Below are 452,630 nucleotides of genomic sequence, written 5' to 3' on the forward strand. Positions count from 1 at the left end.
GCCGCCCAGCAGCGGTCCGCCGGCGGTACCGACGGCCATGACGGCACCCATGTAGCCGGAGTACTTGCCGCGTTCACGCGGCGGAATGATGGAGCCGATGATCGCCTGGGCCAGGGCAGTCAGCCCACCCATGGCGATGCCCTGGATCACGCGGGCGGTGAGCAGGAACGGGATGTTTTCGGAGAAGCCTGCCATCACCGAGCCGGCCACGAAAATCACGATGCTGAGCTGGACCAGGACCTTTTTGTCGAAGAGGTCGGCGAGCTTGCCCCAGATGGGGGTGGTTGCTGCGTTGGCCAGCAGCGCGGCTGTGATGACCCACGCGAAGTCCGTCTGGGTGCCCTTGAGCTCGGACATGATGGTCGGCAGCGCGTTGGCCACGATGGTGCTGCTGAGGATTGCGGTAAAGAAGGCAGCGAGGAGACCGGTCAGGGCCTCCATGATCTGCCGGTGGTTCATGGGTGCGCCGGGTTCGTGGCGCTTGGATTGCCGCGACTCCTGTTTGGCGCTGCGTTGGCGCTGGCGCTCCTGTTCCTGGTCCGCGGCGGCGGTGACGTTAGCCATTAATGGACTCCTGCGTTTCGTGTTCAATGGTGGTTCCGGCCGCCCTTGCCCGGATGGAATTCTTCAGGGATGTGGTGAGCTTGCTCAGCATCGCGGCTGTTGCCACGGCGTCGTCCTCGTTCCAGTCGGCGAGGTAGGCCTGCAGGGTCTCCGCCCGGTGCCGCACCAACTCCGCAAGCTTTTCCTTGCCGCGCGGGGAGAGGGCCAGCAGCTGGGCCCGGCCGTCGTCCGGATCCGGGGTGCGGACCACCAGGCCCGCGTCCGCCAGCTCCGCCACATGCCGGCTCAGCACCGGAGGGCTGACCCCCAGCCGCTCAGCCAGGTGCGCGGCACGGGTCTCCCCTTCGCCGATGAACTTGAGCACGCCCTGGAGGGCGATGCCCGTGTCCTGGCCCTTGATGTTGATCATGGTGACGCAGCGCAATGCGCGCTGGAGGTCATAGATGTTGCTGACGAGGTCGGCTGCAGTGGCCGGTGCGACAGACATGATCCTCCCTAAAGAATTAGTTGCTGCAAGCAACTGTATCAGGAAAAGGTTGCTTAGGGAAACGAAGTTGTTGCCGCTGGCCCTTAAACACACACGCTCCCCCACTTCAGCCGTTGTGGCAGAAGTGAGGGAGCGTGTGAGCGTTATTGACTACATCAGTCGCCCAGGTGGGTGGGCCCGAACATCTTCAAAAGCGTCTCAACCACGACGACGTTGGGCCCGTCCCCGGCGAAGCCCGCCTTCAGCGCGTCCCCCACATCCTCCGGGGCAACCCGGGTGGCGGGAATGCCGAAGGACTCGGCAAGCCTGACGAAGTCCGGGCGGGCCAGTTCGGTAGCGGTTGCCTTGCCGAAGGCACCCACCATGTATTCACGCAGGATGCCGTAGCCGCCGTCGTCCACGATCAGCCAGGTGACCGGCACGTTGTGCTGTTTCGCCGTAGCCAGTTCGGCGATGGAATACATCGAGGAGCCATCGCCGGACACGGCGAGTACCCGGCCCGGCCTCCCCTGGGTTTCCAATCCCACGGCCGCTCCAATGGCGCCGGGAAACGCGAAGCCCAGGCCGCCGGCGCCCTGGGCTGAGTGGAACTGCCCCTGCCGCGCGTCCCAGCAGGACCAGCCCCAGTAGGCGGCGATGGTCATGTCCCAGAAGGTCTGCATGTCCGCCGGCACGGCCTCGCGGATGTCGGCCATGAACTTCAGTTCCTTGCCCAGGTCCTGGGATTCCAGCCGGGCACGGACCTTGGCGAGCGATTCCTGCACCAGCGACTCCGGCGTGGCGCCATGCCAGTCCGGGGCCGCGGCCCTGCCGGGCTGCAGTGCTTCATCAAGAGCTGCGAGCGCCTGCCCGGCGTCGGCACGGATGCCAAGGCCAGGCCGGTTGGATTCCAGCACCCGCGGTTCGGCGTCGATCTGGATGATCCGCCCGCGTGGTTCGAACGTGAAGTAGTTGGACGTCACCTCGCCCAGCGAGGAGCCGATCACCACCAGGACGTCGGCGTCCTCCAGGACGTCGGTCATGTAGCGGTCCTCGATCCAGGCCTGGAGGGACAACTCGTGGTTCCAGGGGAACGCGCCATTGCCGCCCGGCGTGCAAATCACGGGAGCGCGGAGTTTCTCCGCGATGGACAGCAGGGACTTCTCCGCCTTGCCGCGGCGGGTGCCGCCTCCTGCAATGATTGCCGGGCGCCTGGCTGCTTCCAGCCACTTCACGGCCTCCCGCACCAGTTCGATCCGCGGCGGGTTGTCCGCTGCCTCCGCCAAGGCATCCTCCACTGGAGGCACCATGATGGGATCCAGCAGCACGTTTTGCGGAATCTCCAGCCAGACCGGGCCCTGCGGCGAGGAGATGGCCTCGGTCCAGGCGTCCTGGATGGCGGACGGGATGCCCGAGGCATGCTGGATCAGCCGCTGACTCTTGGTCACGTTCGCCGCCGACGCCTTCTGGTCATCAAGCTGGTGCAGCATGCCCTTGCGCCTGGCACCCAGCCCCTCCAGGGGAATCTGGCTGGCCACCACCACCATGGGCACGCCCGTGGCGTAAGCCTCCTGCAGGCCGGCCAGGGACGTCAGCGCGCCGGGGCCGGTGGACAGGAACAGCACACCCACTTCCCCGGTGGCGCGGGAGTAGCCGTCCGCGGCAAAGGCGCTGTTGTTCTCGATCCGGGAGGAGACGAAGTGCAGGTTGCCGCGTCCCATCGCGTCGAACAGTCCCAGGGCATGCTGCCCCGGGATGCCGAACACCGTCTTGGCACCCAACGCTTCGAGGGTCTCGACGACGAGGTCCCCGCCATTGCGGGCACCCCTTCCCTCCGCGGGGGCGGGTGCCGCCAGTTCGGTCACGGCCCTACTCCTTGGTGGCCGCGGCGAAGCCGGCGGGACGGCGGGCCTCCTGGCCCAGGGCCTGCGCCTGGTAGCCCGTTTCGGCTCCGAAGCGACTCCCGGGAACGGCATTGTCCGCCATGAGGGTCACCAGTTCGTACGCCACGTGGCTGGCGGCAACACCGGTAATTTCGGCATGGTCGTAGGCGGGCGCTACTTCAACGACGTCGGCCCCCACCAGGTTCATGCCGCGGAAGCCGCGGATGATCTCCAGGAGTTCGCGGCTGGTGATGCCGCCTGCTTCCGGCGTGCCGGTGCCCGGTGCGTGTGCCGGATCCAGGACGTCAATGTCCACCGAGATGTAGAGCGGGCGGTTGCCGATCCGGTCGCGGACCTTGGCGACGGTTTCCAGCACGCCCTGGTAGTAGACGTCCGCTGAAGTGACAATGCCAAACCCAAAGCGGTGGTCGTCGTCGAGATCCTTCTTGCCGTAGAGCGGGCCGCGGGTGCCGATGTGGCTGATGGCTTCAGTGTCCAGGATGCCTTCCTCCACCGCGCGGCGGAAGGGCGTGCCATGGGTGTATTCGGCGCCGAAGTAGGTGTCCCAGGTGTCCAGGTGGGCATCGAAGTGGAGCATGGCAATGGGCCCGCCGGCGCGCTCGGCAGCGGCCCGCAGCAGCGGCAGCGCGATGGTGTGGTCCCCGCCCAGGGTCAACAGCTTGCTCCCGGCGGCGGTGAGGTCCAGCGCGTTCTGCTGGATGGTTTCGATGGCTTCGTTGATGTGGAACGGGTTGACGGCCATGTCGCCGGCGTCGGCCACCTGGATGTTCTCGAACGGGCTGACATCCCAGGCGGGATTGTAGGGACGCAGCAGCCGGCTGGCCTCGCGGACATGGTTGGCGCCGAAACGGGCCCCGGGGCGGTAGGAAACACCTGAATCGAACGGCACCCCCACCACGGTCACGTCAGCCTTGGCCACCTGGTCCAGGCGGGGAAGACGGGCATAGGTGGCAGCTCCGGCATAGCGGGGAATCCGGGATGAATCGATGGGGCCAAGGTTGCCGTTGGCTTCAATGCGCAGCTCTTCCAATGGAGGCCTCTCCTTCGAGGAGGTAAGGGACAGGTGTGACTGCAATCATACACTCCTGTTTCCCCTAGAGCATCAGATGTTTACCAAACCTACCCCCGAACCCCGAGGACAAGTCAGCGGCTGGCGGCAGGCACCAGGACCCAGAGCACCTCTACGGGCTTGTCCGTGGGGTTGACCCAGGTATGGGGTTCGCGGCCGGGAAAGGTTACGGTGTCGCCGGTGCTCAGGTCGTATTCCTCGTTGGTGAGGATCAGCTTGATGGACCCCTTGATCACATGCAGCACATCCACGTCGCAGTCCACCGCATAGAGCTCGGACTCGCCGCGGCCGTGCGGCTCGATCACGGCTTGGATGATCTGGACCCTGCGCTCCGAGCGCGCCGTCAGGAGCCGCTCCACGATGCCCTGGCCGCCGAGCGAAATCCGGGGGCCGTCGTTCCGCTTGGTCAAGTGGGTCTCGGGTGCCGCAAAAAGGTCGCCAATGGAAATGGACAGGACCTGGCAGAGCGTCACCAGTGAGGCCACCGACGGTGAGGTCAGGTCCCGCTCCACCCTGCTGAGGAAACCCTTTGTCAGGCCGGTGGCATCGGCAACCTGCTCGATGGTGAGCCGCTGGGACTGCCGGGCGGCCCGGATCCTTGAGCCGATGGCAACAGGGACGTTACTGGGCTCAACTGGCAGTGCCTTCATCTACGAACCTTTCATGGCCGGCAGTCCGGCTCCACTCTCGAGCCATACTAATCTGCGGCGCTTTTGTGACACGCGCATGCCACACGGGAGCGGCACCGGCGTTCCGATCCTTGACTGTTGCAACCGTCACACTCTAGTCTTTGGAAACTCCTGTTGCCTATAAGGCAATACCAGGAACCCCTCTCCGTTCGTCCGCGGCGGTGCCGGGCGCCGTCGCCCCCGGCACCACACCCGGCCCACAGCTCCAAGGAGCCAACTATGGATGCAAGTGCCATCAACATCGCCATCGTGGTGGTGTATCTGCTCGCAATGCTGGCCTTCGGCTGGTGGGGCAAATCCCGCACCAGGAACAACAGCGACTTCCTCGTTGCCGGCCGTCGCCTGGGACCGTTCCTGTACACCGGGACCATGGCCGCCGTCGTCCTCGGCGGGGCGTCCACGGTGGGCGGCGTGGGCCTTGGCTACAAGTTCGGCATCTCCGGCATGTGGCTGGTGGTGGCCATTGGCGCCGGCGTCCTGCTGCTGAGCCTTCTCTTCGCCGGGACCATCCAGAAACTGAAGATCTACACCGTGTCCCAGATGCTCACCCTCCGCTACGGGAGCAAGGCCACCCAAGCCTCCGGCATCGTCATGCTCGCGTACACGTTGATGCTCTGCGCCACGTCAACCGGCGCCTATGCCACCATCTTCGTCGTGCTGTTCAACCTGGACCGGGCGCTGGCCATCGCCATCGGCGGCGCGATCGTCCTGGTGTACTCCACCATCGGCGGCATGTGGTCCATCACCCTTGCGGACCAGGTCCAGTTCGTGATCAAGACGGTGGGCATCTTCTTCCTCATGCTCCCCTTCACCCTGAACGCCGCGGGCGGCCTCGACGGGATCCGCAGCCGCGTGGATGCCAGCTTCTTCCAGATGGACGGCATCGGCGTCCAGACGATCATCACCTACTTCGTCGTCTACACCCTGGGCCTGCTGATCGGCCAGGACATCTGGCAGCGCGTGTTCACCGCCAAGACCCCAAGGGTGGCCCGTTGGGGCGGCGCCACCGCCGGCATCTACTGCATCCTCTACGGCGTGGCCGGTGCGCTGATCGGCATGGCCGCCAACGTGGCCCTGGCCAACGTCAAGATCGCGGCGAAGGACGACGTCTACGCCGAGGTGGCCCAGAACCTGCTCCCCGTCGGCATCGGCGGACTGGTCCTGGCCGCCGCCGTGGCTGCCATGATGTCCACCGCGTCCGGCGCCCTCATCGCCGCCGCCACCGTTGCCCGTGCCGACGTCCTGCCGTTCGTTGCCGGCTGGTTCGGCAAGGACGTCAACACCGGCGACACCGAAAACCCGGAGCACGACGTCAAGGCCAACCGCATCTGGGTCCTGGCGCTGGGCATTGTGGCCATCGTCATCGCCATCATCACCAAGGACGTGGTAGCGGCCCTGACCATTGCCTACGACATCCTGGTGGGCGGCCTGCTGGTGGCCATCCTGGGCGGCCTGGTGTGGAAGCGGGGCACCGGCGTGGCAGCCGCCGCGTCCATGGCTGTCGGTTCGGTCATCACCCTCGGCACCATGATCATCCTGGAAGTGAACGCCAAGGCCCCGCTGGACGGGATATACGCCAACGAGCCCATCTACTACGGCCTGATCGCCTCCGCGGTTGTCTACATCACGGCTTCGCTGCTTACCCGCCCCACGGACCCCGCCGTCATGCGTGCCTGGCAGCTTCGTGTTGCCGGCCAGGAGCCGGAAGAAGCGCCCGAGGAAGTCCTCGCCGGCCGCTGACTTGACTAAGCATTAAGCACGACGGCGGCGCCTCCTTTCGCATTCACGCGCAAGGAGGCGCCGCCGTCGTAAGTCCTACCCTCCTGGGTCCCTACCCCTCAGTGTCGCGGGGCTCGTCGTCATCCAGCGGGACCTCGCGGTCTTCGGCGTCGATGACTATCGGTGGCGGCTGGACCACCGGTTCCCCTTCATCAAGGACCCCGTCCTCCGCGTCCGCATCGTCTACCGGCGCATCCTCGGCGTAATCGTAGGCGGGGTCCGCTTCCACGGCGTCCAGGTGCGGCATGTCCGGGTGCTGTCCGGTGGTGCTCATGATTCAACCTCCGTTATTCGCCTGACGTGCTCTTTAGGGTAGGGCGCAGGCTGCGCCACACCTTCATCACAGCACCCGCCGGGCGGACGGGTCAATAGTCGTGGCGGCGCCCGGAAGAGTGGCCAACGGGGGCGGTATAGGCCCCGGTTTTAAGGCAACCCGAAACTTCCCAGCGAGGTTTGCCAGCCAAAAAACCGCGGAAATACGCAGTACGCTGGCAAGGCAAAGGCGCGATAATCATGCCCTTTCCAGCCCAGGAGTTACCAGTGTCGCAGCACGCCCAGTCCAACAACGTCGGGTCCAATTCCCGGACCCCGCACCCGGAGGCCGCCGGCACCCCGCAAAGCCAGCCCTCGCCGTCGAACATCAAACGGTGGCGCCAATACCTGGCGGACGAGCGCGCGGAAGCAGCGGTCTACCGGGACCTCGCCCAGAACCGCGAGGGGGAGGAACGGGACATCCTCCTGGCCCTGGCCGAGGCCGAAGGCCGGCACGAGGCCCACTGGCTGGCCCTCCTGGGAGAGCACGCGGGCAAACCAAAGAGGGCCTCGGCGCGAAGCCGGTTCCTGGGGTTCCTGGCGCGGCACTTTGGCTCGGTGTTTGTGCTGGCCCTCGCCCAGCGCGCCGAGGGCCGCTCCCCCTACGCCAAGGACCCCAACGCCACTCCCGCCATGGCCGCCGATGAGCAGATCCATGAGGAAGTGGTGCGGGGCCTGGCAACGCGCGGCCGCGACCGCCTGGCCGGCACGTTCCGGGCAGCCGTCTTCGGCGCGAACGACGGCCTGGTCAGCAACCTCTCCCTGGTGATGGGCATGGCGGCGTCCGGCGTGGCCAGCACCGTGGTGCTGCTGAGCGGCATCGCCGGGCTGCTGGCCGGTGCCATGTCCATGGGCGCCGGGGAATTCATCTCCGTGCGTTCCCAGCGCGAGCTGCTGGCGGCCACCCGCCCCACGCAGATCACGCTGGCGGCCGCGCCCCAGCTGGACCTTGAACACAACGAACTCCTCCTGGTGTACCTGGCCCGCGGGATGTCCCGCGAGGCGGCGGAACACCGGGTGGCCGAGCGCATGGGGCTGCTGTCCTGCGACTGCGACCCCAGCCTGTCCCTGCAGCCGGACCTGCCGGAGGAAGAGGACCAGCACGAGGCCGTGGGGACGGCCTGGGGTGCGGCGCTGTCCAGCTTCTGCTTCTTCGCCTCCGGCGCCATCGTGCCCATCCTGCCGTTCCTGTTCGGCCTGACCGGGGTCGCCGCATTGGTGGTGGCCGGGGTGCTGGTGGGCATCGCCCTGCTGGCCACCGGTGCCGCCGTCGGCCTGCTGTCCGGCACCTCCCCGCTGACCCGCGGCCTGCGCCAGCTCGCCATCGGCCTCGGCGCCGCCGGCATCACCTACCTGCTGGGCCTGCTCTTCGGCACGGCCGTCGGATAGGGCTCAGCCCCGGAGGACCTCCACGGCCTGATCCACCGTATCCACCAGGTGAATGTAGTCCGCCATGGGCCGCCCGGCGGCCAGGCTGCGCAGCATGGGCCAGGCCGGGTACTCCTGCTCCCAGTGGCGCCGCCCCACCAGCACCATGGGCGCCACTTTCTCGCGGGCGCCATAGTAGTTTTCGCAGGCGTCCTGGAAGATCTCCTGGACGGTCCCGGCTGCTCCGGGCAGGAAGACGATTCCGCCGTGGCACAGTTCCAGCAGGATGGCCTCCCGGATGGCGTTGGCGAAGTATTTGGCGATGTGCGTGGCAAAGTAGTTGGGCGGTTCGTGCCCGTAGAACCAGGTGGGGATCCCCAGGGATGCAGTCCCGCCCGGATGGCGTTCGACGACGGCCGCCGCCGCGCGTGCCCACGCCGACACCGAGGGACGGAACCCGGGGACCGCGGCAAGCGTGCCTAGCGCTGCGTCCAGGTCGCCGTCGGACGCCTGGCTCAGGTAAGCGCCCAGGTTGGCCGCCTCCATGGCGCCGGGCCCGCCGCCGGTAGCCACCGAATACCCCTGGAGGGCCAGGAGCCTGCCCAGCCGTGCCGCCTCCGCGAACTCCAGGCTGCCGCGCGGCGCTGCATGGCCGCCCATGACCCCGACGATGGAGCGGCGGGTCCAGGCCGCCGACCCCGTCAGCTCTTCCAGCGCGTCCCCGATGGCATGGTCGTGCAGGGCAGAGGCCAGGGTCGCATCCACGCGGCGCCGCTGGCCGGACTGGATGCTCCAGTGGTAGATGCGGGCGTCCGGCAGTTCCTCGTAGGGAGACGATGCCAGTCCGGCATACAGTTCAGCCGGGGAGTACAGCGATGCCCGGTATGGGTCGAAGGGGACGCCTTCCAGCCGGGGAAAAATCAGGGCACCGCGGCTGCGCAGGTTGCCTTCCATGCCGTCGTCGAACAGGCAGCCGAGGAACATGGCACCTTCGACGGTGACGCTCTTCAGGGCGGCCGACCGGCCCCGCAGGTCCAGCGACTGCGCGTGCCAGCCATGCAGGTTAACTGCGCCGCCGGCCACCAGGCGGTCGAAGCTGGCCAGATCCTGGACCTCGAGGTTGCGGGGACGGGGACCAAGGCTTCCGGCGAAATTCACGGCTGCCGCCTTCCAGTCCACATCATGGAGCCAGCCTAGGCCACGCAACGCAACGCTGGCCGGACCTTGTTGCCTCTCAAATTCTCCCGGGGACCGGAAGCCTGCCACCCCGCCTGCTTCTGCCTGCCTCCCTTGACCCGGGAGTAGCGCCTGTTACGATCATGGAAGAAGAGTATGTCCTATCAAGCGAACATATGGTGGCAGTGCGCCACTGGCGCAGGCGCCGGTCGGGCGGACGCGCAGACATGAACATGAGGGAACGCACCGTGGCGAACAATCTGGGACTCAGCATCGACCGCTCTTCTCCCGTGCCCCTGTACCACCAGGTGGTCCAGGGCATCGAAGCGGCCATCTACAGCGGGGTGCTGGAACCCGGAAGCCGGCTGGAGAACGAAATCGACCTGGCCGCCCAGCTCAACCTGTCCCGGCCCACCATGCGCAAGGCCATGGACGAGCTGGTCCGCTCCGGACTCCTGGTACGTAAACGCGGCGTGGGAACCCAGGTGGTCTCCAGCCAGGTGCGCCGTCCGCTCGAGCTTTCCAGCCTCTACGACGACCTCACCAACGACGGCAAGAAACCCACCACCGAAGTCCTGAGCTTCTCCCACGTTGAAGCCGACGACGCCACCCGGGCAACACTGCAGCTTCCGGCAGGCTCAAAGGTCTATCACTTCACCCGGCTCCGGAAGGTAGGCGGCAATCCGCTGGCCCTCATGGAGAACTGGGTTCGGGACGACATCGCGGAAATGGATGAGGCCATGCTCGCCGCTGAAGGTCTGTATTCGATCCTCCGGCGCGGCGGGGTCAACTTCCGCCTGGCCAACCAGCGCATCGGCGCCGTCAATGCCAACGACTACCAGGCCTCCATGCTGGACACGACGCCGGGATCCGCGCTGGTCACCATGGAACGTACTGCCGTCGACGACACCGGGCGGCGCGTGGAAACGGGCCACCACGTGTACCGCGCCGATTCCTACAGTTTTGAAATGACTCTCGTACAGCGATAATCCAAGGAGCCAACTCCATGACCAACTGGGTTTACCCCCTGGGCACCGCCGCTGACGGCAAATGGGACATTTCGATCGGAACCTCCGACTCCTCCCTCGCCGTGGACGGCTGGGCGCACACCGGCCTGAAGGTGGCCACGGTGCCGGCCGGTGCCGCCGTCGAACTCTCCGCCGCGGACGAGGAACGGATCGTGGTGCCCCTCAACGGGGCCTTCACCGTGACGGTTGACGGCACCGACTATCCCCTGGCGGGCCGGCCCTCGGTCTTCTCCGGGCCCAGCGACGTCCTTTATTCCGGCGCCAGACGCGCCGTGAGGATCAAATCCGCCGACGGCGGCAGGGTGGCAGTGGCCACGGCCCCCGCGAAAGCCTCCTACCCCACCCGGCTGGTCCATGCCGCGGAGACCCCCGTGGAACTGCGCGGCGCCGGCAACTGCTCGCGCCAGGTCCACAACTTCGGCACCCCGGCAGCGCTGGAGGCCGACCGGTTCATCGTCTGTGAGGTCCTCACCCCCGCAGGGAACTGGTCTTCCTACCCTCCCCACAAGCATGACGAGGAAAAGGACGGCGAGACCCAGCTCGAAGAGATCTACTACTTCGAAACCCAGGTGGCGTCCGGCTCCGCAGCACCACCCGACGCCGACGCCATCGGGTACCAGCGCGTCTACGCCTCCGATGAGCGGCCCATCGATGTGTCGGCCGAGGTGCGCACCGGCGACGTGGTCCTGGTCCCCTACGGCTGGCACGGCCCGGCGATGGCCGCGCCCGGCTACGACCTCTACTACCTCAACGTCATGGCAGGTCCGGGCCCGGTGCGGGAATGGCTGATCAGCGACGATCCCCACCATGGCTGGGTGCGTCAGACCTGGGAGACCCAAAACATCGACCCGCGGCTTCCGTTCGGTGCCTAAGGAACCCCGCCGCCTAGCGGCTGGCCAGCTCCTCGACAGGCACCGGCACCTGGCCTTCAAGCTGCCGTTCCCGCTTGGCCGCGGCGGCGGCGAACGCCATGACGGCCAGGCCCGCAACGGTGATCACGGCCCCCGCCCAGATGGGTGAGGTGTAGCCGAGGCCGGCGGTGATGGTGACCCCTCCCAGCCAGGCACCCAGGGCGTTGCCCACATTGAAGGCACCGATATTGGCGCCGGAGGCCAGGGTGGGAGCCCCGGAGGCATACTTCATCACGCGCATTTGCAGGCCCGGCACGGTGGCGAAGCCGAAGCCGCCCATCAGGACCAGCGACATGACCGCCAGGACAGGGCTGGCGGCCGTCAGAGCGAACACCACCATGACCACGGCCAGCGCGGCGAGCACCACCACGAGCGTCCGGTCCACGTTGCGGTCTGCGGCTTTGCCGCCAAGGGTGTTCCCGGCGAAGAGGCCCGCCCCGAAGACAATGAGCAGCCATGGCACGGTGGAGGCCGCAAATCCGGACACCTCGGTGAGGGTGTACGCAATGTAGGTGAACGCGCCGAACATGCCGCCGAAGCCGAGGATGGTCACCAGGATGGAAAGCCACACCTGGCCGGAGCGGAAGGCCCGAAGCTCGGAGCGGAGGCTTCCCGCCTGCCCCGCTTCACGGGCCGGCTTGGGAACCAGGGCCAGGATGCCGGCGAGCGCAGCCACGCCAATGACCGTGATGGCCCAGAAGGTGGCACGCCAGCCGGCCGCCTGGCCCAGCAACGTCCCGAACGGCACGCCAAGGACGTTGGCCGCGGTCAGTCCCGTGAACATGAGCGCGATGGCGCCTGCCTTCTTGCTGGGCGGGACCATGCCGGCCGCCACCACTGCCCCGATGCCAAAGAAGGCGCCGTGCGAGAGGGCGGCAACAACGCGGCCCAGCATCATTGGCCAGTAACCGTCAGCAGTGGCGGAAAGCAGGTTTCCGGCAATGAACAGGACCAGCAGTGCGGCCAGTACGGGCTTGCGCTGGAATCGCGTCACGGCTGCCGTCAGGCCCAGCGCGCCCACCACCACGGAGAGTGCGTAGCCGGAGATGAACCAGCCGGCCTCCGCTTCGGTGACGCCAAAGTCGGTTGCCACCTGCGGGAGGAGGCCGGCGATGACGAATTCCGTGAGTCCTATGCCAAACCCGCCCAGGGCGAGTGCTATCAGGCCAACAGGCATGCGAATGCTCCTTTGAGCTGTACGTGTGGTTGTTCCGTGAAGTGGAAGGCGCCTAAGATAGTTGCAGGCGCGGTATTTATTGTTGCACATGCAAATATGCCGCGCAAGCAACTATCTCTACCCGCGGCTGCCGGAGGGCTCTCCCGCCGGGACAATTCGTAAAGGAGCAACCATGGGCATCAAGGACGACGCCGTCGAGGTCCGCGCCCAGGGCTGGCGCACCCTGGCGGCCCTGCATGGGCTGATCGAAGGCGAGCTGGAGCGCTCCCTCCAGGCAGAGTCGAAGCTCTCCGTGGTGGAGTACACAGTGCTGTACGCCCTCAGCCGGCAGGACGGCTGGCACATGCGGATGCAGCAGTTGGCGCGTGCCACGGCGCTCAGCCCCAGCGCCACCACCCGGCTGGTGAACCGGCTTGAGGACCGCGGCCTCCTGACCAGGATCCTGTGCGACGACGACCGCCGTGGAATTTATACGGAACTGACGCCCACCGGCCTGAGCCTCCTTGAGGAAGCACGGCCCGTCCACGATGCCACGCTTGAGCGGGCCCTCGGCCAGGCGATGGCCATGCCGGAACTCGCACCGCTGGTTGACGCACTGCCCGGGCTGCATGCGCGCGCATAGGACAGCAGAGCCCCTTTGAGGATCCTCATAGGGGCTTTGCAAGGAGCAGCGGGGCGCTGGTCCGGTCAGGGAACCTTCGCCGCGGCGGCCCCGGCCTTGCTGCCGGCCACATTCTTGAAGTAGTGCTCCAGGTCCTCCAGGCTTTTGTCCTTGGTCTCGGGCACGTATTTGGCGGCAAAGGCGATTCCGGCAGGATCAGGGAGAAGAGGCCGATGAGCAGCAGCGCCGTCGTGGTTCCCACTCGGCCGGTGATCTTGCTGGATCACCGCGAGGCCCAGGCCCACCACGAAGATCCTGCGGAGCCACGGGATGCCCAGGTCCTTCCATGAACCCATTTTGGACTTGTAGTCCTCCGCGGCCATGGCCTTGACTTCCTCGAACTCCCTGCGGGCTTCCTCCTGCAACCGGATCCGCTGCAGCACGCTGAGCGTCTCGCCGAAGCTGCCGATGGAGGCCAGCCAGCGTGGACTCTCGGGCATGACGTTCATCCCGATCCACAGCGCGATGGCCGGCAGGGTGGCGATGACCAGCATCCAGCGCCAGATACCGTGCGATTCGCCGAAGGAGTTGCCCAGGTAGGCGTTGAAAATGAAGGCCAGCAACTGCCCGGTGACGATCATGAGTTCGTTCTGGGTGACGATCCGGCCGCGCCGGTCGCGCGGCGATATCTCGGCCAGGTAGACCGGAACGGTAACGGATGCCCCGCCCACGGCAAGCCCCAGGATAAACCGCGCGGCGATTAACACTTCGGTGTTCGGCGCGAAGGTGCAGCCCAGGGTGCCCAGCAGGAAGACGACTGCCAGGACCATGATCATCCCGCGCCTGCCGTTGCGGTCTGCCAGGCGGCCGCCGAACAGGGCGCCAAACGCGGCGCCGAACAACAGGGACGAGGTCACCAGGCCCTCGGTCAGCGGGGTGAGGCCCAGATCCTGCTGCATATAGGGCAGCGCGCCGTTGATTACGCCGGTGTCGTAGCCAAACAGCAGGCCGCCAAAGGTGGAGATGATCGTGGCGGTCCGCAGGGCGCGCTGGTGGTTGCCGGGCTGCTGTATGGTCGTTTTCCCCTCCGTCCCCTTCTCCTGTCCTACTTGTAGAGGTCGGGCTTCGCAGCCAGCTTCACGGCGACCTTTTCGCCGTTCTTCTGCGCCTCGACGCCTGCCTCGCAGCATGCCGCGGTGGCGTACCCGTCCCAGGCGGAGGGGCCACCGATTTCGCCCCTCAGTGCAGCGTCCACCCATGACTGGATTTCGACGTCGTACGCGGCGCCGAAACGCTCTTCGAAGCCTGGGGTGACGCTGCCGCCCCAGCGGCCGGAACTGCGGGTGTAGGGACCCTTGTCGCCGCCGATGCTGACGATGCCGTCCTCGAAGGAGGCCTGGGTGGCCACCTCGTAACCGAATTTGGCGTTGACGTAGATCTCGACGTCCGCCAGGACGCCGGACTCGGTCTCGATCAGGACGTGCTGGGGGTCGTGCTGGCCGTTGGGAGCATTGCGGGTGGGCTTGCCCAGCCGGACCTGGATGCTGGTGATTTCCTCGCCGGTGAAGAACCGGATGGCGTCGAATTCGTGGACCACGGAGTCATTGATGAGCATCTCGTTGGTGAAGCCCTCAGGGGTGTTGGGGTTGCGGTGCTGGTGGTGCAGCATCAGCAGTTCGCCCAGCTCATGGTTGCGGATGATGGAGCGGAGCGCTGCGTATTCGGCGTCGAAGCGGCGCATGAAGCCCACCTGGATGCGCTGGTGGCCCAGCGCCACTTCGGCTTCGACAATCTTCCAGGAGGATTCGGCGTCCGGGGTCAGCGGCTTTTCGCAGAGGATCGGAATGTCCCTGGCGATGGCCTTGAGCAGGATGTCCTGATGCAGGAAGCCCGGGGTGGCGATGAGAACGGCGTTGACGTCGCCGTTGTTGAGGGCTTCGTCAGCGTCGGCCAGGGCGACTGCGCCGGGGATGTCTTCGACGGCGGCCTCGGCGCGGGCGAGGTCGACGTCGACGACGGCGGCCACTTCGGCGCCATGGATCCGCTTGTTGAGGCGCTGGATGTGGTCGGCGCCCATGCGGCCGGCGCCGATGACGGCGACGCGGAGGGTTTCAGTCATTGTTTGGTCCTTTTGGCGTTAGCAGGAAGAGGTCAGTTGACGGCGGTGCGGGAGCCGCAGGTCAGCAGGTAGTTGCGGGTGCGCTTGGCGATCGGCATCGGGACGTCGAAGGCCACCGGGTACATGTCCTGTTCCACGATCCCGAAGATGGGCCGGTTCAGGGCTTCCACGGCCTCGATGACGGCGCGGAGGTCGGGCAGCCCGCTCGGCGGTTCGGTCATGACGCCGGCCAGGTTGGCCGCGGCCCAGGTCATGTTTTCCTCGTTGACTCGCCTAAGGATGTCCGGATTGATCTGCTTCAAATGCAGGTAGCCGATCCGGTCCGGGTAGTTCTTGATGAGCTCCAGGCTGGAGGCACCGCAGTATTCCGCGTGGCCGGTGTCCAGGCAGAGGTTCAGGTACTGCGGATCGGTAGCTCCCAGCAGCGTTTCGATGTCCTCCTGCGCGCCAACGTGGGAGTCAGCGTGGGAGTGGAACTGCTGCTTCAGGCCGAAGTCCTCCAGCAGGGTCTTGCCCAGGCGGTTGTGGCCTGCGAACAGGTCGCTCCAGGCCTTGTCGCTCAAGGTGCCGCTCTCCACGGCCTCGCCGGTGACGTCGTCGCGCCACATGGCCGGAATGACCACGATGTGCCCGCCGCCCATTGCCGCGGTGAGTTCGGCCACTTTGCGGGCTGGCTCCCAGGCGGTCTCCCACTGGTCCACGCCGCGGTGGAAGGCGGTGAACACGGTGCCGGCGGTGACTTTCAGGTCGCGCTGCTTGAGTTCCTCCGCCAGGCGGGCCGGGTCGGTGGGAAGGTAGCCGTACGGGCCAAGTTCGATCCACTTGTAACCGGACTCGGCCACTTCGTCGAGGAAGCGTTCCCACGGGGTCTGCTTCGGATCGTCCGCGAACCAGACGCCCCAGGAGTCCGGCGCCGTGCCGATGATCAGCTTGTTCTCAGTCATGACAGCGTTGTCTCTCTGGGTGTTAGTTGGACGGGAAGTTGTAGGAGGCTTCGGAGGCGTGGTGGGTTTCGGGCCAGCGGGAGGTGACGACTTTGCCGCGGGTGTAGAAGGAGACGCCTTCGGGGCCGTAGATGTGTTTGTCGCCGAAGAGGGATGCTTTCCAGCCGCCGAAGGAGTGGTAGGCCACGGGGACCGGGAGGGGCACATTGATGCCGATCATGCCAACTGTCACGGAGCGCTGGAACTTGCGGGCGGCGGCGCCGGAGGAGGTGAAGATTGCGGTGCCGTTGCCGTAGGGGTTGGCGTTGATCAGCTTGATGCCGTCTTCGAGGGTGTCAACGCGGACCACCACGAGGACCGGCCCGAAGATCTCTTCCGTGTAAGCCGTCATTTCGGTCTTGACGTGGTCGATCACGGTGGGCCCCACCCAGAAGCCGTCTTCGTGGCCGGGGACCACCAGCTCGCGGCCGTCCACCACCATGGCGGCGCCGGCGGTTTCGGCTTCGGTGACGATCCGTACGATGCGTTCCTTGGAGGCCGGGGTGATGACCGGGCCCATTTCGGCGTCGGGGGCGGTGCCGTTGTTGACCTTCACGGCCAGGGCGCGTTCTTCGACTTTCTTGACCAGCAGGTCGGCGGCGTCCCCGACGGCGACGGCGACGGAGATGGCCATGCAGCGTTCGCCGGCGGAGCCGAAGGCGGCGGCAGCGAGGTGGTCGGCGGCGTTGTCCAGGTCGGCGTCGGGCAGGATGATGGCGTGGTTCTTCGCCCCGCCCAGGGCCTGGACGCGCTTGCCGTGTTTGGTGGCGGTCTCGTGGACGTACTGCGCGATCGGGGTGGACCCGACGAAGGAGATGCCTTCCACGTCCGGGTGGGTCAGGAGCCCGTCGACGGTTTCCTTGTCGCCGTGCAGGACCTGGAACACGCCGTCGGGCAGGCCGGCTTCCTTCCAGAGCCTGGCCAGCAGCAGGGACGCGGAGGGGTCGCGCTCGGAGGGCTTGAGGATGAAGGCGTTGCCGGTGGCGATCGCCATCGGGGCCATCCACAGCGGCACCATGACCGGGAAGTTGAACGGGGTGATGCCGGCGACCACGCCGAGGGGCTCGCGGAAGTTGAACACGTCGATACCGGTGGAGACCTGGTCCGAGTAGTCGCCCTTGAGCAGGGTGGGGATGCCGCAGGCGTACTCGATGACTTCCAGGCCGCGGCCGATTTCACCCTTGGCGTCGGAGAGGACCTTGCCGTGCTCGGCCGTGATTAGTTCAGCGAGGTCGTCCACGTGGGCGGCGACGAGTTCGCGGAACTTGAACAAAACGGCGGTGCGCTTGGCCAGGGAGATGTCACCCCAGCTGTCGGCAGCCTTCCGGGCGGCGGCGACGGCGGCGTCAAGGTCGGCGCGGTTGGCCAGGCGCAGCTCGCCGGTCACGGCCCCAGTGGCCGGGTTGTACACCGGGGTGGTGCGGTCGCCAGCACCGGCGGTTTCGGCGCCGTTGATGAAGTGGTTGATCACGGTGGTCTGGGTATCGGTGGTCTGGGTGGTGGCAGTCATGGGGACTCTTCCTTGAGGGGGTGGTGTCTGGAGGAGGGTTAGCCGAGCAGTTTGCGCTGGCGGGACTTGTGGTCGACGTAGGTATGGAAGGCCTGCTTGGTGGAATCCAGTTCGGAAACCTGCGCGACCGGAACGTCCCACCAGGACTCGGAGGATGGTGCGTCCAGGAGCGGATCGGACTCGACATGGATGAGGATGGGCCCGCTGCCCTCGGGGGCGGCCTTGGCGTCGCGGATGGCCTGCTCCAGTTCGGCGATCACCTTCTCCCCGGGTTCGATCCGGATGACCTTCACGCCCAGGGACTCTGCGTTCAGGGCCAGGTCCACCGGCAGGGTGTCCCCTTCGTCGAAGCTGTGCTGTTCTTCGTCCAGGGCCCGGTAGCGGGTGCCGAAGCGCTGCGAGCCCAGGGATTCGGACAGGGAGCCGATGGAGGCGTATCCATGGTTCTGGATCAGGACCACGATCAGTTTGATGCGTTCGGCGACGGCGGTGACCAGTTCGGTGTGCATCATCAGGTAGGAGCCATCCCCCACCATCACCACGACGTCCCGCTGCTCGCCGCCGCGCGCGGCTTCGGCCAGGGCTGCGCGCTTGACCCCGAGGCCTCCGGGGATTTCGTAGCCCATGCAGGAGTAGGCATATTCGACGTGGTAGCCGAACGGGTCCCGGACACGCCACATCTTGTGCAGGTCCCCGGGCAGGGACCCGGCCGCGCAAATCACCACATCCGCAGCGTCCATGGCCCGGTTGGCGGCGCCGATGATTTCGTTCTGTGCCGGCAGCGGGGTGTAGCGGGTGTCAAAGGCCTCGTCCACAGTGGCGTTCCAGCGCTTTTTCTCGGCGGCGACCTTCTGCTCCAGGTCGGCGCCTACCCGGTAGCCGCCCAGTGCTGCGTTGAGCTTGACCAGTGCCTTGCGGGCGTCGGCGACGATCGGCAGCGTGGTGCCGTGCTTGTACGCGTCGATCGGGGCAACGTTGATGTTGATGAAGCGCACCTCGGGGTTCTGGAACGCTGTGCGTGACGCGGTGGTGAAGTCCTCGTAGCGGGTGCCGATGCCGATGATCAGGTCGGCGTCGGCAGCGATGGCGTTGGCCGCCGTCGTACCGGTGGAGCCGATGGCACCCAGGCTGAACTGGTGGTCCCACGGCAGGACGCCGACGCCGGCCTGCGTGTTGCCTACCGGGATGCCCGTCAGCTGGGCGAGCTTTGCGAGCTCGTCGTTGGCGTAGGCGTAGAGGACGCCGCCGCCGGCGATGATCAGCGGGCGCTTCGCGGCACGGATCGCCGCCGCGGCACGGGCGATGTCGTCGTCGTCCGCGTCGGGGCGGCGGATCCGCCACTCCCGCTCGGCCAGGAACTCCTCGGGGACATCGAACGCCTCGGCCTGGACATCCTGAGGCAGGGAGATGGTCACGGCACCGGTCTCGGCCGGGTCCGTCAGGACACGCAGGCCGTGGTGGAACGCGGAGAACAGCTGTTCCGGGCGGGTGACCCGGTCAAAGAACTTGGACAGCGGCCGGAACGCATCATTGACCGTCAGGTCGTAGGCGTACGGCTGCTCGAGCTGCTGCAGCACCGGATCCGCAGCGCGGGTCGCGAACGTGTCGCTGGGCAGCAGCAGCACCGGCAGCCGGTTCGTCGTGGCCAAAGCGGCACCGGTCAGCAGGTTGGAGGACCCCGGGCCGATCGAGGTGCTGATGGCGAAGGTCTGGCGGCGGCGGGTATGCCGGGCATACCCCACGGCCTGGTGCGCCTGGGCCTGCTCGTTCCGGCCCTGGTAGTACGGCATGATGGCCGGGTCCAGCTGCTGGTACTGCTTCAGGGCCTGCCCCACACCGGCAACGTTACCGTGCCCGAAAATACCGAACGTGCCGGGGATGAGCCGCTCCCGGTAGTCCACACCGCCCACCTTGTCGACGGTGTATTGCTTGGACAGGTATTCGACGACGGCCTGGGCCACCGTCATCCTGCGCGTTCCTGTTGTGTCCATGGGGAGGCTACTCCGATACTTCCGTGGTGTGGTTCAGCAGTGAGGCGGCCGTGGCCACGGCACCGGCAACATCGCCGTCGGCCGGGTACAGGAGCGTCCGGCCAACCGTGAGGCCCTGGACGCCCGGGAGCGCCAGTGCCGCCTGCCAGGACGCAAAGACCTCGTCCTGGGACCCATCCGGGTCTCCGCCCAGAAGGACGGTGGGCATGGTGGTGGCCGCCATGACGCGTTCCATCTCCGCCACGACGGGAAGCTTCATCCAGGTGTAGGCACTGGTGGAGCCCAGCCCCTCTGCGATGGCGATGGACTTGATCACGGCGTTGGTGGACAGATCGTTGCGGACGCGGCCGTTTTTCCGGACCGACAGGAACGGTTCCACCATGGCAATCAGCTTGCGCTCCGCCAGCGAATCGATGGCCTTGGCGGTCGCTTCCAGGGTGGCCACGGTGTCGGGGTCGCCCAGGCAGATGCGGGCGAGCATCTTGCCGCCGTCAGCACCCAGGGCCTCCAGAGCGGCGGCGGTGTGGCCGGTGAAGCGGTCATCAAACTCGTTGACCAGCCCGGAGAGGCCGCCGCGGTTCATGGAACCGAAGACCAGCTTGCCGTCCAGGGCGCCCAGCAGCAGCAGGTCGTCCATGATGTCCGGGGACGCCAGGACACCGTCGACGGCGGGGTTGGCCAGGGCGATCTGCAGCCGGTCCAGCAGCTGACGCCGGTCAGCCATGGCCACGGGGTCGCTGCCGACGGCAAGGGCGCCGCGGGCGGGGTGGTCGGCGGCGACGATGAAGTTCTGCCGCCCCGACTTCAGGCCGGGGTGGCGCCGGCGGGACTTGGCCGCCCGGGCCACGGCACCAGGGTCTTCCAGCCGTATAGTGCTCAGGTGCTCATAGCGGCGCGGATCGTCGTCCACAGCGTTGTTGGAAGCAAGAGAGGTGAGGGTCACAGTGCTGCTCCTTCGGGAATCGAGGCGCCCGGAACCGCGCGGCCGCGTTCGGCCAGCAGCGAGGTGACCTCCTCCGGCGTCGGCATGGCGTCGGCGCAGGAAAGGCGTGAGGCGACGATGGCGCCGGCGGCGTTGGCGTAGTCCAGGACCTGTGCCAGCGGCCAGCCGGAGAGGAGTCCGTGGCAGAAGGCGCCGCCAAAGGAGTCGCCGGCACCCAAGCCGTTGAGGGTTTCCACCGGGACGGGCGCGGAGACCACGCGTTCGGTGCGGGTCTTGGCCATCACGCCTTCGGGGCCGAGCTTGACGACGGCGATTTCCACGCCGGCAGCGAGCAGGCGGTCCGCCTGCTCATCGGGAGTCCCCTCGCCGACTGCCACGGCACATTCCTTGTCGTTGCCGATCGCGACCGTGACGTGCGGCAGGACCTTGGCAACCTCGGCCCGGGCCTCCTCCTCGGAAGCCCAGAACATCGGCCGGTAATCCAGGTCCAGGATGGTGAACTGGCCCTCAGCCAGCCCGGTCCGCGGCCGCGCCTCATGCGCGGCAATGTGCGCTGATCGCGAGGGCTCCTGGCACAGGCCGGTCACCGTGGACCAAAAGATCCCGGCCTCACGGATGGCGTCCAGGTCCAGCTCTTCAGCCTTGATCTGCAGGTCCGGCGCCGTGGGGAACCGGCCGTAGAAGTATAGCGGGAACTCGTCCGTGGCCGGCTTGATCGCGCAGAAGGTCACCGCCGTGGGCCAGTCCTTCACCGGGGTAACAAAGGCGTCATCGACGTTGAACTTGCGCAGCTCACGGTGCAGGTAGGCGCCGAACGGATCATCCCCGGTCCGGGTAATGACCCCGGTGCGGCGTCCGTGGCGGGCGGCGGCAACCGCGACGTTGGACGGTGAACCGCCAAGGTATTTGCCGAAGGAATTAACGTCCTCCAGGCCAACCCCGATGTCGTTCGGGTAGATATCAACGCTGATGCGCCCGATCGTAAGAAGCTCGTGGGTCACGGGAATCGTGGACCTTTCTGGTGTGGAACGCGGATCCTTCGAGGGGCAGGAGTTCCGGAACTGGCAGGCCGTGGCGCGGGCCACAGGCACTACTTTGCCTTAGATCCAATGTCCTGTCAAAAGTTTGTACTGACATACTTACAACTAGAGTTGCCGGGCGCCCCTGTCCCAATATTGCGGGTGCCGGAACTACTTTTTAGCGACGGCCAACTCTCCCGTGCGTGCTGCGCGCAGCCGAAGCCGAAGGACCAGCCACCGGGCACTGTTTTCCACGTAGCCGGAATCCCTGAAGACGCGGGTCTTGAATCGTCACCCTGGGACTCTTATGCTTAAACAACCTAAAGGTTGATAAACCTGGAGGTTGATTAGAAACGGGCAGGCAATGAACCCTGAAAGTGCGGCATTGGACTCGGCCTTCATGGCCCTGGCAGATCCCGTGCGGAGGAGCATCATCGCCCGGCTCAGCCGGGGCCCGGCAACAGTGAACGAATTGGCAGAACCGTTCGAGATCTCCAAGCAGGCGGTCTCGAAACACATCCAGGTACTCGAGCAGGCCGCGCTGGTGACCCGAAGCAGGGATGCACAGCGCAGGCCCGTCCACCTGAACCCGGCGCGGCTTGAGGAGCTGACCGCCTGGATTGACCGGTACCGGTTGGTCCGCGAAGGCCAGTTCCGCAGCCTCGACGCCGTTCTTAGGTCAAACGCTGCGGACAGCGGCGAAAAATCCTCCAAGGAGTCATGATGAGCAATTCCCTGAAACTCAGCGTTCCTGAGGGCGTCCCCTTCATCGATTACGAGCGCGAGTTTGATTTCCCGGTGGCGGACGTGTTCCGCGCCCACAAAGAACCGGACCTGATTGTCCAGTGGCTGGGCCCGCGGGGCTTGAAGATGGAGATCGACCATTACGATTTCCGCACCGGCGGCAGTTACCGCTACCTGCACACAGGACCGGACGGCGTGGCCTACGAGTTCAAGGGCATCTTCCACACCGTCCGGGACAACGAATTCGCCATCCAGACCTTTGAGTTCGGCGGATACCCGGACGTGGTCAGCCTGGACTTCATGACGTTTGAGGACCTGGGCAACGGAAGGGCCCGGTTGCGGGGCCATTCCGTCTACCCAAGCCAGGAGGCGCGCGACGGCATGGCCCAGTCCGGGATGGAGGGCGGCCTGAGCGAGGGCTACGAACGGCTGGAGGAATTGCTGGCCGGGGCGCGGGTCTGAGCCAGGGCGAGGGCTTCGTCCAGCACGCGGCCAAGGTTGGCGGCGTCGTGCGCAAAACGGCCCAGGAAGAGTCCGTCCGCTGCGGGAAGCTGCGGCAGCAGCCCTGGCCCGGCGCTGCCGCCATAGATCAGGGGGCAGTCCGGGCCCAGTGCGGCCCGGAGCAGGGTCAACACGGAGTTGATGTGCTGCGGCGGGGCGGGTGCAGGAGCACCGATAGCCCATACAGGTTCGTAGGCCAGGACCAGGCAGCTTAGGAGGCTGGGGTCGCCGCCAGTAGCGGCGTGGACCTGCCGCACGCAAAAGTCGGCGGCAGCACCGGCGTCGAGCCTGTCCGGCTCACCGATGCAAAGCAGCGGGGTAAGGGAACTGTCGACGGCGGCACGCACCTTGCGTGCCACCACGGCGTCGTCCTCGGCGAACAGGCTGCGGCGTTCCGCGTGGCCGATCTCGACGAGCTGGACGCCCAGTTCGGCCAGCATGCCGGGGCTGACTTCCCCGGTGAGGGGCCCGTCCCCCCAGGCGCAGTTCTGGGCGCCGAGCAGGACCGGTGAGCCGGCCAGGATCCGTGTGGCCGGCTCCAGGACGGGGAAGGAAGGGATGACGAAGACCCGGACCGGTGCGTCCTTGGCGGAATGCGCACCCAGCCCGGGCCTTTCGTCCACAACGGAGCGCACCTCCGACAGCCAGCGCAGGCTTGCCTGGTAACCCAGGTACATTTTGGTGCTGACGCCGATGTGGACGGTGCCGTTGCCTGTGCTGCTGCCGGAGGTGCGCATGAAGTTCCTTGCGGTGTGTTGTGACGGGCTCAGTCGAGCAGGTCGTCGGCCTTGTTCTTGAACCGCTTGGTGGCGTACATCATTGCGGCGGCCACGAAGGGCAGGACGCCCAGGGCGTACACACCCATGGATCCGGTGGGCGAGTGCGTGGCCTCGTTGACGGCGGTCCGCAGGATCGGGGCCACAAAGCCGCCCAGGTTGCCCAGCGAGTTGATCAGGCCGATGCCCGCCGCTGCTGCGGATCCGGCGAGGAACGCGGTTGGGTAGGACCAGACCACCGGACCGACGGCGAGGAAGCTGCAGACTGCCAGGGTTATGAAGATCATGCCCAGGACCGGCTGGTGGTTGGTTCCCGCCCAGGCCGAGCCGAAGATGCACAGGCCGGTGGAGAGAAACAGGATGGTGCCGAACTTCCGCCGCTTGGCAACGGTGTTAGCCGCCCGGCCGATGAAGTAGCAGGAGAAGATGCCGAAGAACCACGGGACCGCGATCAGCAGGCCGACGGCGAGGCCCACTTTCTGCCCGGTCAGGGACGACACCTGCTGCGGCAGGAAGAACGTCACGCCATAGACGGCGATCTGCAGGCAGAAGTAGATGGCGGTGAAGTACCAGACCCGGCCGTTGCGCATGGCGGCGAGGATGCCGCGGGGGCCGGTCTGGTCCTTGATGTTGTCCTCCAGTGCCATGACTTCCTTGAGCGCGTACTTCTCCTCCCGGCTGAGGAACTTGGCCTTTTCAGGACCGTTGATCAGGAAGAAGAAGGCGGCGATGCCGGCCAGGACTGCGAGCAGGCCCTCGACGAAGAACATGACCTGCCAGCCGCGCAGGCCCGGCACCTGGTCGCCGATGTTGATCAGCCAGCCGGAGAGGGGGTTGCCGATCATCTGGGAGAACGGCTGGGCCAGGTAGAAGATGGCGAACATCTGGACGCGCACCTTGTTGGGGAACCATTCGGCCAGGTACATGATCACGCCGGGGAACAGGCCGGCCTCGGTCACGCCGAGGAGGAAACGCAGGATCACGAACGAGGTCTCGCCCTGGACGAAGGCGAAGCACGCCGAAACGATGCCCCAGGTGATGGCGATGCGCGCCAGCCAGATCTTGGCGCCGACCTTCTTGAGCAGCAGGTTGCTGGGGATCTCGAAGATCGCGTAGCCAATGAAGAAGATGCCGGCGCCCAGGGCGAAGGCTGCGGCGGACACTCCTTTGTCCGCCCCGAGGGCCGCCTCGGCAAAGCCGACGTTGGTGCGGTCCAGGAACGAAACGACGTACAGGATGACCAGCATCGGCATGAGCCGGCGGGCCGCCTTGAAGATCGCGGACTTCAGGACCGGACGGGCCAGAAGTTCCTTGGATGTTGCGGTGGTTTCGGACACAACACTCTCCTTCGAGTGGTGACGTGGTGGTTTCCGCGGGCCGGCGGCCCGCATGTTGGTGGTGGCTCCGGTCTTCGTGATGCGAAGGGAAACGGAGCCCGTCAGTGCATGTACAGTCCGCCGTCGACGTTCAGCGTCTGGCCGGAGATATACCCGGCGTCCTCGCCAATCAGGAAATGGATGGCGGCAGCGATGTCGCGCGTGTTGCCCACGCGGTTCACCACCAGGTCCTTGACCAGCTCGTCCTTGCGTTCCTCGCTCAGGGTGCCGCCCATGATGTCGGTGTCGATCGGCCCGGGCGAGATGGCGTTGACAGTGATGTCGTACTCCCCCAGTTCACGGGCGGTGGCGCGGGTCAGGCCGATGACGCCGGCCTTGGCCACGGAGTACGGGGTCTTGCTGAAGGTTCCGCCACCGCGCTGGGCGGAGACGGAGGAAATGTTCACAATCCGGCCCAGCTGGTTCTTGACCATCGATTCGGCCGCACGGCGGGTGGCGTAGTGGACGCCGTTCAAGTTGATGCTGAGTACCCGGTCCCATTCGGCGGCGTCCAGTTCCAGGTACGGCACCGGGGAGCTGACGCCCGCGATGTTGGCCAGGGCCACCAGCTGCGGAAGTTCGGCTTCGATCTCGTCGATGGCCGCCCGGACCGACGCTTCGTTGCTGACGTCTGCGCCTGCTCCGTGGGCCTTGATTCCGTACTTTTCGGCCAGCTCCTTGGCCACGGCCTTGGTGGCGGCGTCATCGATGTCGATCACGCCGATGTTCCAGCCGCGCTCTGCCAGGTAGTCTGCGGTGGCCCGGCCGATGCCGCGTTCGGAGACAGCGCCGGTAACGATCACCGTGCGGTCTGTGGGAAATGCTGTCATGGAGGTGTTCCTTCGGATCAGGAAAGCGGGGCAGGGCCCAGCTCTTCGATGAGCTTCTGCATGGCGACGTACGCCTTGTTCCGGTAGGCAACCAGGGCTGCGGTCCGGTCTGCGGGGACGTCAAGGAAGCCGGAACCGGTCTTGGTGCCCAGCTGGCCGGCGTCGACCTTTTCCTGCAGGATCTTGGGTGTGGCGAACCGCTCCGGGAACCCGGTCTGGAGGGACTTGTAGCAGAACGCATATACGTCCAGGCCCGCCATGTCGGCGATCGCAAACGGCCCGAAGAACGGCAGCCGGAAGCCGAAGGTGGTGCGCACCAGGGTGTCCACGTCCTCCGCGGTGGCGATGCCTTCTTCCACCACTTGGGCTGCCTCGTGGAACAGGGCGTACTGGAGCCGGTTGAGCACGAAGCCGGTCACGTCCTTGACGGTGGCTGTTTCCTTGCCGGTCTCCCCCACGATGGTGCGGGCCGCCTGGATGGTGGCCTCGGAGGTGCCCTCGTGCGGGATGACTTCCACGCCGGGAATGAATGGTGCCGGGTTGGAGAAGTGGACGCCCAGGAAGCGCTCCGGGTTGTCCACCACCTCGGCCAGCTTGGCGATGGAAATGGTGGAGGTGTTGGAACCAATGATGGCCTCGGGGCGGGCGGCGGCGCTGATCCTGCCCAGGGTGGCGTGCTTGATCTCCAGGATTTCCGGCACTGCCTCCTCGATGTACTCGGCGCCGGCCACGGCTTCTTCGATGTCCTTGGCTGCCCAGAGGTTTTCCTTGAGCAGGTCTGTGGCGTTGTCCGGGAACAGGCCGGCGGCGACGAACTCGTCGGACTCCTTCAGGAGCCGCTCGTAGTTGCTTTGCGCGATTTCAGCGGAGACGTCGGCGAGTGCCACGCGGGCTCCTGCGAGTGCCAGGACCTGGGCGATCCCGCCGCCCATATAGCCTGAGCCGACGACGGCGATGTTGCGGTTGCTCATTTGTCTTCAAGTCCTTCCGACGCGTCCTCGTAGGAGGAGATTGCGTCTACTTTTGCCGCGGATGCGGAGTTTTCATCGAAGCGGTGGTCAAGCCACTCGCCCACCAGTTTCTTGGCCAGTTCCAGGCCGATGACGCGCTGGCCCATGGTCAGCACCTGGGCGTTGTTGGACAGCACGGAACGCTCCACTGAGTAGCTGTCGTGTGCGGTGACGGCCCGGATGCCGGGAACCTTGTTGGCCGAGATGGCCACGCCGAGGCCGGTTCCGCAGATCAGCAGGGCACGGTCCGCCTCTCCGGCTGCGACCTTGCGGGCTGCGGCGACGGCAAGGTGCGGATAGGCAGTAGCGTCGTCGGCGCCCACGCCCACGTCCTCCACCGAGGCGACCCGGGGGTCTGCCTCCAGCATCTCGCGCAGCGCGTTCTTGTATTCGACGCCGGCTTCGTCATTGCCGACGACGATGCGCCAGCCTTGCTGGGTGTGTTCGGTCATGCGATTCTCCTTAGTGGCTTTCGATGGTGGCGGCGTACTCGGCCACCCTGCGGGCAATGAGGCCGAACGAAACGGCGCCGGGATCCGGGTGGCCCAGGCTCTTCTCGGCCAACGGGCGCGCCCGGCCTTTCCTGGGGCTGAGTCCGGCAGTCGCGTCAGCGGCCTCGGCGGCGGCCTCCGCTGCCGCACGAAGGCTGCCGGCCAGGCTGCCGCCGTCGTCAATTGCTTTGGTGAAGGTCTCGGCGAACGGAAGGAGCGCGTCCACCATGGTCTTGTCTCCCGCCTGGGCCTTGCCCAAGGTGACAATGGCGTCGCGGAGGGCATTGACGGCCGCCGCTGCGTCGGCCGCGGTGTAGGCGTCCTTGCTGCCCAGGGTCCTGCCGACGGCGGTGACCGCCGCGCCCCAAAGGGCCCCGGAGGTACCGCCGGCACGCTCGGCCCACTGCTCCCCCGCCGCCGCGAGCACTTCCTCCAGGCCGGCACCGCCGGCATGGGACTTCTCCGCGGCAGCAACGGCAGCATCCACTCCGCGGCGCATTCCGATGCCGTGGTCGCCGTCCCCGGCGATGGCATCCAGCTTCCCGAGTGCCTCCTCGTGTTCGACGACGACGGACCGGGCTTCCTTCAACACTCCCACCGCCGTGGCAGCCAGCGCGGTGGACGCGGGCGTGGCGGCCAGCCCCGGCGTCGTGGCCGCCTCGGCCAGGGACTCGACGGCCCGGGCCCGGCGCGGGGCCAGGTTGCCCTTGCGGAAGGCGGGGGTGTCAGCCGGCGCGGCCCAGAACTTCTCCAGTTCCGCATCCAGCCAGAACAGCGTCAATGACAGGCCGGACATGTCCAGGCTGGTCACCAGTTCACCGCACTCCGGCTCAACGATCTCGAGTCCGGCAGCGGTGAGCAGAGCCTCGATCTTGCCGAACAACAGGAAGAGTTCGTCGTACTTGACTGTTCCCAGTCCGTTGAGGATGGGCACTAACCGGCGGCCTGCGGTTTCCGGCTTGTCCTTCAAAAGCCCGTCCACCAACAGCTTGGCCAGTTCACTGGCACTGGGCAGGGGCAGGTCTGAAATCCCCGGTTCGCCGTGAATGCCCAGTCCCACGGACATCATGCCTTCCGGCACGGTGAAGAGGGGCTCGGATGCTCCGGGGAGGGTGCAGCCGGCGAACGCCACGCCCAGCGAACGGGTGTGGTGGTTGGCCTTGATGGCAAGCCGCTCCACCTCATCCAGGTCCAGCCCGGCCTCTGCCGCCGCGCCGGCAACCTTGAAGACCGTCAGGTCGCCGGCGATGCCGCGGCGCTTGCCGATCTCCTCGAGGGGCGCGCTGGCGATGTCGTCAGTCACCAGGACGGTGCGGGTTTCGATGCCCTCAGCGTTCAGCTTCTCCTGGGCCTGGCCGAAGTGGAGCACATCGCCGGCGTAGTTGCCGTAGCTCAGGAGGACGCCGCCGCCGGTCTGGGATGCCTTGGCCACGCGGTACACCTGCCCGGCGGAGGGGGAAGCGAACATGTTGCCGCAGGCGCTTCCGGCGGCGAGCCCTGCCCCCACCAGGCCGGCGAAGGCGGGGTAATGGCCGGAACCGCCGCCAATGACCACTGCCACCTGGCCCTCTGGTGTTTCGGTGGAACGGACAACGCCGCCGTCGACTCGCGCCACATACTTGCGGTTGGCGGCCACGAAACCGTCGAGGGCGTCGTCTGCGAACTGCGCTGGATCGTCAAATATCTTTGTCATGATTCCTCGTTGAACCGGTTGGATCGGTTGGGAAGCCTGCCGTGGCTTAGCGTGCGGGGACAGCCGCCGGGGCCTGCCGGCCCTGCGCTACCATGCTGGTGCCCAGGGTGTAGCCATCGCGCTTGGGCAGGACCTGGCGGCGCAGGTAGTCCTGGTTGGCGGCGGTGACGCTCAGGCCGTCGCCGCCGTAGTGCTCGGTGCAGATGATGCCCTGGAAGCCCACCGAGATGGCGAACTGGAAGGCCTCGCGGTAGCTGATGAGGCCGGATTCCATGGGCGCCGGCATGGCGACGTAGTGGTTCCGGGCCTGGTCCTCGTCGCGGATGTAGTTCTTGACGTGCCAGTAGTTGGAGTAGGGCAGCGTCTTGTGCACCAGTTCGCGCCAGTCTTCGATGGGGCGGTGCAGGCGGATCAGGTTGCCCAGGTCGGGGTTCAGTCCAACGTTGGGCAGGTCGACGTCCTGGACGAGCTGCACGGAGGAGTCAGCAGTGCCGAGGTACGTGTCCTCGTACATCTCCAGGGACACCAGGAGGCCGAGTTCAGCGGCGTGCTTGCCGACCTCCCGGATGCGGGTGACGGCGTTGTTCCAGGTTTCCTTGTCCGCTACCGGGTCCTTGTGGCCTTCAACGGTCCAGAACCAGAGCTGTTTCTGCTGCTCCGGGGTGATGGCCTGGTGCAGGCCGATGGAGACGACCTCGCAACCGAGCTGCGCAGCGGCGTCGATGGTCCGGTGGGTGTAGGCCAGGTTTTCCTCCCACTTGCCTTCCTCAATCACGCTGCGGCGGATGGCGGAGATGGAGGGAAGCCCGAGGCCGGCGGCACTGGCCGCGGCCTTCAGTTCGTCCAGACGGGCGCTTGAGAGATCGCCCGGGCGCACCCAGCTGTCGGTGAGGTCGGCGTTGCTGAAGCCGGCGTCTGCGACTTCTTCAAAGACCTGCTGCCAGTCGCTGGCGGGGGCCTCCTGGGCGGTGGTCCCGTCCGGCCTTGTTCCCGGGAACTGCAGCAGGGCAGCAGCGATGGGCCAGTTTTCAGCGGTGTACGGCATTGTCACTCCAAATTTTGAATCGCATTTCCTATAGGATCTACGCTATTCGAGACCCTGTCAAGGGCCTCTCTGTTCCTCCCGGGCGGAGGTTCGTGAAAAAGTCGGGCCATATTGGGCCCATGGGCGTGCGTGCTAGCTGCGCACTTCGCTGTCGTGCTGCGAGCGCTGCTTGACGCCTTCGATGTGGTCGATCATTTTCTGCCGGGCAAGATCGGCGTCGCCGGTCTCGAAGGCTTTGAGGATCTCGGTGTGCTCGGCAATGGCGTAGTCGGCATCGGTCACGCCCAGGCCGCCAAAGAAGCGGAAGCGCTGCACCTGCCCGCCCAGGGCGTTGTATGCGGACAGCAGGAACTGGTTGTCAGCGGACTCGGCGATGAGCCGGTGGAACCGTTCATCGGCTTCCCAGTAGGCACGGAACTCCGTGAAGGATGGACCGCGCGGGGCTGCCTTGAGGTCCTCGATGGCCTGCTCCAGCTGCCCGGTCAGTTCCGGGTCAGCATGCTTGCAGGCCATGAAGGCATTGGCCGGTTCGATCACCAGGCGGGCGTCCATCAGGTCGGCAAGTTCTTCCGGGGAGAACAGCGGTGCCACGCGGTAGCCGCGCAGGGCCATCCTCCGCACCATCCCGGTCGCTTCCAGCCGGGCGAGCGCTTCGCGCACCGGCGTCGGGGAAACGTCCAGCTCCCTGGCCATCCCGTCGATGCTGACCGGGGTTCCCGCCTCCAGCCGGCCGTCCATCAGGGCAACAAGAAGCGCTTCGTAAACGTGGTCGGCGAGGACCTGCCTGCTCACGCCGCCGGAGGCCTGGTTCTTGGTTGCCATGTAGAAATCCTATAGCCGGAAAATGTGCGGGAGCGCGCGGGATGGGGTGTCCCCGGACACGTCCCGCTGGTGCCGTACGGCCGGCAGGCAGCACTGCACCAGCGGAAACCGGTGGTCAGGAAACCTGCAGGCCGCCGTTGATGTCGTAGGTGGCGGCAGTAATGTAGCCGGCGTCCTCGCTGAGCAGGAATGCGATCAGCGCCGCCACTTCCTCCCGGGTTCCCACCCGGCCCATCATGATGCCCTCGGACATCTGGGCCTTGCGCTCGTCCGTCAACGTTCCGCCCATGATGTCAGTGTCGATCGGACCGGGGGCGATGGCGTTCACGGTGATGTTGTTTTCACCCACTTCACGGGCCAGGGCACGGGTGAAGCCAAGGATGCCGGCTTTCGAGGCGCTGTAGGCCACCTTGGAGTAGGTGCCGCCGCCACGCTGGGCCGAGATGGAGGAGATGCTGACGATCCTCCCGAGTTCGCGCTCGATCATGCCCCTGAGGACCCGCTGGGAAACAAGGAAGGTGCCGCGCATGTTGATGGCGAAGACCTTGTCCCATTCCGCCACCGTGGTCTCCATGAAGGGGGTGGGTGAGCTGATTCCGGCCAGGTTGACCAGTCCGACGATGGGCGGAAGCGCCTCCTCAATTTCCGTGATGGCGCGGTCAACCGATGCCTCGTCGGAGACGTCGGCGCCCACGCCGATGGCCTTGACGGCACGGCTGGAGCCGATTTCGGCAGCCGCGGCCTTCGCGTCTTCGGCATTGATGTCCAGGATGGCGATGGACCAGCCCTCGCTGGCCAGCCGGTCAGCGGTTGCCCGGCCAATGCCGCGGGCAGATGCTGCCCCGGTGAGGACAGCGGTGCGCTCTGCGGGGAAGGTGTGCTGTGTAGTCATTGATGCGTCCTAGTGGGTTTCGGCGGCAGGAACTGTGACCCCGGGGGCGGAGACACCCTCCGGCCGCTTGCGTGCGTAAAGGTAGGTGGCGGCGGCGGTCACGGCGAGGCAGGCGGCCAGGAAGACCAGCCCGCTCTGGCTGTTTCCGGTGGCGTCCTTGAGGATGCCCACGATGTAGGGCGCCACGAAGCCGCCCAGGTTGCCAAGGGAGTTGACCATGGCGAGGCCGGCGGCGGCTGCAGCACCGGTGAGGGCTGCGGAGGGCATGGCAAGGAACGGCGCGATGGCGGAGTAGATGCCCATGGCCGCGAGGGTCAGGAACACCATGGCGAGCACGGCATTGACCGGCAGCAGGTAGCCTGCGCCCAGGAGGCCGACGGCGGCGAGCACCATGCTCATGCTGGCATGCCATACCCGGTTGCCGGTGCGGTCTGAGCGCTTGCTCCAGAAGTAGACGAAGACGGCAGCGATGGCGTACGGGATGAAGACGATGAAGCCCACCTGGGTCGAGTCGAACTTGCCCAGCGCCTTGACGATGGTGGGCAGCCAGAGGCCCAGGCCGTAGATGCCGCATACCAGGCCGAAGTACAGGGCCGAGTATGCGATGGTGCGGGGGTCCTTCAATCCGGCAAGGAAGTTGTGGTTGCCGGACTTCTGCTTGTGGGCCAGTTCGGCGCTCATGGTGTTGGAGAGCCACTCACGCTCTTCCGGCTTGAGCCACTTGGCGTGTTCGGGCCGGTCCGTCATGACGAAGGGGGTGATGATGCCCAACAGGATGGCGGGAATGCCTTCCAGGATGTAGAGCCACTGCCAGCCGTGCAGGCCTGCCACGCCCTCCAGGTTCAGGAGCATGCCGGACACCGGGGCGCCGAGGGCGTTGGAGATGGGCTGGGCCAGGATGAAGATGCCCAGCACCGTCACGCGCTGCGCCGCGGGGAACCACAGGGTCAGGTAGAAGAGGATGGCCGGGAAGAAGCCTGCCTCGGCGGCTCCGAGGAGGAAGCGGATGATGTAGAACGTCGCTTCACCGTTCACCAGGAACATGGCGGTGGCAAAGATGCCCCAGCTGATGAGGATGCGGGCGATCCACTTGCGGGCGCCATAGCGGTACATGCCGCCGTTCGACGGGATCTCGAGCAGTGCGTAGCCGAGGAAGAAGATGCCGGCGCCCAGGCCGTAGGCGGCCTCGGTCAGTCCGATGTCCCCCTGCATGCCGAGCTTGGCGAAACCAACGTTGTTCCGGTCCAGGTAGGCAATGAAGTACAGGAGGACGATCAGGGGCATGAGCCTCCGACGAACCTTGCGGAGGGTGGTCTCGCCCAACTCGCTGAGAGCGGGGGCAGCAGCACGGGAGGTCATCGCAGGCCTCCCAGGGTGGTGTGGGGACCCTCGAAAAGGGAATGCGCGCGCATGACGACTCCTTTGGCTGGCGGCATTTTTTGGGGGCGATATCAGATGTCTGATGTCTGTATGAGATTCTAATCACAGGGGACGGGAGCGTCAACACGGCTGCGGACGCGGCCTGGTGGGGATGCCGCTGACAGGGAATACCCCGATGGGACGGGCCCGGACAGGCGGCTAGCGGGCCGCGGCTCCGCTACGGCTGGACACGGCAAGGTAGTGCTCGTAATCCTCGAAAGTCTGGGTGATATGTGCATCCATGGTGGAGCGGGCGGTGGCCGGGTCTCCGGCGGCGATGGCGGCCAGGACCATCTTGTGGTGGTGGATGGCGTGCCGCTGCACGTCGGGGAACGCCGAGGTTTCGCGCCGCATGGCGTAGAGCAGGGTGGACAGCTGGCCCAGCAGGGCCGGCACGAACGGGTTGCCGGACGCGCGCAGAACGGTGTCGTGGAAGGCGATGTCTGCCACGGTCAGCGCGTCCACGTCGCCGGCATGGTGGGCCGCTTCCATCTGCTCCACGCTGTCCTGCAGCGCGGCGAGGTCAGCCGGCCGGTGCCGGGAGGCAGCGAGTTCGGCCGCGCCGGTCTCCACCATGCGGCGGACCTCGAGCAAACGGAGTGCCACCTGGTCCGAGGCCACTCCCCTGGAGGCTGCGCGCATGATGGCGTCCAGTCCGGTCCAGCGCTCGGGCGGGTTGACGAAGGTGCCCAGGCCGCGCCGGACGTACACCACGTCCTGCGCTTTCAATACCTTCATGGCCTCGCGGGCCGTCAGCCTGCTGACACCGGACTCCTTGGCGATATCCGCTTCAGGCGGCAGGGCGTCGTCGGCCTTGATCTCTCCGCTGAGGATGTGCTCAAGGACCTTGTCGACGACGGCGTCGACCAGGGTCGGTCGCTTCTCTGCCATCCGTCATCCCCTGCCTGCGCGCGCAAGGCGCCCTGATTTTCCTTCCTCAACATTACTCGACGCACTCGGGCGCGCGCTGCCCGCCGTCGTCGTGCGTCAAACAGTCAGGTGGGTTAAACAGCAAACGCGGGGCCGCCCTGCCGGCCCCCAAAGGGGAACCGGGCCGGGTGGCCCCGCGTTGTGCAGGACTGCTAGAGGGCTGCGTAGACCTCACGGAGCAGCTTGGCTGTCTCGGACGGCGTCTTGCCGACCTTGACACCGGCGGCCTCGAGGGCTTCCTTCTTGGCCTGGGCGGTACCGGCGGAACCGGAGACGATGGCACCTGCGTGGCCCATGGTCTTGCCTTCGGGCGCGGTGAAGCCGGCCACATAGCCGACGACCGGCTTGGTGACGTTGGCCTTGATGAAGTCGGCTGCGCGCTCTTCGGCGTCGCCGCCGATTTCGCCGATCATCACGATGGCCTTGGTCTCGGGGTCAGCCTCGAACGCGGCCAGGGCGTCGATGTGCGTGGTGCCGATGATGGGGTCGCCGCCGATGCCGATGGCGGTGGAGAAGCCCAGGTCGCGCAGTTCGTACATCATCTGGTAGGTCAGGGTACCCGACTTGGAAACCAGGCCGATGGGGCCCTTGCCGGTGATGTTGGCCGGGGTGATGCCAACCAGCGCTTCGCCGGGGGTGATGATGCCGGGGCAGTTCGGGCCGATGATGCGGGTGACCTGGTTGCCGTCGGCATCCACCTTGGACTGGGCCAGGGCCCAGAATTCGGCGGAGTCCTGGACGGGGACGCCTTCGGTGATGACCACGACCAGGCCGATGCCGGCCTCGATGGCTTCCACAACGGCGTTCTTGGTGAATGCCGGCGGCACGAAGACGATGGAGACGTCGGCGCCGGTTTCCGCCATGGCTTCCTTGACGGTGCCGTAGACGTTGATTTCCTTGTCGCCGTGCAGGACCGTGGTGCCGGCCTTGCGGGCGTTGACGCCGCCGACGATGTTGGTGCCCGCCTTAAGCATCAGCGCGGTGTGCTTGGTGCCTTCGCCGCCGGTGATGCCCTGGACGATGACCTTGGAGTCCTTGTTCAGATAGATAGACATGGTGCGTCCCTTTACTTAGCTGCGTTGGCGAGCTCGGCGGCCTTGTCGGCGCCCTCGTCCATGGTGGCGGCCAGGGTTACCAGCGGGTGGTTGGCCTCGGTGAGGATGCGGCGGCCTTCCTCGACGTTGTTGCCGTCAAGGCGGACTACCAGCGGCTTGTTGGCGGAGTGGCCCAGCTCGGCCAGCGCGCCAACGATGCCCTTGGCGACGGCGTCGCACGCGGTGATGCCACCGAAGACGTTGACGAACACGGACTTGACCTGCTCGTCACCCAGGATGACGTCCAGGCCTGCGGCCATGACCTCTGCGGAGGCTCCGCCGCCGATGTCCAGGAAGTTGGCGGGCTTGACGTTGCCGTGGTTCTCGCCGGCGTAGGCCACGACGTCGAGGGTGGACATGACCAGGCCGGCGCCGTTGCCGATGATGCCTACTTCGCCGTCGAGCTTGACGTAGTTGAGGTCCTGCGCCTTTGCCTTGGCCTCAAGCGGGTCCGCTGCGTCCTTGTCCTCGAGCTGCGCGTGCTTCGGGTGGCGGAAGTCGGCGTTCTCGTCGAGGGAAACCTTGCCATCGAGGGCCAGGATGTCACCGTTGCCGGTCTTGACCAGCGGGTTGACCTCCACCAGGGTGGCGTCTTCCTTCTTGAAGACGTCCCAGAGCTTCAGGATGACGCCTGCCACCTGGCCGCGGAGTTCCTCGGCGAAGCCTGCAGCTGCGACGATCTCGTCCGCCTTGGCCTGGTCGATGCCCACGGCGGGGTCGATGGCAATCTTGGCCAGCGCTTCGGGGCGTTCGACGGCGAGCTGTTCGATTTCCATGCCGCCCTCAACCGAGCACATGGCCAGGTAGTTGCGGTTGGCCCGGTCCAGCAGGACGGAGAAGTAGTATTCCTCGGCGATGTCCGCACCCTGGGCAATCATCACCTTGTTAACGGTGTGGCCCTTGATGTCCATGCCCAGGATGTTGGTGGCGTGCTCAAACGCTTCGTCGGCGGACTTTGCCACCTTGACGCCGCCGGCCTTGCCGCGGCCGCCTACCTTGACCTGTGCCTTGACAACGGTTACGCCGCCGATCTTCTCGGCGGCTGCCTTTGCTTCTTCTGGGGTGTACGCCACGATGCCGGCAAGCACGGGTACACCGTGCGCCTCGAACATATCGCGCGCCTGGTATTCAAACAGGTCCACGGTTTAGTGTCCTTCTACGTCGAAGTAGTTTCTGTACAGTCGGACACCATCCGAAAAGACGATGACCGGGCTGCGGATTGCACGCACCGGCGGCCTGTCTGGAAACGAGCCACGCGGCGTAATGCTCCATGGGGAACTCTAGTCCTTTGGAGGGACCGGGCCGTCCCAGACTACCTCTTATGTGAGTAAGCACACTATTCTATGGAGCGTAGAAAAACCGCGGATTTACGGGGTTTTTGGGCCCTCTGCCTGCGGGGATGCACTGCTTTTGGCGGGGCCCGGGACCAGTTCGTAACGTTCGGGGGAGATGAAGAATCCGACGCCGGCGGAGACGTTTCCGCACGCCACGCCGCCGTTGTAGGCGGAACAGCGCAGCCCGTTCCGTTCGAGGTTCTGACCGTCCGCAAGCACAGGCAGCTGGGCCAGCGGGCCGGCCTTGGTCCCCTTGGGTCCGTAGGCCGCTTCCATCGACGTGACGCCGGAGCGGCATTCGCCGTAGCGTGCACTGTCCGGGGCCAGCAGGGCCACGCCGCCCAGGTAGCCCAGGTGGGTTCCGGCGCAGTCATCCCTAACGTCCCCGGGTTGGGGAGGCTGATAGGTGGCCAGCTCGCAGTGGGCCACCGGGACAATGGGCAGCTTGTTGTTGGCAGCGTCGCCGTAGCGGTTCTGCTGGTACGGCAGGTTCACGTGGTCCCCGCGCGCGGACGTCAATGAACAGGCGATGGTGCGGTCCGCGGTGATGAAGGAGAGGACGTCGCCACCGCTGGAGTATGTCTTGGCGTCGGCCAAGGGCGCCTTTTCCAGTTGTTCCATGGGCGGCAGCGGGGCCGGTGGAACGTAGGAGGGGTCCTTGGTGGTCACGCTGCATCCCGTGGCGGTGACAGCAATGAGGAGGAGAAGGGCGGCGAGCATCCCCCAGACATTCCGTCGCATGGGCTCCATTATGCCCGGCCGGGGGCGGCTTAGGCGTCGAGCTTGGTCAGCGGCGCGTACCGCAACAACAGGCGCTTCTCGCCGACGTCGAACTTCACCTTGGCCACGGTCTTGTCCCCCGCTCCTTCAAGCGCCAGGACCGTGCCGTTGCCGAAGCTGGTGTGGTTGACCTTGTCTCCCACGCTGACGGCGATGATTTCCTTTTGCGGCTGCACCCGGTTCTTGGCGATGAACGCCGGAACGTCGGCGTTGAATCCCGCCGAGGAGTCCGCTGCCGCGCCACGGGCAGTGCCGGCGCCCCAGAAGGACCCGCTGTAGCGGCCGGACCCGATGGAACCGCCGCCCCAGCCGCCGGCCTGCCTGCTGGTTCCTTCACGCTTCCATTCCAGGAGCTCCGCCGGGATTTCCTCGAGGAACTGGCTGGCGGGGTTGTACTGGCTCTGGCCCCACATGCTGCGCACCTCGGACCGGGTCACGTAGAGCCGCTTGCGGGCACGGGTCAGTCCCACGTACGCCAGGCGTCGTTCCTCGGCCAGTTCCTTGGGGTCGGTGGCGGAGCGCTGGTGCGGGAAGAGGCCGTGCTCCATGCCGGTCAGGAAGACCACGGGGAATTCCAGGCCCTTGGCCGTGTGCAGGGTCATGAGGGTCACCACGCCCAGCCGTTTGGCCTCGGCGACGGCGGCGTCGATGTCCGCGCCGGGAGCATCCGGGATCTGGTCGGCGTCCGCTACCAGGGAGACCTGTTCCAGGAACGCGCCAAGGCTTCCTTCCGGGTTCTCCTGCTCGTACTCGCGAACTACGGCCACGAGTTCAGCCAGGTTCTCCACGCGGGACTCGTCCTGCGGATCGGTGCTGGATCGCAGCGCGGCAAGGTAGCCCGTCTGTTCCAGCACGGCTTCCAGGGCGGCGGCCGCCCCGGATCCGGAGGCAACCTCGGCCAGGTCGTCCAGCATCTTCACGAAGCCCAGGACGGCGTTGACGGACCGGGTGGCCATGCCGGGCGCCTGGTCGGCGCGGCGGGCTGCCTCCATGAACGACGTCCGCTCACGCTGGGCCAGGGCCGCGACGGCGCCTTCGGCGCGGTCGCCGATGCCGCGTTTGGGCTCATTCAATACACGGCGGAGGTTGACGTCGTCATCCGGGTTGACCAGGACGCGCAGGTACGCCAGGGCGTCCTTGATTTCCTTCCGCTCGTAGAAGCGGGTGCCGCCCACCACCTTGTACGGCAGGCCCACGCGCACCAGGACGTCTTCGATGGAGCGGGACTGGGCGTTGGTCCGGTAGAAGATGGCAACATCGCCGGGGCGCAGGTTCTCCTCGTCCTGGAGCCGGTCGATCTCCTTGGCGATGAACTGCGCTTCGTCGTGCTCATTTTCGCCGACGTAGCCGATGATCTTGTGGCCTTCGCCCTCGGCGGTCCACAACCGTTTTTCCGGACGGTTGGGGTTGCGGGAGATGACCGAGTTCGCCGCGCTCAGGATGTTTTGGGTGGACCGGTAGTTCTGCTCCAGCTTGATGGTGCGGGCCTCCGGGTAGTCCTTTTCGAACTCCACGATGTTCCGGATGTCCGCCCCGCGGAAGGCGTAGATGGACTGGTCCGAGTCACCCACCACGGTGAGTTCCGACGCGCCCGGGCCCTCCCCCACGATTTCCCGCACCAGGGCGTACTGGGCGTGGTTGGTGTCCTGGTATTCGTCCACCAGCACGTGGCGGAACCGGCGGCGGTAGGACTCGGCGAGCGCGGGGAAGGCACGGAACATGTAGACGGTCTCGGCGATCAGGTCGTCGAAGTCCATGGCGTTGGCCTGCCGGAGGCGCTGGGTGTAGCCCTTGTAAACGTCCGCGACCGCATGTTCGAAGGGGTCGTTGTAATTGGCTGCCGAGGCAAAGGAATCGGCGTCGATGAGCTCGTTCTTCAACGCCGAGATCTTGTGCTGGATGGCCTTGGGCGCAAACTTTTTGGGGTCCAGGTCCAGGGCCTTGGAGACCTGGGTGACCAGCCGCAGGGAGTCGGCGGAGTCGTAGATGGAGAAATTGGATTTCAGGCCGACGTTGGCCGCTTCCTGCCGCAGGATCCGCACGCAGGAGGAATGGAACGTGGAGATCCACATGATCTTGGCGCGTCCGCCCACCAGCGCCTCAATGCGCTCCCGCATTTCCGCGGCGGCCTTGTTGGTGAAGGTGATGGCCAGGATTTCGCCGTGGTGGGCACGGCCGGTGGCGATCAGGTACGCGATCCTGTTGCTGAGCACCCGGGTCTTTCCGGATCCGGCACCGGCGACGATCAGCAGCGCCGGCCCGGCATGCTTGACCGCTTCCTCCTGCTGGGGGTTCAGCCCCTCCAGCAGCTGGGCAGCGTCCGGGCGGTGGCTGCCTTGGTGCCGGCCGCCGTCGTGCCTGTCCGTGCTGTCCCGGTCCCGGTGGTGCCCGACCCCGTTGTTCTGCTGCCAGCCGGCCTGGCTGGCCGGCATTCCGCCGGGCCCGGCCGTGGTGGCAACGCCCTCCGGCCCCGTCCTGGTGCGGGCGGTGGCGGCAGGAGCGGCCTTGAACGGTCCGTCAGAGTACGGGTCAAACAACATATCCATGGTGCATACAAGTCTAGGCGGTGGGACCGACAACGCCTTCCAGCCTGTGGATTACTGCCGCTGACCCGTGAACCAGTGCCGGCAACCGCCTCAGGCCACCGAGCCTGACTGAAGGGCTGCACGCAACTCCTGAACCGCCGTCGTTCCTCCTGCCAGGAACCACTCCAGCCCGTTGACGCGGACTGTGTCCACGGCGCCCCCCGCCGCCCGGACGATCGCCTTGCCCGGCAGCCAGTCCCATTCCGGGCAGCTGTGCTGGAACCAGCACCCCAGCTGCCCGTCTGCGACACGGCCCAGGTCGCAGGACCCGGATCCCAGCATGCGGAGGGACGCGGCGGAGGTGGCGGCCGCGTGCCAGGGCATGGCGCACATGGGATCCATCAGCCAGGTGGGGTGGATGTAGGTGGCGGCCCCAAGCTCGGCGACGCTGGTGGCGTTGCGTTTGCCGCCGTCGTCGCTGAAACCGGTGAGGAGGCCACCGTTCAGGGTGGCGGGCCGGTCACGGCCGCCGAGCCACAGTTTGTCCTCCTCCGGCTGGAAGACGGCGCCCAGCAGCACATCATCGCGGTCCTTCAGGGCAATGGCGGAACACCAGTAGGTGGATCCGTGCAGGAAGTTGTAGGTGCCGTCCACGGGGTCGATCACCCAGGTACGGCCGCTGGTTCCCTGGACGGAGGCGCCTTCCTCACCCAGGATGCCGTCATCCGGCCGGCAACGTTGGAGCTGCTCCAGCACGTAGGCCTCGGCGGCGTGGTCCGCCGCCGTCACCACGTCCGAGACGGAGGTCTTTTGTTCCGACTGCAGGCCGGCCATGCGCATGAGGAGCGCCAGTTGCCCGGCTTCGCGGACCAGCGCGGCCGCCAGTTCGTAGTCGTCCAGTGCGGGATCAAGAACAGCTGCGCTGTGTCGGCCAGTGGTCATGGCTTCAGTTTATGGGGCGGGATAATGGTGCCATGGCCAAAACCCCTGCCCAGAGGATCAAGAAGCACGGCGACAAAGCGGTTGTGCCGCAGCACCACCTTCCACCTGTCGTGAACCCCACCACGGCGCGGACGCCGCAGAAGGCTCAGGGCAACAGCAACCTGATTGTGGTTGCCGGCGTGGTGGCAAGCCTGTTCCTGTTCTGGTACCTGCACCTGCTGACCCTGGACCAGCTCACCCAGCTCACCAAGGGCCTGGCCATGCCCGATTCGCTGGTGGGCGGGTTCGATCCCGGCTACATCGGCCGCCTGCAGGCAGCGATGGACGGCGATGCCCTGGGCCAGCTGAACTATGTCCACAAGACCGCGGGGACCCTCTTCCCGCTGATCTTCGGCTTCACGTGGCTGCTGCTCATTGGGACCAATGTGGCACGGAAGGGGCTGCGCTGGGCGTTGTGGGCCTTGCCCATGCTGTTCGTTGTGGTCCGGTTGTGGGGGAACGTGGCCATAGACGCCATGATGGCCTCGGAAGGTCCCGACGCCGGCCAGGTTGCCCTGGCGTCCGGCCTCACGGTGGCGGGGTGGGTGCTTTTGGTGTTGAGCCTCCTGGCCGGGGCCGCGGCTGTGTTCCTGAACAGCCGGAAACGGAACGAGACCTAGCCGGCAGTTACCCGGGCCGCCGCAGCCGCCGCCCGCTGTTCCTTCCGGTGCCGGTGCACCCGCTGTGCAATGACCAGCCCGGCGGCGGCCATGCCCACTGTCACGGGGTACCCCATGAGCCGTTCCAGCGTCCCGGGCTCGGGAACCATCATGCGGGTAAGCCCGCCGGTTGCCACCGCGGCCAGTGACACGCCGCCGCAGGCCACCAGGAACCACGCCATCCCGGTCTTCCGGAGCCACAGGAGTCCCAGGACCAGCAGGGCCGCACCACCCGTCACGAAGTACGTGACGGCGCCGGCATAATGCCAGGGTGAGCCGGCGTCCTCCGGGACCAGGCCCACAACCACCGTCCCTGCCCCGGCGGCTCCGGTGAGCAGCCGGACCGCGGCGGCCGCGAGCCAGGGTCCCCTGCGGCCCCAGCCGACCCTGGTCCCGGGGCGGGCACCCACGCGCAGCAGCCCGGACGTCAGCATCACCGCCCCCACCAGCAGGCCAAGGCCCTGGACCACGAACGAGGCATTCATCAGCCAGTTCAGGGGTGAGCAGACGTCCCGGCCTGAGAACGTCCCGCAGTGGAGGGCACCGAGGTCACTGATGTACCCGGTCCGCAGGTCGTAGGGACGGGGTCCGGACCACGCCATGGCCACGGCTGCCTCCGCGGCGAAATACTGCAGCACGCTCAGGATTGCCCAGGCCCCGATGTACTGCCGGGTGGACGCAACGTTCGGAATGAAGGCGGCGGCGGGAGCGGCAGTGGGGGCTGGACTCATGCCATGAGCGTAGTACGGCCCGGCACCTTGTATGCTTGTAACCGTGTCCGGACGGACCGGCCCCGCCGAACCACCGGATGCCCGCCCTCGTAGCTCAGTGGATAGAGCACGGCTCTCCTAAAGCCGGTGTCGTTGGTTCGATTCCAATCGAGGGCACTTGAACTCCCGTGTCCCGGAGCCCAGCCTCCGCGCCTACCTCCTGGGCAACCAGCCGGCCGGCGCCGCAAGCCACAACACCCACCCGGGCCGCTGGCTGGTGGAGCGCGACCTGCTGGACAGGTCGGAGGGCACCCGCGGAACCTTTTCCGGCGTCGTCCTTTTCATCCCCACGGACGACGACGGCGTGGCCTTCCGTGAGGAAGGCACCATGCGCTGGCCTGCTTTTTCCGGCCCCGCCTCACGCGAGTACCTGCTGCGGACCACCGGGCGCCCTGACGCGCTGGACTTCTTCTTCCCCGACGGCCGCCCCTTCCACCGGATGAGCTTCACGCCGGAAGCCAACCTGGACAGCCACTGGTGTGATCCCGATACCTACCGGGTGACCTACACCTTGGAGGACCCTGACCACTTCAGCTACAGCTGGGATGTCACCGGTCCGCGCAAGGACCTGCTGCTGACTTCACACCTGGTGCGGACGCAGGCACCGGCATGAAACACCGCATCGTGGTTTCCGCCGTCTGCGTGTTCGACCACACCGGCCGCCTGCTGACCGTGCGGAAGCGCGGCACCACCATGTTCATGCACCCGGGCGGCAAGCCGGAACCGGGCGAGACAGCTGTGCAGGCCGCAGCCCGGGAGCTTGAGGAAGAAGTGGGCATCACCATCGACCCGCGCGAACTGGTGTTGATGGGCGTGTGGATCGCCGACGCAGCCAACGAGGCCGCCACTGACATTGAAGCCACCGTCTTTACCGCTCCGGGCACCTGGTCAGCACACCCTTCAGCTGAGATTGCCGAGATCCGCTGGCTGGACCTGGACGTCCTGGCTTCCGGCGCCGGACAGGCCCGGGACCTGGCGCCACTGCTGACGGACCACATCCTGCCCCTGCTGGCCGCCCGGGCAGTCCCGGGAGCCGCGCAGGCTTAGCTGATCAACCCTAGAACTCGGGGACGGACTCCTGGGCCACGGCGGTGGCCTCCGCGAACTGCGTCCGGTAGAGCTCGGCGTAGCGGCCGCCGGCGGCCAGGAGCTCCGTGTGGGTTCCGCGTTCCACAATTTGACCGCCCTCGACCACCAGGATGGCGTCGGCCGCGCGGACGGTGGACAGCCGGTGGGCAATCACGACGGCGGTCCGCCCCTCGAGTGCGGCGCCCAGGGCTGCCTGCACGGCGGCTTCATTCGTGGAGTCCAGGGCAGCGGTGGCCTCGTCGAGGATGACGACGCGGGGCTGCGCGATCAGGAGCCGGGCAATGGTCAGCCGCTGGCGTTCGCCGCCGGAAAGCCGGTAGCCGCGCTCCCCCACCACCGTTTCCAGCCCGTCCGGCAGGGACCTGATCATCGTCTCCAGCCGTGCCTGCCGCAGCACGTCCCACATTTCCTCTTCGGTTGCGTCGGGCTTGGCCAGCCGAAGGTTGGACGCGATGGTTTCATGGAACAGGTGGCCGTCCTGGGTCACCATGCCCAGGGTGTCCCGCAGCGAATCGAAGGTGGCGTCCCGCACGTCCAGCCCGGTGCCCCGCGCAGTGCCGCCGAGACGCACTGCGCCGGAGTCGACGTCGTACAACCGCGACAGCAGCTGGGCGATGGTGGACTTGCCGGCGCCGGAGGAACCCACCAGCGCCACCGTCTGGCCCGGTTCCACCCGGAAGCTCACGCCGTGCAGCACTTCCTCGCCGCCGCGGGTGTCCAGGGTGGAGACTTCCTCCAGCGAGGCCAGCGAGACCTTGTCCGCGGACGGGTAGGCGAAGCGGACGTTGTCGAATTCGACGGACACGGGGCCGGCAGGAACGGGCTTCGCGTCCGGCTTCTGCTGGATCAGCGGCTGCAGGTCCAGGATCTCGAAGACGCGTTCAAAGCTGACCAGGGCGCTCATGACTTCCACCCGGGCGTTGGACAGGGCCGTGAGCGGAGCGTAGAGCCGGGTCAGCAGCAGTGCCAGCACCACCACATCCCCGGGTGCCAGCTGGCCGCCCAGGGCAAGCCAGCCGCCCAGGCCATACACCAGTGCCAGGGCAAGCGCGGACACCAGGGTCAGGGCCGTGACGAAGGTGAACTGCAGCATCGCCATGCGGACGCCGATGTCCCGGACGCGGCCCGCGCGGGCGGCGAATTCGCGGGATTCCTCGTCAGGACGCCCGAACAACTTGACCAGGGTTGCGCCCGGCGCCGAGAACCGCTCGGTCATTTGGGTGCCCATGGCGGCGTTGTGCGCGGCAGCTTCCCGGCGCAGGTCAGCCAGCTTGGAGCCCATGCGCCGGGCCGGAATCAGGAAGATCGGCAGCAGCACCATGGCGAGGACGGTCACCAGCCACGACGTATTGAGCATCACGGCCAGCGTCAGGGCCAGCGCCACCGAGTTGCTCACCACCCCGGAAAGGGTTCCGGCGAAGGCGGACTGGGCGCCGATGACATCGTTGTTGAGGCGGCTGACCAGCGCGCCCGTGCGGGTCCGCGTGAAGAAGGCAATGGGCATCCGCTGCACGTGGTCGAACACCCGCGTGCGCAGGTCCACGATGACGCCTTCGCCGATGGTCGAGGACAGCCAGCGGGTCAAGAGCCCCACCCCGGCCTCACCGACGGCCACGATGGCGATCAGCACTGCCAGCCAGATGACCGTGTCAACGCCGGTCTTGGCGATGATGGCGTCAACCACCTTGCCGGCAAGCACCGGGGTGGCGACGGCCAGGAAGGCAGCCGCAATGGAGGAGAGCACAAAGGCGATGAGCTTGCCCTTGTGGGGGGCGGCAAAGGCCAGCACCCGCTTCAGGGTCTCTTTGGAAAATGGCTTCGAAGCGCTCTTAGCGGTGCTGATGTTGTAGAGCGAACTCCAGGCTACGCGGTCCATGCTCATGGCTGTTTCTCCTGGGTTGCAGTGTGGTGGAGTTCCTGGACCGTGCCGTTTTCCAGGTGCCACCGGTAGTCGAGTCGAACGTTTTCCAGCAGCCGGCGGTCGTGGGTGACCAGCAGCAGCGCTCCGTCGTAGCTTTCAAGGGCCTCTTCCAGCTGTTCTATGGCCGGCAGGTCGAGGTGGTTGGTGGGTTCGTCCAGCACCAGCAGGTTCACGCCGCGGGCCTGGAGCAGCGCGAGGGCAGCCCGCGTCCGCTCACCCGGTGACAGGGAATCCACGGTCCTCGACGTGTGGTCCGCCTTGAGGCCGAACTTGGCCAGGAGCGTGCGAACGTCGGCACTGTTCCAGTCCGCCAGCACCGCTTCGACAGCGTCGCCCAGCGGCAGGGCGCCGTCCAGCAGCCCGCGGGCCTGGTCTATTTCGCCGACGGCGACGGAGGCACCCATGGAGGCATCGCCGTCGTCCGGCGCCTGGGCGCCCAGCAGCAGGCGCAGGAGGGTGGATTTGCCGGCGCCGTTGGGGCCGGTGATGCCCACGCGCTCGCCGCCGTTGAGCTGGAGGCTGACCGGTCCCAGCGTGAAGTCGCCCTGGCGTGCCACGGCCTTGCGCAAGGTGGCGACGACGGCGCTGGAGCGCGGTGCCTGGCCGATGCTGAACTGGAGCTGCCATTCCTTCCGGGGCTCCTCCACCGCGTCCAGACGGGCGATCCGGGATTCCATCTGCCGGACCTTCTGGGCCTGCTTTTCGGAGGATTCAGTACTGGCGGCGCGCCGGATCTTGTCGTTGTCGGGGTTCTTCTTCATGGCATTGCGAACGCCCTGCGAACTCCACTCCCGCTGCGTCCGTGCCCGCGAGACCAGGTCTGCCTTGGTGGCGGCAAACTCCTCGTACTTCTCGCGGGCGTGCCGCCGCATCACAGCGCGTTCCTCGAGGAAGGCGTCGTAGCCGCCATCGTAGACAGCCACACTGTTCTGTGCCAGGTCAAGTTCGACGACGCGGGTCACACAGCGCGCCAGGAATTCGCGGTCATGGCTGACCAGCACCACGCCGCCGCGCAGCCCCATTACGAAGTTCTCCAAGGTGGCCAGCCCCGCGAGGTCGAGGTCGTTGGTGGGCTCGTCCAGGAGCACCACATCGAAGCGGCTCAGCAGGAGGGCCGCCAGGGCCACCCGGGCGGCCTGGCCGCCCGAAAGACCCGTCATCAGCGCATCGGCGCCGGCGTCCAGCCCGAGGTCTGCCAGCACCGCCGGGACACGGTCTTCCAGGTCAGCGGCGCCGGAGGCCATCCAGCGGTCAAAGGCACGGGCGTAGGCGTCATCCGCCCCCGGAGCGCCGGAACCGAGTGCTTCCGCGGTGGACTCCATGTCGGCGGTCGCCTCCGCGCAGCCGGTGCGGCGGGCAATGTAGGCCGCCACTGTTTCGCCGGCAATGCGCTCGTGCTCCTGTGGGAGCCATCCAACGAAGGCATCGGACGGCGCAAGGTTGACCGAGCCCTGCTGGGGCTGGTCGACACCGGCCAGGAGGCGCAGCAGCGTCGATTTACCGGCACCGTTGGCACCCACCACGCCCACCACGTCGCCGGGGGCAACCGTCAGCGAGAGCCCGGAAAAGAGCACCCGGTGGCCGTGGCCACCGGAGATGTCCTTCGCAACAAGGGTTGCAGTCATCGAATCGTCCTTTCGCCGCTGCCCGGACAGCCGCCGACGGCCGGCAGAGGCGGCGAAAACCGGGCCGCGGCGCCGCTGGGGCTGCAGGACATAGAAGAACCCGCTGGTCCGGACTTGGGGGGTGTACGGACCAGCGGGCTCGACCATCAACTATAGGCGAAGGTGGACCATGGGCAAAATCGGCGGCACGGCCGGGGCGGGGACGGCACGGTAAAATCGTCCTCACCACCCGTTCTGCAGAGAGCACTCCATGACCCTTCCTGCCAAGGCGTTCCAGCGCTGGCTGCAAGGCATCGCGCCAGATGCCAGCACTGCAGACGTCTGCAGGGTCTCCGGAATCAAGCGGACCACGCTGGCCCAGCAGCTGGTCCGGGGCAAAGTCTCCGTGAGCACGGTGGTCAGCATCAGCCGCGCGTACAACATCAACCCCGTCGACGCACTGTCTGGGTTTGACGCCTACAGCGCCCTGGGAAGCCCGCCGCGTCCACCCACCCGCAGCGAGCTGGTCAGCCAGATTTCCACGCCGGACCTCCTGCGGGCGCTCCTGGCCCGCCCCGCAATGGATGCGGCCCGGGGAGCAGCCGCTCCCGCCCTCACTCCTGCCCCGCACGCCACCTCCGTGAAGAACTGGGTCGATGCCATAGACGACGGCGAGGTCCGGCACCGCGTGTCCGCCTCCACGGGAGTGGCGCCGCAAAACTATTCCGCCCAGTTGACCGCCAACCGGCTGTCCCCGGAGCTCGCCTTGGCGACGGCATTGGCGGCCGGAGTGGGACCCGCCGGCGGACTGGTGGCCACGGGAATCATTACGGAGGAGGAGGCCGGCTGGCCTCCCGGTGCCCGGCAGGCGGCGCTGGACAGCCTCACCGACGGAGAACTCACAGCCCTTGCTGGAGACCGGCTTCAGGCAATGGGCAAAGTACTGCGCCGCCAGGAGCAGGACCAAGCGCAGACAGAAAAAATTTGGGAGAACCTGGGATGATCGAAACCCTTCAATGGAGCACGCTGGCCATTTGCGCCCTTATTGCGGTGGCCCGCGTCCCCAGCACACTCAGAGGAGAAAACCGCTCCCTTTTCGGCATCTTTGCCTTGATGACCCTGGCCATCCTGTTGAGCATCCAGGGGCCGTACATCGTCATCGACCAGGCGCTGGGCGGGATCAACCTGGCCAACCTGTTGCTGCGCTTCGTCATTTTCGGCGCCATCTTCTTCATGGGTATCCGCGTTTCCAGGGGCTTCGGTGCCGGCAGTGCCTACCGTCTCATAACCGGAAGGGCCGGCATCATTGTCCTGCTCGCTGTCTCGGCTGTCGTGATTTCACTGTTCTTCTCCATGGACACCGCCGGGTCATCGGCAGGACTAAGCGCCATCTCGGGTAAGGATGCGCGTCATTTCGCGCTGGTTGAGTACTACGGTGCGGCTGGACGCGCCTATCCCGCCTTCGTCGCCCTGGTCCTCGTGCCGGCCATGGTGCGGGCAGTGCGGGAACGGCTGCCGGTCCTGGTACGCATCGCCGCTGCGTTACTGGCCCTGGGCGGAGTGGCGGTGGCCCTTACGCTGCTCTTCCCTCTTATCCCGCCCAGCCTCGGCCAGATAGAATTCATCATCAACTACACGGCCGTGCTGTGCTTCGTCGTCGGGCTGGCCCTGATCTGGGCCTCAAGGGTGGTTAACCGGCGGACTGAGGCACGCCGGAGGACATCTACCGAAATGTAACCTTCGTGCGCTTTCACAAAAACATTAGAATGTGAAACAATCATGAATGTGTGAAGGCGGGGCTGCCAAGCGTTTTCGAACGGGGATAAATTCCAAAGCGCCGGCCGCCCCGGGGGCCTTTGCACGCATTGGGGGGATGAGTGGTGGCGGATCGTTGGGGACCGCCCCCACTCAGCCTATTTAAGGACCATGGCCCCCAAGGGACACTGATCCTATTTCCTGGCAAACCTCAATGTCACCAACTGGAACGGCCGGAGCGCGAGCTCGGCACCGGTATCTGCCGGAACAATTCCGGGCGCCTCGGCGGCACGCTCCAGGAGATCCGTCGACACCACGCCATTGACAGGGAAGTTGGCTGTGAGAGTTCCCACGGACCGCTGCCCCAACGACTCATAGAGCCGGACCACCACATCGCCCGATCCGTCCTGGGCCAGCTTCACCGCTTCAATGACCAGGGCCGGATTGCTGACGGAGAAGAGCGGCTCCACCGCGGTGCCGCCGCTGACCAGCCGGGGCGCCAGGTTGGTGCGGTACCCTTCCTGGACGGCGGCCGCAATGTCAGCACCTGGGCGGATGGTCACCGTCAACTCCTGGTGTCCGCGGTCGGCGTCGGGGTCGGGGAACTTAGGAGCCCGCAGCAGGGACAGGCGCACCGTAGTGGTGGTTCCGCCGTCGGATTCCCTGATGCTTCTGCCCACGTCGTGGCCGTATGTGGAGGAGTTGGCCACCGCCACCCCGTAGCCGGGCTCCCCCACGTGGATCCACCGGTGGGCACAGATTTCGAACTTCGCGGCTTCCCAGGAGGTGTTGGTGTGGGTGGGCCTGAAGACGTGGCCGAACTGTGTTTCGGCAGCTGACCGGTCTGCCCGCACGTCGAGGGCAAAGCCGAGTTTCAGCAGCTTTTCGCGCTCCTGCCAGTCCACGGCCGTGGTGATTTCCAGTGACGGGCTGCCGGGGGCCAATGTGATGCGCTGGGTCAGCGGCGAGCTCCCTGCCAGCCGTTCCACCACCACCACGGCGCTGCCGTCTTCATTGGCCAGCCGGACCGACTCCGCGTGGACCAGCGGAGTGACATTGCGGCGGTAGAACTCGTCGATGTCCCAGGCGTCCCATTCGTTGGGGGTGTCGCGGTGCAGTTCCAGCAGGTTGCCGCGCTGGCCAGGGGCGATGGCCTCTCGTCCGGTGGCGTAGTCACGCAGGGACGCGAGGAGTCCATCGGCGTCCACCTCGACCCGGATAATCCCGTTGTCCAGGATGTAGCCGCCGTGGTGTGGCGTGGCGAGCACCGGCCCAGGGAGCGGCGTCGGTTCCGCTGCCGCAAGGGCGGGCACTCCATTCCTTGCGTGCGGCGCAGCGTTAAGCAGGAACTGCCGGTCCCCGGAGCCCAGCATGGCGGCAGCTGCCTGGCTGATGATTGCTTCAAGCGCCGTTTCGATGGCCTGATAGTTACGCTCGGCGTCCTGGTGGACCCAGGCAATGGAGCTGCCGGGAAGGATGTCGTGGAACTGCTGCAGCAATACCAGTTGCCAGAGCCGCTTGAGCTCGGCATCCGGATAGTCGTATGCGCCGGCCGACCGGACTGCAGCCGTGGAACACCACAGTTCCGCTTCACGCAGCAGGTGCTCGCTGCGCCGGTTGCCCTTCTTGGTCCGCGCCTGGCTGGTGTACGTGCCGCGGTGCAACTCCAGGTACATTTCGCCCACCCAGACAGGCAGTGCCGGGTAGTCTTCCTCGGCCTGCCGGAAGAAACTCTCCGCAGAGCCGATCCTGACCCTGGGCGATCCCTCCAGATTCGCGGTGCGGGCAGCCGCCGCAAGCATTTCGCGGGTGGGTCCGCCGCCGCCGTCGCCATAGCCGAAGGGCACCAACGACACCGTCCCGCGGCCGTGGTCCCGGTAGTTGCGCTCGGCGTGGGCAAGGTCCCTGCCGCTGAGGTCCGAGTTGTAGCTGTCCACCGGCGGAAAGTGGGTGAACAGCCGGGTGCCGTCGATTCCCTCCCAATTAAAGGTGTGGTGCGGCATCCTGTTTGTCTGGTTCCAGGAGATCTTTTGGGTAAGGAACCAGCGGCTGCCCGCGGCTTTCACGATCTGGGGCAGGGCGGCACTGTATCCAAACGAGTCCGGGAGCCACGCCTCCCTGCACTCAATGCCGAACTCCGCCAGGAAGAAGCCCTTGCCCTCCACGAACTGCCGCGCCATGGCTTCGCCGCCGGGCATGTTGGTATCCGATTCCACCCACATGCCGCCGACGGGCACGAACTGGCCTGCCCGTACCTTTTCCCGAATCCGGCTGTACAGCTCCGGGTACAGCTCCTTGATCCATGCCAGCTGCTGCGCGGACGAACAGGAGAAGACGAAAGTCGGGTCTTCATCCATCAGTGCCACCACGTTGGAGAACGTCCGGGCGCATTTGCGGATGGTTTCACGGACCGGCCAGAGCCAGGCCGAGTCGATGTGGGCATGCCCCGTGGCAACCAGTTGATGCGCGGATGCGTAGGCGGGACGGGCAAGGACTTCGGCGAGCTCCTGCCGTCCTGCCGGCGCGGTCCCGGCAACATCGTCAGGGTCCATCACGTCCATCATGCGTTCGAAGGCCCGGAGGATCTCATGGCGGCGGGGAAGCTCCAGGGGGAGTTGTTCCATGAGGCCGGCCAGCGTCCACACGTCCTGCTGGAGTTCCCACACGCACTGGTTGAGTTCAGCGATGGCGATGTTGCCCAGCCGGTACTGGGGTGCTCCCCCGGCGGTCGCCTTGTCTCCCAGCGGGGTGGCGGCAAAGGTCCAGCCTTGCGCCATGTCCGGGTTCGCGGCCGCCTCCACGTAGAAGTCCACGGCCATGCCGCCGCCCAGCAGCTTCAGGGGAATGTACTGGTTGCGGGGTGAGATGGCCTTGATGATGGTCCCGTCAGGCCGCCAGGCGATGCCCTCGCACTGGAACCCGGGCGCTTCGGTGGTGAACCCAAGATCCACCACCACCTCCACGGTGGTTTCCGGGCCGCCGCCCCAGGATTCCGGCACCTCCCCTTGCAGCCGGAGCCAAGTGGTCCCCCACGGCCGGCCCCAGGCGGCGCCGTGCTCCTGCGGCTGGAACTCCTGCCGCATCGCTTCGAGCGCGGGGACCGGTTCACCGGGGGCCTCCCAACTGCTCAGGTCAAGCGGGACCGTCCGGCTGTAGACGGCAGGGGCGATGCGCTCGCGCACAAACCTGGCCAGGCGGACTTCCGTGATCCTGCGGTCGTCATGCAAAATAAGTCCTCTTTAGGCTCGGGGCTGGATCATCGCGTCCATTCGATGGACAAATCTACCCTCCGGCAGCATTGCAACCAACCCCCTTGCCCGGGCAGCCACGTCCCAGCCGTGCATTGGCCCTCCTAGCCACTGGGCACGGCTGGTGCAGGGCGCAGGATCCGCGAGTCCCCGGCGTAGACGTTAAAGCTGGTGTGCCGGCTGAAACCCGCCAGCGTCACGCCGTTCGCCTCGGCCAGTTCCACGGCAAGACTGGAAGGGGCACTCACGGCAGCCAGGACGGGAATGCCCGCAAGGGATGCTTTCTGGACCAGCTCGAAGGACGCCCTGCCAGATACCTGGAGGACGGTTCCGGTAAGAGGCAGGAGGCCCTCGCGCAGTGCCCAGCCCACCACCTTGTCCACGGCATTGTGGCGTCCCACGTCCTCGCGCAGGCACAGGAGCTGCGGCTCGCCGTCGTCATCGATCCTGAACAGGCCTGCCGCGTGCACGCCGCCGGTGTCCTCGAAGACACGCTGGGACTTCCGCAGCATCCCCGGCAGGGCGGCCAGGACTTCCGCGTCCACAGTCAACGGGTCCGTCCGGGGGCTGAAGTGGGAGGACTTTTGGACAGCTTCGATGGAGTCCGTTCCACAGATGCCGCAGGAGCTGGACGTGTAGACGTTGCGGCCGGTGTCGGGAACTGGCACATCCGGCCGCAGCTGGGCCTCCACCACGTTGAATGTCTGGACACCGTTCTCGTCCTCGCCGGCACAGAATCGCAGCGAAACCAGCTGTTCGGGGGCCCATATGACCCCCTCGGACACCAGGAATCCAGCCACCAGGTCAAAGTCGTCCCCCGGGGTTCGCATGGTGACCGAATAGGAAAGCTTTCCCAGCCGGATCTCCAGCGGTTCCTCGACGGCGAGGACGTCTTCGCGGTGGCGGACCGGGTACTCCAGGGCTCCCGGCGAACCGTCCAGGACATACTTGTGCACCTTCCGGCGCTGGGTTACGCGTCCCATGTTCCACCCTGCTTGTTCATTACTCCATCATGGCACCAACAGGGGCCGCCTCAGCCCAGGAGGGCGCTCCAGTCCACGGGTCCGCTGGGTGCCGGCTTACCCTTGGGCTGGCCTGTCCGTGCGGCGCTTCTTGGCTTGGCTTTGGCCGGGCCGTCCTGGGTAGGAGGTATTGGCGGCCCCCATGGCAGGGCGAACGCGGGCACCGGCTCGCCGAGCTGCACGCCGTGCGGTGGCACTACCAGCACACCGTCCGCGGCGGCGAGCCCGCGCATCATCCCTGGCCCCGTATGCTGCGCCGGGGACGCCATGCCGTACAGCAGCCGGAACGGCATCAGCCGGGTACGCCCGGGGTCCGGCTCGATCATGGTCCCGCACGGCACCTCCTCCACCGCCGGCATGGGACGGTGTCCCAGTGCGGCCAGCAGCGGGGCCCCCACAGTCGAAAGGGCCATCATGGCCGCGAGCGGGTTGCCGGGAAGCCCCAAAACGAAGCGTCCGTCGGGCAGTTCGGCGAGCACGGCAGGGTGGCCGGGCCGCATGGCCACGCCATCGATGATGAGCCGGCCGCCGAGTTCGGCCACTGCCCTGCGGAGGTGGTCCGTTCCCGAGCGCCCGGTGCCACCGGTAGTAATGACGACGTCGGCCGGCAGGTCCGGCGCGTCCGGCACCTCCGGCAGCACGTCCTCGAGCGCCGCAAGCCATTCGTCATAGGAGTCGCCGATCCGCTGCTGCCCGCCGGGTATGCCGCCCAGCATGGCGACGACATCCGGCAGCTGCGGGCCGAAGGTGTCGCGCACCTGGCCCGGGGCCGGCGTGCCGTGTTCCACCACTTCGGACCCGGTCAGGACCAGGCGCACCACGGGCTTTCCCTGGACCTGCACATCGTCGTAGCCTGCCAGCGCGGCAAGTGCCAGGTGGGCGGGATTGAGCTCCACCCCCGCCTTGACCAGGATGTCCCCTTCCAGGGCTTCCTCCCCGGCTTTCCTGATGTGCTCTCCCGCGCGGGGCTCGCCCGGGCGGGCCTTGCCCCCGGTCATCAGGAGTGGGAGTCCTTCATCGTCCTGGCCAAGGACTGCGCTCTCGGTGCGAAGCACTGCCTTGCCGCCTGCGGGGATCAGGCCGCCGGTGGCGATGGGGCTGGCCTGGTGCGGTGCCAGCCGGGTGCCGGGTTCCACCGGGATCCAGGGGCCGCTTCCGTTGACCACCCAGCCGTCCATGGCCGAGGACGCATAGTGGGGCATGTCCTGGAGGGCCACGATGTCCTGGTCCAGTTTGCGGCCCAACGCGATTCGCAGTGCCACTGGTCCGGGAGGAATGGGGGTTCCGGCGTCGAACGCCGTCTGCCGGGCCTCTTCCCACGTGTGGGCGGCATGGTGCTGGCCCGCATGCCCTGCTTCCGCCGTCCCGGCTTGGACTGCGCCGGAGTCAGTGGTTCCGGGTTCAGTGGGTCCGGGTTCAGTGGGTCCGCGTCCAGCTATGCCGGCCGGCCCTTCCGCTTCGCTGCCAGGTGGCGCTTCCGGATCGCTTTGGGGTTCCGCGGTCATTCGCCGGGAGTCCCGGCGGCAGCCTCGGCCTCGTAGTCCTTTGCCAGTGTGCGGGCAACGGCCAGGGCCGCATCCATTGATTCAGCGTCCATCTCCCTGCCGGGAGCCGCAGCCAGGCCCGCAGCGAACCCGGCGATGAAAGTGGTGAGCGGAGCGGCTGGCCGGACCACAGCATGGGCGGCGACGCCCGCAAGCGCCAACACCGCGTTGACGTCCACCTGGACGTCCTCAAGGTTGTACGCCTGGAGAAGTGCCCTGCACCACTCTTCCAGTGTTTCGTCCTGGCTCTTCACGAATTGCCTCCCACGTTTGCTCCGCCCGTCTGCCGGTCCTGGCGTTCACTCTGGTTCCCGGCGGCAATCCCCAGCGCGGCAGCGTCATCCCAGGTATCCACATCGGAGGTGGACCCGGCAGGGACTGTGACAAGCTGCACGTCCAGATTAGCAAGGAGCGACCTGACAGAGCCGTTGACCAGCGCCCCGCGGGCAGCGAGGTCCCTGCACGCCTTTGTTAACTCAGGCGTGCGGTAAAAACCCACCAGTGGCTGTGGGCGGTTGCCTTCGGCAGCCATGACATTTGCCGGGTTCGCCGCCGTGGACATCTGCAAAGCTTCCTGAAGCGCTGCCACCGCTTGGGATGCCAGCGGCATGTCGCAGGCCAGCACCAGGAGGTAGGGCGCATCCTCGCCGATGTCCGCCAGCGCATCCAGCCCGGCCGCTATGGCTGCCGCCGGGCCCGCGAAGTGCGGCTGCTCCCTGCAGCTCAGCAGGTTGGGAGGCCAGATTGGCAGGGAAGCCATCTCGCCCACAACTGCCACATGCCGGGCCCCCGCGGCGGCAGCGACAGCGCGTTCGAGGAGGGATTGGCCTTGGAAGACGAGCGACTGCTTGGGTACGCCGCCCAGCCGCGATGACCTCCCCCCGGCCAGGATCACGGCATCAAAGGCAAGCCCGTTCACTTCCACTCCCCCAGCCTAGCGACCGGCAGCGTAGGGGCCGCACTGCGGGTCAGAACGTCCGGCGCACCGGAGCATCACGGCAACTCAGGCAGCGCGGGGTGTCAGGCAGCGCGTTCCGGAAGCAGGAAGGGGTCCCAGGCCGGCGTGGGCTTCTCCAGTTCCTTGATCTGCCAGATGGTTCCGTGCGGCGGTTCGGGCACGAACCGCAGGGTCCATCCCATCTCGGCTGGAGTGTGGTCGCCCTTGACGTTGTTGCAGCGCAGGCAGGCGGCCACCAGGTTCTCCCACGAATCGGCCCCGCCCCGGGACTTGGGGTGAACATGGTCAATGGTGTGCGCCGCTTTCCCGCAGTAGGCGCATTTATGCCCGTCGCGCCGGAGTACGCCCCTGCGGCTGACGGCCGTGGAGTGGTTGTACCGGGGCCGGATGTAGCGGTTGAGGAGGATCACGGACGGGCGGCCCAGAATGTCAGTAGGGCCCACCACGGGGTCGTCACCTTCGGCCACCACACTTGCCTTGCCCGTGAGCACAAGCACCAGCGCCCGGCGGAAAGTAATAACCGCCAGCGGTTCATATCCAGCATTCAGAACGAGAGTGCGCATGCACTTACCTCTTCACGGCCGCACCCGTCAGGGGCACGAGGGCCGGCTGCCCTCGGCATGTCCGGGCTATGGATCGACATCACAAGAGTAAACAAAGAAGTGCAGAATCGGGTAATCGCCACTCTGGAGCAGGACAACGGCTGGACACCGCGGGAGGGTCGGCCGCGGGCGGCGCGGGCCGATTAAGCGCGAAGGACCCCCACCGGGATGGCGGGGGTCCTTGGGGGCATTGCCAGGCCTGCGGCCGTTCAGGCCTGCCTTGGGATGCTTAGTTGACGCGGATGAACACGGGGCCGGAACCCACGTTTGCGCTGAAGACCACAGTCTGGTTTCCGTTGTAGCCGCCGTGGACTGCCATGCCGTTTCCGGCGTAGACAGCAATGTGGGCCATGCCCGCGCCGCCGTCAGCGTAGTAGATCAGGTCGCCCGGCTGCGCTTCGGCTGCACTCACGGTGCGGCCCAGGGACAGGTAGCCGGCGGGCCAGTCATGGAAGTGGATGCCGACGGCGGCCAGCGAGTTGGTGACCAGCATGGTGCAGTCCTGCATAACGCCGAGCTGGGCGTAGGCGGCCGAGAGGATTGCAGCGCCCTTGCCGCTGGCGGAAGCCTGGGCAGCGGGAGCGGCCGGAGCAGCAGCGGTGGCAACCTTGGCGGTGACCTTGGGAGCCGCAACGGGCTCGGCGGCAGGAGCAGCTTCCTGCACCTCGACCTGGGGCTCAGGCTCGGCGACGGGAGCCGGCGTGGTGGTGACAGCGGGCTTCTCGTAGCTGATGGCGATGGTGGAAGCCGCGGAAATCGGGGCGTCGATTGCGGATTCAACTTCCAGTGCGGACGCCGGAGCGGAATCACGCTTGACGTTGGCGTCGGCAGCGTTGGCCGCGATGCCGCTGGTCAGGACCAGGCCGGAAGCGGCAGCGATAACCGCAGCCTGGCGGCCCATGCCGCCTGCGTTGTCGCTGACGGCCTTTGCAATAACAGCGATCGAGTTGGTTTTGGTGACCTCGGCGCGATGCCGTGCGGTGGCACGAGTCGTCATCAGTTCTCTCTTTCGTTTTTCCCTCAAACCGCTTGTAGGCAGGCGAAGGTTGTTGGACGCGCCGGCATCTTGGGGGTACGTCGGCGCGTCCCGAACGGGGATGTGGTTTCTAGCGAAAAAGCCTTGGGCAAAGAAATAGCCCTTGGAGCGTTAAGCCCAAGAACTAGTTGCCGTAGTGGTAGTACGAGGAGGTGCCAGTGGCTGCAGGCGAGTGGAGCAGCGTGCCCTGGGAGGGGTTGAGTGCGCTGATCATCATGCCGTTGCCGACGTAGATGCCGACGTGCGCGCCACCGTTCTGGACAACCAGGTCACCCGGCTGCGGGGTGGAGGTGGGAGTCATGATGCTCCACGCATTGGTGCGGGGGATGCTGATTCCGGCCTGGGCGTAAACCCACTGCACGAACCCGGAGCAGTCCCAGCCGGTGACCGGGCTGGTGCCGCCCCACACGTAGGAGTGGCCGATGCCGGTGTAGGCGATGGCAGCGATGCCCGAGGTTGCCGCAGCGGATACGGTCTCCGCCGTCTTGGCGGCCGGAGACGCCTCCTGGCCTGCAGTGGTGGCGCGGTTCGCCGAGGCCGTGGACTGGGTACGCACCGCTTCCACCTTCGGAGCAGCGGTGGTCTTGACGACCGGACGCTCGAAGGACACCGTGGCCGTGGGTGCGGCCGTGACAGCGAGGGCTGCCTGGGACGAGCCGGACTCGGTGGAGGCAGAGACACCGGCCGTGGTGTCAGCTGCCGTGGCGGGCAGGCCCATGCTCAGGATGAGGCCGGAAGCCGCTGCCACAACGGCAGCCTGGCGGCCTACGGTCCCGGCATTTGCACTGACGGCCTTGGACATGGCGTCCAGGGGGTTGGTGCGAACCGTTTGCGCACGGTGGCGCGCAGAATGATGGCGTGAAGACACGAAGGTAGCCTCTCCCAATGCCTGCGAGGTGAGCTGTCGGATTCGGATGGGAGTCACCCGGCCACGCTGCTTCCTGGGAAGCTTGTGACTTAACCCCAAGGCCTTCTGAACATGAAGGCCAAAATTGGTTCCCCCGCCCCTGCCAGACGATGAAATGCGAACGGACCTTGAGCGGTGGCAGAGTTAGGCAATCCACTCAAGAGCGTCAACTTCGGAAAAGTTGACGCGAGTTAGACGGTACAGCAGTTTTGCTTCAATGTCACATTCAGGTCACGGCGCGTCGCGGACATGTGAGAGCGGGCAACCATTTGGCTACAGCCAGCCCATGGGATCGACAACTTCGCCATTGACCTGCACCTCGAAGTGGAGGTGGCAGCCAGTGGATGCGCCCGTGGTACCGCTCAGTGCCACCACGTCCCCGCGGGAGACGGTCTGGCCCACCTTGACGTTGAAGGACGAGAGATGGTTGTAGGTGGTCTCCAGCCCGTTGCCGTGGTCAATGACCACGCGGTTTCCGCCACCGAACTGGTGCCAGCCGGCAAAGGTCACGGTACCTGTCGCGGCGGCCAGGACCGAGGTCCCGCACTGCGCCACGAAGTCCTGGCCCCGGTGGAAGTCTCCGGAGCCTCCGGTGATCGGACTGACCCGGTAGCCGAAGGGGGAAGCGGTGGTGAGGGAGGCGAGGGGTGCAGCCAGGGTGCCGGCCGAAGCGGCACGCGTGACGGAGCCGGCGGACTGGGCGCTCAGGAGTTGCTTCAGCTTCCCGTCCGGGTCGGCCTGGGTCACCACGGCCGACCGGCTGAAGTCGATCTGTGCTCCGACATCGGCCGAGATCTGGGGCTGGGGGCTGACGGCGGACGCGGCCATGGGGGCACTGCCGGCGGCATCCGTGGCCATGACGGGACTCGTGGCGGGCACCGTGACCGTCAGCACCAGGCCTGTGGCGGCAAGGGCAATGCCGGCTTTTTGGCCAATACCGCTGGCGGCGGCAAACTCCGTCATCTGCCGGAAGGGACCCCGGCGGCGGCGCGCGTCACGATGCAGGTCGCGGGGGCGCTCCGCTGCGACAACTTCGGCAACCCGGGGTGCCGAAGGGGGGCCGGCCGCGCGGCGGCGGCCCCGGGAGGTCTGCATGGTCAAGAAGGGTTCCTCTCTGGAAGAAGCCTGCGGAGTTAGCTGTCGGATTCGGGTCAGAGAGATCAAAGACCCGGTCCGCCTTAGGCAAGCTTCTGCACAGGGGGTATTCCCGGAAGAATCCTTCACTGGAGAGGCTTGCTGCTGACGGACTTCACCCCAAGGCAGTCCCCCGCTGCCGCTTGTGGTTCCCCCGCCTCTGCCAGTAACGACTCGTGCACCTGGCCCGCTGGCAGAGCTCGGCTCCGGATCAGGTAACGCTTATGTATCAACGCTTGGTTCCACTATAGGGGCTTAAGACCCTAGGTAACAATTCCGTTACCTTTGCGTGGTTGCCCCTCTGTGGGGTATGGGCGCCCCGATCAGGGCTGGCTGATGGCCACAAAGACGTGGGCGGCAACCTCGGGCGGCAGCTCCAATGCGCCTTCGATTCCAGGGACCCGCACGGAGATGTATTCGCCCACGCGTTCCAGCGCCACGGCGGCACCCGGCCGGATACCGCCCTCGTCCAGCTGCGCCAGCAGTTCCGGTTCCACCTGGATCGGCTCCGCCAGGCGGCTGATGGTCACTCCGGAGGCGGGCCCGTAATTCTTCATCGCTTCCACCAGGCTGATGGCGCCGTCGGCAAAGCCGGGCCCCGCCTGGCCGCCCAGCGCCGCAAGGCCAGGGATGGGGTTGCCGTACGGCGACTCGGTGGGGTGGTCCAGCATCTCGTAGATGCGGCGCTCAACGCGCTCGCTCATGACATGTTCCCAGCGGCAGGCTTCGTCGTGGACGTAGGCCCAGTCCAGGCCAATGACGTCTGCCAGCAGGCGTTCGGCCAGCCGGTGCTTCCGCATGACCTCCGTGGCGCGCTTGCGGCCCGTGTCCGTGAGTTCCAGGTGCCGGTCGCCGGATACGACCACCAGCCCGTCCCGCTCCATGCGGCCGATGGTCTGGGAAACGGTGGGACCGGAGTGGCGCAGACGCTCGGCGATACGGGCCCGAAGGGCAACGATGTTTTCTTCCTCAAGCTCCAGAATGGTCCTGAGGTACATCTCCGTAGTGTCGATCAGATCCGTCATCCAGCTCAGCTCCTCGAGCGCAGTACCTTGCGTTGTCCCACCGTATCGCCTCTTCGCGCAAAGTAGTCCGGGGGAAAGCTTAGCCTATTTTGACTTTGTCCGAATAGCCGCGCCCCGAGGGGCTGCGCGGGGACGGTACGTCTCACTGTCCGGACTATGACGGGCCTGGCTCCCGCCCCCGGCGGCGGTTCAGGCAGAATGGGAATGGCCCGCAGCGCAGCCACCGGCGCTGCCGGCCACCGACCGCCCGCCCTTCCGGACCAAACTTTTGTCCCCGCCGAATTGGAGCACCTGTGAGCGACACCAGCATCACGATCCCCGCCGACCTCCTGCCCCAGGACGGGCGGTTCGGAGCCGGCCCGTCAAAGGTCCGGCAGGAGCAGATCGACGCGCTGGCAGCAGCTTCCAAGACGATCCTTGGCACATCGCACCGGCAGGCCCCGGTCAAGAACCTGGTCGGAGCGGTCCGTGAAGGGCTGAGCCAGTTCTTCCGCGCCCCGGAAGGCTACGAGGTGGTCCTCGGCGTCGGCGGCTCCACGGCTTTCTGGGACATCGCGAGCTTCGGCCTCGTGGAGAAGAAGGCCCAGCACCTGTCCTTCGGTGAGTTCGGGTCCAAGTTCGCCGCCGCCACCAACAAGGCGCCCTTCCTGGAAGCCTCCTCCATCATCAAGTCCGAGCCCGGCACCCGGCCCGCAGCCAAGGCCGAGGCCGGCGTGGACGTCTACGCCTGGCCGCAGAACGAGACCTCCACCGGCGTCGCCGCCCCCGTCAAGCGGGTAGCCGGAGCCGACGAGGGATCACTGGTCCTCGTGGACGCCACATCGGCGGCCGGCGGACTGGACGTGGACGTTGCCGAGAGCGATGTCTACTACTTCGCCCCGCAGAAGAACTTTGCCTCCGACGGCGGCCTCTGGCTTGGCCTGTTCTCCCCCGCAGCGCTGGAACGCGCCGCGCGCATCAAGGCCAGCGGCCGCTGGATCCCGGATTTCCTGGACCTGCAGACCGCGATCGATAACTCCCGCCTGAACCAGACCTACAACACCCCGTCGCTGTCCACGCTGGTGACGCTGAATGCCCAGGTCCAGTGGCTGAACTCCAACGGCGGCCTGGACTTCGCGGCTGCGCGGACGGCCGATTCAGCCGGCCGCATCTACAGCTGGGCGGAAGCGTCCGGCTTCGCCACCCCGTTCGTGGCCAAGCCCGAGGAACGCTCCAACGTGATCGCCACGATCGACTTCGACGAATCGATTGATGCCGCCACCGTGGCCAAGGTCCTGCGCGCCAACGGCATCGTGGACACCGAGCCTTACCGGAAGCTGGGCCGCAACCAGCTGCGCATCGCCACCTTCGTGGCCATCGAGCCCAGCGACGTCTCCGCCCTGCTGGCCAGCATCGACTACGTGGTGGGCGAGCTGCGCAAGTAACCCGAGCTGCGCAAGTAACCCGAGCTGCGCAAGTAACCACAGTTAAAGCACGACGGCGCCGCCCGGGTTTCCCCCGGACGGCGCCGTTTGTTTGTGGTCAGGAAGTCCTTGTTTCGGCGTCAGGCTCCGCGCCGTCGTCGGCCGGCCCTTCATCCCCGGGTTCCCGCTCCGCTGCCGGAAGCCCATCCGGGGTCCCCTGCCCGGGCTCCTGCTGTTCCGGTTCCTGCTGTTCCGGCTCCTGCTGCTGTTCGTCCTCGGGACGGACGCGTTCGGCCCACGGCACCCACTCCGGGGCCAGGACGGAGTCCCCGGACGGCAGCAGGCCCAACTCGTTGACCGTGACCACCTTGGAGCGCGAGTTACGGGTCAGTACCGCATACCACTGCCAGCCCACATAGCCGGGCAGCCGGGATTCGAACAGGTGCGTGACCAGCCGGTCGCCCTCGCTCTTGGCTGCCAGGTGCGGCCCGATGGTGCCGGCCGGGGTGATGCCCTCCACTGCAGCCCGGGCCGTGTCCACCGCCGCGGCCAGGAAAGCATCGGGCTTGCCCGTGCGCCACACGGGCACGCCTGCCTTGCGCTTGGGCTGGGTCTTGGCAGCCTGCTCCTGCACTGGCGTGCCCGGCTGATCAGGTTGGGGGTCCATGGGCAGCCTAAACGTCCAGCTCGTCGGCAACCTTACGCAGGGCGGCAGCAATGGCCTTGCCCTTGTTGCCGTCCGGGTACTTGCCCTTGGACAAGGTTCCGGACAGGTTGTCCAGGACGGTCACCAGGTCCTGAACCAGCGGGGCGAGGTCCTTCGCGCTGGGGCGCTTGGCCTTGGCGATGGACGGGGTCTTGTCCAGCACCCGCAAGCCCAGGGCCTGGGCGCCCTTGCGGCCGTCCGCAACCCCGAACTCAACCCGGGTGCCCGCTTTCAGTTCCGTCACGCCCTCGGGCAGCGACGACTTGGGCAGGAAGACCTCCTGGCCGTCTTCGCCCGCGAGGAACCCAAAGCCCTTGTCCTTGTCATACCACTTGACCTTGCCGGTAGGCACGTAATCAACCTTCTTCGTTCTGCTGTCATGAGACACGGCCGGCTGCCACCGCGTCCGCATTGTTGTGCGGGTTCAAGGTATGGCCAGCGCAAACCGTGTTGGTCTGTATCCTTCAAGGTTATCCTGCCGCGTGCCCTAATCACGCTTCCGGCCGCACCGTTCCGCCCCGGGCGCAAGCTCCCGGTGCTTTCACTTGCGGCGCTGCTGCCGCTGTAGCGTTACGTCCATGACTCCCTTGCGTTACCGGCGGCCGCTGATGGTCCTCGCCGCTGTTATAGCCGTGCTGTCCCTCATTGCTGTGGGAACTGTGATGGCGCTTGCCTTCGCCAACACGGTCGCCCCCGCCTGGGTCACCTACTCGGCCCTTTACGGCCTGCCGGCGGCCTTCATCCTGATGCTCCTGGTGGTCCTGGACGGCGTTGCCGCCCGGCGGCGGGCGGGGAAGCGGGAGCCGCGGTAACGTTGGACTGATGTCCCTCATTCGAGCGCTCGGCAAGGACCTGGAGGCGCGCAGCGACGACTCGTTGCGCGCGTTGTTCGCCGCGCGGCCGGACCTCATTTCCCCCTCTGTTCCGGACTTCGCCGCGCTGGCGGCGCGTGCCAGTTCACGGGTCAGCGTCCAGCGTGCGCTGGAGCGCCTCACCCGGCCGCAGATGCAGGTGCTTGAGACCCTCCATCTGTGCACCAACACGGACACCGGGCACAGCGCCTCGGCGGAGGGCCTGCACCAGTTGATCCGGGGTTCATCCCTGGCCGTCATCGAACAGATCATGGACACCCTGCAGGAACTCGCTTTGGCGCATCCTGCTGTCCCCCCGCATGGCGCCCACGCCCAGGCTGCCGGGCACCACTACTACCTCCCCGTCGGCTCCCTCAAGGATGTGGTGGGAATCTATCCCGCCGGGCTGGGCCGCAGCTACACGGAGCTGGTCCGCCTGCAGCCGGCCTTCGCCCAGCGGGTGGTCCAGCTGGTCTCCGAACTGCACCGCGGCGGATTCGCGATCCACGATGCCAGCACGCCCATGGAGGCGGCGCTGGCGCTCCAGCATTGGACCTCCTCCCCCGAGGCACTGCGGGACATCCTCGCCAACGCCCCGGAACGGACGACGGCGTTGCTCGCCAGGTTCCGCAACTGGGCCATGGGTGCCGTCCCCCAGGCGCAACGGAAAGCGTCGGTCACCACGGAGGGTGCCGACGTCGGGCCCGTGGACTGGCTCCTTGCGCGCGGGCTGCTGGTTCCGCTGGATGCCGCCCATGTGGAGTTGCCGCACAGCGTGGGGCTGGCCCTGCGCGGCGGGGCGATCATCGACGACTTCACCCTGTCCCCGCCGGTCCCGGAGCTTGGCCGGACCACCGCGGCGCTGCGCAGGAATGCAGCGCTCAGCGCCATCTCTGAAACCCTGCGGCTGGTCTCCGAACTGCTGCATGCCGTCAGGGAGAACCCGCTGGCCACGCTGCGCAGCGGAGGCGTGGGGATACGCGAGATGCGCCGCCTGTCCGACCAGCTGCGCGTCGACCAGGGCGTGACGGGCCGGCTGTTGGAGCTGTGCGGCCTGGCGGGCCTGATCCGCCTCGACGTCGACTCGTCCTCATGGGTGCAGCCGCCGCAGCTGGAATGGCTGGTACTGCCGAGGCAGGAACAATGGCTGTGGCTGGTCAACGCCTGGCTGGCCAGCGAGCGGGTGCCATCTATGGTGGGCCAGCCCATGAACACGGCAGCGGCAGCACCATCCCGGGGACCGTCAGGAGCCACCATCCCGGCGTTGTCCGCCGGTGCGCAGCGGCCTGACGCCCCGGTGGTCCGCAAGCGCATCCTGGAGATCCTGCACGAACTCACGCTCGAAGCTGCAGGACCGGACGGCACCGTGCCCGTGCTGGATGCCGCCGCGGTCCTGCAGCGTGCGGAATGGTCCCAGCCGCGGATGGCCCGGCGGTTCAGTTCCCTCATCCGGGGAGTCCTCGCCGAGGCGGAGATGCTGGGCCTGGTGGGCTCAGGTGCGCTGAGCCAACTCGGAAGCGCGTTCGCCGAAGACCAGCCCGATGCTGCCCTTGCCATCCTTGGCGAGCACCTGCCGGCAGCCCTGAACCATGTGCTGTTGCAGGCAGACCTGACCGCCGTTGCGCCCGGCTACCTCGCTCCCGCCCTGACCGAAAAGCTCCTGGTCATGGCGGACGCCGAGGGGCAGGGCCCGGCCACCATCTACCGCTTCTCGGCGACGTCCATCAAACGGGCACTCGATGAGGGCTACGACGCCGCAGGCCTGCTGGCGTTTCTCCGGGAACACTCCGCCACCGCTGTCCCCCAGCCGCTGGAGTACCTGGTGGAGGACACGGCCTCCCGGCACGGCCAGCTCCGGGTGGGCCAGGCCGCAAGCTTTGTCCAGAGCGATGATGAAGCCGCACTCCGCGAGTTGCTGGCGGGGCCCAAAGCGGCGCAGCTCGGCCTGGCCCGCCTTTCCCCCACGGTCCTCACGTCGTCGGCACCGCCCCGCGAACTCGCCGCCGCACTTCGGAGCCTGGGCCTGTCCCCTTCTGTGGACGGCGTCGAACCCGCCGCCCACGTCCGCCGGTCTTCCATACCGCAGGAAAGCCTGCGTCCCGTCTATACCGCCCCGCGGATGGCGCCCGCGGCGGAGGAGGTTGACGCCCAGCTGGACGTCCTGCGGCGGCCGGGCCCCGCCGTCGGACACCACCCCGGTACCGCCGCCGGCGGCGAGGCAGCAACCCAGCTGGGGCTTGAGGCACTGCAACGGGCCATCCGGCTGAAGCAGCGGATCCACATGAACGTGGTGGACAATCTGGGGAATGCAAGCCTGGAAATTGTTGTTCCGCTTTCTGTGAGCGGGGGCCGGGTCCGCGTGTTCGATCCTGCCAAGGACACCGAGCGGGTCCTGTCCGTCCATCGCATCATCGACATTGAGGCCGCAGAGGAACTGCGCCAGTAAAGGATTCCCCGCGTGACCGACGGACCCCTGATCGTCCAAAGCGATAAAACCATCCTCCTCGAGGTGGACCATGAGCTGGCCACCGAGGCCCGGCACGCCATTGCGCCGTTCGCCGAACTGGAGCGGGCGCCCGAGCACATGCACAGCTACCGGCTGACCCCGTTGGGGCTGTGGAACGCCCGGGCCGCCGGGCTGGATGCGGAGAAGGTGCTGGATGCGCTGCTCAAGTACTCGCGTTTCCCGGTTCCGCATTCGCTGCTGATCGACGTCGAGGAGACCATGTCCCGGTATGGACGCCTCCGCCTCGAAAAGGACCCGCGCCACGGACTGGTCATGCGGACCGATGACTACCCCGTGCTGGAGGAAGTGATCCGGGCCAAAAAGATCGCACCGCTGCTGGGTCCAAGGATCGACGGCGAGACGGTGGTGGTGCATGCCTCCCAGCGTGGGCAGCTCAAGCAGCTGCTGCTGAAACTCGGCTGGCCGGCGGAGGACCTGGCCGGTTACGTGGTGGGCACGCCGCACCTGATCTCCCTCAACGAGGACGGGTGGAAACTGCGGCCCTACCAGCGCCTGGCCAGCGAAAACTTCTGGGCGGGCGGCAGCGGGGTGGTGGTGCTGCCCTGCGGCGCCGGCAAAACCCTGGTGGGGGCCGCGGCCATGGCCACCGGTTCCACCACCACACTGATCCTGGTCACCAACACCGTGGCCGCCCGGCAGTGGAAGGACGAACTACTCAGGCGCACCTCCCTTACAGAGGAGGAAGTGGGCGAATACTCCGGCGCCCTGAAAGAGGTCCGGCCGGTGACCATCGCCACCTACCAGGTGCTCACCACCAAGCGCGGCGGCATCTACCCCCACCTGGAACTGGTGGACGGCCACGACTGGGGACTCATCATCTACGACGAGGTCCATCTCCTGCCCGCACCGATCTTCAGGATGACGGCCGACCTGCAGGCCCGCCGCCGCCTTGGGCTGACCGCCACCCTGGTCCGGGAGGACGGGCGCGAGGGCGAGGTGTTCAGCCTGATCGGACCCAAGCGGTATGACGCACCCTGGAAGGACATCGAGTCCCAGGGCTACATCGCGCCGGCCGACTGCGTGGAGGTCCGCGTCGACCTGCCAAAGGACGAACGCGTGGCCTACGCCATGGCCGACGACGCGGACAAATACCGGCTGTGCGCCACCTCCGAATCCAAGACACACGTGGTGGAGCAGCTGGTGGCGCTGCACGCCGGCGAGCAGCTGCTGGTGATAGGCCAGTACATTGACCAGCTGGACGATCTGGGCGAGCGGCTGCAGGCACCGGTGATCAAGGGCGATACCTCCGTCAAGGTACGGCAGAAGCTCTTTGACGCGTTCCGCGCCGGGGAGCTGCAGACCCTTGTGGTGTCCAAGGTGGCCAACTTCTCCATCGACCTGCCGGAGGCCTCGGTGGCCATCCAGGTCTCAGGCTCCTTCGGCTCGCGGCAGGAGGAGGCGCAAAGGCTGGGCCGGCTGCTGCGGCCCAAGAAGGACGGCAGGGCGGCCCGCTTCTACTCACTCGTGGCACGGGACACCCTGGACCAGGAGTTCGCTGCCAGGCGCCAACGGTTCCTGGCCGAGCAGGGGTATGCCTACCGGATCATGGACGCCAAGGACGTGCACGCCGCGGACTGACCCGCAGCGTGCACGCCATTCACGTCACGCCCTCGGAACTGTCGCGCTCCATGGTGCCCGTTCTGGGATCGAACTGCGGGCGTTCGTAGGCCAGTTCCCCGCCGCTGCGGCCGCCGTAGGGACGGCCGTGGTCCGCAAATTCCTCCCGGAAGAAGGCCAGGCACCATTGCCCCATCTGGATCCTTGCCCCGGTCCGCAGGACGGATGGTCCCGTCAGGGAGACGCTGCCGCTGACGGGACCGTTCGGTACCAGGACGTATTCATCCTGCCCGTCGTGCCTGATTTCGGCGTGCAACTCCGCCAGGCCCTCGAGGCGGACGTCCGCGCCTGCGCCGCTCCCTATCGTTGTAACGTCTGCCGTGAGGGCCACCTCCCGCGGAATCTGCCCGGTCCAGGTGGCGGCGTCCTGGACAAAGATCAGCCGCGGCCGGCCACCGCCCCTGGCGTAGTGGGTGGTGGTGATGCGGCGGGTGATCTTCCGCTGGACAGTGGGCACCAGCGGCAAGGGAGTCGACGGCGGCAGCAGCCGCATTCCTTTGGGCCTCCGCCTGCCCTGGCGGACCAACGGCAGCAGGGAGCCGAGTTTGCCGAGCTTGATGTGGGGGGAACGCGTGACCAGCCGCTGGGAGGCAGGGCTGGCCACGTTGCCCAGGCTGAGGATGTTTCCGCCGGGGCCGGCCACGGTGATGCTCACCCCCTTGCGGGCCAGCAGCTCCGCCAGCGGTTTGATCTCCTCCAGGGAGGGCAGCCCGCCGCCGGTCAACGGCTCCAGGCCTTCCAGGGACACTGTTACCTCGGTGCCGGCGGCCCTGGCGCTGCCCGAGGTGACGGCACCGGACTCGTCCGTGTAGGAGAAGTCCAGATCAACGTCCAGACGGTACTGGGGCATGTCCGTCAGCCGCGGTTCGCGTCCGACCCGGCGGCATCCCTGTCGCTGGTGGTGACGCGCAGGCTGCCGTTGAGCTTCCATGTGGCGCGCGGCGCGTCCGGGCCGATGTCGCGTGGAACTTCAATGGTCATATCGACGAACTGGTAGTTGATCGCAGCACCCTTGCCGGTGAGATAGGACCACATCTCCTCGGCAAGGTCTGCCCAATCCCGGATGCTGCGTTCGTTTACAGCTGCGTTTTCAGAAGCACTCAGGTCAGTCATGATGGTCTATCCCCTTCGATGGGCCAGGAACTATCGGGTTACTACCGTTGTTGGCGCGGGACCACCAGGGACGGGACGAGGCGGCAGCCGGTGATCCGTTGGAACGCTGGTGCCGGGCTTGACCGCCCGGCAAGCATCACTGTATTCCCGGCCGCAGGGCGGGGGAAGATGCCGGGCGCGGAACGTTCTTGCCGTGAATTGGGTTCCCTGGTGCGTAACAACGGTCTGCGACGCACACTGGAAGCATGAGTCCACGAATCATTCCCGTCGTGCCCGGGCCCGGGCAGGAGTCGGTCTGGGACTATCCCCGGCCGCCGCGGATCGAACCCAGCACGGAACGCATACGCATCGTACTTGGAGGCGAGGTGATCCTTGACACCACCGACTCGCTGCGCGTTCTTGAGACCAGCCATCCACCGGTGTACTACGTCCGGCAGTCAGCATTCGTCTCCGGCGCGCTGGAGCCTGCTGCCGGCAGCAGCTTCTGCGAGTTCAAGGGCGCGGCCAATTACCTGACGGTGCGCGGCGGGGGTAAGGAGGCGGACGGCGCTGCCTGGTCCTACCCCGAGCCGGCGTCCGGGTTTGAGGCGCTCGCCGGGCGGGTGGCCGTCTACGCCGGGAGGATGGATTTCTGCGAAGTTGACGGGGAACGGGTGCAGGCGCAGCCGGGCCGCTTCTATGGTGGCTGGATCACCAGCCGCGTGGTGGGTCCCTTCAAAGGCGAGCCGGGAACAATGGACTGGTAAGCCCAAGCGGGCCTTCATCATGCTCACAACGAATATCCAGACAACTCCCAGAGACTGGGAGCATGATGGGAACATGAACAAGAACGGTCCAGAAGCCAGGCTGCTCGTCGTCGACGATGAACCCAACATCCGCGAGCTCCTCTCTACGTCATTGCGGTTCGCCGGCTTTGAAGTGGTCTCCGCTGCCAACGGGCGCGATGCCCTCGCCGCGGCCGACACGCACGCCCCTGACCTGGCCGTGCTGGACGTCATGCTGCCTGACATGGACGGCTTCACCGTGACCCGCCGGCTCCGTGCCGCCGGGAAGCACTTCCCGGTCCTCTTCCTGACCGCGAAGGACGACACCGAGGACAAGGTCACCGGCCTCACCGTGGGCGGTGACGACTATGTCACCAAGCCCTTCAGCCTCGACGAAGTGGTGGCCCGGATCCGCGCCGTCCTGCGCCGGACGCAGCCCCTGCTGGACGACGATGCGGTGATCCGCGTTGACGACCTCGAACTCGACGACGACGCCCACGAGGTGCGGCGCGGGGGCACTGTCATCGAGCTCTCCCCCACGGAATTCAAGCTGCTGCGCTACCTCATGCTCAATCCCAACCGGGTGCTGTCCAAATCGCAGATCCTGGACCATGTGTGGGAGTACAACTTCAACGGCGACGCGTCCATCGTGGAGTCCTACATTTCCTACCTTCGGCGGAAAGTGGACATCGACCCGGAGGCGCCGGCCCTGATCCAGACCAAGCGCGGCGTGGGCTACGTGCTCCGGACGGCTGAAAAGCGCTGACCTTGCTGAAGCGGTGGAAGTCGGCCTCGCTCAGGTCGCAGCTGGTGGCCATGATCATGGCCCTGCTGATTGTGGCCCTGACGGTGACCGGAGCGGTCACACTGACGCTGCTGCACAGCTATCTCCAGGGGCAGGTGGACGACAAGCTGAATGCCGCCGTCGACTCTGCCCGGAAACAGCGCTCGTTCACGCAGCTGCAGGCGCCCAGCTCCATTCCCACCGACTATTCGCTGATGCTCTTCGCCCCGGGTGAGCAGCCGTACACCTTCGGCGGCGATCCGGACGACCACCCGGACATCAGCGCCATCTCCGTGGAGCAGGCGCAGGCACGCGGGCTGGTTCCCTTCCAGGTCCGTGGAACGGACGGGGAAAACTGGCGGGTGGTGGCAGTGACCGTCCAGAACGGCCAGACCACCGCCGTGGTGGTCATCGGCCTGCCCCTGGAGAGCGTCGACGATGTCCTCAAGCATGCCACCCTGGTGGTCACCGGGGTGGGCCTGTTGACGCTGCTGCTGGCCTCGCTTATTGCCAGCTGGACCGTGTCGAGGTCCTTCCGGCCGCTGGCCCGCGTGGAGAAGACTGCGGCAGCGATTGCCGCCGGTGACCTCTCCCGCCGTGTGGAGGTGGAGAACCCTGCCACCGAGCTGGGCCGGTTGAGCAGCTCGCTGAACGCCATGCTGGCGCACATCGAGACCGCGTTCGCTGCACGGACCGCCTCTGAGGCACGGATGCGCCGCTTCGCCGCCGACGCGTCCCACGAACTGCGCACTCCCCTGGTCACCATCCGCGGGTTCTCCGAACTGTACCGCCACGGCGCCCTGGCGACGGACGAAGACGTGGCCACCGCCATGGGCCGGATCGAAAGCGAAGCCAAGCGCATGGGTTCGATGGTTGAGGACCTGCTCCTGCTGGCACGCCTCGACGAACAGCGGCCGCTGCAGCAGAAGCCCGTGGACCTGCAACTGATTGCGCACGACGCCGTGGTTGATACCCAGGCCAGCGACCGGTCCCGGCTGATCACGCTCACCGGACTCGACGGCGGACCGGCGGCACCGGCCCCGGTCCTTGGGGATGAGGCCAAGCTGCGCCAGGTGGTGGGCAACCTCGTGGGCAATGCCCTGCGCTATACCCCGGAGGGCAGCCCCATCGAAGTCGCCGTCGGGGTCCGCGGGACGGACGGCGAAGAACGTTCCATCATCGAAGTCCGGGACCATGGGCCGGGTATCTCGGAAGAGGACGCAGCCAAGGTCTTTGAACGCTTTTACCGGGCTGACACGTCCCGGACCAGGGAGACGGGCGGCAGCGGCCTCGGGCTCGCCATCGTGGCGGCCATCGTGGGGTCGCACGGCGGTTCGGTAAGGGTGGAAAAGACCGACGGCGGCGGCGCCACGCTGGTGGTGAGCCTTCCGCGGCGTGAGGATTCCGCCCGCACTGGCGGCGCGGACGGGCAGGAAACCACCGCCCGCAGTGCCGCAGGGGCCAAGGGCAGCGACGGGTCCGTTATCCACATATAGTCCTCCGGCCATGGCTGCCGCCCGGTTCTGCTCCATAGGCTCGTCCCAGCAGCCCGGATCCGCCGGGCGCGGGGGCGGTCCGCCCGCCGTATCGAAAGGCACAGCCATGAGCATTATTTCCGTCGACCCCGAATTACTGCAGCTGAAGTCCGCGAACGTCCAGGCCACCGTGGACCGGATCAGCGCGGACGTGCACGCAATGAAGCGTGGCCTCGACGAACTGCAGGGATCATGGCGCGGTGCAGCGGCCACCAACTTCCAGGCGCTCATCACCGAATGGACCATCACCCAGGGCCGGGTGGAGGCGTCGCTCGCGTCCATCAACGCGGCCCTGGCCTCTGCAGCGGCCACGTATGCCCAGGCGGAGCAGGGAAACACGCAGCGGTTCAGCTGACGCCCATGTGAGCTGAACGGTTCGCCTACGCTTCCGGCGTTCCCTGATGGAACCGCAGCCGCCACCGGCCGCCGTCGAGGACCCACAGCGAGCTGCGCAGCGTGGTGCCTGAGCGGGCGAAACTGCGGTAGGTCAGCAGGACCGCGCTGGTGCCGATGCGGTCAGCGCCCAGGATTTCGATATCGGTCCGTTCACCGGGATCCTCTTCGAGGGCCATCATCATGGCGTCCCGGGTCCAGACCCTTCCCGAGCTGCCAATCTCCATGAAGTCCGGGTGCAGCAGGACAGCCGTCCGGCCGATATCCCCCCGCACCAGTGGGCCCAGCAGCTCACGTTCGAGCTCTTCGACCAGCGCCTCAGGCGGGATGGCGCCGGCCTGTTGCGTTGCCTCGGCCATGTCAAGGGCGTCTGTGTCCAGTTCGCTGAACAGGTCAAGTTCATCGAAGGCCGGGAGCGGTTCAGGGGTGGCGCGCGGCCTGCCGGCGCCCGCGGCCGGTGCGCCGCCGCCGGCCCCTGGTACCGGGCGCCCAGGAGCAGCGGTCGGGATGTCCAGGGTGGCGGGCGGGAAGCCAATACCGGAGGGCTGCCCGTCGGCCGCATGTCCGGAGCCGGATGGGGTCGCAGCAGGTTGGTGTGCGGCTTCGTGGTGTGCAGCTGCGTGGTGCGCGCCAGGGTGGTGTCCGCCGGGGAACCCGGGCCCGGACCTTGCTGCCACGCCCTGCTGGTACGCCGTTGCCGCGGCCCTGGCCCGTTCGTCCGCAGCCTCGTTCAGCTCATGGCCGGCGTGGCCCTTGACCCACTCAAATGTGTAAACCCGGCCGGCCAGCTCGCGGTCGAGTTCCTTCAACAGTTCCACGTTCAGGACGGGTTTTCCGTCTGCCTTGCGCCAGCCCTTGCGCTTCCAGCCCGGCATCCATTTGGTAATTGAGTTGATCACGTACTGGCTGTCGCAAAGGATGCGCAGGTCCTCACCGGGCAGGTGGGCGGTGGCGCGCAGGAGGTCAAGGACAGCCATCAGCTCACCCTGGTTGTTGGTCCCGTGCGGCCAGCCCCCGGCCCGCCAGCAATCGTCATTCACATACCAGGCCCAGCCAGCCGGACCGGGATTTCCCAAGGCCGAACCATCAGCCGCTGCAGTAATCGTCACCAAACCATCCTGCCAGAAGCCACCGACATTGGACCGACGCCACAGCATCCCAGCCTGGGCGAGCTGCCGCACCCCTTCCGGCGCCCCGGCAGCGGGCTGTGCGAATGGTCGTAAGCGCAACTTTGACGGCCGAAGCGACAGGGGTTGGGAAAACGCTTACCGAAACTTCTTGACGTGAGCATGCCGGGCGCGACACAATCACTTCATCACTCGAGAAAACGGTTTCTGATCTTCGCCGGTCCGCGCATCACGGCGACCCCGGCGCACAAGGAGCCCATCCGGAAGGAACATCAATGACGATTCCAGTCGTAAGCCGGCGCCGCTTCCAGCTGGGCGCGGCCGCGCTGGCCCTCTCCATCCTGGCCACCGGCTGCGGGGCCCCCGGCGGTTCAGGCGACAACGGCCAGGTGACCTTGCGGTTCGCCTGGTGGGGCAATGAATACCTGAACGCACAGACAAACAAGGTCATCGCGGCCTTTGAGGCATCGCACCCGAACATCAAGATCAAAGCGGAGCCGGGAGAATGGTCCAGCTACTGGGACAAGCTGGCAACGAAGACCGCCGCCAACGATGCGCCCGACGTCATCCAGATGGACCAGAAATACATCGCCGAATACGGCGGCCGCGGGGCGCTGATGGACCTGTCCAGGCAAAACGGCATCGATACCTCAAAACTGGACAAGGAAGCGCTTGCGTCGGGCCAGTACGGGGGCGCCCAGTACGGGCTGAGCACAGGCCGGAACGCCTATGTCATCATGGCCAACACGAAAGTGTTCCAGGCAGCGGGAGTGCCCGTGCCGGACGACAAGACCTGGACGTGGAAAGACTTCGTGGACACGGCGGCGAAGATCAGCGCAGCAGGTGACGGGAAGAGTTACGGGGCCGCTTATGGCAGCAACGAAGCCGACCTGATCATCTGGCTGCGCCAGCACGGCGAGAATTTGTACTCAGGGGACGGCAAGCTCGACTTTGAAGCCGCGACTGCAGCGTCCTTCTGGGAACGGATCAAGGAACAGCGCGACTCCAAGGCCAGCCCGGCGGCCACCGTGGCAACCGAGGATGCAGGGGCAGGACTGGAGGAAAGCCTGTTCGGAACAAACCGGGTGGCCATGGCCTGGTGGTGGACCAACCAGCTTGGTTCCCTTGAAGCCACCACCGGCAGCAGCATAAAGATACTGCGGGCCCCCAGCGTCGACGGCGCCTCGGCCGGCAATGGCATGTACTACAAGCCCACCATGTTCTGGTCTGCATCCTCCCGTTCGAAGCATTCCCAGCAGGCCGCGGAGTTCATCAACTACCTCACCAACAGTCCGGAGGCGGGCGCCATCCTGATGACCGACAGGGGCGTCCCCACCAATCCGGACATCGTTTCGGGCATCACCCCGCAGCTTAAGCCGGCTGACACCACCGTGGTTGGATTCCTGAAGGACATAGCCCCGGACATCAAGGACGCACCGCCTGTCCCGCCCGTGGGTGCAGGGAGCGTCCAGAACGTCATCAGGAGGTACACGGATGAAGTGCTGTACGACCGGATGACCCCGCAGGCCGCGGCGGAAGCCTTCAAGAAGGAAGTCCAGGGGATGCTGGATTCGGCCCGGAAGTAACTCCCCTCCCACAGCTCCTTGTCCAGGCGGCCAAGCCGGCACAGGCCGCATCCGTGGCCGGGAACAAAACCTCCGGCACAAAAGTGCGGCCCCCTCGCAAACGAGGGGGCCGCACTTTGCGGTTGGCGGGAGAGGTCCCGGCAGGAGGGCTTAGAAGCCGCCCATGCCTCCCATGCCGCCCATGTCGTCTCCGCCTGCGGGGGCGGCGTTCTTCTCCGGCTTGTCAGCCACCACTGCTTCGGTGGTGAGGAACAGGCCAGCGATGGAAGCCGCGTTCTGCAGGGCAGATCGGGTTACCTTGACGGGGTCGTTGACGCCGGCAGCCAGCAGGTCGACGTATTCGCCGGTGGCTGCGTTCAGGCCGTGGCCTGCGGGCAGGCCGCGGACCTTGTCCACCACGACGCCCGGCTCGAGGCCGGCGTTGAAGGCGATCTGCTTCAGCGGGGCGTCGATGGCAACGCGGACGATGTTGGCGCCGGTTGCTTCGTCGCCGGAGAGCTGCAGGTTGGCGAATGCCTTGGCACCGGCCTGGATGAGGGCCACGCCGCCACCGGCCACGATGCCTTCTTCAACTGCAGCCTTGGCGTTGCGGACTGCGTCCTCGATGCGGTGCTTGCGCTCCTTGAGCTCAACCTCGGTGGCGGCACCGGCCTTGATGACTGCAACGCCGCCGGCCAGCTTGGCCAGCCGCTCCTGCAGCTTCTCGCGGTCGTAGTCGGAGTCCGAATTCTCAATCTCGGCGCGGATCTGGGAAACGCGGCCGGCGATCTGGTCGGCGTCGCCGGCACCTTCAACGATGGTGGTCTCGTCCTTGGTGACAACAACCTTGCGGGCCTGGCCCAGGAGTTCCAGGCCGGCGTTCTCCAGCTTGAGTCCAACCTCTTCGGAGATGACCTGGCCGCCGGTGAGGACGGCGATGTCGGCCAGCTGGGCCTTGCGGCGGTCGCCGAAGCCCGGAGCCTTGACGGCGACAGACTTGAAGGTGCCACGGATCTTGTTGACGATCAGGGTGGCCAGGGCCTCGCCCTCGATGTCCTCGGCAATGATCAGCAGCGGCTTGTTGGACTGCATGACCTTTTCCAGGACAGCAACCAGTTCCTTGACGTTGGAGATCTTGGAGTTGACGATCAGGATGTACGGATCCTCAAGGACCGTTTCCTGGCGCTCGGCGTCCGTGACGAAGTAGGCGGAGATGTAGCCCTTGTCGAAGCGCATGCCTTCGGTGAGCTCGAGCTCCAGGCCGAAGGTGTTGGACTCCTCGACCGTGATAACGCCTTCCTTGCCCACCTTGTCCAGGGCTTCGGCGATGAGGGCACCGATTTCGTCGTCACCGGCGGAGATGGAGGCGGTGGCCGCGATCTCTTCCTTGGTTTCGATTTCCTTGGCGGAAGCCAGGAGTTCGCGGGTGACAGCCTCGACGGCCTTCTCGATGCCGCGCTTGAGGGACAGCGGGTCGGCGCCGGCGGCAACGTTGCGCAGGCCTTCCTTGACCAGGGCCTGTGCCAGGACGGTGGCCGTGGTGGTGCCGTCGCCGGCAACATCGTCGGTCTTCTTGGCAACTTCCTTGACCAGCTCAGCGCCGATCTTCTCGTAAGGATCGTCCAGCTCGATCTCCTTGGCGATGGAAACACCATCGTTGGTGATCGTGGGGGCGCCCCACTTCTTTTCGAGGACGACGTTGCGTCCACGCGGGCCGAGGGTGACCTTAACGGCGTCGGCGAGGGTGTTCAGGCCACGCTCAAGGCCGCGGCGTGCCTCTTCATCAAATGCAATGATCTTGGCCATAACGGCAGTAGTCCTTTCGGGACAGTCGTTAAGAATGAACCTTCGCTGCAGTGCCCGCGACGGACGATCCTTTGACGGCGGCCTCTGTATGCCTCCGGGAGGGGATCTCACTGAAGTGAGGTGTTTCTTTCGCTCCTCGTCCGGTGCCCCGCGCCGCCGGCCGGAACCAGGCTTTGCTTTAGCAGTCGGTACGTCAGAGTGCTAACTCAATAATTAGCACTCCCCAGGTGAGAGTGCAAGCGAAAAGACGCCGGACGGGCGGGTAGGGGCAGCGGCTTCGCCCAGGGCGATCAGCTTGAATGTCCGGCCGTCTCCCGGCCGGTGGGGGTGGGGTTGTTCTCGGGGCCGTAGGTGAATACGGAGAAAACGGCGGTGGTGATATCCCCGTTGGCGTCGAAGGCAACCGGTCCTGACTCGCCGTCGTAATTGATGTCCGGATTGGCAGCAAGGCCGCCCAGGCACTCCTTGTACGTCAGGCACGGGGCGGGCGGGGCTGTTGCCCCCGGGGCAGGCGTCCCTGCGGAGGGCGTCCCGTCGGACGTGGTCCTGCCTGATGCGGCGCCACCCGAAACCGGAACCAGGTTGGCGGCGATGGAGCGTCCGGCATCGTCCTGGGCCCTTGCCGCCGCCAGGGCCGCCAGGGTCACGGCGTCGTAGGTTTCAGCAGCATACGAGACGTCCTTCAGGGAAGGATCAACGGCCAGGAGCTTTCCCTGGAAGGCGGCGGTGGGCAGTTGGCCCGGGACGACGGCGCGGGCGCCGTCCAGGGCCCGGGAGGGGAGCCCTGATCCGTAGCGGGCAAAGGCGCCATCGCTGAGGAGAATCTTTGAACCCCTGAGGCCGGAGTTGTTCAGCTCGGCCAACGCGCCCTGCGCCCCTTCCCGGGCAACCAGGACCACGGCGTCCGGGCTGGCCTTGGCTGCGGAGCGTGCGGCTTCGGCGGCGGCGCCGGGCTTGAAGGCGGCTCCGGGCAGGACCGTCAGGCCGGACTGTTGCGCGGCTTTCGTGACGGCAGCCGACAGGTCCTTGCCGTAGGCACCTTCCTGGTACACCACGGTGATGCTGGCGGCCCCGGCGTCCTTGGCGAGTTTGGCCAGCACAGGACCTTGCGCGACGTCGGCCGCGGCCGTCCGGAAGTAGTAGCCTCCGCTGGCGATCCCGGAGAGGGCGGCAGCGGTGTTGGCCGGCGAGATGAGGGGTATGCGTGCGTGGGACAGGATGTCCACGGCGGCGGCCGCGTGGCTGGAATCGGTGGGTCCAATGACCACGTCCGCCTTGGCGGCCACCAGGTCCTTGGCCTGGCCTGCGGCTTCCTGGTCCGGATGCGCCGGCAGCAGCTCCACCGGCCGGCCTTTGTGTCCGCCGGCGGCGTTGATTTCCTGGATGGCCAGCTTGGCGGCCGCCAGCTGGGGCGCATTAAGGAAGGCATTGCCGCCGGTGTTGTCCAGGATCAGGCCCACCCGGAGGACGCCATCGCCGGAGGCTTCGACCGGGTCCACCCTGGCGTTGCCGCCGGCGCCCGAACATGCTGTGACCGCGAGGACTGCCCCCAGGGAAACGGCCAGCGCCGCTCGGCCGCGGACCGGGAAACGGTAAAACGGCATCACTGGGCGGGCCGGACGTTTTCTGCCTGGGGACCTTTTTCGCCCTCCCCGACTTCCAGCTGCACCCTCTGCCCCTCATCCAGTGCGCGGTAGCCCTCCCCCTGGATCGCGGACCAGTGGACAAAAACGTCATCACCGGAGCCGTCAACGGTGATGAAGCCATAGCCCTTTTCAGCGTTGAACCATTTGACGGTTCCCAGTGCCATGATGAACAACTCTTTCCGTTGGGGTTATACAGCCGTGGGCGGAGCGGGTGCGGCTAGCGGTATCCGGGGCCAAGCACCACCACGAGCGGCACCTGGAATTCGGTGCTGTTCACCACGGTGGGGATGTTGAGCAGCCCGGCAAGCGCCTGTGCGTTTGCCAGTTGCTGGGGGCCGGAGTAGAAGATCACGGAGGATTTCTGCGGGGCGCCGGACCAGTTGCCTACCTGGCCGAGGCGCCATCCGTCCGCCTGGACGGTTCCGGCCACCCGGCTGGCCAGCCCTGCCGTGCCTGCCGCGTTGTAAACCGCCACTGCCTGCGTCCTGTCGACGGCTGCCTCCCGGGTGGCGGAAGGTGTGGCCTGGGGCTCCGGGTCACTGCTTTGGGTTGGTTCAGACGAAGCAGACGGAGACGGCGAAGCAGGAGGCGCGGATGCCTGCGTGGCCGATGGGGTGGTTCCGGTTCCGGCCAGCGGAGCTGACTCCACGCTCGCCGATGCCTGGCTCGCGGTGGCGCTGAATCCCATCTTGGGAAGGATCAGGAAGGACACCAGCCCTATGGCAAGGGCCGCCATCCCCACTACCAGGATGGGCCACAGCCGCACCCGGGACGGGGCCGAGGCCGTCCGGTGGACACCTTGTCGCGACGCGGCCTCCGGGACCTTGTCGAATTCATCGCGGGCGTATCTGGTCATGGTGGAAGGACATCCTTGTTGATTGCGGCTGTTGTCCCGGCCTGGGGGTTGTTAAGCGTCGGATCCCAGGCGCCGGGCAGTGCGCGCACGGTGGCGCGACGTACGTAGTCTACGCAATCTCTTCACCAGCATGGGATCGTGTGCCAGCGCATCCTCGCGGTCGATCAGTGCGTTCAGGAGCTGGTAGTAATGGGTCGCGGAGAGGTCAAAGAGGTCGCGGATGGCCTGCTCCTTGGCCCCTGCGTACTTCCACCATTGCCGTTCCAGGGCCAGCATCTGCTGTTCGCGCTCGGAGAGGGAGGACTCACGGAGGGTGAAATCCGCCAAAAGGGACTTCCGTGGATCCTGCTCCGGCAGGTGTTCCCGGGCCGGTTCCGCCACGGCACACTCCTTCGCTGGTTACGGTAAATGTCTTACCCCCATGCTACCGGTCGAATAACACCGGTGTCATTCGCGCCCCGCGCCTGCACCGGCCCGGTGCCGCGGGCGGGCGTCCCCCGATGGCCTGCAAGAATGGAACGATGTTTGAATCGGATGCGCTGTTCGAGCTGCAGCAGGACCCGGCGGACGACACCCGCTTCGCTGACCTGGCTGACCTGCCCCTGGCGGAGCTCATGGCGCCGGACTGGGCCGCGGCCCTGCAGGGAGTGGAGGGCAAGCTCCGGTCGGTCCTGGCCTTCCTGGCTGCTGAAGAGGCGGCCGGGCACCAACTCCTGCCGCCGCCGTCGAACGTCCTGCGCGCCTTCCGCCAGCCGCTCGCCGGCGTCAAGGTCCTCATCGTGGGCCAGGACCCCTACCCCACCCCGGGGCACGCAGTCGGGCTGTCGTTTTCCGTCGATGCCCGCACACGCCCCCTCCCCCGCAGCCTGGTGAACATCTACCGCGAACTCGAATCGGACCTCGGCATTCCGCCGCGCGTCCATGGCGACCTGTCGGCATGGACGGAGCAGGGCGTGCTGCTCCTGAACCGGGTACTCACGGTCAGGGCAGGATCTGCTGGGTCCCACCGGGGCAAAGGCTGGGAGGACATTACGACGGCGGCCGTCACCGCCCTGGCATGCCGCCGGGCCGCGGATGGGTCCAGGATGCCTTTGGTGGCGGTGTTGTGGGGCAAGGAGGCGGAGGGCCTCCAGCCGCTGCTGGCAGGCGCCCCCGCCGTCATCAGCCCGCACCCCAGCCCGCTGTCCGCCTCCCGCGGGTTCTTTGGCTCCAGGCCATTCAGCCGGGTGAACCAACTGTTGCGCGAACAGGGTGCAACGGCCGTAACCTGGGAACTCCCGCCGTCGCCCTAGCTTAGGCTTGCCTTATGAGCACCGTCCCCGCCGCCACCAGCGCCACGAAGAAGAGCCGCCCCCAGGTCACCCTGACCGTGCTGCGCAAGGAACAGCTGTCCCCGCACATGGTCCGGATCGTGGCCGGCGGGGAGGGCTTCAGCGACTTCGCCAACAACGGCTTCGTGGACCGGTACGTGAAGATCGTTTTCCCGCAGCCCGGGGTTGACTACCCCTCCCCGCTGGACCTGTGGGCCGTCCGGGAAACCATGCCGCGCGAGCAGTGGCCGTTCACCCGCACCTATACGCTGCGCTGGGTGGATCCGGAGGCGAGCGAACTCACCATCGACTTCGTGGTCCACGGCGACGAGGGCCTGGCGGGTCCATGGGCGGCAGGGGCACAGCCGGGCGAGACACTGACCTTCACCGGACCCGGCGGCGCCTACAACCCCAACCCCGAGGCCGACTGGTACCTGTTCGCCGGTGATGAGGCAGCGCTTCCTGCCATCGCCGCATGCATCGAGGCCCTGCCCGCGGAGGCAACCGGGCTTGCCTTCCTGGAGGTAGGTTCCGAGGCCGACATCCAGCCTGTTTCCGCCCCTGCCGGGCTGGAGATTACCTGGCTGGCCCGCAACGGCACACCGGCAGGTGCCAGCGACCTGCTGGTCAGGGCGGTGGCGGAGGCCGAATGGCCCACCGGCACCGTGGATGTGTTTGCACATGGCGAACGCGGCTATATGAAGGCCCTCCGCGAAATCTTCTTCAAGCAGCGCGGCCTGGACCGCCGGCAGGTGTCCCTCTCCGGTTACTGGGCGCAGGGCCGCGTGGAGGACGTCTTCCAGGCCGAGAAAAAGCTCCCGGTCGGCCAGATCTAGCGGCGGCGCGCCCGGCGCCGCTCGTTGCTTGCCAGGCTGCGGGTCAGGGGCCGGGCCAGCACGTCGCCCAGGACGATCCCGCCGGCCGTTCCCAGCACGATGGCACCGGCGCTGAGCATTCCTCCGGCGCCGGCCAGGATCTCGGACTCCTCAACGGTGAGGACGTACATGGACCGGAATATCGTGAGGCCGGGCAGCAGGATCAGGGCTGCGGGAACTGCCACCACCAGCTGCGGCGCACCCATCCGCAGCGCCACCACCCGTGCCAGCAGGCCAATGACGACGGCGGCCATGGCCGGGGCGAAACGGTCGCCGATGCCCAGCAGGCCGCAGCCCAGCAGCACCAGGTAGCCCGCCACGCCTACGGCTGCGGTTGGCAGCAGGAGCTTCCAGGTGGTCTGTTCCGTAATGCCGATGGCCATCACGGCGGCGGCTACGAAGATGATGAGGACCCACAGATCGTAGGCGGGCGGGAAGGTCTGGGTGACGTCGATGCGCTGCAGCCCGGTCAGCTCCCCCACCACGAAGGCAACAGCGATCCCTGCCACGATGGCGCCGAACGTCAGCAGCGTGGACAGGAACCGTCCGGCCGCCGTCACCGGGAAGCCGTTGATGGCATCCTGCACGGAGGACACCAGGCGCCCGGTGGGAAGGAGCAGCAGGATGCCGCCCACCACCACGATGGACGGCGATGCGGTGAGCCCGAACTGCCAGAGCAGCAGCGCCAGCATGGTGACCACGAAAGAGCAGCTGGCGGTGATGAAGAAGTCCGGTACGCGCCAGCGTCCCAGCTGCCGGGCCAGCAGGCTGATGCCGATATTGGCCACGAACGCAACTGCCGAGGACACCGGACCGCCGCCCAGCACGCCAACGAACACGGCGGCGAAGATGCCGAAGGCGGCCGTGACCATCCAGCGCGGATAGGGTTTCGGGCTGGTGATGGCCTCGTTCAGCCGGCGGATCGCCTCATCCCGGCCCACGCCGCCGGCCACGATGTCCGTGACCAGTTGGTGCACCTTGGCCAGGCCCGCATAGTTGTTGGTCCAGGAGCGCACCACGCGCAGCAGGGCGATCGGCGTCTGGTCCTTGGGTGCGTAGTTGATACCCACGGACTGGTTGGTGATGTCCACCTCGATGTTCTTCAGCCCCAGGGCCGCGGTGACGGCAATGATGCTGGTTTCCACTTCCAGGGCGCCGGCGCCATACCGGAACATGGTCTCGGCCAGGTGCAGGGCGAAATCCAGGGTCTTCCGGGCGGAGGTGTCCACGCCACCCACCTGGATGGTGGGGTTGGCGTAGGGACTCCCCGCCAGCCGGTCCACGATGCTCAACGGGGCGGTTGGTGGATTCTCGCCCTGCACCAGGCGGCGCAGCATCCTCTTGGCGGCAGCGTCCTGCCGAAGCTGCGCAGGGGTCAGCGGTTCAGTCTTGGGCAGGCCGTCAGTCTTTGGCCTGTGCCCTGGCCGTTCGTGCCGTTCGGTCATGCCCGCTTCCTCCCTGTACGCGGTTTATGGACGGTCAGGCTGCACGCTTCAGCGGCAACTTGCCCAGCAGCGTGCGGGCGGCGGCCGCAGCGGACCTGGCGAGCCTGTTGGCATGGAAGACGGCGGGCCGCACCGGCACGACGAAGTCTCCCACCAGCTGGACCACTTCGCCGCCAAAGCCCTTCTTGAATTCGTAGCCGCCGTGGCCTTCCTCGTCCTGGCCGGAGATGCCGAAGGTGCCGTAGAAGTTGTACCGCGGGTATCCCTTCTCGAGGGCATGCAGCATCATTCCCCAGTACAGGGAGGTTGCGCCGTTGAAGTAGATGTAGTCCTGGACGGTGCCGCCGATGACGCACACCACCTCATCGCCGTAGCAAACGAAGTGGATGGCTGCCACGGTGGCCGTCCCCACGGAGTCGGGGAACCTTTCGATGTCCTTCAGGCTCCGCTCGTAGCTGTCCACCAGGTCCTGTACCACTTTGAGCCGGTTGGCCTTCTTTTTGCTGCCGGTCTCCTCCACCTCACGGCGGAGATCTGCTGCGGTGGCTGACTCCGTTTCCAGGCGCTCAGTGATGGATTTCCGGTAGGCCGGGATGTCGATCTTCGCCATCATCAGCTTGGTGAATTCCGGGGTGGTGGTCCGGAGCAGGTGTTCGTAGTAGGCGCGTTCGCGGTAGACGAATCCTTTTTCGTCACCGGCCCGGCTCAGGGCCCCGTAGAAGTCGTCCAGGGTGTCCAGGGTGGCCTGTTCCAGGAAGACGCCGTTCTTTTCCGCTTTGCGGATGGCTTTGCGCGTCCGGTAGCTGGTGCTCATGATCAGTTCTTCGGCGTCCTGGATGCCCACCAGGTTCTTGATGAACATCCAGTTGACGTTGACGAAGTTCATGTCCAGGCCCTGGTGCTTGAACCCCAGCCGTTCCAGGTCGGCCACCAGGGGCCGGTTGTCCTCGACGTCGGGGTGCTCGGCGCCGTCGGCGTCCCGGGCGATGTACCTGACGTTCGGCGAGATCCGCAGTTCAGCGGCTTTGCGGCCTGCCGCGTGCTTGCGGAGAAGCTCGACGACGGCGCCCACCAGGTCCCGGTCCGTGTAGTCCATAAGGGGGCCCTTGGCGCATTCACAGACGGTGTAGCCGAGGCGGTTTGTGGTGTAGTTGAGCTTTCCTGCCGCCACGAGTTCCCCATTGCGCCGGACTCCGAAGAGTTCCACCTGCTGGCCGCGTGCTCGCTGGAAACGGGCAAAATCAATGGACTGCAGGAAACTGTTCTGCGGGTGCTTCAGGGCGAAGGCCTCAAAGTCGGCGTCGCTGAGGTTGGCGTATTCAAGCCCGGTAGCGGCGGAAACTGGATTCAAGGGGTGACCTTCTTCTGGACTCTTCGCGGCCTGGTGGGCGCGCGATGGGCGGGCGGTGTTCGGGGCGGCCGGCACGCGGGCGTGCTGGTCCGGCGGGGGTCGCGGGAGCTTTGCGGGTCTGGCGGCTGCAGGTCAGTAGAACTGCTGGCCGGTCCGTGCGGTTTCAATCCGGCGGAAGATCTTTTCGCCGCCTTTGACCCAAAGCCGGTGCCGCAGCGGGGACAGGACGTAGTCGTGGCAGCCCACGAAGTCGGTCACTGTCTTGGTGAAGCTGGTCTTGAACATGCCCATTCCGTAAAGGTTGTGGGTCTTGTCCTTGATGCGCGCAGCTGGGGGCGTGCCGCAGAAGTCGTACTCGGTGCAGCCGAGTTCCTGCATCCGGCGGATGGCCGCCCATTGGACCAGGTGCGAGTCACCGTACTGTTTGCGGTTCTGGGTGGAACCGCCGTCCTTGTAGGTTGCCTTGGCACCGTAGTTGATGACGAATGCGCCCACGCTGGGCTTTCCGTCCTCGTAGGTGAAGAAGAAGTTGCCCTGGCCGCGGTTGCTGAACTCATCCCAGAACTGTGCGTAGTAATCGTAGCTCCGCAGGGGCATGGATCCCTTGGCGCTGACGGTGTTGACCATCAGGTCGTACAGGGCGCGGTAGGTTTCAGGTCCGGGTTCCTGCCGGACCACCTGGCAGCCTTCGCGTTCGGCACGCCGGATGGCATTGCGGGCGCGCGAGGAGATGGCTTTGAATACTGCCTCTTCGGAGCCGGAGATATCCAGCAGGGCGGTGGAGTCGTTGGACTGGATATTGGGCGCTTTCACCAGGTTGGCCGCGCGCAGTTCCTTCTGCACCTCGTCGGAGTCGACAATGTCCGGTTCCACTTTGATGTTGAAGACATTCAGCTTCCTGCCGCGGACAAACGCGGCAACGGATTCAAGGACGGGGCCGAGGTCCGCTGCATCGGCCAGGTCGGGGCCCTTGATCAGGTACCACAACCGTCCCAGGACGGGGAAGCTCTTCTCCAGCACCAGGTTGTAGCTGGAGTTTCCGGGGCTTTCCAGCACCAGGAACCGGACTTTCCAGCCGCTTCCGTTCTTGACCGATGCATAGGCGGCGGACTGCAGCATATTGCCGCCGTTCGGATTGGCCGTGACGTGCTTGTCCCAGTTTTCAATTTCCTCGGCGGTGGCAAAACGTGCGGTGAATTGTCGCAAGGGGGCCTTGTCCAATCGGGTCTGTGCGCGGTTTCGGTAGTTCTGGGTGCGTGCGGACATGCAGCCTCAAGTCTAAAGCCTGATGTGCTTACGGCTTTTCGCCGCCTTGCAGGGCATGCGGGCCAGCGGGGTTCAGGATGCCCGCTTGACGCCGCTGTTGGCGGTCAACAAGGGTGTAGGCATGAGGCCGGATGGGGAAGAGACTACAGCCCGCACGGGGAGCGACGGACAGCCCTACAGCGCCGGGGTGCAGGTGGCCGCGCTTATCGGATTCCTGGTGGCGTCACTGTTGGTGGCGGCGCTGGGCGGCCTGGCCTCGGCGGCCAATGTCTCCGGCTGGTACGCCACCGCTGACAAGGCGCCCTGGTCCCCGCCCAACGGCGTGTTTGGTCCCGTCTGGACCGTCCTCTATGCGGCAATGGCTGTCGCAGCGTGGCTGGTCTGGCGCCGGCGGACCAGCAGGACACGTCCGGCAATGGCCGCCTACGCCGTCCAGCTGGTCCTCAATCTTGCCTGGACCCCCGCGTTTTTCGCCCTTTACCCCGCCCTTGGCACGCCGGCCCTGTGGCTGGGGCTGGCCATCATCCTTGCCCTGATCGCCGCCGTCGCAGTAACCGTTGTGTATTTTGGTCCCATCAGCCGCACGGCCGGGCTGCTCCTGCTGCCCTACGTGTCATGGCTGGTGTTTGCGGCCAGCCTGAACTGGTGGGCCGCGGCGCATAACTAAGCGATGGTCTCCGCGTGGCCTGTGGCGTCGCGTTGCCAGGTGGGGATCAGCATTCGACGACGTTGACGGCGAGGCCGCCCATGGCGGTTTCTTTGTATTTGGAGGACATGTCCTTGCCGGTTTCGCGCATGGTGATGATGACTTCGTCCAGGGACACGCGGTGGGTGCCGTCGCCCCAGAGCGCCATTTTCGCGGCGTTGATCGCTTTCGCGGCCGCGATCGCGTTCCGTTCGATGCAGGGGACCTGGACCAGCCCGCCGATCGGGTCACAGGTCAGGCCCAGGTTGTGTTCCATCGCGATTTCCGCGGCGTTCTCCACCTGCGCCGGGGTCCCGCCCATGACCTCGGCCAGGCCCGCGGCCGCCATCGAGGACGCCGACCCCACCTCGCCCTGGCAGCCGACCTCGGCCCCGGAGATCGAGGCCTGTTCCTTGTACAGCACCCCCACCGCGCCCGCGGCCAGCAGGAACCGCACCACCACAGCGTCCCGGTCCTCCTGGGTGGCCTTGTCCATGCCCGGGGCGAAATGCAGGGCGTAGAACAGCACCGCGGGGATGATCCCGGCCGCCCCGTTCGTCGGGGCGGTGACCACCCGCCCGCCGGAGGCGTTCTCCTCATTCACCGCCAACGCCACCAAATTAACCCACTCCTGCCAATACCTGGCATCGAACGGGCCCGCGTCCCACGCCGCATCCGTCTCCTCGACCGGGCCGCCCGCGGATTCCTTCTTCAACCGGTCGTACCAGTCAGGGGCGCGGCGGCGGACCTTCAACCCGCCCGGCAGCACCCCTTCCCGCCTCAACGAGGCGCCCACGCAGCCCTCCATCACCGACCAGATCTGCAGCAGCCCCGCCCGGATCTGCTCCTCGTCCCGGGAGACTTTTTCGTTCACGAGCATCACCTCGGCGATGCCCAACCCGGTCACCGCGCAGTGCCCCAGCAACTCCGCCGCGGTCCGGAACGGCAGCGGCAGCTCCTGTTTGGACGCGTCCAGTTCCTGCTGCGCCGCGTCCTCCTCGCCCTCCCGGACGATGAACCCGCCACCCACCGAGAAAAACGTCGCCGAATGCAGCACCCCACCGGCCGCATCAGTGACCGTGAACGTCATCCCGTTCGTGTGCCGCGGCAACACCGTCAACGGCCGCAGCACCATATCCTTCACCCCGTACGGCAAGGCCACAGCACCGGCCAGGTTCAGCACCCCGGTCTCCGCGATCGAGGCCAGCCGCTCCTCCACCTCGGCGGGCAGGATCAACTCCGGATAGAACCCCTCCAACCCCAACAAAACGGCGGTCATCGTCCCATGCCCATGACCCGTCGCCGCCAACGACCCATACAAATCAACCCGCAACCCCGCCACATCACCCAGGACACCCAGGCCCTTGAGCTCCTCAGCGAACACCGCAGCAGCCCGCATCGGCCCCACAGTATGCGAAGACGAAGGCCCAATCCCGATCGAAAACAGGTCAAAGACACCAACAGCCATAACGGGGTATTTCCTAACTAAATCTGGTTCGGTTGCCGCTCAACCCACTTCCTGTACGTCCTGTCAGCCTCGACACACCGGTCCATGCGCACCAGGGGCCGGCAGAGCCGGACCCGAAGCCCGGCCACGGTGCGGTACAGGGCTTACTTTTGGCGTTTGTAGAACGGGAGGTCGACGACTTCGAATGGCTCCGCCTTGCCACGGAGGTCCACGTCGAGGGCGGTGCCGGGTGCCGAGTATTCGACGTCGACGTAGGCCATGGCGATGGGGTAGCCAAGGGTGGGCGACGGCTGGCCGGAGGTGACTTCGCCAACCGTGGCGCCGTCCTTGAGGACGGGGTAGTGCGCGCGTCCGGCGCGGCGGCCCTGGCCTTTGAGCCCCACGAGGCGGCGGCCGGAGGCGCTGCCGGCTCCGGCTTCCTTTTTGGCGGCCAGGGCGGCTTTGCCGACGAAGTCGCCTTCCTTGGAAAGCGCGACGACGGGGCCGAGGCCGGCGGCGAACGGGTCGCCCTGCAGCGACAGTTCGTTGCCGTACAGGGGCATTCCCGCTTCGAGGCGCAGGGAGTCACGGGAGGCGAGGCCTGCCGGGGTCAGTTCCCTGTCGTCGGCGACGGCGATCAGTGACTGCCACAGCGCGGGGGCATCGTCGTTGCCCACGAAGATTTCGAACCCGTCCTCACCCGTGTACCCGGTGCGGGCAAGCAGGAGTTCCTTTCCGGCGCCGCCTACCAGGAGGGGCACGCTGACAGCGGCGTAGTACTTCAGCTCAGTGACCAGTGCGTGCTGCGCGGCCGGGACCAGGCGCAGCAGGAGTTCCTGGGCCTTGGGGCCCTGGACGGCGATCAGCGACGTGCGGGCTGAGGCATCCTCCACTACAACATCGAACCCGGCGGCCCGTTCCTGCAGGGCAGCGGCCACCACGGTGGCATTGCCCGCGTTGGGGACCACCAGGAAGACGTCGGTGCCGTCCTGCGCGGCAGGGCGTCGGTAGGTGATGAGGTCGTCGATGATGCCGCCGTCCTCGTTGCAGATCAGCGAGTACTTGGCCTTGCCCACGGCCATGGCGGAGATCTTTCCCACCAGGGCGTAGTCCAGGAAGGCTGCGGCATCCGGGCCGGTCACCCAGACCTCGCCCATGTGGGAAAGGTCGAACAGGCCGGCAGCCTTGCGGACGGCGTGGTGTTCAGCAAGCTCCGAGCTGTACTTCAGCGGCATCTGCCACCCGCCGAAGTCCGTGAAGGAAGCTCCAAGCTTCTTGTGCTCGTCGTAAAGCGCGGTGTATTTCTCGGTCATGGCGCCGGTCCTTAGTTTTCGAAGTCTTCCAGCGGCGGGCAGGAGCAGATCAGGTTCCGGTCCCCGGCGGCGCCGTCGATCCTGCCCACGGGCGGGAAGTACTTGTCCTGCTTGTGGTGGGCAGGGAAGGCCGCCTGCTCGCGGGGGTAGGCGCGGTCCCAGTCAGAGCTGACGACGGCGGCCGCCGTGTGCGGTGCGCGGCGCAGCGGTGAGTCCGCCACGGCAAAGTCGCCATTGGCCACCTGGTCGATTTCCTTGCGGATGCTGATCATGGCCTCGATGAAGCGGTCGATCTCCGCCAGGTCCTCGGACTCGGTGGGCTCCACCATCAGCGTGCCCGCCACCGGGAAGGACAGGGTGGGGGCGTGGAAACCGAAGTCGATCAGCCGCTTGGCAACATCCTCTGCGGTCACCCCCGTCTTCGCCGTGAGTTCGCGCAGGTCCAGGATGCACTCGTGCGCCACCAGCCCGCCTTCACCGGTGTACAGGACCGGGAAGTACTCGTTCAGGCGGGACGCGACGTAGTTGGCCGCCAGCAGCGCGGACTTGGTGGCCTCGGTCAGGCCCTCACCGCCCATCAGCTTCACGTACGCCCACGAAATCGGCAGCACGCCGGCCGAACCGAACCGGGACGCCGAGATCGCCACACCGTGCCCGGCTTCGTGCGCCGCCTTGTTCGCGTCGCCCGGCATGAACGGTGCCAGGTGCGCCTTGGCGGCAACGGGCCCGACGCCGGGTCCCCCGCCGCCGTGCGGGATGCAGAAGGTCTTGTGCAGGTTCAGGTGGGACACGTCCCCGCCGAACTGGCCCGGCTGGGCCAGCCCTACCAGGGCGTTGAGGTTGGCGCCGTCGATGTAGACCTGGCCGCCGGCAGCATGCACAGCGTCACAGACTTCGCGGACATCCCCATCGTAGACACCGTGGGTGGAGGGGTAGGTGATCATGATGCAGGATAGGACGTCCTTGTTGGCCTCGATCTTGGCCGTCAGGTCGTCGTGGTCGATGGTGCCGTCGGCAGCCGTGGCCACGACGACCACCTTCATGCCCGCGAGCACGGCGGAGGCGGCGTTGGTACCGTGCGCCGAGGCCGGGATCAGGCACACGTTGCGCTGCTGCTCGCCCCGGGAATGGTGGTAGCCGCGGATCGCGAGCAACCCGGCGAGCTCGCCCTGCGAGCCCGCGTTGGGCTGGATGGACACCTGGTCATACCCGGTGATCTCGGCGAGGTCCGCTTCCAGGCCGGCGATGAGTTCGCGCCAGCCTTCGGTCTGGGAGTCCGGGGCGAACGGGTGGATCGAGGCAAACTCCGGCCAGGAAATGGCTTCCATCTCGGCCGTGGCGTTCAGCTTCATGGTGCATGAACCCAGCGGGATCATGGTGCGGTCCAGCGCCAGGTCGCGGTCCGAGAGCTTGCGGATGTAACGCAGCAGCTGGGTTTCAGACCGGTGCGTGTTGAAGACCGGGTGCTGCAGGTAGTCGGAGGAACGCTCGACGGCGGCCTCCAGCCCAAAGCCCTGGCCCTCGCCCTGGACCTCGGCAACCGTGGCGCCAAAGACGTCGGCAACCTGGGCGACGATGGCCACCGTCGTGGTTTCATCGAGGGCGATGCCTACGGTGTCGGCGTCGACGCTGCGCAGGTTGATGCCCCGCGCCTCGGCGTCGGCGATGATGCCAGCAGCCCGTCCGGGGACCCGGACCGTAAGGGTGTCGAAGAAGCTCGTGTGCAGCACCTCGACGCCGGCGGCCGCAAGCGAGGCCGCCAGGCTACGGGCGTGGCGGTGCGCCGTTTGGGCAATCGCCTTCAGGCCGTCGGGGCCGTGGTAAACGGCGTACATGGACGCAACGATGGCCAGCAGCGCCTGGGCGGTGCAGATGTTGGACGTGGCCTTCTCGCGGCGGATGTGCTGCTCGCGGGTCTGCAGTGCCAACCGGTAGGCAGGCGTGCCGGCGTCGTCCTTTGACACCCCAACCAGGCGGCCAGGCAAGGAACGCTCCAGGCCTTTGCGGACAGCCATGTAGGCGGCATGGGGGCCCCCAAAGAACAGCGGCACGCCAAAACGCTGGGCTGAGCCGACGGCAATGTCCGCGCCCTGCTCGCCCGGAGGTGTGATCAGTGTCAGGGCCAGCAGGTCCGCAGCGACCGTGACCAGCGCGCCCCGGTCCTTCGCTGCAGAGATCACCGCGGACTGGTCCCAGACGCGGCCGGAAGCGCCGGGCTGCTGCAGCACGATCCCGTTGATGTCGCCGTCGGGCAGGCCCTTGGACAGGTCGGCGACCTCCACCTCGAAGCCGAGCGCCTCCGCACGCCCCAGCACGATGGCGATGGTCTGCGGCAGCACGTCGATGTCCAGGACGGTCTTGCCGTCTGCCGCGGGCTTGGTCCTGTTGGCGCGGCGCATCAGCAGCACGGCCTCGGCCACCGCCGTTGCTTCATCCAGCAGCGAAGCGTTGGCGATGGGCAGGCCCACAAGGTCCTGCACCATGGTCTGGAAGTTCAGCAGCGCCTCAAGCCGGCCCTGGGAAATCTCCGGCTGGTAGGGCGTGTAGGCGGTGTACCAGGCCGGGGATTCCAGGATGTTGCGGCGGATCACCGGCGGAGTCACGGTGTCGTAGTAGCCCTGGCCGATCATCTGCACCGCCGTCTTGTTCTTGGCGGCAAGCTTCCGCAGTTCCGTGAGGACTTCAACCTCACTGAGGGCGTCCTGCAGGCGAAGGGCGGTGTCCTGGCGGATGACCTTGGGAACCGCGGTGTCCACAAGGGAATCGACCGAGTCGTAGCCCACGGCTTTGAGCATGGTGTCGACGTCGGCCTGGCGGCGCGCGCCGATATGGCGGTCTACGAAAGTGGTGGAGGCTGGGGTAACCGACACGAAGGAACTCCATTTACTCAGGCGGCGAAGGGTACGCCACAGCTATTCGGGTTCCTCCCCGCTCTGTATTGGACCTGAGAGTTTCCGCGTTCCCTGCCTGGGCAGGACCCGCTTGCACCGTCGGTGAGCACAACAGTCCCTACCTCTCCAAAAGAGAATAAGACTGCCTGCTGCTTTCCAGAGGTGCCTCGCCGCGGCGGTACGGGGGCCTGCGAGATTCCTGGGGAGGATTTGCTCCTACGGCGCCTGCCTGTACTTCCGGCAGAACTCTCCCGCCGCAGATCAAAGGCTATTCATTTGTTGGATCATGAAGGCCGGTGACAGCCCTCACAACTTTCTATTGTCCTACGCGGCAACCCCTCCCGGCAAATGACGGAGCTACCTGCGGAGCCGTTCCAGCGCGGCCAGGAGTTCCTCCACGTCAGCGGCCGCTCCCCCGGCCGGCGCAGGGGCCACGGACAGCATGGCGTTGAAGTACAGGCCGTCCCCCATATAGAGGACTGCCTTGGCCAGCCCAGGTCCCACATCCGCAGCAATTTCGTCCAGCCAGCGCTGCTGGATGGCCGCGAAGCGGCGCCGCGTCTCCTCGTGGGCCACCTCTGCAAGCCGGGTGGCGGCCACGATGGCACGGTCCAAAGGGGTATCCGCCCAGACCGAGGAACGGATGAAGTAGGCCGCGGCGCCTTCAGCTGCCGACGCCATGGCATCGGCATCCTCGCCCGCCAGGCCCTCCAGGCGGTCGAGCAACACGGCAATCATGGCTTCCTTGTTGGGAAAGTGGTAGAGGAGGCCGCCTTTGGATACGCCGGCCCTGCGCGCCACGGCATCGAGGGTGGCCGCCCGCTCACCCACTTCAATCAGCAGGGACTCGAAGGCGTCAAGGACCGCGTCACGGGCAACAGGCTTTCGGGGCATGCCCTCCATCATGCCCTCCCCCGTGCAGGAATAAGGAAAACCATCGCATTTTTAAACTATACCGTCCGGACGGTATAGTTATCTCATGACCACTTCCATCGAGAGTTCTGCAACCGGGCAGGCAAGCAGCACTTCCGTGCGTCCTCCGTGGCGCGACTGGCTGGCGCTGGGGCTGCTGATGTTTCCCGTGCTGCTGGTGGCGGTGGACAACACCGCACTGACGTTCGCGCTGCCGGCCATCGCCCGGGCCCTGGAACCCACGGGCGTGCAGCTGCTGTGGATCGTTGACGCCTACCCCCTGGTGCTGGCCGGGCTGCTGGTATCAATGGGAAGCCTCGGCGACCGGATTGGGCGGCGGAGGCTGCTCATCCTTGGCAGCATCGGCTTTGCCGCGCTGTCCGTTGCGACGGCTTTTGCACCCGCGCCGGAATGGCTCATCGCCGGCCGCGCCGCCCTGGGATTCTTCGGCGCCATGCTGATGCCGTCCACCTTGTCGCTGATCCGCAACATTTTCCCCGAGCCCAATCGCCGCAGGCTGGCCGTCGCCATCTGGGCCGCCGGATTCTCCGGCGGCGCGGCCCTGGGTCCGATCTTCGGCGGCTGGCTGGTGGAGCACTTCTGGTGGGGTGCCGTCTTCCTGGTGGCGGTCCCCCTCATGCTCCCCCTGCTGGCGTTTGGACCGGCCCTCATCCCGGAATCGAAGGATCCGGCACCCGGCAAGGTGGACATCCCCAGCATCCTGCTCTCCATGCTGGTCATGGTGCCCGTTGTCTACGGGATCAAGGCAGTTGCCACCGAAGGTCCAGGGGCGGCAGGTCTGGGCGCCATCGCCTTCGGCCTGGCCATGGGGGCGGTGTTCGTGCAGCGGCAGCAGCGGCTGGCGCACCCCCTGCTGGACATGTCCCTGTTCCGGAACAGGGTGTTCAGCATGGCCATCAGCGCCAACATCCTTGCCCTGTTCTCCTTCAACGGCTTCATCCTGTTCCTCGCCCAGCACCTCCAACTCCTCGAGGGAATGACGCCGTCCGCAGCCGGCGTTGCCATGATCCCGGCACTGGCCGCCACGGTGGTGGCCGGCCTGGTGGTGGTGCCGCTGGTCCGCAAGGTCCGCCCGGGATACGTGGTGGCAGCGGGGTTGGCGTTCAGTGCCACCGGCTACACCATGGTGGCATTCGGGAACCACGACGGCGGCCCCTCGCTGCTGCTGGCAGCCCTGCTGGTCCTTGCACTGGGCGTGGGTACGGCCGAAACCATCTCCAACGACCTCATCCTCGGGTCCGCGCCGCCGGAGAAGTCAGGCGCTGCCGCGGCAATCTCCGAGACCGGCTACGAGGTGGGGTCGCTGCTGGGCACGGCGGTACTGGGCTCCATCCTGACGGCGTCCTACCAGCAGAACCTGCGGCTGCCCGCAGGCCTTGACGGCATGCTGCCCGGCTCCTCCCTGCACAGCGCGAGGGAAACACTTGCCGGCGCAGTGGAAGCAGCAAACCTGCTGCCCGCTTCCCTGTCGGACACCGTCCGGGACGCTGCGGCGTCAGCGTTTGATTCCGGCGTGCACATCACTGCGGCAATTGGGCTGGTACTGATGGCGACGGCGGCAGTCCTCGCCGCCGTCGTGCTGCGGAAGGTGCCGAAAGCGGCCTGACCAAGCGAAACAAAAAGGGCGCCTGGTACCGGATCAATTCCGATACCAGGCGCCCAAAGGGTCCAGGCGGGTGGCTGCCGGCTACTTGGAGTCGGCGGCTGTGACCTTGGCGGTCGGCTTCATGTTTTCAGCCTGTACCATCCAGGCAAACTGCTCCAGCCGGGCAATGAACTCGTGCAGGAGGTCCGCGGAGGTGGGATCCTCCTCGTCCACCTCGTCATGGACTTTGCGCATGGTGCCCACGGCGGCTTCCATGGCGGCAACGATCCGCTCGATGGCATCCGTAGTGCTGATCAGCCCTTCAGGGAACTGGGCCAGGCTGGTGGTTTCGGCAACGGTGGAGCTGCGGCCGTCCGGGAGTGCATGCAGGGCGCGCATCCGTTCGGCTGTGTCGTCAGCGAACTGGCGGGCAGCGTCGACGATCTCATCAAGCTGCAGGTGCAGGTCGCGGAAGTTGGTGCCCACGATGTTCCAGTGCGCCTGCTTGCCCTGGACGTGCAGTTCGATCAGGTCGGCCAGGACAGCCTGCAGATTGTTGGTCAGTGTCGGTGAAGCTTTCATGCGTCCTCCTCAAGTGGTCCAATACGGCCGACGCTACCAGCCGAGCACCTAGCGGCGGCAGGGCTTTCGGCAATTTCTCAGTGAGCTTACTAATTTGGAAAGGAAGTCATAAACGAATGTGATTCATATTGCGTCTTGCATCACAGGTCCGGCACCCCCATACTAAATGAACGCCATTCATATAGTGACCTCCGTCTCACAGCCTTCCAGAAAGTGGTGCCATGACAGAGACAATCCGCACCAGTACGGCCAAACCCGGTCCGCACGCCCACGCCCCGTCCGCGGACGGCGTCAGCGCCAAAGGCCTCAAGGGCGGGCAGCTCGGGCTCCTCGCCGTCGTCGTCCTGGGCATTTCAACCATCGCCCCCGCCTACACCCTCACCAGCGCACTCGGACCCACCGTCAATGAAGCCGGACTCCAGTTGCCAGTCATCTTCCTGATCGGGTTCATCCCCATGATCCTGGTCTCGCTCGCCTACCGGGAGCTCAATGCCGACTCCCCGGACAGCGGCACAACCTTCACCTGGGTGACCAAGGCCTTCGGCCCCTGGGTCGGCTGGATGGGCGGCTGGGGCCTGCTGGCCGCCAACATCATCGTGCTGTCCAACCTGGCCGGCGTCGCCGTCGACTTCTTCTACCTCTTCCTGTCCCAGCTCACCGGCTCACCGGAACTGGCAGACCTGGCCGGCAACAAAGCGTTGAACGTCCTGACCTGCTTCGTGTTCGTGGCGCTGGCTGTTTGGGTCAGCTACCGCGGGCTGCACACCACCAAGGTGGTGCAGTACGGCCTGGTGGGCTTCCAGCTTCTGGTCCTGGGCCTGTTCGTCGCCATGGCCTTCGCCAACTGGTCCACGTCCGAAACGGCCATCCCGTTCAGCTGGGACTGGTTCGACGTCACGAAGATCGAGACGTTCGGCCAGATTGCCGCCGGCATCTCGCTGTCGATCTTCGTGTACTGGGGCTGGGATGTGTGCCTAACGGTCAACGAGGAAACAGCGAACGGCCAGAAGACGGCCGGACTGGCCGGCACCCTGACCGCCGTCATCGTCCTGGCCATCTACCTCCTGGTCAGCATCGCCACCATGATGTTCGCCGGCGTCGGGGACACCGGCAACGGCCTGAACAACGCCGACAACCAAGAGAACATCTTCACGGCCCTGGCCTCCCCCATCATGGGCCCCTTCGCCATCCTGATGTCCCTCGCCGTGCTGTCCAGTTCCGCGGCCTCCCTCCAGTCCACGTTCATGTCGCCGTCCCGAAGCCTGCTGGCCATGGCGCACTACGGCGCCCTGCCTGAACCGTTCAGCCGGATCAGCAGGAAGTTCGCGACGCCGGGCTACGCCACCATCGCCGCCGGCATCCTGTCCGCCGGGTTCTACGCGGTGATGCACGTGGTCAGCGAAAACGTCCTGAATGACACCATCCTGGCCCTGGGTCTGATGATCTGCTTCTACTACGGCCTCACCGCGCTGGCCTGCACCTGGTACTTCCGCCACAGCCTGTTCAACAGCACCCGCCACTTCCTGCTGCGGCTGGTATGCCCGGTGGTGGGCGGCGTGGGCCTGTTCGTGGTGTTCGTCCAGACCGCCGTGGACAGCCTGGCGCCGGAGTTCGGCAGTGGTTCCGAGGTCTTCGGCGTGGGCCTGGTGTTCATCCTGGGCATCGGCATCCTGGCCCTGGGCGCCGTCGTCATGCTGGTCATGTCCCGCACGCACCCCGGCTTCTTCCGCGGCGAAACCCTCAAGCGGGACACCCCCGCGCTGGTAGTGCCGGAATAGATCGCTGAAGGCCGCCACAACGCTGCCTGAACGAAAAAGGTGCCGTGCCCCCATCAGGGGCACGGCACCTTTTTCGTTTTCACCAGTAGTGCGCCACATCGATCACCAGGCGCGAGCCCGGGCCGGGACCGGCCAGGGTGAAGACCCGGAACGGCAGGCGGGCCCGGACGCCCAGACCGAGGCTTGTGTACCCCTCGAAGCTTCCGGCAGAAACCACCTGGCGGAACGTCTGGTAGCCGGCCACGTTGCTGAGTTCAGCCTTGTCCGCCGGGTTGTAGGTGGGGTTGCCGTTCTGGTCGTAGGACGGCGCCTTGATGCTGATATGCAGGCGCGCGCCGCCCCGTACCGGGATGAAGGCCCCGGAGCCTTCCTGCTCAATCCGCGGCACATACTGCACCGTGTAGGACACGGCGGGCCCGTTGAGGTCCACCACCAGCCGGTCGAAGCAGTAGTGCTGCCCGGTCCGGACATTGGTGACCGATGCGGTCCCCGTATCCTGCCCGGTCTTCGCAAGGGAGCCCCATGTGAGGCCGCAGTAGGGCGCCGCCGAGGCGGGCGCCTGGACCACGATTCCCAGCCCGGAAGCCAACAGGATTGCCGCGAGCCAGGTGAGGAACTTCTTCATAGCAGTGCCATCCACGACTAAAGACCATTGGATGCTTCCAGCGTAGGAGTGTCCGGACCGGGAAACGAGGGGGCATTTTGATAACGACGGCGTCCGGGGACAAAGCAGCGCCGGCCACCTCGGGGAGGTGGCCGGCGCCGGCAAAAATCAGGAAGACACTCAGCCTTCGCAGTCGCGGCAGTACTTCAGGCCGTCCTTTTCACGGGCAACCTGGGAGCGGTGCCGGACCAGGAAGCACGACGAGCAGGTGAACTCATCGGACTGCTCGGGAACCACAATGACGGTCAGTTCCTCATTGGACAGATCGGCGCCGGGCAGGTCGATGCCTTCAGCGGTGTCGTTCTCGTCGACATCGATAACCGCGGTCTGCGCGTTGCCGCCCCGTGACGCCTGGAGGGCCTCGAGAGAGTCGGCCGGCGACTCTTCTTCCTGCTTGCGTGGAGCATCGTAATCGGTAGCCATAGCGTGTTCACTTTCGTTGCTGCGCAGCGCCATTTCAGGCACCTCAGTGCAGCAGTTTAAGGCATTATCGCGCTACCGGCGCAATAGTGTGGCTAAGCAGACATTCCGCCGCTTCCGCCCGCTGTTCCTGCATGCCCGGACCGGGCCTGGTCGGCACCGAGGGACACTCCGCTCAAGGCCGGAAGCCAGCCCCACCGGGTGGCGTCGGCCATGGCGCCGGCGGCACTGGACTCGGATTCGTAGGTGAAGGTGTCCAGCAGCCAGTCGCGGAGCCGGATGAGCAGGGTAGCCGTCATGCACTGAAAACTACGCAGCGATTGTTGTGGCCACGTTTCGCGCCGGTCTCCCCCGGATTAAATCAGCTGCCGGCAGGATCTCCGGCCGGATTCTTCAAGCGGGTTCTTCAGGCGGGCGGTGCCGTGCTGCTGCGCAGGACGAGTTCCGGCTCCACGACAAGTGTCCGGGGTCCTTCCGCGCCGCTGAACGCCGTCAACATCATCTGCATGCACCGCCGGCCCAGTTCCTCGAAATCCTGCCGGACCACCGTCAGCGGCGGACTGAAATAGCCGGCCTCGGGCTGGTCGTCGAAGCCCACCACGGACACGTCCTGCGGCACTTTGATGCCGGCCTCGGTCAGGGCGCGCAGGACCCCCAGGGCCATCTGGTCGTTGCCCACGAAGAGGGCGGTGGCCCGGCGGGTGGCCGCGATCCGCCGGCCGATGGCGTAGCCGCTGCCGGCGCTCCAGTCACCTTCGATGATCAGGTCCGCCTCGAGTCCTGCGGAGGCAAGGGTGGACCGCCAGCCGTCGGCACGCGCCACGGCATCGATCCAGTCCTGCGGGCCCGCGACGTGCCCGATCCTGACGTGCCCCTGCCCAATGAGGTGCCGCACGGCGAGTTCGGCCCCGCGGCGCTGGTCCACCCTGACGCCGCCAACAGTGTCATTCCCCTCGGGTCCAACGGCCACCACCGGGACCCCGATGGGAAGTTCCGCCAGGGCGGCCAGCGTCTCAAGGTGCGGAACGATCACCACGATGCCGTCCACCGACTGGTCCAGGAAGTGCCTGACGGCGTCCAGGATCGCGTCCCGGCTGACCTCCCGCAACGCGGCGACGCTGACGAAATATCCGGCGTCCCTCGCAGCGCGTTCCACGCCCAGCAATGTATTGGCAGGACCGTACTGGGAGAGCTCGCTGCCCAGGACCCCTATGGTCTGCGAGCGCCGGGTGACCAGGCTCCGGGCTGCGGTGTTGCGGCGGTAGCCGAGCCGGGCTATCACCGCTTCCACTTTTTCCCGCGTCCCCGGGCTCACGTTGGGGTGGTTGTTGACCACCCGTGACACGGTCTGGTGTGAGACCCCGGCCAGCTCCGCCACGTCCTCAAGCCTCGGCAGCCGGCGTGGTTTGCCGTGCGTCACGGGGTTGTTGTCCGTGGAGGGCGCCGGGAGCTCAGCCGAGCCATTGGATCAGATCCCGCCTGCCAGCTTGTAGTAGGCGGCGTTCCAGTTCAGGTCCTTCTTGAACTGCCGGATGGTGGTGTCGTGGTCAATGGTCAGCAGTTCGGTTTTGGCGATCTCGGCGAAGTCCTCGAACACGTCCATGCCCACCTGGGTGGAGAGCACGGTGTGGTGGGCAGCGCCGGCTGTGAGCCAGGCTGCTGCGGAGGTTGCGAAGTCCGGCTTGGGCTCCCACAGGGCGCGGGCCACGGGCAGGTTTGGCAGCGGCTGGTCCAGGGGAACGACGTCGACGGCGTTGGCCACCAGGCGGAAACGGTCCCGCATGTCGGACAGGGCGACGACGACGCCCGGGGAGGCATCGGCGTCGAACACCAGGCGGACCGGGTCCTCCTTGCCGCCGATGCCCAGCGGGTGGATTTCCAGGCGCGGCTTCGACGCCGTGAGGGAGGGGCAAACCTCGAGCATGTGGGCGCCCAGGATCTTCTCGGACCCGGGCTCCAGGTGGTACGTGTAGTCCTCCATCAGGGAGGCACCGCCGGGCAGGCCGGCACCCATCACCTTCGCGGCGCGCACCAGGATGGCGGTCTTCCAGTCGCCTTCGGCGCCAAAGCCGTAGCCGGCGGCCATGAGCCGCTGGACCGCAAGGCCGGGAAGCTGCCGCAGGGCGCCCAGGTCCTCGAAGGAGGTGGTGAACGCGGCGGAGCCGTTGCCCTCCAGGAAGCTGCGCAGGCCCAGCTCGATCCGGGCGCCGTACCGCAGCGATTCATGCCTGGCCGCGCCTGCGCGGAGCTCCGGCACCACGTCGTAAAGGTCCGTATATTCCGCCACCAGCGCGTCGACGTCGGACTCCGCCGCGCCGTGCACGGCGTCCGCGAGCTCGTTGACGGACCAGGTGTTCACGGCGACGCCGAAGCGCAGCTCCGCCTCGGTCTTGTCGCCTTCGGTGACGGCGACGTTGCGCATGTTGTCCCCGAAGCGTGTCAGCTTAAGGGTGCGGACGGCGGCCCAGCCGGCGGCGGCGCGCTGCCAGGAGCCCACCTGGCGTGCCACCTCGGGGTTGGAGACATGCCCGACGACGGTCTTCCGGGCGATGCCCAGGCGGGACTGGATGTACCCGAACTCGCGGTCGCCGTGCGCGGCCTGGTTCAGGTTCATGAAGTCGAAGTCGATGTCCGCCCACGGCAGGTCCCGGTTGGCCTGGGTGTGCAGGTGCAGCAGGGGCTTACGCAGCAGGTCCAGGCCGGAGATCCACATCTTGGCCGGGCTGAACGTGTGCATCCAGGCGGTCACACCGATCACGGAATCATCGGCATTCGCCTCCAGGGCGGTGCGCCGGATGGCATCCGAATCGGTGAGGACCGGCTTCCAGACGATCTTGACCGGGACGGCGGAATTGGCGTTGAGCTGGTTGGCGATCTCCTGCGACTGGGCGGCCACCTGCTTGAGGACCTCCTCCCCGTACAGGTGCTGGCTGCCGGTGAGGAACCAGACCTCGTAGCCGTCGAGGGAGGTGCTTGCTGCGGTGCTCATGGATTCTCCTGGGAAGTTGTGTGGCGGCGCCGTGGATTACTGGCCTGCGTTGTTTATTGGCCGTAGACGTTCTGGTAGCGGGCATAGAGGGAGTCGATGGAGCCCTGGTCGATGGGCAGCGGTTCGCCCAGCTGGCGGGAGATGTGGACGGTGCGGGCCACTTCCTCGCACATCACGGCGGCCTTCACCGCGGAGCGGGCGTCCTTGCCGATGGTGAAGGGGCCGTGGTTCTGCATCAGGACCGCCGGTGAATTGGAGTTCTTCAGCGTCTCCACGATCCCGTGGCCGATCGAGTCGTCCCCGATCAGCGCGAATGGGCCCACCGGGATGGAGCCGCCGAACTCATCGCCCATCATGGTCAGCACGCACGGAATGGCCTCCCCCCGGGCAGCCCAGGCAGTGGCGTAGGTGGAGTGGGTGTGCACCACGCCCCCCACCTCCGGCATGTGCCGGTACACGTAGGCGTGCGCTGCGGTGTCCGACGACGGCGACAGCGGCGGGTTGCCCCAGTCCACGGTCCCGCCGCCACCGACGTTGGTGCCCCTGACGGGCATGCCGTGCAGGTCCGTCACGATCATCTGCTCCGGGGTCAGGTCCTGGTAGGCGACCCCGGAGGGCTTGATAACCATGAGGTCGGTGCCCGGCACCCGGGCGGAAACGTTGCCTGCGGTCCACACCACCAGTTCGTAGCGCGTCAACTCAGCGTGCAGGGCGCACACGTCCTCCCGGACCCGGGCGATGGTTTCCAGGATCCCGGTGTCGGTGCTCATGCGGAGACCCCCACGGCAGGTTCGGCGGCGGAGCCGGGCAGGCTGGCCCGGGCGGCTTTGCGCTGGATGGCCTTGAGCCGGTGCATCACGTCATTGCCGCCGCGGCCAAAGTAGTCGTGCAGTGCCTTGTATTCCTGGAACAGTTCCTCGTACGCGGCAACGTTTTCCGGGATCGGCGTGTAGACCTCGCCGGGTTCGGCGCCCATGGCGGCGGCGGCTTCCCGGATGTCCGCGTATTCACCCGCGGCCACGGCGGCGTGGATGGCCGATCCCAGGGCCGGGCCCTGCTCCGAGCCGATAGTGGACAGCTGCAGGCCGGTGGCGTCCGCGTAGATCTGCATCAGCAGCCTGTTCTTGAGCAGGCCACCGGCCACGATGAATTCCCTGACCGGAACCCCGGCGTCGCGGAACGCGTCCACGATGGTGCGGGTTCCGAAGGCCGTGGCTTCCAGCAGGGCACGGTAGGTGTCCTCGGGCCGGGTGGCAAGGGTCTGGCCCACCACGATGCCGGACAGCTCGTGGTCCACCAGCACCGAGCGGTTGCCCGAGTGCCAGTCGAGCGCGATCAGGCCGTGCTCCCCGATGGCCTGCCGCGACGCCAGTCCGGTGAGGTACTCGTGGATTCCCAGCCCCGCGTCCCCGGCAGCCTCATGGTATTCGGGCGGGACGCCGTACCTGGTGAACCAGCCGAAGATGTCCCCCACACCGGACTGACCGGCCTCGTAACCCCACAGGCCGGGCACGATGCCGCCGTCCACTGCCCCGCACATTCCCGGCACTTCACGCAGTTCGCTGCCGTTCATCACATGGCAGGTGGAGGTGCCCATGATAGCCACCAGCTGGCCGGATTCCACGGCCTTGGCAGCAGGGGCAGTGACGTGGGCGTCAACGTTTCCCACGGCCACGGCGATGCCCTCCGGCAGCCCGGTCCAGGCTGCAGCCTCCGCCGTCAGGGTCCCTGCGGCGTCCCCCAGCCGCCCGATCGTGTGCTCCAGCTTGGAACTGACAAAGTCCTTGAAGTCCGGATTCAGGGCGGCCAGGAAATCCTCCGAGGGGTACCGCCCGTCCTGGTAGATGCCCTTGTAGCCGGCGGTGCAGGCGTTGCGGACGTAGCGGCCGCACAGCTGCCAGACGATCCAGTCGGCCGCCTCCACCCAGTGGTCCATTTCGGCGTAGGCCTCCGGGTCCTCTTCCAGCAGCTGCAGGCCTTTGGCGAATTCCCACTCGGACGAGATCAGGCCGCCGTACCGCGGAAGCCAGTCCTCGCCCCGTTCGGCGGCCAGCCGGTTGATCCGGTCGGCCTGCCCCTGGGCGGCGTGGTGGCGCCAGAGCTTTACGTAGGCATGCGGGCGGTTGGCATAGCCCGGCAATTCGTTCAGCGGCGTGCCATCGGCCTTCACGGGCACCATGGTGCAGGCGGTGAAGTCGGTGGCAATGCCGACGACGGCGGCCGGGTCGATCCCCGCGTCAGCCACCGCGGCAGGAACGGCGGTGCGCAGGACGTCCCGGTAGTCGTTGGGCACCTGAAGCGCCCATTCGCCGGGAAGCCGCGTGCCGTCGTCGCCCGCCACGTCACCGGGCAGGGAGCCGGCCACCACCGCATGGGGATATTCATGGACGGCGCTCCCAAGCTCCTTGCCGTCGCGGACCCGCACCACCACGGCGCGGCCGGACAGGGTCCCGAAGTCCACGCCGACCACGCAGTGGTCGTGGCGGGGGTCGGAGCTTGAAGTAAACAGCGCATCTGGCATGGGGTTGCCTCCATCCGGGAGGCAAGCGGCCTCATTACCGGTTTTGTAGGGTCAGGGTCGAGCTAAGTGCTGCAGCAAGTGTGAACGCTAACAAAGAAGAAGTCAATGACATCGAAAGATTTCGGAGTTTCCGGGAGAAGGCTCTTGTTAGCGTTCACAAATCAGTCTATATTGAACCGACACATCAACCATGTGGCCAGGACCGGGAGCACCGTTGCTTCCCGGCCCAACAACACTTCGCGGCAATGCTGCCGCGGAAGGAGATTATGGTGAGAATCAAAAAACTCATGGGCGCGGTGGCCCTTGTCCTCGCCCTGACCGTGGGAGCCACCGGTTGCGGCTCCCGTGGCGGAACCAGCGAATCCAGCGGCGCAGCGAAGCCCAGCGACTCGCTGGTTGGCATCTCGATGCCAACCCAGACATCGGAACGGTGGATCGCCGACGGCGCCAATGTTGAGAAGTCCCTGAAAGACCTCGGCTACAAGACGGACCTCCAGTTCGCCAACGACGACATCCCCACGCAGGTCTCGCAGATCGAAAACATGCTGACCAAGGGCGCCAAGGCCCTGATCATCGCTGCCATCGACGGCACCACCCTGACCGACGTCCTGGCCAAGGCCAAGGAGCAGAACGTCAAGGTCATCGCCTACGACCGCCTTATCAACGGCACTCCGAACGTGGACTACTACACCACGTTCGACAACTACACCGTGGGCGTCCAGCAGGCCACCTCGCTGCTGACCGGCCTGGGCCTGGTCGACGCGAGCGGCAAGAAGGTGGACGGCAAGGGCCCCTTCAACATCGAACTTTTCGCCGGAAGCCCGGACGACAACAACGCCAACTTCTTCTGGACCGGCGCCATGGACACCCTCAAGCCCTACATGGATGCCGGCACCCTGAAGGTCCCCAGCGGCCAGACCAAGTTTGAGCAGGCCGCCATCCTTCGCTGGCAGGCACCCGTGGCGCAGAAGCGCATGGAGGACATCATCACCTCCGCCTACAGCTCGGGCACCAAGCTGAACGGCGTCCTTTCCCCGTACGACGGCCTGTCCATCGGCATCATCTCCGCCCTCACCAGCACCGGCGGCTACGCCAAGGGAAGCCTTCCGGTGGTCACCGGCCAGGACGCCGAAAAGGGCTCCGTGAAGTCCATCGTCGCGGGCGAGCAGTACTCCACCATCTTTAAGGACACCCGCCAGCTCGGCGCACAGGCCGTCAAGATGGTCGACGCCGTCCTCAAGGGCCAGGAACCTGAAACCAACGACACCAAGACCTACAACAACAAGGTCAAGGTTGTTCCGGCCTTCCTGCTGAAGTCCGTGATCATCACCAAGGACAACTACAAGAAGGAACTGATCGACTCGGGTTACTACACCGACGCCGACGTCAAGTAGTCAGCGTCCGGGGGCTGTGGCCGGACCTCCATCCGGCCGCAGCCCCGCCCGCAACCTCCTGCAGCAGCAGGACGGCCAAGCTTCGACCAGTCAGTGGGAATTGACGATGAACACACCCATTCTTCAAATGCGAGGAATCACCAAGACCTTCCCCGGCGTGAAAGCGCTGCAGGACGTCACCCTCGATGTGAACCGTGGAGAGGTCCACGCCATCTGCGGCGAAAACGGCGCCGGCAAATCAACGCTCATGAAAGTGTTGTCCGGCGTCTATCCACACAACACCTTCGAAGGGGAAATCCTCTTCGAAAACGAACCCTGCAACTTCTCCAGCATCTCGGACAGCGAGAAGCGGGGCATCGTGATCATCCACCAGGAACTGGCGCTGAGCCCGTACCTCTCCATTGCGGAGAACATCTACCTTGGCAATGAACAAGCCACCAACGGATGGGTGGACTGGCGCAAGACCAACCTGGAGGCAGCAAAGCTGCTGGCCCGCGTGGGCCTCGACGAAAACCCCGTCACCCCCGTCCAGCACATCAGCGTGGGCAAGCAGCAACTCGTGGAGATCGCCAAGGCGCTGTCCAAGGAAGTGAAGCTGCTCATCCTGGACGAGCCCACGGCCGCCCTCAACGACGAGGATTCCGGCCACCTGCTGGACCTGATCCTCCATCTGAAGGGCCAGGGGGTCACCAGCATCATCATCAGCCACAAACTCAATGAAATCCGCAAGGTGGCCGACGCCGTCACCATCATCCGGGACGGCAAAACCATTGAGACACTCCGGCTCGATGAAGGCCAGATCACCCAGGAACGCATCATCCGCGGCATGGTGGGCCGCGACCTGGAGAGCCTGTACCCGGACCGCGAGCCGAACATCGGTGAGGAAGTCCTCCGGATCGAGGACTGGTCCGTCCGGCATCCCCAGGACCACAGCCGCATGGTGGTCCGCAACGCCAACCTGCATGTCAGGAAGGGCGAGGTGGTGGGACTTGCCGGGCTGATGGGCGCCGGGCGCACCGAACTCGCCATGAGCGTCTTCGGCCGAACCTACGGCACCGCAATGTCCGGCAAGGTCTATAAGTACGGCGAGGAAATCAACACCTCCACCGTCTCCGACGCCATCCGCCACGGCATCGCCTACGCCACCGAGGACCGCAAGCACTACGGCCTGAACCTCATCGAGGACATCAAGCGCAACATCTCCCTTGCAGCGCTGCGCAAGCTCGCCAAACGCGGCTTCGTGGACAAGAACCAGGAGACCGTGGTGGCCAACGGCTACCGGAAGAGCATGAACATCAAAGCGCCCTCGGTGGCCGCCATCACCGGCAAGCTTTCCGGCGGCAACCAGCAGAAGGTGGTGCTCAGCAAATGGATGTTCTCCGACCCGGACGTGCTCATCCTCGATGAACCCACCCGCGGGATCGACGTCGGGGCAAAATTCGAGATCTACACGATCATCGCCAAACTGGCGGCCGAAGGAAAAGCCGTGATCGTCATTTCCTCGGAACTTCCCGAACTCCTGGGCATCTGCGACCGCATCTACACCCTCGCCGCCGGCCACATCACCGGCGAAGTCCCCATCGCCGAGGCCACCCAGGAAACCCTGATGCACTACATGACCAAAGAGAAGGAATAGCGAAATGTCCGCCTTACGAGAATCGCTCGGATTCCTCACCAGCCGCCTCCGCCAGGTTGGCATCTTCGTTGCCCTGATCCTAATCGTCCTGCTGTTCCAGGGGCTGACCGGCGGGATCCTGCTGGAACCGCAGAACGTCACCAACCTGGTCGTCCAGAACAGCTACATCCTCATCCTGGCCATCGGCATGGTGATGGTGATCATCGCCGGGCACATTGATCTTTCCGTCGGATCCGTTGCCGGGTTCATCGGCGCGGTGGCCGGCGTCATGATCGTGCACTGGGGCTGGCCGTGGTGGGCCGCAATCCCTGCCTGCCTGGTGGTGGGTGCCCTTGTGGGCGCCTGGCAGGGCTACTGGATCGCCTATGTGGGGATCCCGGCCTTCATCGTCACGCTGGCGGGCATGCTGATCTTCCGCGGACTCACGCTCATCACCCTCAAGAACCAGCAGATCACCCCCTTCCCCGCCGAACTGCGGGCCCTGGGCGGCGGCTTCCTTCCGGACATCTCCGGCGGCACCTCCGTCCTGGAATGGCTCACCGTCATCCTGGGTGTCGGCGCTACGGTGGCGCTGCTGATCCAGGCCCTCAAGGAGCGCAGGATCCGCAGGAAGTTCGATCTCGAAAGCGAACCCCTGGTCTGGTTCGTCATCAAAACCGCCTTCACGGCGCTGCTCATGCTCATCATCACCTTCCTGCTGGCCTCCTACCGCGGCACGCCGATCGTCCTGGTGGTCCTGGCGGTCCTGGTGATCGCCTACACCGCCCTGATGAGCAACAGCGTCTTCGGGCGGCACACGTACGCCATCGGCGGCAACCTCCACGCCGCTGAACTGTCAGGCATCAAGACCAAGGCCGTCACGTTCCGGCTCTTCGTGAACATGGGCGTGCTCGCCGCACTGGCAGGCCTGGTCTTCACCGCGCGGCTCAACTCGGCGCAGCCCGCCGGTGGAACAGGCTTCGAACTGGACTCCATCGCCGCGGCCTTCATCGGCGGCGCCGCCGTTACCGGTGGCATCGGAACAGTCGCGGGAGCCATGATCGGTGGCCTGATCATGGGCGTGCTCAACAACGGCATGTCCATCCTGGGCCTGGGCACCGATTACCAGCAGCTCATCAAGGGCCTGGTACTCCTTGTCGCCGTCGGCTTCGACATCTTCAACAAGAACCGCAGCGGCGGCGGTGGTGACCTCGGCCAGCGGTTCAAGCTGAAGACTACGCCCCCGCCCGCCGAGGAAAAGCCGACGCCGGCGGCCAGCGAAACCGTGGGCGTCAAGTAGCGGCTACCGCGGCCGCGGCGCTGCTCCGTGCAGACCCGGGCCTTGGACGACGCGTCCGGGGCCCGGGTCTTTGCGGCTCAGGGCGCTGCCGCGAGCCCGGTAGCAACATCTGCCGGCGAGCGCCGGCGGCGGCTGAGGAGGATGAAGGGTGCCGCCAGCAGCTGCACCGCGCCGCCGAATGCGAGCGATGCCGGGTAGCCGTAGAGGTCTGCGGCCCTGCCGAGCGCCGGCTGCACCACCACTCCCCCACTGGACCCCATGAGCGAGGCGAAGCTCAGGACGGTTGCCCGCTGTTTCGAGCCGATCATGTCGTTCAGGTAGGCCTGGCGCACGGGGGTTCCGGCGGAGGCCACCACGGCCCAGAGTGCCAGGAGCACCAGTGCCAGCCAGAAGATGCTGGTGGCCAGGAGCACCACCAGGACCACCGAGCTGGTGATGGTTGAAATGATCAGGACGGTGGTGCGCCGGCGGACCAGTTTCCGGACCAGCGGAGCCAGCCAGCCGCCCAGGATGTCCGCGCCGGCAACAATGGCCGCTGCCAGGCCTGCGATGGCGTAGGCCCTGGGATCTCCGAAGAGCTGCAGCAGGTAAGGCTGGAGGGCATAGAAGACATAGAATCCCACGCCCTCGGTGAACGGCGCAGCCAGCATCATGTACCTCACCGGCGGGTTCCGCAGGCCGCCGTCCAGCGAGGCGCGCAGGACAGCCCGCGTGGCCTGCACCGGGTGGGCCGAACGCTCCGGGGTGAAGCCGACGTCGTGCATGAGCAGGAAGGCCACCGCGAACATTGCCACCAGCACCGCGACGCGCAGCAGGAACGGCACGCCCAGGTTCGTTGCCTGCGCGATGACGCCGCCGGCCACTGACCCTGCCAGCATGGCGATCCCGGAAACCATCTGGCCGCGGCCCAGGACCGCTTCCAGGCCGCCGTCGTAACCGGAGAAGTGCAGGGCGTCCACCAGCCAGGCCTCCACTGCCCCCGAAAAGAAGGTGAAGCCAAGCCCCAGCAGCGCCGACACCCCGGCCCACCACCAGAACGGTGCAGACAACTGCCACAGCAGGTAATAGAGGTAGGTGGATCCTGCCAGGGTTACGGTGCCCAGCAGGAAGGAGGTCCGGCGCCCCCAGCTGTCCGCGACTACCCCGGTGGGAACTTCGAAAAGCACCATCCCGGCAGTGAAGAAGGCGTTTGCAGCGAAGGCTTCCAGGTTGGTCAGCCCGGCGTCGAGCAGGAACAGCGTATTGATGCCCCAAATGAACGACGCCGCAAGGGTGTTGCCCAACGTCAGCGTCAGGTATACGGTCTGGATCTTTCGTGCTGCGGCGTTCACCGGCGGCCGTTCCCTGTATCTGTTCCTGCCATGGCGGGCTCAGGATGGGCTGTAATTCGGGGGTACGGGGTCATGGCGCAGGTACTGGCGGCGGAAGCGCCCGGTGCCGGCGGTCAGCGCCCGCAGTTCCACCGCATACCGCAGGAGTTCCTGGTCCGGGACTTCGGCGCTGATCTCCGTGAGGCCCTCACCGGAAGAGGTGGTGCCGGTGAGGCGTCCCCGCCGGCCGGACAAATCACTCATCACTGTGCCCACATGTTCATCGGCGACCGTGATGGAGACGGATGACACCGGCTCCAGCAGCTGGATCCTTCCTGCTGCCGCGGCCTCCCGGAGCGCCAGCGCCCCGGCCGCCTGGAACGCCGCATCCGACGAATCCACGCTGTGGGCCTTGCCGCCCACCAGGGTGACCCGCAGGTCAACTACGGGAAAGCCCGCGGCGACGCCCTTGTCCATTTGGGCCCGGACGCCCTTCTCAATGGACGGGATGAACGTTCCCGGGATCAGGCCGCCCACCGTCTTGTCCGCGAACTCGAACCCCGCGCCGCGCTCCAGCGGTTCCACCTCGATGTCGCACACGGCGTACTGGCCGTGTCCGCCGGACTGCTTGACATGGCGGCCGTGGCCGGAGGCGGCGGTGGCAAAGGTTTCCCGCAGCGGCGTCACCACGTCCACGGTGTGCAGTTTCACTCCCTGTTCGCGCAGCCTGTCCAGGACCACCTCCGCGTGGGCTTCGCCCATGCACCAGAGCACCAGCTGATGCGTTTCGGCGTTCCGGTCCACCCGCAAGGTGGGGTCACCCGCCGCTATCCGGCCCAGGCTGCGGGCCAGCGCGTCCTCGTCGCTGCGGGAATCGGCTTCCACGGCAACCGGCAGCAGCGGCTCAGGCATTTCCCACGTGGCGAGCAGCAGCGGGCTTTCCCGGGCGGAAATGGTGTCGCCGGTTTCAGCGCTGCCCAGCTTCGCCAGGGCACACATGTCCCCCGCCACGCAAAAGGGGACGGGGCGAAGGGTGGCACCCAGCGGTGAGTAGATATGGGTCACCCGTTCATCGGTGTCATGGTCCTGGTGACCCCGGTCGGCCAGGCCGTGGCCGCCCACGTGGACCGGCGAGTCTTCCCGGAGTGTGCCGCTGAACACCCGCACCAGGCAGATGCGGCCCAGGAAGGGATCGTTGGAGGTGCGCACCACCTCGGCGGCGAGGGGGCCGTACGGATCGCAGGACAGGCTTCCGGCCGGTTCCCCCGCGAGGTCGGTGGTGTCCGGCAGGCTGCGCTCCCCTGGCGGCGGAAAGGCGCGGACCAGCAGGTCCAGCAGTTCGGCGGTCCCCAGCCCGGTGACGGCGGACGTGGGCAGCACGGGAAAGAACGAGCCACGTGCGACGGCGGTTTCCAGGTCTGCTGCGAGCACTCCGGTGTCGATGTCCTCGCCTTCCAGGTAGCGGTCCATCAGCGTTTCGTCTTCGCTTTCGGCGATGATGCCCTCGATGAGTGCGCCCCGGGCAGGCCCGGCAGCCGCGAGTTCATCCGGCGTGGCGGCCCGGACTTCAGGGGTTGCCTCGCCGGAGGAGTAGTCCGTTACCTCCCGGGACAGCAGGCCCAGGAGGGACAGCGGCCCGGCGGCCTCCTCTGCTGAGGGCAATGGGACACACAGCGGCAGCACGCCCTCGCCGAACGCTTTGCGGCAGGCGGCCAGGGCGCCGTCGTAATCTGCCCGCGGGTGGTCCAGCCGGGTGATCACGACGGCGCGTGGCAGCAGCATGTGCGCGCACTCGCCCCACAGGGCGGTGGTGGTGGCGTCGATTCCGTCCACGGCCGACACTATGAAGAGGGCAGCATCGGAGGCGCGCAGCCCCGCCCGCAGCTCACCAATGAAGTCGGGGTAGCCCGGTGTATCCAGGAGGTTCACTTTTGTCTCGTCCACCATCAGGGGCACCAGGGACAGGGTGACGGAGCGCTGCTGGTGAACCGCGGCGGGGTCCGAGTCGCTGACCGTGGATCCGTCGGCGATGGAGCCTTTGCGCGTGATCATGCCGTTGGCTGCCAGCAGCGCCTCGATCAGCATTGTTTTCCCGGCGCCCGAGTGACCCACCAGGGCCACGTTCCGGATCCGCGCCGGGTCCTGGGCCGCGATGCCGGTGGCTTGGTCGGCGCGCTTTGACTCAGGCCCGTTCCTGCCGCCTCCCGCCCGCGCTGACTCCTTGGTGCTCTTCACCGACATTGGAACCTCCTGGCATCATCGCCGACCCGACCTGACGTGTCCCTCTGATTCGACACCTTGGACGGCAGGACGGCAAGAGCACAGGCTATTTGCTGCGGGCTTTGCGGGTGGCGGCGTCGTTGGCCTTCTGGATGGCCTTGACCAATTCACCCTTGTCCATCTTCGAGCGGCCTTTGACGTCCAGTTCCCTGGCCAGTTTGTAGAGGTGGTCCTTGGACGCATTGGCGTTGACTCCGCCCGCGGTGGGTTCGGAGGAGCTGATGCCCTGTTCTGCGCGCTTGTCCGACGGGCCCCTTTTTTCCTTGGGCTCCCAGTGGTCGCCCACTTTCTCGTAGCTGTGCTTCAGGGATGCGTATGCTGCCCGGGCCGCCCGCTGCTCATCCTGGTCGTACGACTCAAGGGCGGAATCATAGGTCTTGGCGAATGTGTCCTGCGCCTTTTGCTCAGAACGCTGCAGGGTGGAAGGAAGTTCTTCCTTGCGGGCATGATCGTTCTTGCCGGTCTTGGGCATGGCACCCATCCTCCTTTAGTCAGCACGCTGATTATGTGGATGGATCCAGCTTAAACCCGGAGGTTGAATGGAGCCCCCTGTCGGATTCGAACCGACGACCCCCGCTTTACAAGAGCGGTGCTCTGGCCAACTGAGCTAAGGAGGCGCGCCCCTGCGGGCGTGCACCGTGAAGGCGCTAGATAAGGTTAGCCCAACTCCCGCCGGGCGTAAAAACGCCGGACTACTGGCGGTGAATGCGCCAGGGGCCCGCCCCGGAAACGGTCCGGAGCGGGCCCCTGCCCTGACTGGGAATCCTTAGCCCTTGGCGGCGATGGCTGCCTGCAGGAAGTCCGGGAACGGCGTCTGCGCGCTGTCGCCCTTGCCCCACTGCTTGCCGTCCACGAACACGGTGGGCGTACCGGTGACGCCGATGGCCGCGGCCTCCTTCGTGGTGAACTTCACGAACGGGCGGTAGGTCTTGTCATCGACGCAGGAACCGATGTTGACGCCCATGTCGGACGCCATCTTCTTCAAATCACTGTCGGAAAGGCCTGCGCTGCCTTCCGCCGGCTGCTTGGCGAACAATGCGTTGACGAAATCGGAGTACTTCTCCGGGGATTCGTTGACCACGCACGCTGCTGCATTGGCGGCCCGGGATGAGTAGTTGGTGGTGGACCGGCTGTCCAGGAATCCGAGGGCCCGGTACTCAACGGTGATCTTGCCTTCGTTGCGCAGCGACGTGAGCTGGTCGTTGTACTGGGTCTCGAAGTTCTTGCAGATGGGGCAGATGAAGTCGATGTAGAGGACCACCTTGACCGGCTTGCCGGCCTCTGCTTCGGCGCCGGGAGCCACTACCTCGGCGGGCGCCGTCTTCGGCGCGTCCCCCAGGGAGGCGGCGTCAACCGTGGCCGGTTCCGACTTGGCCACATCCGTATTGGCCAGCAAAGTGACGCCGCCATGCACGTTGGCGTTGGCAGGCGTGGGGCCCTGGTCCGCTATGGGGGCGTTCTGCTTGAGGCTGTTCGTCACCACCAGCGCCACCACCACCAGGATGGCCACCACTGCCGCCACGATGCCCCAGCCGATCAGCAGCTTGTTGCGCTTGTCCTTCTTCAGCTGCTCTTCCCTGATCAGGCGCGCCTTTTCCCGCGCCTCCGCGGTTCGCTCAGCCTTGGACTTACGTACTTCGTTTGCGGGGCTCATGAGTTCCTTGGGTCGGTCGACGTAGGGGGACCACTTCGTGGCACTCCAACATTTTAGGGGAGAAAGCTGAGCGCTTGCGGTTTCAACCATTCCACCGGGTTGACCAACGGACGAATAGCCCCGATGATTCCGTCCGGCTAGGGTGGCTAAGAGGCACAAGCAACCCCAGGGGGCAGCAATGCAAACACCCGTCCAGGAAAAACCCGCCGGCAAAGCAACGGCCGGCAGCTCCGGTCCCAGCCATGCCGGCCATACGAAGTACGACTTCATGGTGGTCTCCAACAGGCTGCCTGTGGACCGGGTCGCAGCAGGGGATGCCGGTGATGACGAGTCTGGCTGGCGCCGCTCCCCCGGGGGACTGGTGACCGCCCTGGCACCTATGATGACCAAGACAGACGGCGCCTGGGTCGGATGGCACGGTGCGCCGGACGAGACTGTCAAACCCTTCAGCCACGGCGGCATGGACCTCGTCCCGGTCCAGCTCAGCAACGACGACGTGGAGCTGTACTACGAGGGGTTTTCCAACGCCACCCTCTGGCCGCTCTACCATGACGTCATTGCCCCGCCGGAGTTCCACCGCACCTGGTGGGACGCCTACCGAAGGGTCAACCGCAGGTTCGCCGACGCCGTCGTACAGCATGCGGACCAGGGCGCCACCGTGTGGGTGCAGGATTACCAGCTCCAGCTGGTGCCCCGCATGCTGCGCGAGGCGCGGCCGGACCTGCGCATCGGATTCTTCAACCACATCCCGTTTCCTCCGCCGGAGATCTTTGCCCAGCTGCCGTGGCGCCAGGCCATCATCGACGGACTCCTCGGCGCAGACCTGGTGGGTTTCCAGCGGCCCAGCGATGCCGGAAACTTCATGCGCTCCGCTCGCCGTTTCCTCGGTGCCAGCGTTAAGCAGCAGCAGGTCCACGTAAAGGGCCAGGACGGGCAGGTCACACACATTGCCCGGGCACAGGCCTTCCCCATCTCCATCGACGTCAAGCACATCAGCGAGCTTGCCGCCAGGCCGGACATCATTGAGCGCGCCCGCCAGATCCGCCAGGATCTGGGGAACCCGAAGACCATCCTGCTCGGCGTCGACCGACTGGATTACACCAAAGGCATCAGGCACCGGCTTAAAGCCTTCGAGGAGCTCCTGGCAGACGGCAAGCTCTCGGTTGGAGACGCCACCCTGATCCAGGTGGCCAGCCCCAGCCGCGAGCGCGTCGAGCAGTACCGGCTCCTGCGTGAGGAGGTGGAGGGCACGGTGGGCCACATCAACGGCACCTACGACACCATCGAGAACACCGCCGTCCGCTACCTGCACCACAGCTACCCCGTGGAGGAGATGGTGGCGCTGTACCTTGCCGCCGACGTCATGCTGGTCACGGCCCTTCGGGACGGCATGAACCTGGTCGCCAAGGAATACGTCACGGCGCGCACCAACAACGACGGCGCGCTGGTCCTCAGTGAGTTCGCCGGCGCAGCCGACCAGCTCAAGCAGGCACTGCTGATGAACCCGCACGACATCGACGGCCTCAAGAGCGCCATCATGCGTGCCGTGGAGATGCAGCCGCGGGAGTCCGGCCGCAGGATGCGGGCCATGCGTAAGCAAATCCTCGAACACGACGTGGACCACTGGTCCGCCGACTTCCTGAACGCACTGAACGAGAAGGTGGTCCGCGATGACTCCTGACGGCCACACCAAGGCAGCGCTGGCACTCACTCCAGAACTGCGGGAAGCGCTGCACCGGATCGCCGGGACCGGGCACCTGCTGGTGGCCATGGACTTTGACGGGACCATGGCCCCGATCGTGGGCCGTGCCCAGGATGCGCGGCCGCTTCCACGCTCAGCCGCGGCGCTCGCGGGGCTCGCCGTGCTTCCACGCACGACGACGGCACTCATCTCCGGGCGCGCCCTCGCCAGCCTGCGGGAGGTGGCGTCTCCGCCCGTGGACACCCTGCTGATTGGCAGCCACGGGGCCGAAGCCTGGCTTGGGCCGGGCTCCACGGAACTGACGCTGGACGACGGCCAGAAGACCCTCCTTGAAGAGGTGCGCGCCGAGTTGGCGGCTATCGTCGCGGAGGCGCCTGGCACGTCCCTGGAATACAAGCCCGCCGGCGTCGTCCTGCACACCCGACTGGCTGCGGATGACGTGGCCGAGGACGCGGTGTCAGCAGCCCGGTCGGTGCTCCAGGAGCGAAAGGGCGTCTTCCTCAAGGAGGGCAAGCGCGTCCTGGAGACCTCCGTGGTCAATGCCTCCAAGGGCGAAGGCGTCAGCTTCCTGCGGCAGGCCACCGGGGCCACTGCCGTGCTGTTCGCCGGTGATGACGTGACGGACGAGGACGCTTTCGGCCGGCTTGAACCAGGCGACGTAGGGGTCAAGGTTGGCCTCGATTTCACCCAGGCCCAATACCGGGTGGAGGCGCCTGTCCATATCGCGGAGCTGCTGGAAGCCCTGCTCCAGGAGCGGAGCATCGCCGTCGCCGAGGAAGACCCCCAGGCCGCTTCCGGATAGCCCGTGGCCGGAAGCACATGTGACATCCGTAACATTTGCGGTAAAAGAAGCAACTTCTGGCATACTCTTGGGTGTGATGTGGCGCACAACAACCGTGCGGCGTCACGTGATGCTCCGCGCAAAGCCGCGGAGCATTTTGTGGGAACACAACTGAATAAACATGAACCATTCACAACGGATCGTCCGGCACGTACCTGCCGGTGAAGGGATTGATAACTGTGGCTACAGTTACTTTTGATAACGCTACGCGTCTGTACCCGGGCACAGATAAGCCCGCCGTCGATAAGCTCAACATCGACATCGCCGATGGCGAATTCCTGGTCCTCGTTGGACCCTCCGGCTGCGGCAAGTCCACCTCCCTGCGCATGCTCGCAGGCCTGGAGGACGTCAACGCAGGCCGCATCCTGATCGGTGACCGTGACGTCACCGATGTTCCGCCGAAGGACCGCGACATCGCGATGGTTTTCCAGAACTACGCGTTGTACCCGCACATGACTGTGGCCGACAACATGGGCTTCGCCCTGAAGATCGCCGGCGTCTCCAAGGAAGAGCGCGCCGAGCGCGTCCGCGAAGCCGCAAAGCTCCTTGACCTTGAGCAGTACCTGGACCGCAAGCCGAAGGCACTCTCCGGCGGCCAGCGCCAGCGTGTTGCCATGGGCCGCGCAATCGTCCGTAACCCCCAGGTCTTCCTCATGGATGAGCCGCTGTCCAACCTGGACGCCAAGCTCCGTGTCCAGACCCGCACCCAGATCGCATCCCTGACCCGCCGCCTGGGCGTCACCACCGTCTACGTCACGCACGACCAGGTCGAGGCCATGACCATGGGCGACCGCGTCGCCGTGCTGAAGGACGGCCTGCTGCAGCAGGTGGACACCCCCCGCAACCTCTACGACCGCCCCAAGAACGTGTTCGTTGCCGGCTTCATCGGCTCCCCCGCCATGAACCTGCTGGAACTTCCCGTTGTCGACGGCGGCGTCCAGTTCGGCGGCACCGTCTACCCCGTGCCGCGCGACGTCCTCGAAGAGGCACACGGCTCCACGGTTACGCTGGGCAGCCGTCCCGAGGACCTGGAAACCGCTCCGCACGGCGAAGGCCTGAAGGTTGAGGTGGATGTCGTTGAAGAGCTCGGCGCCGACGCCTACGTCTACGGCCACACCACGCTGGACGGCAAGGACCACGACATCGTGGCCCGTGTCGACGGCCGCCGCCCCCCGATGAAGGGCGAGGTCATCTACGTCCGTCCGCAGTCCGGCCACGTGCACCTCTTCGACACGAAGACCGGCCTGCGCCTGGGCGACTAAACTCCCCACCGGCACCCTAACGGCGTGGGCCCACCCACGCGCGTTACTGACGGCGGTCCGCACCTTTTCGCAACGGTGCGGGCCGCCGTCGGCCTTTAACCATGGCCGCACAGGATTTACCGTCCCTGCCCTGAGTACGGAAGAATTGAGCCCATGACCGAGGAACACAGCGCCCAGTGGCATGACGAACCCACAGACTATGCCCAGGTGGGTAAGCTCCCGCGGTTCGTGGCCGCCAGCGCCGACGAGAACAAGGCCGCTTCGGTAGCCTCCTCGCTGAGCATCACCGCCGCAGCGGCGGATCCGGAGCTGCTGGACCTGCCCTGGCACATCGCCCTCGAGGAGTGGCCGGCGCAGTACCTGGCCGCACTCCCCCGGGGCATCTCCCGGCACATCGTGCGCTTCGCCCACCTTGGCGGCTCGGTGATTGCCATCAAGGAAACCTCCGAGCATGTGGCCCGGCACGAGTACCACATGCTGCGCAAGCTGGCCCGGCTGGACGTCCCCTGCGTGGAGCCCGTGGCCGTGATCACCGGCCGCACCACCCCTGACGGACGCCCGCTGAACCCCGTCCTGGTGACCCGGCACCTGAAATTCTCCATGCCGTACCGCGCACTGTTTTCGCAGATGCTGCGCAAGGACACCCTGACCCGCCTCATCGACGCCCAGGCGCTGCTCATGGTGCGGCTGCACCTGATCGGGTTTTACTGGGGCGACGTCTCGCTGTCCAACACCCTGTTCCGCCGCGACGCCGGCGCGTTTGCCGCCTACCTGGTGGACGCCGAAACCGGTGAGCTCTACCCCGACCTCTCCACCGGCCAGCGCGAATACGACCTTGAGATCGCCAGGGTGAACATCGCCGGCGAGCTGATGGACCTCCTGGATGGCGGTCTCATCGAGGAAAAGGTGGACCCCGTGGCCACCAGTGAGCTGATCATGGACAGCTACCGGCGGCTGTGGGCCGAGCTGACGGAGAAGGAATCCTTTGAGCTGGGCGAACGCTGGCGGGTGAGCGCCCGCATCCGGCGCCTGAACGAACTCGGCTTCGACGTCGAGGAATACGCCATAAAGACCACCCAGAACGGCTCCACCATCCAGCTCCAGCCCAAGGTGGTGGACGCAGGGCACCACCAGCGGCGGCTGCTGCGGCTTACCGGCCTGGACGCCCAGGAGAACCAGGCCCGCCGCCTCCTCAATGACATGGACTCCTTCCGGGCGGACAACAACCCGGACATGGATGAGGAATACAGCGCCCACCTGTGGGTCAGCCAGATCTTCGAACCGATCGTGCGCGCCATCCCCCGGGACCTGTCCGGCAAACTGGAGCACGCCGAGGTGGTCCACGAGGTCCTCGAGCACCGGTGGTACATGTCCGAGAAGCAGGAGCGCCACATTCCGCTGGCGGAAGCTGTCCAGTCCTACATCGACTCTATCCTCCGGCACCGCCGGGACGAGGCCGCGATCATGCTGAACCCTGATACCGAGCTGCTGAAAATCCTTGAGGTGGAGACCGAGGAGTCCCGTTACGGCGAAGACGAATCGGTGGACGAATACCCGGATTCGGACGACTGAGTCCTAGATCGCCTTACCGGGGTTGAGGATCCCCGCGGGATCGAACAGGTCCTTGATCCTGCGCTGGAGCTCCCGCACCGGTTCCGGCTGCTCCTGTCCCAGCCACCGGAGCTTGTACTGCCCTACTCCGTGCTCACCGGTGATGGTGCCGCCCATCGCCAGCGCCGCGGTGATGGACTCGTCCAGTGCCGCCTGCAGCCGCTGCATGGCTGTGGAGTCCACGCCTGCCCCCTGCCGGTCGATCCAAAATGTGGGGTGCAGGTTGCCGTCACCCGCGTGGGCCACCACCTTGAGGTGTACCTGCTGCCTGGCGGCCATGGCTTCGAGTTCCGCGACGTAGTCCACCAACCGGGAGCGGGGAACGGCCACGTCCTCGCCTACACGGTACTCGTCGTCCACCTCCGTCCCCCTGCTGTGCCGGCGGAGTTCCACCAGGCGCTCCGCCTCGGCGCTTGCCTCAGTAGTCACCGTTGCCCCGCCGGCGCGGAGGACCTGGCGCACAACCTCCGCTTCCGCGGCGGCGCCAAACCCGTCGGTCTGGACCAGCAGGAGTGATTTTCCGCGGGCGGTGAGGTCGGAGCCGTGGATGTCGTCGAGCTGGGCCAGGGTACCGCCGTCGAGCAGTTCCATGATGGCCGGCTGGACGCGTGCCTTGCCTACGGCCAGGACCCCTGCGGCAGCCATCCTGAAGTCCGGGTAGAAGGCGGCCACGGTGTGGACTTCCCGTGGCAGGTACTTCAGGCGCACGGTGATTCCGACGACGACGCCCAGGGTTCCTTCGGATCCCACGAAGAGGCCCGTGAGGTCATAGCCCGCCACGCCTTTGAAGGTTTGGTGGCCTGTGTGGATGAGGGACCCGTCGGCCAGGACCACGTCCAGTGCCAGGACCGAATCCCTGGTGACCCCGTACTTGGCGCAGCGCAGGCCGCCGGCATTGGTAGCCACGTTCCCGCCGATGGTGGAGCTTCGGAAACTGGCCGGATCGGGGGCATACATGAGGCCGTGCACTGCTGCGGCTTCGTTGAGGACCACGTTCACCACGCCGGGCTCCACCATGGCTGTCTCATCGTCTGGGTTCAGGGCGAGGATCCGGTTCATCCGCTCCAGCGAAAGGATGATGCAGTTCCTGGTGGCATGGGCACCACCGGAAACGCCTGTACCCGCACCCCGGGGGACAATGGCCACTCCGCTGCCGGCGCAGGTTTTCACCACCGCCTGCACGTCGGCCACTGATTCGGCGAACACCACCGCCAGGGGAAGCTGGAAATCGATGACGGGGGCCTGGTCGATGGCGTACCGCCGGAGCGAGACCTCGCTGACATCCAGCTGTCCCGGCGCCAGGATGGCCTCCAGCTCGTCAACGATGCTTCCCACAAAGCCTCCACCCGTCGTCGGACATGTCTACCCAGTCTAGGGCGTGCGACGCTCCGGTCTTTTGGATTTGCCGGCGTGCAATCGCTTCCAGTTGTTGGACTGCAGAGCCTTGAAAGTTCGTGCGAAATTAGGCGAAACATGTATGGAAGCGTTTTCATTTATCGCCCGTCCGCCGCTATGCTGGCTTTCATGTCTGTCGATACTGTGACCCAGGACACCTCAGCTGCCACTGGCCCCCTGACGCTCATCCACGCTGCCGATACCGCTCCCGGCTGGTGGCGCTCTGCCGTGATCTATCAGGTCTACCCCCGGTCATTCCGGGACCTGAACGGTGACGGCGTGGGAGACCTCGCGGGAATTACCGAGGAACTGCCGCATCTGGCGGACCTGGGCGTCGACGCTGTTTGGCTGTCACCCTTTTACCGTTCCCCCCAGCGTGACGCCGGATACGACGTCAGCGACTACTGCGACGTTGACCCGATCTTTGGCACACTCGCCGACTTCGACGTCATGATGGCCGAATCCCACCGCCTTGGCCTGCGGGTCATCGTGGACCTGGTGCCCAACCACTGTTCGGACAAGCATCCGGCGTTCCAGGCAGCCCGTGCGGCACCGGCCGGAAGCCCCGAACGGGACATGTTCATCTTCCGTGACGGCACCGGGCCTGACGGAGAGGAGCCACCGAACAACTGGCAGTCACACTTTGGCGGACCTGCCTGGACACGGGTAACAGACGCCGACGGCCGGCCGGGCCAGTGGTACCTGCACCTCTTTGACTCCTCCCAGCCGGACTTCAACTGGGACAACCCCGCCGTCCACGCCGAGTTCGAGCGCGTGCTGCGTTTCTGGTTGGACCGCGGCGTGTCCGGTTTCCGGGTGGACGTAGCCCATGCCCTGGTCAAGGCCCCGGGCCTGCCCGCCTGGGGCGGCCGGGCCGATGGCGGCAACAGCGAGGGGTACCCCGGCCACGAGGCACCCATGTTCGGGCAACCCGGCGTCCACGACATCTACCGCAACTGGCGGCTGATCCTGGACGAGTACGGCCCGGACCGCATCCTCTGCGCCGAGGCAAGCGTGGACCTTCACCGGCTGGCTCACTGGGTCAGGCCCGACGAGATGCACCAGGCGTTCAATTTCCCCTACCTCCATGCGGGCCTGGACGTCTACCGGCTGCGCTCGGTCATCACCGATTCCCTGACCGTCCTTGACGGCGTCGGCGCCCCGAGCACATGGGTGCTGTCCAACCACGATGTGGTCCGCCATGCCAGCCGGTTTGGCTACAACGGCCATGGCCCACGGGACGGCGACGGCATCGGGGCGGCCGATCCCCAGCCGGATGAGGAACTCGGCCGGCAGCGCGCAGCTGCTGCCTCGCTGTTCATGCTGGGACTGCCCGGTGCCGCCTACCTCTACCAGGGCGAGGAGCTGGGGCTGCCGGACGGCATCGACATCCCCGGCCACCTGCGCCAGGACCCCACGTTCGCCCGGACCGGCGGGCAGCGGCTTGGCCGTGACGGCTGCCGGGTGCCGCTGCCCTGGCGTGCCGGAGAACAACACCTGGGCTTCGGTTCGGGAAATGAACCATGGCTGCCCATTCCCGCTTCCTTTGGCGGGTTGGCGAGGGACCTGCAGGCGGAATCGCCGTCGTCGCACCTGTCCCTCTACCGCGACGCCCTGGCACGCCGCCGCGACCTGGACCTGGGCCGGGGATCCCTGTCCTGGGCCGAGGACTGGTGCACCGGGTCATCGCTGGGCTACCTCAACGGCACTACGCTGGTGGTTATGAACCTGAACCATGAGCCGCTGGAGATACCTGCGGGCCGCGTCCTTATCCGCAGTACCACGTCCGGCACGGAAGGACTGCTGGCTTCGGGCGAAACCGCCTGGATCCGCATCACAGCAGCAGGCTGACCATGGCGGGCATCAAAGAAGTTGCCAGCCGGGCCGGCCTGTCCGTGGCCACCGTCTCCAGGGCGCTGAGCGGCAAGTCCAACGTCTCCTCCAGGAGCCGCCGCCTTGCGCAGGAGGCGGCACGGGAACTCGGGTTCGTCCCCTCTTACCACGCCTCCAGCCTCGCCTCCGGGCGGAACCACAACATCGGCCTGGTGGTGCCCAACGTCCAGCGCTGGTATTTCTCTTCGGTCCTGGAGGGCGTTTCGGAAGCCCTCCTGGACGCCGGCTACGACCTGACGCTGTACAACGTGGGAGAGCAGCCGGAGCACCGCAGCAGCATTTTGAACGACTTCCTGCTGCGGAAACGCCTGGACGCCGTCATTGCGGTGGCGCTGGTACTCAGCGAGGAAGAGATCGGCCAGCTGCTCGCCGTGCACCGTCCGATTGTGGGCATCGGCGGGGCGCTGCGGGGCGCCTCGACCATAAGGATCGACGACGAAGGCCTGGCCATGATGGCCACCCGGCACCTGATCGGGCTCGGCCATACCCGGATCGCGCATGTTACCGGGGATGCGGCCTTGAACCGCGACTTCAACCTTCCGCAGCTGCGCCAGAAGGGCTTTGCAGCGGCTATGGCAGCAGCCGGGCTGACGGTGCGGCAAGAGTGGCAGGCCACGGCCGACTTCACCATCCAGGGCGCGTACGCGGCGGGCCGCCGGCTCCTGGGCACCTCCGCTGACCGCCCCACCGCAGTCTTCGCCGCGTCCGACGAGATGGCCGTGGGCATCATGCTCGCCGCCCGGGACTTCGGCCTTCAGGTCCCACAGGACCTTTCCGTCGTGGGGATTGACGGGCACGAACTTGCAGAGACCTTTGGGCTGACCACCATCAGCCAGGATCCACGCGGACAGGGAAGGCTGGCGGCTGCCACGGCTCTGGCCCTGCTGGACAATGCCGGTGGAAGTTCCGAGGGCGCAGGTTCCGACGGCGGCCTGGCGGCGGATGGAGCGCGGGACCAGGAATACCCTACGGAGTTTGTGATCCGGAACAGCACCGCCGTGCCGCCGGACAAGGCCGCGGGGCGGGGCTAGGCCACGCCTCCAGGCGAGCTGTCCTCTGCGGCGTCCCCGGCGCCCATGAACCGCGCATACTTGTCCAGGATCCGGGGCCACGCTTCCGCGTACTCTTGACGCGCGGCGGCAGGATCCTCGGCGCCTTCCCACCCTTCATGGAAGACCCGGACTTCAGTTCCGCCGCCGAGGGCGCGGAACGCCACCAGGAGCTCGGTGGACCACAGCGCCGTAGTGCCGGGATGCCAGGTGGCATGGAAGGACAGGGGCGGCTGCCAGTCATCAAGGGTTCCCCAGATACTGGTGCGGCCGTCATCGGCTGTTTCGAGGATGAGGTTCTCTTCAAACTCCACGTAGGAGCCGGCACCATAGACACCGTGCTGCTCAAGGGGCCACCAGAGGTGGGTGTGCTCCGTGAAACCAACGAAAGCCCGGGCCACGGGACCGGGCACGACTACGGTGTTGACCACCGGTTCCAGCGGCTCAATTGCCCGCTGTCCGGCTTCTTCGAAAGGGTCCTGCGGGTGGCTGAAGATGCTGCTCATGAGGGACTACTCTACCCCCGGGCAGCGGTGCCCGGGGGTAGAGTCCGCCCGGAGGCAGGGCATCCTCTTTGTGCTGTTCGGTTAAAGCAGCAGGGCCCTGACATTCGTTGTCAGGGCCCTGCTTAATGTGTGTCCGGCGGTGACCTACTCTCCCACACCCTCCCGGGTGCAGTACCATCGGCGCTGTGGGTCTTAGCTTCCGGGTTCGGAATGGGACCGGGCGTTTCCCCCACGCTATGACCGCCGTAACCCTTGTACCCGCCCGCCCGTGTTTTTTCGGGGGTGGGAAGTCTGGTGGTTACAACATTGTGGTGTTGTTATTCAGTTGTGTTGGTTCCGTGCCGTGACAACCCGTGTGTTGGGGGGTTGTTGGTTGGGAACCACATAGTGGACGCAAGCAGAGTTTGTATGTATCTGTGTGGTGTAAGTTGTTGGCCTATTAGTACCGGTCAGCTTCACGAGTCGTTAGTCCTCGCTTCCACATCCGGCCTATCAACCCAGTGGTCTGGCTGGGGGCCTCTCACACCCGAGGGTGTATGGAAATCTCATCTCGAAGCGAGCTTCCCGCTTAGATGCTTTCAGCGGTTATCCCATCCGAACGTAGCTAATCAGCGGTGCACTTGGCAGTACAACTGACACACCAGAGGTTCGTCCGTCCCGGTCCTCTCGTACTAAGGACAGCCCTTCTCAAATTTCCTGCGCGCGCAGCGGATAGGGACCGAACTGTCTCACGACGTTCTAAACCCAGCTCGCGTACCGCTTTAATGGGCGAACAGCCCAACCCTTGGGACCTACTCCAGCCCCAGGATGCGACGAGCCGACATCGAGGTGCCAAACCATGCCGTCGATATGGACTCTTGGGCAAGATCAGCCTGTTATCCCCGAGGTACCTTTTATCCGTTGAGCGACGGCCATTCCACAATGTACCGCCGGATCACTAGTCCCGACTTTCGTCCCTGCTCGAGATGTCTCTCTCACAGTCAAGCTCCCTTGTGCACTTACACTCGACACCTGATTGCCAACCAGGCTGAGGGAACCTTTGGGCGCCTCCGTTACTTTTTAGGAGGCAACCGCCCCAGTTAAACTACCCATCAGGCACTGTCCCTGACCCGGATTACGGGCCGAAGTTAGATGTCCAAAGTGACCAGAGTGGTATTTCAACGATGACTCCACCCGAACTGGCGTCCGGGCTTCAACGTCTCCCACCTATCCTACACAAGCCACTCCGAACACCAATACCAAACTATAGTAAAGGTCTCGGGGTCTTTCCGTCCTGCTGCGCGTAACGAGCATCTTTACTCGTACTGCAATTTCGCCGAGTTTATGGTTGAGACAGCGGGGAAGTCGTTACTCCATTCGTGCAGGTCGGAACTTACCCGACAAGGAATTTCGCTACCTTAGGATGGTTATAGTTACCACCGCCGTTTACTGGGGCTTAAATTCTCAGCTTCGCCTTGCGGCTAACCGGTCCTCTTAACCTTCCAGCACCGGGCAGGAGTCAGTCCGTATACATCGTCTTGCGACTTCGCACGGACCTGTGTTTTTAGTAAACAGTCGCTTCCCCCTGGTCTCTGCGGCCCCGATCCCCTCCACACCGCAAAGGGTGTATCAAGGTTGGGGCCCCCCTTCTCCCGAAGTTACGGGGGCATTTTGCCGAGTTCCTTAACCATAATTCTCTCGATCGCCTTGGTATTCTCTACCTGATCACCTGTGTCGGTTTGGGGTACGGGCGGCTAAAACCTCGCGTCGATGCTTTTCTCGGCAGCATAGGATCACCAAATCCCCCCAAACGGGGGTCCCATCAGATCTCAGGCACCATGAGTGGCGGATTTGCCTACCACTCGCCCTACATCCTTAGACCGGGACAACCATCGCCCGGCTCGGCTACCTTCCTGCGTCACACCTGTTAATACGCTTGCCTCCCGGGATCAGGTCCTGCGCTCCACCAAAACCCTCACACCACAAGGGCGCTCGGGCAGGCTTCGGGCAGTTAGTATCCCCCGCTCAGCATGGGCGGTTTTTCGCCGGTACGGGAATATCAACCCGTTGTCCATCGACTACGCCTGTCGGCCTCGCCTTAGGTCCCGACTTACCCAGGGCAGATTAGCTTGACCCTGGAACCCTTGATCATTCGGCGGACGGGTTTCTCACCCGTCTTTCGCTACTCATGCCTGCATTCTCACTCGTGTAGGCTCCACCGCTGGTTTACACCGCGACTTCACCGCCCACACGACGCTCCCCTACCCATCCACACGCCTGAACCACAAGGGCTTAGCTAAAATGTGAATGCCACAACTTCGGCGGTGTACTTGAGCCCCGCTACATTGTCGGCGCGGAATCACTTGACCAGTGAGCTATTACGCACTCTTTTAAGGGTGGCTGCTTCTAAGCCAACCTCCTGGTTGTCTGGGCAACTCCACATCCTTTCCCACTTAGCACACGCTTAGGGGCCTTAGTTGGTGGTCTGGGCTGTTTCCCTCTCGACTATGAAGCTTATCCCCCACAGTCTCACTGCTGCGCTCTCACTTACCGGCATTCGGAGTTTGGCTGACGTCAGTAACCTTGTAGGGCCCATTAGCCATCCAGTAGCTCTACCTCCAGCAAGAAACACGCAACGCTGCACCTAAATGCATTTCGGGGAGAACCAGCTATCACGAAGTTTGATTGGCCTTTCACCCCTACCCACAGCTCATCCCCTCCATTTTCAACTGAAGTGGGTTCGGTCCTCCACGACGTCTTACCGTCGCTTCAACCTGGCCATGGGTAGATCACTTCGCTTCGGGTCTAGATCACGCCACTCACACGCCCTATTCAGACTCGCTTTCGCTACGGCTGCCCCACACGGGTTAACCTCGCGACGTAACACTAACTCGCAGGCTCATTCTTCAAAAGGCACGCCGTCACCAGAATCAGACTGGCTCCGACGGATTGTAAGCACACGGTTTCAGGTACTGTTTCACTCCCCTCCCGGGGTACTTTTCACCTTTCCCTCACGGTACTGGTCCGCTATCGGTCATTAGGGAGTATTTAGGCTTATCAGGTGGTCCTGACAGATTCGCACGGGATTTCTCGGGCCCCGTACTACTTGGGATACTCTCACAGGCGGTACAAACACATTACGGTTACGGGACTAACACCCTCTCTGGCCGGCCTTTCAAAACCGTTCACCTATGCGCGCACATCACACCCCACCAGCCCGGCAGAACTGGTATGGAAAGTCCCACAACCCCGACCATGCAACGCCCGCCGGCTATCACACATGGAACGGTTTAGCCTGATCCGCGTTCGCTCGCCACTACTAACGGAATCACTATTGTTTTCTCTTCCTGCGGGTACTGAGATGTTTCACTTCCCCGCGTTCCCCCCACGCACCCTATGTGTTCAGGTACGGGTCACCGAGTCACTCGCGCGCTCGGCGGGGTTTCCCCATTCGGACACCCTGGGATCACAGTCCGGTTATCGACTCCCCCAGGCTTATCGCAGATTCCTACGTCCTTCTTCGGCTCCTAATGCCAAGGCATCCACCGTGTGCTCTTAAAAACTTGACCACAAAGATCAAAAACATTTCTCGAGAGAACCACAGAAACCAACCACACCCCAACACCCCAAAGGGCATCAACAGCGCAGCCAGATCCAGGTTCATTAATCTTGGAAATTGCTTCTTATACAAGATGCTCGCGTCCACTATGTAGTTCTCAAACAACAACCCCACACCACACACCCCACACACCCACAACAGGCGCACGGAACGTCACGGCAGGGAAACCAGAAACAAACAAACCCGAGGGGAAAACCCCCCGGCCCTGTTGCCTCAGGACCCAACAGTGTGCCAAACACTAAACCACGCATCCCTGCGCCCACCGTTCCAGAACCATCACTGGCTCGTACTAGACAAGACAAAAGAACACGCAGCCGCTATTTGCTGATATTCCACCCATGAGCACCCGCCACGGAACAATCGTCCATGCTGCGGGCTTGCTTCCTGACAACCCCCCACACCGGCATTCACCAGCACAGAAGAGTTGGAGGTGCTCCTTAGAAAGGAGGTGATCCAGCCGCACCTTCCGGTACGGCTACCTTGTTACGACTTAGTCCCAATCGCCAGTCCCACCTTCGACAGCTCCCTCCCACAAGGGGTTAGGCCACCGGCTTCGGGTGTTACCAACTTTCGTGACTTGACGGGCGGTGTGTACAAGGCCCGGGAACGTATTCACCGCAGCGTTGCTGATCTGCGATTACTAGCGACTCCGACTTCATGGGGTCGAGTTGCAGACCCCAATCCGAACTGAGACCGGCTTTTTGGGATTAGCTCCACCTCACAGTATCGCAACCCTTTGTACCGGCCATTGTAGCATGCGTGAAGCCCAAGACATAAGGGGCATGATGATTTGACGTCGTCCCCACCTTCCTCCGAGTTGACCCCGGCAGTCTCCTATGAGTCCCCACCATCACGTGCTGGCAACATAGAACGAGGGTTGCGCTCGTTGCGGGACTTAACCCAACATCTCACGACACGAGCTGACGACAACCATGCACCACCTGTAAACCAGCCCCAAAGGGGAAACCACATTTCTGCAGCGGTCCGGTTCATGTCAAGCCTTGGTAAGGTTCTTCGCGTTGCATCGAATTAATCCGCATGCTCCGCCGCTTGTGCGGGCCCCCGTCAATTCCTTTGAGTTTTAGCCTTGCGGCCGTACTCCCCAGGCGGGGCACTTAATGCGTTAGCTACGGCGCGGAAAACGTGGAATGTCCCCCACACCTAGTGCCCAACGTTTACGGCATGGACTACCAGGGTATCTAATCCTGTTCGCTCCCCATGCTTTCGCTCCTCAGCGTCAGTTAATGCCCAGAGACCTGCCTTCGCCATCGGTGTTCCTCCTGATATCTGCGCATTTCACCGCTACACCAGGAATTCCAGTCTCCCCTACATCACTCTAGTCTGCCCGTACCCACCGCAGATCCGGAGTTGAGCCCCGGACTTTCACGGCAGACGCGACAAACCGCCTACGAGCTCTTTACGCCCAATAATTCCGGATAACGCTTGCGCCCTACGTATTACCGCGGCTGCTGGCACGTAGTTAGCCGGCGCTTCTTCTGCAGGTACCGTCACTTACGCTTCTTCCCTACTGAAAGAGGTTTACAACCCGAAGGCCGTCATCCCTCACGCGGCGTCGCTGCATCAGGCTTTCGCCCATTGTGCAATATTCCCCACTGCTGCCTCCCGTAGGAGTCTGGGCCGTGTCTCAGTCCCAGTGTGGCCGGTCACCCTCTCAGGCCGGCTACCCGTCGTCGCCTTGGTAGGCCATTACCCCACCAACAAGCTGATAGGCCGCGAGTCCATCCAAAACCACAAAAGCTTTCCACCAACCACCATGCGATGGAAGGTCATATCCGGTATTAGACCCAGTTTCCCAGGCTTATCCCAGAGTCAAGGGCAGGTTACTCACGTGTTACTCACCCGTTCGCCACTAATCCACCAGCAAGCTGGCATCATCGTTCGACTTGCATGTGTTAAGCACGCCGCCAGCGTTCATCCTGAGCCAGGATCAAACTCTCCGTTGAAGTAAAACAAAAACAGACACAACCACAACCACCGGAAATAACGGCAGAAACAGCTGCACAAAATTTGAAACCAGCCAAAAACACCATGCACACCACGGGGTGGCGGCACAGCACAATCAACCAATTACATACATAATCGGTATCAACAAACTTGGCACACTATTGAGTTCTCAAACAACAGACACACCCGGCACCACCCAAACCAACGTCCAGGCTCGCTCCGGAGCAACTTTCCAAACTTACCGGCTGATCTCTCTCGTGTCAAACCGGCGTCCGCGACCATCCTCAGCGTTAGCTTGGGGGGTTCGGTTTTCCGTCTGACTCCGTGGAGCAGCGCGGAAATAAACTCTACCACCACTCATTACGGATCGCCAGTCCGCTGCCGGAGGGCGTCCTGCGGGCAGCCAAAAGGCCCGGAACCACGCGGATTCCGGGCCTTTCGCTTACTGCATCTGCCGTTATTTCTTCCCGTCGGCCTGGTCAGCCGATGCGGCCCCGGGCTTGAAGTAGGACGCTCCCAGCGGGGGAAGCGTGACAGCAAGGGTGGCCGGCTGGCCATCCTGTCCCTCGTTGGTGGCCTTCAGCTCTCCACTGTTCAGCACACCCGATCCGCCGTAGGTGGTGTGGTCCGTATTAAGGACCTCGATCCATGCGCCGGCCGTGGGAACTCCAAGGGTGTAGCCGACGTGCGGCGTACCGGAGAAGTTGATGGCGCAGACGACCGGGTTGCCGTCGGCGTCCCATCGGATGAAGGACAGGACGTTACGGTCGGCGTCTCCCCCGTTGATCCACTGGAAACCCGCAGGAACGTTGTCCTGGGTGTAGAGGGCGGGTGTGGCAGCGTACAGCTCGTTCAGGTCCTTGGTCAGCAGCTGCAGTCCGCGGTGCGCGGGGATGTCCGCGAGCCACCAGTCCAGTCCGTGCTGCTCAGACCACTCCGCTTCCTGGCCAAACTCGGTCCCCATGAAGATGAGCTGCTTGCCGGGGTGCGCCCACTGGTAGGCAAAAAAGGCGCGGAGGTTGGCCAGCTGCTGCCAGCGGTCGCCCGGCATCTTGCGGAGCATGGAGCCCTTGCCGTGGACAACTTCATCGTGGCTGATGGGCAGCAGGAAGTTCTCCGTGAAGGCGTAGACCAGGGAGAAGGTGACCGTTCCGTGGTGCCACTTGCGGTTGAAGGGATCCTCGGAGATGTACTTGAGGGAGTCGTGCATCCAGCCCATGTTCCACTTCAGGCCGAAGCCCAGGCCACCGTGGCTGGTGGGAGCGGTGACGCCCGGGAAGGCCGTCGACTCTTCCGCGATCATGACGGCGCCGGGGTGTGTCTTGTAGACGGTGGCGTTGACTTCCTGCAGGAAGGAGATGGCTTCCAGGTTTTCCCTTCCGCCGAAGCGGTTGGGCCGCCACTGGCCTTCCTGGCGGGAGTAATCGAGGTAGAGCATGGAGGCCACAGCGTCCACACGCAGGCCGTCGATATGGAACTCCTCCAGCCAGTACAGCGCGTTGGCCACCAGGAAGTTCCGGACCTCGGTGCGGCCGAAGTCGAAGATCAGGGTGCCCCAGTCCGGGTGTTCCCCCAGCGCCGGATCCGCGTGCTCGTAAAGAGGCTCGCCGTCGAACTGGGCCAATGCCCAGGAATCCTTGGGGAAGTGTGCAGGCACCCAGTCCAGCAGCACGCCGATGCCCGCCTGGTGGAGGGCGTCCACCAGGTAGCGGAACTCGTCGGGATGTCCGAACCTGGACGTGGGTGCGAAGTAGGAGGTGACCTGGTAACCCCAGGAACCGCCGAACGGATGCTCCGCGACGGGCATGAATTCCACGTGCGTGAACCCGAGCCATTTGACGTACTCCACCAGTTCGTCGGCGAGTTCACGGTAGCCAAGGCCCAGCCGCCAGGACCCGAGGTGCACTTCGTAGACGCTCATGGCCGAGTTGTGCGGGTCCCGTTTGGCCCGTGCTTCCATCCATTCGTCGTCCTTGAAGGCGTAGGAAGGTTCCACCACCCGGGACGCCGTCAGTGGTGGCACCTCCGTGCCGAAGGCCAGCGGATCGGCCTTTTCGACCCAGTAGCCGCCCCGTGTCAGGATCTCGTACTTGTAGCAGGCACCTGCCGGGACGCCGGGAATGAACACTTCCCAGACACCGGAGGAACCCAGCGACCGCATGGAGTTTTCCCGTCCGTCCCAGGCGTTGAAATCGCCCTTGACCCGGACGGCCTGCGCGTTGGGGGCCCAGACGGCGAACGACACACCGTTGACGTCCCCAAGCGATGATTTGTAGTGCCGCACGTGGGCACCGAGAACCTGCCACAGTTTTTCGTGCCGGCCTTCACCAATGAGGTGCAGGTCCACTTCGCCTACGGTGGGCAGGTAGCGGTAGGGCTCATCAATGGTCACCGGGTCCTTGCCCGGGTAGGTGACCGAGAGCCGGTAGTCGGGAACGTGGCCCTGGTCCTGCGGATCCAGGACCGCAACCCAAACGCCGTGTGCCTCGTGTTGCATTGGCACTTCACCGGCTTGGGTGACCACGGTGATCGCTTCGGCAAGATGCTTCACGGTGCGGATGGTGACATGCCCGTAGTCGTCCAGGTGCGCGCCCAGGACGGAGTGGGGGGCGTGGTGTTCACCGTTCGCGATCCTGCCCAGGGTGCCTTCATCCACGTGCAGCGGCACCCCCGGCTGGTCAGTTCGTGCTGAGCCTGTCATTTCGTTACCTTCCGATGCTGCACCGGCCTGATCGCCGGCACCGTTACCGCTTAGGAGCCGCCTGGAGGCGTTTACTGGAATCGCCACCCAGTCGGGCCTGTTACGCATTTCATAAACAACTTCGTACAGCGCCTTGTCCAGCCACAATGCCACAAACAGGGGCGAGGTCCGGTCCACCGTGCCGGGAATGACCCCCGCGTACCCGGCAAGGAAGGCATCAGCGCAATCGTCGACCCAGCTGTCCGGGACCTGTGCACCTTCCTGCTCGCGCTGCGCCGCACCGGCCGCGTAGTCGAAGGAGCGCAGCATTCCCACCACGTCCCGGAGTGGTACGTCCGGGACGTTCCGTTCGGAGATGGGCCGCAGGGGCTCGCCCTCGAAATCCAGGATGGCCCAGCGCGACTGGTCGCCGGATTGTCCGGTCACGAGGAGGATCTGGCCCAGGTGGAGGTCGCCGTGGATGCGCTGCAGCGGCCCGGCGGGAACCTTGTCCAGGCCGGCCAGCAGGGCGTCCAGGGCGTCGTCGTAAGGCCCGACGGCGGCACGGGCTTCCGCCCAAGCAGCGCGGACACGCTGGGCAACAGCAGCTCCTGGCGCCTTTCCGGGTTCGGGCCCGGCTGACTGCCCCAGTGCCTCCGCCAACCGCTTGTGCACCGTTGCGGTGGCCGCGCCCAGGGCGCGGGCTTCTGCCGTGAAGTCGGTGCCGGAGCGGGCGGCGTCAACCGCCAGCCGCCAGGCGTCGCGGCCGCCGGCGAGGAACTCGTGGGCCACCGCAAGCTCACCTTGGACGTAGCGGCTGCTTTGTCCGGCGTTACCGGATTTTCCGAGCCACTCCCCGCGGACCCAGCCCAGGGTGGCGGGGACTTCCGCTGTGCCGGCCCTGGTCAAGGCAGCACCGACTTCAATCTCCGGGTTGGTCCCGTCCGACAGGACGCGGAAGAATTTCACCATGGCGGCAGATTCGCCGTCGTCCACGATGACTGAACTGTTGGACTGCTCCCCCGAGAGCACCTTCACCACGCCCTTGGCAGTGGGCAGGCGGTGCGGCCCTTCCACCCGGAATCCGGTGGCACTGCCGCTCGCGGCCTTCGACCCGTCCCGGATGAGGTCGAGCCAGGCGCCTACGAAGTCGGGGTCGTGGACAGCGTCGTAGACCCAGGGACGGGTTGGATCCATTCCTGCGGCTTCGCCTACCAGCGCCCGTTCCATGCCGCCGGCCGGTGCCGGGCGGAAGCTCAAGGGGACCTGGACCACGGCGCTGCGCGGGCCGCCGTCGGGCCCCTCCATGGTGACGTTGAGGAGGAATACGGCCAGCGCGGCGTGCCCGGTGGGATCCTCCAGGCCCAGGCTGCCGGCCTGGGAAATGGCGAAATCGGGTGTCTTGACGGGGAACCATCGCTGCTGCGGCAGCCATTCCTTGAGCAGCGCGGTCAGGGCGGGAGTGAGGATTGGCTGGTTCATCTCAGTTCTCTATCGACAGGATGGGCATGGCCTGGGTGAAGGGCGACGACGGATTGGACCCCGCCGACCGCATGCGGAGCCAGAAGAAGTCATGGCTTCCGAGGGTCAGGGTGAGGGTGCCGTCATCGCCGATGCCGGGGAAGATCTGTCCACCGAAGACGTCGCGCAACCCGCGCCCGGCATATTCCGGAATGCGCAGCGTGGCGGCGACGGGGTGCTGGGAGAGGTTGAAGGCGCACAAAATTATTTCTCCATCGACGCCCGCAGGGTTGCTGTCCGGCAGTTCACGGAGGTAGGCCAGGACGGCGTCGTGGTCCGCCTCCACGTGCTTGAACCCGCCCAGTCCGAAAGCCGGGTGGTTCTTGCGGACGCTGAGGATCTGCCGGGTCCAGCGCAGCAGGGACCCGGAGTGGGCAGCCTCCGCTTCGACATTGGCCATGCCGTAGTTGTAGACCAGCGACTGGATGGGCGGCAGGTACAGCTTGCCGGGATCCGCATGGGAGAAGCCGGCATTCCGGTCCGGGTTCCACTGCATGGGGGTGCGGACGGCGTCGCGGTCCTCAAGCCAGATGTTGTCCCCCATGCCGATCTCATCCCCGTAGTACAGGAACGGGCTGCCCGGAAGCGAGAGCAGGAGGGCATTGATCAACTCGATCTCGGCGCGGGAATTATCAAGCAGCGGTGCCAGCCTGCGCCGGATGCCGATGTTCGCCCGCATCCGGGGGTCGGGGGCGTACCAGCCCAGCATCGCCGCGCGCTCATCGGCGGTGACCATCTCCAGTGTCAGCTCGTCGTGGTTCCGGAGGAATGTTCCCCACTGCGCGCCCTCGGGGATGTCGGGGGTGTCGCGCATGGTTTCGATGATGGGAGCGGCCTTCTGGTCCCGCAGCGCGTAATAGAGGCGGGGCATGATGGGGAAGTGGAACGCCATGTGGCATTCGGGTTCCTCAACGGTGCCGAAATACTCCACCACTTCGGTGGGCGGCTGGTTTGCCTCGGCAATGATGACGCGGCCGGGATAGCTTTCGTCCACCATGGCCCGCAGCCGGCGGAGGAACTCGTGGGTGGCCGGGAGGTTCTCGCAGTTGGTGCCCTCTTCCTCAAAGAGGTAGGGGATGGCGTCTGCCCGGAAACCGTCGATCCCCTGGTCCAGCCAGAACCGGACAACGTCGAAGACGGCGTCGATCACCTTCGGGTTTTCGAAGTTCAGGTCAGGCTGGTGGCTGAAGAACCGGTGCCAGAAGAACTGCCGGCGGATGGGATCGAACGTCCAGTTCGATTCCTCGGTATCGACGAAGATGATGCGCGCGTCCTGGTACTTCTCGTCCGTGTCGCTCCAGACGTAGAAGTCCCCGAAAGGGCCGTCCGGGTCCTTCCGCGATTCCTGGAACCACGGGTGCTGGTCGGAAGTGTGGTTCAGGGGCAGGTCGATGATCACCCGGACGCCGCGGGCATGGGCTTCTGCCACGAGCCGCTTGAAATCGCTGATGGTGCCGAATTCGTCCAGGACCGAGTTGTAGTCGGAGATGTCGTAGCCGCCGTCGCGCAGCGGTGACTGGAAGAACGGGGGCAGCCAGAGGCAGTCAACGCCCAGCCACTGCAGGTAATCCAACCGGTCGATGAGCCCGGAGAAATCCCCGGACCCATCGCCGTTGGCATCCGCAAAGGCCCTGACAAGTACTTCATAGAACACGGCCTTGCGGTACCACAGCGGGTCATGCTGGAGGCCAGGGGCATTTAGCTCGAACGTGCTCTTTGGGGTGAAGTGGCCGGAACTTTGCGGATTAAAACTCACGAATGCATTCTCCTCACGCTCAGGATGTGGGCCGGTTCCACGTGCGGGTCGAGCCGCACATAGTTGTACTCGCCCCACTCCCAGCTTTGGCCGGAGATCAGGTCGTCAACGTAGAAGCCGCCGCCCGGGGTGCGGTCCTGCGGATCGAGCTCCAGGGCTGCCAGGTCCAGCACCACGCTGCTTTCCTTGGTGACATGCGGGTCCACGTTGACCACCACGATGATGGTGTCCTTGGTCCCGTCGGGAAGGGTCTTGTGCTTGGAGTACACCACCGTGGATTCATCCGTGCTCTGGTGGACCGTCAGGTTCTGAAGGTCCAGCAGCGCCGGGTGGTCACGGCGGATGTGGTTCAGCCGTGTGATGTACGGTGCCAGCGAGCGCCCGGACTCGGCTGCGGCGTCCCAGTCGCGGGCCTTGTACTCGAACTTCTCGTTGTCGATGTATTCCTCGGCGCCGGGCCGGGCCACATGCTCGTACAGTTCGTAGCCGGCGTAGACGCCCCAGAGCGGGCTTCCGGTGGAGGCAAGGACCGCCCGGATCCGGAACGCGGCGGGGCCGCCGTACTGCAGGTATTCGGTCAGGATGTCCGGGGTGTTGACGAAGAAGTTGGGGCGGAAGAAGGCCGGGGATTCGTGGCTGACTTCGTCGAAGTACGCCTCGATCTCCTTCTTGGTGTTGCGCCAGGTGAAGTAGGTGTAGGACTGCTGGAAGCCGGCCCTGCCCAGCGCGTGCATCATGGCGGGGCGGGTGAACGCTTCGGCGAGGAACACCACGCCCGGGACCGTTTTATTCACTTCGGCAATAAGCCATTCCCAGAACCACACCGGTTTGGTATGCGGGTTATCCACCCGGAAAATCTTTACGCCGTGGCTGACCCACAACAGGACAATCCGCAGAATTTCCCGGGAAAGCCCTTCAGGATCATTATCGAAATTGAGCGGATATATGTCCTGGTACTTCTTCGGCGGGTTTTCGGCGTAGGCAATGCTGCCGTCCACCCGGGTGGTGAACCATTCCGGATGGGACTCCACCCAAGGGTGGTCCGGGGCTGCCTGAAGCGCAAGGTCCAGGGCAACTTCCAGGCCCAGTTCGTTGGCCCGCGCCACGAAGGCGTCGAAGTCCTCGAAGGAACCGAGGTCGGGGTGGATGGCGTCATGGCCGCCCTCCTTGGCTCCAATGGCCCAGGGCGAGCCGGGATCATTGGGGCCGGCAACCAGGGTGTTGTTGGGTCCCTTGCGGTGCTGCACGCCGATGGGATGGATGGGCGGCATGTACAGGACGTCGAAGCCCATGGCGGCCACGGCGTCGAGCCGCCTTGCCGCGGTCCGGAAGTTTCCTGACGTCCAAGCGCCCGTGTTGTGGTCCTTGACCGCGCCTTCAGAGCGGGGGAAGAACTCGTACCAGGCGCCGCGGCCGGCGCGGTCCCGCTCCACCAGGAGGGGGAACTTCTCGGAAACCGTCACCAGTTCCCGGATGGGCTGCCGGGCCACGATGTCAGCGATTTCCTGGCTGAACCCTGCCCCGAGCCGTTCCTCGGTGCTGCGGGACTGGTCGGCCAGGACGTCGGAGGCGTGCCGCAGCGCTGCCCGGTCCACCTCGTCCCGGAAGTCCTCGGTGGACGCTTCGCCCAGCAGTTTGGCACCTTCGGTAAGCATGAGTTCGACGTCGATCCCGGCGTCGATCTTCACCTCGGCGTTGTGGTGCCAGGTGCCGTAGCGGTCGTGCCAGGCTTCGATCACAAAGGACCAGTTCCCGGTTTCCGACGGCGTAAGCACGCCTTCCCAGCGGTCCGTTCCCATGCCGCGTTCCCCGCGGGGCGGCGCGAGCCGCACACGCTGGCGCTCCGCGCCGGAGGGGTCCAGGAGCACGGCGCTCACACCGAGCTGGTCATGCCCTTCGCGGAAGGCGGTGGCGCCCACCACGATGGCTTCGCCGGGCAGGGCTTTGGCCGGAAACTTGCCGCCCTCGACGACGGGCTGCACTGCGGTAATGGGAAAACGCCCGAACCGAAGGCCCTCCGTGATACGGCGCTGGGGCATTTTGGTGGATGCGGCACTGGTTCCTGAGTTAGTCGTCACAGGCTCGACGTTAGCGAGAAATGGCCAGGATTGCTAAGCGTGCTCACTAAAATTCCTCGCGCCGCGGCCCAATTTCTTCACGCCCCTGTCATTTACCCAAAAGAAACCGAAAGCTGGTTCCAGCCGCGCATGTTGTCGATTAGTGTGACGCAGGTGAAGGCAATCCGCAGGTTTACGGTCCGTACAGTCCTCCCCGAGCCCATCCGGCCCCTGGCCAGGCTGGCCAGCAACTTGCGGTGGTCCTGGCACCGGCCCACGCGGGAGCTTTTCGCGGCACTGAACCCGCGCCTCTGGGAGGAAAGCGGGCAGGATCCCATCGGCTTCCTGGGAATGGTCAGCCGCGAGGAATTCCAGCGGCTCGCCACGGACCAGTCAGTGGTGGACCGGGTGCGGGCTGCCGAAGAGGACCTCGACCGGTACCTTGAGGAACCCCGCTGGTACCAGGGCCTGGGCCCGGACGCCCCCGCCTCCATCGCCTACTTCTCCCCCGAGTTCGGCATTACCGAGGTCCTCCCCCAGTATTCGGGCGGCCTGGGCATCCTGGCCGGTGACCACTTGAAGGCTGCCTCGGACCTGGGTGTTCCCCTGATCGGGGTGGGCCTGCTGTACCAGGCGGGTTATTTCAAGCAATCACTCTCGCGCGATGCCTGGCAGCAGGAGACCTACCCGGTCCTGGATCCGGACGGGCTGCCCCTGACCTTGCTCCGCGAGCCGTCCCCCGACGGCAACGGCAAGGCCCTGCAGATCTCACTCCCCCTCCCCAACGGAAGGCGGCTGCTGGCACACATCTGGCGTGCCGACGTCGGACGCGTTCCCCTGCTCCTGCTGGACTCCAACGTGCCGGGCATCGACGATGCCGCCCGCAGCATCACGGACCGGCTGTACGGGGGCGGCGGCGACCACCGGCTGCAGCAGGAACTCCTGCTCGGTATGGGCGGCGTCAAGGCCCTGCGCGCTTTCCAGAAGCTGACAGGCTGCGCCGCACCGGAGGTGTTCCACACCAATGAAGGGCACGCCGGGTTCCTTGGGATCGAACGCATCCAGGAGCTGATGTCCGGGGAACAGGCCCTGAGCTTCGACGAAGCACTGGCCGCGGGGCGGGCCTCCACGGTGTTCACAACGCACACGCCCGTCCCGGCAGGCATTGACAGGTTCGAAATCAACCAGATCAGCCACTTCTTCCAGGCCGGCCTGGCTCCCGCGGTGCCGCTGGACCGGATCCTGGAACTGGGCAGGGAAAACTATGCGGACGGCAACCCGTCCGTCTTCAACATGGCGGTGATGGGCCTGCGCCTTGCCCAGCGCGCCAACGGCGTGGCCAAACTGCACGGCGAAGTGTCCCGCGGCATGTTCTCCGCCCTGTGGCCCGGCTTCGACCACTCCGAGGTGCCCATCACCTCGGTTACCAACGGCGTGCACGTGCCCACTTGGGTGGACAGCCGCATCTCCAAACTGGCCCGCGACCAGTTCGGCAGCGAGGCGGAAGCGCTGGGCAAATGGGACCTGGCCTACAACGTCAGCGACGCAGATGTCTGGGCGCTCCGCCGGGAGATGCGGGCTGCGCTGGTGGAGGACGTCCGCCGCAGGCTGCGCGCTGCCTGGAAGAAGCGCGGCGCGGCCGACGCCGAGCTGGGCTGGACGGACAGCGTCCTGGACCCGGATGTGCTGACCATCGGTTTTGCCCGCCGGGTGCCCACTTACAAGCGGCTCACCCTGATGCTGCGCGAACCTGCCCGGCTCAAGGCGCTGCTGCTGCACAAGGAGCACCCCATCCAGCTGGTCATCGCTGGAAAGTCGCACCCTGCCGATGATGCCGGGAAGAAAATGATCCAGGACCTGGTGCGCTTCACGGACGATCCCGAGGTGCGGCACCGCATCGCGTTCCTGCCCAACTACGACATCGCCATGGCCAGGACCTTGTTCCCGGGCTGTGACGTCTGGCTGAACAACCCGCTGCGGCCGCTGGAGGCCTGCGGGACCTCCGGCATGAAGGCGGCGCTGAACGGCTCGCTGAACCTGTCCGTCCTGGACGGCTGGTGGGATGAGATGTACGACGGCGAGAACGGCTGGGCGATTCCCACCGCCAACAACGATGCCTCCCCCGAGGAACGCGACGACATCGAGGCGGCGGCGCTGTACGAGCTGCTTGAAACACAGGTGGCACCGCGCTTCTACGGGAGCACGGTATCCGAGGGGGCAGGAGCTGCCGGGCCTTCGACTACCAGGAGCGAGAAGGTCCCCACGCACTGGGTGTCCATGATCAAGCACACCCTGTCCCACCTGGGTCCGGCCGTTTCCGCGGAGCGCATGCTCCGCGACTACGTGAACATCCTGTACCGCCCCGCCGCCGAAGCCGGCCGCAGCGCCACCGCCAACTCCTATGCCCAGGCCCGTGCCCTGGCGTCGTGGTCGGCCAAGGTCCGCGGGGCCTGGCCCCAGGTGCACGTGGAGCACGTGGATTCCGTGGGTGTGTCCGAGGATCCGCAGATCGGTGACACACTGCAGGTCAACGCCTACATAGCGCTGAATGCCCTCACCCCCGAGGATGTCTGCGTGGAAGTGGCTTATGGCCGGGCCGAAGAGAACGACGCCCTGGCAGACATCACCATGATGGAGCTGCAGGTGAAGGAGGACCTGGGCAACGGACGGCACCTGTTCAGCGGTTCGCTGGTGATCGACCGCTCCGGACCGTTCGGATACACCGTCCGCGTACTGCCCCGGCATGAAGCACTGGCCTCCAAGGCGGAGCTGGGGCTGATCGTCAACGCTTAGCCCGCCGCTCCGATGGGTACGGCTCCTGGGCAGGCAGGGACCAACCCGACGCAGGAGGGCGCAATGACCGAACGTACGGTAGCGGATGTGATCGTGGAGCGCCTCACCACGTGGGGTGTGGGGCGGGTCTTCGGTTACAGCGGGGACGGCATCAACGGATTCATGGGTGCCCTGCGCCGCACCGATGGACGGGTTGAGTTCGTCCAGGCCCGGCATGAGGAGTCGGCGGCCTTCATGGCCGTGGGCCATGCCAAGTACACGGGCGGAGTGGGCGTGGTGACCTCCACCCAAGGCCCCGGCGCCGTCCATCTGCTCAACGGGCTGTACGACGCGAAGCTGGACGGCGTGCCGGTGGTGGCCATCGTGGGGCAGCAGAGCCGCACCGTGCTGGGTTCGGCCTACATGCAGGAAATCGACCTCAACGCCTTGTTCAAGGACGTCGCCTCCCAGTTCGTGCAGCTGGTGAGCGCGCCCGAGCAGGTGCCCATGGTGCTGGACCGTGCCTTCCGGACGGCGAAGGCAACCTCCTCCCCCTGCGTGGTCATCATCCCGCATGACGTGCAGTCCGCGCCTGCCCCGGAGCTGGAACAGCAGCACGGCATCGTTGTCACAGCCCCCTCCTGGAGTGCTGCGGCCAAGAGCCCCCGCGGGGAAGACCTGGCCGCCGCAGCTGCCCTCCTCAATTCCGCAGAGAGGGTGGCCCTCCTGGTGGGCCAGGGTGCCAGGCACGCCGGCAAGGAAGTGGTTGCCGTGGCGGAAAAGCTTGGGGCCGGCATCGCCACCAGCCTCCTGGGCAAGCCCTACGTGGATGAGAACCTGCCCTTCGCGGTGGGAACCATGGGGCATCTGGGCACCACGGCCAGTGCCCACCTTCTGGGCAATTGCGACGCCCTCCTCATAGTGGGTTCCAACGACCCCTGGACCGAGTTCTACCCGCCGCCCGGGGCCGCGCGCGCCGTGCAGATCGACATTGACGAGAAGAAGATCGGCAACCGCTACCCCGTGGAGGTGGGCCTGGCGGGAGACGCCGCGTCCGCCCTGGAAGCCTTGAACCAACGGCTGGAACACCGCCCACGCACCCAATGGCGTTCAGATGTGGAGGAGGCCGTCAGCCGGTGGCGCATCCTCTCGGCAGACCGGGCTGCAGTTGCGGCGAGCCCCATTAATCCTGAACGTGTGGTGCGTGAGCTTAACGGCAGGCTGCCGGAGAACGCCCAGCTGAGTGTCGACGTCGGAAGTTGTGTTTACTGGTATGCCCGTCAACTGGTGCTGCCCCTGAACGTCCCGGCGCACCTGTCCGGGACGCTGGCCAGCATGGGCTGCGCCATCCCTTACGGGATTGCCGCCAAGCTGGCGCATCCGGACCGCCCGCTCGTGGCCCTGGCCGGGGACGGTGCCATGCAGATGCTGGGCGTGGCCGAACTGGTCACGGTGGCGCACAGGTGGCGCCAGTGGCAGGACCCACGGTTCGTGGTGTGCGTCTTCAACAACCGGGAACTTACCGAGGTCACGTGGGAGCAGCGTGAGTCGGAGGCCGAGCCGAGGTTTGCCGCAAGCCAGGAGCTTCCCGATTTTCCGTTCGCCGGCTACGCGGAACTGCTGGGTTTGAGGGGCATCCGGGTGGAGGACCCGGAGCAAATCGCAGACGCCTGGGACCAGGCCTTCGCCGCGGACTGCCCCGTGGTGATCGAGGTACTGACCGACCCCGAGGTCCCGTTGCTTCCGCCGTTCCCGGCCGGGCGCCAGAAGGCGGAGAGCATGCGGAAAGGGCTGTCAGCGGAGGACGACGGCGACCGGGCCTCGGCGCTGCTGGACACCTATGCCGCGCACGAGGAGCGACCGGAGGGCTAGCCGCGTGTTCCCGGTCCCTTGGGGAGGAACGGGACTTTCAGGACGGGAGCCGGGTCAGAGCATGACGGCGGTGACGGCAAGGTCATTGCCCGCGTACCGTTCGGCGTCCTGCAGGATTTCGCAGATGATCCCGAACGACCTGTCGCTGCGGAACGGGGCAGCCACTTGCCACAGGACCGTGACGGGTGGGTTGCCGTTGTCGGTGATGCTGTCCGCGAAGTCGTGGAGCGAGTCGTTCAGCGCGTCCAGGTTCACGCCATAGTGTTCGGGAAAATCCAGGACCTCACCGAAGGTTTCCAGGACGGCGCGTTTGCTGTCCGCGGGTGGGACCACCACGCTGCGCCGGCCGGCATCCGCCACCTGTTCCTGCAGCTCTTCCAGGGTCCAGGTGTCGCCGGAGAAGATTCTCATGGTTGCGCTAGCTGCCTTCCGCTATGTACTTGAACGTTGCGTAGTGGTCACTGGTGTAATACTTCTCCCCGCCGTCACCGGCCACGATGCGCCGCGCGCCCCGGTCCGGTTCGCCCGGGGTGGGGACGGTGTACTCGCGGTAATAGCCACGGTTCCGGACCGGCAGGACCCGCTCGAAGTTGCCGAACACCTGCTGGTCCTGGCTGTAATGGAACGGACCGCCCGCCCGGATCAGCCCCAGCACCCGGCGGCCCTCCAGGGGAAGGGCGGACTCCCTGATCTCCGGCAGGCTGGACGGGTTCGCGCCCCGCTGCGGCGGGGACTGCTTCGCTGCCGGGGACGTTGCCGCTCCGCCCGGTGTGGGGGTGCGGCTGGAAGCAGTTTCCGGCGTCGTGCCTTCCGTCTGCCGGCCCAGCAGCCCGGCGCCGCCGAACGCCACGATGGCCAGCACTACCAGCACGGCCAGGAGCAGGGGGAGGATGGAGCGGTTCCGCATGTGAGCTACGTGCGGTAGATGCTGATGGAGTTGGCCTCGGCCAGGTCGGTTTCCCCCGAAGCCACCTGGATGCCTTGCCGCTGCTTGTGGCGGGGCGAGGTGGTCAGCCGAAGCTCGAACAGGCTTGGATTCTTCCTCCCGGCGTCCGGCAGGGTGACCGTGACGTCCGAGGCACTGCCGTTCACTACCACTAGGCCGGCCAGTTCGCCGCCGTCGTCACCCAGCAGGAGCTGCATGACGCGGTGGTGCGGATCGTTCCAGCGTTCAGCGGACATGGGCTGGCCGTGCTGGTCGAACCAGTAGAGGTAGGACTGCTCGTCCCGCACCGGGAAATCATGCGGCTGGGCAGCCAGGAACTCCTTGCGCAGGCGGATGTACCGTTTGGTGCTGCGCAGCATTTCGTGCGCTTCCGGCGTCATGGTCCAGTCAAGCCAGGTGATGGCATTGTCCTGGCAATAGGCGTTGTTGTTCCCCTGCTGCGTCCGGGCGAGTTCGTCCCCGGCGGTGATCATGGGAACCCCCAGCGAAACCATCAGTGATGCCATCAGGTTCCGCCGCGACTGCGCCCGCCGTGCGAGGATCACACCGTTCTCGGTGGGGCCCTCCACGCCGTGGTTGTAGCTGCGGTTGTCCCCGTGCCCGTCCCTGTTCTCTTCGCCGTTGGCCTCGTTGTGCTTGCGGTCGTAGGACACGAGGTCGTTCATGGTGAAGCCGTCGTGGGCGGTGACGAAGTTGACCGATGCCAGGCGTGACCGGCCGGACGCTTGGAAGAGGCTGGCGGAACCGGACAGGGCGTCGGCGAGTTTGGCCATGGTCCCGCCGTGCCCGCCAGTGTCGATGGCGGCACGGTCTGCCAGCCAAAAGGTACGGACGGCGTCCCGGAAGTGGTCGTTCCAGTCCACCCATCCGGGCGGGAAGCGGCCTGTCTGCCAGCCTCCGTAGCCAATGTCCCAGGGCTCGGCAATCAGCTTGACCTCGGACAGCACGGGGTCGGCGGCGACAGCGGTGAGGAAGGGATGTTCGGGGTCGAATTCGTTCGCGGCGTCCCGGCAGAGCGTGACGGCCAGGTCGAACCGAAATCCGTCAATGTGGTATTCGTCCACCCAGTACCGGAGGGAATCGGTCACCAGCTGGACCACGCGCTGGTCCGCGAAGTTCAGCGTGTTGCCGCAGCCCGTCGTGTCGATGTACCTGCCGTGACCGTCCACGCGGTAGTAGGTGTCCTCCCCCAGTCCGCGGAAGCTCAGGACCGGTCCGCCCGGGCCGGCCTCGGCGGTGTGGTTATAGACGACGTCGAGGATGACCTCCAGCCCGGCCTCGTGGAGTGCCTTGACCATGGCCTTGAACTCATCCTGGACAGCCTGCGGGCCTTCCTCCCGGGCGGCCCGGGTGGCGTACCCGGGGTGCAAGGCGAAGAACGCAGCGGTGTTGTACCCCCAGTAGTTGGTCAGTCCCAGGTCCTGCAGGTGCGGCTCATCGACGTGGAAGTGCACCGGCAGGAGCTGGACGGAGGTAACGCCCAGGCTGGTCAGGTGCTCCACCACGGCAGGGTGGGCCAGGCCGGCATAGGTGCCCCTCAGCTCTTCCGGCACGTCGGGATGGAGCATGCTCTGGCCACGGACGTGGGCTTCGTACACGATCGTGTTGCGCCAGGGAAGGCGCAGGCGTTCGTCCGACCCCCAGTCGAAGTCGGTTGCGGTCCGGACGCTGGTGAGGACGCCGTCGCGCTGGTCCACTCCCCGGCCATAGGGGTCCAGGAGCAGGGGCTGGCTGCCGGAACCGTTCCCATTGCCTGCAGGAAGCCCGGAGGGCAGGGTTTGGCGGTCCGGCGTGGGACAGAAGCCGTAGTGCGATCCGTAGGGCAGGTCCTCGACAATGCCGTGATGGACGCCGCGCGTAACGTTGGGCAGCGTCTGGACCCGCCACTGGCCGCCCGGAGGGCAGTACACGATGTCCAGGCTGGACACCCCGGGGGCAAGGCAGGCGACGTTGGCGCGCGCGCCGGCGTGGTGGCGGGTACCGCCGGAATCAGCGCGCGGAACGCTGACACCGAGGGGAACAGCCGAGGAGGCATCCATGGCGGAAGCAGTGTCGAAGAGCGGCATGACCATCACCTAAATAGTAGCCGCCAGCGGCACCTGACCTGCCCGTACGCCACAGCGGCGCCGGGTAACCATCCCGGGATACCGGGCTGGAAGTACTTACCCCGCCGCGCGTTGGCGGGAGACCTCGTACAGCGAGATGCCCACGGCCATCGACGCGTTGAGTGACTCCATGGCGGAATCGATGGGGATGGAGACGATCTGGTCGCAGTTCTCACGGACCAGGCGGCTCAGGCCCTTGCCCTCGGAGCCCACAACGATGCACACCGGTTCTTTGGCCAGGGTGAGGTCAGGCAGCGAAACGTCGCCGTCGCCGTCGAGCCCCAGGACGAAGATGCCCATGTTCTTGAACTGCTTCAGGGCGTTGTTCAGGTTGGAGGCGCGGGCCACGGGCACGCGGACCGCCGCGCCGGCGCTGGTTTTCCAGGCCGAGGCGGTGACGCCCACCGAGCGGCGCTCGGGCACGATCACGCCGTGGCCGCTGAAGGCGGAGACGGAGCGGATAATGGCACCCAGGTTCCGGGGGTCCGTGATGCCGTCCAGTGCAACGAAGAGCGGCGCGTTGGCGACGTGCCCCTTCTTCCACTTCTCCACAGTTTCCTCGGCCAGTTCGTAGGCGTCCTGGTAATCGTAAGGCGGGATCTGCAGCACCAGGCCCTGGTGGACGGCGTCGTCCGTCATCCGGTCCAGTTCCGCCTTGCCGGTTTCCATCAGCGGGATGCCGCGTTCGGCGGCGAGCTTCAGGGATTCCTTGACGCGGTCGTCCATCTCGATGCGGATGGCAACGTGCAGTGCTTTGGCAGGGATGCCGGCGCGGAGCGCTTCTACGACCGAATTGCGTCCGGTCACCACTTCCTCGGTGGCACGGCCCTTGGGTCCGGACTTGGCGGCACCGGCACTGCGGGCACCGGTTCCGCGCTTGGCAGCGGAGCGCTCGGCCAGCTGCTTGGCTTTGTGTGCCTTGTGGTACGGACGGTCCTCGGCCTTGGGCGTGGGGCCCTTGCCCTCGAGGGCCTTGCGGCCATGGCCACCGGTTCCGATGGTTGGGCCCTTCTTCGCTTTAACCGATCGGCGACCATTGTTGGCCATGATGTTCCACCCTTGATTGTGTTGACTGAATCTGCCTACCAGTCTACTGACCGAAGAAAAATCGGCGGCGCCGGCAAGCGATCCGTCCCCTGGGGCGGGTAGGGATCAGTCCCGCTTGAGGCTCCACGTGGCGCCGTCCGGGCCGTCTTCCACCACGACGCCGGCCTGGTTGAGCGTGTCCCGGATGGCGTCGGAGGCGGCCCAGTCCTTTTGGGCCCGGGCAGCCGCGCGGGCGGCAAGCTGCGCTTCGACCAGCACGCCAAGGGCCTCGGCCTCCCGGGTTGCCGCGGCAGCGGAGCCTTCGACTGCGTTCAGCCCCAGGACCCCGAGCATGTCGTGGACATGGTGCAGCGCCTGCCGGGCGTCCTCCAGCCGGTCCTCAGTGAGGGCGGTGTTTCCGGAGCGGACGGTGTCATGGAGTACTGCCAGCGCCTGGGGGACGTTCAGGTCGTCATCCATGGCGCGTTCGAACGCCTCGGGAACAAGCCCGTCCGCGGCAAGGGTGTAGGTTCCGTCAGAGGAAAGTGCACGCACGGCCCGGCTGATGAAGCCGTCAATGCGTTCGACGGCGGCCGCGGCCTCCTGCAGGGAGGTGGGCCGGTAGTCCAGGATGGAGCGGTAGTGCGCCTGGCCGAGGTAGTAGCGCACCACCCGCGGCGACGCGAGTTCCAGCATCTCCGCGGGGCTGATGGTGTTGCCGATGGACTTGGACATCTTTTCGCCCTGGTAGGTCACCATGCCGTTGTGCATCCAGAAGTTGGCGAACGGGTGTCCGGCCGCCTGTGACTGCGCCATCTCGTTTTCGTGGTGCGGGAAGCGCAGGTCCAGGCCGCCGCCATGGATATCGAATGCGGTACCCAGGTACTTGGTGACCATGGCCGAGCACTCAAGGTGCCAGCCGGGCCGTCCTGCCCCCCAAGGCGAAGCCCAGCTGGCGGTGGCCGGCTCCCCTTCTTTGGAGCCCTTCCACAGCGCAAAGTCGCGGGGGTCCTTCTTGCCGCGGGGGTCGGCGTCGGGCGCTGCCTGCATGTCATCGATGTTCTGCCGGGTCAGTGCGCCGTATGTGTCCCACGAACGGACGTCGAAGTACACGTCCCCTGAATCATCCAGGGCAGGATAGGCATGGCCGCGGTCAATGAGCTGCTGGATCAGGGCATGCATCTCGGGGATGTGTCCGGTGGCCCGGGGTTCGTACGTGGGCCGGGAGACGCCAAGGGTGTCGTAGGCCTTCAGGAATTCCTGCTCGTAGCGGTACGCCAGCGCCCACCATTCCTCCTGAGGCACTTCGCCCACCTCCGGGCTGAAGTCCGGCGCGAACGAAGCCTCGGACTTGGCCAGGATCTTGTCGTCGATGTCCGTCACGTTGCGGACGACCGTGACGCGCAGGCCCCGGTACTCAAGCCAGCGGGTGAGCTGGTCAAAGGCGATGGCGGAGCGGATGTGCCCCACGTGCGGCATGCCCTGGACGGTGGCGCCGCAGTAGTAGAGGCTGACCTTGCCGTCGACGATGGGGACGAAGTTCCGGACTTCGGCGGAGGCGGTGTCATAGAAGCGCAGGGTCACCGCTCCAGACTAGCTGATGGGCTGGGGCTGCTGGGGGTACACCAGCGCGGTGGCCACCGCCGAAATGCCTTCCCCGCGTCCGGTGAATCCCAGGCCGTCGCTGGTGGTTGCCGTGACGCCCACAGAGGCGCCTGCGGCTTCGCTGAGGACCTTTTGGGATTCTTCCCTGCGCGGCCCGAACTTGGGCCGGTTGGCCACGAACTGCACCGCAACGTTGCCAATTTCGAACCCGGCTGCCCGGACAATCCGGGCGGCTTCGGCCAGGAGGGTGGCGCCGGATGCGCCGGCGAACTCCGGGCGGTCGGTACCGAAGTGGGTGCCAAGGTCGCCGATACCGGCGGCCGAGAACAGGGCGTCCGCGGCCGCATGGGCGACGGCGTCACCATCTGAGTGCCCGGCGAGGCCCCGTTCGCCGGGCCATAGGAGTCCACCGAGCCAGAGGGGCCGGGGCGAGTCTTCCGGCGCGTAGGCATGGACGTCGATCCCCACCCCGGTGCGCGGCAGAACCATCTCCGCGCTCATCCTTCCACCCACCGGGCGCCGAGCGGGCCTTCCAGGAGCCCTTCCGCGAAGATCAGGTCAAGGGGCGTTGTGATCTTGAGGGACTGCGTTGATCCGCGGACGGCATGGACGGGGGTGCCGAGCATCTCCACCAGCATGGCGTCGTCGGTGACGGCCGCGGACTGCTGCTGGTCCAGGGACTGTGCGGCCTGGTGCGCCTGCAGCAGCGCGCCGATCCGGAAACCCTGGGGCGTCTGCACGGCCCGGAGCTCCTGGCGGCGGGCTGTCCCCGTGACAACTTCGGGTGCAAAGGCCGCGTCCTCCCCGGTAGTGGCGGCCACCGTTTTGACGGTGTCTACCACGGGCAGCGCCGGAATGACGGCGGCAGCGCCGGCGGCAAGGGCATCGGAGACGCGGTGGAAAACGGATTCGGGCGTGAGCGCGCGGGCGGCGTCGTGGACCAGGACCGCCTCGATGCCGTCCATCAGTGCCGAGATGCCTGCGCGGACGGAGTCGGCCCGGGTGGCTCCGCCGTCGACAATCGTCAGGAGTGGACCACCATCGGCAAGCTCGCCACGGAAGTCGTCACACAACTCCCGCAGGCCCTGGTCACCGGCAGGCAGCGCCACGCACACCTGGCTGGCCACTCCTGACGCGACAATGCCCCGCAGGGCATGTATCAGGATGGGCTCGCCGCCGAGCGGAACAGCGGCCTTGGGCATGCCGTAGCCGAGGCGCTGCCCGGAACCGGCGGCCACGAGGATGACGGCCGTGACCAGGCGCGTGGGTGATTCACTCATGCGGACTAGCCTACGACGCCGCCACTGCGGTCAGGCGGCTTGGACACCGGCGGGTGATGCCAAAAAAAGAAGCCCCGGCGGCACTTGCGTGCCGCCGGGGCTAAATTCTTAGGAAGCCAGGACCTCGTCGAGAACGCTTGCAGCCTTCTCCTCGTCGGTCTTTTCAGCCAGCGCCAGTTCTGAAATCAGAATCTGACGGGCTTTGGCCAGCATACGCTTCTCGCCTGCGGAAAGGCCCCGGTCGTGATCCCGGCGCCACAGGTCGCGAACGACCTCTGCCACCTTGATGACGTCACCGGAAGCAAGCTTCTCCAGATTTGCCTTGTACCTGCGTGACCAGTTGGTGGGTTCCTCGGTGAACTCGGCGCGGAGCACATCAAACACGTGCTCCAGGCCTTCCTTGCCCACTACGTCCCGGACCCCAACAAGGTCAACGTTCTCTGCTGGAACTTCAATGGTCAGATCACCCTGAGCCACCTTGAGCTTGAGATACATCTTCTCTTCGCCCTTGATGGTGCGCATCTTGATTTCTTCAATCTTCGCAGCACCGTGGTGAGGGTAAACTACTGTCTCGCCGACCTCAAATACCATGTGGACATTTCCCCTTTCCCGCAGACCAGTTTATCACGATTCAGGCATATGACCGGCCGGAGAAAGGGCCTCCAACCGCGAAAATACGCGGAAAATGGGCCCAATCAACCCCCTTCACCCCCTTGACGGATGGGAGGATTAGTGCATCAGGTGAGCGCTCCCACAGTGGATGTGACACCGCCGAATCCTCGTTTGCCCCTCATTGCGGATAGGCTATGGGCTGAAAAAGACTTCAAATTTCTCGAGGAGTACGTGACGTGCGTTCCACTGCGATGAACCGGGCCCAGCGCGGCAAACTGGCACTGACGGCTGCTGCCCTTGGCGCCAGCCTGCTGACCGCGGGCTGCGGTTACATCACGCCCCAGCAGACCAGCCATCAGTACTCCGCCTCGGACGGCATCCGCGCGGACCTCGGTCCCCTGCAGTTGCGGAACATCCTGATTGTTTCCACCGGCGAGGACAAGCCCGGCCGCCTGATCGGCGCCGTTTACAACTCCTCTTCCAAGGACGTGAAGCTCACGGTCAACGGCGCCAAGGGCTCGCAGACCGAGGTACCGGTGAAGGCCAACTCGTACACGCTCCTCAACGAGAAGTCCGACGAAGCCATCCTGAGCACCACTGGTGGCCAGCCCGGCTCCCTGGTGGACGTCAAGATCAGCGAGAACGGCACCAACGTCAGCAACACCGTCAAGGTTCCCGTCCTGGACGCCACGCTGGAGGAGTACAAGGACTACGTACCTACGCCGAGCGCTTCGGCAACGTCCTCGTCGTCCGCTTCTTCATCCGCCACCCCCTCTGCCGGCGCAACCACCAGCGCCACTTCGAGCGCCTCCGCCCCGGCTACTGCCACCGCGACCGCTACGAGCCGCTAAGCAGGCGCCGGAACCCCGGACACAACGAAAGGGAGGAGCCCACTGGCTCCTCCCTTTTGTTATGCCTGCTGACGGAGTCCCGTTACGGCCTACGGCTCGAATTTGTACCCAAGGCCGCGGACGGTCACCAGGTAGCGGGGAGCGGACGGATCGGGTTCGATCTTGCCGCGGAGGCGCTTCACGTGGACGTCAAGGGTCTTGGTATCGCCCACGTAGTCGGAGCCCCAGACGCGGTCGATGAGCTGGCCGCGGGTCAGCACCCTGCCCGAGTTGCGCAGCAGCATCTCCAGGAGCTCGAACTCCTTCAAGGGAAGCAGGACCTGCTGGCCATCCACGCTCACCACGTGCCGTTCGATGTCCATGCGGACCGGACCGGCCTGGACGGTTGAGGAAATCAGCTCCTCAGGCTCCCCCTGGCGCCGCAATACCGCCCGGACGCGGGCCACCAGTTCACGGGAGGAGTAGGGCTTGGTGACGTAATCGTCAGCACCGAGTTCCAGGCCCACCACCTTGTCGATTTCCGAGTCCTTGGCGGTCAGCATGATGACGGGGACGCTTGAGCGCTGGCGGAGCTGCCGGCACACTTCAGTGCCGGAGAGACCCGGGAGCTGCAGGTCAAGCAACACCAGGTCGGCGCCGTTGCGGTCGAATTCGGTGATGGCATCAAGGCCGTTGTCCACCACCTCCACCTCGAACCCTTCTTTGCCCAGCAAATAGGACAACGGATCGCTGAACGACTCCTCGTCCTCGACAATCAAAATCCTGCTCAAGCGCTGGCTCCTCGATCTGTTGCGCCGGCGGCGCGGGGTAGGTGGGTAAGACTGAGTTTTTCCGGCGCCTGTGCCGGTGCTTCCGGCCCGGCCGGCGCGTCCTCGCCGTCCTGGCCTTCCATTTCGGGCAGCCGGAGGGTGAAGGTGGACCCTTGCCCGGGCTGGGACCAGAGGGTCACTTCGCCGCCGTGGTTGGACGCCACGTGCTTCACGATGCTCAGGCCCAGGCCGGTACCGCCCGTCTGGCGGGAACGGGCGGCGTCCACCCGGTAGAAGCGTTCGAACACGCGTTCCTGGTCCTCAGGGGTCAGCCCCTCGCCCTGATCCGTCACGGAAATCGAGACTACGCCTTCCCTGGAACGTACACCGATCCCCACCCGGGTGTTGTCGGGTGAATAGCGGATGGCGTTGTCGATAAGGTTTCGCAGCGCCGTCACCAGCAGGTCCTGGTCACCGAAGACCTTGCCCTCGGTGCGGCCGCCCACCACGATGCTGATGTTCTTGCTTTCCGCGGGAAGCTGCGACCGGTCCACGGCCTCGGCGATGACGGCGTTGATGTCCACCGGGCCGCCCTGCTGGGTCACGCTGGCGCCCTGCAGACGGGAAAGTTCGATGATGTCCTGGACCAGGGCGGCCAGGCGGGCGGATTCCTTGTGCATGCGCTTGGCGAAGCGGCGGACAGCGTCAGGATCGTCGGCGGAGGATTCGAGCGCCTCGGCCAGCAGCGAAATGGCACCCACGGGGGTTTTCAGTTCGTGGGATACGTTGGCGACGAAGTCGTTGCGGATCTCTTCGGTGCGCGTGATCTCCGTCCGGTCATCGGCGAGGAGCAGGATGTATTCCTCACCCAGCATGGCCGCCCGCACCTGGACGATGATGGCTCCCTTGCCCAGCGGCCCCCTCGGGAGTTCGAGCTGCTTTTCCAGGATGACGCCGTCCCGCCGGACTCCCGCGGTCATGTCCAGGAGTTCCCTGTGGACCACGGTGTGCCCGCGGACCAGGCCGTACGCGTACGCTGCGGGGCTGGCCCGGACCACGCCGTCCACGTCGTCCAGCACCACAAAAGCGCGTCCGACGACGGCGAGCACCTCCGCTGCGCCGGGCGGCAGTGCCAGCTCCCCGGCGTCGATGTCCAGCAGCTCGCGCTGCTTCTCGCTGACCCGGTAGGCAAGCACGCCGAACGTGCCAAGCGCCAGGCCAATAAGGCCGGCAACCAGACCAATGAGCATAGGATCCACAGCTCCACTTTATGCTCTTGCCCTAAGCCTCCTGCCGACTTCCGGCCTATCCGGCCAACGGTTCAACTAACGTTCATCTGTGTGGGCATAATCGTTTACCGGGCGATGACAGAGTTGGTGGTCAGAGCGCCTAATGGCGACACGATTCCTGCTGCCCCGCAGCGGCCGGCGGGAGTTCCAAGGAAAGGACGCCTACGTGCGTAAGGTTTTTCAGGAAGAGCTCACCCAGGTCGGTGACCAGCTGGTGGAGATCTCCCGACTGGTCAGCGAAGCGATCAACAAGGCCACTACCTCGTTCCAGGTAGCGGACGTGGACCTCGCGCAGGATGTCATCGCCGCGGACGCGCGCATCGATTTCCTGCAGAACAGCCTCGATGAGCGGGCCATCGACATTCTGGCACTGCAGGGTCCTGTCGCCAGCGACCTGCGCATGATCGTCGGTTCCCTGCGGATGAGCGCGTCCCTCGAGCGGATGGGTGACCTGGCCCGCCACATCGCCCAGCTGGCCCGCCTCCGCTACCCCTCCACGGTGATTCCGGAGTCCATGACGGAGACCTTCAACCGGATGGCCGAGCTCGACCAGGAGATCGCCGACAAGCTGACCGTCCTGCTTGAAAGCCGCGACCTCGAGGTGGCCAGGGACATCCTCAAGGCCAACACGGCGATCAATGACCTGCACCTGAGCGTCTTCAAGGCCATCGCCGCGCCTGAGTGGCACGAGTCCCCCGCCACCACCGTGGACGTGGCCCTCGCCAGCCGCTACTTCGAGCGCTTCGCCGACCACGGCGTCTCCGTCGCCCAGAAGGTGACCTACCTGGTCACGGGCGCATGGCAGCCCACCGGGACAGAACACAGCTGACACCCAAGCTGCCGGAGGACGACGGCGCGCCGGTCACCTGAGGTGACCGGCCCGCCGTCGTACGGGTTTAATGTCCTATTTCTTGCCCTGGTTTGCCACTGCCAGGATGGCTTCTTCGGCAGCTTCGGGGTCCAGGTACGTTCCGCCGGGCTTGACCGGCTTGAAGTCCTCGTCCAGTTCGTACACCAGCGGGATGCCGGTGGGGATGTTCAGGCCGGCGATGGCTTCGTCGCTGATGCCGTCGAGGTGCTTGACCAGGGCACGCAGCGAGTTGCCGTGCGCGGTCACCAGGACCGTCTTGCCTGCCTTGAGGTCCTCCTTGATGTCCGATTCCCAGTAGGGCAGGAGCCGCACCAGGACATCCTTGAGGCACTCGGTGCGCGGCAGGGCATCGCCGAGTCCCGCGTAACGGGGGTCGTGCGCCTGGGAGAACTCGGAGTTGTCGTCGAGGGGCGGCGGCGGGGTGTCGTAGGAACGGCGCCATTCCATGAACTGCTCTTCGCCGTATTCGGCGAGGGTCTGCGCCTTGTCCTTGCCCTGCAGCGCGCCGTAGTGGCGTTCGTTCAGGCGCCAGTCGCGCTTGACCGGAATCCAGCCGCGGTCGGCCTTGTCCAGGGCGATGTTCGCGGTGTTGATGGCCCGCTTCAGCAGGGAGGTGTAGAGCACGTCCGGAAGGATGTTGTTCTCCACCAGCAGCTCACCGCCGCGCGCTGCTTCCGCGCGGCCCTGGTCGTTCAGGTCAACGTCCACCCAGCCGGTGAACAGGTTCTTTGCGTTCCATTCGCTGTGGCCGTGGCGCAGCAGAATCAGCTTGTAAGTCATGATTTTCATCCTAGCCGAGCAGTGTTGCCGCCCGCCCAGCGTTACAAGCCAGGCCGCGGTGGGGCCCGCTTCCCCCAGGGCCAGGGATAGGGTTGTGCGGTGGTTCAAAAGGCTGAACGGGTGAACTCCCCGCAACTATCCGGCAGGACATCCGCCGCCCGGCAGGGCCGTCCGGTGGGCAACGTCACCCGCGGCACCACCAACCCCAACCGGATGCGCCGGGTGGACCGCTGGCTGGCCGGACCTCAGGCCTGGCGCCTGCGGTCGGCGGCTGACCCGCTCGTCATTGACCTGGGCTACGGCGCAACACCAGCCACCGCCGTCGAACTCCATGAAAGGCTCGCCGCTGTCCGGCCGGACGTGCGGGTCTGCGGGATCGAGATCGAACCGGAGCGCGTCCGCGCTGCGCTTCCGCTGCAGCGGCCCGGGCTGACCTTCCACCTGGGCGGCTTCGAGCTGCCCGTTCCCGGCCATCCTGTCCTGGTCCGCGCCTTCAATGTCCTGCGGCAGTACGAGGAAGCTGATGTCCGGGGCATCTGGCAGCTGGTGCAGGGCAGGTTGTCGCCGGGCGGCATATTCGTGGACGGCACGTGCGACGAGATCGGGCGGCGCGTGGCGTGGGTGACCCTCGACCGGGTCCGTCCGCTGTCGCTGAGCATCTCGGTCCGTTTCGGGAGCTTCGACCTGCCTTCGGACGTGGCCGAGCGGCTTCCCAAGGCCTTGATCCACCGCAACGTCCCTGGCGAACCTGTTCATGCCTTCATGCAGGCGATGGACCGCGCATGGCTTGGGAGCGCGCCGCTCGCCTCGTTCGGCAACAGGCAGCGCTGGGTCGGCATGTGCCGGGGCCTGCGCGAGGCCGGGTGGCCGGTGCAGGACGGGCCGGCCAGGTGGCGGCTGGGCGAGCTGACGGTGGACTGGGCGGCCGTGGAACCTGGTTACCAGGGGCCGTAGGGGCCCATGTTGCGGCTGCCGCCGCGGCCTGCGTCCTTCACTGCGGGACGGACGTCGGCCAGGTAGACGGAGGCTGCCACCACGGCGGCGAGCCCGAAGAGGCCAAGGGTGCTGATAATGCCGCCACCGGCGCCGAACAGCGAAATGATGCCCACCAGCAACGCACCGCCGGTGAGGGCAAGCCAGAACGTCTTGGTCCGCTTGCCCGTGGCTTCGAAGGCGTTGGCCCGGTGCCTGGCACAGTCCACGAACGCCCACAGTTCAAGCCCCAGGGCCACCAGGCCAAGGATAAAGAACACTGCCTGCTCTACGTACGCGATAATTATTCGACCGTCCACAAGCCCAGCCTAGCCCTCCAGCGTGTCCAGCGCCTGCTTCAGGTCAGCCCACAGGTCCTCAACATTTTCCACCCCGACGCTCAGCCGAACCAGGTTTTCGGGGACGCTGGCGGGTTCCGCCGAGTGCCGGCGCCGCCGTTCGATCAGGGATTCGACCCCGCCCAGGGAGGTGGCCGGCAGCCAAAGCTCCAACGCCTGCACCAGCTTGTCCGCGGCGTCGGCGCCGCCCAGGCCCGCCGTGGGTGCCACCTGGACACAGATAATGGAGCCAAAGCCCTGCATTTGTTCCTTGGCGCGGGCATGGCCGGGGTCGGAATCGAGCCCGGGGAACCGGATGGAATCAATGGCGGGGTGGGCGGCGAGGCGTTCCGCCAGGATCATTGCCGACTCCTGCGACCGTTCCACGCGCAGCGCGAGGGTCCGCAGACCCCGCAGTGCGAGCCACGCTTCGAAGGGACCCGCGATGGCGCCGTGGATGATGCGGTGGTGGAGCAGCGACGACCGGATGTCCGGATTGGAAGTAACCAGGGCGCCAAGGACGACGTCGGAGTGCCCGGCGAGGTACTTGGTCACCGAGTGGAGGACGACGTCGGATCCGAGCTGCAGGGGCTGCTGCACCAGTGGCGTGGAAAAGGTGTTGTCAGTGACGACGATTGCCCCGGCTGCATGGGCGGCCTCAGCGACGGCCGGCATGTCCGCTATTCCGAGCATGGGGTTGGTGGGGCTTTCCAGCCACAGCATGGCCGCGGTTTTCGCCGACGGGCCTTGCGGTGCCAGGGCATCCTTGACGGCGTCCGTGTCGGCAATGTCCACTGTCCGGAGTTCGATGAATCCTTTTTGGGCAAGTTCCGTCGCCATCACCAGGGAGCCGGAGTAGCTGTGGTTGGGCATGACCAGCACGCCGCCGGCAGGGATCAGGGACAGCGCGGAACTGACCGCCGCCAGCCCCGACGCGTAGAGCAGTCCGGGAAGGGCAGCTCCTTCAAGCTGGCCGAGGGCCTCCTCAAAGGGATCCCAGGTGGGGTTGGAATAGCGGCCATAACCCCGGTCGCCGTCGCCCAGCGGACCGGTACCGAAGTAGGTGGAGGAAAGCGTGATGGGAGGATTGACCGGCTGGTCCCTTTCCCGCGGCGGACGCCCGGCCGCCACCACCACGGTCTCGGGTGAAAGGGAAGCGGCCTGGTGCTCGGAAAGACTCATGGTGAAAAGCGTACTGTTCCTGCCGGATCCGCCGGAAAGCGGTGTCGTTTTGTGGACGGCTGCCGTTCACCGGACTGCCGCCTTCGAGGTAGCTACGGATCGGGAAAAGTCGGTACCCCTCGGTAGGCTTGAGAAGTGAACAAACAGAGGGCCGGCGTATTCATCGCGTTCGAGGGTGGCGATGGTGCAGGCAAGTCCACCCAGGCCGGCCGGCTTGCGGCAGCATTGGAGTCCCTGGGCTACACCGTGCTGCGCACCCGGGAGCCCGGCGGCACCCCGGTTGGCGAGAAGCTGCGGTCGCTTGTGCTGGACCACGGCAATGGCGACATCGACGCGCACACCGAGGCCCTCATATTTGCGGCTTCCCGGGCCGCGCACGCCACCCAGGTAATCCGCCCGGCTCTTGGCCGCGGTGAAATCGTCCTGACGGACCGGTACATCGACTCCTCGGTGGCCTACCAGGGTGCCGGCCGCAACCTGGGCCTGGACGCGGTGCGTTCCCTCAATGAGTGGGCCACATCGGGCCTCCAGCCCCACCTCACAGTCCTTTTGGACGTTGACCCCCAACTTGGCCGCCGCCGCCGAACTGCCGGCCAGGCAGCGGAAGACCGCCTGGAATCCGAGGCTGACGAGTTCCATACCCGGATCCGGGAGGCCTTCCTTAGCCTTGCTGCGGACCGCCCGGAGTCGTACCTGGTCCTCCCGGCCCACCTCCCGGTGGAAGACCTTGCCGCTCAGATCCTCGCCCGGGTGGAAACCCTCCTTGCCGTTCCTGCCGCCGCAGCAGCCACGGACGGCGGTGACTCATGACCGTCTGGGATGACCTCCAGGGCCAGCCCGCCGTCGTCGAACAACTGCGCCAAGCCGCCGGCGGCGAAAGCCTGACGCACGCCTGGCTGTTCACCGGTCCGCCGGGGTCCGGCCGCTCCAATGCCGCCAAGGCGTTCGCGGCCGCACTGAACTGCGACCAGGAGGACGTGGGCCAGCGTGGCTGCGGACAGTGCCAGGCCTGCCACACGATCCTGGGTGAAACGCATTCGGACGTGACCTTCGTGCGCACAGAGAAGGTCACCATCACTATTGACGAGGCCCGCGAACTGGTGGCAACCGCCGGCAACCGGCCGTCGTCCGGGCGGTGGCGGATCATCGTGGTGGAGGACGCCGACCGCATGGCCGAGCGGACCACCAACGTGCTGCTCAAGGCCATCGAGGAACCCACGCCGCGGACCGTGTGGATGCTCTGCGCGCCGTCCCCGGCCGATGTCCTGGTGACCATCCGGTCCCGCTGCCGAAGCGTTGCCCTGCGGCTGCCGCCCGCGTCGGACGTGGCAGCGCTGCTGGTCCGGCGCGACGGCGTGGACCCTGCCCTTGCGGAGCAGGCCGCCCGCGCTGCCCAAAGCCATGTGGGCATCGCCCGGAGGCTGGCCAGGGATCCGGCGGCAAGGGAACGCCGCCTGGAGACTGTCCGCTTCCCGCTGGGGCTGCGCGGCGTAACAGCGGCGGTCATGATGGCGGACAAGCTGGTCAAGATCGCCACTGCGGAGGCCAACAGCTCCAACGAGGAACGCGATGCAGCAGAGAAGGCCGCACTGCTGGCGACGCTGGGAGCACCGGAAACCGGCGCCCTCCCCCCGGCCATGCGCAGCCAGCTCAAACAGCTCGAAGACGACCAGAAGCGGCGGGCCAAGAGATCCATCACGGACTCCCTGGACCGGACCCTGACGGATTTATTGTCCTTCTACCGCGACGTCCTGATCATCCAGCTTGGGAACGCCGTGGAGTTGGTCAACGTTGAGCTGAGGAGTGAGCTGGAAGAGTTCGCAGCCCGCTCTACGCCGGAAGCCACGCTGGCCCGCATGGACGCCATTAACAAAGCCCGTGAACGCATCACCACCACCAACGTTGCCCCGCTGCTGACCATTGAGTCCATGGCTGCCAGCCTGATACAGCCCTCCAAGGAGACCCGATGACTGCCCGCCCCCTGCCCGCAAGCCGCAGGTCCCTGACGGTCGCTGTCCGCGCCGCCGCAGCAATGGCCGTGGCCGTTGTCCTGGCCTCCTGCAGTCTCCTTGGTGGCGACAAGAACCCGCCGGAAGCTGCCACGGCAAAGGCTGACCCCTCCATCGTGGCGTCTGCTCCCGCAGGGCTGGAAAAGTTCTACTCGCAGCAAATCGTGTGGGAGCCCTGCGAAGGGGAATTCCAGTGCGCCAAGGTGAACGTGCCCATGGATTACGCCAATCCCGGCGGCGACACCATCCAGATCGCAGCGCTCCGGGCACCCAGCACCGGTAAGAAGACCGGCAGCCTCCTGGTCAATCCCGGCGGCCCGGGCGCCTCCGGTTACGACTTTGTCAAAGACGCTGCCGGAACCCACTTTTCAGCGGCTGTCCGCAACGCCTACGACCTCGTGGGCTTCGATCCGCGTGGCGTGAAGCGCTCCGCTCCGGTCACCTGTGCCACGGACGCCGAACGCGACGCCGCCCGGGCCAAGATCTACGCGTACGAAACCGATGCCGGGCTGGCGGCGGCACTGGCTGACAGCAAGGCAATCGCTACCCAGTGCGCGTCACAAACAGGCCCCGTCCTGGGCCACATCGACACCGTCAGCGCCGCGAAGGACCTGGACGTGCTCCGCGCGGTTGTGAACGACTCCAAGCTGAACTACCTGGGGTACTCCTACGGCACGTTCCTGGGCTCCACCTACGCCTCGCTTTTCCCGGACAACGTAGGCCGGATGGTCCTCGATGGCGCCCTCGATCCGTCAATCAGCAATGAGGACCTGACCAGCGGCCAGGCCCGGGCCTTCGAAAAGGCGCTCCACAGCTACGTGGCCAGCTGCCAGAAGCAGACCAAGTGCCCCCTGGGCGGTGATGTCGACTCCGGCGTTCAGCAGATCCGGGACCTCATTGACTCCATACGGCAGACACCCCGCACGGCCAAGGACGGGCGGCTGGTCAATGCAACCCAGTTCGTCAGCGGCCTGATCACCCCGCTCTACAACGACCAAAGCTGGCCGGCCCTCACCCAAGCGCTGGAGGCCGCCGTCTCCGGGGATGTCAGCCTCATGCTCCGGCTTGCCGATATCGGTGCCGACCGGGCCCCCGACGGCTCCTATACGTCCAATTCGGCGCTCGCTTTCAATGCGGTCAACTGCCTGGACTACCCCATGGTTTCGGACGCCGCGGGCATGCGGGCGGAGGAAAAGCGGCTGGAACAGGATTCACCCACCTTGGGCTACTTCTTTGCCTACGGCGGAACCATCTGCGCAGACTGGCCGTACAAAAACGTCCGCACGCCGGCGGCGGTGGAGTACAGCGGCGACTCCCCCATCGTGGTCATCGGCACCACCGGCGACCCCGCAACCCCCGTTGAATGGGCAGCGTCACTGCGCAAGCAGCTGGGGAACGCCTCCCTGCTGACCTGGAAGGGTGAAGGACACACCGCGTACGGCCGGGCCAACAGCTGCCTGGAGGATTCCGTGGACAACTATCTGGTCAGCGGCAAGCTGCCGGCCGACAATACGGTGTGCTGAGGGTCGCAGCAGCGTCACGCCGGCCATTTTGACCGGGGCGGCGGGACTCTATTACAGTTGACTCTTGCATGAAGCGCCCGGTTCGTCCGGGGGATTTGGTGCGGTGCTTCCTTAGCTCAGTCGGTAGAGCGTTTCACTCGTAATGAAAAGGTCATCAGTTCGATTCTGATAGGAAGCTCGGGATAAACCCCGGACAACCCCTGTTTTCAGGGGTTTCCGGGGTTTTTCGCTGGTTAAGCGGGTAGTACTGCCTGAGGGCAGGGCACATGATGGGAACCCCTCCCGGCCACGATCCAAAGACAGTGCTGGCCGCCCGGAACGTGCGCCAAGCAGGCCCTGGACGTCAGTCCGCCAGGGCTATTGACGGGAGCGAGCTGCCGCTGAAACCACCACAACGCGCCGTTCTACGCCTACTTCGCACGAACCGGGGGCGTTCCCCGAAAACTGCTGCAGCGACTTTGGCGCGAACTCCACACCTGACCATCTACTCATGGTCGGCGGGCCAGTCACCGACACTGCGCAACCCGTCCCGGACCAGCCGCCGCGGCTGTGGGACATGCCCAAATGGACGCCCCGTAACCCCAGTTCCACGTACGGACCCGGACTAGAATTGGCCCGTTCGTGCGCTTCGACTCGTCGCCGACCACCCTGGTCATCAATAGAAAGTCCTCAATGACACCCCCTTCTGACCACCCGGTTCCGGCACAGGTCTCCCTGAAGCAGGACTCAAGCCTGGACCAGGCTCCCCTGGTCCGCTGGCTGCTCGCCAACCAGGTGGCCCCCGCCGGCCCGGAGGCCAAGGAAGACCATAAACCCAACGCCTGGTGGAAGGTCATGTGCCTGACCGGAGTCGACTACTTCTCCACCTTGTCCTACCTGCCCGGCATCGCCGCCCTGGCTGCCGGCGCCCTCTCCCCACTGGCCACGTTGCTGATTGTGGCCCTGACGTTGCTGGGGATGCTTCCCATGTACCGCAGGGTCGCGCAGGAAAGCCCCCACGGGCAAGGATCGGTGGCAATGTTGGAGAAGCTGCTGCCGTTCTGGCGCGGCAAGTTCTTCGTCCTGCTGCTCCTGGGCTTCGTCGCAACCTCCTGGATCATCACGATCACCCTCTCCGGCGCTGACGCGACCGTCCACCTGCTCGAGAACCCGCTCTTCCCCGAGGCCCTCAAGGGCAGCGCCCTCATCATCACCGTGATCCTGCTTCTGATCCTCGGCGGGGTGTTCCTGCTCGGCTTCAACGAAGCTGTAGGTGTGGCGATCCCCCTGGTGGCCATCTACCTGCTCCTCAATGCCGCCGTTGTGGTGGCTGGGTTCCTCCACCTGGCCGCGGATCCGTCGCTGGTCAGCGGCTGGACCGACCGGCTGTTCTCCAGCGGCGGCGGCCCGATCGGGCTGGTCAGCCCTGCCATCATCGCCTTCCCGCTGCTGGTCCTGGGCCTGTCCGGCTTCGAAACCGGCGTCTCCATGATGCCGCTGATCAAGGCCACGGGACGCACACCCGAGGAAGCGATGGCCTCCCGGGTCAAAAACACCCGCAAGCTGCTCACCACGGCCGCCCTCATCATGAGCGTCTACCTCATGTCCACGAGCTTCATCACCACGGTCATGATCCCCGCCAAGGAATTCGAGGAGGGTGGACAGGCCAACGGACGCGCCCTCGCGTTCCTCGCCCACGACCTGTTCGGAGCCGGGTTCGGTACCGTCTACGACATCTCCAGCGCCCTGATCCTCTGGTTCGCCGGCGCGTCCGCCATGGCAGGGCTGATCAACATCGTGCCGCGGTACCTGCCCGCCTACGGAATGGCACCGGAATGGGCCCGCGCGGTCCGCCCCGTGGTGTTGGTCTACACCGTCCTGAGCATCGGCATCACCATCGCGTTCCGCGCCGACGTGAACGCCCAGGCCGGCGCGTACGCCACCGGGATCCTGGCCATGATGGTCTCCGGGGCGGTCGCCGTCACGGTCTCGGCCATCCGGCGCCGGAGCAGGGCCGGGGCCGTAGGCTTCGGCATCCTGACCCTGATCCTGCTGTACGCCCTGGGCGACAACGTCCTCGAAAAACCGGACGGGATCGTCATCTCGGCGTTCTTCATCGCCGGGATCATCGCGGTCTCGCTCATCTCGCGGGTCACCCGCTCCACCGAACTGCGCGTGGACACCATTGAATTCGATGAGGCCGCCCGCCAGTTCATCACAGACTCGATTGCCTTCGACGGCGAGCTGCACATCATCGCCAACAAGAAGCAAAGCGGTGACAAGGCTGAGTACGCCGAGAAGGAGTACGAACAGCGGGGGCTGAACCCGGTTCCGGGCCCAGCCGACGTTATCTTTCTCGAGGTCGAGATCTCCGACCCGTCGGACTTCACGCACACGCTCCGGGTCGAAGGTCTTGAAGTCGAGGGCTACCGGGTGCTTAGGGTGAAATCCCCGGCCGTGCCAAATGCCATCGCGGCGGTCCTGCTGGCGATGCGGAACTCCACCGGCGCGAAACCGCAGTGCTATTTCGAGTGGTCCGAGGGAAGCCCGGTGGCGCACCTGATGCGTTATCTTTTCCTCGGGCAGGGTGACACCCCGCCGCTGGTGCGGGAGATCCTCCGCGAGATTGAACCCGACCAGGCGGCAAGGCCAGGCATTCACGTCGGCTGACGAGCGCGGCGCGGACGTCAAGCAGGTGTCGGCAGTAGAACGTGAAGGGGGCGCTCCGGCGTCCCCTGCCGGCCGCCGAACCTGGTCAGCTACCTTCAGGGCCGCCCTGACAACCGCTCCTGTCCGGGCCGCCCAGGGAAGGGAACTTAGGAACGGCCTGCCCCGAACCGGGACGCCGAGCTGCCACCGCCAGGCCCGGATCCGCACTTTATTACGCCCGCCACCCCGGGTGCAGTGCGAGGTTCAGGGAACGGCAAGAAAGCCAAGGTATCCTCCCCACATGACCACCCGCTTCCAGGCTGCTGTTCCGCGCGCCGCGGCACATGCAAGCAGCTTCGGCCACCTCCTGCCGTACACCCCCGGAGGCCCGGCCCGGCGGGGCAGGACAAGCGCCCACTTCGCGGCGTTGGGGGGATCCCAGGGGTGAACCAGCACGCACCCCGGCACATGAACCAGGACGGGAAAGGACCCGCCCGCAGGACCATCCTCCTGGCAGCCGTGCTGACGTTGTCGGCCGCCGTGCCCGACCTGCAGCCGCAACCAGGGCACCCTTCCGCGGCACAGGACACGTCCGCGGACACCGCCAACGGTCCGGCGGACGGCTCCGCGCCGCTGTCGCATACCGGCTCCGACGGCGACGGGCCGGCATCCAGGACGCCTGCAGGCACCGTGCCCGCCCGGGCACAGATCATCGAAACCTATGCGAAGCGCCAGGCCCACTACTGGGGTCTGGAGGCACCCGGCGTCCTAACGCGGCTGCCGCCCGGATCACAGGGCATCGCCCTCACCTTCGACTTTTGCGGCGGTCCCGGCGGCAGCGGTTACGATCAGGTGCTGATTGATACCCTGCGCCAACGGCACGTCCCGGCAACGCTGTTCCTGAATTCGCGGTGGATCACAGCCAACCCGGCCACGGCCCGTCAGCTGGCAGCGGATCCGCTCTTTGAGATCGCCAACCACGGGACGTCCCATAAGCCGTTGTCCACCGCCGGCAACACGGCCTACGGCATCCCGGGCACCAGGAACGCGGGGGAAGTCTATGACGAGGTCATACCCAACGACGGCGTCCTGGCCGGCATCACCGGCAAGCGTCCCCGGTACTTCCGCCCGGGCACCGCGTACATCGATGACATCGCCGTGGACATCCTGAATACCTTGGGCGTGAAGCCGGCAGGCTTCAGCATCAATGGCGACGGCGGCGCCACCTATCCCGCCGCCGTCGTCGCCAAAGAAGTGGGAAAGGCCCGGGCCGGAGATGTGGTCATCTGCCATGGAAACCACCCCAACGGCGGAACGGCGGAAGGCGTGAAGCAGGCGGTGGACAAGCTGCTGGCAGCAGGAATCTCCTTCACCCATCTGCCCTGAGCATGCCTCCGCAGCTCCCCCGGCCGGGTAGGTGCTGATCCATACGTTAGCGAACGCAGGACCCCGTCGATGCGCGATGGCGGGCGCCACCTTCCGGGTTTTGCCGGGAACTAATCCGGCCTGCCCACCACCACCTGGGCCGGGCTGTGGGTGACGTAGCCGTTGGCCCAGGAGAACAGCGCCCTGACTTTCTGCTGGAATCCGGGCAGCAGGGCCAGGTGGACCGCCAGCCAGGACACGAACGCCAGTGGGCCCTGCAGTTGCAGGCGGCGGCGCCCCAGCTCCGCGACGGCTGCGCCGCGTCCCACCATGGCCATATACCCCTTGTCCCAGTACCGGAAAGGCTGGCGCACACCGCCGGTAAGGTCTGCATAGATATTGCGGGCCGCCCACTTGCCTGATTGCTGCGCAACCGACCCGAGCTGCGGCAGTTTGTTTCCAGTGGCATCGGTGATGTTGGCGGAGTCCCCCAGCACGTAAACGCCGTCAAAATCAGGGACTGTCAGATCGGCCTGCACGTCCACCCTGCCGCCCTTGCCCTGTTTCAGGCCGGACCCGGTAATGATCCGGCCGGCCTGGAGGCCACCGGCCCACACCACCACCCGGCCGGGAATAACGGTGCCGTCCTTGAGGGTCACGCCGTCCGGGCGGACCTCACCAACAGGCTGGCCCATGTGCAGCTGTACGCCCAGCTTGGTCAGGCGGTCCCGCGCATACGCCTGCGATTTTTCGGAGAACGCGGCAAGGACGTTCGGAACCATATCCACCAGGTGGACGTGGCACCGGGCAGCCAGCCCCGGCGAGAAGTATTTTGGCACGATGTATTTGACGTTCTCCGCCAAGGCGCCTGCAGTTTCCACACCAGTGGGACCCCCGCCCACCACGACCACGTCGGCTTCCGCCCCGGGCTCGCGGTCAGCTTCGTCCAAAACAGCAGTGATCGCCGCGCTCAGGCGCGTTGCGTCCGCCACCGAGTACAGCGGGTAGGCGTGCTCTTCGGCGCCCGGGGTGTTGAAGAAGTTCGGTACGGCCCCGGTGGCGATGACCAGGAACCTGGCCCGGTAGCTGGAGCCGTCTGCGGTGGTGACGGTGCGGTTGGCCGCATCGATAGACGTCACCTCCGCGGTGAGGACGCGGACATTGTTGACCTTGCGGAACTCCGACCTGAGCGGCCGGGTGACCGCCGAGACGCCAATCTGGGATGCAGCCACCTGGTACAGGAGCGGCTGGAACTGCTGGTAATTGTTGGCATCGAGCAACAGCACCCGGACGCCCTTGCGGCCCAACTCCTCAGCCGCCGTCTTTCCGGCGAATCCGCCGCCAACCACGATGACCTGGTATGAATCGTCCATTCGTGCAACTTACCCCTCCGGGCCGATGAGTAACAGAGTGCCGAGGCCACTGGCAGGGCGGCCGGCGTCCGGCGCCCGCCGGGACCGGACGCCGGCGGGAGCACGGCACCTAAGATGGCGGCATGGAAGACGAAGCCCTGGCGGACATTGCGGACAGGCTGTACGGCGGGACGCTGGACGACTTCGTAGCGGCCAGGACCGCCGCTGCCAAGGATGCCGGGCGGCAGGACAAGGAACTGGGGGCAGCGGTCCGCGCCCTGCCGAAACCATCCGTCGCCGCGTGGGCGCTCAACATGCTGGCACGGCACCGGCCGGACGTGCTGGCCGCGCTTCGCGGACTTGGCGAGCGCATGCGGGCAGCGCAGGTGTCGCTGGATGCGCCCGCCCTGCGCGAACTGGGCCGGGAGCGCCGCACCATGCTGGCTGACGCCGTCGACGCTGCCCGGTCTGTTGCCCAGGAGCAGGGCCGCTTCATCAGCGACGCGATGGCCGCCGACGTTGAGGAGACCCTGCGGGCACTGACGGCAGACGAGCGTGCGGCGGCTGCGGTGGGCAGCGGCCGGCTGCTGAAAGTCCTGTCAGCCGACGGCATCAACGACGTCGACCTGGACGGGGCAGTGGCCCTCCCCGGGCTGCTCCCGGCCGCGCCGGCCACCCCCCGCGCAAGTGCTCCCCCGGCTCCAAAGACGAAAACGGAGGCGCAGGCAGCGGGGCCAAAGGCAACAGCGGCAAAGACACGCACGACGGCGGAGCACCACACCCAGCCAAAGCCCGCCAAGCCCCGGCTTGAGGCAGTGCGGCAGACTCCCCGGCCGGCCTCGCCGCCGGCGCTGGAAAGGGCCAGGGCCGCGCTGGCCGAGGCCCAGGCCGCTGAAGAGGAGGCCTCCCGGCTCGCGGGCGAGCTGCAGGACCGGGAGGAGCAGACACGTGCGGAAATCGCGTTACTGCAGCAGGAAACGGCTGAGCTTCGAAACCGGCTCAAGGCCGCCGAGGAAAGCCTGGACCGTTCCCGGAAGCGGCTCGCCGCCACCACCGCAGAAGCGAAACAGGCGGTCCGGGCGGCCGACAAAGCCAGCCGCACGGCCATGCTGGCACAGGAACGCGTACTCCGCCTGGCCAGCACCTGAGGGGCGCCAACTACTTGGCATGCCCTCTCGCCCCGGGCATCGGCGGGACCTACTGTGGAGCTATGGACGCCGCAGCAGCACACGCCTTTGCGATCCCGCCGGTATCGGTTCACCGTCCCACCACGGCCGTAGAAGACGCCGTCACCCTCGCGGCCGGCGTCTGGCTCCTCACGGGGACCTACGTTGACGGCTGGGCGCACAACAACCTCCGCGGCCTGGAGACGTTCTTCACACCGTGGCACGCGATCCTCTACTCAGGCTTCGCCGCCTGCGCCCTCTGGATCGGCGCCTTGACCTGGCGCCGGCACGCCCCGGGGACGAGGTGGCGGGAAGCAGTCCCTGCCGGCTATGGGGCAGCCGCCGCCGGCGTACTCCTCTTCCTTGCTTCCGGGCTGGGCGACTTCGCCTGGCATTCGGTGTTCGGCATTGAGCAGAACATCAGCGCCCTGTTCAGCCCGTCCCACCTGGGTCTGGCTACCGGCGGCTTCCTCATTCTTGGTGCACCTTTCTCGGCAGCGTGGCACTCACCTGCCCGGCCGTGGGCCCGGCTGGTGCCGGCGTTCGTGAGCGCGATGCTCGCCGGCATGGTTGCAGCTTTCATCCTGCAGGAGTTTGCGGTCTTCTCCCGCCATGGCCTCATCCAGACGTACTCCGGCCCCGCCGGGACCCAGCCGGCGGTGACGGGTCCAACGTCGTCGAGCATCATGGTCTCCTTGGCGACATTCCTGGTCTCGACGTTCGTGCTCTTCGTTCCCATCCTGTTGCTGTCGCTGCGGTGGCGGCTGCCGGCCCTGGTGCCGGCGGCGATGGTGCTGGTCCCCTCCGCAGCCCTGCAGATCATGGTGGCCCTGCGGGATGCCTGGCTGTTGCCGGCTGCCCTGGCCGGTTCACTCCTGGTAGGAGTGGTGTGGGCGGTGGCGCGGCCGGTCCCGGACAGTCCCGCGCGGCTCCTGACCGCGGCAGGCCTCTCACCTGTCGTCTTCTGGGCCCCCTATTTCGCTACTGTGGCGCTTCACGACCGGGCGCTCAGCTTCCCGCCCGAGATATGGAGCGGAACCCTCACATGGAGCGGGCTTGCAATGCTGTCCGTGGCCGCACTCGTGCTGAAGGTGCGGGCCACCGGCGCCGCAGTCCCTGATCCACGGGCCCTTTAGCCCGCCAGGTGCGCGGCCTGGCTTCAGCCGGGTTGGCAAATCCCAACAACACGCGGCGCTGCTTCCGGTGAATGTCAGACCCCGGTTGCACACTGGATTTATGGAAAACCAAGCCGTACAGGAATTTCACGTAACGTACTTCGACGCCGACTGCGGCCGGGCCCGCTCCGAGTATTTTGACACCCTCGAAGAGGCCGAGCGCTTCGCCTCCCGGCACTGCCACGGCGAAGACAGCTGGGCCGTGGTGGACGCCGTCACCGTGGAGCACGTCCGAATCGCCGCCTGACCGGTTCAGCCAAAAACCCCGCGGTCCACGGCCCAGGCCAGCCGCGGCCCAGCTCCGCCAACCAGGGTGCAAACCAGGCAGGACAGCCACGCCGGTTACGGGCGCCAGCCTCGCATTAAAGCCGTCAGCCCGCGCTGCCTGGCGGTTGCCGGCAGCACGGGCTGACGTTGGTTCGGCGGAGGTCCCCGGCCGGTTGGGCCGGCACCGCCGGTCGCGGGTTACGCGAAGTCGGAGACCGCGGGATCGGGTCCGATGCGGCCCTCGCCGCCGGCGGTGCGGTCCAGGTTGTTGATGGCTTCAACGTCCCCGGCGTCCAGGGAAACCTCGAGTGCCGCGAAGTTCTCCTTGATGCGGGACTCAGTCACGGACTTGGGGATGACCACGTTGCCGATGGCCAGGTGCCACGCAATGACCACCTGGGCGGGAGTCGCCTGGTGCTTGGCAGCGATCGACGCAACAACAGGGTCCTGCAGCAGTTCCCCGCCCTGGCCCAACGGGGACCATGCCTGGGTCAGGATGCCTTTTTCTGCTCCAAATTCCCGCAGTTCACGCTGGCTGAAGTAGGGGTGCAGTTCGATCTGGTGGATGGCCGGAACCACTCCGGTTTCATCGATCAGGCGCTGCAGGCCCTCGGCGGTGAAGTTGGAGACACCGATGGACTTGACCCGGCCGCGCTTCTGGAGTTCGATCAGCGCCTTCCACGTGTCCACGTATTTGTCCTGCTTGGGCTGCATCCAGTGGATCAGGTAGAGGTCCAGCGTTTCGAGGCCAAGCCGGTCCATGGATTCCTCGAAGGCGGCGAGGGTGGATTCGTACCCCTGGTCCGCGTTCCACAGCTTGGTGGTGATGAAGATCTGTTCCGGTGACAGGCCGGAGCCGGCGATTGCACGGCCAACGCCTGCCTCGTTGCCGTAGATCTTCGCCGTGTCGATGTGCCGGAAGCCGGCTTCGAAGGCCTGGCGGACAACCTTTTCAGCCACGCCGTCCTCAACCTGCCACACACCATAGCCGAGCTGGGGGATCGTGTTTCCGTCGTTGAAAGTCAAGGTAGGTGAAGAAGTCATTTCTTCATCCTGCCAAACGTCCCCCGCTTCAGGCTCCCGTTTGGTTCGATGTCAGCCACACGCGTAACCGCGATATTTACGTCCCAAACCGGGAATATTTGCGCGGCACCGGTCCAGCTACTCCCCGCGAAGCTGCCTCTCGGCGTCGTTCACCTGCTGGAACACCGCCTCAGCCCGGCGCCGGACCGACACCGCACCAACCGGTACCGGCCCCACGGCGAGCCGCAGCATTGCCGCCGCCTCAGCCGTGGTGGCCAGCGAATTGCCCGCCTTGGAGAGGGACCTGTGGACGTCTGCAAGGCCGGCCGGTATGTCCAGGCCGTCACTGGGCGCACGCCGCTGCGCTTCCATGCATACCGTCCGGACACGCTGCAGGAGGCCGGCCAGTTCGTTGGCGATATCCACCAGTTCCCCGTACAGCTGGTCGTCCTCCACCCCTTCGAGCACCTGGTGGAAGCGGTCAAGTCCCCGCTGGAAGCGGTCGTGCGCGCGGCGCCACAACCCCTTGCCCAGTTCAACATCATCCTTGCGCCCCTGCCGTGCGGCGCTGAAAAAGCCCAAGCGGAGCCTACAGGTACTGCCCGGGACCGTGGTCCGGTTCGTCACGCTGGTTGGGCCGTGCCTGCGCCCCCGGCCGTGCTCCGGCCGGGGCGCGCTGCGGCTCGCCGTTTTCGCCGATGACGACGCCGGGCGCAATCATGGTGCCTGGCGGCAGCTGACGCAGCTGCAGCTGCGCGGCGGCGTGTTCGCGGGCGGCGTTCTGCGCCGCGATGGCGGTCTGGATCCCGTGGAACAAGCCCTCAAGCCAACCCACCAGCTGCGCCTGGGCGATCCGGAGCTCGGCGTCGGAGGGCGTGGCGTCGTCCGAGAAGGGCAGGTTGATCCTGTCCAGTTCTGCAACCAGCTCCGGCGCAAGCCCGTCCTCCAGCTCCTTGATGGAGCGGGCGTGGATGGCGGCCAGCCGGCCCCGCGCAGCGTCGTCAAGCGGCGCGGACTTCACCTCTTCGAGAAGCTGGCGGATCATGGTGCCGATCCGCATCACCTTGGCAGGCTCGTCCACCAGATCCTGCAGGCTGCTGCCCCTGGGCTTGCCGTCCGCGGCGGACGGAATCTGCACGGGGTCCTGGGTGTCGTCAACGGGAGTGCCTTCTACCGGGAGGTCCTCAGCTGCCTGAGTGTCGTTGGGATCGCTCATGCGTTCATACTCTCACGGCCCGTCCGCCCGGAGTCCACCCGTGAACGCCTGTGGCGGGCTTGTCCGCTGCCGGCTCAATCAGCAGGCCCAATCAGCAGCACCTGCCCTGCGGGTTGTTGTCCTGGCGGTCCGTACGGTCCCGCCAAAACTCGCGTTCGCTGAGGGGTTCCTCCTGGTGCCCGGCTGCCCTGTGGTGCTCGAGGTACTTGGTGTAGGCGTCCGCGCCCATGACGCCGCCCAGGTAGCGGGCGAACCCGCGGAAGCCATTGGCCACCAAAGCCACACCGGTGCCCATCAGTGCCTGGCCCGTTCAAGCCGTGCGTCTGCGGGCACCCTGTCCCACTCGGCTGCCAACTCACGTTCGGCCGTCGTCGGCACCAGTCCGGCGGGGGCGAAGACGCGCGAGGGAACCGCCGGGTCCTCGTTGTCCGTGGTGGCAGTGCCGGCCGCCCTGTCACGGAATGCCTTGACCGTGGCCAGCACCGCCGTGGCAATCACGATGATGCTCAGCACCACGAAGATCACGGACAGCCAGCCCTGGATGGCCGTGTTGCGGACCACAGCTTCCATGGCGGCCACGGTCTTGGCGGTACCGAACTCGGTCTTGCCGTCCGCCAGCGCCTTGCTGAAGGCGGCGTTGTTCGCGAAGTACCCCACGGCAGGGACGGGCGAGAAGATCTTCAGGTAGCTGGCGGTGATGGTGACCACGGCGGCGAAGGCCAGCGGCAGGGCAACGATCCACAGATACTTGAAGGTGCCGCGCTTGGCGACGATGGCCAGGCATACAGCCAGCGCTATGGCGGCCAGGAGCTGGTTGGCGATGCCGAACAGCGGGAACAGGGTGTTGATGCCGCCCAGCGGATCGGTCACGCCCATCAGCAGCACGGCACCCCAGGCAGCCACCATGATGGCCGTGCAGAGCCAGGCCCCGGGCCGCCAGGAGGCTTCCTTGAACTTGGGGACGAAGTTGCCGATCGAGTCCTGCAGCATGAAACGTGCAACGCGGGTGCCGGCATCCACGGCGGTGAGGATGAAGAGCGCCTCGAACATGATGGCGAAGTGGTACCAGAACGCCATCATGGCCGTCCCGCCGATGAACTGCTGCATGATGTGCGCCAGCCCCACGGCCAGCGTGGGTGCGCCGCCGGTGCGGGAGACGATGCTCTGCTCCCCAACGTTGGCGGCGGTTTCGCTGAGCAGGCCGGGGGTGATGTTGACGCCGCTCAGGCCCAGGCCGTTGACCCAGGTGGCTGCCGTTTCCACGGTGCCGCCCGTCAGCGCCGTGGGGGCATTCATGGCGAAGTAGAGGCCGCGGTCGATCGAGATGGCTGCTACCAGCGCCATGATGGCCACGAAGGATTCCATCAGCATGCCGCCGTAGCCGATGTACCGGGTCTGCCGTTCCTTCTCCACCAGTTTGGGGGTGGTGCCGGACGAGATCAGGGCGTGGAAACCGGACAGCGCACCACAGGCGATGGTCACGAACAGGAAGGGGAACAGTGCGCCGGAGAACACGGGCCCGTTCTCGCGGCCGGCGAATTCGCTGAAGGCCGGGACGGTGATTTCGGGCCGGACCACGATGATCGCCAGCGCGAGCATCACGATCACGCCGATCTTCATGAAAGTGGAGAGGTAGTCGCGCGGAGCCAGGAGCAGCCATACGGGCAGGATCGCAGCAATGAAGCCGTAAACGATCAGGCCCCAGGCGATGGTGACCTTGTCCAGGTGGAACACGGTGGCGCCCCATTGGGTCTGCGCCACCAGGCCGCCGCCGATGATGGCCGCCATCAGGAGGACGAAGCCGATGATCGAGACCTCCATGACCTTGCCGGGGCGCAGGTAACGGAGGTAGACACCCATGAACAGGGCGATGGGGATGGTCATGCCCACCGAGAACACGCCCCACGGGCTTTCGCCCAGGGCATTAACGACGACGAGCGCCAGGATGGCCACGATGATCACCATGATGAGCAGGGTGGCGATGAGGGCGGCCGTGCCGCCGATGACGCCAAGTTCCTCGCGGGCCATCTGGCCCAGCGACCGGCCGCCGCGGCGCATGGAGAAGAACATGACCAGGTAGTCCTGGACGGCCCCGGCAAGGACGACGCCGAGGATGATCCAGATGGTGCCGGGCAGGTAGCCCATCTGCGCCGCGATGACCGGCCCCACCAGCGGGCCGGCGCCGGCAATGGCGGCGAAGTGGTGGCCGAACAGGACGTTGCGGTCGGTGCGGACGTAGTCCTTGCCGTCTGCCTTGTATTCGGCAGGGGTGGCGCGCCGGTCGTCAGGCTTGGTGATGTAGCGCTCGATCACCTTCGAGTAGAAGCGGTACCCGATGAGGTAGGTGCAGACGGAGGCAAAGACGAACCAGATGGCGTTGACCGTTTCCCCGCGGACGATCGCCAGCATGAACCAGGCCACCCCGCCGAGGAGGGCGATTGCTGCCCAGAGCGCGATCTTGCCTGGCGTCCACCTCCGGTCTTCGGCGTCGAGCCGTGCCTCGTCCACAGCGGGCGGGGGAAGATTCGGGTCAGTCGCCAACCCGCCCTCCGCCCGGGATCCGTTGTTCCGCTGGTCAGGCATTCCGGCCATGTCTCCTCCTTGAGAGTTTTCCCTCGTTTGCTACTGGGCACCCTACCAACGCCGATCCTGCCAAAAGGGTCCGACGGCGGCGCGGCGCCGGCCTGTGCGGCGAGCGGCGGCAGTCCGGCGCTGAATGAGCGGTGACGGACGTACGACGGCGGGCTGCGGCAAAAGCGAAGGCTCCCGTCCGGATTCCGGACGGGAGCCTTCGCCCTTCGCATGGCGGCAGGGACGGTCAGGCGTGGGCGTAGGTGAGGCAGTCGGCGTTGTCGGCTCCCGGCCCGACGTGCACCTCCGGGGCGTTGCACATCAGGTGGTCGTTGTGGACGCACTCGGCCCGCTGGCAGGCTCCCACGTCGGCGAGGACCTTGGGCAGGCCGCCGTGGATGCCGGTCTCGATGAACGTGGCACAGGATGCGTGGTCCTGGCTTCCCCCCACGGTGATGGCATGGGCGGTGCAGCCTTCATGGTCGTTGAATGAACAACGGGTGACACTGCAGTCGGCAACATGGGTCGTCATGAAGTTCCTCCGTAAGTTCCACCGCCCGGGCGGGCGGCTCGTGCACCTACGGTAGGCCTGATCCCGGTGATCAAAAAGACCCAATACTTTGACCTAATGCCCCTCCGCCAGGCTGCGCCTGGACAGGGGCAGCCCGGACCGGGTGAAGGCCCAGGCGAGCGCTGCCGCCGTCAAGGGCACTGCCACCAGCAGCGCGGACAGGTGCAGCCAGGGAACCTCGAGGGCTGTCCGCATGTCCGTGGAAAGGACCAGCAGGACCGCTGGCACCGTTCCTGCCAGCGTCCCCAGAACGGCTCCAACGCCGCTGGTGAACAGTCCCTGCGACCCGGCAAGGGCCTTGCGCAGCCTTGGCGAGGCCCCGACGCCGGCGAGGACCGCATGGTCCTTCCGGGCATCAGCCATGGAGAGTCCTGTCGTAATGCCCGCCGCGCTGAAGGTGATCAGCGCAGCCGCGGCCACGATGGACCAGGTGATCCACTGGCTTACCTGCGAAACGCCCGGTTCCGCCTGGAAAGTCATGCCCGGCTGCCCGTAGACGGCGGCGGCCGCAGCGGAGGCCGCATCTGCCTCAGCCTCGGAGGGGTAGGCAGAGAGCTGCACGAGCAGTCCGGCCGGGGCCGCGCGGAGGTCCAGGCGTTCGGCGGTTTCCGGCGAGACAACGCCGTAGTAGGGCACCGGGACAGCCGGTTCAAGCACTGCCGCGGCAAGGGAGTCGCTCCTGACGGTTGAGGGGACGGTGCCCGGCCCCGAGGATGCCGGCTCTTGGGTCCGTACGTCCTTTCCCTCGAGCAGTACCCTTCCAGCACTGACGAACACCGGGTTGGTCACCACCATCCCGCCGGCGTCCAGCACCGCCGTTGCCTCGGCGGTGGCGCTGCGGCCCAGCGCCGCCCGGATCTCCTCGCCGCCGCCCACCAGGATGGCCCGGCCGGACGGTTGTTCGCTGACCATGGAACCGCGGCACCGCCGGTCGCCCGGGTCCAACACCCTTCCCTTGGGAGTCCTCGGGCATTCATTTGCCTGCGGCCTGGCAAGCGAAAACAGCAGGCAGTTTGACGTATCCGTGCGCGCCGGCAATCCGGGATCAGCCGGGCCCTCGGGGCAGTTGCGCAGGCTCTCCGGCGCCGTGATCACGTGCGTCGATTCGACGGTGCCCAGGGCATCTGCCACCGCAGAGGAGAGCTTAGGGACATCCACCCGGACGGCCGGCTTCCTGCTGCCATCGGCCGACGCCGGCGGGTCCACCACCAGCGGCAGGTACGCCTGGTTTTCCAGGGCGCCCCAGTAATGTGATTCCCGCATCCCCGCCTGCTGGCTGGCGGAGAGCACCAGGGCGGCGCTTGCCAGGGTGGCGGCGGCGAGTACCGCGGCCACCGCGGGAACGCTGCGCCCGCGGTTCCGGGCCGAATCACGGGCCGCCATCCGGAGTGACAGCGGCATCCACTGGATGCGGGAGGTCAGGCGGAGGACCAGCCAGCCGGTCAGCAGCACCAGGGCAACAACCGCCAGCACGGCGCCGAGGATGAGCACCGTGACCACCAGCGGCAGTTGCTCCGCCAGCCGGTCCGGATCGTTGGTGGACCGTCCCAACAGCCAGCCTGCCGCCAACAGCCCGGCAGCGAGTACCAGCACCCCGGCGCCGGCCAGGGGTGCCCGCCGCGGCTTCGCGGAGGGTGCCCGGCCGGCTTTGAGGGCACCCAGCACCGCCTGACGGGAAACCTGGCGGGCAGGTACCATCGCCGCGATGGTGCAGGATGCCAGCCCCATGGCCATGGCGGCGGGTGTCAGCAGGAAATCCGGATGCAGCCCTGCCAGCCGTGCCGAGCCGTGCAACCGGACCACGTGGACGACGACGGCAGCGGCTCCCAGCCCCACCGCGGCTCCGGCGGCAACGGCAACGCCGCCCAGCCAGAGTCCACCCGCGGTGACAACAGCGCGGATGGCGGGGCCTTCCGCACCCGAGGATGCCAGCAGTGCCAGCTCACGCACCTGCTGCCTGGCGCCCACGGCGAAGGCAGCACCGGCCAGCAGGCCCACCTCCAGCAGCGCCAGGGCGCCGATCAGGCCGAAGCCGGCGTAGACGGCCACCGCTTCCGTGGAATCATCCCGGGGCACGGAACCGGCAACGGTCCGTTCCTCCCGGGACGGCGGGTCCAGCACCACGCTGCGGGACAGCACGCCCACGCCTTTACTGTTGGCTTCCATGACCTGCGGCCAGGTGACCGGCTCCGGACCCACCAGGTAGTAGGACACGGACTGGCGGGTCTGCGGTCCCCTGGCAAGGTCAGAGGGTACCTGTCCTGCCTGCAGGTACAGGAAGCTGGTGCCGTCCGGGAGGCCGGCATCGCGAATGGTGCCCACCGGCACGAAGGTGCCTGCCGACGTCGTAAATTCCTGTCCGAAAGTGAGGTGGAAACGCGTCATCAGCCCGGGCGACGCCAGCACCTCCGTGCCGTCGCGCGGGGCCCGGCCCGCCAGGAGGCTGAACTTTCCGGTGAAGGCCGGATTGAGGGCATCCACTTCGCGGCCCTGCAGCGAAACAAGTGCTTCCCCCACGCCGGTGGTCAGCTGGAGCAGGCGCTGCGGCAGCACATCGTAGCCCGCGGGAATGGCGTCAAGCGGGTCGGTCCGCCGGAATTCAGGATCGAACCGGCCGGTGCTGGAGGCGACCACACCGTCATTGAGCGGGTCCTGGAGGGAGTCCGCGCTGGGAACGGGCAGGACGCTGAACCTGGCCTGGGTGCTTCCCAGTTCGTAGGTGACGATTTCACCCGGCGTCCGCTGTGAGCTCTGGTAGAGGGTGGCGGCCCCCGTCATCCCGGCCACGGGCAGCATGATGAGCAGGATGATGAGGAGGGACCGCCCCTTGTGGCGGGTGATGTCCCGGCGCGCCAGCCGCAGGGCAACCCGAAGGCTGCTCCGGCGGCTTGTGGGCGCCGGAGCAAGGTCCACCGGCATCAGAGACCGGCCTGGGTGAGCAGCATGGTGGGATCGTGCATGGCGGCGGCCTGGTCGATGATCCGCCCATCCCGAAGGAAAACCACGCGGTCCGCCCAGGCGGCGTGCCTGGCTTCGTGGGTGACGAGCATGACGGCCGCTCCGGCGTCGGCACGGGCCCGCAGGACCTCCATGACCCCTTGGCCCGTTGTCGAATCCAATGCACCTGTAGGTTCATCGGCCAGGATCAGCCGCCGCTGGCCCACGATGGCCCTGGCGATCGCGACGCGCTGCTGCTGGCCGCCGGACATCTGGTCCATGAACCGGTCCGCCAGTTCGGGAATCCCCACTTGCCGCAGCGCATCGGCGGCCTGCCGGTGCGCTTTCCTGGTGGAAGTTCCGTCCATTTCCAGCGGCAGCGCCACGTTCTCCGCGGCGGTCAGCGTGGGAACCAGGTTGAAGTCCTGGAAGACGTACCCCACGGCCCGGCGGCGCAGCCGGGCCAGTTCGTTCAGGCCCAGCCCGGCCAGCGGCGTGGACTCAACGTAGACAGCGCCCGACGTCGGCCGGTCCAGTCCGCCGGCAATGGCCAGCAGGGAGGACTTGCCGGAGCCCGACGGGCCCATGACCGCGACGAACTCCCCTGCTGAAATGGTGAGGTCAACGTCGCGGAGGGCGGCGACCGCCGTCGCGCCGTGCCCGAAAGTCCTTCCCACCCTGGCGAGTTCAAGGACCTGCTGCGGCCCCTGCACGCTCACCGGCGGATGTCCGCGTTGAGCGGGGTGTCTTCCGTGGCCGCGTTGGAGGCTTTCCGGGCTCCACTTGCCGCCGTGGCCTGCGCCTGCTGGACCATCCTGGCCTCGCAAAGGTCCAGCCAGCGGACTTCCGCTTCGGTCTGGAAGATCAGTGAATCGAGCACCAACAGCCAGGCAGTATCCGTGGCCCGCTGGTTTGCCGCCGTATCGCGGCGCGCCCTGGTGTAGTCCTGCAGGGCGCGGATGGACGCCACGCGCTGGGCCTGGATGATGGCCTGGACATCGACCCCGGGCAGGGTAACGGCGAGCGCAAGCTTGATGGCGAGCTCGTTGCGTGGTGGGCTGTTCCGCTCCACGGGGGCGGCAAACCAGTTCCGCACCTCGTCCTTGCCGGCAGGGGTGATGCTGTACACCACGTGCCCTTCGCCGTCGTCGCCCTCCTTGGCCACCAAGGCATCGCGCTCCAGCCGGTCAAGCGTGGTGTACACCTGCCCGATGTTCAGCGGCCACGTGGCCCCGGTGCGGTTCTCGAACTCGACCCGCAGCTGGTAGCCGTAGCGCGGCTGGTCCTGCAACAGGGCAAGGAGGCTGTGGCGAATGGACATTGTGCTCCCCCGGGCTGGTTCCAACCGGTATGCACGAGCCCCCAAGACCCGTGCATACCGCGTATAGGCAGCCTAGCCCCGACTGACGCCCCGGCGCAATACCGGGTATGCAACCGGGGGTTCCTACATGACCAGGAGGACCTTGCCCACGTGGTCGCCGCTGTCGAAATAGCGGTGGGCTGCCGCAACCTGGTCCAGCGGGAAGGTCTTGGCGACCAGCGGACGGATCCGGCCGTCAGCCACCAGCGGCCACACGGCGTCCCGCACCGCAGTCATGATGGCACCCTTTTCCGCTACCGGCCGGGGCCGCAGGGCGGTGGCCACTACGGCTGCCCGCTTCTTCAGCAACAGGCCCAGGTCCAGCTCCCCCTTGGTGCCGCCTTGCAGGCCGATCACCACCAGGCGTCCGTAGTCGGCCAGGGCCTCCACGTTCTGCTTGAGGTACTTGGCCCCCACCACGTCCAGGATGACGTCCGCCCCGTAGCCATCGTTCTGCCGCCGCAGGCTCTCCGGGAAGTCCTCCTCGGCGTAGTTGATGGCGATGTCAGCACCAAGGAACGCCTTGGCGGTGCCCACCTTCTCGTCAGTGCCGGCAGTCGTGGCCACCTTGGCGCCAAAGGCCTTGGCAAGCTGGATGGCCATGGTGCCGATCCCGCCGGTGGCGCCGTGGATGAGGACGGTCTCCCCCGGCTGCAGCTGCGCCGTCATGATCAGGTTCGAATAGACCGTTGCGGCCACTTCCGGCAGCGAGGCCGCTGTGACCAGGTCCACCCCGTCCGGCACCCGCAGTACCTGCTCGGCCGAAACCGCCACCTGCTGGGCATAGCCGCCGCCGGCCAGCAGGGCCACCACCTTGTCCCCCAACGAAAATGGCTTGCTGACGCCGGGGCCAAAGCCTGCGATCCGGCCCGAAACTTCCAGCCCGGGGATCTCGGAGGCACCGGGAGGCGGCGGGTAGAAACCCCGGCGCTGCTGGACATCGGCCCGGTTCAGGCCCGCAGCCACCACGTCAATGAGCACTTCGCCCTGGCCAGGCACCGGCGCATCCACGTCCCGGACTTCCAGCACTTCCGGGCCGCCCGGTTCCGATATGTAGACGGCTTTCATGGACCTCTCCCGTTCCTGACTCAAATCCTGGCTGCAACAAGTGTGCACCGGGCACCTTCCCGCTCCTGTTTTGTTGCAGGCAAGTGCCTATGAAACACTACTAGCTGAGGAAGGTTGTCCGAGCGGCCGAAGGAGCTGGTCTTGAAAACCAGTGTGCGGTAACCCCGTACCAAGAGTTCGAATCTCTTACCTTCCGCACTGGAAACCCCTGGCAGCCGGCACCGGCCGCCAGGGGTTTTGTGTTTTGGGCGCTGCTGTCTTACCGGTCAAGCGTGACAGGGAGTTCGGGTCAGCGTCGCAGGATGGCTGCCGCGATCTCGTCTGCATCCCTGAGGGTGCGCTGGCCGCTGCGGTAGGCGGGGCTGCCCGGCTGGAGGGCTTCGGCCGCGATGGCCGTGCCCCACTGGGTGGAGGACAACTGGAGGCCCAGCACGTACAGGTTTTCCGTCACGGACCCGTTGGAGGCAAGTGGGCGGTACGGGTGGGGCTCCACGTCCAGGCCCGTGGACTCGACGGGGGCACCTTCTGCGGTCATCATGAGCCGTGGACGCACCAGCCCATCGGACAGCATCTGCTCCAGGACCGGCGAATCATTGGCCGACACCCTGTTGCCCGGCGCAAGGGCCTCCACCATGGTCCGTGCCAGGACCGGCGGACCGGCAACCCACGGCGAGGAAGCCGTGAACATCGCGGACTGCCGGTCCACGCCGAACTTGGGGTCGGGTCCAACGAAGCTGACCACCCCTGCCCTGGCCAGTGCGGCGAGCTGTTCGGCGCGCAGCGCCGGCGGCCCGCTGGCAAGGCCTTCCACGAAGGATTCAAACCAGCCGCGCAGCCCGGCGACCCATGATTCATCGGTGATGCCGCCGTCGGCCACCGCCGTTTTGAGGAGGGCCCGCCCGTGGTGCAGGGCGCCGATGGCCATCTTGACGGGGTCGTCCTCGCCGAGCGCGGACCGGCGTGCATCGTCCAGCAGGAACTCCACCACGGCGGCATCGTGCTCGCGCCGGGACGCGAAGGAGCGCCCCGCCAAGGGGGCCGCGAGGCCCGGTAGGTCCAGCCGGTGCCGCGGACCAACGTGGACGGCCAGGACGCTTTCCACGGCGTCTTCCCAGTTGGCGGCGGTGTGGGCGTGCGGCTGCAGGGCTTCCTCCAGCGCTGCCAGGAAAGCCGCCGCATCGGGGACAGCCCCCGGCTGCGAGCGCACCAGGGTTGAGTAGTACGCCCAGAGGGCATCGCGGTGCAGCAGGGGCCACAGGTCGTGGTCGAACGAGGGCCGGATTCCGGCCTTGGCCAGCCGCTCCAGGGCGGCTTCGGTGAGGTAGCGGAGCGTGATGGAGGTGGCGTAATAGCCGTTGAGGGCTGCTTTTGCACGGTAGGGGGTTCCGCGCCGGGACGCCGCGATGATCAGGGGTTCCTGGCCGGACGGTTCGTACTCCAGGCGGCTTCCCGTGGACACGAACTTTCCGCCGCGGCCTTCGGTGAGTTGCCCCATCGTGTCGAAGAAGTTCAGGCCCATCCCGCGGACCAGCACGGGTTTCCCCGCGGGAATCCGTGTCCAGTCCACGTCTGCGGGCACGGCAGGGGGAAAGTACTGCAGGCCCAGCTGCTCGGCCGCGGCGTGCAGGCCGCGCTGTTCCGGATTCAGCCGGGACGGGATGTGCCCCAGGGCGAGCACCACTGCGTTGGCGCGGAGGGCAGCCCCGGCGGCCAGGCCGACGTCGAACATTCCGTCCCCCACCGGACGCACGGACACAGCCGACGTTTCGTGGAATTCGACCGTGACGCCGTTGGGAGCTTTGGCCAGCAGCTCCTCCAGCATGCACTTCAGGTAGCGGCCGTACAGGGCGCGGCTGGGGAAGTCATTGGACCCCAGCACCGCCAGTTCCGCCCGCTCCTCACCGGTGAGGGCCGGCAGCGGATCCCGCTGCTGCCGGGCACGCCACTGGTCGAACGTGGTGCCGGCCACGGGCGCCGGCAGCGACGGTTCCTGGGGAACCAGCGTGGGGTAGAAGGATTGCGTATTCATGAGGAACAGCCGTGACTGGCCGGGCTGCCACACGTGCCCCGGGCCCGCCGGGTAGGGGTCAACCACGTCGATGTGCAGCTGTGCAGGGCCTCCGGCCGCGGCGGCGTGGGCGAGCAGCCGCTCGATCACGCTGGTGCCACGGGGGCCGCCGCCGATAATGACGGCCCGGTTGCTCTGCGATAATTCCACGGCATCCAGCGTACGGGCTGAAAGCGGAGGATGTGCCGGACGCTTGACTTGCCAGCCTTGGGGGATGTTGTTTGGATGGGGCGCATGACCACCACAGCAGCTGATCAAGCCTCCGCTCCCGGCCCCGGCCAGGACACCTCCGGCACCGCATCCCAGGGAACTGCGCCCGTGCCCGTCGACGAGAATGTGTGGCTGGAGGACATCTACGGCGAGGAACAGCTGGCCTGGGTCAGGGAGCAGAACTCCCGGACCGAGGACCTGCTGGAGGACGCCGGGTACGCCGAACTGGAGACCAGCATCCTGGAGGTCCTGGACTCCACGGACCGGATCGCCATGGTGGGCAAGCGGGGCGAGTGGTACTACAACTTCTGGAAGGACAGCCAGAACCCCAAGGGCCTGTGGCGGCGGACCACCTGGGAGAGCTACCTCACCGATTCCCCCGATTGGGACGTCCTGCTGGACGTGGACGAGCTGTCCCGGACCGAAGGCGAAGAGTGGGTGTTCCACGGCGCCACGTTCCTGCGCCCCGCGGCCGGAGCCCCCTACCGGCTGGCGCTGCTGGCCCTGTCCCCCGACGGCGGCGACGCGAACCGCTACCGCGAGTTCGACGTCGAGGCGCGCGGCTTCGTTGACCCCGCCCGGGGCGGGTTCGACCTGCCGACGGCGAAGGGCAACGTGTCGTGGCTGGATGCCGACACACTCCTGGTTTCCTCCACCGCGGAAGGCCTGCCCAAGACCGCGTCGTCCTACGCCCGCACAGCGGTGACCCTCAAACGCGGCGGTTCCCTGGCCGCTGCCCCGCGCCTTTTCGACGTGCCGGAGGACCACATGATGGCCGTCGCGGCGCACGATTCCACACCCGGATTTGAGCGCACCTTCGCTGTTGACTACATCGACTTCTTCAACCGGACCAACTTTGTGCTCCGGGACGGTGGCTGGACGCCGATCGATGTGCCCACCGACGTCAACGTCAGCGCGCACCGGGAATGGCTGCTCTTCCGCCCGCAACAGGACTGGGTCCTCGACGGAACCACCTACCCCTCCGGCGCCCTGCTCGCCGCAAACTTCGAGGACTACCTCGCCGGGAGCCGGCAGCTCACCGTGCTGTTCACCCCCGATGACCACACATCGCTGCAGTCCTGGAGCTGGACCCGCAGCTTCCTGCTGCTGAACCTGCTCAGGGACGTTTCCTCGGAAATCCGGGTCCTGGATCCATCCAGGCCCGCCGGCACCACGGACTGCGGCTGGGCGGCCACCCTCCTTGACGCCTGCCCACCGCTGCATGACGTGAATGCCTACGCCGTGGACGACGAGGACGACGGACCAGCCGACGGCGGCGCCGGCGACGACTTCTGGCTCGTCGCCACGGGTTTCACCACCCCCACCACGCTCATGCGCGGCACCCTGGAGCACCACAGCGCCGGGACGTCCGGCGTGGTGGGCCGGCATGCGGCAATCAAGGCCTCGCCGTCGTTCTTTGCCGACACTGACTATGAAGTGGAGCAGCACTTCGCCGTGTCCGACGACGGCACCCGGGTTCCGTATTTCCAGATTGCTCCGCGGGGGCTGGCTTTGGACGGGCAGAACCCCACCCAGCTGTCCGGCTACGGCGGGTTTGAGGTTTCGCGGACGCCGTCCTACAGCGGCACGGTGGGCCGGGCATGGCTGGAGCGGCGGACCACGCTGTCCGGCGGCGACGGCGGGAAGGCGCCCCACTCCCGCGGCGGAGTGTACGTGGTGGCGAATATCCGGGGCGGCGGGGAGTACGGGCCCGCCTGGCACCGGGCGGCACTGAAGGAAAACCGGCACCGGGCCTACGAGGACTTCGCGGCCGTGGCACGGGACCTCATCTCCCGCGGCGTCACCTCGCCCCGCCGCCTGGGCTGCGTGGGCGGCTCCAACGGCGGCCTCCTGGTGGGCAACATGCTCACCCGGTACCCCGAACTGTTCAGGGCCGTCTCCTGCGGGGTGCCCCTGCTGGACATGCGCCGCTACACCAAGCTCTCCGCCGGGCATTCGTGGATCGCCGAGTACGGTGACCCGGACGTTCCCGAACAGTGGGAGTACATCAGGACCTTCTCGCCCTACCACCTGCTCAAGGACGCGGTGGAGTACCCGGAGACCTTCATCTGGACGGCAACCTCCGATGACCGGGTTGGCCCCGTGCAGGCGCGGAAGATGGCAGCCCGGATGCTGGCCATGGGCATCCCCAACGTCTGGTTCCACGAAGCCCTGGAGGGTGGCCATGCCGGCGCCTCGGACAACCGGCAGGCTGCCGCGCTGCAGGCCCGCAGCCAGCACTTCCTGTGGAAGGCGCTGGCAGGCTGACCGGCGTGGGCCCCTGGCTGGCTGTCCGGAGGGCCGGTTCCGGCCTCCCGGAAATCCGCATCGTCCGCCCCGGGCAACGATTGCCATAGGACGCCGGGGCCCCGGGCCGGCATGCCCGCAGCCGTGGCGGGGACCGTTTTGCACTGCATGGCCGGATCTGCGTATCCTTGGTGGGCTAGGAATAGCAATTGGAGACGTGCCAGAGCGGCCGAATGGACTTCACTGCTAATGAAGGGTCGGGGTTAAACTCGACCGGGGGTTCAAATCCCCCCGTCTCCGCGTTTGGCCCCGGTCCTGGACCGGGGCCTTTTGCGTTTCAGGGTGCCCCTGGCCAGTCCTAAGCCCGTTGGCGAATCAGCGCCTTGAAGGTTCGGAAACGCGAACAAGCTTCTGATACGCCGGGCGTGGGCCCGGTCCGCGGAAAACGCTGTCCGGTAGCCGGACGCTGGGCGCGCAGGCTTTGCCGCAGTGGCAGGATTAGCGCATGGCGGCACGCAGCAACTCAACCCAACCGGATGTGGGCCGGGCGGCATGGAATCCACGCCTGGCGCTTCTGGTGGCGGCAACGTTCTTCATGGAATTCCTGGACGGCACGGTCCTGACCACGGCCATTCCCAGCATTTCGTCGGACTTCGCCATCCCCGCCGCCGACGTCAACATCACCATGACCGCGTACCTGCTGACGGTAGCCGTCGGCATTCCCATCAGCGGCTGGCTGGCGGAACGGTTCGGCGCCAGGCGGATCTTCTGCGCGGCCATCGCCATCTTCACGCTCGCTTCCCTGGCCTGCGCCCTCAGCCAGGACCTTGCCACGCTGACGCTGAGCCGCATCGCCCAGGGCGTTGGCGGGGCCATGATGGTGCCGGTGGGAACCCTGGTGGTCCTGCGCGGAACGCCGAAATCCGAATTACTGCGTGCCACCGCCTTCCTGGTGTGGCCCGGGCTCCTGGCACCCGTCCTCGCGCCGCTGGTAGGCGGCGCGCTCACTACGTACCTTTCCTGGCATTGGATCTTCCTGGTGAACATTCCCCTTGGTGCCGCCGCATTTGCCGCCGCCCTGCGCCTGGTCCCCCCGGCTCCGGGAGATCCGCACCGGCGGCTGGACTGGCCCGGAATGGCCCTGACCACGGTGGGGGTGGGCGCACTCGTGGCCGGTCTGGAACTGGCCAGCAGCCATCCTGAACTGCCCTGGGCCGGGATCAGTGCCGCCGCCGGGGTTGCCGCCCTGGCCGGGGCCGTGTTCTGGATGCGCAGGACTCCCCATCCGCTGTTCAACCTGCAGGTCTTCCGCACCCGGACCTTCCGGGCCATGGCCACCGGCGGGTTCATTTACCGGGTCACCATCAGTTCAGTGCCGTTCCTGCTGCCCCTGATGTTCCAGACCGGGTTCGGCTGGTCTCCCCTGCATGCCGGGGCGCTGGTGGCGGCCGTGTTCATTGGGAATATCGGGATCAAACCGGCCACCACCCCGCTGATCCGGAAGTTCGGTTTCAAGGCAATGCTGGTGTTCGCCTCGCTGGCCTCCGCCGTCACCTTCGCCCTCTGTGCCCTGCTGACACCGCAGACCCCTGAGGCGTTGATGTTTGTGCTGCTGGTGTGCAGCGGGGCCTTCCGCTCCATCGGTTTCTCGGCTTATGCCTCCGTGCAGTACGCCGACATCCCGCCGGCACAGCTGACCTCCGCCAACACGGTGTCGGCCACCCTGGTACAGCTGGCCACCGGCTCGGGTATCGCGGTGGCAGCCCTGCTTATCCGGACCTTTGACGGGCTGGCCCTCGGACCGCAGGACCCCGCCGGGCCCTTCCGCGGCGCTTTTGTGGCAATGGCCGTCCTGATGCTGGCCAGCACCGCGGACAGCATCCTGCTCCCCCGCCATGCGGGGGCAGCCGTCAGCCGGCCTGGGCCAAAACCAGGGGAAGCACCGCTCCCGCCCCGGCCTGCCGAAGGGCGCGCCCCGCGACGGTAAGGGTCCACCGGCTGTCGGCGAGGTCATCAATCAGCATGACCGTCTGGCCCTGGACGGACTGCAGGGCGGCTTCGAGCTCCGGGCCCACCACCAGCCTGTCCCACACGCCCGCCAGCCGGTAAGCGCTGTTTCCGCCGCGTCCGCCGGTGGGACCGCCGTGCGCCGGCTGCAGATCACCAAGGTAGGGAATGCGCCCGATCTCGGAAATCCCCCTGGCCAGCGAGCCCACCAGCTGCGGTTTGCTGCGGGACGGCATACCCACGATGGCGGCCGGCCTGCCCGCGCCGCTCCAGCCCGGGTTCCGGGCATCGCCGGTTCCCCATTCGCGCAGGACCTGCACGCAGGCCTGGAGCATGCCGGGATCCACCGGCCGGTCCTCCGCGCCGGCGGCAAACAGCTCCCGCAAGGCACCGCCCCACCCCAGGTCGGTCAGCCGGGCCAGGACACGTCCCTCCGAAAGGCCCTCTGCCGGCTTGAGCTTTCCTTTCACCGGTACTCCCAGCCGGTCCATCCCGCTGGGCCACTGAAGGCGCGGTTCAAGGACGCCGCCGGCCCTGCTCAGGGTCTGGCCGGCCGCCGCCGTGGCATCGGCTGCCACGTCTGCCGGGAACCACCGGCCGGCGCAGTTGTCGCACCGCCCGCAGGGACGGGCCGTCTCGTCATCCAGGACCGAGGTGATGTATTCCATCCTGCATCCTGCGGTGTCCTGGTAGATCACCATGGAGTCCTGCTCGTCCACCCGTGCCTCGGCAATGCGGCCGTAGCGTTCCGCGTCATAAACCCAGGGCTGGCCGGTGGACCGCCATCCCCCGCCGACCCGTTCCACCGCCCCGTCCACCGACAACACCTTCAGCAACAGCTCAAGCGGCGTGCGGCGAAGGTCCACCCTGGCCTCCAGCGCCACGGTTGACAGGGCGGTTCCGGCTTCAGCCAAGGCCGTCAGCACGGCTCCGGCCTTCTCCTCGGACGGCATGGACGCGGTGGCGAAGTACTGCCAGATCTCACGGTCCTCCGCGCCCGGGAGCAGCAGGACGTCCGCGTTGGCGGCACCACGTCCGGCACGCCCCACCTGCTGGTAGTAGGCGACGGGCGAGGACGGCGCACCGAGGTGGACGACGAAGCCAAGATCGGGCTTGTCGAAGCCCATCCCCAGGGCGGACGTGGCCACCAGCGCCTTGACCTGGTTGTCCTTCAGTAACTGCTCGGCCCGTTCACGGTCTGCGGGATCGGTCCGTCCGGTGTAGGCGAGTACGTTGTGCCCCGCTTCTGACAACAGGCGGGCGGTGTCCTCGGCCGCGGAAACGGTAAGGGTGTAAATAATCCCGCTGCCCGGAAGATCGGCCAGGTGGGTCAGCAGCCAGCCCAGCCGTTCCTTGGAGTCACGGAGCGACAGGACACCAAGCCGCAGCGAGTCACGGCCCAGGGAGCCGCGGATGGTCAGGACTCCCTCACCGAGCTGCTCTTCGATATCGTGCACCACGCGTGAGTTGGCCGTGGCGGTGGTCGCCAGGACGGGGACGGAATCCGGCAGCCGCGTGATGAGGTCCGCGATCCGGCGGTAGTCGGGGCGGAAGTCGTGCCCCCAGTCGGAAATACAGTGGGCTTCATCGATGACCAGCAGGCCGGTCCGGCGGAGCAGTTCGGGCAGCTGGGTTTCGCGGAACGCGGGATTGGTCAGCCGCTCCGGCGAGACGAGGAGGACGTCCACCTCATCGGCGGCCAATTGGCCACGCACGGTGTCCCACTCCAGCTGGTTGGCGGAGTTGATGGCAACGGCACGCACCCCGGCCCGGGCGGCGGCGGCCACCTGGTCCCGCATCAGGGCAAGCAGCGGCGAGACGATCAGGGTGGGCCCGGCGCCCCGGCGCCGCAGCAGCAGGGAGGCCACGAAGTACACAGCCGACTTGCCCCAGCCGGTGCGCTGCACCACCAAAGCCCGCCGCCCGCCGTCGACCAGTGCCTCAATGGCCTCAAACTGCCCGTCATGGAAGACCGCGTCCGGGTGCCCCACCAGGCCCCGCAGGACCTCAAGCGCTTCGGCATGGGTGGCGGTGCCCGATGCGCCGGGAGCTGCCATGTCTGCAACGGCGGTAGCGGAAACTGTGGACGTGTACTGGTTATCGGCCATTGGTTCAGTATCCCAGCACCCTCCGACACCCTGCACAGCCGCGGGCTGCTATGTGGAAAGCCGGCCGCAAAGCGGACCTGTTACGAAAGTGCTCCCCAATCCACATTGGCCGGAAGCGCTGCCCACGTAAGATAAAGCCCGTGACTAGCGAACAGACAACGACATTTGACCTTTCGGCATCCTTCAAGGCCTACGACGTCCGTGGGATTGTAGGCGAGTCGATCACCGCCGAAATCGTCGAAGCCGTGGGGGCTGCGTTCGTGGATGTCCTGCAGCTCGAAGGCCAGACCATCGTGGTGGGCGGGGACATGCGCCCCTCCTCCCCCGAGTTCACCAAGGCCTTCGCCAACGGAGCGGCAGCCCGCGGCGCCAATGTGGAGCTCCTGGACCTGATCTCCACCGATGAGCTGTACTTTGCCTGCGGGTTCCTCAACCGCGCCGGGGCCACCTTCACCGCCAGCCACAACCCCGCCGAATACAACGGCATCAAGATGGCCAAGGCGGGCGCCGTCCCCATCTCCTCCGAAACCGGCCTCAAGGAGATCCAGGCCCTCGCGGAGCAGTACCTCAACTCCGGGTCAATCCCCGCAGGCGGCACGCGCGGCCTCATCAGTGTCCGCGACGTGCTCAAGGACTACTCCGAGTACCTCCGCAAGCTCGTTGACCTCTCCGCGTCCCGCCCCCTGAAGGTGGTGGTGGATGCAGGCAACGGCATGGCCGGCCTGACCACCCCGGCCGTCCTGGGTGACGCGCTGCTGCCCAAGCTGCCTTTCGACATCGTTCCCCTGTATTTCGAACTGGACGGTTCCTTCCCCAACCACCCGGCCAACCCCCTGGAGCCGGAAAACCTCCGCGACCTGCAGGCAGCTGTCATCGAACACGGCGCGGACATCGGCCTGGCCTTCGACGGCGACGCCGACCGCTGCTTTGTCATCGACGAGAAGGGCGAGCCCGTCTCGCCGTCGGCCATCACCGGCATGGTGGCCCGCCGCGAGATCGCCCGCGCCAAGGCCCAGGGCGAGGAAAAGCCCGCCATCATCCACAACCTGCTGACCTCCCGCGCCGTCGCCGAACTGGTGGAGCACGACGGCGGCCGCGCCGTCCGCACGCGCGTGGGCCACTCCTTCATCAAGGCAGTCATGGCAAAGGAAGGCGCAGTATTCGGCGGCGAGCACTCCGCCCACTTCTACTTCCGCGACTTCTGGAACGCTGACACCGGCATGCTGGCCGCCATGCACGTCCTGGCAGCCCTGGGCGAGCAGGACGGCCCGCTCTCCGAGCTGGCCCGCGAATACGAGCCGTATGTCAGCTCCGGCGAGATCAACTCCGAGGTGGAGGACAAGCCCGCAGCGGTGGAGCGGGTGCGCCAGGCCTTCGCGGACGAGGACCTCACCGTGGACAACATGGATGGCAGCACGTTCACGGCCAACGACGGCAGCTACTGGTTCAACCTCCGCCCTTCCAACACCGAACCGTTCCTGCGGCTCAATGCCGAGGCAACGGACCGGGCCACCATGGAACGCATCCGCGACCGCGTCCTGTCCCTGGTGCGGGCCTAGCAGCGGATGGCTGACCACACGGGGCAGGCAGCGGGCGGAACCGGCGGGCAGGAAAGCTGGCGCGATTCCGTCTCCGAGGCCACGGCAACTGACCTGGAGAACCTCCTGGGCACGGGCGTCAGCGCGGCCCAGGAGCAGCTCCAGCGCAACGGCGGTTTCCTGCCTTTCGCGCTGACAGTCCAGAACGACGGCGAGGTGCGGCTGGTGGCCGTCTCGCCTGCTGATGCCGCCGACGGCGCGGACGGGGATTTCGACGCGGATGCCATGATCCACGACCTTCAGGCCCTCCTCCGCCAGAACCGGGACGATTTCCGCGCCGCCGCGGTGGTCTGCGACATCCTGCTGGTGGAGGAGGATTCGGACGCCATCCATGTGGCCGCCGAACACCGCGACGGATCCCTGTTTGCGGCCGTGCTGCCATACTCCGCCAACGCAACCACACAGTCCTGGGAGTTCGGCGAACTGGGCGCGGACGCCAGCGAGCCTGCGATCTGGGTGGACTAGACCGGACCCGCAGCCATGAAGATCAATGCCTTCGCTGACGTCAGCCTGCGAGCACTCATGGTGCTCGCAGCCGTTCCGGACGGCACGCTGCTCACCACCCAGAGCATCGCGGACGCGGTGGGCACACCCTACAACCATGTCAGCAAGGCCATGGCCAAACTGCGGAGCATGGGCCTGATTGAGGTTGTCCGGGGCCGGTCCGGCGGTTCCCGGCTCAGCCATGCGGGCCGGATCGCCTCCGTGGGCCAGATCCTGCGGCAGCTTGATACCCGCACCGATCCTGCCGATTGTGTTGCGCCTGGCGGCAACTGCCCGCTCATTAACGAGTGCAAACTGCGCGGCGCACTGGCCCGCGCCCGCGAAGCCTTCTATGCGGAGCTGGACTCCGTGGTGATCGCGGAACTCCCCCAGGCCCGGCAAATGGCTCCGGTCTTCCAGATGATCGGCCTCCGCCCGGGGCTTTGAACCGACTATCCGAGCGCAGGCTCCCGGTTTGATTTCAAACTTCTACAAGGTGTAGAACTGAGGCAGAAATACTCGTATTTCAAATATGAGTTTTCCTCCGGCCGGACGAAGGCCCCGGCCACTACCTCAGGAGTTCAGATGCTCTCGGACAAGTCCCGCCCCGTCATTGAGGCCACCCTGCCGCTGGTCGGTTCCCGGATCGGATCCATCACCCCCAACTTCTACGCCCGCCTGTTCGCGGCGCACCCCGAACTGATGGATGGCCTGTTCAGCCGCTCCAACCAGCGCTCCGGCAACCAGCAGCAGGCCCTCGCCGGGAGCATCGCCGCCTTCGCCACCCATCTGGTGAACAACCCGGGCACCCTGCCGGAAACTGTCCTTTCGCGCATCGCGCACCGGCACGCCTCCCTGGGCATCACGGAGCCGCAGTACCAGGTGGTCTACGAGCACCTGTTCGCCGCCATCGCCGAGGACCTGGCCGAGGTGATCACTCCTGAAATCGCCGAAGCCTGGACCGAGGTGTACTGGCTGATGGCGGACGCCCTGATCAAGCTCGAAAAGGGCCTCTACGCCGCGCAGGCCAACGACAAAATGTGGACGCCCTGGCGGGTGGCAGCCAAGGCACCGGCAGGAACCGGGTCCATGACCTTCACCCTGGAGCCGGCCGACGACACCCCCGTCACCCCCGCCCTGCCCGGCCAGTACATCAGCGTCAAAGTGGCCCTCCCGGACGGGCTGCGCCAGGTCCGCCAGTACTCCCTCTCCGGCGATGCAGGCACCAGCCGCATCTTCACCACCAAGCTGGACGACGGCGGCGAGGTCTCCCCCGTCCTGCACCACACCGTCCAGGTGGGCGACGTCGTCGAGATCTCCAACCCCTACGGCGAGATCACGCTCAAGGAGGGCGACGGCCCCGTGGTCCTCGCCTCCGCCGGCATTGGCTGCACGCCCACCGCCTCCATCCTCCGCTCCCTCGCCGAATCAGGCTCCGACCGGCAGGTCCTGGTGCTGCATGCCGAAAGCACCCTGGACAGCTGGGCCCTGCGCAGCCAGATGACGGACGACGTCGAGCGCCTGGACGGCGCGGAACTCCAGCTGTGGCTGGAGAAGCCGGTGGAGGGCGCCCGGGAAGGGTTCATGTCCCTGCGCGAAGTGGACCTTCCGGCGGACGCCTCCCTCTACCTCTGCGGCCCCCTGCCGTTCATGAAGAACATCCGGAACGAGGCCATCAACGCCGGCATCCCGGCCACCAAGATCCACTACGAGGTCTTCGGCCCGGACATCTGGCTCGCCAGCTGAAACAGCCATCCAACGACGGCGGCCCCGCACCTTTTCGAAAAAGGTGCGGGGCCGCCGTAGTGGCTTCAGCAGTGACTAGTGCTTGGCCATGCGTTCCTTGAGGGAAGCGAGCTCGGCACGCAGGGCATCCGGGAGTGAATCCCCGAACTTGGCGTACCACTCCTCGATGGAGGCCAGCTCGGCGTCCCATTCCCCGCGGTCCACGCGGACAGCGTCCTCCACGTGGGCGTGGGTCAGGTCAAGGCCGGTGAGGTCAAGTGAATGGCCGGCGGGCACGAAGCCGATGGGCGTTTCGACGGCGTCCGCCTTCCCTTCGATCCGCTCGATGGCCCACTTCAGGACGCGGGCGTTGTCGCCGAAGCCGGGCCAGGCAAATCCACCGTCGGCGGTGCGGCGGAACCAGTTCACCAGGAAGATGTGCGGCAGGCGTTCGGGGTTGGCCTTCCCGGAGACGCTGATCCAGTGCTTCAGGTAGTCGCCGGCGTCGTAACCGATGAAGGGCAGCATGGCCATCGGGTCGCGGCGGAGCACGCCGACCTGTCCGGCGGCTGCGGCCGTGGTTTCGGAGGAAAGGGTGGACCCCATGAAGATGCCGTTGGTCCAGCTGCGTGCCTCGGTGACCAGGGGAACGGTGGTCTTGCGGCGGCCGCCGAACAGGATGGCCGAGAGCTCCACGCCTTCCGGGCTGTAGTATTCCTCGGCAAGCATGTCCACCTGCGAGATGGGGGTGCAGAACCGGGAGTTCGGGTGGGCGGCGGGACGGCCCGAATCGGGGGTCCAGGAGTTGCCCTGCCAGTCGGTCAGGTGCGCCGGAACCTCGTCGGTCATGCCCTCCCACCAGACGCCGCCGTCGTCGGTCAATGCCACGTTGGTGAAGATGCTGTGGCCCTTGGCAATGGCGCGCATGGCGTTCGGGTTGGTGCCCCAGCCGGTGCCGGGGGCTACGCCGAAGAGGCCGGCCTCCGGGTTGGTGGCGCGCAGCTCGCCTTCCTTGCCGATCCGCATCCAGGTGATGTCGTCGCCAAGGGTTTCGACTTCCCAGCCTTCAATGGTGGGGTCGAGCAGGGCAAGGTTGGTCTTGCCGCAGGCCGAGGGGAAGGCCGCGGACATGTAGTACGACTTCTTCTCCGGCGAGGTGAGCTTGAGGATGAGCATGTGCTCGGCCAGCCAGCCCTCGTCACGCGCCATGACCGAGGCGATGCGCAGGGCGTAGCACTTCTTCCCAAGGAGGGCGTTGCCGCCGTAGCCGGAGCCAAAGGACCAGATGGAGCGCTCTTCGGGGAAGTGGACAATCCATTTGTCCGGGTTGCAGGGCCACGGCACGTCGTCCTGGCCGGGGGCCAGCGGTGCGCCGAGGGAGTGCAGGGCCGGAACGAAGAAGGCGTTGGTGGCCGTAATCCTGTCCAGGACCTCGGTGCCGATGTTCGCCATGATGCGCATGGAAGCGACAACGTAGGCGCTGTCGGTGATTTCCACGCCGAACTTGGGGTCCTCTGCGTCGAGGTGGCCCATGACGAACGGGATGACGTACATGGTGCGGCCGCGCATGGAACCGGCGAACAGCCCGCGCAGCTTCTCCTTCATCTCCCGCGGTTCCATCCAGTTATTGGTGAAGCCGGCGTCACGCCGGTTTTCCGAGCAGATGAAGGTCTGTTCCTCGACGCGGGCGACGTCGGCGGGATCGGAGAACGCAGCGAAGGAGTTCGGGAAGAGGTCCTGGTTGAGCCTGGTCAGGGTGCCGGCAGCAACAAGCTCGTCGGTAAGGCGGGTGTTTTCCTCTTCGGACCCGTCAACCCAGTAAATGCGGTCCGGCTGCGTAAGCTCAGCAACCTCTTCGACCCATGCCAGCAGGCCGGCATGTGTGGTGGGTGCTTTCTCAAGCAGCGGCTTCTGCGCCAGATCGCCCATTGCAGTTCCCTTCCTCGGGTTCATCGGTGTGAGCTAAATGCTATGGTCCGGACCAGTGGAGTTTTTGGGGAGCTTGACTGACATCTCCGGTCACCAAAAGTGAATTCCGCGGAAAATCAAGGAATTATTCCCGCAAAAACGCCGATTAAGTGACAAAGGTCACCTATACCGGTCTAGTTGCGGAAATTACAGTCGGTTCGATTTGGCACTACGGGCCCTGCTCGCGTAAAGTAATTCGAGGTTCGGGGAGAGCGGTTCTTCTCCCGGGACACGGAATGCGCCCATAGCTCAGCTGGATAGAGCGTCTGTCTACGGAACAGAAGGTCAGGGGTTCGAATCCCTTTGGGCGCACCAACAAGGTCCGCACCGGCTCGCCGGTGCGGACCTTTTTTGTGCAGCCGGGCCCGTGATCCCCGGCTAGGCTTTGCACATGATGCCCGACGCCGCTGAGCGCGAATTTGATGTTGTTGTTATCGGCGCAGGCGCCGTGGGGGAAAACGTGGCCGGCCGCGTTGTGGAGGGCGGGCTCACCGCCGTGCTCGTGGAAGCGGAACTGGTGGGCGGCGAATGCTCCTACTGGGCCTGCATGCCATCGAAGGCACTCCTGCGGCCCGGCACCGCGCTGCACGGAGCACAGACGACGCCGGGCGCCAAGGAAGCAGTCACCCGTACCCTCGATGCCGCGGCCGTCCTGGAACGCCGAAACTATTTCACCTCCAACTGGCAGGACGACAGCCAGGTCTCATGGGTGGAGGACACCGGCATCGACCTGGTGCGCGGCCATGCATGGCTGACCGCCCCCAAGGCGGTGGAGGTGGCAGGCCTGGACGGTACCCGCCACCTGCTGCGGGCGCGGCATGCCGTAGTACTCGCCACCGGCTCCACCCCCAACACCCCGCCCATCGACGGTCTGCAGGATGTACAGGTCTGGGGAACCCGTGAAGCCACATCGGCGGCCGAGGTTCCGGAGCGCCTGGCAGTATTGGGCGGCGGCGTGGCCGGCGCCGAACTGGCCCAGGCCTTCGCCCGCCTGGGCTCCAGCGTGACCCTGGTGGCGCGCAGCGGGCTGCTGGGCAACTTTCCGGAGGAGGCCGCGGCACTGGTTGCGGCAGGACTGCGCGCGGACGGCGTCGAACTCCGCTTGAACACCGCCACCAAGCGCATCAGCGAGAACGGCGACGGCACCCTCACCGTCAGCCTGGGCGACGGAACCGACGTCACGGCCGAGAAGGTCCTGGTCTCAACGGGCCGGCATCCGGCCCTCGAAGGCCTGGGCCTGGAGAGCGTCGGGTTCGAGCCGGACGGCTCCGGGCACCTTTCGCTCACCACGGACACCTCCGGCCTGGTCCAGGGAACCCCCGGTGACGAACCCTGGCTGTACGCGGTGGGAGACGCCGCCGGCCATAACCTTTTCACCCACCAGGGCAAGTACGAGGCGCGGGCCACCGCTGACGCCATTGCCGCACGGGCCAGGGGCGAGCTCAAGGGCACGCCCGGCGAGTGGACCCGCTTCGCCCAGACGGCCAACCAGCACGCCGTGCCCAGCGTCGTCTTCACGGACCCCGAGCTGGCCAGCGTGGGACGCACCCTGCAGGCGGCCAGGAAGGACGGGTACAACGCGTCCTCGGTGGAGCTGCCCATCCAGGTGGCCGGATCGTCGCTCCATTCGGAGAACTACGAAGGCTGGGCCCAACTGGTGGTTGATGAAGACCGACGGGTCCTCCTTGGCGCAACGTTCGCCGGCCCGGACGTGGCGGAACTGCTGCACGCGGCCACGATCGCCGTGGTGGGCGAGGTGCCGCTGGACCGCCTCTGGCATGCCGTCCCCTCCTACCCCACTATCAGCGAGGTGTGGCTGCGGCTGCTGGAGAAATACGGCCTGTGACACTTATTTGAACTGACCAGTCAGTTCGGTTAGCCTTGATGCAGACCATTCCTGCGAAAGGCAAGCCTTGCTCTCAGCACTCCAGCTCCATGCCAAAGGACGCCGGGACCCGCTGCTTCCGCCAACCTCGCTGGCCGTGGGCCGCGGCGAACTGCTGCTCGTTACCGGTGACCGCCAGGACCAGCGCACCGCTTTGTCCCTCCTGCTCAGCGGGAGGATGAAGGCTTCGGGCGGCCAGGTCGGCTGGGACAACAGTTCCCGGACCAAGCAGCTCCGCCTGGCAGCGGCCCTGGTGGACTCCCCCGGCGTCAATGAACCTGAAGAACACCTCAGCGTCCGCGACCTGGTGACCGAGGACCTGGCCCTGATACCCCGGCGCTACCGCGGGGCATTGCTCAGCGGCCCGTGGCTCAAGGTCAACCGGTTCGAGGACATCGCGGGCCTCTGGACGGAACAGCTTGAACCCCGCCGGCGGCTCGAACTCCTCACGGCGCTGGCCCTGGCCAACCCCCGCACGGACCTGCTGGTGGTGGATTCCCCGGACCGCCACAGTGCAGATGAGCTCACCTGGCTGCCGCGCCTGCAGCAGCTGGCGTACGACGGCGGGCGGCCGCTTGCCGTCGTTGCGGCCGTCAGCGCCGTCCCCGGCTCATGGGACGGGCCCGTCGCCGCCATCGGCAACGCCGCCCCGGAGCCGGCCCCTGCCGCGGAAGCCGGGCCGGACCCGGAAAACCAGGAAACCCCACTCGAAACAGAGGTTGCCAAGTGACTGTCCTGCGGCTGGCCCGCTCCGAACTCAAGCGCATGACCGGCGGCCTGCTCCCCAAGCTGACCATTCTGGCGCTGACCATGGTCCCCCTCCTCTACGGCGCGGTGTACCTCTACGCGAACTGGGATCCGTACGGCCACCTCAACAACCTGGACGCAGCCCTGGTGGTGGAGGATGCGGGCGCAACCACGGCGGACGGCAGCCGGCTTGAGGCCGGAACAAAAGTGGCGGACAGCCTGGTGGAAGGCAATGTCTTCCACTGGGTGCCGGTGGCCAGCTCCACGGAGGCCGACGCGGGTGTGAGCAGCGGGCAGTACGCCTTCGCACTGAAGATCCCCAAGGACTTTTCGGCCAACCTGGTATCGCCCGGCAGCTTCGACTCGGCCAGCCAGGCCATGTTGAACGTGACCACGAACGACGCCAACAACTACCTCCTGAGCACGATCGTGGACAAGCTGACCACTGCCGTGCACTCCAGTGTCGCCAAGGAGGTGGGTGAGGAGACCGCCAACCAGCTGCTCACCGGGTTCGGCACCATCCACTCCAAGATGGTCGAGGCCGCGGACGGTGCCACCCGGCTGGCAGACGGCGTGGCCACGCTCAGGGACGGAACGGTCACCCTCCACGAGGGGACCTCGGCCCTGAGCAGCGGGGCGGACCAGTTGTACGCCGGCCAGCTGAAGCTGCGGGACGGCGCCAACCAGCTGACCGACGGCGCGGGGCAGCTCAGCAGCGGACTGTCAGTCCTGAAGGACAAGACGGCCACCCTGCCAACCGATACCCAGACCCTCGCGTCCGGCGCCGCCCAGGTGGCTGCCGGGAACGCCCAGTTGAACGCCAAGGTCCAGGATGTGGCGGCGCAGCTGGAGGCAGCGGACCAGGGACTGCGCTCCCGGGTGGTGGAGTCCAACAGCAGGCTCGTCGCCTCGGGCGTCCTGACGCAGGAGCAGGCGGACAAGGTGCTGGCGGATTTCGACGCCGCCGCGGCATCCAGCCCCGTGGCAGCGGCCAAAAGCAGGATCCAGACGGATGCGGCCCAGGTCCAGCAGCTGGCCCGCGGTTCCGAGGCGGTCAGTGTCGGCGCAGCCCAGCTGGCAGCCGGGATGCCGGCCCTCAGGGACGCGATCGCGCAGGCCTCGGCAGGGGCTGACCAGCTGCACACGGGCGCTGCCGCGCTGGCAGCCGGTGAGCAGTCCGCCGTCGACGGTGCCGCCGGCCTTGCGGACGGAGCACGGAAGGTGGATGCGGGGGCAGCGCAGGTGTCCGACGGAGCGGCCCAGGCCGCGACGGGGTCCCGTACTCTCGCCGACGAGATCGGGAAGGGCGCCGGCCAGGTCCCCAACCCGGACGATGCCCAGAAGAGCAACCTGTCCCAGGTCATGGCCGATCCTGTGGCGGTCAGCAACGTCTCGCAGGCCAAGGCCGGATCGTACGGTGCGGGGCTGGCGCCGTTCTTCCTCACGCTCGCCCTGTGGATCGGGATCTTCATGCTGGTCCAGGCCATGCGCCCCATCACCCAGCGGGCACTGGCCTCCAACGCGCCGTCGTGGAAGATCGCGTTGGGCGGCTGGCTTCCCTTCCTGCTGGTCTCGGTGGTGCAGGCGTCGCTGCTGACCCTGGTGGTGGACGTGGCCCTGGGCCTGGACCCGGCGCACCCGGTCCTGATGTGGCTGTTCATGCTCGCCGCTGCCATGGCGTTCAGCGCGCTCATCCAGGGTGTGGTGGCGCTGCTGGGTTCGCCGGGCAAGCTGGTGGTGCTCATCCTGCTGGTCCTGCAGCTGGTGTCATCCGGCGGCACGTTCCCGTGGCAGACCACCCCGCAGCCGCTGCACGTGGTGCATCAGGTCCTGCCCATGGGTTACGTGGTGACCGGGATGCGGCACCTGATTTACGGCGGTGACCTGTCCATGATTGCCCCCACGCTGGCGGGCCTGCTGGGCTACACCCTGCTGGGGGCGGCCATGTCCACCCTCGCAGTACGCAAGAACAAATACTGGACGCTCAAGACACTGAAACCGGAGATCGCGGTATGAGCACCGAACCCACGGCCGCGGGCAAAGGGCTCCGGCCCGCCCGCACCAACGCCACCCGCCAGAAACTGTTCGATGCCTCCATGGAGCTGATCGGCGAGCGCGGCGCGGCCAGTGTCACGGTGGATGAGATCGCAGCGGCGGCCGGGGTCTCCAAGGGCACCGTCTACTACAACTTCGGCAGCAAATCGGAGCTGATCGCGCAGCTTCTGCGGCACGGTGTGGACATCCTCAAGGCGCAGCTGCTCGAGGCCGCGGACAGCGAAGGCACCGGCCGGGACCCCTTGCTGGCCATGGAAGCGATGATCGGCCAGGCCATGGATTTCATGGCCGAGTACCCTTCCTTCGCCCGCCTGTGGGTCAGCGAGAACTGGCGGATCCCCAGCGAATGGCAGGGCACCTTCTCGGTCCTGCGCCGCGAGCTCCTGGAGGTCATTGGCCAGGCCGTGGAGAGGGTGGCCAAGACCTATCCCGTGGACGAATCGGTGTCCCGGGGCAGCCTGGAGACGGCCATCTTTGGGGCCTGCTTCGTAGTGGGCCTGGACCGGCAGACCTACAACCCCGAGCGCACCCGTGACCAAAGTGTTGCAGCAATCATGGCCATCATGCGCGGCTACGTCCTCAAGGAGCCGGCTCCTCGGGGATGATGGAGCACATGCGCCATACGGGGAAGAGCGGAAAGTTCGCGGTCATCTGCGGCGTCGTCGCTGCGGGGCTGCTGGTACTCACGGCGATGACACTGGCCGAACCGGTCTTCCTGGCTTTCCTGGGCGTCCTGGGGCTGGCCTACCTCGGCGCGCTTGCCGAGATCCTGGTCAGGCGGCGGCGGTTTGCCCTGCTGGCCGCGGGCGCCGGGACCGCCCTGGCACTCGGCTTCTCCCTGGCGTTCGTCAGCACGTGGGAGCTGGCGTTCAGCGGCCAGTCCTCATTCCTGGGCACCCCACTCCCCACGGACGACCCCGACAACTACTTCGTGGGTGCCGCCTGCGCCCTTGCCGGAACCTTCGGGATCCTCTTCCTGGGTGCCTTATGGCCGGGAAGGGGCCAGGCAATGCCGGCCCGCAGGCCTTCCTCCGCCAGGCGCGGAAGTCCCCAGGCAACGCGCCCCTCCGCGCGCTCCGGCAACCAGGCCTCCGCCCCTCAGCGGGCCTCCGTCACCCGTAGACCGTCCGGCGGCTCTTCGACCGCAGCCAGGCGCCCGTCGTCGTCCGCCTCCCCCTCAGCCAGGCCGGCACCCAGGTCCGGGAGCGGCTCCGCTTCCCGGCGCTGACGCCGTCTGCCCGCACCGGTGAGCACCGCCGTCGCCACCCCGCCCAGGAGGAGCAGCCCGCCCGCCAGCTCCGTTGGCGACGGCACCTCCCCGAGCACCAGCCATGCAGCACTCATGCCCACCACGGGGACCAGCAAGGTGAACGGAACAACAGCCGACGACGGGTGGCTGGCCAGGAGCCGGTTCCAGATTCCGTAGCCCACCAATGAGGCGAAAACAGCGGTGTAGAGGGCGCTGAGCATGGTTGGCCCCTGGAGATTGGACAGCGAGTCCCACACGGCGCCCGGCCCGTCAACCACCAGCGACAACGCCCCCAGCGGCAGTGGCACCACAGCTCCGGACCAGACAACCAGCCCCAGGCCGGAGGCAGCCCTGGCCTTCCGGGCAATGACGTTTCCGGCTGCCCAGGACAGTGCCGCCGCCAGGACGATGACCAGCGGCAGGAGCGGTGCCACGGCGCTTCGTCCCACGGCCACCAGGGCGAGTCCTGCTACCCCCAGCCCGACACCCGCCAGCTGGCGTGCGCTGGGCCGCTCATGCAGGAACCCGGCGGCGAGCAGGACGGTCAGGAGCACCTGTGCCTGAAGCACCAGCGAGGCAAGACCGGCCGGCATGCCAAGCGCCATGGCAAGGTACAGAAGGCCGAACTGGCCGGCGCTCATGAAAAGTCCGACGCCGATAATGGCCTTCCAGCCCACGTCCGGCTTCCTGACGAAGAAGATCCAGGGGACAACCACCAGGACGAAACGCAGCGCGACGAACAGCAACGGGGGAAAATTCCGGCCGCCGGCGTGGAGCCCGATGTCGATGGCCACGAAATTCAGGCCCCACAGCAGGGCTACAAGGACGGCAAGGAGGGATTCGCGCAGGCTCACGCTCCCACTCTGGCAGAGGTATCAATGAAGCACCAGCGCGTAATTCAGCACTGAATCGTGTACGTTTTCTTCATGATCGACATCGGGTCGCTGCGCGCCCTTGCGGCAATCGAGCAGCACGGGACGGTTATTGCGGCGGCGGAAGCCATGGGATTCAGCCCGTCCGCCGTGTCCCAGCAGGTGAAGAAGTTGGAGAAAGAGGGCGGCTTCGCTGTCCTGGAACGCCGCGGCCGCGGGGTTCTGCTCACCGAGCGGGGGCTGGCCCTGGCGGCTTACGGGCGGCGCATCTTGGCAGAGCTGGAGGAGTTGGAGTCCACGCTGCTGGCAGACCCGGCAAAGCCCAGCGGCAGCCTCCGCATCGTTTCCTTTTCCACTGCCTGCCGCGGACTGGTGGGGCCTCTGCTGGCCCAGGTTGGGCAGTCGGGGGCGGCGCTCGACATTTCCGTCCTGGCGGAGGACCCGCGCGAGGCCGTAGCCAGGGTAGCCAACGGCGAAGCCGACCTGGGCCTGGTGCACAACTGGAACTCCGTCCCGCTGGTGATCCCTGAGCACCTGGCGCTGGAGTGGCTGTGCGAGGACGTGGCCGATGTCCTGGTCCACCGCGGGCATCCACTCGCACTTAGGGCGGAAGTTGACCCTGCCCAGCTTGTCGACGAGCGCTGGATCAGTACGCCGGCCGGCGCGATCTGCAATGAAGCGCTCCTGCGGATCTTCGCCGACCTGGGCCGGGTTCCGGACATCAGGGTTTACGATCCTGATTTTGCCACGCACATCGCTTTCGTGGAGCAGGGCGTGGCGGTTGCACTGGTGCCCCGGCTGGGACGCCCGGCGCTGCCTCCGGACGTCGTCGCAATTCCAGTGGTCAATCCGGTCCAGGCGCGGCAGGTGGGGTTGGTCTATCGCAGGACCATGACGGCCAGTCCGGGCATCAGGCACGTCGCGGCGCTGCTGCGCGGCATCGCGGCGGATGGGCCAGGAGCCGGTGAGGCTGGGAGCCAGTGAGCCCGGTAGCTGGTGAGGCTGGGGCTAGTGGGCCCGGGGCACCTTGAAGCGGGTGATCCGGGCATCCTGCCCATCGAGTTCCGCCCACGTTTTCTCCGTCTCCAGGACGGTAAGCGCATTGGTGGGAAAGCGGGTGGCGGCGTCCATGTAGGCGTCGTGGTCGGAGTCGCGGGAGGCGAGGTGCATGGCCAGGTCCTGCACGCCGGGCAGGTGCGCGATCACCATCAGGGTGGTCACGGTGTCCGGCACGTGGTTGACCACGGTGAGCATGCGGAGGGCCGAGGCCGCATACAGGCCGTCTTCCAGCTTGGGCGTCGGCGCTTTGTCGCCGAGTTCGGAGCAGACCCAGGTGCAGGTCTGCCGCGTGCGGAGCGCGCTGGAGCACAGGATGAAGTCCGGGACGATGTTGTGCTTGAGCAGCCAGCGGCCGGCCAGCGGCGCCTCCCGGTGCCCGCGCTCCTCGAGCGGCCGCTCATGGTCGGCCACCCCGCCGGGCCAGTCGGCCTTGGCGTGGCGCATGATCACAAGGCGTCGGACATGGTGCGAACTCATGGCCCAAGCCTAGCCCCAGCAAAAGCATGCCCACAGTGACACAAGGACCCCCAGAGGGCGGACGCCTCCCGTAAAGAGGAACTAGATCGAGTACTCCGGAGCGGCCCAGACAACAACTTCCGGGTGCTCGTAGAACCGGTAGCCCTGGCCGCGGACGGTGCGGACGGTGTTGGCGAGGCGGCCCAGTTTGGAGCGGAGGCGGCGGATGTGGACGTCGATGGTTCGCTCGTTGGGAACCTCTTCGGCGTTGCGCCAGAGACCTTCGAGCAGTTCGTCACGGCCCACGGTGCGGGTTCCGTTTTCGACGAGGTAGTTGAGGAGTTCGAACTCCTTGAACGTCAGGTTCAGGGATTCGCCGTCGAGGTGGACTTCGCGGCGGGCGAGGTCGATGAGCACGCCGGAGGGGCGCGGTTCCTGCGGCTGGGCAGGGCGCGGGGTTTCCGAGCGCTGGCGGGAGTTCACGGTGGGGTCGCCGAAGGTGGAACGGACGACGTCGAGAGCGGAACCGGGGGTGCCGGCCGGGGCTACTGCGACGGCGGCGTAGCTTTCGGCGCCGGAGACCAGCGACTGGGCGTATGCGCGGATTTCCTGCGCGAGCTTGGCGATGGAGGTTCCGGCTGCTGCTGCGGTCTCCTCGTCGATGCCCATGTAGAGGACGAATCCGCGGGCGACGTTCTCGTTGGCGACAGGGCGGACCTGGTTGGCGCCGGGAACGACGGGGGTGGGAGCGGTCACCGGCGCGGAGTCTGCGGGATGTACGGCGCGGAGCTGCCCGTATGAGTTGGGGTTGTATCCCTGCGGGGCGAAACCCTGGCCGGGGAAGCTGCTTCCGGGAGTGGAGGGAGCGAGTGCCGGGCGCGGGCCGAAACCGGGACGAAGGCCGGAGGGCTGGCCTGCCTTGGCGGCGTTACGGACTGAGATGTGGACGTATCCGGATGCAACTGACATGAAATGCTTACCTCAATGTGAAATGGCCGTTTTCGCGGCTCGAATGCTGGCTTCCCCGTCACAGGAACCGGGGATGGGCGCCCGACGCTGGGCTTGGGGGCGAATGCCTAAGAACTTCGTTGGGTGGGAAGGTCAGGCGTGCATTCGACAACAGCGCATGTCGGCAGCAGCGGATGTGCTGGGCCAATATTCTGCGGCTGCAGGTGCTGTTGAGTTCTTGTTCACATTGGAAGTGTGCAGCGTAACAATGCCAACTTGCAAGTAACAATGGACCAAATCGTCCGCATTGTGAGACGAAACGCAGGATTGTGCGGTAGATCACTATTTCGGAAGAGGGATTTATTTTTGATGCTTATCCGGTGGATGGCCTTCTATCTACCCGTTTGCAGAACATTATTCGCTCGAATCAGATTTGACCGAATCTCTCTGAAATTCAACCGTTTGACATAGAATCGGCTGGACAGGCTCCTCTCCTGTCCAGCCGACATTCCCTCTCCTCCAGAATTTTTTTGCCGCGGGACCGTCGGGTGCCCGGCCCCACATGGTTCGCCCCGTTCGTCTTTGCGTGTCAGTTACTGCTTGCTCCGGAGCCCGGAGTGGTTGCCGTGCCGGATGTTGCCAGCTGGATGGTCTGGGCGGTGTAGGTGTCCGAATCCTTCACGGCCGTCACCCGGACGCCCGCTCCCGTGGTCACGTTGGACATGCTGAGCGTGCTGCTGGTGGATGCACTGCCCCGCTGCCGCATTCCCTGCGTGACCTGCACGCCGGAACCGACCGCATAGGTACGGGAGAAGCCGTCCCCGCTCTTGACGGTCAGGGAGGTCGCGGAAACCTCCGTGACCGTGCCTGTCTGGCCCGCCATGGTCACGTAGGTCGAATCCTGGAGGACCACGTATTCGGAGTGGACGGCAGCGTTCAGGCCGGCCACTCCCATCCCCAGGCCACCGGGGCCGCCGTCCATGCCCATTCCGCCGTCCACGCCGCTTTGGCCGCCGGGGCCCATCATGCCGCCCTGTCCGGTCATGCCGCTTTGCCCTCCCGGGCCCAACTGGCCCGCGGCACCTGTGCCCTGGCCGTTGTTCGCGGACGCCGCAGTGGCACCGTTCCCGGCAGCGTAGGCGCCGGCACCGGCCGCGGCGCCCACAACCACCGCCACGCCGCCTACCAACAGGCCCTTCTTCGCGGTCCAGTTTCCTTTCCCGGAACGGGACGACGTGCCGGAGGCGTTCGGCTGCGGCACGCCCCACCCACCGCCGGCGTTTGGCACCTGGCCATCTGCCGCCGTCGTACCCCAACCTGCGGAAGGCGCAGCGGAAGCGGATGAACCCCAACCCTGCGCAGGCTGCCCCTGGGGTGACCGGGCCGGCTCCCCGCGGCCGCTGGTACTGCCTGCGGGGACACCCCATCCTGTGGCTGCCCCGTCCCGGTCGGTGCCGTCGGCTGCCCCGCCCCAGACTGGAGCCGGCTGGGGCGTGTGTCCTGAGGCGCCGGGTTGCCCCGATGCCCCGGGGACGGCGCGGTCGTCTTGCTGATCCATGGCTTTCTCCAAGAAGTTGAAACTGATGGTGGTGATGCTGTTGTTCCAACAGGGTCTGCCGCCATGCTGTGCGGCGGCTGTGCGGCAGGCCAAGCCTGCCTGTGACCTTCGGGGCCGCATCCCCAGGGCAGAGCTTGCGTTGGGTTCAGGTGGCTAGGCTGGACCTCACAGCTGGAGCACAGCAACGGCAAAGCGTCGGCAAACCGACAGATCGGAGAGTTGTCCCATGGCATCCCCGCACTCCATGACCAACAACCTTCCCCAGCTCACCCACCCGGACGGGTCGCCGATCCGCGCCCTGGTGGTGGATGACGAGCCGAGCCTGTCCGAGCTCATGAGCATGGGCCTGCGCATGGCGGGCTGGTCTGTGGCCGTGGCAGCCGACGGTCCCACTGCCGTCAAGCTCGCCAAGGACTTCCACCCGGATGTCCTGGTGCTGGACGTCATGCTGCCGGGGTTCGACGGCGTGGAGCTGCTGGGCAGGATCCGCGCCTTTGCGCCGGAGGTGCCTGCGCTCTTCCTGACGGCCAAAGACGACGTCCAGGACCGCATTGTGGGACTGGCCGCCGGCGGGGACGACTACGTCACCAAGCCCTTCAGCATGGAGGAAGTCCTGCTGCGCCTGCACCGGCTGGTGCAGCGTTCCGGCGTGGCCGCCATGGACACTGCCGAACTGGTGGTCGGCGACCTGGTGCTCAATGTGGACACCCGTGAAGTCACCCGTGCCGGGGAAGGGATCCAGCTGACGGCAACACAGTTCGAGCTCCTCCGGTACCTGATGGAAAACCCCAAGCGCGTGGTCAGCAAGGCCCAGATCCTGGACCACGTCTGGGATTACGACTTCGGCGGCCAGGCGAACATCGTGGAACTGTACATTTCCTACCTGCGCAAGAAGATCGAAGCCAACCATCCGCCGATGATCCACACCGTGCGCGGAGCAGGCTACGTCATCAAGCCCGCAGACTAGCCAAAGGAAACGCGTGTCCCTTTCCGGTGTCCCCCGGCCCACCGGCCGGTCCTGGTTCAACCCGTCCACCTGGCACCTCCGCACCCGCCTGATCCTGCTCTCCATGGCGCTCCTGGTGGCCATCTCCAGCGCCATCGGCGTGGTCAGCTACGCCTCCATGGATGTGGTCCTGACCAACCAGCTGGACTCGCAGCTGATGCTGGCCTCCCGCGGACGGCCGCCGGAGGGCAACCCGTCCGGCCGACCGGACCCCCTCGATGCCCGGGGCCAGAGTGTGGGGACGCTCAACGCACGGGTGGTGGGCGGCCAGGTCAGCCGGGAGGCGGGCTTCCTGTCTTCCGATGCCACCCGCACGGCGCTGACTTCCGCCGATGTGGCCACCCTGCAGGCGTTGCCCCGCAATGGCCTTCCCGTGGACCGCAAGCTGTCCAACGGCGATTACCGGCTGATGGCCACGGCCACCCCTTACGGCGACGTGGTGATCACCGGCCTGCCGCTGGCAACGAAACAAAGCACCGAGGCCTCGCTGGTGCTCACGATGGTGCTGGTGTCACTGGGCGGCCTGGTCGTGATCGGGCTTGCGGGCACTGCCTTGATCCGCCGGACCATGCGTCCGCTGGAACAGCTGTCCGACGTCGCCACCAAGGTCTCCAAACTGCCCCTCGACGCCGGCGAGGTGGCGCTTGCCGTGCGCGTACCGCCGTCCGCAGCGCATCCCACCACCGAGGTGGGCAGCGTGGGCCATGCCCTGAACCTGATGCTGGACAACGTCTCCAGCGCCCTGGAGGCCCGGCAGCGCAGCGAGATGAAGGTGCGCCAGTTCGTTGCGGACGCTTCCCATGAGCTCAGGACGCCCCTGACCGCCATCCGCGGGTACACCGAGCTGATGCGCATGACCGAGACCTTTACCGAGGACGGCCGGAAGTCACTGGGCCGCGTCCAAAGCCAGTCCGAGCGCATGACCGCGCTGGTGGAGGACCTGCTCCTGCTGGCCAGGCTTGATGAGGGCAAGGCAACCGAAACCACCGATGTGGACCTTACCCAGCTGGTGGTGGAAACCGTCAGCGATGAAAAGATCATGGCCCCGGACCACACGTGGCAGCTGACGCTGCCCGACGAGCCCGTCACGGTCCGCGGGGATGCCACCCAGCTGCACCAGGTGCTGGCCAACCTGCTGTCCAACGCCCGGAAGCACACACCGGCCGGCACCACCGTAACCACCGGGTTGATGCGCTCGGCCGATGGGAGCGTGGTGGTGACGGTTACCGACGACGGGCCCGGCATCCCCGCCGAATTCCAGGGCAACATCTTTTCGCGCTTCACCCGGGCCGACGCCGCCCGCTCAGGCTCAGAAGGCTCGTCGGGCCTGGGCCTGTCCATCGTCGAATCCATCGTCATGGCCCACGGAGGCACGGTGGAACTGGTGTCCCGGCCAGGCAGGACCGAGTTTGCGGTCCGCCTTCCCGTGCCCGGACCCGCCGCCGCCTGACCGCCACACACGCAGAGGGCGGTGGCCACTGAAGGCCAAGCCCGCGCCAGTTGCACAGCGCCGGTTGCACAGCGCCAGTTACACAGGCACATCACAGGTTGCGCCTAAAGCCCTCAAATCCGGCGGCGCCACTCTTGATCCATGACGCTCACCGACTCCACTTCAGGAACCCTGCCGGACGCCGCGGTGGCCCCGGCGGGCCTTCCTCCCCGCGGACATGCCGTACGGCGCGCACCCGTGAACACCCGCGCCACCGTTCCGGTCCTTGACGTGACCATCCCCGTTTTCAACGAGGAACGGGACCTTGAGGAATGCCTCCGCCGGCTCCACGGGCACCTGCTGGATACCTTTCCGCACAGCTTCCGGATCACCGTGGCGGACAACGCCAGCACGGATGGAACCCTGAAGATCGCCGAGCGGCTGGCCCGGGAGTTCCCTGAGCTCGTGGCGGTCCACCTGGACGAGAAGGGCCGCGGCAACGCCCTGCGCAAAGTGTGGCTGGCCTCCCCGTCACCGGTGCTGGCCTACATGGACGTGGACCTTTCCACCGACCTCGCCGCCCTGCCGCCGCTGCTGGCGCCCCTGATTTCCGGGCATTCGGACCTCGCCATCGGCACCCGGCTGACCCGCAACTCCCGCGTCGTCCGCGGGCCCAAGCGGGAGTTCATCTCACGCAGCTACAACATGATGCTGCACTCGTTCATGGGCGCGCGGTTCAGCGACGCGCAGTGCGGGTTCAAAGCCATCCGCGCCGACGTCGCCCAGCAGATCCTGCCCTACACCGTGGACAACTCCTGGTTCTTCGACACCGAGCTTTTGGTCCTCGCCGAACGCTGCGGCCTGCGTGTCCATGAGGTCCCCGTTGACTGGATCGACGATCCCGATTCCAGCGTGGACGTGGTACGCACAGCACTGGCCGACGTGAGGGGAATGGCCCGCCTCACCCGCGACTTGGTCTACGGTCGCATCCCGGTCCCGGAACTGCGCGCAGCCCTGGCACGGGGTCCGATCCCGGCGTCCTCGCGGTCCGGTGAGCAGACACGCGGCAGCAGCCTTTTCGGCCAGCTGGTCCGGTTCGCCGCGATTGGCGCCGCCTCAACCCTGGCGTACCTCCTGATCTTCGTGTTCTGCCGGGGATTCATGGACCCGCAGTTGGCCAACTTCCTTGCACTGCTGATCACCGCCGTGGCCAACACTGGCGCCAACAGGCGCTTCACGTTCGGCATCCAGGGCGGCAACCCGGTCCGGCACCACTTCGAAGGGCTGATCGTGTTCGGCATCGGCCTGCTGCTCACCTCCGGAGCACTCGCCTTTGTACACCGGACGACGACGCCTGACCGGTGGGTGGAAGTCCTCACCGTTGTGGCGGCGAACCTGGCAGCCACGGCGGTCCGGTTCCTGCTGTTCCGGCTCTGGGTGTTCCGCGGCAACCACGGCAACCGGACCACCAAAGACGCCCCCACTTCGACAGAAACGGCAGCATCATGACCTCCACCATTTCGCCGGCGGACGCCGGCTCACCCGCGGGCCGGCAGCCGTCGCCATCCGGCCACGCTGCCTCCTCCCCCGGGGCGGCCGATACCGCACCCCGCTGGACCCGCTACGCCTTCGGTGCGCAGCCCCGCTGGGTGAGGCCTTCCGCCGCGGGGCTCCTGGCAGCCACGGCGATCCTGTATCTGTGGAACCTGGCAGCAACCGGCTACGGCAACTCCTTCTATGCAGCCGCCATCCAGGCCGGCACCAAGGACTGGACGGCGTTCCTTTTCGGCTCGCTGGACGCAGGGAACGCCATCACGGTGGACAAGCCGCCGGCAGCACTCTGGATCCCCGCCCTCGCAGGGCGCATCTTCGGTTTTTCACCACTGAGCATGCTGGTGCCGGAAGCACTCATGGGGGTGGCCGCCGTCGGGTTCCTCTACTTGGCCGTCAAACGCGTCTCGGGACCTGCCGCAGGCCTGCTGGCCGGCGCTGCCCTGGCGCTGACGCCGGTGGCTGCGCTCATGTTCAAGTTCAACAACCCGGACGCCATGCTCACCCTGTGCCTGGTGCTTGCTGCCTACTTCACCACCCGCGCCATTGAGAGGGCGGGTTGGAAGTGGCTGGTGGCCGCCGGCGCCGTGGTTGGCCTGGCATTCCTGACCAAGATGCTGCAGGGCTTCCTGATTGTTCCCGCGCTGGGACTGGCCTATCTGTGGGCCGCACCCACGCCGGTGGGGCGCCGGCTGGTGCACCTGCTTGGCGCGCTGGGCGGAATCGTCGTGGTTGCCGGCAGCTACATCGCCCTGTTCCAGCTGACACCGGCCTCCGAGCGGCCGTACATGGCAGGGTCCAGCACCAACAGCTTCCTTGAACTGACGTTCGGCTACAACGGACTGGCCCGCCTCACCGGTTCCGGCGAGGGCATGCCCGGCGGGGCCGGGGGTGCTGCTGCCGGCGGTCCCGGAGTCGGCTTCGGCGGCGGCAACGCCGGATTCGGCGGGGCGGCCGGGCTGCTGCGGATGTTCGGCACCAGCTTTGGCGGTGAGGTCTCGTGGCTTCTGCCCGCCGCCCTGGTCCTGCTGGTGGCAGGCCTCTGGTTCACGCGCCGGGAAGTACGCACCTCCCCGGGCCGCGCGGCCCTGATCCTGTGGGGCGGCTGGCTCGTGGTCACCGGAGGTGTCTTCAGCTTCATGAGCGGCATTGTCCATCCCTACTACTCGGTGGCACTGGCGCCGGCGATCGCAGCGCTGGTGGGCATAGGCGCAGTGGAGCTCTGGCGTGGCCGCAGCTACTGGCCGGCCCGGATCGTCCTCGCCGTGACCGTCCTCGGCACCTCTGTGTGGTCGGCAGTCCTGCTGGGCCGCGACACGTCGTGGCTCCCCTGGCTGCGGGTCGCCATCATCGTGCTCGGCGTCCTCGCCGCCGCCGCAATCCTCCTCCGCCTCGACGCACTGGGCACCTCAAAACCGGGCACCTCGAAACTGGGCGCCTCCGGACGGTTCCGCCGGGCCGGTGCGGCCGCCGTCGTCGTCGTATCCCTCCTGGCCGGCGGTCTTGGGACAGCGGGGTGGACCCTCGCCACCGCTGCTTCCGCCCACTCCGGTTCCATTCCGACGTCGGGCCCGGCGGGTTCGTCCGCGGGTGGCTTCGGCAACCGTGCCGCTGGATTCGGCGGCGCACGGGCTGACGGCAGGGAGGCCGCCACTGACGCTGCCAACGGCGCGGGTGGACTCGATCCCTTCGGCGGCATCGACGGCGCAGCCGGCCCCGGAGGTGCCGGGGGTGCCGAGGGCGCCGGGGGCGCCGGCGGCCCGGGCGAAGGATCCGCAGATGCGGCGGTGGCGGCACTCCTGAAGGCCACCACCACGAAGTGGTCCGCGATCGTCTCCGGCGCCAGCCAGGCAGCCAGCCTGGAACTCGCCACGAACACCAACGTCATTGCCCTGGGCGGTTGGAACGGCGGGGACCCCTACCCCACGCTCGCCCAGTTCCAGGACATGGTGGCCAAGGGCGAGATCGGCTACTTCATCCAAGGCGGTGGCATGGGAGGCGGCGGCATGGGTGGCCGCGGCAATTCAGAGGTGGCCGCCTGGGTCCAGGCCAACTTCCAGGCCCAGACCGTAGGCAACTCCACCGTGTACCAACTCACCAAGTAGGACTCAATGGCCAGCCATTACCCAGCGTCCGTCCACACTGCGTCGGTCCACACCGGACACCCTGCCGGCGCTCCTGCCGCCGCGCATCATCCTGTCCCGGCCCGCTTCCGGCCGGACCCGCGGGCGCTCCGGCGGCGGCTGGAACTGGCAGCGGTGCTGGCCGGGACCGCCGTGCTGTACTTGTGGAACCTTGGAGCATCCGGCTGGGCCAACGCGTTCTATTCCGCCGCGGCCCAGGCCGGATCGCAGGACTGGGCGGCCTGGTTTTTCGGCTCCTCCGACGCCGCCAACGCCATCACGGTGGACAAGCCGCCGGCGTCGTTGTGGGTCATGGGGTTGTCCGTCCGGATCTTCGGCCTCAGTTCCTGGAGCATCCTGGTCCCCCAGGCGCTGATGGGCGTCGGCACCGCCTGGCTGCTCTACCTGGCCGTACGGCGGGCCGCGGCGCCTGCCACGGCCGATCCACGGCTGGCGCACCGCACAGGACTGATCGCCGCAGCCGTCCTGGCCCTCACCCCCGTTGCCACGCTGATGTTCCGCTTCAACAACCCGGACGCCCTGCTGGTGCTGCTCATGACGGCAGCCGCCTACGCGGTCCTCCGTGCAGTCCAGGAGGACCGGTTGCGCTGGCTCCTGCTGGCCGGAGTGTTCCTGGGCTTCGGCTTCCTGGCCAAGCAGCTGCAGGTCCTGCTGGTGGTTCCGGGATTCGCCATCGCCTACGCGCTGGCAGGCCCGCACAGGCTCCCGCGGCGCCTGCTCCGGCTGGCCGCGGCGGGAGCGGCCATGGTGGCCTCCGCCGGGTGGTGGCTCCTGGCGGTGGAGCTGACGCCGGCCGGCCTGCGTCCCTACATCGGCGGATCGCAAAACGACTCCATCCTGGAGCTCACGCTGGGTTACAACGGGCTGGGCCGGCTGACGGGCGACGAGACCGGCAGTGTGGGCGGCGGCAACGGCTGGGGAGATCCCGGGCTGCTCCGGATGTTCAACAGCGAGTTCGGCGGCCAGATCGCGTGGCTGCTGCCGTCCGCCCTGATCCTTGCGGCGGGCCTGCTGTGGTTGGGCCGGCGGGCCCCGCGGACGGATGCGGTCCGCGCCGCCGTCATCATCTGGGGCTCGTGGGTGCTGGTGACGGGCCTGGTCTTCAGCTTCATGGCCGGCATCATCCACCCTTACTACGCCGTGGCGCTGGCGCCGGGGATCGCCGGGCTTGCGGGGCTGGGCACGGTCCTCCTGTGGCAGCACCGGCAGCAGCCACCCGCCGCACTCCTGCTGGCCGCAGCGGTGGCCGCGGCCGCCCTGATGGCCTTCCAGCTGCTGGGCACCACGTCCGCCTACGGCGCGTGGCTGCGTTGGCTGGTCCTTTCCGGAGGCTTGGCGGCCGCAGCGGGCGTGGCGTTCGGCAGGTTCCTGCGCTGGCGTGCCGTGCAGCGGACGACGGCGGCGCTCGCCATTGCGGCGTCGCTCACCGGGCCGCTGGCGTACTCCCTTTCCACGGCGTCGACAACGCACAGCGGGGCGATCGTCAGTGCCGGGCCCTCGTCGGGCTTCGGCCCTCGCGGGACGGGCCCTGGCCGGAGCGGGACAGGCAGCACCAGGCAGCCAACAACCCAGGGAAACACGGCCCGCCAGCAGGGCGCGCCCGGGGGAACACTTCCCGGCGGAACCGCTGCTGCCGGTGGTCGCGGAGGCGGGGCCGTGGGAGGCCTCTTGGGCGCCCCCACGCCGTCCGCGGAACTCGTGGCAGCACTCAGGAATGGCGCCTCGGGCTACACCTGGGCAGCGGCAGTGGTGGGGTCGAACAACGCTGCCGGTTACCAGTTGGCAACGGAACTGCCGGTCATGGCGGTGGGTGGGTTCAACGGCACAGATCCCGCCCCTACCTTGGCGGAGTTCCAGGATCTGGTGTCCCAGGGAAAGATCCACTACTTCATCACAGGCGGAACCATCCGGGCCAGTACCGGTTCGGACGCTGCCGCCCAGATCGCCCAGTGGGTGGCGAACAACTTCACGGCGCAGAGCATTGGCGGCACCACCGTCTACCTGTTGGCTGGGTAACGGGAACTGTAACGGTCGGCGCGCTGCGCTCATGAAATGGGGCGGCCATACCCCAATGGGACCGAGGTTACGAACGGGGAATCCGGCAAATCAACGCGCTGAGGATCGTGACTTCCGTTACCTAAATGTGACTTTCGCGTGCACTTCCTGTAGCGTCGATTGGGTGCGGCCCCCGTTCGGGCCGCATATCCCGGGTCGACGCCAAGCTCTGCCGCTTCCCCGGATTCCGATTGAGCTACGGCAGAGGCGGGGGACCCACCGTCCCGGGCATTGAATGCCCTTGGGGTTAAGCCAGTACGTGATCTTTCCGTACGGCCGGATGCCCTCATCCGAACCCGACAGCTAACTCCGCAGGTGTGAGAGGCGATCAATCATGTCCAAAAACACGGCAGAAGCACGCCTGCTGCAGGCCAAGGCTAAACACAGGGCCGCGCAGCAGGCCAAGAAGACCACCCTGGGCCAGCGCGCCGCCGTCCTTGCAGCATCGTGCGCGGTGCTGGTGGGGGTAGGCGCGGCAGGACAGGCCACCAGCAGCATGACTCCGGTGTCATCCACCGCGTCCAACCCTTCCACGTCAGCGTCCGACGCTCAAATGAGCATCGAGAAGAGCGATATCCGCTCCAACCCGGCAGCAAGCCCCGCGCCCGCTGCCATCAGCGTGGCACCGCAGGCAGCGGAACCGGCCCCCGCAGCGGCACCGGCAGCACCCGCAGCGCCTGCCCCGGCCCCGGCGCCTGAGCCCGCCCCCGCACCTGAGCCGGCTCGCGCCGTCGCGGTTAACGATCCTGCAGGCGCCCAGGCGTACGCCGCCAGCCAGCTGGGGGCGTTTGGCTGGGGACCGGACCAGATGCAGTGCCTGCAGACGCTGTGGACCAAGGAGTCCGACTGGACCACCACGGCCACCAATTCCAGCAGCGGGGCATACGGCATCGTCCAGTCCCTGCCCGCTGAGAAGATGGCAAGCGCCGGCGCGGACTACCTCACCAACTACCGCACGCAGATCAATTGGGGCCTGGACTACATCAAGAAGAGCTACCAGTCGCCCTGTGGTGCCCTGAACTTCCACCTGGCCCACAACTGGTACTAGGCACTCCTCCCCCCCCCGGCGGCAGCGATGCCGGGGGAACTGCACCAAAGCGGCGGGCCGCATCATCATGATGCGGCCCGCCGCTTTGGTTAACCAGCGCCCGGTCCGGCGCCCTGTCCGGTGTTCCCGCCAGCGCCCTGCCCGGCGTTCCGCCACGGGATGTACTGGACAGCCCACTTGTTTCCGTCCGGATCGGCGAAGTACACGAAGTGGCCCCAGTCCTGGACGTCCACATCGCTGACATCCACGCCGTTGCTCTTGAGCTGGTCATGCGCCGCATTGATGTCGTCGACCACCATCTGCAGGTTGGAGCCCGTGCCGGGCGGGGCGTCGACGAGTCCTTCGCCGATGCAGATGGAGCAGGCCGAGCCCGGCGGCGTCAACTGCACAAAGCGGATGGAGTCCGACGGCCGCTCGTCGTAGTCGGCGTTAAAGCCCACTTTGTTGACGTAGAAGTCCTTGGCACGGTCAACGTCGGATACGGGGACAAAGACAAGCTCGAGTTTCCAGTCCATCCGCACAGGCTAGCGGCGGGACACCCGTTGGGAAAGAGCCCGTTCAAACAGGGCCGAAGTGCTACCCGGCGATGCCGTAGAGGCGGTCGCCGGCGTCGCCCAGCCCGGGGACAATGTAGGACTTCTCGTTGAGCTTCTCGTCGATGGAGGCCAGGACGATGTGCACGTTGGCCCCTGACAGTTCCTCCTCCAGCCGCGCCAGGCCCTCGGGGGCGGCCAGCAGGCAGATGCAGGTGACGTCGGAAGCGCCGCGCTTGAACAGGAACTTGATGGCTTCGCGCAGGGTTCCGCCCGTGGCCAGCATGGGGTCCAGGACGAAAACCTGGCGGCCGGTGAGGTCCTCCGGCAGGCGCTCCGCGTAGGTGATGATGTCCAGCGTCTCCTCGTCCCGGGCCATGCCCAGGAAACCCACTTCAGCGGTGGGAACCAGCTTGGTCATGCCTTCCAGCATTCCCAGGCCGGCGCGCAGGATGGGAACCACCAGCGGGGTGGGCTTGGTGAAGGCGGTGCCGACGGTGGTGCTGACGGGCGTCTCGATGGTGACGGGCTCGGTGCGGACCTCCCGAGTGGCTTCGTAGGCCAGCAGGGTCACCAGCTCTTCCGTCAGCTGGCGGAAGACCGGCGACGGCGTGTTCTTGTCCCTCAGGACAGTGAGCTTGTGGGCGACCAGGGGGTGGTCAACAACGAGAGTGCGCATCCCCCAAAACTATCACTCGGCGCTGCCCTTCCCGCGTCCGGAGTGTTCGCCGTCGTGCAGTTCCTCGGCCACCACGTCCCGGACGATGGGACGGTCGAACGACGGCGCTGCCCCTGCGTGCTCGCGCCTTCGGACCAGGTGGAACAGCCGGTGGGCCAGGATAACGATTGCCACCCAGGCCAGGCCCAGGATCCAGCCGGCCATAACGTCCGTGAGCCAGTGGTGGCCCAGGAAGACCCGGCTCAGGCCCATGGCGATGATGAAGATCGAGCCGGCGGTGATGGCGGTAACCCGAACCCGCATGGTGTGGAACTGAAGGCAGATGAGGTAGATCACCAGACTGATCACCACGGTGGTGTTCAGGGTGTGTCCGCTGGGGAAGGATGGCGAATCCTCGTAAGGGGGGACGGCGTCCGCATGGTCGGGCCGGGTACGGCCCACCAGCTTCTTGCCGAACGTGGTGGCGGTGACGGACGCTGCCGCTGCACCGCCGATCAGGACCAGCGGACGCCAGTTCCGGCTCAGGAAGGTCAACCACGCTGTGAGGATGCTGGCCAGGATGGGCATCCCGATGCCGCCGCCGATGTTGGTGAAACCGGTGACAAAGGAGTCAAGGCCGGGGCTGCGGAGGCCTTCGGCAAAGGCAAGGGCAGGCTTGTCCAGGTTGGCCAGGCCAGCGGAGTCCACCACATCGTCGTAGACCTCTGCCCCAAGCAGCGCCAGGGACACGATGACCACACCGCCCACAAGGATGGTGAGGATCAACGCCGCATAGGGTTTGAACCAAATACCCAATCGGTCCCGAAGAGTGTCCATGGTGCCTCCCGGCATCGGCAAGTAACCTGACTAACCCCGAAACTATCATTGAGCCATGCCCTTGCCCGAAAAGAAACACGAGGCCTGGATGGGCCTTGCCCTGGCGGAGGCCCGCCGTGCGCTCGACACGGAGGACGTGCCCATCGGCGCCGTAGTGATAGGGCCCGACGGCGACCTTCTGGGTTCGGGACGCAACCAGCGGGAGGAGCTGGGCGACCCCACAGCCCACGCCGAGGTGGTGGCCATCAGGGAGGCGGCCGGACGGCTGCGGGAACGGGCACGGCTCGGCGGCGGCCGGGGCGACGGGTGGCGCTTGTCCGACTGCACGCTGGTGGTCACCCTGGAACCCTGCGCCATGTGTGCGGGCGCGATCGTCCTGGCGAGGATTCCCCGGGTTGTGTTCGGGGCCTGGGATGAGAAGGCCGGCGCTGCGGGATCGGTATTCGATATCCTCCGCGAGCGCCGGCTGAACCACTGGGTTGAGGTGTATCCCGGGGTCCGCGGGGAAGAGTGCGCTTCACTGCTGCGCGAATTTTTCGCCGCCCACCGGAGCAGCCTCTAGCCCTGCCGCTCCCCGTGTCCGCCGGGTCCCTCCAGGAGGGCCAGCACGTCCTGCGCTGTTTCGCTCCATCCCGGCAGCCTGGTCCGCGCATCAAGCGCGGCTGAACGCCATTTTTCCCGGGTCTTTCCATCCACCAGCCAACCCCGCAGGGCATTGGCCAGGCGGCCGGGACTCTCCTGTCCGCCGTCTGGAAGGGTAAGCAATGCCCCCGGAAGGCGGGGTTCGCCGTCGGCCGTTCCCAGCCCGCCCATGCCAAGCGCCTCCACCGCCCCGGTCCCGGCACGGACCAGAACAGGAATGCCGTGGGCCAGGGATTCGGTGACGGCCATGCCGAAAGCCTCCAGCCGCGACACCAGCAGGGTCAGGTCCGTCCGCCCCCATTCGGCCTCCAGGGCTTCGCCCATGAGCTCGCCGGTGAGCTGCACCCGCCGCTGGAGCCCGTGGGCAGTAATGGCAGCCCGGACCTCCCGTGCGTAGTCCGGGTCCGCCTGCTCGGAGCCCACGAACGACGCAGTCCACTCAAGGTCCTGGATCCGGGCCAGGGCATGCACGGACAGCAGCTGGTCCTTGTTGGGCAGCAGCGCGGCGATGACCGCCACGTGCGGCGGCCTGGATCCCTGGGCCAGGGGTGCGGGGTTGACGCCGGGAAGGACAACGGTGACCCGGGAAAGCCCCCTTTCCAGGAGGAGGGATGCAGACGACGTGCTGGTGCAGATCACGCCGGTCGCCGCACGGAGGGCTCTCGCTTCGCGTTCCAGGGCTGCAGCCCCGGAGCTTTCCTCAACGGGCATATGCACCAGGACCCATGTTTCCCCGCCCGCCTTCGCGGCGTATTCGAGTTCATCCGGGGCACCTACCGCCACCAGGCCGTCCACGATGGCCACTGCGTCCCCGTGGTGTGCCTCAGGTTCCCATGCTCCGAGGAGGGTGGCCAGCCGGCGTCGTTCCTTGGCGCCGGCGTCCGGCCAGTTGCCTTTCACGGCAACCACCTCCACCTCCGCGCCCCGTTCCTGCAGGCCCGCAACCAGGCGCGCGTTGTAGACGTTGCCGCCTGAGCTGTGGCGGATATTGCCGGGAACCAGCAGCCGGATGGGACGCATGGCTACGCGGTGAGGTCCAGGGAAAAGGTGGCCCAGGCGTCAGGATTCTCGCGCAGGGTGACCTCCAGTCCTGCGAGTTCACGGCCGTCGTCGTTGTCCTTGATCTCTGCGGCCACCTTCCGGGCGATGTACTCGGCGAGGGCTTCCGTGGTGCTGAGCTTGCCCTCGAAGTCCGGGTGCTCGTCCAGGTTGCGGTAGTTCAGGCCGGCGAGCACCTCCTCGATGATGGTCCCGGCGGCGCCGATGTCCAGGACGATCGCGTCGGCATTCAGGGCGCGACGGCGGAAAGCCACCTCGGCGACGAAGGTTGCACCGTGCAGGCCCTGGGCGGGGCCGAAAGCCTCACGGGGAAGGCTGTGGGCAATCATGAAGTGGCGGCGGATGGTCAGGCTGAACATTGTTACCTCAAGTCTTTGGGGGTGTGGGTGGCTGGGCTGGGCGCGGCACTGCCGGCAGGGTATTCGACGACGTGGCACAGGGCTTCCAGGCTGCCGTCCGCCAGGCTCTGGACCACGCCCGGCAGGTCCTCGAACCGGGACGATCCCGTCAGGAACGCGTCGAAGACGGGGTCCTTGAGCAGCGATACGGCCAGGTCCAGGCGGTCCGCATTGGTGCGCCTGTGGCGCCGGGAACGCGCCACCATGCCCACCTGGCTCGCCCTGATGGACAGCCGCCTGGCGTGGAAGTCCTCCCCCAGCGGCACAGTGACCTCACGGTTGGCATACCAGGACATTTCGATGATTTCGCCTTCATCGCCGGCGAGCTGCAGGCTGCGCTCCAGGCCTTCCTGCGAGGCCGAGCAGTGGAACACGATGTCGCAGTCCGCCAGGGCGTCATCGGGGTGTGCGAAGTCCACGCCCAGGGTGTCCGCGAGCTTTTTCCTGCCCGGATCGAGGTCCACCAACTGCAGGCGCTGCAACGGGAAGGTGCGCAGCAGCGTAGCCACCATGCCGCCCACCAGGCCGGCTCCGACAACGGCAATCCGGTCGCCCAGCCGAGGCCCGGCTTCCCACAGGGCGTTGACTGCGGTTTCCACCGTGCCGGTGAGGACCGCCCGCCGGGATGGAACGCTGTCGGGAACCCTGGTTAGAGAGGTCACCGGCACCACATAGAGGTCCTGATGCGGATTCAGGCAAAAGACGCGCCGGCCCTTCCACTCCTCAGGACCTTCCTCCACGACTCCCACCGAGAGGTAGCCGAACTTCACCGGCCCTGGGAACGTTCCCTCCTGGCGTGGGGCACGCATCTCTTCCGCGACACGTGGCGGCACGGCACCGGCGTGGACCACCATTTCGGTGCCCTTGCTGATGCCGGAGTACAGGGCACGCACCAAAGCTTCGCCCGTCCCCGGCGCGGGCACTTCTTCGGCCCTGAGCTCGCCGTGTTCCTTGGCGGTGGTCCAGTAAGCGGTTGCGTGGATCGGAGTCTGTGAATTTGTCATCTTGCTGATGAATCTAACCGGACGCGCGGTGGCGGGGAAAGTCCGACGGCGGATGGCGGGGTTTGGTGCCGCGCGGCGGCGTCCGTGCCAGCATCAAGGCGGGGCGGGTGCGGAGGGTGGCGCCGGGACGTGGACCTGCCGCAACTTGTGCGGGCGGACCGGACTGAAGACGCGGCAGTGCAGCAGCTTCGGCTTAGACGCCGAGGTGTTTAAGCAGTGCCTCTTCGAGGAGGCTTCGTTCGCCGGGCAGGAATCCGGGCGGCCACTTTGGTGGTTCCCAGTCCTGGTGTTCGCTTGTGTAGTGGCGGCCGGTGGGTGAGGTCCAGCCGGGTGGTTCGTTCGTGCTGGCCGGGGTGGGTTTCCAGGCGGTGGTGTGCCGGAGCCTGTGGTGTTTCGGGCAGGGCTGTCCCAGGTTGCTGATGCCGGTGGTGCCGCCGTGGTGCCAAGCGAGGAGATGGTCGGCCTCCGTGTCCAGGGAGGTGTTGCTGCAGCCCGGGAACGGGCATTTCCCGTCCCGCATCCGCAGCCAGGCCCGCATCGCCCTGGGAACCCGGTAACTCTTCCGGCCAATCTCCAACGGCGCCCCGTCCCGCGTGTCCACCAACACCCGGTAAAACGAGCCCGCCCCGTCCGCGACCAGTCGCCGCGCCATCGACGCCGGCACCGGACCATACCCGTCCAGCATCGCCGGTTCATCGGTCAGGCCCATCAGCGCGAACACCGGAACCGTGACCAGCACCTCGGCGCGAACCGATGGCAAGTGTCCCGGCCCGGCGCCGTCAGTGCCACCGGCACCGGCGCCCGGCCCCACAGCAGCTACGACGCCGGCAGTGGCACTGGCACTGGCACGGCTGAGACTGGTGCTGCCGCCCCGGGTGTCGCCGCTGCCGAGGAGGGCTGCGGCGAAACTGTCGGCCCGCAGCTGGGGCATGGTCCTGTCCTCGCCCGGCCCCTGCAAACTCCGCGCGGCAGCGGTGAGCCGGTTCCACCCAGCCTGGGCCTGGTCCGCGGGCAGGTACGCGCCCAGCCACGCCATCCCGTCCCGGTCCGGCCGGAACTCCACCCGCCGCTCCGCCACACCCCTGGCGTGCCGCTTCTCCATCGACTCGGCGTGGTGGCGTTCCCGCCAGGTCCGGGCCTTGACCCGGAACCGGTGCGCCGGCAGCTCCCCAACCGGGCACCCCCTGGCCGGGGGAAGGGCGTCCGGGTCCGGTGTATCGGGTGGCAGGAAATGCGCCTCCAACGCCGCCGCCCCCGCCACATCAAGGCCCGCCGTCTCATCTGCCAGCACCATCGCGTGCTGCCACGACAGGGCCCCGGACTGCAACGCCTCCAAAGTCCGCGGCAAGCTGCTGGTCAGGGCATGGGACGTGGCCAGGAACGACGCCGCCGCCCGCGGACCCAACGCCAGCACGCACCCGATCTCCGCCGCGACCGCCATCTCCTGCGCCACCACCGGCACCTCCCGGCCCGCCACAGCATGCGCAGCCTCCGCGTACCCCACCGCAGCCTTCGCCTTCACCCCCGCAACCCGCGCCTCCACCTCCCGGGCCCCGGCGAGGATGTCCAGGCACCCATCCGCCAAACCGGCCAGCGGATCAGAAACCGCATCAGCATCCGCGAACGCCTCCAGACCCGCCCCATCCACCTCAGCCTGAAGCACAGCAAGGGCAGCACGAATCTCCTCGAACGCCCTCACCACCGCCGCTTTCCCCATAAACCCATCATGGCAAGGGGGTCCGACAATTATGATCCTGCTCCAACGCCCATCCCCCAGGCAGCGCTGGGTTGGATGAAACCCGCAATAGGCACCCACTGTGCGTCCGTTTTGGGGATGCAGGCCTTGCTCCGGTACCCTATTGAGGTTGGTGACGTGTCCGAGCGGCCGAAGGTGCAACACTCGAAATGTTGTTTGGTGTAAAAGCCAACGTGGGTTCAAATCCCACCGTCACCGCCATATAGGAAAAGGCCCTGGGCTCCCTTGTACATCAAGGAAACCAGGGCCTTTTGCTTTCCCCGGGCCATATGTCCTCAGCGGCCAAAGCGTCAGCGCGCGGGATCGATCATCGTCATGCCCGCGACCTTAACAGTGTCGAACTGCGGGAGCATGTCAGCGGCCTCGGTCAGCCCGATAACGCGTTCGATGAGCTTCTGCGGTTCCAGTGACCCCGACTCGATGAGGGCGAGCATCTGCGGGTAGTCGGCCGCAGCCATCCCGTGGCTTCCGAACACATCCAGTTCCCAGGCAATAACGCGCGCCATAGGCACGCGGGGGTGACCCTCTATGGGCGGGAGGAGGCCGATCTGGACATGCCGTCCACGGCGACGAAGGCTCAGGAGCGCGTCGGCGCACGTCTGCTCGCTGCCGACAGCATCAATGGAGACATGGGATCCTCCCGTGATCGCATGCACCTGTGCGGGGATGTCCGAGCCGTCCGCGACCAATACGTGGTCTGCGCCGAGGGAAGCGGCCACCTCCAGGGCGGCGGGGTTCCGGTCGACAGCCACAACCTTTCCGCCGAGCGCCTTCGCAACCATGACGGCGCTGAGCCCCACACCGCCTGCCCCGACGATGGTGACCCACTCATCGGCCGCAAGCCGGGCCCGGCCCGTGAGCGCCCGGTAGGCAGTGGCGAAGCGGCATCCCAGGCTGGCCGCTGCTTCGAAGCTGACCCCTTCGGGAATTGCCACGAGGTTGGTGTCGGCCGCATGGATCACAACTTGCTCGGCAAAGGAACCCCAATGGGTGAAGCCTGGCTGCTGCTGCTCCGGGCAGACCTGCGCGTTGCCGCCGAGGCACCATTCGCAGGCGCCGCAGCCTTCCACAAAGGGTGCGGTCACGCGGTCGCCAACCGTCCATCTGGTCACACCCGAACCAACCACGGCCACAACGCCGGCGAACTCATGGCCTGGAACGTGCGGCAGAGCGATGTCGTCGTGGCCTACCCATGCGTGCCAGTCACTGCGGCATAATCCGGTGGCCACGACGGTGATCACCACACCGCCGGCAGGCGCCTCCGGGGCGTCGACCTCGTGAACCGCCAGCGGCCCGGCAATGCTGTTCATGACAATCGCGCGCATAGTGTCCTCCAGGCATCGAATTCGTCCCGTCCTGTTCAGCCGGGAGTCCGGCGACATCTTCGCACGCGGCGATGGTGCATCGAAAACCCTCCCCTGTGTCCTGCCGCGAAGCCGCACATGCTGGCCAGCCACGGATGCTGCCGGGAGCATTGGCGTCACTGCCGGTCTCCGCAGGATTAGAGAATCCGCTGATACATCCGGTGGTCCTGCCACCTGCCGGCTATCCGGAGGTAGTCGGGGGCCGTGCCGTAGGCCACGAAGCCATTCTTTTCCAGCACTCTTTGCGACGCCGTGTTGTGCACCAGGGTTGCTGCCTCGAGTCGGTGAAGTCCCAATGCAGCCTGTGAAATATTGACGGCCGCCGCTACTGCCGCCGTCATAAGCCCTTTTCCTTGGGCTGTGCGGGAAATCCAGTAACCAACGTGCGCGTTCTGGAATGCGCCACGCACGATTGAGCTGAGGGTCAGCAGCCCGATGATACCGTCATGTTGTGCCAGCACCAGGGGAAGTGACGTGCCCGAATCGAGTTCAACAAGCCGCCGCTCAACCACGTCCCGCTGGCCCTGGACGGTGTAGAACTCCTCGGGCCGGACAGGCTCCCACGGGGCGAGATATGACCGGTTCTCCTGAAACGCCGCTGCCAGCGCCTCTGCGTCCGACGCCCGGACGGGACGGAGCACAACACCTTCGGCAATCACACAGGAAAAGTCCACTGCTTCACACTACGCCGAGCCCATATAGGCGCCCACGTCCAGGACGGCGTCACTGCGGGGTCGGCAACGGCGGACGCCCCTGCGCTTCCGTCTCGACGCGCTTTTTGATGCCCAGGAGCATGGCGCGGTCCATGACCAGGTAGCCGGGCCGAAGAAGGAAGTCCGTCACACGAAGCCCGGCAGGGCGTCCCGGCCCCGTGCGCGTCCTGAGCAGCAGCCTGGTACCGGCAGCCTGGTACCGGCAGCACCGGCATCGTGGAGGACGAACTGCCAGGTTCCTGTCACTTTTCCGGGCGGGGCACCAGGGCTTGAGTCCAGAACAAGGTGGCGGCCCTCCTCCAGCTCCACCACGCGCGGCCCGCGCCGGCCGCCCGGGTAACCTTCCGGCGTGAAGGCGATGATGTCCCCCACCTGCAGGTCCTGCCACTCCGGATGAATGCGGTCCGCGTTCGTGACACCCAGATGCAGCAATCCGTTCTCCACCGCCGTGTAGGAATACAGCCCCGCCCGGTCCACACCCATTTGCACTATCCAGGGCCACACCTGGTCGGGACGGGCGGAGACAGTGACCGCCATGGTCTGGATGTCTTCGGGATCGGGAATCAGTTCGTCCCCGGGAAGGGGCATTGTTCTTTCGGGCTCCGTGGTTCCCCATGTCCCCAGGGCACGCGGCACGAGGGCGTGCGTGAGAAACCCGGCAGCGGCCGCAGCACCAAGGAATCCGGAAAGCCGGCGGCGGGAAGGGGTGGATGAATGATTCGTGCCTGTCTTCGGCCGAATGAAGGCCAGGACATCCGACGCCGTGCTGCTCATGGCACGCCTCCCTTTGGTTGAGGTGGTTCCGCGATGCCTTGCAGCCTACAAACCATCATCTGGCCGCCACAGAGTCCAAGGCCCCCCTTGCGGCCGCCCTGCAACGACTGACGTCCCAGGCAGGCAACTGCCTGGCAACCACCCATCAAGAAGTCATCAGGCAGTGCGAAGAACGTGGCGGTCTTCGGAACCCAGCCCTGGCCTTCCGGGCATGAAAGAGGCGCCACCGCTGTTGCGGCGGCGCCTCCTTCTTCAGTACCTGCTCAAAGCCGGGTGTCGAACGACCCGCAAAATACGTTCTCGTTGAACGTTCCCTGGAACGCGGACTTGCCCTGGATCTTCTCTACCGCGGCACGGATGGCTTCCCGAGTCCCGGCATGCGCGTGGATTGCCGTCTTCACCATGGGCACGTCAATCAGGTGGTTCGGCTGGTTGAGGGACACGAACACCGTGGGCACCTCCGTGACGTACCACGGGATCTCGGCTGCCATCGGCGAGGACCACTTGATCCGGATGGCGGCCTCCTGGGCGAAGCCCTTGACGTTGGCAAAGACAAATGCGGCGTCGTACTTTTCCGCGTAGTCCCCGGTGGCTTCCTCGGAGATGACGGACATGAAGTTCACCCCGGTCTCCCCCGCCGCCTCGCGCTGTTCAGCCGTCCGGTACAAGAACACTTCGAAGCCGGCGGCCTCCAGTTCCTCCTTCACCACGTCCAGGTAGGCCAGCGGATCTGCCCGCGTGAAGTCGGCGCCGCCGGAAATGCCGTACAACCGGATCCGCGGATGAGTCCCGGGGGTAATGGGCAGGTTCCCTGCCGTGTCCTTGACCAGTGTGACGGTCTTGTCGGCGATCTCGGCCGCAATCGCCCGGTGCGCCTGACTGCCGATCACGGCCAGCGCCTCGGCCGGCGGCACCAACTGGTCAGCGGATTTCAGGTGCAGCCCCAAGGATGCCTTCAGTCCGAGGATCCGCCGCAGGGCGTCGTGCAGCCGCTGCTCGGTGATGACCCCGGACTTGTATCCGTCCAGCATGTACTGGAAGTCCTCGGCGGGGTTCCGGAAGAACAGGAACATGTCGCAGCCGGCCGCAATCGTTGCCGGAACCAGGTCCTTCCGCTTCATCGCCTGCGTCAGGCCCACCATCTGCGAGGCGTCGGTGAGGACCAGGCCATTGAAGCCCAGTTCGCCGCGCAGCAGGTCCTGCAGCAGTTCCGGGGACAACGTGGCCGGCAGGATCCCGGCATCAGGAAGACCCGGCCGGAAATGCCGCGAGACCTCCGGCGCCCCAATATGGCCCACCATGATGGACTGCACGCCGTGCGCGATCATCTCCCGGTACACGTGCCCGTAGGTCCGGTTCCATTCCTCGTACCCGAGGGTGTTGTAGGACGTGACCACGTGCTGGTCCCGCTCGTCGATGCCGTCGCCCGGGAAGTGCTTCATGGCGCAGGCAGTGGGTGATTCGCTGATGCCGTCGAAGTACTCCTTGGCGCGCTCCACCACCACCTCCGGCGTATTGCCGAAGGACCGTGTGGAAATGACGGTGTTCCGCCAGTTGTAGTGGATGTCCACGATCGGCGCGAAGGCCCAATTGCAGCCCAGGGCAGCCGTCTCCACGCCTGCCACCTGCCCCATCTGCCGGGCGATGTTCCTGTCCGGGTGCGAGCCTGCCTGCAGGTGCGTGGATACGAACGTGCCGTCGTCGCAGCTGCCGGCCCCGCCCATCTCCGGGTTGGAGGCAATCAGCAAGGGAATCCGGGACTTGGACTGCGCGTAGCGGATATGTTCCTGGACGGCGGCGGACGGGCCGGGCCGGTACCGCATGCCGCCCACGTGGTAGTTTTCCAGCACCCCGTCGAGGTATCCGGGCGAGTAGTCGTTGTTGTGGTTGATGAACAGCTGCCCGATCTTTTCCTCGAGCGTCATGGCACCAATGGTGCCTTCCACCCAGGCGATCGCGCCGGCGTCGAGCATGAATGGCGCTGCCGCAAGGTCGACGTCGAACTGGCGCGGCCTGGTGCCCGCGGCCCCCATGGCAGGAGGTACGACGGCGGCAATCCCCTTGAGTGCCTCCGCCACCACGTCCTGAACGGGTGCGGCGATGTCAACCACCACGCCGCGCTCGTCTTCCTGCAGAGGTTCCAGTGTGGCGAGTTGGGATTCCAGCAGCGCGGGAGGCATGAAGTGCCCGGTCCGTCCCTCGGTCCGCGCCTTCAGAACCTCCTTGCTGCCGTCCAGGTGCAGGAAGACGGTGTCCGGGGCCTGTTCCCGGATGGCGTCCCGGTAGCTTCGGCGCAGGGCAGAACACGCCAGGACCAGCCCACCGTCGCCCGCAGCCGCCAGCTTGCTGCCCACCGTTGCGAGCCATGGCCAGCGGTCCTCGTCCGTCAGCGGTGTGCCCGCGGCCATTTTCGCGACGTTCTCCACGGGGTGGAGGGAATCGCCGTCAACGAACGGGACGCCCAGTTCGCGGGCGACGAGGTCACCGATGGTGGTCTTGCCGCAGCCGGAGACGCCCATGACGATAATGCGATGTTTGATCATTGTTTGGTCCTTGCCAGTCGTGGCGGTCTCACCAGTCGTGGACGGTGCCGTCGACGAGGCGGTTGTAGGGCAGGTAGGCCTGCTGGTAGGGGTAGGCCGCGGCGGCTTCTTCGTTGAATTCGACGCCGATGCCCGGCTTGTCGCCCGGGTGCAGGTACCCATCCACGAACGTCATGGACTGCTCAAAGACCTCGTTGGTCTTGGCCGAGTGCTGCATGTACTCCTGGATCCCATAGTTATGGATCGCCAACCCCACGTGCAGCTGCGCCGCGAACCCCACCGGGGAAATATCGGTCGGACCGTGGAAACCGGACTTGATCTGGTACTGCGCCGCGAAATCCATCACCTTCTTCAACGGACTGATCCCACCGAAGTGCGTGGACGCCGCCCGCACATAATCAATCAACTGCTCCTTGATCAGCGTCTGGAAGTCAAACACCGTATTGAAGATCTCCCCGATCGCCAACGGCGTGGTGGTGTGCTGCCGCACCAGGCGCAGCCCCTCCTGGTTCTCCGCCGGCGTGCAGTCCTCCAACCAGAACAAGTCATACGGCTCCAACGCCTTGCCCAGCTTCGCCGCCTGGATCGGCGTCATCCGGTGATGCCCGTCATGCAGCAACGGCAACTCCGGCCCAAACTCGTTCCGCACCGCCTCAAAGACCGTGGGCAGGTGCCGCAGATACGCCCGGGTATCCCAGTCCTCCTCCTGCGGGAACGCACCCCGCCCGGCCGGCTCATAGTCATACCGCTCCCCCGAAGCCTGCGCCTGCGCCGCAACCCCATACACGGCCTTGATCCCCGGGATCGCCGTCTGGATCCGGATCGACCTGTACCCCAACTCCAGATGCTCCCGCACCGAATCAAACAACGACTCAATATCCGCACCCGAAGCATGCCCATACGCCCGCAACCCGTTCCGCGACGCACCACCGAGCAACTGGTACACCGGCAACCCGGCCACCTTGCCCTTGATATCCCACAACGCCATATCCACCGCAGCGATCGCCGCCATCGTCACCGGACCCCGCCGCCAATACGCACTCCGATACAGGAACTGCCACGTATCCTCAATCCGGTGCGGATCCTTGCCAATGAGCAACTGCGCCACATGTTCCTTCAGGTAGGCGGCCACAGCCAGCTCGCGGCCGTTCAGGGTGGCATCACCAATGCCCGTCACACCCTCGTCCGTGGTGATCCGGAGGGTCACGAAGTTTCGGGTGGGGCTGGTAACGAACACTTCCGCGGCAATGATTTTCACAGCTGGTCCTTTCGGAGACGGTCGGTCGGAGGGGGGCGTTGTGGCGGGAAGGAGTGTTTTCGGTGGTCAGTGGAGTTCCGCGTGGGTGGCGGCCTGCCGGCTTGTACCGGCGGCGGCTACAGCCTGGCGGGCTTTGATCTCGGCGACGATTTCCGCGTGGGCGGTGTCAGTGAGCCTGTAGAACTTCATGATGGCCATGCCCAGCCCACAGAGGACCAGGGGCACCAGTCCTGCGGCAAGCTGCAGCCCTTGGATGGTGGCCTCGCTTTGGCCGCTGTCCGACCGGACGTAGCCGGCGCTGGCAATGGCGTAGGCCATGACGGCTCCGCCCAGCGCCTGGCCCATCTTCCGGGTGAAGGAGAAGAGGGAGTAGATAATGCCTTCGGTTCGGACACCCGTACGTGCTTCGCCATACTCCACAGTGTCCGCCTCCAGTGCCCACACCACGATGTTCATCATCTGCACGCCCAGGAGGCTGATGACGAGCCCGGTGAAGGCCAGGTAGGTCAACGAGTGCGGGGCCAGCATGACCACCAGCGAACCGAGCACCACCAGGCCTCCGGCTGCCAGGTACAGCGCCTTCTTCCCCCAGCGCCGGACCATGGCCGGCGTGAGCACGATGACCACCACGGCCAGGACCACGTTGATGACGGCCATGGGCTGGGCAAGGCTGACATTCTGCAGCACGTCCCGCAGGTAGTAGACCTGGATGGTGGACAGCCCCGTGCTGGCGGTAAGCATCAGCAGGGATGAAATGCAGAGCATGAGCAGTGGACGGTTGCCCTTCAGGGTGGCCAGGGACTGCTTGAAGGTCACCTTGGGAACCTCGCGGTGGACCACTTCCCGGGTAGTGAAGACGGTCAGCAGGTAGAGCGCCATGCCCACCACTACGAAGGCAATGGTCAGCGTGGTGAAGAGTGGCTGCAGCTGCGCGGCACCCTGTTTGGTGAGCGGCGTGATGAAGAACAGCAGGCCGGAACCCACAACGAGTGAACCGCAGGAGCGGGCAGCGCCCAGTTTGGCACGCTCCGCCGGCTGCTGCGTCATGGCGCCGGCCAGCGAGCCGTACGGGATATTGACCATGGAGTATGCCAGGCCCAGGCCGGCGTAGGTCAGGTAGGCATACGCAAGCTTGCCGTCATGGCTCCAGTCCGCCGGGACGGAGAAGGTCAGGGCACTCATGATCAGCAGGGGAAGGCCACCGAAGAGGATGAAGGGGCGGAACTTGCCCAGCTTCCTGTGGAAGGTGCGGTCAACGATCCGGCCCGCGAAGATGTCCGCAAAAGCATCAAAGACGCGCACCAGGAGGAAGAGGGTGCCTGCTGCCGCCGCTGAGATACCGGCGACGTCCGTGTAGTACAGCAGGAGGTAGGTGGTGGAGAGGGTGAATGCAAGATTGTTGGCAAGATCCCCCGCGCCATAGCCGAGGATGCTGAGCTTGGTCAGCCTGTTCATTCTGAGAGTCCTAACGCGTCATTGCGGTGGTGGCCAAGAGAAGAAGTGCGGGCCGCGTGGGCGCGCCGGGTGTTGCTCCGGCAGTAATACTAACGAAACGGCAAACCCAGTGGCAACCGGTTGCCAAAAATTGCCATAATTTCGTTTCACACAAAAACTGCCCGGCACGCGCACGTGCCGGGCAGATCTGACTCATGATTATTCGGAAGCGGAACGCCCGGCAGCGGTGCCGCACAGGCTTTCCACCAGCCCCACCACACCGGCATCCCCTGCCAAGGCAGGGTCGACAACTGCCAGCAGCGCCTTGATTCGCTCAGTGCCTGGCAGCCGGTTGGCGGCTGTCACGGCCTGCTCCAGAGGGTCGTGGAACGGGGACGCGCTGGCACTGTAGTCCATCCATGCGGCAATCATCAGCGCCGCCGCGGCACCGGACCGTCCGGCGGCGCGTTCAGCCTGCAGCACCGGGATAGCGCGCATCCGAAGTTTGGTACTGCCGTCCATGGCAATCTGGGCCAGGTTATGGGCGATCCTCGCGTTGCTGAAACGGGCCAGGAGAGCCTGCCGGTACTCGGGTATCCGCAGGTCGGCGGGGCCGGCAAGGTTCGTTTCTGCTTCGTCCCAGAAAGCCTCCACTGCCCGCCTGCACCAGGGGTCGGCCAATGCCTCCGCGACGGTCGCATGGCCCCGCAACTGGCCCGCATAAGCCAGCAGTGAGTGTGCGCCGTTCAGCAGCCACAGTTTCCGGTTCTCGTAGGGTTCGATGTCCTGGACGAACAGGGCACCTGCGTCCTCCCATCGCGGGCGGCCCGCGGGGAAGTCCCCGCTGAGCACCCAGCTTGAAAAGGGTTCAGCCACCACCGGGGAATTGTCCACGTAACCGCAGGCTTCCCGGACGACGGCGAGGTCCCCTTCCGTGGTCCTGGGCGTGATCCGGTCCACGGATGTGCTCACGAAGCTGACATTGCCCGTGACCCACGCGGCGAATTCGGAATCCCAGGCCCCGGCAAACCCCGCCACTGCCTGCCGTGCCACCGTGCCGTTGTTGGACAGGTTGTCGCAGCAGACAATCGCGATCGGCCCGGAACCGGCTTCCCGGCGGGCGGCGAGCGCAAGCACCAGCCGTCCCAACGGCGTGGTGGGCCGTCCGCTGCCGGAACCCAGCAGCGCAAGGTCGGCGGCGACGTCGGGCGCCTTGGTGTCCAGCTTGCCGTCCGCACCCAACCCGTAGGCGGCCTCGGTGATGGTCAGCGTTACCAGGGCGGTCTCCGGTGCAGCCACGAGGGCGGCAAGCCGCTCGATGTCCGCACCGTCCAGGGCCTCCACGATGCTGCCCATGACAGTAAAGGAGTCGCCCTCGTCTGCGCGTTCCACCAGCGTGTAGAGACCATCCTGTTCAGCCAGGGCAAGGGCCGCATCCGGCCGGCGGCCAGTGAAGGCGGCGATCCCCCAGCCGGCGGAATCTGATGCCTGTTGGGTGTACCAGGCCTGGTGCGAGCGGTGGAAGGCGCCCAGCCCCAGGTGGACAATGCGGACCGGCGCCTTGGGCACCTGACGGAGCGTCCGGTTCAGCCGCGGAAGCTCCGCAGTGGGCGGCGTGGCCGACGGAGGGGACGTAAAGGGGGCACTCACAGCTTGAACACCCGGCGGGGCGAGGCGTCCACGATGTCCACGATCAGTTCGTGCGCCCGCTCTTCGGTGACCCGGTGCTCGGCCACGAGCCGCGCCAGGAAGGAGGCTTCGATCCGCCGGGCCGTGTCATGGCGGGCCGGGATGGAGCAAAAGGCCCGGGTGTCATCGATGAAGCCGGAGGACCGGGAGAAGCCCGCCGTCTCCGTCACGGCAGACCGGAAACGGAGCATGGCGTCCGGCGCATCCAGGAACCACCACGGCGCTCCCAGGTACACCGACGGGTAGAACCCGGCCAACGGGGCAAGTTCCCGGGAGAACACCGTCTCGTCGAGCGTGAAGAGGACCAGGTGGAAGTCCTTGGCGGTCCCGAAATCCTGCAGCAGGGGCCGGATGGCCTCGGTGTAGTTGACCGCCACAGGAATATCGTGGCCGGTATCCGCCCCGAACGCCTCGAACGTGGGGGCATGGTGGTTGCGGAAGGATCCGGGGTGGACGGTCATCACCAGGCCGTCCTCCACGGACATCCGCGCCATCTGGTAGATCATGTGCGCTTCGAAGGCTTCCCTGTCAGCTGCATCCGCCTGGCCGTTGCGCCCGCGCTCAAAAAGCCGCTCCGCCTCGGCGTCGTCCAGCTTCAGGGTGGCAGGAGTGAAAACGCCGTGGTCGGCCGAGACGGCGCCCCGCTCCACGAAATGCCTGCGCCGGGCCTCAAGCGCCTTGATGTACCCGGCGTAACCCGAAGCGCCATCCCCCGCCGAAGCGATCAGGCGGTCCACGTTGTCCCGCCAGGCCGGGTGCGCCATGTTCAGGTACTGGTCGGGGCGGAAGGTGGGCAGGACGCGCCCGGCAAAGGATGGGTCCGCGTGCAGCGCGGCGTGGCTGTCCAGTGAGTCCAGGGGATCATCCGTGGTGGCCAGCACCTCGATGTTGAATTCCTTGAACAGCTCGCGCGGCCGGAAGCCCGGCTCAGAGAGCTTGGCCTGCAGGGCGTCGTAAAGCCGGTCCGCGTTCTCCCGGGACGGTTCCTCCGCCAGGCCGAACACGTGGGCGAACTCCTGCCGGATCCAGTAACCGGATGCCGTTCCCTCAAAGGTGGGCCAGGCGGCACAGAAGTGGCGCCAGACCTCCCGTGACGCGGCGGGTTGGCTGCCCAGCCCCAGCTGGTCCATGGGCACCCCGCCGGCGTGGATCAGCCGGGTGACGTAGTGGTCCGGGGTGACCAGCAGGGCAGCCGGGTCCGGGAAAGGGGTATTCTGCTCGATGACCGCAGCGTCCACGTGCCCGTGCGGGGAGATGATGGGCAGCCCTTCCACAGTTGTGAACAGTGACCGTGCGATGCTCCGGACACCGGGATCAGCCGGCAGCAGCCGGTCGGGGTGTTCCGCAATCGGCGTTCCCACGGGTCATCGCCTCCCTGCGGGGACGGAAAGTCCCGCCAGCGCGGCCGCGGAGCGGAGGTAGTCAAGGTTATCTGCCGTCCGTTCAGCCAGCGGGAGTTCGGTGGAGAAATCCTCCACCGTCACCCAGCCGTCATAGCCATGGGCCGCTAGTGCCTTGAAGTACTCCAGCACGCTGCCCTGGCCGGAACGCAGCGGGGCCCACTCGTTCCGGAAGATGGCGGCACCGGAGTCGTCGGTTTTGCCGCTGTTGACCCAGACGGCGTTTTTGACGTGCACGTGGGCCAGGTAGTCGCCCAGGAGCTGGAACGCGGGGAGGTAGTCCTCCTGGCCTTCGATCAGCAGGTTGCCGAGGTCATGGATGACTCCCACGTGCCGCGGATCAAGTCCGTCCAGCAGCCGCAGCGCGGACGAGGCCGAAGCGGTGATGGTGCGGTGGTGCAGTTCCACGAGTGCCTTCACGCCGTGGTGGGCAGCCCGTTCGGCGATCCACTCGAAGTCACGGCGGGCACCGGCAAACAGCTCAGGGTACGGGGTACCGCTGGCCGGTTCGTTCCCCCAGACGGCCGTTCCCAACGGAGGGGTGGTCACCCGGACCTGCCCGGCGCCGAGCCTGGCAGTGGCGGCCAGCATCCGGTCAACGTCCGCATGGTTGTCGCACCGTGCATATCCCCCGATGCCGGAGAATTCCAGGCCCGCGCCGGATGTGAGGGCGGCAATCCGGTCCAGGTGGTCCTCCATGCCGGTGAGCGGGACGGTGGCCTTGTTGCCGGCCCAGAAGCCCGGCTCGGCGGCGTCGGCCTGGTCGGTGATCCGCCACTCAATGCCATCCCAGCCCTGCCGGGCCAGGTGCTGCACTGCTTCGTCGGGGGTCCATTCGGGGGTTGATGCGGTAAATACTGAAAACTTCATGGCTCAGGCGCTTTCTGCCGAAGTGCCGCCGGTGCGGACTTCGAGGTCGTTGTACTTGCCGGCCAGGACATCGTCGAAGAGGACGGGCTGGCCAAGCGTGGCCGAAACGTAGACGGAACGCACCGCGGCGAGTGCGTTGACGGCGTCGCTGACGGTGACGCCGGCCTGCCGCCCACCGGCGATGGCGCCCAGGATGTCCCGGTACTGCCGGACGTGGCCGGCCGGATACACGGTGGGGTCCGCGGCCTTGTAGTCCTCCTCGGGGTATTTGGCCAGTTCCTCTTCCGCCTGGTTGCCCCCGCCCTGAAGGCCCATGTCCGCGGACTCGCCGCCCGCGTCCTTGCTGTGGAAGTACTGCAGCCGATCGTTGTCCACCACCGCCGAGCCCTCGGACCCCATGAGCTGGACGCGCACGGTCAGCCCCGGGTAGGCAGCGGTGGTGGCGTGCAGGACGGCCAGGCCGCCGTTTTCGAAGGTGATGGTGGCAACGGCGGTGTCTTCCACCTCGATGCGTTCGTGCGCAAGCCTGGCGGTGTGCGCATGGATCTCAACGGGGCGTCCCATGAACCACAGCAGCAGGTCCACCGTGTGGACACCCTGGTTCATCAGCGCACCGCCGCCGTCCATGGCCCAGGTGCCACGCCAGTCGCCGGAGTCGTAGTATCCCTGGCTGCGCCACCAAGCCACGGAAGCGATGGCGGACGTCAGCCGCCCGAAACGTCCCTTGGCCACAGCGTCGGCAACGGCGACGCTTGACTGGTCAAACCGGTGCTGGCTGATCACCGAGGCAACAATCCCCTTGCTGGCCGCTTCCTTGGCTGCGGCTTCGATTTCCTGGGCCCGGGTAAGGTCAACGTCGAGTGGCTTTTCGATCACCACGTGCTTACCGGCGGCCAGGACTTCCAGGCCCTGCTGGATGTGGAGGCCGCTGGGGGTGGCCAGGGCCACAAGATCGATGTCCTCAGCCGCAAAGGCCTCCGCCTGCGTGCTGTACAGCGCCGGCCTCTGGCCGCCGCGCTGTTCGATAAAGTCCGCCAGGGCCTCGGCGGCGGCCGGGATGGCATCCACCAGTGCCACGATCCGGGCTTCCGGAAATGCCTCGAGGGCTACGGCGTGGGTGCGCCCGATGACGCCGCATCCGGTGATGGCTACGTTAAGGGTGCTCATGCGGTCTGGACTCCTGCTTCTGCGGTGACTTTTGCAAAGGCGCGTGCTGCGATGCCGAACGCGGTGGGGCCGGAGAAACCGCCCAGTCCGTGGGCACCGGCGAGGTGCGGCTCCAGGGAGGCGAAGCCCTGGTACCCGTCTGCCTTCAGGGCCTCCACTGTGCGGAGCACATCCCCGTCGCCTTCACCTGCCGGCACCACGTGGCCGTTTTCGAACAGTGCGTCCTTGACCTGCAGGTACTCAAGGTGCGGACGCAGTTTGGCGTATCCCTCATCGAAGGGCTTGACCCCCACCTGGACGAAGTTCGCGGCATCCCATGCCACCTTCAGCGCGGGCGAGTTGACGGTTTCGATGATGTCCAGGACGCGGTCTGGTACGTCGCCGAAAATGTCTTTCTCGTTCTCGTGCAGCAGGATCACGCCCGCTTCCTCAGCCACATCGGCGAGCGCCCGCATGCGTTCGATGACGGCATCGCGGATGGACTCCACCTGCACGGACTCGCCGTAGTAGAAGGAGAAGATGCGGATGTACCTGGCGTCCAGGACCTTGGCGGCGTTGACCGCCCGGCGCAGCCGTTCCACTTCGTGCTCCACCGGCAGGCTGACGTCCACCTTGCCAATGGGGGAAGCGACGGCGGAGACCTTCATGCCCTTCTCCGCCAGCAGGGACGCCAGGGACTGGAGCTGTTCATCGCTCAGGTCCACGATGTTGGTGCCCCAGGCGCTGCGGACTTCAATGTGGTTGGCGCCGAGGGCCTGCAGCACTGCTATCTGGACCGCTGGGTCGTCGTCGATTTCATCGCCGAAGCCTGACAGCTGCCACGTGACCTGGGTGGTCGAAACCATGGTTATTTAACTCCTCCGGCGGTGAGCCCGCCTACTAGGTAACGCTGGAAAATCAGGTAAAGAATGACCACAGGAGCGGCGCAAACCAATGCCGCCGCCATCATCTGGCCGTAGAACGGAATGGCGCCGCCTTCCTGCGAAGCACCAAAGATTTGGAGTGCGACGGCGGCCGTCTGGCTTTCCGGGCGGGTCATCACCGAGGCGAACAACACGTCATTCCAGCCCAGCAGGAAGGCGAAGATGCCCGAAACCACGATGCCGGGCCAGCTCAGCGGAAGGATGATCCGGAACAGGACGCCAAGGTGGGACGCGCCGTCGATCCGTGCTGCTTCTTCAAGTTCCTTGGGAAGCCCGCGAAGGTAGGTGACCATCACCCAGGTGGAGAACGGCATGGCGAAGGTGAGGTAGGTCACGAACAGGCCCCACTGGGTTCCGATCACCTGTATGCCGAGGTAGGTTGCCGCCGAGGAAAACAGGACGAAGACCGGCAGCACCATGAGGGTTCCGGGCACCGACTGCAGTGCCAGCAGCCCGCGGAGGATGGTCAGCCTGCCGCGGAAGCTGTAGCGGACCAGGACGAACGCAGTGGAGATGGACATCGCTGCGGAGACCACCGCGGTTGCTCCCGCCACCAGGACGCTGTTGGTGAGGCCGGTGGCCAGGCCAACGCTGGTCCAAATCTTCGAGTAGTTATCGAATGTGACTGAGGACGGCCAGAACTCGCCATTGGCCACCCCGATGTCCGAGTTCACCGAAGCCAGGAAGATGTACAGCACAGGGATCAGGACAAGTGCGCCGAGGAATACCAGGATGATGACCAGCAGGGGGCCCGGAAGGAGCCGGAGCACCTCATGCTGGCGGTGCGAGCCCGGACGGTCAACATCAACGGTTGACGCACTCCGCCGGGTGGCTGTCGTGGTGCTCATTTCTTCGCTCCTGGTGTTTCGGCGTCGTCAAGCTTGACGGCACGGAGGTAGACGAACAGCGGAATGGCGATCAGCACCAGGGAAATGAAGGCCATTGCGGCGCTGAGTCCAAAGCGGAAGCTCTGGAAGCTGGTGACGTAGGTCAGGATGGGGAGGACTTCGACGTCGGCCGGCGCAGGGACGCCGAACAGCACGAACGGGAGGGTGAAGTTGTTGATGTGGTGCAGCATCCCGATCAGGAAGGCCAGAGCCAGCGGGCCCTTCAAGTACGGGAACACCACGTACCGGAGCTTGTTCCACCACAGCGCACCGTCGAGTGCCGACGCTTCGTGCACCTCATGGTCCACCGACTGCAGGCCGGACAGGGCCAGCAGGTAGATGAACGGCCACGATGCCCAGATCTGGACCAGTACCAGCGTCCAAAAGGTCTGCGGGCCGTTGAGCCACAGCCCCACGTGGATCCCCACGGTGGCCAAGGCCTCGTCCACGATCCCGCCGGGCTGGAGCATGGTGCGCCAGACGGTGGCCACCACGAAGGATGGGAGGACGTACGGGATGAGGAAGACCGAGCGGATCACTGCCCGGCCCTTGAACGCGTTCTGCGTGGCCACCGCGGCGGCGATGCCCAGCGGCAGCGTCACCACCATGGCCAGCAGCGAGTAGCTGACACTGAGCCAGACGGCGTGCAGCAAGGGCGATGCCGTCACCGCTTCAACGAAGTTTTCGGCTCCGATGAGCGGCGCACTGATCCATTTCCGCAGGGTGTACTGGTCCAGGTTGAGGACGGACATGTAGATGCCCAGCAGCAGCGGGACCACGATGATGATGATCATCAGGACCCCACCCGGGATCAGCATCCAGAGCGGCCGGTTGCGTTCGCTCATTCCCTTGCGGCGTAGGCCGCCCTGGTGGCCGGGCTGTTGCCCGGCGTCGTGTGAATCGCGGGGCGCCCGGCCCGCGGCGGAATCCACCGCAGGCCGGAGTTCATGAGAGGCGTCGGTTGACATCAGAACCTATCCTTTGGAGGCCCGGTCCAGGGAAGCCTGGCCCTTGTTCTGGGCGTCCTTGATCCTTTGTTCGAGTGCTGACTCGTCCACCTTGCCCGCGGCCAGGTCCGGGATCGACTGCACGGTGACGTTGAGGAGGCCGAGCTGGATATCGCCCCAGGCGCCAGTGAACGGTGTGGCCTTGGACTTGGCGGCGGCGTCAGCCACCGGCTTGAGCTTGGGGTCTGTCAGAGCGGCCAGGGCTTCGGCGTTTGCAGGCAGGTCGCCGAAGGTCTTCTGGTAGTTCAACTGCTCGTCCTTGGAAGTGATCAGTTTGATGTAGGCGAAGGCAAGGTCCTTCTGCTTGGAGTAATCAGCCACCACCAGGTTGTCGCCCGAGAGGATGCTGGCGGCCTCGCCATCGGACTTGGACTGCGTCTCGCCCGGTGCGACCGTGGGCATCAGGGCGTACTCGTACTTCCCGGCAACTGCGGACTTGTCCAGGGTGGGGATGGAGCTGGAGGTGGTCATCATCAGGTAGCCGGCCTTGCCGCTGGCGAAGGCCGCCACGGCGTTGCTGTTGCTCCAGCCGACGGAAGCAGGGTCAACGACCTTGTCCTGGGTCAACCAGCCGAAGTACGTCTGGTAGGCCTTCTTGACGGTGGGGTCGTCCATCTTGAGCTTGTTACCGTCGACCAACGGGTTTCCGGCCTGGACGGCCATGGCCCAGATGAACTTCCAGGGGTCATAGTTGTCCTTGTAGCCCGTGGCGATGCCATAGGTATCAGCCTTGGTCATCTTCTTGGCCTGGGCTGCGAGCTCGTCCCAGCTGGTTGCGGGCTTGTCAATGCCGGCCGCGGCGAGCAGGTCCTTGTTGTACGCCATCACGAACGGGCGGCTGACGAAGGGGATGCCGGCCTGGTGGTCCTTGTCCGGGCCGGAAATACCGAGGGCAGCCTGGTTGAAGCGGTCCTTGCCGCCAACCTTCTTCCAGTCGTCATCCGAGAGGGTGACGAAGGCCTTGGTGGCATAGGCCGTGGGGGTGAAGGTGGTGCCGAGTCCGTAGACATCCGGCCCCTGGCCGGAGACCACGGAAGTCTGGATGCGGGTGAGCTCGTCGTTGGCCGAGGCGAAGGTTTCAAACTTCACGTCGGCCCCGGTTTCAGCCTTGAACTTGGCGGCAATATCGCTCTGCCACTGTTTCTGCTGCTCGGGGTATTGGCTGAGAACGCCAGTCAGGACGTTCAGCGTCTTGCCCGTCCCGTCCACTTTGCCGTCCGCATTCGTGGACCCTCCCCCACCGGTCCCGGAACCCGAACCGCAACCGGTCAGGGCCAGTGCTGCAGCCGTAACAATCGCCGCAAGCCCAGTAGTCGATTTAAACCTCATTGTTTTTCTCCTCTAGGACACCCACATGGCCACATCCGTCCTGTGGCGGAAATCACTGCAGGCGACTCGAATGCCAGTCTAGGAAGGATGCAACAACTCCGGCAAGCGGTTGCCAAAAGTTGCCAAAAATGGTGGGATTAAGGCACAGAGTCAGGGGCCTCGCCGGCGTTAATTGTCGACGGCGGTTCGTCCAGCCAGCGAGGAAAGGTCCAGCGTTATGGCTGATCTACCCGTCGAAGCCACCACGCGCGGTGCGCTAGACCTTAACGCCAGTGCAAACCGGCCGCCCACCATCCGCGACGTGGCGGCACTGGCCGGAGTGGCCACCTCCACGGTGTCCCGTGCCCTGTCGCGGCCGGACCGGGTCAATGCGAGGACCCGGCAGCGGATCGAAGAGGCAGCCGCGGAGCTGAACTACGTGCCGAGCTCCCAGGCGCGGGGACTCAGTTCGGGGCGCACCAACGCCGTGGCGGTGCTGGTGCCCGATATCACCAACCCGTTCTATTTCGACATCATCCGGGGCACGCAGCACCAGCTCAAGGCAGCCGGTTACACCCAGCTGCTGGTGGACACTGAAGAATCCAACGAGGTGGAACTCGATGCATTGCACAAGATGCGCAAATCCGCCGACGGTTTCATTCTCGCTGCCTCCCGCCTGACGGACGCCCAGCTGGCGGAGGTCTCGCGGACGCAGCCCCTGGTCACCTTCAACCGCGCCTCCACCAGCGCTCCCACGGTCATGATCGATACGCCGTCGGCCATCATCCAGGCCCTGGAACACCTGGCCTCCCTGGGCCACCACAAGGTCTGCTACGTCGCCGGACCACCCACGTCGTGGTCAAACCAGATGCGGTGGAAGGTCTTCGAGGAGGACGCGAAACGGCGCGGTATGGAGGTCCACCGGATCGGGCCCTACACCCCGAAGACGACGTCGGGGGCTGCCGCGGCGGACGCGGCGGTCAGGACGGGTGCCACTGCCTGCATCGTCTTCAACGACCTGTTGGCCATCGGCATGCTCCAGCGCCTCCAGGCCCGCGGCATCCGCGTCCCGGAGGACATGAGCATCATCGGGTCCGATGACATCTTCGGCGCGGACTTCTGCAACCCGCCCCTGACCACCATTTCAAGTCCCATCGAGCAGGCCGGCCGGGTGGCGGTGTCCATGCTGCTGGCCCAGCTCAACCCGCTGGCGGGAAGAGCCGCCCGGCAGCTGGCGGTCATGCCCACCCACCTGACTATCCGGGAGTCCACAGGCCCTGCACGACTATAGGAAGGCGAGGCTCATTTTTCCCCGCCCGGACGTCCGCGGCGGGCGATGGCGTCAACGACTTCCTGCCTGGAAAGGCCCCGCTGGCGCGGGTCCAGGTGGGGGCCGCTCCGGCGGGCGTACGACGGCGGGAGCCACCCGCCGTCGTACGCCCGCCCTGGAAAATCAGTGCTTAGGCTTCCACCAGCCTGGACCCCGCCGGAACCCCGGCCGGAACCTCCGCGGGAACGCCCGGCTCACCGCGCCCGTACAGCCAGTCGTTGTACTGGAAGTTGTTGTCGCCGCGGCTCTTGAACAGCATGTTCCGCAGGATGCGTGCCACGCCGCCCACGTGCCAGGACTCGCCCCAGATCCGGGCGGTGCGCTGCACTCGGGCCGTCCGCGCGGCGCGGGCTTCGTTGAACTCGCGGAAGGCAGCTTCCCAGGCGCCGGCGTCGATGCCCTCGGGCGTGAAGACCTTTTCGCGGGCCACGTCCTGCAGGACTGCCGCGTCCTCCAGCGCCTGGCAGGCACCCTGGGCCAGGTACTGCAGCATCGGGTGGGCGGCGTCGCCGATGAGTGCCATGCGGCCGGAAACCCAGTTCTCGATGGGGTCGCGGTCGTACATGGGCCAGCGGATGCCGGTGGCCAGGTTCTTCAGGGCTTCCTGCACGGCGGGGACGCAGTCCTTATAGGCTGCCTCGAGCTCGTCCACGCCGCCGTACTGCTCTTCGCCGCGCTCGAAGGACGGGGACTTGAACACCGCCACGGTGTTGAGCAGCTGGCCCTTGCGCAGCGGGTACTGGACCAGGTGGCAGTCCGGTCCCAGGTAGACGATGACGTCCTCCAGGTCCGCGGCCGGGGTCTCCTCGGTGATGGGCACGGTTCCGCGGTACGCCACGTAGGCCGAATTCACCGGACCGTCATTGGCAACGGTGCCGCGCAAGGTGGACTTGAGCCCGTCCGCAGCCAGGATGGCGTCGGCGTCAAAGACCTCGCCCTTGGCGGCGTAAGCGCGGGCCCGGTCGCCGTCGGTTTCCACCTTCTGCACCAGGACGTCGTTCACCAGGGTGACGCCGGCTTCCTGGCAGGCTTCGAGCAGGATCCGGTGCAGGTCGCTGCGGTGGATGACGACGTAGGGGGCGCCGTAGCGCTCCTCGAACTCACCGCCCAGGGTCTGGCGGGTCAGCTCCTCGCCGGTGATGGCGTCGCGGAACACCAGGTGCTTGGGCTGGACGCCAATTTCCAGCGCCTTCTCCAGCAGGCCCCAGCGCTTCAGGACGCGGGATGCGTTGGGGGCCATCTGCAGGCCCGCACCCACTTCACCGAAGGCCGGTGCCACTTCAACCAGGGTGACGTCGGCGCCGTTTTCGCGAAGCGCCAGCGCTCCGGCAAGCCCGGCCATGCCGCCGCCCACCACGAGGACGTCGGTGGACGCTTTGACGTTAGACATTGGAAACTCCTACTGCTGTTGATTTCTTGATTTTGATGCCGACTGCTGCGAGCAGGAGCCCGCCGGCCTGCGGTGCGGCCACTGCCCCGATGCGGCCCACGCCGAGTGCCCAGCCAAGGGCAGTACCGCGGAGGTGTGCCGGATAGTGGCTGGCCACGGCCGCGATAATCAGGCACTGGGTGCCGTGCGTTCCCACGCCGGCAAGCACCAGCATGAAATAGACGACGGCGACGGGCGGCCCGGACACCAGGACCACCAGGGCGACGGCGGCCACCGCCGCTGCCGCAATCGCCGTGGAAATGGGCCCGAACCTTGTGCCGGCCCAGGCGGTCAGTACCGAGCCAGCCACGGCGCCCAGGTTGAGCGCCAGCGCGAACGTCAGGGCGGAGCCAAGGTTGTACCCGGTCAGCTGCATCAGGTTGGGCAGCCAGGTGCCCAGCCCGTACCAGGCGAACAGGGTCACCAGGGTGCCGATGGCAAACAGCAGGCTGGTGCCGAGGTAAGGCGCCCGGAGCAGGGAGCCGAATCCCACGGACTCCTTCGCGGTGCTGCCGCCGGTTGTCTTGGGTGCCAGTGTTTCCGGCAGGTAGCGGAACCCCAGCGGGATCACTACCACCAGGGCGACGACGGCCACGAGGAACATGATGGGCCAGCCGAAGGCCGGAATCAGCGGAATGCCCACCAGCGCGGCGAGGGAGCCGCCGATGGGAACGCCGGACATCATCAGGGTGGCGATGGTTGACCGCCATTTTTCCGGCACGAGTTCGGCCACCAAAGCGTTGGCTGAGGGCACCAGGCCCCCCAGTCCGATGCCGGCCAGCAGGCGGAGGCCGCCGAAGACCGGCGCATTGGGGGCAAAGGCGCAAAGGATGGTGAACGCGGAAAACACGATGGCGCAGCCGATGATGGTGCGCCGCCGGCCCCAGGTATCGGACATACGGCCGGCAAAGACCGCTCCAATCATCATGCCGACAAAGGCCATGGACCCGATGGTCCCGGCCGTGGCCTTGGTCAGGCCCCAGCCGGTGTCGCTGATGAGTGAGCCCTGGACGGTGCCGTAGACGATCAGGTCGTAGCCGTCGAAAACGACCAGCAGCCAGCACACCAGGACGGCAAGTACGGAACGCCGGGGGAACCCGGAGAGGCCTGCGCCCGAGCTGGGGGCGGCCGTGCGCTGCGGCGCTGCAGCGGAAGTTGTGTGATTCATCCCACCACTGTGCTGGCAGTCATACCAGCGCGCCCATATTATTCTGTCATGCAGAATCTTCCTGCCCGGCGGAAGCCCACCTACTCCATCGAAGCGGTGGATAACGCCCTGCAGCTCCTCCAGCTCCTGCGGGACGTCGGCAGCCTGCGGCTCAAGGACGCTGCGGCGGAGCTCGGCGTGGCGCCGTCCACGGCACACCGGCTCCTGGCCATGCTGGTGTACCGGGGCTTCGCGGTCCAGGATGAAACGCGCCGGTATGTGCCGGGCCCCGCGATGGGCGCCGGCCCGGCGGGCTTGAGCTGGACACGCCAGCTGCGGGACATCTCCCGGCCACACATGGAACTGCTGTGCGCGCGCACCAACGAGACCGTCAACCTCATGATCCGGGTGGGCACAAAAGTCCGCTTTTTGGACACGGTGGAAAGCACCAACATCCTGCGCGTCGGGGACCGGCAGGGGACCCTACTCCCCGCGCATAAAGCCTCGGGCGGGAAGGCCATCCTGGCGGAGCTCGATCCCGCCGTGCTGGAGCAGCTGTTCCGCAGCCCCAACGCGGAACTGGGCGGCGACTACATCCCGGACGCCGACTACCCCGCGTTCCTGCGCGAGCTTGAGTCCGTCCGCGCCAACGGATTTGCCGCCAACTTCGAGGGTACCGAGGAGGGCATCAGCGCCTTTGGGATGGCCCTGCACAACGGCAAGGGCATGGTGGTGGGCGCCCTGAGCGTGGCCACTCCCGTGGCACGGTTCCGGCCCCTGTTCGACGCCGGGCTGGTGGGCGTCATGATGGAGACCCGGCGCCAGCTGGAAATAGACATCGCGGCCAATCCGGCGGACGGGGCAGCCGGAAGCTGACCGGCAGGGCCGAAGGAATTCTGCATGCCAGAATATGCTGGGGATCACAGCAGATCTTCCCTAGGGTCGAATCCACGTCGCAGTCAGTCCGCACGCAAGGAGAAGGCCAGTGTCGATCAGCGCTGAAAACCAAACGCACGAATCCGTGGCGCAGGAACACCACGTTCCCGAGCCCACCCCGGAGGAGGCTGCGCAGCTTGAGCAGCTGTACCGGGATTTCGATAAGGAAAACCTGATTCCGTTGTGGACGGAGATCGGGGACCTGATGCCGATGGTCCCGTCGCCCAAGGCGGTCCCGCATGTGTGGCGGTGGGAGGACCTGTACCCGTTGGCTGCCCGCGCCGGGGACCTGGTGCCCGTGGGCCGCGGCGGGGAACGGCGCGCCATTGCGCTGGCCAACCCGGGCCTGGCCGGCACGCCTTACGCCACCCCGACGTTGTGGGCGGCCATCCAGTACCTGGGCGGCCGTGAAACGGCCCCGGAGCACCGCCACTCGCAGAACGCGTTCCGGTTCGTCGTCGAGGGCGAGGGCGTGTGGACCGTGGTGAACGGGGACCCTGTCCGGATGTCCCGCGGCGACTTCCTGCTCACCCCGGGCTGGAACTTCCACGGCCACCACAACGACACCGACCAGCCCATGGCGTGGATCGACGGCCTGGACATCCCGTTCGTGCACTACGCAGACGCCGGCTTCTTCGAGTTCGGCACCGAGCGCGTCACCGACGAAGCCACCCCGGACGTCTCCCGCTCCGAGCGGCTCTGGGCCCACCCCGGACTGCGCCCGCTCTCGGGCCTCGATGACACCACCAACTCCCCCATCGCGGCCTACCGGTGGAAGTACACCGACGCCGCCCTGCGCGAACAGCTGCTCCTCGAGGACGAGGGCCACCCCGCCACCGTCTCCCAGGGCCACGCCGCCATCCGGTACACCAACCCGACCACGGGCGGGGACGTCATGCCCACCATCCGCGCCGAGTTCCACCGGCTGCGCGCCGGCGCCTGGACCGAGACCGTCCGCGAGGTGGGCTCCAGCGTCTGGCAGGTCTTCGAAGGCACCGGATCCGTGACCCTGAACGGCGAAACCAAGGTCCTGGCCAAGGGCGACCTGTTCGTCGTCCCGTCCTGGCAGCAATGGTCCCTGGAAGCCGGGACTGAGTTTGATCTGTTCCGGTTCAGCGACGCCCCCATCTTCGAGCGCCTGAACTTCAACCGCACCTACATCGAAGGACGCACCAAGTAATGAAACTCCTCACCCTCCGCACTCCCGACGGAACAAAGGCCGCACGCCAGGACGGCGAGACCCTCACCGAAGTCCCGGGCTTTTCCGATGTCGGGGCACTCCTGCAGGACCCCAACTGGGAAACCATCGCCAAGGATGCCAACGGCGCAACACACGCGTTCGACGGCGCCGACCTCGCCGCCGTCGTGCCTTCCCCGGGCAAGATCATCTGCGTGGGCCACAACTACCGCAACCACATCAAGGAGATGGGCCGCGAGGTCCCCGAGTACCCCACCCTGTTCGCCAAGTACGCCGAGTCGCTGATCGGGCCCAACGATGACCTCGCGCTGCCGCAGGAATCGGACACCGTGGACTGGGAAGCCGAGCTCGCCGTCGTCATCGGCAAGGCCGGCCGGCGCATCCCGGAGGCAGAGGCTGCCGGGCACATCGCAGGGTACTCCGTGCTGAACGACATCAGCATGCGCGACTACCAGTTCCGCACCATCCAGTGGCTGCAGGGCAAGACCTGGGAGAAGTCCACCCCGTTCGGCCCGGCCCTGGTCACCAAGGACGAATTCACCCCCGGGCCGCTGATGACCTCGGCCGTGGATGGCGACGTCCAGCAGTCCACCCCCACCAGCGACCTGGTCTTCACCCCGGAATACCTGGTCTCCTACATCTCCACCATCATCACCCTGAACCCGGGCGACGTCATCGCCACCGGCACCCCCGGCGGCGTGGGCCACGCGCAGGACCCCAAGCGCTACCTGCAGGAGGGCCAGGTCCTGGTCACCACCATCGAGGGCCTGGGCCAGCTGACCAACCGCGTGGTCAAGGAAGCCTGATGGTTGCCCGGCACGACCAGGCCAGCGACCCCGTGCTGCTCGAGGGGCTGCTGCAGGCCCGGCGCGGCACCGCGTTCTTCGCCCGCAAGCTCAACGAGCTTCCCGACGCGGAACTGGACGGGGGCTCGCTGCTGCCCGGCTGGACCCGCCGCCACGTTGTAGCCCACGTGGGCTACAACGCCAGGGCCATCGCCCGTCTGGTCGAGTGGGCGGCCACCGGGGTGGAAACACCCATGTACCCTTCCGTTGAGGTCCGCAACCACGAGATCGACTTCGGGTCCACCCTCAGTCCCATCGCCCTGCGGAACCTGTTCGACCACTCCGCCGTGCACCTGAACGTCGAATGGCGCGACCTGCCCGCCGCCAACTGGCACCACAAGGTCAAAACCGTCCAGGGCAGGACCGTCCCGGCCGAAGAGACCGTGTGGATGCGCACCCGCGAAGTCTGGGTCCACGCCGTGGACCTGGACAACGGGGCCACCTTCAAGGACATCCCTGCACCCGTCCTGGAACGCCTGCTCAAGGACATCACCGGCGCCTGGCATGCGCGCGGCACCGACGCCGGGCTCCTCATCACAGTGGACGGCACCGGCTTGTCGTTTGGGGACACCGCCGCCCTGTCGCCCACCGTGGTGTCCGGTTCACTGGCCGCCATCGCCCAGTGGGCCGCGGGCCGCGGCACGGACGGAACCACGGCGAAGCGCGACGGCGAAGCAGCTACCCCGGCGCCGCCGGCACCGGCCTGGATCTGACAGGCCGCCGTGGCACCCGCCACAGCACCGCACCAGAGGCGGGCCAGCACCGGCTGGCCCGCCTTTCGGCGTTCCTGCCCGCATGTCCCGTCACGTGCGGTGCGTCGCCTCAGGCTGGAGCCTAAAAAGGATCCCCTGGACTTGGAGGAGGTTCCATAAAATCAGCCCAGGACGCTGGATAGCATGAGGTGACCGGACAGAGCCGTCCGGTGGGATCGACGCAAAAGGACAACCCATGGCCGCGGTTACGGTGGATGACATCCTCTCGGATCTTCCCCTCGGCTTCGCCAGCCTCATCCTTCGCCCGGCCCCCTCGGCGACGGACATCGAACGGTTCCTGATCGTCGACGCCGACGATGAAGCAGCCCAGGCCGGCAAAGCCTTTGTCCTGCTCATCGGGGTCCGTGGCCGTTCGGCGCTGCCTGCCCTCCGGCGCCTCCTGAAGGACCCGCCCCCGGTGGTCGCCGTCAAGGGCCAGCGCGAAGACCTGGCGGAAGCGGAAGAACTCCTCCGCGCAGCCGGATCGGGACTGCTGCTGGTGGATCCGGCAGCAGACTGGGACCGCCTGCTCTCCATTGCCAAGGACCGGATCCAGCCGCGCAGCTACCAGAGCGAAGTGCTGACCCTGCTCGAGGAAGACCTGTTCGCGATCGCCCAGACCACAGCGCGGCTCACGTCCAGCCACGTGCTCATCGAGGATGCGGCCAACAAGGTCCTTGCCTACTCCACCGTCACCAATGACATCGACGAACTCCGCAAGGCTTCCATCCTGGCCCGGCGCGGCCCCCGCAAATACGAACTGCTGCTCAAGGATCTTGGCGCCTACCGCGAACTGCACCGCACCCGGCAGCCGGTCCGGGTACCCGCACGGCCCCAGGACGGGCTGCGGGAACGGGTGGCCATCGCGCTCTTTGCCGGCGAACGGATCATGGGCTACATCTGGCTCCAGGAGACCGGAGCCGGCTTCGGCCCGGACGTTGAGTATGTCCTCACGGGATCCGCGGCACGCGTCTCGGCCGAACTGATCCGGTACCGCAACCAGCAGTCCGTCCATATGCGGGAGGACCGGATTGTTCGGATCCTGTCAGGTCCCGCGGAGGCCGCCGCCAGCGCGCACAGCGGAAAAATCCCTTCGGAACGTCCCGCCGCCCTCATCCTTATCGGCATGTCCGACGCCGACTCGCGCGCCGACGACGCCGCACTCAAGCACGGGGAACTTGCCAATCTCGCCTCCATCCACGCGGCCGCGTACAAGCCCACCGCCGTCGTGGGCCAGTTCAAGGGTGACACCGCCATCATCGTGCCTGACCTGCAGTCCAGCACCGCGGAATCGGGGCTGCGTTCCCTTGCCGAGGCAATCGTCCGGGATGCCCGCAAGCACCTCGGCATCAGTCCATTCGCGGCCGTGGGCCCCTTGGTGCCGGACCTGTTGTCCCTCCATACGGTGACCGGGGTGACGGAGGCGCTGCTGGCCTGCGTGGGCACGGCAGAACCCGGCACGGTTGCCGCGGTGGGCGATTTCGAAGCGGAAATCCTCTACCGCGAGGCGGTGCGGAACTTCCACACCTCACCGTTCCGCCACCGCGGCCTGGCAGCGCTCCTCCAGGAGGACGCCGAACTCGCCGACACCCTCCGCACGTATTTCGATGCGTCCTTCGACGTCGCCGAATGCGCCAGGCGGATGAACCTGCACAAGAACACTGTCTACTACCGGGTGGCCAAAGCCACCCGGGTGACCGGCCTCGACTTCGGCAGCCCCAGGGATTCCCTGGTGGCGCTGCTCCACCTCCAGGAGTGGGCCTCCACTTCCTACGACACTTCAGGCAGGAAATGACCACAACACTCGGCGCACCACCCCTGGACATCCTCCTCGAGGACATCGTCCGGCGTCACCGTCCGCGGAAGGAAACGGGTGCAGTACCCCGCAACATCCCCTTCCTGGCCAAGGTCCCCTTCGACCGGTTTGGCATTGCCGTCGCCACCACGTCCGGTGACGTTTTTTGCTCCGGTGACGCCGATGTCCCCTTCTCCATCCAAAGCATCTCCAAGGTCTTCACCCTGGCCATGGCGCTGCAGGGCGGCCGGTCCGCCCGGCTGTGGTCTCGGGTGCTGCGCGAACCGTCCGGAACAGCCTTCAACTCCCTGGTTCAGCTCGAGGCCGAACATGGCATCCCGCGCAACCCCTTCATCAATGCCGGGGCGCTGGTGGTCACCGACCATCTGATGCAGGAGACGCCCGACGCCGCCGCGCACCTCCTGCGGTTCCTGACCGGACAAGCGGGTCACCAGGGACAGGCGGACAGCCGGGGACAGGGGCCGTTCATTGACGAGGCAGCTGCCGCCGGTGAACTGGCCGGCAGCAGCCGCAACCTTGCCCTGGCGCATTTCCTGAAGGACTTCGGGAACCTCACGCAGCCTGCGGAATCAGTGGTGGAGAATTACGTCCGCCAGTGTTCGATCATGATGACCTGCGCGGAGTTGGCCAAGGCCGGCCTGTTCCTTGCCAATGACGGACAGGGAGCCGCCGGCACCGTGTTGTCCCGGAGCGAGGCCAAGCGGATCGGCTCCATCATGCTGACGTGCGGCATGTATGACGCCGCCGGCGAATTCGCCTACCGCGTGGGCCTGCCCGGAAAGAGCGGGGTGGGCGGCGGAATACTGGTCATCGTGCCGGGCCAGTGCGCCATCTGCGTCTGGAGCCCGCGCCTGGATGCCAAGGGCAATTCCCTCGCCGGCACGGCAGCCCTTGCCGACCTCTCCGACCGCACCGGCTGGTCAGTTTTCTAGTTTTTCCCATCCAAGACAGATCTTCCCCGGATCGAAAGGAAATACCCATGCCCAACAACCCCAATGACGAGGTTGGCTTCGACCACATAATTGATGGTGGTCACGCGCATGCGTCCGAGACCTCCCTGCACGCGGAGGACAAGGGTTACCACAAGAACCTCAAGCCCCGGCAGATCCAGATGATCGCGATCGGCGGCGCGATCGGCACCGGCCTGTTCCTGGGCGCCGGCGGCCGGCTCAACGCCGCCGGCCCGTCCCTGGTCATCGCCTACGCGGTCTGCGGGTTCTTCGCGTTCCTGATCCTGCGCGCCCTGGGCGAACTGGTCCTGCACCGGCCCTCCTCGGGCTCGTTCGTCTCCTACGCCCGCGAATTCTTCGGCGAAAAAGCCGCATTCGTCTCCGGCTGGTTCTACTGGATCAACTGGGCCACCACCACCATCGTGGACATCACCGCCGCCGCCCTCTACATGCACTTCTTCGGCAACTACATCCCCTGGATGGCCGACGTTCCCCAGTGGGCCTGGGCACTGACCGCCCTCATCGTCGTCCTGGCCCTGAACCTGGTCTCGGTCAAGGTCTTCGGCGAAATGGAATTCTGGTTCGCCCTGATCAAGGTCGCCGCCCTGGTCGCGTTCCTCATCATCGGCACCTACTTCGTCATCTTCGGCACCCCCGTGGACGGCCAACAGGTCGGCATCAGCCTCCTGTCCGACAACGGCGGGATCTTCCCCAACGGCCTGCTGCCCATGATCATCCTCATGCAAGGCGTCCTGTTCGCCTACGCCTCCATCGAACTCGTCGGCACCGCCGCCGGCGAAACCGAAAACCCCGAAAAAATCATGCCCAAGGCCATCAACTCCGTGGTCTTCCGCATCGCCGTGTTCTACGTCGGCTCCGTGATCCTCCTGGCCCTGCTGCTGCCCTTCACCTCCTACCAAAAAGGCGTCAGCCCCTTCGTGACCTTCTTCGGCTCCATCGGCGTCCAGGGCGTAGACGTCATCATGAACCTCGTCGTCCTCACCGCCGCCCTGTCCTCCCTGAACGCCGGACTCTACTCCACCGGCCGGATCCTGCGCTCCATGTCCGTCAACGGCTCCGCACCCCGCTTCGCCTCCCGCATGAACAAAGCAGGCGTCCCCTACGGCGGCATCGCCATCACCGCCACCGTCTCCCTCCTCGGCGTCCCCCTGAACTACCTCGTCCCCGCCGAAGCCTTCGAAATCGTCCTGAACATCGCCTCCGTCGGCATCATCATGACCTGGGCCACCATCGTCCTGTGCCAAATCCAACTCAAAAGCTGGGCCGACAAAGGCTGGGTCACCCGCCCCTCCTTCCGCATGTTCGGCGCCCCCTACACCGGCTACCTCTCCCTGCTCTTCCTCATCGGCGTCCTCATCATGGTCTTCATCGACTCACCCCTGACCATGCTCGTCACCGCCATCGCCTCCATCCTCATGGTCGCCGGCTGGTACGCCTGCCGCACCCGCATCCGCCAAATCGCCGAAACCCGCGACGGCTACACCGGAAAGTCCCCCGTCATCGCCAACCGCACCCCCATCTCCTGACCCCATCCCTTCCGCCAACCTTCCGAGCCAAAGAAAGAACATGACACCAGAGCCGCAGCCCACCCTGACCTCCTCCCCCACCCGGCCCGCCGCCGTCGTCCATCACCAGGACACCGTGGCGCCCGCCCTGAAATCCGCGGGGCACGTGATCGTTGACTCGCTGGTGGCGCATGGCGTGGAACGCACCTATGTGGTTCCCGGCGAGAGCTTCCTGGATGTGCTGGACGGCCTGCACAACTCGAAGATCGAAACCATCGTCTGCCGCCATGAAGGCGGTGCCGCGTACATGGCGGAAGCCGACGGAAAGCTGAACCAGCGCCCGGGCGTGGCGATGGTGACCCGGGGGCCCGGCGCGGCCAACGCCCACGTAGGGCTGCACACCGCCTGGCAGGACTCCACGCCGATGCTGCTCTTCGTGGGCCTGATCCCGTTTGCCCACCGGGACCGCGAGGCGTTCCAGGAATTCGACATCAAGTCCTGGTTCGACACCGGCGCCAAGCGGGTGATGGTCCTTGACCACCCGGAACGGGCCTCCGAGATCGTGGCGGAGGCCATGTTTGCGGCAATGAGCGGCCGGCCCGGGCCCGTGGTGGTGGGCCTGCCCGAGGACGTCATCCGGCGGGAGGTCAGCCCTGCGCTGCATCCTGCGATTCCCGTGGCCGCAGGCGGGATGGGCAGCGCTGATGCGTCAGCCCTGGAAGCGGCGCTGGCGGAATCGTCCAAGCCGCTGTTCGTGACCGGCGGCAACGACTGGACGCAGGAGGCCGCGGACCAGCTCACCGCCTGGCTGGAACGGCACCACATCCCGGCGGCGGCGGAATGGCGGACGCAGGGAACAGTGCCCTTCGATTCGCCGTCCTACGTGGGACCGATCGGCTATGGCCGGCCGCGCCCCACTTACGACCTGCTGGAGGAGACCGACCTCCTGGTCTTCGTGGGAACGGTGCCGGGCGACGTCATTACGGACGGTTTCGTCTGCCGGCAGGACTGGAACAAGGAAAATTTCCTGGTCACCGTGGACCCGTCGCTGCGGGGAAGGTCCGGCCCGGTGTCGCGGCAGATCCTGGCCAAACCGGAAGCGTTCGTGCGCGGCCTGGAGGGCATCAGCCTGCCCGTGAAGGAAGAGTGGAAGGCCTGGACGGCCAGGATGCGCGCCGAGCAGGAGCGCTTTGCCACGCTGCCTCCTGCTGCCCCGGCGGCCGGGCAGGCCCGGATGGACACCCTGATGGCCAACCTCGTCCCCCGGCTGCCGGAGGATGCGATGGTGACGTTCGGTGCAGGTGAACACACCAACTGGGCGCACCGGTATTTCCCCACCCGCCGCTACGCGTCCATGATCAGCGCGCGGAACGGGTCCATGGGCTACTCCGTCCCCTCGGCCATCGCAGCGTCCCTGGCCGAACCGAAGCGGCGCGTGGTCACCATCGCCGGGGACGGCGAATTCCTCATGAACGGGCAGGAGCTGGCCACGGCTGCCCAGTACGGGGCCACGCCGCTGGTGGTGGTCATGGACAACCAGGAGTACGGCACCATCCGCACGCACCAGGAGCGGCACTATCCCCGGCGCGTCTCCGGTACCCAGCTGAAGAACCCCGACTTTGCGCTGATGGCCAGGGCTTTCGGCGGATTCGGGGTCACGGTGACCGAGGACCGAGATGTCCCGGCAGCGCTGGATGCAGCCCTGGCAGCGATTGACCGGGACGGCGTATTCGCCCTCATCCATCTCGTGGTGGAGCAGCGGGTCAAGGCGTACTAGGCCAAGGGGAAGGCCGGCACGAAAGTGCCGGCCTTCTTCCTTGCTCTTGCTGCGGGCGGTTAGAGCCGGTCCGTCCGGTCCTCGCCACCCTTGTGGCCGGCCCCGCGGAGGTTTTCCTGGACTTTGCCGAACAGGTCCTTGATGGTGGATTCCGCGTTGGTGATGACGTCCACCGGCACAAAGACCTCATGGGTCAGCGGCAGGTCATATTCGTCCTTCAGGTGGGTGCCGTTTCCAACCCCCGTCAGCGACAGGTAGACCATGGCCTCAGTCCGGGCGATGCCCGCGAGCTTGCCGAACACAACCGTGAACTCGTTCGGCTTGAAGCTGATGGTCTGCCCGATGTGGCTGCGGCCCAGTTCCCCGGCGGTTACGGCCTTCTCCGACTGGCTTCCGGTGTAGTCCATGAACTTCTCCTTCGATCGCCAACACGTATGCAGGCAGTCTAACCCTGCCGCTCCATGCCGGCACAGGGTCCCTGCTGGAGGGATGCACAACAAGGGACCGGAACCCGTGGCCATTCCTCCATTGAGCCGCGCCGTGGCGCAGCGGTTTGATGGCATCACCGGGGCCGCAGCAGCCGCCCCGGCCAAGCCTCTTCAAAGGAATATCCGTGACTTCAATGACGAGCCGCGTAAAGAGCCCTGTCCGCTGGGACGCTGTCCAGGTCGGCGACAGCGTCGAACTCAGGAGGGATGGGCACACCGCCTTCAGCGGCCTGGTGGATGCCCGGACCGATGACGGCGACGTGGTGTGGGTGGCAGCCCCCGCGGGAGACCGGCGCTTGTTCCATATCGCCGACGGCTACGACCTGGCAGGGGTGCCGGCATGACGGACTGCCCGGACGATTGCCCCTACTGCACCGGGCCGGAGACTGACTAAGGGGCCGGTAGAATCTTGAGGGTCCGGGCACCGGCTCCGGACCCGTAGGCGGAACCGGCCCTGCACCCTGCAGTGCCGGCGGACAGCAGGAGGAGCAGCCGTGCGTGGTTCCCTCCCGCAGGTCCCTTTCCACCTCCTCCGTGCCTCGACCCTGGCCGCCGGCACCCTGGCCCTCGCCGGCGGCGCCCACGTGGTTGGCGGAGGCCGCCTTCCGGCCCCGGGCATCCTCCTGGCCGTGCTGGCCCTGACAGCACTGGCCAGCACGGCCGCAACCCGCCTTCGGCTGGCGTTTCCGGCCATGGCCGCGCTCCTGGGCGGCGGCCAGCTGGCCCTGCACGAGCTTCTCACCGCCTTTTCCGCTCCCCTTGAGAGCGCAGCAGGTGCGCCGGCGGCGGCCCACCTGCACCAGGTCCCCCTGGCCGGGTTCGCAGCGTTCGCTCCCCTGGCGGAGCACCTGAGTCCCGCAAATCCCGCGCTGGCACCACTGATGCTCGCAGCGCACGCGGCGGCCACGCTGGGCTGCGCCCTCCTCCTCGCCAAAGGCGAAGCTGCCCTGTGGGCACTGGCCGACTGGCTGCGGCCCTTTGCCGGCCTTCCCGGGCCGGTGGCACCTGTCCCTGCCGTCCGCCTCAACGGACTGTTCGGGCACGTTCCCTTGCACCGCTCCCCCTGGCGCAACGTCCGCCAGGACAGCCGGCGCGGCCCGCCTTCCGCCGTCGTGCTTCCCTGCTAAAGCCCCGCACCGGCCTTCCGCACGGCGTCGGGGTACACATTTTGCACGCCCTGTATCAGTGGTGTGCGCCAGAAAGGCAACCCATGACAACCCCGTTTTTTCGCCGTGCCCTGACCGCATCCGCAGCCGCCGCAGGCTCAGCCGTTCTCCTGCTCGCCGTGGCGGGCGGCGCCTCAGCGCATGTTGGCGTGACCCCGGACAAGACCGGCGCCGGTTCCTATGCCCTGCTGACGTTCGGCATTCCGCACGGCTGCGGCACGTCCCCCACCACGAAGGTGGCCATCACGCTGCCCCCGGAATTGAATGACGCCCAACCCACGGTCAACCCCAACTGGACAGCGGAAAAGGTGACCGAACAGTTCGCCGAACCCCGGAAGCTCCCGGACGGAACCGCCATCACGCAGCGGACCAGCCAGATCGTCTATACGGCCAAGACGCCGCTGAGCCCCGAACTGCGCGACGCCCTGGTCCTTTCCGTGCACCTGCCGGACATGGCCGGGACAACCCTGAACTTCCCCACGCTGCAGACCTGCGAAAGCGGCCAGACCGACTGGTCCCAGGTCGCCGCTGACGGCCAGGACCCCCACGGGCTGAAAGCCCCCGCCCCCTCGCTCACCATCACGGCGGCGGACAGCGCGGACGCCCACGGCGCGGCAGGAGCTGCCCACGGCACCGGACAGGCGGCGGGGACGGACAGCGGCGCGGAGGCGCGCAGCTGGACCGGGCTTGCTGCCGGCGTGGGCGGACTGGTCCTGGGCGGGGCGGCACTGCTGCGGAGCAAGGGCAGGCTCCGCGCGCCGGGCAGCAACACTGCCGCCGGCACTGCCGGCCGGGAGCCGGCCGGCAAGCCCTAGGGTCGTAATTGGTGCCCGGATCATCACGATCCGGGCATCAAATTGCCCCTACTGCAGGTGGCATCGTTGACGCGGGCAACGGCTACCGCGAAGGTGGTCCCATGAGGTCTCAGAAAATTTCCCAGGGGTTTGCCATGACGACGGCGGCCGCAGCGGCAGCGCTGCTGCTCACCGCGTGCGGCCCAAGCCAGCCGCAGTCCCAGACTACGACGGCGCCCGCCACCGGGCAGGCCAGCCAGTCCCCCTCGCCGACCGCGTCAACGGCGCCTCCGGCGTCCTCGGCGCCGGCCACGTCGACGCCGGCTTCCCCGTCCCCCGTCAGCCCTGCCGGCACTCCGGGCCTGTGCAAGGCGGCCGGGCTCACGGCGGCCACGGATCCGTCCGGTGGCGGCGCTGCCGGCAGTGTCTACATGAAGCTCAACCTCACCAACAGCGGCTCCGAGCCGTGCATCCTCAGGGGCTTCCCGGGCGTCTCCCTGGTGGCAGACGCCGCCGGCGCCCCCATTGGCGCCCCCGCCACGCGGGATGAGTCCGCAGGTGTCGTGGACGTTCTGCTGGCCCCCGGCCAGACGGGCGCTGCGGTGCTGCGCTACACGCAGGCAGGCAACTACATGGACTGCTCCCCCGTGGATGCTGCCGGCTACCGGATCTATCCGCCCGAGGACACCGATTCCCTGTTCCTCCCGCAACCTACCCGGGCCTGCGGCAACGCAAACATCACACTGCTCAGCATTGGAGCGTTCCAGCCCGCCTGACCCCGGGACCTGACCCAGGAGGGAACCGGGAATGGAGGGATGCACAAACTGGCCTGCGAGGGCCGTGGACCGTAGGCAGGTTGGACTGGCATGACGTCGATTTGGCTGGACCGCAGGGATCCCTTCATTTCTGATCCGTTTGAACCGGACACCAGGTATGACACGGTGGTGGCGGGGGCCGGCCTCACCGGCCTGGTCGCCGCACTGCTGCTGGCCCGCTCCGGGCAAAGCGTACTGGTACTGGAGGCCCGCCGGCCGGGGGCCGTGACCACCGGCAACACCACTGCAAAAGTAACGCTGCTGCAGGGCACGTTCCTGTCCCAGCTGGCCCGCCAGTATTCGCAGAAACAGGTGCAGGCGTACGTGGACGGAAACCGGGAGGGCCAGGCCTGGCTGCTGCGCTACCTGGAGGAGCACAACGTGCCCTTCCAGCGCCGCACCGCCTACACCTATGCTGCGTCAGCACAGGGAACGGAAAAGCTGCGGGAGGAGGTCAGCGCCGCCACCACTGCCGGGCTGGACGTGGATTACGTCCGCGACGCGGGTTTGCCGTTTCCCGTCCACGGGGCCGCCCGGCTGCGGGACCAGGCCCAGATCAATCCGATGGAGGTCCTCGACGCACTGGTGGCGGACATCCGCCGCCGTGGCGGCCGGATCGTCAGCGGCGTGCGCCTCCGGGACGTCACCGGTGATGCGCCCTCCGCCGTCAGGACCGACCGTGGCAGTGTCAGGGCGGACACGGTCGTCCTTGCCACTGGAATCCCCGTCCTGGACCGCGGCCTCTATTTCGCCAAGCTGAAGCCAAGCCGCTCCTACGCGGCGGCCCTTGCCCTGCAGGAGGACCAGGCACCTCCGCCGGGCATGTATATCTCCGTTGAGCAGCCCACGCACTCCCTTCGCGACTATGAGATGGGCGGCCGGAACCTGCTGCTTGTGGGCGGTCACGGGCATCACGTGGGGCGGACGGACTCAGAGAAAGCGCACCTCACCGGGCTGCTCGACTGGGCGGGCCGGCATTACCCCGGTGCGGTCACCACGCACACGTGGTCGGCACAGGACTACATGCCCACCAACCTCATGCCCTTCTTCGGAAAGCTCCCGCGCGGCAAGGGCCGGATCTACTTCGGCACCGGCTACAACAAGTGGGGAATGACCAACGCCGTCGCCGCCGCGCTGGGCATCTCGGCGGACATCCTGGGCGGCCAGGTGCCCTGGGCGGACACCATCCACCACCGCATTACGTCGCCGGCAGGTGCGTTGTCCGCCGTGGCGCTCAACGCCGGAGTTGCCGCGAGGATGGCCTCCGACTGGGGGAAAGTGACCACTGAGGGCCGCAGGATTGACGGCCTCAAACGGGGAACCCGCGGAGCCACCGTTCCCGCAGCGCCTGCCCCCGCAACACCTGATACCGCAGGCCCGGCCGCCGTCCCGGCCGAAGGCCAGGGCAAGGTCTACCGCGAGGGCAACCGGCCGGTGGCTGTATCCACCGTGGAAGGAACCACCTGCAGGCTCTCGGCGGTCTGCACGCACCTGGGCGGCATCCTGCACTGGAATGACAACGAACAGACGTGGGACTGCCCCCTGCACGGGTCCCGCTTCACGAACCAGGGAAGGTTGCTTGAAGGCCCGGCCACCAAGGACCTGCCGGAGTCCGAAACTGTTTGAACAGGAATTGATCAGCTATTGAACAGGGATTTGCCGGCCGAGGCCCTGCAGGGCTGCCGTCTGCCTTGGCCGAAATCCCGGGGTTGGACGGGGTGATGTTCGGCTTCGGGCGGAACCCCGGCCGCCCGGGAGTCGGGTGTCAGTGCCTTGCGGCATGATGGAGGCATGAACCAGGAACAGCGTCCTGCCGGCAGCAGTGTTTCCGGTGCGGCCGCCCCCATGGGCCAGTTCAGCCGGCCCACCAGGGACTGGTTCCTTGGCGCGTTTTCCGAGCCGACTCCTGCGCAGGCCGGGGCCTGGAACGCCATCTCCTCAGGATCGCATGCGCTGGTGGTGGCCCCCACCGGCTCCGGAAAGACCCTCGCGGCCTTCCTCTGGGCGCTGGACAGGCTGCTCGCCTCGGCGTCCCAGGCCCCTGATCCCGCCGCTGCCGAAGCGCCCGCAAAAGGCAAGCGGGCCCGGGCGCCAAAGCGCAAGACCCGTGTCCTCTACATTTCGCCCCTTAAGGCTTTGGGCGTTGACGTGGAACGGAACCTGCGGTCCCCGCTGATCGGCATCACCCAGACGGCAAAGCGGCTGGGACTTCCCGCCCCGCTGATCACGGTAGGGGTCCGGTCCGGGGACACTCCCGCTGCGGACCGCCGGACGCTGTTGACCAACCCGCCGGACATCCTCATCACCACCCCGGAGTCGTTGTTCCTCATGCTCACCTCCAAGGCCCGCGAAACCCTTGCCGAGGTGGACACCATCATCATTGACGAGGTCCACGCCGTGGCCGGGACCAAGCGCGGGGCCCACCTTGCCGTGTCCCTGGAGCGGCTGGACGCGCTGCTGCCCAAGCCTGCGCAGCGCATCGGGCTTTCCGCCACGGTGGAGCCGCGGGAGCTGGTGGCCCAGTTCCTGGCCGGTTCAGCCCCCGTGGAGATCGTCGCCCCGCCGGCCAGGAAGAACTGGGACCTCACCGTATCGGTGCCCGTGGAGGACATGTCGGACCTGCAGGGCGCGGCAGGGGCGTTCGACTCCGGCCCGGCTTCCGGCCTGCAGCCGCAGGCTTCCATCTGGCCGCATGTGGAGGAAAAGATCGTGGACCTGGTGCTGGCCAACCAGTCCACCATCGTCTTCGCCAACTCCCGGCGGCTTGCCGAACGCCTCACGGCGCGGCTCAACGAGATCTACGCCGAACGCCAGCTGATTGCCGTCGGCGGGGGCTGGGACGATCCCGGCCCGGAAGGGCAGGCCGGCGCGCCCGGCACGCCGGGGGGACCGCCGTCGGGCATTCCCGCTTCAACCGCCACCCCTGCGCACATGATGGCCCAGGCCGGCAGCTCCGCGGGCGCTGATCCGGTCCTGGCCCGCGCCCACCACGGTTCCGTGTCCAAGGACCAGCGCGCGCTCATCGAGGACGACCTCAAGTCCGGGCGGCTGCGCTGCGTTGTGGCTACGTCGTCCCTGGAACTGGGCATCGACATGGGTGCCGTGGACCTGGTGGTGCAGGTGGAGTCGCCGCCGTCCGTGGCCAGCGGCCTGCAGCGGGTGGGACGCGCCGGGCACCAGGTGGGCGAGATTTCCCAGGGCGTCCTTTTCCCCAAGCACCGGGCAGACCTGGTCCACACAGCCATCACCGTGGAGCGGATGCTGGGTGGCAAGATCGAGCGGCTCAGCATCCCGGCCAATCCGCTGGACATCCTGGCCCAGCAGACCGTTGCCGCAACCGCCCTGGGCAGCATCGACGTGGAGGAGTGGTTCAGCACCGTCCGGCGCTCGGCGCCTTTTGCTTCCCTCCCCCGGTCAGCGTTCGAGGCGACCCTCGACCTCCTGGCGGGGCGCTACCCGTCCGACGAATTCGCCGAGCTGCGGCCACGGATCATCTGGGACCGCAACGCCGGCACCATCGAGGGGCGGCCCGGAGCCCAGCGCCTGGCCGTTACGTCCGGCGGCACCATCCCGGACCGCGGCCTGTTCGGCGTCTACATCATCGGCACCGAACAGGAAGGCTCTGCCTCCCCCTCCGGGGACGGCAAACCGGCGCGCGCACCAAAGGGCGGCCGGCGCGTGGGCGAGCTGGACGAGGAAATGGTCTACGAGTCCCGGGTGGGCGACGTCTTTGCCCTGGGCGCCACCAGCTGGAAGATCGAGGACATCACCCACGACCGCGTCCTGGTCTCCCCCGCGTTCGGGCAGCCCGGAAAGCTGCCGTTCTGGAAGGGCGATTCGCTGGGCCGGCCCGTGGACCTGGGCCGCGCACTTGGCGCCTTCGTCCGCGAACTGTCCGCGTCCGACGCCGGCCCTGCCACCGAGCGCTGCAAGGCCAGCGGCCTGGACGACTTCGCCGCCAACAACCTCATCCAGTACCTCAACGAGCAAAAGCAGGCCACCGAGGTGGTCCCCAGCGACACCACCCTGGTGGTGGAGCGGTTCCACGACGAACTGGGCGACTGGCGGGTCATCCTGCACAGCCCGTTCGGCATGCCGGTGCACGCCCCGTGGGCGCTGGCTGTGGGGCAACGGCTGCACCAGCGCTACGGACTGGACGGCTCCGCCATGGCCGCCGACGACGGCATCGTGCTGCGGGTGCCCATGATGGAGGACGAGCCGCCCGGCGCCGAGCTGTTCCTCTTCGATCCCGAGGAACTCGAGCAGATCGTCACGGCAGAGGTGGGCGGCAGCGCCCTGTTTGCCTCGAGGTTCCGGGAGTGCGCTGCCCGTGCGCTGCTGCTGCCGCGCCAGACCCCGGGCAAGCGCCAGCCGCTCTGGCAGCAGCGCCAGCGGTCGGCCCAGCTGCTGGACGTGGCCAGGAAGTACCCCACGTTCCCCATCGTGCTGGAAACAGTCCGCGAATGCCTGCAGGACGTCTACGATCTGCCGGCGTTGAAGGACATCGCCGCGTCCGTGGAACGGCGTGAGCTGCGGATCCTGCAGACCACCACCCAACAGCCCTCGCCGTTCGCCAAGTCCCTCCTCTTCGGTTACGTGGCCCAGTTCCTCTATGAGGGCGATTCCCCGCTCGCCGAACGGCGGGCCGCCGCCCTGGCCCTGGACTCCACCCTCCTGAACGAGCTGCTGGGCCGGGTGGAACTGCGCGAACTCCTGGACGCCAAAGTCATCGAGGCCACCGAACGCGAGCTGCAGCGGCTGGCCCCTGACCGGCGTGCACGGGGCATGGAGGGCGTCGCGGACCTCCTGCGGTTGCTGGGCCCGCTGACGGCCGGGGAAACGGCGGCACGGCTCCAGGGTTCACAGCCGGCAGGGGACGCAGTCCAGGTCCTCGAGCCCGGTGACGCTCCGCCGGTCGACGCTGCCGCAACTGTGGAAGAGGCGGCAGCGCACCTGGCCGCGCTCCAGCGCGCCAACCGCGCCATCAAGGTCAACATCGGCGGGGTTGAACGCTTCGCCGCCGTGGAGGATGCAGCCCGACTCCGCGACGCCATTGGCGTTCCGCTGCCCATGGGCGTTCCGCTGGCCTTCATCGAGCCGGTGGCCGATCCCCTGGGCGACCTTGTCTCCCGGTATGCCCGGACCCATGGGCCCTTCACCGCTGCCGAAGCCGCTGCCCGGCTGGGCCTCGGTGTGGCTGTGGTGGGTACGGCCCTGAAACGCCTGGCAGCGGATGGACGCGTGGTGGAGGGGGAATTCCGGCCCCACGTCACCCCGCCCGAAACCGCGCCGCCGGAGGCCGGCGAACCTGCCGGACCACCGCCAGCCGATGAAGCCGCCAGCGCTCCCGTCCCCGACGTTGCGCACACTATCGCCAGCGAATGGTGCGACGCCGAGGTGTTGCGCAAGCTCCGCCGTCGTTCCCTGGCCGCGCTGCGTGCCGAAGTGGAGCCGGTGGACGCTGCCGCCTACGGACGCTTCCTGCCCGCGTGGCAGCATGTCAGGACTCCCGGCGGCGGCCGCGGCCAGCCCTCGCTGCGCGGCCTGGACGGCATCATCACCGCCATCGACCAGCTCTCAGGGGTGCCCGTCCCCGCGTCAGCCTGGGAGCCCCTGGTGCTGGCCACACGGGTATCCAATTACCAGCCCGCGATGCTGGATGAACTGATGGCTGCAGGTGAAGTCCTGTGGTCGGGGGCCGGGGCGCTCCCGGGAAACGATGGCTGGATCAGCCTTCACCTGGCGGACTCGGTGGAACTGACCCTCAACCCATCGCCCGAGTTTGAACCGGGGGACGCCGGCCAGCGGCTCCTGGACCACCTGCGGAACAACGGCGGCGGGTATTTCTTCCGCCAGCTGACCGAAGTGGCGGGCGGTATGGACGCCGTGCTGAGCGACCAGGAGGTGGTGGCTGCGCTGTGGGACCTCGCATGGGCCGGCAGGATCACCGGTGACACGTTCGCCCCGGTCCGGGCCTTGATCGCGGGAGGCCACACGGCCCACCGCCAGGTGGCAAGGGCACCACGTGCCAGGGCGCCGCGGCTCAGCCGGCTGGGCCGCTCCCACGGCACCGGCCTGATGGGCTCCCCCGGGCTGGCCGGCGGCCGGTATGGAACGCAGGGTGCCGCCACTCCGCCCACCGCCGCCGGGCGGTGGTCGGCGCTTCCCGAGCCTGAACTCGATCCCACCATCCATGCCCGCGCCACGGCGGAACTCCTGCTGGACCGCTATGGCGTGGTCACCCGGGGCTCGGTCATGGCCGAACAGATCGTGGGTGGCTTCGGCCTGATGTACAAGGTCCTGGCCCGGCTGGAGGAGGCGGGCCGCTGCCGCCGGGGGTACTTCATCGAACATCTTGGTGCCGCCCAGTTCGCTGTTCCGGCCACCGTGGACCGGCTCCGCTCCTACTCGGAAGACACGCAGCTGGCTAAGGCCGAACCGGTGGCCCTGGCCCTCGCCGCCACCGATCCCGCCAACCCCTACGGTGCGGCCCTCCCCTGGCCCGCGCTGCAGGACGACGCCGGAACCGGCCACCGTCCCGGCCGGAAGGCCGGCGCGCTGGTGGTCCTGGTGGACGGTGCGCTGGTTCTGTACGTCGAGCGTGGCGGGAAGACCCTGCTGGCCTTCAGCGATGACGAGGCCGTCCTGGCGGCGGCGGGTGCCGCGCTGGTGGGGGTGGTCACCCGCGGTGCGGTGGACAAGCTGATCATGGAGAAAGTGAACGGGCACGGCATCCTGGACACCCCGGTGGCCGCTGCCCTCAGCTCCGCCGGCGCCTACTCCACCCCGAAGGGATTGAGGATCCGTGCCTGAGGGCGATTCGGTTTGGCGGGCCGCCCGCCAGCTGCACCAGGCTTTAGCCGGACAGACGCTGCTCGCCTCGGACTTCCGCGTGCCCCGGTTCGCCACCCTCAACCTGGCCGGCTGGACCGTTGCCGAGGTGGTTCCCAGGGGCAAGCACCTGCTGATGCGGGTGGTCAGCCCGGAGGACAAACGGCTGACCATTCACTCGCACCTGAAGATGGAAGGCGCCTGGCAGGTGTATTCGCCTGGCGGAAGGTGGCGGAAGCCGGGATTCACCGCCCGGTGCGTGCTCCGCACGGCCGTGGCAGACGCCGTCGGCTTTTCCCTTGGCATTGTGGAAGTGGTGGCCACAGCCAATGAGGACTCCATCGTGGGATTCCTCGGCCCGGACCTCCTGGGCCCGGACTGGGACCCGGACGAGGCGGAACGGCGCATCCGTTCGCGCCCTGAGGTGCCGGTGGGGGTTGCCCTGCTGGACCAGCGGAACCTCGCAGGCATCGGGAACATTTACCGCTGCGAAACGTGCTTCCTGTCCGGGGTGCATCCCGCCACGCCGGTTTCCGGGGTCACGGACGTGCGGACCCTGATGACCGATGCCAAACAGCTTCTGGAAGTGAACCTCGGGCCCGGCCGCCGCGTCACCATCCTGAATGCCCGCGGCATGCCGGTGGGCAGGATGGCAGGCAGGCCCGGCTACTGGGTGTACGGCCGGGAACGCCAGCCCTGCCTGAAATGCGGCACGCCCATCCAGCGCGGACTCCTGGGCAAGCCAAACGGTGAGGAGGAGCGGGACATCTACTTCTGCCCGAAATGCCAGCCCGTACCCAGTTGATCTTTAGGCGCAGGTGGTCCTGTCAGGCGCAGCCCTCCGGAGCCATAGCGGTCCGTGCCTTGCCGTCGGTCTTCGGAACGGCGGCAGGAACCATGAAGCGCGGCAGCAGCACGTGGACCAGCGGACCAATGGCCAGGGCGTAGACCACCGTGCCCACGCCCACCGAGCCTCCCAGCAGCCAGCCGATGGCCAGCACGGACACCTCAATCAGCGTGCGCGACAGCCGGACTGACCACCCGGTCCGGCGCGCCAGTCCCGTCATCAGCCCGTCGCGGGCACCCGGCCCGAACCCGGCCCCGATGTAGCAGGCTGAGGCGACGCCGTTCACCAGGACGGCCCCTGCAAGAAGCCCGGCCTGGCCGGCCACGTGGGGTACGGCAGGAATCAGGGCCAGGCCGACGTCCGCAAATACGCCCACCAGGACCGCGTTGCAGAGAGTGCCGAAGCCGGGCATTTGCCGGAGCGGTATCCAGAGCAGCAGCACCAGGAAACTCACAGCGATGACCACCACACCGATGCTCAGACCCGTCCGGTTCGCCAGCCCCTGGTGGAACACGTCCCAGGGGTCCAGCCCCAGCCCGGCGCGGATGAACATGGCCAGGGAGATGCCGTACATGGCGAGGCCGGTGAAGAGCTGGAGGAGTCTGCGGGTCATCATGCAAACAACCATTCCATGCAACTGGCATTGGAATACATAGCCAGTTTGAGATACTGGCTACATGTCCACCACCTTGAGCGCCACCGCCCTGTCCCGCCTGCTTGGCACCTGGAACAACGGCACCGGCCCGGCCTACCGGGAACTGGCCGATGTGGTTCGGCTCCTGATCCTGGATGGCCGTGTGGCCCTGGACAGCGCGCTGCCCAGCGAACGGTCCCTTTCGGCAGCCCTCGGCATCAGCCGGACAACCGTTACCGCCGCCTACTCCAGCCTCCGGGAACAGGGCTTCCTCAGCAGCGGCCAGGGCAGCCGCGGCAAGACGCGCATCCCCGAACTCACGCCGTTCGGCCGGGCGCTTTACGGCCCGCAGCCGCGGCCGGCCGAACCGTTTACCGCACCTGGCCTCACCGCACCGGAAGGGTTGATCGACCTTGCCTATTCGGCCTTGCCTGCCAGCGGCGAGGTGGTGCACCGGGCCTTCGCCGCGGCATTGACGGAGCTTCCCGCCCTGCTGCCGGGATTCGGCTACGACGCCCTGGGATTAATGCCCCTGCGCCAGGCGATTGCGGACAGGTATTCGGCAGCCGGGGCGCCCACCCAGGCAGGCCAGATCATGGTGACGTCCGGCGCGCAGCATGCCCTGACCATCATCATCCGCACGTTGGCAGGCCGGCAGGACCGGGTCATGGTGGAACACCCCAGCTACCCGCACGCGCTGGATGCCATCCGGGCGGCCGGCTGCCGTGCCGTCCCGGTGGCTTTCACGAAGTCCGGCTGGGACCTGCCCGCCATGGAGTCGGCCATGGCCCAGCAAAAGCCAAAGCTCGCCTACCTGGTCCCCGACTTCCACAACCCCACGGGCATGATCATGCCGGACGCCCAGCGCCGGCGGCTGGTCCGCGCCGCCGCCGCTGCCGGAACCGTGCTGGTAGCGGACGAGACACTCCGTGAACTGAACCTGGACGGCGTCGCCACCACTCCACTGGCCGCCTTCGGCAGCACGGTGGTGTCCATCGGATCCCTCAGCAAGTCGCATTGGGGCGGCCTGCGCACCGGCTGGATCCGGGCCTCGGAAGCGATGATCCAGCGGTTTGCCGCGGCACGCACCACCCTGGACCTGGGCGGACCCGTCATGGAACAGCTCGCCGCCGCCCACCTGGTGCGGGCCCTGGACGAACCGCTGCCCGCGCTGCTGGAGACCCTCCGCGGCAACCGGGCAGCACTTCTCGGCCTCCTGGCCGAACATCTGCCCACCTGGCGCACCACGCGTGCAGCCGGCGGCCTGTCCATCTGGTGCCGGCTTCCCACGCCCATCAGCACGGCGTTGACAGTGCTCGCGCCGGACTTCGGGGTCAGGCTGGCGGCGGGACCCCGGTTCGGCATCGGCGGCGCGTTCGAACGCAACCTGCGGGTGCCGTTCGCCCTTCCACCGGACAAGCTCGAAACGGCGGTGCTGGCGCTGCGCGCCGCCCAGGACAAGCTGGACTCCGCTCCCCAGCTGCGGCGCTCGCTCACCCATGCCCCCGCCGTCGCCATCGCCTGACCCGGGCCCGGACCGACCGCCGTCGGAATCGCCGGAACGGTGCCAAATCGCCGGACCGGTGCCAAATCGCCGGAGAGGTACGGCGATCCCGCACCGTTCCGGCGATTTGGAGCGCCACACAGAACGTTAGGGGCAGTTACGCGTACACGCGCTCCAGGAAACCGCCCCAGGCCTTGGCCGTGGTCGCGGAATCGGCGGTGCCGCTGAAGTCGTGCACGGTCATGCCAACAGGGGCACCGAAAGCGTTGCGGCCGAAAAACCGGTAGAGGGCGTCCGGGGTGCGCACGCCCAGGAAGTGCTCATTGGAGAAGTCCACCTCGCCTGTCAGCCGGCCCACGCCGTCGAGCTCCACATCCACCGCAGCGCCCTGCCCGGCCGCGCCGGCACGCAGCGTTTCGCGAAGCCGGATGAAACCATCGGGGGCCTGGGATGCCGCCGGTGCCTGGACGTCCGTAAACACCACAGGCCTGCCGTCGAAGTACTGCAGGTACTGGCCCAGCGTGTGCAGGTAGAACTCGGTGTGGCGGCTGGCGCCGTCGTACTGCTGGTCCCAGTTGTCCGCGAAGATGCCGCTGTGGACGTAGTGGAGCCGGGCCCGGCCGCCGTCCAGCGGTTCCAGCACATGTTCCAGCTGGTTGAACCAGCCGTCGGGCCCGTCCATCCGGGAGACCAGGTGGTGCGGGTACTCCTCCACCGTCCTGACGTCCGGCCACTGGTCCGTGGGGAACATCCATGCGGGCGTTCCATAGGTCACCGCTTCCCACACCCGCTCGGGCGTGCCGGGGAGCTCCGTGTCGTAGACGATTTCGAAGTTGCGGTTGTCGGTCATTTGTCCTGCTCCTTGCCTGGATGGGATTCGTTGGTTGCCGTGGGGGCACCGGTTTCTTTAAGGACCGGGTGCAGCGCCACGACAAGCCGGTGCCGCCGCCCCCGTGGTGACGGGGCGTCGTCGTGATACTTGTCCACCAGCCGGGTGACCTCGGTGCCGAGCTCCTCGGCGAAGGCTGCACGGTCCGCCGCGGTGCGGAACGTGATCTCGCCATCAATGGCGAACGTAGCCAGCTTTTGCCGGGCAGCGGCGGCGCCGGCAATCAGCTTGCCCACCTCCTGGACCATCCGGCCCGCGAGCGCCAGCAGCCAAAAGGCGGAGAAGCGGTCTGCAAACCGTCGCGGGTCCGGGGACACCTCATTCAGCGCGATAGGTGAGATGAGGTAGGACGCCGCCGTGGCCTGCAGGACCCGCTCGGTCACGTTGCCCTTGCGGCGTTCCTCCACCAGTTCCACCAGCCCGTGCCGCTCCAGCGCCTTGAGGTGGTAGTTCACCTTCTGCCGGGGCAGGCCGACACGGACGGCCAGCTGCGTGGCGGAAGCCGGCTGGACCAGCTCGCGCAGGATCCGGGTGCGGATGGGGTCCAGGGATACCTCGGCCGTGGCCGGGTCCTCGATGACTGCGATGTCCTGCATGCCTCCACTATCGCAACCGACAACTTTTATTGTCAATAACTTTTTTATCGTCGGTGGCGGCTGGACCCGGCCCCGGAGGGCCACGGCCGCCCCGGTAGAATGGGCGGGTGATGCAATCCCCCCTTCCCGTGCGCGACGGCGTGAACGCCACCCGCCTGCGCCTTCCGGAAGAGGGTCCGTGGGACACGGCAATGGACTACATGATGCACCGCTGGGGACATATCGATCCGCAGGGCATCGAGGACAGGTTCGACGCCGGCGAGATCGTTGGCGAGGGCGGCGTCCCTTTGGACCGCGCCACTCCGCTGCAGGACCACACCTTCATCTGGTACTACCGCACGCTGCCGCCGGAGACGCGGCTGCCCGTGGAAATCAGCATCCTCCACCAGGACAACCACCTACTGGTGGTGGACAAGCCGCACTTCCTGCCCACCACCCCGGGCGGCACGTACATCCAGGAGTCGGCCCTGGTGCGCCTGCGCAACCAGTTGGACCTGCCGGACCTGATCCCCATGCACCGGCTGGACCGGATGACCGCCGGCGTCCTGCTCTTCTCCACCAACCCGCAGACCCGCGGCAGGTACCAGGTGCTTTTTGAGAAGCGGCAGGTGCAGAAGGAATACGAGTGCGTCTCGGCCGCCGAGCCCGCGCAGGGGTACCCCGCCGTCGACTTTCCCGTAGTGGTGCGCAACCGGATGACCAAGTCCCGCAGCTACCTGCTGGCGGAGGTCATCGACGGCGAGCCGAACGCGGAAACCAGGATTGAGCGGCTGGGAACGTTCGACGGCGGCCCGGCGGCGGTTGCCGCGGGCACCGGTGCCGGCGGCAGGCCGCGCCTGGCCAGGTACCGGCTGGAACCGCACACCGGAAAGACCCACCAGCTGCGGGTGCACATGGCCTCACTGGGGCTGGGGATCGTGAACGACGCCTTCTACCCGGACCTGCTGGACAAAGCCCCGGACGACTACGCCAGACCGCTGCAGCTGCTGGCACGCGGCATACGGTTCGTGGATCCGATCTCCGGCCGGCCGGTGGAGTACCGCAGCAGCCTGGAACTCAGCGAAGCGGCCCCAACACGTCCCTGAACACCGCCTCAGCGTCCGCGGTGTGCAGCACGAACTCCACCAGTTCCAGGCCGCTTGCCGGATGCGAGGCCCGGAAACCATCAACGGCCTCCAGCGCCGCCTGCGCCACCGCCGCAGCCGGCCACCCATAGGCTCCGGCCCCCACGGCCGGGAAGGCAAGCTCCCCGGCTTCCAACCTGTCGGCCAGCCGCAGGCTTTCGCTGAAGCAGGACACCAGGAGCGAACGGTTGGTCTGTCCGGCGCGGCCGGTTGGGTCCCACCGTATGGATCACCCAGCGGGCCGGCAGCCGGAACGCCGGCGTGGCCACGGCGGCCCCGGTCTGGAGGCCGTGCGGCAGCGCCGTGACACGCAGCTCCCGGCACGATGCCAGCAATTGCGGCCCGGCGGCCCGGTGCAGCGCACCGTCCACTCCCCCGCCGCCCAGCAGCGAAGGGTCGGCGGCGTTCACCACCACGTCCACCCGCCGCTGCGTAATGTCGCCCTGCAGAACCGAGATCCGCATGCCGCCAGTTTCCCAAGTGCGGTACCTTGTGGCAATGGACTTCGGCGGCATTGACAGCTGGGGGGCGGCCCTTTATTTCTGGGTCATCCCGGTGGTGATCGGCGACGCCATTTTTCCGCCCATCCCGTCGGAGATGGTGGTGATTACCGGAGGCGCGCTGTCCGCCGACGGCCGGGCCAACGTGTTCCTGGTGCTTGTCCTGGCCGCCCTGGCCTCCTGGATGGGAGACATGGTGGTGTTCCAGCTCTTCCGGCGGCGGCTGAGCCATGTGCTGGACCGCTGGAAATGGGGCCGCCGCGTCCACGCCGGCATCCATGCCGGACTGGCCAAGGCGGGCCGTTCATCCACCTACGGCACCATCATCGGGGCCCGGTTCATCCCCGGCGGCAGGCTGGCCACATCGGCCGCCTCCGGGATCGCGAACGTCTCCGTGCGGGGCTTCAGCCTCTGCGCTGGGCTGGGGGCGGTCCTGTGGGCATGCTGGCTGGTGGGGCTGGGCTACTTCACCGGTTCGGCCACCAAGCTGCCGTTCTGGGCCAGCTCACTCATCGGCGTGGCCGTTGGCCTGGTGATCGGCGCCGTCGTGGGGATCATCGTCACCCGGCGGCGCGGTGACCGGTCGCCGGTGGAGGACGAGCCAATCCCCGACGCAGGCTAGACGGGCAGCCACTTGCCGCGGCTGCGCCGCAGCACGCTGAGCGAGCCTGTCAGCGCAACGCGTTCGACGGCGTCGCGCATCATGGCTGCCGACTCCACCGCCTGCCGGTTCTCGCCGCTGTACTCGCTGGCTTCGACGAGGAAGCGCAGGTTCAGCTGCGGCACGCCGCCGGCGAGCTGGAGCTGGTGCGCCTCCACGTGGTGGCGGGTGCCCAGCGCCTCCACGGCCGCGTCCATGACAGCCTCCGGCGGATTGCCCGGCCGCAGCCCGGTGATCTTGAGGCGGGTCTGGAAGGAAGGCATGCCTCCAACCCTATCCAAACCCCGGCTCACATCCTGCTCCTGGACCCGAAACGCCCGCCCACCTTCCGGGCGGGAGGTGGGCGGGCGTTCCATGGAAAGCCGCCAAACGTGAGCGGGCGTGTGCCTAGCCGGTGTTGCGGAGGCCCGCCGCCACGCCGTTGACGGTGATCAGCATGGCCCGCTGGAGGCGTTCGTCGATTTCCGCTCCGCTGATCCCGGCTTCGGTACGGATGCGGCGCAGGAGTTCCACCTGCAGGTAGCTGATGGGGTCCAGGTACTGGTCGCGGATTTCCAGCGAGCGCTTCAGCGTGGGCTGCGCGTCCAGGAGCAGGTTCTCGCCGGTCAGCTTCCGGACCTCGGCAACGGTGAGCTCATACTCGTCCCGGATGCTCCGGAACAGGTGGTGCAGCTCCTCCGGGACCAGGGTGGCCACGTAGTAGCCGGCGATGTCCATGTCCGTTTTGGCGAGCGTCATTTCCACGTTGGACAGCACCGAGCGGAAGAAGTGCCAGTGGTCCATCATCTCCACCAGCTGGGCGGAATGTCCGGCCTCACGGGCCGCCTTCAGTCCGGAACCGACGCCGAACCAGCCGGGCACGATCTGGCGCGACTGGGTCCAGCCGAACACCCAGGGGATGGCGCGCAGGCCGCCGAGTCCGGCGCCGGAGTCGGGGCGCTTGGAGGGGCGGGAGCCGATGTTGAGGGAACCCAGCTGCTCCACGGGCGTGGAGGCCATGAAGTAGGCGGGCAGGTCCGGGTGGTCGATCAGCTTGCGGTAGCGGTCGAAGGCGGCATCCGAGATGGCCTCCATGACGTGCCCGTAACGCTCGCGCTGGTCCTCCGAGGTCCGCGGATCGCGGTGCAGGGCCGAACCCTGCAACACCGCGGCGAGGGACAGCTCCAGGTTTTCCCGGGCGAGTTCCGGCAGGGAGTACTTGTCGGAGATGACTTCGCCCTGCTCGGTGAACTTGATTTCGCCTTCCAGGACGCCGTTCGGCTGGGCAAGGATGGCGTCGTAGGTGGGCCCGCCGCCGCGGCCCACGGAGCCGCCGCGGCCGTGGAACAGGCGGACGCGCACCCCGTGCTTGGCGGCCACGTCGCGCAGTTTGCGCTGGGTCTTGTGGATCTCCCACTGGCTGGTCATCACGCCGGATTCCTTGTTGGAGTCCGAGTAGCCCAGCATCACTTCCTGGATGTCCCCGCGCAGCCGCACCAGTTCGCGGTAGGAGGGGTCGGACAGCAGCTGGTCCACGATCTCGGCCGAGGCGCGCAGCTCCTCGACGGTCTCCAGCAGCGGCGCGAAGCCGAGCTTGGCGTAGGGCTTGTCGCCAAAAAGGTTCACCAGGCCGGCTTCGCGGGCCAGCACGGCGGCGGCCAGGACGTCGTCGGCGCCGCGGGTCATGGAGATGATGTAGGTCTCGATGACGTCCGGGCCGTACATGCGCAGGGCCCGGCGGATCTCGCGGAAGACGTCATAGGTTCCGTCCGCGGCGCCGTCGAGCTTGATCGGGTGGCCGGACAGCGGGCGGCGGGAGGCCAGCTCGGAGCCCAGGACCTCGAAGCGTTCCTCGCGGCTCAGTTCGGCGTAGCGGAGCCCCGGGCCGCCGATCCGGTCCATTAGCTGCCCCACGGCGTCGTGGTGGTGGTCCGCGTGTTCGCGGATGTCCAGGGTGGCCAGGTGCAGGCCGAAGGAGGCGATAGCGCGGCGGACGCGGGCCAGGGACCCGTCCGCGGCCAGGGCGGCGGAATGGTTGCGCAGCGACAGTTCCAGCAGCTGCAGGTCCGCCATGAGTTCATCGGTTGCGTTGTAGTCGCGGCCGTGCTCGTGGTTGGAGTTAGCGGCCACCCGCTTGCCGGTGTTGATGAGCTTAGCCTTGATGCAGGTGAGCTTCAGCCGGTACGGCTCCTGGGCGTTCAGCTCCAGGACCCGCTTGTCCAGGCCGGGCAGCCTCTTCAGGTCCTCATCGATGGACTTCAGCAATGCCTCGTCCGCGCCCGCCAGTGCCGTGGAGTTGGACAGGATGGAAATCAGCTCATCGATCATGCCGATGCTGATCCGGATGGCGCTCTGGTTCTGGATCTGCAGGATTTCGCGGGTCACGGCGGCGGTGACATTCGGGTTGCCGTCGCGGTCGCCGCCGATCCAGGAGCCGAACCGGATGGGGGCGTCCTTGGACGCCAGGGTGACGCCGTGTTCGCCCAGGAGCTCGGAGAGCTCGGACAGCATCTCCGGCATGGCATCGGTGAGGATGCCGCCCAGGTAGTAGATGGCGTTCCGGGCCTCATCCACAGGGGTGGGCCGAACCTGGCGCAGCTCGTCGGTCTGCCACATCTGGTCAATGATCTCGGCCAGCTTCCGGTCCTGCCGGCGGCGTGCGGTGGACCCTTCGGCGGTGGGCTGGGCCAGGACGTCGGAGAGCTTGCGGATCTTGTCCAGGACGGAGCGGCGGGAGGCCTCGGTGGGGTGCGCCGTGAAAATGGGGCGCACGTCCAGCCCGTTGACCACTTCCTGCAGCACCCCGGGGCCGGCCTGGGTGGCGATCTCCGCCACGGTCTTGGCCAGCCAGCCGTCCTTCTCGGCCCGGGTCCGCAGGCCGCGAACGCGGTGGACCTGCTCGGCGGCGTTGGCCAGGTGGAAGTAGAACGCGAAGGCGCGCACCAGGTCGGTTGCCTGCTCGATGGGCAGGGATCCGAGCAGTTCACGGACCTGGGCAACGACGTCGTGCGCGCTCCAGGGGCCGGTGGCATGTGCACCGCCGCGGGCTGCTTCCTTGGATTCCTTGGTCAGGAGCCGGACCTGCTCCACCAGGTCCAGGAGTTCGGGTCCGTGCTGGCGGACCAGCGATTCCCCCAGGAGGGTGGAAACGCGGCGGACGTCCGCGCGCAGTTCGGAGGCGAGATCTGTTTCGGGCGCTGTTGCAGTGTGTGCCATTGAAGCAATCTTTCGAGGGTTATGGACTTGGCTCGTACACTGCGCTGGATACTGTGAGCCACGTTACTAGCTAAAGATGCTACCCCCGGTGCGGTGCAGCAGTGGAATCCGTCTCAAAAGATGTCGCGGTACCCCACATGGCGCTTCACGGCGTCCAGTTCCACGCGGAGCTGCTCCACCTCGCTGCGCCAGGCGGCATCGTCAGCCTTTCGACGGCGGGCCCTCCCCGTCTGAACGGCGGCGGTCGCCGGCCCCACCGGCACCGAAACGGCCAGGGCCCAGCCGGCGGCTGCGAAGAAGTCCAGGGCCACAGGCAGCGCAGCGCGGAAGTCGACGAAGTCGTTGACCCCGCCGGCCATGCCCGCCAGGGCCCCATCAAGCGGCTCCAGGAACCGGCCCACCACCGGGGTCCCGGAAAGCGGCGGCGGAACGAGCTTGGCTTGCGCGTCCCCGCCCCAGCGCCCGTCCGCCAGGTGGTTCAGGACGTAGATGCCGGCGCCAACATTGGCTGCCATGAAGACGACGACGGCGGCGAGCGCGGCGAGGTCGGCCCGCCTGCGTCGCCATGCCAGCACCATGGCGCCGGCAACCAGCGCCGCCAGCCACGTAAGCGCCGCCAGCCACTCCCGATTCACTCCGGCAAGGATGTCCACCCCTCCATTCAACCCCGGCGGACCACCGTGCAGCTGGAATCCGGGATGCCCAGCGGGTTGCCGGCGTCCGTCCGGCGGAATGAACCGTCCATGCCTGCGGTTGTAGCGGGGGCAACGCAACCGGAAGGAACCATGGCCACCACCCCAGCCACCCCCGCTAACGCCCCCGCCGCCATTCCCGCCGCCAAGGTCGAGCGCTGGCAGCGCTTCCGCACCAACCGGGACAAAGCCCTGGCAGCGCCGCACGGCTGGCTCACCCTCACCTCGTTCCAGTGGCTCGAAGACGCCCCCGCCGCCGTCGACCTGGCCCCGGGCCTGTGGTCCACGGACCCCGGAGGCACCGCGGCGTTCCTCACCGCTGCTCCGCCGGACGGGCTCACGCTGGTGGAGACGGGGGAAAAGGTGGACGGCACGGTGTCCGCCGTCCTGGCGGACGAGGAGTCGCTGATGTGGGTGCAGTTCGGCGGCCCCAATGGGGACCAGGTGGTGGTGGAACTGGCCATGCGCGGCGGGCGGTACGCCATCCGCACCCGGGACTCTGCATCTCCGGCCTTCACCGGGTTTGACGGCGTCCCCACCTACCCGTACAACCCGGACTGGGAGGTGGCGGGCCGGTTTGAGCCCTACCCGGCCCCGGTGGACGTGCCGATCAGCACCGCGAACCCCCTGGTGGACGGCGTGCACCGCAGCGTGGGGGAAGTGGTGTTCAGGCTGCCCGGCAGCAACCATGAGTTCCGGCTCCAGGCGGAGGAAGAGAAGCTCGGCGCCCTGACCGTCACGTTCCATGACGAGACCAACGGCGACACCACTGACGAATGGCGGAAACTCTCCATGCCCAGGCCCCGGCACGATGCCTCGGGCAGGGCGACCGTGGTGCTGGACTTCAACCGGGCCATCAACTACCCCAGCGCCTTCACGCCCTACGGCACCTGCCCCATGCCGGTGAGGAACAACAGCCTGGACATCCGGGTGGAGGCAGGCGAGAAGCAGCCGTACCCTGCCTAGGAGATGGCGGAGATCCCGGTGATGGCCCGGCCCACGATCAGGGTGTTCACCTCGAACGATCCCTCGTAGGTGTAGATGGCCTCGGCGTCGGCGAAGATCTTGGCCATCCGGTAATCGGTGACGATGCCGTTTCCGCCCAGGATGGAACGGCCCAGCGCCACGGTTTCCCGCATCCTGGCACTCAGGTAGGACTTGGCCAGCGCCACCTGCGGCATGTCGGCAGCACCCTGGTCCTGCAGCCTGGCGATTCCGGCCATCATGGCCATGCTGGCCACGGCGTTGCCCAGCATGGTCACCAGCTGCTGCTGGATCAGCTGGAAGTGTGCCAGCGGGCGGCCGAACTGCTCGCGTTCCACGGCGTACTGCCGGGCGACGTCGAACGCCGCCAGCTGCTGGCCCACCGTCTGCCAGGCCACCATGATCCGTGAGCTGCGCAGCAGTTCCTTGGTGTCCTCGAAGCTGCTGATCCCGCTGAAGCGGTCCGCCTCCGGTACCCGGACCTCCCGGAACACGATGTCCGCGTTCTGGACAGTGCGCAGCGCGATCTTGTTCTCGATCCTGCTCCGGCTTACCCCCGGCAGGGTGGCGTCCACGACGAAGCCCCGCACGGAACCGTCCCCCTCGTCCCGTGCCCACACCAGCATGTAGTCGCAGAATGTCCCGTTGCCGATCCACCGCTTGGCGCCGTTGAGCACCCAGGTGTCGCCGCCGTCGTCCGGCTCCCCGGTGCTGGACGATATCCGCCGTGCCCGCGTCTCCATGCCGCCCGCCACGTCGGACCCGTGCAGGGGTTCGGTGAGGGCGAAGGCGCCCGTGGTGCGCAGCTCCGAGGCGTCAGCCAGCAGCCGCTGCTTCTGGTCCTCGCTGCCGAAGGTGTGCAGGGACTCAACGAAGAGATCGTGGTGGACCAGGAAGAAGGTGGCGATGGAGGTGTCCACCCGGGTCATCTCCGCAATGACCAGCCCGGCGAACAGGTGGCTGTAGCCGCGGTGGGCGGGCGTGCTCAGTTCCAGCGCAGCCAGCTTGGGCAGGATGTGGGCCGGGAACTCGGCCTTGTTCCACCAGTCCCCGGCGTACGGCGCCACCTCGGCGGCCAGAAAGTCCCGCAGCTCGGCCAGCTTGTTCCTCTCGGCCTGGCCCAGCAGGGATTCGACGGCGAAGAAGTCCGCCGCGGGCAGCTGGGACACGTCAGGCGCGCTCATTTCGGCCCCATCCGGATGGCACCGTCAAGGCGGATGGTTTCGCCGTTCAGCATGGCGTTGTCCACGATGTGCGCCACCAGGCTGGCGTACTCCGCCGGCTTGCCCAGCCGGGACGGGTGCGGAACCTGGGCGCCCAGCGAGTCCTGGGCCTCCCGGGGCAAGCCGGCCATCATGGGGGTCTCGAAGATTCCCGGCGCAATGGTGACCACGCGGACCAGCGAGCGCGCCAGCTCCCGCGCGATGGGCAGCGTCATGGCGGCCACCGCCCCCTTGGACGCGGAATATGCAGGCTGGCCGATCTGCCCTTCAAAGGCCGCCACGGAGGCGGTGTTGATGATGACGCCGCGCTCCGGGCCGCCCAGCGCGGTGACGGCAGGCTCGGTGGCCACCATCGCCTCGGCCGCCAGCCGCAGGACGTTGAAGGTGCCGATCAGGTTCACCTGGATGACACGGCTGAACGTTTCCAGCGGCAGCACGCCGTCGCGTCCCAGGACCTTTCCGGGGGTGGCGATCCCGGCGCAGTTCACCACGATCCGGAGCGGGCCCATCCCTGCGGCGGTCCCGACGGCGGCCCGCACGTCCGCCTCGCTGGTCACGTCAGCGGGGGCGAAGACGGCGGACTGGCCGGCTTCGGCCCGGCCGTTGAGTTCGTCCGCGGCTGCCTGCCCGTTGGAGGACGGGAGGTCGACGAGCACTACGGAGGCCCCGCCGTCGAACAACCTCCGCGCCGTGGCAGCTCCCAGCCCGGAGGCACCGCCTGTCACCAGTGCGACGCAGCCCTTGATGTCCATACATCCTCCTTGATGCGTGTCCCCATGCCGCGGCGCGGCCTCGAGCAACAGTTAATGAATGTTAACTGAAATGCGCCACCGCCGCACGCGCCCGGGCTGCGTGTGCCCCGTTAGGGTGGACGGCATGACCTCCAGCAGCACCTCCTTGACCGCCTGGCAGGACAGGGCGAACCACGCGGCCCAGTCGGTGACCACGCTGTTCGGCCGGAAACTGCTGTTGCTGCCCGGAACCCACCTGGGCGCCGTGCTGTGGCAGGGCAAGCACCCGGCGGGGCAGGACCAGCCTGCGGCAGGGCAGGGACAGGAGCCCGGCGGCCGGCGGCTGGGACGGTGGCTCGCGGCGCTCCGGCGCGTCCGGCCGGCCGCGGGCCTGGTCCTCCCGTGGCACTACTGGTGGCAGGCCCATTACGTGGACTGCCTGGTGGATACCGGCCGGCGGGAGCTGGGCGGCGGAGCCACCCCCGCGGCCCGGTTCAACGGCCCGGACCGGCCCAGCGCCGGACGCCTGGCCTCGCGCCTGGTCACCGGCATCAGGCTGCGCAACGCCCTGACCTTCGTGAACAGCTACTACGACGACATGGCGTGGCTGGCGCTGGCAACGCTGAGGCTGGACGGGCTGGCTGAGGAGACACGGCGCCCCGGCCGCCGCCGCAACGCCACGGTCCGCGCATCGCTGACGCTGCAGTTCGACGCCGCATGCACCGATGACCTGGGCGGCGGCACGTTCTGGAGCAAGAAGCGGGACTTCAAGAACACCCCTGCCACGGCCCCCGTGGCGTTGTTCTACGCCCGCACCGGGCAGCGCGGCAAGGCGCAGGCGCTGCTGGACTGGCTGGACGCCACCCTCTTCGACCTGGACCAGGGCCTGTACCTGGACGGTGTGCGCCCGGACCCCGCCGGCGGCGTGGTGGTGGAACGCGCCGTGTACACCTACAACCAGGGTCCCGTGCTGGGGGCCCTCCTGGAACTGGGCGGCGACGCCAACCTCGCCCGGGCGGCAGCCCTGGTGGACGCGGTAAACATGAAGCTCACGGCCGTGGACAGCCCAGTGCTCCGGTGCGAAGGAACGGGCGACGGCGGCCTCTTCACCGGGATCCTCTGCCGCTACCTGGCGCTCGCGGCAGCCGACACCCGGCTGCCCGCAGCCACCCGTGCCACGGCTGCCCGGCTGGTGACGGACACCGCGGAGGCGTTCTGGTCCGGCCGGCGCTCCGTCGGCGCCGGGGAGGCCAGGGCACGGCTTGAAGGCACCAGCATCTTCTCCATCCATGCCGCCCACCCGGCCGCTGAGGCGTATCCCCCGGGCGCCGCCGTCGAGCTTTCCACGCAGCTGCAGGCGTGGATGACGCTGGAGGCTGCCGCGGCAGTCACCGCGGCAAGTCCCGACGGCAGCGCGCCAACCGCTGGCTAACGGATGCCGGCCAGGGGCGTGACGGTGCCGGCCCCAAGCAGCACCCCGCCGTCGGCCGCCAGGCGGGCCTCCCTGGGGCCCGCGGGCGGAAACACCAGGGAGGTCAGGGACTGCCCGCCGACGAAGACCTCGATCGATGAGCGGTCCACGTATGCCGTGAGGTGCACCGTGTCCCCCGTGGGCCGGACCTGGACGGAACGCGGCTGCCGGTACTCGGTGTCGGCTGCCGGGTCGGCGGCCTTCCGTTGGCCGCCTGCCACCGTGTCACCGTCGCGGGCCACATAGGGCCGCCCGGCAGTGAAGTCGTAGCCAATGGTGGCGTAGGTGCTCCCGCCGCTTTGCAGGAGCAGCCGGGCTTCACCGGTCCCGTTCCCGGGTTTCTCCAGTTCGACGTCGACCTTGAAGGCGCCGCCCTCGGGAACCGGCAGCGGCTGCCCGTCCCCGATGCTGCCGGCCTGCAGGTGCGCCGGGTCCCCCTCCAGCGACCGGAGCCCGGCGGTGGGCGATGACGCCAGCACCGGGCGGCCGCCCTCGGAGGTGAGGCTGATGTCCCGCACCACCGAGGCGGCCCCCTGCCAGTCCTTTGTGGGCAGCTGCCGGGCGTAGGCCCAGTTGTTCATCCAGCCGATGGCGTGCCGGGAGGCCTTCCGCCGGCCGTCGTCCAGGCGCGGATCCTCCCAGGTGACGGCCGCGTAGAAGTCCGGGCCGCCGTCGAGCCACTGATGGCTGCCCTCGGGGGTGAAGGCCTTGCCGTCAAAGCCGCCGGTCCAGTAGGCCAGCCCCGTGCTGCGGCCCTCGGCGGAGCCGTTGGCGCTCGCCGCCAGGACCCAGGTGCGCTTGGCGGGGTCGCCGTCGACATCCATCTGGAAGAAGTCCGGGCACTCCAGGATGCCCAGCCCGTCCTTCTGGAAACCCGACACATAGGTCCATTGCAACAGGTCCTTCGAGGTGTAGAAGCCGATCTTGGAACCCTCGGCAAGCAGCATCAGCCACTGGTTGTTGGCGTCGTCCCGGACGATGCGCGGATCCCGCCAGTGCTCGGCGCCGGGGTTCTCCATCACGGGGTTTTGCCCGTAGCTTTGGAAGCTGTAGCCCTTGTCCGTGGAGTAGAACAGGGACTGGCGCTGGACGCCGTCGTGCTGCTGGGTGAGGACGGCGACCACCGCCCCCTTGCCGAACCCGGCCGTCCCCTCGGTATCCACCACCGCGGATCCGGTCTCGATGTCGCCCAGGCCATTGCGGAACTTCTGGATGGCCACGCCCTCGTTCTTCCAGTGCACCAGGTCCGTGCTGGTGGCGTGGAACCATTCGGTGCCGTTTCCGTCCGGGTAGTCAGCGTTGTAGAGGTAGTAATAGTGCCAGACGCCGTCCAGCAGGAAGGGCCGCTGGGGATCGTTCATCCAGCGCTGGTCCGGGCTGAGGTGGTAGGCGGGGCGGTAGCCGGGATCTGCAGCCGGAGAAGATTCCGTGGGTGCGGCCGTGGGCTGCCCGGCCGGCCGGCTGTCGTCACGCTGGGCATTTCCCACGAGCACCAGCGAACCGGCCAGGGCCAGTGCTGCAACCGCGGCCACCACGGACCACAGGAGGGGCCGCCGCCGAAGGGCTGCAAACGCGGTTCTGAAAAAGGTGGATGGCATGTTGTGTCGATCCGTCGCTGAACGCACAAGTGCCGTCCCCCGGGTTCGGGGAACGGCACCAGCGCAAGTGAACCGTCAATTTTACCGGCCCGGCGCCCGGGAACCGAATCCCGGAGCGTCATGAACTATTGCCGGTCCTGGCCGGCAGGGCGCTTCTTCTGCGGAAACGGGGTTTCGCCCCGGGCCAGCATCTCCACGAACCCCGCGATCCGGCGTTCCCGGGTGGCTGCCTGCTTGGCCGAATTGGTCCTGTACACCAGGGCGAACAGGTTGGTTTTAGTGAGGACGTCGAACATCGCCTGGGCCTCGGGGTTCGCGGCAATCGCGGCAGCCAGGTCTGCCGGAACCTTCACGTCGGCCTGCCCGCCGTACGCTGCGTCCCAGCGGCCGTCCGCCTTGGCCGCCTCCACCGCCGCCCTGCCGGCGTCGGTCATTTTCCCCTCGTCTTCCAGGCGCGCAACGTGCCCCACGTTCCGGGCGGACCAGACGCTCCGCGGACGCCGCGGCGTCATCCGCTGGAAGGAGCTTTCATCATCCCGGCGCCGCAGCTGCCCGTCGATCCAGCCAAAGCAGAGTGCCTCGTCCAGCGCCGCCGGGTAGTCCAGGCCGGTTACCGTGCCGCCCTTCTTGTGCAGGACCAGCCACACTCCCGGGCTGGTCCTGTGGTTTTCTTCCAGCCATGCACGCCAGGCGGCAGCGTCAGGTACCAGCAGTTCCTCGAGGTCATCGGCCATGGCCCCATTCTGCCCGGAGAATCCCAGGCCACAAGCCCTGTGTGCGCCGGCGCTTCCGGTGGCATCATGGCCATACCGCAGCCGTCACCCACGGCCGCCCGTCAACCAGCATCAAGGACAATGCCATGCTCCGAGTCCGTCCCGTCCACTTCACGTCCCGCATCGAGCCCTGGAAGCAGTTCCTCACCGCCCTGGGAATGGTCCAGACAGAGGACGACGGCGGGTGGCAGGTCTTCGACTCCGCGTCAGGCCGCCTGGCTTTGCACGGCGCCGAGGCAGGGTCCGGCCAGGACGGCCGCACCGTGTTTGGGGTGGAAGTGGGCGACGTGGCGGAGTTCGCCCGCCGCACCAACCTGTCCGCCCAGGAGGGCGGACCGCAGGCGGACGGAACGCAGCCGGCCGAACTCGTCGCAACGGACCACGGTGAGGCCTGCCGGGTCACCGCGCCGGACGGATTCAGCTTCCTGGCGGACAAGGCCGTCCACGGCGCCCAGTGCGCCGATGCCGATCCCGCACTGGCCGTCGCCGGCGTCTGGTACACCCCGGACCCGGAGGCAGCCATCCGCACCCTGCTGCACGCCGGCGCGCGTCCCCGGCCGGTGCCGGACAACGACGAAACCGCCGATTTCACGGCCAAGAACGGCGGCGTCCTCTTGGTGCGCCCGGCGTCGGGGCCCCCGCGCTCAGGCCTGGGCTTCGAATACGACGGCGGGCTGGAACCGTTGCGGGAGCGCCTCGCCGGTGCCGGTTTCTCGGCCAGCCTGACCGAGGAAGCCTTTGGGAGCACTCTTCACGTGGCCAATCCGGACGTGGGCAGCCCCAACGCGCCCGCCACGCTCTGGATCTCCCAGCACCGCCCCATGGGGTAGAACTTAACCATGAACGTGCGCACACCTGACCCGAATCCCGGCTGGCTCTCTGAAGAAGACCTCTTTGAGGCCCGCGGGCGGCTGCCCATGGTGTACGTGGAGGCCGTGCCGGTCAGGCTGGATCCGCTGGGGTACGTCAACGAGGTGGGCACGCTGCTGCAGGCCGACGCCGACGGGACAATGGTGCGGTCCCTGGTCTCCGGCCGGGTCATCTACCGCGAAACCATCCGCGCCGCCCTGCTGCGGCACATGGAGAAGGACCTGGGCCCCCTGGCGTTTCCGCAGCTGCCGCTCAGCCCCGTGCCGTTCACGGTGGCCGAATACTTCCCGGCACCGTCCCAGACGGGGTTCACCGACGAGCGGCAACACGCCGTGTCCCTGGCCTACATCATCCCGGTCACGGGCGAGTGCGAACCCCGCCAGGACGCCCTGGAACTGACATGGATGACCCCCGAGGAAGTCCTCAGCCCGGGCGTCCAGATGGAGTTCGCGGGCGGCCGCGGCGGTCTCATCCGGCAGGCCCTGGCGTTCGCAGGTGTGGGCTTCTGACATCCGCGCCGGGACCTGGGGGTCCCCGGTTTTAGGCGCCCGCCTTTGTAGACTGTAGGGCGGACCGCAAGAGAACTTAAGGACTCCCATGACCGAATCACCAGCCGCCAGGCACCACCGTGAACAGCAGGCTGGATCTCTGACCACCGGCACCCACATCCTCCTTCCGGACGGCCACCGCACCGCCGAAATCGACCAGGTGGAGCTTGAGCGGGACGATTTCGGCTCCCCGGCACTGGTGCTGGCAAGCCTCTCCGGCGGCGGGACGCTGCGGGTCGCCATAGGTGCCACCGTCACCGTTGTGGACGGAACGCACGACGACGTCACCCAGCTGCCGCTGCCGGCTGACCTCCCGGAAGCCACACCGCCGGTGGAAACCGCCGGGACCGGGCCCATCACCGTGGCGCCCGCCGTCGTCGTACCTCCCCTGCCGCCGGTACCGCCCGCGGCAACCGGACCCAGCGAGGAGGAACTCGCGCTCATCCCGGCGCCGGCCGGCACCCCTGAGTCCGTGGTGGAAGCCGCCGCCGAGGCCCACCCGGATGCCGAGGGCGTCCTGCTCCTGGCCGACCGGCTCTCCAAGGGCGTCAACTTCAAGTCCGGAAGCTGCCTGAAGGACCTTACCGACCTGGCGCACGAATTGTTCATCACGCTCAAGGATGCCGACGGGGCTCTGGCCGTGGCTGACCTCCTCACCGTGCTGCCCTATGACGGGAACCCCGGCCGGTGGACCTCGGTGGAGGCCTCCCTCGCCCTGGCCAGCTACATCTGCCGGCAGGACGGCCAGGACGAACGCGCCGAGGTCTACGAGAAGCTGATCCGCACCCCGGAAAACCAGGAAACGGATGCGTTCAAGGCACGCATGGCCGCCAAGGTGCGGCAGCGCTCACTCAACGAACCCAACCTGTACGACAAGGAAATCTTCCGCTCCATCGACAACTCCAACCACGATGCCGAGCGTGAATGGCGGTTGCTGCGGCTGGAAAGCCTGCTGTTCCTGCGGGCCCACGGCGGCTCGGAAACCATCGGGATGCCCGAGCTGGAACGCCGGATCAGCAATGAGCTGGAGGCTGTCCGGTCCTGACCGCAGGACCGGCTTCGGGGCGGGGGAAATTACCCCTACCCGGGGCGTAGCCGGAGTTGTACATTCGGGGCTATGACCAACAATCTCAGCGTAGTGATCAACGCCGACGCGCCGCAGGTCTGGACCATGCTGCGTGAACCGTCCAAGGTAGCCCAGTGGCACGGCTGGCAGGCCGAGGACCTGGAGTCCGAGATCAAGGAGATCTACTTTTCCAGCGACGTGGAGGAATCCGCGGACCATACCAGCCTCACCGTCCACGGCGGGGACACGTTCGAGCTTCACCCGGTGGCCGGCGGAACCCGGGTCAGCGTCACCCGCGGGGCCATGGATCACGACTCCGAGTGGGCTGCCTGGGACGAGGACATCACCCAGGGCTGGCTGACCTTTCTGCAGCAGCTCCGCTTTGCCCTGGAACGCCACCCGCACGGCAAGCGGCACACCCTGTTCCTGCACCTGACAGAGGGGAAGGGCTCCGCGATCGAGAAGCTGGGGCTGGCCGACCTCCCTGCCCCGGGCGAGCCGTACCAGGTCACCTTGGATACCGGAGAGGAAATCAGCGGCAAGGTCTGGTACCGGACCAGCCACCAGGTGGGACTCACCGTGCACGGCTACGCAGAGCATGGCGAGGGGCTGCTGGTGGTGGCCGACCATCCCGCCATCAAGGACGTCCGGGCAGAGGGTGAAGGGTCGCTGGTCATCGCCTCCACCTACGACCTGGGCGCCGGCAAGGTTGACGCCATCCGGTCCGCCTGGGATTCGTGGCGCTCCAGGAACTACCCGGACTCGGAACCGGTCAGCTGACGGCGCCGGCTGGTTTATTGGGGCAGCGCCAATTGCTGGCACACTGGTACCGTGCCTGCCGATCCCGCCTTTGCCCTGCCTGATACCCGGTCACAGTTTTCCTTCACGGTGGGCACCCGCCTGGCGGAGACCTGTCCGCCCGCTGCCGCCCGGACGGCTGAAAACGGCGGGGAGTTCCTGGGCCGCACCGGCACCATCACCACGCCGCACGGTGAAATCCAGACGCCGGCGTTCATCGCCGTCGGGACCAAAGCCACGGTGAAGTCCGTACTGCCGGAATCCATGGCAGACCTGGGCGCCCAGGCGCTGCTGGCCAACGCCTACCACCTGTACCTGCAGCCGGGGCCGGACATCCTGGACGAGGCCGGCGGCCTGGGTGCCTTCATGAACTGGCCGGGCCCCACCTTCACGGACTCCGGCGGATTCCAGGTGATGAGCCTGGGCTCCGGGTTCAAGAAGGTCATCGACATGAAGACTGTGGCCGCCGCGGGCGCGCCCGGACCGGACGATGCCGTGGCCCCCGGCAAGGAACGCCTGGCCCATATCGACGACGATGGCGTCTGGTTCAAGAGCCACCTCAACGGGGACCGCCACCGGTTCTCCCCCGAGATCTCCATGCAGGTCCAGCACCAGATCGGGGCGGACATCATGTTCGCGTTCGACGAGCTCACCACGCTGCAGAACTCACGCGGTTACCAGGAGGAGTCGCTGGAGCGCACGCGCCTGTGGGCGGAGCGGTGCCTCGAGGAGCACTTCCGCCTCACGGAGGCACGGGCCGGCAAGCCGTACCAGGCACTGTTCGGCGTGATCCAGGGCGCCCAGTACGAGGACCTTCGCCGGAAGGCCTGCCGGGACCTGGGTGCCATGCCGTTCGACGGGTTCGGGATCGGCGGGGCGTTGGAGAAGGAGAACCTGGGCACCATCGTGCGGTGGTGCAACGAGGAACTGCCGGAGGACAAGCCACGCCACCTGCTGGGGATCTCCGAGCCGGATGACATTTTCACGGCCATCGAAAACGGTGCCGACACCTTCGACTGCGTCTCCCCCACCCGGGTGGCCCGGAATTCCGCGTTCTACACCCCGGACGGCCGGTTCAATCTCTCGGGCGCCAAGTACAAGCGCGATTTCGGGCCGCTGCAGGAAGGCTGCGACTGCTACGCCTGCGCCAACTACTCGCGGGCGTACATCCACCACCTGTTCAAGGCCAAGGAGATGCTGTCCGCCACCCTGATCTCCATCCACAACGAGCGGTTCGTGGTGAAGATGGTGGATGACGCCCGGCTGGCCATCGCGTCCGGCACCTTCTTCGATTTCAAGGCGGAAACCCTGGGCCGGTACTACTCCTAGGCACGTCCGCTAGGCTGGCCGGATGCTCATTGATATCCCTGCCGCGGAAGGTACTGCAGAGGCCTTGGTGGCCCGCCCGTCCACCGGAACCGGTCCTTTTCCCGGCGTCATCCTTTACATGGACGCCTTCGGCCTGCGCCCCCGCATCCAGGAGATGGCCCAGCGCATCGCCGACTGGGGCTACGTGGTGCTGGCCCCCAACGTTTTCTACCGGGACGGAACGGCCGCCGAACTCGCCCCCGCCACGGACATGACCACCCAGCAAGGCCGGGAAGCGGCGGGCAGGGCCGCCTTCCCGCGGATTGGCCGCCTGACTCCTGACAAGGCGCTGCCGGACATCGACGCGTGGATTTCGGCGCTGGCGGCACTGGACGGCGTCGCCCCCGGCCCCATCGGCACCGTGGGCTACTGCATGGGCGCCCGGCTGGCTGTGCGCACCACCACCTCCCACCCTGAAGTGGTGGCTGCCTGCGGCGGCTTCCACGCCGGCGGACTGGCCACTGACGAGCCGGACAGCCCGCACCTTGGGCTCGGGAAGGCGCGGGCCCGGTTCGTGTTCGGCCACGCGGACCATGACCGGAGCATGGCTCCCGACGCCGTCGCCCGGCTGGGCAAGGCGCTCCAGGCTGCGGGGCTCGAGGCGTCCAACGTCATCTATGAAGGGGCGCCCCACGGGTACACGATGGCGGACACGTCGGCCTTCCACCCTGATGCCACCGAACGCCATTTCCGTGAGCTGCGTGCCCTCCTGGACGGGACACTGAAGGGCTGACCCGGCCGGCCGCCGTCGAACTCGCCGGAAAGCTGCCGGATCGCCGGAACGTTGCGGCGAGCCGGACGGGTTCCGGCGACCCCGGGAGGCAGGACGGTCCTGGCAGGTTTTCCACATGACGACGGCGGCGTCTTCCTGAGCTGTCGCAGCGGCAGGATCCTGTCGGGATGACACCCCAGCCGCCAGTCCGCCTCCCCTCCCTTCCGAGCACCGGCAACCTGTGGCGGACGGGGCAGTTGCACGAGAGGGGCCTCAATTCCCGGGCCATCAAGGCATTGGTCCTCCACGGGAAGCTGGTACGTCTTCGCCACGGCTGCTACATCCGCGCTGAGCTGTGGGAGAAGCAGACGAGTCCCGTCCGCAGCAAGCAGTTGATTCGCGCCCACGCGCACGGGACGCTGACCAGGTCTGCGGGCGGCTATGTGTACAGCCATACCTCTGCCGCCCGGCTGCACGGTCTGCACTTGTGGGCAGTCGATGACACGATCCACCTTCTGCTGCCGGGGAACCCTTCCAGCGAGCGGCTCGGCAAGGATGTCCGGGGCCATACCCGGCCGTGGACAGCGTCGGAGGTGGTAACCCTCGGCGGCCTCAAAGCGACCTCGCTGGAGCGGACGGTAGTGGATTGCGCCATGATGCTGGGTTACCGGCAGGCCCTGGTGCTCACCGATCACGCCCTCCGGCTTGGGGCCGACAAAGCCCTCCTGAAAAGCATGGCCGAGGGCCTGGAGGGACGCCGCGGGGTCCGGACCCTCCGGCGCGCCCTTACCCACGCTGATCCACGTTCGGAGTCAGCTGGTGAAACACTAACCCGCGAACTCCTGACGCGGCTGAAGCTTCCCCTGCCGGAGCCTCAAGTGTTGGTAGCAACACGTGCCGGCCGGTACCGGCTGGATTTCGCCTGGAAGGATAAGAAGGTGGCACTCGAATTCGACGGGAAAACGAAGTACTTCGACTATGGGCCAACGGCTGAGGTGCTGTTTCAGGAGCGGCAGCGGGAGAAGGCCCTCACCGAGAATGGCTGGACCTTCCTTCGCCTGACATGGGCCGACCTTTTCCGTGAACATGAGTTCAAAGCCCGTGTCCTTGCTGCGCTCCGGCCCTAGCCACCGCCGGAGCGCCAAACCGCCGGAAAGGGACCAGGCCGCCGGTAATTTCCGGCGATCCGGCAGCTTTCCGGCGATCCCACGCGATCAGCAGTTGGAACGTACGACGCCGGGCGGCAGCTATGCGGCGTTTGTCACCGCTTCCGCGGCGTGGCCCGCGACGCCGTAACTGGGCTCGCGACGCTTGACCCAGTTGATGACCAGCGAGGTCACGGGGACGAAGAGGAACTCCACCACGGTCTTGTAGACGAAACCCACCAGCACGTAGTTCACGAAGCTGCCGGGGTCGGCGATGCCGATGACGGGTGCGGCGATGCTGCAGAAGATCAGCGTGTCCACAAACTCCCCGGCGCCCGAGGATCCCATGAGCCGCGCCCATAGGGACTTCTCCCCGGTGCGGGCCTTCATCCGGACCAGGATCCAGGAATTGATGGTCTGCCCCGCCAGGAATGCCAGCAGGGAGGCCAGGACGATTTGTGGCACGGGGCCAAGCGCCCCTTCCAGGGCGGACTGCTTGGCGGCACCGTACTCGTCGTCGAATCCGGGCAGCGCAATGACTACCCAGTAGCAGAGGGAAGCGAAGACGGACAGCGCAAATGTGGTGAAAATGGCTTTGCGGGCCACCTTGAAGCCGTAGACCTCACTGATCACGTCGCCGAGGATGTAAGCCAGCGGGAAGAGGAAGAAGCCGCCGTCGGTGACGATGGGGCCGAATGCCACCACTCGTGCCATTCTCGCACCGGGCCGCGTGGCAAAGCTCCCCAAGGAGAAGTTTTGATTAGCACCGGACAGTTTTTGAACATGTTCAACTACTGTGGCACAGTCCTTTTGAACATGTTCAAAGAATGGGGATGCCGATGGCAGCGAAGAGCGAACAGACCAGGCAGCTGGTGGCGGACACGGCGCTGCGCATGTTCCGAGATATCGGGTTCGAGAAGACCACCATGCGCGCCATCGCCGCCGGGGCAGGCGTCTCCGTCGGCAACGCCTATTACTACTTCGCGTCCAAGGATGACCTGGTCCACGAGCTGTACATCCAGGTGCAGGCAGAGCACGCGGCGCGGGCCTCGGAAGCGTTGGACGGGACCGCTTCCCTGACTGAGCGCCTGAAGGCCACGCTGCATGCCGGCCTTGACGTCATGGCCCCTTACCACCGGTTCGGTGCGGACTTCGTTGCCACCGCAATCCGGCCAACATCACCGGTGAACCCCTTCTCAGCACGGTCCACGCCTGCGCGCGAGGCCTCCCTGGACATCTTCAGGCGCACTGTGGATGGGGCCCGGCCCGGCGTACCGAAGAAACTGCGGACCGACCTGCCGGAGCTGCTGTGGCTCTGCTACATGGGCATCACCCTCTTCTGGGTCTATGACGCCTCGGAGAGCCAGAGGCGGACCAGGAGGCTGGTGGACGGCGCGGCCCCACTCATTGCCCGCGGTCTCGCTCTGGCCCGCATCCCGGGAGTCAGCAAGGTGTTGGACGACGTCCTGGACCTGGGCCGCAGCATCCGCGATTAGAGAAGAAACATTGGGGGAAAAGATGGGCTGCACAAAGACCGTTGTGGTGGCGGGGGCTTCCGGCTTCATCGGCACGTACCTTCGCCGGCGCTTCCAGGAAGACGGATGGACCGTGCGCACCATTGGACGCAAGGGAGCGGGCAGCGCCGCAGCCGGATGGGATGACGACGCCGGCATGGTGCGGGTGCTCAACGGCGCCGGGCTGGTGGTGAACCTCGCCGGACGGTCCGTCTCCTGCCGCTACAACCGGCGGAACAAGGCGATCATCATGGACTCGCGCGTGGCCACCACCCAGGCGCTCGGGCGTGCCATCGCACAATGCCCGGAGCCGCCGTCGACCTGGTTGAATGCCAGCACCGGCACCATCTACCGCGATGCCAGAGACCGCCCCCAGCCTGAAACCGACGGCGAGCTTGGCTCCGGGTTCTCCGTGGACGTGGCCAAAGCGTGGGAGGCCGCCCTCGCGGCGGCCACCACGCCGGCCACCCGGAAGATCCCGCTGCGGATTGCCATCGTGCTGGGCCGCGGCGGCGGCGCGCTGGCGCCGTTCAAGAACCTGGCGCGGCTGGGCCTGGGCGGCCACATGGGCGACGGCAGGCAGAAGTTCAGCTGGATCCACGTGGAGGACCTGTACCGCAGTATCCGCTTCCTGCATATGCGGACCGACGTCACCGGACCCGTTAATGTGGCGTCGCCGGACGTGGTGAGCAACCGGGAAATGATGCGCCTGGTGCGGCGCGCCTACGGCGCCCGCTTCGGGCTCCCCACCCCTGCGTGGCTCCTCCGTGCAGGGGCCGTCCTGATCCGCACCGAAACCGAGCTTGTGCTCAAAAGCAGGTGGGTCCAGCCGCAGAAACTCCTCGACGCGGGCTTCGTCTACAGCCAGCCGGAGCTGGGCCGGGCACTGCTGCAGATCGCCAAGGGCCGGGAATGAGCCGCCCGCTCCGCGTCACCTTCGGTCCTGGCGCGTTCCTTCCCGGCGCGGGCCTTACGGTCCTGGTCTTCGGGTTCCCCCTGGGCTTCCCCGGCTATCTCTACGGAACGCTCGCCGCACTGCTTCTGGGAATGCCCCTGGCGCTGGCTGCCGGGATTTGCATGCGGACCGTCCGCAACCAGCTGCTGCACGTCCTGGCCGTCGGCGTGGCAGGGCTGGCAACCGGGATGCTTACGCTCATGTTCATCACAGGCAGCCACTGGTCCGCGATGCGGGGCATGGTCCTGTGGACGGGGCGCTGCGCGGCGCTGGGGCGGGCAGCTGTGTCCGGCCTCGTCACAATCCATGACGCGCCCGCGCGGGAACCCGTGGCTGCGCAGAAGCCCGGCCCACCGCTGGAACCTTGACCATATGACGTCCCGGCGCCCTGTACGGCACCACATGGAAAGCGTCCGACGGCGGGTGGCAGGATGGGGGCATGACTTCCGCTACCCCTGATGCAACGCTGTCCGCCGCCCGCCCCGCCGTCGTCCTCACCATCGCAGGCTCCGAGGCAACCGGTGGCGCCGGCGCGCAGGCGGACCTGAAGACCTTCCAGGAGCTGGGCGTCTTCGGCATCGCCAACCTCACCTGCATCGTCTCCTTCGATCCGAAGGACAGCTGGAACCACCGCTTCGTACCGGTGGACCAGCAGGTGATCGCCGACCAACTGGAGGCGACGACGGCGGCGTACGGTCCGGCGTCGGGCGCCCCTTCCGCCCTGGACACCGTGAAGATCGGCATGCTCGGCAGCCCCGCGACCATCAGCACGGTGGCGTCTGCCCTGCAGGAGAACAGCTTCGCCAACGTTGTCCTGGACCCGGTGCTGATCTGCAAGGGCCAGGAGCCCGGGCACGCGCTGGACACGGACCAGGCCCTGAAGGCGCAGATCCTGCCGCTGGCAACGTTCGTCACGCCCAACCACTTCGAGGCGGAGTCCCTGTCCGGCCTGGAAATCACCGACATCGAGTCGTTGAAGGCCGCCGCCGTCCGCATCCACGAACTCAGCGGCGCGGCAGTTCTTGCCAAGGGCGGGGTTCGGCTGGAAGGCCCGGACGCCGTCGACGTCTTCTACGACGGCGAAACCCTGGAAGTCCTCACCGCCCCGAAGGTGGGCGAAGTTGCCGTCTCCGGTGCCGGCTGCTCACTCGCCGCGGCCGTGACCGCGGAGCTGGCCAAGGGCGCCAGCCCGCTGGAGGCTGCACGGACCGCAAAGGACTTCGTCACCGCCGGCATCCGCAACCGCGTAGCCTCCGGCGCCCCGTTCGACGCCCTCTGGCAGGGCGGCGTCCGGTAGAACCGATCTCCCCGCGTCGGGTTCGCCGGAAACCCTCGAGATCGCCGGGAATTTGCGGCGAACCCGGCAGTTTCCGGCGAGCTCGACGTGTGGCTAGCGCCGGGGGATGTTGCGCAGGTTGCTGCGGGCCATGCTCACGGCCTCGCCCGCCCCGCGGTTGAGGACCACCTTGGACATGGCCGTAGCGAACCCGATCACCTGGGAACCGGAAATCTTCGGCGGGATGGACAGCGCCTTGGGATCGGTGATCAGCTCCACCAGTGACGGGCCCGGGTGGGCGAAGGCCTCCCGGTACGCCGACTCGATCTGCGCAGGATCGGTCACCCGCACGGCATGGAAGCCCAGGGCTTTGGCCACGGCCGCATAGTTGGCGTCCGGCACGTCCACGCCGAAGTCGGGCAGCCCGTCCACCAGCATCTCCAGCTTGACCATGCCCAGGGTGGAGTTATTGAACAGCACCACGTTGACTGGCAGCTTGTACGCCGCCGCGGTGATCAGCTCGCCCAGCAGCATGGACAGCCCGCCGTCACCCGAAACCGAGATGACCTGGCGGCCCGGGTTGGCCAACTGGGCCCCGATGGCATGCGGGAGGGCGTTGGCCATGGAGCCGTGGAGGAAGGACCCGATCAGCCGGCGGGTGCCCAGCGGGTTGATGTAGCGCGCGGTCCAGACGTTGCACATGCCGGTATCGGCCGTGAAAATGGCGTCCTCCGCCGCCACTTGGTCCAGCAGCGAGGCCGCGTACTCCGGGTGGATGGGCTGCTTCTTCTCCACTTTGCGGGTGTAGGCGCCCACCGCCTTGTTCATCAGCCGGTCGTGCTTCTTGAGCATCTGGTCCAGGAACCGGCGGCTCTTCTTCGCCTTCACCAGCGGCAGCAGTGCGCGCAGGGTGGGGAGCACGTCGCCGTGGACGGCGATGTCGACGTCGGTCCGGCGGCCCAGCCGGTGCGCCGCCCGGTCCACCTGCGCGGTCCTGGTGTCGGGCAGGAACTGGTCATACGGGAAATCCGTGCCGAGGAGGATCAGCAGGTCCGCGTCCTCGATCCCCTCCGCCGCGGCACCGTAGCCCAGCAGCCCGGTCATGCCGATATCGAACGGGTTGTTGTACTGGACGAAGTCCTTGCCGCGGAGCGAGTGCCCCACCGGCGCCTTCGCCAGCTCCGCGAGCGCCATCAGCTCGCTGTGGGCGCCTTCCACGCCGGCACCGGCGAAAATGGCCACCTTCCCGGCGTCGTTGATGGCGTCCGCCAGCGACTGGACGCTTGCCGGGTCCGGGACCAGGCTGGCCGGCCGGAACGTGGCGGGAAGCGGCGTGGGTGCCGTGGCTTCCAGGCCGGCGATGTCACCTGGAAGGGTCACGACGGCGACTCCGCCGAGTCCCAGCGCGTGCTGGATGGCGCTGTGCATCACGCGGGGCGCCTGCTCCGCGGTGCTGACCAGCTCCGAATACACCGAGCACTCGTTGAACAGCCGGTCCGGGTGGGTTTCCTGGAAGAAGCTGCTGCCTATCTGCTTGCTGGGAATGTGCGAGGCGATGGCCAGCACCGGCGCGCCGGACCGGTTGGCGTCGTAGAGGCCGTTGATCAGGTGCAGGTTCCCGGGGCCGCAGGAGCCGGCGCAGACTGCGAGCTTGCCAGTGAGTTGCGCCTCTGCAGCCGCGGCAAAGGCGGCCGCTTCCTCATGGCGGACGTGGATCCAGTCGATGCCGCCCTTCGCGGCGCCACCCGTTTGGCGGACGGCGTCCACGATCGGATTGAGGCTGTCACCCACGATCCCGTAGATCCGCTGCACGCCGGCAGCCTGGAGTTGTTCGATGAGCTGGGTGGCAAGTTCCTTGGCCATGGGTGCAGACTCCCGCGTTTGTGGTGGTGGCTGACATGGCCCAATATAGTCCGCCTACCTGGGCTGGCACCTGACGGGCATGCAGAGGAGGCGTACGACGGCGGCCTGGCAGCCGCCGTCGTACGCCTCCTTGGGGAGCTGGCCCCCGGGTGCCGCTAAAGGCTACCGTCCGGCACCCACGCGCTCTTCGCCGTCGGCCGCGTTGGATGCCCATGCGTGGCCCTGTTCGGCGTCGAGGTGCGTGGCCTTCTTGTTTTTCAGGGCGAAGATGTAGACCACCAGCGAGATGGCCACCGCCACTGTGACGTAAGTGAAGAACAGGTCCTCCCGTCCGGACTTCTGGAAGGCGGCACCGATCAGCGGCACGGTTCCGCCGAAGAGGGAGTTGGCGATCGCGTAGCCCAGGCCCACGCCCAGGGCACGGATGGAGGCCGGGAAGAGCTCGGCCTTCACCAGGGCATTGATGGAGGTGTAGCCGCCCACGATCAGCAGGCCGCCCATCATCAGCAGGAACGCGGTGAATGGATCCTTGGTGCCGGCGAGCGTGGACAGCAGCGGCCAGGTGAACAGCACACCGGTGATGCCGAACCAGAGCAGCAGGGGCTTGCGGCCCACCTTGTCCGAGATGATGCCGTAGACGGGCTGCAGCAGCATGAAGATGAACAGGGCCCAGAAGTTGATCACGGAGGTGTCGGTCTTGGCGATGCCGGACGTATCGTTCATGAACTTCAGGATGAAGTTGGTGTAGGTGTAGAAGGCCACGGTGCCGCCAAGGGTGATGCCAATGCAGACCAGCAGCGGCTTCCAGTAGCCGGTGAACAGCAGCTTCATGGTTCCCGGCTGGGCCTGGCCGGCCACGGCGGGAGTCTTTGCGGCGTTGATCTGTTCGGCGGAGACGGTCTCCTCCATGGAGCGGCGCAGCCACAGGACGATAAGGGCCGCCACGCCGCCGATGGCAAACGGGATCCGCCAGCCCCACTCGTTCAGGTCGCCCTTGGGCATGGCGTTCTGCAGGATCACCAGGACCAGCAGGGCCAGCATCTGGCCACCGATCAGGGTGACGTACTGGAAGCTGGAGAAGAATCCGCGCCGCTTAGTGGTGGCCGCCTCTGACATGTAGGTGGCGCTGGTGCCGTATTCACCGCCCACCGAGAAGCCCTGGATCACCCGGACCAGCACCAGCAGGATCATGGCCCACAGGCCGATCACGTCCTGCGTCGGCAGCACCGCGATCGCGAATGAACCGGCGGACATCATGGTGACGCTCAAGGTCAGCGCTGCTTTGCGCCCCTTGCGGTCCGCGTACCGGCCGAAGAACCAGGCGCCGATGGGGCGCATGAGGAACGACGTCGAGAACACGGCCATCGCTTCGAGGCCTGCCTGGAGCTCGTCCTTGGAGTTGAAGAAGTGGGCCTGGAAGTAGGCGGCGAAGACGGTGTAGACGTAGAGGTCGTACCATTCCACAAGGTTGCCGGCGGAGCCCTTCAGGATATTGCCCACGGCCCGTCGGGTCTGGGCTGCCTCCGATGGGGGTGCGGTCTGTTGGGTGCTCATCGGCGAGTTCCTCCTTGTAGTGACGGCGGCCTCCGGCAGCGGAGGGCCTCATCCACGGTATGGGTGATCCACCGCACAACCAACGTTGTGGGGCATTTCCTAACACTTCCTTAGGATTCGGCGCCCGGCTCCGCTGTTCTGCCCGCTGCAGCCGGGCAAATCGGGCCGGCACGCGGTAATCTCACCAAGCGGGGGTGAACCGGACCCCGCACTACAGCAAGGAAGATGGCCATGGACGTGCTGATCGTCGAGGACGACGACGCCATGGCCGGTGCCCTGACCGCCGCCGTCGAAAGCGCCGGCCATCACCCGCAGCGGCTGTCCCGGGGTGCGGACGCGCTGCTCTCGCACCGGAACTTCCAGGTGATCCTCCTGGACCTGGGGCTTCCGGACATGGACGGGCTGGAGGTGCTGCGCAAGCTGCGGCAGGTCACCGACGTGCCCATCCTGATCCTGACCGCCCGCGACGACGAACGCAGCGTGGTGCTCGGGCTCCGCTCCGGCGCCGACGACTACCTGGTCAAGCCCGTGAAGCTGGTGGAGCTGCTGGCCCGGATTGAAGCCGTGACGCGGCGGGCGGGACGGAGCCGCGGGACACCACAGGAGGACGTTATTGTCCTGGACGACCTTGCCATCGACCTCAACCGGCGCACCGCATCCAAGGGAGGTGACCCGCTCCCCCTCACTGCCACGGAATTCGAACTCCTCGCATTGCTGGCACGGCATGCCGGCTCTGTGGTCACGCGTGAGCAGATCCTGGACGCCCTGTGGGGCGATGCGTTCCTGGCCTCTTCCCGGTCCCTGGACGTGCACCTCACCGGGCTGCGGGCAAAACTGCAGAAACCCGGTTTCATCATCAATGTCCGCGGGGTGGGCTACCGGGTGGAGGCGGCCGGCGCATGAGGCTCCGGGTGCTGGGCGTCCTCAGCGTGCTCTGCCTGGTGGTGGTCTTCCTGATTTCGGGGACCATCCTGGGGTCTGCCTCCCGCGAGCTGACGCAGGAACTCCAGATCAACCGGGCGGCGTCCCTGAACCGGCTGGCGCAGGTCGCTTTTGATGCCGCGGGCGACGGCGACACCGTGCGGCTGCAGCGGGAGATGGACACCTATTCCGGGCTTTACGGGGAAGGAATCGTAGTACGGGTCCAGCAGGACACGCTGGCGTCCGGCGGCCTGGATGCAGGGCGGTCCGACGTGCAGGATGCCCTGTCCCTTGCCCGGCTGAACGTGAGCAACACATCCCTGGAACCGCTGGAGCCCTTCGGTTCCAGTTCCCGCGTCATCTTCAGGCCCTTCGGCAGTGCCAGCCAGGTCCTGGGCGCCGTGGTCCTTGACGTCCGCGCCGGCACGGCGCAGCAAAAACTCCGGGAGCGGTGGCTCGCGGTGGGTATCGCTGCGCTTGCCTTGGCTGCCGTGCTGCTGGTGGGCGCCGCGCGGGTCACCGGCTGGGTGCTGCGGCCCGTCCTGCGGCTGGACTCAGCGGTACACGAGCTGGAGCGGACCGGGCGGGCCGGGCGCCTCCCGGACGACGGACCGCCCGAACTGCGGGAACTGAGCCGGTCCTTCACGGCGATGGCACGGACCGTGAGCGCCAGCATGGCGGCCCAGCGGCAGCTGATCTCGGACGCGTCCCACCAGCTGCGGAACCCGGTGGGGGCACTCCGGCTGCGGCTGGACCTGCTACAGCTCGAGCTGAAGACCGCCCGCGAGCACGACGCCGCCGAGCGGGCCCTGGCGGAGCTTGAGCGGGTGGAGGAGATCCTGGACGGGGTCCTGAAGCTCGCCGCCGCGGAGCACAGGGCATCCGAAGGGTACCTGCGGGCGTCCGGCACTCCCGCAGACCATGCGGCCGCCCAGCCCGTGGACCCGTTTCCCATCCTCCAGGGGGAGCTGGAGCGGGCAGCACCGCTGGCGGAGCAGGCCGGTTGCCGGCTGGTCCTTGCCGCGGCGCCGCAGCCGGCGGCACTGGTTGCCTGCCACCCGGCAGAACTGGCGCAGATGGCCGGCGAACTGCTCAACAACGCCATCAAGTACGCCCCGGGCGCCACCGTCACCGCTGCCGTGCGGACGGAAAAGGACGCGGTGGTGGTGGTGGAGATTTCCGACGACGGGCCGGGGCTTTCGGAGTCCGAGCGCGCCTCGGCTGCCACCAGGTTTTGGCGGTCTCCGAGGCACTCTTCGGTTCCGGGGACCGGACTGGGCATGACCATTGTGGGCGAGCTTGCCGCCGCGAACGGGGCCCGGCTGGTGCTGGCCGAAGCGGCCCCCCACGGTCTCGCGGCCCGGATCCGGTTCCCCACCCCATCGGCGGCCCAGCTGGCAGTTGGGTCCGGCAGGGATGGTGCCCGTGCGTGAACCTGGCGCCCCGGGCGGTGCTGCCGCCCACCCGCGGCGGCGTTCCGTGCTCAAGTCAGCCCTCGCCGTCGGACTCTCCGCATGCCTGCCGCCTGCGCTCAGTGCCTGCACCGGCGGGGACCGGCCGGAGAGCCTCATTGTGGCGGGCGGCGAACCGGGCGGTTTCTACCTTGAGTTCGCAACCCTGCTGGCCGCTGCCCTGGAACGCCACGGATTGGCGCAGCACGCCAGGGCCGTGACCACCGGGGGAAGCCTGGACAACATCGCGGAACTGCGGGCCGGACGGGCAGCGTTTGCTGTGGCCCTGGCGGATGCTGCGAACCAGGAGCCGGGCGCTGACGCCGCCGGGATCGCCGCGGTCGGCAAAGTGTATGAAAACTATGTCCACTGTGTAGTGCGGAAGGACAGCGGCATCCGGGAAATTTCCGGGTTGGCAGGACGCCGGGTCGCCGTGGGCCAGCCCGGCTCCGGCACGTCGCTGACCACGCCCCGGTTGTTCGAAGCGGCGGGGCTGGGTACCTCGGCAGGTGCCGCTGCGCCGCCAGCCGGAAGCGCCGCCGTCGAAAACCTTGGCCTGAATGACGGCATCGCCGCCCTCAAGGCAGGGGCCGTCGACGCCCTGTTCTGGTCCGGTGGCGTTCCCACTGCCGCCATCGCCGCGGCACAGCAGGAGGTGGCCCTGGGCCTTCTGGACCTGTCCGGCCTGCTGCCGGAACTGCGGCGGCGGTACGGCGGCATCTACGACCGCGTGCTCATCCCGGAGGGCAGCTATCCCGGCGTACCGGCGGTGTGGACGGTGGGCGCTCCCAACCTGCTCCTGTGCCGCCGGGACCTGGACAATGCCACCGTGGAGCGGACGGTTCAGCTGCTGGTGCACTCGGCCGCCGAGCTGATCCCGCAGTCCAGCCTGGGCGTGCAGTTCCTCAGCGCCGAAAGCCTCATCAACACCGCCGGCGTCCCCCTGCACCCGGCCGCGGCGGACGCGTACCGGGCGCTGCACGGCTAACCAAACGCCCGCTCACATTTGGCAGCACTTACGGCGACGCCCGCTCACGTTTGGCAGCACTTACGGCGACGCCCGCTCACTTTGGTCAAGAAAGTGAGCGGGCGTTCAGCGACAAGCTGCCAGAAGTGAGCGGGCGTTGTTCAGCTCCCCGAGTGGGCCTGCAGGAAGCTGTACACCTCGGTTTCGTCCACGCCCGGGAAGGCTCCCGGAGGCATGGCGGCGAGCAGGTGCGAGTGCGCCCGCGCTGAGGGCCACGCGTTGCCGGCCCACTGCGTGGCCAGTTCGGCTGGTGGCCGCTTGCAGCAGGTGGGATCCGGGCAGTTGGATGTGGCCCGCGCAGTGGTCTCCCGGCCGCGGAACCACTTAACGTGCTGGTACGGGACCCCGATGCTCAGGGAGAACTCCCCGGCGGCCGAGCGCTCGGTACGGGCGGTGCACCAGTAGGTCCCGGACGGCGTATCCGTGTATTGGCTGTACGCGCTGAACTTGTCCGGCACGTCGAACACCGCACGTGACGTCCAGGCCTTGCACGACGGCTGGCCCTCAATGGCGCCGGTATGGTCCTGGGGGAAGTTCACGCCGTCGTTCTCATACGCCTTGTAAATGATGCCGCTCTGGTGTGTCTTCTGGAAATGCGTGGTGATGCCCAGGTGCTTGGTGGCCAGGTTGGTGAACCGGTGCGCGGCGGTCTCGTAGGACACAGCGAACGCGTCCCGGATGTCCTCGACGGCGATTTCCTTGGCCGCCTTGGCTTTTTGCAGAAATTCCACGGTGGCCTGCTCGGGCAGGAGCAGGGCGGCGGCGAAATAGTTGGTGGCCACCCGCTGCGCGAGGAAGTCGCCGTAGTTCTTGGGCGTCTCGTGGCCCAGGACGTAATGCCCCAGGGCCTGCAGCAGCACCGAGCGGGGGTCGTGGTCCTGCCGCTGGCTCTGCGTCAGGTAAATTTTGCGGTTCTTCAAATCCGTCACTGAACGGGTGGAATGCGGCAGATCCCCCACATGGTGCAGGGTGAAACCGAGGTGCGCGGCGATGTCAGCAATGACGTGCTGGCTCAGCGGACCGGTGGTGTAGCCCACCTCCTTGAGGACCTTCTGGGCTTCGGCCTCATACTCGGGAAAGTAGTTGCCCCGTTCCCGCATCATCGCCCGCAGCTCACCATTGGCGCGGCGTGCTTCCTCGGGGGTGGCCACCTGCTCGTTCATCTTGCGTTCCAGCTCATGCAGCAGCCCCACCTGGGCCTCCAGGACATCCAGCGGCAGCCGTGAGCTGATGCGGATCCTGGGCAGGTCAAGGGACTCGTACAGCGGCCCCCGCTGGTACCGTTCCAGCTCAATCTCAAGGGCAGCCCGGCGGCTGGGTGGCTCGGCGCCGAGCAGCTGGTCGATGGTGACGTTCAGCGCTGCAGCAAGGTGCTGGAGCAGCGTCAGCTTGGGCTCGCGCTTGCCGTTTTCAATCAGGCTCAGCTGGCTGGGCGCGGTGCCGACGGCGGCGCTCAGGTCATCGAGCGTCAGCCCGGCCTGCTTGCGCAGATGGCGGACGCGGCGGCCCAGGGAGATGACATCGAGTTCGGCGGGGGCGGCGGAGGACGGCTGGGAAACGTCCCTGTTCCAGCTTGTAGGCGACATTTCTGAAGAATACGTGAAGAACTGCGTTTCTTTCCACACTTTCTATCTAGAAAGGGGGTTGAAAGTGCTGAAAAGTAGGTGTCACGGAAAGAAACACCGCACCGGATAAGCCGGTGGGAGCCTCAACGGCGCGGCTCCCACCTACTCCATCCGGAGCTCAATCAAGGAGATCAACGATGACCGCAGCATTTGAGCCCACCCAGCAGACGCCCGAAGAGCAGGCCGCCGCCCTGGAGCTCGAGTGGGCCGCCAACCCCCGCTGGGAAGGTGTGACCCGGGACTACTCAGCCTCCGACGTCGTCCGCCTCCGCGGCCGCGTCTCCGAAGAGCACACCCTGGCCCGCCGCGGCTCCGAGAAACTGTGGAAGCAGCTCACCGAAGAGCACAAGACCGGCGGCTACACCAACGCCCTGGGCGCCCTCACCGGCAACCAGGCCGTGCAGCAGGTCAAGGCCGGACTGCGCGCCATCTACCTCTCCGGCTGGCAGGTAGCCGCGGACGCCAACAACTCGGGCCACACCTACCCGGACCAGTCCCTCTACCCGGCCAACTCGGTCCCCACGGTGGTCCGGCGCATCAACAACGCCCTGCTCCGCGCCGACCAGATCGAATTCTCCGAAGGCATCCAGACCGTCGAGGACTGGCTGGTCCCGATCGTTGCAGACGCCGAGGCCGGCTTCGGTGGCCCACTGAACGCATATGAGCTCATGAAGTCCATGATCCAGGCCGGCGCCTCCGGCGTTCACTGGGAAGACCAGCTCGCCTCCGAAAAGAAGTGCGGCCACTTGGGCGGCAAGGTGCTCATCCCCACCCAGCAGCACGTCCGCACCCTGAACGCCGCCCGATTGGCAGCCGATGTCGCCGGCACCCCCACCGTCGTCATCGCCCGCACCGACGCCGAGGCAGCCACCCTGATCACCTCCGACGTCGACGAACGGGACCAGGAATTCATCACCGGCGAGCGCACCGCGGAGGGCTTCTACAAGGTCCGCAACGGCATCGAGCCCTGCATCGCCCGCGCCAAGGCCTACGCCCCCTACTCCGACCTCATCTGGATGGAAACCGGCACCCCGGACCTGGAACTGGCCCGCAAGTTCGCCGAATCCGTCAAGGCCGAGTTCCCGGACCAGATGCTCTCCTACAACTGCTCCCCGTCCTTCAACTGGCGCAAGCACCTGGACGACGACACCATCGCCAAGTTCCAGCGCGAGCTCGGCGCCATGGGCTTCACGTTCCAGTTCATCACCCTGGCCGGCTTCCACGCCCTGAACTACTCGATGTTCGACCTCGCCCACGGCTACGCCCGCGACGGCATGAGCGCCTACGTCGAACTCCAGGAAAAGGAATTCGCCTCCGAGTCCCGCGGCTACACCGCAACCAAGCACCAGCGCGAAGTCGGCACCGGCTACTTCGATGACATCTCCACGGCGCTCAACCCCAACGCCTCCACCCTCGCTTTGGTCGGATCGACCGAAGAGGGCCAGTTCCACTAGCAACTTACGACGGCGGGTGTTCCGTCCGGCCTTCGGACCGGCATCGCTCTGCCTGCTATTCCCCACGTCCGGCCTTGGGCTCGTAGAACTCGCCGAGGCCGGACGCAGGGCCCCTTTTACGCAGGCTGCCGCGACACCGGCTCCTCGGCCTCGTGCCTCAGTCGCCACCCTGCTGCTACCCGCCGTCGAACTTCCCTTTCGTCTTTAAGGAGACTGAAATGAACAGCTTTACTGACAGCTTCACGATCAATGGCGTTACCTTGACCGCCCAGCCCATTTGCCGGCAGGACGAGGTGCTGACTCCGGACGCCCTCTCGTTCGTTGCCAAGCTGCACCGGGCCACCGCTGAGCGGCGGCAGGAGCTGCTGCAGGCACGGCGGGCACGGCGGGCCGACATTGCCGCCGGGGCGGACCCCCGCTTCCTGCGGGAGACCGAGGAGATCCGGAATGATCCGTCCTGGCGGGTGGCTCCCCCGGCACCCGGGCTGGAGGACCGCCGTGTGGAGATCACCGGCCCGGTGGACAAGAAGATGACCATCAACGCCCTGAACTCGGGCGCGAAGGTGTGGCTCGCGGACATGGAGGACGCCTCCACCCCCACCTGGCGGAACGTCATCAAGGGCCAGCTGAACCTCACCGACGCCCTGGAACGCCGGATCGACTTCACCAGCGAAGAAGGCAAGGAATACAAGCTCCGCCCCGCCGGTGACCTGCCCACCATCGTGGTCCGCCCCCGCGGCTGGCACCTGCCGGAAAAGCACATGCTCATCGACGGCCAGCCCATCGCCGGCGGCATCGTGGACTTCGGCCTGTTCTTCTTCCACAACGCCCGCCGTCTCCTGGCCCAGGGCAAGGGCCCGTACTTCTACCTGCCCAAGATCGAGAACCACCTCGAAGCCCGGCTCTGGAACGACATCTTCATCCTGGCCCAGGACCTGCTCGGCATCCCGCAGGGCACCATCCGCGCCACGGTGCTCATCGAAACCATCACCGCGGCCTTCGAAATGGAGGAAATCCTCTACGAACTGCGCGACCACGCCTCGGGCCTGAACGCCGGCCGCTGGGACTACATCTTCTCCCTGATCAAGAACTTCCGCACCCGCGGCCCCCGCTTCGTCCTCCCGGACCGCGGCCAGGTCACCATGACGCAGCCGTTCATGCGCGCCTACACCGAACAGCTGGTCAGGGCCTGCCACAAGCGCGGCGCCATGGCCATTGGCGGCATGGCCGCGGCCGTTCCCAACCGCAAGGACCCGGAAGCCAACGCCAACGCCCTCGAAAAGGTCCGTGCGGACAAGACCCGCGAGGCCAACGACGGCTTCGACGGTTCCTGGGTAGCCCACCCGGACCTGGTGCCCGTCTGCCGCGAAGTGTTCGACGGCGTCCTGGGCAACAAGCCCAACCAGCTGGACCGGCTCCGCGAGGACGTCACCCCCGATGACCGCGCCCTGATTAACGTGGCCGCCACCACCGGCACCATCACCGAGCAGGGCATTCGGAACAACATCGAAGTGGGCATCCGCTATATCGAGTCCTGGCTGCGCGGCAACGGCGCGGTGGCCATCCACAACCTGATGGAGGACGCCGCCACCGCCGAGATCTCCCGGTCCCAGCTCTGGCAGTGGATCTACGCCCGGGCCATCACGGACCACGGCGAGATCATCAGCCACGAATGGGTGGAGGAACTCCTGGACGAGGAATTCGCCCGGCTGGAGCGCTTCGACGGCGACCGCTTCGAGGACGCCCGGGACATCTTCGAAGAAGTAACGCTGGCCCGTGAGTTCCCGTCCTTCCTCACCCTCCCCGCCTACGCCCGCTACCTCACCGAGGCCCGCGAAAAGGCCACCGTCGAGGAGCTGGCCGCAGCCTAGCCAGGGACCAGCACCACACACTTCCGTCCGCCGGGCCGGCACGCCCTCCGCAACAGGCCCCCCGAAATCCGGGGCGCCGGCCCGGCGACGGAGCAACCGCCACACCCCCGCTCACTTGGTGCGGGAAAACCAAGACGCCCGCTCACTTTCCCAAAGAAAGTGGGCGGGCGTTTGAGCGGCGGAACGTTCGACGGCGGACGCCCGCCTCAGCGCCCTTTCGGCACCTTCCGCACAGACAGGGTAGTGCTGACGAAGAAGGCCAGTACCGACACCAGGATGACCAGCAGTGCGGGAGTCCATGATCCCGAGCTGTCGTGGACGAAGCCCACCAGCGGCGGGGCCACTGCGGCGAGGCAGTAGCCCAGGCCCTGGACGGTGGCGGACATCCGGCCGGCGGAAGCCTGGTCGCGTGCCAGCTTGATGATGGCGATGAAGATCAGGGTAATGCCGCCGCCCTGCGCAATGCCGCCGGACGTGGACCACAGCCACCAGAGCTCAGGCAGCAAAAGCAGCCCGAGGGGAACCGCCAGCCACAACGTACCCAGGGTGACCGCCACCGCCGTCGTACTCATGTATTTGGCCGCGAAGGGCACGCCGAGGCCGCCCACGATGGCCAGGATCTGGAAGATCGAGGACGCGGCGCCCGCCTCGGACGTGGACATGGCGAGCTCGTCGTGGAGGTAGCTGGGCAACCATGCCGTGACGCCGTAGTAGGAGAACGCCTGGCCGCCGAAGCCGGCCGTGAGGCCGAAGGTGGTCCAGCCCGAACCGGCCGCCCGGGGCAGCGGCGCGTCCCCGCCGTCGTCCCCCGATACCAGGAACGCCGTCCGCGGTCCCACGGCCAGGACCCACACCACCACCGCGGCGACTGCCAGGACGGCGACGGCGGCCAGGGCCAGCCTCCACCCCGTCACGGCCGCCAGCGGGGCCATGGCCACCGAGGTCAGGAAGGACCCGATATTCAGGGCGGCGGTGTAGATTCCCATCGCTGTCCCCTGCCGGCGCGGCGCAAAATCACGGCGGATGATCAGCGGCACCGCGATGTTCCCCACGGTGATGGCCAACCCGATGACCACCGTGCCGGCCACCACCAGCACCGGGCCCCCGGCGGAGCGCACCAGCACGCCCGCCAGTACGCCCAGGATGGTCAGCGTGACCGCGAACTCGGCCCCGAATTTCCGGGCGGCCAGGGACGCCAGCGGAGCCGCGAGCGAGAAGCAGAGCACCGGAATGCTGGTGAGCAGTCCCAGCAGGACCGGCGAAAAGTGCAGTTCCGCCTGCATGGGGTCCACCAGGGGCGCGACGGCGACGAAGGGGCCGCGGAGGTTCAGCGCCAGCAGGCCGATGCAGGCCAGCAGGACCCAGCTCTTCGGGAGGCGGGAGAGGACGTGGCCGCTCACAGGGGCAAAATCGGGAATGGGCGTGGATTCATCACTCCCATTGCTATCATGCCCGGCGTGACGGGAGTTTCAGGCACCCTGCCATACGATGAACGTGACCCAAGGACGTAGGACACCGCGAAGGACAGCCATGACGCACCGCCTTGCCATCCTCGACGACTACCAGGACGTGGCCCACGGCTTCGCCGACTTCGCGGCCCTGGAGGCGAAGGGTGTCACCGTGACGTCCTACCGGGAGCCCTTCACATCCCCGGATGCGCTGGTGTCGGCGCTGGCAGACACCACCATGGTCATCGCGATGCGCGAACGGACGGCCTTCCCCCGTGAGGTGTTCGAAAAACTGCCGGCGCTTGAGCTGCTGGTCACCACCGGGATGGCGAACGCCTCCATCGACCTGGCGGCAGCTGCTGAACACGGGGTGACGGTGTGCGGTACGCCGGGTTCGCCCTCCGCTGCGCCGGAACTGACCTGGGCCCTGCTGCTGTCTATCGCCCGGCACCTGCCGGCGGAGGAAAACTCGCTCCGGGCGGGTACCTGGCAGTCGACGGTGGGGGTGGAGCTCGCCGGCAAAACCCTGGGCATCGTGGGTCTGGGGAAGATCGGCCGGCGGGTGGCCGCCTACGGGCAGGCGTTCGGCATGGACGTGGTGGCCTGGAGCCAGAATCTCACGGCTGAGGACGCCGCACAGGCCGGCGCCCGGCTGGTGTCCAAGGAGGAGCTCTTCACGGCAGCCGACATCGCCACCCTCCACCTGCGGCTCTCCCCCCGGTCCGAGAACACCGTGGGCGAGGCCGAGCTGCGGCTGCTGGGCCCGGACGGCATCCTGGTGAACACCGCCCGCGGCCCGCTGGTTGACCAGGACGCGCTGGTCACGGCGCTGAACCAGGGGTGGATCCGCGGCGCCGCCCTGGACGTCTTCGACCAGGAGCCCCTTCAGGCCGGCCATCCGCTCCTGGCCGCGCCGAACACCGTGCTCTCCCCCCACCTGGGCTACGTCACCCAGGAAAGCTACCGGCTGTTTTACGGCGGCGCCCTTGAGGACATCACCGCCTGGCTCGCCGGCGCCCCCATCCGGACCCTCACCGCCTGACCTGGAAGAAACGCATGACCCACACCATCCGCAGGGCAACAACGGACGACGCCGGCCCGCTCGCCGCCCTGGCTTCCGTCACCTTTCCGCTGGCCTGCCCGCCGTCGTCGTCACCTGCCGACATCGCCGCGCACCTGGCCAACACGCTCAGCGAAGAACACTTCAAGGGATACCTCGCGGACCCGGACACCACCATCCTGGTCATCGACGCGGACGGCCGGCTCAACGGCTACAGCCTGCTGGTGGACCGGCCAGCCGCGGATCCGGATGTGGCGTCCGTCCTGACCCTGCTGCCGTCCGTGGAAATCAGCAAATGCTACGTCCACCCGGACTACCACGGACTGGGCGCCGCCGCCGAACTCATGCATGCCAGCCTGGCGGCTGCTGCAGGGACCGGCGGCGCCGGGGCATGGCTGGGTGTCAACAGCCAGAATGCCCGCGCCATCCGCTTCTATGAAAAGTCCGGCTTCCGGAGGGTGGGTACCAAATCCTTCCGGCTGGGCAGCACAGTGGAGCATGATTTCGTGCTGGAGCGCGCACTGCAGTAGCGGTCCAGGTCCTTGATTAGCAGCGCCGCTGTCAGTGCAGCCTGCTGGCGTTCGCGCCGGCGCCCACCCTTTCCACCGGGTAGGCCAGCGGCGGACGCGGTTCGTCCAGGAGTTTCAGCCCCGGCGGGAGACCGTCGATGGTTCCGGTGGATCCGGCAGCGCTGATGGTCACCCGGCTGCTGTCCAGCAGGACGTTTTCCGCCCGGAACGAACCCACGGACTCCGGCAGGATCGGTGCCAGGTGCACCACCCCGCGGGTGAAGACGGGGTCGAACCGGAGCAGGATCCGGGCGAGCTGCACCGGCGCGGCCGCAGCCCAGGCTTGCGGTGAGCAAGCGGTGGGATACGGAACGGGGCCGGGAAATTCGCCGCGGTCAAAGCCGCAGAACAGTTCCGGCAGCCGGCCGTCAAAGTGCTCGGCAGCGTCGAGGATGCCCAAGGCCACCCGTCTGGCTTCGTCCACGAATCCGTAGCGCATCAGCCCGGTGGCCACCAGCGCGGTATCGTGTGGCCACACCGAGCCGTTGTGGTAGCTGACGGGGTTGTAGGCGCCCATGTCCGACGCCAGCGTGCGGATGCCCCAGCCCGTGAACATCTGCGGGGACATCAGGTTCTCCATGACGGACGTGGCTTTGTCCTCGTCCACCACCCCCGTCCATAGGCAATGGCCAATGTTGGAGGTCAGCGCATCAACATGCCGCTTGTCCTTGTCCAGTGCCACCGCGAAGTACCCCTTGTCCGGCAGCCAGAACTTCTTGTTGAACTCCTCCTTGAAAGCTGCCGCCTTTCCGGCCCAATGCTGTTCCAGCCCCGAATCGCCGCTCCAGTGGGCCAGCAAGGACCTGCCCAGGTAGGCGGAGTACACATAAGCCTGGACCTCGCAGAGGGCGATCGGCGCCTCCGCGATGGTCCCGTCCGCGAAGTTGATCCCGTCCCAGGAGTCCTTCCAGCCCTGGTTCACCAGGCCATGGTCGTTGGGCCGAAGGTATTCCACAAAGCCGTCGCCGTCGCGGTCGCCGTACTTTTCGATCCATTCCAGGGCCCGGTCCGCGTGCGCCAGCAAGGGCTGGATCGCATCCCGGGAGAGCCCCCACCGGCTCAACTCGCCCAGGGTGGAGACGAACAGGGGGGTTGCGTCGACGGTGCCGTAATATGCGGTGCCGCCCAACGACAGGCCGGCGGTGACACCAAGCCTGACCTCGTGCGGTATGCGGCCGGGTTCCTCCTCTGAGTCCGGGTCAACCTTCTTCCCCTGGATCCCGGCCAGGGTCTGCAGCGTGCCCAGCGCAAGGTTCGGGTTGACCATCAGGCTCATGTAGGAAGTCAGCAGCGAATCCCGTCCGAACAACGCCATGAACCAGGGCGCACCTGCGGCTACGGCGGCGCGGTCGGGGTGATGGGCGTCGAAGATCCGCAGGGCACCAAGATCGCTCTGGCTCCGGTTGAGCACGTTCTGGAAGCTTGCGTCCTCGACGCTGATCCGCGGGACGTTCTCTTCCCAGGCCAGATGCCGCCGCACACCTTCCCGGTGGTGCGGAGGCTGCCCTTCCTTGAAGGGCTTTTCCGGCGCCTCCCCGTTCACCAGCGGCACCACAATCACGCTGGTGGCCCATTTGCCCCGGGCAGGGACGGTGATGTGAAAACGCAACCCGTCCGTGTTCACCTCTGCACCCCGTGCCCCGATGGCGGAGCCCCGCTGCTGGCCATGCCGTGATGCCTCGATGATGAGCTTTCCATCCACCACGGTGCGCGTTGTATCGTCCGGGCCGGTGGTCCGCCCGCCCTTAACGTCGAAGAGATCGGCCTGATCCGCATCCACGAGGAGTTCGATGTCGCACTCAACAGGCTCCGCCGCGTAATTCTCCAGGCTGATGTCATCCTGCAGGCCGGGCCCGATGTGGCGGACCTGACGGACCACCAACGGGCTGTCGAACCTGCCCCCGGGCCACGCGGCACGGCCAACGAACGTGGCCTCGAACGGATGCGGCCGCTGGGCAGACAGCGGCTCCCGCATCGAGCCGTTGATGCGCAGCACCCAGCGGGAGATGATCCGGGTGTCCTGGAAGAACGCGCCGTTCGTGCCGGCGTCTGGGCTGATGTCGCCGGTTCCGGCCGATATGCAAAACGAAGAACCCTCCAGGACGGTGACGGCGCCGACGTCCGACCCGGAGGCCTCGTTGTCTTCGTTCCAGGCGGTCATGAAGGACTCCCTTCTCAGGCGATTTGCTGCCGGGGAGCCGGAAGGCCGCCCGCCCCCTTAACGATTTTGGTGCACGGGCGCGGCATCCGGAACCCCTCCGGGCAATCTGCCCGCCAGCAGTTCATCAAAGAGCCTCAGGTGCTGCGCCACCATCCGTTGGGCATTGAACCTCTCCTCCACTGATGCCCGGCACCGTTCCCTGCTCAAGCCGGCTGCTGCCTCAACGAAGCCGGGCAAATCCTCTGTCTGCCCCAGGAAGCCCGTCCGGCCATGCTCCACGATCTCGGGCGCTGAACCGATGCGCGTCCCGACGACGGGAGTGCCCGTGGCCAGCGCCTCGATCATCACCAGTCCGAACGGTTCGGACCACTGGATGGGGTTGAGGAAGGCCGTGGCCTCGCCCATCAGGCGGTACTTGGCGGCATCGTCCACTTCCCCCACGAAATCCTCGTTTGGGCCCAGCATGGGCTCGATGACCTCCCGGAAGTAGCGGACCTCGTCCTTCTCCCGCATCTTGACCGCTATCTTCAGGTGCATGCCCACCCTGCGGGCGATCGTGATGGCCTCAAGCAGCCCCTTGTCATGGCATGCGCGCCCCACGAAGCACAGGTAACCGCCGCGGCCGCTTCCCACCGGGACAGTGGAAACGTCCATGCCGTGATGGATCACCTGGGTGACGGGAACCTCGGGAGCGTGTGAAGCCTGGTCGCGGGAGATCGCCACGATTGCCACATCCGGCGCCATGGCCCGGTACAGGTCCTCTGCCTGCTTGTGGAGCGGGCCGTGGATGGTGGTGACCACCGGAACCTTGGCCGGACGGTGGGCGTAGAGCGGGCCGGCCAGCGTATGGTCGTGGATGATATCCACGTCCTGCAGCCCCTTGTAGGCCCGGATCACGTGGCTGAGTTCGGACATGGTTGAGCCAAGCTCGTCCCGGGACGCCGGCCGCATGCCCGGCACCAGCGGCACGGGGCATGTGCTTTCGGAAGGGGCGGCGAGCAGGACCTCGTGTCCGGCGGCCGCGAAGCCACGCGCCAGGGTGTCCACCACCCTTTCGATGCCGCCGTAAGTCAACGGAGGGATGGGAATCCAGGGTCCCGCAATCAGTCCAATTCGCATGTCTGGCCTCCAAGGAAGGGGCCCGAGCTCCCCAGCCGCCAGGCGCATCAACCCGCGGGACCGTTGGGGTCCCGTGGTGTTCTCATTTTGTTTGGCGTCTGCTTCACCTAACTCCGACTATTGCCCAGGATTGCCCCGGCCACAAGAGCGGATGTGTGCCATCTCATAAGGCGCCGGCGGAATGGCCGCAGGCGCGGCCCGGTTGTGCAAGGCATGAAGATTGAGATCTGGTCTGACGTTGCCTGCCCGTGGTGTTTCATCGGGAAGCGCCGGTTCGAGGCGGCCCTGGCAGCATTCCCCCACCGTGACGCCGTTGAGGTGGTGTGGCGGAGCTACCAGCTGGATCCCACCCTGCCGGAACACTACGACGGGACCGAGCTGGAGTACCTGAGCAGCCGCAAGGGCATGCCGTCACGGCAGGTCGCGCAGATGTTTGAGCACGTGGCGGAGCAGGCAAAAGGCGAAGGCCTGGACTACCGCTTCGACAAAGTGGTGGTGGCCAACAGCTTCACCGCGCACCGCCTGATCCACCTTGCAGCGGCGCACGGCCGGCAGGATGCGGCCAAGGAGCGCCTCCTGAGCGACCACTTCGAGCACGGCAAGGACATCGGCAGCCGGGACTACCTGTCCTCCCTCGGCAACGATCTTGGCCTGCCGTCCGATGAGGTGAAGGAGCTCTTCACCACGGACAAGTACACGGACGAGGTCCGGTTCGACGTCCAGGAGGCACAGGGCCTGGGCATCAGCGGCGTGCCGTTCTTCGTGATCGACCGCAAGTTCGGGCTGTCCGGAGCCCAGCCGGCGGAGACGTTCACCGCCGCCCTCGCCCAGGCCTGGCAGGCTGCCAACCCGCTGGTCCTGGTCAACTCCTCCGACGGCGGCGCCTGCGGCCCCGACGGCTGCGCGGTGTAGCGCCTTTTACTGACACATCGCGGTAAAGTGTCTGCATGCCCAGGATTTCAGCGGCCAGCAATGCCGAACAACGCGCGGACACCCAGCGGCGCATCCTCACCGCTTTTGGGGAACTCCTCTTCACCCATGGCCTCCCGGGGTTGACCATGACAGACGTGGCCAGGCATGCCGGGGTGGGCCGCACGGCCGTCTACAACTACTACGCAGACATCGAAGAACTCCTGATCTCCTACGCCCTGGATGAGACCGAGAAGTTCCTTTCCGATCTGCGTGAATCGCTGGCCCGGCTGGACAACCCCGTGGAACGGCTGGCCCTGTACGTCCGCGCCCAGGTGGTTGACCTCAGCCGCCGCCACCTCCCGCCCGGACCTGCCATGGGGGCGGTGCTGTCGCCGTCGTCCTTTGCCAAGCTCTCGGACCATGTAGGCGAGCTGAGCGTCCTGTTGCAGGACATCCTGCGCGACGGCATGGAGCAGGGGTACCTGCCGGTGGCGGACGTGGGCCAGCAGTCCCAGCTGATCCTGGGGACCCTGTCCTCCAGTGCGGCCAGGGGCAGCGACGAGCCGGCCGAGCTGGAAGCCCGCGTGGCCAGGACGGTGCGCTTCATCCAGTTGGGTGCGGGTGCGCGGTTCGACGACGACGGGCGGCCCATCCGGGTGGCGCAGCTTCCGCCAGCGGCGCAGCTTTCGGCAGTGGCGCAGCTTCCCGCAGTGGCCGGCTAAGGACCGGCTGGCTGGAGGTCAGGCCGCGGGGGTGACAGGCAGTCTGTTGGTGTCCGCTATGCGCCGGCTTTCCCGGGGGCAGCTGAGCTTTCCCGGCGTCTGGTCCACCAGATCCGGCGGGACCAGTGCCTTGTAGTCCTGCGCCAGGATCACGTCCACGCTGGCGTCGGTCCTGCCGTCCTGGAAGTAGTCCGACCCCGGCACGTTGCGCTGCACGGTGAATGCCGCCGACTGTCCGCCCGCACCTGACACCACGGCCGCCACACCCCGGTAGCCGGCGTTGGTATTCGAGACGTTCCCCACCACGAACTTCCGCGCCAGGAACTCGTCCGCCACCGAGCGCGCCAGCCCGGCCCTGGTGGTGGAGTTGTAGACGTTGAGGTTGATCTTGTCGTTGGGTACGTAGTCGAACATGGAGGCCGGGCAGGAGGAAACCGGCGCCGGGGCGGGCTCAGCGGCGGGGATCTTCAACCGGCCGTTGATGATGGCCATGGCAACGATGATGCCTGCGGCGATCAGGCCTGCCAGGAGGACCAGCACCACCCCGTGCAGCACGCGGCGGCGGACCCGGGCGGTCTCATCGGCATCCGCGGCCGCTTCCATGGCGGCGCGCAACTCAGGGCCGGAAACAACATGGTGGCCATGAAGGACACTCGGGTCCTTCGGCCGCCCCCTAGCCATCGAGCACCAGGACCCGGGCGTGGATCGCGGTGCGCTGGTGCAGGGCGGTCCGGACCGCGCGGTGCAGGCCGTCCTCGAGGTAGAGGGTCCCCTTGTACTGCACTACGTGCGGGAACAGGTCGCCGAAAAATGTGGAATCCTCCGCCAGCAGCGCTTCCAGGTCAAGGGTGCGCTTGGTGGTGACCAGTTCGTCCAGCCGGACCGGTCGCGGCGGCAGCGACGCCCACTGCTTGGGGGTGCTGTAACCATGGTCGGGGTAAGGGCGGCCCTCGCCCACAGCTTTGAATATCACCATGCCACAGTAGGCACCGCGCTGCCCCAGCGAAAGTGGCAGGGCGGACCGGCGCCAGGTTGTAGCCAAACAGTGACCATATGCCCTGCGCCCCGGCCGCTGGGCGGACACACAGCGGCAGCGCCTGCCGTGCTGACAGAATGGAACCATGACAGTATCCGAGTCCCCTGCCGCGCCCGTGCCCGGAATCCGCCAGCCGTCCGCGCCGCCGCTGGCGCTCCTGCTTGACGTGGACGGCCCCGTGGCCAGCCCGCTGACGCGGGACGTCAAACCGGACATCATCCTGGACCTGGTGGCGCTGGCCGCAGCCGGCATCCCCGTCATTTTCAACACCGGCCGTTCCGACGCCTTCATCCGCGAGCAGGTCATGGAACCGATGATCGCCGCCGGCATTCCAGCCGGAACTGTCATCCATGCCGTCTGCGAAAAGGGTGCGGTCTGGTTCAGCTACACCTCTGCCGGCCCCGGCCCCATCCACGTGGACCGGGAGCTTGCCGTTCCGGCGGCGTACGGCGAGGACATCCGCCGGCTGGTGGCGGAGGACTATGCAGCCCACATGTTCTTCGACGAAACCAAGCGCGCCATGGTGTCCGTGGAGCAGCACATCGATGTGCCCAGCGCGGACTACCTGGCCGAGCAGAAGCTCTTCGACGCCGAGGCCATGGCGCTCATGGGGCGCCACGGGCTGGGCGTTGTCCGCCTGGATCACCACGCACCGAACTCCGACGACGAGGTGGACTACCGCGTGGACCCCACCATCATTTCCACGGACATCGAGTCGGTGCGGCTGGGGAAGGATCTTGGCGCCAGCCGGGCGGTGGAGCTGCTGGCGGCCCAGGGCATCACGCCGCAGGCGTGGCGGACGGTGGGCGATTCCCGCACCGACTACGCCATGGCGGACTGGCTGCACCATAACGACCACCCGGTGAAGCACGTGGATGTGCGGCCGGCGGACGGTGTGCCGGCCAAGCCCTATCCGGTGCTGACCGCAGCGGACCTCGGGCTGGAGGAAACAGTGATCCACGACGACGCCGGCGGGGCCTTCCTGCGCAGCTGGCGTGAGGCGCTGGACGCCTGAGCCCCCTGCCGGGCCGCCGTCGAAACGTCGCCAAGGGGCTTCAACCGGGCCCCGAAACCTTCCGTTACTCCAGCAGGACTATCATGCAGTTAAGAATGCCCACTTCCACCAGCTCGGAGACAACCATTACAGAAGCACCGGTCCAGGACGAGGTCTACTACGGCGGCCAGGCGTCCGTGGAGGAACAATTTCACGCCGAGATCACGTCTCCGGCGGCAGAGCAGCGGCTCAGGCACCGCCCCGATGTCATCCGGCACAAGGGCCGTTTTGCCCTGATCAATGACACCAGGACTCCGTACCAGGCCATGGTGGAGGACCTGCTGTTCCTCCGCAATGTCCTGGCGAACGCGGGCCTCAACTATCTGCTGGTCCGTGGCAACAACGACCGCCCTGTCCTGGCCCTGGACTGGAAGGACCGGAAGAAGCTCCGGGCCGCCCTGGTGGAGGCGTGCCGGGACGAGCCCTTCTATTCCATGACCGTGGACGCCAAGAAGAAGACGTCTGTCCTGGTGGCCGACGGGGAGCTCTCGCCCAACCGGCAGGGCCGCATCTTCCGCCTGTACCGGCCCCGGGTGGAGCCGGTGGGCGGCTTCGAGTTCGGCGCCTCTGCCGGGGTGCAGATCGAACTCTGGTCCTTCGAGGGCGAGGAACTCATCCTTCCCATCGAAAACTCGCTGACCCGCAGGACCCTGCTGCGCCAGGACGCCGTCCGCGGCACCGTGGAACGCTACGGCCATACCTGGCCCACCATCGAGAACATGTTCGCCGACCACGCAAGCGACATCAGCTTCGACATCGACCTCGTCTTCTCCTGGGTGGACGGAAGCTCCCCGGAATACATTGCTGCCCGCCGCGCGCAGCAGCAGGGCGTCGTCCTGGGCGAAGGTGACGACCACGAGGCCCGGTTCCGGCAGATCAATGAACTCAAGTACGCGCTGCGGTCCGTGTACATGTTCGCGCCGTGGATCCGCCGCATCTTCATCGCCACCGACTCCCCCGCGCCTGCCTGGCTGGCAGAGCACCCGTCGGTCACCATAGTCCGCAGCGAGGAGTTCTTCGCTGACCCCTCCGTGCTGCCCACCCACAACTCCCAGGCCGTGGAGTGCCAGCTGCACCACATCGAGGGGTTGTCCGAGCACTTCCTCTACTCCAATGACGACATGTTCTTTGGCCGCCCCGTGGGCCCTGACATGTTCTTCACGCCCGGCGGCATCACCAAGTTCATCGAGGCGGAAACCAGGATCGGCCTGGGTGAGAACGCCGCTGAGCGCAGCGGGTTTGAGAATGCCGCCAGGGTGAACCGCAAGCTCCTTTGGAACCGGTTCGGCCGGATCACCACCCGCCACCTGGAGCACACCGCCGCGCCGCTGCGGCGCAGCGTGGTGGCCCAGATGGAGGAGGAGTTCCCCGCGGAGTTCAGCAAGACGGCAGCCAGCCGCTTCCGCGCTGCGGACAACATCTCCGTGACCAACTCGTTCTACCACTACTACGCACTGCTCACCGGCCGGGCCGTTACACAGACAGCCGCCAAGGTCCGCTACGTTGACACCACCATGCGCTCAGGGCTGAAATACCTGCCCAAGCTGCTGGCCAAGCGGAACATGGACTTCTTCTGCCTGAACGACGGGAGCTTCCCGGAGATCAGCGCGGACGAGCGCGCCGAAGTGGTCACGGACTTCCTGGAAAGGTACTTCCCCATCAAGGCGCCCTGGGAGAAGTAGCCCGGTCCAGGCTGTAGTCACCGCCTGGTGGACGCTCCGAGCTTGGCGTTGCCGCGCTGCTTGGTGGTCTCCGGGATCCGGATCCCCGCAGCCTCCAGCCGCCGGGCCGTTTCCTCGGGTGACACGTACTCGCCCACCGTTGGTGAAGCGCCCAGCGGGACCACGGAGTGCACGATGGTGTGCTCGTAGACGTGCACCAGGTTGAAGGCCTGGCCGCCGTCCTGCCCGCGCGTGCCTCCTACCGGGACGTTCAGGTCCTGGGTGTAGCAGGAGGCGGAAGCGACCGAGACGGGGACGCCGGCGAAGCTGGCCGTAGTGGAGTAGTGCAGGTGGCCGGCCAGGATGGTGCGGACGTCCGAGTTGCGGACCACTGCCTCCAGCGAGGCCTGGTCGCGCAGTTCCACAAGCACGGAAAGGTCAAGCACGGACGGGACCGGAGGGTGGTGGAGGGCCAGGATGGTGCCGTCCGGGGCAGGGGTTTCCAGCTGCCGGGCCAGCCAGTCCAGCTGGGCGCCGCTCAGTTCGCCGTGGTGGAAGCCCGGCACAGTGGTGTCCAGCGTGATGACGCGCAGCCCATTGATGAAGTAGCTGTGGTCCACCGGCTCGTCGCTGCCGGGCTGGTCGAGCAGGCCCTTGCGGAAGTTGGCCCGGTCATCGTGGTTTCCCATGGCCCAGATGACCTGGGCGCCGAGCTCCTTGCAGGCAGGGTCCACAATGGCCCGCAGTTTCACGTAGGCCCGGGGATCGCCTTTGTCAGCGAGGTCGCCGGTGAAGATGACGGCTTCCGGCCTTGCGCCGGATGCTTTGACTTCGTCGAAGAGCTGGATGAGCCTGGCTTCGCTGTCGACAGTTCCGTAGAGGGGGTCTGGACCTCCCAACAGGTGGGGATCGCTCAGGTGGAGTAGGAAGTGGCGTGGCCGGGGGTGTTCGGCCTCGATGTGCTCCATTGCTACCTCTATGGTCGGTGGGAAGCCGTTCTTCCCTTGTACCCTTCAGTAATATTTATCCAATCAGACATTTGGCAAACTTGGGGTAAATCGCCGGAGCTGATGTGGAAAAAGTTGGAAGAACTGCGCTTTTGCAGACCCGGCTCGGCCAGACCGCGTTTATCCGAGCTCCTGCTCGACCGCGTCGATGACCTCGGCCGAGTCCGGTTCAACGGTGGGGGCAAAGCGGGCCACCACCTCGCCGTCGCGGTTAACCAGGAACTTCTCGAAATTCCACTTCACCAGCCCCGGCAGCAGCCCCGTTTTGAACTTGGTGAGCTCGGTGTAGAGCGGGTGCTGATTCCTGCCCCGGACATCGGCCTTGGCGGTGAGCGGGAACGTGACCCCGAAATTGCGTTCGCAGAACTCCGCGATGTCGCTGTCGGTTCCGGGCTCCTGCCCTGCGAACTGGTTGCACGGAACGCCCAGGACCTCGAATCCGCGGTCCCGGAACTTTTCGTAAAGGGCCTCCAATCCGGCGTATTGGGGGGTGAAACCGCAGTTGGAGGCCACGTTGACCACCAACACCACTTTTCCCTTGAACTGGCTGAAGTCCGTCCGGGTGCCGTCGTTGAGGACCAGCGGGATGGGATACAGCGGCGCATGCCGTCGGGTCTGCGGAGGGTTGCTCATATGGACAGTTCGTTGCCGAGGTCCCACCGTACGGGTCCAAAGTGAAGATTTCCTAGGCCGGCGGGGTGGTGGCCGTCGCGCTTGGCGTCATGGTTGACGAGGTGGTTGCCGTGGGCTCGGGTTCTGCCGGCGGAGGCGCCAGGGTTGGGGTTGGCGTGGGGCTCGGGGTTGGGGTCGGGGTTGGTGTCGGTTCGAGGGTTGTCTGCGCCGGGCTCGGGGTTGGAGTCGGGGTCGGGGTTGGGGTCGGTTCGAGGGTTGTCTGCGCCGGGGTTGGCGTAGCGGCCGCTGGAGCGGTGGGCGATGGTTCAGTCGGCGTCGGAGTTGGACCAGGGTCAGTCGGCGACGGCGACGGCGTCGGGCTGGGTGAGGCCGTCGGAGTTGACGTTGAAGTTGCCGGGTCAGTCGGCGACGGCGTCGGGCTGGGCGAGGCAGTTGGATCACTCGGCGAGGCCGTCGGAGTTGCCGGGTCCGACGGGCTGGGCGAGGCCGTCGGAGTTGCCGGGTCGGTCGGTGACGGCGACGGGCCGGGCGCGGGGTCCGTGGGCGACGGCGACGCGGCACTCCCCGAAGGTTCAGCGGGTGGCGGGGCCGTCGTCGTCAATTGCGCGTCAGGGGGCGCAAGCACTACACCCGTCGCCTCCGAGGGCGCAGGTGCCGGTGCAAGCGGCAGGAGTGGCGGGAAGGGTGAAACCTGCAGCCCGGCAGCGGGGATTTCTCCGCCCGGATCCACCCAAAGGGGGATGGTCCAGCTGATCCTGCCGGCAGACAGCCCCTGGCCGGGCGCATAGGAGACCATGTCGGCAGGAAGGGCCCAGTTCATAGTGCGGAGCTGCAGGAAGCTCCATCTGAGGGGGTTTGTATACCGCCCGTTCAGGATGGCCTCGAAATGCAGGTGGCAGCCCGTGGACCATCCGGTGGTACCAACGCGCGCGATGACTTGGCCTGCCTGCACTGTATCGCCCGTATGGACGCCGATGGACTCAAGGTGGTTGTAGGTGGTGATGAGGCCGTCGCCATGATCGATCTCCACACGGTTGCCGCCGCCCCAGGGATGCCATCCGGCCGCGCGTACAACACCGGCGTCGGCTGCGTGGACGGGCATGCCGCAGGCCGCTGCATAATCCTGGCCCAGGTGGAAATCACCAGCAGTCCCGCTGATCGGGCTGACCCGGAAGCCGAACGGCGAACTCGGCTCGAGGAGCTGAAGCGGGGCCATCAAAAAGCCGGCTCCGGGCCTGCCCGTGCCCGCCGGCCCTACTGTCAGGGCCGCCGGGGCATCTGCGCCCGTACTTCCTATCGTCGTATGTGGGAAAGCCAGGGTGACCATAGGACTGGACAGGATGGCCGGCGGAAGGGCGCCGGCGCCGACCTGGTCCGACGCCGGCGGACCGGGTTCCCTTTGCGCTTCCCCGATGCTGTTCCCGCCGGATGTTCCGCCGGGGACTGCAGCACCCTCGGTCCCGGTGCCCGCAACTGATCCCGTCCACTGCACAGGCCCTGCCGGGCCGGCAGAAAGGTTGACGGCATAAACGGACGCCGCCAGCACCCCCGCCGCGGCGACGGCGCGTGCAACGGGGGGAAAGCTACGCTGGGCCGGCTTTCTGGTGCCGGGCGCTGGATTCTTGCCCAAGTGACTGACTCCACGTCGTGGCCTGCCGCCCGTTGTCTCGACGGTATGTCCCATGGGACCACAGCACCGCAGGGGTGGAAACCCCATGGGTGCACATTGCGGGTTTTTTGCGGGCGTTAGGGGGTTGGGAGTTTCCGCTGCTCAGGAGGCTGGTCGCGGTGCCCCTGCAGAAATGGGCAACAATGTCTCATGCGCAATGTCCTTCGAACATGGCAGGACGAAATCAAGAAGACCTTTTCAGGGAAGGCTGATGCACCACCGGACTGGTCGCTGCGGCTGGCGGAAGGCGACGACGCCGGCTACCACCTGCCCGGCTCGGCCGTCTGGGCAGTCCATGGCTCCATGACGCCGATCGTTGGCGGGATCCGGACACTGCTCATGCAGTCGCTGCACCCCGGTGCCCTGGCGGGAGTGCACGAACACTCCAACTTCCGGGAAGACCCCTTGCGCCGGCTGGCCAACACCATCCGGTGGATCTTCACGGTGACATACGGCTCAACGGCGGCCGCCGAGGAGGCAACACGGCGTGTCCGCCGGCTCCATGAGCCGGTCCAGGGCACCTACAAGGACAACGACGGCGGCACACGCACCTACAGTGCCAACGACTCCGGGCTGGCCGGCTGGATCCATATCGCCTTCACGGATGGCTTCCTGGCAGCCCATAAGATCTGGGGCGGACCCATTCCTGGCGGCCCGGACGCCTACGTCCGGGAGTGGGCCCAGGCCGGGCGGCTGATGGGAGTGGACAACCCGCCGCTGACCGAGGCGGAGATGCGCGGCCAGCTGGACCAGTGGTACACGCAGGGCGTCCTGCGCGCGGACGACAGGGTGAAGGAAACGGTTCAGTTCATCCGCAACGCTCCGCTGCATCCCCTGCTGAAGCCCGGTTACCGGATCCTGTTTGCGGCTGCCGTGTACAGCCTGGAACCCCGGTACCGCCAGATGCTCGGGCTTTCCGTTCCACGGCTGGGCCCCTTCCCCCTGCCCGTGAGGCTGGGCACAAAGGTGGTGCTCGGCGTCGTCCATCTTGCCCTGGGCGGGCTTCGCCGGCGGATGGGTCCCAGCGAACTGGCTGCGAGGCAGCGCCTGAGGCGGCTGGGCGAGCCTTTGGCGGACATGGCCTAGGGGGTCCACGACCAGGAGCCCATGACGGCGGAAAAGCAAGAACCCGGCCCCGGAATCATCGGGGCCGGGTTCTTAACCGGCGGAGAATGGGGGATTTGAACCCCCGAGGGCGTTAACCCAACACGCGTTCCAGGCGTGCGCCATAGGCCGCTAGGCGAATTCTCCAACTGCTTCTGAATCAAAAGCAGGTATTAGATTACCTGAACTTTTCCGCATCGCCCAATTGGGCTGTTCGGAGCAGGATTTCCGCGCTCCCCTGCCCGTGCCCGGAGACGCCTGCGCATCGCCCTTAAGCTGGAAATGGACGCCCCCAACGCGCCCATTCCCCGACGCACCGTTGAGCTGCCGGGTCCGTCCCGTTCAGCCAGGCCACGCAGCTCACAACCTTGAGATTGCCCCAATCGGTGTACATACCAATGATCGCGGCTGCCGGCGGGATAAGCAATGAAGACCGCCGTCTGAATAGCTTCCGGCACTGTGTTGTTCCCCAGAAGCGGGCTCCGGGCAGCAGGCGACGGCCGATTCGAGTCGAGCCGGATGTTCGGGTAAAGTAGCTCGCGGCCCCTCATGTGGCGTCATCCTGTTGAACTCCCCCAGGACCGGAAGGTAGCAAGGGTAGACGGGCTCTGGCGGGTGCATGGGGGGTCTTTACTATTCCCCCACAGGGCGGCATGATGTCGGCCCGGATTGGTAGGGTTTTCTCTGTGACAGTTACTACCGCCCTGTACCGCAGATACCGTCCCGACTCGTTCGCTGACGTTATCGGGCAGGAGCATGTCACCGAGCCGTTGATGACGGCTTTGCGGAAAAACCGGGTCAACCACGCCTACCTCTTTTCCGGCCCCAGGGGCTGCGGCAAGACCACGTCCGCCCGCATCCTGGCACGCTGCCTCAACTGCGCCCAGGGCCCTACGGACACCCCCTGCGGAACCTGCCCCAGCTGCGTCGAGCTGGCCCGCGGCGGTTCCGGTTCCCTTGACGTCATCGAGATTGACGCGGCGAGCCACGGCGGTGTTGACGACGCGCGGGACCTCCGCGAGCGCGCCACCTACGCCCCGGTGCGGGACCGCTACAAGATCTTCATCATCGACGAAGCCCACATGGTCACCTCCGCCGGGTTCAACGCCCTGCTGAAGATCGTCGAAGAGCCGCCGGAACACATCAAGTTCATCTTTGCCACCACGGAGCCGGACAAGGTCATCGGAACCATCCGCTCCCGGACCCACCACTACCCCTTCCGGTTGGTGCCGCCCGAGCCGCTGATGGCTTACCTTGAGCTCCTGTGCCGCCAGGAAAACGTTCCCGTCGCCCCCGGCGTCCTGTCACTGGTCATCCGCGCCGGCGGCGGCTCCGTCCGTGATTCGCTCTCCGTCCTGGACCAGCTCATGGCAGGCGCCGGACCCAATGGACTGGACTATGAGCTCGCCGTTGCACTGCTGGGCTACACCCATGCCTCGCTGCTGGACGACGTCGTGGAGGCCGTGGCCGCCTCCGACGCCGCCACAGTCTTCCGCGCCGTGGACCGGGTCATCCAGACCGGGCACGATCCCCGCCGGTTCGTGGAGGACCTGCTGGAGCGCTTCCGGGACCTGATCATTGTCCAGGCCATGCCCGAAAGTGCGCACGCCATCCTTCGGGGAATGCCCGCGGACCAGATCGCCCGCCTGCAGAACCAGGCCCACAACCTTGGCGCCGCCGAACTCTCGCGGGCCGCGGATGTCACCAACACGGCCCTGACCGAAATGACCGGAGCCACGTCCCCGCGGCTGCACCTGGAACTGCTGTGTGCCCGGATCCTGCTGCCCAGCTCGGAACAGAATGAGCGCGGCATGGCGGCCCGCATTGACCGGGTGGAGCGGCGGCTCAACTACACAGGGAACGACGTCACCGCTCCGGCGGCCCAGGCTGCTCCCGCAACGGCAGTGCCGGCAGCCGCACCTGCCGCCGCCACCCCGGGCACCTCCTCGCCCGACCCCCTGCACCCAGCGGTGGCGGCCGGCCCTTCCGTTCAGGCGGCACCACAGCCACAGGCCCAAGCCATCCCCACGCCATCCGAACCCACCCGGCCCGGCGCTGCCGAGTCCATTCCGGCCCAGGCCGCGCCCGCCCGGCCTGGCACTGACGCGCCCCGGAGCCCGCTGACACCGCCGCGGGTAAGCACCAATGACTGGCCTGTCGAGGACCCGGCGCGCCTCGGGACACCGGAGCGCCCCGCCGCCGCACGCACCGGCCAGGCAGCGCCCCAAAGTAACGCAGCGCCCCAAAGCAATGCCGTGCCGTCCAGCAGCGCAGCACCGCAAGCCAATGCCGCGCCGCCAAGCAACGCAGCAACGCCAGCCATTGCCGCATCCCGGTCTCCGGAGGACCGGCAGGCTTCCGCCCAGGCAGCGGTGCCGCCGCCGCACCAGGAGGCGCCCGCCAGGCCCGCCCCTGCGGCTCCCGCGGCCATGGGTGACGTGGAGGTCCTCCGCAGGGCGTGGCCGGATGTCCTGCAGGCACTGTCCAAAATCAAGCGCAGCACCTGGGCCCTCGTTGAGCCCAACGCGCAGGTCGGCGCCTTCGACGGCAGCGTTGTGACCTTGTCCTTCACCACGCCGGGACTCGCGGGCGCCTTTGGGAGGGCGGACCACTCGGACAACCTGCGCCAGGCCATCCACAAGACCGTCGGCATCGACTGCCAGATCAACGCGGTTTCCGGCGGCACCAGCCAAACGAGCTCTGAGCCAAACCCAAAAGTGCCGTCCAGCCCGGTGGTTCCGGCCACTTCAGCTGACGTTGCCTGGGGGCTTGCTCCTGCCCCCGCGCAGCCTGTCCCGCCGGCGCAGGCTCCCACAGCCGCCCCACCCGCGGCTCCGGCGGGGGGAAGCCCTGAGAGCCCCGCCGCTGCCCGGAACCCGGTGCCTGCCCAGGGTCCCGCTGTTGGCAGAAGCTCCGGGAGCACAGCTGTTGCCGCAAGCCCGGAAGCCGTACCGGAGGGGACTCCCGCTGTGGCCGGCTCTCCAGGCGCAAATCCGGTGACCGACGCCGGCGTGCGCGGCCACGGGGACGCACAGCCCTCCCGTCCCGGCGCCCAGGGCCCGGGAACAGCAGCCGGCGCCTCAGGCCCGGACACCGGCCAATCCCCCTACCCGTCGGCAGGTGGCGACTACTCCTACTCCGACGACGACTGGGGCCCGCCGCGGGATGAGGACGCTCCCCCGCTGGATGAGGAACCCCCGATGGACTGGGTGCCCGCCACGCCGTCCGGCAACCGGGCAACGCCACCACCCCCCGAGGTGGGCGGCAGCCAGGAACCGTCAGGCTCCCGCGGTGACGCCGCTGCGCGCCCCCGGGAGGCAGCAACCAGTGGTTCCACCCCGGACACCGTTGCCCAGCCCGGCAGCACAGATGCGGGTCCGGCCCACGATCCCTGGACGCGGGCTGTGGAACAGGCCCCCGGCGTCTGGGTTGTCGGAGACAAGAGCAACGTGGGTGCCAACCCCGCACCCGGCTCTGTACCCGATAACATCGGAACACAGGCCGACGTTCCGCATTACGCCCCTGCAACAGCCCAGGTACCGCCCTCCATCCCCGTTTCACCCGCGGCCGCGGCCCCTGCCCCTGCCGCAGCAGCGGGATGGGGTTCGGGCACGAGTACGGGTTCCACCGCAGGTTCCGCCCCGGGGGCAGTCTCCGGCCCCGGTCGCGGCGCGCCCGCCGCGGGATCCTACCCGGCGCAGTCCCCCGCCTCCGCTCCCGCGCCGGAATTCGCCATGGCCTCGGCGGCAGCCGCCCCGGTGGCCAAGGCAGCGGTTGCGCCCTCCCGTCCCCAGCCGGCGGCGGCTGCACCCGTGGCCGGACGGACTGAAACGCGGCAAAGCCTCTACCAGCGGCTGTCCAACAGCCCAGAGGCTGAGGCAGGACGGGCGAAGGCACCGGCCAGGGCCGCGTCCGCACCCAGCGCCTATGTCCAGGACGTGCCCAGCGCCGACGATGAAACCATCGAGGAGTCCGGCGTCTTCGGCCGGGCTGCCGTGGAACGCATCCTGGGCGGAAAATTGATCGAGGAGCGGTCGCTGGACGGAAGCCCGGTCACGCCACGCTATTGACGGCCGGCAAGGTCGACCGCCGGCGGGCAGCCCCGCAGCCATGACCAACTGAGTGTTCCACCCGCCATCCACACCAAACTAAAGAGGGAAACGTGTACGAAGGTGCTGTCCAGGAGCTGATCGACGAGCTCGGACGCCTTCCGGGGGTGGGCCCCAAGTCCGCACAGCGGCTGGCGTTCCACATCCTTGAAGCCGACCCCCAGGATATGAAGCGGCTGGTGGAAGCAATCACCACCGTCAAGGAGCGGGTCAAGTTTTGTACGGTCTGTGGCAATGTCACGGAGCAGGAACTGTGCAACATCTGCCGCGACCCGCGCCGTGATCCCGCGATCATCTGCGTGGTGGAGGAATCCAAGGATGTCCTGGCCGTGGAGCGCACCCGTTCGTTCCGCGGCAGGTACCACGTGCTGGGCGGTGCCATCAATCCCATCGCCGGCGTGGGACCGGAACAGCTGCGGATCCGCGAGCTGCTCACACGGTTGAACGACGGCGAAATCCAGGAAGTGATTATCGCCACCGATCCCAACCTTGAGGGCGAGGCAACGGCTACTTACCTGGCCCGCATGCTCAAGACGATCGGCATAGCCGTCACCCGTCTTGCCTCCGGCCTGCCCGTGGGCGGTGACTTGGAGTATGCGGACGAAGTCACCCTGGGCCGGGCCTTCGAGGGCCGGCGCAACGCCCTGGGCTGAGCGCAGGCGCCCGGTTTTTCCGAAGCACGCCCTTCAGGCCGGATCACCCCGTGCCCCGTCGCGGCGCCGCGCTGCGCGGTAACCTCCCGCCACGACGGCGCCGGCAATCGCCGCCTGGCCAAGGAGCCCCATCCCGGGCATGGGCGCCCGGGGCTCGTCCCGGCTGCGCGGTTGCCCCTGCACGCATGGCACCTGCATCCCGTCCGCAGCTTCCTGAATCGCTGCGGGCACCCATCCCAGGACCCGGCCGGCGCGGTCTGCCTCCGCCCCAGCCATCAGGAACAGGACGGGCGGGCTCAGCGCCGGGAGCCACATCAGACGCTCGGTGTGGTAAACCTCGCTGATGCCGGCCTCGATCTCGGAGCATCGGAAGGCCACGTGGGTTCCGTCGCGCGCCCGTTCGACATTCAGCGCCACCGTGACACGTTCCTCCGCCCGGACCAGGGGCAACAATCCGATGGCTGCGGCCGGGGCCCCTGCCACAAAGGCCAAGGCCAGCAACCCGCCGGCGGCATTCGCCAGGCGCGGACGTCCAGCCCATGCGGAGAGCCCAGCGCCCATGGCACCAAACACCCCGCACTCCACCAGGACGACGCCCGCAGAAACGGCCGCCACTGCCCCCGAAGCGCCCGCGATCCAAGCCTGCACCAGCAGTACACCGAGAACAACAGCTGCCAACACCAGTCCCCGCAAAGCCGTGGCCAGCAGTACCGCCAACAGGGCAAAACCTCCGGTACGCCCCCTCACGCCGCGGAACCTGCCCTCCGCTCGCACGCCCCAGGCAACAGCGGGCAAAGTGGCGGTCGCCGGCATCAGGGCTGACGCCAGCGAGTAGACCAGCAGGGGAAAGACTTCCGGACCGGCCCCGCCGCCCAGGGGCGCAAGCAGGACCACGGAGCCGGCAGCAGCCCACGTGCACAGGACCGCGGCCGCCACCGTAAACCAGAACCGGATGGTTGTCAGGCTGACCAGCCAGTCGGCCAGTCCCTTGACCAGGCTTGTCCTTGCGAAGCCCGGGCGTGGAGACCCGGAACGGTCGGTATCCAGGCCCTCGTTGGCGCTTTCCCCGCCGCGCTTATCCGCGTCCGGGCCGATCGGCTCAAAAAGCGGCTCCTGGGGCATTCCTGCAGTTGGCTGCGGGTCGTCGGCCACTACGGAATCCTCCATATCTCCAAAGGACCCCCGGCCCTGTGCCTGCCAAGGTCCGGGCTACGGCCCGTGAAGCCGGGTAACTGGTCCCATCGTGGTCCACCACCCCGGGCCTGTCCATAGGAACCGTCGTGGCCGGTATGTGGTCACAATTCAACGCCGCTCCGGGCGCGGCGATAAACTGTCGGAGGAAAGTCGCGCCGTCCCGGCGTCAGGCTGCCTGGTTTCCCAGAACTCCAATTGATCCAATGAAGGTACGCGCATGAGTACGCCCACTGCCGAAGTGCACAACGCAACCCAGCCCCAGGTGGCCCCCGCCGCCGGCGCGGTGACGAAACAGCTCATCGTGCAGAAATTCGGCGGGTCCTCCGTTGCGGACGCCGACGGGATCAAGCGCGTGGCAAAGCGCGTCGTGGATGCCCAGGAAGCCGGCAACGAGGTAGTCGTAGTCGTCTCAGCCATGGGTGACACCACTGATGAACTCCTGGACCTCGCTGCCCAGGTGACCGACTCCGCCCCCGCCCGCGAAATGGACATGCTCCTCTCGGCCGGTGAACGCATCTCCATGGCCCTGCTGGCCATGGCCATCAACAAGCTCGGCGCCTCCGCCCAGTCCTTTACCGGGTCCCAGGCAGGCATGATCACCGACGGAATCCACGGCAAGGCCCGGATTATCGACGTCGACCCGCACCGCATCCGCACCGCCCTGGACAAGGGCCACATCGCCATCGTGGCAGGCTTCCAGGGCATGAGCCGGGCCACGAACGAAATCACCACGTTGGGCCGCGGCGGCTCCGACACGACGGCGGTGGCTCTGGCGGCTGCCCTCGAAGCGGATGTCTGCGAGATCTACACCGACGTGGACGGAATCTTCACCGCCGATCCGCGCGTGGTCCCGTCGGCACAGAAGATCGACACCATTTCCAGCGAGGAGATGCTGGAGCTCGCCGCCTCGGGTGCCAAGATCCTCCACCTGCGCTGCGTGGAATACGCCCGCCGGTTCGGCGTCCCCCTGCACGTCCGTTCCTCATTCAGCCAGCATGAAGGCACCTGGGTCATCCCCAGCGCCGACGACAAGATCACCACTCAAGAGGGAGTTGCCTTGGAGCAGCCAATCATCTCCGGCGTTGCGCATGACCGTTCCGAAGCGAAGGTCACCGTGGTCGGCGTCCCCGACATCCCCGGCAAGGCCGCCGCAATCTTCCAGGTCATCGCCGATGCACACTCCAACATCGACATGATCGTCCAGAACGTGTCCACCCATGGCACGGGCAAGACCGACATCTCCTTCACCCTGCCCATCGTTGAAGGCGCGGACGCCCTGGCCGCACTTCACGCTGCCCAGGACCAGATCGGTTTTGAGGCCATTGAATACAACGAGCAGATCGGCAAGCTCTCCTTGATCGGTGCCGGCATGCGCTCCCACCCGGGCGTCTCCGCCACCTTCTTCAAGGCGCTGTCCGACGCCGGCATCAACATCAACATGATCTCCACCTCGGAAATCCGCATTTCCGTGGTGACCCACGCCGACCTGCTGGATGAGGCTGTCCGCGTGATCCACAAGGCGTTTGGGCTGGACACTGAAAGCGAAGCGACGGTTTACGGGGGCACCGGCCGCTAAGGACTCAACGAAAAAGCCGGGCTGCCTCTCCTCCCACGGGAAAGGCAGCTCGGCTTTTTGGTCTTACCGTGCGCCTGGACAGGTTTAGCTTTCGCGTTCCAGGTCTTCGCGGCGCACCGCGTAGTGGTGGCCGGTTGAATCGGTCTCGACCACGAAGTGCGAGAGTTCCTCTTCGGAGGCCTGTTCGAACTCATCATGCTTGTGCACTACAGGCGCATCGGCATCCAGCCGGGTGGCGGGACCAAAGACAAAGCGCAGCCTGTCAGTCAGGCTCATGAAACCGCTGAGGACATGTGCCACTGTTTTCCACCCCCTTCCCGGACCTCGGGCGAAAGTGCAGCAGGCTCCGGCAGGAGCCAGTGCCCTTATTTTAGACCCGGGGCAGGAAAAAGGCGCCTGTTCGCGGCGGAACGGGCTGCTAGCGCAGGGACCGGTCTTCGGGGTTCCGTGGCACCACGTAAGTGCTGCCGTCCGGCCTGGTGATGGTTTCCCACTGCTGGGTTTCCGCCTGGCGCTGGACCAGCAGCCGGCGGTTTTCTTCGGTCATGTCGTGCGCCAGCGCGGTGCGGCTGGCGGGACCGAAAACCGCCCGCAGCTTGCCTGTGGCGCGCATGAAGCGCTGGGAAGCATTGCCCTTGCCTGCGGACTTGTCCCTGCCCATGAAGAGGCTTCCTTCCACTCACTGTTCACCTCCAACAAATGTACACTAATGATTAGTGCACTAACAATGGAGGACGTATGACCGCCGCAGCAGAAGCGCAAACGGAAGAACACTCTGCAGAAGGGCCATCCGGGGTGCAGGAGGACGACCTGCTGCTGGAGCACCAGCTCTGCTTCGCCCTCACGGTGGCTGCCCGCAGTGTGGTGGGGGCCTATAAACCCGTGCTCGAGAAGCTCAACCTCACCCATCCGCAATACCTGGTGATGCTCTGCCTGTGGGAAGACAGCCCGCGGACAGTAAGGAACATCAGCGAGGCCCTTGCCCAGGAGCCGGCCACCATTTCCCCGCTCCTCCGGCGGCTGGAGGCAGCGGACCTGCTCACGCGGCACCGGGCGGACGGAAACGAGCGCGCCCTCGCCGTCGAACTCACGGCCAAGGGTGCCGCCCTGCGGCAGCAGGCGCTCAAGGTACCGGGGACCATGATGGAGCGGCTCGGGCTGACCCGGGAGCAGGTGACGGAACTGCACGCGTCCATGATGGGCCTGATCGCTGCGACGTCCCGTTAAGTGCCGGCAGGACCCGTCCCGGGCACGTCGGCAGGGCGTCAAGCGACTAGAATAACCAGACCAAGGAGAGGAAGCCTGATGCGTAGTTTCCGCATACTCGCCACGGTCCTGGCAGTTGGCGCCGGGCTGATCACCGGTTGCAGCGGCACTCCTGACAATGGCACGTCCGCCTCACCTGCGCCCTCCACCTCCGCAGCCGGAAGCTCATCCGCAGGCTCCCCTACTCCTTCCCCGGACACCGAAACGTCGGTACCGGCTCCCGCCCCCACCACGTCGCGGCCAAGTGCCGGCCCGGGGCAGGGAAACGCTGAACTCGCCATCACGGTGGTGCCGTCCCAGGGCGCGGATGAACTCGACTACACCCTGGTTTGTTCCGCCGGCACCCCTGCCGCGGAAAGCAGCCACCCCAACGCTGCCGCGGCCTGCGCAGCGCTGAAAGCCAACCCGGCCATCCTGTCCCCGGCGGCCCCGGGAACTTCCCAACCCTGTACCCAGCAGTACGGCGGCCCCCAGAAGGCAACCGTGACGGGCATGGTTGACGGTGTTGCCGTGGACTCCTCCTTTGCCCGGACCAACGGATGCGAAATCAGTGCGTGGGACGCTGCCAAGGACGTGCTGGGTGCCGCCGGTGGAGCCTCTTAAGCTCCTGGCGGCAGACAACGCCCAGGCGAGGGAAGAAGCCCACCTGCAGCGCGTGTGCCGCTACGCCGATCCCTACCTGGCCCGACGGTCCGCTGGCCAAAAACACCCGGTGGAGGATTTTCTCTTCACCTATTACACGCAGAAGCCGGGCCAGCTGAAGCGCTGGCACCCCGGCGCCGGAGCGGTCCTTACCGGCGCCCAGGCAGCCACGCGGCTGGGGTGGAAGCATTACAGGATGCTCGACGACGGCGAGCTCGCCTCCCTTGGGCTGGCCGCGGGAAGCACCGCGGCCACCTTCGATCGGCGCGCCTTCCTGGCCGACCGCAAGGATGCCGTGGCCTTTGCCGGCATCATCCTCCGGGGGACGGCGGCCAGGCCGGCACAGTTCGGCTGTTTCGGCCTCCACGAGTGGGCCATGGTGTACCGCCAGGACAAATTCGACCTCCGGCATGAGTATCTGCAGCTGCGGCTGGGAGCGGCCGGCACCGACCGGGTGGTGGAGGAGAACAGGATCCGCTGCACCCATTTCGATGCGTTCCGCTTCTATACCCCCGACGCCATCCCGCTCAACGAACACTCCCCCAGCCGGGACACGCAGCGCCACATGGAACAGCCGGGCTGCCTGCACGCCAACATGGACCTTTACAAGTGGGCGTACAAGCTGCTGCCTGCGCTGTCCAGTGAACTGGTCATGGACTGCTTTGAACTGTCCTGGCGGATCCGGGCCATGGATATGCAGGCTTCCCCGTACGATCTGGCTGGCTGGGGCTATCCGGCCATCCCCATCGAGACGCCGCAGGGCAAGGCCGCCTATGTCGAGCACCAGCGTGCCTTCGCCACGGAAGCGGGGGCCCTGCGGGAACGGCTCGCCGCGGAAATCGGGGCCGTGTCGGACGGAGCGCCGCATTGATCGACCTGACCATCCGAATCCGCGAGGCCCCCGATGCGCCGGAGCATGTGTTCCGGCTGGTAGCCACGGATGGCGCCCCCGCAGCCGGGACCACGCTGCCCCGACCTGGAGCAGCCCTCGCCGCCGTGGAGCGGTTCGGTGAAGGCATCTTCTTCCCCAAACCTGGTCCTCCCAAGCTGTGCACCCAGCAGTACGGCGGCCCGCAGGTTGCCACGGTCACCGGAACTTTCCATGGGCGCCACGTCAACTCGACCTTTACCCGCACCGACGGCTGCGAGATCGCCCGCTGGAAGGCCATGGCACCTTTACTGGGCGGCACAGCCACTTAGCCTTCCGCTGCCTGGCCTTCCCGCCGGCAGGAACGAAAAAAGGTCCCGGGCGGCCTGATAGCCGCCCGGGACCTCCCCCCATGCCTTCCGGATCAGGTTGCGGGTACCGCCTGGGCCAGGTCAAGCCGGGGAGCGCCGGCCGGGGCGGGGGCAGCGCCCTGTCCCACCTGCACGTTCACCCAGGTTTTGATGCCGTTGCTGCCAAGGCTCAGCCGGGAGAGGTAGGAGCCCTCCTGGAGTCCGGTCCAGCTCAGGGTCGCCGAGGTGGCGGTTCCGTTCGGCGCCACGATGGGGTTCGGGTTCACCGTGAGGTTGCCCGCGTCACCGGCGAAGGTCACAGCCTGGACGGACGCGGTGGCCGGCCCATTGTCCGGCGTGGCGTAAAGGTTGGCCACCACATAGTAGGTGCCCGCCCGCGGCGACTCCAGGTCCAGGAATTCACTGGCCGAGGCAGTGGCCACCTGGGTGGCCGTCAACCCGCCCGACGCGCTCGGTGCGTAGACCACCATGTCCCAGTCGACGTCGTTCGACTGTGCCTGGATGCCCAGCCGCGCAAACGAGGCACCGGCCGGCACCTTCACCTGGAGCAGGGCGTTGTGCGCGTCATTCGTGGCCGCGTACTCGCCCGGGGTCTTGGTGATGGCGGTCTGGCTCAGTGGTGCCAGGCCCTCCACGCCGACGGCGATGGGGTTGTCGGAGCCGGATACGAGCTCCATCGTGCCGCTGCCGGTGCCCGTGGCCGAGCTGAAGGAGAACGACGGGGCAATCTGGGCATCAACAGGACGGATGGCAATAGGGGACGTAACCGTCCGCGGGCCCTTCCAAGTGAGGCTTCCAGTGCTGAACTTGCCAACCGGTCCGCTGACGTTCCGGATGGTGACGGTGACTTCACGGGTCTGGCCGGCCCTGGCGAAGTTCAGCGCCTTGGGTTCGACGTTGACGTTGAAGCCCGGCATGTTCACCTCGGGGTGGTACATGCCCGGGACCAGGGCGGTCAGCTTGCGCTTCACCTGGACTTCGCCCACCAGGCTGCCCAGCGCGATGGAGGGCAGGTTGAGGTCGCGGGCGGCAATGCTGCCGGCCTGCGGCGCTCCGGTGTCAACGCCCTGCCCGTTCAGGAAGCCGAGCCAGTCCTGGATCCCGGAGTCGTAGACCAGCCCGGGATCAAGGACGCGGGTGGAATCGATGTGGCCGGCGCCGCCCTGGAAGGGGTCGGTGTTGGGCGAACCGTCGGCATTGACCAGAGGGTAGGCGGTGGTCATCATGGCGGACTTAACCATTGCCGGGGTCCACTTCGGCTGCTTGCCCAGGACCAGGGCACCGAAACCGGCGATGTGCGGTGCGGCCATGGAGGTGCCGGACATGAACCCGAACTGGTCGCCGTCGTTACCGATCGTGGAGACACCGGCCAGGACGTTGACGCCCGGGGCGGAGATGTCCGGCTTGAGCAGGTCGCCGCCGGATGCCAGGGTGGGCCCGCGGGACGAGAAGCCCGCGATTTGGGGTGCCGCGGCTGGTGGCAGACCGGTCAGGTCGCCCTTGACCAGGCTGACGGTCAGCGCCGGATTGGCTTCCAGCTTGGACTTCAGCTCCAGGCTCTTGGGGGCATTGACGTGGACAGTTGGAACAACGTGGTTGTCTGCGTCCTCCGAGCTGCTGGTGAGGTTCACCAGGATCATGCCCACGCCGCCCTTGTCCAGGACCTCCTGGCTCTTGGCGGTGCGGTCCACCACGCCGCGGTCGCAGACCACAACCTTGCCGGCCACCTTGGAGCCGTCAAGGGTCCCCGGGCCGCAGAGGTTCGGGTTTGCCGCACCCGCGGCCGCGGCGGCCGCGGCAAGGACAACGGGCTTGTCCGCCACTTCCGACTTCATAATGGACGCTCCGCGGTACAGGGAACCGTCGGACACCTTGACCGTTCCCAGCAGGTCGCTGGGGAAGGTGGAAGCAGCCACGGTGGTCAGCCACGGTGAGGCATGGTTCACGGTGGAGGCCGCAGGGCCGGAGTTGCCTGCCGAAGCCGAAACGAAGACACCTGCGGAAGCCGCGTTCAGGAACGCCAGCGCCACGGGATCGGTGGTGCTGTTGTTATTGCCCGATATGGAGTAGTTCAGGACATCGACGCCGTCCTTGATGGCTGCGTCCACGGCCTCGACCGACGCCGAGGAGTAGCAGCCGCCCGTGTCCGGGTTGGTGTCCTCCCAGCAGACTTTGTACACCGAGACTTTGGCTGCGGGGGCCACTCCCGAGCTCTTGCCGAAGCTGGTTCCATCGATCACCTGCTCGACATTGGCATTGCCCGCCGCCGTGGTGGCGGTGTGGGTGCCGTGGCTGCCAACGTCCACCGGGGAAATCTGCTCTTCCGGGGCACGGTTTCCCGGCGCCACGTACTGCAGGAAGGAATCGGCGAAGTATCGGGCGCCGATGACCTTGGTATTGCAGAGCGAGCCGTCAAACCCGGCCCCGGTGCCCTCGCCTTTTTGGCATTCCCCTTCGAAGGTGGTGCCGTCCGCTTTGAGCATGGCAATCCTGCCATCGCCGGTGCGGTACGGGACGCCCACCTGCGGGTCACCCTGCAGTGGCTTCACGGGTTCGCCCTGCAGGAAGGGGTTGTCCGGTGCGTACCCCGAGTCGATGACACCCACCACAACGCCCTTGCCGGCGTTTGCCTGGCCGCCGAACTGTTGGGCCCATGCGCCGTCCGGGCCGGTGAGCTTGAGGAAGTCGGTGGTGGTGTAGTCAGGCTTGTTTTCGACATCGGGTGAAACCACCAGGACGCGGTTGTCCTTGGACAAGGCTGCCGCCTGCGTTGCGGTCAGCTCGGCAGTGAACCCGTTCAGTGCTGCGGTGTACTGCTTTGCGGGGCTGACACCCTGCGCCGCTGCGACTTCACGCTGCTGGTTGCGAAGGTGGGCGTCGTAGGCCTTGTAGTTGGGGCTGCCGGCGTCGAGCTTCCTGCCCTGCTGGGGCTTGGTGGCTCCCAGTCCGGCAACTCCCCCTTCGTACGCCGCGGCAGCCGGGCCGGCCAGCACCACGATGTACCGGCCGTCCTTGAATTGGCTGTCCTTCGCAGTGGAGGAGGCATTTTCCGTACCTTGGCCGCCGGGTGCCGCCGACGCGGGACCCACGGCCATGGAGCTAAGGAGAAGGGGCAACCCGACGGCCAGTGCGGCCGCTTTCCGGAGGCCCCCAGCCCGCGAGGGGCTCTTTCCAGTTGATTTCACGTGCAACCCTTTCACGATGTACCGCCCAGCCTTGGTGGGCAGCCCGAACGACTGGAACTGCAGAGGGAATTACAGGTTTTGTAATTTGCTGAGACCAGACTGTTCACAGAGTACAGACTGAGAGCACGATATGACATAGGGCACATTCGAGAATTTTCCGCTTGTCATACGGGGTGGGGCGTTGGCCCGCAGGACCCGGAAACAGGCATGGAAAAGGGCGCCCCGAAGGACGCCCTGGCAAACGAGAGACCGCAGGCGAAACTACTGGCGGGGAGTGCGCACCACGTCACTGATCCATTGCCTGGTTTTTTCATCCACAGGACCGGCTACCCGCGTCTCCCGGGCCAGACGGTCCGCCTTCACTTTTTGAAACACCATCCTGCCCAGGCCGGCGAACACGGCCGCGGCGACCATCGGCAACAGCACGGACTTCGAATTTTCTCCCATTCAGCAACTCTAGTGAACGCCCTCCGGCAACTCCATAACCCCGCCCAGGGGCGCCCCCGTCCCCGGTTCATTCCCCGCCGCCCGGCTGCCCAGGAGGCCGGATGCAAAGGGGTGCGCCCGGCCCGGTAGAATGGTAAGGCAAGCTCGCGGAGCGCCCGACCTCATGGTGAACCAACGCAGGTGACCAACAGTCCCCCCAACCCCGGTACGGCGTGAGACGGCACCACTCCGCTGCGCCCTTACCCAAGCTCACGCACAGGAGTTGCCGGATGCCCCGGATCGTTGTTGACGTCATGCCCAAGCCCGAGATTCTGGACCCGCAGGGGAAGGCGATCGTCGGCGCTCTCCCCCGGCTGGGCTTCACCAGCTTCAGCTCTGTCCGCCAGGGCAAGCGTTTCGAACTGACGGTCGACGGCGAGGTGACCGAGGAAATCCTGGCCCAGGCCCGCGACGCCGCCGAGACCCTCCTGTCCAACCCCGTGATCGAAGATGTCGTCAACGTCGAGGTCGTCGAGGCCTGACATGACTGAACTCCCCCTGATCGGCGAAGCCGTCGCAGTCGCGGCGGAGCCGCGCCTCGCCGGCGCCCGCATCGGCGTCGTTACCTTCCCCGGCACCCTTGATGACCGCGACGCCGCCCGCGCCGTGCGCCTTGCGGGCGGCACCGCCGTCGAACTTTGGCATGGCGACAGCCAGCTCGGCGACGTGGATGCCGTGGTCATCCCCGGCGGCTTCTCTTACGGCGACTACCTCCGCGCCGGCGCCATTGCCCGCTTCGCGCCGTTGATGTCCAAAATCATCGACGCCGCCAACTCCGATGCCAAGCTGCCGGTCCTCGGCATCTGCAACGGCTTCCAGATCCTCACCGAGTCGCACCTGCTGCCCGGATCGATGATCAAGAACGACCACCTGAAGTTCCTCTGCCGCGACCAGGTGCTGCGTGTCGAGAACAGCAACACTGCGTGGACCCTGGACTACCAGGCGGGCCAGGAGATCACCATCCCGCTCAAGAACCAGGATGGCCAGTACATCGCGGACGAGAAGACCCTGGACGCCCTTGAGGCTGAGGGCCGCGTTGTCTTCCGCTATGTGGGCTTCAACCCGAACGGCTCCCGCCGCGACATCGCCGGCATCTCCAATGCCGCCGGCAACGTGGTGGGCCTCATGCCGCACCCCGAACACGCCGTGGAGCCGGGCTTCGGGCCCGAATCGCTGGACGGCATCGGCGGTTCCGACACCGACGGCCTGGGCTTCTTCACCTCCGTCCTGAACAAGATTGTGGGAGGCGACAAGTGACCACGGAAACGACCAAGAAGTTCAACATCGACACCGTCGAGAACGCGGCCAAGACCCCGGACACCGAACTTCCCTGGGCCGAACTCGGCCTGAAGCGGAACGAGTTCGACGAGATCGTCAAGGTCCTGGGCCGCCGCCCCACGGGCGCCGAACTGGCCATGTACTCCGTCATGTGGAGCGAGCACTGCTCCTACAAGTCCTCCAAGAACCATCTGCGCCAGTTCGGCCAGAAGGTCACCGAGGAAATGAAGAAGGACATGCTGGTGGGCATCGGCGAAAACGCCGGCGTGACCAACCTGGGGGACGGCTGGGCCGTGACCTTCAAGATCGAATCGCACAACTCGCCGTCGTTCGTTGAGCCCTACCAGGGCGCGGCCACCGGCATCGGCGGCATTGTCCGCGACATCATCTCCATGGGCGCCCGCCCCGTGGCCGTCATGGACCCGCTGCGCTTCGGCGCAATCGACCACCCGGACACCGCCCGCGTCATGCATGGTGCCGTTGCGGGCATCGGTGGTTACGGCAACTCCCTGGGCCTGCCAAACATCGGCGGCGAGATGGTGTTCGACTCCGTGTACCAGGGCAACCCGCTGGTCAACGCCCTGGCAGTGGGCGTCATGCGGCACGAGGACATCCGCCTGGCCAACGCCTCCGGCAAGGGCAACAAGGTGGTCCTGTTCGGTGCGCGCACCGGCGGCGACGGCATCGGCGGCGCCTCGGTGCTGGCCTCCGAGTCGTTCGACGACACCAAGCCCTCCAAGCGCCCCGCCGTCCAGGTGGGCGACCCGTTCGCCGAGAAGGTCCTCATCGAGTGCTGCCTGGAGCTCTTCAAGGGCTCGCTGGTGGAAGGCATCCAGGACCTTGGCGCCGCAGGCATCTCCTGCGCCACGTCCGAGCTGGCTTCCAATGGCGACGGCGGCATGCAGGTCGAGCTGACCTCCGTCCTGCTGCGCGACCCCACGCTGACCCCGGGCGAGATCCTGATGTCCGAGTCCCAGGAACGCATGATGGCCGTTGTCACCCCGGAGAACGTGGAAGCGTTCGAGGCCGTGATGGACAAGTGGGCCGTGGAGTACTCCTGGCTGGGCGAGGTGACCGATACCGGCCGCCTGATCATCACCTGGGAAGGCGAGGTGATTGTCGACGTCGATCCCCGCACCGTGGCGCACGACGGCCCGGTTTATGACCGCCCGTATGCCCGTCCCGAGTGGCAGGATGCCGTGCAGGCGGACACCTTCACCGGTTCCGTGCAGGACGCCGGTCGCCCGGCCGCCCCCGCGGAGCTGGCAAAGGCCGTCACCGAACTGGTGGCGTCACCGAACATGTGCTCCAAGTCCTGGATCACCAACCAGTACGACCGCTACGTGGGCGGCAACACCTCCATGGCATTCCCCGACGACGCCGGCGTGGTGCGCGTGGACGAGGAAACCGGCCTGGGCGTTGCCCTGGCCACCGACGCCAACGGCCGCTACACCTACCTGGACCCGTACCACGGCGCGCAGCTGGCACTGGCCGAGGCCTACCGCAACGTAGCCACCGCAGGCGCCGTCCCCATGGCCGTCAGCGACTGCCTGAACTTCGGCTCCCCCGAGGACCCGGATGTGATGTGGCAGCTCGCCGAGGCCATCCGCGGCCTCTCCGACGCCTGCATGGTGCTGGGCATCCCTGTCACCGGCGGCAACGTCTCGCTCTACAACCAGACCGGCACCACGCCCATCCACCCCTCCCCGGTGGTGGCGGTCCTGGGCAAGCTCGACGACGTTGCGCGCCGCACGCCGTCGGGCTGGCGTGAGGATGGCCAGGCGATCTACCTGCTGGGCACCACGGGCGCCGAGCTGGACGGTTCCGAATGGGCCAACATGCGCGGACACCTGGGCGGCCAGCCACCGAAGGTGGACCTCGAGGCCGAGCGCGCGCTGGGCGAGATCCTGATCAACGCGTCCCGCGACGGCATGATCGACTCCGCCCACGACCTCTCCGAAGGCGGCCTCGCGGCTGCGCTGGTGGAGTCCTCGCTGCGCTACGGCGTGGGTGCCCGGATCGCGCTGCAGGACGTCATGGACCGGGACGGCGTGGACCTGTTCACGGCCCTGTTCTCCGAGTCCCAGGGCCGTGCCGTTGTGGGCGTCCCCCGCTCCGAGGAAGTCCGCTTTACGGACATGTGCACCGCCCGCGGCTTCACCCACACCCGCATCGGCGTGGTGGACGCGGCCAGCGGCAAGCTGGAGATCAACGGCGTGGAGGGCCTGTCCCTGGACGCGCTCCGCGAAGCCCACGAAGGGACCCTGCCGAAGTACTTCGGCTAGGCCCCACAGAACGCGGACGGACACTCAAGCCCATAGAGAGGCTTTGGGTGTCCGTCCGCATTTAAGGACCGGCTCAGTCCTCGCTGTGCAGCTCCCGCTGCCGTGCACTGAGCAGCTCGAACTCCGGCCGGGCTGCCACAAAACGTTCGACGGCGGCCAGCACCTCCACGAGATGGGCCCGGTCAGCTGCCACCAGGCCAACGCCGACCTGCGAGCGCCGGTACTGGGCATGGTCCCCGACTTCGGCGACTGACACCTCGAAGCGGCGTTTGAGCTCGGCAAGGAGCGGCCTGACGACGGAGCGCTTTTCCTTCAGGCTCTGCACGTCCCCAAGGAGGATGTCGAACTCGATCCAGCCGATCCACATGGCCGCCCCTGTCTTTACTCGATGGTGAGCTCACCCATCAGGTCCCAGCCTTCGCCGTCCAGCTGGCGGCTGATGATCCTGGGTGTTTCGGCGAGTGCCTGGGGCATGTCGGCCATGGCCTTCTTGAAGTGCCCGCTGTTGACATGGTCTCCCGCGGCGTCGTCCTTGAACGCTTCCACCAGGACGAACTCGTTGGGATCGTCCACACTTCGGGACCAGTCGAACCACAGGTTGCCCGGCTCCTCCCGGGTAGCCCGGGTGAAGTCTGCCACCAGATCGAGCCAGCGCCCGGACCAATCGGGCTTGACCTTGAACTTGACGACGATAAAGATCACAGGGATGTTCCTTCCGCGGCGAGGGTGCGTGCCCCTTCAATGTACCGGGAAGTAACGTAGCGCTGTGCCGCGCGGGTGACCAGGCCACCGGCGGCGTAGAACCAGTTGGCAGGCCTGCTGAAAGCACGGATCCGCAGCCACACCTCTCCGTGGCTGTTGATCTCCACCTCGAAGGATTCCTCGCCACGGGCGGGGTGGCCGGGCAGCGTCCCGTAACCAAACCCGGCGGATTGGGGAACACCGTCCGGTGCCGGCTCCCGCGCCCACACCACCTGGCAGGGCGCGGGCAGGCGGAAGGGCCCGACGCCGAAACCGCTCACCACGTGTGCCCCGGGCACCGCCCTTGGCGAGTCTGCCCGCACCGTGAGGCCAGCCCTCCGCTGCAGTTCCCAGCCCAGGATGCCGTCCGCCACGCGCCGGTAGACGCCAAGGCCGGTACCCAGGCGGGCTTCCTCAAGGACGCGGTCGTACCCCACTGGCGCGACGCCGTGCTCCGTGCCGCCAATTCCCGGATAGCCGAGTCTTCCCGCGTCAATCATCGCCGCCTGCCCTTTCGAGGCGTGCCCACCCCAGTTGATCCTGCTGCTTCCGGCTCAAGCCTGACACCACAAGGTCGTAGGAGTCCTCCACCATGTCCCGGATCATCCCGTCCGGCAGCGACCCGTCGATGCGCACACCATTCCAGTGGGTCTTGTTCATGTGCCACGCCCCGGTGATTGCCGGGTGTACCGCGCGCAGCTGCACGGCCAGGGCCGGCTCGCACTTCAAGTTCACGTAGAAATCGCGTTCGTCCATGGACGACAGGGCAAACAGTTTAGCCTCGTGCCGCGCTCCCCCGGCAGTCCCGGCACGGACCTTGAAGACCGAAGTCTCCGGTCCGAACGGAAAATCCTCATAGGCTCCGGGAAACGAAAGGCAGATCTTCCGCAGCGCACTTGGGTCCATAACGGAAGCCTATAAAGCAGACCTGCGCGGTGCTAGTCTGCGAACATGTCACGCGACCAGGGAGCCATACCTGTTCTGGACCTGCGTGCCGCCCGGCGGGCCGACGGCACATTCAGCCCGGAGTTCATCGACCAGCTGCGGCACGCCACCCACGACATCGGGTTCTTCCAGGTCACCGGTTATGGTGGCCGCCCGGGACAGGCCGAAGAGCTCCTGGACACAATTCAGCGCTTCTTCGACCTGCCCCTTGAGGAGCGGATGAAGCTGGACAACCGCCTCTCCCCCCACTTCCGTGGCTACACGCGCATGGGCACCGAGGTGACCCAGGGCCGGGCCGACGCTCGGGAGCAGATCGACTATTCACCGGAGCGCGAGCCGGTGCGGGACTACCCGGACAGCCAGCCTTACTGGCTGCTGCAGGGTCCCAATCTCTGGCCCGATGAAACATTCCCCGAGCTGAAGCCTGCTGCCATGGAGTGGGCGGAGCTGATGTCCGGCGTGGGCATGGAACTGTTGAGGGCAATCGCCGTTTCGCTCCAGCTGCCGGAGGACTACTTCGACGGGCCCTTCCGGGATTCACCGGCATGGATGGGCAAGCTGGTCCACTACGTGGGCGGCGTGGTGGAAGCGGCCGGGGACCAGGGCGTTGGCTCGCACGCGGACTACGGCTTCGTAACCCTCCTGCTGCAGGACAACGTAGGCGGCCTGGAAGTGCTGCCGCCCGGAACCACCCAGTGGCTGCCTGTGGAGCCCCTGCCGGGGGCACTGGTGGTGAACCTTGGCGAGATGCTCGAAGTAGCCACGGAGGGATACCTGGCGGCGACCATCCACCGCGTCCAGGCACCGCCACCGGGCGTCGACCGGTACTCGGTGCCGTTCTTCTGGTCGCCGCGGCTCGACGCGGTCATCGAGCCCGTCCCCCTGGCACCCGAGCTAAAGGCGGCTGCCCGGGGTATCACGGACGATCCGGACAACCCGCTCCTGGCATCGTTCGGCCTCAACATGCTCAAGGGCCGGATGCGGGCACACCCGGACGTGACCGAACGGCACTATCCGGAGTTGATGAAGCGCTAAAGGTTGTACTTCCAGGCAAGCTGCGCCGGACACAGATTCATCACCACGTCCAGCCCCGCCGCCTTGGCACGTTCCGCCGCTGCCTCGTCGATGACCCCCAGCTGCAGCCACACGGCTTTCGCCCCGGCGGCAATGGCCTGGTCCACCACGCTGCCCACCTTCTGCGAGTTCACAAAGCAGTCCACGACGTCGATGGGCTGCTTATCCGCCGGGATGTCGCCGAGGGTGCGATAGCCGGGTTCGCCGTGGACAGTGTCGCCGTTCAGGTTGACGGGGATGATCTCCATGCCGAGCCGGTCGCGGATCATCAGCGAGACGTCGTAGGCGGAGCGCCACTCATTGGTGGTGAGTCCGACGATGGCCCACCGGCCCTTGGTTCGCAGAAGGCGTTCGATGACTGCGGGATCGTTCGTGTGGCCCATGGGATCAGCCTACGCTGCCCGTCCTGTCATGCTTCAGCTACTTCAGCGGGGTGGCGGCCTTGGGGCCTGTGCCCTGCGACTCTGAACCCCCTGCGCCCTGTGTCCCTGGTTCCTGTGTCCCTGGGTCTTGTGGCTGGCCTTGGCCCGGCACCCGGCCGGTGGTGGCAGCGGAACCGGCCGCCTTCTGCGCCGTCCCGGCCGGGTCCACGCCGCCTGCCACAGTAGCCGGTGCCGGCGCCCCGGCCTTGCCCGGTCCGGCCGCAGCTGGATCCGCCGGGGTTCCCGCCGGCACAGCCCGTCCGCTGCCATCCATGCCGCCGACGGCTCCACCCACTGCAGCAGCCCCGGGTTCGGCCGCGCAGTTCCCTGGACCTGTGCCGGCGTCGTGCTTGACGGGGCCGGCACACGCCGGCGTGCGGGTGCCGCCGAACAGGCCGGCAGGATCGCGCAGGAAACGGGACGCACGGTGTGACGCGTCCGCAGCCCCAGCCGGTGCGGCAGTTGCGCCGGACTGGGTGACTTCCCCTTCCGCGCCCACGTCTGGCCCGCCGTCGGTGGAGGAGACGGCCGACGCGGCGTCGGTCGTATGGTTCCACGGCATCCATTCCGTCAGCACGTGCTCAATGGGGCTGCCTCCGGGAGCGGTGGAGCTGGCGGCTACTCCGCCAACGCCCAGCCCCATTCCCGCCGCGAGGACCAGGCCCAGCGCGGTGGGGCGGTGCCGACGGCGGCGGCGCGCCAGTTCATCGCCCGGCGGGTCGTCAACCCATTGCTCACCATCCGGCTGCTCAACCCGCTGCTCACCCTCGAGTTTCCCGGAAGTGGCGTCTTCTGCCGGACCTCCCGCTGCCAGCATCGCGGCAAGCTCGCCGGTGGGCGCGGGTACGGGCAGTGAGGCCAGGGCGCCCAGTGCGACCAGGGTGTCACGGAGTTCCGCATCCTGGGCTGCACCGGCGTCCTGGAGCATGTCGTCGACGAGGGCGATGAGATTATCCGAAGCGGACGTCATGGCGTGAAATACTCCTTCACTGCCGCAAGTTCCCGAAGTTTCAGCAGCGCGCGCCGCTGGAGCTGTTTCACGGCACCGGCGCTCTTATCGATGGTTTCCGCGGTCTGTTCCACTGTCAGGCCACCCACCAGGCGAAGCGACAGCACGTCCCGCTGGTCCTGCGGCAGCCCGTCCAGCAGCCCGAGGACTTCCCGGGGTGAGATGCGCTCCAGCGCCAGCTTTTCCGCTGAGCTGTCCTGGCGCTGGTCAAGCTCTGGCTCGAACGGCAGTTTGAGCGGGCTTCGGCTTTGGCGGCGGTGGTCGTCCACCATCCGCGCATGGGCAACGGAGAAAATGAAGGTACGCAGCCCCGCATCCCCTCCGCGGACACTGTCGAGCCTGGGCAGGACGGAAAGAAACACTTCCTGCATGGCGGCCTCCGGATCCTCGACTCCCCGGGCGGTGAGATAGCCCAGCACCTGCGACGCGTACGTCTTGTAGACGAGGCTGAAGGCAGCGGTCCCGGGAGTTGGCTGGTCCGGAGCCTCGTCTGTCTGTGCATCGGTCACTGACGTAGTGCTTTCCGTCAAAGAGGGAGTTGGCAAGGTGAACGCTCAGTACATCCGGAACGCTGCCCCTACTTTACCCTTCAGTAACAACCGCTGCCGGAAGCGCCACGGCGCCGGGTAAGCGGGCCGTTGCGGGCTCCCGGCACCTGAAGCCGGCTGGGCGGAAAACAAAAGAGCCGGTCTGGAACGTGATGGGGGACAGGTTCCAGACCGGCACTTCATAGGGGTAATCGCTGCGCACCCCCAAAGGGTTACGCGATTTCAAAAACTTTTTTGGCAGCCGTTCCGCGGCTGTCAGCGGGCAGCTGCCCTGGTCCACCGGGGCGGCGTCGCCTGCCTGCGCGATGCCTTGGCCAGCGCGAAAAAGTGCAGCCTGGCGGGCAGGCGCTCGTCGCCACAGACAGGTACGACGGCGGAGGGCAGCTCCGCGGGAACGGCGGCGGCTGCCGCTACGGGCACGGTTGCGGGACGGGATACGGCCCCGGCGGGACAGAGGTCGGTGACCAGGCCGGTGCCGGCGCACTCACGCACGGCAGCGATCCCTGCCGCCAGGGCCTGCTTGTCATGGTACGGCCCGGAGACAGCCACCACTGCGCCATCCGGGGCCAGGAGCCGGAACCGGAACAACGAATCAGCGTCAATGAATGCTTCAAATTTTCCGGCCATGACGATCCTTCCTTGGGCACCAGGGGGTACTACCGAGTCTTGCCGGTACGCGTGCAGCCTCACAAGACCGTGCGCGTTAAGCCTGTGTAAATTGCTTTTCCACCCGGGGCCGAACGTCCCGGGACGCACAAGCGGCAGGCCACCCGCAAAGGTGGCCTGCCGCCGTCGTCATGCTGCCCTGGGGGGTGTCAATCGTTGATGAGGTCGTTCACCACGATGGTCTGGTCCCGGTCCGGGCCCACGCCGATGGCGGAGAACCGGGTTCCGGAAAGCTTCTCAAGGGCCAGCACGTAATTCCGGGCGTTCTCCGGCAGGTCCGCCAGGGTGCGTGCCCCGGTGATGTCCTCGGTCCAGCCGTCGAAGTACTCGAAGATGGGCTTGGCGTGGTGGAACTCGGTCTGCGTCATGGGCATTTCATCGTGCCGGACGCCGTCCACGTCGTAGGCCACGCACACGGGAATCTGTTCGATGCCGGTGAGCACGTCCAGCTTGGTGACGAAGTAGTCCGTGAAGCCGTTGACGCGGGAGGCATGCCGGGCCAGGACGGCGTCGTACCAGCCGCAGCGGCGCGGGCGTCCGGTGTTGACGCCGAATTCGCCGCCGGTCTTCTGCAGGTACATGCCCATCTCGTCGAAGAGTTCCGTGGGGAACGGGCCGGCGCCAACGCGGGTGGTGTAGGCCTTGATGATGCCGATGGAGCGCGAGATGCGGGTGGGCCCGATGCCGGAGCCAACCGACGCGCCGCCGGCGGTGGGGTTGGAGGAGGTCACGAACGGGTAGGTGCCGTGGTCCACGTCCAGGAACGTAGCCTGGCCGCCTTCCATCAGGACCACCTTGCCCTCGTCCAGCGCGGTGTTCAGGACCAGGGTGCTGTCGATGACCAGCGGACGGAGCCGCTCGGCGAAGGACAGGAAGTAGTCCACGATCTCGTCCACGACAACGCTGCGGCGGTTGTAGACCTTGACCAGGAGTTCGTTCTTCTGGCGCAGCGAGCCTTCCACCTTCTGGCGGAGGATGGATTCGTCAAAGACGTCCTGGACGCGGATGCCCAGCCGGGCCACCTTGTCCATGTAGGCGGGGCCGATGCCGCGGCCGGTGGTGCCGATGGCGCGGCTGCCCAGGAAGCGTTCGGTCACTTTGTCCAGGACCTGGTGGTACGGGGCCACCAGGTGGGCGTTGGCGGAAACCCGCAGCTTCGAGGTGTCCGCACCGCGGGCCTGGAGCCCATCGATTTCCTGGAAGAGGGCTTCGAGGTTCACCACGCAGCCGTTGCCGATGATGGGAACAGCGTTGGGGCTGAGAATGCCTGCCGGCAGCAGCTTGAGTTCGTACTTTTCACCGCCTACGACGACGGTGTGCCCGGCATTGTTGCCGCCATTGGGCTTGACGACGTAGTCAACACGGCCGCCCAAAAGGTCGGTGGCCTTGCCTTTTCCTTCGTCGCCCCACTGGGCTCCTACGATCACAATTGCTGGCATGGGATCCTCCCCCATTCGTTCGGGCTGCCCGGGTCCAGCCATCTGGTGGCGGGCCCATGCAGCGCCGTTCATGAGAATGCCCCGAACATACCGGCCTTCGCACAGCCGCAGCACGGCACGGCGAAGCAAGAGTTCCGGGGCTCTTACCACCCAAGTTTAGCCGATGGGGCACTTTGTCCACTGTTGTGGCCCGCCGCGGCCCTTTCGCAAATATGGGCCGCGGCGGGCGCCGGGCCTCCTACTCGTCCTCGGCCTCCCCCGCGGGCCGGGACGTCTGCTCGGCGAGCGTGTCCCAGAAGGAGGTGTCGGCGTCGGCAATGGATCCATCCGCGATGGCCGCGGCGGTGGACGCCAGCGTGGTGACCGTCTGCTTGATCAGGTAGCCATTGCTCCGCTGCCCCAGCGCGTAACCATCCAGGTAGTGGTCGGACATGCCGCGCATCTCGAAAAGCAGGGTGGCAATGCCGTATTCCACGGAGATGCCGTTGCGGCTGATGGTCTCGGCGCTGCCGCCCTGGTACCTGCCCAGGTGGCCCCAGCCGGTGGAGTCAACGTTGTTGAAGACAACGGCGCCGAGCCGCTTTGATTTCTCGACGACGGAGGGGTCGGCGTTCGGGGTGGTGGGGTACAGGATGGAGCCGGAAACCAGCTTGCCGTCGCGCTCGGCGCGGGTGCCCTGGTGGTGCAGGTCGATCATGTAGTCAATGCGGTACTTGCGCATCACGTTGTTGTGCAGCGCCTGGGTCTCCGGCTGGACCTTGGCCACATGGTCCCGGTTCAGGTCCACGCCCTCCGCGTTGTAGCGGGTGAGGTGGCGGTCCCCTTTGGCAAGGTAGTCGTCCAGGGAGAAGTTGACATCCCCCATGGCACCGTCCGCGTTGAGCATGGGCACGATGAGGATGTTCACGCCGTCCAGGATGCCTGCCGACTTGCCCGTGCCCAGGTGCTTGACGAACTCGAGGGCACCCTCGGTGGTGAGCTGTTCATTGCCGTGCTGCTGGGTCAAATACAGGATGGTGGGCTTGGCCGGGTCCGATATGTACTTGACCAGGTGGATGTCGCGGTCTTTGACGGTCTGGCCGATGACCTCCAGCTCCATGGCGGGCTGGCGCGCATCCTGGTCCTTCAGGAACGAGACCATCTGGTCGTAGGTGGCCAGCTTCGACGTGGTGATCTGGCCGTTGCCGTCGTAGGAAGGCCCTTCGCCTACGGCGCCGGCCAGGGGCGCCGGACCTGCTGCGACGACAGCGAGCGACAGGGCGCCTGCGGCGGCGAGGGCCCTGAGGGATTTCGTCACAGTTACCTCTTTCGAGTGCTCGGGTGGCATCCGCCGCTCCGTCGCAGCGGAGGCATGTGACACTCAGCCAACCAAGCTTAACGAAACCTGTCAATATGCTGGACAAACACTGTAAGTACGTTCCGGTCCTGCCGCCGGCGGCCGGCCGGACATGCCCACGACATAAAGCGGTGCGGATTTGCCCGGCTCCACGCGCGTCGATTTATCTGAGAGTGGACCATCCGGAGCGGCCGAGAGACCTGGCTCGATGACGCCGCAGCAACCACGGCCCAGCAGACTCCTGCCGGCCGAAGGTGCTACTGCCAGGACCGATGGAAAGGAAGATTCCAGCATGTCCCAGAACACCGACCGTATCCGCGTGACCCACGCCGGTTCATTGCCCCGCACCCCTGAACTCATTGCGGCCAACGCCGCCAAGGAAGCCGACGGCATCACGCCGGAATTCCTGGAACTCCTCGAAGCCTCCGTAGTGGACGTGGTGCAGCGCCAGAAGGACCTTGGCATCGACATCCCCAACGACGGCGAGTACGGGCACACCATGTCCAGCTCGGTGGATTACGGGGCGTGGTGGAATTACTCCTTCGCCCGGCTCGGGGGCCTTGAGCCAACCACCGTGGACCGCTGGGCCGAGTCCGGCGTCCGCCGCTCGTCCCCCGGCAACGTTGTCCTGACCTCGTTCCCGGACCGGCGCGACCGGCAGGCCTTCAACGAGGCCTACAGCGATCCCGCATCCGGCATCCTCACCCACCGCAGGAGCGTTGCCCAGCCCAAGATCGCCGGACCGCTGACCTACACGGGCCAGGACCTGGTGGCCTCGGACATCCGGAACCTGAAGACCGGGCTCGCCGCCGCAGGCCTCACGGATGGCTTCGTGGCTTCCCTCTCCCCCGGCTCATGCGCGCGGGTAGCCAACGAGTACTACAAGAGCGACGAGGAACTCGTCTACGCCTGCGCTGATGCCATGCGGGAGGAATACAAGGCCATCATCGAGGCCGGCCTTACGGTGCAGCTCGATGATCCGTCCCTGGCCGAAAGCTGGGACCAGATCAATCCCGAGCCGTCCCTGGACGATTACCTGAAGTTCATCCAGCTGCGCGTCGAAGCGACCAACTGGGCGCTGCGCGGGCTGCCGCAGGAGCAGATCCGGCTGCACGTGTGCTGGGGATCCTGGCACGGCCCACACACCACGGACATCCCGTTCGCCGACATCATCGGCTCTGTGCTTCAGGTCAACGCCGGCGCCTATTCCTTTGAAGCGGCAAACGTCCGCCACGAACACGAATGGCGGGTGTGGGAGGACACAAAGCTCCCCGAGGGCAAGGTGATCATCCCGGGCGTTGTTTCGCATGCCACCAATGTGGTGGAGCACCCGGACCTGGTGGCGGACCGGGTCGTCCGCTTTGCGGACCTCGTGGGCCGCGGGAACGTCATTGCCTCCACCGACTGTGGCCTGGGCGGCAGGGTGCACCCGCAGATCGCCTTCGCCAAGCTGGAGGCACTGGGTGAGGGTGCCCGCCGCGCCTCGAAGCGCCTCTTCTAGCCGCTCCCGCACCGACGCGCCGGCTGTGCCTTCCATCACCGGAAGGGGCGGCCGGCGTTTCGCTTGCCTGGGCTTGCTAAACTGGAGTAGGCCGACCAGGAGTTGGTCCACCCCAATCAACCGCCACTGATGTGCCGTGCCGCCGTGCGCCCATGTCCGTGGCGGCAGCAACGCCAATCCCCGCAGGAGATCCAGCACTTCATGACAGCCCTGGCACCCGAAACATTCCACGAACAGCTCATGAGCCGCCGCTACGAACCCAGCGTTGCCGCCGTCAACGAACTGTGTGATTCCCTGCAGGAGGCCAAGCCCGGAACCGTGGTGCCCTACGTGGACCCCATGCACGACGTGGAGGAATGCCGCATCATCAGCCTGTTCTCCAACATCGGCGAGGTGGATCCGTCCGGGTTCATCACCCCCGGCGACCAGGACGCTGTTACCCGCATGCTGGGGATCCAGTGGAAGCTTGGCCTGCGCCCCGAGTTCGTCATGCCGTGGAACGTCCACCCCTGGCACGTCCCGGGCGAAGCCAACGGCAAGTTCACTCCGGACCAGATCCAGTCAGGCCTGAAGCCCCTGCTGAAGTTCCTGGCCCTGGTCCCCCGCGCCTCGGTGATCGTGGCGCATGGCACCGAAGCCAACCGCCTGGCTAACCTGCTGTTGAAGACCGAGGTGCCCCTCCTCTGGCGCCGCGGCCTGAAGACCTACAAGGTCCGCTCGCTGAGCGGCCGCGCCTTCGCCGGTTCCCCGGCCCGCCAGGAGGAGTACCTGGAGGACATGCGCACTGCCTATGCAGACGCCATGGCCCGCACGGGTATTGCCAAACCTTAAGTCCTGCGCCGCTCAGCCTGTGGCATCGGACTCAGTAAACGAAATTCCCGGGCCGATTCGTCTTCGGCTTCAACCCAGGTGGTGAAGTCGGCGTACGACATCCACGAGTAGTAGTCACGGAACCTGAGACGCGCTTTCTCCTGCTTTCCCACGCTTCGCGCAGCTCCTCCTTTCCTCCCCTGGCCCTTCGATTCTTTTAACCGAAACGAGGGACGGCGCATTGCAGGCCGGATACGACGGCGGGCGGTCACCTTCTCATTGAAAGGTGACCGCCCGCCGTCGTTCCCAGCCCGAACCCCTCCCTGGCAATCTGCACCAGGAAACAGTGCGGGCGTTGGCCCAGGGAGTTATTCGCCCTCGATGGCTGCCTTTGCCGTGGGGTCGGAATCGTTCAGGAACTTCTCGATCCGCTCCGGCTCTTCAGCCTCGCCGATGGCCGACGAGGCCCGGCCCAGGGAGTAGAGGGCCCGCAGGAACCCGCGGTTTGGCTCATGCTCCCAGGGGATGGGCCCCACGCCGCGCCAGCCGTTGCGGCGCAGCGCATCCAGTCCGCGGTGGTAACCCACCCTGGCATAGGCGTAGGAGTCGATGGTGCGGCCTTCCGTCCACGCCTCCTCAGCCAGGACGGCCCACAGGAGCGAGGACGTTGGGTGCTTCGCCACCAGGTCCAGGGCCTCCTGGCCGGCCTCAAGCTGCGCGTTCACCTCGGTTTCGGCAGGCAGGAGAGTGGGCTCCGGCCCCATCAGGTTCCGGCGGAACTCGTCCGACATCTAGAAGGTCTTTCCGGCCGAACCGAGCTGCTTGGTGGCTTCCACCACGCGGGCTGCCAGGCCGGCTTCGGCGGAGGCGCCCCAGACGCGGGGGTCGTAGGTCTTCTTGTTGCCCACTTCACCGTCCACCTTCAGGACGCCGTCGTAGTTCTTGAACATGTGGTCAGCCACCGGACGCGTGTAGGCGTACTGGGTGTCGGTGTCGATGTTCATCTTGATCACGCCGTAGGAGACGGCGTCGGCGATTTCCTGGTCGGAGGAGCCGGAGCCGCCGTGGAACACGAGGTCGAACGGGTTGTCCTTCCCGATTTTGGCACCCACCTGGGCCTGGATGTCCTTGAGGATCTCCGGGCGGAGCTTGACGCCGCCGGGCTTGTAGACGCCGTGGACGTTGCCGAAGGTCAGGGCCGTGATGTAGCGGCCGTTTTCACCGGAGCCAAGGGCATCGATGGTGGCCAGGGCGTCCTCAACGGTGGTGTACAGCTTGTCGTTGATGGCGTTTTCCACGCCGTCCTCCTCGCCGCCAACGGTGCCGATCTCCACTTCGAGGATCATCTTGGCGGCAGCAGTGCGGCCGAGCAGTTCGCGGGCGATGCGCAGGTTTTCCTGGAGGGTCTCGGCGGAGCCGTCCCACATGTGGGAGTTGAACAGCGGGTTCCGGCCGGCCTTGACCTCAGCCTCCGAAGCAGCCAGCAGGGGCAGGACGAAACCGTCCAGCTTGTCCTTGGGGCAGTGGTCAGTGTGCAGGGCGACGTTGACGCCGTAGTTCTTGGCTACTTCGCGGGCGAAGGCTGCGAAGCCCAGGGAACCGGCAACCATGTCCTTGGTGGATGCGCCGGACCAGTAGGCCGCACCGCCGGTGGAAACCTGGACGATGCCGTCCGACTCCGCCTCGGCGAAGCCGCGGAGCGCTGCGTTGAGCGTCTGCGAGGACGTGACGTTCACGGCCGGGTATGCGAAGCCGCCCGCCTTCGCGCGGTCGATCATTTCGGAGTAGATCTCTGGGGTTGCAATGGGCATGCTGGCTCCTCTGCTGAGTTTCGTCTGTGGGTGGAAGACCCTCAAGTAGACCGCTTACGGCTAGGCACCATCCTAGCCATTCCCGGACCACGAGGGTGTTTCGGGTCACCGCTCAGTAACACTCAGACGTGCTGGTTGAACACGTGCCGCCGGATCCAGGCGTGCATGGCGATGGCGGCTGCCGAGGCGGCGTTGATGGACCGGGTGGAGCCGAACTGCTCGATGGACAGGGTGGCGGCGGCGGCCTGGTGGACTTCGGGGGTCAGGCCCGGGCCCTCCTGTCCGAAGACCAGCACGCAGTCGCGCGGCAGCTCGTAGGTCTCCAGGGGAACCGAGTCCGGGAAGATATCGATGCCGATGATCGCCAGCCCCTCCCCCTGCGCCCACTGGACGAAGTCCTCGACCGTGGGGTGGTGGCGGACGTGCTGGTAGCGGTCGGTGACCATGGCGCCGCGGCGGTTCCATCGACGCCGGCCGATGATGTGCACCTCTTTGGCGAGGAAGGCGTTGGCGGTGCGCACCACCGTGCCGATGTTCAGGTCGTGCTGCCAGTTCTCGATGGCCACGTGGAAGTTGTGCCGCCGGGAATCGAGCTCCGCCACGATCGCTTCGTGCTTCCAGTAGCGGTACTTGTCCAGGACGTTGCGGCGGTCCCCGTCGGCAAGGAGGTCAGGGTCCCAGTGGTCGCCTTCGGGCAGTTCGCCTTCCCAGGGCCCGACGCCGACCTCCGCCTTTGCGGGCTCGGCCTCCCCGGGCTCGTGGCGGGGTTCGTCTGGCAGGCCGGGCGTTTGGTTCACCCCTCAACACTAGACTGGAGCACTGGAGCATTCATCACCGGTGGAGGTAAACGTGGCAGAAGAAGACCAGGTAGCAGCAAACCCCGCGGTTTACCGCAGCGGCCAGGAGATCGAGTGCTGGCTGACGGACATGGACGGCGTCCTGGTCCACGAGAACCAGCCGATCCCCGGCGCCGCGGAACTGATCCAGCGGTGGGTGGATACGTCCAAGCGCTTCCTGGTGCTGACCAACAACTCCATCTTCACCCCGCGCGACCTTGCCGCCCGCCTGCGTTCCTCCGGCCTGGAAATTCCGGAGGAAAACATCTGGACTTCGGCGCTGGCCACGGCGCAGTTCCTCAAGGACCAGGTGCGGGGCTCAGAGTCCGGCAACCGCGCCTACACGATCGGTGAGGCGGGGCTCACGACGGCGCTGCATGAGGCCGGCTTCATCCTCACCGACCAGAACCCGGACTTTGTGGTGCTTGGCGAGACGCGCACGTACTCTTTCGAAGCCATCACCATGGCCATCCGGCTGATCCTTGCAGGTGCCCGGTTCATCGCCACCAACCCGGATGCCACCGGCCCCTCCAAGGACGGCCCCATGCCCGCCACCGGTGCCATCGCGGCCCTGATCACCAAGGCCACCGGCCGCGAGCCGTACATTGTGGGCAAGCCGAATCCCATGATGTTCCGCTCCGCGATGAACCAGATCGATGCACACTCCGAGACCACCGCCATGATCGGTGACCGGATGGATACGGACATCATCGCCGGCATGGAAGCGGGCCTGCACACCGTCCTGGTCCTCAGCGGCATCACGCACAAGGATGACATTGCCGCGTATCCGTTCCGCCCCAACCAGGTGCTGAACTCCGTGGCGGACCTGAAGAACCAGATCTAGGACTAGAAGATGCTCACCCGGGAGCCGCCCCGGGGCAGCGGGAAGAACCCGTCCAGCAGTTCCGTCACCAGGGGCCGGTAGACCTGCGGATTCCAGCCGGGGCTGGCGTGGGCGGGTGCCGCGCCGGTGGTCTGCAGGTTGCTTGAGACCATGTTGTCCTTGAAGACCACGGCCCAGGTTTCCGCCGCGGTTTCGTAGTCGACCGTCCTGTCCTTGGGGTTCCCGATATAGGCCATCTTGGCCGTGCCCAGCTTCCCGGCGAACTGGCTTCCCTCGAAGTGGTAGATATACGCGGACTCGGTCTGGATCAGGACGCTGGAAGGTGCGATCGGGGACAGCTGCTCCAGGGTCTGGTCCAGGACCTGCCGCCAGCTCCGTTCGTCCTTGTGGATGATCCGTTCACCCAGCTCATACCCACCGCGCAGCGTGGACGGGAACCTGACGCCGCGCTCGTAAAGGAACACCACGCCGTCGAACCAGCTTTGGTCCAGCACGTCGTGCGCACTGTAGGGACTGGAGTCCAGGAGGATGAACTGCACCTGGACTCCCTGCAGGGCAAGGAGTCGGGCAGCCACCTGGGTGGCCAGCATCCCGCCGAAGCTGTGCCCGTAGAAGAAGAGCTTGGTGATCTTCTCTTCGGCAATGTAGTCGGTGATCGCGTTGACCACCTCCGTGATGTTCAGCCCCAGGTTGGAATACCCGACGGCGGCGAGCCGGGCGCGCTTGTTCAGCGCCCCGCGCAGGGTGTTGAGGATCCATTGTGCCTCTTCCCAGCTGGTCTTGTACCCCGGGAACAGGAACCAGCTGGCATCCGGGTAATAGGCGTCCGCGAAGTCGTCCGCAACGCTGAGGATCCTGGTGGTCCGGCGCTGCGACTGGACCTCGCGGGTCACCAGCATGTCGGCAGCCAGCAGCCCGGACGCCCCTGCACCCGCCAGGAACGTGCGCCGCGAAAAGCGTTTCAGTGCAGCCGCCTCCGCCAGCAGCCGGGCGTGGGAAACCCCGCGCCCGCCCTGCGGACTTACCTCCCCCTCATACGGCACACTCCTACCGTAAACCCACCCAAACGTACCGCCGCAACGGGCGGGGGTAACCGTTCGGTGACGCTGGGGTCAGCAGGCGGCCTGGCCCTCCGCGGCGGGGATTGGGGACGTGGGTTCCTGCCGGCGGCGATGGATCTCCAGGCCGATGTCGTTGTAGCGGCCCAGCAGGTCGGCACTGTCCTGGGTGTTTGGATTGTCGAGCAGCGCGAAGAGCGCGTCACTGGCCGCAAGGAGCTCCTCGTTGGAGTATTCCGTAAGGGGCGGCCCGTACAACGCCTCGATCCACATGACAGGAAGGTGTGGATACTCCCCGGCGAAGCGGCCTCCGGGGAACAGCTCACGGACGTCGCCGTCCAGGGGAAGTGGCTGCTCGCCGGATGGCCGGTTCAAGGAAGCTTTGTGGGCAGCGGGTACCAGCTGCAGGGAAACGCCTGCACCACAGGCTCCCGGCAGCGCGTTGGCATCCAGCGCATTCAGGTCGCTGCGCAGGCCGGCCAGCGCGGTTGACTCCACCAGGTCCGCCATTGAGAGGTCAACGCAAATATGGCAGCGGATGCCCATTCGCCGGACACGGCGGATGATGTGGACCAGGTGGGGGCGGGAACCGCTGTCAAGGCTCCCCCGGACTTCAATCCGGACGATGTCTGCAGGGACATCAAAATTAACAACTGCGTCTAATGCTCGGTCCATAGGTACTCCAAAAGAGGTCTATGGCCGACGGCTCAACCTCCGCAAGCCTAACCTCCGCGGGAGCCCCTGCACAACCCAACCCTTAGGAACGGGCCGCGCGGATTACCTTTCCCGGCTCCTCATAGTGCGTCCGGGCACCGGCTCCGCCCACTGAGTCCACCAGGGACTTGGCGATGTCCCGCAGCTTGGTGTTGCTGTTGCTGGATGCCTCGGTGAGGATTTCGACGGCAGCCGCCTGGCTGCAGCGGTTCTGGGCCATGACAATGCCCACGGCGATGTCGATGATGGTGCGGGACTCCAGCGTGGCCCGGAGGTTCGACGCGCTGTCCGCATGCAGGGAGAACCGGACGGCAAGGCGCAGGGCCTGCGAAATTTCACGGGTGAAGTCCCGGGCCCTTGCCGTGGCCCGTCCTTCGAACTTCCGGGGAACATCGGAATAGAGGTTCAGGGCCGCCTTGGCCTCGCCCTGCAGGGTGAACGGGAGGGAAAGCACCGAACGCAGGCCATGGGCGGCAACGGCCGTTGCGTAATCGGGACCCCACCGGTTCTCCTCCAGCAGATCGGGAACGTGGACTTCGCGTTCCTCCTCCGCAGCAGTCAGGCAGGGGCCCTGAGACAAGGAGTACTGGATTTCGTCCACTTCCCGCGCCGAATCGCTGCTCCACCCGATGGTGGCCGCCTTGCGGTCACGGAGCAGGGTGATGCCACACAGGGCGTCGTCACCGTCGCCTGCCATCTGGTGGGCGGAGAAACGGGCCAGTTCGTTGAGGAAGTCCTCAAAATCAGCGCTTTCCAGGATGAGGTTCTGGACCTGGTCGGTTGCGCTCAAAGGCTGTTCTGGGGGGAGCAAATGCATGATCTCCAAGCAACTGAAAAGTGTTAAAGGACATCATAAAGCAGCGCCAACAGCCCGGCCAACGGCCAGCATACTTGTTCCCAGGCGATTTCCCGGGTCCGCAGCAGGACCTAGGACAGCCCCAGCTCGTCCTTGCTGAACGCAAACAGGTATGGAACGCCGGTCTCGGCTTCGATTTTTTCCTTGGCACCGGTGTCACGGTCCACGATCACTGCCACCGCAACCACGTTGCCGCCGGCCTTCCGGACGCCTTCCACTGCCGTCAGCGCGGAACCGCCCGTGGTGGAGGTGTCCTCCAGGACCAGCACCTTGCAGCCTTCAACGGAGGGGCCCTCCACCTGGCGGCCCATGCCGTAGGACTTCTGGGCCTTGCGGACCACGAAAGCATCCACGGCACGGCCGGCATCAGCGGCAGCGTGCATCACTGCAGTGCCCACCGGGTCAGCACCCATGGTGAGGCCGCCGGCGCACTCAAAGTCGATCCCGGCGTCGTCCGCCAGGGCGAGCATGACCTGGCCCACCAGCTTGGAGGCCTCGTGGTGCAGGGTGATGCGGCGGAGGTCGATGTAGTAGTCAGCCTCGGCCCCACTCGAGAGGATCACCTTGCCGCGGACCACGGCGAGTTCCTTGATGAGTTCGAGCAGGCGGGCGCGGGCAGCTGCGGTGTCTACCGCAGTGTCAGAGGGCGAAGTCATGGGCTCAAGTTTAGTGGGTGGGCGGACGGTGAGTGGGCGGGCAAAGCCTGGCGCGTGCTCGGGGCGGGGCCCGAAGGCGATGACGCGCGGCAGGACACGCCTGACCACGGGGTTGTGGCGCAGCATGAAGAAGACCATCCGCGTGATGGAGAACGTAGTCCGGGCACCATCGCCGGCCAGGGTCGCCCCGGACAATCTCCCGGCGAAGAGCGGAACAAAAACCACCCTGTGCAGGATGCGCTGCACGCTTTGGACCACCACTGTAGGCATGCGCCGGCGGCGCTGGATTGCCGCGAGGGTCCTGGCCCGCACGTGGCCCCGCCGCAGGTCCGGGGCCAACCGTTCGGCGGCCGCCACTGCATCCTGGATGGCCAGGTTGATGCCTACGCCGCCGGCCGGTGACATCGCGTGGGCTGCATCCCCGATGCACAGGAATCCGTCGGTGTACCAGCGCTGCAGGCGGTTCAGCTTAACGTCCAGCCAGTGAAGGTCGTCCAGGCTGCGAATGGAGTCGACGCGGTCGGCGAGATCCGGACGAAGTGCCGCCACGCGCTGCCGGAACCGTTCCACGCCGCCGGCCCTGATCCCGGCATCCGAGCCCTTGGGGGCGAGGTACCCCAGCTGGTAGTAGTCGGTGCGGTTCAGGGCAATCATGGCGTCCCCGTCACCCAGCGACGGCACCACACCCGCCACTTCGCCCTGCTCGGAAGCGTGGCGCGGAAGCCTGAACCACCAGGTGTCGAACGGCACCGGGTACTCCCTGGTGCGCATTCCCGCCGCCTCCCGCAGCACTGAATGGCGCCCGTCCGCGGCCACCACCACATCTGCATGCAGCACGTGTTCCGCCCCCGGCCCGGCCCCGCCCGTGGCCCTGTAGCGCACTCCGGTGACGCGGCCGCCGTCGAACTCCAGGCCGGTGGCCTCGCTCTCCATAAGCAGGCTGAACGTCGGTTCCGCAGCGGCCGCCGAGGCGAGGAAATCCAGGAAGTCCCACTGCGGCATCATGGCCACGTAGTTGTACGGGGGCTTCAAAGAGTCGAAGGCCGCCAGGGTGACCAGGCCGGCGCCGGGGACCGGAACAGCCACGTTGTTGAGCCTGCTTTGGGGCAGGCTGCGGAATCCCGCGCCCAGGCCAAGTTCGTCGATCAGGCGGATGGTGGACGCATGCACCGTGTCGCCGCGGAAGTCGCGCAGGAAGTCGCGGTGCTTCTCCAGGACGGTCACCTGCACTCCGGCCCGGGCCAGCAGCAGTCCCAGCATCATCCCCGCGGGGCCTCCGCCCACCACGGCACACCCTGTCCGCTCCATGCAGTTACGCTACGCCGCGCAGGGGCCGCCCGGAACAGTTGAGGGTTGTTGACAGTGCTGGCTAGGCTGGACCACATGCGCGAACTCCAGGCCAAAATCATTGAAGAAATGGGCGTTCAGCCCCGGATCGATCCCGCGGGAGAGGTGCGCAAACGCGTCACGTTCCTCAAGGAATACCTGAAGGCAACCCACACCAAGGGCTTTGTCCTGGGCATTTCCGGTGGCCTGGATTCATCCCTGGCGGGCAAGCTTGCGCAACTGGCGGTGGATGAGCTTGAGGCCGAAGGCGTGGAAGCCAATTTCGTGGCCGTCCGCCTTCCCTACGGAGTGCAGCACGACGAGGAAGATGCCCAGGCAGCCCTGGACTTCATCAAGGCCAAGACGGAATGGACGTTCAACATCTCCGCCGCCGTGGACGGTTTTGAAGACGAGTTCGAAAAGACCGTGGGCTCGGAGATCTCCGATTTCCACAAGGGCAACACCAAGGCCCGCACCCGGATGATCGCCCAGTATGCGCTGGCGGGCGAGCACAACTACCTGGTGGTTGGCACCGACCACGGCGCCGAGTCCGTCACCGGCTTCTTCACCAAGTACGGCGACGGCGGCGCGGACATCCTGCCCCTGTTCGGCCTCAACAAGCGGCAGAACCGCGCCCTGCTGGCTGAACTTGGAGCGCCGGCGCGCGTCTGGGAGAAGGTACCCACCGCCGACCTGCTCGATGACCGGCCAGGCCGAACCGATGAGGACGAACTGGGCCTCAGCTACGACCAGATCGACGACTACCTCGAAGGCCGCGAGGTTCCGGACGCCGTTGCCGATTCCATCGAACAGAAGTACCTCCGGACCCGCCACAAGCGCACCGTGCCGGTCACCATCTTTGACACGTGGTGGAAGGACCAGGGCCCCGAGGAGCCCCGCGTGGGCCTCTAGGCAGCCTCGCCGGACTTCCCCACCTTTGGGGAGCACGTCTTCGGGGAGAACGACGGCGGGCGGCACCGGAAGGTGCCGCCCGCCGTCGTCGTTCGCGGCCAGAGCCGGGGAGGCTCAGCGGGGCCGCCGCCCGCCGCCGCCGCCCACGCCAAGCTGCTGCGTAATCCGGTGCGCCTCCGCCATCAGGAGGCCGCCGAGTTCCTCCTGCCGTTCCGGCTTGAAGCGTGGTTCGATGCCCGTCAACGACAATGCCCAAGCCGGTTTCCCGGAGCGGTCAAACACCGCCGCACCCATCCCCCAGCTTCCCTCCAGGACCAGGCCGGGGTTCACCGAATAGCCGGCCAGCCGGGTGCGGGCCAGGTTCTTCCGCACCAGTTCGGGAGTATGGTTCCCGGCGAACTCGCCCGCGTGTTCGCTCCAGCGCCCCAGCATTTCCTCCTGCTCGCTTTCCGGCAGGAAGGCCATGATGGCCGTCCCGGCCGACGCGACGCCAAGGGGGAACCGGACACCCTCGTGCAGGACGAAGGAGCGGACCGGGAAGCTGCCTTCCTCACGCAGCAGGCAGACCGTCCCGGCGCCGCGGCGGATGGAGAAGAAGGCGCTCTCGCCCGTGGCCTGCGCCAGCCGGCGGAGGCTGGGCCGGGCGATGTCCTCCAGGGGAAACCGCGCCGAAGCCACCGAGCCCATCAGGAGGATCTCGGGGCCCAGCACCCAGTTCCCCGTCACGGGATCATGGTCCAGCAGGCCTTCCGCGGCCAGGGACGTCAGGAGCCTGTGGACCGTGGGACGGGTAAGGCCGGATTCCCGCACGAGGTCCACCAGGGGCATTCCCTCCGAGCTCCTGCCCACCAGCCGCAGCAGGCCGGCGATCCGCGTTACCACCTGCGCGCCCTGCACCTGCATGGCCATAAACCCTCCTGGTGTCCACAATATGGATACACGCCATCGTACTGTCCACACTGTAAATAGGCCACGCCGTGGTCCTTGACAGGCGCAATAATGCGCCCGTAATCTCCAGACTCAGATCCCCGGCATCCACTTAGTGGACACCACCGTGCTCAACGAGGAGACGACATGAAGAAACTCCAAGCTTCCGCCGCCAGCGCCCTGGAAGGGGCCCTGCAGGACGGCATCACCCTCGCCGTAGGAGGATTTGGCCTGAGCGGCATTCCGGCCGACCTGATCGAAGCTGTGCGTGATTCCGGCGTCCGGGACCTCACCGTGGTGTCCAACAACATGGGCGTGGACGGCAAGGGGCTGGGCATCCTGATCGAGGCGGGCCAGGTCCGCAAGGTCATCGCGTCCTACGTCGGCGAGAACAAGCTGTTTGCCGAGCAGTACCTTGCCGGCAGGCTGGAGGTGGAATTCACTCCGCAGGGCACCCTGGCCGAGCGGCTTCGCGCCGGCGGCGCCGGCATCCCTGCCTTCTACACCAAAACCGGCGTGGGCACCCTGGTTGCCGAAGGCAAACCGCACGAGGTGTTCGACGGCGAAACGTACGTCCAGGAGCGGGCCATCCGGGCCGACGTCGCGCTTGTCCATGCCCACACCGCTGACACGGACGGCAACCTCATCTACCGCTACACGGCCCGGAACTTCAACCCCGTAGTGGCCACAGCCGGCACACTGACCATCGCCGAGGCGGAAGTGATCGTGGAGCCCGGCCGGCTGGACCCGAACCACGTTGCGACCCCCGGCGTCTTCGTCCAGCGGCTGGTGCAGGCGTCGGACCGGGTCAAGGACATCGAGCAGCGGACCGTCCGGCAGCGCGCCGGCCTCGTCTCCGCCTGACCGGCCTCCGACGCCGGCCACCCCAACAACGGAAGAACATCACTCAATGGAGAGAAACACCGCCATGGCCACCAGCCAGCTCGACCAACCGGACGTCCGCCAGAAGGGCTTGGCCCTGATGGCTGAAAAGCTGGCCGGATGGACGCAGAAGTGGTTCCCGGACGCTTACATCTTCGCCCTGGCAGGCGTGCTGCTGGTGGCCATCGCAGCACTCGCCATCGGCGCCTCTCCCAAGGCAGTGGTGGACTCCTTCGGAAACGGCTTCTGGGACCTCACCGCCTTCACTTTGCAGATGGCCATGGTGGTGCTGACCGGCTACGTGGTGGCCACCTCGCCGCCCGTGGCCCGGTTGATTGACCGACTGGCGCAGGTGCCAAACTCCGCGCGCGCCGCCGTCAGCTTCGTTGCCGTGATGTCCATGTCGGTGTCGTTCGTGAACTGGGGTTTGAGCCTGATCTTCGGCGGCCTCCTGGCGCGTGCCGTGGCCCGCCGGGCGGATCTGCACGTCGACTACCGGGCGCTCGGGGCAGCGGCCTTCATGGGGCTGGGCGCCGTCTGGGCGTTGGGCATGTCTTCCTCCGCGGCCCAGCTCCAGGCCACAAAGGCCTCCATTCCCCCGGCGCTGCTGAAGATCACCGGCGTCCTGGACTTCGGCACCACCATCTTCACCTGGCAGTCCCTGCTGACCCTGGTCATCCTGATGCTGCTGACCACCGTCATTGCCCACTTCTCCGCCCCCACGGGCGGCGCCGTCAAAACCGCGGCAGACCTCGGCGTCGACCTTGATGACCAGCCCGAACCGCCGGCCGAAAAGTCGCGCCCCGGCGAGTGGCTCGAATACAGCAGGGTCCTCCCCGTCCTGGCCGGGGTTCTGACGCTGGGGTGGCTGGTGTCCCAACTCCTGACCCTGCCCATCCTCAGCGTGGTCAGTTCACTGAACGGCTACCTGCTGGTCTTCCTGATGCTGGGGCTTGTGCTGCACGGAACCCCGCGCAAATTCCTCCAGTCCGTGACCAAGGCCGTGCCCGCAACCGCAGGCATTTTGGTCCAGTTCCCGCTCTATGCCGCGATGGCGGCCATCCTGACCAAGGCCACCGGCGCGGGCGGCCTCTCGGTGTCGGAGCATCTGGCCCATTTCTTCACCAGCATCGGCGGCAACGGGGCGTTCGCGGTCATCATCGCCATCTACACGGCACTCCTTGGCATGTTCGTTCCGTCCGGCGGCGGAAAGTGGCTGGTGGAGGCACCGTACGTCATGCAGTCCGCCACCGACGTGAACATGAACCTCGGCTGGACCGTGCAGATCTACAACATGGCCGAGGCCCTGCCCAACCTCATCAACCCGTTCTTCATGCTGCCGCTGCTGGCCGTCTTGGGCCTGCGCGCCCGGGACCTGGTGGGCTTCACGTTCCAGCAGTTCCTGTTCCACCTGCCGGTGGTCCTGCTGCTCGCCTGGCTGCTGGGAATGACGTTCGAGTTCGTGCCGCCGGTAATACCCAACTGAATTACAGCCAAGACGACCAAAGGAGAAAACCCATGGGATGGACCAGGGATGAAATGGCTGCGATTGCGGCCGAGGAACTGAACGACGGCGACTACGTAAACCTGGGGATCGGCATCCCCACGCTGGTGGCGAACAACCTGCCTGAGGGCGTGCGGGTGGTGCTGCAGAGCGAGAACGGGCTGCTGGGCATGGGCCCGTTCCCGTACGAGGGCGAGGAGGACGCCGACCTCATCAACGCCGGCAAGCAGACCGTCACGGTCCTGCCGGGCGGCAGCATCTTCGACTCCGCCACCTCGTTCGGCATGATCCGGGGCGGGCACGTCAAGGTGGCCATCCTGGGCGCCATGCAGGTCTCCGGCAACGGCGACCTGGCCAACTGGACCATCCCCGGGAAGATGGTCAAAGGCATGGGCGGTGCCATGGATCTGGTGGCAGGAACACCGCGCGTGGTGGTCCTCACCGAACACAACGCCAAGGACGGCACCGCCAAAATCGTCCGCGAATGCACGCTGCCGCTGACCGGGCTCAGCTGCGTGGACCGGATCATCAGCGACCTCGCCGTCTTCGACCTTCACAAAAAGGACGACGGCGGGCGGCAGCTCACGCTGACCAGGCTGGCACCGGGGGTCACCGTGGAGGACATCCGGGAGAAGACCGAAGCCGGCTTTGAGGTCGCCCCCTCCCTCGATCCAGCCACCACCTTGGAAGGAGCCTCGGCATGAGCCTCAAAAAGCAGTTCGGCAAGGATGTCCTGATCACCGGCTGGGGTCACAGCAGGTTCGGGAAGCTCACCGACGACACCCTGGAATCCCTCATCGTCCAGGTGGCCACGGACGCCATCAGCAGCGCAGGGATTGAGCCGGCCCGGATCGATGAAATCTACGTGGGACAGTTCAACTCCGGCATGATGCCGCTGGCGTTTCCATCCTCCCTGGCGCTGCAGGTGTCACCGGACCTGGCCAACGTCCCGTCCACCCGCGTGGAGAACGCGTGCGCCTCGGGCTCGGCGGCCTTCCAGCAGGGCACCAAGGCACTGCTCGCCGGAACCGCCAAAACGGTCCTGGTGATCGGCGCCGAAAAGATGACCCACGCGGGAGCTGATGTGGTGGGCGCCGGGCTGCTGGGCGCCGACTACGACATGGCCGGCAGGCCCTCCACCACCGGGTTCACCGGACTCTTCGCGGAAGTGGCCAGGCACTACGCCAAACGCTACGACGCTGACGGGAAGCTGGGCGACGTCCTGGGTACCATCGCGGCCAAGAACCACCGCAACGGCGTGGACAACCCGTACGCCCAGCTCCGCAAGGACCTCGGCGAGGAGTTCTGCCAAACCGTCTCGGACAAGAACCCCATGGTGGCCGATCCCCTGCGCCGGACCGACTGTTCCCCCGTGTCCGACGGTGCCGCCGCCGTCGTGCTGTCCACTTCGCCAACCGGAGGCCTCACGGCACCGGTACGGCTCGCCGGCTTTGGCCAGGCCAACGACTTCTTCCCCGCGGCGCGCAGGGACCCGACGGCGTTCGAAGCCACGCGGGTGTCCTGGCAGCGTGCCCTGGCGATGGCCGGCGTCGGGATTGAGGACCTGGACCTGGCCGAAGTCCATGACTGCTTCACCATCGCTGAGCTGCTCATGTACGAGGCCATGGGCCTGACCGAACCCGGCCAGGGCGCCCTGGCGCTCCAGGAAGGCTGGGTCTACAAGGACGGGAAACTTCCCATCAACATCTCAGGAGGCCTCAAGTCCAAAGGCCACCCTGTGGGTGCCACCGGCGTGTCCCAGCACGTCCTGGCGGCCATGCAGCTCACGGGCACCGCGGGCGACATGCAGCTCCCGGCCCCGCGCCGGGCAGCCGTGCAGAACATGGGCGGCGTGGGCATCGCCAATTACGTCAGCATCCTGGAGGCCGTGTAACTGTCCGGGGCCGGGCCGCCGTCGTGGGCTGCTTTCACGACGGCGGACCGCAGCCTATTTCGCAGTGCCTCCGATGGACTCGGCGCCGGCAGTGGCGCACGCTTCGTCAAGGGCGCCATCGGGCGCCCCGCCCACACCGATGCCGGCCACGGAAACGGCGTTGACCTTCAGCGGGACTCCGCCTGCCAGGAACAGGGTGCCCGGCAAGTCTGCGATCGAGGGGCCATTGCCATTGATGCGCTTGGCCAGCTCGCTTGTGGGGGTGCCGAAAGCTGCTGCGGTGTAGGCCTTTTCCTTGGCGGCCTCAATGGTGTGCGCCGCGGCATTGTCTCCCCGCAGCAGTGCCTGGACGGTGCCGAAGCGGTCAACGAGCGCCACCGTGACGAACGGCAGTTTGTCCGCCTGGCACTTGGCGAGTGCCGCGGCGACTGCCTGGGCGGAGGCTGTGGCGGAGATGCGGTTCTGCTGCACCACAGTCTCCGGCGCCGGCTGCACGTCAACGGCGGGCACGACGGCGGGCGCTTCAGTGCCGCTGACGCGGCCGGTGCCGGCGTTGGCGGCTGCCGTGGCTCCGGCCGTGACCAGGATTGCTGCGGCTGCGGCGGCTGTGAGTGCCTTATGGGATTTCTTCATGGTGCGTTCCTTGGGTTGGTAGGTGTGCTGTTGCCGGTTTCCATCCTTCTCGGCAGCGGTTGGCGTGGCATCGGGCCTTCGGCTGCCCCTTGCTGGCCCGAAAGGCCAGCCGTATCAGCCAAAAGGCTGAGGAACCGGCAGGCGTGGAGCCCTAGCATGGAAGGCAGTGCTTCCCACCACGAGATCCGGATCCCGCATGCCTGCCAAAGATTCCACCCCGGCCACCGGCCTGGCGGCCGCCGTTGCCGCCGGGGGCGCCGGGGGCGCGTCCCGTCCGGTGCCGCCCACCCCCAAGGGCCGCCTGGGCAGCATTGAGGCCGCCGTCCATCTGGGCTTCGCGGTGCTCCTGGTGGCATCGGTGGTGCGCTATGTCATGCGGCATTCCCCTTCCGACAACGTCCTGGTCCTGGGACTCGCCGCCGCCGCCTGCCTGCTGTACGCCGTCGTGGCCCTGCTCTCGCTGCGGGACCGGCACAGCGCGCCGTGGATGGTCGCGTTGGTGGCTGTCTGGGCGGTCCTGGTGGTGGCAGCACCGAGCTTCGCCTGGTGTTCCTTCGCCCTCTTCTTCCTGTGCAGGAGTGCCCTGCGCGGTGCTGCGTCCTACGTCCTGGCGGGCGGCATCACCCTGGCAACCGCGGCCGGCCTGTTCCGGCTGGGCAACGGTACGGACCTTGCCATGCTGTTGGGGCCTGTGGCCGTAGGCGTCATGCTGACGCTCATCTATGACCGGATACAGCACGACGCCGAGGAGCAGCGCCGCCTGCATGCGGAGGTTACCGAGGCCCAAGGCCAGCTGGCGGCCAGTGAACGCCGTGCCGGCACCATCGCCGAACGGGAGCGGGTGTCCCGGGAAATCCACGACACCGTCACCCAGGGGCTCGCCAGCAGCCTGCTCCTACTCGAAGCCGCGGGGCGTGGTTGGCCAAGTGGCGCCGCGCAGCAGGATCTCCACCAGGCCACCAGCCTGCTCCGCACCAACCTGGCGGAAACCCGGAGCCTGGTCCACGAGCTTGCTTCCCCCGGGCTGGAATCAACGCCGCTGCCGGAAGCGCTGCTGCTGGCCGCCCGGCAATACCTGCCGGAAGCCACCCTTGTGGTGACAGGAGCCCCCAGGCAAGTCTCACCGGACATCCGGCACGCACTGCTGCGGGTGGTGCAGAGTGCGGCCTCCAACACCGCGCTGCACGCTGCGGCTTCAGTCGCTGCCCTGACGGTGGGCTTCCTGCCGGACGCCGTCACCCTGGACATCTACGACGACGGCGCCGGTTTTAATCCGGCGGCGGCAGCTCCGCCGTCGACGGCCGGAGGTTACGGCCTGCGGGCCATGCGGCAGCGGGTGGAGCAGCTGGGTGGCATATTCTCGATCCAAAGTGCCCCCGGCGAGGGGACCATCGTGGCGGCCCAATTGCCGTTGGAGGGCGCATGAGCAGCATCACGGTCCTGCTGGTGGACGACCACCTTGTGGTCAGGAGCGGGCTGCGCGCGTTGCTGGGAACCCAGCCTGACCTGGCGGTTGTGGCGGAGGCATCCTCGGGAGAGGAAGCGTTGCAGCTGGTGCATGCGCACCTCCCGGCTGTGGTGGTGATGGACCTTGCCATGGGCCCTGGCATGGATGGAATCGAGGCCATCAGGCGGATCCGGAATCTCAACAGCGGGCAGGCAATCCTGGTTTTCACCACCTACGACTCGGATGCCGATATTGTCCGCGCAGTCGATTCCGGCGCCATGGGCTACCTGTTGAAGGACGCCGCCCCGGAGGAAATCTTTGCCGCCATCCGCGGCGCGGTTCAGGGCAGGAGCGTGATGAGCCCGCCGGTGGCCTCGCGGTTGTTCCAGCAGCTGCGCAACCCCGAAGAAGTCCTCACCCCCCGGGAGGCAGAATTGCTCAGTTTGCTCACTGAAGGCCTCAGTAACAGGGAACTCGGGCGGCGGCTTTTCATCTCCGAGGCCACCGTCAAAACCCACCTGGCGCACATCTACGCAAAGCTCGGAGTGGATACGCGGGCGGCCGCTATTGCCACCGCGATACGCCGTGAGGGCATGCGGTAACCGCGGTTTATGGCCCTTACCCTTGCACCCGGGCCCTGTGCCCCGTACGTTTGGGACTGCGGGGACTAACTCCCGCGCACTCCGGGACGATTCCCCGGGGAGAGAATCAGAGTCACATGAAGGAATGCAGCCATGGCAACAGGCACAGTTAAATGGTTCAACGCCGAAAAGGGTTTTGGCTTCATTGCCCCCGATGACGGGTCCGCTGACGTTTTCGCCCACTACTCGGCAATCGCCACCAGCGGCTACCGCTCACTGGACGAGAACCAGAAGGTCGAATTCGATGTGACCCAGGGCCCCAAGGGCCCGCAGGCAGAGAACATCCGCCCGCTCTAAGTCTTCGGCGGCCTCCGGCACCTGCCGGGACCCCATCCAGCGGCCCCTCCAGCTCAGGTTGGAGGGGCCGCTGCTTTTATGTGGGGGTTTTGTGGGGCACGTTCCCGGGGCCAGTCCTCCGGTTTCCCCTTTTGGGATAATTGATCCATGACCGGACAGGACCAGGACAGGGACAAGGATCCGTGGGAGGAGTTTGACGCTCTGGGGCCCGCTGCACCGGACCGCGTGCCGGGCCAGCCCGGCGGGGAGCCCTACGGTTTCGGCTTCCGCACCGGGGTACGCAGCGCCCGGGTGGCGGTCGGCTTTGCCGTCTACGCGCTGGCGCTGGGAACCATCCTGGCCCTGACCGGGTGCATTGTGTTCATCAGCCGGCAGCTGTGGCTGCTGGCCGGCCTCATGCTGGTGATCGAGGCAGTGTTTGTTTTCGCTTTCACGCGGCTGGTGGCCCAGGCCAGGCGCCGCCGGCAGGCGCGGTGACAATTCCAAACCTTGACCTTGACCTTGACGCAGCGTCAAACCCTAGGCTCGGAGCATGGAAGACATCCCCGACACCGGCACGGACTGGTCCATCCAGGACGTAGCCAGGATGGCCGGCACCACCAGCCGCACGCTGCGCCACTACGATGACATCGGCCTGCTGAAGCCCAGCAGGGTGGGCAGCAACGGTTACCGCTATTACGACGGCGCCGCCCTCCTCCAACTGCAGCGCATTCTCCTGCTGCGGGAGCTGGGCCTGGGCCTGCCGGCCATCGCGGAGGTCTTCCACCAGCAGGCTGACCCGGTCACCGCGCTCACCCGTCATCTTGAGTGGCTCGGACAGGAGCAGCAGCGGCTGGCACGGCAAATGCAATCCGTGCGGCGAACCATTGAAACAGTAAGGGCAGGAGGCCAACTGATGGCAGAGGACATGTTCGACGGCTTCGACCACACCCAGTACAAGGATGAGGTGGAGGAACGGTGGGGCAAGGAGGCCTACGCAAAATCCGACGCGTGGTGGCGCGGCATGGCGTCGGACGAAAAGCAGGAGTGGATCTCCAAGGTGGAAACCCTTGGCAACGACTGGAAGGCTGCCGCCCGCTCCGGCGTTGCTGCGGACGGTCCCGAGGCCCGGGAACTGGCAACGCGGCACGTCGACTGGCTGAGGTCCATCCCCGGGACTCCGGCCGCCGGAAACAGCGGGAATATCAAGGGATACGTCCTGGGGCTGGCGGACATGTACGTGGAAGACCCGCGCTTCGCCGCCAATTACGGCGGAGTGGAGGGGGCGGGCTTCGTTCGGGCGGCCCTTCGCAGTTTTGCGGAGAAGTATCTGTAGGGCAGAGGCGGAAGGCAGCCTAGCGGCTGGTCTTGGAGCTGCCGGCGCCCGCCCGATCAGTCTTGGCGCGCCGGGTCCGCCGGACCACCAGCAGCACCACGGCAATGGCCAATCCGGCGTAGACGGCATAGTTCAGGAAGCGTGAGTACTCCTCGATCAGCCTGTATTGGGTGCCCAGCAGGTAGCCCAGGCCGATGAGGGCGCCGTTCCACAGCCCGCTGCCGGCCAGGGTGAACAGGGTGAAGGTGGCAAAGGGCATGGCCGCCGCCCCCGCCGGAAGGGAAATGAGGCTGCGGACGCCGGGCAACAGGCGGCCGAAGAAGATGGATGACCTGCCGTGGCGGCGGAACCATCCTGCCGCGTGTTCGAAGTCTTCGCGGTCCACCAAGGGCAGTTTGGACAACCACCGGATGGACCGCTCCAGCCCCAGCTTGGCGCCGAGCCAGTAGAGGAACAGCGCCCCCAGATAAGCGCCAAGGGTGCTGGTGGCAAAAACAAGGAAAAGGTTCAGGGAGCCCTTCTTGGCCAGATATCCCGCCAGGGGGAGGATCACCTCACTGGGGATGGGAGGCACCACGGTTTCGGCGAGCGTAAAGCCCCCCACGCCCCACTCCCCCAAAGTGTCGATGGCCCTCGCCGCAAACCCGACGATTCCGGTGAGTCCCTCAGTGGGGCTGGCTGCACCGGTCAAGATTGTCCACATACGCCCGTCCGTCCCCTGCGCCCGGGTTACCGGTGCTTGAATTCCGGCTGGCGCTTCTCGGCGAACGCCGCCATGCCTTCCTTTTGGTCCTCCGTGGCGAACAGGGAGTGGAAGAGCCGCCGTTCGAACAACACCCCCTGGGCCAGCCCGGTTTCAAAGGCGGCATTGACAGCTTCCTTGGCAGCCATCGCCGCGGGCTTGGACTTGGCGGCAATCACCCCTGCCACCTTGAGTGCCTCGGACACGACGTCCGCCGCCGGAACCACACGGGACACCAGCCCGCACCGGTCGGCTTCCTCCGCCTCGATGAACCTGCCGGTGAGGATCATGTCCATGGCCTTCGCCTTGCCCACGGCCCGGGTGAGCCGCTGCGAGCCGCCCATGCCGGGGAGTACGGCGAGGTTGATTTCCGGTTGGCCGAATCTGGCGTTGTCCCCGGCGATGATAAGGTCGCACATCATGGCCAGTTCGCAGCCGCCGCCCAGGGCAAACCCGGACACCGCAGCGATGGTGGGAATCCGCAGCCGGGCAAAGTCCTCCCAGCCCCGGAACCAGTCGGCGGCATACATGTCCATGTAGCCCTGGTCCGCCATTTCCTTGATGTCGGCTCCGGCCGCGAACGCTTTGCCCGAGCCGGTGATCACCACGGCACCCACACCGGGATCGGAATCCATGGCGGCAACGGCGGCCACCAACTCCTCCATGGTGGCCTTGTTCAGCGCATTCAACGCCGACGGCCTGTTGAGGGTTACCAGCCCTACCCTGCCCTGCTGCTCCACCAGGATGTTGGCGTACTCCGTCATTCGGGGCTCCCGTCGTCGTGTGCTGTTGTGGTCTCTGGCCGGCCCGGCATTTCCGTGCCGGTGCTCTCCCCCGCCGCCGGCTCTTGCTGCCTCGCTGCATGCTGCCCGGAGGCGTCGCGGATGTCCGTAATGATGGCCGAGAAGTCGCGGCCCGCGCCGCCTTCCGCGGCAAACCTATCGTAGATCCGGGCGGCGAGCGCTCCCATCTGTCCCGCCACCCCCGTGCTGTCCAGGGCGTTGACGGCGAGGTTGAGGTCCTTGGCCATGAGCGCTGCGGCAAAGCCCGGCTGGTAGTCCCTGTTGGCGGGGCTGGTGGGAACCGGTCCGGGCACCGGACAATTGGTGGTCAGCGCCCAGCACTGGCCGGACGCGGCGGAAGCGACGTCGAACAAGGCCTGGTGGGTCAGGCCCAGCTTTTCGCCGAGCACGAAGGCCTCGCTGACCGCAATCATCGAGACGCCCAGGATGAGGTTGTTGCAGATCTTGGCCGCCTGGCCGGCTCCGTGTCCGCCGCAGTGCACCACCCGCTTGCCCATGACCTCCAGGAGCGGCCGCACCGCCTCAAAGTCAGCCCCGTCGCCGCCGGCCATGAAGGTCAGGGTGCCTGCTTCGGCCCCCACCACGCCACCGGAAACGGGGGCGTCAACGGAGCGGTGGCCTGCTTCGATGACCAGGCGGGCGGCGTCCCTGGCCTCGTCGACGTTGATGGTGGAGCAGTCCAGGAACATCGTCCCCGCCGGCGCCGCTGCCAGCAGCCCGGGTCCGTCTGCACCGCCCACGTAGGCATCCAGGACGTGGCGGCCGCTGGGGAACATGGTGAGGACAACGTCGGCACCGGCCAGCGCCTCCACGGCGCTCCCTGCCACCGGTATGCCCTGTGCACGGGCCCACTGCAGGGCTTCAGGGACCACGTCGAAACCAGCAACCCGGTAACCGGCGCGGACCAGGTTCAGGGCCATGGGACGCCCCATGTGTCCAAGGCCCAGGAAGGCCACACTGCTCTTGTCAGTCATGGTCCGTCTCCTTCATCTGCAGGTCGGGGTTGGAGTGCGGTTCAAGCCGGGGGTGCAGCTCAGACGGGACATGGAGGTCCAGTTCCCCGCCGTCCAGGGGCTGGAAGAACCCCTCCACCTGGGCGGGAAGCACCTCGGCCAGCGTGGCAGGTTTCCACTGCGGGTTCCTGTCCTTGTCCACTACCTGGGCGCGGATTCCTTCGCGGAAGTCCGGTGCGGCCAGGAAGCGGATCCCGGCCCGGTACTCCTGGGCCAGGGCCTCATCCAGGGTCAGGCCGGCCGCGCGGCGCAGCGACGCCAAGGTGACCGTGACCGAGGTGGGTGACTTGGCTTCGATCGTGGCGGCGGCTTCCGCGGCATCGTCGCGTCCGGGCCCGGTCCACGCCCGGAGGCGCCGGACAATCTCTCCAGCATCGTCCGGGGCGTAGCAGGAGTCGATCCATTCCCGCTGCCCGGCCAGCATGGAGGCAGGGGGCTGCCCGGCATAACGGGCGACGGCGTCTTCCGGGCTTTCCTTCTCCAGCGCAGCCACGAGGCGCGGCAGCGCGTTCGACGGAACGTAGTGGTCGGCAAGGCCCAGGAACAGGGCATCCCCGGCTGCCAGGTGTGCTCCCGTAAGCGCCGCGTGGGTTCCCGCCTCGCCTGGTGCGTGTGAAAGCAGGAAGGTCCCGCCGACGTCGGGCGCGAAGCCAATGGTGGTCTCCGGCATCCCCATCCTGGTCCGCTCGGTGACCACCCGGACGTCCCCGTGCGCGGAGATGCCCACCCCGCCGCCCAGGACCAGGCCGTCCATGAGGGCGACGTACGGCTTGGGGTACCGGGCAATCAGCGAGTTCAGGCGGTACTCGGTCTGCCAGAAGTGGGCCGTCCCGTTCCCGCCGTGCAGCATGTCCCGGTATATGGCCACGATGTCCCCGCCCGCGCACAGGCCCCGCTCCCCGGCGCCCTGGACCAGGACGGTGGCCACGCCGTCGTCCCCTGCCCATGCGGTGAGCTGCCGCAGGAGCAGCTCCACCATTCCCGCGGTAAGTGCGTTGACGGCCCGGGGCCGGTTGAGGGTGATCACGCCCAGCCGGCCGCGGCGCTCAAAGAGTACGTCCGCGCTTCCGTCCCCTGCCGCGTTGTCCGTTGTGCTGTCCTTGGCTGCGGTCATCGGCTGGGTGCTCCTTCGCATGGTGGCCGGATGAGTGATCCAGGTCATTCTGTTGCGAATATACCCGCCCCTTCACGCCCGGAACCAACCACGGCCGATCGCGGCCGCGGGGACGGCCAAGGCTTTACCCGCCCTGCGGCTGCCAAGGTAAGTTAGGAACCGTGAAGATAGCTACCTGGAATGTGAATTCGCTCCGTGCCCGCGCCGACCGTGTTGAAGCCTGGCTCCAGCGCAGCGACTGCGACGTCCTGGCCATCCAGGAGACCAAGTGCAAGGACGATAACTTCCCCTGGGAGCTCTTTGAACGGATGGGCTACGAGGTGGCCCACTTCGGGGTGAACCAGTGGAACGGCGTAGCCATCGCCTCCCGGGTGGGGCTTGAAGACGTGGAGCGGACGTTCCTGGACCAGCCCTCGTTCGGCAAGGCGGGCAAAGATCCCGTGCAGGAAGCCCGCGCCATGGCTGCCACCTGCGGCGGCATCCGGGTCTGGAGCCTCTACGTCCCCAACGGCCGTTCGCTGGACGACGAGCACATGCCGTACAAGCTCAAGTGGCTGGAAAGCCTCAAGACGCACGCCCAGGCCCTGGTCACGGACAACCCCCAGGCACAGGTGGCCCTGATGGGTGACTGGAACATCGCGCCCTTCGATGACGACGTCTGGGACATCGACCTGTTCATCCGGAACCGCGCAACGCACGTCAGCCCGCCAGAACGGGAGGCGTTCCACGCGTTCGAAGCTGCCGGCTACGCCGATGTGGTGCGCCCCTACACGCCGGGCCCCGGCGTCTACACCTACTGGGACTACACCCAGCTGCGGTTCCCCAAGAAGGAGGGCATGCGGATCGACTTCATCCTGGCCTCCCCCGCCTTGGCCGCGCGCGTCACCGGGGCCTCGATCGACCGCGAGGAACGCAAGGGCAAGGGCGCTTCGGACCACGCTCCCGTGCTGGTGGAACTGGCGGACTGATGACTGCATCCTGGACCCATTCAAGGAGACCGTAATGACGGGAAACCTCTATCGGGGCCAGGCCGGCCTGCCATTTTCCTCGACCCTGCGCGTCTACGAACCCCTGGAAGCCTTTCCGGAGGACCAGCGTCCGGCCATCAAGGCCGCGGGGGCCCGGGCGGTCCCGCGTGCCGCCGTCGAAAACGCTGAACTGCTGGCCTCGCTGGGCCGCATCACCCGCTCCGGCGGGGACCCCTTCCCCACGGGGCGCACGGACCTGGTGCGCGTCACCACCGTGCCGGCCCCGGAGGGTGGAGCGCCCGACGACGGTGCTGACGCCGACGCCGAGCCCGTCCTCCTGTACTGCCCCAGCCAGCTTGTCCTGCGCGCCGGACTGGCGGCCAACGCCTTGATGGAGGGAATCCATGGCCCCCTGGCCGAGCTGCTGATCCCGGAGGAGCAGCGTGACCGGCACCAGGAACGGATCGACCAGGTGAAGGCCCGGGACGGATCCATCCGGGTACATACGCGGGCGTCCACCTGGGGAATCCCGTTCAGCTGGTTCTCGCTGTTCATGGAGTCGGACCGCAAGGATGTGGTGGAGGCCGCTGGGCGCATCCTCACCGTTCGGGTCTGGGCGCCCATCACCGATGCCCTGGAACGGGCCCGCTACGCGGTGGCCAACCTGGCCCTCGCCGCCCCGGACCTGGACATGCTTGACGACCTGGCGCAGCTGACGGAGTGGCTTGAACTGTTCCACGTCAACTCCATGGTGGAACTGGACTACGGCGCCGTGGCAGACAAGGTCTACCCGGACGAATCCCCCATGGATATCAGGCTGGGCATCGAGTGCCTGGCGGAGGGTGACATGACCGGGGCTGCGGCCGCCTACCGCAGGCTCGCGTCCCGCTGGATCCCCATCCGGCAGCTGGCCCGCGCGTCCTGACGCGTCAGTTCCTGGGGGGCGCTGTGGTGCGCCGGATGATGAGTTCATGGGGCGCGACGGCTGAGTGGACGGATCCGATCTCGCCGTCCAGTTCGTCCAGGAGCATCTTGGTGGCCAGCTCGGCCTGCTCGTCGGGGCGCTGCCCAACCGTGGTCAGGCCCATGGCATCGGCGAAATCATGGTTGTCGATGCCCACCACCGACAGTTCGCCGGGGACGTTGACGCCCAGGCGGTTGGCCTCGAAGATGACTCCCATGGCCATCTCGTCCGAGGCGCAGAAAATTGCCGTGGGCTTCTGTCCGGGACGGGACCACAGGCGGCGGAAGGCTTCCTGTCCGCTGCGGACCGTGAAGTCCCCCCATTCGTCCCATTCCGGCCGGGTGGGCAGGCCGGCCGCGGCCATCACGTCCTTGAAGGCCAGGATACGCACCCGGGGGACGTCGAAGTTCAGGTCGGTTTCGTCGTCGCCATGCAGCAGGGCAATATCCCGGTGGCCCAGGTCGATCAGGTGCCGGACCGCTGTTGAGGCGGCGGCGTAGTCGTCGATGCCGATGTAGGGGCATTCCTCCACGTGGCCACCCACCACTACCAGCGGAATGTCGATCTTCTGCAGGTGCTCGATCTCTTCGTGGCTGAGCGCCATACATAGAACCAGCAGGGCGTCGATCTGCTTGTAGACCATGGTCTTGCTGAAGAGCCGCTCACGGTTGCTGCCGTGGCCGCCGAGGTTGAACAGGGAGAGGTTGTAGTGCCGGGCATGCAGCTCGCGGTCCGCGCCCTCAATTGCTTTGGAGAAGAACCAGCGGCTGACGAACGGGGCCAGGACACCGATGGTCTTGGTCCGGCCCGTGGCCAGGCCGGAGGCGGAGGACGATGCAACGTAGCCCAGGTTTCCGGCCACCTCCAGGATTTTTTCCCGGGTGGCCGGCGAGACCCGGGGCAGGCCGCGTACAGCCCGGGAGACAGTTGCTGTTGAGACTCCGGCGGCTGCCGCCACGTCCTCGATGCTGACGCCGTTATGGCCGCCCCGCTGGGACCTTTCCGTTGTCCGTGCCACCGTGTCCCCTCTTTAACTCCTTTTCGGCGTAGGGCCGAAAGGCCCTGCGTTACGCCCGCCCTGTATTTTCGCATTCCACGGCGAGGCATTGATAACTATGGCGGGGAACCGACGCATGGGCTCCCTTACCTGCGGGCCGGCAGCTTTCGGCGCAGGCGAACCATTCCATACAGCGCCAGCAGTGTTGCCAGCAGGCCCAGGGCCCAGCCGAGGGCCGGTTGGGCTGTGACTTCCATCCACACGGTTACCACCAGGAGGACAAGGGCCCAAAATGCGAGGAAGCCGATAATGATGTCGAAGTCTTCGCCCGAACGGACCATACGGCTGCGGTTTCCCGCCCCCGGAGTGCGGGGGCGGGAACCGTTGGGCGTCACTTGACCGCACCAGCCGTAAGGCCGGCGACGATCTTGCGCTGGAACACCAGCACCAGGATCACCAGCGGGATGGTGACGATGGTGCCCGCGGCCATGATGGCCGTGTACGGGATCTGGTTGGGCTGTGCACCGGCGAAGTTGGCAATGGCCACCGTCACCGGCTGGGTTGCGTCGCTGGACAGCTGGCTGGCGATCAGGAACTCATTCCACGAGGAAATGAAGGCCAGGATCGCCGTGGTGAAGATTGCCGGCGCCGCCAGGGGCATGATGACCTTGCGGAAGGCCTGTCCCTGGGTACAGCCGTCAACGCGCGCCGATTCTTCCAACTCCCAAGGCATTTCCCGGAAGAACGAGGTCATGGTGTAGACCGTCAGCGGGAGCACGAAGGAGATGTTCGGGATGATCAGCGCCTGGTACGTGCCCATCCAGCCAATGTTGGTGAACAGCTGGAAGAGCGGGGTGATCAGGGCAACACCGGGGAACATGGAAGCTCCCAGGATGAAGCCGAGCACCAGGAACTTGCCCCGGAAGTTCAACCGGGCCAGCGCGTAGGCGGCGAACACGCCGATGAGCAGGGACACGAGCGTCACCACGCCACCAATGAACACACTGTTGAGCAGCGCCTGGCCGAACCTGTTGCCGAATGACGTATCAAAGGCGGTCCTGAAGTTGTCCAGGGTCACGTGCGTGGGAAGGATCGACGTGTCGTAGGTAAACCCGACCTCGCGGAAGGCGGTCACCACCATCCAGTAGGCCGGCGCCAGGCACCAGAGCAGCACGATGGCCGCGCTGATGTAAGTCCTGCCCTGCGCCCACTTTTCCCGGTTTTGCGCAGCCTTGCGGCCCTTGTCCTGCCTTGCCCGCAGCGCCGAGGCGTCTGCCGTTGCCGTGGTCATTTCTTCCCCTTTCCTGTGGCGCCGCTCTGTTCAACGACGTTTGCCCCGAGGAAGCGGACAAAGATGAAGGCCACAAGGAAGATGATGATGAAGGTGATGGTGGACAGTGCGGCTGCCGAGTTGAAGCCTTGCCTGATCTGGTTAATGACCAGGATGGACAAGGTGGTGGTGTTGTTGGCGCCGCCGGTGAGGATGTAGGGCAGGTCAAACATGCGCAGTGCATCCAGGGTACGGAACAGGATCGCCACCATGAGCGCCGGCTTAACCAGCGGCAGGGTGATCAGCCGGAACCGCTGCCATGCAGTGGTTCCATCCACCTTGGCGGCCTCATACACTTCAGCCGGGATCATCTGCAGGCCTGCCAGGATCAGCAAAGCCATGAACGGCGTGGTCTTCCAGACGTCAGCGATGACCACAGCCCACTTGGCCGGCCACTCGCTGCCCGTCCACAGGATGGTGGTGTTGAACAGCTTGTTGGCGATGCCCTCGAACGCGAAGATGAAGAACCAGAGCTTGGCCGTCACGGCGGTGGGGATGGCCCACGGCACCAGGACAGCTGCGCGGACCAGGCTGCGGCCGCGGAATTCGCGGGCCATGATCATGGCCATCCAGAAACCAAGCACCGTTTCGAACGCGACCGTGACGACGGTGAAGAAAAATGTTGTGGCGGTGGCGGACCAGAACTGGCCGCCCAGGGTGCCAGGCGGGCAGGCGACTGTTCCGCCTGTCGGCGCCGAACACTGCTGCGCGAGCCAGTTCACATAGTTCTGGATGCCTGCCGGGCCACCCGCGGTGAACAGGCCGGTGGCTGGGTCAAGGCCGGCGTCCTTCTGGAAGGACATGACGATGGCGCTGATGATGGGGTAAACAATGACAATGCCCAAGGCAATGATGGTGGGAGCGAGCAGCCAGGATGCCCAGCGTCCTTGGCTGGCGATCCTGTTGTCCTCCCCCACACCCTTGGGCGCGTGATGGACGGGGGTACCGCCCGACGCCGGTGCTTTGACCGGCGTCGGGCCTAGTTCGGTTGCCATGGCAGAACTACGATCCCGCACCGGCGGATTCGATGGACTTCTGCATGTCAGAAAGTGCGGTTTCCACGGGCTTTTCTCCCTTAATTGCGGAGTATGCGTTGTCTTGGATTGCCTTTGTCACGGCCGGGTAGAACGGCGTCACGGGACGCGGCACGGCGTTCTCGATGGACGTCTTCAGGACCGGCAGGTAGGGCAGCTTGGCTACAAGTTCCTGGTCGGTGTACAGCGATCCAAGGACCGGAGCCAGCGAGCCCTGCGTAGCGTAGAACTTCTCGCTCTCGGCCGAGGTCAGGAACTTCACGAAGTCCAGTGCAGTGGCCTTGTGCTTGGAGTACACGCTGATTGCGGTGTTGTGGCCACCCAGTGATGATGCACCGGGGCCGCTCTTGCCCGGAAGGGCAGCCATGCCGAACTTGTCCTTCACAGCCGACGAGCCTTCAGTGCTCATGAGGCTGTAAACGTAGGGCCAGTTGCGCAGGAACAGGAGCTTGCCGCTCTGGAACGCCTGGCGGCTGTCCTCTTCCTTATAGGTGATTGCTTCCTTGGGGATGTTGCCGTCCGCGTAGGCCTTGGCGAGGTTCCCCAGGCCGGCCTTGGCTTCAGCGGTGTTCAGGCTGGGCTTGCCGTCCTTGTCCAGGACTGAGCCGCCGGCGGAGTTGATGGCTTCGGCCGCGTTGACCGTGAGGCCTTCATACTTGCTGAACTGTCCCGCGTAGCAGCCGATGTTGTTCTGCTTGGCGATGGAGCACATGCCCATCATCTCGTCCCAGGTCTTGGGCGGATTGGGTACCAGGTCCTTGCGGTAGAAGAGGATGCCGCCGTCGGAAGTGCGCGGTGCAGCGTAAAGAGTGCCCTTGTACGTGGCACTGTTCACGGTGGCCGGAAGCATGGCACTCGTGTCAACCGCCATCTTGTCCTTCAGCGGCTGCAGCCAGCCCTTGGCGGCAAACTCTGCCGTCCAGACGACGTCCACGTCGGTGACGTCGTAGTCGGACTGCTTGGCCTGGAAGTGCTGGACGAGGTCGTCGTGCTGCTGGTCTGCCTGGTCGGTCTGTTCCTTGAAGGTGACCTGCTCATCCTTGTGGGCCGCATTCCACTTATCGATGAGGGGACGGATCACATTGTTGTTGTCCTTGCCCTGGACGAAGGTGATCGGGCCGCGGGCATCGAGGTTGGCGTCAGCGTCACTGCCTCCACCGCCGCCCGTGGTACCCCCTCCACCTCCGCCGCCGCAGGCGGACAACGTAAGGGCCAGGATGCCGGCAGTGGCCGCCGGAAGCAGGAATCTCGGGGTTTTCATTAGCTTGAAGCTCCTCGCTGAGTGACAAGTAAGTCGACAGTGCGCTTGCTAGGTGAGGTTGATGTGGTGACCATCACACTAGTAAGGTGACTGTCGGGAATGCAAGCGTTTACATCAAAAAGTTATCAGAGGGGAACCAAATGCCCGACCCAACCGTTCCGGCGCCCCGCCAAATGCCCTCCTGGTGGACAGACGCCGTTGTCTACCAGATCTATCCCCGGTCGTTTGCCGACGGCAACGGCGACGGGATGGGCGACCTTCGCGGTGTCCTGGACCGGCTCCCTTATCTTGAAGGGCTGGGAGTGGACGCCATCTGGCTGTCCCCGTTCTACAAGTCGCCGCAGGCCGACGGCGGTTATGACGTAGCGGACTACCGGCAAGTGGACCCGCTTTTCGGGTCGCTGGCCGACTTCGACGCCATGTTGCAGGAAGCTCACCGCCGCGGACTGAAGGTGATCGTGGACCTGGTTCCCAACCACACCTCCGATGAGCATGCGTGGTTTCGGGAAGCGCTGGCGGCGGAGCCGGGAAGCCCGGAAAGGGACCGGTACATCTTTCGGGACGGCAAGGATGAGGTGCCGGGGTCCGGGGATGGCGGACGGGCGCCCAACAACTGGAAGTCCGTCTTCGGCGGCCCGGCCTGGAGCCGCGTGGCCGAAGCCGACGGGTCACCCGGACAGTGGTACCTGCACCTCTTCGACACCAAGCAGCCGGACCTGAACTGGGAGAACCCGGAAGTGCAGGAGGAAATGCGTTCGGTGCTGCGTTTCTGGCTGGACCGCGGCGCGGACGGCTTCCGGGTGGATGTTGCCCACGGCCTGGTAAAGGAAGCGGGTCTTCCGGACTGGGATGGGGTGGCGGCGATGGTGGAAGGAACCTCCGCTCCGCGCCTGGAAAGCCACCTGCCGGGCGACGCCCCGCATGCCCACACCGATGCCGAGGAACCGCACCGGGCCGTCTCCCCGATGTACCCGCCGTCGCCGTTCTTCGACCAGGACGGGGTCCATGCCATCTACCGGGACTGGAACCGGGTCCTGGCCGAATACGGCGGTGACCGGATGATGGTGGCCGAGGCCTGGGTGGAACCTGCCGAGCGCCTGGCACGGTATGTCCGGCCCGATGAGATGCAGCAGGCCTTCAACTTCGATTTCCTGTTGGCCGGCTGGGACGCCGAACGCATGGCCGACGCCATCGACGCATCCCTGGCAGCGGCAGCATCCGTGGGTGCTCCGTGCACGTGGGTCCTCAGCAACCACGACACCGTGCGGCACAGCACCCGGTTTGGGCTCAAAGATCCCACTACTTTCCCCAAGGGCATCGGCGCCGCGGACGAACAGCCCGACGCAGCCCTGGGACTTGCCCGGGCCCGGGCCGCCTCACTGGTCGCGCTGGCGCTTCCGGGCTCGGCATACCTCTACCAGGGCGAGGAGCTGGGCCTCCCGGAGCACACCACCCTTCCCGACTCGGCCAGGCAGGACCCTACCTTCTTCCGGACCGACGGTGCCGAGATCGGCCGGGACGGCTGCCGCGTCCCGCTGCCGTGGGCAGGGGATCAACCCGGCTTCGGTTTCTCCGGAGCACTGTCAGGGGAAGCTCCCGAGCCCTGGCTCCCCCAGCCGGAAAGCTTCGGCCCCCTGGCCGCCGATCAGCAGGACGGCGAGGAGGGCTCAACGCTGGAGCTTTACCGTGCCGCCCTTGCATTCAGGTCAGCCCGGCACCTGGGCAGCGGCAGCGTGGAGTGGACGGACGAACACGCACCGGACAGTGGACTGTTGGCGTTCCGGAACGGGGAGGTGGTGGTCCTGTCCAACATGGGCTTCGCCTCGGCCCCCGTGCCCGAAGGCTATGCCGTAGTGCTCTCCAGCGGTCCCGAACCGGCCGACGACTGGACCGGGATGACAGAGGTTCCTGTGGACTGCACCGTGTACCTGCAACGGATATAGCTGCAAAGGATGAAGCGGGGCAGGTGCCGCTGCGCAACTGGCGCAGCGGCACCGCGGGCGCGGCAGCCTACGGTTGGCAATGGGATCAGCGGACCCGCTCGGCCCGGCTGAAGCGGGTCCGCGCGCCCGCCCCGATGTGGATAAGGACAGGAATTTCCTTGCCCACCACAGCTTCCATCGCGTCAAGCAGCCCGGCGACCTCCACTGCCAGCAGGTGCGGTGCCACGCCCTGGCGCGGCAGGAGACGCACCTTCAACGCGGGAGAGCCCTTGACGTCGTAGGTGGTGACGGTGGCACCGGCCAGGTCCGGCCGTCCCTCGAGGGCGTGCCTCAGCGCTTGTTCCGCCACCCCGCCGCCGATCCGGACGTCGCCGGGCGTGTCGCCGGGATCGTATTCGGCGGCCAGAAGGTTTGACCGGCCCTTTCCTTGCTGGGCAATCCAGGCAACCATGAGGCCCATCAATGCCAGCAGCGCCAGTGCCACCACAATCCACAGCCAGCTTTCCGGCCGGCCGGGGAACCGGGTGGCGTCAAAGAGCCGGTTGATGCCGCTCCACACCCCGGCGGACCAGGAGTGCCACCAGGAGGCAACCGGAGGAACGGCCGCCAGCAGCAACAGCAGGACGCCCGCCCCCAGGAGGATCAGGCCCAGCAGGGTGAGCAGGATGCGGTTGAGCAGCGCCGGTGTGCTGTTCACGCTCCGATCACCCCCGAAGGAGTGACATTCACGCGGGGAACAGGCGCCGGTTCCAGCAGCATCTGGTCCAGCTCGTCGCGGACGGCTTCAAGCACCCTGTCCTGGTCCACAGGTACACCGGAGGTGGGCCGCACGTTCACCAGAACCTGCCGCTGGGAGACAATCACCATGACCTGTTCAGGCGTGACGTTGGCGGCCAGCCGTGCCCGGCGGGCGAGGGAGGAGGCGATGACTTCGTCGTCCACCACCACCGCCGGAAGCCCTTCCTCCCGTCCGCCGGCCAGCAGATGGCGGGCGCGCTTTCCCGGGAGGATGCCGCTGAGGAGGAAGATCAGCCCCACCATGGCGAGCACGCCGCCGATCGCGGCAAGCAGCAGCGGCGAGGTTCCGGCGGGAAGATCCACGATGCGCTGCGCCGCCACCTGGGGCTCAATCAGCCACGCGGGCTGGCCCACGGCGTGCACTCCCGATTCGAGGACGCCGTAAGCGGCCAGCACCAGCACAAGGGCGGCGGCAACAACCGATACCACCGCCCGCGGGGAATGGGTCTCGCGGTACACCACCCTGCGCATGTCCGGTCCGTTGCTTCTGCGCGGTCCGCTGTTCACCGGGCGGCTTTCCACACTGCTGCTCACCGTACCCGCCCTTCTGTACTGATCCTTGCCCCGCTGATCCGGATGTCCACGCGGCTCAGCCGGGAACCGCTCAATTCCGAGACCGTTGCCAGGATGCTTTCCTTGGCCCTGACGGCGCGGTCCCAGATGGACCCGCCGAGTGCGTCCACCCGTGCAGGGTTGGCCACCACGGACTGCAACGGCGGGACGCCGATAGGGGTGACGAGGGACAAAGCCAGCAGGCCGTCGTCGTCCGTCCAGTCCGCCCGCACGTCCTGGGCGTCGACGCCCAACGCCTGGGCCGCAGCAGCCTTGGCGAGGCTGGTCAAGGCCTGGGTGCTGATCCGGTTATGGCCGCTGAGCGCCTGCCCACGCACAACGGGCGCGGGCGAGCTCATGAGGACGAGCGCCGGCCGGTGATGGCATCGAACACCCCGCGCAGGTCCAGCTTCCCTTCGGCGGCACGGCCCAGGAGCGCTCCGATTGCCATGAAGAGCAGGGAGACGAGGAAACCCCACAGTCCGAACTGCAGGGACATAAACGCCACGAAGGCGCCAATGGCGGTGCCTGCAATCGTGAGGCTCACAGCAGCGCCTCCCGTTCGGGAGCAGACGGCGCGGTTGTTTTGACCGGCGGCGGAACGTAGACATCCGCGATCTCGACGTTCACCTCGATGACCTGCAGCCCCACCAGTTCCTCAACTGCGCGGTACACGGCGGCGCGGACATTATTGGCCAATGCATGCAGCGGTGTGCCGTAGCTTGCCACCAGGGTGATATCAACAGCTACCTGCGTTTCGCCCACTTCCGCGTGGACGCCCGCAGCGTGGTCAGAACTTCCGACGGCGTCGCGGATCGCGCCCAAGGCACGGGACGGGCCCGAACCCAGGGAGTAGACCCCGGGAACCGCCCGCGCGGCGATTCCCGCCACCTTTGCCACGGCAGTCTCGGAAATTATCGTCCGGCCGGGCCCCGGAGCCGGGCTTCCGGAAGGACGGTTTGGCACCACGGGTTGTGGGTTCTGGTATTCCATCAGGCACTCCCCCTTCTGTTGTTTCCACCCTATCCCCAGGGTGCGGCACATGCGCTGGAAACTCTGCGGCCCGCCGACCGGCCTGGACTTAAAGGACCCAGGCGGGAACGCCCCCAAGGACATTCCCGCCTGAGCGGTGCCGCCTGTGTCAGCGGCGGTGCGGCAGAAGCCGCGGTCTATTCAGGTGTGCAGGCTGTCCTACTTGTAGAGGCCTTCGCCGCCGACCCTGACGTTGGTGGGCAGGTAGCCGAACGGGCCGAGGCCGTTCTGGCCGAAGCTGCGGTCCACCTGGGTCACGCCGTTCCTGAAGTTGATCTTGACAGTGGGTGACAGCGATCCGCCACGCACGCCGTTGACGTTGTCGATGAACGACTGCACGAGTCCGCCGGGCTGCACGTAGTGCGAGTATGCCTGGAACTGGCGACCGTTCTGCTGCCCGGAGATGGTACCGCTTGGGTTGTTGGCCGGCAGGTTGAGGTCGGTGGGTGAACCGAGGGCCAGGCCGCTGTTGTTCACCGGCTGGTAGTCCGAGCGCACGCCGTCACCAACAAAGCCGTAGACGCCGTCGGGGCCGCGCATGCCGGCCGCGTAGGTGAACTGGTGGCTGATCGTGTACAGGTAGTACTTGTTCTTGCCGTTTTCATTCTGGATGAAGATCTGCGGACGTTCCGTCTGGTCGTTGACGCAGTTGGCCGAAAGGATCGGCGGCAGGAAGGACCACTTGGTGAGGTCCTTGTTGTCGGCTACAGCCAGGCCCACATTGGCGGTCTGGTAGTTTGCGCCGCTGTTCTGGACGTCGCCAACGCTTTCTGCCTGGGGGTCGCCCGGCTGGTAGCCGAGGTCCTCACCCTTGCACTGGTAATCGCCGCGGGTGCCGGCGGTGTTGCCTTCGAAGACCATGAAGGTCTTGCCCGGGTGGGCGGGGTCGGCGAACGTGTACGGGTCCCGGAACGCGAAGCCCGGGTTCTGCGCCTTGGTCTGGTACATCTTTCCGTCCGGTTCCAGCAGCTTGGTGTGCTCGAAGCCGTCGAAGCTGACGCCGTTCTTGTCAGCGTGGATGTTGCCCAGGGCCTTGGCGATGGCAGCGTCAGGAGCGATCCCGCCGCCACCTGCGTTCCGCTCGGCCACGTCGTGGAAGGTGGTGGCGGTGTAGAAGACGTTGACGTGGTCGCCCTGCATGAGGCGGGTGGAGCCGGACCATTCGGTGTTGCCGATGGAGGTGTTGTCCAGGAAGAGATGGCCACCGTAGTTCCACTTGTCCTTGGCGGGGTCGGCGTTGGTTTTGCGGAAGAAGTAGCCGATCCGGGCGTTCCAGTGGCGCTGGTCGAAGCCGTAGCCGGCGTGGCGGTCGGCAACAAGGGAGAAGATGACGTCCCAGCCCTTGTAGCTGATCTGGTTGGCGTTTTCATCCGTCAGGGACCAGGTGTCCCAGACCCAGACGTCGTCATTCATGGCGGGGAAATCCTGGGGGATCTCCGGCATGGTGACGTCGGGACTCATGGAGTTCTGGCCGGGAGCCACCGTGGGATCGCTCTGCGCCATGATCTGCTTGGCGTCTGCGCGGGTCCACTTGGAGGTGAAGTCCGACGCCGGGTCGAAGGCCTCCTGCGTGTGCTCGGTGGGGAGGGCGAAACCGGGAGTGGGGGCCGGCAGCTGCCCGACCGTCGGCGGGTCCGACGGCTCGTTGGCTTGGGCAGAGGGGACGGCCAGGAAGGCCGAGGCAGCAACGGCTGCGGCCAGTGCTGCGGCGGCAGGGCGCCACCGCAGCAGCCGGTGTTGGGGGTGCTTGTGCATTTCTTGCTCTTCTCGCGGAGTTGTGACTGTTCGTGGAAGACGGGCATGTGCCCATAACCCCGAAAACAACCGCGGCCCGGTAACACCTCAGGCGTCGCCGGGGACGCCGTTGTGCTGGGGGGATCAGGACCTGGGTGGGGCCCTGTGGCCGATGGAAAGCATGCTTTCCCTCCGCCGCGCTCCACGCTAGAACGGGCGCCGGATGCAGTTCAAACCCTGTTTCACAGCCCAAAAACGGCTACCGCCGAGTAGGGTGCAAGCGCTTACGCAAGCCAATGCGCGCGCGTGCCACATCGGTTTGGCAATATCAAATGTTTCAGGGCGGCTCGATTTTTTCCTGGCAAGACAAGCGATTTGTTGCGCAGGCCACGCCGCCGCAGGCCGCTCGTCCTGGTGGCGCCGGGCACGCACGATCCCTAAAGGCCGGCCAACCTGAGCATGACGCGCACGTTCGCCGGCGCCGCCCATATTCCGTATCGACACGCAAATATGGGCTGCGCAGGCGACCAAGGGTGTCGGTTTCGATTTTGCGTGTCGATGCCGCGGTTGGTGCGCCGGAGGTGAGGCGGGCGCCGGACAGTTGCTCCGGGGCCATTCACCTGGACAAGGGCACGGAACGCACTTGAAGAGCGGCTGGCCAATGGCGGTTAAATGAAGAAAAGCACCAGTTCCGAAGAACTGATGCTTCCCAGTGGTGGCTCCGACCGGCGTCGATCCGGTGACCTTTCGATTTTCAGTCGAACGCTCTACCAACTGAGCTACAGAGCCTAGGTGACTAGTCACCATGACAGCCGGAATTTCTTCCAACAATCAGAGCGACCCTGACGGGACTTGAACCCGCGACCTCCGCCGTGACAGGGCGGCGCGCTAACCAACTGCGCTACAGGGCCTTGCGTTTCTTGCTTCACAGTATCTCTACCGCTTTTTTCAAGGCTTCCAGCCTACCAGACTTTTTTTGCCTGTTTGACCAGTTTCTTGCGTACCCCCAACGGGATTCGAACCCGTGCCGCCGCCGTGAAAGGGCGGTGTCCTAGGCCGCTAGACGATGGGGGCCAGAACCCGTTCGGAACAAAATAAAAGGCGTCAAGCGAGGCTTTCCGTCTTTGTCCTTTGCGTTTCTCCGAACTGGACTCTAAAACTATAGGGCCTCCGCAGGAATTATCCAAAATCGGCGAAAAACCGCGCCGTTGGGCCGCCGCACGGGTCAAGATGGACGGATGGATGCCGTCGCAGCGCTCAATGAGATTGCTTTCTGGCTGGAGCGCGGACGCGCCGCCACCTTCAAGGTCCAGGCCTTCCGCAAAGCGGCGGCGGCCATCAGCCCCCTTGGCCCTGAGGAAGTAGCCACCCGGGCCCGGACCGGCCGGCTCAAGTCCATGAAGGGCATCGGCGACCGGACCTATGCGGTGATCCGGCAGGCGGTGGACGGCGAGGTCCCCGACTACCTGGCCGACCTCCGGGAGAAGGGCGCCCAGCCGCTGGCCTCCGGTGGGACGGAAATCCGTGGGGCATTGAGGGGCGACCTGCACAGCCACAGCGAATGGTCCGACGGCGGCTCCCCCATTGAGCTGATGGTGGCGGCAGCGGAGGTGCTGGGCCGGGAGTACCTGGCATTGACCGACCACTCCCCCAACCTCACCATCGCCAACGGGCTGTCGGCCGGGCGCCTGCGCGACCAGCTGGACGTGGTGGCAGCGATCAACAGCAACGGCGGGAACACCCGGCTGCTGACCGGGATCGAAGTGGACATCCTGGAGTCCGGCCAGCTGGACCAGGAACCTGGGCTGCTGGACCGCCTGGACATTGTGGTGGCGAGCGTTCATTCGAAGCTGCGCGCGGACAGGAAGACCATGACCGCCCGGATGCTCGGCGGCATCCAGGATCCGCACACCAACGTCCTGGGCCACTGCACCGGGCGGCTGGTGGAGGGCAACCGCGGAACCCGGCCGCCGTCGGAATTCGACGCCGCGGAAGTGTTCGCCGCTTGCGCGGAGCATAACGTGGCCGTCGAGATCAATTCCCGACCGGAACGGCAGGACCCGCCCGATGCGCTGATCCAGTTGGCGCTGGATGCAGGCTGCCTGTTCTCGATCGACAGCGACGCGCACGCACCAGGGCAGCTGGATTTCCTGCAGTACGGTGCCGAGCGGGCCGCCCGCAACAACGTGCCTGCCGAGCGGATCATCACCACCTGGCCGGCGGACAAACTGCTGGCCTGGGCCGGTTCGAAGTAGGCCCTGGAAGGCGCAGGCACGGTTACCACCGCTGCCGACATGGCCGATTTCCGCCAGCCCGGCGTCCGTTCCGGCCGTACATTTGTCCCATGCCGCCAACCAGCCCCGCCCATGAACCCCTGGCGTCCGCCACTGCAGCAGGAAAGCCCGTGAAGGCTCTCGGCGTGGCGGCAATGGTGGTCACGGTGGTCCTGTGGGCCTCAGCGTTCGTGGGCATCCGGGCCATCGGCCCCCACTTCTCCCCCGGCCCGCTGACCCTGGGCAGGCTGGCGATTGCCGCCGTCGTGCTGGCCTTCCTGGTGGTGCCGCAACTGCTCAGGAGCCGGATGCTGCCGCGGGGACGGGAATGGCTGCCTATCCTCGCCTATGGCGTGATGTGGTTTGGTGGCTATAACGTGGCGCTGAACGCCGCCGAGCACATCCTTGATGCCGGCACCAGCGCCCTGCTGATCAACGTCAACCCCATCCTGGTGGCCATCATGGCCGGCATCTTCCTCAAGGAAGGCTTCCCGCGCTGGCTGCTCATCGGCAGCACCGTGGCTTTCGCCGGCGTCGCATTGATCGCCCTCGGCTCCGGACAGCCACGGACGGGGGAAAGTTCGACGGCGGACCTGGCCGGAGTGGCGCTTTGCCTCCTTGCCGCGGTGCTCGCCGCAGTCAGCGTCATCATCCAGAAGCCGGTGGTGCGGAAGTTTCCGGCGGCGCAGGCAACCTGGTTTGGCATCGTGGTGGGGGCAGTGTGCTGCCTGCCGTTCGCCGGGCAGTTGGTGTCCGAGGTGCAGGCGGCTCCGCCGCAGGCCACGCTGGGGCTGGTGTATCTGGGGGTGTTCCCCACCGCCATCGCCTTCACCACCTGGGCGTACGCATTGTCACTGGTGGACGCCGGGAAGCTGGCCGCCACCACATACCTGGTCCCCGGCACCACGGTCTTCATCTCCTGGCTGCTGCTTGGTGAAATCCCCTCGGCGTTGGGACTGGTGGGTGGGCTGGTATGCCTGGTGGGGGTGGGGCTCACCCGGCGGCGGAGCCGGGTCCACGGCGCCCCGCGGCCGCTTCGGCGCTAGAGTCGGGGTATGCCAGCCAGCCTTCCGCCGGGACTGCCCATCATTCCCGACGGCCCGCACGAACCGCCGGAATTCACCATGTCCCCTGACGAGTTCGAGGCAGCTGTCCAGGATGCCCTGGACAGCATTCCGGACAGGCTGGCCCGGGCCATGGACAACGTGGCCGTCTTCATCGACGACGACTACGTGCCGGGGCCGGGGGAAGATCCGGACACCGTGCTGCTGGGACTGTACGAAGGGGTTCCGCTGACGGAACGCGATTCCTGGTGGGACGCCGGTTCGCTGCCGGACCGGATCACGATTTTCCGCGAACCCATCCTGGAGATCTGCGGTTCCAGGGACGATGTGATCCACGAGGTGGCCGTAACGGTGGTGCATGAGATCGCCCACCACTTCGGGATTTCCGATGACCGGCTGCATGAGCTGGGCTGGGGCTAGCCTTGTAAGCATGGGACACGACCACAGCCATGGGATTACCGCCACGGGGCGGCACCGGAAACGCCTTGTGGCCGTCCTGGGAATCACGCTTGGCGTGGTGGTCATCCAGATCATCGGGGCTGTGCTGTCCGGATCGCTGTCCCTGCTCGCCGATGCGGGACATATGCTCTCGGACGCGGCAGGTGTCACCATCGCGCTCCTGGCCTCCTGGATTGCGGGCCGCCCGGCGAGCAACCAGCGGACGTACGGCTACCAGCGCGCTGAGGTCCTGGCCGCCCTCGCCAATGCGCTGATCCTGATCGTGATCTCCGTGGTCATCTTCACGGAGGCGGTCCGCCGGTTCGGTGCGCCGCCGGAAGTGCAGACGGACATCATGCTGTTTGCCGCCGTCCTTGGTGCGGTGGCCAACCTGGTGTCGCTTGTGATCCTGCGCACGGCACAGGATGAGAGCCTGAACATCCGCGGCGCCTACCTGGAAGTCCTTGGCGACCTCCTTGGTTCCGTGGCCGTCATCATCGCGGCCGCAGTGATCATGCTGACCGGCTTCCAGGCGGCGGACACCATTGCCTCCGTCCTGATCGCACTGATGATCCTGCCGCGGGCGTGGAGCCTGCTGCGCGATGTGGTGGACGTCCTCCTGGAAGCCAGTCCCAAAGGGGTGGAGGTGCAGATGATCCGCGAGCACATCCTTTCGGTGGCCGGTGTGACGGATGTGCATGACATCCACATTTGGACCATCACGTCCGGAGTCCCCGTCTTCTCGGCCCACGTTGTGGTGGAGGACGGAGTGCTCAATGCCCGCGGCGCCGACCAGTTGCTGGACAAGCTCATCACCTGCCTGGGCTCCCACTTCGATACCGACCACTGCACCTTCCAGCTGGAACCTGCCAGCCACTCCGAGCATGAGGCGCACCAGCACGCCTGACCCCGGCCGACCACGACACACCGGACAAAAACCGCCCCTAATGACACTGTTGTGGTTTATGTTATTGATGTGACTGCTGTTGCTAATGTGCAGGGGGTCACGTAACCTCGGACTGCTGGGGGCAGCTGAGGGGCATCGTCGTGCCGCATCCAGAACCTCACTCCCGGCCTTAACGTTGCGAGGTCTCTGCAGATGGCTTTATCCGGATCCGGCCGCAGGACGGCCGTGCTGTGCGCCGCCGTCGTCCTTTTTGCATCCGCGGCAACGCCGGCAGCCGCTGTACCGGCGCCGTCCGCTCCACTGGCCGTTCCGGCGTCGCCTGACATCCCTTCGCCGGAGGACATTGCCGCGGCTAAGGCCAGTGAGGCCGCCACGGCGGACCAGGTCGGCGCCATCGAGCGCATCCTTGCCGACGCGTCCGCAGCCCAGCAGGCAGCCTTTGCCGTGGCCATGCAGGCCAACAACTCGTACAGCGAGGCACTGGTGGAGCTGCAGCAAAGGACCGAAGCGGCATCCGTTGCATCAGCCAAAGCCTCGTCCGCCCGTGAACAGCAGGACAAGACCCGGAAGCAGGTTGGGCAGCTTGCCGGGGACCTGTACCGCAACGGCGGCCTGAACCCGACCCTCGGAACCATTGCCAGCGGCAGCGAGAGCCTGCAGCAGGCAGCCACGCTCGAGGCCCTCTCGGCCAGCCGCAGCCGGGCCTTCGAAGCGGCGGACACCGCGGCCACCGCCTACCGGTCCCTGACGGCAGCTGCCGACGACGCCACCAAAGCCGCAGACGACGCAGCGAAGACCGCTGAACAACGGAAGTCCCAGGCGGAACAGGCCAATGCCGCGCAGGCCAAGGCCGTGGCCGACGCGAAAGCGCAGCGGACCATCCTGGTGGACCAGTTGGCGCAGCTCCGCAACACCACTGTGGCCCTTGAATCGGCCCGCCTGGATGCCCTGGAACGGCAGCGTGAAGAGGCGCGGCTTGCCGCCCTGTCCGCCGCCGCGGACAAGGCCGCCCAGGAAAAAGCTGCGCAGGACAACGCCGCCCAAAACCAGTCAGCACAGAATCAGGCAGCTGGCCAGACAGCGAACCAGAACAGCCGCGGGCAGGAACTGGCACCGGCAGCGCCTGCCCCGGCTGCTCCCGCCCCCGCCGCCCCTGCGCCTGCCCCGGCTGCACCCGCCCCCGTTCCTGCCCCGGCTGCACCCGCCCCCGTTCCTGCTCCGGTTGTCCCCGCACCCGCCCCTGCCGCACCAGCACCCGCACCCGCACCCGCTGCGCCGGCACCTGCACCGGCGCCTGCCCCTGCCACCGGCTCGGGCACCTACGAGGCAGCCATCACCGTCGCTTTGGGAAAGGTGGGCGCGCCGTACTTCTACCAGTGGGGCGGTACCGGTCCCTACGGCTTTGACTGCTCCGGGCTGGTGCAGAACGCCTTCGCCGCAGCCGGCAAGTACCTCCCCCGCACAGCTTCACAGCAATATGCCGCCGCGCCGGTCCACGTCCCCATTTCGCAGGCCCGCCGCGGCGACCTGCTGGTCTGGGGTTCGGCACCGAACTTCTACCACGTGGCCATCTACCTCGGGAACGGCCAGGTGGTGCAGGCACTCAACCCGCAGGAAGGCATCACCGTTTCCACCATCAGCTCCATGGTGGGCATGGACCTCTACCCCTACGCGGCCCGCTACTAGGCGGCACGGATGAATTGTGCGGTTGAATTGTGCGGTTGACTTCCACGGATAGATTGCTTGACTGCCTCAGCTCAGGATGTCCTTGGTGACGAACCGGCCATAGGCGAGCGCACCGAACACTGCCATATACCCGGCCTGCAGGAGCGCATTGCTGGCAAAGGAATCCCACACTAGCGGCTGGCGCAACATGTCACCGAAACCAAGCCAGTAGTGGCTGAAGAGCCAGGGGTGCAGCCACTCCAGCTGCGGAAGCTGGTCAAGGACCTGCGAGACCACCGAGACCACCACGGTGGCGGCCATCGCTCCCACCGGCACCACTGTCAGCGTGGACAGGAAAAGCCCGATCGCCGAAAGGCCGGCGAGTGACACCGCCAGGTAGGCAGCGATCAGCACGATGCGCAGGGCAGCTTCGGACGGCTGGACCACCCCGCCGGACAACAGTGTCACGGGACCCACCGGGAAAAGTGCCGCGCCAATGGCAGCGCCGGCAAGACCGACGGTCAACGGGGCCACGATACAGAAGGCCAGCGCCCCCGCGTACTTGACCAAGAGGAGCCTGACCCGCCCGGCCGGTGCCACCAACAGGTACCGGAGGGTGCCCAGGTTCGCCTCCCCGGCGATCGTATCCCCCGCCACCACACCTACCGCGAGCGGCATGAACAGCGGCACGGAAACCAGCATGGCGGTGAAGGCCACAAACAGGCCGTTCTGGGTGATCCGGTCAAGGAAGGCGGGTCCCCGCCCGGGCGGGACCGCGGAAGAGACCTTCACGGCAACGGCAATCAGGACCGGAATGGCAGCGAGCGCCAGGAGCAGCGCCCAGGTCCGCCGGCGCCCGAACAGGACCTTGAGCTCCGACCCCAACAGGGACAGCCCGGAACTGCGCGGCACTGCGGCCGGCCGGGCTGTTCCGGCAGCCTCCGGTAGATCCGCGGGAACACTACTGGGCAACGTCGAATCCTTCCCCCGTGAGGGCAACAAAGCGGTCCTCAAGGCTTTCACGCTCGACGGCGAATCCCCGGACCCGGACGCCGGCCTGGACCAGGTGCGCCACGACGTCCTCGGGAAGCACCGCGGGCGGCTGGGCACCCTCCACCATGGCCGCAACGATCGTCTCGCCGTCCGGCCGCGCCCGCGCGGGTTGAGCTTGTCGGGGTTCAGTGGGTCGGGGTTCAGCGGGTCGGAGTTCAGCTTGTCGGGGTTCAGCGGGCCGGGGTTCAGCGTGTCCAGGTTCCGGTACCAGCCCCAGCCGCGCCAGGACCTGCCGGGCCGCACCGCCGTCGGGCGTTACCAGCCGGAGCCGGGTGCTGCCGGCCTGCCGCAGCTCAGCCAGGGGCCCCTGTGCCACGAGCTTTCCTGCGCTCATGACGGCAGCGTGGGTGCACATCTGGTCCACCTCGGCCAGCAGGTGGCTGGACACGAAAACGGTGGTGCCCTCATGCGCCAGCGACCGCACCAGGTTCCGGACTTCCCGGGTGCCCTGCGGGTCCAGCCCGTTGGTGGGTTCGTCCAGTACCAGCAGGTCCCGTGGCGACAGCAAGGCGTTGGCGATGCCCAGCCGCTGCTTCATGCCCAGGGAGTACGCGTGCACCCGTTTGCCGGCGGCGTGCTCCAGGCCCACGCGCTCCAGCGCCCGCTGCACCCTCGCTTTGCGTGTGGCGGGCACGGTGTGCGGGCCCGCGGCGTCGAGCCGGTGCAGGTTGGCGGCGCCGGACAGAAAAGGGTAGAAGGCGGGGCCTTCCACCAGGGCGCCCACGCGCGGCAACACATCATGGAGCTTGCCGGGCATCTCCTGGCCCAGCAGGTGAACCGTCCCCGCGGATGCGGCCGCCAGGCCGAGCAGCATCCGGATGGTGGTGGTCTTGCCGGAGCCGTTGGGCCCCAGGAAGCCGAAGACACTCCCGTGCGGGACGGCCAGGTCCACGCTGTCGACGGCGGCCTGCCGGCCAAAGTGCTTGCTGAGTCCCCGGGTCTCGATCGCCAACCCCGCGCTCACCGGGCCGGCCCCCGTCCGGCCAACACTCCCCCGTCCACCCAACACTTATTGGGCCGCTGCTGCTGCGGCCTGCAGCCGCTCCGGCGGCACCATTCCTGCGAAGATCCGGCCGTCGTCCGTGACCAGGACGTTGAGCAGGGCGGTGGAGAGCAGCCGGCCGCCGGGGACGGCAACGGCGGCCTGGGACAGCAGCGGGTCCTGCAGCAGCGACTCGGCAGCGGCAGCAGACCCACGCGCCGTGCCCACCACGGTCTCCCATCCGGCGCCGGTTACGGAAACGTCTTTAGTGGCACCGGGATGCATGCCGTCGGGGCTGTGCATGTCTGCGGGCTCATGGGGCTTGTCCGGAACGGGAAGTTCCTTGACCGTGCTGCCCGGAGGCGGGGTAAAGGTGAAGACGGACTCGTCAGGAGCCTCCAGCGAAAGGCTGGTGAACCCGGAACGGAACGCCGGGGTGTCCGCTCCGCGTGCGGTCACCTGCACGGACAGGGGCATGCCGTTTTCACCGTCGACGGCGATGGCCACCTTACCCACCAGGGTCGCGTCGGTGCGCGGCTCAATCAGCAGGTTGTAGGCAGCCCGTCCTGCGACGGAAACGTCCGGCCCCACCGAAACGGCCGTGGTCGGTTCAACCTTGGACAGGAAGCGTTGTGCCAGGTCGCCTGGCGTCGGCATCCCACCTGCCCACTGATGGTCCTTCGCCCGGGATGGATCCTGGGCATGCTCCGGCAGGGTCAAGTGTGCGGCTGTGTTGTCCTTCGACGAATAGAACCAGACGTCGCTGCCGTGGCGGACCGCGTCACGTTCAGCCAGTTGGTCCATCACCTGCACGCGGGCGTTGTCCTTGCCGTCCAGGTAGACGCGCGCGGTGTGCTTGCCGGACAGCAGCTCAATCACGGATGCGGCACTCCCCGCGGCCGCGGGACCGGATGGCTTCCCGGTGGCGGGCAGCTCCGGAAGCCCCAGGTCGGCGGACTGCTCCACTGTCCCTGAGAACGTGTGCACCTGGTGGCTTGCCGCCAACTCCAGGACCTGCGCCGGCGTCTTGGCCGGAAGTGGGTTGCTGGCACCGGCCGGAAGGGAGCCGGCCAAGGCGCCCGCAGCGATCGCCAGCGGAGCCGCGACGGCGGGCAGCCACCGCAGCCATGCCCGGCGGTTCATTGTGCTGTTTCGTTGCGACGGTCCGCTGGAATCCAGCGTGTTGGAGCCCATAGGTAAAGACTACGCCGGTGCAGGTGGATCGGTGTCACCCGCAGCGCCCCCATCCTGCTGCCGGCCGGGCCGTTCCGGCACTACGGTGCCCGCACCGCCGTCGACCGTTATTTGTTGGCCGGTCCTGATCAGCCCGGTAGCGTCCGCGACTCCGACCACCGCAGGTATCCCGTACTCCCTGGCCACAACTGCGCCGTGGGAATTGGCTCCGCCCATTTCCATCACCAGCCCGCCCGCAGTGAGGAACAGCGGCGTCCAGCCGGGGTCCGTGGAAGGGGCAACCAGGATTTCGCCCGGCTCAAGCCGGGCTCCCACGGGATCCAGGATGACGCGCGCGGCAGCGGTCACCGTTCCTGCCGAGGCTGCGCTGCCTGTCAGCATTCCTTCCATGGTGACGCCGACGGCGGTGCGCACCGCTTCGGGGTCGGTTCCATCCGAGAGCAGAACCCGGGGAATATGCCGGCGCCTGAGCTCCTGGGCGTAATCCTCGCGGCGGCCGGCCACGAGTGCGCGAAAGTCCTGGACGGGCGCTCCGCCGTCGGCGTCCACGGACAAGGCCTGCCTGGTTTCAACCAGGTCCAGGAAGAACACGTCGTCCTGCTGTTCGATGACGCCCGCCCGGGCCAGCTCCCCGCCCACCAGCAGCAGTTGCCGGCGGACTTCCCCGAGGCCGGTCACCAGCTGATACTTTGGCAGCTCGCGCAGGCCGGCGAACAGCCGTGCCCTGTGCAGCGCGGCACGCACCAGCCTTCCCCGGATCCTGCCGCGGGCGGCGGCGCGGGCAACGAGCCGGTCCACCTGCGTTTCCGCGTCCTCCACGGCCTTGCTGAACTGTGCGTCAGGCGCCAGGGCCGGGTCCTCGAGCCTGAGGTAATTGGCGAGGATGCCCAGGATGTGTGCCGGCTCTTCGGACCATCGCGGCAGGCCAACGTCGATTTCGCCCACCGCCCGGTGGCCGTACTCGTCCAGGAACCGGGTGAGGCCCGCATCGAGGCGTGCGGGCAGCTGTCCGGCCTGGAACGCGGCTGCCAGGACGGTGGGATCGCCGGCCATGAGTTCGGTTCGTGATTGAACGTCTTCCCGGATTTCCTTGGCAAGGTGCCACAGCTCCAGGTCCATTTCGGTGGTGATGTTGTTGGGCAGGCCACGGATCACGGGCTGCAGTTCAGCCCAGGCATTGCCGCCCAGCAGTCTTCCCGCAACGCCGAGCATGGCGAACCCCAGGGCGGGAAGGGGAAGAATTGCCGGAACAATCGGGAACAGGCGCTGCCCAAGGAGGGATTCGGCGTGGTCAAGGCGTGCCGGCGCGCCGGCACCGTCTTCGGAGCCCAGAGATGCCTCGAAGTCGCGCGTGAAGCGGTCCAGCCGCCGGAGCGCTGCCCGGGGCCGGACCAGCGCCCGGAGAAGCGTGGCGGGAACCTTGGCGCGGGCTGCGACGGGAACGATGTGATGCAGCAGCCCGAAAGGCGTCCTCGTGGTCACCGAAAAGGCGGGATCGTCGAACAGTTGCCGCATGACCGTTGCTGTCCGGGCCTCCATGATGTCGAAGACGCGGGGTACAAGGCGCCGGCCCACGGTGCTGCGGATGGGAGTGGTGAAGTCGACGTAGATCCGCTGCCCGGCCTCGGCATAGGGCGACGGTCCGCCACGGGGGTCCGGAACAGGGAAGCCTGCAGCCTGGGCGATGGAGGAGGCGACGAGCCGCAGCGCCGCAAGGCCCATGGGCGTCAGCGGGCGGGTAAGCCCCTGGGCCAGGCTGAAACAGAGATACGCCCTGGTACCGCTTGCGGCGGGGCTGCCCTGGGGGACCCTGCCCGCGGCACCGTTGCTCTCCGGGACGGGGTAGAGGGTGGTGATCGGCCTGGACTGGGTGAGCCACAGGGCCCCGGTACGGTCGATGGCCCACTCGGTGTCCTGCGGGGCGCCGAAATGATCCTCGGCCTCCAGGCCAAGGCGCGCCAGTCCAGCCAGTTGGCTGTCCGTCAGGCAGGCAGCATTGCTGGTTGCGGGAACCTTCAGGGTCTGCGTCCCGCCACCGGGAAGGGGGCGTACCGCCACGCCCTTATCTCCCAGTTTCCGTTCCAGGACCCTTCCGGTCAGGGCGTCCACCACGAAGTGGTCCGGATTGACGGCGCCTGAGACGACGGCCTCGCCCAGGCCGGGACTGGCATCGATAACGATCTGCCGCCTGCGGCCGGTCAGGGGGTTCGCCGTGAACATGACGCCGGCGGCGTCCGCGTCCACCATCCGCTGGACCACCACCGCGAGCGCCACGCCGGCCGGATCGATCCCCAGGCTTGCCCGGTATGCGGTTGCCCGGTCCGTCCACAGCGACGCCCAGCAGTTGCGGACGGCCTCAAGCAGGGCAGGCACTCCGACGACGTTGAGGTAGGTGTCCTGCTGCCCGGCGAAGCTGGCGAATGGCAGGTCTTCTGCGGTGGCCGAGGACCTGACCGCTACCGGAACATCGGGTCCCAGGGCCGCGTACGCCTGTTCCACCTCGCGGGAAACCGCCGCCGGAAGCGGAAGTGCCAGGATCGCGGCACGGGCTGTTCCAGCCAGCCCTGCCACGTCATGCGGTTCCGTAACGCCGGACCGGGCGGCGTCCCCCAGGGTGGCATAAACCCCGGCCAGCGCGGGAGGCAGGGAGTCGGGGGCGCCGGTTGCCTGCCGGTATGCAGCGGTAGTGAGGCAGAAACCCTCCGGGACCGGCAACCCTGCGGACAACAGCTCTCCAAGGTTGGCTGCCTTGCCACCCGCCAAGCCCAGCATTCCGGCGTCGAGCCGGCGCAGGTCCAGCACCAGCCCGGCGTCCGTGCTGGTGCCGACTTTTGACAGCCCTGGCTGCTCCATGTCCCAGATGCCTTATCCGAGCGGCGGTATTCCGGGGATGCCTTGCTGTTTGTCCGGTGCCGGCTAGGCGGCGTCGCCGAGGATCGGACCGAACCGCGCACGGTCCGCCAGGCGGGGGTCTTCCCGGTCCGGGACCACCATGACCGGGCCCTTTGCATGGTGCAGGACACCATCGGACGTTGAGCCCAGAAGCATTCCGGTGAAGCCCCCGCGGCCGCGGGTACCCACCACCACCAGTTCCACGTGCCGGCTTTCCTCCACGAGCACGTCCACCGGCGAACCGTCCTTCAGCTCGTAGTCAGCCCGCAGGTGCGGGTAGTGGCTGCGGAGCCACGCCATGCCGGCCTCCAGGGTGACCCGGATATCGTCAAACAATGCCTTCCGGTCCATGGGTGCGGGAACCCAGGCCAGGGAACCGCTGTACTGGGGGACGGCACAGATCACGCGGAGCGAGGCACCCAGCCGTTCGGCCTGGTCGGCTGCTTCGAGAACGGCAACGCGTGCCTGCTCGGAGCCATCGACGCCGACCACCACCACGTTCTCCACCAGCCGGTGGCCGGACTTGGCCTGCTCCGCCTTGACGCGGCGGTCCTCGGTGGTTTCACCGAGCCGGTCCGAACAGAACAAGGGGACCGTCACGGTGGGGCATTTTGCATGGGCAGGCAGGGCACTGCTGACCGATCCCAGGAGGCGGCCCACGAAGCCGCCGCGGCCGCGGGTGCCCACCACCAGGAGTTCCGCGGTTTCGGAGATTTCCAGCAGGACTCCTGCTGCGTCGCCGTTCTCTACGGAGGAACTGACATCAATGTCGTAAGCGGAAACCTTTTCAACAGCCTGCTTGGCGATGGCCTCGGCACCTTCACGGATGACGGAATCGTCCACCGTGGCATAGCCTCCGTCCAGTCCGGACGCGGCGAAGATCGGCACGGAATAGGCGGTGACGATATGGAGCGGACGACGGCGGCGCTGGGCTTCCCGCGCGGCCCACACCAAGGCGCACTGGCCATGGTCCGAACCGTCCACGCCCACCACGATGCCGTGGGGAGCGGGTGACGCACCACCACCGTCCCGGGCCTGGTCCGGGTGCAACTCTCGTGAGCCCATGGGGGCCGCCTCCTCGCGATACGCCTGATGTTGCGGCTATTCTGCCAGAAAACGGACCACTCCCCGTGCATCCCGGCCCCCAGCGGCACCGGCAGGAAAAGGCCCGTTCCCGATTCCCACTATTCTCCGTCCCCCAAGGCTTAGCAAGCCTGTTCAGGGGCGGGTAGGCCGGGTTATCCACAGGCCCTCCCGAGCGACTGGGAAAGCGCCTTCATGTCATCAGAAACGTTTTCCTCATTGGGCTATCCACGGCCGCATTTGTTCTGTAGTCTTCAGGACATTGTTGGTCCGGGACGCCAACCGCAACTTCCTGCGCGCACTGTCCCGGGCCATGCGCTGCGGCCGTACTTGGGGGTAACGGGACGCGGGCCGGCGAGGACGCCGGCACCTGCCGAAAGCTTCGAAGGAGGGAAACTGTAGTGTCAAGCATGCCTGGGGATGCCCAGACCGAACAGACCACCACTGTCATCATTGGCACGGGCCTGTCCGGGCTTGCCGTGGCCGCAGAACTGCGCCGCCACCGCGTGGCCTCCATTGTGGTGGACGGGCTGGACATCCTCGGCGCCGGGCAACCCGCAAACACGTCATCGCTGCAGCGCTGCGACGCGGCGGACAGCGACACCCTCCGGGAACGCAACGAGATCCTGCGCCATTTGCGCAATTACGCCACAAGCCACAGCGTGGACGTCCGGAACACAACCCGCGCGGTCCAGCTGACCATGCTCCAGGGACCCGGGCACGGCGCCGCTCCGCAATGGCAGGTGCACACCCCCACCGGCATCCTGGTGGCCGACCACATCGTCCTGACCAGGTGCGCCCACAGCCAGCTGCGGCGCATGCTCAACGACTTCGGGATCGCCGTAGGCCGGAACGTGGCAGCGGCCATGCGGGCCATTGGCATCTACCTGGTGGGAGTGGGTGAGCTGATCACGCCGTCGCCCAAGGAAGTACTGCGCCAGGCCAAGACGGTGGGCCAGGCCATCTCCGCCAAGGTCAATCCGGGCAGTGGCCACCCCTCCGGCGGCGCCTTCCCGGCAACGGGCAGCTTTGCGGTGCTGACCTGCTGACAGCCCTACCCGCCGCCAGGCCGGAGCCGGCCGGCACCCCTGGGCCGGGCTACCCCCGGCCGTCCTCCCCGGCATCCATGCCGTCCCCGTCATCCCCGTCGCCTGTGAGCCGGCGCCGGGCCAGGACACCGAGGGCCACCAGCAGCCCCACGGCAACGGCCGCAAAAATCACGATGCTCCACTGGAAGGGCTCGCCGGCAATGGCAGGCACGGACGGCTCCTCCGTAACCCCGGGCTGTGCTGTACCCATTCCCGGAACTGCACCCGCCGCCGTCGGACTGGCCGGGCCCGCCGTTGCGGACGGGTCGCCTGTGGCCGCGGTGAAAGTGAATGTGCCCTCAATGGGGTGCGAGTCCGAACTGACCACGCGCCATGCCACGGTGTACTTCCCCGCGGGGCCGCCTGGCCGAAGCTTTTGGGTGGCCACGTTGTCCACGATCTGCACGGACCCGTCAGCCCATTCGGTACCGCCGGCGTCCTTGACCGAGAACGACGAGCCGATGCCCAGCGGCTTGTTGCTGAAGGTCACCGAAACCTCGCCGGGCGGCGCCGGCAGCGCCGCACCTTGGGCCGGGCTGGTGGACTCTGCGGCATCGTGGGCGCTGGCCGGGCCCGCCAGGCCCAGCATCGCGGCGGCGAGGACAAAGGAGAGGACGAAGAAACCGGGCACAAAGCCCAGCAGTCGGCGGCGGACGTGGCGCATGTTTGGGCTGCTCCTTGTGTTGGCTTCCTTACAGACTAGGCGCATTTGCCGGCCCATTCCCTGCCGCCCCCTTAGGATGCAGGTATCCCCACACACTTCCCCGGAGGACTAATGCTTAAGCAAGGCTCTGCCCTGGACCGGTATTTCAGGGTCACCGAGCGCGGTTCCAACCTTTCCCGCGAGATCCGCGGCGGGTTCGCCACCTTCTTCGCCATGAGCTACATCGTGGTGCTGAACCCGCTGATCCTGTCCGGTCCGGACTCGAACGGCACCACACTGGGCTTCACCGCCGTGGCCGCCGTGACCGCGTTCGTGGCAGGCATCCTGACCATCCTGATGGGCGCCTGGGGCCGGCACCCCTTCGCGCTGGCCACCGGCCTCGGCGTGAATGCCTTCGTGGCCGTCACCGTGGCCACAAACCCGGAACTCAGCTGGCCGGACATGATGGGCCTGGTGGTCCTCTCCGGCGTCACCATGCTGATCCTGGTCCTCACCGGCTTCCGGACCGCCGTCTTCAAGGCCGTGCCGGACGGCCTCAAGACGGCAATCGTGGTGGGCATCGGCCTGTTCATCGCCCTGATCGGGCTGGTCAACGCCGGATTCGTGCGGCGCATTCCGGACGTTGCAGGCACCACGGTGCCCGTTGGCCTTGGCTTCGAAGGCAAGCTGCTGGGCTGGCCCACGGCCGTGTTCGTTTTCGGCCTGATCCTGACCATCGCCCTTGTGGTGCGCAAGATCAAGGGCGCCATCCTGATCGGCATCATCACCTCCACCGTGCTGTCCGTGATCCTTGAGACAACCCTGCACATCGGACCCAGCTTCGACGGCAAGAACTTCAACCCCCAGGGCTGGTCCCTGGTGGCGCCGGCGTTCTCCGGCTGGGCCGCCCCTGACCTGTCCCTGATCGGCAAGGCCAATCCCTTCGGCGCCTTCGAACACCTCGGCTTCGTGGCCGCCACCCTGCTGGCCTTCGTAATCCTGCTCAGCATCTTCTTCGACGCCATGGGCACCATGGTGGGCCTGGCCAACGAGGCCGGAACGGTGGACGAGCACGGCAACATTCCCGACGTCGACCGCGTGCTCCAGGTGGACGCACTCGGCGCCATCATCGGCGGCGGCGCTTCCGTCTCCTCCAACCAGATCTATGTCGAGGCCGGCGCCGGCATCGGCGAAGGCGCCCGCACCGGTATCGCCTCGGTGGTCACCGGCCTGCTGTTCCTTGTGGCCATGTTCTTCACCCCGCTGATCAACCTGGTGCCGTTCGAGGCAGTGGCCCCGGCGCTGGTAGTGGTGGGCTTCATGATGGTGTCCCAGGTGGGCAAGATCGACTGGCAGGACTGGGGCATCGCCATCCCGGCGTTCCTGACGTTCACCCTGATGCCGTTCACCTACTCCATCGCCAACGGCCTGGGCGCAGGCTTCATCGCGTACGTCCTGATCCGCACCGTCCAGGGACGGGTCAAGGACATCCACCCGCTGATGTGGGCCGTGGCCGCGGCGTTCGCACTGTTCTTCGCCATCGGGCCCATCGAGGCCGCACTGGGCATGTAGCTAGACCCCTGTATAGCTGCACAGGCATGCAGCTATACAGGGGTGTTCGGCGCGAGTCCCTCGTCGCCGGACACCGCCAGCGCCTTCCTTTCGCGCAGCCGGTCCAGCCGGTTCATGAGGGGCGAGGTGGTGGCGCCATGGATCACGATGGACAGCGCCACCACCAGCCCGATGAAGGACCAGAGCCAGTGTGCCTGGTCCGTGAAGTGGCCTTCGCCCAGCGCAAAGGCCAGGTAGTACACCGACCCGATGCCGCGGATGCCAAAGAAGGAGAGCGCCACGCGTTCCCGCGGCCCGGTCTTGCCGCCCAGCAGGCCCAGCCAGCCGGCAAGCGGCCGGACCACCAGCAGGAATGCCAGCGCCACCAGCACTTCCACCAAGCCAATCCCTTCAAGCAGCCCACGGGCGATTGCACCGCCGAGCAGGACCAGGATCACCACCGTCAGGAGCCGTTCCAGCTGCTCCACGTAGGAGTGCAGCACCCGGTGGTAGCCGTGGGTGCGTTCAGCTGCGCGGATGGTCACGGCGCAGACGAAGACCGCGATGAATCCGTAGCCCGCCACCATCTGCGTCAGCCCATAGGCCAGGAACGTCGCCGCCAGGGCGACGAACCCCTCGGAGTGGTTGGACAGCCTGAAGCTCTCCGCATGGGCGGAGAAGAAGACCCTTGCCAGCAGCTTGCCGGTAAGGAAGCCCACCAGCAGCCCGATGGCCAGCCGCCACAGCACGTCCAGCCCGAACCATTCGCCAAACCAGGCAGTTGGGCTTGCCCCGGCGACGCTGATGGCAATGGCCAGGTACACGAACGGGAAAGCCAGCCCGTCGTTCAGCCCGGCTTCCGAGGTGAGTCCGAACCGGACCTCATCCTCCTTGTCGGTATGGCCATCCTGGTCGGCGGGCTCGCCCACCTGGACTTCGGACGCGAGGACCGGGTCCGTGGGGGCGAGGCTGGCGGCCACCAGCAGGGCCGCGCCCAGCCCCAGGCCCAGGAACCACATGCCCAGCAGCGTCAACCCCAGGATGCACAACGGCATGGCGATGCCCAGGAGCCGCCACGTGGTGGACCAGCGCTTGCGTCCCACCGGCCGGTCCAGGGCCAGTCCGGCGCCCATCAGCGAAATGATCACGCAGACCTCCGCAAGGTGCATGACAAAATCGCCGTGCTCCACCGGGTTGGGGTCCGGCAGCGATGGAATCAGCGCGAACGCCCCCATCCCGGCACCAAGGAAAACCATGGGCATGGACAGCGGCATGTCGCGCAGCAGCTTGGGCAGGACCGCGGCGATGAAGACGGCGATGCCTGCCGCGGCAAAGAGGATGTCTGGGGCTTCGAACATGGGGAAGGCTCTCCAGCCTGGAATGGTTGCGTGGATCCGGAAGCGGACACGTCACGCTTCGATGGGGCGGACTGCTCTCACCATAACCCCTGCGCCCGGCATATCCCCGGCGCAGTAAGAAGTCCGGGTACCTGGAAGCCGGGTCCTGGAGTTAGGGGGTTCTTGGATCCCGGACAGCACGACGGCGGCGTTGCTGGTTTTCGTGCCCCGCATGCGGTGAGCTTGAGTCATGTCCCTCCAGCTCCCCGCCGTCGATGTCCCGCCCCAGCCCTGGACCGGGAGGTTCGACGGCGACGCTCCCGGCCACCGCCGATGGTGGCAGGCAGTTGACACGCTGGACAGCACCACGGCGGGTGCGGGGGACGGGATGGGCGCGCCGGGTACGGGGGGTACGGCGACCGGCAGGCCCGTGGCCCTGCTGGGCTTCGCCAGCGACGAGGGAGTGCGCCGGAACAAGGGGCGCACCGGAGCGTCCGCCGCCCCCGCAGCCTTGCGGAAGGCGCTGGGCCCGCTCGCTTTCCACCTCGACCGGACGGTGGCTGACCTCGGCGACGTGGCGGTGCCGGGGGAAGACCTGGAAGCCGGGCAGGAACGGCTTGGCCGCGCAGTGGCGGCCCTGCTGGACGCCGGCCACCAGACCGTTGTCCTGGGCGGCGGCCACGAAACCGCCTACGCGAGCTACCTCGGCGTCAGCGCCTCGTCGGCGGTCCGCAACGGGCAGCGGCTTGGTGTCCTGAACCTTGACGCCCACTTCGACCTCCGCGACGAGCCGGTGCCCAGTTCCGGGACCTCGTTCCTGCAGATGGCCCATGCGGAAGCGGACGCCGGGCGGGAATTCCGCTACGCCGTCGTGGGCATCTCGGAGCCGAACAACACCCGGGTCCTGTTCGACACCGCCCGGACGCTGGGCGTTCGGTACCTGCTGGACGAGGACTGCGACGCAGAGAGGGTGCGGGACTTCGTGGACGCCTTCCTGGCGGACATCGACGTGCTGTACCTGACCATCGACCTGGATGTGCTGCCCGCGGCCGTGGCGCCCGGGGTGAGCGCGCCCGCGGCCTACGGCGTGCCGCTGCCTGTTATTGCCGCCGTGTGCCGGCAGGTGGCGCGGAGCGGGAAGCTCCTGCACCTGGACGTTGCGGAGCTGAACCCGGCCTTCGATATCGACGGCCGGACCGCCAAAACCGCAGCGCGGCTGGTGGACACGCTGCTGCGCTGAAAGACGCCGCAGCCCGGAATCAGGCTCCCTTCAGGACGTACCGGCGCTCCGGCCGTCCCACGCCGTACTTGAGCCGCACCTCAAGGGTGCCTTCGTCGTGCAGGTATTCCAGGTAGCGGCGGGCGCTGACGCGGGAAGTGCCCAGTTCCTGGGCCACTTCTGCGGCTGACACGTCACCGGCGGCAGCGTTCAATGCCGCCTCCACCAGCTTCAGGGTCTCGATGCTGCAGCCCTTGGGGAGCGGACGTTCGGCGCGGTCCAGGCCGAACACCCGGTTGACGTCCGACTGCTCGGCCACGTCCTTGGACGCGTCAAGGCCTTGGTAGGCATTGCGGTAGTGCTCCAGCCGCTCCTGCAGGTCCGTCTGCGAAAAAGGCTTGATCAGGTAATGGACAATGCCGCCCCGGAGCGCCTTCCGCACGGTCTCCACCTCCCGTGCGGCACTGATGACCAGCACGTCCAGCTCCGGTGCCACCGCTCGCAGGCGCTGCATCAGGTCAAGGCCATTGATGTCCGGAAGGTGGATGTCCAGCAGCACCAGGTCCGGCTGGAGCCGTTCGGTTTCCGCCACGGCCTGGGCCCCGGTGTGTGCCGCACCCACCACGGCGAAGCCCGGCGTGCGCTGGATGAAGCCGGCATGCACCTTGGCCACCATGAAGTCGTCATCGACGATCAGGACCTTGATCATGGCTGGGTACTCCCTCGTTTCAGCACGGCGGTAAAGACAGCCCCATTATCGTTGGCCACCGCCAGGTTCCCGCCACTGCGGCGGCACACCACCCGGGACAGCGCCAGCCCGAAACCGCGGCTGCCGGCCGGGCCCGGTTCCTTGGTAGTGAAGCCCTGGCGGAAGATGTGGTCCGTGGAGCTGCCGGGAACGCCGGGACCATTGTCCCGCACCGTCACCACGACGTCTTTCCCTGCCTTGCCCTCCACCCGCACCGTGACGGCTCCCTGCGGAAGCCCGGTGACGGCGTCGAACGCGTTGTCCACCAGGTTCCCCACCACGGTGGTGAGGTCCCGGGACAACTCGTCATCAACGGGGTCCAGCACGGAGTCGGGGTGCAGCTGCAGGGCCACGCCCCGTTCGGTGGCGAGGCTGGACTTGGCGATCAGCAGGGCAGCGAGCGCGGGATCCTTGATCCGGCCGGTCACTTCGTCATTGAGCCGGGTCCGGTCCACGGTGGCACCGTTGACGAACTGGACCACGGAGTCGTACTCGCCGATCTGGATCAGGCCGGAAATGACGTGCAGCTGGTTGGCGAACTCGTGCGCCTGGGCCCGCAGGGTGTCCGTGGCAGTGCGGGTGGTGCCGAGTTCCTGCTCCAGTTCGGAGAGTTCCGTGCGGTCGCGAAGGGTTGTGACCGAGCCGATGACCCGGCCGCGGGACTGGATGGGCACCCGGTTCATCACCACCAGCCGGTCCCCCACCAGCACCAGCTGGTCCGGCCCGGGCTGGTCCCGGGTGAGGACTTCCTTGAGGGCGGGTTCGACGGCGAGGCCCGCCACGCGTTTGCCCACGCAGTCGGGCGGGAGTCCGAGCAGGGCGCGGGCGCTGTGGTTGGCCACCGTGATCCGATCGTGCAGGTCCAGCGCAACCACACCCTCCTTGAGGCCGTGCAGCATGGCTTCGCGGTTCTCCACCAGGCTGGTGATTTCGCTGGGTTCCATGCCGAGAGTCTGCCGTTTGACCCGCCGCGAGAGCAGCAAGGAGCCGGCAATGCCCAGGACGCTGGCGACGCCCAGGTACGTGAGGAGGTTGGGGACGGCGTCGCCCAGCCGCTCGAGCACGGTGGGATAGTTGCGGCTGATGGAGGCGATCCCGATCATGCGGCCGGTATCGTCCAGGACCGGGACGTGGGCGGAGAGGAGCGGGGCCGGCGTGCCGCCCACCACTCCGGTCCAGGCCCTGCCTTCCATCACCCGGCTGGCGCCGAGCTCCAGCGGCCCGCCCAGCAGGCTGGGGTCCGAGGACGCCACCACGGTGCGGTCCAGTTTCGCGAGCGCGACCCGGGAGGAGCCCGAGACGATCCGGACGGATTCCGCCACCGACGGCAGGACGGCCCCGCCGCGCGGTTCGGCGTCCGGGAGGAGTTCGCGCACCACGGGGTTGCCGCCCAGGGCTTCCGCGGCCGACAGGGCACGCCTGCCTTCGATCCGTTCGAAGGCGGCCGCGGACTGGGCCAGGGAGATGGCCACCACGCCCACCAGGACGGCCAGGACAATGAGCAACTGCAGCAGAAGGTACTGCCCCGCGAGGGACATTCCTCGTCGTCGAGTCACAATGGTCTTCCTGGAGTTGCTGGTTGGGCCGGGAGTTGTCCGGCGGGTTTGGCTGGCCCCTTATGCGCGCAGCAGCGCGGGCCCAGGGCCGGGGTTGGTACCGGGAACTATATCCCAAAGCCCGCGGCCGGGCCGTTGTGGGGGTTTGGAAACGTGAACGCAATGAACACAACTTTCTCTGCGTACACAAGAGTGATCGGCGTCACGGCCGCCCCTAGCATCGGAACCACAAGGCATCGGAACCGCAAGGCAGCCGATGCCGGTCAGATTTGTTCGAGAGAAGAGGAACACATGCGCCAGATCCGCGCATTGCGAATTGCCGCCGTTGCCGCCGGCATCGCCCTGATGGCCACCGGTTGCGGTGCCACCAGCAAGAGCTCCACCGGTTCGGAAAGCTCCGGCGCCGCCGCCGGACCCATCACCGGCCTGCAGATCATGGTCCCCAACACCCCCGGCGGCGGTTACGACACCACCGCCCGCGCCGCCGCGAAGGTCCTCGACGACGAGAAGATCTCCACCAACACCGAGGTCTTCAACCTCGCAGGGGCCGGCGGCACGGTGGGCCTGGCCCGCGTGGTCAACGAGAAGGGCAACGGCGATCTTGCCATGCTCATGGGCCTGGGCGTTGTCGGCGCCAGCTACACCAACAAGTCCGAGTCCAAGCTGACCGACACCACCCCGCTGGCCCGGCTGATCGAAGAGCCCGGCGCCATCATGGTCAGCAAGGACTCCCCGTACAAGACCATCGATGACCTGGTGAAGGCCTGGAAAGCCGATCCCGGTTCCATCGCCGTGGGCGGCGGCTCCTCCCCCGGCGGCCCGGACCACCTGCTGCCCATGCAGCTGGCCGGGGCCGTGGGCATCGACGCCACCAAGGTCAACTACGTTGCCTACGACGGCGGCGGCGACCTCCTGCCCGCAATCCTGGGCAACAAGCTGGGCTTCGCCGCTTCCGGCGCCGGCGAGTACCTGAAGCAGATCGAATCCGGCGAGGTCCGGGTCCTGGCCACCAGCGGCGAGAAGCGCCTGGACGGCGTGGACGCACCCACGCTCAAGGAATCCAATATCGACCTGGTGTTCACCAACTGGCGCGGCGTCGTGGCCCCTCCGGGAATCAGCGACAAGGACAAGGCATCCCTGATCGCAGCCCTGGAAAAGATGCACGGCACGGCCGGCTGGAAGGAAGCGTTGAAGACCCACAGCTGGACCGATGCCTTCATCACCGGTGACCAGTTCAAGACCTTCCTCACCGAGCAGGACAAGCGGGTGGCGGACGTCCTCACCAAGCTTGGGTTGGCGTGACCTCCCTGACCACAGGCCTCAAAGGCCGCTCCGAGCTGGGAGTTGCACTCCTGCTCGGGGCGGCCGGCGTCCTGGTCTTCCTGGATGCCAACGGCCTGGTAACCCCGTATTCGAAGTCCGACCCGGTGGGTCCCAAAACCGTTCCGTTCATCGTGGCCGGAATGCTGGTGGTCTGCGCCGTGCTGCTGGCCGTCAACGTCCTGCGCGGCGGCAAGGGCGAGGCTGAGGGCGGCGAGGACGTCGACCTCACGCACCCCGCCGACTGGAAGACCGTCCTGCCGCTGGCCGGTGCCTTCATCCTGAACATCCTGCTGATCGACTGGGCCGGCTGGGTGATCTCCGGAACCGTCCTGTTCTGGGGCAGCGTCCTGGCCCTCGGCAGCCGCCGCTACGTCCGGGACGGCGCGATCTCCGTGGCCCTGTCCCTGTTGACCTTCTACGGCTTCTACCTCGGCCTGGGCATCGCGCTGCCGGCCGGCCTCCTGGAAGGAATCCTCTAAATGGACGTCTGGTCCTCCCTGATGGACGGCTTCGCCACCGCCCTGACCCCCATGAATTTCCTGTACGCCGTCATCGGCGTCGTCCTGGGCACCGCCGTCGGTGTCCTCCCCGGCCTGGGCCCGGCCATGACCGTTGCCCTGCTGCTCCCCGTCACCTATGCCCTGGAACCCACCAGCGCCTTCATCATGTTCGCCGGCATCTACTACGGCGGCATGTACGGCGGTTCCACCACCTCGATCCTCCTCAACACTCCCGGCGAATCGTCCTCCGTGGTCACCGCCATCGAGGGCAACAAGATGGCCAAGGCGGGCAGGGCGGCCCAGGCGCTTGCGACGGCGGCCATCGGCTCGTTCGTCGCCGGCACCATCGGCACGGCGCTGCTGGCCGTCTGCGCGCCGATCGTGGTGAAGTTCGCAGTGAGCCTTGGTGCACCCAGCTACTTCGCCATCATGGTCTTGGCGCTGTTGGCGGTCACGGCCGTACTCGGTTCGTCGCGCTTGCGCGGCTTTGCTTCCCTGGGCCTGGGCCTGGCCATTGGTCTTGTGGGCATGGACTCCGTGACCGGCCAGCGCCGCCTCACCTTCGGCCAGCCGCTCCTGGCGGACGGCCTGGACATCGTGGTGGTGGCCGTGGCCATCTTCGCCGTGGGAGAGGCCCTCTGGGTGGCCGCGCACCTGCGCCGTACCCCCCTGCATGCCATTCCCGTGGGCCAGCCCTGGATGGGCAAGTCCGACTGGAAGCGCTCCTGGAAGCCCTGGCTGCGCGGGACCGCCTTTGGCTTCCCGTTCGGCGCACTGCCGGCAGGCGGCGCCGAGATCCCAACCTTCCTCTCCTATGTCACGGAAAAGCGCCTCAGCAAACACCCCGAAGAGTTCGGCAAGGGTGCCATCGAGGGCGTTGCCGGTCCGGAAGCAGCCAACAACGCGGCGGCCGCCGGCACCCTGACCCCCATGCTGGCACTGGGCCTGCCCACCAACGCCACCGCCGCCGTCATGCTCGCCGCCTTCACCAGCTACGGCATCCAGCCGGGCCCGCAGCTTTTCGAAAGCCAAGGGCCCCTTGTGTGGGCGCTGATCGCCAGCCTCTTCATTGGCAACCTGCTGCTCCTGCTGATTAACCTCCCGCTGGCACCGATGTGGGCGAAACTCCTGCAGCTGCCCCGCCCCTACCTGTATGCCGGCATCCTGTTCTTCGCCACGCTGGGCGCCTACTCGGTGAACCTGCAGGCGTTCGACCTGGTGATCCTGCTGGTCCTGGGCGCACTGGGCTTCATGATGCGGCGCTTCGGGCTTCCCGTACTGCCGCTGATCCTTGGCGTGATCCTGGGTCCGCGGATCGAAGGGCAGCTCCGCAAGACCCTGCAGCTGAGCGCGGGTGACCCGGCAGGGCTCTTCAGCGAGCCGATCGCCGTCGGGATCTATGTCATCATTGGCCTCATCCTGCTCTGGCCCTTTGCCTACAAGCTGTACCGGCGCAGCCGTCCGGACCGCAGGCCGCTGGTTCCCGCCAATTCGGGCGCAGCTGACTACAGCGACTGAGCAGGCCCGCCCCGTCGCCAGATCCCACTACCCGCATCGAGCAGAAAAGGAGACTCCATGACCGTCGTTGTGGGATACGTCCCCACCCCCGAGGGCGAAGCCGCCCTCACCCAGGCCATCACCGAGGCCAGGAAGAGCAACAGCACCCTGGTGCTGATCAACTCCTCAAAGGGCGAAGCACCGGTGGACAACCGCTTTGCGCAGGACGGCGACATCCAGGACATCGAGAAGCGGCTGGCCGGCCAGGGCATCGAGTACCTGATCAAGCGGCCCGTCCGCGGCCATGATGCCGCGGCCGAGGTGCTGGACGCCGCGGAGGAGCACAACGCCGAACTGATCGTGATCGGCCTGCGCCGCCGCACCCCGGTGGGCAAGCTGATCATGGGCAGCACGTCCCAGCGCATCCTGCTGGAGGCGGACTGCCCGGTCCTGGCGGTAAAAGCGGGCCAGTAACCCTAGGCTCTGACGGCCGCCCGTGCCCGGAACAACTCCTGGCGCTGGCGGCCCAGGCCGTCCACCTCTACCTCCACCACGTCGCCCGGCTGGAGGTAGGGGAAACGGCCGCTGAGGGCCACACCCTGCGGCGTCCCGGTCAGGATCACGTCACCCGGTTCAAGCCGCATGTACTGGCTGCAGTGGTGGACCAGTGTGGGCGCATCAAAGATGAGCTCCGACGACGACGAATCCTGGCGCGGCTCACCATTCACCCAGCTGCGCAGCCGCAGGTTGCCGCCGTCGATCTCCCCCGCCGGAACCAGCCAGGGGCCCAGGGGCGTGGACCCGGGAAGGGATTTCCCCTTGGTCCATTGCCCCGCCGCTCCCGGCAACTGGTATTCCCGCTCGGAGAAGTCGTTGGCGGTCACATAGCCGGCAATGCACTTGGACGCCTCTTCGACGGACCCGAGGTAGGTGGCTTCGCTGCCGATCACGATGCCCAGTTCCACTTCCCAGTCATATTGGGTGGAGTGCGGCGGAAGCGGGGCGGGGTCGCAGGGTCCGGTGACGGTGTTGCTGGGCTTGAGGAAGACGACGGGAACCGTTGGCGGTTCGGCACCCGATTCGGCGGCATGGGCGGCGTAGTTCATCCCAATGCCCACCACCGAACCGGGCCGGGCCACGGGGGAACCAACCCGAAGCGCAGCGGCGCCCGCCAAAACCGGCAGTTCCCCGGCCTCCAGTGCATCCCGCACCCTGTCCAGTCCGCCCCCGGCAAGGAACTCCCCGTCCACGTCGGCGGTGAGGGGCAACAGGCTGAAATACCGGTCGATGCCGTCCGCCGGGGAAACCAGGACCGCAGGCTGCTCGCTGCCGCTTTCGCCCAGGCGCATGATCTTCATACCGAATTCTCCTCAAGCCGTATCGATCGGGTGCTTCCAGGGCCCCCGGGCCCCGAGATCCATGGTCGTTGATTCGCTGGGATCCCGCGAACAAAAGCCTTTGTGACTGCACATCCAGCGCCCGAAAGGACAGTCATCTGACATCTAACCGGAGCAGTCGGTAGAATGGTTGAGCCATCTTGGCACGAAACACAGAAAGTGCAGTACATGACTACAGCCACATTGGAGCGGATCCCCGCCGCCGCCAAGCCCACCGAAGGACCTGCTTTGCGGTCCATCAGCCTGGAGTTCTCCAGCGCCAGCGAGGTCCACGCAGGACTGGAAGAGGCGGTGGCCGAACTGATTGGGGTGGCAGCGAAGGATGCCGAGTGCGGCATCCGTGTCACCAGGCTGCACCCGGGAAGCTACACGGTAGCCCTGGACGCATCAGTACCTTTCGGCGAAACGTACGAGTCCTTCGCGGTCTGACCACGCCTACAAAAAATCCCCGCACGCCATACGGCAGTGCGGGGATTTTTTTGTTGCTGCTTGCGGGACTGCTAGCCGCGGCGGACCTCCACGCCGTCGGACTTCAGGAAAAGCTGCTTCTCCGCGGGGCCTGACGGACCGGCCGGAACCAGCCAAAGGACGTTGCCGCTTTGGGACACCTCTTCCACCTCCCCGGCTGCCACCACATGCGCATGCTTGATGATCTCGACGCGGTCCCCGGCCTTGAGGGCCTTCCAGTTGGATACCGCGGCGGAATGGGCATTGCGCCTGGACAGGACTGCCCCACGTGCTTTCATTTGAACTTCTACCCCTTTGTATCGTTCTGCTGCCACAGCTTCTTTGATGTGACTTTCACTACATCTTCAGTTCTACTACACTCCCGGCGCCACGGTGGGCCGTGGCGCCGGAAATTCCACCTTTCGGACAGACGGTCAGTAGGCGCTGAAGATTCTTCGGTATCAGGCGAGCGGCCCGACGGCGGATTCGGCTGCCCGGAGCACGTCACCTGAGGCGACCAGGCGGTCAGCCGCTTCCAGTTCCGGCGACAGGAACCGGTCCGTCCCCGGCCCCTCGACCACCCCGCGGAGCGCGGCCACGACAGCGGTACCCGCGGGCCCCGGCGTCAGGACCCCGCCCGAGAGCTGCGAGCGGATATCCAGCGCCCGCGCCGAGGTCACCAGTTCGATGGCCAGGACGCGGCGGAGGTTTTCCACCGCCTTGCGCAGCTTGCGTGCCGCATGCCAGCCCATGGAGACATGGTCCTCCTGCATGGCGGAGCTCGGAATCGAGTCCACGGAGGCCGGAACGGCAAGCCGCTTGTTGTCCGAAACCAGGCCGGCCTGGGTGTACTGGGCGATCATCAGCCCGGAGTCCACGCCGGGGTCAGCGGCGAGGAAGGCGGGCAGGCCATGCGACCGGGCAGGATCCAGCATGCGGTCGGTCCGGCGTTCAGCGATGGAGCTGAGGTCGGCGACGGCGATGGCCAGGTAGTCCAGGACGTATGCCACGGGCGCGCCGTGGAAGTTGCCGTTGGAGCTCACACGCCCGTCGGGAAGGACCACGGGGTTGTCGATGGCTGCCGCCAGCTCCCGGGTGGCCACCAATTCGGCGTGGTCAACGGTGTCCCGGACGGCACCGGCAACCTGGGGGGCGCAGCGCAGCGAGTAGGCGTCCTGCACCCGGGAGTCCCCCACCCGGTGCGACGCCACGATGGGAGAGTCCGACAGCACGCGGAGCATGTTGTCCGCGCTTGCCGCCTGGCCCGGGTGGGGCCGCAGCGCGGCGTGCAGTTCGGGCAGGAATACCTGGTCGGTGCCCAGCAGCGCCTCGACGCTGAGGGCGGCGGTGATGTCCGCCGTCGACAGCAGTTGGCGAAGATCGGCGATGGCCATCAGGAGCATGCCCAGCATGCCCTCGGTGCCGTTGACCAGGGCCAGGCCCTCCTTTTCGGCGAGGGTGACGGGCTCGATGCCGTGTTCTGCCAGCAGCTCAGCGACAGGCCGCTCTCCCCGCCCGCCGTAAGTCACGCCGTCGGGCCCTTCCGCTTCCCCTTCGCCCATCAGGACCAGGGCGCAGTGGGACAGTGGCGCCAGGTCACCGGAGCAGCCCAGCGAGCCGAACTCGCGGACCACGGGGGTGATGCCGGCGTTGAGGACGTCCACCATGGTCTGCAGGACCACGGGGCGGACGCCGGTGCGGCCGGAGGCAAGGGTCTTGGCGCGCAGGAACATGATGCCGCGGACCACCTCCCGCTCCACGGCCGGCCCCATGCCCGCAGCGTGGCTCCGGATGAGGGACTTCTGCAGCTGGGTGCGCAGTTCATTCGGGATGTGGCGGTTGGCCAGGGCACCGAACCCGGTGGAGATGCCGTAGGCGGGGACGTCGCTGGCGGCGAGGTCATCGATGTGGGCGCGCACCTTGGCGACGGTTTCCAGGGCGTCCGGCGCGATGGTCACCTTCGCGCCGTGGCGTGCGACGGCGAGCAGATCCCCGGGCGTGACGCCGACGGACCCGAGGGCGACGGTCAGCGGTTCGTGTGTCGTAACAGTCATTTTCTACTTGCCTTCATTCATGGGGATGCGGACGCCGCGTTCCCTGGCGACGTCGAGGGCGCGTTCGTAGCCGGCGTCGGCGTGGCGGATGACGCCCATGCCGGGGTCGTTGGTGAGGAGGCGCTCGAGTTTCTGCGCGGCGAGGTCGGTGCCGTCGGCGACGGAAACCTGGCCGGCGTGGATGGAGCGGCCGATGCCCACACCGCCGCCGTGGTGCAGGGACACCCAGGTGGCGCCGGAGGCAGTGTTGAGCAGGGCGTTCAGCATTGGCCAGTCGGCGATGGCATCGGAGCCGTCCGCCATGGCCTCGGTCTCGCGGTACGGGGAGGCGACGGAGCCCGAATCCAGGTGGTCGCGCCCGATCACGATGGGAGCTTTGACCTTGCCGTCCTTGACGAGCTGGTTGAAGAGCAGCCCGGCCTTGGCTCGTTCGCCGTAGCCGAGCCAGCAGATGCGCGCCGGCAGGCCCTCAAACTCAACCCGTTCCTGGGCGGCGTCGATCCAGCGGTGCAGGTGCTTGTTCTCGGGGAAGAGCTCCTTGATGGCCTCGTCAGTCACGCGGATGTCCTCGGGGTCACCGGAGAGGGCCACCCAGCGGAACGGGCCCAGACCCTCGCAGAACAGGGGACGGATGTAGGCAGGGACGAAGCCAGAGAACTCGAAAGCCCGGGCGTAACCACCCTTGCGGGCCTCATCGCGGATGGAGTTGCCGTAGTCGAACACCTCGGCGCCGGCGTCCTGGAATTCCACCATGGCCTGGACGTGCTTGGCCATCGAGGCCTGGGCCTTCTTGGTGAAGCCTTCGGGGTCGGCCGCGGCCTCGCGGTGCCATTCCTCCACCGTGATGCCCTCGGGCAGGTAACTCAGCGGATCGTGCGCGGAGGTCTGGTCCGTGACGATGTCCACGGTGAGCTCGCCGGCGTTGTGGCGGCGCAGGATCTCCGGGAAGACCTCGGCCGCGTTGCCCACGTAGCCCACGGACCAGCCGCGGCGCTCTTCCTTGGCCTTGAGGACCTTGGCGATGGCGGCGTCGAGGTCGGTTTCCACCTCGTCCAGGTAGCGTTTGCCGGCCCGCCTGCGCAGGCGGGTCTCATCGACGTCGACAATCAGGCAGGCGCCCTCGTTCAGGGTGACGGCGAGGGGCTGGGCGCCGCCCATGCCGCCGCAGCCGCCGGTCAGGGTCAGCGTGCCGGCGAGCGTGCCGTTCTCGTCCCCGGTGAGCTTGCGGGCGATCGCGGCGAAGGTTTCAAAGGTGCCCTGCAGGATCCCCTGGGTGCCGATGTAGATCCATGAACCGGCCGTCATCTGGCCGTACATCATGAGGCCCTCGGCCTCGAGCCGGCGGAATTCGGGCCAGGTTGCCCAGTCGCCGACGAGGTTGGAGTTGGCCAGCAGCACGCGCGGGGCCCACTCGTTGGTACGGAAGACGCCCACCGGCTTTCCGGACTGGACCAGCAGGGTCTCGTCCTTTTCCATGGTCTCCAGGGTGCGGGTGATGGCATCGAACGCTGCCCAGGAGCGGACGGCGCGGCCAGTGCCGCCGTAGACCACCAGGTCGTCCGGGCGCTCGGCGACCTCGGGATCCAGGTTGTTCATCAGCATGCGCAGCGGCGCTTCGGTCTGCCAGGACTTGGCGGTGAGCTCGGTGCCGCGGGCTGCCTTGACCGGGCGGGCCCCGGTGGTGAAATCGGCGGGTGCCATGATGGGCTCCTTTTCTTGGTGTCTGAGGTTTCGAAGAAGTTCTGTATCAACTAAAGCCCTTTGAGGACGGGCTTCACAGCGGTTTTAGCGGGGTGCTGTCCGGTATTTCAGACCAGCGCCGTCAGTTGTTTGGCTGCGCTCATTTGACCGGGCGGCCGTGGATGCGGACCGAGAGTTCGTCGGCTACTTTCTGCACCCGGGCCGCCAGTACCGGCCACTCGTCAGCAGGCAGTTTGCCCTCCAGGAAGGTGACCGCGACGGCCGCGGTAGGCCACCCCAAATGGTCGGTGACCGCGGCGGCAATGGAGCCGAAGCCAGGGGTCACCTCGCCGTGTTCGGTGGCGTAGCCCCGCTGGCGGACCTGGTCCAGGTGCGAGGACAGGGCGGAGTACTTCATGATGGCCCCCTCCACCTCGTGCCGCGCAGTGAAGGCAGCAGCGTTGGGGTACAGGGCGCGCACCTGGGATTTGGGCAGGGCGGCAAGGATGGCCCGGCCGCTGGCAGTGAGGTGGCTGGGCAGCCTGACACCGACGTCGGTGACCAGGGACGGGCGGTTCTTGGCCCGCTCCTCCACGATGTACAGGACGTCGCGGCCGTGCAGGACGGCGAGGTGGGCGCTCTCGCCAATCGCGTCCACCAGCGAGGCAAGCAGTGGGCGGCCCAACCGGGACAGCGGCTCCTGGCGCGAGTACGCGGAGCTGAGCTCGAAAGCGCTGATGCCCAGCCCGTAGCGCTGTTCCTCGTGCAAATGGAGGACGAAGCCATTGGCCTCCATCACCCCCAGCAGGTGGTAGACGCTGGAGCGGGGCAGGTCCAGGCTGGACGCGATCTGCGACGCCGCCATGGGGCCACGCCGCGAAGCCAACAGCTTGAGGATGCGCAGGGTGTTTTCTGCGGCAGGAACTTTTGACGTTGCCTTGACGGATGCCCGGGGCGCCTGGTTCCCGGCGCCTCCTGTTTCGGTGCTTAGTGCAGTGCTCATCGGCTGGAAGGGTCTTTCTGGCTAGCTCTGTCCGGTATCCCGTACTTAAGCTTGCGCCCCTTGAGATGTCGTTTGAACCCCGTTCGGAGTCACCGTGTCTGAAATACCGGACATTCGCTCCGTCGTACGCCTTATCGACACGCATATCCCTTTTCGCGCCCTGAATATCCGGCGCGAAAAGGAAGATGCGCAGCGCCAAATGATATCCGCAGCGAAAGAGCGCCGCGAACAGTCTGAAATGAAAGACAGCAACCCGCCGTGAGCCTCATCACGGTGCCTGCGAAAATGGTCTGCTGGTTAGCGGCTCCCCTCCCAATGACGAGAAGGTATTTGCATGCAACCAGCTCCAACCCCAACCCGGACCGAAACCGCGGCGGAAACGCACAAGCCAACTGCCGGCGTGGGGCATGTCCTCAACCGCGGGCTGAACGTCCGGCACATCCGCTTCATGGCGCTGGGCTCGGCGATCGGCACCGGCCTCTTCTATGGCTCAGCCTCCGCCATCCAGAAAGCCGGGCCGGCAGTTCTGCTGGCCTACATCATCGGCGGCGCAGCCGTGTTCATGGTGATGCGCGCCTTGGGCGAAATGGCCGTGCGGCACCCGGTATCGGGTTCCTTCAGCCAGTACGCGAGCCGGTACCTCGGCCCCCTCGCCGGCTTCGTGACCGGCTGGACGTACGTTTTCGAGATGGCCATCGTGGCGATCGCCGACGTCACGGCCTTCAGCATCTATATGGGCTTCTGGTTCCCGCAGGTGGACCGCTGGATCTGGATCCTGGCCGTCATCTGCTTCCTCGCCGCGCTGAACCTGCTCAGCGTTAAGGTCTTCGGCGAACTTGAGTTCTGGTTCTCGCTGATCAAGGTGGCGGCCATCATCGCCATGATCGCGGGCGGTGCTGCACTGATCGTGTTCGGCTTCCAGGGCGACGGCACTGCCGTGGCTCCGGGACTGGGCAACCTCGTTGACCATGGCGGATTGTTCCCCAACGGCTTCGAAGGCCTCCTGGCATCGTTCGCCGTGGTGATGTTCGCGTTCGGCGGCATCGAGACCCTGGGCATCACGGCCGGCGAGGCGGCTGACCCCAAAAAGGTCATCCCAAAGGCCGTGAACACTGTGCCCGTGCGCGTGCTGCTGTTCTACGTCCTCACGCTCGGAGTCCTGATGAGCCTCTTCCCGTGGGACCAGGTGGGCACCAGTGGCAGCCCGTTCGTGCAGATCTTCAGCGGCCTGGGCATCCCGGCAGCACCGCACATCCTGAACGCCGTGGTGATCACGGCCGCGCTTTCAGCCATCAACAGCGATATCTTCGGCGCCGGACGCATCCTCTTCGGGCTTTCCAGCCAGGGCCACGCACCGGCCGCCTTCGGCAAGGTCTCCCGGCACGGCGTCCCGTGGATGACCGTGGTCATGATGGCGGGAATCCTCCTGGTGGGAGTGGTCCTCAATGCCGTTATTCCTGAGGACGTGTTCCTGGTGATTGCCTCGATTGCCACCTTCGCCACCGTTTGGGTCTGGGTGATGATCCTCGCGTCCCATGTTGCAATGAAGCGGGAAATCGCCCGCGGGGGCCTGCCGGCGTCGGAATTCCCGTCGCCGTGGTGGCCCGCCGCCTCCGTCCTGACCATCGCTTTCATGGTGCTGGTGATCGCCATCCTGGGCGCGTTCGAGGACACCCGGATCGCCCTGTACGTGGGCGCGGCATGGCTGGGACTGCTGGTGATGGCCTACCGCCTGTGGATCAAGGGTGACGGCCGACGCCGGGCCCACCTTCAGGACGAGACCTCGGCGCTGCCGGTGGTCGGGGCAGGCACGGGCAGCTAAGCCGGAATCAGCCGGCTGCGGACGCCCGTACCGGAGCTACAATCAGCCATGGTTCCAATGTCCAACCTGGTGGCATTCGCCCTGGCGTCCGTAATCCTGATCGCCGTCCCGGGCCCCAGCGTGCTGTTCGTCATTGGACGTTCCCTCGCGCTGGGGTGGCGCGGCGGCGTCCTCACCGTCCTGGGAAATGCCACGGGCCAGTTGGTCCAGGTCATCGCCGTGGCCCTTGGCGTGGGTGTGGTGGTGGCCGAGTCCGTGCTTCTTTTCAGCATCGTGAAGCTGGCAGGTGCCGCTTACCTGGTTTTCCTGGGGATCCGGACCATTGTCCGCCGGGGGCACGGTTCCCGGCGGCTTGCGCCGCCTCCGGCCTCCACTCCGTGGACGTTGGTGCGCCAGGGGGCGGTGGTGGGCGCCACGAACCCGAAGTCGGTGGTGTTCTTCGTGGCGATCCTGGCGCAGTTCGTGGACTACCCTGCCGGCAACATTCCGTTCCAGCTTGCACTGCTGGGTGCTGTCTTCCTGCTGATCGCGCTGGTCTCGGACAGCGTGTGGGCGATCGCGGCGGGGTGGGCGCGGCTGTGGTTCGTCCGCTCACCGCGGCGCGTCCCCGCGGTGGAGGCGGTCGGCGGGGCAATGATGATCGGCCTCGGCGGAACGCTGGCCCTAACCGGATCCAAAACCTAGGACTGCACCTGCCCTGGCAGCAGTACTGAAGCAAGAAGTGCCCGGTCCCCGAACGGACCGGGCACTTCCATGTTCTGCTCTGTAAGACCGGCGCCTGTCAGGCCACTGCCCGGTCAGGCCACTGCCCTGTCAGCCCACTGCCCCGTCAGGCCTGCGCTCCCTAGCCCGCAGCAGCGGCGGCCCGTACCGCCTGGCCGAGGGACGTCGTCGGGCGCCCGATCAGCCTGCGCAGGTCGCCGGTGCTGACCAGGAGATCGCCGCGCGCAATGCCCAGGTCCGAATCAGCCAGGATCCCGGCAAAAGCCTCGGGAACACCCACACCGGTGAGCAGGCCAACGTAATCCTCGGTGGGCAGGTTGTTGTAGCGGACGGGTTTTCCGGTGGCTGCAGTGATCTCGGACGCCAGGTCCGCCATGCTGAAGGCCTCGTCGCCGCCCAGCTCGTAGACCTTGCCGGCCTGGCCATCGGCCACCAGGACCGCTGCTGCGGCGTGGGCGTAGTCGGCCCGTGCGGCCCCGCTGACCTTGCCCTCTCCGGCACTGCCCGCGAGCGCTCCCTGGGCCAGGGTGCCCGGCAGCTGTTCCGTGTAGTTCTCCAGGTACCAGCCGTTGCGCAGCAGGACGAAGGGGACGCCGGATTCGCGCAGCAGCGCCTCCGTGGCCTTGTGCTCATCCGCCAGCAGCATGCCCGTGGTGTCCGCATTGGCGATGCTGGTGTAGGCCAGCAGCTCCACGCCTTCGGCCTTTGCGGCGTTGATCACGGTGCGGTGCTGTTCCACCCGCCGGCCCACTTCGCTGCCGGAAATCAGCAGCACCCGCCGGGCGCCCTTGAGTGCTTCGGCCACGGAACCAGGGTCGGCATAGTCCATGTGCTGCACGCGTACCCCGCGCGCGGAAAAGTCTGCGAGCTTCTCCACCGACCGGCCGGCGGCCACGATATCCGCGGCGGGTACGCCCCTCTCCAGGAGGGCTTCAAGAACGTGGCGGCCCAACTGTCCGGTGGCGCCTGTAACAACAATGCTCACGGTGGTTCCTTTCGGGAGTTTTTCTCTGTCAGAGGGCACAACCATGGCCAGTCGGCAGAACTTCCCAACAGAGAGTACGCACTTTGAAGTAAGGTACTAACCCAAAAGTTAGGTACCAGGCTTTGGGTAAGCTGAAGGCATGGAAACAGCACCTCACGCGTCGCCCCTCCCGCAGGCCTTTGCCGACGGCGTATTCCCCGCCGGGTGCCCCAGCCGGACCCTGCTGGACCACATCACCAGCAAATGGGGAGTCCTGATCCTGCTTTCCCTGTCCGAGGGTGAGCAGCGCTGGAGTGATTTGCGGCGACGGGCCGAGGGAATCAGCGAGAAGATGCTGGCCCAGACATTGAAGACCCTGGAGCGTGATGGCCTGGTCAGCAGGAACGCCCAGCCGGTCATTCCGCCCCGCGTGGATTACAGCCTCACGGAGCGGGGCTACGAATTGAGCGCTCTCCTGGTGCCTTTGGTTGCGTGGGCATTCGACAACGCCGAGGACATCATCAACGGAGCCGGCCTGGGCAGGTAATGCCCCCTCAGAACTTGAGTACCTGTTACTGATGTTGCTGATGTGATTAGCGCCTAGCGTGGGCGTACGGTGGCGGCCGGAATGGGAGGACCATCCTCCGCTGGGAGCGTTCGGCCAACCAGCACCGTTAGCGGGCGGCAGGCTGCCGCCTGGAGGAGTTGGTCACATGGCCAGGGACGACTACGCACAGGATTTTTCCCGCCTGGGCCAGCCCGTCAGCGTGGGTGAAGCGCTGGGACAGGTCCTGGGACTGATGCTGGAGGCCTTCAGTCCGCGGTCCCCTTACCGGGTGGGTGACACCGTCATAGGCGACGACCCCTTCAGCGGCAGGCGCGAAGGGGTCGTCGTGTGGCGGGACCGGCGTTCGGTGGGGGTGAAGACGACCTACGGCGTCTTCTTCTTCGACCACCGGCTGGTCAAACCCCTGGAATAGGAGGCGCGGGGCCGGACGGGTGCTACCGCGCGGACCAGCCCCCATCCATGGTGTAGCTGGCGCCGGTGACCATTCCGGCGTCCGCGGAAGCCAGCCAGGCCACCAGGGACGCCACTTCTTCCGGCTCCACCAGGCGCTTGATGGCCGCCTCGGTGAGCATCACCTTGGCCAGGACCTCGGATTCGGGGATGCCGTGAACCTTGGCCTGGTCGGCGATCTGCGACTCCACCAGGGGCGTGCGCACGTAGCCGGGGTTGATGCAGTTGGACGTGACCCCGTGAGCCCCGCCTTCCAGCGCCGTCACCTTGCTCAGCCCTTCCAGGCCATGCTTGGCGGAAACGTAGGCGCTCTTGAACGGGGAGGCCCGGATCCCGTGCACCGACGAGAGGTTGATGATGCGGCCGAAGTTGTTCGCGTACATGTGTGGCAGCGCCGCCCGGATCAGCAGGAAGGGCGCCTCCAGCATGAGGGTGATGAGCCGGCGGAAATCTGCCGGCTCAAAGTCCTCGATGGGGCTGATGCGCTGGATACCGGCATTGTTCACCAGGATGTCGCAGTCCAGGCTGAGGGTGGCCAGGGCGTCAACGTCCAGCAGGTCCACGCCCCACGCGGTGCCGCCCACCTCATCGGCGAGCGTCGCCGCCGCGGCGGCGTCGACGTCGGCCACCACCACTTTCGCTCCCCGCGCGGCAAGTGCGCGCACGCACGCCGCCCCGATTCCGCTGGCACCGCCGGTGACCAGCGCCTTGCGTCCATTCAACGTGTCCTCCATTGCAGTTCTCCTTTTGTGCGCCTACGCGGTCCAGCGGGTTCCATCGGTCCAATCGTGGCCAGGTCAGGCGTGCGTGGGGCTGAGCAGTCCCTCGCGGGCGGCGTCTTCCTTGTCCACGTCTTCCAGGGCAATGCCCTTGGTTTCCTTCAGGCTCAGGACGGCCACGGTTGTGATGGCGCAGGCCACCACCAGGTAGATGGCGGTGGGCACCCATGAGCCGGTGTCCTTGAGCCACTGGGTGGCCAGCAGCGGCGCCAGGGAGCCGGCGAAGATGGACGTGACCTGGGAACCCAGGGAGGCTCCGGAGTACCGCATGCGGGTGGGGAACATCTCGGCCATGATGGCCGGCTGGCCGGCGTACATAAGGCCGTGCAGGCACAGTCCGATGGTCACCGCCAGGACAATCACAACGGCGTTCCGGGTGTCGAACATGGGGAAGGCGAAGAACGGCCAGGTGGCACCCAGGATGGCTCCGGCGAGGTAGACCGGCTTGCGGCCGATCCGGTCCGCCAGGCGGCCGTACTGCGGGATGATGGCGAAGTGGATGACGTGCGCGATCAGCAGTGCCAGCAGCAGTGATGACGTGTCGTACTTGTGCACGCTCTTGAGGTAGACAATCGCGAAGCTGACCACCAGGTAGTACATGATGTTCTCCGCGAACCGGAGGCCCATGGCCTGGAAGATGCCCTTGGGGTACTTGCGGACCACCTCGAACACGCCGTAGCTGACGGCCTGTTCCTTTTCCACCAGTTCCTTGGCTTCGAGGAAGATGGGGGATTCACTGACGTGGGTACGGATGTAGTAGCCCACGAAGACGATCACGGCCGAGAGCCAGAAGGCCACGCGCCAGCCCCAGCCAAGGAACGCCTCGCTGCTGAGGGTGGTGGACATGATGTACAGCACCAGGGTGGCCAGCAGGTTGCCCACCGGGACGGCGGCCTGGGGCCAGCTGGACCAGAAGGCGCGGGTCTTGTTGGGGCTGTGTTCTGCCACGAGGAGGACTGCTCCGCCCCATTCGCCGCCCAGCGCGAAGCCCTGGATGAACCGCAGGGCCACCAGCAGTGCGGGGGCCAGGTACCCGATGTCGGCGAAGCCGGGGAGGCAGCCCATCAGGAACGTGGAGACGCCGATGATCACGATGGTGAGCTGCAGCGTGGGCTTGCGGCCCAGCTTGTCACCGATCTGGCCGAACACGATGCCGCCCAGCGGGCGTGCAATGAAGCCCACGGCGTAGGTGAGGAAGGCCTGGATGATCCCGTCGAGCTCGTTTCCGGTGGCGGGGAAGAAGTACTTGCCGAAGACCAGGGTGGCGGCGGTGGCGTAGAGGAAGAACTCGTACCACTCCACCACCGTCCCCACCATGGAGGCCGCGACGATCTTCTTCAGTCCTGATCCTTTGGGTGCATGCCCGGCCTCGTTGGCGGGGCGCTGCTCTACGCTCATGGTTTCTCCTAGTGTCCACATTGACACGCGCTGTGATCTCCAGCACAAGTGACTCAGATGAGTATTGCTGCACAAACCAGGCACTTCAATGCCCAAAGCGGCACGAAACGTGTGCACAATTGCAGATATGAATGCGAACCCCGATGACCTGCTGGTCCTCCTGGCAGTGTCCCGCTCGGCCAGGTTCACGACGGCGGCCCAGGCCCTGGGCTTGAACCACACCACGGTGTCCCGCAGGATCGCCGCCCTTGAGAAAGCGCTCGGCGGCCGGGTATTGTCCCGGGCAGCAGGCGGCTGGGAACTGACGGAGCTCGGCGAACGGGCCGTGCGGGCAGCGGAACAGGTGGAAGCGGTGCTGGGCACGCTGGGACCGGCAGGCCAGGCACCCGACCCGATTACCGGCGTCGTACGCATGACCGCCACCGATGGCTTCAGCGCCTACATTGCAGCCCCAGCGGTGGCGCGCCTGCGCCGGGACCATCCGGGCCTCAGCGTGGAAGTGGTGACCATGACGCGCCGTGCCCTGCAGCAGCGGTCCGGCCTGGACATCGAGGTGGTGGTGGGCGAGCCGCAGGTGCACCGGGCGGAGGCCATCCGGCTGGGTGAATACCGGCTGGGAATGTACGCGTCCCGCGCCTACCTGGCGGAGCACGGGACACCGGCCACCGTGGCTGAACTCAACGGGCACCCGCTGGTGTATTTCGTGGATTCAATGCTGCAGGTGGATGACCTTGACGCGCCGCGGCGGCTGGTTCCGGCCATGCGCGACGGCCTCACCTCCACCAACGTGTTCGTGCACGTGGAGGCAACCCGGGCCGGGGCGGGGGTCGGGTTCCTGCCGTGCTTCATGGCGGACCTGCACGATGACCTGGTCCGGCTGCTGCCCGACGAGATCGGCGAACTGCTCCCCTACTGGCTGGTCCTGCGCCCGGATTCGCTGCGCCGGCCCGCGGTTGCCGCGGTGGTGCAGGCCCTCCGGGAACGGATGGCGGATTACCGCGAAGCGCTCCTGGGCCGGGCTTAGGCTTCCGGGGGCGCCGGCGGGTCGTGGCGGACTGCCGCTCCGGCGGCGAACGCCCGGACCTGGGCGTCGTCCCAGAGGTGGGCCGGGACGGCTCCGCCCAGGAGCCTGCGCCGCAGCTGTGGGTCGTCCACGATGGGCGAGTCGCTGCCGGCCATCACCATGTTTCCGTAGCGCCGGCCCTTCAGCATGGCGGGGTCGGCAATGATCACCGTGTGCCGGAAGGCTGCCGCAATGGTGGCCGCGTCCTCCCGCGCATTCCGGAGGTCGGGGGCATCGCCGGAGTTGGCCACGTACAGGCCGCCCGGGGCCAGGACCCGTTTGACGTGCGCATTGAATTCGGCGGTGGTCAGCGGGCGCGGGGTGTGGGCGCCGGCGAAGACGTCGCGGATGATGAAGTCCCGGGTGCCGGCCGTCAGGGTCTCCGTCACGGCGCGGGCCTCCCCTACCCGGATCCGGAGCAAAGGCGCCTTGGGAAGGTCGAACCAGTTGCGGACATGCTCCGCGAGCTTGCCGTCCAGTTCCACCACCACCTGGCGGGCGTCCGGGTAGGCTGCGGCGAAGTAGCGGGCCATGGAGCAGGCGCCGCCGCCCAGGTGCAGCCCACGCAGCTTTGCCGACGATGCGTCCGACGGCGGCCAGCGGGATTCAATGAGCGCCGCCATCCACCGCATGTACTCGAAGTCCAAAAACAGGGGATCGGCGAGGTCGATGTGCGAGCTCATGACCCCGTTGATCTTCAGGAGCCAGCCCGTGGAGTTGTCCTGGTCCGCCACCAGCTCGCAGTCACCGGTATCGATGTAGTAGACACCCTCCACCGGACCACTCTGGCGGGAGCCCGCAGGCACCTCCACCACGCCTGCAACCGCACGGATGCTGTTCCGGCCCCCTGACCTTCCGCGTTTTGCCATTACCCGTGCCACGCTTCAGTCATGCTTCAACCTTAGTTGGTAGGCACTGCGCCTTCACCGTCGCGGATCCGTTTCACCACGGCGGTGGTGGACCGTTCAGCCACGTAATCAAGAATGGCGATCCGGCCGCCGTACTCTTCCACCGCCGGGGTCTCCTCCAGCATTTCCGGCGTGTAGTCCCCGCCCTTGGCATAGACTTCGGGCCGGAGCCGGCGGATCAGCGGGGTGGCCGTGGGGGTATCGAACACTGTCACATAGTCCACGCAGCTCAGGGCCGCCACCACGGCTGCACGGTCCGCCATGGTGTTGATGGGCCTGCCGGGGCCCTTGAGCCGGCGCACCGAATCATCACTGTTCAGTGCCACCACCAGGATGTCGCCCAGCTGTTTCGCCTGGTTGAGGTACCTGGTGTGGCCGCTGTGCAGCACATCGAAGCAGCCGTTGGTCAGCACGATCCACTGGCCCTGGGCGCGGTGTATTTCCATCTGCCGTTCCAGTTCGTCCGCACTCAGGGCGGTATCGGCGAAGGCCTCCAGGTACCGGCTGAGCTGGGCGGTGCTGCACACAGACGTGCCGGGCTGGTGGACCACCACGTCGGCGGCCGACTGGGCCAGGTCCAGGCTGGCGGTCAGCGGCAGCCCGGCGGCACAGGCAAGCGTCAGGGCCGCCACGAAGGTGTCCCCTGCCCCGGATGCCTGCTTCTCCGCGGCGGGCCGGGCCCACGTCCGGTGCCGCACGCCGTCGGGCATCAACAGCACGGTTCCGTCCCGGTCCAGGGTGACCACCACGGCCCGGGCGCCGGTTGCCTGAAGCAGGGCCGCGGACTCCGCGGACACCGCCTCCACCCGCGCCTGCCCTTCCGGCAGTTTCCGGTCCAGGAGCCGGGCGGTTTCCTGCGCGTTCGGGGTCACCAGGTGGGGCTGCAGGGCAGCCCAGGGGCGCGGATCATGGGCGTCGACCACCACAAGCGGACGGTTTTCGCCGGCGGTGTCAGGTCCCAGGACGCGCGCCAGTTCCGTGCGGACAGGGTCCGCCACCACGCCGGTCCCGTAGTCGCACACCAGCACGGCGTCCTGGCGTTCGACGGCGGCACGCACCGAGGCGGCGAGCGCGGCCAGGGCGTCGGCCGGGACAGCGCCGGCCGAGTCGTCGAGGCGCAGCATCACCTGGCCGCCGCTGCTGATCCGGATCTTGGTGGTGGTGACCATGTCCGGGTGGGTGTGCAGGTGCCGGACGTCGATGCCGGCGGCGGCAAGCTGCGCACGGAGGTCTTCGCCGGCGTCGTCAGAGCCGATGATTCCGGCTACCGAGACCTTTGCTCCCAGGGCGGCCAGGTTCATGGCGGTGTTGGCCGCGCCGCCCGGGACCGATTCGCGGGACTGGATGTCCACCACGGGGGCGGGCGCTTCCCGGCAGAGCCGTTCGATGCTGCCGCTCCACCAGCCGTCGAGCATCACGTCGCCGATGACCAGGATGGAGGGATGTTCCGCGGCGAGCCGGCCGGGGAGCCAGTCGGACAGTGCCCGCTGGGTGGACAGGTCGATGGATTCCGGGGACGCGTTCACGGCAGGTCCCGGTCGTCAGTGTTGATGATGGTATCCGGGCCGTCGCCGGAACCGGCCGCCGGCGGGGCCGCGATGTGCACCACCTTGACCTGGCTGAACTCGTCCAGGAGCTCTGGCCCGTAGCCGAACCCGGCCCCGCTCTCGCCGCGCGGCTGGGCTGCTCCGCCGGGGGCGCCGCCGAACACCTCGTTGACCTTCACCGTTCCCACGGGCAGCGCAGCCACCGCCTGCTGGATGTGCGCGATGTTGCTGCTTAGGACGGTGGCCGCCAATCCATACCTGCCGCTGCACGCCAGGCGCAGGCCGTCGTCGAACGTGTCCACCACCTGCACGGGAGCCACGGGGCCGAACGTTTCCTCCGCCATCACCTGCATGCTTTCGGTACAGCCGAGCAGGACGGTGGCCGGGTAGAAGGAACCCGGGCCGGCCGGGAGGGCACCGCCCTCCACCGCGCGGGCGCCCTGGGCCAGGGCCTCGGCGACGTGGGCGTGGACGGCGTCGCGCATCCGCAGGTCCACCAGCGGCGCCACGCTGCCGCTGCTGTTCCGGAGCGCTGCCTCGGCCTCCAGGGCTTTGCAGAACTCGGCGGCAATGTCCCTATGGACGTAGATCCGTTCCACGGAGGTGCAGATCTGGCCGCTGTTGCTGAAGGCTCCGATGGCTGCCTGCTGGGCAGCCCACCCGGGATCCACGTCGCGGTCCACCAGCAGGGGGTCGTTGCCACCGTTTTCCCTGATGACGTGGGCGCCGGTAAGGGCTCCGGCCTGGGCAATGCGGGCGCCTGAGGCGCTGGATCCCACGTGGGCTATGACGTCCACGGCGGCCTGCGACAGCGCCGTTCCCACCCCTGCGCCACCGGAGAGGGTCTGGAATACCCCGGCAGGGAAGGCCGGCGCCAGCACTTCGCCCAGCGCCTCCCCAAGCCGCGGGCACCGCTCGCTGGGTTTGTGGATGACCGTGTTGCCCGTGGCCAGCGCGGCGCCGATCAGCCCGCAGGCAACGGCAACCGGATCGTTCCAGGGGGTCAGCAGGACGGCCACGCCGCGCGGTTCGGCCAGCGTGTAGTCGGTGGCCAGCCGGTTGCCGCGGAGGCTGTGGCCACGGTGGACCGGGCCAAGTTCCGCGTACTGCTCCAGGGTGGAAACCCCGGCGGCGATGCCGGCCAGGGCCTCATCCTCCGGCCGGCCGGTTTCGCTGGCGTTCAGCCCCGCGAGCTCCCGCGCGCCTGCATCAAGGGCTTTGGCGGCTGCCCGCAGCGCGGCGCCCCGTTCGGCCGGTGCGGTTGCGGCCCACGCTGCTGCACCGCTGCGGGCCAAACCCACGGCGTGGTTGATGGCCTCGGGCGCCGCTTCGGGCACCGTCCAGAGCACTTCACCGGTTCGCGGGTCCTGGATGGTGATGCCGGAGCCCTGGACTGTCTCATGGCCTGCGGATGTTTCGGTGGCTGTGGTGGGCATGGTGTTCCTCCCGCCTTTCCGTGCTGGACGTGTCGGTGCTGGATATGTCGCTTGTGCAAACTGCGGATGGCAGCGTAGTTGTGGCCGGCGGCGGCTTAGGGCCAGGAGCCCTCTTCCTCGTGGCAGATCAGCATCTCGCGCACCTCGCAGCCGGTGGGCTGGTTGAGTGCGAACAGGATGGCCTGCGCGGTGTTGGCGGGGTCGTTGAGCCGGGAGTCGTCCTGCGGCTTGTACTGCTCGGTGCGGTCGTCGAAGAACCGGGTCTTCATGCCGCCGGGGATCATGGTGGTGACGCCGATTTCGCCGCCGGTTTCCGCTGCCAGTGCGTGGCTGAACCCCACCACGCCGAACTTCGAGGCGCAGTACGCGGTGGCATCAGCCACGGCGCGCTTGCCCAGGGTGGATGCCACGGTCACTACGCGGCCGTGGGTTTCCTTGAGGTAGGGCAGGGCGGCGCGGACCACGGAAACGGTGCCCATCAGGTTGACGCCGATGACCTTTTCCCACTCGTTGGCTTCGACGTCGGCGAGCTTGCCGCAGCGGTCGATTCCGGCGGCGGTGACCACGGCGTCCAGGCCGCCCAGGGTTTCGGCGGCTTCCAGGACAGCCTTCTCCACGGCAGCGCGGTCGGCGACGTCCACTTCGAACGCCTTCACCCCGGAGACGCTGCTGATGTCGCGGTCCAGGACCACCGGGGTGCCACCTGAGCGGAGGACGGCGTCGACGACGGCGGCCCCCAGTCCGGAGGCACCTCCGGTGACCAGGACGCGGCCGGGGTTGGTGGGTGCGGTTGCAGTTGGTTCTGCTGTCATGGTGTTCCTTTCAATGGGGAAAACAAGTCGATGGGCAGGGCGGTTCAGCTGACCTTGGCGAGTGCGTCCGCCAGGCCGGTGGTGGAGCGGGCCGGGTGGAAGGGGACGGTGAGGCAGCGGCCGCCCCAGCTTTCCACCAGGTCCGTCTCGGGCAGGCGGGCGCCCTTGTAGTCGCCGCCCTTGACCCAGATGTCCGGACGCAGTCGGTCCAGGACGGCTTCCGGTGTGTCCTCGTCGAAGACCATCACGGCGTCTACGCATTCCATCGCCAGGAGCAGCTCGGCGCGGTCATGCTGGCCGATGATGGGACGCTCCGGCCCCTTGAGCCGGCGCACCGAGTCGTCGGAGTTGAGGCACACGATCAGGCAGTCCCCCAGCTCCCGGGCTGCGGTGAGTGACCGGACGTGGCCGGCGTGGATCAGGTCGAAGCAGCCGCCGGTGGCAACCACTTTTCCGCCGTTTTCACGGACCGAACGGGCCAGGAGCAGTGGTTCGGTGGTACGCCGGCCGGGCGCCTGAGCCGGCCCGCGATGTCCGGGGGCGGCATCTTCCCCACCGGCATCGGGCAGGGCCGACACTCCTCCGGCGGCCAGGAAATCGGCGGCGTCATGGACCGCCAGGGCCGCCGCATCCGGCAGGTCGCGGCCGGCCAGGAGGTGCACCGCCAGGCTGGCTGCCAGCCGGTCGCCTGCCCCGCAGGGATCGCCGGCCTCCACCCTCGGCGCGGGAACGGAACGGGCGGCGGTACCGCCCCGCTGCAGCAGCACGGCCCCTTCCTCGCCTTTGGTCACCAGCACCGCCTGGCTGCGCCAGCGTTCCAGCAGGACCCCTGCCACGGCTGCGGCTGGGTCTGCGGAATCCGCCTGGGCGGAGCCCTTCCCCGGACCGGACTCTACCGCTTTGGTGGCCTCGGCAATGTTCGGGGTCACCACGGTTACGCCTGGCACAGGTTCGGGCCCTGAGGGATGCGGGTCCCAGATGACCGGCACCCTGTCCGCGAGCCGGGCCAGCACGTCGCGCAGCTGCGGGTTGGCTGCCAGTCCCCTGCCGTAGTCCGCCACGATCACCACGCCGGCTTTTTCCACGGCGCGGAGCATGGCGGGGCTGACCTCCGGGACCGGCGTCTTTTCACAGCCCTGGTCGAAGCGGACCACCGGATGGGAACCCGCCCGGACCCGGGTCTTGACGGGCGAGGGATAGCTGCTGCTGCCCGCGACGAGCCGCACGCCGGCCAGCTGCGCACGCAACTGGCTGCCGGCGTCGTCGTTGCCAAGGACCGTCACCAGCGTGACGGGCCAGCCGTCCTGGGCCAGCATGCGCGCCACCAGGCCTGCGCCGCCGGCGCGGCGGCGGACAGCCGAAACGTCCACCACGGGAACAGGGGCGTCCGGGCTGAGCCGGGTGGCCTCACCGGAAAGGTCGACGTCCAGCATCACGTCCCCCACGACGACGATCCTCATGGCCGGCCACCTCTGGGGAACCCTGGGACCACTGACGGGGTGTGCCGGGCAACCTCAAGGTCGAAGGCCCGGCACACGGCATGCAGGGCGATCAGGTGCCCTTCCTGGGCGTTGGCGTTCAGGGCGTCGATCATGACGGCCTGGTCGCAGACGTCCGCCAGCGGGTTCGGGCCGGAGCCGGTGAGCGCCCAGGTGGTCACGTTGAGCCGGGAGGCCGCTTCCGCGGCGCGCAGCAGGTTGGGGCTCTTGCCGCTGGTGGACAGCAGCATCAGCACGTCACCGGAGCGGCCATGCGCGCGGACCTGCCGGGAAAAGACTTCGTCGTACCCGTAGTCGTTGGCGATGGCGGTGACCGCCGATGACTCCGCGTGCAGGGAAATGGCGGAGAACGGGACCCGCTCGCTGTCGAACCGGCCCACCAGTTCGGCGGTGAGGTGTTGCGCCTCCGCGGCTGAGCCGCCGTTGCCCGCGGCCAGGAGCCGCTGGCCGCGCAGCAGGCGCTGTGCCAGCTCCACGCCCCAGGCAGCCAGCCGGCCCGACTGGCTGCGGAGCGAATCAAGCGCCGGAATGACGTTGTCCAGGTGGGTGCGGACGGCCTCGGCGCTGGCGGCATCCACGAACGTGGCGCCCGGGAGCACAGCGGGCAGGGCCGGTGCTGCGGTCAGGGTACGGAGGTCTGCTTCACGCAGGGACGATTCAGTAGTCACAGGGCGGCTCCTTCCATCGGTACGATCCCGGCCGAAACGCTGGCCGGGGCACCGGCCATGGCCAGCTGGTATGCCTTTTCGGTTTCCGCTGCCACCCGGTCCCAGGAGTAACGGGTGCGCGCGCGCCGCTCCCCGGCCTGGCCGAGCTTCGTCCTGAGGGCGGGGTTTTCCAGCAGCAGTGACAGTGCCGAGGCAATGGCTTCAGGGTCCCGCGGCGGGACGTGCAGGCCGGTGGTGTGGTCAACCACCGTGTCCCGGAGGCCGCCAACCGCTGCTGCCACCACCGGAATGCCGCATGCCATGGCTTCCAGCGGCACGATGCCAAACGGTTCATACCAGGGTGCGCACACCACGGCATCGGCACTGCGGAAGATGCCGGGCATCTCCGCGCGGGACACCTGCCCCTGCAGGGTCACGTGTTCAGACACGCCCAGCCCGGCGGCGAGGTCCAGCAGGCGCCGGATTTCGGGGTCGGCGTGCATCACGTTCGTGTCGCCGCCCCCGCCCACGATCAGGAGTTCGACGTCGTCGAATCCCGCCGCCTTGAGGTACGGGAGCGCACGGATCACCAGGTCCACACCCTTGCGTGGCACCAGCCGCCCCACAGACAGGATCCGGTAGCGGCGCTTCCTGGGTGCCACCGGCCCCTCTGCAGAGAAGAAGCCCAGGTCCACGCCGCAGGGTGCAATGGAGATCTTGCCGGTGGCGATACCCATGGCCTTGAGCTCGAAAACTTCGTCTGAGCAGGTGGCGATGATCCGGTCGGCAGCTCGTCCCACGCCGGGTTCCAGCCAGCGGCGTGCCTCCGGGCTGGTGTCCTCCGCGCCCTGGTGCCTCCGCTTGACGGTGCCCAGCGCATGGAACGTTTGCAGCATGGGCACGCGGTATCCGGCATCGGGCCGCCTGGCCGCCTCCAGGGCTGCCAGGCCGGACATCCAGAAGTGGCCGTGCACCACATCCGGCGGCCGATGCCCCCAGTCCCTGGCCACGCCGTCCGCGAGGTCGCCCATGTAGGGCAGCAGCTGGTCCTTGGGCACGTGGCGGGCGGGCCCGGCGTCCACGTGGACCACTTCGAACCGGCGCCCCACCCGGACTCGTGCGGGAAGCTCCGTTGCGTCCCTGCGGGTGTAGACGGTGACGTGGTGGCCGCGCTTGGCAAGGGCCTCGGACAGCGCGGCAACGTGTACGTTCTGCCCGCCTGCATCCACCCCGCCCAGTGCCGCCAGCGGACTGGCGTGTTCAGAAATCATGGCGATCTTCATGGTGTCTTCCTCTCCCGCGCCGGAACGAGGATCCGCTCGTCCGGCCGCTCGTTAACGGGGTGCCGCGGACGGTTCCGCAGGTCCGCCAGGAGCTCATCCCAGCGGTCCTGGAACTTGCCCAGGCCGTAACGCTCCAGCGCCGCCTCCCGGGCGGCAACTCCCCGCCGTCGGGCTTCATCCGGATTGGCCACCAGCCGCGCCGCGCAACGGAGCAGCTCGTCGACGTCGGCCGAGACCACGCCGGCCTCCTGCGGCACGGCACGTGGGGCCTCCGTGGTGGCAAGCACCACCACCGGCATGCCCAGGTGCATGGCTTCCAGGAGGGACAGCCCCAGCGAGGTCCAGCGCATGGGATGGACGTAGACCCGGCAGCGGGCAAGTTCCCGGTTCAGGTCCCGGGTCTTCAGGTCGCCCCGGGACGTCACGCGTGAAGCCTCGATTCCGGTGGCTGCCGCCAGGCCCTCTGTCTTCATGCCGAACACCTGCAGCGGCGCCACCGACGCGAAGGCCGGCAGCAGGTCGGTTCCGGTGACCCGGCCGCGGCGGACCGGTTCGTTGACCACTACCCCCAGTTCCGGCAGTTCACCGGTATAGAGCTGGCCAGGGTCCGGGATTCCGTGCTCGATCACCGTGGTGGGAGCGGAGCCGTTGTCCCAGGCCAGGCGGTTGAAGTGGGTGACGTGGACCACCGGGATGCTGGTTTGGTCCGCAAGCGGGTGGCTGGTGTTCGGGAAGTTGCCTTTGGGCGTGTTGTGCTCCACGAACACGGCCGGAAGGTCGACGCCGGGCATCCGGCCCAGGGTTCGGACCACCTCATCGATCTCTTCCGGGCGTTGGAGGACGACGGCGTCCACGGCGTCAGGGTGGAGCGTCGCCAGGTCCACCTCCCGCACTGATTCCGGCCAGTCCCTGCCGGCGCGGCCCAGGCCCCACGCGCCGCCTCCGGGCAGGACGGGAAGCAGGTACTCGTGGCGGCCGCGGACAAAGGCGTCCGTCCAGGAACCGTGGACATGCCAGAGCAGGATTCTCATCTGTTGCGGGCCTTTCTACGGGTGCTGACATGGGTGCTGAAGGAGCTCACTCCGCTGATCAGGCGTTCCACCGCTGCCACCACTTCCTCCGGCGATACGGAGTCGAGGCAGGGGTGGCCCGGGACGGGGCAAAGCCGGGCGCGGGACATACGGCAGGGTGCGTTCTGGTCCCCGAGGAGTTCCAGGGGCACGCCATAGGGCGCCCACCGGATGGCCGGGACCACAGGGGAAAACAGGCACGCCACGGGTGTGCCCACCGAAGCTGCCAGGTGGGCCGGTCCGGTGTTCCCGCTGACCACCGCATCGGCTCCGGCCATGACGGCGGCCATGGTGGGCAGGTCGGTGCGCCCGCCGAGGTCCACCGCAGAGGGGCCGGCCACCGTGGCGGTCAGCGACTCCTCGCCGGGTCCGCCGGTCACCACCACCCGGTACCCGGCACCCTGGAGGAGTTCGACGGCGGCGGCATGGTGCAGCGGGGGCCACGCCCTGGCGGGAACAGCGGCTCCGGGGTGGACCACAACGTACGGTTCGTCACCCACCAGGCCCGTCACGTCCGGACCGGACTTCACGCGCAGCTTCCCGTCATCGCCCGCGGGGAGCCGGAAACCTGCGGCCTCGGCAATGCCCAGTGCCCGCTCCGCCTCGGGCTGGTCTTCGGGGAAGTCCTCCCCCGGCTTGAGGCGGACATCCAGCAGGGAGCCGGCGTAGTCAGTGGAGGCGCCGGTGATGCGTTCCACTCCTGCCAGCCGCAGCAACAGGGCCAGCGGCAGCGGCGACTGGTGGAAGGACGTGAGGATGACTGCTTCGGTGATCCGGGAATTGCGGACATACTCGATCAGCCGGTCGGCGTGCGGCCCGGTCATCCCGGGCGCCGGGTTCATGATCCAGGGACTGTCCCAGCTGTACACCTCAGCGGCGCCAGGGAGCATCGCGGCCGCAGCTTCACCCTGCCTGCCGCACAGCATCACCACGTGGTTGGTGCTGCCGCCGTACTGGGCACGGCCGTTGGCTACCGCCCGCACGGCCGGACCTGCCAGCAGGACATCGCCCATGCTGTCCAGCCGGGCCACCAGGACGCGCCCCATCAGGGCGTCCCCTGCAGCAGGCCGACGGCGGACGCCAGGTCGGAAGCAACCAGCCGCGCCGCAGCCACCTCCTTGGCACGGGTCACGGGGGTGGGAACCAGGACTCCGGTGGCGCCGGCCGCTTCGGCAGCACCGACGTCGGCGCCAATGTCCCCAATCAGGGCGGCCTCCGAGGCATGGATGCCAAGTTTGCGGCAGGCGCTGTGGACCATCCCCGGAGCGGGTTTCCGGCATGTACAGCCGTCCTGTTCCGCGTGGGGGCAGACTTCCCACACGTCAAAAGGTCCCAGCAGTTCTTCCACCCGGGCGTTGACTCTTGCCACGTCCCCGGCCGAGATCAGGCCGCGGGCAATGCCCGACTGGTTACTGATCACGCCGGTGGCGATACCCTCCGCCCGCAGGCTGTCCAGCACGGCCTTGGCGCCGGGCATTGGCCGTACTTTGCCGGGGTCCCCGTTGTAGGGCACATCGATCACCAAGGTTCCGTCCCGGTCGAACAGGACAGCGCGGAGCTTGGATCTTTCAGAGCTTCCCATGACCAAACAGTTCCCTCCTGCTGATGCTCCTAAACAGGGCCACGGCCTCTTTCAGCCGCAGGAGCGTGTTTCCTTTCGGCGGCTGAACAGGCAAGATAGGATGCCTGTTGCTGCAGGCACTCCCTCCGGGGCGCTTCGCAGCCCCTCCCGGCAGCCGGCGATGATGTGCTTCCGCGGCCGCCACCCGCCGTCGTCCGTTGACTGCGCGGGTCCGGTCGAAGGCCGGGCTTTACCTGGTCTCCGCACCGCCGAAGCGGCGGCCGGCACCTGCGCCGGTGTGCCCGTTCCGGGCACGGCGGAAAGGCGCGGGGTGGTTGGCTGTCCGGCCTGCCGGCACAACCCGGGATGAGGTCCCGTTGCCGGCGGCATCCTCCGGCGCGCCGAACTGGGCGCCGTCCTCCAGGCGCCGCTGCAGTTCCACCAGCACCTTGGCCAAACGGCGGGACACCTGCATCTGGGACATCCCCAACCGCTTCCCCAGCTGCACCTGCGTCTCCTCACAGAAGTAGCGCCGGTACAAAAGCTCCCGGTCCGAGTCATCCAGGTCCTGCATGGCGTCCCGCAGGCAGGCGAGTTCCTCAAGCCGTTCCAGGGGCGTCTCGGGGCTTGCCAGGACGTCGCCGATGGACGGGGCATCCGAGTTGGGGTTCGCGGCGTCAAGGGAGTCCGGGTGCATGCTGCTGGATGCCGAGATGGCCTCCTGCACCTCAGCCGGGTCGCTTCCCAATTCGCTGGCCAGTTCGGCGACGCTGGGATTCCGGCCCAGGGATTGGGTCAGTTCCGGCTCTGCACGGAACAGCCGCGTCCTCAGGTCCTGGATGTGGCGTGGCGGGCGCACAACCCAGGTCCGGTCGCGGAGATACCTCTTGAGTTCGCCCGTAATGGTGGGCGCGGCGTAGGCCGGAAAGCTCTCGCCCTTGGCCTGGTCAAAGCCGCGGGCCGCTTTGACCAGGCCAAGGTAGGCCACCTGGTTCAGGTCTGCCCGCTCCCGGCCGCGGGCCTCAAAACGGGCGGCCAAAGCCTCGGCGAGGTCCAGGTACCGGAGGACCAGTTCGTTTTCAAACGTTTCCCGCAGCCGTCCTGAGGTTGCGGGAGGAGTGGGTTGTTGTGCCGGTTCGGGCTGTTGGCAGCGGACAGGGGCAGCGTCCACGGCAAATGCGGCAAAGGATTCGGGCATGAGTGTTGGTTTCCCTCGGTCTGGTTCCGAAAGCCTGCGGCAAGACTTAGAAGCAGCAAATCATAAGGTTGCTTATAAAACAATGCTTCTCCGCTGTAGGCTCGTCCTGAAGGGCCCGCAACCAGTCCAAGCGTGCAAAGGAGTCGTTGGCATGCGCATTGCCATCACCGGGGCCAGCGGAAACGCGGGAACAGCACTGCTGCGCAACCTGCAGGGCCACGTCGCCCGAAAGCCCGGGAGCCTGCAGTTGGTTGGCATCAGCCGGAGGGTGCCTGACACGTCCCGGGACCCCTACGGCGGCGTGCAGTGGCACAGCCTGGACGTGGGCCTGGAACAGGACAGGCCGCTGCTAGAGAAGGCGCTCGAAGGGGTTGATTCCGTCGTCCACCTGGCGTGGCAGATCCAGCCGAACCGCGATTTGCCCCTCCTGCACCGCACCAATGTCACAGGCACCAGGAATGTCCTCGACGCTGCCGGAAAGATGGGCGTCAAACAGGTTGTCTGCGCCTCGTCCGTCGGCGCCTACAGCAAGGCGGACAAAGACCGGCGCAGGGACGAGTCCTGGCCCGCCACCGGGATGGCCGGATCGCATTACAGCCGCCACAAAGCCGAGCAGGAAAAGCTCCTTGACCAGTTCGCCGCCGCTGAACCGGAGATTTCGGTCGCCAGGCTGCGGCCGGCCCTCATCTTCCAGGGAAACGCAGGGAGTGAAATTGGCAGGTACTTCCTGGGAAGGGTTCTTTCGCAGCTCGCACCCCGCAAACCCTGGGTTCCATTGCTGCCGGTCCCGGACAACCTGGTCTTCCAGGCCGTGCACGCGGACGACGTGGCAGAGGCCTACTGGCGGGTGGTGGACCAGCGGGCCAGCGGAGCCTTCAACATCGCCGCCGAGCCGGTTTTGACCCCGCAGGAACTGGGCCGCATCCTGGGCGCCAAGAGGATCCTCCCCATCCCCATGCGGCTGCTTCACGCCGTGGTGGACTTGACGTGGCGGGCACGTATCCAGCCCACGGATTCCGGATGGGTGGAGATGGCGGCGGGCGCGCCCATCATGGACACCAGCCGCGCACAACGGATCCTGGGGTGGGAACCACGGGTGTCATCAATAGACGCCGTCAAGGAAGTCCTCGCGGGCATGGGAACGGGGGAAGGCGTTGGCCCTTCCCCCGCTCTCAAGCCGCGGCGGCCCTAGCGCTTAAGACCCCGGGCTCAACCACTGCGGCCGCCGCCTGCGGCCGCTTGCGGGCCTTAGATACGCGGGTTTTCCCTGCCGCGTGCATCACGTCCCGTGGGGGTGTTTGGATTTTCCGAACTAGTTGGATTTTCCGAAGTGCCCGTATTTCCCGGGGTGCCAGTCTCATCGCGATGACGCCTCCGCTCGGATTCGGCGCCAGTCATGCCCGCCGGCATATCCGACCCGTTTCCGCCGTCAATCGTGCCGCGGCTGCCGCGGCCGTCATGTGGCAGGTCGGCATGGCGGCCCTCCACGTATCCCGCGTCCCCGCCCGTAGCCCGGCCGGCACCAGCGTCGGAAGGTCCACGCCCGTCATGGCCGGCATTCCCGTATTCCGCCTGGCGGCCGTCTGGGCCCGCCGCCTGGTCCCGCCGGCCATCCCGGCCGACGTCGGGATCGAGCTCGTCCGCCTTCCGGGTGTGGCTGGCTACGTCGCCACGCAGGGCCTGCGCCTCATGGGCCCGCTGCTCGGCTTCCTGCCGAAGGCGCGCCGCGTCGACCTGTGCCTGTTCGGCGTCGGCGCGTGCCCGGGTGGCCTTGGCTTCCCTCTCGCGGGCGTCGATTTCCATGTTCTCGGCTTCACGCCGGATCTCTGCCGCCTTTTCCCGGTGCTCCTGGTCCCGCTTCTGCTGGAGGGCCTTCCGGCGCTTTCCGCCGGCCAAAAGGAGCACCACGATCAGTGCAATGACAACGATGGCAACTATCACCCAAACCCATGGAGCTGTATCCATGTTTCCCACCACTTTCCACTTCGTTGTGACCGGGCAGGCCCTCGCCATTCCGGCTGACATTTTTGGAACGGTTATAACTCGCTTAGCAAGGGTACTTACTTTTTATTAGTAACCATGCTTATCATTTTACGGCCAGTATTGCTGGTTCTTGATCAACAACCGGCCTTCTTGGAAAGAGAGAGCGAAGATGACAGAGAACCAATGGCCCGAGGACCCCGCTTACACGACTCCTCCGGGCAGTACAGGAATCCCCGGTGAACGGCAGGCCACCACCTTCCCGTCAACCGCCAGCCCATACGCGGGCGAAGCCGGAACCGGCTACCCCACCACCGGTGACACCTCTGCGTCCTCGCGCAAAGACGCTGCCAAGGAAGAAGCAGCCGATGTGGCCCGGACCGCTGCCGGATCCGCCCAGAATGTAGCGGAGACCGCCAAGGGCGAGGCCGCGAATGTTGCCCACGAGGCCAAGCTCAATGCCCAGGACCTGCTCCACCAGGCCAAGTCGGGCCTGACCACCCAGGCCGGCACGCAGCAGCAGAAGGCCGCCGAGGGCATCCGCAACATTTCCAGCCAGCTGCACAGCATGGCCAGCGCCCCGGACCAGCAGGGCATGGCCAGCGACCTTGTCCGGCAGGCAGCCGAGCGGACGTCTTCCATCGCGTCCTGGCTGGAGAACCGGGAACCCGGTGACCTCCTGAACGAGGTCCAGCGGTTCGCCCGCAACAATCCCGGCACGTTCCTGCTCCTCGCCGCCGGCGCCGGTGTCCTTGCCGGACGCCTCACCCGCGGCCTCACCGCAGGCGCGCCAGACACTTCATCCACTTCTGCCGGCACCAGGACATCCGGCCTGTCCGGCCAGTACTCCGGCACCCCCTACGGTGGCCAGTACAACCAGACAAGCCCCGTTGCCGGCGGGACCGTTCCTCCGCCTCCGGTCCAGCTCCCCGGCCCGGCCACCACTACGGCCGGTTACGACGGCGGTGCACCGGGCAGCAGCTATCCGGAGGCAGCGGGGCCGGCCAGCGGCCTGGACAGCCCGCAGCTGGTGGAAGAACCGTGGTCCGGAAACCAGCTCTCGGACGATCCGCTGCGTGACCGCGCACTCGCCGACGATCCCATGGCAAACGACCCCCTCACGCAGGACCGCAGCCGGGGCGGCCAGACGGGTGGCCTGTAATGAGTAGCCAGATTCCGGAAATGCCGCCGAGTGCGGCGCATGTGAAAGCGGACAACGCGTCCCTGGGCGAGCTGCTGGGCGACGTAACCCGGGACCTGTCCACCCTGATGCGCCAGGAAGTGGAACTGGCCAAGGCCGAACTCAAACAATCCACCTCCCGCGCAGGGAAAGGCGCCGGCATGCTCGCCGGCGCCGGCGTCGGCGGACACTTCGTCCTGCTCTTCCTCTCCCTGGCCCTGATGTGGGCCCTGGGCGCCATCATGCCCCTGGGCTGGTCCGCACTGATCGTCGCCGTCATCTGGGCCATCATCGCCGCCGTCCTGGCCTCCACCGGCCGCAAGGAACTCAAGCAGATCAAAGGCCTGCCCCAAACCGGGGAAACCCTCTCAGAAATTCCCCCAACCCTAAAACCAGGTGAGGTAAACCGATGAGCGAAAACCCTGACGTCATCCGCGCAGACATAGAAGCCACCCGGGCACGCCTGGGCACCAACGTGGACGCCGTGGCAGACAAGGTCACCCCGTCCAACATCGTCCACCGCCAAACCGACAAGGTCAAAGACGCCGTCACCGGCGTCAAGGAGAAAATCATGGGCGCCGCAGACAACGCCACCACCAGGGTCCACGACACCACCGCCACCGGCGCCGGGCACACCACCAACGCCATGCACACCGCCGGCGACAGCCTCCACCAGGCAGGCGACACCGTCTCGACCAAACTCAGCGACGCCGGCCACGCCGTCTCCGCCGCCCCGGACCAGGTCAAAGCCAAAACCGCCGGCAACCCACTCGCCGCCGGCCTGATCGCCTTCGGCGCCGGACTCCTGGTCTCCTCGCTGATCCCGGCAAGCCAGAAGGAACGCGAAGCCGCGGACCAGCTCAAAACCGCAGCCCAGCCCCTGGCAACCCAGGTCACCGACGCCGCCAAAACCATGGCCCAGGACCTCAAGGAACCAGCCCAGGAAGCCATGGAAAACGTCAAGGCCACCGCCACCGACGCCGCCCAAAACGTCAAACTCGAAGGCCAACAAGCCGCCACCGACGTCAAAGACCGCGCCACCGACGCCAAAGACCACGTCCAAAACACCTGATCAGTCCAGCACCGCACCGTAAGGCAATAGTTTCGTTCGGCAGGCCGGCACCGCCACTCCGCGGGCCGGCCTGTTCGTTTCGCCCCTGATTGAGAGGACACCCCATGGCCACTCACGACGATTCCGAGACCAGTACCGCCAAGGCGGGCCAGGCTCCGGATCCAAACGACGCAAGGAAACCCACCAGCCCGAGGGACCTGGACAAACCGTCCTGGAAATACATCACCAGGAAGACCCTCCGGGAGTTCAGCAAGGACCAGTGCCCCGACCTGGCAGCAGCCCTGACCTACTACGCGGTCCTGTCGCTGTTCCCCGCCCTGCTGGCACTGGTCTCACTTCTTGGCCTCTTTGGCGATCCCCAGAAGACCACTAATGCCTTGCTGGAAATCGTGCGCGGCTTCGCTCCTGCCGAGACCGTCAATACGATCAGCGGTCCCGTCTCGGAACTGACGAGTGCCCCGGCGGCCGGGCTCACCCTGGTGATCGGCCTTGCCACCGCCCTGTGGTCGGCATCCGGCTATGTTGGGGCCTTTGGGCGGGCGATGAACCGGGTTTACGAGGTGGATGAAGGGCGCGCCTTCGTGAAGCTCCGTGGCACCATGCTGGCCGTCACCCTCCTGGCCGTGGTCATCGTGGCACTGTTGGCCGGCATGCTGGTCCTCAGCGGGCCGGTCTCCGAGGCCGTGGGCGGGCTCATCGGCCTCAGCGGCCCGTTCCTCATGGTCTGGAACATCGCCAAGTGGCCCGTCATGATCGTCCTGATCATCGCCATCATTGCTGTCCTCTACTACGCCACGCCCAACGTCAAGCAGCCCAAGTTCCGCTGGATGAGCATGGGCTCCGGAATCGCGCTGGTCGTGTTCCTGATCGCCTCCCTGGGCTTCGGCTTCTACGTGGGTAACTTCGGCAACTACAACAAGACCTACGGCGCCTTGGGCAGCGTGATCATCATGCTGCTCTGGCTCTGGATCCTGAACATGTCCCTGCTCTTCGGTGCTGAGTTCGACGCCGAAGTCGAGCGGGGGCGCCAGCTCCAGGCCGGCATCAAGGCGGAGGAGACCATCCAGTTGCCCCCGCGGGATACCAAAAAGAGCGAAAAGATGCAGCAGCAGATCGAGGAAGACATCAAGCACGGCCGCGAACTCCGGGAGAAGTACTCCTCGGAGAACGGCGGTAACGGCTCCGCCGACAGCCAGGACGGGCAGCCTGCCGGCAATGGCCAGGACGGCGGCCACCACGGTGAGCGGCACCGCGACAGGGTCCGCGAGAAGGTACAGCACCGCGCTGGCAACGGGGAGTCCGACGACGGCGGCCGGCCAAGCGGGAAGGCGTAGCGGGCGCGCTCCGGCTACCGGAAGAGGGACTAGGCAGGACCTTCAAGATGGAGGAAAATTCATCTTGGAGGTCCTGTTGAGGTTTCCCGGGTGGCATGCGGCCCGGGGCAATGCGGGGCCGGCGGTGAGATGGCCTCTTCTGAGACCGAGGCCAGTCCCCCCAGTCGCCGTCGGCCCCCTCAGCCTCCCCCCGGCGGTCAGGCCCTGACTGGACAAAGCGCAGTGAACTGCAATACTTTCTTGAATACCTCGCCGGGATCCTTTGGAGACCGGCAGGTCCGCTGAAGCAGACGGCGGCACCACGGTCAACCCTTATGAGCGGACATGCCTGCTACCCATTTTGAACAGTTTCTTTCCGAAGCAGTTGTCGCGGACAGGGAGCCAGGCCTGGGCCTGGGACGCGACGAGCTGTACGGCCTCTACACCAGCTGGTGCCTCCTGCACAAAGCTGAACTGCAGCCGCCGGCTGCGCTTTGGGAAGCCATGCACGATGCCGGGATCAACCCGGACAGCAACAACCTTTCCATGACCGGACCCGCCGCGGCGGACTACATCGTAGCCAGCGCTCCGGACTTGGTATAAGGCCTGCACGCGGAACCTGCGTCCGCACCGTAAAGGGCTGTTGCCGGAAGGCAGCAGCCCTTTCTGCATCCCATGCTGCCCCGCCGTTGAGGGTCCCGGCTATGGCTGGGCCAGCGCCAGGAGGTAGGCGGCAAACCCCCGCGGCGCCCGCCCCACAGTCCTTCCGGAGGTGAGAACCCGGGTTGTGTCCGTGGCAACCATGCTCGCCCCGCTGCCGCGAAGCCGGTCCACCAGAGCCCGGTCCTCATCGAAATCAACCCCGGGAAACCCGCCTGCCGCAAGGTAGGACGAGGCACGCACCCCAAGGTTGGCACCGTACACGTGGGGGTGGTTCTCCGTTGGAACATGCCGGGCATGCCATCGGGCAGCGAGGTGGTGGGGCATGCCGTGGCCATCAGGCTCCACAGATCCAAGGACGACGTCGGCACCCCCGGCGGCCAATTCCAGTTGGCGCACCAGCCAGTTTTCCGGAACGCAGGAATCGGCATCCGTGTTGGCCAGCCAAACGTGCCGCAGCGAAGAACCTGCCGTGGATCCACCCGCAGGAGAACGCCTGGTTGCGTTCTCCAGCGCGGCTTCGGCCCCTGCCTGCCTGCTCTTGCCCACGCTCCGGAAGTCCACCGGCAGGACCATGTACCGCGGGTCCTCAGCAGCAAAGACCGCCGCCACCGCAGCGGAGCCATCCGTGCAGCTGTCCAGGACAACCACCACCTGCACGCGTACGCCGGTAAGTTCCGACTCGGCCCGGTCTGCCGCGGCACGGGCTGCGGTCAGCGCACGCTTAAGGTGCTGCTCCTCGTTGTGCGCGGGAATCACCACCGCAACTTGCCGGATGCTGTTGGCAGCGCCGCTTCCCCCTGAAGCCGTGACCGTCATGCCGACGCTTTGTGGCCGGGGGCCACCATGAGTTCCAATACGAAGTCCCGTTCCTGGTACAGTCCTGCGGTCCGCCAGCCCAGACGCTGCCGGGCCATCGCGTGGACGGTGTCGCCGTCGAGTTCCCAGCCTGCAATGGGATGCCGCCAGTGGCACAGGAGCAGGGTTCCGCCCGGGTTCAGGGACGCTTCGATCCGGTCCCACAGTTGGCCCAGCTCACCCGCGGACAGGTAGTAACCAACCTCCGAAACCACCACAAGGTCAAAAGTTCCGCCGGGCCATGCCCCGGGAACGACGCAGTGTTCAACCCGGACCCCGGGGCAGCCTGCAAGGTGCTGCCTGGCCCGGTGGACCGCGGTTCCACTGGCATCCACCGCCAACATCTTGCGGCACCGGGCAGCCAACCCGGCTGTCAACGTCCCGATGGAGCAGCCCACTTCCAGGCCGCTTTCATAGGATTCCTCCGGGAGGGCAGCAAGGGTGAGCGCCCGCTTGCGCCGCTCGTACCAGCTCCCGGTGTAGTTCCAGGGATCCGTGGAGCCACCATGCACGCCGTCGAAGACCAGTTCCGCGTCATCGCTAGAATGCGCCTGCGCGGATGCAGTGGGCGCCGGCGTCCAGGCGAAGACCTCAAAGGGGCGTGAGAAGTGCGCCAGGAATTGCCCGCTGAGGAGTGTTTCGTCGCCGGGAAGCGGAGACAGGGGCTGCACCTGTGTTGCGTGCTCCGCCATGGCCCGCCTTTTAGCCGCCCGGGCCGGTTCATCCAGGTGGAATCGCAGCCATGACCGCCATTCCGGCACCTGGGGTGCGGCCCAGTGCCAAAACCAGATGGGGTATTCCAGCAGCGCGTGGCCGTCCTGCCGCGCAACTTCTGCCGCCGCCGCACCGAGCGCATCGTGGTCACCATGCCCGTCGGCCCGGTACGGTGCCACGAGGGCCAGCCGGTCGGGATCACCGGGAAGCCGGCGGGCGGCCTCCCGGACAGCCTTGGCGATGGTTCCGGCATGCTCTCCAAGTCCGCGGTCCGGCAGCCCGAGGAATGCCCAGCGGTCCGCCAGGCCCAGTGCGGCCAGGGCCGCTGAGAATTCAGCCAGCCGGGTGTGGGCCAGCTGTTCCGGGGAGGTGGTGGGCGAATCCGGGTGTGACCCCTCCCCTGCCGTGCACAGCAGGACTTCCACCTCGGCTCCCAGTGCCGCCAGGGACGCCATCAGCCCACCGGCCCCCAGTGTCTCGTCATCCGGATGCGCCGCCAGGACCACGAAGCGCATGCCGGCCAGTTCGGCGGGGTCAAGCGGCAGCTCGGGTGCTGCGTCCAGGCCGCTCACGGCCCAGGCGGCCTCGCCGGTTCCCTGGTCAGCGTGCGAAAAGGTCACCACGGGCAGTCCCCCTTGAGCGCAAGCCGGCCCAATTGGGCATCATCCCGTGCCCCGTGATGCTGCCGGACGTAGAGTGCCAGGTCGGCCATCCTCTTGGCGTACGGCCCGTCAAAGGCAAGCGGACCTGGACCACGGTTGGAAGCCACCAGGGAAAGGACGCGTTCGACGGCGGCCGCAACAGTTCCGCGGACCCGCTGGGCTTCGCTCCACGCGCTGTGGTTCCCGGCGGAGCCGAGGGTGCCGGCATCGATGCCCGCTGCGGTCCGGGCAAGATACTGCAGGGCAGCCGAGAGCGTGCGGTCCACCTCTCCGAGCGCCGCAAGTGCCACCTGGTCGGGCTCCCGCCCCGCTTCGGCCCCTGCCAGCAAACCGTTGCGGAAGTCCCGTGCCACGCCCACTGCTCCCCCCAGCCAGCAGGCAGCCACGCCTATCCCGCCCCAGGCGAAGCCAGGCCGGCTGTGGTACCAGCCGGTACCACCCAGGGGGCTCGCCGGGACCTGGTCGAAGTGAACTGTTCCGCTGGGGATTTCCTGGAGCCCGCGCGCGATCCACTCCGGTTCCTCACATGCCACGCCGGGATGGCGAAGATTGACCGCGAAGGCCGCCCTGCCGCCGTCGTCCGTGTGGGCGGTGACCACCGCGCAGTCCAGGGCCGCGGCGAGGGAACACCACGGCTTGGACCCGCTGAGGGTGGTGCCGGCACCTGCGGAATGCGCTTCGAGCCGGGCACCCGGTGCCTCTGCGGCGAAGACGCCCCAAGCGGCATCGCTGCTCCCGTCCGGGAACGGGTGTCCGGGCTCAGCTGCGTGGGCAGCCTGGGCAAGAATGGCGACGGCGTCGAGGTGCGGCTCAAGCACCCGGGCCGCGGCCACATCGGTGGCAGCCACGGAAGCCAGGAGTTCCCACAACACGGCGGTCCGCCCCTCACCGGGCAGCGGCCACGTCCGCCCGGCCTCGACGGCAAGGGCCAGCAGGGCAGGGACGTCACCCGTTGCGGCGGCGACGGATTCGACCAGCGGAACCCATGGCGAAAAATCTGCGGGCGTGGAGTCCAGGAGTACAGGAGCAGGTGCCGCGTGCAAAAAGCCCTCCCTCTACGATGCCCGGCACTGCGCCGGACGCATCTCCACAGCTTACTTACTGTTTTTGCGGGAGGATGCGCGCCAGCGCGAACCCGTCCCACCCCTTGGAACCCACTGTCTGGATGACAGTGGCGTCCAGGCGCGGGTGGTTGCCGAGCAGCCGGAGTGCGTCGATGATTCCTGGCGCGTTGACCGGGTCCATGTCCGGGTCCAGGACGGCCCCTTCCCAGATCGTGTTGTCCAGGACCACCACCGCACCCGGCCTGCCCAGCTTGACGGCCCAGTCGAGGTAGCGGCTGTTGTTTTGCTTATCGGCGTCGATGAAGATGAAGTCGAACGGCTCCCTGTCCTCTTCCTCGAGGGCAGCCAGGGTTTCCAGCGCGGGGCCCAGCCGGATTTCCACCCTTTCACCCAGGCCGGCGGCGTCGATGTTGGCCCACGCCACTTCTGCATGCTGCGGCAGGTATTCGCAGGTGACGAGCTTGCCGTGGTGGGGAAGGCCGCGGCCCATCCAGATGGTGCTGTAACCCGCCAGGGTCCCGATCTCCAGGATGCGGTGGGCGCCGGACAACTGGACCAGGAGCTTCAGGAGCTTCCCGGCGTTTGGCGCCACCTCAATGGCCGGCATGCCGGCGTCAGCCGCAGTGCGGATGGCCTGCTGGACCGCCTCGTCCGGATGCACCACAGTGCGGGACAGGAACTCCTCGGTGGCAATCCATTCCGGCCGGGGTTTGTGCTCGAACATGGGCACAGTTTGGCACGCGGCGTTCCGGCGGTCCAGACACTTTAGCCGGGCCCACGCCAGCCCCGGCGCGGAGGCTCAGGACAGGCTTAGGACTCCTGGGCCATGGCGTTTTCGAGGCGGTCCACCTTTGCCGTCAACTCGCCGCTGTAACCGGGCCTGATGTCGGCCTTGATCACCAGTGAGACGCGGCTGCCGTAGCGTCCGACCGCCTCGGTGGCGCGCTTTACGACGTCGAACACTTCATCCCACTCACCCTCAATGGTGGTGAACATGGAATCGGTCTGGTTGGGCAGCCCGGATTCCCGGACGATCTTCACGGCGGCTGCAACGGCGTCGTGCACGGACGCATCGTTTGGCCGGGAACCTTCGCTGGGAACGCCTGACGGAGCAACAGAAAATGCAAGCAACATGCCTCCAAGTTTCGCACGCGGTCCCCGGACTGCCGCAGGCCCAAACGCGGGAGCGCGCCGTCACATAAGCTCCTACCCCGGAGTAACCATGGTGGCCGAAGACTCCGTTGCTACCCTTTTGGGCATGAGCCTCGCAGTCGCCCGTAAGCCCCTCCGCGCAGACGCAGCGCGGAACGTGGACAAAATCATCACGGCGGCGCGCCAGTGCTTCCGGGAGTTCGGCCCGGAAGTACCGCTCCAAACCATCGCATCCACCGCGGGCGTTGGCCCCGCAACCCTGTTCCGCAACTTCGCGGACAAGGAAGAACTGGTCCTGGCGGCACTGAACCGGCAGCTCCGGCTTACCGTGGATCCCGTCATGGACGGCGCCCTGGCCGATATCGATGCCGCTGCCGGGCTGCTGCGCGTGCTCGAGGCCCTGATGGCTGCGGCAAGCGACGACGCCAACCTGCTGTGCGCTGTGGCGGGCCGGCGCGAACTCCTCACCGGCATTACCGGGTCCCTCATGGAGTCGATCAGCATCCTTTTGGTGCGCGGGCAAGGCCAGGGAAGCCTGCGCACGGACATCACCATGACGGACATGTTCCGGCTGCTGGCCATGCTGATCGGCGTTGTCGACACCATGGAGCCGGGCTCCGATGCATGGCGCCGTCCGCTGGCACTGGTCGAGGACGCCATCCGTACGGTCCGCCCGCCACGCCCGCTTCCCGTGCTGGTGCCCGTCCCTGCTGCCGCAGTACCCGGCATCCCCGGGGGCACCATTGTCGGCACACAACACGTGCAATAAACTCAGAGCGGGGTTAGGCAGCCAGCCTCGAATAGTCCGAGATGGAGCGACCCATGGAACTTTTCCTGCGTATCCACCCTGCAACCGCCGCGCTGCGATGACCAGATCAAAACTCTTCCACTACCTCACTGACGCCCGTGGGCCGGAAGAAGTCCTCCCTGCGCTGACAACCGCGGAACTCGTCGAATTGCTTGACGCCCTGTACCAAAACCTTGATACCCCCGAGCCCGAGTTCGGCGCGCAGGTGTGGTACGAGATGGGCGTGGAAGAAAGCTGCCGCAGGTCGGTCTCGCCCGACGGCGCAGCCCACGGCGTGGCGTAGCTACCGCTGTATCGAGCCCCTGACAGCCGGCCGGCGCTGCCCGGCTGTCAGGAGTGTTTCCCCGGTATCGGGAGCGTTCCGTCAGGGATTTTCCCCGTTTTCTCCAGTGCCGGTTTCTCCGCCTTGGGTGCCGGGCCGGGGCTGTTCTGATGGCTGTCCTGGCTCAGGATGCCCGTGTGACTGGGGTTCGTGGTCATGGTGCTCATGGAACTCGTTGGGGATGTGGTGCTTCGCCTCCATCAGGTGCTGCTGGAGTTTCTCCTCGGCATCCCGGCGCCGCCGTGCAGTGTCCCGTAATTCACGCGTTGCCTCGGAGCCGCGTGGGTCCAGGTAGGCGGGCCGCAGCTTGCCGGTTTGCTCAGCGGCAGGAATTCCGGCGCTGCGCGCTCCCCCAGCCTTCCCTTCGGTGTCCTCTGTGCCCTGGCCGTCCTGCGGCTTATCAGGCCGTGACTGTTCGTCCATCTCGATTCCTCCTTTGGTGGCCGCCTGGTGTGGGCTGCATCTCCTCCAGTCCACCACACCTGGCCCCGCGATGCTGGCCCGCTAGGCGTTGCCCGCGTCTGCCCGCTTGCGGAGTTCCTGACGCACCAGGGCCTGCAGCGCTGGAACGGACGACGACGGGTCCAGGTCGAATGCCTCCCGGAGCCTTTGGGCGAGAATTTCCAGGTCCTCTTCCGGCACGTCCGAAAGGCGGGAAAAGCGCCTGAAGAAGCGTTTGGCTGGGAGGCCCGCCCGCCGTCGGGCGTCCTTGTGGCGGGGTCTGCCCGCCAAGCCGCCTGCGGGATACAGCTGATTTTCCATGGTCGCCGTTCGTAGGAATGCCATGGCCAACTGCATAAGCCGATTTCATAGTACAGCCGCCGCCGCGCCGGGGAAGTGACCCCCATCACTAATTTATGCAGACGCCTGCCAAACTAGCTCCAGCCCAATGCCCTCAGCAGGGCAGCGGTACCGGCCCCGGCGATGACCACCACCAGGAAGGGTGCGCGGAACGCCAGCGCGAGTGCGGCCGCGGCAAGCGCCCCCAGCCTGGCGTCAGCCGCGAGTCCCTGGCCAGACACGACGGCATTCACCACGGTAAGGGAGGCCAGCAGGCCGATGGTCATGGTGCCCGCAACCCGGGATGTGCGCGGGTCCTCGAGGAACCTGGCGGGCACGAAGTAGCCCACGATCTTCCAGGCGTACGCCAGCGCGCAGGCAAGAAGCAGCCAGATCCACAGGCTCATGCGCCTGCCCCCGGATCCGTGCCTTCGCTCCCCTGCGCACCCGGATACGGGCGGCTTGCGTCCTGCTGCCGGCCAGGGTGATGGTCACGGTGTCCGCCATAGGGCTCGACGTCCGGCTCAAGGCCCTCGTCGCGCCGGCCGTGGCTGAACCAGCCCACCAGCGCGGCCACCAGGGCGGCCACCAGGATGGGCACCCCCGCCGGCACGAAGGGAACGGCGACAACGGTGGCCACCGCACACACCACCGCGATGGCAATGGGTTCGCGGCCCTTAAGCCGCGGCCAGAGCAACGCCAGGAAGGCGGCCACCGCGGCGCCGTCGAGCCCCCATTGCTTGGGATCGCCCAGTCCGCTCCCGGCGAGCGCGCCCACGGCGGTGAAGAGGTTCCACAGCACGTAGATGCCGATCCCTGCAGCCCAGAATCCCCGCCGCTGCTCGGCCGGGTCCGTCTGGCCCGTGCTGGTGGCCGTTGATTCGTCGATGGTCAGCTGCGCGCCGACAAACTTACGCCAGCCGGTGGGCCGCAGCAGTGCGTTCAACTGCATGCCGTAGATGCCGTTGCGCATGCCCAACAGGGTTGCTGCGCTCATTGCGGCGATGCCCGAACCTCCACCTGCCACCACACCAATAAACGCGAACTGCGAACCACCGCTGAAGAGGAGCAGGCTCAGGGCCATGGTCTGCCACAGGTTGAGCCCCGAGGTCACTGCGAGCGCTCCGAAGGACACCCCGTAAAGGCCGGTGGCGATGCTGATGGAAATCGCCACCCTGACCGCCGGCGAGGCCAGGAGTTTCACACCCAGCCTCCAGGTTTGCGTGCCTTTTGGATGGGCTTCCGGAGGCTCCAGGCCCAGAGGATCAACGGTGCCTGGAGCGGCAACCGCACGGTGTGGATCTTCCGCCGGCGGGGCGTACCCTGCGGACCGTAAGCCTTCGCCAGTGCGTCAGCGTGTCCCGCCAGGAATGCGGTAAACATCGCTGTGAGGGCGGTGGCGGTCAGCTTCCGGGTAGGCGGGAGGAGGATTCCGACGGCGGCGGCCAGCTCCAGCAGTCCGCTCACGGCGATCCACTCATCCCGGGACAGGACGGCCAGGGGATGGTTGGGCACAGGATGGTTGGGCACCACAGTGTGGGCCGCACCGGGTTCCGGATCCGGTTCCGCGTCCCGGCGGCAGAGGTAGTCCGGAACGACGTCGCGGTAGAAGCCGGGATCCCTGAAGTGCTTGCCCGCACTGGCCAGCAGGAGGGCTCCCATGGCAGCCGCGGACAGGGTCTGAACGGCGGGGCCCTGAAGGGAACAGTTCGGTACGGACAAGCCCCTGACTGCAGGACCGGACCAGGGAAGAGGCATGGAACCACTCAATCACAGCCACGGTGGCCGCCAGAAACCGGCCTGTGAGGCAAGGTCCCTCAATTCCAGGCGGGCGGAGAGCTTCCATACGGGGGCGGCGGGGACAGGTAGTCCACCGGCCGGCCCGCGTCCAGCAACGGTGGACCGACGTAGCGGAGCTGCCCGTAGGTGCTGTCCATGGAGTTGTGGTGGGGTCCGGGTAGCTCTGCCGGGCCGTCAGTGACCCCTGGTTCGGTGTCCCCTGCTTCGGTGCCCATTGGAAGGGAAAACAGTTCCTCGGCGGTGCGGGCAAGGGACAGGTGCGCACAGGCACCCATCCCAGCCGCCCGGCGTCGGTCCAGGAGGCGGACGGCCGCCGCAGCCACCCCGTATCCTGTGGCGTGGTCCAGCGCCTGGACAGGCAGGGCACCCGGGCGCCACCCGCCGTCGTCATTGTCCTTCCCGTACACGTGCGCGATTCCGCAGGCGGCCTGGACAATGCTGTCAAAACCGCGCATACCGCTCCATGGCCCGGCGCTCCCCCAGCTGTTGAGGGTGACCACCACCAGCCGAGGGTGCGAGGCCAGCAGTTCCCGCGGGTTGAGCCCGAAACGGTCCAGGGCGCCGTGCCGGTAACCCGTGACCACGACGTCGGCGCGGGCCAGGAGCTGCTGGAGGCTGTGCTGGTTCTGCGGAAGCCCCAGATCGGCTTCCGCGCTGCGCTTGCCGAACGCGGTGTCCACGAACTGGTCTTCGATTTCCGGGAAGGCTGGCGGGTCGATCCGCAGGACGTCGGCTCCCAATGCTGCAAGCAGGCGGGTGGCCACCGGCCCTGCAATCACCCGGGTCAGGTCCAGGACCCGCAGCCCCTCCAGCGGCGGTTTGTGGCCGCCACCGATGCCCTCGCCGCCTGCCGTAGTAGCCGCCGCGGCAAAGTCCTGCAGTCCCAGACCGGCCGTGGTGCCGTCGGTATGCTCCACGGCAATCCAGGGTCCGGATCCCGCCGCCCGGCCCATGCCGGACGCAAGCCATTCGTCACGCGTCCTCACGGCCGCAGCGATCCCGCCGTGGCCCTGGATGGCGGCCTCAGCCTCAAGCGCCGCCATGGAACGAAGAGCCTGTTCCGCCCCTTCCGCGGAGGCGGCTCCCAAGGCGCGCAGCAGCCGCTGCTCGTGGTGCGGGTAGTTGGCGTGGAGCCGGATCCAGCCATCGCGGGTCTGCCGGAAGCCCGACAGGGGCGCGAATCCCTGTGGCTTGCGTCCGGCAATCCGCAGGTGGCCGAAGGAATCGAAGGCAGCCGCGGTAAGCGCCGGCGTAGTGCTGAACCGGCCGGGCGTGCGCGCATACACGTTCAGCGCTTCCGCCGCGGCTCCCACCGAGTACAGTGCCAGGCCTTCGACGTCGAGGGCGCCGGCCCACCAGCGTCGGGGCGAATACGGGAGCGGATTGACGTGGTGCGCGTCCACGTCCGCCCTACTTTCCCTGCGGAGAGGCTGCGTGGAGCTGGTCCAGGACGCGGGCCGGCACGTTGGTGGTGATCTCGTGGATGCCCAGCTCCTGGCAAAGTGCCACATCCTCCGGGGAGTCCACGGTCCACACCCGGAAGCGCCGCCCGGAGTCCAGCCATCGGCGGATTGTGGCCGGGCGCTCCCTGACGTAGTCGATGCCGGGGCCGGCCATTCCTACTTCCCGGTCGTCCAGGATCCGTTCACCCTCCAGCTGGGTGGCCTTCATGAGGTTGGCGACGGCGCTCCCCGTAATGAGGCCCAGGCCCAGACCGCCGCGGATCTCATGGATGGTGAGGTCGTCCACCAGTTGGCAGATGTATTGCGGCGGGACGGACTGGAGCAGGTGGCGGACCGAGTCCGGGCTGAAGCTCATGAAGGTCACGGCCACGTTGTCCACGGTGGAGCTTTGCGGGTCCCAGCCCTCGCTGCGGAGCACCTCCAGCACGCGGTCCTCCAGTTTGAGCTGGTAGGGACTGGGATGCTTGAGCTCGATGGCGAGTTTCACCGGGCGGCCCGCCCCGCGGAGGATGTCCAGCAGCTCCGGGAGGGTCAGCAGCTGTTCCGAACGTGCTCCATACTCTTCGGGAATGCGGACCCCCTTCCAGGATGAGAAGTCCAGCTGGTGCAGCTCGCGCAGGGTCCGTTCAGCCACCGGCCCGGTCCCGTCCGACGTCCGGTCCAGGTTGGCGTCATGGAGCAGGACCAGGTGCTGGTCCCGGGTGAGGTGGACATCGCACTCCACCCCGTCGGCCCCGTCAGCCAATGCCTGCAGGTAGGCGGCCCGGGTGTGTTCGGCGTATGCGCCGCTGGAACCACGATGGGCAAAGACCAGCGGCCGCTGCGGCACTGACTCGTCAATTGTCATGGACACACGGTAGCCGACCGGCCCCCGCCTTCGGGGCTAGGCTTGGCACATGCAGGTGAACTCTGAGGCAACTACTGGGCCAACCAGGCAGGATCCCCCCGCCGAGGCCGCACAGCAGGTGCGCCCTGGCACTGTGGCGGCAGGCGCCGTCGTAAGCCGCCAGCCCGGTGCCGGCGACGCCGAGAAAGCGGCAGCGCTGCGGAAGATGAAGCTGCTGGCGCTGAGCCTGCTGATCGCCATGGCCGTGATTTTTGTCTTTGCGTTCGCGCTGCAGAAGGACTACCCGTGGCTGCAGTATGTGCGCGCGGCGGCCGAGGGCGGAATGGTGGGCGCGCTGGCCGACTGGTTCGCCGTGACGGCCCTGTTCAAGTACCCCATGGGCATCAAGATTCCCCACACCGCCATCATTCCCCGCCGGAAGGACCAGATCGGGGCCTCGCTGGGCGAGTTCGTGGAGACCAATTTCCTCTCCGAGCAGGTGGTCCAGGAGAAGCTGGCCAGCGTCAACATCGCGCGGCGGGCCGGCGTTTGGCTGGCCGGCCCTGGTGGTGCCGAACGAGTGGCCAAGGAGGGAGCTGCCGTTATCCGCGGCGCCTTCAAGGTTTTGAATGACGACGACGTCCAGGCCGTCATCGAGGGCATGGTGCGCAAGCATCTGCTCACCCCGCCGTGGGGACCTCCCGTGGGCAGGCTGGCGGAGCGCATCTTCCATGACGGGCACCATCACACGCTGGTGGACCTGCTGGTGGACCGCGCGGCGGACTGGGTGGACGACAACCACGAAACCGTCACCCGCCTGGTGTCCGACCGCTCCCCCACGTGGGTTCCGCAGTTCGTGGACGGACTGGTGGGCGACAAGGTCTATATCGAGATCCTGAAGTTCGTCCGTGCCGTCCAGGCTGACCCCCGCCACCAGGTGCGGCAGTCAATCGACAAGTACCTCAACGACCTGGCACAGGACCTGCAGCATGACCCCGCGATGATTGCGCGCGCGGAAGACATCAAGGCGCAGGTCCTGGGCGACCCCGAAGTGCGCGAACTGGCCTCGCGGACCTGGGGAACGGTCAAGAACGCGCTGCTGGGCGCCGTGGATGATCCGGACAGCGAACTCACCATCAAGTTCAAGGCTGCGGTGCGCGATTTTGGGTCACGGCTCGTGGACGACCCCGAACTGGCCGGGAAGGTCAACGCATGGATCGGTGACGCCGCCGGGTACCTGGTCCGCACCTACCGTTCGGACATCGCAGGCGTTATTACGGACACCGTGGCTCGGTGGGATGCCGAGGAAACCTCGCAGAAGATCGAGCTCCAGGTGGGTAAGGACCTGCAGTTCATCCGCATCAACGGCACCGTGGTGGGGTCCCTGGCCGGGCTGGGGATTTTCACGGTGGCACAGCTGATCTTTGGGTAGTTTTCCGCTGCTGTAGGTCCCGGGTGGACTTGGCGCTGCGCATCTTCCTTTTCGCTCGGGATTCATCTTGGCGCTGCGCATCTTCCTTTTCGCTGGGGATATTTGGGGTGCGAAAAGGAATGTGCGTGTCGATAAGACGTACGACGGCGGCACGGAGGGCTGGAGTGACGCTGGAATTGTTGGAAAGAAGCCGGGCCGCCGTACGGCTGCAGGCTCCTAGGCGAAGGACTCCAGCCCGACGCCTGCGTCCTGAAGTCCCGCCCTGATCCGGGCCGCCATTTCTACGGCGTCAGGGGTCCCACCGTGAATGCACAGGGAGTCGGGCCGTACCGCAATTACGGATCCGTCCACGGCAACCACTTCGCCTTGCGTGGCCAGGCGGACGGCCCGTTCGACCACCGCATCGACGTCGTACAGGACGGCATCGTCCTCGGAGAGCGGCACCAGGCTGCCGTCGGCGAGGTAGGCACGGTCGGCGAAAGCCTCAACGAACACCGGGTGCCCGGCTTCCTTGGCCTGCTTCAGCAGCTCCGAGCCCGGGAAGCCCAGGAACGGAAGGCCTGGATCGTAGGCGTTGACCGCAGCCACTACGGCGGAGGCCTGCTCGGCGTCATGGATCGTGGTGTCGTACAGCGCTCCATGCGCCTTCACATAGTCCACGGAGGCGCCCACGGCATGCGCAACCCCGTCGAGCGCGCCCAGCTGGTACAGCACGTCCCCGAAGAGCTCGTCGAAGCTCATGCCAAGCATGCGGCGCCCGTAGCCGGCCAGGTCCCGGTAGCCCAGGTGCGCGCCGACGGTGACATCAAGTTCGTACGCGGCCCTGCAGCTGTCGAGCATGGTGACGGGATCCCCCGCGTGGAGGCCACAGGCTACGTTGGCGCTGGTTGCCAGCTGGAGCATCGCCGGATCGCCTCCCGCGGTCCAGGAGCCGAATGATTGGCCTACGTCAGCGTTGAGATCCAATGATGTTGCCTTCCAGCGTCAGGTTGTCCGGCCCGGCAGCGGAAGTCAGCTCCCCGGGAATGGTGTCCGGCATCGGCCCGAACGCCTCCCGGGCATTCTTGGCCACCGCACGGCCCATCACGAGGTTACCGGCTCCGCCGACAACGGCCCCTATGCCGAACGGGAGGGCCCGCCCGAACAAGGCAGTCCCTTGGCGCTTGAGCAGGTTCTTGAGGAAGGCATGCTGGATCCTCTTCCGGACGCTGCCGAAACCCGGCACCACCATGGATTTGGACAGCGCGTTGCCCCAGGTGTTGGTGGCGCCGCCGGATGCCTGGCCGCTGAGCGTTCCCAGCAGGGCGGTGCCCTCCTCGCCGAGCATGATGGCCATGACCATGGTGCCGGCCTTTTCCGGGTTGGTCAGCCGGATGCCGTGCAGTTCAGCCAGCGAGGTTGCGTACAGGGCTGTGGCTTCCAGGAAGCCAACGGTGGCGGCTGCGGAAAGTCCCAGCGACGCCACGGTTCCAACGCCGGGGACGACGGCGGTGGCACCCACCAGGGCTCCCCCTCCGGCAACAGCCCGCAGGTAGTCGCGCTCTGCGATGTCCGCCAGCTGCGCGGCCGTCGCCCGCGGATGCCTCTTCTGGAGCCTGCGGATGTAGCCAACCACCAGGGGCCGCTGGATCTGCACTGCTTTCAGGAGCATGTTGTGGACGCCGGGCTTGGGCTTGCCCTCGGCGTCAAACATTGCGTTGTGGGCGGTTTCCTGTGCGATGCGTACTGCGGGGTTGCTGCGCCGGGCCATGGTCACCTTCATTCAAATCGACCTGCAGCGGGTAGGCTGCCGTGCCTTTCCATCCTATGTGGATAGACACTAAGCATGCTTAACTTCCGGGCCGTGGCTTCGTCCGGCGGGCTGCGGCGGCAGGATGCGGTACCTGCACCTCACCGCCGCCGCTGCAACCCGCCGTCGGACGTTACTTCCCGGCCTGCTGGACCTCGCGCCCCGCCGCCCCGGCGTCCTGGCCGCCGCTGCGCGCGGCAGTGGCCCGGTCTGCCTGAAGCTCGGCACGGAAGACCTCGAAGCGGGCCAGGTGGGCGGGACGGCGCCGCAGAATGGCCCAAGCCACGCCCAGGATGACGAACCAGATAGGGGTTACCAGCAGTGCAACGAGAGTGTCGGGCTGGGTGGTAAGGGCCCAAAGGACGAAGGCGAAGAATGCGTACACCACCCACACGGCGGGAATGCCACCGGGCATCTTGAACTTCGACGCCGCATGCAGGTGCGGCCGGCGGCGCCGGAAGGAGATGTAGCTGGCGAGGATGATCGACCAGACGAAGACGAAGCAGACCGCAGACACGGTGGTCACCATTTCAAAGGCCATGCCAACATCCTGGCCGGCATACATGAGTACGACGCCGGACAGCAGCAGGACGCAGGACAGGAACAGCGCGTTGCTGGGCACCTTCCTCGTGGAGAGCCGGCTGAAGATACCGGGGGCGTCGCCTTCCTGGGCCAGGCCGAAGACCATGCGGGACGTGGAGTAGATGCCGGAGTTCGCGGAGGACATCGCCGAAGTCAGGACCACCAGGTTGACCACCGTGGCCGCGGCGCCGAGGCCGGCCAGGGAGAACATCCCGATAAAGGGGCTGTGGCCGGCGGCGAACTGGGTCCACGGGGTGACCGCCATCAGGATGACCAGCGCACCGACATAGAAGAGCAGCACGCGGACGGGGATGGCGTTGATGGCCTTGGGCAGCGTGCGCTCGGGGTTCTTGGCCTCGGCGGCGGTGGTTCCCACCAGTTCGATGCCTACGAAGGCGAAGACTGCGATCTGGAATCCGGCCACGAAGCCCATGAACTCATTGGGGAAGAACCCGCCATGGCTCCACAGGTTGGTGAAGCTTGCGGTGCCCGCGTCGCTCTGGAAACCGGTGAAGATCATGAAGAGTCCCACGATGATCAGGGCTGCGATGGCGACGATCTTGATGAGGGCGAACCAGAACTCGGTCTCGCCGAACGCCTTGACGGTGGCGAGGTTCAGCAGGAGCAGGATGCCCACCGTGGCCAGGCCCGGGACCCAAAGTGGCAGCGCCGGCCAAAGTTCCTTTGAGTACCCTGCGATGGCGATGACGTCGGCGATTCCGGTGATCACCCAGCAGAACCAGTACGTCCAGCCGGTGAAGAATCCGGCCCACGGCCCCAGGAGATCGGCGGCGAAATCACTGAAGGACTTGTAGTTCAGGTTGCTGAGCAGCAGTTCACCCATGGCCCGCATGACGAAGAAAAGCATAAAGCCGATGATCATGTATACGAAGATCACGGATGGGCCGGCCGCGGAGATGGTCTTGCCGGAACCCATGAACAGGCCCGTGCCGATCGCGCCGCCGATGGCGATGAGCTGGATATGCCGGTTGGTGAGCTGCCGCTCCAGGTGGGGAGGCTCGCTGCGGGCTGCCGTGGCAGCGCCTTGGCTGCGGGCTGGTTCGCCGTTGGACGTGGGGGGATGAATCGCCATGAGGAACTCCATCGATAAAGCGGCTTTTGGGTGCCGCAAAAGATTTGGTTCCTCCCCGCTCTGTAGTGGACCTGAGAGTTTCCGCAGCAAAAGCCGCTTGCACCGCCGGTGAGCCAGGGTCATGCCCGGCTGCTTTCCAGAGTTGCCTGTCCGCGGCGGTACGTGGGCCTGAGAGTTTCCTGGGGAGGGTTTGCTCCTACGGCGCCTGCTGGATGTACCCGGCAGGGCTCTCCCGCCGCAGGTCGAAGGCGTATTCAGTTGGAAGCCGCAGGCTTTTTGGGCCACGGCCGGTCATGCAATGGGACAGGCGCCGACTGGTGGGCTGCTCCGGATACGCTGAGCCAGCCACCGGCGGCGCCAATCCCGGGGTTCAGTGTGGTGTCCGTCACGATCGAATGTCAAACCCCTCCCGACACAAGCGGGGAAGAACGGCGTCACGTGCCCCTCGAGCCCCGCACGGAAGCCGCCCGATTTGCCACGGACGGGTCTATCCCGGTACCTTGTGAGCCGAATCACCCACATTTGAATAAGCCTTTCGAGCTGTGACGGGAGAGTCCTCCCGGCGAAACACCGGTCAGGCGCCGTAGGAGCAAATCCTCCCCAGGAATCTCTCAGGCCCCCGTACCGTCACGGCGAGGCGACTCTGGAAAGCAATCAGGCTTCTGCCTGGTTCACCG

404 protein-coding genes, 11 tRNA genes, 3 rRNA genes, 1 other RNA gene, 3 pseudogenes and 9 riboswitches (1 of these 431 only partly in view) are annotated in these 452,630 nt (G+C 66.8%); of the genes and pseudogenes, 174 read left to right on the forward strand and 248 right to left on the reverse strand.

Annotated features, from left to right (window positions below; genetic code table 11):
- The 5 genes from ACV095_RS16365 to ACV095_RS16385 all read right to left on the reverse strand — a co-directional run.
- Window positions 1-564, reverse strand: the beginning of a protein-coding gene (locus tag ACV095_RS16365) for an MDR family MFS transporter (protein WP_478222296.1). Its footprint begins 1,650 nt before the window's first position; 564 of the gene's 2,214 nt are visible here — the first part of the coding sequence; its start codon is at window positions 562-564; the stop codon falls past the left edge of the window.
- Entirely contained in the window at window positions 557-1,051 is a 495-nt protein-coding gene (locus tag ACV095_RS16370) for a MarR family winged helix-turn-helix transcriptional regulator (RefSeq protein ID WP_018769604.1), read from the reverse strand. Before ACV095_RS16370 ends, ACV095_RS16365 begins: the two co-directional genes overlap by 8 nt.
- A gap of 155 nt (window positions 1,052-1,206) precedes the next feature.
- Window positions 1,207-2,895 (reverse strand): thiamine pyrophosphate-binding protein, encoded by a 1,689-nt coding sequence (locus tag ACV095_RS16375; protein WP_144601266.1) that lies wholly within the window; start codon window positions 2,893-2,895, stop codon window positions 1,207-1,209.
- Window positions 2,896-2,899: 4 nt separating this feature from the next.
- Entirely contained in the window at window positions 2,900-3,964 is a 1,065-nt protein-coding gene (speB, locus tag ACV095_RS16380; RefSeq protein WP_018769602.1) for an agmatinase, read from the reverse strand.
- Window positions 3,965-4,077: 113 nt separating this feature from the next.
- On the reverse strand, window positions 4,078-4,653 hold the full coding sequence (locus ACV095_RS16385; RefSeq protein WP_018769601.1) for a helix-turn-helix domain-containing protein: 576 nt from the start codon (window positions 4,651-4,653) through the stop codon (window positions 4,078-4,080).
- A 258-nt stretch (window positions 4,654-4,911) separates the two neighbouring features.
- Here ACV095_RS16385 and ACV095_RS16390 point away from each other — a divergent pair, with 258 nt between their 5' ends.
- Entirely contained in the window at window positions 4,912-6,432 is a 1,521-nt protein-coding gene (locus ACV095_RS16390; RefSeq protein ID WP_018769600.1) for a sodium:solute symporter family protein, read from the forward strand.
- A gap of 91 nt (window positions 6,433-6,523) precedes the next feature.
- On the opposite strand, the gene ACV095_RS16395 is transcribed toward ACV095_RS16390, so the two are convergent.
- Window positions 6,524-6,745 carry a hypothetical protein gene (locus tag ACV095_RS16395; protein WP_018769599.1) on the reverse strand — a complete coding sequence of 74 codons (222 nt, stop codon included), beginning with the start codon at window positions 6,743-6,745 and terminating at the stop codon, window positions 6,524-6,526.
- Between the two features lie 266 nt (window positions 6,746-7,011).
- Here ACV095_RS16395 and ACV095_RS16400 point away from each other — a divergent pair, with 266 nt between their 5' ends.
- A complete protein-coding gene (locus tag ACV095_RS16400) occupies window positions 7,012-8,172 on the forward strand; it encodes a VIT1/CCC1 transporter family protein (protein WP_478222297.1) in 1,161 nt (386 codons plus the stop codon).
- 3 nt (window positions 8,173-8,175) lie between these two features.
- On the opposite strand, the gene ACV095_RS16405 is transcribed toward ACV095_RS16400, so the two are convergent.
- Window positions 8,176-9,309 (reverse strand): LOG family protein, encoded by a 1,134-nt coding sequence (locus ACV095_RS16405; RefSeq protein WP_134165621.1) that lies wholly within the window; start codon window positions 9,307-9,309, stop codon window positions 8,176-8,178.
- Window positions 9,310-9,575: 266 nt separating this feature from the next.
- Between ACV095_RS16405 and ACV095_RS16410 the strand changes: the two genes are divergently transcribed.
- Together ACV095_RS16410 and iolB are read left to right on the forward strand one after the other, a co-directional pair.
- On the forward strand, window positions 9,576-10,316 hold the full coding sequence (locus ACV095_RS16410; RefSeq protein WP_056389192.1) for a GntR family transcriptional regulator: 741 nt from the start codon (window positions 9,576-9,578) through the stop codon (window positions 10,314-10,316).
- 17 nt (window positions 10,317-10,333) lie between these two features.
- Window positions 10,334-11,227: a 5-deoxy-glucuronate isomerase gene (iolB, locus tag ACV095_RS16415; protein WP_478222298.1), complete on the forward strand. Its 894-nt coding sequence runs from the start codon at window positions 10,334-10,336 to the stop codon at window positions 11,225-11,227.
- A 13-nt stretch (window positions 11,228-11,240) separates the two neighbouring features.
- Here iolB and ACV095_RS16420 read toward each other — a convergent pair whose 3' ends face one another.
- The gene (locus ACV095_RS16420; RefSeq protein WP_478222299.1) at window positions 11,241-12,443 is read right to left on the reverse strand and encodes an MFS transporter; all 1,203 of its coding nucleotides are present in this window, start codon (window positions 12,441-12,443) and stop codon (window positions 11,241-11,243) included.
- Between the two features lie 172 nt (window positions 12,444-12,615).
- On the opposite strand from ACV095_RS16420, the gene ACV095_RS16425 reads away from it, so the two are divergent.
- Window positions 12,616-13,065: a MarR family winged helix-turn-helix transcriptional regulator gene (locus tag ACV095_RS16425; protein ID WP_478222300.1), complete on the forward strand. Its 450-nt coding sequence runs from the start codon at window positions 12,616-12,618 to the stop codon at window positions 13,063-13,065.
- A gap of 65 nt (window positions 13,066-13,130) precedes the next feature.
- On the opposite strand, the gene ACV095_RS16430 is transcribed toward ACV095_RS16425, so the two are convergent.
- The 7 genes from ACV095_RS16430 to iolC are packed head-to-tail and all read right to left on the reverse strand — an operon-like array spanning window position 13,131 to window position 21,591.
- Window positions 13,131-14,234, reverse strand: a complete 1,104-nt coding sequence (locus tag ACV095_RS16430) for an MFS transporter (RefSeq protein ID WP_478222301.1) — start codon at window positions 14,232-14,234, stop codon at window positions 13,131-13,133.
- Window positions 14,150-15,163: a Gfo/Idh/MocA family protein gene (locus ACV095_RS16435; protein WP_018769591.1), complete on the reverse strand. Its 1,014-nt coding sequence runs from the start codon at window positions 15,161-15,163 to the stop codon at window positions 14,150-14,152. Before ACV095_RS16435 ends, ACV095_RS16430 begins: the two co-directional genes overlap by 85 nt.
- A gap of 32 nt (window positions 15,164-15,195) precedes the next feature.
- Complete coding sequence (locus ACV095_RS16440) at window positions 15,196-16,107, reverse strand: sugar phosphate isomerase/epimerase family protein (RefSeq protein ID WP_223993925.1); 912 nt, start codon at window positions 16,105-16,107, stop codon at window positions 15,196-15,198.
- A 22-nt stretch (window positions 16,108-16,129) separates the two neighbouring features.
- On the reverse strand, window positions 16,130-17,656 hold the full coding sequence (locus ACV095_RS16445) for a CoA-acylating methylmalonate-semialdehyde dehydrogenase (protein ID WP_478222302.1): 1,527 nt from the start codon (window positions 17,654-17,656) through the stop codon (window positions 16,130-16,132).
- Between the two features lie 38 nt (window positions 17,657-17,694).
- A complete protein-coding gene (gene iolD / locus ACV095_RS16450; RefSeq protein WP_478223469.1) occupies window positions 17,695-19,623 on the reverse strand; it encodes a 3D-(3,5/4)-trihydroxycyclohexane-1,2-dione acylhydrolase (decyclizing) in 1,929 nt (642 codons plus the stop codon).
- A gap of 31 nt (window positions 19,624-19,654) precedes the next feature.
- Window positions 19,655-20,590, reverse strand: a complete 936-nt coding sequence (locus ACV095_RS16455) for a Cgl0159 family (beta/alpha)8-fold protein (RefSeq protein WP_478222303.1) — start codon at window positions 20,588-20,590, stop codon at window positions 19,655-19,657.
- Window positions 20,587-21,591: a 5-dehydro-2-deoxygluconokinase gene (gene iolC / locus ACV095_RS16460; protein ID WP_018769586.1), complete on the reverse strand. Its 1,005-nt coding sequence runs from the start codon at window positions 21,589-21,591 to the stop codon at window positions 20,587-20,589. The genes ACV095_RS16455 and iolC overlap by 4 nt, the downstream gene beginning before the upstream one ends.
- A 382-nt stretch (window positions 21,592-21,973) precedes the next feature.
- On the opposite strand from iolC, the gene ACV095_RS16465 reads away from it, so the two are divergent.
- Together ACV095_RS16465 and ACV095_RS16470 are read left to right on the forward strand one after the other, a co-directional pair.
- Complete coding sequence (locus tag ACV095_RS16465; protein WP_056389079.1) at window positions 21,974-22,333, forward strand: ArsR/SmtB family transcription factor; 360 nt, start codon at window positions 21,974-21,976, stop codon at window positions 22,331-22,333.
- Window positions 22,333-22,815, forward strand: coding sequence for an SRPBCC family protein (locus ACV095_RS16470; protein ID WP_056389081.1), 483 nt, complete (start codon window positions 22,333-22,335; stop codon window positions 22,813-22,815). Before ACV095_RS16465 ends, ACV095_RS16470 begins: the two co-directional genes overlap by 1 nt.
- Here ACV095_RS16470 and ACV095_RS16475 read toward each other — a convergent pair.
- From ACV095_RS16475 to ACV095_RS16550, 16 genes are all read right to left on the reverse strand, one after another.
- On the reverse strand, window positions 22,773-23,591 hold the full coding sequence (locus tag ACV095_RS16475) for a triose-phosphate isomerase family protein (RefSeq protein WP_056389084.1): 819 nt from the start codon (window positions 23,589-23,591) through the stop codon (window positions 22,773-22,775). The genes ACV095_RS16470 and ACV095_RS16475 overlap by 43 nt on opposite strands.
- A 29-nt stretch (window positions 23,592-23,620) precedes the next feature.
- Entirely contained in the window at window positions 23,621-24,967 is a 1,347-nt protein-coding gene (locus tag ACV095_RS16480) for an MFS transporter (RefSeq protein ID WP_018769582.1), read from the reverse strand.
- Window positions 24,968-25,068: 101 nt separating this feature from the next.
- On the reverse strand, window positions 25,069-25,836 hold the full coding sequence (locus ACV095_RS16485; protein WP_018769581.1) for an SDR family NAD(P)-dependent oxidoreductase: 768 nt from the start codon (window positions 25,834-25,836) through the stop codon (window positions 25,069-25,071).
- 17 nt (window positions 25,837-25,853) lie between these two features.
- A complete protein-coding gene (locus tag ACV095_RS16490) occupies window positions 25,854-26,807 on the reverse strand; it encodes a 3-hydroxyacyl-CoA dehydrogenase family protein (RefSeq protein WP_056389088.1) in 954 nt (317 codons plus the stop codon).
- On the reverse strand, window positions 26,804-27,298 hold the full coding sequence (locus tag ACV095_RS16495) for a ribose-5-phosphate isomerase (protein WP_018769579.1): 495 nt from the start codon (window positions 27,296-27,298) through the stop codon (window positions 26,804-26,806). The genes ACV095_RS16490 and ACV095_RS16495 overlap by 4 nt, the downstream gene beginning before the upstream one ends.
- Window positions 27,299-27,308: 10 nt before the next feature.
- Entirely contained in the window at window positions 27,309-29,030 is a 1,722-nt protein-coding gene (gene dhaL / locus ACV095_RS16500; RefSeq protein WP_478222304.1) for a dihydroxyacetone kinase subunit DhaL, read from the reverse strand.
- 46 nt (window positions 29,031-29,076) lie between these two features.
- Entirely contained in the window at window positions 29,077-30,075 is a 999-nt protein-coding gene (locus ACV095_RS16505; protein ID WP_018769577.1) for a sugar phosphate isomerase/epimerase family protein, read from the reverse strand.
- A 132-nt stretch (window positions 30,076-30,207) separates the two neighbouring features.
- Window positions 30,208-30,897, reverse strand: a complete 690-nt coding sequence (locus ACV095_RS16510; protein WP_018769576.1) for a GntR family transcriptional regulator — start codon at window positions 30,895-30,897, stop codon at window positions 30,208-30,210.
- Window positions 30,898-31,012: 115 nt separating this feature from the next.
- Window positions 31,013-31,789 (reverse strand): SDR family NAD(P)-dependent oxidoreductase, encoded by a 777-nt coding sequence (locus ACV095_RS16515; protein ID WP_478222305.1) that lies wholly within the window; start codon window positions 31,787-31,789, stop codon window positions 31,013-31,015.
- Between the two features lie 9 nt (window positions 31,790-31,798).
- Window positions 31,799-33,148, reverse strand: coding sequence for an MFS transporter (locus ACV095_RS16520; protein WP_026265817.1), 1,350 nt, complete (start codon window positions 33,146-33,148; stop codon window positions 31,799-31,801).
- Window positions 33,149-33,367: 219 nt separating this feature from the next.
- Window positions 33,368-34,099: a FadR/GntR family transcriptional regulator gene (locus tag ACV095_RS16525; protein WP_018769573.1), complete on the reverse strand. Its 732-nt coding sequence runs from the start codon at window positions 34,097-34,099 to the stop codon at window positions 33,368-33,370.
- Between the two features lie 191 nt (window positions 34,100-34,290).
- Entirely contained in the window at window positions 34,291-35,193 is a 903-nt protein-coding gene (sucD, locus tag ACV095_RS16530; protein ID WP_018769572.1) for a succinate--CoA ligase subunit alpha, read from the reverse strand.
- An 11-nt stretch (window positions 35,194-35,204) separates the two neighbouring features.
- Window positions 35,205-36,374 (reverse strand): ADP-forming succinate--CoA ligase subunit beta, encoded by a 1,170-nt coding sequence (gene sucC / locus ACV095_RS16535; RefSeq protein WP_018769571.1) that lies wholly within the window; start codon window positions 36,372-36,374, stop codon window positions 35,205-35,207.
- 225 nt (window positions 36,375-36,599) lie between these two features.
- Window positions 36,600-37,316: a hypothetical protein gene (locus ACV095_RS16540; protein ID WP_026265816.1), complete on the reverse strand. Its 717-nt coding sequence runs from the start codon at window positions 37,314-37,316 to the stop codon at window positions 36,600-36,602.
- 20 nt (window positions 37,317-37,336) lie between these two features.
- Window positions 37,337-39,892 (reverse strand): DNA helicase PcrA, encoded by a 2,556-nt coding sequence (pcrA, locus tag ACV095_RS16545; RefSeq protein WP_223993908.1) that lies wholly within the window; start codon window positions 39,890-39,892, stop codon window positions 37,337-37,339.
- A 90-nt stretch (window positions 39,893-39,982) separates the two neighbouring features.
- On the reverse strand, window positions 39,983-40,813 hold the full coding sequence (locus ACV095_RS16550) for an inositol monophosphatase family protein (RefSeq protein WP_134165632.1): 831 nt from the start codon (window positions 40,811-40,813) through the stop codon (window positions 39,983-39,985).
- Window positions 40,814-40,845: 32 nt separating this feature from the next.
- Between ACV095_RS16550 and ACV095_RS16555 the strand changes: the two genes are divergently transcribed.
- Entirely contained in the window at window positions 40,846-41,472 is a 627-nt protein-coding gene (locus ACV095_RS16555) for a hypothetical protein (protein WP_056389110.1), read from the forward strand.
- Here ACV095_RS16555 and ACV095_RS16560 read toward each other — a convergent pair.
- Complete coding sequence (locus ACV095_RS16560) at window positions 41,469-42,242, reverse strand: DUF998 domain-containing protein (protein ID WP_223993906.1); 774 nt, start codon at window positions 42,240-42,242, stop codon at window positions 41,469-41,471. The two genes, ACV095_RS16555 and ACV095_RS16560, sit on opposite strands and share 4 nt — an antisense overlap.
- An 83-nt stretch (window positions 42,243-42,325) precedes the next feature.
- On the opposite strand from ACV095_RS16560, the gene ACV095_RS16565 reads away from it, so the two are divergent.
- The 3 genes from ACV095_RS16565 to ACV095_RS16575 all read left to right on the forward strand — a co-directional run bounded on the left by ACV095_RS16565 (window position 42,326) and on the right by ACV095_RS16575 (window position 43,328).
- Window positions 42,326-42,398, forward strand: a tRNA-Arg gene (locus tag ACV095_RS16565).
- A 1-nt stretch (window position 42,399) separates the two neighbouring features.
- Window positions 42,400-42,894, forward strand: a complete 495-nt coding sequence (locus ACV095_RS16570; RefSeq protein WP_223993904.1) for a DUF6314 family protein — start codon at window positions 42,400-42,402, stop codon at window positions 42,892-42,894.
- Window positions 42,891-43,328 (forward strand): NUDIX hydrolase, encoded by a 438-nt coding sequence (locus ACV095_RS16575; protein ID WP_142068542.1) that lies wholly within the window; start codon window positions 42,891-42,893, stop codon window positions 43,326-43,328. Before ACV095_RS16570 ends, ACV095_RS16575 begins: the two co-directional genes overlap by 4 nt.
- 10 nt (window positions 43,329-43,338) lie before the next feature.
- Here ACV095_RS16575 and ACV095_RS16580 read toward each other — a convergent pair whose 3' ends face one another.
- Both ACV095_RS16580 and ACV095_RS16585 read right to left on the reverse strand, forming a co-directional pair.
- Window positions 43,339-45,252, reverse strand: coding sequence for an ABC transporter ATP-binding protein (locus ACV095_RS16580; protein WP_223993902.1), 1,914 nt, complete (start codon window positions 45,250-45,252; stop codon window positions 43,339-43,341).
- Window positions 45,249-46,916, reverse strand: a complete 1,668-nt coding sequence (locus tag ACV095_RS16585) for an ABC-F family ATP-binding cassette domain-containing protein (RefSeq protein ID WP_478222306.1) — start codon at window positions 46,914-46,916, stop codon at window positions 45,249-45,251. The genes ACV095_RS16580 and ACV095_RS16585 overlap by 4 nt, the downstream gene beginning before the upstream one ends.
- A 250-nt stretch (window positions 46,917-47,166) precedes the next feature.
- Between ACV095_RS16585 and ACV095_RS16590 the strand changes: the two genes are divergently transcribed.
- Window positions 47,167-47,898 (forward strand): hypothetical protein, encoded by a 732-nt coding sequence (locus tag ACV095_RS16590; protein ID WP_018769561.1) that lies wholly within the window; start codon window positions 47,167-47,169, stop codon window positions 47,896-47,898.
- A complete protein-coding gene (locus ACV095_RS16595; protein ID WP_018769560.1) occupies window positions 47,895-48,632 on the forward strand; it encodes a hypothetical protein in 738 nt (245 codons plus the stop codon). The genes ACV095_RS16590 and ACV095_RS16595 overlap by 4 nt, the downstream gene beginning before the upstream one ends.
- Window positions 48,633-48,844: 212 nt before the next feature.
- Here the strand turns inward: ACV095_RS16595 and ACV095_RS16600 are convergent, their stop codons facing one another.
- The 10 genes from ACV095_RS16600 to ACV095_RS16645 all read right to left on the reverse strand — a co-directional run bounded on the left by ACV095_RS16600 (window position 48,845) and on the right by ACV095_RS16645 (window position 60,126).
- Window positions 48,845-51,877, reverse strand: a complete 3,033-nt coding sequence (locus ACV095_RS16600; protein ID WP_478222307.1) for an alpha-mannosidase — start codon at window positions 51,875-51,877, stop codon at window positions 48,845-48,847.
- A 125-nt stretch (window positions 51,878-52,002) separates the two neighbouring features.
- The gene (gene fdhD, locus ACV095_RS16605; RefSeq protein WP_223993885.1) at window positions 52,003-52,881 is read right to left on the reverse strand and encodes a formate dehydrogenase accessory sulfurtransferase FdhD; all 879 of its coding nucleotides are present in this window, start codon (window positions 52,879-52,881) and stop codon (window positions 52,003-52,005) included.
- 50 nt (window positions 52,882-52,931) lie between these two features.
- A complete protein-coding gene (locus tag ACV095_RS16610; protein WP_478222308.1) occupies window positions 52,932-54,425 on the reverse strand; it encodes a molybdopterin molybdotransferase MoeA in 1,494 nt (497 codons plus the stop codon).
- On the reverse strand, window positions 54,422-54,718 hold the full coding sequence (locus ACV095_RS16615) for a DUF6457 domain-containing protein (RefSeq protein WP_478222309.1): 297 nt from the start codon (window positions 54,716-54,718) through the stop codon (window positions 54,422-54,424). Before ACV095_RS16615 ends, ACV095_RS16610 begins: the two co-directional genes overlap by 4 nt.
- On the reverse strand, window positions 54,715-55,389 hold the full coding sequence (gene mobA, locus ACV095_RS16620; RefSeq protein ID WP_478222310.1) for a molybdenum cofactor guanylyltransferase: 675 nt from the start codon (window positions 55,387-55,389) through the stop codon (window positions 54,715-54,717). Before mobA ends, ACV095_RS16615 begins: the two co-directional genes overlap by 4 nt.
- A 95-nt stretch (window positions 55,390-55,484) precedes the next feature.
- Entirely contained in the window at window positions 55,485-55,985 is a 501-nt protein-coding gene (locus ACV095_RS16625) for an HNH endonuclease (protein ID WP_018769554.1), read from the reverse strand.
- Window positions 55,986-56,253: 268 nt separating this feature from the next.
- The gene (locus ACV095_RS16630; RefSeq protein WP_018769553.1) at window positions 56,254-57,021 is read right to left on the reverse strand and encodes an NlpC/P60 family protein; all 768 of its coding nucleotides are present in this window, start codon (window positions 57,019-57,021) and stop codon (window positions 56,254-56,256) included.
- A 163-nt stretch (window positions 57,022-57,184) separates the two neighbouring features.
- Entirely contained in the window at window positions 57,185-57,862 is a 678-nt protein-coding gene (locus ACV095_RS16635) for a C40 family peptidase (protein ID WP_134165666.1), read from the reverse strand.
- 70 nt (window positions 57,863-57,932) lie between these two features.
- Window positions 57,933-58,112, reverse strand: a riboswitch (cyclic di-AMP (ydaO/yuaA leader).
- 128 nt (window positions 58,113-58,240) lie between these two features.
- A complete protein-coding gene (locus ACV095_RS16640; RefSeq protein ID WP_134165667.1) occupies window positions 58,241-59,062 on the reverse strand; it encodes a M23 family metallopeptidase in 822 nt (273 codons plus the stop codon).
- A gap of 12 nt (window positions 59,063-59,074) precedes the next feature.
- Window positions 59,075-59,299: riboswitch (cyclic di-AMP (ydaO/yuaA leader) on the reverse strand.
- Between the two features lie 125 nt (window positions 59,300-59,424).
- On the reverse strand, window positions 59,425-60,126 hold the full coding sequence (locus ACV095_RS16645) for an iron-dependent transcriptional repressor DtxR (RefSeq protein WP_018769550.1): 702 nt from the start codon (window positions 60,124-60,126) through the stop codon (window positions 59,425-59,427).
- Window positions 60,127-60,419: 293 nt separating this feature from the next.
- Between ACV095_RS16645 and serC the strand changes: the two genes are divergently transcribed.
- Window positions 60,420-61,550, forward strand: a complete 1,131-nt coding sequence (serC, locus tag ACV095_RS16650) for a phosphoserine transaminase (protein ID WP_056389141.1) — start codon at window positions 60,420-60,422, stop codon at window positions 61,548-61,550.
- Window positions 61,551-61,647: 97 nt separating this feature from the next.
- Here serC and ACV095_RS16655 read toward each other — a convergent pair whose 3' ends face one another.
- Window positions 61,648-62,196: a DUF3027 domain-containing protein gene (locus ACV095_RS16655; RefSeq protein WP_056389144.1), complete on the reverse strand. Its 549-nt coding sequence runs from the start codon at window positions 62,194-62,196 to the stop codon at window positions 61,648-61,650.
- Window positions 62,197-62,203: 7 nt separating this feature from the next.
- Window positions 62,204-62,587: a cold-shock protein gene (locus ACV095_RS16660; RefSeq protein ID WP_018762148.1), complete on the reverse strand. Its 384-nt coding sequence runs from the start codon at window positions 62,585-62,587 to the stop codon at window positions 62,204-62,206.
- 226 nt (window positions 62,588-62,813) lie between these two features.
- On the opposite strand from ACV095_RS16660, the gene ACV095_RS16665 reads away from it, so the two are divergent.
- Genes ACV095_RS16665 through ACV095_RS16675 form a run of 3 tightly spaced genes read left to right on the forward strand, consistent with a single transcriptional unit; the run spans window position 62,814 to window position 67,191 of the window.
- A complete protein-coding gene (locus ACV095_RS16665) occupies window positions 62,814-63,047 on the forward strand; it encodes a hypothetical protein (protein ID WP_144601288.1) in 234 nt (77 codons plus the stop codon).
- A gap of 10 nt (window positions 63,048-63,057) precedes the next feature.
- Window positions 63,058-65,532 (forward strand): helicase-associated domain-containing protein, encoded by a 2,475-nt coding sequence (locus tag ACV095_RS16670; protein ID WP_478222311.1) that lies wholly within the window; start codon window positions 63,058-63,060, stop codon window positions 65,530-65,532.
- Window positions 65,533-65,544: 12 nt separating this feature from the next.
- Complete coding sequence (locus ACV095_RS16675; RefSeq protein WP_478222312.1) at window positions 65,545-67,191, forward strand: DNA repair helicase XPB; 1,647 nt, start codon at window positions 65,545-65,547, stop codon at window positions 67,189-67,191.
- Window positions 67,192-67,210: 19 nt separating this feature from the next.
- Here ACV095_RS16675 and ACV095_RS16680 read toward each other — a convergent pair whose 3' ends face one another.
- Window positions 67,211-68,080: an FHA domain-containing protein gene (locus ACV095_RS16680; RefSeq protein ID WP_478222313.1), complete on the reverse strand. Its 870-nt coding sequence runs from the start codon at window positions 68,078-68,080 to the stop codon at window positions 67,211-67,213.
- A 5-nt stretch (window positions 68,081-68,085) separates the two neighbouring features.
- Window positions 68,086-68,343, reverse strand: a complete 258-nt coding sequence (locus tag ACV095_RS16685; RefSeq protein ID WP_134165648.1) for a hypothetical protein — start codon at window positions 68,341-68,343, stop codon at window positions 68,086-68,088.
- A gap of 245 nt (window positions 68,344-68,588) precedes the next feature.
- On the opposite strand from ACV095_RS16685, the gene ACV095_RS16690 reads away from it, so the two are divergent.
- The 4 genes from ACV095_RS16690 (at window position 68,589) to ACV095_RS16705 (ending at window position 71,781) form a co-directional block, all read left to right on the forward strand.
- Entirely contained in the window at window positions 68,589-69,089 is a 501-nt protein-coding gene (locus ACV095_RS16690; RefSeq protein WP_026265813.1) for a DUF427 domain-containing protein, read from the forward strand.
- 73 nt (window positions 69,090-69,162) lie between these two features.
- Window positions 69,163-69,873, forward strand: a complete 711-nt coding sequence (locus tag ACV095_RS16695) for a response regulator transcription factor (protein WP_018769540.1) — start codon at window positions 69,163-69,165, stop codon at window positions 69,871-69,873.
- A 2-nt stretch (window positions 69,874-69,875) separates the two neighbouring features.
- Window positions 69,876-71,387 carry a sensor histidine kinase gene (locus ACV095_RS16700; protein WP_268002622.1) on the forward strand — a complete coding sequence of 504 codons (1,512 nt, stop codon included), beginning with the start codon at window positions 69,876-69,878 and terminating at the stop codon, window positions 71,385-71,387.
- A gap of 106 nt (window positions 71,388-71,493) precedes the next feature.
- Entirely contained in the window at window positions 71,494-71,781 is a 288-nt protein-coding gene (locus tag ACV095_RS16705; protein ID WP_268002621.1) for a WXG100 family type VII secretion target, read from the forward strand.
- A 25-nt stretch (window positions 71,782-71,806) separates the two neighbouring features.
- On the opposite strand, the gene ACV095_RS16710 is transcribed toward ACV095_RS16705, so the two are convergent.
- A complete protein-coding gene (locus ACV095_RS16710) occupies window positions 71,807-72,928 on the reverse strand; it encodes a ribonuclease HI family protein (RefSeq protein WP_144601291.1) in 1,122 nt (373 codons plus the stop codon).
- Window positions 72,929-73,221: 293 nt separating this feature from the next.
- On the opposite strand from ACV095_RS16710, the gene ACV095_RS16715 reads away from it, so the two are divergent.
- Entirely contained in the window at window positions 73,222-74,532 is a 1,311-nt protein-coding gene (locus tag ACV095_RS16715) for an ABC transporter substrate-binding protein (protein ID WP_056389162.1), read from the forward strand.
- A gap of 150 nt (window positions 74,533-74,682) precedes the next feature.
- On the opposite strand, the gene groL is transcribed toward ACV095_RS16715, so the two are convergent.
- The 5 genes from groL to ACV095_RS16740 form a co-directional block, all read right to left on the reverse strand.
- Window positions 74,683-76,317, reverse strand: a complete 1,635-nt coding sequence (gene groL, locus ACV095_RS16720) for a chaperonin GroEL (RefSeq protein ID WP_018769535.1) — start codon at window positions 76,315-76,317, stop codon at window positions 74,683-74,685.
- Window positions 76,318-76,607: 290 nt separating this feature from the next.
- A complete protein-coding gene (locus ACV095_RS16725; protein WP_224084465.1) occupies window positions 76,608-77,921 on the reverse strand; it encodes an ABC transporter substrate-binding protein in 1,314 nt (437 codons plus the stop codon).
- Window positions 77,921-78,127, reverse strand: a complete 207-nt coding sequence (locus ACV095_RS16730) for a cold-shock protein (protein ID WP_134165653.1) — start codon at window positions 78,125-78,127, stop codon at window positions 77,921-77,923. Before ACV095_RS16730 ends, ACV095_RS16725 begins: the two co-directional genes overlap by 1 nt.
- 53 nt (window positions 78,128-78,180) lie before the next feature.
- A complete protein-coding gene (locus ACV095_RS16735; protein WP_018769532.1) occupies window positions 78,181-78,819 on the reverse strand; it encodes a LytR C-terminal domain-containing protein in 639 nt (212 codons plus the stop codon).
- A 51-nt stretch (window positions 78,820-78,870) separates the two neighbouring features.
- Window positions 78,871-79,200 (reverse strand): DUF3263 domain-containing protein, encoded by a 330-nt coding sequence (locus ACV095_RS16740; protein WP_018769531.1) that lies wholly within the window; start codon window positions 79,198-79,200, stop codon window positions 78,871-78,873.
- Between the two features lie 140 nt (window positions 79,201-79,340).
- On the opposite strand from ACV095_RS16740, the gene ACV095_RS16745 reads away from it, so the two are divergent.
- A complete protein-coding gene (locus ACV095_RS16745) occupies window positions 79,341-80,111 on the forward strand; it encodes a uracil-DNA glycosylase (RefSeq protein ID WP_478222314.1) in 771 nt (256 codons plus the stop codon).
- Between the two features lie 14 nt (window positions 80,112-80,125).
- Entirely contained in the window at window positions 80,126-80,965 is an 840-nt protein-coding gene (locus tag ACV095_RS16750) for a siderophore-interacting protein (RefSeq protein WP_478222315.1), read from the forward strand.
- Here ACV095_RS16750 and ACV095_RS16755 read toward each other — a convergent pair.
- The 3 genes from ACV095_RS16755 to ACV095_RS16765 form a co-directional block, all read right to left on the reverse strand.
- On the reverse strand, window positions 80,962-82,449 hold the full coding sequence (locus tag ACV095_RS16755; protein WP_018769528.1) for a threonine/serine exporter family protein: 1,488 nt from the start codon (window positions 82,447-82,449) through the stop codon (window positions 80,962-80,964). The genes ACV095_RS16750 and ACV095_RS16755 overlap by 4 nt on opposite strands.
- Before the next feature lie 34 nt (window positions 82,450-82,483).
- On the reverse strand, window positions 82,484-83,800 hold the full coding sequence (locus tag ACV095_RS16760; protein WP_478222316.1) for a peptidoglycan bridge formation glycyltransferase FemA/FemB family protein: 1,317 nt from the start codon (window positions 83,798-83,800) through the stop codon (window positions 82,484-82,486).
- Window positions 83,801-83,932: 132 nt separating this feature from the next.
- The gene (locus ACV095_RS16765) at window positions 83,933-85,066 is read right to left on the reverse strand and encodes a lipid II:glycine glycyltransferase FemX (RefSeq protein WP_478222317.1); all 1,134 of its coding nucleotides are present in this window, start codon (window positions 85,064-85,066) and stop codon (window positions 83,933-83,935) included.
- A 121-nt stretch (window positions 85,067-85,187) separates the two neighbouring features.
- Here ACV095_RS16765 and ACV095_RS16770 point away from each other — a divergent pair, with 121 nt between their 5' ends.
- Window positions 85,188-85,733 (forward strand): TspO/MBR family protein, encoded by a 546-nt coding sequence (locus tag ACV095_RS16770; protein ID WP_056389195.1) that lies wholly within the window; start codon window positions 85,188-85,190, stop codon window positions 85,731-85,733.
- 46 nt (window positions 85,734-85,779) lie between these two features.
- Here ACV095_RS16770 and ACV095_RS16775 read toward each other — a convergent pair whose 3' ends face one another.
- From ACV095_RS16775 to ACV095_RS16790, 4 genes are all read right to left on the reverse strand, one after another.
- Window positions 85,780-87,219 (reverse strand): L-serine ammonia-lyase, encoded by a 1,440-nt coding sequence (locus tag ACV095_RS16775; RefSeq protein WP_478222318.1) that lies wholly within the window; start codon window positions 87,217-87,219, stop codon window positions 85,780-85,782.
- Between the two features lie 143 nt (window positions 87,220-87,362).
- Window positions 87,363-88,511 carry a glycine cleavage system aminomethyltransferase GcvT gene (gcvT, locus tag ACV095_RS16780; RefSeq protein WP_056392130.1) on the reverse strand — a complete coding sequence of 383 codons (1,149 nt, stop codon included), beginning with the start codon at window positions 88,509-88,511 and terminating at the stop codon, window positions 87,363-87,365.
- Window positions 88,512-88,522: 11 nt separating this feature from the next.
- Entirely contained in the window at window positions 88,523-91,381 is a 2,859-nt protein-coding gene (gcvP, locus tag ACV095_RS16785) for an aminomethyl-transferring glycine dehydrogenase (protein WP_478222319.1), read from the reverse strand.
- 53 nt (window positions 91,382-91,434) lie between these two features.
- Window positions 91,435-91,542: riboswitch (glycine riboswitch) on the reverse strand.
- Between the two features lie 26 nt (window positions 91,543-91,568).
- Window positions 91,569-91,666: riboswitch (glycine riboswitch) on the reverse strand.
- A 93-nt stretch (window positions 91,667-91,759) separates the two neighbouring features.
- Window positions 91,760-92,296: a TetR/AcrR family transcriptional regulator gene (locus ACV095_RS16790; RefSeq protein ID WP_018772028.1), complete on the reverse strand. Its 537-nt coding sequence runs from the start codon at window positions 92,294-92,296 to the stop codon at window positions 91,760-91,762.
- 85 nt (window positions 92,297-92,381) lie between these two features.
- Here ACV095_RS16790 and ACV095_RS16795 point away from each other — a divergent pair, with 85 nt between their 5' ends.
- Window positions 92,382-93,941 carry an MFS transporter gene (locus tag ACV095_RS16795; protein WP_018772029.1) on the forward strand — a complete coding sequence of 520 codons (1,560 nt, stop codon included), beginning with the start codon at window positions 92,382-92,384 and terminating at the stop codon, window positions 93,939-93,941.
- Between the two features lie 81 nt (window positions 93,942-94,022).
- On the opposite strand, the gene ACV095_RS16800 is transcribed toward ACV095_RS16795, so the two are convergent.
- Complete coding sequence (locus tag ACV095_RS16800; RefSeq protein WP_018772030.1) at window positions 94,023-94,502, reverse strand: Dps family protein; 480 nt, start codon at window positions 94,500-94,502, stop codon at window positions 94,023-94,025.
- A 221-nt stretch (window positions 94,503-94,723) separates the two neighbouring features.
- On the opposite strand from ACV095_RS16800, the gene ACV095_RS16805 reads away from it, so the two are divergent.
- The gene (locus tag ACV095_RS16805) at window positions 94,724-96,280 is read left to right on the forward strand and encodes an APC family permease (RefSeq protein WP_018772031.1); all 1,557 of its coding nucleotides are present in this window, start codon (window positions 94,724-94,726) and stop codon (window positions 96,278-96,280) included.
- A 79-nt stretch (window positions 96,281-96,359) separates the two neighbouring features.
- Here the strand turns inward: ACV095_RS16805 and ACV095_RS16810 are convergent, their stop codons facing one another.
- From ACV095_RS16810 to araB, 7 genes are all read right to left on the reverse strand, one after another.
- Entirely contained in the window at window positions 96,360-96,905 is a 546-nt protein-coding gene (locus ACV095_RS16810; RefSeq protein WP_018772032.1) for an AMIN-like domain-containing (lipo)protein, read from the reverse strand.
- Window positions 96,906-97,064: 159 nt separating this feature from the next.
- The gene (locus ACV095_RS16815; RefSeq protein ID WP_026266196.1) at window positions 97,065-97,367 is read right to left on the reverse strand and encodes a DUF4193 domain-containing protein; all 303 of its coding nucleotides are present in this window, start codon (window positions 97,365-97,367) and stop codon (window positions 97,065-97,067) included.
- 92 nt (window positions 97,368-97,459) lie between these two features.
- Entirely contained in the window at window positions 97,460-97,663 is a 204-nt protein-coding gene (locus ACV095_RS16820; protein ID WP_056391206.1) for a hypothetical protein, read from the reverse strand.
- Window positions 97,664-97,770: 107 nt separating this feature from the next.
- Entirely contained in the window at window positions 97,771-98,784 is a 1,014-nt protein-coding gene (locus ACV095_RS16825) for a LacI family DNA-binding transcriptional regulator (protein WP_018772035.1), read from the reverse strand.
- A 48-nt stretch (window positions 98,785-98,832) separates the two neighbouring features.
- Complete coding sequence (araA, locus tag ACV095_RS16830) at window positions 98,833-100,353, reverse strand: L-arabinose isomerase (RefSeq protein WP_478222320.1); 1,521 nt, start codon at window positions 100,351-100,353, stop codon at window positions 98,833-98,835.
- 53 nt (window positions 100,354-100,406) lie between these two features.
- Window positions 100,407-101,123 (reverse strand): L-ribulose-5-phosphate 4-epimerase, encoded by a 717-nt coding sequence (locus ACV095_RS16835; protein WP_478222321.1) that lies wholly within the window; start codon window positions 101,121-101,123, stop codon window positions 100,407-100,409.
- Window positions 101,120-102,874, reverse strand: coding sequence for a ribulokinase (gene araB, locus ACV095_RS16840; RefSeq protein ID WP_134166092.1), 1,755 nt, complete (start codon window positions 102,872-102,874; stop codon window positions 101,120-101,122). The genes ACV095_RS16835 and araB overlap by 4 nt, the downstream gene beginning before the upstream one ends.
- A gap of 266 nt (window positions 102,875-103,140) precedes the next feature.
- On the opposite strand from araB, the gene chvE reads away from it, so the two are divergent.
- The 3 genes from chvE to mmsB (ACV095_RS16855) all read left to right on the forward strand — a co-directional run bounded on the left by chvE (window position 103,141) and on the right by mmsB (ACV095_RS16855) (window position 107,183).
- The gene (gene chvE / locus ACV095_RS16845; RefSeq protein WP_142068633.1) at window positions 103,141-104,268 is read left to right on the forward strand and encodes a multiple monosaccharide ABC transporter substrate-binding protein; all 1,128 of its coding nucleotides are present in this window, start codon (window positions 103,141-103,143) and stop codon (window positions 104,266-104,268) included.
- Window positions 104,269-104,374: 106 nt separating this feature from the next.
- Window positions 104,375-105,904 (forward strand): multiple monosaccharide ABC transporter ATP-binding protein, encoded by a 1,530-nt coding sequence (gene mmsA, locus ACV095_RS16850; RefSeq protein ID WP_026266198.1) that lies wholly within the window; start codon window positions 104,375-104,377, stop codon window positions 105,902-105,904.
- 4 nt (window positions 105,905-105,908) lie between these two features.
- Window positions 105,909-107,183, forward strand: a complete 1,275-nt coding sequence (mmsB, locus tag ACV095_RS16855; RefSeq protein WP_478222322.1) for a multiple monosaccharide ABC transporter permease — start codon at window positions 105,909-105,911, stop codon at window positions 107,181-107,183.
- A 77-nt stretch (window positions 107,184-107,260) separates the two neighbouring features.
- On the opposite strand, the gene ACV095_RS16860 is transcribed toward mmsB (ACV095_RS16855), so the two are convergent.
- From ACV095_RS16860 to ACV095_RS16880, 5 genes are all read right to left on the reverse strand, one after another.
- Window positions 107,261-108,514: an MFS transporter gene (locus ACV095_RS16860; RefSeq protein WP_478222323.1), complete on the reverse strand. Its 1,254-nt coding sequence runs from the start codon at window positions 108,512-108,514 to the stop codon at window positions 107,261-107,263.
- A 39-nt stretch (window positions 108,515-108,553) separates the two neighbouring features.
- Window positions 108,554-110,734 carry an elongation factor G-like protein EF-G2 gene (locus tag ACV095_RS16865; protein ID WP_478222324.1) on the reverse strand — a complete coding sequence of 727 codons (2,181 nt, stop codon included), beginning with the start codon at window positions 110,732-110,734 and terminating at the stop codon, window positions 108,554-108,556.
- An 85-nt stretch (window positions 110,735-110,819) separates the two neighbouring features.
- Window positions 110,820-111,245 (reverse strand): ChaB family protein, encoded by a 426-nt coding sequence (locus ACV095_RS16870; RefSeq protein WP_043425668.1) that lies wholly within the window; start codon window positions 111,243-111,245, stop codon window positions 110,820-110,822.
- Window positions 111,246-111,313: 68 nt separating this feature from the next.
- Window positions 111,314-111,390, reverse strand: a tRNA-Thr gene (locus ACV095_RS16875).
- 149 nt (window positions 111,391-111,539) lie between these two features.
- The gene (locus tag ACV095_RS16880; protein WP_018772045.1) at window positions 111,540-112,427 is read right to left on the reverse strand and encodes a DsbA family protein; all 888 of its coding nucleotides are present in this window, start codon (window positions 112,425-112,427) and stop codon (window positions 111,540-111,542) included.
- Window positions 112,428-112,605: 178 nt separating this feature from the next.
- On the opposite strand from ACV095_RS16880, the gene otsA reads away from it, so the two are divergent.
- The 4 genes from otsA (at window position 112,606) to ACV095_RS16900 (ending at window position 117,804) form a co-directional block, all read left to right on the forward strand.
- The gene (gene otsA / locus ACV095_RS16885) at window positions 112,606-114,108 is read left to right on the forward strand and encodes an alpha,alpha-trehalose-phosphate synthase (UDP-forming) (RefSeq protein WP_018772046.1); all 1,503 of its coding nucleotides are present in this window, start codon (window positions 112,606-112,608) and stop codon (window positions 114,106-114,108) included.
- Window positions 114,098-114,931 carry a trehalose-phosphatase gene (otsB, locus tag ACV095_RS16890; protein WP_056391189.1) on the forward strand — a complete coding sequence of 278 codons (834 nt, stop codon included), beginning with the start codon at window positions 114,098-114,100 and terminating at the stop codon, window positions 114,929-114,931. The genes otsA and otsB overlap by 11 nt, the downstream gene beginning before the upstream one ends.
- Window positions 114,932-115,149: 218 nt before the next feature.
- Window positions 115,150-116,232, forward strand: coding sequence for an ABC transporter ATP-binding protein (locus ACV095_RS16895; RefSeq protein ID WP_018772048.1), 1,083 nt, complete (start codon window positions 115,150-115,152; stop codon window positions 116,230-116,232).
- A gap of 153 nt (window positions 116,233-116,385) precedes the next feature.
- A complete protein-coding gene (locus ACV095_RS16900; RefSeq protein ID WP_018772049.1) occupies window positions 116,386-117,804 on the forward strand; it encodes a DUF4032 domain-containing protein in 1,419 nt (472 codons plus the stop codon).
- Window positions 117,805-117,807: 3 nt separating this feature from the next.
- On the opposite strand, the gene ACV095_RS16905 is transcribed toward ACV095_RS16900, so the two are convergent.
- The gene (locus tag ACV095_RS16905; RefSeq protein WP_478222325.1) at window positions 117,808-119,178 is read right to left on the reverse strand and encodes an FAD-binding oxidoreductase; all 1,371 of its coding nucleotides are present in this window, start codon (window positions 119,176-119,178) and stop codon (window positions 117,808-117,810) included.
- 177 nt (window positions 119,179-119,355) lie between these two features.
- Between ACV095_RS16905 and ACV095_RS16910 the strand changes: the two genes are divergently transcribed.
- Both ACV095_RS16910 and ACV095_RS16915 read left to right on the forward strand, forming a co-directional pair.
- Complete coding sequence (locus ACV095_RS16910; protein ID WP_478222326.1) at window positions 119,356-121,089, forward strand: glycoside hydrolase family 13 protein; 1,734 nt, start codon at window positions 119,356-119,358, stop codon at window positions 121,087-121,089.
- Window positions 121,090-121,091: 2 nt separating this feature from the next.
- A complete protein-coding gene (locus ACV095_RS16915; RefSeq protein WP_478222327.1) occupies window positions 121,092-122,162 on the forward strand; it encodes a LacI family DNA-binding transcriptional regulator in 1,071 nt (356 codons plus the stop codon).
- On the opposite strand, the gene ACV095_RS16920 is transcribed toward ACV095_RS16915, so the two are convergent.
- The 7 genes from ACV095_RS16920 to ACV095_RS16950 all read right to left on the reverse strand — a co-directional run bounded on the left by ACV095_RS16920 (window position 122,159) and on the right by ACV095_RS16950 (window position 136,245).
- On the reverse strand, window positions 122,159-122,686 hold the full coding sequence (locus tag ACV095_RS16920; RefSeq protein WP_478222328.1) for an SRPBCC family protein: 528 nt from the start codon (window positions 122,684-122,686) through the stop codon (window positions 122,159-122,161). The genes ACV095_RS16915 and ACV095_RS16920 overlap by 4 nt on opposite strands.
- Before the next feature lie 131 nt (window positions 122,687-122,817).
- Window positions 122,818-122,934, reverse strand: a 5S ribosomal RNA gene (rrf, locus tag ACV095_RS16925).
- A gap of 170 nt (window positions 122,935-123,104) precedes the next feature.
- A 23S ribosomal RNA gene (locus tag ACV095_RS16930) occupies window positions 123,105-126,234 on the reverse strand.
- Between the two features lie 491 nt (window positions 126,235-126,725).
- Window positions 126,726-128,248 (reverse strand): 16S ribosomal RNA (locus tag ACV095_RS16935).
- The 16S, 23S and 5S rRNA genes sit together here, the layout of an rRNA operon.
- Window positions 128,249-128,706: 458 nt before the next feature.
- A complete protein-coding gene (locus tag ACV095_RS16940) occupies window positions 128,707-132,411 on the reverse strand; it encodes a 1,4-alpha-glucan branching enzyme (RefSeq protein WP_478222329.1) in 3,705 nt (1,234 codons plus the stop codon).
- 1 nt (window position 132,412) lies between these two features.
- Window positions 132,413-134,206 (reverse strand): maltose alpha-D-glucosyltransferase, encoded by a 1,794-nt coding sequence (treS, locus tag ACV095_RS16945; protein WP_018771179.1) that lies wholly within the window; start codon window positions 134,204-134,206, stop codon window positions 132,413-132,415.
- A complete protein-coding gene (locus tag ACV095_RS16950) occupies window positions 134,203-136,245 on the reverse strand; it encodes an alpha-1,4-glucan--maltose-1-phosphate maltosyltransferase (RefSeq protein ID WP_134165860.1) in 2,043 nt (680 codons plus the stop codon). The genes treS and ACV095_RS16950 overlap by 4 nt, the downstream gene beginning before the upstream one ends.
- Before the next feature lie 192 nt (window positions 136,246-136,437).
- Here ACV095_RS16950 and glgP point away from each other — a divergent pair, with 192 nt between their 5' ends.
- Together glgP and ACV095_RS16960 are read left to right on the forward strand one after the other, a co-directional pair.
- Window positions 136,438-139,056, forward strand: coding sequence for an alpha-glucan family phosphorylase (glgP, locus tag ACV095_RS16955; protein ID WP_478222330.1), 2,619 nt, complete (start codon window positions 136,438-136,440; stop codon window positions 139,054-139,056).
- Between the two features lie 63 nt (window positions 139,057-139,119).
- Window positions 139,120-140,907 carry a thiamine pyrophosphate-requiring protein gene (locus ACV095_RS16960; RefSeq protein WP_478222331.1) on the forward strand — a complete coding sequence of 596 codons (1,788 nt, stop codon included), beginning with the start codon at window positions 139,120-139,122 and terminating at the stop codon, window positions 140,905-140,907.
- A 54-nt stretch (window positions 140,908-140,961) separates the two neighbouring features.
- On the opposite strand, the gene ACV095_RS16965 is transcribed toward ACV095_RS16960, so the two are convergent.
- The 8 genes from ACV095_RS16965 to ACV095_RS17000 form a co-directional block, all read right to left on the reverse strand.
- The gene (locus tag ACV095_RS16965) at window positions 140,962-141,318 is read right to left on the reverse strand and encodes a barstar family protein (protein WP_018771183.1); all 357 of its coding nucleotides are present in this window, start codon (window positions 141,316-141,318) and stop codon (window positions 140,962-140,964) included.
- Between the two features lie 7 nt (window positions 141,319-141,325).
- Window positions 141,326-141,814 (reverse strand): guanyl-specific ribonuclease, encoded by a 489-nt coding sequence (locus tag ACV095_RS16970; protein WP_478222332.1) that lies wholly within the window; start codon window positions 141,812-141,814, stop codon window positions 141,326-141,328.
- Window positions 141,815-141,819: 5 nt separating this feature from the next.
- Window positions 141,820-143,925, reverse strand: a complete 2,106-nt coding sequence (gene glgX, locus ACV095_RS16975; protein WP_134165807.1) for a glycogen debranching protein GlgX — start codon at window positions 143,923-143,925, stop codon at window positions 141,820-141,822.
- Between the two features lie 90 nt (window positions 143,926-144,015).
- Window positions 144,016-145,005, reverse strand: a complete 990-nt coding sequence (gene rlmB / locus ACV095_RS16980) for a 23S rRNA (guanosine(2251)-2'-O)-methyltransferase RlmB (protein ID WP_018771186.1) — start codon at window positions 145,003-145,005, stop codon at window positions 144,016-144,018.
- Between the two features lie 105 nt (window positions 145,006-145,110).
- Complete coding sequence (gene cysS / locus ACV095_RS16985; protein ID WP_478222333.1) at window positions 145,111-146,568, reverse strand: cysteine--tRNA ligase; 1,458 nt, start codon at window positions 146,566-146,568, stop codon at window positions 145,111-145,113.
- Between the two features lie 9 nt (window positions 146,569-146,577).
- Window positions 146,578-147,078, reverse strand: a complete 501-nt coding sequence (gene ispF / locus ACV095_RS16990) for a 2-C-methyl-D-erythritol 2,4-cyclodiphosphate synthase (protein WP_018771188.1) — start codon at window positions 147,076-147,078, stop codon at window positions 146,578-146,580.
- Between the two features lie 8 nt (window positions 147,079-147,086).
- Window positions 147,087-147,869, reverse strand: coding sequence for a 2-C-methyl-D-erythritol 4-phosphate cytidylyltransferase (gene ispD / locus ACV095_RS16995; protein WP_056389214.1), 783 nt, complete (start codon window positions 147,867-147,869; stop codon window positions 147,087-147,089).
- Between the two features lie 108 nt (window positions 147,870-147,977).
- On the reverse strand, window positions 147,978-148,460 hold the full coding sequence (locus ACV095_RS17000; RefSeq protein ID WP_011690592.1) for a CarD family transcriptional regulator: 483 nt from the start codon (window positions 148,458-148,460) through the stop codon (window positions 147,978-147,980).
- A 272-nt stretch (window positions 148,461-148,732) separates the two neighbouring features.
- Between ACV095_RS17000 and ACV095_RS17005 the strand changes: the two genes are divergently transcribed.
- Window positions 148,733-149,332 (forward strand): hypothetical protein, encoded by a 600-nt coding sequence (locus tag ACV095_RS17005; RefSeq protein WP_056389217.1) that lies wholly within the window; start codon window positions 148,733-148,735, stop codon window positions 149,330-149,332.
- 89 nt (window positions 149,333-149,421) lie between these two features.
- Here the strand turns inward: ACV095_RS17005 and ACV095_RS17010 are convergent, their stop codons facing one another.
- Together ACV095_RS17010 and ACV095_RS17015 are read right to left on the reverse strand one after the other, a co-directional pair.
- Window positions 149,422-150,102, reverse strand: coding sequence for a response regulator transcription factor (locus tag ACV095_RS17010; protein WP_026266060.1), 681 nt, complete (start codon window positions 150,100-150,102; stop codon window positions 149,422-149,424).
- Window positions 150,099-151,331, reverse strand: a complete 1,233-nt coding sequence (locus tag ACV095_RS17015; protein WP_478223470.1) for a sensor histidine kinase — start codon at window positions 151,329-151,331, stop codon at window positions 150,099-150,101. Before ACV095_RS17015 ends, ACV095_RS17010 begins: the two co-directional genes overlap by 4 nt.
- A gap of 205 nt (window positions 151,332-151,536) precedes the next feature.
- On the opposite strand from ACV095_RS17015, the gene phoU reads away from it, so the two are divergent.
- Window positions 151,537-152,199, forward strand: coding sequence for a phosphate signaling complex protein PhoU (phoU, locus tag ACV095_RS17020; protein ID WP_018771193.1), 663 nt, complete (start codon window positions 151,537-151,539; stop codon window positions 152,197-152,199).
- Window positions 152,200-152,274: 75 nt separating this feature from the next.
- Here phoU and ACV095_RS17025 read toward each other — a convergent pair whose 3' ends face one another.
- Window positions 152,275-153,021, reverse strand: coding sequence for a phosphoglyceromutase (locus tag ACV095_RS17025; protein ID WP_018771194.1), 747 nt, complete (start codon window positions 153,019-153,021; stop codon window positions 152,275-152,277).
- A gap of 99 nt (window positions 153,022-153,120) precedes the next feature.
- On the opposite strand from ACV095_RS17025, the gene ACV095_RS17030 reads away from it, so the two are divergent.
- Window positions 153,121-153,975, forward strand: a complete 855-nt coding sequence (locus ACV095_RS17030; RefSeq protein WP_056389223.1) for a class I SAM-dependent methyltransferase — start codon at window positions 153,121-153,123, stop codon at window positions 153,973-153,975.
- On the opposite strand, the gene ACV095_RS17035 is transcribed toward ACV095_RS17030, so the two are convergent.
- Both ACV095_RS17035 and ACV095_RS17040 read right to left on the reverse strand, forming a co-directional pair.
- Window positions 153,960-154,313, reverse strand: coding sequence for a DUF2516 family protein (locus ACV095_RS17035; protein ID WP_026266062.1), 354 nt, complete (start codon window positions 154,311-154,313; stop codon window positions 153,960-153,962). The genes ACV095_RS17030 and ACV095_RS17035 overlap by 16 nt on opposite strands.
- Window positions 154,314-154,322: 9 nt before the next feature.
- Window positions 154,323-155,513: a trans-sulfuration enzyme family protein gene (locus ACV095_RS17040; protein ID WP_144600290.1), complete on the reverse strand. Its 1,191-nt coding sequence runs from the start codon at window positions 155,511-155,513 to the stop codon at window positions 154,323-154,325.
- A gap of 135 nt (window positions 155,514-155,648) precedes the next feature.
- Here ACV095_RS17040 and tmk point away from each other — a divergent pair, with 135 nt between their 5' ends.
- The 7 genes from tmk (at window position 155,649) to ACV095_RS17075 (ending at window position 163,059) form a co-directional block, all read left to right on the forward strand.
- Window positions 155,649-156,323 carry a dTMP kinase gene (gene tmk / locus ACV095_RS17045; protein WP_018771198.1) on the forward strand — a complete coding sequence of 225 codons (675 nt, stop codon included), beginning with the start codon at window positions 155,649-155,651 and terminating at the stop codon, window positions 156,321-156,323.
- On the forward strand, window positions 156,320-157,483 hold the full coding sequence (locus tag ACV095_RS17050; RefSeq protein WP_056389228.1) for a DNA polymerase III subunit delta': 1,164 nt from the start codon (window positions 156,320-156,322) through the stop codon (window positions 157,481-157,483). Before tmk ends, ACV095_RS17050 begins: the two co-directional genes overlap by 4 nt.
- Complete coding sequence (locus ACV095_RS17055; RefSeq protein WP_478222334.1) at window positions 157,480-159,045, forward strand: alpha/beta hydrolase; 1,566 nt, start codon at window positions 157,480-157,482, stop codon at window positions 159,043-159,045. The genes ACV095_RS17050 and ACV095_RS17055 overlap by 4 nt, the downstream gene beginning before the upstream one ends.
- Window positions 159,046-159,150: 105 nt before the next feature.
- Window positions 159,151-159,223: transfer RNA gene (locus ACV095_RS17060), tRNA-Thr, on the forward strand.
- A 494-nt stretch (window positions 159,224-159,717) separates the two neighbouring features.
- Window positions 159,718-161,694 carry an APC family permease gene (locus ACV095_RS17065; RefSeq protein ID WP_478222335.1) on the forward strand — a complete coding sequence of 659 codons (1,977 nt, stop codon included), beginning with the start codon at window positions 159,718-159,720 and terminating at the stop codon, window positions 161,692-161,694.
- A gap of 280 nt (window positions 161,695-161,974) precedes the next feature.
- Window positions 161,975-162,121 (forward strand): hypothetical protein, encoded by a 147-nt coding sequence (locus tag ACV095_RS17070; protein WP_186447769.1) that lies wholly within the window; start codon window positions 161,975-161,977, stop codon window positions 162,119-162,121.
- Entirely contained in the window at window positions 162,118-163,059 is a 942-nt protein-coding gene (locus ACV095_RS17075) for a polysaccharide deacetylase family protein (RefSeq protein WP_478222336.1), read from the forward strand. The genes ACV095_RS17070 and ACV095_RS17075 overlap by 4 nt, the downstream gene beginning before the upstream one ends.
- A gap of 110 nt (window positions 163,060-163,169) precedes the next feature.
- On the opposite strand, the gene ACV095_RS17080 is transcribed toward ACV095_RS17075, so the two are convergent.
- Complete coding sequence (locus ACV095_RS17080) at window positions 163,170-164,411, reverse strand: NAD(P)/FAD-dependent oxidoreductase (protein ID WP_478222337.1); 1,242 nt, start codon at window positions 164,409-164,411, stop codon at window positions 163,170-163,172.
- 122 nt (window positions 164,412-164,533) lie between these two features.
- Here ACV095_RS17080 and ACV095_RS17085 point away from each other — a divergent pair, with 122 nt between their 5' ends.
- The 3 genes from ACV095_RS17085 to ACV095_RS17095 all read left to right on the forward strand — a co-directional run bounded on the left by ACV095_RS17085 (window position 164,534) and on the right by ACV095_RS17095 (window position 166,978).
- Window positions 164,534-165,538 carry a hypothetical protein gene (locus ACV095_RS17085; RefSeq protein WP_478222338.1) on the forward strand — a complete coding sequence of 335 codons (1,005 nt, stop codon included), beginning with the start codon at window positions 164,534-164,536 and terminating at the stop codon, window positions 165,536-165,538.
- A 62-nt stretch (window positions 165,539-165,600) separates the two neighbouring features.
- Entirely contained in the window at window positions 165,601-166,692 is a 1,092-nt protein-coding gene (locus ACV095_RS17090) for a hypothetical protein (protein WP_134165819.1), read from the forward strand.
- Window positions 166,693-166,792: 100 nt separating this feature from the next.
- Entirely contained in the window at window positions 166,793-166,978 is a 186-nt protein-coding gene (locus tag ACV095_RS17095) for a hypothetical protein (protein WP_018771206.1), read from the forward strand.
- A gap of 218 nt (window positions 166,979-167,196) precedes the next feature.
- Here the strand turns inward: ACV095_RS17095 and ACV095_RS17100 are convergent, their stop codons facing one another.
- The 10 genes from ACV095_RS17100 to ACV095_RS17145 form a co-directional block, all read right to left on the reverse strand.
- Window positions 167,197-168,042 (reverse strand): aldo/keto reductase, encoded by an 846-nt coding sequence (locus tag ACV095_RS17100; RefSeq protein ID WP_026266063.1) that lies wholly within the window; start codon window positions 168,040-168,042, stop codon window positions 167,197-167,199.
- Between the two features lie 117 nt (window positions 168,043-168,159).
- Window positions 168,160-168,603 (reverse strand): hypothetical protein, encoded by a 444-nt coding sequence (locus ACV095_RS17105; protein WP_018771208.1) that lies wholly within the window; start codon window positions 168,601-168,603, stop codon window positions 168,160-168,162.
- A gap of 7 nt (window positions 168,604-168,610) precedes the next feature.
- Window positions 168,611-169,237: a bacterial proteasome activator family protein gene (locus tag ACV095_RS17110; protein ID WP_018771209.1), complete on the reverse strand. Its 627-nt coding sequence runs from the start codon at window positions 169,235-169,237 to the stop codon at window positions 168,611-168,613.
- Between the two features lie 91 nt (window positions 169,238-169,328).
- Entirely contained in the window at window positions 169,329-169,532 is a 204-nt protein-coding gene (locus ACV095_RS17115) for a YbdD/YjiX family protein (RefSeq protein ID WP_018771210.1), read from the reverse strand.
- Window positions 169,532-171,829 carry a carbon starvation CstA family protein gene (locus ACV095_RS17120; protein ID WP_056389249.1) on the reverse strand — a complete coding sequence of 766 codons (2,298 nt, stop codon included), beginning with the start codon at window positions 171,827-171,829 and terminating at the stop codon, window positions 169,532-169,534. The genes ACV095_RS17115 and ACV095_RS17120 overlap by 1 nt, the downstream gene beginning before the upstream one ends.
- A 226-nt stretch (window positions 171,830-172,055) precedes the next feature.
- Window positions 172,056-172,340, reverse strand: coding sequence for a DUF1540 domain-containing protein (locus tag ACV095_RS17125; RefSeq protein ID WP_018771212.1), 285 nt, complete (start codon window positions 172,338-172,340; stop codon window positions 172,056-172,058).
- Window positions 172,341-172,433: 93 nt separating this feature from the next.
- Window positions 172,434-175,298: an ABC transporter permease family protein gene (locus tag ACV095_RS17130; protein WP_478222339.1), complete on the reverse strand. Its 2,865-nt coding sequence runs from the start codon at window positions 175,296-175,298 to the stop codon at window positions 172,434-172,436.
- Window positions 175,298-176,035, reverse strand: coding sequence for an ABC transporter ATP-binding protein (locus ACV095_RS17135; protein WP_478222340.1), 738 nt, complete (start codon window positions 176,033-176,035; stop codon window positions 175,298-175,300). The genes ACV095_RS17130 and ACV095_RS17135 overlap by 1 nt, the downstream gene beginning before the upstream one ends.
- Window positions 176,032-176,637, reverse strand: coding sequence for a PadR family transcriptional regulator (locus ACV095_RS17140; RefSeq protein WP_478222341.1), 606 nt, complete (start codon window positions 176,635-176,637; stop codon window positions 176,032-176,034). The genes ACV095_RS17135 and ACV095_RS17140 overlap by 4 nt, the downstream gene beginning before the upstream one ends.
- A 123-nt stretch (window positions 176,638-176,760) precedes the next feature.
- The gene (locus ACV095_RS17145; RefSeq protein WP_478222342.1) at window positions 176,761-177,744 is read right to left on the reverse strand and encodes an NAD(P)H-quinone oxidoreductase; all 984 of its coding nucleotides are present in this window, start codon (window positions 177,742-177,744) and stop codon (window positions 176,761-176,763) included.
- A 108-nt stretch (window positions 177,745-177,852) separates the two neighbouring features.
- Between ACV095_RS17145 and ACV095_RS17150 the strand changes: the two genes are divergently transcribed.
- Window positions 177,853-177,940: transfer RNA gene (locus ACV095_RS17150), tRNA-Ser, on the forward strand.
- 93 nt (window positions 177,941-178,033) lie between these two features.
- On the opposite strand, the gene ACV095_RS17155 is transcribed toward ACV095_RS17150, so the two are convergent.
- Window positions 178,034-179,962: an FAD/NAD(P)-binding protein gene (locus tag ACV095_RS17155; RefSeq protein WP_478222343.1), complete on the reverse strand. Its 1,929-nt coding sequence runs from the start codon at window positions 179,960-179,962 to the stop codon at window positions 178,034-178,036.
- A gap of 84 nt (window positions 179,963-180,046) precedes the next feature.
- Between ACV095_RS17155 and ACV095_RS17160 the strand changes: the two genes are divergently transcribed.
- The 3 genes from ACV095_RS17160 (at window position 180,047) to ACV095_RS17170 (ending at window position 184,256) form a co-directional block, all read left to right on the forward strand.
- The gene (locus tag ACV095_RS17160) at window positions 180,047-182,290 is read left to right on the forward strand and encodes a prolyl oligopeptidase family serine peptidase (RefSeq protein ID WP_478222344.1); all 2,244 of its coding nucleotides are present in this window, start codon (window positions 180,047-180,049) and stop codon (window positions 182,288-182,290) included.
- A gap of 190 nt (window positions 182,291-182,480) precedes the next feature.
- Window positions 182,481-182,569: transfer RNA gene (locus ACV095_RS17165), tRNA-Ser, on the forward strand.
- Window positions 182,570-182,774: 205 nt separating this feature from the next.
- The gene (locus tag ACV095_RS17170) at window positions 182,775-184,256 is read left to right on the forward strand and encodes an MFS transporter (RefSeq protein ID WP_478222345.1); all 1,482 of its coding nucleotides are present in this window, start codon (window positions 182,775-182,777) and stop codon (window positions 184,254-184,256) included.
- Here the strand turns inward: ACV095_RS17170 and ACV095_RS17175 are convergent.
- Entirely contained in the window at window positions 184,180-186,384 is a 2,205-nt protein-coding gene (locus ACV095_RS17175; RefSeq protein ID WP_478222346.1) for a RecQ family ATP-dependent DNA helicase, read from the reverse strand. The genes ACV095_RS17170 and ACV095_RS17175 overlap by 77 nt on opposite strands.
- 140 nt (window positions 186,385-186,524) lie before the next feature.
- On the opposite strand from ACV095_RS17175, the gene ACV095_RS17180 reads away from it, so the two are divergent.
- The 4 genes from ACV095_RS17180 to ACV095_RS17195 all read left to right on the forward strand — a co-directional run bounded on the left by ACV095_RS17180 (window position 186,525) and on the right by ACV095_RS17195 (window position 190,211).
- The gene (locus ACV095_RS17180) at window positions 186,525-187,943 is read left to right on the forward strand and encodes a phosphomannomutase/phosphoglucomutase (protein WP_018771221.1); all 1,419 of its coding nucleotides are present in this window, start codon (window positions 186,525-186,527) and stop codon (window positions 187,941-187,943) included.
- Between the two features lie 6 nt (window positions 187,944-187,949).
- On the forward strand, window positions 187,950-188,447 hold the full coding sequence (locus tag ACV095_RS17185; protein ID WP_144600277.1) for a hypothetical protein: 498 nt from the start codon (window positions 187,950-187,952) through the stop codon (window positions 188,445-188,447).
- Window positions 188,448-188,462: 15 nt separating this feature from the next.
- A complete protein-coding gene (locus ACV095_RS17190) occupies window positions 188,463-188,912 on the forward strand; it encodes an RrF2 family transcriptional regulator (protein WP_018771223.1) in 450 nt (149 codons plus the stop codon).
- Between the two features lie 138 nt (window positions 188,913-189,050).
- A complete protein-coding gene (locus ACV095_RS17195) occupies window positions 189,051-190,211 on the forward strand; it encodes a globin domain-containing protein (protein WP_018771224.1) in 1,161 nt (386 codons plus the stop codon).
- Window positions 190,212-190,286: 75 nt separating this feature from the next.
- Here ACV095_RS17195 and ACV095_RS17200 read toward each other — a convergent pair whose 3' ends face one another.
- Window positions 190,287-192,119, reverse strand: a complete 1,833-nt coding sequence (locus ACV095_RS17200) for a phosphoenolpyruvate carboxykinase (GTP) (protein ID WP_018771225.1) — start codon at window positions 192,117-192,119, stop codon at window positions 190,287-190,289.
- Between the two features lie 277 nt (window positions 192,120-192,396).
- Between ACV095_RS17200 and ACV095_RS17205 the strand changes: the two genes are divergently transcribed.
- From ACV095_RS17205 to ACV095_RS17225, 5 genes are all read left to right on the forward strand, one after another.
- Window positions 192,397-192,473: transfer RNA gene (locus tag ACV095_RS17205), tRNA-Arg, on the forward strand.
- 76 nt (window positions 192,474-192,549) lie between these two features.
- Window positions 192,550-194,004 (forward strand): dihydrolipoyl dehydrogenase family protein, encoded by a 1,455-nt coding sequence (locus ACV095_RS17210; protein WP_478222347.1) that lies wholly within the window; start codon window positions 192,550-192,552, stop codon window positions 194,002-194,004.
- 67 nt (window positions 194,005-194,071) lie between these two features.
- Window positions 194,072-194,773, forward strand: a complete 702-nt coding sequence (locus tag ACV095_RS17215) for a hypothetical protein (protein WP_018771227.1) — start codon at window positions 194,072-194,074, stop codon at window positions 194,771-194,773.
- Complete coding sequence (locus tag ACV095_RS17220; protein ID WP_478222348.1) at window positions 194,770-196,806, forward strand: YhgE/Pip family protein; 2,037 nt, start codon at window positions 194,770-194,772, stop codon at window positions 196,804-196,806. Before ACV095_RS17215 ends, ACV095_RS17220 begins: the two co-directional genes overlap by 4 nt.
- Window positions 196,803-197,450: a TetR/AcrR family transcriptional regulator gene (locus ACV095_RS17225; RefSeq protein ID WP_223993839.1), complete on the forward strand. Its 648-nt coding sequence runs from the start codon at window positions 196,803-196,805 to the stop codon at window positions 197,448-197,450. The genes ACV095_RS17220 and ACV095_RS17225 overlap by 4 nt, the downstream gene beginning before the upstream one ends.
- A gap of 493 nt (window positions 197,451-197,943) precedes the next feature.
- Here ACV095_RS17225 and ACV095_RS17230 read toward each other — a convergent pair whose 3' ends face one another.
- Window positions 197,944-198,948, reverse strand: coding sequence for an EamA family transporter (locus tag ACV095_RS17230; protein WP_144600272.1), 1,005 nt, complete (start codon window positions 198,946-198,948; stop codon window positions 197,944-197,946).
- Between the two features lie 72 nt (window positions 198,949-199,020).
- On the opposite strand from ACV095_RS17230, the gene ACV095_RS17235 reads away from it, so the two are divergent.
- A complete protein-coding gene (locus ACV095_RS17235) occupies window positions 199,021-199,950 on the forward strand; it encodes a LysR family transcriptional regulator (RefSeq protein ID WP_478222349.1) in 930 nt (309 codons plus the stop codon).
- 24 nt (window positions 199,951-199,974) lie between these two features.
- Here ACV095_RS17235 and ACV095_RS17240 read toward each other — a convergent pair whose 3' ends face one another.
- The 3 genes from ACV095_RS17240 to ACV095_RS17250 all read right to left on the reverse strand — a co-directional run bounded on the left by ACV095_RS17240 (window position 199,975) and on the right by ACV095_RS17250 (window position 202,987).
- Window positions 199,975-200,502 (reverse strand): SixA phosphatase family protein, encoded by a 528-nt coding sequence (locus ACV095_RS17240; RefSeq protein ID WP_026266065.1) that lies wholly within the window; start codon window positions 200,500-200,502, stop codon window positions 199,975-199,977.
- An 81-nt stretch (window positions 200,503-200,583) separates the two neighbouring features.
- Window positions 200,584-201,450 carry a winged helix-turn-helix domain-containing protein gene (locus ACV095_RS17245; protein WP_056389294.1) on the reverse strand — a complete coding sequence of 289 codons (867 nt, stop codon included), beginning with the start codon at window positions 201,448-201,450 and terminating at the stop codon, window positions 200,584-200,586.
- A 568-nt stretch (window positions 201,451-202,018) separates the two neighbouring features.
- Entirely contained in the window at window positions 202,019-202,987 is a 969-nt protein-coding gene (locus ACV095_RS17250) for a hypothetical protein (protein WP_478222350.1), read from the reverse strand.
- A gap of 226 nt (window positions 202,988-203,213) precedes the next feature.
- Between ACV095_RS17250 and ACV095_RS17255 the strand changes: the two genes are divergently transcribed.
- The 6 genes from ACV095_RS17255 (at window position 203,214) to ACV095_RS17280 (ending at window position 212,220) form a co-directional block, all read left to right on the forward strand.
- Complete coding sequence (locus tag ACV095_RS17255; RefSeq protein ID WP_018771234.1) at window positions 203,214-203,954, forward strand: response regulator transcription factor; 741 nt, start codon at window positions 203,214-203,216, stop codon at window positions 203,952-203,954.
- Window positions 203,955-203,967: 13 nt separating this feature from the next.
- Window positions 203,968-205,443 carry a sensor histidine kinase gene (locus tag ACV095_RS17260; RefSeq protein WP_144600268.1) on the forward strand — a complete coding sequence of 492 codons (1,476 nt, stop codon included), beginning with the start codon at window positions 203,968-203,970 and terminating at the stop codon, window positions 205,441-205,443.
- Between the two features lie 141 nt (window positions 205,444-205,584).
- Entirely contained in the window at window positions 205,585-206,931 is a 1,347-nt protein-coding gene (locus ACV095_RS17265; protein WP_478222351.1) for a bifunctional glycosyltransferase family 2/GtrA family protein, read from the forward strand.
- Window positions 206,928-209,078, forward strand: coding sequence for an ArnT family glycosyltransferase (locus ACV095_RS17270; protein ID WP_478222352.1), 2,151 nt, complete (start codon window positions 206,928-206,930; stop codon window positions 209,076-209,078). Before ACV095_RS17265 ends, ACV095_RS17270 begins: the two co-directional genes overlap by 4 nt.
- Before the next feature lie 6 nt (window positions 209,079-209,084).
- Window positions 209,085-211,133 (forward strand): ArnT family glycosyltransferase, encoded by a 2,049-nt coding sequence (locus ACV095_RS17275; protein ID WP_478222353.1) that lies wholly within the window; start codon window positions 209,085-209,087, stop codon window positions 211,131-211,133.
- Window positions 211,134-211,340: 207 nt separating this feature from the next.
- Window positions 211,341-211,501: riboswitch (cyclic di-AMP (ydaO/yuaA leader) on the forward strand.
- A gap of 5 nt (window positions 211,502-211,506) precedes the next feature.
- Window positions 211,507-212,220: an aggregation-promoting factor C-terminal-like domain-containing protein gene (locus ACV095_RS17280; RefSeq protein ID WP_478222354.1), complete on the forward strand. Its 714-nt coding sequence runs from the start codon at window positions 211,507-211,509 to the stop codon at window positions 212,218-212,220.
- 89 nt (window positions 212,221-212,309) lie between these two features.
- On the opposite strand, the gene ACV095_RS17285 is transcribed toward ACV095_RS17280, so the two are convergent.
- The 3 genes from ACV095_RS17285 to ACV095_RS17295 form a co-directional block, all read right to left on the reverse strand.
- Entirely contained in the window at window positions 212,310-212,735 is a 426-nt protein-coding gene (locus ACV095_RS17285) for a VOC family protein (RefSeq protein WP_223993820.1), read from the reverse strand.
- Window positions 212,736-212,796: 61 nt separating this feature from the next.
- Window positions 212,797-213,432 carry a uracil phosphoribosyltransferase gene (upp, locus tag ACV095_RS17290; RefSeq protein ID WP_018771241.1) on the reverse strand — a complete coding sequence of 212 codons (636 nt, stop codon included), beginning with the start codon at window positions 213,430-213,432 and terminating at the stop codon, window positions 212,797-212,799.
- Window positions 213,433-213,444: 12 nt separating this feature from the next.
- Window positions 213,445-214,248, reverse strand: a complete 804-nt coding sequence (locus ACV095_RS17295) for a phosphatase PAP2 family protein (RefSeq protein WP_043425400.1) — start codon at window positions 214,246-214,248, stop codon at window positions 213,445-213,447.
- Between the two features lie 55 nt (window positions 214,249-214,303).
- Between ACV095_RS17295 and tadA the strand changes: the two genes are divergently transcribed.
- Window positions 214,304-214,810, forward strand: a complete 507-nt coding sequence (gene tadA / locus ACV095_RS17300) for a tRNA adenosine(34) deaminase TadA (protein ID WP_478222355.1) — start codon at window positions 214,304-214,306, stop codon at window positions 214,808-214,810.
- Here tadA and ACV095_RS17305 read toward each other — a convergent pair.
- The 4 genes from ACV095_RS17305 to ACV095_RS17320 all read right to left on the reverse strand — a co-directional run bounded on the left by ACV095_RS17305 (window position 214,807) and on the right by ACV095_RS17320 (window position 219,068).
- Window positions 214,807-215,910 (reverse strand): glycosyltransferase family 4 protein, encoded by a 1,104-nt coding sequence (locus tag ACV095_RS17305; RefSeq protein WP_478222356.1) that lies wholly within the window; start codon window positions 215,908-215,910, stop codon window positions 214,807-214,809. The two genes, tadA and ACV095_RS17305, sit on opposite strands and share 4 nt — an antisense overlap.
- Window positions 215,911-215,912: 2 nt before the next feature.
- A complete protein-coding gene (locus ACV095_RS17310) occupies window positions 215,913-216,308 on the reverse strand; it encodes a 6-pyruvoyl trahydropterin synthase family protein (RefSeq protein ID WP_018771245.1) in 396 nt (131 codons plus the stop codon).
- 2 nt (window positions 216,309-216,310) lie between these two features.
- Entirely contained in the window at window positions 216,311-217,351 is a 1,041-nt protein-coding gene (locus ACV095_RS17315) for a zinc-dependent alcohol dehydrogenase (RefSeq protein ID WP_478222357.1), read from the reverse strand.
- A gap of 193 nt (window positions 217,352-217,544) precedes the next feature.
- Entirely contained in the window at window positions 217,545-219,068 is a 1,524-nt protein-coding gene (locus ACV095_RS17320; protein ID WP_478222358.1) for an HNH endonuclease signature motif containing protein, read from the reverse strand.
- A gap of 150 nt (window positions 219,069-219,218) precedes the next feature.
- On the opposite strand from ACV095_RS17320, the gene ACV095_RS17325 reads away from it, so the two are divergent.
- A tRNA-Ser gene (locus ACV095_RS17325) sits at window positions 219,219-219,308 on the forward strand.
- A gap of 89 nt (window positions 219,309-219,397) precedes the next feature.
- Here ACV095_RS17325 and ACV095_RS17330 read toward each other — a convergent pair.
- From ACV095_RS17330 to ACV095_RS17395, 14 genes are all read right to left on the reverse strand, one after another.
- A complete protein-coding gene (locus tag ACV095_RS17330; protein WP_056392115.1) occupies window positions 219,398-220,432 on the reverse strand; it encodes a zinc-binding dehydrogenase in 1,035 nt (344 codons plus the stop codon).
- A gap of 176 nt (window positions 220,433-220,608) precedes the next feature.
- Window positions 220,609-221,145: a GNAT family N-acetyltransferase gene (locus ACV095_RS17335; RefSeq protein ID WP_478222359.1), complete on the reverse strand. Its 537-nt coding sequence runs from the start codon at window positions 221,143-221,145 to the stop codon at window positions 220,609-220,611.
- Between the two features lie 165 nt (window positions 221,146-221,310).
- The gene (locus tag ACV095_RS17340) at window positions 221,311-221,958 is read right to left on the reverse strand and encodes a hypothetical protein (protein WP_478222360.1); all 648 of its coding nucleotides are present in this window, start codon (window positions 221,956-221,958) and stop codon (window positions 221,311-221,313) included.
- A gap of 263 nt (window positions 221,959-222,221) precedes the next feature.
- Window positions 222,222-224,501 (reverse strand): gluconokinase, GntK/IdnK-type, encoded by a 2,280-nt coding sequence (locus ACV095_RS17345; protein WP_478222361.1) that lies wholly within the window; start codon window positions 224,499-224,501, stop codon window positions 222,222-222,224.
- Between the two features lie 28 nt (window positions 224,502-224,529).
- Window positions 224,530-225,759, reverse strand: a complete 1,230-nt coding sequence (gene manD, locus ACV095_RS17350; protein ID WP_478222362.1) for a D-mannonate dehydratase ManD — start codon at window positions 225,757-225,759, stop codon at window positions 224,530-224,532.
- A gap of 66 nt (window positions 225,760-225,825) precedes the next feature.
- A complete protein-coding gene (gene uidB, locus ACV095_RS17355) occupies window positions 225,826-227,214 on the reverse strand; it encodes a glucuronide transporter (RefSeq protein WP_018772185.1) in 1,389 nt (462 codons plus the stop codon).
- A gap of 198 nt (window positions 227,215-227,412) precedes the next feature.
- Window positions 227,413-228,762 (reverse strand): mannitol dehydrogenase family protein, encoded by a 1,350-nt coding sequence (locus ACV095_RS17360; protein WP_478223471.1) that lies wholly within the window; start codon window positions 228,760-228,762, stop codon window positions 227,413-227,415.
- 77 nt (window positions 228,763-228,839) lie between these two features.
- A complete protein-coding gene (uxaC, locus tag ACV095_RS17365) occupies window positions 228,840-230,243 on the reverse strand; it encodes a glucuronate isomerase (protein WP_056391223.1) in 1,404 nt (467 codons plus the stop codon).
- Between the two features lie 3 nt (window positions 230,244-230,246).
- Window positions 230,247-231,152: a sugar phosphate isomerase/epimerase family protein gene (locus ACV095_RS17370; protein WP_223993800.1), complete on the reverse strand. Its 906-nt coding sequence runs from the start codon at window positions 231,150-231,152 to the stop codon at window positions 230,247-230,249.
- A 3-nt stretch (window positions 231,153-231,155) separates the two neighbouring features.
- Window positions 231,156-232,319 (reverse strand): Gfo/Idh/MocA family protein, encoded by a 1,164-nt coding sequence (locus ACV095_RS17375; protein ID WP_056391229.1) that lies wholly within the window; start codon window positions 232,317-232,319, stop codon window positions 231,156-231,158.
- Window positions 232,316-233,164: a sugar phosphate isomerase/epimerase family protein gene (locus ACV095_RS17380; protein WP_056391232.1), complete on the reverse strand. Its 849-nt coding sequence runs from the start codon at window positions 233,162-233,164 to the stop codon at window positions 232,316-232,318. Before ACV095_RS17380 ends, ACV095_RS17375 begins: the two co-directional genes overlap by 4 nt.
- A 2-nt stretch (window positions 233,165-233,166) precedes the next feature.
- Window positions 233,167-234,090, reverse strand: coding sequence for a carbohydrate ABC transporter permease (locus ACV095_RS17385; protein WP_018772179.1), 924 nt, complete (start codon window positions 234,088-234,090; stop codon window positions 233,167-233,169).
- Window positions 234,087-235,097 (reverse strand): carbohydrate ABC transporter permease, encoded by a 1,011-nt coding sequence (locus ACV095_RS17390; protein WP_478222363.1) that lies wholly within the window; start codon window positions 235,095-235,097, stop codon window positions 234,087-234,089. The genes ACV095_RS17385 and ACV095_RS17390 overlap by 4 nt, the downstream gene beginning before the upstream one ends.
- A gap of 6 nt (window positions 235,098-235,103) precedes the next feature.
- Window positions 235,104-236,465, reverse strand: a complete 1,362-nt coding sequence (locus ACV095_RS17395) for an ABC transporter substrate-binding protein (protein WP_026266211.1) — start codon at window positions 236,463-236,465, stop codon at window positions 235,104-235,106.
- 217 nt (window positions 236,466-236,682) lie between these two features.
- Here ACV095_RS17395 and ACV095_RS17400 point away from each other — a divergent pair, with 217 nt between their 5' ends.
- On the forward strand, window positions 236,683-237,735 hold the full coding sequence (locus tag ACV095_RS17400; protein ID WP_478222364.1) for a LacI family DNA-binding transcriptional regulator: 1,053 nt from the start codon (window positions 236,683-236,685) through the stop codon (window positions 237,733-237,735).
- 169 nt (window positions 237,736-237,904) lie between these two features.
- Here the strand turns inward: ACV095_RS17400 and ACV095_RS17405 are convergent, their stop codons facing one another.
- Both ACV095_RS17405 and ACV095_RS17410 read right to left on the reverse strand, forming a co-directional pair.
- On the reverse strand, window positions 237,905-239,164 hold the full coding sequence (locus tag ACV095_RS17405) for an FAD-dependent oxidoreductase (RefSeq protein ID WP_478222365.1): 1,260 nt from the start codon (window positions 239,162-239,164) through the stop codon (window positions 237,905-237,907).
- Complete coding sequence (locus ACV095_RS17410; RefSeq protein WP_478222366.1) at window positions 239,157-240,371, reverse strand: MFS transporter; 1,215 nt, start codon at window positions 240,369-240,371, stop codon at window positions 239,157-239,159. The genes ACV095_RS17405 and ACV095_RS17410 overlap by 8 nt, the downstream gene beginning before the upstream one ends.
- 48 nt (window positions 240,372-240,419) lie before the next feature.
- On the opposite strand from ACV095_RS17410, the gene ACV095_RS17415 reads away from it, so the two are divergent.
- The 8 genes from ACV095_RS17415 to ACV095_RS17450 all read left to right on the forward strand — a co-directional run bounded on the left by ACV095_RS17415 (window position 240,420) and on the right by ACV095_RS17450 (window position 250,150).
- Entirely contained in the window at window positions 240,420-241,226 is an 807-nt protein-coding gene (locus ACV095_RS17415) for an IclR family transcriptional regulator (protein WP_018772173.1), read from the forward strand.
- 109 nt (window positions 241,227-241,335) lie between these two features.
- A complete protein-coding gene (locus tag ACV095_RS17420; RefSeq protein WP_478222367.1) occupies window positions 241,336-242,466 on the forward strand; it encodes a cupin domain-containing protein in 1,131 nt (376 codons plus the stop codon).
- Complete coding sequence (locus tag ACV095_RS17425; protein ID WP_223993791.1) at window positions 242,466-243,290, forward strand: fumarylacetoacetate hydrolase family protein; 825 nt, start codon at window positions 242,466-242,468, stop codon at window positions 243,288-243,290. Before ACV095_RS17420 ends, ACV095_RS17425 begins: the two co-directional genes overlap by 1 nt.
- Window positions 243,290-244,042: a maleylpyruvate isomerase family mycothiol-dependent enzyme gene (locus ACV095_RS17430; protein WP_223993785.1), complete on the forward strand. Its 753-nt coding sequence runs from the start codon at window positions 243,290-243,292 to the stop codon at window positions 244,040-244,042. The genes ACV095_RS17425 and ACV095_RS17430 overlap by 1 nt, the downstream gene beginning before the upstream one ends.
- 235 nt (window positions 244,043-244,277) lie before the next feature.
- Window positions 244,278-245,876 carry a PucR family transcriptional regulator gene (locus ACV095_RS17435; protein ID WP_478222368.1) on the forward strand — a complete coding sequence of 533 codons (1,599 nt, stop codon included), beginning with the start codon at window positions 244,278-244,280 and terminating at the stop codon, window positions 245,874-245,876.
- Window positions 245,873-246,829, forward strand: coding sequence for a glutaminase (locus ACV095_RS17440; protein ID WP_018772168.1), 957 nt, complete (start codon window positions 245,873-245,875; stop codon window positions 246,827-246,829). The genes ACV095_RS17435 and ACV095_RS17440 overlap by 4 nt, the downstream gene beginning before the upstream one ends.
- A gap of 47 nt (window positions 246,830-246,876) precedes the next feature.
- Window positions 246,877-248,394, forward strand: coding sequence for an amino acid permease (locus ACV095_RS17445; RefSeq protein ID WP_223993782.1), 1,518 nt, complete (start codon window positions 246,877-246,879; stop codon window positions 248,392-248,394).
- A gap of 40 nt (window positions 248,395-248,434) precedes the next feature.
- Window positions 248,435-250,150 carry a thiamine pyrophosphate-dependent enzyme gene (locus tag ACV095_RS17450; RefSeq protein WP_144601243.1) on the forward strand — a complete coding sequence of 572 codons (1,716 nt, stop codon included), beginning with the start codon at window positions 248,435-248,437 and terminating at the stop codon, window positions 250,148-250,150.
- A 59-nt stretch (window positions 250,151-250,209) separates the two neighbouring features.
- On the opposite strand, the gene ACV095_RS17455 is transcribed toward ACV095_RS17450, so the two are convergent.
- The gene (locus ACV095_RS17455; RefSeq protein WP_018770854.1) at window positions 250,210-250,557 is read right to left on the reverse strand and encodes a hypothetical protein; all 348 of its coding nucleotides are present in this window, start codon (window positions 250,555-250,557) and stop codon (window positions 250,210-250,212) included.
- 215 nt (window positions 250,558-250,772) lie between these two features.
- Between ACV095_RS17455 and ACV095_RS17460 the strand changes: the two genes are divergently transcribed.
- From ACV095_RS17460 to ACV095_RS17490, 7 genes are all read left to right on the forward strand, one after another.
- Window positions 250,773-250,982 carry a hypothetical protein gene (locus ACV095_RS17460; protein WP_223995107.1) on the forward strand — a complete coding sequence of 70 codons (210 nt, stop codon included), beginning with the start codon at window positions 250,773-250,775 and terminating at the stop codon, window positions 250,980-250,982.
- A 150-nt stretch (window positions 250,983-251,132) separates the two neighbouring features.
- The gene (locus tag ACV095_RS17465; RefSeq protein WP_134165133.1) at window positions 251,133-251,765 is read left to right on the forward strand and encodes a hypothetical protein; all 633 of its coding nucleotides are present in this window, start codon (window positions 251,133-251,135) and stop codon (window positions 251,763-251,765) included.
- 83 nt (window positions 251,766-251,848) lie between these two features.
- Complete coding sequence (locus ACV095_RS17470; RefSeq protein WP_134165134.1) at window positions 251,849-252,619, forward strand: YcnI family protein; 771 nt, start codon at window positions 251,849-251,851, stop codon at window positions 252,617-252,619.
- A gap of 101 nt (window positions 252,620-252,720) precedes the next feature.
- Window positions 252,721-253,374, forward strand: coding sequence for a DUF4232 domain-containing protein (locus ACV095_RS17475; protein WP_478222369.1), 654 nt, complete (start codon window positions 252,721-252,723; stop codon window positions 253,372-253,374).
- Between the two features lie 90 nt (window positions 253,375-253,464).
- Complete coding sequence (locus tag ACV095_RS17480; RefSeq protein ID WP_478222370.1) at window positions 253,465-255,039, forward strand: FAD-dependent oxidoreductase; 1,575 nt, start codon at window positions 253,465-253,467, stop codon at window positions 255,037-255,039.
- 165 nt (window positions 255,040-255,204) lie between these two features.
- Window positions 255,205-260,226 (forward strand): ATP-dependent helicase, encoded by a 5,022-nt coding sequence (locus ACV095_RS17485; protein ID WP_478222371.1) that lies wholly within the window; start codon window positions 255,205-255,207, stop codon window positions 260,224-260,226.
- Complete coding sequence (locus ACV095_RS17490) at window positions 260,219-261,049, forward strand: Fpg/Nei family DNA glycosylase (protein WP_223993778.1); 831 nt, start codon at window positions 260,219-260,221, stop codon at window positions 261,047-261,049. The genes ACV095_RS17485 and ACV095_RS17490 overlap by 8 nt, the downstream gene beginning before the upstream one ends.
- A gap of 22 nt (window positions 261,050-261,071) precedes the next feature.
- Here the strand turns inward: ACV095_RS17490 and yczE are convergent, their stop codons facing one another.
- Window positions 261,072-261,707, reverse strand: a complete 636-nt coding sequence (gene yczE / locus ACV095_RS17495) for a membrane protein YczE (RefSeq protein ID WP_018770845.1) — start codon at window positions 261,705-261,707, stop codon at window positions 261,072-261,074.
- 61 nt (window positions 261,708-261,768) lie between these two features.
- On the opposite strand from yczE, the gene yczR reads away from it, so the two are divergent.
- A complete protein-coding gene (gene yczR / locus ACV095_RS17500; protein WP_478222372.1) occupies window positions 261,769-263,250 on the forward strand; it encodes a MocR-like transcription factor YczR in 1,482 nt (493 codons plus the stop codon).
- 136 nt (window positions 263,251-263,386) lie between these two features.
- Here yczR and ACV095_RS17505 read toward each other — a convergent pair whose 3' ends face one another.
- Window positions 263,387-264,079 carry an SRPBCC family protein gene (locus ACV095_RS17505; RefSeq protein ID WP_478222373.1) on the reverse strand — a complete coding sequence of 231 codons (693 nt, stop codon included), beginning with the start codon at window positions 264,077-264,079 and terminating at the stop codon, window positions 263,387-263,389.
- A complete protein-coding gene (locus ACV095_RS17510; protein ID WP_478222374.1) occupies window positions 264,076-264,714 on the reverse strand; it encodes a helix-turn-helix domain-containing protein in 639 nt (212 codons plus the stop codon). Before ACV095_RS17510 ends, ACV095_RS17505 begins: the two co-directional genes overlap by 4 nt.
- A gap of 110 nt (window positions 264,715-264,824) precedes the next feature.
- On the opposite strand from ACV095_RS17510, the gene ACV095_RS17515 reads away from it, so the two are divergent.
- Window positions 264,825-265,799 (forward strand): RluA family pseudouridine synthase, encoded by a 975-nt coding sequence (locus tag ACV095_RS17515; protein WP_478223472.1) that lies wholly within the window; start codon window positions 264,825-264,827, stop codon window positions 265,797-265,799.
- On the opposite strand, the pseudogene ACV095_RS17520 reads toward ACV095_RS17515, so the two are convergent.
- Window positions 265,771-266,302: pseudogene (locus ACV095_RS17520) on the reverse strand (O-acetyl-ADP-ribose deacetylase). The gene ACV095_RS17515 and the pseudogene ACV095_RS17520 overlap by 29 nt on opposite strands.
- 34 nt (window positions 266,303-266,336) lie before the next feature.
- Here ACV095_RS17520 and ACV095_RS17525 point away from each other — a divergent pair.
- Complete coding sequence (locus ACV095_RS17525; RefSeq protein ID WP_043425249.1) at window positions 266,337-266,960, forward strand: DedA family protein; 624 nt, start codon at window positions 266,337-266,339, stop codon at window positions 266,958-266,960.
- On the opposite strand, the gene ACV095_RS17530 is transcribed toward ACV095_RS17525, so the two are convergent.
- From ACV095_RS17530 to ACV095_RS17540, 3 genes are all read right to left on the reverse strand, one after another.
- Window positions 266,957-267,262: a hypothetical protein gene (locus ACV095_RS17530; RefSeq protein ID WP_018770838.1), complete on the reverse strand. Its 306-nt coding sequence runs from the start codon at window positions 267,260-267,262 to the stop codon at window positions 266,957-266,959. The two genes, ACV095_RS17525 and ACV095_RS17530, sit on opposite strands and share 4 nt — an antisense overlap.
- Before the next feature lie 124 nt (window positions 267,263-267,386).
- Complete coding sequence (gene ppc / locus ACV095_RS17535) at window positions 267,387-270,194, reverse strand: phosphoenolpyruvate carboxylase (protein WP_134165142.1); 2,808 nt, start codon at window positions 270,192-270,194, stop codon at window positions 267,387-267,389.
- Between the two features lie 113 nt (window positions 270,195-270,307).
- Window positions 270,308-270,847: a hypothetical protein gene (locus ACV095_RS17540; RefSeq protein ID WP_478222375.1), complete on the reverse strand. Its 540-nt coding sequence runs from the start codon at window positions 270,845-270,847 to the stop codon at window positions 270,308-270,310.
- A 132-nt stretch (window positions 270,848-270,979) separates the two neighbouring features.
- Between ACV095_RS17540 and ACV095_RS17545 the strand changes: the two genes are divergently transcribed.
- Window positions 270,980-271,852, forward strand: a complete 873-nt coding sequence (locus tag ACV095_RS17545; protein WP_018770834.1) for a DUF1684 domain-containing protein — start codon at window positions 270,980-270,982, stop codon at window positions 271,850-271,852.
- On the opposite strand, the gene ACV095_RS17550 is transcribed toward ACV095_RS17545, so the two are convergent.
- Entirely contained in the window at window positions 271,849-273,054 is a 1,206-nt protein-coding gene (locus ACV095_RS17550) for an acyl-CoA dehydrogenase family protein (protein ID WP_478222376.1), read from the reverse strand. The genes ACV095_RS17545 and ACV095_RS17550 overlap by 4 nt on opposite strands.
- The gene (locus ACV095_RS17555) at window positions 273,051-273,845 is read right to left on the reverse strand and encodes an SDR family NAD(P)-dependent oxidoreductase (protein WP_056392160.1); all 795 of its coding nucleotides are present in this window, start codon (window positions 273,843-273,845) and stop codon (window positions 273,051-273,053) included. Before ACV095_RS17555 ends, ACV095_RS17550 begins: the two co-directional genes overlap by 4 nt.
- Window positions 273,846-273,969: 124 nt before the next feature.
- Here ACV095_RS17555 and ACV095_RS17560 point away from each other — a divergent pair, with 124 nt between their 5' ends.
- The gene (locus ACV095_RS17560; RefSeq protein WP_478222377.1) at window positions 273,970-275,256 is read left to right on the forward strand and encodes a glycoside hydrolase family 76 protein; all 1,287 of its coding nucleotides are present in this window, start codon (window positions 273,970-273,972) and stop codon (window positions 275,254-275,256) included.
- Here ACV095_RS17560 and ACV095_RS17565 read toward each other — a convergent pair.
- Window positions 275,253-276,893 (reverse strand): glycoside hydrolase family 32 protein, encoded by a 1,641-nt coding sequence (locus ACV095_RS17565; RefSeq protein ID WP_478222378.1) that lies wholly within the window; start codon window positions 276,891-276,893, stop codon window positions 275,253-275,255. The genes ACV095_RS17560 and ACV095_RS17565 overlap by 4 nt on opposite strands.
- A 125-nt stretch (window positions 276,894-277,018) precedes the next feature.
- Entirely contained in the window at window positions 277,019-277,627 is a 609-nt protein-coding gene (locus tag ACV095_RS17570; protein WP_478222379.1) for a YdeI/OmpD-associated family protein, read from the reverse strand.
- Between the two features lie 125 nt (window positions 277,628-277,752).
- Between ACV095_RS17570 and ACV095_RS17575 the strand changes: the two genes are divergently transcribed.
- The 7 genes from ACV095_RS17575 to ACV095_RS17605 all read left to right on the forward strand — a co-directional run bounded on the left by ACV095_RS17575 (window position 277,753) and on the right by ACV095_RS17605 (window position 284,155).
- Window positions 277,753-278,496, forward strand: coding sequence for a VOC family protein (locus ACV095_RS17575; RefSeq protein ID WP_478222380.1), 744 nt, complete (start codon window positions 277,753-277,755; stop codon window positions 278,494-278,496).
- A gap of 9 nt (window positions 278,497-278,505) precedes the next feature.
- Window positions 278,506-279,045: an NUDIX hydrolase family protein gene (locus ACV095_RS17580; RefSeq protein WP_018770827.1), complete on the forward strand. Its 540-nt coding sequence runs from the start codon at window positions 278,506-278,508 to the stop codon at window positions 279,043-279,045.
- Window positions 279,046-279,133: 88 nt separating this feature from the next.
- On the forward strand, window positions 279,134-280,129 hold the full coding sequence (locus ACV095_RS17585) for a DUF6707 family protein (protein ID WP_018770826.1): 996 nt from the start codon (window positions 279,134-279,136) through the stop codon (window positions 280,127-280,129).
- Between the two features lie 72 nt (window positions 280,130-280,201).
- A complete protein-coding gene (locus tag ACV095_RS17590; RefSeq protein ID WP_056392168.1) occupies window positions 280,202-280,930 on the forward strand; it encodes an SRPBCC family protein in 729 nt (242 codons plus the stop codon).
- A 51-nt stretch (window positions 280,931-280,981) separates the two neighbouring features.
- Window positions 280,982-282,277 carry a tRNA guanosine(34) transglycosylase Tgt gene (gene tgt / locus ACV095_RS17595; protein ID WP_478222381.1) on the forward strand — a complete coding sequence of 432 codons (1,296 nt, stop codon included), beginning with the start codon at window positions 280,982-280,984 and terminating at the stop codon, window positions 282,275-282,277.
- Window positions 282,278-282,299: 22 nt separating this feature from the next.
- Window positions 282,300-283,049 (forward strand): dienelactone hydrolase family protein, encoded by a 750-nt coding sequence (locus ACV095_RS17600; protein ID WP_478222382.1) that lies wholly within the window; start codon window positions 282,300-282,302, stop codon window positions 283,047-283,049.
- A gap of 167 nt (window positions 283,050-283,216) precedes the next feature.
- Window positions 283,217-284,155 carry a type IV toxin-antitoxin system AbiEi family antitoxin domain-containing protein gene (locus tag ACV095_RS17605; protein WP_478222383.1) on the forward strand — a complete coding sequence of 313 codons (939 nt, stop codon included), beginning with the start codon at window positions 283,217-283,219 and terminating at the stop codon, window positions 284,153-284,155.
- 120 nt (window positions 284,156-284,275) lie between these two features.
- On the opposite strand, the gene ACV095_RS17610 is transcribed toward ACV095_RS17605, so the two are convergent.
- The gene (locus tag ACV095_RS17610; RefSeq protein WP_478223473.1) at window positions 284,276-285,019 is read right to left on the reverse strand and encodes a queuosine precursor transporter; all 744 of its coding nucleotides are present in this window, start codon (window positions 285,017-285,019) and stop codon (window positions 284,276-284,278) included.
- Between ACV095_RS17610 and ACV095_RS17615 the strand changes: the two genes are divergently transcribed.
- The 4 genes from ACV095_RS17615 (at window position 285,013) to ACV095_RS17630 (ending at window position 287,939) form a co-directional block, all read left to right on the forward strand.
- Complete coding sequence (locus ACV095_RS17615; RefSeq protein WP_018770820.1) at window positions 285,013-285,669, forward strand: TetR/AcrR family transcriptional regulator; 657 nt, start codon at window positions 285,013-285,015, stop codon at window positions 285,667-285,669. The two genes, ACV095_RS17610 and ACV095_RS17615, sit on opposite strands and share 7 nt — an antisense overlap.
- Before the next feature lie 22 nt (window positions 285,670-285,691).
- Window positions 285,692-286,603: a TIGR01777 family oxidoreductase gene (locus ACV095_RS17620; protein ID WP_478222384.1), complete on the forward strand. Its 912-nt coding sequence runs from the start codon at window positions 285,692-285,694 to the stop codon at window positions 286,601-286,603.
- Window positions 286,600-287,010, forward strand: coding sequence for a hypothetical protein (locus ACV095_RS17625; RefSeq protein ID WP_478222385.1), 411 nt, complete (start codon window positions 286,600-286,602; stop codon window positions 287,008-287,010). Before ACV095_RS17620 ends, ACV095_RS17625 begins: the two co-directional genes overlap by 4 nt.
- 71 nt (window positions 287,011-287,081) lie before the next feature.
- The gene (locus tag ACV095_RS17630; RefSeq protein ID WP_478222386.1) at window positions 287,082-287,939 is read left to right on the forward strand and encodes a hydroxymethylpyrimidine/phosphomethylpyrimidine kinase; all 858 of its coding nucleotides are present in this window, start codon (window positions 287,082-287,084) and stop codon (window positions 287,937-287,939) included.
- 93 nt (window positions 287,940-288,032) lie between these two features.
- Here ACV095_RS17630 and ACV095_RS17635 read toward each other — a convergent pair whose 3' ends face one another.
- Both ACV095_RS17635 and ACV095_RS17640 read right to left on the reverse strand, forming a co-directional pair.
- Window positions 288,033-289,781 carry a pyruvate dehydrogenase gene (locus tag ACV095_RS17635; protein WP_478222387.1) on the reverse strand — a complete coding sequence of 583 codons (1,749 nt, stop codon included), beginning with the start codon at window positions 289,779-289,781 and terminating at the stop codon, window positions 288,033-288,035.
- A 162-nt stretch (window positions 289,782-289,943) separates the two neighbouring features.
- Complete coding sequence (locus ACV095_RS17640) at window positions 289,944-291,335, reverse strand: MFS transporter (RefSeq protein ID WP_478222388.1); 1,392 nt, start codon at window positions 291,333-291,335, stop codon at window positions 289,944-289,946.
- Between the two features lie 231 nt (window positions 291,336-291,566).
- On the opposite strand from ACV095_RS17640, the gene ACV095_RS17645 reads away from it, so the two are divergent.
- The 3 genes from ACV095_RS17645 to ACV095_RS17655 are packed head-to-tail and all read left to right on the forward strand — an operon-like array spanning window position 291,567 to window position 294,695.
- Window positions 291,567-292,238, forward strand: coding sequence for a response regulator transcription factor (locus ACV095_RS17645; protein WP_026266003.1), 672 nt, complete (start codon window positions 291,567-291,569; stop codon window positions 292,236-292,238).
- Complete coding sequence (locus ACV095_RS17650) at window positions 292,235-293,689, forward strand: sensor histidine kinase (protein WP_478222389.1); 1,455 nt, start codon at window positions 292,235-292,237, stop codon at window positions 293,687-293,689. Before ACV095_RS17645 ends, ACV095_RS17650 begins: the two co-directional genes overlap by 4 nt.
- The gene (locus ACV095_RS17655; protein ID WP_018770812.1) at window positions 293,673-294,695 is read left to right on the forward strand and encodes a TAXI family TRAP transporter solute-binding subunit; all 1,023 of its coding nucleotides are present in this window, start codon (window positions 293,673-293,675) and stop codon (window positions 294,693-294,695) included. The genes ACV095_RS17650 and ACV095_RS17655 overlap by 17 nt, the downstream gene beginning before the upstream one ends.
- Window positions 294,696-294,835: 140 nt before the next feature.
- On the opposite strand, the gene ACV095_RS17660 is transcribed toward ACV095_RS17655, so the two are convergent.
- Window positions 294,836-296,320, reverse strand: a complete 1,485-nt coding sequence (locus tag ACV095_RS17660; protein WP_478222390.1) for a helix-turn-helix domain-containing protein — start codon at window positions 296,318-296,320, stop codon at window positions 294,836-294,838.
- Between the two features lie 176 nt (window positions 296,321-296,496).
- Here ACV095_RS17660 and aceA point away from each other — a divergent pair, with 176 nt between their 5' ends.
- Entirely contained in the window at window positions 296,497-297,813 is a 1,317-nt protein-coding gene (gene aceA, locus ACV095_RS17665; protein WP_478222391.1) for an isocitrate lyase, read from the forward strand.
- Between the two features lie 218 nt (window positions 297,814-298,031).
- On the forward strand, window positions 298,032-299,684 hold the full coding sequence (aceB, locus tag ACV095_RS17670; RefSeq protein ID WP_224084265.1) for a malate synthase A: 1,653 nt from the start codon (window positions 298,032-298,034) through the stop codon (window positions 299,682-299,684).
- A 206-nt stretch (window positions 299,685-299,890) separates the two neighbouring features.
- On the opposite strand, the gene ACV095_RS17675 is transcribed toward aceB, so the two are convergent.
- On the reverse strand, window positions 299,891-301,084 hold the full coding sequence (locus tag ACV095_RS17675; protein WP_478222392.1) for an MFS transporter: 1,194 nt from the start codon (window positions 301,082-301,084) through the stop codon (window positions 299,891-299,893).
- 130 nt (window positions 301,085-301,214) lie between these two features.
- Here ACV095_RS17675 and ACV095_RS17680 point away from each other — a divergent pair, with 130 nt between their 5' ends.
- Both ACV095_RS17680 and ACV095_RS17685 read left to right on the forward strand, forming a co-directional pair.
- A complete protein-coding gene (locus ACV095_RS17680; protein WP_478222393.1) occupies window positions 301,215-302,174 on the forward strand; it encodes a D-2-hydroxyacid dehydrogenase family protein in 960 nt (319 codons plus the stop codon).
- Window positions 302,175-302,188: 14 nt separating this feature from the next.
- On the forward strand, window positions 302,189-302,722 hold the full coding sequence (locus ACV095_RS17685) for an N-acetyltransferase family protein (protein WP_478222394.1): 534 nt from the start codon (window positions 302,189-302,191) through the stop codon (window positions 302,720-302,722).
- Between the two features lie 31 nt (window positions 302,723-302,753).
- Here ACV095_RS17685 and ACV095_RS17690 read toward each other — a convergent pair whose 3' ends face one another.
- Both ACV095_RS17690 and ACV095_RS17695 read right to left on the reverse strand, forming a co-directional pair.
- Complete coding sequence (locus ACV095_RS17690; RefSeq protein ID WP_478222395.1) at window positions 302,754-304,922, reverse strand: amylo-alpha-1,6-glucosidase; 2,169 nt, start codon at window positions 304,920-304,922, stop codon at window positions 302,754-302,756.
- 57 nt (window positions 304,923-304,979) lie between these two features.
- On the reverse strand, window positions 304,980-306,041 hold the full coding sequence (locus ACV095_RS17695) for a glycosyltransferase family 4 protein (protein WP_478222396.1): 1,062 nt from the start codon (window positions 306,039-306,041) through the stop codon (window positions 304,980-304,982).
- Window positions 306,042-306,254: 213 nt separating this feature from the next.
- Between ACV095_RS17695 and ACV095_RS17700 the strand changes: the two genes are divergently transcribed.
- Together ACV095_RS17700 and ACV095_RS17705 are read left to right on the forward strand one after the other, a co-directional pair.
- Window positions 306,255-306,953, forward strand: coding sequence for a DsbA family oxidoreductase (locus ACV095_RS17700; RefSeq protein WP_478222397.1), 699 nt, complete (start codon window positions 306,255-306,257; stop codon window positions 306,951-306,953).
- 35 nt (window positions 306,954-306,988) lie between these two features.
- Window positions 306,989-307,675 carry a TetR/AcrR family transcriptional regulator gene (locus ACV095_RS17705; protein ID WP_223993709.1) on the forward strand — a complete coding sequence of 229 codons (687 nt, stop codon included), beginning with the start codon at window positions 306,989-306,991 and terminating at the stop codon, window positions 307,673-307,675.
- Between the two features lie 18 nt (window positions 307,676-307,693).
- Here ACV095_RS17705 and ACV095_RS17710 read toward each other — a convergent pair whose 3' ends face one another.
- Both ACV095_RS17710 and ACV095_RS17715 read right to left on the reverse strand, forming a co-directional pair.
- Window positions 307,694-308,356, reverse strand: a complete 663-nt coding sequence (locus ACV095_RS17710; protein WP_026266166.1) for a LytR C-terminal domain-containing protein — start codon at window positions 308,354-308,356, stop codon at window positions 307,694-307,696.
- On the reverse strand, window positions 308,349-308,648 hold the full coding sequence (locus ACV095_RS17715; RefSeq protein ID WP_026266165.1) for a type II toxin-antitoxin system VapB family antitoxin: 300 nt from the start codon (window positions 308,646-308,648) through the stop codon (window positions 308,349-308,351). Before ACV095_RS17715 ends, ACV095_RS17710 begins: the two co-directional genes overlap by 8 nt.
- 148 nt (window positions 308,649-308,796) lie before the next feature.
- Here ACV095_RS17715 and ACV095_RS17720 point away from each other — a divergent pair, with 148 nt between their 5' ends.
- Window positions 308,797-309,726, forward strand: coding sequence for a hypothetical protein (locus ACV095_RS17720; RefSeq protein WP_478222398.1), 930 nt, complete (start codon window positions 308,797-308,799; stop codon window positions 309,724-309,726).
- 95 nt (window positions 309,727-309,821) lie between these two features.
- Window positions 309,822-311,447 (forward strand): stealth family protein, encoded by a 1,626-nt coding sequence (locus tag ACV095_RS17725; RefSeq protein ID WP_018771865.1) that lies wholly within the window; start codon window positions 309,822-309,824, stop codon window positions 311,445-311,447.
- Between the two features lie 17 nt (window positions 311,448-311,464).
- Here the strand turns inward: ACV095_RS17725 and ACV095_RS17730 are convergent, their stop codons facing one another.
- On the reverse strand, window positions 311,465-312,394 hold the full coding sequence (locus ACV095_RS17730) for a phosphodiesterase (RefSeq protein ID WP_018771864.1): 930 nt from the start codon (window positions 312,392-312,394) through the stop codon (window positions 311,465-311,467).
- A 159-nt stretch (window positions 312,395-312,553) separates the two neighbouring features.
- Entirely contained in the window at window positions 312,554-313,066 is a 513-nt protein-coding gene (locus ACV095_RS17735) for a glutathione peroxidase (protein ID WP_478222399.1), read from the reverse strand.
- 65 nt (window positions 313,067-313,131) lie between these two features.
- Here ACV095_RS17735 and ACV095_RS17740 point away from each other — a divergent pair, with 65 nt between their 5' ends.
- On the forward strand, window positions 313,132-313,854 hold the full coding sequence (locus ACV095_RS17740) for a hypothetical protein (protein WP_478223493.1): 723 nt from the start codon (window positions 313,132-313,134) through the stop codon (window positions 313,852-313,854).
- A gap of 122 nt (window positions 313,855-313,976) precedes the next feature.
- On the opposite strand, the pseudogene ACV095_RS17745 reads toward ACV095_RS17740, so the two are convergent.
- A pseudogene (locus ACV095_RS17745) lies at window positions 313,977-314,783 on the reverse strand (M23 family metallopeptidase); the annotation flags it as partial.
- 102 nt (window positions 314,784-314,885) lie between these two features.
- On the opposite strand from ACV095_RS17745, the gene ACV095_RS17750 reads away from it, so the two are divergent.
- Window positions 314,886-315,821, forward strand: a complete 936-nt coding sequence (locus tag ACV095_RS17750; RefSeq protein ID WP_478222400.1) for an oxygenase MpaB family protein — start codon at window positions 314,886-314,888, stop codon at window positions 315,819-315,821.
- A gap of 80 nt (window positions 315,822-315,901) precedes the next feature.
- On the opposite strand, the gene ACV095_RS17755 is transcribed toward ACV095_RS17750, so the two are convergent.
- A tRNA-Ser gene (locus ACV095_RS17755) sits at window positions 315,902-315,986 on the reverse strand.
- Window positions 315,987-316,377: 391 nt separating this feature from the next.
- Here ACV095_RS17755 and ffs point away from each other — a divergent pair.
- From ffs to recR, 3 genes are all read left to right on the forward strand, one after another.
- An RNA gene (gene ffs, locus ACV095_RS17760) (signal recognition particle sRNA small type) lies at window positions 316,378-316,474 on the forward strand.
- A gap of 21 nt (window positions 316,475-316,495) precedes the next feature.
- On the forward strand, window positions 316,496-319,909 hold the full coding sequence (locus tag ACV095_RS17765) for a DNA polymerase III subunit gamma and tau (RefSeq protein WP_478223474.1): 3,414 nt from the start codon (window positions 316,496-316,498) through the stop codon (window positions 319,907-319,909).
- A 92-nt stretch (window positions 319,910-320,001) separates the two neighbouring features.
- Window positions 320,002-320,601, forward strand: coding sequence for a recombination mediator RecR (gene recR, locus ACV095_RS17770; protein WP_018771859.1), 600 nt, complete (start codon window positions 320,002-320,004; stop codon window positions 320,599-320,601).
- A gap of 33 nt (window positions 320,602-320,634) precedes the next feature.
- On the opposite strand, the gene ACV095_RS17775 is transcribed toward recR, so the two are convergent.
- Entirely contained in the window at window positions 320,635-321,768 is a 1,134-nt protein-coding gene (locus ACV095_RS17775; protein ID WP_478222401.1) for a hypothetical protein, read from the reverse strand.
- Window positions 321,769-322,012: 244 nt separating this feature from the next.
- Between ACV095_RS17775 and ACV095_RS17780 the strand changes: the two genes are divergently transcribed.
- Entirely contained in the window at window positions 322,013-323,371 is a 1,359-nt protein-coding gene (locus ACV095_RS17780; RefSeq protein ID WP_018771857.1) for an aspartate kinase, read from the forward strand.
- Between the two features lie 84 nt (window positions 323,372-323,455).
- Here the strand turns inward: ACV095_RS17780 and ACV095_RS17785 are convergent, their stop codons facing one another.
- Together ACV095_RS17785 and ACV095_RS17790 are read right to left on the reverse strand one after the other, a co-directional pair.
- Window positions 323,456-323,671 (reverse strand): hypothetical protein, encoded by a 216-nt coding sequence (locus ACV095_RS17785; protein ID WP_018771856.1) that lies wholly within the window; start codon window positions 323,669-323,671, stop codon window positions 323,456-323,458.
- 118 nt (window positions 323,672-323,789) lie between these two features.
- Window positions 323,790-324,032 carry a hypothetical protein gene (locus tag ACV095_RS17790; RefSeq protein ID WP_018771855.1) on the reverse strand — a complete coding sequence of 81 codons (243 nt, stop codon included), beginning with the start codon at window positions 324,030-324,032 and terminating at the stop codon, window positions 323,790-323,792.
- Between the two features lie 77 nt (window positions 324,033-324,109).
- Here ACV095_RS17790 and ACV095_RS17795 point away from each other — a divergent pair, with 77 nt between their 5' ends.
- The 4 genes from ACV095_RS17795 (at window position 324,110) to ACV095_RS17810 (ending at window position 326,479) form a co-directional block, all read left to right on the forward strand.
- Window positions 324,110-324,598: a MarR family winged helix-turn-helix transcriptional regulator gene (locus ACV095_RS17795; protein ID WP_018771854.1), complete on the forward strand. Its 489-nt coding sequence runs from the start codon at window positions 324,110-324,112 to the stop codon at window positions 324,596-324,598.
- A 78-nt stretch (window positions 324,599-324,676) separates the two neighbouring features.
- Window positions 324,677-325,240 (forward strand): SSI family serine proteinase inhibitor, encoded by a 564-nt coding sequence (locus ACV095_RS17800; protein WP_018771853.1) that lies wholly within the window; start codon window positions 324,677-324,679, stop codon window positions 325,238-325,240.
- A complete protein-coding gene (locus tag ACV095_RS17805; RefSeq protein ID WP_478222402.1) occupies window positions 325,218-326,150 on the forward strand; it encodes a 3-methyladenine DNA glycosylase in 933 nt (310 codons plus the stop codon). The genes ACV095_RS17800 and ACV095_RS17805 overlap by 23 nt, the downstream gene beginning before the upstream one ends.
- Entirely contained in the window at window positions 326,147-326,479 is a 333-nt protein-coding gene (locus tag ACV095_RS17810) for a subtilase-type protease inhibitor (RefSeq protein ID WP_134165167.1), read from the forward strand. Before ACV095_RS17805 ends, ACV095_RS17810 begins: the two co-directional genes overlap by 4 nt.
- A 92-nt stretch (window positions 326,480-326,571) precedes the next feature.
- Here ACV095_RS17810 and ACV095_RS17815 read toward each other — a convergent pair whose 3' ends face one another.
- Together ACV095_RS17815 and ACV095_RS17820 are read right to left on the reverse strand one after the other, a co-directional pair.
- Entirely contained in the window at window positions 326,572-329,703 is a 3,132-nt protein-coding gene (locus ACV095_RS17815; RefSeq protein ID WP_442781104.1) for a S8 family serine peptidase, read from the reverse strand.
- Between the two features lie 261 nt (window positions 329,704-329,964).
- Complete coding sequence (locus tag ACV095_RS17820; RefSeq protein ID WP_018771849.1) at window positions 329,965-330,150, reverse strand: hypothetical protein; 186 nt, start codon at window positions 330,148-330,150, stop codon at window positions 329,965-329,967.
- A 269-nt stretch (window positions 330,151-330,419) separates the two neighbouring features.
- On the opposite strand from ACV095_RS17820, the gene purS reads away from it, so the two are divergent.
- Genes purS through purL form a run of 3 tightly spaced genes read left to right on the forward strand, consistent with a single transcriptional unit; the run spans window position 330,420 to window position 333,752 of the window.
- Complete coding sequence (purS, locus tag ACV095_RS17825; protein ID WP_015935902.1) at window positions 330,420-330,671, forward strand: phosphoribosylformylglycinamidine synthase subunit PurS; 252 nt, start codon at window positions 330,420-330,422, stop codon at window positions 330,669-330,671.
- A 1-nt stretch (window position 330,672) separates the two neighbouring features.
- The gene (gene purQ / locus ACV095_RS17830) at window positions 330,673-331,446 is read left to right on the forward strand and encodes a phosphoribosylformylglycinamidine synthase subunit PurQ (RefSeq protein ID WP_018771848.1); all 774 of its coding nucleotides are present in this window, start codon (window positions 330,673-330,675) and stop codon (window positions 331,444-331,446) included.
- Entirely contained in the window at window positions 331,443-333,752 is a 2,310-nt protein-coding gene (purL, locus tag ACV095_RS17835) for a phosphoribosylformylglycinamidine synthase subunit PurL (protein ID WP_478222403.1), read from the forward strand. Before purQ ends, purL begins: the two co-directional genes overlap by 4 nt.
- Window positions 333,753-333,825: 73 nt before the next feature.
- On the opposite strand, the gene ACV095_RS17840 is transcribed toward purL, so the two are convergent.
- Genes ACV095_RS17840 through ACV095_RS17855 form a run of 4 tightly spaced genes read right to left on the reverse strand, consistent with a single transcriptional unit; the run spans window position 333,826 to window position 335,399 of the window.
- Window positions 333,826-334,119, reverse strand: coding sequence for a DUF503 domain-containing protein (locus ACV095_RS17840; RefSeq protein ID WP_018771846.1), 294 nt, complete (start codon window positions 334,117-334,119; stop codon window positions 333,826-333,828).
- 14 nt (window positions 334,120-334,133) lie between these two features.
- On the reverse strand, window positions 334,134-334,454 hold the full coding sequence (locus ACV095_RS17845) for a putative quinol monooxygenase (protein ID WP_018771845.1): 321 nt from the start codon (window positions 334,452-334,454) through the stop codon (window positions 334,134-334,136).
- A complete protein-coding gene (locus ACV095_RS17850) occupies window positions 334,451-334,993 on the reverse strand; it encodes a DUF1990 family protein (protein ID WP_478222404.1) in 543 nt (180 codons plus the stop codon). The genes ACV095_RS17845 and ACV095_RS17850 overlap by 4 nt, the downstream gene beginning before the upstream one ends.
- Window positions 334,986-335,399: an MmcQ/YjbR family DNA-binding protein gene (locus ACV095_RS17855; RefSeq protein ID WP_018771843.1), complete on the reverse strand. Its 414-nt coding sequence runs from the start codon at window positions 335,397-335,399 to the stop codon at window positions 334,986-334,988. Before ACV095_RS17855 ends, ACV095_RS17850 begins: the two co-directional genes overlap by 8 nt.
- 45 nt (window positions 335,400-335,444) lie before the next feature.
- On the opposite strand from ACV095_RS17855, the gene ACV095_RS17860 reads away from it, so the two are divergent.
- Window positions 335,445-336,473, forward strand: a complete 1,029-nt coding sequence (locus ACV095_RS17860; protein WP_134165173.1) for a 2-oxoglutarate and iron-dependent oxygenase domain-containing protein — start codon at window positions 335,445-335,447, stop codon at window positions 336,471-336,473.
- Here ACV095_RS17860 and ACV095_RS17865 read toward each other — a convergent pair.
- The 6 genes from ACV095_RS17865 to ACV095_RS17890 all read right to left on the reverse strand — a co-directional run bounded on the left by ACV095_RS17865 (window position 336,470) and on the right by ACV095_RS17890 (window position 341,923).
- Window positions 336,470-336,895, reverse strand: a complete 426-nt coding sequence (locus ACV095_RS17865; protein WP_018771841.1) for a CoA-binding protein — start codon at window positions 336,893-336,895, stop codon at window positions 336,470-336,472. The two genes, ACV095_RS17860 and ACV095_RS17865, sit on opposite strands and share 4 nt — an antisense overlap.
- A 37-nt stretch (window positions 336,896-336,932) precedes the next feature.
- Entirely contained in the window at window positions 336,933-337,904 is a 972-nt protein-coding gene (locus ACV095_RS17870; RefSeq protein WP_478222405.1) for a hypothetical protein, read from the reverse strand.
- Window positions 337,901-338,452, reverse strand: coding sequence for an RNA polymerase sigma factor (locus tag ACV095_RS17875; protein ID WP_056392220.1), 552 nt, complete (start codon window positions 338,450-338,452; stop codon window positions 337,901-337,903). Before ACV095_RS17875 ends, ACV095_RS17870 begins: the two co-directional genes overlap by 4 nt.
- 294 nt (window positions 338,453-338,746) lie before the next feature.
- A complete protein-coding gene (locus ACV095_RS17880) occupies window positions 338,747-339,118 on the reverse strand; it encodes a YegP family protein (protein ID WP_478222406.1) in 372 nt (123 codons plus the stop codon).
- Between the two features lie 188 nt (window positions 339,119-339,306).
- Window positions 339,307-340,596: an adenylosuccinate synthase gene (locus tag ACV095_RS17885; RefSeq protein WP_026266160.1), complete on the reverse strand. Its 1,290-nt coding sequence runs from the start codon at window positions 340,594-340,596 to the stop codon at window positions 339,307-339,309.
- A 238-nt stretch (window positions 340,597-340,834) separates the two neighbouring features.
- Window positions 340,835-341,923: a M14 family zinc carboxypeptidase gene (locus ACV095_RS17890; protein ID WP_478222407.1), complete on the reverse strand. Its 1,089-nt coding sequence runs from the start codon at window positions 341,921-341,923 to the stop codon at window positions 340,835-340,837.
- Between the two features lie 184 nt (window positions 341,924-342,107).
- Window positions 342,108-342,211, forward strand: a riboswitch (SAM riboswitch).
- 13 nt (window positions 342,212-342,224) lie between these two features.
- Here ACV095_RS17890 and ACV095_RS17895 point away from each other — a divergent pair.
- Both ACV095_RS17895 and ACV095_RS17900 read left to right on the forward strand, forming a co-directional pair.
- Window positions 342,225-343,433 (forward strand): cobalamin-independent methionine synthase II family protein, encoded by a 1,209-nt coding sequence (locus tag ACV095_RS17895; RefSeq protein ID WP_478222408.1) that lies wholly within the window; start codon window positions 342,225-342,227, stop codon window positions 343,431-343,433.
- Between the two features lie 201 nt (window positions 343,434-343,634).
- A complete protein-coding gene (locus tag ACV095_RS17900) occupies window positions 343,635-344,264 on the forward strand; it encodes a uracil-DNA glycosylase family protein (protein WP_142069093.1) in 630 nt (209 codons plus the stop codon).
- A 347-nt stretch (window positions 344,265-344,611) separates the two neighbouring features.
- Here ACV095_RS17900 and ACV095_RS17905 read toward each other — a convergent pair whose 3' ends face one another.
- The 3 genes from ACV095_RS17905 to ACV095_RS17915 all read right to left on the reverse strand — a co-directional run bounded on the left by ACV095_RS17905 (window position 344,612) and on the right by ACV095_RS17915 (window position 346,851).
- Window positions 344,612-345,034 carry a DUF3151 domain-containing protein gene (locus tag ACV095_RS17905; RefSeq protein ID WP_018772228.1) on the reverse strand — a complete coding sequence of 141 codons (423 nt, stop codon included), beginning with the start codon at window positions 345,032-345,034 and terminating at the stop codon, window positions 344,612-344,614.
- Window positions 345,035-346,054: a class II fructose-bisphosphate aldolase gene (gene fbaA, locus ACV095_RS17910; protein ID WP_018772229.1), complete on the reverse strand. Its 1,020-nt coding sequence runs from the start codon at window positions 346,052-346,054 to the stop codon at window positions 345,035-345,037. It lies immediately after the preceding gene.
- Window positions 346,055-346,176: 122 nt separating this feature from the next.
- Complete coding sequence (locus ACV095_RS17915) at window positions 346,177-346,851, reverse strand: TrmH family RNA methyltransferase (RefSeq protein ID WP_018772230.1); 675 nt, start codon at window positions 346,849-346,851, stop codon at window positions 346,177-346,179.
- Window positions 346,852-346,891: 40 nt separating this feature from the next.
- On the opposite strand from ACV095_RS17915, the gene ACV095_RS17920 reads away from it, so the two are divergent.
- Window positions 346,892-347,734: an HAD-IIA family hydrolase gene (locus tag ACV095_RS17920; RefSeq protein ID WP_018772231.1), complete on the forward strand. Its 843-nt coding sequence runs from the start codon at window positions 346,892-346,894 to the stop codon at window positions 347,732-347,734.
- Window positions 347,735-347,736: 2 nt separating this feature from the next.
- Here ACV095_RS17920 and ACV095_RS17925 read toward each other — a convergent pair whose 3' ends face one another.
- The 5 genes and pseudogenes from ACV095_RS17925 to ACV095_RS17945 all read right to left on the reverse strand — a co-directional run.
- Window positions 347,737-348,777: a thioesterase domain-containing protein gene (locus ACV095_RS17925; protein WP_018772232.1), complete on the reverse strand. Its 1,041-nt coding sequence runs from the start codon at window positions 348,775-348,777 to the stop codon at window positions 347,737-347,739.
- Between the two features lie 69 nt (window positions 348,778-348,846).
- Window positions 348,847-349,467, reverse strand: coding sequence for a hypothetical protein (locus ACV095_RS17930; protein WP_478222409.1), 621 nt, complete (start codon window positions 349,465-349,467; stop codon window positions 348,847-348,849).
- A gap of 82 nt (window positions 349,468-349,549) precedes the next feature.
- Entirely contained in the window at window positions 349,550-350,323 is a 774-nt protein-coding gene (locus ACV095_RS17935; protein WP_056392235.1) for a GAF and ANTAR domain-containing protein, read from the reverse strand.
- A gap of 110 nt (window positions 350,324-350,433) precedes the next feature.
- On the reverse strand, window positions 350,434-351,018 hold the full coding sequence (gene pyrE / locus ACV095_RS17940; RefSeq protein WP_478223475.1) for an orotate phosphoribosyltransferase: 585 nt from the start codon (window positions 351,016-351,018) through the stop codon (window positions 350,434-350,436).
- Window positions 351,019-351,114: 96 nt separating this feature from the next.
- Window positions 351,115-352,326, reverse strand: a pseudogene (locus ACV095_RS17945) (FAD-dependent oxidoreductase); the annotation flags it as partial.
- A 75-nt stretch (window positions 352,327-352,401) separates the two neighbouring features.
- Between ACV095_RS17945 and nadE the strand changes: the two are divergent.
- Window positions 352,402-353,256 (forward strand): ammonia-dependent NAD(+) synthetase, encoded by an 855-nt coding sequence (gene nadE, locus ACV095_RS17950; protein WP_018772237.1) that lies wholly within the window; start codon window positions 352,402-352,404, stop codon window positions 353,254-353,256.
- Window positions 353,257-353,370: 114 nt separating this feature from the next.
- Here nadE and ACV095_RS17955 read toward each other — a convergent pair whose 3' ends face one another.
- Complete coding sequence (locus ACV095_RS17955) at window positions 353,371-354,165, reverse strand: IclR family transcriptional regulator (protein ID WP_478222410.1); 795 nt, start codon at window positions 354,163-354,165, stop codon at window positions 353,371-353,373.
- 165 nt (window positions 354,166-354,330) lie between these two features.
- Between ACV095_RS17955 and ACV095_RS17960 the strand changes: the two genes are divergently transcribed.
- The 4 genes from ACV095_RS17960 to ACV095_RS17975 are packed head-to-tail and all read left to right on the forward strand — an operon-like array spanning window position 354,331 to window position 358,463.
- On the forward strand, window positions 354,331-355,047 hold the full coding sequence (locus ACV095_RS17960; protein WP_018771680.1) for a CoA transferase subunit A: 717 nt from the start codon (window positions 354,331-354,333) through the stop codon (window positions 355,045-355,047).
- Between the two features lie 46 nt (window positions 355,048-355,093).
- On the forward strand, window positions 355,094-356,551 hold the full coding sequence (locus ACV095_RS17965; protein WP_235509820.1) for a short-chain fatty acid transporter: 1,458 nt from the start codon (window positions 355,094-355,096) through the stop codon (window positions 356,549-356,551).
- Between the two features lie 32 nt (window positions 356,552-356,583).
- Entirely contained in the window at window positions 356,584-357,273 is a 690-nt protein-coding gene (locus tag ACV095_RS17970) for a CoA transferase subunit B (RefSeq protein WP_134165185.1), read from the forward strand.
- Entirely contained in the window at window positions 357,270-358,463 is a 1,194-nt protein-coding gene (locus ACV095_RS17975; RefSeq protein ID WP_478222411.1) for an acetyl-CoA acetyltransferase, read from the forward strand. Before ACV095_RS17970 ends, ACV095_RS17975 begins: the two co-directional genes overlap by 4 nt.
- Window positions 358,464-358,517: 54 nt before the next feature.
- Here the strand turns inward: ACV095_RS17975 and ACV095_RS17980 are convergent, their stop codons facing one another.
- Window positions 358,518-359,096 carry a GlcG/HbpS family heme-binding protein gene (locus ACV095_RS17980; RefSeq protein WP_478222412.1) on the reverse strand — a complete coding sequence of 193 codons (579 nt, stop codon included), beginning with the start codon at window positions 359,094-359,096 and terminating at the stop codon, window positions 358,518-358,520.
- Window positions 359,097-359,292: 196 nt separating this feature from the next.
- Here ACV095_RS17980 and ACV095_RS17985 point away from each other — a divergent pair, with 196 nt between their 5' ends.
- The 5 genes from ACV095_RS17985 (at window position 359,293) to ACV095_RS18005 (ending at window position 362,796) form a co-directional block, all read left to right on the forward strand.
- On the forward strand, window positions 359,293-360,522 hold the full coding sequence (locus tag ACV095_RS17985) for a sensor histidine kinase (RefSeq protein WP_478222413.1): 1,230 nt from the start codon (window positions 359,293-359,295) through the stop codon (window positions 360,520-360,522).
- Complete coding sequence (locus tag ACV095_RS17990) at window positions 360,519-361,145, forward strand: response regulator (RefSeq protein WP_478222414.1); 627 nt, start codon at window positions 360,519-360,521, stop codon at window positions 361,143-361,145. The genes ACV095_RS17985 and ACV095_RS17990 overlap by 4 nt, the downstream gene beginning before the upstream one ends.
- Before the next feature lie 132 nt (window positions 361,146-361,277).
- A complete protein-coding gene (locus ACV095_RS17995; RefSeq protein WP_009357211.1) occupies window positions 361,278-361,481 on the forward strand; it encodes a cold-shock protein in 204 nt (67 codons plus the stop codon).
- Between the two features lie 147 nt (window positions 361,482-361,628).
- The gene (locus ACV095_RS18000) at window positions 361,629-361,958 is read left to right on the forward strand and encodes a hypothetical protein (RefSeq protein WP_478222415.1); all 330 of its coding nucleotides are present in this window, start codon (window positions 361,629-361,631) and stop codon (window positions 361,956-361,958) included.
- 55 nt (window positions 361,959-362,013) lie between these two features.
- Complete coding sequence (locus ACV095_RS18005) at window positions 362,014-362,796, forward strand: MerR family transcriptional regulator (protein WP_478222416.1); 783 nt, start codon at window positions 362,014-362,016, stop codon at window positions 362,794-362,796.
- Window positions 362,797-362,815: 19 nt separating this feature from the next.
- On the opposite strand, the gene ACV095_RS18010 is transcribed toward ACV095_RS18005, so the two are convergent.
- From ACV095_RS18010 to ACV095_RS18025, 4 genes are read right to left on the reverse strand one after another with little or no spacing between them, the layout of a single operon-like run.
- Complete coding sequence (locus ACV095_RS18010) at window positions 362,816-363,499, reverse strand: DedA family protein (protein WP_478222417.1); 684 nt, start codon at window positions 363,497-363,499, stop codon at window positions 362,816-362,818.
- Between the two features lie 26 nt (window positions 363,500-363,525).
- Complete coding sequence (locus tag ACV095_RS18015) at window positions 363,526-364,302, reverse strand: enoyl-CoA hydratase (RefSeq protein WP_056392250.1); 777 nt, start codon at window positions 364,300-364,302, stop codon at window positions 363,526-363,528.
- On the reverse strand, window positions 364,299-365,315 hold the full coding sequence (mmsB, locus tag ACV095_RS18020) for a 3-hydroxyisobutyrate dehydrogenase (protein ID WP_478222418.1): 1,017 nt from the start codon (window positions 365,313-365,315) through the stop codon (window positions 364,299-364,301). The genes ACV095_RS18015 and mmsB (ACV095_RS18020) overlap by 4 nt, the downstream gene beginning before the upstream one ends.
- A complete protein-coding gene (locus ACV095_RS18025; RefSeq protein ID WP_478222419.1) occupies window positions 365,308-366,468 on the reverse strand; it encodes an enoyl-CoA hydratase/isomerase family protein in 1,161 nt (386 codons plus the stop codon). Before ACV095_RS18025 ends, mmsB (ACV095_RS18020) begins: the two co-directional genes overlap by 8 nt.
- Window positions 366,469-366,629: 161 nt before the next feature.
- On the opposite strand from ACV095_RS18025, the gene ACV095_RS18030 reads away from it, so the two are divergent.
- Together ACV095_RS18030 and ACV095_RS18035 are read left to right on the forward strand one after the other, a co-directional pair.
- Window positions 366,630-367,436: an exodeoxyribonuclease III gene (locus ACV095_RS18030; RefSeq protein ID WP_026266132.1), complete on the forward strand. Its 807-nt coding sequence runs from the start codon at window positions 366,630-366,632 to the stop codon at window positions 367,434-367,436.
- A 34-nt stretch (window positions 367,437-367,470) separates the two neighbouring features.
- The gene (locus ACV095_RS18035) at window positions 367,471-368,361 is read left to right on the forward strand and encodes a DUF8083 family protein (protein ID WP_018771694.1); all 891 of its coding nucleotides are present in this window, start codon (window positions 367,471-367,473) and stop codon (window positions 368,359-368,361) included.
- Window positions 368,362-368,365: 4 nt separating this feature from the next.
- Here ACV095_RS18035 and ACV095_RS18040 read toward each other — a convergent pair whose 3' ends face one another.
- From ACV095_RS18040 to ACV095_RS18060, 5 genes are all read right to left on the reverse strand, one after another.
- On the reverse strand, window positions 368,366-369,418 hold the full coding sequence (locus ACV095_RS18040; RefSeq protein WP_018771695.1) for a LacI family DNA-binding transcriptional regulator: 1,053 nt from the start codon (window positions 369,416-369,418) through the stop codon (window positions 368,366-368,368).
- Between the two features lie 125 nt (window positions 369,419-369,543).
- A complete protein-coding gene (locus ACV095_RS18045; protein WP_026266133.1) occupies window positions 369,544-369,792 on the reverse strand; it encodes a hypothetical protein in 249 nt (82 codons plus the stop codon).
- Entirely contained in the window at window positions 369,789-370,688 is a 900-nt protein-coding gene (locus ACV095_RS18050; RefSeq protein ID WP_018771697.1) for a carbohydrate ABC transporter permease, read from the reverse strand. The genes ACV095_RS18045 and ACV095_RS18050 overlap by 4 nt, the downstream gene beginning before the upstream one ends.
- Window positions 370,685-371,722: a carbohydrate ABC transporter permease gene (locus ACV095_RS18055; protein WP_026266134.1), complete on the reverse strand. Its 1,038-nt coding sequence runs from the start codon at window positions 371,720-371,722 to the stop codon at window positions 370,685-370,687. Before ACV095_RS18055 ends, ACV095_RS18050 begins: the two co-directional genes overlap by 4 nt.
- A 7-nt stretch (window positions 371,723-371,729) precedes the next feature.
- Complete coding sequence (locus ACV095_RS18060) at window positions 371,730-373,022, reverse strand: ABC transporter substrate-binding protein (protein WP_018771699.1); 1,293 nt, start codon at window positions 373,020-373,022, stop codon at window positions 371,730-371,732.
- Window positions 373,023-373,162: 140 nt separating this feature from the next.
- On the opposite strand from ACV095_RS18060, the gene ACV095_RS18065 reads away from it, so the two are divergent.
- Complete coding sequence (locus ACV095_RS18065; RefSeq protein WP_478222420.1) at window positions 373,163-374,965, forward strand: glycoside hydrolase family 13 protein; 1,803 nt, start codon at window positions 373,163-373,165, stop codon at window positions 374,963-374,965.
- An 85-nt stretch (window positions 374,966-375,050) separates the two neighbouring features.
- Here ACV095_RS18065 and ACV095_RS18070 read toward each other — a convergent pair whose 3' ends face one another.
- The 9 genes from ACV095_RS18070 to ACV095_RS18110 all read right to left on the reverse strand — a co-directional run bounded on the left by ACV095_RS18070 (window position 375,051) and on the right by ACV095_RS18110 (window position 380,155).
- Complete coding sequence (locus ACV095_RS18070) at window positions 375,051-375,662, reverse strand: hypothetical protein (RefSeq protein ID WP_018771701.1); 612 nt, start codon at window positions 375,660-375,662, stop codon at window positions 375,051-375,053.
- Window positions 375,659-376,297, reverse strand: coding sequence for an Asp23/Gls24 family envelope stress response protein (locus ACV095_RS18075; RefSeq protein ID WP_224084256.1), 639 nt, complete (start codon window positions 376,295-376,297; stop codon window positions 375,659-375,661). The genes ACV095_RS18070 and ACV095_RS18075 overlap by 4 nt, the downstream gene beginning before the upstream one ends.
- Window positions 376,294-376,674: a hypothetical protein gene (locus ACV095_RS18080; protein ID WP_018771703.1), complete on the reverse strand. Its 381-nt coding sequence runs from the start codon at window positions 376,672-376,674 to the stop codon at window positions 376,294-376,296. The genes ACV095_RS18075 and ACV095_RS18080 overlap by 4 nt, the downstream gene beginning before the upstream one ends.
- A complete protein-coding gene (locus ACV095_RS18085) occupies window positions 376,671-376,862 on the reverse strand; it encodes a membrane protein (RefSeq protein ID WP_018771704.1) in 192 nt (63 codons plus the stop codon). Before ACV095_RS18085 ends, ACV095_RS18080 begins: the two co-directional genes overlap by 4 nt.
- Window positions 376,859-377,308: an Asp23/Gls24 family envelope stress response protein gene (locus ACV095_RS18090; protein WP_026266136.1), complete on the reverse strand. Its 450-nt coding sequence runs from the start codon at window positions 377,306-377,308 to the stop codon at window positions 376,859-376,861. Before ACV095_RS18090 ends, ACV095_RS18085 begins: the two co-directional genes overlap by 4 nt.
- A gap of 198 nt (window positions 377,309-377,506) precedes the next feature.
- On the reverse strand, window positions 377,507-379,102 hold the full coding sequence (locus ACV095_RS18095; protein WP_018771706.1) for a glycoside hydrolase family 68 protein: 1,596 nt from the start codon (window positions 379,100-379,102) through the stop codon (window positions 377,507-377,509).
- A gap of 692 nt (window positions 379,103-379,794) precedes the next feature.
- Window positions 379,795-379,870, reverse strand: a tRNA-Phe gene (locus ACV095_RS18100).
- 48 nt (window positions 379,871-379,918) lie between these two features.
- Window positions 379,919-379,992, reverse strand: a tRNA-Asp gene (locus ACV095_RS18105).
- Between the two features lie 90 nt (window positions 379,993-380,082).
- A tRNA-Glu gene (locus ACV095_RS18110) sits at window positions 380,083-380,155 on the reverse strand.
- 164 nt (window positions 380,156-380,319) lie between these two features.
- On the opposite strand from ACV095_RS18110, the gene ACV095_RS18115 reads away from it, so the two are divergent.
- From ACV095_RS18115 to ACV095_RS18135, 5 genes are all read left to right on the forward strand, one after another.
- Window positions 380,320-381,336: a PHP domain-containing protein gene (locus tag ACV095_RS18115; RefSeq protein WP_478222421.1), complete on the forward strand. Its 1,017-nt coding sequence runs from the start codon at window positions 380,320-380,322 to the stop codon at window positions 381,334-381,336.
- 89 nt (window positions 381,337-381,425) lie between these two features.
- Window positions 381,426-382,400 carry a DMT family transporter gene (locus ACV095_RS18120; protein ID WP_478222422.1) on the forward strand — a complete coding sequence of 325 codons (975 nt, stop codon included), beginning with the start codon at window positions 381,426-381,428 and terminating at the stop codon, window positions 382,398-382,400.
- A gap of 9 nt (window positions 382,401-382,409) precedes the next feature.
- The gene (locus tag ACV095_RS18125) at window positions 382,410-382,838 is read left to right on the forward strand and encodes a metallopeptidase family protein (RefSeq protein ID WP_018771709.1); all 429 of its coding nucleotides are present in this window, start codon (window positions 382,410-382,412) and stop codon (window positions 382,836-382,838) included.
- A gap of 10 nt (window positions 382,839-382,848) precedes the next feature.
- Complete coding sequence (locus ACV095_RS18130; RefSeq protein WP_478222423.1) at window positions 382,849-383,763, forward strand: cation diffusion facilitator family transporter; 915 nt, start codon at window positions 382,849-382,851, stop codon at window positions 383,761-383,763.
- Window positions 383,764-383,955: 192 nt separating this feature from the next.
- A complete protein-coding gene (locus ACV095_RS18135) occupies window positions 383,956-385,449 on the forward strand; it encodes a C40 family peptidase (RefSeq protein WP_478222424.1) in 1,494 nt (497 codons plus the stop codon).
- A gap of 66 nt (window positions 385,450-385,515) precedes the next feature.
- Here ACV095_RS18135 and ACV095_RS18140 read toward each other — a convergent pair whose 3' ends face one another.
- From ACV095_RS18140 to ACV095_RS18160, 5 genes are all read right to left on the reverse strand, one after another.
- Window positions 385,516-386,400 carry an ABC transporter permease gene (locus ACV095_RS18140; protein ID WP_056392266.1) on the reverse strand — a complete coding sequence of 295 codons (885 nt, stop codon included), beginning with the start codon at window positions 386,398-386,400 and terminating at the stop codon, window positions 385,516-385,518.
- A complete protein-coding gene (locus tag ACV095_RS18145; protein WP_478222425.1) occupies window positions 386,390-387,445 on the reverse strand; it encodes an ABC transporter ATP-binding protein in 1,056 nt (351 codons plus the stop codon). The genes ACV095_RS18140 and ACV095_RS18145 overlap by 11 nt, the downstream gene beginning before the upstream one ends.
- A gap of 45 nt (window positions 387,446-387,490) precedes the next feature.
- Window positions 387,491-388,606, reverse strand: coding sequence for a LolA family protein (locus ACV095_RS18150; RefSeq protein WP_478223476.1), 1,116 nt, complete (start codon window positions 388,604-388,606; stop codon window positions 387,491-387,493).
- 60 nt (window positions 388,607-388,666) lie between these two features.
- On the reverse strand, window positions 388,667-391,510 hold the full coding sequence (locus ACV095_RS18155; protein WP_478222426.1) for a PEP/pyruvate-binding domain-containing protein: 2,844 nt from the start codon (window positions 391,508-391,510) through the stop codon (window positions 388,667-388,669).
- Window positions 391,511-391,573: 63 nt separating this feature from the next.
- Complete coding sequence (locus ACV095_RS18160) at window positions 391,574-392,614, reverse strand: universal stress protein (RefSeq protein WP_056392273.1); 1,041 nt, start codon at window positions 392,612-392,614, stop codon at window positions 391,574-391,576.
- Window positions 392,615-393,042: 428 nt separating this feature from the next.
- On the opposite strand from ACV095_RS18160, the gene ACV095_RS18165 reads away from it, so the two are divergent.
- Entirely contained in the window at window positions 393,043-393,681 is a 639-nt protein-coding gene (locus ACV095_RS18165; protein WP_018771717.1) for an NAD(P)/FAD-dependent oxidoreductase, read from the forward strand.
- Between the two features lie 49 nt (window positions 393,682-393,730).
- On the opposite strand, the gene ACV095_RS18170 is transcribed toward ACV095_RS18165, so the two are convergent.
- Window positions 393,731-394,384, reverse strand: a complete 654-nt coding sequence (locus tag ACV095_RS18170; protein WP_478222427.1) for a copper resistance CopC family protein — start codon at window positions 394,382-394,384, stop codon at window positions 393,731-393,733.
- 111 nt (window positions 394,385-394,495) lie between these two features.
- Here ACV095_RS18170 and ACV095_RS18175 point away from each other — a divergent pair, with 111 nt between their 5' ends.
- Entirely contained in the window at window positions 394,496-395,935 is a 1,440-nt protein-coding gene (locus tag ACV095_RS18175; RefSeq protein ID WP_056392274.1) for an NCS2 family permease, read from the forward strand.
- Window positions 395,936-395,967: 32 nt separating this feature from the next.
- On the opposite strand, the gene ACV095_RS18180 is transcribed toward ACV095_RS18175, so the two are convergent.
- Window positions 395,968-397,272 carry a cation:proton antiporter gene (locus ACV095_RS18180; RefSeq protein WP_018771720.1) on the reverse strand — a complete coding sequence of 435 codons (1,305 nt, stop codon included), beginning with the start codon at window positions 397,270-397,272 and terminating at the stop codon, window positions 395,968-395,970.
- 229 nt (window positions 397,273-397,501) lie between these two features.
- Between ACV095_RS18180 and hutG the strand changes: the two genes are divergently transcribed.
- Window positions 397,502-398,491, forward strand: coding sequence for a formimidoylglutamase (gene hutG / locus ACV095_RS18185; RefSeq protein ID WP_478222428.1), 990 nt, complete (start codon window positions 397,502-397,504; stop codon window positions 398,489-398,491).
- Between the two features lie 19 nt (window positions 398,492-398,510).
- Here hutG and ACV095_RS18190 read toward each other — a convergent pair whose 3' ends face one another.
- Both ACV095_RS18190 and ACV095_RS18195 read right to left on the reverse strand, forming a co-directional pair.
- The gene (locus ACV095_RS18190; RefSeq protein WP_018771722.1) at window positions 398,511-399,179 is read right to left on the reverse strand and encodes a response regulator; all 669 of its coding nucleotides are present in this window, start codon (window positions 399,177-399,179) and stop codon (window positions 398,511-398,513) included.
- On the reverse strand, window positions 399,176-400,756 hold the full coding sequence (locus ACV095_RS18195) for a sensor histidine kinase (protein ID WP_144601246.1): 1,581 nt from the start codon (window positions 400,754-400,756) through the stop codon (window positions 399,176-399,178). The genes ACV095_RS18190 and ACV095_RS18195 overlap by 4 nt, the downstream gene beginning before the upstream one ends.
- Before the next feature lie 309 nt (window positions 400,757-401,065).
- Between ACV095_RS18195 and ACV095_RS18200 the strand changes: the two genes are divergently transcribed.
- From ACV095_RS18200 to ACV095_RS18215, 4 genes are read left to right on the forward strand one after another with little or no spacing between them, the layout of a single operon-like run.
- Complete coding sequence (locus ACV095_RS18200; RefSeq protein ID WP_018771724.1) at window positions 401,066-402,076, forward strand: Bug family tripartite tricarboxylate transporter substrate binding protein; 1,011 nt, start codon at window positions 401,066-401,068, stop codon at window positions 402,074-402,076.
- Window positions 402,073-402,576: a tripartite tricarboxylate transporter TctB family protein gene (locus tag ACV095_RS18205; protein ID WP_018771725.1), complete on the forward strand. Its 504-nt coding sequence runs from the start codon at window positions 402,073-402,075 to the stop codon at window positions 402,574-402,576. Before ACV095_RS18200 ends, ACV095_RS18205 begins: the two co-directional genes overlap by 4 nt.
- Entirely contained in the window at window positions 402,577-404,115 is a 1,539-nt protein-coding gene (locus ACV095_RS18210) for a tripartite tricarboxylate transporter permease (RefSeq protein ID WP_018771726.1), read from the forward strand.
- A gap of 57 nt (window positions 404,116-404,172) precedes the next feature.
- On the forward strand, window positions 404,173-404,568 hold the full coding sequence (locus tag ACV095_RS18215) for a universal stress protein (protein WP_018771727.1): 396 nt from the start codon (window positions 404,173-404,175) through the stop codon (window positions 404,566-404,568).
- A 2-nt stretch (window positions 404,569-404,570) separates the two neighbouring features.
- Here the strand turns inward: ACV095_RS18215 and ACV095_RS18220 are convergent, their stop codons facing one another.
- Entirely contained in the window at window positions 404,571-405,452 is an 882-nt protein-coding gene (locus ACV095_RS18220) for a fumarylacetoacetate hydrolase family protein (protein ID WP_018771728.1), read from the reverse strand.
- A gap of 207 nt (window positions 405,453-405,659) precedes the next feature.
- Here ACV095_RS18220 and ACV095_RS18225 point away from each other — a divergent pair, with 207 nt between their 5' ends.
- Window positions 405,660-405,920 carry a hypothetical protein gene (locus ACV095_RS18225; protein WP_026266142.1) on the forward strand — a complete coding sequence of 87 codons (261 nt, stop codon included), beginning with the start codon at window positions 405,660-405,662 and terminating at the stop codon, window positions 405,918-405,920.
- Window positions 405,921-405,991: 71 nt separating this feature from the next.
- Here ACV095_RS18225 and ACV095_RS18230 read toward each other — a convergent pair whose 3' ends face one another.
- From ACV095_RS18230 to ACV095_RS18245, 4 genes are all read right to left on the reverse strand, one after another.
- Complete coding sequence (locus ACV095_RS18230) at window positions 405,992-406,237, reverse strand: hypothetical protein (RefSeq protein WP_018771730.1); 246 nt, start codon at window positions 406,235-406,237, stop codon at window positions 405,992-405,994.
- 162 nt (window positions 406,238-406,399) lie between these two features.
- Window positions 406,400-407,992, reverse strand: a complete 1,593-nt coding sequence (gene hutH, locus ACV095_RS18235; RefSeq protein ID WP_478222429.1) for a histidine ammonia-lyase — start codon at window positions 407,990-407,992, stop codon at window positions 406,400-406,402.
- A 3-nt stretch (window positions 407,993-407,995) separates the two neighbouring features.
- Complete coding sequence (locus ACV095_RS18240; RefSeq protein WP_478222430.1) at window positions 407,996-409,693, reverse strand: urocanate hydratase; 1,698 nt, start codon at window positions 409,691-409,693, stop codon at window positions 407,996-407,998.
- 139 nt (window positions 409,694-409,832) lie between these two features.
- Entirely contained in the window at window positions 409,833-410,675 is an 843-nt protein-coding gene (locus ACV095_RS18245; protein ID WP_478222431.1) for an IclR family transcriptional regulator, read from the reverse strand.
- 94 nt (window positions 410,676-410,769) lie between these two features.
- Between ACV095_RS18245 and ACV095_RS18250 the strand changes: the two genes are divergently transcribed.
- From ACV095_RS18250 to ACV095_RS18260, 3 genes are all read left to right on the forward strand, one after another.
- Window positions 410,770-410,937: a hypothetical protein gene (locus tag ACV095_RS18250; protein WP_478222432.1), complete on the forward strand. Its 168-nt coding sequence runs from the start codon at window positions 410,770-410,772 to the stop codon at window positions 410,935-410,937.
- A gap of 72 nt (window positions 410,938-411,009) precedes the next feature.
- Window positions 411,010-412,497 (forward strand): amino acid permease, encoded by a 1,488-nt coding sequence (locus ACV095_RS18255; protein ID WP_478222433.1) that lies wholly within the window; start codon window positions 411,010-411,012, stop codon window positions 412,495-412,497.
- Between the two features lie 48 nt (window positions 412,498-412,545).
- A complete protein-coding gene (locus ACV095_RS18260; RefSeq protein ID WP_478222434.1) occupies window positions 412,546-413,181 on the forward strand; it encodes a LysE family translocator in 636 nt (211 codons plus the stop codon).
- A gap of 160 nt (window positions 413,182-413,341) precedes the next feature.
- Here the strand turns inward: ACV095_RS18260 and ACV095_RS18265 are convergent, their stop codons facing one another.
- Window positions 413,342-414,205, reverse strand: a complete 864-nt coding sequence (locus ACV095_RS18265) for an SDR family oxidoreductase (RefSeq protein WP_018772207.1) — start codon at window positions 414,203-414,205, stop codon at window positions 413,342-413,344.
- A 139-nt stretch (window positions 414,206-414,344) separates the two neighbouring features.
- On the opposite strand from ACV095_RS18265, the gene ACV095_RS18270 reads away from it, so the two are divergent.
- Window positions 414,345-414,731 carry a winged helix-turn-helix transcriptional regulator gene (locus tag ACV095_RS18270; RefSeq protein WP_018772206.1) on the forward strand — a complete coding sequence of 129 codons (387 nt, stop codon included), beginning with the start codon at window positions 414,345-414,347 and terminating at the stop codon, window positions 414,729-414,731.
- Window positions 414,732-414,897: 166 nt separating this feature from the next.
- Entirely contained in the window at window positions 414,898-415,164 is a 267-nt protein-coding gene (locus ACV095_RS18275) for a hypothetical protein (protein ID WP_018772205.1), read from the forward strand.
- Window positions 415,165-415,186: 22 nt separating this feature from the next.
- On the opposite strand, the gene ACV095_RS18280 is transcribed toward ACV095_RS18275, so the two are convergent.
- On the reverse strand, window positions 415,187-415,936 hold the full coding sequence (locus tag ACV095_RS18280) for a 3-hydroxybutyrate dehydrogenase (RefSeq protein ID WP_018772204.1): 750 nt from the start codon (window positions 415,934-415,936) through the stop codon (window positions 415,187-415,189).
- A gap of 63 nt (window positions 415,937-415,999) precedes the next feature.
- Window positions 416,000-417,379: an MFS transporter gene (locus ACV095_RS18285; RefSeq protein WP_478222435.1), complete on the reverse strand. Its 1,380-nt coding sequence runs from the start codon at window positions 417,377-417,379 to the stop codon at window positions 416,000-416,002.
- A gap of 127 nt (window positions 417,380-417,506) precedes the next feature.
- On the opposite strand from ACV095_RS18285, the gene ACV095_RS18290 reads away from it, so the two are divergent.
- The gene (locus ACV095_RS18290; protein ID WP_018772202.1) at window positions 417,507-418,403 is read left to right on the forward strand and encodes a LysR family transcriptional regulator; all 897 of its coding nucleotides are present in this window, start codon (window positions 417,507-417,509) and stop codon (window positions 418,401-418,403) included.
- On the opposite strand, the gene ACV095_RS18295 is transcribed toward ACV095_RS18290, so the two are convergent.
- The 11 genes from ACV095_RS18295 to ACV095_RS18345 all read right to left on the reverse strand — a co-directional run bounded on the left by ACV095_RS18295 (window position 418,400) and on the right by ACV095_RS18345 (window position 430,403).
- Window positions 418,400-419,311, reverse strand: a complete 912-nt coding sequence (locus tag ACV095_RS18295) for a spermidine synthase (RefSeq protein ID WP_018772201.1) — start codon at window positions 419,309-419,311, stop codon at window positions 418,400-418,402. The two genes, ACV095_RS18290 and ACV095_RS18295, sit on opposite strands and share 4 nt — an antisense overlap.
- Window positions 419,312-419,343: 32 nt before the next feature.
- Window positions 419,344-420,876, reverse strand: coding sequence for a D-glycero-beta-D-manno-heptose 1-phosphate adenylyltransferase (gene rfaE2, locus ACV095_RS18300; protein WP_478222436.1), 1,533 nt, complete (start codon window positions 420,874-420,876; stop codon window positions 419,344-419,346).
- Window positions 420,873-422,333: an aldehyde dehydrogenase family protein gene (locus ACV095_RS18305; RefSeq protein ID WP_478222437.1), complete on the reverse strand. Its 1,461-nt coding sequence runs from the start codon at window positions 422,331-422,333 to the stop codon at window positions 420,873-420,875. The genes rfaE2 (ACV095_RS18300) and ACV095_RS18305 overlap by 4 nt, the downstream gene beginning before the upstream one ends.
- A 95-nt stretch (window positions 422,334-422,428) precedes the next feature.
- Window positions 422,429-423,145 carry an SDR family oxidoreductase gene (locus tag ACV095_RS18310; protein ID WP_018772198.1) on the reverse strand — a complete coding sequence of 239 codons (717 nt, stop codon included), beginning with the start codon at window positions 423,143-423,145 and terminating at the stop codon, window positions 422,429-422,431.
- Between the two features lie 44 nt (window positions 423,146-423,189).
- A complete protein-coding gene (rfaE2, locus tag ACV095_RS18315; protein WP_478222438.1) occupies window positions 423,190-424,605 on the reverse strand; it encodes a D-glycero-beta-D-manno-heptose 1-phosphate adenylyltransferase in 1,416 nt (471 codons plus the stop codon).
- Entirely contained in the window at window positions 424,602-425,312 is a 711-nt protein-coding gene (locus tag ACV095_RS18320; RefSeq protein ID WP_478222439.1) for a D-sedoheptulose-7-phosphate isomerase, read from the reverse strand. Before ACV095_RS18320 ends, rfaE2 (ACV095_RS18315) begins: the two co-directional genes overlap by 4 nt.
- Complete coding sequence (locus ACV095_RS18325) at window positions 425,309-426,574, reverse strand: glycosyltransferase (protein ID WP_478222440.1); 1,266 nt, start codon at window positions 426,572-426,574, stop codon at window positions 425,309-425,311. Before ACV095_RS18325 ends, ACV095_RS18320 begins: the two co-directional genes overlap by 4 nt.
- A complete protein-coding gene (locus tag ACV095_RS18330; protein WP_478222441.1) occupies window positions 426,571-427,605 on the reverse strand; it encodes a glycosyltransferase in 1,035 nt (344 codons plus the stop codon). The genes ACV095_RS18325 and ACV095_RS18330 overlap by 4 nt, the downstream gene beginning before the upstream one ends.
- The gene (locus tag ACV095_RS18335) at window positions 427,602-428,690 is read right to left on the reverse strand and encodes a glycosyltransferase family 9 protein (RefSeq protein ID WP_018772193.1); all 1,089 of its coding nucleotides are present in this window, start codon (window positions 428,688-428,690) and stop codon (window positions 427,602-427,604) included. Before ACV095_RS18335 ends, ACV095_RS18330 begins: the two co-directional genes overlap by 4 nt.
- A complete protein-coding gene (locus ACV095_RS18340; RefSeq protein WP_478222442.1) occupies window positions 428,690-429,226 on the reverse strand; it encodes a D-glycero-alpha-D-manno-heptose-1,7-bisphosphate 7-phosphatase in 537 nt (178 codons plus the stop codon). The genes ACV095_RS18335 and ACV095_RS18340 overlap by 1 nt, the downstream gene beginning before the upstream one ends.
- 229 nt (window positions 429,227-429,455) lie before the next feature.
- Window positions 429,456-430,403, reverse strand: a complete 948-nt coding sequence (locus ACV095_RS18345) for a sigma-70 family RNA polymerase sigma factor (RefSeq protein WP_224084240.1) — start codon at window positions 430,401-430,403, stop codon at window positions 429,456-429,458.
- A 151-nt stretch (window positions 430,404-430,554) separates the two neighbouring features.
- Between ACV095_RS18345 and ACV095_RS18350 the strand changes: the two genes are divergently transcribed.
- On the forward strand, window positions 430,555-431,595 hold the full coding sequence (locus tag ACV095_RS18350; RefSeq protein ID WP_478222443.1) for an NAD-dependent epimerase/dehydratase family protein: 1,041 nt from the start codon (window positions 430,555-430,557) through the stop codon (window positions 431,593-431,595).
- 56 nt (window positions 431,596-431,651) lie between these two features.
- Here the strand turns inward: ACV095_RS18350 and ACV095_RS18355 are convergent, their stop codons facing one another.
- Entirely contained in the window at window positions 431,652-432,368 is a 717-nt protein-coding gene (locus ACV095_RS18355) for a hypothetical protein (RefSeq protein ID WP_478222444.1), read from the reverse strand.
- Between the two features lie 187 nt (window positions 432,369-432,555).
- Here ACV095_RS18355 and ACV095_RS18360 point away from each other — a divergent pair, with 187 nt between their 5' ends.
- The 5 genes from ACV095_RS18360 to ACV095_RS18380 all read left to right on the forward strand — a co-directional run bounded on the left by ACV095_RS18360 (window position 432,556) and on the right by ACV095_RS18380 (window position 436,551).
- Window positions 432,556-433,545: a hypothetical protein gene (locus ACV095_RS18360; RefSeq protein WP_224084238.1), complete on the forward strand. Its 990-nt coding sequence runs from the start codon at window positions 432,556-432,558 to the stop codon at window positions 433,543-433,545.
- The gene (locus ACV095_RS18365; protein ID WP_478222445.1) at window positions 433,545-433,976 is read left to right on the forward strand and encodes a phage holin family protein; all 432 of its coding nucleotides are present in this window, start codon (window positions 433,545-433,547) and stop codon (window positions 433,974-433,976) included. The genes ACV095_RS18360 and ACV095_RS18365 overlap by 1 nt, the downstream gene beginning before the upstream one ends.
- Window positions 433,973-434,635: a DUF3618 domain-containing protein gene (locus ACV095_RS18370; RefSeq protein ID WP_134164841.1), complete on the forward strand. Its 663-nt coding sequence runs from the start codon at window positions 433,973-433,975 to the stop codon at window positions 434,633-434,635. The genes ACV095_RS18365 and ACV095_RS18370 overlap by 4 nt, the downstream gene beginning before the upstream one ends.
- Before the next feature lie 104 nt (window positions 434,636-434,739).
- Window positions 434,740-435,969, forward strand: a complete 1,230-nt coding sequence (locus ACV095_RS18375; RefSeq protein ID WP_224084235.1) for a YihY/virulence factor BrkB family protein — start codon at window positions 434,740-434,742, stop codon at window positions 435,967-435,969.
- 324 nt (window positions 435,970-436,293) lie between these two features.
- Window positions 436,294-436,551: a hypothetical protein gene (locus tag ACV095_RS18380; RefSeq protein WP_018772209.1), complete on the forward strand. Its 258-nt coding sequence runs from the start codon at window positions 436,294-436,296 to the stop codon at window positions 436,549-436,551.
- Window positions 436,552-436,650: 99 nt separating this feature from the next.
- Here the strand turns inward: ACV095_RS18380 and ACV095_RS18385 are convergent, their stop codons facing one another.
- The 5 genes from ACV095_RS18385 to ACV095_RS18405 form a co-directional block, all read right to left on the reverse strand.
- Complete coding sequence (locus ACV095_RS18385) at window positions 436,651-437,427, reverse strand: glycosyltransferase family 2 protein (RefSeq protein ID WP_224084234.1); 777 nt, start codon at window positions 437,425-437,427, stop codon at window positions 436,651-436,653.
- Window positions 437,424-438,803, reverse strand: a complete 1,380-nt coding sequence (locus ACV095_RS18390; protein WP_144601445.1) for a bifunctional PIG-L family deacetylase/class I SAM-dependent methyltransferase — start codon at window positions 438,801-438,803, stop codon at window positions 437,424-437,426. The genes ACV095_RS18385 and ACV095_RS18390 overlap by 4 nt, the downstream gene beginning before the upstream one ends.
- Window positions 438,797-439,885, reverse strand: coding sequence for a hypothetical protein (locus ACV095_RS18395; RefSeq protein ID WP_478222446.1), 1,089 nt, complete (start codon window positions 439,883-439,885; stop codon window positions 438,797-438,799). Before ACV095_RS18395 ends, ACV095_RS18390 begins: the two co-directional genes overlap by 7 nt.
- Before the next feature lie 55 nt (window positions 439,886-439,940).
- Window positions 439,941-440,630 carry an O-methyltransferase gene (locus tag ACV095_RS18400; protein WP_056389630.1) on the reverse strand — a complete coding sequence of 230 codons (690 nt, stop codon included), beginning with the start codon at window positions 440,628-440,630 and terminating at the stop codon, window positions 439,941-439,943.
- Between the two features lie 86 nt (window positions 440,631-440,716).
- A complete protein-coding gene (locus ACV095_RS18405; protein WP_478222447.1) occupies window positions 440,717-441,040 on the reverse strand; it encodes a thiamine-binding protein in 324 nt (107 codons plus the stop codon).
- A gap of 124 nt (window positions 441,041-441,164) precedes the next feature.
- Between ACV095_RS18405 and ACV095_RS18410 the strand changes: the two genes are divergently transcribed.
- Both ACV095_RS18410 and ACV095_RS18415 read left to right on the forward strand, forming a co-directional pair.
- The gene (locus ACV095_RS18410; RefSeq protein ID WP_051081466.1) at window positions 441,165-441,827 is read left to right on the forward strand and encodes a TetR/AcrR family transcriptional regulator; all 663 of its coding nucleotides are present in this window, start codon (window positions 441,165-441,167) and stop codon (window positions 441,825-441,827) included.
- A gap of 97 nt (window positions 441,828-441,924) precedes the next feature.
- Window positions 441,925-442,149 carry a hypothetical protein gene (locus ACV095_RS18415; RefSeq protein WP_018772216.1) on the forward strand — a complete coding sequence of 75 codons (225 nt, stop codon included), beginning with the start codon at window positions 441,925-441,927 and terminating at the stop codon, window positions 442,147-442,149.
- 81 nt (window positions 442,150-442,230) lie between these two features.
- Here the strand turns inward: ACV095_RS18415 and ACV095_RS18420 are convergent, their stop codons facing one another.
- From ACV095_RS18420 to ACV095_RS18450, 7 genes are all read right to left on the reverse strand, one after another.
- Window positions 442,231-442,611: a hypothetical protein gene (locus ACV095_RS18420; protein WP_478222448.1), complete on the reverse strand. Its 381-nt coding sequence runs from the start codon at window positions 442,609-442,611 to the stop codon at window positions 442,231-442,233.
- 81 nt (window positions 442,612-442,692) lie between these two features.
- On the reverse strand, window positions 442,693-442,830 hold the full coding sequence (locus tag ACV095_RS18425) for a hypothetical protein (protein ID WP_223993586.1): 138 nt from the start codon (window positions 442,828-442,830) through the stop codon (window positions 442,693-442,695).
- A gap of 233 nt (window positions 442,831-443,063) precedes the next feature.
- On the reverse strand, window positions 443,064-443,375 hold the full coding sequence (locus ACV095_RS18430) for an AzlD domain-containing protein (RefSeq protein ID WP_018772219.1): 312 nt from the start codon (window positions 443,373-443,375) through the stop codon (window positions 443,064-443,066).
- Entirely contained in the window at window positions 443,372-444,172 is an 801-nt protein-coding gene (locus tag ACV095_RS18435; RefSeq protein ID WP_056389635.1) for an AzlC family ABC transporter permease, read from the reverse strand. The genes ACV095_RS18430 and ACV095_RS18435 overlap by 4 nt, the downstream gene beginning before the upstream one ends.
- Entirely contained in the window at window positions 444,169-444,630 is a 462-nt protein-coding gene (locus ACV095_RS18440; protein ID WP_478223477.1) for a DoxX family protein, read from the reverse strand. The genes ACV095_RS18435 and ACV095_RS18440 overlap by 4 nt, the downstream gene beginning before the upstream one ends.
- A gap of 155 nt (window positions 444,631-444,785) precedes the next feature.
- Window positions 444,786-446,171 carry a CoA transferase gene (locus ACV095_RS18445; protein ID WP_478222449.1) on the reverse strand — a complete coding sequence of 462 codons (1,386 nt, stop codon included), beginning with the start codon at window positions 446,169-446,171 and terminating at the stop codon, window positions 444,786-444,788.
- A gap of 7 nt (window positions 446,172-446,178) precedes the next feature.
- The gene (locus tag ACV095_RS18450; protein ID WP_018772223.1) at window positions 446,179-447,078 is read right to left on the reverse strand and encodes a glycerophosphodiester phosphodiesterase; all 900 of its coding nucleotides are present in this window, start codon (window positions 447,076-447,078) and stop codon (window positions 446,179-446,181) included.
- Window positions 447,079-447,127: 49 nt separating this feature from the next.
- Here ACV095_RS18450 and ACV095_RS18455 point away from each other — a divergent pair, with 49 nt between their 5' ends.
- Complete coding sequence (locus tag ACV095_RS18455) at window positions 447,128-448,489, forward strand: DUF445 domain-containing protein (RefSeq protein WP_478222450.1); 1,362 nt, start codon at window positions 447,128-447,130, stop codon at window positions 448,487-448,489.
- 216 nt (window positions 448,490-448,705) lie between these two features.
- Here the strand turns inward: ACV095_RS18455 and ACV095_RS18460 are convergent, their stop codons facing one another.
- The 3 genes from ACV095_RS18460 to cycA all read right to left on the reverse strand — a co-directional run bounded on the left by ACV095_RS18460 (window position 448,706) and on the right by cycA (window position 451,953).
- A complete protein-coding gene (locus tag ACV095_RS18460; protein ID WP_144601437.1) occupies window positions 448,706-449,455 on the reverse strand; it encodes a LamB/YcsF family protein in 750 nt (249 codons plus the stop codon).
- Window positions 449,439-450,239, reverse strand: a complete 801-nt coding sequence (locus ACV095_RS18465) for a hypothetical protein (protein ID WP_026266216.1) — start codon at window positions 450,237-450,239, stop codon at window positions 449,439-449,441. The genes ACV095_RS18460 and ACV095_RS18465 overlap by 17 nt, the downstream gene beginning before the upstream one ends.
- Before the next feature lie 172 nt (window positions 450,240-450,411).
- Window positions 450,412-451,953 carry a D-serine/D-alanine/glycine transporter gene (cycA, locus tag ACV095_RS18470; RefSeq protein WP_478222451.1) on the reverse strand — a complete coding sequence of 514 codons (1,542 nt, stop codon included), beginning with the start codon at window positions 451,951-451,953 and terminating at the stop codon, window positions 450,412-450,414.
- Between the two features lie 50 nt (window positions 451,954-452,003).
- Window positions 452,004-452,099: riboswitch (glycine riboswitch) on the reverse strand.
- Window positions 452,100-452,198, reverse strand: a riboswitch (glycine riboswitch). It lies immediately after the preceding riboswitch.
- Between the two features lie 291 nt (window positions 452,199-452,489).
- Window positions 452,490-452,590: riboswitch (glycine riboswitch) on the forward strand.
- Window positions 452,591-452,630 lie beyond the last annotated feature (40 nt).

Source organism: Arthrobacter sp. JDC6, from assembly GCF_056484025.1.

Bases quoted from the DNA above. Each gene is read 5' to 3' on its own strand.
- ACV095_RS18060 (WP_018771699.1), bottom strand. From the start codon at position 373,022: ATGAAAACCCCGAGATTCCTGCTTCCGGCGGCCACTGCCGGCATCCTG.
- ACV095_RS17305 (WP_478222356.1), bottom strand. From the start codon at position 215,910: ATGCGTCCCATCCGGCTGCTGGTTCCCGGCAATATCCGCCACAGCTCA.
- hutG (WP_478222428.1), top strand. From the start codon at position 397,502: ATGTCCCTCCAGCTCCCCGCCGTCGATGTCCCGCCCCAGCCCTGGACC.
- otsB (WP_056391189.1), top strand. From the start codon at position 114,098: ATGACTCCTGACGGCCACACCAAGGCAGCGCTGGCACTCACTCCAGAA.
- ACV095_RS16680 (WP_478222313.1), bottom strand. From the start codon at position 68,080: ATGCCCCAGTACCGTCTGGACGTTGATCTGGACTTCTCCTACACGGAC.
- ACV095_RS17055 (WP_478222334.1), top strand. From the start codon at position 157,480: ATGACTGCCCGCCCCCTGCCCGCAAGCCGCAGGTCCCTGACGGTCGCT.
- ACV095_RS18125 (WP_018771709.1), top strand. From the start codon at position 382,410: ATGCCAGCCAGCCTTCCGCCGGGACTGCCCATCATTCCCGACGGCCCG.
- ACV095_RS17880 (WP_478222406.1), bottom strand. From the start codon at position 339,118: ATGGCCGGAAAATTTGAAGCATTCATTGACGCTGATTCGTTGTTCCGG.
- ACV095_RS17960 (WP_018771680.1), top strand. From the start codon at position 354,331: ATGAAGAAACTCCAAGCTTCCGCCGCCAGCGCCCTGGAAGGGGCCCTG.
- ACV095_RS17065 (WP_478222335.1), top strand. From the start codon at position 159,718: ATGACACCCCCTTCTGACCACCCGGTTCCGGCACAGGTCTCCCTGAAG.
- ACV095_RS17330 (WP_056392115.1), bottom strand. From the start codon at position 220,432: ATGCGCGCGATTGTCATGAACAGCATTGCCGGGCCGCTGGCGGTTCAC.
- ACV095_RS18200 (WP_018771724.1), top strand. From the start codon at position 401,066: ATGCGCCAGATCCGCGCATTGCGAATTGCCGCCGTTGCCGCCGGCATC.
- ACV095_RS18270 (WP_018772206.1), top strand. From the start codon at position 414,345: ATGGAAACAGCACCTCACGCGTCGCCCCTCCCGCAGGCCTTTGCCGAC.
- ACV095_RS18285 (WP_478222435.1), bottom strand. From the start codon at position 417,379: ATGAGCGTAGAGCAGCGCCCCGCCAACGAGGCCGGGCATGCACCCAAA.
- ACV095_RS17590 (WP_056392168.1), top strand. From the start codon at position 280,202: ATGACCAACAATCTCAGCGTAGTGATCAACGCCGACGCGCCGCAGGTC.
- ACV095_RS17200 (WP_018771225.1), bottom strand. From the start codon at position 192,119: ATGGGCGATCTGGCGCAGAAGCCGCTGCTTGAGAAAGCACCCACCACA.
- ACV095_RS17855 (WP_018771843.1), bottom strand. From the start codon at position 335,399: ATGGACCCAAGTGCGCTGCGGAAGATCTGCCTTTCGTTTCCCGGAGCC.
- ACV095_RS16575 (WP_142068542.1), top strand. From the start codon at position 42,891: ATGAAACACCGCATCGTGGTTTCCGCCGTCTGCGTGTTCGACCACACC.
- ACV095_RS17530 (WP_018770838.1), bottom strand. From the start codon at position 267,262: ATGCCTTCCTTCCAGACCCGCCTCAAGATCACCGGGCTGCGGCCGGGC.
- mmsA (WP_026266198.1), top strand. From the start codon at position 104,375: ATGAACACACCCATTCTTCAAATGCGAGGAATCACCAAGACCTTCCCC.
- ACV095_RS16585 (WP_478222306.1), bottom strand. From the start codon at position 46,916: ATGACTGCAACCCTTGTTGCGAAGGACATCTCCGGTGGCCACGGCCAC.
- ACV095_RS17515 (WP_478223472.1), top strand. From the start codon at position 264,825: ATGCAATCCCCCCTTCCCGTGCGCGACGGCGTGAACGCCACCCGCCTG.
- ACV095_RS16370 (WP_018769604.1), bottom strand. From the start codon at position 1,051: ATGTCTGTCGCACCGGCCACTGCAGCCGACCTCGTCAGCAACATCTAT.
- ACV095_RS16755 (WP_018769528.1), bottom strand. From the start codon at position 82,449: ATGACCGAACGGCACGAACGGCCAGGGCACAGGCCAAAGACTGACGGC.
- aceB (WP_224084265.1), top strand. From the start codon at position 298,032: ATGAACAGCTTTACTGACAGCTTCACGATCAATGGCGTTACCTTGACC.
- ACV095_RS18010 (WP_478222417.1), bottom strand. From the start codon at position 363,499: ATGTGGACAATCTTGACCGGTGCAGCCAGCCCCACTGAGGGACTCACC.
- ACV095_RS17510 (WP_478222374.1), bottom strand. From the start codon at position 264,714: ATGCAGGACATCGCAGTCATCGAGGACCCGGCCACGGCCGAGGTATCC.
- ACV095_RS16870 (WP_043425668.1), bottom strand. From the start codon at position 111,245: ATGCCCAAGACCGGCAAGAACGATCATGCCCGCAAGGAAGAACTTCCT.
- ACV095_RS17860 (WP_134165173.1), top strand. From the start codon at position 335,445: ATGTCACGCGACCAGGGAGCCATACCTGTTCTGGACCTGCGTGCCGCC.
- ACV095_RS18190 (WP_018771722.1), bottom strand. From the start codon at position 399,179: ATGATCAAGGTCCTGATCGTCGATGACGACTTCATGGTGGCCAAGGTG.
- ACV095_RS16695 (WP_018769540.1), top strand. From the start codon at position 69,163: ATGAACAAGAACGGTCCAGAAGCCAGGCTGCTCGTCGTCGACGATGAA.
- ACV095_RS18095 (WP_018771706.1), bottom strand. From the start codon at position 379,102: ATGCACAAGCACCCCCAACACCGGCTGCTGCGGTGGCGCCCTGCCGCC.
- ACV095_RS17935 (WP_056392235.1), bottom strand. From the start codon at position 350,323: ATGCATTTGCTCCCCCCAGAACAGCCTTTGAGCGCAACCGACCAGGTC.
- ACV095_RS16580 (WP_223993902.1), bottom strand. From the start codon at position 45,252: ATGAGCATGGACCGCGTAGCCTGGAGTTCGCTCTACAACATCAGCACC.
- ACV095_RS17655 (WP_018770812.1), top strand. From the start codon at position 293,673: ATGGTGCCCGTGCGTGAACCTGGCGCCCCGGGCGGTGCTGCCGCCCAC.
- ACV095_RS17340 (WP_478222360.1), bottom strand. From the start codon at position 221,958: ATGAGCAGCACGGCGTCGGATGTCCTGGCCTTCATTCGGCCGAAGACA.
- ACV095_RS17295 (WP_043425400.1), bottom strand. From the start codon at position 214,248: ATGGACACTCTTCGGGACCGATTGGGTATTTGGTTCAAACCCTATGCG.
- ACV095_RS17445 (WP_223993782.1), top strand. From the start codon at position 246,877: ATGCCCAACAACCCCAATGACGAGGTTGGCTTCGACCACATAATTGAT.
- ACV095_RS17660 (WP_478222390.1), bottom strand. From the start codon at position 296,320: ATGTCGCCTACAAGCTGGAACAGGGACGTTTCCCAGCCGTCCTCCGCC.
- ispD (WP_056389214.1), bottom strand. From the start codon at position 147,869: ATGAGTGAATCACCCACGCGCCTGGTCACGGCCGTCATCCTCGTGGCC.
- ACV095_RS17145 (WP_478222342.1), bottom strand. From the start codon at position 177,744: ATGAAAGCCGTCTACATATCGGAACCGGGCGGCCCGGAAGTGCTGGAA.
- ACV095_RS17820 (WP_018771849.1), bottom strand. From the start codon at position 330,150: ATGGGAGAAAATTCGAAGTCCGTGCTGTTGCCGATGGTCGCCGCGGCC.
- ACV095_RS18355 (WP_478222444.1), bottom strand. From the start codon at position 432,368: ATGGATACAGCTCCATGGGTTTGGGTGATAGTTGCCATCGTTGTCATT.
- iolB (WP_478222298.1), top strand. From the start codon at position 10,334: ATGACCAACTGGGTTTACCCCCTGGGCACCGCCGCTGACGGCAAATGG.
- uidB (WP_018772185.1), bottom strand. From the start codon at position 227,214: ATGAACAGGCTGACCAAGCTCAGCATCCTCGGCTATGGCGCGGGGGAT.
- ACV095_RS17425 (WP_223993791.1), top strand. From the start codon at position 242,466: ATGAAACTCCTCACCCTCCGCACTCCCGACGGAACAAAGGCCGCACGC.
- ACV095_RS18385 (WP_224084234.1), bottom strand. From the start codon at position 437,427: ATGACGGTCACGGCTTCAGGGGGAAGCGGCGCTGCCAACAGCATCCGG.
- ACV095_RS17965 (WP_235509820.1), top strand. From the start codon at position 355,094: ATGGAGAGAAACACCGCCATGGCCACCAGCCAGCTCGACCAACCGGAC.
- pcrA (WP_223993908.1), bottom strand. From the start codon at position 39,892: ATGGATATGTTGTTTGACCCGTACTCTGACGGACCGTTCAAGGCCGCT.
- ACV095_RS18195 (WP_144601246.1), bottom strand. From the start codon at position 400,756: ATGTCCCTCGCGGGGCAGTACCTTCTGCTGCAGTTGCTCATTGTCCTG.
- ACV095_RS17015 (WP_478223470.1), bottom strand. From the start codon at position 151,331: ATGCTCATTGGTCTGGTTGCCGGCCTTATTGGCCTGGCGCTTGGCACG.
- ACV095_RS17565 (WP_478222378.1), bottom strand. From the start codon at position 276,893: ATGCCATCCACCTTTTTCAGAACCGCGTTTGCAGCCCTTCGGCGGCGG.
- ACV095_RS17195 (WP_018771224.1), top strand. From the start codon at position 189,051: ATGCTCTCGGACAAGTCCCGCCCCGTCATTGAGGCCACCCTGCCGCTG.
- ACV095_RS17475 (WP_478222369.1), top strand. From the start codon at position 252,721: ATGAGGTCTCAGAAAATTTCCCAGGGGTTTGCCATGACGACGGCGGCC.
- ACV095_RS18455 (WP_478222450.1), top strand. From the start codon at position 447,128: ATGCAGGTGAACTCTGAGGCAACTACTGGGCCAACCAGGCAGGATCCC.
- ACV095_RS17280 (WP_478222354.1), top strand. From the start codon at position 211,507: ATGTCCAAAAACACGGCAGAAGCACGCCTGCTGCAGGCCAAGGCTAAA.
- ACV095_RS18380 (WP_018772209.1), top strand. From the start codon at position 436,294: ATGCCTGCTACCCATTTTGAACAGTTTCTTTCCGAAGCAGTTGTCGCG.
- ACV095_RS18400 (WP_056389630.1), bottom strand. From the start codon at position 440,630: ATGTTCGAGCACAAACCCCGGCCGGAATGGATTGCCACCGAGGAGTTC.
- ACV095_RS18120 (WP_478222422.1), top strand. From the start codon at position 381,426: ATGCCGCCAACCAGCCCCGCCCATGAACCCCTGGCGTCCGCCACTGCA.
- ACV095_RS16510 (WP_018769576.1), bottom strand. From the start codon at position 30,897: ATGGCAACCAAGAACCAGGCCTCCGGCGGCGTGAGCAGGCAGGTCCTC.
- ACV095_RS18325 (WP_478222440.1), bottom strand. From the start codon at position 426,574: ATGAAGATCGCCATGATTTCTGAACACGCCAGTCCGCTGGCGGCACTG.
- ACV095_RS17255 (WP_018771234.1), top strand. From the start codon at position 203,214: ATGGCATCCCCGCACTCCATGACCAACAACCTTCCCCAGCTCACCCAC.
- ACV095_RS18080 (WP_018771703.1), bottom strand. From the start codon at position 376,674: ATGAGCTCGCCCGCGCCCGTTGTGCGTGGGCAGGCGCTCAGCGGCCAT.
- ACV095_RS17705 (WP_223993709.1), top strand. From the start codon at position 306,989: ATGCCCAGGATTTCAGCGGCCAGCAATGCCGAACAACGCGCGGACACC.
- ACV095_RS16715 (WP_056389162.1), top strand. From the start codon at position 73,222: ATGACGATTCCAGTCGTAAGCCGGCGCCGCTTCCAGCTGGGCGCGGCC.
- ACV095_RS16735 (WP_018769532.1), bottom strand. From the start codon at position 78,819: ATGACCAGATACGCCCGCGATGAATTCGACAAGGTCCCGGAGGCCGCG.
- ACV095_RS18365 (WP_478222445.1), top strand. From the start codon at position 433,545: ATGAGTAGCCAGATTCCGGAAATGCCGCCGAGTGCGGCGCATGTGAAA.
- ACV095_RS17470 (WP_134165134.1), top strand. From the start codon at position 251,849: ATGACAACCCCGTTTTTTCGCCGTGCCCTGACCGCATCCGCAGCCGCC.
- tadA (WP_478222355.1), top strand. From the start codon at position 214,304: ATGCCCTTGCCCGAAAAGAAACACGAGGCCTGGATGGGCCTTGCCCTG.
- ACV095_RS16640 (WP_134165667.1), bottom strand. From the start codon at position 59,062: ATGCAGACCTCCCGGGGCCGCCGCCGCGCGGCCGGCCCCCCTTCGGCA.
- yczE (WP_018770845.1), bottom strand. From the start codon at position 261,707: ATGATGACCCGCAGACTCCTCCAGCTCTTCACCGGCCTCGCCATGTAC.
- ACV095_RS16555 (WP_056389110.1), top strand. From the start codon at position 40,846: ATGGCCAAAACCCCTGCCCAGAGGATCAAGAAGCACGGCGACAAAGCG.
- ACV095_RS17710 (WP_026266166.1), bottom strand. From the start codon at position 308,356: ATGGCTAGGGGGCGGCCGAAGGACCCGAGTGTCCTTCATGGCCACCAT.
- ACV095_RS16910 (WP_478222326.1), top strand. From the start codon at position 119,356: ATGCTGGCTTTCATGTCTGTCGATACTGTGACCCAGGACACCTCAGCT.
- ACV095_RS18175 (WP_056392274.1), top strand. From the start codon at position 394,496: ATGCTTAAGCAAGGCTCTGCCCTGGACCGGTATTTCAGGGTCACCGAG.
- sucD (WP_018769572.1), bottom strand. From the start codon at position 35,193: ATGTCTATCTATCTGAACAAGGACTCCAAGGTCATCGTCCAGGGCATC.
- ACV095_RS16685 (WP_134165648.1), bottom strand. From the start codon at position 68,343: ATGACTGACCTGAGTGCTTCTGAAAACGCAGCTGTAAACGAACGCAGC.
- ACV095_RS16705 (WP_268002621.1), top strand. From the start codon at position 71,494: ATGAGCATTATTTCCGTCGACCCCGAATTACTGCAGCTGAAGTCCGCG.
- ACV095_RS18405 (WP_478222447.1), bottom strand. From the start codon at position 441,040: ATGTTGCTTGCATTTTCTGTTGCTCCGTCAGGCGTTCCCAGCGAAGGT.
- purQ (WP_018771848.1), top strand. From the start codon at position 330,673: ATGACTGAACTCCCCCTGATCGGCGAAGCCGTCGCAGTCGCGGCGGAG.
- ACV095_RS17435 (WP_478222368.1), top strand. From the start codon at position 244,278: ATGGCCGCGGTTACGGTGGATGACATCCTCTCGGATCTTCCCCTCGGC.
- ACV095_RS18245 (WP_478222431.1), bottom strand. From the start codon at position 410,675: ATGAGCACTGCACTAAGCACCGAAACAGGAGGCGCCGGGAACCAGGCG.
- ACV095_RS18065 (WP_478222420.1), top strand. From the start codon at position 373,163: ATGCCCGACCCAACCGTTCCGGCGCCCCGCCAAATGCCCTCCTGGTGG.
- ACV095_RS17000 (WP_011690592.1), bottom strand. From the start codon at position 148,460: ATGGTATTTGAGGTCGGCGAGACAGTAGTTTACCCTCACCACGGTGCT.
- ACV095_RS16625 (WP_018769554.1), bottom strand. From the start codon at position 55,985: ATGCGCACTCTCGTTCTGAATGCTGGATATGAACCGCTGGCGGTTATT.
- ACV095_RS17605 (WP_478222383.1), top strand. From the start codon at position 283,217: ATGACACCCCAGCCGCCAGTCCGCCTCCCCTCCCTTCCGAGCACCGGC.
- ACV095_RS17505 (WP_478222373.1), bottom strand. From the start codon at position 264,079: ATGACCGACAACCGCAACTTCGAAATCGTCTACGACACGGAGCTCCCC.
- ACV095_RS17525 (WP_043425249.1), top strand. From the start codon at position 266,337: ATGGACTTCGGCGGCATTGACAGCTGGGGGGCGGCCCTTTATTTCTGG.
- ACV095_RS18160 (WP_056392273.1), bottom strand. From the start codon at position 392,614: ATGGGCTCACGAGAGTTGCACCCGGACCAGGCCCGGGACGGTGGTGGT.
- ACV095_RS16390 (WP_018769600.1), top strand. From the start codon at position 4,912: ATGGATGCAAGTGCCATCAACATCGCCATCGTGGTGGTGTATCTGCTC.
- cycA (WP_478222451.1), bottom strand. From the start codon at position 451,953: ATGGCGATTCATCCCCCCACGTCCAACGGCGAACCAGCCCGCAGCCAA.
- ACV095_RS17575 (WP_478222380.1), top strand. From the start codon at position 277,753: ATGCTCCGAGTCCGTCCCGTCCACTTCACGTCCCGCATCGAGCCCTGG.
- ACV095_RS17375 (WP_056391229.1), bottom strand. From the start codon at position 232,319: ATGAGCACCCTTAACGTAGCCATCACCGGATGCGGCGTCATCGGGCGC.
- ACV095_RS16900 (WP_018772049.1), top strand. From the start codon at position 116,386: ATGACCGAGGAACACAGCGCCCAGTGGCATGACGAACCCACAGACTAT.
- ACV095_RS17080 (WP_478222337.1), bottom strand. From the start codon at position 164,411: ATGGACGATTCATACCAGGTCATCGTGGTTGGCGGCGGATTCGCCGGA.
- ACV095_RS17970 (WP_134165185.1), top strand. From the start codon at position 356,584: ATGGGATGGACCAGGGATGAAATGGCTGCGATTGCGGCCGAGGAACTG.
- ACV095_RS16395 (WP_018769599.1), bottom strand. From the start codon at position 6,745: ATGAGCACCACCGGACAGCACCCGGACATGCCGCACCTGGACGCCGTG.
- ACV095_RS17415 (WP_018772173.1), top strand. From the start codon at position 240,420: ATGCAGAATCTTCCTGCCCGGCGGAAGCCCACCTACTCCATCGAAGCG.
- ACV095_RS17115 (WP_018771210.1), bottom strand. From the start codon at position 169,532: ATGGGCACCGGTGTGGCTTTGGTGGCCAATGGCTTCCGCGGGTTCGCC.
- ACV095_RS17985 (WP_478222413.1), top strand. From the start codon at position 359,293: ATGCCTGCCAAAGATTCCACCCCGGCCACCGGCCTGGCGGCCGCCGTT.
- ACV095_RS16915 (WP_478222327.1), top strand. From the start codon at position 121,092: ATGGCGGGCATCAAAGAAGTTGCCAGCCGGGCCGGCCTGTCCGTGGCC.
- gcvT (WP_056392130.1), bottom strand. From the start codon at position 88,511: ATGACCGAGAAATACACCGCGCTTTACGACGAGCACAAGAAGCTTGGA.
- ACV095_RS17455 (WP_018770854.1), bottom strand. From the start codon at position 250,557: ATGGACTACACCGGAAGCCAGTCGGAGAAGGCCGTAACCGCCGGGGAA.
- ACV095_RS17070 (WP_186447769.1), top strand. From the start codon at position 161,975: ATGACCACCCGCTTCCAGGCTGCTGTTCCGCGCGCCGCGGCACATGCA.
- ACV095_RS16690 (WP_026265813.1), top strand. From the start codon at position 68,589: ATGAGTCCACGAATCATTCCCGTCGTGCCCGGGCCCGGGCAGGAGTCG.
- ACV095_RS16770 (WP_056389195.1), top strand. From the start codon at position 85,188: ATGAGGCCGGATGGGGAAGAGACTACAGCCCGCACGGGGAGCGACGGA.
- ACV095_RS18210 (WP_018771726.1), top strand. From the start codon at position 402,577: ATGGACGTCTGGTCCTCCCTGATGGACGGCTTCGCCACCGCCCTGACC.
- ACV095_RS16765 (WP_478222317.1), bottom strand. From the start codon at position 85,066: ATGTCCGCACGCACCCAGAACTACCGAAACCGCGCACAGACCCGATTG.
- ACV095_RS18280 (WP_018772204.1), bottom strand. From the start codon at position 415,936: ATGGAGGACACGTTGAATGGACGCAAGGCGCTGGTCACCGGCGGTGCC.
- ACV095_RS17050 (WP_056389228.1), top strand. From the start codon at position 156,320: ATGACCGTCTGGGATGACCTCCAGGGCCAGCCCGCCGTCGTCGAACAA.
- ACV095_RS17865 (WP_018771841.1), bottom strand. From the start codon at position 336,895: ATGGGCCACACGAACGATCCCGCAGTCATCGAACGCCTTCTGCGAACC.
- ACV095_RS18370 (WP_134164841.1), top strand. From the start codon at position 433,973: ATGAGCGAAAACCCTGACGTCATCCGCGCAGACATAGAAGCCACCCGG.
- ACV095_RS17040 (WP_144600290.1), bottom strand. From the start codon at position 155,513: ATGAGTCTTTCCGAGCACCAGGCCGCTTCCCTTTCACCCGAGACCGTG.
- ACV095_RS18430 (WP_018772219.1), bottom strand. From the start codon at position 443,375: ATGAGCCTGTGGATCTGGCTGCTTCTTGCCTGCGCGCTGGCGTACGCC.
- ACV095_RS16525 (WP_018769573.1), bottom strand. From the start codon at position 34,099: ATGGCAGAGAAGCGACCGACCCTGGTCGACGCCGTCGTCGACAAGGTC.
- ACV095_RS17170 (WP_478222345.1), top strand. From the start codon at position 182,775: ATGGCGGCACGCAGCAACTCAACCCAACCGGATGTGGGCCGGGCGGCA.
- ACV095_RS16880 (WP_018772045.1), bottom strand. From the start codon at position 112,427: ATGAGCCCCGCAAACGAAGTACGTAAGTCCAAGGCTGAGCGAACCGCG.
- ACV095_RS17210 (WP_478222347.1), top strand. From the start codon at position 192,550: ATGATGCCCGACGCCGCTGAGCGCGAATTTGATGTTGTTGTTATCGGC.
- ACV095_RS17385 (WP_018772179.1), bottom strand. From the start codon at position 234,090: ATGAGCACCACGACAGCCACCCGGCGGAGTGCGTCAACCGTTGATGTT.
- ACV095_RS17005 (WP_056389217.1), top strand. From the start codon at position 148,733: ATGAACCGGGCCCAGCGCGGCAAACTGGCACTGACGGCTGCTGCCCTT.
- ACV095_RS18135 (WP_478222424.1), top strand. From the start codon at position 383,956: ATGGCTTTATCCGGATCCGGCCGCAGGACGGCCGTGCTGTGCGCCGCC.
- ACV095_RS17700 (WP_478222397.1), top strand. From the start codon at position 306,255: ATGAAGATTGAGATCTGGTCTGACGTTGCCTGCCCGTGGTGTTTCATC.
- ACV095_RS17615 (WP_018770820.1), top strand. From the start codon at position 285,013: ATGGCAGCGAAGAGCGAACAGACCAGGCAGCTGGTGGCGGACACGGCG.
- ACV095_RS17480 (WP_478222370.1), top strand. From the start codon at position 253,465: ATGACGTCGATTTGGCTGGACCGCAGGGATCCCTTCATTTCTGATCCG.
- ACV095_RS18305 (WP_478222437.1), bottom strand. From the start codon at position 422,333: ATGCCCACCACAGCCACCGAAACATCCGCAGGCCATGAGACAGTCCAG.
- ACV095_RS16730 (WP_134165653.1), bottom strand. From the start codon at position 78,127: ATGGCACTGGGAACCGTCAAATGGTTCAACGCTGAAAAGGGCTATGGC.
- ACV095_RS17930 (WP_478222409.1), bottom strand. From the start codon at position 349,467: ATGGACCGAGCATTAGACGCAGTTGTTAATTTTGATGTCCCTGCAGAC.
- ACV095_RS17905 (WP_018772228.1), bottom strand. From the start codon at position 345,034: ATGTCGGACGAGTTCCGCCGGAACCTGATGGGGCCGGAGCCCACTCTC.
- ACV095_RS16800 (WP_018772030.1), bottom strand. From the start codon at position 94,502: ATGAAAGCTTCACCGACACTGACCAACAATCTGCAGGCTGTCCTGGCC.
- ACV095_RS17190 (WP_018771223.1), top strand. From the start codon at position 188,463: ATGAAGATCAATGCCTTCGCTGACGTCAGCCTGCGAGCACTCATGGTG.
- ACV095_RS16950 (WP_134165860.1), bottom strand. From the start codon at position 136,245: ATGCCCCAGCGCCGTATCACGGAGGGCCTTCGGTTCGGGCGTTTTCCC.
- ACV095_RS17270 (WP_478222352.1), top strand. From the start codon at position 206,928: ATGACCTCCACCATTTCGCCGGCGGACGCCGGCTCACCCGCGGGCCGG.
- pyrE (WP_478223475.1), bottom strand. From the start codon at position 351,018: ATGACTTCGCCCTCTGACACTGCGGTAGACACCGCAGCTGCCCGCGCC.
- ACV095_RS18170 (WP_478222427.1), bottom strand. From the start codon at position 394,384: ATGCGCCACGTCCGCCGCCGACTGCTGGGCTTTGTGCCCGGTTTCTTC.
- ACV095_RS17460 (WP_223995107.1), top strand. From the start codon at position 250,773: ATGACGAGCCGCGTAAAGAGCCCTGTCCGCTGGGACGCTGTCCAGGTC.
- ACV095_RS18215 (WP_018771727.1), top strand. From the start codon at position 404,173: ATGACCGTCGTTGTGGGATACGTCCCCACCCCCGAGGGCGAAGCCGCC.
- ACV095_RS17160 (WP_478222344.1), top strand. From the start codon at position 180,047: ATGACCACCACAGCAGCTGATCAAGCCTCCGCTCCCGGCCCCGGCCAG.
- otsA (WP_018772046.1), top strand. From the start codon at position 112,606: ATGCAAACACCCGTCCAGGAAAAACCCGCCGGCAAAGCAACGGCCGGC.
- ACV095_RS16725 (WP_224084465.1), bottom strand. From the start codon at position 77,921: ATGCCGTTTTACCGTTTCCCGGTCCGCGGCCGAGCGGCGCTGGCCGTT.
- ACV095_RS17555 (WP_056392160.1), bottom strand. From the start codon at position 273,845: ATGGACATCAAGGGCTGCGTCGCACTGGTGACAGGCGGTGCCTCCGGG.
- ACV095_RS17890 (WP_478222407.1), bottom strand. From the start codon at position 341,923: ATGCCACCCGAGCACTCGAAAGAGGTAACTGTGACGAAATCCCTCAGG.
- rfaE2 (WP_478222438.1), bottom strand. From the start codon at position 424,605: ATGAGGATCGTCGTCGTGGGGGACGTGATGCTGGACGTCGACCTTTCC.
- ACV095_RS17140 (WP_478222341.1), bottom strand. From the start codon at position 176,637: ATGTCCATTCGCCACAGCCTCCTTGCCCTGTTGCAGGACCAGCCGCGC.
- ACV095_RS18410 (WP_051081466.1), top strand. From the start codon at position 441,165: ATGAGCCTCGCAGTCGCCCGTAAGCCCCTCCGCGCAGACGCAGCGCGG.
- ppc (WP_134165142.1), bottom strand. From the start codon at position 270,194: ATGGCACACACTGCAACAGCGCCCGAAACAGATCTCGCCTCCGAACTG.
- fbaA (WP_018772229.1), bottom strand. From the start codon at position 346,054: ATGCCCATTGCAACCCCAGAGATCTACTCCGAAATGATCGACCGCGCG.
- ACV095_RS17680 (WP_478222393.1), top strand. From the start codon at position 301,215: ATGACGCACCGCCTTGCCATCCTCGACGACTACCAGGACGTGGCCCAC.
- ACV095_RS17380 (WP_056391232.1), bottom strand. From the start codon at position 233,164: ATGGTTTCGACCACCCAGGTCACGTGGCAGCTGTCAGGCTTCGGCGAT.
- ACV095_RS16920 (WP_478222328.1), bottom strand. From the start codon at position 122,686: ATGAGCAGCATCTTCAGCCACCCGCAGGACCCTTTCGAAGAAGCCGGA.
- ACV095_RS17995 (WP_009357211.1), top strand. From the start codon at position 361,278: ATGGCAACAGGCACAGTTAAATGGTTCAACGCCGAAAAGGGTTTTGGC.
- ACV095_RS16750 (WP_478222315.1), top strand. From the start codon at position 80,126: ATGAGCACCGTCCCCGCCGCCACCAGCGCCACGAAGAAGAGCCGCCCC.
- ACV095_RS18230 (WP_018771730.1), bottom strand. From the start codon at position 406,237: ATGAAAGCACGTGGGGCAGTCCTGTCCAGGCGCAATGCCCATTCCGCC.
- ACV095_RS16515 (WP_478222305.1), bottom strand. From the start codon at position 31,789: ATGACTACACAGCACACCTTCCCCGCAGAGCGCACCGCTGTCCTCACC.
- ACV095_RS16505 (WP_018769577.1), bottom strand. From the start codon at position 30,075: ATGCCGTACACCGCTGAAAACTGGCCCATCGCTGCTGCCCTGCTGCAG.
- ACV095_RS17395 (WP_026266211.1), bottom strand. From the start codon at position 236,465: ATGAGGTTTAAATCGACTACTGGGCTTGCGGCGATTGTTACGGCTGCA.
- ACV095_RS17645 (WP_026266003.1), top strand. From the start codon at position 291,567: ATGGACGTGCTGATCGTCGAGGACGACGACGCCATGGCCGGTGCCCTG.
- ACV095_RS18330 (WP_478222441.1), bottom strand. From the start codon at position 427,605: ATGAGAATCCTGCTCTGGCATGTCCACGGTTCCTGGACGGACGCCTTT.
- ACV095_RS17630 (WP_478222386.1), top strand. From the start codon at position 287,082: ATGACTTCCGCTACCCCTGATGCAACGCTGTCCGCCGCCCGCCCCGCC.
- ACV095_RS16960 (WP_478222331.1), top strand. From the start codon at position 139,120: ATGACCGAACGTACGGTAGCGGATGTGATCGTGGAGCGCCTCACCACG.
- ACV095_RS18290 (WP_018772202.1), top strand. From the start codon at position 417,507: ATGAATGCGAACCCCGATGACCTGCTGGTCCTCCTGGCAGTGTCCCGC.
- ACV095_RS17640 (WP_478222388.1), bottom strand. From the start codon at position 291,335: ATGAGCACCCAACAGACCGCACCCCCATCGGAGGCAGCCCAGACCCGA.
- ACV095_RS17765 (WP_478223474.1), top strand. From the start codon at position 316,496: ATGTCGGCCCGGATTGGTAGGGTTTTCTCTGTGACAGTTACTACCGCC.
- ACV095_RS18345 (WP_224084240.1), bottom strand. From the start codon at position 430,403: ATGCCCGAATCCTTTGCCGCATTTGCCGTGGACGCTGCCCCTGTCCGC.
- ACV095_RS18275 (WP_018772205.1), top strand. From the start codon at position 414,898: ATGGCCAGGGACGACTACGCACAGGATTTTTCCCGCCTGGGCCAGCCC.
- ACV095_RS17730 (WP_018771864.1), bottom strand. From the start codon at position 312,394: ATGGAGCACATCGAGGCCGAACACCCCCGGCCACGCCACTTCCTACTC.
- ACV095_RS16610 (WP_478222308.1), bottom strand. From the start codon at position 54,425: ATGACCGCGGAACCCCAAAGCGATCCGGAAGCGCCACCTGGCAGCGAA.
- ACV095_RS17725 (WP_018771865.1), top strand. From the start codon at position 309,822: ATGCCCACTTCCACCAGCTCGGAGACAACCATTACAGAAGCACCGGTC.
- ACV095_RS16495 (WP_018769579.1), bottom strand. From the start codon at position 27,298: ATGACCGAACACACCCAGCAAGGCTGGCGCATCGTCGTCGGCAATGAC.
- ACV095_RS18340 (WP_478222442.1), bottom strand. From the start codon at position 429,226: ATGGGAAGCTCTGAAAGATCCAAGCTCCGCGCTGTCCTGTTCGACCGG.
- ACV095_RS18090 (WP_026266136.1), bottom strand. From the start codon at position 377,308: ATGGAATACCAGAACCCACAACCCGTGGTGCCAAACCGTCCTTCCGGA.
- chvE (WP_142068633.1), top strand. From the start codon at position 103,141: ATGGTGAGAATCAAAAAACTCATGGGCGCGGTGGCCCTTGTCCTCGCC.
- ACV095_RS17720 (WP_478222398.1), top strand. From the start codon at position 308,797: ATGACAGTATCCGAGTCCCCTGCCGCGCCCGTGCCCGGAATCCGCCAG.
- ACV095_RS17955 (WP_478222410.1), bottom strand. From the start codon at position 354,165: ATGGCCATGCAGGTGCAGGGCGCGCAGGTGGTAACGCGGATCGCCGGC.
- ACV095_RS18155 (WP_478222426.1), bottom strand. From the start codon at position 391,510: ATGGAGCAGCCAGGGCTGTCAAAAGTCGGCACCAGCACGGACGCCGGG.
- ACV095_RS17975 (WP_478222411.1), top strand. From the start codon at position 357,270: ATGAGCCTCAAAAAGCAGTTCGGCAAGGATGTCCTGATCACCGGCTGG.
- ACV095_RS17790 (WP_018771855.1), bottom strand. From the start codon at position 324,032: ATGGGCAGGGACAAGTCCGCAGGCAAGGGCAATGCTTCCCAGCGCTTC.
- ACV095_RS17310 (WP_018771245.1), bottom strand. From the start codon at position 216,308: ATGTTCAGCCTGACCATCCGCCGCCACTTCATGATTGCCCACAGCCTT.
- ACV095_RS18025 (WP_478222419.1), bottom strand. From the start codon at position 366,468: ATGACCGCAGCCAAGGACAGCACAACGGACAACGCGGCAGGGGACGGA.
- ACV095_RS16670 (WP_478222311.1), top strand. From the start codon at position 63,058: ATGTCCCTCATTCGAGCGCTCGGCAAGGACCTGGAGGCGCGCAGCGAC.
- ACV095_RS17840 (WP_018771846.1), bottom strand. From the start codon at position 334,119: ATGTGGATCGGCTGGATCGAGTTCGACATCCTCCTTGGGGACGTGCAG.
- ACV095_RS18035 (WP_018771694.1), top strand. From the start codon at position 367,471: ATGACGGGAAACCTCTATCGGGGCCAGGCCGGCCTGCCATTTTCCTCG.
- ACV095_RS17850 (WP_478222404.1), bottom strand. From the start codon at position 334,993: ATGATTGACGCGGGAAGACTCGGCTATCCGGGAATTGGCGGCACGGAG.
- ACV095_RS17235 (WP_478222349.1), top strand. From the start codon at position 199,021: ATGATCGACATCGGGTCGCTGCGCGCCCTTGCGGCAATCGAGCAGCAC.
- ACV095_RS17550 (WP_478222376.1), bottom strand. From the start codon at position 273,054: ATGAGCGCGCCTGACGTGTCCCAGCTGCCCGCGGCGGACTTCTTCGCC.
- ACV095_RS16645 (WP_018769550.1), bottom strand. From the start codon at position 60,126: ATGACGGATCTGATCGACACTACGGAGATGTACCTCAGGACCATTCTG.
- upp (WP_018771241.1), bottom strand. From the start codon at position 213,432: ATGCGCACTCTCGTTGTTGACCACCCCCTGGTCGCCCACAAGCTCACT.
- araB (WP_134166092.1), bottom strand. From the start codon at position 102,874: ATGCCAGATGCGCTGTTTACTTCAAGCTCCGACCCCCGCCACGACCAC.
- ACV095_RS18350 (WP_478222443.1), top strand. From the start codon at position 430,555: ATGCGCATTGCCATCACCGGGGCCAGCGGAAACGCGGGAACAGCACTG.
- ACV095_RS18440 (WP_478223477.1), bottom strand. From the start codon at position 444,630: ATGGGAGCCCTCCTGCTGGCCAGTGCGGGCAAGCACTTCAGGGATCCC.
- ACV095_RS16815 (WP_026266196.1), bottom strand. From the start codon at position 97,367: ATGGCTACCGATTACGATGCTCCACGCAAGCAGGAAGAAGAGTCGCCG.
- ACV095_RS17780 (WP_018771857.1), top strand. From the start codon at position 322,013: ATGAGTACGCCCACTGCCGAAGTGCACAACGCAACCCAGCCCCAGGTG.
- ACV095_RS17650 (WP_478222389.1), top strand. From the start codon at position 292,235: ATGAGGCTCCGGGTGCTGGGCGTCCTCAGCGTGCTCTGCCTGGTGGTG.
- ACV095_RS17250 (WP_478222350.1), bottom strand. From the start codon at position 202,987: ATGGATCAGCAAGACGACCGCGCCGTCCCCGGGGCATCGGGGCAACCC.
- ACV095_RS18130 (WP_478222423.1), top strand. From the start codon at position 382,849: ATGGGACACGACCACAGCCATGGGATTACCGCCACGGGGCGGCACCGG.
- aceA (WP_478222391.1), top strand. From the start codon at position 296,497: ATGACCGCAGCATTTGAGCCCACCCAGCAGACGCCCGAAGAGCAGGCC.
- glgX (WP_134165807.1), bottom strand. From the start codon at position 143,925: ATGGTCATGCCGCTCTTCGACACTGCTTCCGCCATGGATGCCTCCTCG.
- ACV095_RS17185 (WP_144600277.1), top strand. From the start codon at position 187,950: ATGGCTGACCACACGGGGCAGGCAGCGGGCGGAACCGGCGGGCAGGAA.
- ACV095_RS17240 (WP_026266065.1), bottom strand. From the start codon at position 200,502: ATGAGTTCGCACCATGTCCGACGCCTTGTGATCATGCGCCACGCCAAG.
- ACV095_RS18335 (WP_018772193.1), bottom strand. From the start codon at position 428,690: ATGGGGCGCGTCCTGGTGGCCCGGCTGGACAGCATGGGCGATGTCCTG.
- ACV095_RS16445 (WP_478222302.1), bottom strand. From the start codon at position 17,656: ATGACTGCCACCACCCAGACCACCGATACCCAGACCACCGTGATCAAC.
- araA (WP_478222320.1), bottom strand. From the start codon at position 100,353: ATGAGCACCGCAGCAAGCACCTCCCTCGACGGCTACGAGGTCTGGTTC.
- ACV095_RS18000 (WP_478222415.1), top strand. From the start codon at position 361,629: ATGACCGGACAGGACCAGGACAGGGACAAGGATCCGTGGGAGGAGTTT.
- fdhD (WP_223993885.1), bottom strand. From the start codon at position 52,881: ATGGGACGCGTAACCCAGCGCCGGAAGGTGCACAAGTATGTCCTGGAC.
- ACV095_RS16470 (WP_056389081.1), top strand. From the start codon at position 22,333: ATGAGCAATTCCCTGAAACTCAGCGTTCCTGAGGGCGTCCCCTTCATC.
- ACV095_RS16475 (WP_056389084.1), bottom strand. From the start codon at position 23,591: ATGCGCACCTCCGGCAGCAGCACAGGCAACGGCACCGTCCACATCGGC.
- ACV095_RS17085 (WP_478222338.1), top strand. From the start codon at position 164,534: ATGGAAGACGAAGCCCTGGCGGACATTGCGGACAGGCTGTACGGCGGG.
- ACV095_RS17110 (WP_018771209.1), bottom strand. From the start codon at position 169,237: ATGAGCGATCCCAACGACACTCAGGCAGCTGAGGACCTCCCGGTAGAA.
- ACV095_RS17580 (WP_018770827.1), top strand. From the start codon at position 278,506: ATGAACGTGCGCACACCTGACCCGAATCCCGGCTGGCTCTCTGAAGAA.
- ACV095_RS18465 (WP_026266216.1), bottom strand. From the start codon at position 450,239: ATGGCCCGGCGCAGCAACCCCGCAGTACGCATCGCACAGGAAACCGCC.
- ACV095_RS17635 (WP_478222387.1), bottom strand. From the start codon at position 289,781: ATGGCCAAGGAACTTGCCACCCAGCTCATCGAACAACTCCAGGCTGCC.
- ACV095_RS18225 (WP_026266142.1), top strand. From the start codon at position 405,660: ATGACTACAGCCACATTGGAGCGGATCCCCGCCGCCGCCAAGCCCACC.
- ACV095_RS17285 (WP_223993820.1), bottom strand. From the start codon at position 212,735: ATGGACTGGAAACTCGAGCTTGTCTTTGTCCCCGTATCCGACGTTGAC.
- ACV095_RS18295 (WP_018772201.1), bottom strand. From the start codon at position 419,311: ATGGCAAAACGCGGAAGGTCAGGGGGCCGGAACAGCATCCGTGCGGTT.
- ACV095_RS17095 (WP_018771206.1), top strand. From the start codon at position 166,793: ATGGAAAACCAAGCCGTACAGGAATTTCACGTAACGTACTTCGACGCC.
- ACV095_RS16520 (WP_026265817.1), bottom strand. From the start codon at position 33,148: ATGACCTCCCGTGCTGCTGCCCCCGCTCTCAGCGAGTTGGGCGAGACC.
- ACV095_RS18420 (WP_478222448.1), bottom strand. From the start codon at position 442,611: ATGGACGAACAGTCACGGCCTGATAAGCCGCAGGACGGCCAGGGCACA.
- ACV095_RS17560 (WP_478222377.1), top strand. From the start codon at position 273,970: ATGACCTCCAGCAGCACCTCCTTGACCGCCTGGCAGGACAGGGCGAAC.
- ACV095_RS16940 (WP_478222329.1), bottom strand. From the start codon at position 132,411: ATGAACCAGCCAATCCTCACTCCCGCCCTGACCGCGCTGCTCAAGGAA.
- ACV095_RS17485 (WP_478222371.1), top strand. From the start codon at position 255,205: ATGAACCAGGAACAGCGTCCTGCCGGCAGCAGTGTTTCCGGTGCGGCC.
- ACV095_RS18360 (WP_224084238.1), top strand. From the start codon at position 432,556: ATGACAGAGAACCAATGGCCCGAGGACCCCGCTTACACGACTCCTCCG.
- ACV095_RS18260 (WP_478222434.1), top strand. From the start codon at position 412,546: ATGGTTCCAATGTCCAACCTGGTGGCATTCGCCCTGGCGTCCGTAATC.
- ACV095_RS17345 (WP_478222361.1), bottom strand. From the start codon at position 224,501: ATGATCAAACATCGCATTATCGTCATGGGCGTCTCCGGCTGCGGCAAG.
- ACV095_RS17750 (WP_478222400.1), top strand. From the start codon at position 314,886: ATGCGCAATGTCCTTCGAACATGGCAGGACGAAATCAAGAAGACCTTT.
- ispF (WP_018771188.1), bottom strand. From the start codon at position 147,078: ATGGTTCTGCCGCGCACCGGGGTGGGGATCGACGTCCATGCCTACGCG.
- nadE (WP_018772237.1), top strand. From the start codon at position 352,402: ATGCGCGAACTCCAGGCCAAAATCATTGAAGAAATGGGCGTTCAGCCC.
- ACV095_RS16820 (WP_056391206.1), bottom strand. From the start codon at position 97,663: ATGACGGCTACCCTGCTCATCCGGCTCCGCGACTGGCTGCTGGACACC.
- ACV095_RS16865 (WP_478222324.1), bottom strand. From the start codon at position 110,734: ATGTCGGTGAAGAGCACCAAGGAGTCAGCGCGGGCGGGAGGCGGCAGG.
- ACV095_RS18015 (WP_056392250.1), bottom strand. From the start codon at position 364,302: ATGACGGAGTACGCCAACATCCTGGTGGAGCAGCAGGGCAGGGTAGGG.
- ACV095_RS17990 (WP_478222414.1), top strand. From the start codon at position 360,519: ATGAGCAGCATCACGGTCCTGCTGGTGGACGACCACCTTGTGGTCAGG.
- ACV095_RS18165 (WP_018771717.1), top strand. From the start codon at position 393,043: ATGCCTGGGGATGCCCAGACCGAACAGACCACCACTGTCATCATTGGC.
- ACV095_RS17315 (WP_478222357.1), bottom strand. From the start codon at position 217,351: ATGACAAATTCACAGACTCCGATCCACGCAACCGCTTACTGGACCACC.
- ACV095_RS17225 (WP_223993839.1), top strand. From the start codon at position 196,803: ATGAGCACCGAACCCACGGCCGCGGGCAAAGGGCTCCGGCCCGCCCGC.
- ACV095_RS17795 (WP_018771854.1), top strand. From the start codon at position 324,110: ATGACCGCCGCAGCAGAAGCGCAAACGGAAGAACACTCTGCAGAAGGG.
- ACV095_RS16435 (WP_018769591.1), bottom strand. From the start codon at position 15,163: ATGACTGAAACCCTCCGCGTCGCCGTCATCGGCGCCGGCCGCATGGGC.
- mmsB (WP_478222322.1), top strand. From the start codon at position 105,909: ATGTCCGCCTTACGAGAATCGCTCGGATTCCTCACCAGCCGCCTCCGC.
- ACV095_RS16560 (WP_223993906.1), bottom strand. From the start codon at position 42,242: ATGAGTCCAGCCCCCACTGCCGCTCCCGCCGCCGCCTTCATTCCGAAC.
- ACV095_RS18150 (WP_478223476.1), bottom strand. From the start codon at position 388,606: ATGAACCGCCGGGCATGGCTGCGGTGGCTGCCCGCCGTCGCGGCTCCG.
- ACV095_RS18415 (WP_018772216.1), top strand. From the start codon at position 441,925: ATGACCAGATCAAAACTCTTCCACTACCTCACTGACGCCCGTGGGCCG.
- ACV095_RS16550 (WP_134165632.1), bottom strand. From the start codon at position 40,813: ATGACCACTGGCCGACACAGCGCAGCTGTTCTTGATCCCGCACTGGAC.
- ACV095_RS16430 (WP_478222301.1), bottom strand. From the start codon at position 14,234: ATGCTGCGAGGCAGGCGTCGAGGCGCAGAAGAACGGCGAAAAGGTCGC.
- ACV095_RS17585 (WP_018770826.1), top strand. From the start codon at position 279,134: ATGACCGAATCACCAGCCGCCAGGCACCACCGTGAACAGCAGGCTGGA.
- ACV095_RS17090 (WP_134165819.1), top strand. From the start codon at position 165,601: ATGGACGCCGCAGCAGCACACGCCTTTGCGATCCCGCCGGTATCGGTT.
- ACV095_RS16630 (WP_018769553.1), bottom strand. From the start codon at position 57,021: ATGACGACTCGTGCCACCGCACGGCATCGCGCCGAGGTCACCAAAACC.
- ACV095_RS17175 (WP_478222346.1), bottom strand. From the start codon at position 186,384: ATGGCCGATAACCAGTACACGTCCACAGTTTCCGCTACCGCCGTTGCA.
- ACV095_RS16465 (WP_056389079.1), top strand. From the start codon at position 21,974: ATGAACCCTGAAAGTGCGGCATTGGACTCGGCCTTCATGGCCCTGGCA.
- ACV095_RS16425 (WP_478222300.1), top strand. From the start codon at position 12,616: ATGGGCATCAAGGACGACGCCGTCGAGGTCCGCGCCCAGGGCTGGCGC.
- ACV095_RS16795 (WP_018772029.1), top strand. From the start codon at position 92,382: ATGACCACTTCCATCGAGAGTTCTGCAACCGGGCAGGCAAGCAGCACT.
- ACV095_RS17735 (WP_478222399.1), bottom strand. From the start codon at position 313,066: ATGAGCAACCCTCCGCAGACCCGACGGCATGCGCCGCTGTATCCCATC.
- ACV095_RS17120 (WP_056389249.1), bottom strand. From the start codon at position 171,829: ATGGCCGGAATGCCTGACCAGCGGAACAACGGATCCCGGGCGGAGGGC.
- ACV095_RS17430 (WP_223993785.1), top strand. From the start codon at position 243,290: ATGGTTGCCCGGCACGACCAGGCCAGCGACCCCGTGCTGCTCGAGGGG.
- ACV095_RS16490 (WP_056389088.1), bottom strand. From the start codon at position 26,807: ATGAGCAACCGCAACATCGCCGTCGTCGGCTCAGGCTATATGGGCGGC.
- ACV095_RS17400 (WP_478222364.1), top strand. From the start codon at position 236,683: ATGGCTGATCTACCCGTCGAAGCCACCACGCGCGGTGCGCTAGACCTT.
- ACV095_RS17600 (WP_478222382.1), top strand. From the start codon at position 282,300: ATGCTCATTGATATCCCTGCCGCGGAAGGTACTGCAGAGGCCTTGGTG.
- ACV095_RS16540 (WP_026265816.1), bottom strand. From the start codon at position 37,316: ATGGAGCCCATGCGACGGAATGTCTGGGGGATGCTCGCCGCCCTTCTC.
- ACV095_RS17895 (WP_478222408.1), top strand. From the start codon at position 342,225: ATGTCCCAGAACACCGACCGTATCCGCGTGACCCACGCCGGTTCATTG.
- purS (WP_015935902.1), top strand. From the start codon at position 330,420: ATGCCCCGGATCGTTGTTGACGTCATGCCCAAGCCCGAGATTCTGGAC.
- ACV095_RS16655 (WP_056389144.1), bottom strand. From the start codon at position 62,196: ATGGACCCCCAACCTGATCAGCCGGGCACGCCAGTGCAGGAGCAGGCT.
- ACV095_RS18055 (WP_026266134.1), bottom strand. From the start codon at position 371,722: ATGGCAACCGAACTAGGCCCGACGCCGGTCAAAGCACCGGCGTCGGGC.
- ACV095_RS17775 (WP_478222401.1), bottom strand. From the start codon at position 321,768: ATGGAGGATTCCGTAGTGGCCGACGACCCGCAGCCAACTGCAGGAATG.
- ACV095_RS16775 (WP_478222318.1), bottom strand. From the start codon at position 87,219: ATGGCTGTTGGTGTCTTTGACCTGTTTTCGATCGGGATTGGGCCTTCG.
- ACV095_RS17100 (WP_026266063.1), bottom strand. From the start codon at position 168,042: ATGACTTCTTCACCTACCTTGACTTTCAACGACGGAAACACGATCCCC.
- ACV095_RS16965 (WP_018771183.1), bottom strand. From the start codon at position 141,318: ATGAGAATCTTCTCCGGCGACACCTGGACCCTGGAAGAGCTGCAGGAA.
- ACV095_RS17275 (WP_478222353.1), top strand. From the start codon at position 209,085: ATGGCCAGCCATTACCCAGCGTCCGTCCACACTGCGTCGGTCCACACC.
- ACV095_RS17390 (WP_478222363.1), bottom strand. From the start codon at position 235,097: ATGTCAACCGACGCCTCTCATGAACTCCGGCCTGCGGTGGATTCCGCC.
- ACV095_RS17870 (WP_478222405.1), bottom strand. From the start codon at position 337,904: ATGACGTCCGCTTCGGATAATCTCATCGCCCTCGTCGACGACATGCTC.
- ACV095_RS17130 (WP_478222339.1), bottom strand. From the start codon at position 175,298: ATGCCGGTGGACCTTGCTCCGGCGCCCACAAGCCGCCGGAGCAGCCTT.
- ACV095_RS18375 (WP_224084235.1), top strand. From the start codon at position 434,740: ATGGCCACTCACGACGATTCCGAGACCAGTACCGCCAAGGCGGGCCAG.
- dhaL (WP_478222304.1), bottom strand. From the start codon at position 29,030: ATGACAAAGATATTTGACGATCCAGCGCAGTTCGCAGACGACGCCCTC.
- ACV095_RS16420 (WP_478222299.1), bottom strand. From the start codon at position 12,443: ATGCCTGTTGGCCTGATAGCACTCGCCCTGGGCGGGTTTGGCATAGGA.
- ACV095_RS17450 (WP_144601243.1), top strand. From the start codon at position 248,435: ATGACACCAGAGCCGCAGCCCACCCTGACCTCCTCCCCCACCCGGCCC.
- ACV095_RS17410 (WP_478222366.1), bottom strand. From the start codon at position 240,371: ATGAATCACACAACTTCCGCTGCAGCGCCGCAGCGCACGGCCGCCCCC.
- ACV095_RS17625 (WP_478222385.1), top strand. From the start codon at position 286,600: ATGAGCCGCCCGCTCCGCGTCACCTTCGGTCCTGGCGCGTTCCTTCCC.
- ACV095_RS17620 (WP_478222384.1), top strand. From the start codon at position 285,692: ATGGGCTGCACAAAGACCGTTGTGGTGGCGGGGGCTTCCGGCTTCATC.
- ACV095_RS17265 (WP_478222351.1), top strand. From the start codon at position 205,585: ATGACGCTCACCGACTCCACTTCAGGAACCCTGCCGGACGCCGCGGTG.
- mmsB (WP_478222418.1), bottom strand. From the start codon at position 365,315: ATGACTGACAAGAGCAGTGTGGCCTTCCTGGGCCTTGGACACATGGGG.
- hutH (WP_478222429.1), bottom strand. From the start codon at position 407,992: ATGACTGTTACGACACACGAACCGCTGACCGTCGCCCTCGGGTCCGTC.
- ACV095_RS17025 (WP_018771194.1), bottom strand. From the start codon at position 153,021: ATGACTTACAAGCTGATTCTGCTGCGCCACGGCCACAGCGAATGGAAC.
- ACV095_RS16665 (WP_144601288.1), top strand. From the start codon at position 62,814: ATGACTCCCTTGCGTTACCGGCGGCCGCTGATGGTCCTCGCCGCTGTT.
- ACV095_RS16810 (WP_018772032.1), bottom strand. From the start codon at position 96,905: ATGAAGAAGTTCCTCACCTGGCTCGCGGCAATCCTGTTGGCTTCCGGG.
- ACV095_RS17245 (WP_056389294.1), bottom strand. From the start codon at position 201,450: ATGTCAGTTGCATCCGGATACGTCCACATCTCAGTCCGTAACGCCGCC.
- ACV095_RS17980 (WP_478222412.1), bottom strand. From the start codon at position 359,096: ATGAAGAAATCCCATAAGGCACTCACAGCCGCCGCAGCCGCAGCAATC.
- ACV095_RS16745 (WP_478222314.1), top strand. From the start codon at position 79,341: ATGTTTGAATCGGATGCGCTGTTCGAGCTGCAGCAGGACCCGGCGGAC.
- ACV095_RS18450 (WP_018772223.1), bottom strand. From the start codon at position 447,078: ATGACAATTGACGAGTCAGTGCCGCAGCGGCCGCTGGTCTTTGCCCAT.
- ACV095_RS16440 (WP_223993925.1), bottom strand. From the start codon at position 16,107: ATGACTGAGAACAAGCTGATCATCGGCACGGCGCCGGACTCCTGGGGC.
- ACV095_RS17900 (WP_142069093.1), top strand. From the start codon at position 343,635: ATGACAGCCCTGGCACCCGAAACATTCCACGAACAGCTCATGAGCCGC.
- ACV095_RS17545 (WP_018770834.1), top strand. From the start codon at position 270,980: ATGGCCACCACCCCAGCCACCCCCGCTAACGCCCCCGCCGCCATTCCC.
- ACV095_RS16590 (WP_018769561.1), top strand. From the start codon at position 47,167: ATGACCCTTCCTGCCAAGGCGTTCCAGCGCTGGCTGCAAGGCATCGCG.
- iolD (WP_478223469.1), bottom strand. From the start codon at position 19,623: ATGACGGTGGCCCAGGCCGTCGTCGAATACCTGTCCAAGCAATACACC.
- rlmB (WP_018771186.1), bottom strand. From the start codon at position 145,005: ATGGCCAACAATGGTCGCCGATCGGTTAAAGCGAAGAAGGGCCCAACC.
- ACV095_RS17800 (WP_018771853.1), top strand. From the start codon at position 324,677: ATGCGTAGTTTCCGCATACTCGCCACGGTCCTGGCAGTTGGCGCCGGG.
- ACV095_RS18005 (WP_478222416.1), top strand. From the start codon at position 362,014: ATGGAAGACATCCCCGACACCGGCACGGACTGGTCCATCCAGGACGTA.
- ACV095_RS16970 (WP_478222332.1), bottom strand. From the start codon at position 141,814: ATGCGGAACCGCTCCATCCTCCCCCTGCTCCTGGCCGTGCTGGTAGTG.
- ACV095_RS18310 (WP_018772198.1), bottom strand. From the start codon at position 423,145: ATGACAGCAGAACCAACTGCAACCGCACCCACCAACCCCGGCCGCGTC.
- ACV095_RS18220 (WP_018771728.1), bottom strand. From the start codon at position 405,452: ATGAAGATCATGCGCCTGGGCGAAAGCGGCAGCGAGCAGCCTGCGGTC.
- ACV095_RS16835 (WP_478222321.1), bottom strand. From the start codon at position 101,123: ATGAGCACCGACACCGGGATCCTGGAAACCATCGCCCGGGTCCGGGAG.
- ACV095_RS18255 (WP_478222433.1), top strand. From the start codon at position 411,010: ATGCAACCAGCTCCAACCCCAACCCGGACCGAAACCGCGGCGGAAACG.
- ACV095_RS17570 (WP_478222379.1), bottom strand. From the start codon at position 277,627: ATGGCCGATGACCTCGAGGAACTGCTGGTACCTGACGCTGCCGCCTGG.
- ACV095_RS17320 (WP_478222358.1), bottom strand. From the start codon at position 219,068: ATGGGGAAAGCGGCGGTGGTGAGGGCGTTCGAGGAGATTCGTGCTGCC.
- ACV095_RS17685 (WP_478222394.1), top strand. From the start codon at position 302,189: ATGACCCACACCATCCGCAGGGCAACAACGGACGACGCCGGCCCGCTC.
- ACV095_RS17695 (WP_478222396.1), bottom strand. From the start codon at position 306,041: ATGCGAATTGGACTGATTGCGGGACCCTGGATTCCCATCCCTCCGTTG.
- ACV095_RS17405 (WP_478222365.1), bottom strand. From the start codon at position 239,164: ATGTCTAACGTCAAAGCGTCCACCGACGTCCTCGTGGTGGGCGGCGGC.
- yczR (WP_478222372.1), top strand. From the start codon at position 261,769: ATGTCCACCACCTTGAGCGCCACCGCCCTGTCCCGCCTGCTTGGCACC.
- ACV095_RS16485 (WP_018769581.1), bottom strand. From the start codon at position 25,836: ATGACAGCATTTCCCACAGACCGCACGGTGATCGTTACCGGCGCTGTC.
- ACV095_RS17440 (WP_018772168.1), top strand. From the start codon at position 245,873: ATGACCACAACACTCGGCGCACCACCCCTGGACATCCTCCTCGAGGAC.
- ACV095_RS16635 (WP_134165666.1), bottom strand. From the start codon at position 57,862: ATGTCCAAGGCCGTCAGTGCAAATGCCGGGACCGTAGGCCGCCAGGCT.
- ACV095_RS17370 (WP_223993800.1), bottom strand. From the start codon at position 231,152: ATGAAGTTTTCAGTATTTACCGCATCAACCCCCGAATGGACCCCCGAC.
- ACV095_RS18050 (WP_018771697.1), bottom strand. From the start codon at position 370,688: ATGACCACGGCAACGGCAGACGCCTCGGCGCTGCGGGCAAGGCAGGAC.
- ACV095_RS16805 (WP_018772031.1), top strand. From the start codon at position 94,724: ATGACAGAGACAATCCGCACCAGTACGGCCAAACCCGGTCCGCACGCC.
- ACV095_RS18115 (WP_478222421.1), top strand. From the start codon at position 380,320: ATGGATGCCGTCGCAGCGCTCAATGAGATTGCTTTCTGGCTGGAGCGC.
- ACV095_RS17125 (WP_018771212.1), bottom strand. From the start codon at position 172,340: ATGACGACCCATGTTGCCGACTGCAGTGTCACCCGTTGTTCATTCAAC.
- ACV095_RS18180 (WP_018771720.1), bottom strand. From the start codon at position 397,272: ATGTTCGAAGCCCCAGACATCCTCTTTGCCGCGGCAGGCATCGCCGTC.
- ACV095_RS17885 (WP_026266160.1), bottom strand. From the start codon at position 340,596: ATGCCAGCAATTGTGATCGTAGGAGCCCAGTGGGGCGACGAAGGAAAA.
- ACV095_RS17690 (WP_478222395.1), bottom strand. From the start codon at position 304,922: ATGACCGCCTGGAACGAAGACAACGAGGCCTCCGGGTCGGACGTCGGC.
- ACV095_RS16595 (WP_018769560.1), top strand. From the start codon at position 47,895: ATGATCGAAACCCTTCAATGGAGCACGCTGGCCATTTGCGCCCTTATT.
- groL (WP_018769535.1), bottom strand. From the start codon at position 76,317: ATGGCCAAGATCATTGCATTTGATGAAGAGGCACGCCGCGGCCTTGAG.
- ACV095_RS18240 (WP_478222430.1), bottom strand. From the start codon at position 409,693: ATGGCACCCGCCGATTTCACCACCGGGGCCCGCCCGGTCAAGGCAGCC.
- ACV095_RS16790 (WP_018772028.1), bottom strand. From the start codon at position 92,296: ATGCCCCGAAAGCCTGTTGCCCGTGACGCGGTCCTTGACGCCTTCGAG.
- ACV095_RS16385 (WP_018769601.1), bottom strand. From the start codon at position 4,653: ATGAAGGCACTGCCAGTTGAGCCCAGTAACGTCCCTGTTGCCATCGGC.